This window comes from Variovorax sp. Soil_C_12 (genome assembly GCF_057657375.1).
On the sequence record NZ_JBDGIO010000003.1, the window covers coordinates 385248 to 749293 of the forward strand.

The following is a 364046-nucleotide window of genomic DNA, read 5'->3' on the forward strand; positions in this document are numbered from 1 at the left end:
CGAGACGCCCAGCGACTCGGAGATCGCCACCTCGGCGATGCGGGTGCCGCCCGGCAGCTCGCCGGCCAGCACCATCTCGCGCAGCCGCAGCTGGGCCTTGACGGCGTGCGAGCTGCCGGCTTCCGAGGCAAGCTCGCCGCCAGCGCTCATCGCATCGCCTCCGCCGCGGCCGCAGCCCGGATCGGGATGGTCGTCGCGGCCGGCTGCTCCTTCGCGATCAACTGGTCGATCAGCCGCCGCGCCCACATGGCCCCGGCATCGATGTTGAGGTTGTGGAACTCCTGCCCGGGACGATCGTCCATCGCGCGCTGCTGGGCTTCGAGCACCAGCTCGTCCTCGCGGAAGATGCCGGCCACGCCCTCGCGCAGCTCGTGCGTGAGGCGCTGCTCGCCGGTGCAATAGTTGCGCGCGAAGGCCCAGAAGTAGAGGCAGCTGGTCTCGGTCTCGGGCGTGATGGTGTTGAGCACATAGCCGTTCACGCCGCGGCTGCGGTCGCCCGGATGGCCGTCGCGTGGCACCGCCCCGCTGCCTGCCGCGGCCACGCCCACGTCGATGTTGACGGTACACGGCCCCTCGAAGCGGATGATCTGCCAGCGGTCCACCTTGCCCTCGTACCCGTGGGCATGGCGGATCTGCCCGGCCCAGAAGGGCGGCGCGTCGATGTTCTCCATCCAGCGCGTGACGGTGGCCGAGCGGTCGCCGTGCGTGGCGACGAACGGCGCCTCCGCCACCGCGCGGTTGCCGATGGAGGAGCCATGCACGAAGGTCTCGTGCGTAAGGTCCATCAGGTTGTCGACCACCAGCCGGTAGTCGCAGGCCACGCGGATCATCTTGCCGTCGCCGGCCCAGGCCGGGTCGTCGTTCCAGTGCATGTCGGGCACCAGCGCCGGGTCGGCCAGGGCCGGGTCGCCGGGCCAGACCCAGGCGAAGCGGTGCTTCTCCACCACCGGGTAGGAACGAACGCAGGCCGAGGGGTTGAGCGTCTCCTGGCTGGGCATGTGGGTGCAGCGCCCCTGGCTGTTGTAGACCAGGCCGTGGTAGCCGCAGACCAGCTCGTCGCCCTCCAGCCGGCCCAGCGACAGCGGCATCAGGCGATGCCAGCAGGCGTCTTCCAGCGCCGCGACCTGGCCGTCGCTGCGCCGGTACATCACCAGCTTCTGATTGCAGATGGTGCGCGCCAGCAGGCTGTGCTTGAGCTCGACGTCGTAGGCCGCGGCATACCAGGCGTTGAGGGGGAAGGAGCGTGTGGAGGGACTCATGGGATACGCAATGTATACATACAAGCGAAAATATCCAATGATTTCAGGTCAATTTAAGGGTAAACACTGACGTTGATGTATCCATTAAGGTCGATCCCCGTGCGTTTACGATCGGTCGTTCTTTTCCAGATTCGACGGAGCCCACCATGTCCGAACATGCCCGCCTGCCTGCCCGCTACGACCACGTCGGCAGCTTCCTGCGCCCCAAGTACCTGCTCGAAGCCCGCGAGCAAAAAGCCAAGGGCGAGATCACGCCCGAGCAGCTTCGCCGTGTCGAAGACAAGGCCATCACCGAGATCGTGAAGTTCCAGGAGGACATCGGCCTCAAGAGCATCACCGACGGCGAGTTCCGCCGCACCTACTTCCACATCGACTTCCTCGAGCAGCTCGGCGGCGTGAAGACCGACATCCCGGTCATCATCCGCAAGCCCGACGGCACCGAGGAGCTCGCGCCGCCGGTGATGCGCGTCATCGACAAGGTGACCCACGCCAAGTGCATCCAGCTGGCCGACTTCGAGTACCTCAAGAGCCAGGTGTCGGCCGGCAACACGCCCAAGGTCACCATCCCTTCGCCCACCATGCTGCACTTCCGTGGCGGCCGCGCCGGCATCAGCAAGGAGGCCTACCCCGAGCTCGACCCGGTGTTCTACGACGACGTGGCGAGGGCCTACGGCGACGAGCTGCGCTCGCTGGCCGCGGCCGGCTGCACCTACGTGCAGATGGACGACACCAATCTCGCCTACCTGTGCGACGAGAAGATGCGCGAGGCCGCCCGCCAGCGCGGCGACGACCCCAACGAGCTGCCGCACCGCTATGCCGCCTTCATCAACAAGGTGGTGGCACAAAAGCCCGCAGGCATGACGCTGGCGATGCACCTGTGCCGCGGCAACTTCAAGAGCACGCACGCGGCGGCCGGCAACTACGAGCCGGTGGCCGAGGCCCTGCTCAAGGAGATGGACCTGGACGCCTACTTCCTCGAGTACGACGACGCACGCTCGGGCGACTTCCGCCCGCTGCGCTTCCTGCCCAAGGGCAAGACCGTGGTGCTGGGCCTGGTGACCACCAAGTTCGGCGAGATGGAGGACAAGGACGAGCTCAAGGAGCGCATCGAGGCGGCCGCCAAGTACGCGCCGCTGGAGCAGCTGGCGCTGTCGCCGCAGTGCGGTTTTTCGAGCACGGTGCATGGCAACAACATCGCCGTCGAGGCCCAGCGCGCGAAGCTGCGGCTGGTGGTCGAGACCGCCCAGGAGGTCTGGGGCTCGACCTGAGGTGCAAGGCCGGTGAAGTCGCGGCATGATCGCGCTTCATGAAGCTCTTCACCGGCCCCCTCAGCATGTTCGGCGCCAAGGCGCAGATCGCCGCGCTCGAAAGGGCATCGCGATCGAAGCCGTCATGGTGCCTTTCGACAAGGACGACAACTACCTCCCCAAGCACCCCGAGGTGCTGCGCATCAACCCCAAGCGGCAGGTGCCGGTGCTGATCGACGGCGAGGTGGAGCTCTTCGACTCCACGCAGATCTTCGAATATCTCGAAGACGCGGCACCCGAGCCGCCGCTGTGGCCGCGTGAGGTCGCCAGCCGCGCCCGGGCCCGCCAGCTCGAGCACCTGTCGGACGAGGTGTTCTTCCCCCACATGATCAGGCTCATGGGCCTGCAGCACGACATGCAAAGCGAGGCGGCCGTCACGGCCTGCGCCGCCTGCGCCCGCTTCTACGAGCAGATGGAAGAGCGGCTCGCGCACGCCGAGTACCTGGCCGGCCCCTACTCCTTCGCCGACATCGCCTTCTACATGGCGCAGGTCTTCGCCGACCGCAAGGGCGCCGGCATGACGGATGCCACGCCGCGCCTCCTGGCCTGGCGCGATCGCGTGGGCGCGCGCCCGGCGGTGCGCGCCGTGGTCGGGCCGATGATGCGCTTCCTGGCCTCGGAGGGACGGCCGGTGCCCGCATCCCTCCAACACCTCGCCGCGTGAACCGCATCGACGACTGGCTGGACTGGCTGCCCTCGCCGTCGCAGCACTTGCTGGTCGTGACCTTCGCGCTGCTGGTCTACGTGCTCACCACGCGAGGGCGGCGGGAGCACCGCGCGCCCACCACCGCGATCGCCTGGGTCATGGGCCTGGTGCTGATGCCTTACCTCATCCTGCCCATGTACCTGCTCTTCGGCCAGCGCAAGCTGCGGCCCGCGGGCTCGCCGCGGCCGCCGCGCTCGGTGCCGGCCGGGCACTGGGCGGCCGACCTGATCGAGAGCTTCGGGCTCGCACCGCCCGGCCCCTGCGCGGTGCGCTTCCATGCCGACGGCGGCGCGGCACGCGATGCGCTGTGGGCCGTGATCGAGGGCGCGCGCAAGCGCATCGACGTCTGCACCTTCATCATCGGCGACGACGCGCTGGGCCACGAGGCGATCAACCGGCTGTCGCGGCGCGCGCGCGAGGGCGTCAAGGTGCGCGTGCTGCTCGACGGCTTCGGCGCCCTGTCGCTGCCGCGCCATCACTTCGACACGCTGCGCGAGGCCGGCGCCGAGGTGGCCGTGTTCCGCCCCCTCTTCAGCCTGCGCCGCACCGGCCCGCGCAACCTGCGCAACCACCGCAAGCTCACCATCGCGGACGATGGCTGGCTGTGGTCGGGTGGGCGCAACCTGGCCGGCGAATACTTCCTCGGCAACGACGAAAACCCGGATGCGTGGCACGACCTCTCCTTCGACCTCCGGGGCAGCGTGGCCGCGGCGGCGGCGCGCCAGTTCGACCACGACTGGGCCTCGGTGCGCGGACGCAAGCCGCGCGCCATCGCTGCCGCCGTGCCGCCGGCGGGCGAGCTCGCGCAGTTTCTGCCCAGCGGGCCCGACCAGACCGAGGACACGGCCCACGCGCTCTTGATCGACGCGTGCTTCCGCGCCGAGCACCGGCTGCTCGCGATCACGCCCTACTTCGTGCCCGGCGACGGCCTGCGCGATGCGCTGCGCCTGGCGGCGCGGCGCGGCGTGCAGGTCACGATCGCGATGCCGGCGCAATCCAATCACCGGCTGGCCGACTTCGTGCGCGCGCGGGCCATGCGCGACCTCGCGCGCGCCGGCGTCAGCTTTCGCATGCTGCCCTTCATGGCCCATGCCAAGGCGGTGGTGGTGGACGAACAGCTGGCGCTGTGCGGCTCGATCAACCTCGACATGCGAAGCCTGCTGTTGAACCACGAGGCGGCGGTGGTGTTCTACGGCGCCGAGCAGATCGACTGGCTGGCGCAGTGGATCGAGACCACCGCCTCGGCCGGCGAAAGCTACCGCGCGCGGCGGCCGGGGCTGGTGCGGGACGTGGCGGAGGGGTTGCTGCTGACGGTCGCGTTCCAGCTCTAAGAGGAGCGCTGAGAGGCCTTGGACTTCTTCGAGGACTCCAAGTTGCTGTAGCTCGCATTGCCCAGCCCGGTGCCGATGGTCAGCGCCGCCCAGCGCTTCACGTCGCGCATGAAGGGCAGCTCGCTCAAGCCCTGCACCACCGCATCGTTGTGCATCAGCACCATGGTCGGCACGCCGCGGATGGTCGGAATCTTCTTCGCGAGCTCGGTGGGCAGGTGGAAATGCTCGCTGGTCCAGTCGCCGGGCATGTTCTGCGCGCCGCGCGCGATCGAGCCGTCCTTGCGGATCAGGCCCGGGCACCCGATGCCGACGAAGGGCGCGAGGCGAATGCCCTTCTTCTTGCAATAGCGCACCTGCTCTTCCAGCATCTCGGCCAGCCGCGCGACCAGGGCGCGGCGGTTCGGGCCGTCGTCGGCATGGCGCCACTTCTCGCGCCGAACCACCTTGGCCTTCGACAGGTCGGGTGCCCGCTTGCGCCGCGTCCTCACGATGCCGCAGCGCACGTTGGTGCCGCCGATGTCGAGCGCCAGGATGGCGTCGTAGTGCTCCAGCAGCTCGGGCGGCGTCAGGTGCAGCCAGCCGAGCAGCCCGCCGTCGTCGGGCTCGTGGCAGATGCGCGCGAGCTCCACCGGCACCTTCATCTCCTGCAGGATGGCGGCCGCCTGCAGCACGGCCCGCTCGCCCACGTCGCTCTCCGGGAAGCCGCCGCCGATCACGATGCGCTCGACGCCCTTCCATGAAGGCTGGCCCAGAAAACTCTGGATGACACGGGCCAGCGCCTCGGCGAATTCCTCGATGGCCGCGTGGACCACATCGGTCGCCTCCGAGGCCTTGCCCTCCTTCAGGGCCGCGTCGAGCATGCCCTTGGCGAGTTCTTTGGAATGCCGCTCGCCCAGCGGGTCCTTCTTGCCCTTCCTGCGATGCCGCTGGCGCCAGCGCTCCAGCAGCTCGCGGAACGCGGTCTGGCTGGCCTGGTCGCCCAGGAAGCCTTCCCCGCCGCGCAACTGGAGACTGTAGCCTTCGACCAGCACCGACGGCAACTCTTTCGTGCCATGGATGTCGGCCGCCGGGAGCGTCGGCGCATACCGGTCTTTTGTCTTGTTCTTCGATTGCGGCTTGTCTTCTGAGGCCATGGAGTCCTTGGGCAGTTGCGGGTGTGCTGTCAGTCGGCCGTCACATCGAGGATAAGGCGCGTTGTCTCCTCGGGCGCATCCCAATGCGGGAAATGACCGCAGCGCTCGAACCAGTGCAGGTGCGCGCCCGGAAAAAGCTGCAGCGCGCGTGCCGCCTGCCGCGGCAGGCAGACGCGGTCGAGCCGCCCCCAGCCGATCACCAGAGGCCGGGCCATGCGGCCCGCGTCCGCACCCAATTGCGCCGGTCCGCGCAGCAGCGCGTGCAGCACCGCCTCGAAGGAGCGCGCGCTGGCGTAGCTGCGCATTTCCTCAAGGATCATGGAAGCCGGCAGAGCGGCCGGCTGCACCGAGAACTGCGCCAGCAGCAAGCGGCGGGACCAGTCGTGCGAGATGAGGGTCGGCATCGCGAAGTGCAGGTTCCGCGCCAGCCGGCGCGAGAGCGAGACCGAAGCGGCGAAGAGGAAGCGCTCCCACCCGAGCCAGAAGCCGCCCGGCCCCAACGAGACCACCGCGCCCACCACCCCGCCGCGGCTCGCCAGCTCGAGCAGCAGCCGCGCCCCGATCGAGCTGCCGGCCGCATCGGTGCCGATCAGCTCGTGCTCCCGCAGAAACTGCGCGAGCGCGTCGGCCAGGGTCTGCACCGAGACCTCGCCCTCCAGCGGCGGACTCTTGCCGAAACCGGGCAGGTCGATCGCGGTCACGCTGCGCCGGGCCGCCAGCGGTTCCATGATGCCCTGCCACGAGCGCCAGTTGCTGCCCAGTCCATGGACGAGCAACAGTGACTTGCCTTGACCCCGCCTGACGTAGTTGATGAGCACGTGGCACTGTGCGGGCATGCGCTCTTGAAATCGCATCAGCCCCGCGCACGATCTCCTGTAGGAATGCGGCCTGTCGCGATCCGCAGCGCGTCGATACACTGCGCCGGATGCATTGCCTGCACCGCCTGCGGCTTCTCGCCTTGTCCTGCCTGGGCTTGCTCTGGGCCGCCGCGCCTTCGCTGGCGCAGGACGCGGGCCTGAAGATCGGCTCCAAGCGGTTCACCGAGTCGTACATCCTGGCCGAGGTCATGGCGCAGACCGCCGCGCCCCACCTGCCCGCACCGCCGCAACTGCGGCAAGGCCTGGGCAACACCGCGATCGTCTACGAGGCCCTGCGCGCGGGCAGCATCGACCTCTACGCCGAGTACACCGGCACCGTGGCGATGGAGATCCTCAAGAACCCGCAGCCGATGACGCGCGAGGCCCTGAACGCCGCGCTGGCGCCGCTCGGCCTCGGCATCGCGATCCCGCTGGGCTTCAACGACGGCTATGCGCTTGCCATGCGCGCGGCCGACGCCGAGCGGCTCGGCGTGCAGACCCTGAGCGACCTGGCGCGCCATCCCGAGCTGCGACTGGGTTTGTCGAACGAGTTCATCGGCCGCGCCGACGGCTGGCAGGGCCTCGCCGCGCGCTACGGCTTCGCGCAGAAGCCCACCGGGCTGGACCATGGCCTGGCCTACGACGCGATCGCCTCGAAGCAGATCGACGTGATCGACATCTACACCACCGACGCCAAGATCGATCACCTCGGCCTGCGCGTGCTCACGGACGACCGCGCCTACTTCCCGCGCTACGACGCCGTGGTGCTGTACCGGCTCGACGTGCCCAAGCGCTGGCCGGCGGCCTGGGCCGCGCTGGAGAAGCTCGAGGGCCGCATCGACGAGCGCGCGATGATCGCGATGAACGCTCGCGCCGAGCTGCAAAGCGTGGCCTTCGATGCGATCGCACGCGATTTCCTGGCGCAGGGCGGAACGGGTGCGAAGGCCGGTGGCGGCGAGGGCGCGCGCGGCTTCGTCGCCAAGCTCTTCGGCCCCGACCTCGGCCGGCTCACGCGCCAGCACCTGCTGCTGGTGGCGATCTCGGTCGGGCTGGCGATCCTGGTCGCCGTGCCGCTGGGCATCCTCGTGTTTCCGCATCTGCGGCTGCGGGCCGTGGTGCTCGGGCTCACGGGCCTGCTGCAGACCGTGCCCTCGCTGGCATTGCTGGCGCTGCTGATCTCGTTGATCGGCGCCATCGGCACCCTGCCGGCGCTGATCGCGCTCACGCTCTACTCGCTGCTGCCCATCATGCGCAACACCGTGACCGGGCTGGCCGAAGTGCCGGCCGGGCTACGGCAGGCGGGCACCGCGCTGGGCATGACGGGCGGGCAGAGCCTGCGGCTGGTGCAGTTGCCCCTGGCGCTGCCGACGCTGCTGGCGGGCGTGCGCACGGCGACCACCATCGCGATCGGGACGGCGACCATCGCGGCCTTCATCGGCGCGGGAGGATTCGGGGAGCGGATCGTGACGGGGCTGGCGCTCAATGACCGCGGGCTGCTGGTGGCGGGGGCGGTGCCGGCGGCGGTGCTGGCGTTGCTGAGCGAGGGAGTGTTCGAGGCGATCGAGTACTGGTTTCGACGGGGCCGGACCGCCTGACTCCCTCCCCTTCGGGGGAGGGAGCAAGACCTCAGGCCAGCGTGTACGCCGTCTTCACCACCGTAAAGAACTCCTGCGCATACCGCCCCTGCTCCCGCGGCCCGTAGCTCGACCCCTTGCGCCCACCGAAGGGCACGTGGTAGTCCACCCCCGCCGTCGGCAGGTTCACCATCACCATCCCCGCCTGGCTGTGGCGCTTGAAGTGCGTCGCGTACTTCAGCGAGGTCGTCGCGATGCCGGCCGACAGCCCGAACTCCGTGTCGTTCGCCGTCGCCAGCGCCTCCTCGTAGTTCTTCACCCGGATCACGCTCGCCACCGGCCCGAAGATCTCTTCCTTGTTGATGCGCATGCTCGCCACCGACTCGCTGAACAGCGCCGGCGACATGTAGAAGCCCTCGGTCGCGAGCTTCAGCCGATCGCCGCCCGCGGCCAGCGTGGCGCCTTCGCCCTGGCCGATCTCGATGTAGTCCAGGTCCTGGCGCAGCTGGCTCTCGCTGGAGACCGGGCCGATGTCGGTGCCCTGCGCCAGCGCATCGCCGACCTTGATCTTCGCCATGCGCGCCTTCATCGCCTCGATGAACTTCGGGTAGATGCCCTCGGTCACGATCAGTCGGCTGGATGCGGTGCAGCGCTGGCCGGTGGAATAGAAGGCGCTCTGCACGCTGAGCTCCACCGCCTGGTTCAGGTCGGCATCGTCCAGCACCACCTGCGGGTTCTTGCCGCCCATCTCCAGCTGTACCTTCTTGCCCTTCGTCGCGCACGCCACGGCGATGCCGCGGCCCACACCGACCGAGCCGGTGAAGCTGATGGCATGGATGCCGGGATGGTCGACCAGCGCATTGCCGATCACGCTGCCGCGGCCCATCACCAGGTTGAAGACGCCGGCCGGGATGCCCGAACGGCTGATGATCTCGGCCAGCGCCCAGGCGCAGCCGGGCACCAGGTCGGCGGGCTTCAAGACCACGCAGTTGCCGAAGGCCAGCGCCGGCGCGATCTTCCAGGCGGGGATCGCAATCGGGAAGTTCCACGGCGTGATGAGCCCGACCACGCCCACCGGCTCGCGCGTGATCTCCACGCCGATGCCCGGGCGCACCGAGGGAAGAACTTCGCCCGACAGGCGCAGGCATTCGCCGGCGAAGAACTTGAAGATGTGGCCCGCGCGCGTGGCCTCGCCGATGCCCTCGGCGCGGGTCTTGCCCTCCTCGCGCGCGAGCAGGGTGCCCAGCTCTTCCTTGCGCGCGAGGATCTCGTTGCCGATCTTGTCGAGCGCATCGCTGCGCGCCTGCACGCTGCCGGTGGCCCAGCCCGGGAAGGCCGCGGTGGCGGCCGCCACGGCCTCGTCGACCTGCACGGCGTCACCCTGGGCGTAGTGGCCCAGCACGTCTTCCAGGTTGCTCGGGTTGGTGTTGGGGCTGTAGCTGGCGCCCGCGCGCCATTCGCCGTTGATCAGGTTGTCGAAGTTCTGCATGGCAGTGTCCTTGGGGTCGGTCGAAAAAAGCACGGGGCCGCCTGGGCGGCCCGGCACGCTGTCTGAAGAATAGGCCGGGCGCCGCGCCTCGGCCAGTCACCCGCTCGGCCCGCTCGCCGCGATGGCCTACTGCGGCCCGAGCTTCTCGATCAGTGCCGCCAGTGCATCGTACTCGTCGGCCTTGAGCTCGGTGAGCGGTGTGCGCACCGGGCCCGCGTCATGCCCCACGACGCGCGCGCCGGCCTTCACGATGCTCACCGCGTAGCCCTGGCCCTTGTTGCGAATCTCCAGGTAGGGCATGAAGAAGTCCTTGAGCAGGCGGTGCTGCGTGGCCATGTCGTCGGCCGCCACCGCCTTGTAGAAGTCCATGGCGGTCTTCGGAATGAAGTTGAAGACGGCCGAGGAATACACCGGCGTGCCCAGCGCCTTGTAGGCCGCCGCGTAGACCTCGGCGGTCGGCAGGCCGCCCAGGTAGGCGAAGCGGTCGCCCATGCGCAGGTAGATGGAGCTCATCAGCTCGATGTCGCCGATGCCGTCCTTGAAGCCCACCAGATTGGGGCAGCGCTCGGCCAGCTTCGCCAGGGTGTCGGGGTAGAGCCGGCTCTGGCCGCGGTTGTAGACGATGACGCCGAACTTCACGCTCTTGCACACCGCCTCCACGTGCGCGGCCAGGCCTTCCTGGCCGGCTTCGGTCAGGTAGTGCGGCAGCAGCAGGATGCCGTGCGCGCCGGCCTTCTCGGCCGCCCGCGCACACTGGATCGCGAAGCGGGTCGGGCCGCCCGCGCCGGCGATGATCGGCACCTTGCCGCGGCAGGTCTGCACCGCGGTCTCGATGATCTCCGGGTACTCGTCAGCGGTCAGCGAGAAAAACTCGCCGGTGCCGCCGGCCGCGAACAGCGCGCTCGCGCCGTAGGGCGCCAGCCATTCGAGGCGCTGGACGTAGCCCTTCTTGTCGAAATTGCCCTCCGCGTCGAAGTCGGTCAGCGGAAAGGACAGCAGGCCGGAGCCCATGATGGATTTGAGTTCCTGGGGATTCATCGAGAAAAGATCCTGGAGAGAAGGGAAAAAGACGGAAGCGGACGGCAGGCCCGCGTTCAGTCCAGCTTGATCTGTGCCGCGTCGACCACCTTGGCCCAGCGCGCGCGTTCCTTGTTGAAGAACTGCTCCTGCTCGACCGGCGTCATGGTCACGACCTCGGCGCCCTGCCCGGCCAGGCGCGAACGGATGTCGGTCGAGCGGATGATGGCGACCAGTTCCTTGTTCAGGCGCTGGATCACCGCCTCGGGCGTGCCGCGCGGCGCCAGCATGCCCTGCCAGGTGCCGGACTCGAAGCCCGTAACGCCCTGCTCGGCGATGGTGGGCACGTCGCCGATCAGCGGCATGCGGGTGGCCTTGGAGACGCCCAGCACCTTGAGCTTGCCGCTCTGCACATGCGGCAGCGTGGCGAGCATGCCGTTCATCAGCACCTGGGTCTGGCCGCCCACCGTGTCCTGGATGGCCTGCACGCCGCCCTTGTAGGGCACGTACTGCCAGCGCGCGCCGCTGGCGCGCTCCAGCGCCACGCCGGCCAGGTGCGGCGCGCTGCCGGTGGCGGTGACGGCGAAGTTCAGATCGGACTTCTTCGACAGCGCGATCAGTTCCCTCAGGTTGGCCGCCGGGACCGAGGGATGCACCACCAGCAGATGCGGCGAGTAGGCCAGCATGGTCACGCCGCGCAGGTCCTTCGACGGATCGAAGGCGAGCTTGGTGTAGACGGAGGGGCTGATCGCCAGCGCGCCGACGTCGCACAGGAGCAGCGTGTAGCCGTCGCCCGGCGCCTTGGCCACGAGGTCCGCGCCGAGGTTGCCGTTGGCGCCCGCACGGTTCTCCACGATCACCGATTGCTTGAGCGCCTCCGACAGCGGCTGGCTGATGGCGCGGGCAATGATGTCGGACGAGCCGCCCGGCGGATAGGGCACCACGATGCGCAAGGGCTTCGAAGGCCAGGCGTCGGCCGCCGAGGCGTGGCCGGCCAGCAGGCTCGCGCCGACGGCGCCGAGCATGAGATCGCGTCGATTCAGGGTCATGTCATGTGTCTCCTGGAGGTGAAGGGACGAGTGCGCCGTGGGCCCACTCGGAGGTCGGATTGAGATTCTTAGTTATCAGTCATCGTACAACTAGGTCGACGACTTGTCCAGCATTGCGCTCCGAAAGCGCTCAGGTTGCCGTGCCGCCGCCGGACGCGGGCGCCTGCGCCTCGCGCTGGGCCGCTTCCTGCGCCAGGCGCAGGCGCTCGCGGCTGTTGGTCAGGTGGATGCGCATCGCCGCGCGGGCCGACTCCGGATCCTGCCGCGCGATGGCGGCGTAGATCTCCTCGTGCTCGCGGTTGACGCGGCTCAGGTACTCGCCGCGCCGGTCGTGGGTGCGGATCGCGCTGATGCGCGTGCGCGGAATGATGGTGGTGCCCAGGTGGCTCATGATGTCCGCGAAGTACGGATTGCCCGTGGCCTGCGCGATCTGCAGATGGAAGCGGAAGTCGGGCGCCACCGTGTCCCCCGCCTCCTCCACGTTGCGCTGGAAATCGTCGAGCGCCCCGCGCATCGCGAACAGCTGCTCCTCGGTGCGCCGGGTGGCGGCCAGCCCGGCGGACTCGGTCTCCAGGCTGATGCGCAGTTCCAGCACCGCCAGCACGTCGACCGTGGTCGCGATGTCGGAGCCCTCCAGCCGGAACATGCCCGCCGCGCGGGGCTGCAGCACGAAGGTGCCGATGCCGTGGTGCGTCTCCACCAACCCGCCGGCCTGCAGCTTCGACAGCGCCTCGCGCACCACGGTGCGGCTGACGCCGTAGGCTTGCATGATGGCCGACTCGGTGGGCAGCTTGTCGCCCGGCCGCAGCTGCTGGCTGCGGATCTTCTCGCCCAGGTCGTCGACCAGGCCGTGCGCCAGGCCGCGCCCGCGACGGCGCGGGCTGCCGCCCAAGGCGGCCGGCTCGGCGGCTGAGGTTGACCCCGTTGACAGGCTCGACATGCGGTGATGATAATCACCCGAGTGTTGTATGACAACCGATAACTTACGACTTCAAAGAGACAAGAGACGATGAGCGCCCCCTCCTCCACCCCGCCCCGCCTGAATCGCCTGCTGCTCACGGGGGCCGCCGGCGGCCTGGGCAAGGTGCTGCGCGAGCGCCTTCGCCCCTTTGCCGAGACGCTGCGCGTGTCCGACATTGCCGCGCTTGCGCCCGCCACGGGCCCGCACGAGGAAGTAATGCCCTGCGACTTGGCCGACAAGGCCGCGGTCGATGCGCTGGTCGCCGGCTGCGACGCGATCGTGCACCTGGGCGGCGTCTCAGTGGAGCGCCCTTTCGAAGAGATCCTCGAAGCCAATATCAAGGGCATCTTCCATCTCTACGAAGCTGCGCGGCGCCACGGCGTGAAGCGCGTGGTCTTCGCGAGCTCGAACCATGTGATCGGCTTCTACAAGCAGAGCGAGACGATCGACGCCCACGCCGCGCGCCGGCCCGACGGCTATTACGGCCTGTCGAAATCCTTCGGCGAGGACATGGCCCAGTTCTACTTCGACCGCTGGGGCATCGAGACGGTCAGCATCCGCATCGGCTCCTCCTTTCCCGAGCCTGCCAACCGCCGGATGATGAGCACTTGGCTCAGCTACCGCGACCTCACGTCACTGATCGAGAAGTCGCTCTTCACGCCCGAGGTCAAGCACACGGTGGTCTACGGCATGTCGGCCAACCGCGACGTCTGGTGGGACAACCACGCGGCCGCGCACCTGGGCTACCAGCCGCAGGACAGCTCGGAAGTCTTCCGCGCCAAGGTCGAGGCCCAGCCGCCCGTGGCCGCCGACGACCCCAACGCGATCTACCAGGGCGGCGCTTTCACCGCCCAAGGCCCCTTCGGCGATTAACCCCATGTCCACGCAGGCCGAGCTCGTGGTCGATGCCCGCTGCGGCACCGGCGAAAGCCCCGTCTGGTCGATGGCCGAGCAGGCGCTCTACTGGGTCGACATCCCGGGCCGCGCCCTGCATCGCTGGTCGCCCGACGGCCACCGCCATTGGACCGGCGAGGAGATGCTCGCCTGCATCGCGCCGCGCGCCGATACGCCGGGCCAGTGGATCGCAGGCATGGAAAGCGGCCTGTTCTCGATCGCGCCGCAGGACGACGGCACGCTCGCCGCCACGCCCCTCGCGCAGGTGGCGCACGCCCGGCCCGGCATGCGCTTCAACGACGGCCGCTGCGACCGCCAGGGCCGCTTCTGGGCCGGCACCATGCTGATGGACATGGGGGCCGGCGCGCACGTGGGCCGGCTCTATCGCCATGACGGCGACGGGCAACTTCCATCGCTGCAGCTCGAGGAGCTGATCGTCCCCAACGGCCTGGCCTTCAGCCCCGACGGCCGCACGATGTACCTCTCGGATTCGCACCCCAGCGTGCAGGCCATCTGGGCCTTCGACTACGACACCGCCACCGGCACCCCGACGAACCGCCGCCTGTTCGTCGACATGAATCCCCTGCCCGGCCGCCCCGACGGCGCCGCGGTCGACGCCGACGGCTGCTACTGGATCTGCGGCAACGACGCCGGCCTGGTGCACCGCTTCACGCCGCAAGGCAAGTTGGACCGCTCGCTCGAAGTGCCGGTGAAGAAGCCCGCGATGTGCGCCTTCGGCGGCCCGAAGCTCGACACCCTCTTCGTGACCTCGATCCGCCCCGGCGGCGATCTCTCCGACCAGCCGCTGGCCGGCGGCGTGTTCGCGCTGCGCCCCGGCACCCAGGGCATCGCGGAGCCCGCCTTCGGCAGCTGACGACTCCCAAGTTTTTCGTTTCGACAAACCACCACCAACAGAGGAAGACAAATGAAGTTCAACCGCACCCTGATCGCCCTGGCGGCCGGCGCCCTGGGCCTGGCCGCGCAGGCCGTCGAGTTCCGTTCGGCCGACGTGCACAACAGCGACGACTACCCGACCGTGGCCGCGGTCAAGCACATGAGCGAGCTGCTCGACAAGCGCAGCAACGGCAAATACAAGATCAAGGTCTTCAACAAGGGCGCCTTGGGTACCGAGAAGGAGACCATCGACCAGGTGAAGATCGGCGCGCTGGAGATGACCCGCGTCAACATCAGCCCGCTGAACTCGCTGTGCGCCAAGACGCTGGTGCCCACCATGCCCTTCCTGTTCGACTCGATCGCGCACATGCGCAAGTCGCTCGACGGCCCGGTCGGCGAGGAGATCCTGAAGAGCTGCGAGCCCGAGGGCCTGGTCGGCCTGGCCTTCTACGACAGCGGCGCGCGCTCGATCTACGCCAAGAAGCCGGTGAAGACCCTGGCCGACGCCAAGGGCATGAAGATCCGCGTGCAGCAGTCGGACCTGTGGGTGTCGCTGATCAACGCCATGGGCGCCAACGCCACGCCGGTGCCGATCGGCGAGGTCTACACCGGCCTGAAGACCGGGCTGATCGACGCCGCGGAGAACAACATCCCCTCCTACGACGGCTTCAAGCACTACGAGGCCGTGAAGTTCTACTCGCGCACCGAGCACTCGATGGCGCCCGAGATGCTGGTGATGTCGAAGGCCGTCTACGACAAGATGTCCAAGGCCGACCAGGACATGTTCCGCGCCGCGGCCAAGGAGTCGGTCACCTTCCAGCGCCAGAAGTGGGACGAGCAGGAAGCCAAGTCGCTGGAGGTGGTCACCAAGGGCGGCGCCACCATCGTGTCCGACGTCGACAAGGCCTCGTTCCGTGCGGCGATGGCGCCGGTGTACGCCAAGTTCATCTCCACGCCGGACCTGCAGCGGCTGGTCAAGGCCATCCAGGACAACAAGTGAGCGCAGGGGTCGTCGAAGCGGAGGCGGCGCGTCCGCCCTCCCGCCACCTGTACTCGCGGGTGTGCGCGCTGCTGTCCAAGGTCAGCCTGATGCTGGCCGTGGTGCTGCTGATCGCGATCATCGCGTGCGTGCAGTACCAGGTGGTCGGGCGCTACCTGCTCAACGACACGCCGGTCTGGGCCGAGGGGCTGGCGCTGCAGCTGGTGCTGTACGTCACCGCGCTGGGGGTGGCGGTGGGCGTGCGCGATGCCGGCCACATCGGCCTCGATTCGCTGGTCGCCCTGCTGCCGGAATCGCTGCGCCTCAAGGTCGAGATCCTGATCCACGCGCTGGTGGCGCTGTTCGGCGCCATCATGGTGTCCAGCGGCTGGCTCTGGACCCGGCTCAAGTGGAGCGACATGAAGCCCATGCTGGGCATCCCGGTGGGCGTGGACTACCTCGCGCTCGTGATCGCGGGCGCCTTGATCGTCCTGTTTTCGGTTGAACACATCGTGGCACTGCTGCGTGACGAGGAAGTGGTGCCTGCATGGAACTAGCGGTCCTGTCCTTCAGTTTTCTTGCGCTGCTGGTGATCGGCGTCCCGGTGGCGTTCTCGATCGGCCTCGCCTCGGTCGCCACCGTGATGTATGCCGGCCTGCCGGTCGCGGTGGTGTTCCAGAAGATGGTCGGCGGGATGCAGATCTTCTCCTTCCTGGCCATCCCCTTCTTCGTCTTCGCCGGCGAGCTGATGCTGTACGGCGGCATCGCCCAGCGCATCGTGCGCTTCGCCAACAGCCTGATCGGCCATGTGCGCGGCGGGCTCGGCATGAGCAACGTGATTGGCTGCACGCTGTTCGGCGGCGTGGCGGGCTCGCCGGTGGCCGACGTGTCGGCCATGGGCTCGGTGATGATCCCGCTGATGAAGCGCGAGGGCTACGACGCGGACTATGCGGTCAACGTCACCACCCACGCGGCGCTGGTCGGCGCGCTGATGCCGACTTCGCACAACCTCATCATCTTCACGCTGGCCACCACCGGCATCGCCTCGGTCAGCGTGCTGAGCCTGATCCTGGCGGGGCTGGTACCGGCGCTGATCCTGACGCTGTGCAACCTGGCTGCCGCCTACTACGTGGCGATCAAGCGCGGCTACCCGATCCGCGGCGCCTTCCCCGGCTGGGGCGAGGTGCTGGCGGCCTTCATCGGCGCGCTGCCGGGGCTGCTGATCGTGGCGATCATCCTGGTCGGCATCCTGTCGGGGGTGTTCACCGCCACCGAGTCGGCGGCCACTGCGGTGCTGTGGGCGCTGGGCGTCACGGTGCTGGTGTACCGGTCGCTGAGCTGGAAGGACTTTTTGAAGGCCTGCGCCAAGGCCTGCAAGACCACCGGCGTGGTGCTGCTGCTGATCGGCATCTCCTCGGCCTTCGGCTACTTCATGGCGCTGTACGAGGTGCCGCAGAAGACCGGCGAGCTGATGACCTCGTTCTCGAGCAGCCCCTGGGTCATCTTCCTGATGATCAACGTGCTGCTGTTCGTGCTGGGCACCTTCCTGGACATGGCCGCCACGATCCTGATCTGCACGCCGATCTTCCTGCCGATCGCGATGCAGTTCGGCATGAGCCCGGTGCAGTTCGGCATCGTGATGCTGATCAACTGCGCGCTGGGCCTGAACACGCCGCCGGTGGGCACCACGCAGTTCATCGGCTGCGCGATCGGGGGGGTGTCGGTCGGGCAGGTGATGCGATCGATCTGGCCTTTCTACGGGGCGCTGCTGGTGTGCCTGATGCTCGTGACCTACGTGCCGAGCTTCTCGCTGTGGCTGCCCGACCTCTTCTCCGCACCCAAATGAGCAAACCTCTCTGCATCACCATGCACGAGCGCGACAACGTCGCGATCGTGGCCAACGAGGGCGGCCTGCCCGCGGGCACCGTCTTCCCCTCCGGCCTGACCCTGGTCGAGAAAGTGCCGCAGGCGCACAAGGTCGCGCTGGTGGACATCCCGCAGGGCGGCGAGGTGCTGCGCTACGGCGTGGTCATCGGCCGGGCCTCGAAGCCCATCGCGGCCGGCAGCTGGGTGCATGAGCGCCTGCTGGAGATGCCCGCCGCGCGCTCGCTCGATGGCCTGCCCATCGCCACCGCGAAGCCCGCGCCGCCGCAGCCGCTCGAGGGCTACACCTTCGAGGGCTACCGCAATACCGACGGCTCGGTGGGCACGCGCAACATCCTGGCCATCACCCAGACCGTGCAGTGCGTGGCCGGCGTGACCGATTTCGCCGTCCAGCGCATCAAGGCCGAGCTGCTGCCCAAATACCCGAACGTGGATGACGTGGTGGCGTTGGAGCACGGCTACGGCTGCGGCGTGGCCATCGATGCACCCGATGCGGTCATCCCCATCCGCACCCTGCGCAACATCAGCCTCAACCCCAACTTCGGCGGCGAGGTGATGGTGGTCAGCCTGGGCTGCGAGAAGCTGCAGCCTGAGCGGCTGATGCCGCCCGGCACCATCCCGCTGGTCGACGAGCGCAACGTGGCCGACGTCGGCGACAGCGCCGATGCGAAGCTCGACGTGGTCTGCCTTCAAGACGAGGCCCACGTGGGCTTCATGTCGATGGTCGATTCGATCCTGCGCCAGGCCGAGGAGCACCTGGAGCGCCTGAACGCCCGCCAGCGCGAGACCGTGCCCGCCAGCGAGCTGGTGGTCGGCGTGCAGTGCGGCGGAAGCGACGCCTTCTCGGGCGTCACGGCCAACCCGGCCGTGGGCTTCTGCACCGACCTGCTGGTGCGCGCCGGCGCCACCGTGATGTTCTCCGAGGTGACCGAGGTGCGCGACGGCATCGACCAGCTCACCGCCCGCGCCGCCACGCCCGAGGTGGCCGAGGCCATGATCCGCGAGATGGCCTGGTACGACGCCTACCTGGACAAGGGCCGGGTCGACCGCAGCGCCAACACCACGCCCGGCAACAAGAAGGGTGGCCTGTCCAACATCGTCGAGAAGGCGATGGGCTCGATCGTGAAGTCGGGCTCGGCGCCGATCTCCGGCGTGGTCCCGCCCGGCGAGAAGGCGCGGCAGCGGGGCCTGCTCTACGCCGCCACGCCGGCTTCCGACTTCATCTGCGGCACGCTGCAGCTGGCCGCCGGCATCAACCTGCATGTCTTCACCACCGGCCGCGGCACGCCCTACGGCCTGGCCGAGGTGCCGGTGATCAAGGTGGCCACGCGCAGCGAGCTGGCGCGCCGCTGGCACGACCTGATGGACATCAACGCCGGGCGCATCGCCGACGGCGAGGCCAGCATCGAGGACATCGGCTGGGAGATGTTCCGCCTGATGCTCGACGTGGCCAGCGGCCGCAAGAAAACCTGGGCCGAGCACTGGAAGCTGCACAACGCCCTGGTGCTGTTCAACCCCGCACCCGTCACCTGAACAGGAGATCGCATGGAAGACCTCAAAGGCAAGACCGCCCTCGTCACCGGCGCCAGCACCGGCATCGGTGCCGCCGTCGCGCGGGCCTACGCAGCGCGCGGCGTGCGCGTGGCCGTTCACTACAACCGCTCGGCGGGCCCGGCGAACGAGGTGGTCGCAGCCATCACCGCCGCCGGCGGCGAGGCCTTTGCGCTGCAGGGCGATGTGCGCGACACCGAAGCCATCCGGCGCGTGGTGCGCGAGACCATCGCACGCTGGGGCGCCATCGACATCCTCGTCAACAACGCAGGCAGCCTGGTCAAGCGCGTGCCGATCGCCGAGTTCGACGATGCGCTGTTCGACGATGTGCTGCACATCAATGCGCGCTCGGTGCTCGCCTTCTGCCGCGAAGTGGTGCCCCTCATGCGCACCCAGGGGCGCGGCGGCAGCATCATCAATGTCTCGTCGGTCGCGGCGCGCCACGGCGGCGGCCCCGGTGCCTATCTCTATGCCGGCGCGAAAGGCTTCGTCAGCACCGCGACGCGCGGCCTCGCCAAGGAGCTCGCGGCCGACCGCATCCGCGTCAACGCGGTGGCGCCGGGCGTGATCCAGACGCCCTTCCACGACCAGTTCTCGACGCCGCAGATGCTCGAATCGTTCCGGGCCACGATTCCGATGGCCCGCATCGGCGAGCCCGACGACTGCGTGGGCGCCTTCCTCTATCTCGCATCGGAGCAGCTCTCGAGCTACGTGACGGGCCAGATCCTCGAGGTCAACGGCGGCCAGTACATGCCGTGAAACCCCCGACCGCAAGAAAGAAAAGAACATGCATCCGACATCCGCTTTCCGCGCGCTGCGCCGCCTCGCGCTCTTCATCGTGCCGGGCTTCGCCATGATCGGCGGCAGCGCATCGGCCGCCACCTGGGTTTACGTGTCCAACGCGGACAGCCAGGAGATCTCCGTGCTCGAACTCGACCGCAGCCAGGGCACGCTCAAGCCCGTGGAGTCGGTGAAAGTCGGCGGCCAGGTGATGCCGATGGCGGTGAGCCCCGACAAGCGATTCCTGTACGCCGCGCTTCGCTCGCAGCCCTTCCGCGTCGCGAGCTTCGCGATCGACGGCGCCAGCGGCAAGCTGAAGAAGCTGGGCGAGGCGCCGCTGGCCGACAGCATGGCCAACATCGACACCGATGCCACCGGCCGCTGGCTGTTCGCGGCCTCCTACCCGGGGCACAAGATCACGGTCAACAGCATCGACCCGAAGACGGGCAGCGTCGGGCCGATCCAGCAGTTGCTCCCCACCGCACCCAACGCGCACGCGATCCACGCCGATGCCGCCAATCGCTTCGTGCTGGCGACCAGCCTGGGCGGCGACAACGTCTCGAGCTGGCGCTTCGATGCCCAGACCGGCGTCTTGTCGCCCAATGACCCGGCGCTGACGACCGGCGTCGCAAAGTCGGGACCGCGCCACTTCATCTGGGACAAGGCGCAGCGCAACGTGTACCTGCTGAACGAGCTCGACGCCGCGCTGCATGTGTATGCCTGGGACGCCGCCCGCGGCACGCTGCAGCTTCAGCAGAGCACCACGGTCCTGCCCGCGGGCTTTACCGGCAAGGCCTGGGCCGCCGATCTTCACCTCACGCCCGACGGGCGCTACCTCTATGCCTCGGAGCGCACGTCCAGCACCCTGTCGGGCTTCCAGGTGGACGCCGCGACCGGCCGGCTGCAGCCGCTGGGCCAGACACCGACCGAGAAGACACCGCGCGGCTTCGCCATCGATCCGAGCGGCCGCTTCCTGGTTGCCGTCGGCCAGGAGTCCCACAGCGCCTCGGTGCATCCGATCGACGCCGCGACCGGCGCCCTGGGCGCGCCCCAGCGGCTGCCGCTGGGCAAGAACCCGAACTGGGTCGAGATCGTGGAGATGCCGTGAGGGCGCAGGCGCCCCGAATGCTGCGCCTTCTTATTAATTACCTGAACCTCAAGGAGACACCGTCATGCAACGCCGCACCCTGATCCACACCGCGCTCGCCTCGCTCGCCGCCGGCCTGCCGGCCCTGCCCGCTTTCGCGCAGGGCGCCTGGCCCACCGGCAAGGCCATCACCTACCTCGTCCCCTTCCCGGCCGGCGGCACCACCGACGTGCTGGGCCGCCTGATCGGCCAGAAGCTCGGGCCCGCGCTGGGCACCAGCGTGATCATCGACAACAAGGGCGGCGCCGGCGGCAGCGTAGGCTCGGAGATCGCCTCCCGCGCCGCGCCGGACGGCTACACGATCCTGGGCGGCACCATCAGCTCGCACGCGATCAACGTGAGCCTTTATCCCAAGATCGGCTACGACCCGCAGAAGTCCTTCGCCCCGGTGACGCTGATCGGCACCAACCCGGTGGTGCTGGTGGTGAACCAGGCCAGCCCCTACAAGACGCTGAAGGACGTGCTGGAGGCAAGCAAGGCCAAGGCGGGCGGGCTCTCTTCCGCCTCGGCCGGCACCGGCACCTCGCAGCACCTGACGCTGGAACTGCTGGCCTACAAGTCGGGCGTGAAGTTCACGCACGTGCCCTACAAGGGCAGCGGCCCGGCGATCCAGGACGTGATCGGCGGCCAGGTCGACATGATGTTCGACACCACCGTGGTCGCCGGACCGCACATCCAGAGCGGCAAGCTGCGCGCGATCGCCGTGAGCTCGGCCAAGCGCCTGGCCTCCATGCCCGACGTGCCGACGGTGGCCGAATCGGGCCTGCCGGGCCTGAAGGACTTCGAGGTGCTGTCCTGGCAGGCGATCTTCGTGCCGGCCGGCACGCCGGCGCCGATCATCGACCGGCTGCACACCGAGATCGGCAAGATCCTGGCCCAGCCCGAGATGCAGGACAAGCTCAAGGGCTTCGGCATGCAGCCGGCCGACCTGACGACCGCGCAGATCGCGGCCTTCCAGAAGGCCGAGGTCGAGAAATGGGCGCAGGTGATCAAGGCGGCGAACATCAAGCCGGAGTAGGTGCCGTCCCGCAAGCGACAGGAAGGGCGGTCGATAGAATCGCCTTCCTTTTTCGGGAGTCCTCTCCTTGTCCGACCGTTTCGCCGTCCTGCCGCAGTACCTGTTCCCCAAGCAGGCGCTGACCAACTTCGCCGGCTGGGTCGCGGGCAAGGAGCGCGGCGCGCTCACCACCTGGATCATCCGGCGCTTCGTTGCCAAGTACGGCGTCGACATGGGGGAGGCGCTGAACAGCGACATCGCGAGCTACCCCAGCTTCAACGAGTTCTTCACCCGTGCGCTGAAGCCCGGCGTGCGGCCGATCGCGCAGGCCGACCTGGTCTGCCCGGTGGACGGCGCGATCAGCCAGTTCGGCGCCATCGAGGGCGACCAGATCATCCAGGCCAAGGGGCACCGCTACAGCACCACCGCGCTGGTGGGCGGCGACGCGGCGCTGGCCGCGCAGTTCCGGCACGGCAGCTTCGCCACGCTGTACCTGAGCCCCAAGGATTACCACCGCATCCACATGCCCTGCGACGCTCGCCTGCTGCGCATGATCCATGTGCCGGGCGAGCTGTTCTCGGTGAACCCGGTCACGGCGCGCGGCGTGCCCGGCCTGTTCGCCCGCAACGAGCGCGTGGTCTGCGTCTTCGAATCGGCACGCGGGCCCTTCGTGCTGGCGCTGGTCGGCGCCACCATCGTCGGCAGCATGGCCACGGTCTGGCACGGCGTGGTCAACCCGCCGCGCAGCGGCGAGCTGCGGGAGTGGCACTACACCGACCAGCAGGTCCTGCTGCGCCAAGGCGAGGAAATGGGCCGCTTCCTGCTGGGCTCCACGGTGGTGATGCTGTTCCCCAAACCGCCGCTGCAATTCAACCCGGCCTGGGCGCCGGGCGGTGCGGTCCGGCTCGGCGAAGCGATGGCACGGCACCAAGGCGCCTGAAGGCCCCGCATTCGCAGCCCGCGGCTGGCCTGATCGGCCAGCTATGAAACTTGTAGCACCTCGTCATCTGGGCTATAGTCCCCGGCCCGGTCCGGTGGACGGGGTTTCAACAAGAACATGGCGGCGCCTTGCGCCAGCCGCCGTCGACCCGAGGAGATGTCCCTCATGAGCCGCCGGGCCGTTCCCAAGGCGAATACCGTAGCGCGCAGCGCGGAGGTTACTGAATGAGCAGCAAGGAAAACGCAGCCGTCAGCCAACTGCTCGCGCTGCTCGAAGCCCGCTATGCGCTGCGCGTTCTCTGGGCGCTGCGCGACGGCCACGCCCAGACCTTCCGCCTGCTGCAGGACAGCGTCGGCAACATCACGCCCAACACCCTCAACACCCGCATCAAGGAATTGCGCGAGGCCGGCATCGTGAGCCACGGCAGCGAGGGCTACAGCCTGACGCCCAGCGGCCAGGACCTGCTCAAGCGCCTCTCCGACCTGCAGGCCTTCGCGGTGAAATGGCAGCTGAACCAGGTCAGGAAGAACACGCCCGTGCCGGTCAAGCCGGTCGCGCCGCCGCCGCCGGAGGCACCCCTGGCGCCTCGTTAAACTGCGGGGCTTTCCTTCCACTTCCCCAAGGACCGCCATGCCCACCACCCCCTCCGGCCTCCAGTATGAAGACAGCGTCGTCGGCGACGGCGCCGAAGCCAAAGCCGGCCAACATGTGCATGTGCACTACACCGGCTGGCTCTACAACGACGGCGTGCAAGGCGCCAAGTTCGATTCCAGCCGCGACCGCAACGACCCCTTCGCCTTCTCGCTGGGCGCCGGCCAGGTCATCAAGGGCTGGGACGAAGGCGTCGCCGGCATGAAGATCGGCGGCAAGCGCACGCTGATCATTCCGCCCGCCCTGGGCTATGGCGCGCGCGGCGCCGGCGGCGTGATCCCGCCGAACGCCACCCTGAAGTTCGACGTCGAGCTGCTCGACGCCCACTGAGCGATCTGTGCGGCGCGCCCCCGCGCCGCCTCCGAAATGCGCCTCCCGAGGCGCATTTTTTTCTTGAAATCTGCGCCGCTGGCCCCAGTTGGCCCCCGATCGATTCTTTTTCTTGAGTTCCCGGCGAGGCCGCCGGCTTTTTGAGCATGACTGACCCGCAAAACCACCAATCGAATCCCGAAACCCTGCAAGGCGAAGCGAGCCCAGAGGAGCTGGAGGCCGCGCAAGCCGCCAACGAGGCGGACGCGCTGGCGGCCACCGGCGCCGAGATCGCCGAGCTCAAGGCCAAGAACGCCCAGCTGGCCGACCAGTTCCTGCGGGCCCAGGCCGACGTGCAGAACGCGCGCCGCCGCGCCGACGAGGAAATCACCAAGGGCCGCAAGTTCGCCATCGAATCTTTTGCCGAGAGCCTGGTGCCGGTGCTCGACAGCCTCGAGGCCGGCCTCGCGCACAAGGACGCCACGCCCGAGCAGATCCGCGAAGGCGCCGAAGCCACGCTGCGCCAGCTCAAGAGCGCGCTGGAACGCAACAAGGTGATCGAGATCGCGCCGGCCGCCGGCAGCAAATTCGATCCGCACCAGCACCAGGCGATCTCCGTGGTGCCGGTCGAGGGCCAGGAGCCCAACACCATCGTCGGCGTGCTGCAGAAGGGCTACACCATCGCCGAGCGCGTGCTGCGCCCCGCGCTGGTGACCGTCACACCGGCCAACTGAGCCACCCACACGAAACCCACAGGAAATCCCCGCTCCTTCCCTTGAATCGAGACGGGTTATCCACAAGTTCACAACAACATCTTTTTCGCGTTCAGGAGTAAACAGCATGGGCAAAATCATCGGCATCGACCTCGGCACCACGAACTCGTGCGTGTCGATCATGGAAGGCAACACCACCCGGGTGATCGAGAACTCGGAAGGCGCCCGGACCACGCCCTCGATCGTTGCTTACCAGGAAGACGGCGAAGTGCTCGTCGGCGCCTCGGCCAAGCGCCAGGCGGTCACCAACCCCAAGAACACCATTTACGCGGTCAAGCGCCTGATCGGCCGCAAGTTCGAGGAGAAGGAAGTCCAGAAGGACATCGACCTGATGCCCTACAGCATCACCAAGGCCGACAACGGCGACGCCTGGGTCGAAGTGCGCGGCAAGAAGCTGGCGCCCCCGCAGGTCAGCGCCGAGATCCTGCGCAAGATGAAGAAGACCGCCGAAGACTATCTCGGCGAGGCCGTGACCGAGGCCGTGATCACCGTGCCGGCCTACTTCAACGACAGCCAGCGCCAGGCCACCAAGGACGCCGGGCGCATCGCCGGGCTGGACGTCAAGCGCATCATCAACGAGCCGACCGCGGCCGCGCTGGCCTTCGGCCTGGACAAGCAGGATCGCGCCGACCGCAAGATCGCGGTCTATGACCTGGGCGGCGGCACCTTCGACATCTCGATCATCGAGATCGCGGACGTCGACGGCGAGAAGCAGTTCGAGGTGCTGTCGACCAACGGCGACACCTTCCTCGGCGGCGAGGACTTCGACCAGCGCGTGATCGACTACATCATCGGCGAGTTCAAGAAGGACCAGGGCGTGGACCTGAGCAAGGACGTGCTCGCCCTGCAGCGCCTGAAGGAAGCGGCCGAGAAGGCCAAGATCGAGCTGTCGAACAGCGCGCAGACCGACGTCAACCTGCCCTACATCACGGCCGACGCCTCGGGCCCCAAGCACCTGAACATCAAGCTCACCCGCGCCAAGCTGGAATCGCTGGTCGACGAGCTGATCGAGCGCACCATCGCGCCCTGCCGCACTGCCATCAAGGACGCCGGCGTGTCGGTCAACGACATCCATGACGTGATCCTGGTCGGCGGCATGACCCGCATGCCCAAGGTGCAGGAGAAGGTGAAGGAGTTCTTCGGCCGCGAGCCGCGCAAGGACGTGAACCCCGACGAGGCCGTCGCCGTGGGCGCCGCGATCCAGGGCCAGGTGCTCTCGGGCGACCGCAAGGACGTGCTGCTGCTCGACGTGACCCCGCTGTCGCTCGGCATCGAGACGATGGGTGGCGTGATGACCAAGATGATCACGAAGAACACCACGATCCCGACCAAGTTCGCCCAGACCTTCTCGACCGCGGACGACAACCAGCCGGCCGTGACCATCAAGGTGTTCCAGGGCGAGCGCGAGGTCGCCGCGGGCAACAAGCTGCTCGGCGAATTCAACCTCGAGGGCATTCCGCCGGCCGCGCGCGGCACGCCGCAGATCGAGGTGAGCTTCGACATCGACGCCAACGGCATCCTGCACGTCGGCGCCAAGGACAAGGGCACCGGCAAGGAAAACAAGATCACCATCAAGGCGAACTCGGGCCTGTCGGAAGACGAGATCCAGAAGATGGTGAAGGACGCCGAGCTCAACGCGGCCGAAGACAAGAAGAAGGTCGAACTGGCCCAGGCCCGCAACCAGGGCGAGGCGATGGCGCACAGCGTGAAGAAGTCGCTGGCCGAGCACGGCGCGAGCCTGGAGGCCGGCGAGAAGGAAAAGATCGAGGCGGCCATCAAGGAGCTGGAAGAGGTCCTGAAGGGCGAGGACAAGGCGGCGATCGAGGACAAGACCAACACGCTGATGACGGCGAGCCAGAAGCTTGGCGAGAAGATGTACGCCGACGCCCAGGCCGCGGCCGGCGCGTCCGGAGCGGCAGCCGGCGGCGCGGCGGGTGCTGGCCCGGAAGCAGCAGGCAGCGGCCCGGCCGACGACAACGTGGTCGATGCCGAGGTCAAGGAAGTCAAGAAGGGTTGATCTCCAAACCCTGATGCAAGGCTGGATCTCCTGACAAGGCGGTCCGGCCTTTTCCGTTCTCGACCACCTGCTACCCCGACCATGGCCACCAAACGCGACTACTACGAAACCCTCGGCGTTCCAAAGAACGCGAGCGAGGACGAAATCAAGAAGGCTTATCGCAAGCTGGCGATGAAGCACCACCCCGACCGCAACCATGGCGACAGCAAGGATGCCGAGACCAAGTTCAAGGAGGTCAAGGAAGCCTACGAGATGCTGTCGGACTCGCAGAAGCGGGCCGCCTACGACCAGTACGGCCACGCGGGGGTCGACCCGAACATGCGCGGCGGCGCCGGACCCGAGGGCTTCGGCGGCTTCGCGGAGGCCTTCGGCGACATCTTCGGCGACGTGTTCGGTGCCCGCACCGGCCGCAGCGGCGGCCGCCAGGTGTTCCGCGGCAGCGACCTGAGCTACGCGATGGAGGTCACGCTCGAGGAGGCGGCGGAGGGCAAGGAAGCGCAGATCCGCATCCCCAGCTGGGACGACTGCGGCAGCTGCAAGGGCACCGGCGCCAAGCCCGGCACCAAGCCGATCACCTGCACCACCTGCCACGGCAATGGCGTCGTGCAGATGCGACAGGGCTTCTTCAGCGTGCAGCAGACCTGCCCGACCTGCCACGGCACCGGCAAGATCATTCCCGAGCCCTGCACCACCTGCCATGGCCAGGGCAAGATCAAGAACCACAAGACCCTGGAGGTCAAGATCCCGGCCGGCATCGACGACGGCATGCGCATCCGCAGCACCGGCAACGGCGAGCCCGGCACCAACGGCGGGCCGCCCGGCGACCTTTACATCGAGATCCGGCTCAAGAAGCATGAGTTGTTCGAGCGCGACGGTGACGACCTGCACTGCGTGGTGCCGGTCAGCATCACCACCGCCGCGCTGGGCGGCGAGATCAGCGTGCCCACGCTCAAGGGCCCGGCCGCCATCGACATCCCGGACGGCACCCAGAGCGGCAAGCAGTTCCGGCTGCGCGGCAAGGGCATCAAGGGCGTGCGCTCGACCTACCCAGGCGACCTGTACTGCCACATCCGCGTGGAGACGCCGGTCAAGCTGACCGAGCACCAGCGCAAGCTGATGAAGGAACTGGACGAGTCGCTCAAGAAGGGCGGCAACAAGCACAGCCCCACCGACAAGGGCTGGTTCGACAAGGCCAAGGAATTCTTCAGTTAAGCCGGCCACGCCGGGCGGCCGGGCAGGCCCGTCACAACCACGGTACAACCGGCCTGCCCGTCGCGAGGACGGGCGCCGATTGGTATCAATTGGTCTCCGCGTGCCGTCGCGCCGGCTGGCGGGCGGGCGGCGAGCCGAGCCGGAGCGCAGGCCCTCCGTCTTCTTCAGACGTCCCCAGGCTGAAGACCCCCTCATATATATATATAGAACGAGAAGAACGAAGCGCCGTCCTGCTTACGGCCGCTTGCTGCATTGCCGCAAACAAGTCGGCCCGCCGCGGATTGCCTCGGAGCCCCAGGGCCGCCCTTTTCGTGCCGCACCGAAATCCCGCTTTCATGTCATGTCGGGAACAGTCTTTGCACATACCCTGCTGACGCCGGCCCGCGAATCGATGATGATGTCCTACATCCGCAGCGGTAGTGCAAGTGATGGCAGCATCTCTCCTCGGTCGTAGGCTCGGTTGGTTTTGCATCGCGTTTATGCCGAATGGTCCCGGATCCGCGTCGGAACTTTTAGACAGACGGTTCGTTCTTATTTGAAAACCAATTTGCTCGACGCGTTGTTTGTTCTATGCTTTGAGCCAAGTTACTGCTCGAGGAGTTTTTCCTAAGCGTGCTCAACTCACCTGGCACCATTCCTGCGAACGATGCGACGTGTGCAGCACGGAAACTCCGGGCAGCGCCCCGCTGACTCGATGGAGGTGTTTATGGATGTCATCAGTAACTTCGCCGCCCGTTACGAACGGACTCGCGAAGAGGTCCTCTCCCTGCAGGAGTACCTCGAGATCTGCAAACGGGAGCCCGCGGCCTACGCGACCGCGGCCGAGCGAATGCTCAAGGCCATCGGGGAGCCGGAGCTCGTCGACACGCGCAACGACCCACGCCTGTCACGCATCTTCGCCAACAAGGTCATCAAGATCTACCCGGCCTTCCGCGAGTTCTACGGCATGGAGGACTCCATCGAGCAGGTGGTCTCTTACTTCCGGCACGCGGCGCAAGGCCTGGAAGAGCGCAAGCAGATCCTCTACCTGCTCGGCCCCGTCGGCGGCGGCAAGAGCTCGATCGCCGAGCGGCTGAAGCAGCTGATGGAGCAGGTGCCCTTCTATTCCATCAAGGGATCGCCGGTCAACGAATCGCCGCTCGGCCTCTTCAACGCCACCGAAGACGGCGAGATCCTCGAGAAGGAATACGGCATCCCGCTGCGCTACCTGAACCGCATCCTGTCGCCCTGGGCCGTCAAGCGGCTCGAGGAATACGGCGGCGACATCCGGCAGTTCCAGGTCGTCAAGCGCTACCCCTCGGTGCTGCGCCAGATCGCGGTGGCCAAGACCGAGCCCGGCGACGAGAACAACCAGGACATCTCCTCGCTGGTCGGCAAGATCGACATCCGCAAGCTCGAGACCTATGCCCAGGACGACCCGGACGCCTACGCCTACTCCGGCGGCCTGTGCCTGGCCAACCAGGGCCTGCTGGAGTTCGTCGAGATGTTCAAGGCGCCGATCAAGGTGCTGCACCCGCTGCTGACGGCCACGCAGGAAGGCAACTTCAAGGGCACCGAAGGCTTCGGCGCCATCCCCTTCGACGGCATCGTGCTTGCGCACAGCAACGAGAGCGAGTGGAAGGCCTTCCGCAACAACAAGAACAACGAGGCGTTCCTCGACCGGATCTACATCGTCAAGGTGCCCTACTGCCTGCGCGTCTCGGAAGAGATCAAGATCTACGAGAAGCTGGTGCGCAACTCCTCGCTTGCGCTGGCACCCTGCTCGCCCGGCACGCTGCGCATGATGGCCCAGTTCTCGGTGCTGACGCGGCTGAAGGAGCCGGAGAACTCCAGCATCTTCAGCAAGATGCAGGTCTACGACGGCGACAACCTCAAGGACACCGACCCCAAGGCCAAGTCGATCCAGGAGTACCGCGACTACGCGGGCGTCGACGAGGGCATGAGCGGCGTGTCTACCCGCTTCGCCTTCAAGATCATCTCCAAGGTCTTCAACTTCGACAGCGGCGAGGTCGCGGCCAATCCGGTGCACCTGATGTACGTGCTCGAGCAGCAGATCGAGCGCGAGCAGTTCGCGCCCGAGACGGAGCAGAAGTACCTGTCCTACATCAAGGAGCTGATGGCGCCGCGCTATGCGGAGTTCATCGGCAAGGAGATCCAGACCGCCTACCTCGAGAGCTACTCCGAGTACGGCCAGAACATCTTCGACCGCTACGTGACCTACGCCGACTACTGGATCCAGGACCAGGAGTACCGCGACCAGGACACCGGCGAGGTGTTCGACCGCGGCTCGCTGAACGCCGAGCTCGAGAAGATCGAGAAGCCCGCGGGCATCAGCAACCCCAAGGACTTCCGCAACGAGATCGTGAACTTCGTGCTGCGCGCGCGGGCCGGCAACGCGGGCAAGAACCCGCTGTGGACCAGCTACGAGAAGCTGCGCACGGTGATCGAGAAGAAGATGTTCTCGAACACCGAGGAGCTGCTGCCCGTCATCAGCTTCAACGCCAAGAGCAGCGCCGACGAGATGAAGAAGCACGAGGATTTCGTCAACCGCATGGTGCAAAAGGGCTACACCGCCAAGCAGGTTCGCCTGCTCTGCGAGTGGTACCTGCGCGTGCGCAAGAGCTCATGATGAGCTGACAAGGGAGTTCGGCCGTGGCCATGCTGCAGCAGATCATCGACCGCCGTCTGTCGGGGAAGAACAAGTCCATCGGCAACCGCGAGCGTTTCCTGCGGCGCTATCGCGAGCAGATCGGGGAAGCCGTGCGCCGTGCCGTCAGCGGCCGCAACATCCGCGACCTCGAGCAGGGCGAGGACATCACGCTGCCCAAGCGCGACGTGTCCGAGCCGGTGTTCGGGCACGGCCCCGGCGGCGACCGCGAGTACGTGCATCCGGGTAACCGCGAGTACGTCAAGGGCGACCGCATCGAGCGGCCCCAGGGCGGCGGTGGCGGCAAGGGAAGCGGCTCGCAGGCCGGCGACGGCGAGGGCGGCGAGGACGACTTCGTCTTCCGCCTGACCAAGGAAGAGTTCATGCGGGTCTTCTTCGAGGACCTCGCCCTGCCCCACCTGATCCGCACCCAGCTGGCCGAAGTGCCGGAATGGAAGAGCCACCGCGCCGGCTTCACCCAGGACGGCATGCCCACCAACCTGCACGTGGTGCGCTCCATGCGCGGCGCGCTCGCGCGGCGCATCGCGCTGGGCGGCGACTCGCGGCGCGAGATCCGCGAGCTCGAGGCCCACCTGCTGCACCTGAAGCGCAGCCCGCGCGCCGCCGATGCGCTGGTGCAGCGCGAAATCCGCGACACCGAGGCCAAGATCGAGGAGCTCAAGGCCAAGGCCAAGCACATCCCTTATCTCGACCCGATCGACCTGCGCTACCGCAACCGCGTCAAGGTGCCGATCCCCTCGGCCAAGGCCGTGATGTTCTGCCTGATGGACGTCTCGGGCTCGATGGACGAGGCGCGCAAGGACATGTCCAAGCGCTTCTTCATGCTGCTGTATCTGTTCCTGACGCGGCACTACGACAAGATCGAGCTGGTGTTCATCCGCCACCACACCCAGGCCAGCGAGGTCACCGAAGAAGAGTTCTTCCACGCCACCGAGACCGGCGGCACCGTGGTTTCCAGCGCGCTCACGCTGATGCACGAGATCGTCCGCGCGCGCTTCCCCAGCAACGAGTGGAACATCTACGGCGCCCAGGCCAGCGACGGCGACAACTGGCACCAGGACAGCGGCCGCTGCCGCGAGTTGCTGGCCGACCACCTGCTGCCGCTGGTGCGCTACTACGCTTACGTGCAGGTGGCGGACGCCGAGCAGAACATGTGGGAGGAGTACAGCCAGCTGGTCGACTCCCACAAGAATTTCGCGATGCGCAAGGTCGCCGACGCGGCGGACATCTACCCGGTGTTCCGCGACCTGTTCAAAAAGGAGAGGGGGACGGTGTGAACGCCAAGAAACGAGAACCGCTGCCCAGCCCTTCGGACTGGACCTTCGATCTGATCGAGCGCTACCACAGCGAGATCGCCCGCGTGGCGCGCGGCTACAAGCTGGACACCTACGCCAACCAGCTCGAGATCATCACGGCCGAACAGATGATGGACGCCTACGCCTCGGTGGGCATGCCGGTCATCTACCGCCACTGGTCCTACGGCAAGCAGTTCATCTCGACCGAGAAGAACTACCGCCGCGGCCACATGGGGCTGGCCTACGAGATCGTCATCAATTCCGACCCCTGCATCGCCTACCTCATGGAAGAGAACACCATGGCCATGCAGGCCCTGGTGATCGCCCATGCTGCCTACGGGCACAACAGCTTCTTCAAGGGCAACTACCTGTTCAAGATGTGGACGGATGCCTCGTCCATCATCGATTACCTGGTTTACGCCCGGAACTACATCAGCGAGTGCGAGGAACGGCACGGCCTGCCGGCCGTCGAGGACCTGCTGGACTCCTGCCACGCCCTGATGAACCACGGCGTGGACCGCTACCGCCGCCCGCAGCGCCTGTCGCTGAGCCAGGAGCAGGCGCGCCGCGAGGACCGCGAGCACCACCTGCAGCAGCAGGTCAACGACCTCTGGCGCACCCTGCCCCGGCGTGCCGGCCGCAGTGCGGAGGAAGAAGAGGCGTCCAAGCGCTTCCCCTCCGAGCCGCAGGAGAACCTGCTCTACTTCATCGAGAAGAATGCACCATTGTTGGAACCCTGGCAGCGCGAAGTGGTGCGTATCGTGCGCAAAATCGGGCAGTACTTCTATCCGCAGCGCCAGACCCAGGTCATGAACGAGGGCTGGGCCACCTTCTGGCACTACACCCTGCTCAACACCCTGTACGACGAGGGCCTTCTGGCCGACGGCTTCATGATGGAGTGGCTGCAGTCGCACACCAACGTGGTGTACCAGCCGCCGGTCGGTCACCGCGCCTACAGCGGAATCAACCCCTATGCGCTGGGCTTCGCGATGTACACCGACCTGCGGCGCATCTGCGAGGACCCCACCGAGGAAGACCGGCGCTGGTTCCCCGACCTGGCCGGCTCGCCCTGGCAGCAGACGCTGGACTACGCGATGCGCAACTTCAAGGACGAGAGCTTCGTCGGCCAGTTCCTGTCCCCGAAGCTGATGCGCGACTTCCGCTTTTTCGCGATCCGCGACAAGGAAAACGAGCCGGAGCTCGAGGTCTCGGCCATCCACGACGACAGCGGCTACAGGCAGTTGCGGGAGTCGCTGTCGCGCCAGTACGACCTCAATCACCGCGAGCCGAACATCCAGGTCTGGAGCGTCAACCTGCGCGGCGACCGCTCCCTGACCTTGCGGCACACACAGCACAACGACCGCCCGCTGCACGACGATGCGCAAGAAGTGCTCAAGCATGTCGCCCGCCTGTGGGGCTTCGACGTGCACCTCGAGAGCGTCGACAGCCAGGGCCGGGTGAACCACCGCAAGGTGGCCGGCCCGCAGACCCACTAGTCCGCTAACCCGGCAGCTTCAGCCCGGCGCGCGCCGCCAGCGCGAGTTCGCGCGCATGGCACTGCTCGACGTGGTCGTTGACCAGTCCCATGGCCTGCATGAAGGCATAGACCGTGGTCGGGCCGACGAAGCTCCAGCCCCTCTTCTTCAGGTCTTTGGACATCGCCACCGACTCGGGCGAGGTGGTCATGGCCCGGAGCGCCTCGTAGGTAATGCGGCTCGGTCGCGAGGCCGCCTCGGGCTCGAAGTCCCAGGCATAGGCGGCGAGCGAGCCGAACTGCTCGCGCAGTTCCAGCACCCGCTGCGCGTTGTTGATGGCCGACTCGATCTTGCTGCGGTGCCGCACGATGCCCGCATCGCCGAGCAGGCGCTCCACGTCCTTCGGCCCGAAGCGCGCGACGCGCTCGGCATCGAACTGCGCGAACGCACGCCGGAAGGCCTCGCGCTTGTTGAGGATGGTGAGCCAGCTCAGCCCGGCCTGGAAGCCTTCGAGGCACAGCTTCTCGAACAGGCGCCGGTCGTCGGTGACCGGAAAGCCCCACTCGTTGTCGTGGTAGTGCTGGTAAGCCGTGGTGGACTGGCACCAGCGGCAGCGCAGTGCACCGTCTTCGCCCGCGAACAACCCGGGCCGCTCGGCGCTCACGCGCTCTCGCTCACGCGCACCAGCCCTTCGATCGCCAGCGCATAGCCCTTCACGCCGAAGCCGACGATGATGCCGCGCGCCGCCGGCGAGATGTAGGAATGGTGGCGGAACTCCTCGCGCGCATGCACGTTCGAGATGTGCAGCTCGATCAGCGGCACGCTCGCGCCCTTGATCGCATCGTGCAGCGCGATCGAGGTGTGCGTGTAGGCGCCCGGGTTCATCACCACGCCCAGCATGCGGCCGGCGGCCACCTCGCGGCCGGCCTCGTGAATCCAGTCGATGAGCTGGCCTTCGTGGTTCGACTGACGGCATTCGATGGCCACTCCCAGCTTCGCGCCCGCCTCCGCGCACAGGCGCTCGACGTCAGCCAAAGTTTCGTAGCCGTACTGCGCAGGCTCGCGGGTGCCGAGCAGATTGAGATTGGGGCCGTTGAGGACGAGGATCTTTTTCATGGGGCGTTTGTAGCAGGTGTTGCCGGCGTCGGGGTAGCACTCTTTGTGGCAATCTGCTGCTGCAGGGGCGTGGTCCGCCCGAAGGAATAGCACCCATGAACAAGAGCATGCCGCTGCTGGAGCGGCTCGCCGGCCCGTTGAAACTCGGCCTGGGCGGCGCGCCGCTGGGCAACCTCTATGAACAGCTATCCGACGCCGAGGCCGAGCGCACCCTCGAGGAGGCCTGGCGCCAGGGCCTGCGCTACTTCGACACCGCGCCGCTCTACGGCCATGGCCTCAGCGAGCTGCGCCTGGGCCGCATGCTGCGGACCCAGCCGCGCGAGGATTTCGTGCTCTCGACCAAGGTCGGCCGACTGCTGCGCCCCGACCCGGCCGCGCCGCCCGAGCGCGACGGCTATGTGCACGGGCTGCCGCTGGCACCGCATTTCGACTACAGCTTCGACGGCACCCTGCGCTCGATCGAAGAGAGCCTGGAACGCCTGGGCCTCTCGCGCATCGACATCGCGCTGATCCACGACATCGACCGCCACACGCATGGCCCCGACGGGCAGCCCGCACGCTTTCGCGAGGCGATGGAAGGCGCCTACCGCGCGCTCGATCGGCTGCGCGGCGAAGGCGTGCTGGGCGCCATCGGCATCGGCGTGAACGAGTGGGAGGTGTGCCGCGACGCCCTGGCCGCCGGCGATTTCGACTGCATGATGCTGGCCGGCCGCTACACCCTGCTCGACGACTCGGCCGCCCGCGAGCTGGTGCCGCTGTGCGTGGCCCGGGGCGTGAAGCTGATCCTGGCCGGTGTCTTCAATTCCGGCATCCTCGCGAGCGGCGCCACGCCGGGTGCGCATTTCCATTACCAGCCCGCGCCCGAGGCGGTGCGTTCGCGCGTCGCTCACCTCGCTTCGACCTGCGCCTCCTTCGGGGTCGCGCTGCCGGCCGCCGCGCTGCAGTTCGCGCTGGCCTGCCCCGCCGCGGCCGCGGTGGTGGTGGGCGCGCGCAGCGCCGAGGAGATCGCGCAAAGCGTCGCGCATGCGCAGGCGCCTGTTCCGGCGGCGCTGTGGGAAGCGCTGGCGCGTGAGGGCTGAAGCAGATGAGCACCCTGCGCATCGACGCGCACCAGCACTACTGGTCGCTCATGCACCGCGACTACGGCTGGCTGGCGGACACCCCGGCACTGCATCCGATCTACCGCGACTTCGGCCCCGAGGACCTGGCTCCCCTACTCGACCAAGCCGGCATCGACGGCACCGTGCTCGTCCAGGCGGCGCCCAGTGAGGCGGAGACCTGGCGCCTGCTGGCCCTGGCCGGGCAGCCCGCCAGCCGGGTGCGCGCGGTGGTGGGCTGGGCCGATCTCGCCGCGCCCGATGCGCCGGCCCGGATTCGCCGGCTCGCGCAAGAACCCTTGCTCAAGGGCCTGCGGCCGATGCTGCAGGACATCCCGGACCCGGCCTGGATCATGGACGCGCGGCTCCAGCCCGCCATCGAAACCATGACCGATCTAAGCCTGTGCCTCGATCTCCTGATCAAGCCGCACCAGCTCGATGCCACGCTGGCCTTCGCACGCGCCCATCCCTCGCTGCGCATGGTGATCGACCATGCCGCCAAGCCCGCCATCGCGCACCGCGCCTTCGAGCCTTGGGCCACGCAGATGGCCCGCTTCGCCGCGGAGACTCCGGTGTGCTGCAAGCTCTCGGGCCTCGCCACCGAAGCCGGCGCCGGATGGGACGCGGCCGTGCTGCGGCCCTATGTCGATCACCTGCTGCAGCACTTCGGCCCCGAGCGCCTGATGTGGGGCAGCGACTGGCCGGTGCTGAACCTGGCCGGCGACTATCTGCAATGGCACGCGGTGTCGGACCAGCTGCTCGCTGCGTTGTCCGCGGCCGATCGGGCACGCATCCGGGGTGCGAATGCGGCGGACTTCTATGGCATAAAGTGATGCGCCCCCGCACCCCATCACTTTTCCGCCCGCCCATGAAAACAAAAGCCGCCGTCGCCTGGCAATCAGGCCAACCGCTCAGCATCGAAACCGTGGATCTCGAAGGTCCGAAGTTCGGCGAGGTGCTGGTCGAGATCAAGGCCACCGGCATCTGCCACACCGACTACTACACCCTCTCGGGCGCTGACCCGGAAGGCATCTTCCCGGCCATCCTCGGCCACGAAGGCGCGGGCATCGTGGTCGATGTCGGCCCCGGCGTCACCTCCCTCAAGAAGGGCGACCACGTCATCCCGCTGTACACGCCCGAATGCCGGCAGTGCAAGTTCTGCCTCTCGCGCAAGACCAACCTCTGCCAGCTGATCCGCGGCACCCAGGGCAAGGGCCTGATGCCCGACGCCACCAGCCGCTTCAGCCTGGATGGCAAGCCCATCTTCCACTACATGGGCACCTCCACTTTCAGCAACTACACCGTGGCGCCCGAGATCTCGATGGCCAAGATCCGCGAGGACGCGCCCTTCGACAAGGTCTGCTACATCGGCTGCGGCGTGACCACCGGCATCGGCGCGGTCATCTTCACCGCCAAGGTGGAGGCCGGTGCCAACGTGGTGGTGTTCGGGCTGGGCGGCATCGGCCTGAACGTGATCCAGGGCGCAAAGATGGTGGGCGCCGACAAGATCATCGGCGTCGATCTGAACCCGGCGCGCGAGGCGATGGCGCGCAAGTTCGGCATGACGCACTTCCTCAACCCGAAGGAGCACGCCAACATCGTCGATGCCATCGTGCAGCTGACCGACGGCGGCGCCGACTACAGCTTCGAGTGCATCGGCAACACGCAGGTGATGCGCCAGGCGCTGGAATGCACGCACAAGGGCTGGGGCCGCAGCATCATCATCGGCGTGGCCGAGGCCGGCGCCGAGATCAGCACCCGCCCCTTCCAGCTGGTGACCGGCCGCAAGTGGGAGGGCTCGGCCTTCGGCGGCGCGCGCGGGCGCACCGACGTGCCGAAGATCGTCGACTGGTACATGGAGAACAAGATCAACATCGACGACCTGATCACCCACACCATGCCGCTGGAAGACATCAACAAGGGCTTCGACCTGATGAAGCGCGGCGAATCGATCCGCGGCGTGGTGCTCTACTGACGCCGGGCGAGCCATGGCGACGATGACACCGCTTCGCCAGGTCCGGGCCGGCGTGCTCGATGTCGGCTACCACGAGAGCGGCCCCGCCGAAGGCCCGCCGGTCGTGCTGATGCATGGCTTTCCCTACGACATCCACGCCTACGCCGAAGTCGCGCCGCTGCTGGCGGCGAAGGGCTGCCGCGTCATCGTCCCCTACATGCGCGGCTACGGCAGCACGCGCTTCCTCGATGCGGCGACGCCGCGCTCCGGCCAGCAGGGCGCCTTCGGCGCCGACCTGCTCGCGCTGCTGGATGCGCTGGCCATCCCGCGCGCCGTGCTCGCGGGCTACGACTGGGGCGGCCGCGCCTGCTGCATCGTGGCCGCGCTGTGGCCCGAGCGCTGCGCCGGGCTGGTCTCGCTCAACAGCTACAACATCCAGGACATCGCCGCCGCCGCGAAGCCCCTCGCGCCCGAGAACGAGCGGCGCTACTGGTACCAGTACTACTTCCACGGCGAGCGCGGCCGCGCGGGGCTCGAACAGGACCGGCGCGCGCTGTGCCGGCTGCTGTGGTCGCTCTGGTCGCCGACCTGGACCTTCGACGACGCCACCTTCGAGCGCAGCGCCGCCGCCTTCGACCACCCCGACTTCGTCGAGGTCGTGATCCACTCCTACCGCCACCGCTTCGGCCTGGTTACCGGCGATCCGGCCTACGACGACATCGAGCGCCGGCTGGCCGCGCTGCCGCCGATCACGGTGCCCGCCATCACCTTCGACGGCGCCGACGACGGCGTGATGATGATCGGCGGCACCGCCGCGCACGCCCGCCATTTCACCGGCCCGCACCAGCACCGCGTGGTGCCGGGCGCGGGCCACAACCTGCCCCAGGAAAAACCGCAGGACTTCGCCCGCGCGGTCCTCGACCTGGTGACATCTTCCCGACCATGAGCCCAGGCATCCGCACGCTTTCCGAACACCGCTGCTTCGGCGGCACCCAAGGCTTTCACGAACACGACGCACGCGAGATCGGCCTGCCGATGCGCTTCTCGGTCTTCCTGCCTCCGCAGGTTCGCCAGGGCCCGGTGCCGGCGCTGATGTACCTCGCAGGCCTGACCTGCAACGAGGAGACCTTCATGGTCAAGGCCGGCGCCCAGCGCCTGGCGGCCGAGCTGGGCCTGGCGCTGATCGCGCCCGACACCAGTCCGCGCGGCGCGCAAGTCCCCGGCGAAAGCGACAACTGGGACTTCGGCGTCGGTGCCGGCTTCTACCTCGACGCCACGCAGGCGCCCTGGGCCACGCACTGGCGCATGGAAAGCTGGATCGTCCACGAACTGCTGGAGGTGGTGGGCGGGCATTTCCCCATCGACGTCCATCGCGTGGGGCTCTTCGGCCACTCGATGGGCGGCCACGGCGCGCTGACGCTGGCGCTGCGCCATCCGGGCCGCTTTGCCTCGCTCTCGGCCTTCGCGCCGATCTGCGCGCCGACCGAGTGCCCCTGGGGCGAGAAGGCCTTCGGGGGTTACCTCGGCCCGGATCGCGAGCAATGGCTGGCGCACGATGCGAGCGCGCTGATGCAATCGCAGACCGCCGCGCCCTACCCGGAAGGCATCCTCATCGACCAGGGCCTGGCCGACAAATTCCTGGCCGACCAGCTGCATCCGCACCGGCTCGAGGCGGCCTGCCGCGCCGTGGGCCAGGCGCTCACGCTGCGCCGGCACGAGGGCTACGACCACGGCTACTACTTCGTGCAGAGCTTCGTGGCCGAGCACCTGGTGCACCACGCCCGGAGCCTCAAGCCCTGAGGCTGGCCTCGCCCGGCCGCACTCGATGAGCCAGTTCGTCCAGAGCCTGCACGAGGTGTTCGAGCGCATGGGCCGCATCGAGACGCGCCGCATGTTCGGCGGCCACGGCATCTACCACGATGGACGCATGTTCGCGCTGGTGGCCAGCGACACGCTCTACCTCAAGGCCGACGCCCAGACGCTGGCCGAATTCGAGAAGCGCGGGCTGGCCGCCTTCGGCTACGAGCGCGAGGGGCGGCGGACGGAGATGTCCTACCGCCAGGCGCCGGAAGAGATCTTCGAGGATCGGGAGGAGGCGGGTCGTTGGGGCCGGATGGCCTGGGAGGCGGCCTTGCGCTCGGGAACGCCCAAGCGCGCACGGCGCCCTGCCGCGCAGAAGAAGGGAAAAGGCAAGGCGCGCTGAGAGGGGTGCCAGATAATGGCTACCTGTCGGCCGTCCGTGATCGGATGGCCCGCATCTGAAAGTCTCTGGGTCGGCAACGCTGGAGAAATCATGAGCGACGCGCCGGAAACCCGCTACGCGAAGAGCGGGGACTATCACATCGCGTACCAGGTCGTCGGCCGTGGACCGTTCGACCTGGTGTTCATTCCCGGCTTTATTTCGAGCGTCGAGTATTGCTGGGAGGATCCCCGGCTTGCCCACTTCTATACGCGCCTGGCATCGTTCGCGCGCCTCATCCTGTTCGACAAGCGGGGGACGGGCATGTCCGATCCAGTGCCCGTCGAGCACCTGCCGACGCTCGAACAACGCATGGACGACGTGCGCGCGGTGATGGATGCCGCGGGGTCGCAGCGAGCCGCGCTCGTGGGGGTCTCGGAAGGTGGCGCCCTGAGTCTTCTTTTTGCCGCCACCTACCCGGATCGCATCAGCGCCATGGTGATCATCGGCACCTTCGCGCGCGTCGCCTGGGCGTCCGACTACCCATTCGGCGCCGGACCCGAGGTATGGCGCAAGATGCTCGACAAGTTGGAACAGGGCTGGGGCAAGGGCGTGCTGCTGGGCGCCTTCGCGCCCTCGCTCGTGGCCGATGCCGCCGCGCGCGAATCGTGGGCGCGCCTCCAGCGACGGGCCTCCAGCCCGGGCGCAGCAGTGGCCATGATGCGCATGGCCTACGAGATCGACACCCGTTCGATCCTGTCCGCCGTCCGTGTTCCGACCCTGATCCTCCATCGCCGCCAGGATCGCCTGGTGTCGGTCGAGCACGCGCGCTATCTCGCACGCCAAATCCCGGGCGCCCACTATGCGGAGCTCCCAGGCACGGACCACTTCTTCTGGACCGGCGACGCGGACGCCTACCTCGACCAGATCGAGGAATTCCTCACCGGAGAGCGGCACGCGGACGAATCAGACCGTGTGCTGGCGACGATCCTCTTCGCCGACATCGCCGGCTCGACCGAGCGCGCCGCCCAGCTCGGCGATGCGCGCTGGCACCGGCTGCTCGACAGCTACTACAGCGTCGCCCGCCGCCAGCTGGAGCGCTTCCGGGGGCGCGAGATCGACACGGCGGGCGACGGCTTCTTCGCGGCCTTCGACGGCCCGGCGCGCGCCATCCGCTGCGCCGCGGCCATCGGCGGCGAAGCCCGCCTGCTGGGCCTGGAGATACGCGCCGGCGTGCACACCGGCGAATGCGAGGTGATGGGCGCCAAGATCGGCGGCATTGCCGTGCACATCGGCGCGCGCGTCGCGGGCCATGCCAGTCCCGGCGAAGTGCTGGTGTCGAGCACGGTCAAGGACTTGGTGGCGGGTTCCGGGATGAGCTTTCAGGATCGCGGCTCGCATGCGCTCAAGGGCGTCCCGGGCCAATGGCATCTCTACGCCGCGGACACTGGGCGCTAGGGCGCTAGGGCGCTAGGACGCGGCCACCTCGATCTCGGCGACCACCCGATGGGCCGCCACCTGCTCGCCCACGGTGACATACAGCGCGCCCACCCTGCCCGCCGCAGGCGCCGCATGGATGTGCTCCATCTTCATCGCCTCCAGCGTGACCATGGGCTGCCCCGCCTGCACACGGTCGCCGACCGCGACCAGCACCGCGACCACGCGCCCGTTCATCGAGGCACGCAGCTTGCCGTCGCCGCCGCCCTCGCCCGGGCGCACGCCCGCGGAGCGCGCCTGGTCGTCGATCGCGAAAGGCCGGCCGCGATAGTGCAGCAGCAAGCGCGCGCCTTCGCGGTGGAACACCGCGCTCTCCAACACGCCGTCGCAGACCAGGCGCGCCCGATCGCCGTCGAGCCGGACCATCGCCAACTCGACGGCATTCCCGTCGATGTCGACATCGAAGCGCTGTTGCTCGCGCAGCTGCAGCCGGCCCGCATGACGCCGGCCGTCCACGTCGAAGCGCAGCGGGATCGCCAGCGAGTGCGTCAGCGCGCGGCCGCCCGGCCGCCGCATGCGCTCGCCCGCCGTCTCGTGCAGCAGCACAGCCGCCACGGCCGCCGCACGCAGGTGCGCCGCGTCATCCGGCGCCAGCAAGGCATCGGCATGCTGCGCAATGAAAGCGGTGGTGGCCTCGCCCGCGGCGAAGGCAGGATGCGCCAGGCAGCGGCCCAGGAAGAGCTGGTTGGTCGTCACGCCGAGCGCCACCAGCGCCTCCAGCCCGTGCAACAGGCGGCGGCGCGCCTCTTCGCGCGTGCGCCCATGGGCGATCAGCTTGCCGATCATCGAGTCGTACCAGGGCGGAATCTCCACGCCGGAACGCAGCGCATGCTCGACGCGCAATCCCTCGGGCGGCTGCCACAGCGCCAGCGTGCCGCTCTGCGGCATGAAGCCCTGCCCCGCATCCTCGGCGCACAGCCGCAGCTCGATGGCATGGCCGTCGAAGCGGACCTGCGCCTGCGTGAGCGCAAGCGCCTCGCCCGCGGCGATGCGCAACTGCAGTTCCACCAGGTCGAGGCCGGTGATCGCCTCGGTCACCGGATGCTCGACCTGCAGCCGCGTGTTCATCTCCATGAAGTAGAACCGGCCCTCGGCATCGAGCAGGAACTCCAGCGTGCCCGCACCCTCGTAGCCGATGGCCTTCACAGCGGCCAGCGCCGCGGCGCCCATGCGCTCGCGCAGCTCGGGCGTGACCGCCGGCGAGGGCGCCTCCTCGATCAGCTTCTGGTGGCGGCGCTGCACCGAGCAGTCGCGCTCGCCCAGGTGGATGGCGTTGCCTTGCCGGTCGGCGAAGACCTGGATCTCGATGTGGCGCGGCGCCGCGATGGCGCGCTCCAGGATCACGGTGTCGTCGCCGAAGGCGCCGCGCGCCTCGGATTTGGCGCTCCTGAGCAGCTCGGCGAATTCATCGTCGGACGACGCGAGCCGCATGCCGCGGCCGCCGCCGCCCGCGCTGGCCTTGATCATCACCGGATAGCCGATGCGCCCGGCCTCGGTGCGCAGCCGCTCCTCGCCCTGGTCCTCGCCCTGGTAGCCCGGGATGCAGGGCACGCCGGCCTCGCTCATCCGGCGCTTGGCGCCGGCCTTGTCGCCCATCGCGGCGATGGCCTGTGGCGAGGGGCCGATGAACACCAGCCCTGCTTCGCGGCAGGCGCGCGCGAACGCCTCGTTCTCGGCCAGGAAGCCATAGCCCGGGTGCACGGCATCGGCACCGGTGCGCCGGGCCGCCTCGATGATCGCCGGGATGCACAGGTACGACTGCGCCGGCAGCGGCTCGCCGATGCAGACCGCCTGGTCGGCCTGCGCGACGTGCAGCGCACCGGCATCGGCCGTGGAGTACACCGCCACCGTGCGATAGCCGAGCGCGCGCGCCGTGCGCATCACGCGCAGCGCGATCTCGCCGCGATTGGCGACGAGGATCTTGTGAAATGGCGTAGCAGACGTCATGGCCGCGCCACCGAAAACTGCATGGGCTGCGGCACCTTCGCCTCCGCATCGCGGCAGATCGACATCAGCTGCGCCAGCACGGCGCGGGTGTCGCGCGGGTCGATCACACCATCGTCGAGCAGCAGCGCGCTGGTGCTGAACACGCTCATCTGGCGCTCGAAGCGATCGATGATCTGCCGCTGCAGCGCCTCGAGCTTGGCGTGGTCCACCTCGCCCTTGCGCCGCATGGCGGCCTCGGTGACGATGGCCATGGTGCGCGCCGCCTGCTCGCCGCCCATCACCGCCGTCTTCGCGTTGGGCCAGGAGAAGCAGAAGCGCGGGTGGAAGCCGCGCCCGCACATGCCGTAATTGCCGGCGCCGAAGGAGGCGCCGCAATGGATCGTGAACTGCGGCACGGTGGCATTGGTCACGGCCTGGATCATCTTCGAGCCATGCTTGATCATCCCGGCCTCTTCGTAGGCGCGCCCCACCATGTACCCGGTCGTGTTCTGCAGGTAGAGGATGGGGGTGCGCACCTGGCAGCAGGCCTGGATGAAGTGCGTGGCCTTGTTCGCGCCGGCCACGTCGATCGGGCCGTTGTTGGTGACGATGCCCAGCGGCCAGCCCTCGATCTTCGCGGTGCCGCAGACGGTGGCCGGACCGTAGTCCTGGCCGAAGGCGAGGAACTCGGAGCCGTCGGCGATGCGCGCGATCACCTGCCGCATGTCGACCGGACGCTTGGGGTCCATCGGCATGATCCCCAGCAGTTCCTCGGCGTCGTGGCGCGGGGGCTCGAAGTTGCACGCCTCCTTCGAGTACCTTCGCCTTCGGCTGCGGTATTCGCCTTGGGGGCGGCCCTGCGGCTCCTGCGGCAGGTCGCGGTTCCAGTCGATGCCGGCCAGGATCTCGCGCGCGATGCGCAGCGCATCGCGGTCGTCCTCGGCCAGGTAGTCGCCCAGGCCCGAGACCGAGGTGTGCATCGCGGCGCCGCCCAGTTCCTCCTCGCTCGCGATCTCGCCGGTGGCCGCCTTCAGCAGCGGCGGGCCGGCGAGGAAGGCACGGGTGCGGTCGCGCACCATCACGATGTGGTCCGACAGCCCCGTCTGGTAGGCGCCGCCCGCGGTGGAAGAGCCGTGCGTCACGGTCAGCACCGGCAGGCCGGCAGCCGACAGGCGCGCGAGGTTGCGGAAGATGTTGCCGCCGCGCACGAAGTCCTCGACGCGGTAGGCCATCAGGTTGGCGCCGGCGCTCTCGACCAGCTGCACGAAGGGCAGGCGGTTCTCCAGCGCCAGCTCCTGGATGCGCAGCTGCTTGTCCAGGCCCATGGGCTGCAGCGCGCCCGCGTCGATGCCGGAGTCGGAAACGCTGACCATGCAACGGATGCCCGAGACCTGGCCGATGCCCGAGATCACGCCACCGCCCGGCACGCTCTTCTCCAGGTCGGAGTGGTCCATGCCGAAGCCCGCCAGCGTGGACAGCTCGAGAAAGGGCGCGCCCGCGTCGAGCAGCAGCGCCAGCCGCTCGCGCGGCAACAGCTGCCCGCGCTTCTCGAAGCGCTCGCGCGAGGCTGCGGAGGCCTGCACGGTGCGCGCCTCGATGGCGCGGAGGCGCTCGATCAGCGCGAGCATGCCGGCGCGGTTGGCCTGGAACGCCTCGCCGTTCGGGGACAGGGTCGACTCGATCGCCGCCATGCCTAGATCCCCAACTGGCGCGCGGCCAGGTCCTTCATGATTTCCTCCGACCCGCCGCCGATCATCATCACCTTGACCTCCCTGTAGATGCGCTCGCTCTTCGTGCCGCGCATGAAGCCCATGCCGCCGAGGATCTGCACCGCCTGGTCGGCACAGAACTGCATGGCCTGCGTGGCCACCACCTTCAGCATGCAGATGCGGGCGACCAGTTGGGCCGGCTCGGCGGCGCGGTGCTCGATGCGCCAGGCCAGGTCGTAGAGCAGGCAGCGGGCCGCATCGATGCGCGCCACCATGTCGACCAGCTTGTGGCGGATCACCTGGCGCTCCGACAGCGGCCGGCCGAAGGTCCTGCGCTGCCGCGCCCAGTCCAGCGCCTCCTCGAAGCAGACTTCGGCGAAGCTGCAGGCCAGGGCCGACATCACGAGGCGCTCGGTGTTGAAGTTCTTCATGATGATCGGGAAGCCCTGCCCTTCGGCGCCCAGCAGCCGGTCGGCCGGCACCCGGCAGTTCTCGAAGCGCAGGTGCGCGGTGTCCGAGGCCCACCAGCCCATCTTCTTGAGCTCGGTGCGCGCGAGACCCGGCGTGTCGCCGTCGACCAGCAGCAGCGAGACCCCGCCGGCGCCCTTGTTCGCGGGATCGGTGCGCACCGCCGTGGTGATGAAGTCGGCGCGCATGCCCGAGGTGATGAAAGTCTTCTCGCCGTTGACCACATAGTGATCGCCCTCGCGCATCGCCGTTGTCGCGAGGCTCGCGACGTCCGAGCCGCCGCCGGGTTCGGTGATGGCGAGCGCGATGATGGCTTCGCCCGCCAGCACCGGCGGGATCACCCGCCGCTTCAGCGCCTCGCTGCCCGCCTCGACCACCGGCGGCAGGCCGATGGTGTGCGAGCCCAGCGAGGCCTGAAGCCCGCCGCTGCCGCAGCGGGCCAGCTCCTCGGCGACGACGATCTTGAAGAAGACGTCGGCCGGCGTGCCGCCGTAGGCCTCGGGCACGCCCAGGCCCTGGACGCCCAGCGCGGCGGCGCGGCGGTAGAGCTCGCGCGGGAAGCTGCCGGCCTCGTCCCAGTCATGGACGTGCGGCGTGATCTCGCGCGCGACGAATTCGCGCAAGGCAGCCCGGAACTGCTGGTGCTCGGTGCGGAAGTAATGGCCGGGCGGTGGGGCATCGAGCATGAGTGGGGCATGGGCGGCGTCGGGGCCACCACCTTAGCCCGCCGCCGCACCCGCGGGCTTGCGGGAACTGGCTATGGCGCCGGACCGGCCGCGGCTCCCTGGTCCAACCAGGTCCGGGCCCGGCTCACCTGTTCAGCAGGCGGCGCGGTCGCATCCACCGCCAGCACCCCCACCTCTCCGACCGGCGACTCGAGGGTGGCGAACTGGTCGGCGACCAGGGTGGCCGAGAAGAAGTGGCCCCCGCGCCCGGCGACCCGGCGCTCGGCCTCCTCGCGCGACAGCTCCATGAAGACGAAGCGCAACTCCGGCACCGCGGCTCGCAGCCGCTCGCGGTAGCCGCGCTTGAGCGCCGAACAGGTCAGCACCGCACCCTGCGGATGCGCCGCGAGCGTGGACGCCAGGGTGTCCAGCCAGCCGGCCCGATCGGCGTCGGTGAGCGCGATGCCGGCGCGCATCTTGCTCACGTTTTCGGGCGGGTGGAAGTCGTCGCCCTCGATCAGCGGCAGGCCCAACTCGCGGACCAGCGCGGCCCCCAGGCTGGACTTGCCGCAGCCCGAAACGCCCATCACCACAAGCCAGCGGGGAGGGTTGTGCGATGAAGAAAAGTAAAGCTCGGTCATTGGGACTATTGTCTTGCCATCTCTACTTATGATGCGCCCTTCTCGCGGGAAGTAACAAGCCGTGTCCATGGTTTCGCTGGCGCTGCGCCGACCCTACACCTTCATCGTGATGGCGATGCTGATCGTGCTGGCCACGCCTTTCGTGCTGGCGCGCATGGCCACCGACATCTTCCCGGACATCAACATTCCGGTGCTGAGCATCATCTGGAACTACGGCGGCCTGCCGGCCCAGGAGATGGGGCAGCGCATCGCCGGCCAGACCGAGCGCGGCCTCACCACCACGGTGAGCGACATCGAGCACATCGAATCGCAGTCGCTGGCCGGCGTGAGCGTGATCAAGATCTTCTTCCAGCCCACGGCCAACATCGAGACCGCGATCGCCCAGACCGTCGCCTCGGTTCAGACCCAGGTGCGCCAGCTGCCGCCGGGCATCACGCCGCCGCTGGTGATCAAGTACTCGGCCTCCAGCATCCCGGTGATCCAGCTGGCGCTGTCGAGCAGCGAGCGGCCGGAGAACGCGCTCTTCGATTCGGCCATCAACCAGCTGCGGCCGCAGCTCATCACCATCCCCGGCGTGGCCATCCCCTTCCCCTACGGCGGCAAGAACCGGGTGATCTCGGTGGACCTCGACACCCAGGCGCTGCAGGCGCGCGGGCTCTCGCCGGCCGACGTGGTGAACGCAGTCAACGCGCAGAACCTGATCCTGCCCTCGGGCACCGCCAAGTTCGGGGCCACCGAGTACAGCGTGCGAATGAACGGCTCGCCGGAAGTGCTGGCCGGCCTCAACGACCTGCCGGTGCGCACCGCGGGCGGCGCCACCACCTACGTGCGCGACGTGGCCTATGTGCGCGACGGCTTCCAGCCGCAGACCAACATCGTGCGGCAGGACGGCGTGCGCGGCGTGCTGCTGTCGGTGATCAAGAACGGCGCCGCCTCCACGCTGGACATCGTCTCCAACCTGCGCGCCATGCTGCCGGTGGCGCAGCAGGGCATGCCGGCGGACATCAAGGTCACGCCGCTGTTCGACCAGTCGCTCTTCGTCAAGGCGGCGGTGCAAGGCGTGGTGCTCGAGGCCATCATCGCCGCCCTGCTCACGGCCGCGATGGTGCTGATCTTCCTGGGCAACTGGCGCAGCACGCTGATCATCGCGGCGACCATCCCGCTGTCGATCCTCACCTCGATCCTGGCACTCTACGCGCTGGGCGAGACGCTCAACCTGATGACGCTGGGCGGGCTCGCGCTGTCGGTCGGCATCCTGGTCGACCAGGCGATCGTGACCATCGAGAACATCGAGCGCCACCTGCACATGGGCACGCCGCTCAGCGAGGCGATCATGGTGGGCGCCGGCGAGATCGGGACGGCCGCCTTCGTCTCCACGCTGTGCATCTGCATCGTGTTCGTGCCGATGTTCTTCCTCTCGGGCGTGGCGCGCTTCCTGTTCGTGCCGCTGGCCGAGGCGGTGGTGTTCGCGATGCTGGCCTCCTACATCCTGTCGCGCACGCTGGTGCCGACGCTGGTCATGCTGCTCATGGGCCGCGTGCCGGCCCACGGCGCCACCGCCGGCAATGCGAAGCCCAGCCTGCTGCAGCGGGTCTACCGCAGCTTCGACCGGCGCTTCGAGCGCGTGCGGCGCGCCTACACGCTGGTGCTGTCGGCGCTGCTGTCCAGGCGCGGGCCCTTCATCGCGCTCTTCCTCGGCTTCTGCCTCTTGTCCTGCCTGCTGTACCCGGTGCTGGGCCGCGATTTCTTCCCCAGCGTGGATGCCGGCCAGATCCGCCTGCACATGCGCGCACCCACCGGCACCCGCATCGAGGAGACGGCGCGGCTGGCCGACGAGGTGGAGGCGGCGATCCGCGAGCTGGTGCCGAAGGACCAGCTCGAGACCATCCTCGACAACCTGGGCGTGCCCAACAGCGGCATCAACCTCTCCTACAGCAACGCCGGCACCATCGGCACGCTGGACGGCGAGATCCTGCTCTCGCTGCGCGACGGGCACCGGCCCACGGACGAATTCGTCTCGCTGCTGCGCGCAGAGCTGCCGAAGCGCTTCCCCGGCATCGAGTTCTTCTTCCAGCCGGCGGACATCGTCACGCAGATCCTCAACTTCGGCCTGCCCGCGGCCATCGACGTGCAGTTCAGCGGCAACGACCTGGCGGGCAATTCGCAGCGCGCCGCGGAGCTGGTCAAGGCCATCCGCAAGATCCCCGGCGCGGTCGATGCGCACGTGCACCAGCGCATGGACGCACCCAGCCTCAGCCTGCAGATGGACCGCACGCGGCTGCAGCAGGTCGGGCTCACGGCGCAGAACGTGGGCCAGAACGTGCTCATCGCGCTGTCGGGCAGCTCGCAGACGGCGCCGGCCTTCTGGCTCAATCCGCAGAACGGCGTGGTCTACAACGTCGCGGTGCAGACGCCGCAGTACAAGGTCGACTCGCTCGACGCGCTGCTCAACATCCCGGTGGGCGCCTCTGGCGCAAGCGCCGGGCCGCCGCAGCTGCTGGGCAACCTGGTGGAGGCGCAGGCCGCGCGAATGCCCTCCGTGGTGTCGCGCTACAACATCGCGCCGGTGGTCGACGTGTACGTCAGCGTACAGGGCACCGACCTCGCCAGCGTCGCGAAAGAGGTCAAGAAGCTCGTCGACGAGATCCGGCCCAAGCTCTCGCGCGGCAGCCAGGTCACCATCCGCGGCCAGGTGGAGACCATGCAGTCCTCCTTCCTCGGGCTGGGCATCGGTCTGGCGATGGCGGTGGTGCTGGTGTACCTGCTGATCGTGGTCACCTTCCAGTCCTGGCTGGACGCCGCGATCATCATCACCGCCCTGCCCGCTGCGCTGGCCGGCATCGCCTGGATGCTGTTCCTCACCGGCACCACGCTGAGCGTGCCGGCGCTGACCGGCGCGATCATGACCATGGGCGTGGCCACGGCCAACAGCATCCTGCTGATCGCCTTCGCGCGCGAGCGGCTGGCGGCCGGCGTGCCGCCGCTGTCGGCCGCGCTGGAAGCCGGCGCCACCCGCATCCGGCCGGTGCTGATGACGGCGCTGGCGATGATCATCGGCATGATCCCGATGGCGCTGGGCCTGGGCGAAGGCGCCGAGCAGAACGCCCCACTGGGCCGCGCCGTGATCGGCGGCCTGCTGTTCGCGACCGTGTCCACCCTGTTCTTCGTGCCGGCCGTGTATGCCGGCATCCACAGCCGCCTGGCCCATCGCAAGGCGGCGCGCGAAGCCGAAGCCAACGCGCCGCCGTTGCAGGGCGCCGCGCCCCAGGAGAGTTGAGACCATGACGGAGCAACGCCACGCGGCATTGGCCATCCACCCGATTGCCGCCGACGAGCAAGGCGAGCATCACGAGCTGCTGCGGCGGCGCCAGATCGTGCGGCGCACGCGCATCGCCGTGCTGATCGTGCTGGTGCTGCTGGCCATCGGCGCGGCACGCACGGTGTTCGTGCGCATCGCCAACGCCCGGGCGCTGGAGGCCTCTTCCACCGAGCTCGCCAAGCAATACGTGAAGACCGCGCTGCCGCAGACCGCCGCCGCCGGTCAGACGCTGGCGCTGCCGGGCACGCTGCAGGGCTTCGTGCAGTCCCCGATCTCGGCACGCGCGAGCGGCTACCTCAAGCGCTGGACCAAGGACATCGGCAGCCAGGTGCAGAAGGGCGATCTGCTGGCCGAGATCGAGACGCCGGAGATCGACCAGCAGCTCTCGCAGGCCATCGCCGCGCGGCAGCAGGCGGCCTCCAGCCTCGAGCTGGCGAAGAGCACCGTGGCGCGCTGGGAGAACCTGCGCAAGAAGGACGTGGTCTCGCAACAGGACCTGGACGAGCGGCGCAGCGGCCTCGCGCAGGCCACGGCCAACGTGGCTGCTGCCGATGCCAACGTGCAGCGGCTGCGCCAGACCGAGGGCTTCAAGCGCGTCGTCGCGCCCTTTGCCGGCGTGATCACGCGGCGCAACGTCGACGTCGGCGACCTGATCGACGCGGGCGGCAGCCGGCCGCTGTTCCTGCTCGCGCAGACCGATCCGCTGCGCGTCTACATCAACGTGCCGCAGGCCTATGCGCAGCTGGTCAAGGCCGGCCAGCCGGTGGTGGTGACGCAGGCGGAGCTGCGCGGCCAGAGCTTCAAGGGCGAGGTGGCACGCACCTCGGGCGCCATCGACACGGCCACCCGAATGATGCAGGTCGAGGTCTCGCTGCCGAATCGAGAGGGCCTGCTGCTCCCGGGCGCCTATGTGCAGGTCTCGCTGCCGCTGGCGGCCAGCCGCGCGCTCAGCGTCCCGGCCAATGCGCTGCTGTTCCGCGCCGAGGGCACGCGCGTCGCCACGGTCGATGCCGAAGGGCGCGTGCGCCTGCGCACCATCAATGTCGGGCGCAACTACGGCGAGACGGTGGAGGTGCTGGACGGCATCACGGCCAACGACCGGCTGATCCTGAATCCCTCGGACTCTCTGGCCGAGGGCGATGTGGTGGCGGTGGCCAAGGAACCGGCGTGAGCGTGCGGCGTCTCGGGGCGATTGCAGCCACTGCCTTGCTGCTCGCGGCCTGTGCCGCCGGCCCGGACTATCGCGCGCCGCAGGTCGAGGTGCCGGTGAGCTGGCAGCTGGAGGAGCCCTGGCGCCAGGCCGCGCCCGGCGATGCGCTCGACAAGGGCCCCTGGTGGCAGCGCTTCGGCGACGCCGAGCTCGATCGCCTGCAGCAACAGGCGCTGCGCAACAGCCCCACGCTGACGCTGGCCAGCGCGCGGCTCACCCAGGCGCGCGCCACGCTGTCGGCGGCCGATGCCGCGCGCTATCCGCAGCTGGGCTTGGGCGCGCGTGCCGCGCGGCTGAAGATCTCCGCCAACCGCCCGCTCACCAACTACGCGACGCAGAACTTCTCCACGGTGCAGAACGACTTCGCGCTCTCGCTCAACGCCAGCTACGAGCTCGACCTGGCCGGCCGCGTGCAGCGCTCGGTCGAGGGCGCGACCGCTTCCGCGGCGCAGTCGGCGGCCGACCTGGAGAACACGCGCCTGCTGCTCACCACCGATCTGGCCTCGGCCTATTTCAACCTGCGCGCCACCGACATCGAGCTCGACGTGCTGTCGCGCTCGATCGCGCTGCAGCGCCGTGCGCTCGAGCTCGTCACGGCGCGCCACGACCTCGGCGCCGTCTCCGGGCTGGACGTGGCGCAGCAGCAGGCTCTGCTCGACAGCACGCTCGCGCAAGTCGACGTGCTGAAGAAGCAGCGCTCGCAGTACGAGCATGCGCTCGCCACCCTGAGCGGCACGCCGGCGCCCCGCTTTGCGCTCGCGGCCGACCTGCGCCCCATCGTGCCGCCGGCCATCCCGCTCGGCGTGCCCTCGGACGCGCTGGAGCGCCGGCCCGACGTCGCCTCGGCCGAGCGCGCGATGGCCGCGGCCAATGCGCAGATCGGCGTCGCGACCGCGGCCTTCTATCCCAGCGTGATGCTGGCGCCGATGGTGGGTGTGGACAGCCGCATGATCGAGACCTTGTTCGATGCGCCCAGCCTGCTGTGGTCGGTGGGCGTTTCGGCGACGCAGGTGCTGTTCGACGGCGGACGCATCCGCGCCAACGTGGACTTCGCCCAGGCCGGCTACGAAGGCACGGTGGCCAACTACCGGCGCGTGGTGCTGACGGCGATGCAGGAGGCGGAAGACGGCATCACAGGCCTGGCCGCGCTCGACCGCGCGGTGACGCAGTCGCTCGCCGCCGTCGATTCGGCGCGCCGCGTGCTGGACATGGCGACCACCCGCTACGAAGGCGGTGCCTCGACCTACCTCGACGTGATCAGCGCCCAGCAGTCGCTGCTGGTGGCCGAGCGCCAGGCCACGCAGCTGCAGGGCCAGCGCCTGCTGACCTCGGTCTTTCTCGTGAAGGCGCTGGGCGGCGACTGGTGCGGCGTCGAATCGCGCAGTGCGAGCGCGAGCGCGAGCGCCCACGCTAGAACAGACTGCCCTGCCCCGCTGCGCCGGGTGGCCGGAACGCGCTGAGATCGAGCGCGATGCGCTCGCGGTTGAAGCCCAGGCGCTGCGTCGCCTTCTCGAAGCGCTGGCGGATCAGCTCGGCCCACAGGCCGCTGCCGACCATGCGGGTGCCGAAGTCGGCGTCGTAGTCCTTGCCGCCGCGCATCTCGTGGATGCGCGCCATGATGCGGCCGGCACGCTGCGGGTAATGCAGCTCCAGCCATTGCTTGAAGAGCGGCGCCACCTCCCAGGGCAGGCGGATCACGGTGTAGAAGGCGCTGCGCGCGCCGGCCTCCCAGGCGGCCTCGAGCACCTTTTCCATGTCTTCGGTGACGAAGGGGATCTGCGGCGCCACGCTCACCCCCACCGGCACGCCGGCCTCGGCCAGCGTGCGTACCGTGCGCAGCCGCCGGTGCGGCGCGGCGGCGCGCGGCTCCAGCTTGCGCGCGAGCTCGCCGTCGAGCGTGGTGATGGTGACGTAGACCGCTGCCAGGTGCTGGGCCGCCATCGGCGCGATCACGTCGAGGTCGCGCTCGACGGCGCTGGACTTGGTGACCAGGCCGAAGGGATGGCGCACCTCCTGGAGCAGCTCGATCACCGCGCGCGTCAGCCGCAGCTCGCGCTCGATCGGCTGGTAGCAATCGGTCGCGGTGCCGATCGCCAGGTTCTGCGGCCTGTAGCTGCGCCGGCCCAGCTCGGCGCGCAGCACCTCCACGATGTTGCGCTTGGCGATCAGCTTGGTCTCGAAGTCCAGGCCGGGCGAGAGGTTCAGGTAGCTGTGGGTCGGCCGCGCGAAGCAGTAGATGCAGCCGTGCTCGCAGCCGCGGTAGGGGTTGATCGAGCGGTCGAAATGGATGTCGGGCGAGTCGTTCTCGCTCAGCACCGACTTCACGTCCTCGAAGCGCACCTCGGTCTGCAAGGGAGGCAGCGGCTCGGCGCTGCCCTCTTCGAGCGTGCCCCAGCCGTCGTCGAAGGCATCGCGCGCGTCGCGCTCGAAGCGGTGGGGCAGCCGGGTCGCGGCGCCGCGGCCCTTGATGGCGTGGATGGGAATGAAAGCGTCGGGCATGGTCTTCGCCTCGAATAACTGGATGAATATCCAGTATTCCACCAATCGCGCCGGCTTGCACGCGAGTTCTATTTCTCTATTGACAGAAATATCGAAAACCATAGACTCGATGCCGAGGCCACACCATGCAACTGACCGACATCCAACGCAAGTTCGTGCTCCACTGGGGCGAAATGGGCTCCATGTGGGGCGTCAACCGCACCGTCTCGCAGATTCACGCCCTGCTCTTCGTCCACGGCAAGCCACTGCATGCGGAGCAGCTGTCGGAGACCCTCAACGTCGCGCGCTCGAACGTGAGCAACAGCCTGAAGGAACTGCAGGCCTGGAACCTGGTGCGCATCACCCACGTGTTGGGCGACCGGCGCGACTATTTCGAGACCAGCGTCGACGTGTGGGAGCTGTTCCGCACCGTGGTGCGGGAGCGCAAGGAGCGCGAGTTCGACCCCACCGTTCGCATGCTGCGCGAGGTCATCGCCAGCCCCGATTTCGTCAACGAGCCGGCCGACGCGCAGGACCGCATTCGGGCCACCATGGAGCTCATGGCCAAGCTCGGCGCCTGGGCCGACGAGATGTTGCGCCTGTCACCCGGCACGCTGGACAAGGTGCTGTCGCTGGGCGCCAGCGTGCAGAAGTTCGTGCGTGGCGACGCCGCCGGCCGCGGCGGGGACGACCCCGATGCCCACCATGCCGGATTGCCCATGCTTTGAATTTTTTTCACCTCTTATTTCTGTTTTGACTGAAACATCGAGAGGAACAGCCATGGCCACCTCGCTCAACGTCCTGGTTTGCGGCGCCAACGGCTTCATCGGCAGCCGCATCGCTGCGGCGCTGCTGCAGGCCGGGCACCGCGTGAGCTGCGGCAGCGCGACGCGGCTGCGCACGGATCTGCCCCATGTTCCCATCGACTTCTCGCGCGACACCGAAGCCGCGACGTGGCTGCCGCGCCTGCAAGGCCTCGACACGGTCGTCAACGCCGTCGGCGTGTTGCGCAACAGCACGCGCCGGCCCATGCGCGCGGTGCACACCGCCGTGCCGGCCGCGCTCTTCGAGGCCTGCGCGCAGGCAGGCGTGCGCCGCATCGTCCAGATCTCGGCCCTCGGCATCGGCCGCAGCGACGACGACAACCCCACGCAGTACGCGCACACCAAGCGCGCCGCCGAAGCCGCGCTCGAAGCGCTGCCGGCCAGCGGGCCCTCATGGATTGCGCTGCGGCCCTCGGTCGTGCTCGGCCCCGGCGGCGACGCGGCCCAGCTTTTCCGCACGCTGGCCGCGCTTCCCCTGCTGTCGATGCCCGGACCCGCCCTCGACGCCAAACTCCAGCCGATCTACGTCGAGGACCTGGCCCGCGCCGTGGCGGTGCTGGCCGATCCGGCCTCGCCCTACCGGGGCGTGGTGGAATTCGGCGGCGCTCGCGAGATGACGCTGGCCGAGCTGATCGCCACGCTGCGCAGCACACGTCGCGCCGGCACGGCGCGTGCTGCGCATCTGGTGCGCCTGCCCGCCTGGATGGGCGTGCTGAGCGCACGCGCGGGCGACTTCCTGCCCGGCCTGCCCTGGTGCACCGACACCCGCGTGATGCTGGAACTCGACAACGTCGCCAGCAATGCACCGCTGGCCGAATGGCTGGGCCGCGCGCCCCGCGATCTTCGCGACTTCGCCGCCGAGCTCTGATTCCCAAGCCTTCGAAAAAGAACAAGCATGAACGACACCCTTCCGCAAGGCCTCTCCTCCCTTGCGCGCACCACCGCCCCATCGCATGCCGCCATCACGCCCGGCGACACGCAGGACTACTTCACCGAGGTCGCCGACGACTACCGCGCCTGGAGCCCCGGCTACAACATGCACTTCGGCTTCTGGCGCGCCGGCCTCAACCCCTTCCGCCGCGAAGCCATGCTGGTCGAGATGAACCGCACCGTGGGCCGCGCGCTGCAGCTGCACCCGCAGCAGCCGGCCTGCGTGGTCGACCTGGGCTGCGGCGCCGGCGCCACCGCGCGCACGCTGGCGGCGGAGCATCCGAAGCTCTACGCGGTGACCGTGACCAACGTGCCGGTGCAGAACGCCATCGCCGCCCGGCTCGATGCCGGCGCCGGCCTGGCCGATCGCGTCGCCCACGTGGAAGCCGACTACACGCGCACCGGCCTGCCCACTGCCGAGGCCGACGGCGCCTGGGCCGTCGAGAGCGCCTGTTACGCGAACGGCAGTGCCAAGGCCGACTTCGTTGCCGAGGCCGCCCGGCTGCTGAAGCCCGGCGCACGCCTCGTGGTGATCGACGGCTTCCTGCTGCGCGAACGGCCCGGCCGCATCGCCGGCTGGCTGCACCGGCTCTGGGCCGACAGCTGGGCGGTGCCCACCCTGGCCGTGCGCGACGACTTCGTGGCTGCGCTGCAGCGCCATGGCTTCGGGCAGGTCGAAGTGAAGTCGCTGCGCTGGCGCGTGGCGCCGAGCGCGCTGCACATCCCGGTGCTGGCCACCCGCTTCACGCTGGCCGAGCTGTGGAAGGCGCGCGGCCGTCTCTCGCCGTGGCGGCGCAAGCACATCGTCGCGAGCTACTGTTCACTCGCGCTGGGCCTGTTCTGGCGCGACTTCGACTACTGCATCGTGACGGCCGTGCGCGATGCGCAACGCGCAGAACCCGCATGAGTGACGGCACGCCTCGTCCGGCGCCGCATGCACTCCGTTCCCTCAGAACTCGGCATCGAGCTCGTCGATCTCCTCGGGCTCCAGCTTCGCCGCGGCAATCCACTCCTGCATCGCGGGCAGTTCGATGATGCGCTTGCAGTAGGCCGCGCAGGCCTTGTCGAGCGCCACGTCGTAGCTCATGAAGCGGGTGACCACCGGCGCATACATCGCATCGGCCATGCAGGGCTGTGCGCCGAACAGAAAGGGGCCGTCGTAGCCCTTGAGGCATTCGCGCCAGATCTCGACGACACGGTCGATGTCGGTCTGCGCGCGCGACCAGATCTTGAAGCCGGGGAAGCGGGCCTTGATGTTCATCGGCAGCGCGCCGCGCATCGAGCCGAAACCCGAGTGCATCTCGCCGCAGATCGCGCGGCAATGGGCGCGGGCCTCGATGCCGGCCGGCAGCAGGCCGGCCTTGGGCTTGATCTCGTTCAGGTATTCGCCGATCGCCAGCGTGTCCCAGACCTTCACGTTGCCGTGCTGCAGCGAAGGCACCCGCATCGACGAGGAGAGCAGCAGCATCTCGGCCTTCATCGCCGGATCGTCGGGCGGAATCACCTTCTCGACGAAATCCAGGCCCGCCAGCTTGCACATCAGCCAGCCGCGCAGCGCCCAGGCACCGTAGTTCTTGCTGCTGATGGTGAGAACGGGTTTGGCGGCGGCCATGCTGACTCCTCGTCTGCCGGGTGGGTGATTCGTGGCTGTGCAAGCCCTGTGCCACAACAGTGCGCGATGCGCCGGGGCCCGGCCCTTGGCCCGCAAATTGCCTTCCCCGGTGCATGTTGTACAGGGCCTACCAGACCAGCGCCGACCTGATGTCGCCATCACGGCTCGCTGCGCAATACCTCGGCAGCTCCCTGTGGCAGGAGAACACAGACCGCAGCGCCTTCCGGCGCCTCTCGGCCATGATGGAGGTCTATTCGCGCATGCGGCTCACGCACACGCGGCCGCCCTACGGCATCCGCAGCGTCACGCTGGGCGGCGAGGAGGTCGAGGTGCATGAGGAAGTCGTCCTGAGCGCCCCCTTCGGCACCCTCCTGCATTTCCGCAAGAACACCCCCTTGGTGCATCCGCCGGTGCTGCTGGCCGCACCACTTTCGGGCCACTTCGCCACCCTGTTGCGCGAAACCGTGCGCACCCTGCTGCGCGACCACGACGTCTATTTGACCGACTGGCACAACGCGCGCGACGTTTCCCTGTGGCATGGCGGTTTCGGGCTGGACGACTACACGCTGCAAATCATTGCCTTCCTGGAGGCCATCGGCCCGGGCGTGCACATGGTCGCAGTCTGCCAGCCCTGCGTGGCCGCGCTCGCGGCGACCGCGCTGATGGCCGAGGACGACAACCCCTCGGCGCCGCGCAGCCTGACGCTGATGGCCGGGCCCGTCGACTGCCGCATCAACCCGACGGCCGTCAACAAGCTGGCGAACGACCGCCCCATCGACTGGTTCGAGCGCAACCTGATCAGCCGCGTGCCCTGGCCGCACGCGGGCTGCATGCGGCGCGTGTACCCCGGCTTTCTCCAGCTCGCAGCGTTCATGAGCATGAACCCGGAACGCCACAAGCAGCAGTTCAGGAAGCTTTTCGAGCATCTGGTCGAAGGCGAGCTCGACAAGGCCGCCGTGATCCGCGACTTCTACGACGAGTACCTGGCGGTGAACGACCTGCCCGCCGAGTTCTACCTGGAGACGGTAGAGCGCGTGTTCCAGACCTACGACCTGGCGCGTGGCGTGCTCACGGTGGGCGAGCGCAAGGTCGACCCCGCCGCCATCCGCCGCACCGCGCTGCTCACCGTCGAGGGCGAGCGCGACGACATCTGCGCCATCGGCCAGACCGTGGCCGCACAGGACCTGTGCCCCAGCGTGCGGCCCTACCTGAAGATCCACCACCTGCAAGCGGGCGTGGGGCACTACGGCGTGTTCAGCGGCAGCAAGTGGAATACGCAGATCTATCCGCGCGTGCGCGAGACGATCCACATGGCGGCCGAGCTGCATTAGCGGCTGGCGCGAGCCGCCTTCTTTTTCGCGATACGCCTGCGCACCGGTGCCTCCGCCGGTAGCGGCAGGCGCTGCCCGAGAAAGCCGATCAGCTCCTGCGCCACCACGTTGCGCATCGGCCCCGGCAGGTAGACCAGCACCACGCGGCGTTCGACCCGCGGCTTTGCCAGCGGCAGCACCATGAGTTCGGGGTCGCGCAGCGAGCCGGTATAGAGCCGCGGCATCAGCCCGAGCGCAAGGCCGCCGCGCACCAGGGCATAGAGCGTTTCCGAATAGCTGACCCGGTAGGGCTCGGCGCCCTGCGCGAACTGCGCGCGCGCCGGGTTGCCCAGCGCCGGCATGCTGCCGCTCTCGAACAGCACCAGCTGCTCGTTGCCGATGGCCTCCCAGTTCACCTCGCTCTTCTGCGCCAGCGCATGGTCGCGCCGCACGACCAGCACCAGCGGATCGCGCAACAGATCCACGCAGACCAGGCCGCCCGGCGGCTCGGTGATGGCCGCGACGGCCATGTCGAGCTGGCCGCTGCGCACCTCGGCCAGGAGCGTGGTCGAAGGGGCGTCGCGCCAGGCGAACTCGAGCACGCGCCCCGTTTCGCGCAGGAAATCGGCCACCGCCGCGGCCACGCTGCCGCTGGCCGAGGGGACCACGCCGATGCGCACGAAGGCGCGCCCGCGCTGCACCGTGCTCTCGATGTCGCGCAGCGCCATCTCGACGGTGTTGACCAGGAAATCGGTGCGCGCCAGTACTTCCGCGCCCACCGGCGTGAGCTCCAGCCGGTGGGTGGAGCGGGTCAGCAGCTCGGCACCGAGCAGCTTCTCCATCTGCTTGATGGCATTGCTGAGCGCCGGCTGCGTGATCGAGAGCCGCCGCGCCGCGCGGCCGAACTGGCCCTCCTGCACCAGCACCGAGAAGAACTGGAGCTGGCGCAGCGTCAACGCGCGCAGGGGCAGTGAGCGCATGTGTGGCCCATCGATTGGATGAATCAAATTATAGAAATTCAAAATTTTGCTTATGGCGGTGTGCTCACTAGACTGCCCCGGATGACGCCCGCGCCCACGCCCCTCGACGCCTTCCTGCACGCGATCCCCAAGGCCGAGCTGCACTGCCATCTGTTCGGCACCGTTCGCCACGACACCTTCGCGGCACTCAACCGCCGAGCCGGTGCGCCGCTGGCAGAGCAGGAGGTGGAGGACTTCTACACGCGCGGCGAGAAGCCCGTCGGCGTGCTGCGTGTGCTGCGCGCGCTCGATGCCCACCTGGTGCGCACACCCGACGACCTGCACCGCCTGGCCTTCGAGTACCTGGAGGACGCCGCGGCCCACCACGTGCGCTACAGCGAGTTCTTCTGGAACCCGACCGGCACCGTGCATGCCTCCGGCATCGCCTACCGTGCGGCGCAGGAGGCGATCGTGCGCGCCATCCACGACGCGCAGCGCGACTTCGGCATCACGGGCAGGCTGATCGCGGCCATCGACCGCGAGGCCAGCCCCGAGGCCGCGGTCGAGATGGTCGAATGGGTCACGTCGAACCGCTGCGAGGAAGTGATCGGCATCGGCATCGACTACCGCGAGATCGACCGGCCGCCCGAGCTGTTCCTGCAGGCGTACCGCGACGCGCGGCGCGCCGGCCTCAAGACCACCGCGCACGCGGGCGAGTTCGGCATGCCCTGGACCAACGTGCGCACTGCGCTCGAGCTGCTGCAGGTGGACCGCATCGACCATGGCTACACGGTGGTGGACCACCCCGCCTTCGCGCGCGAGTGCGCCGAGCGCGGCGTGCTCTTCACCGTGGTGCCGACCAACTCCTACTACCTGCGCACGCTGCCGCCGGAGCGCTGGGCGCTGGACCACCCGATCCGCCGCATGCCCGGCCTGGGCCTGCGCATCCATCCCAACACCGACGATCCCACGCTGCACCAGGTCACGCCGACGCAGGCCTGGGCCATGATGGTCCGCGACTTCGGCTTCGGGCTGGACGAGCTGCGCGGCTTCATGCACAACGGCCTCGACGGCGCCTGGATCGACGACAGCACACGCCGCGACTGGCGCGCGCAGTGGAGCGCCGAGTTCGACGCGCTGCGCGCCCGGCTCGCACCCGACACCCCCACCTCCGGAACCTGACCATGCCTTCGTTCAAGCCCCTCTTTCTCGCCTCGCTGCTCGTCGCCGCGCTCCCCGGTGCCGCCTTCGCCCAGGCCGCCTGGCCCGCCGCCAAGCCCATCACGCTGATCGTCCCCTACTCGGCCGGCGGCAGCGTGGACTTCAACGCGCGCCTGGTGGCCACCAAGCTGGGCGAGCGGCTCAAGCAGTCGGTGGTGATCGAGAACGTGACGGGCGCCGGCGGTGCCATCGGCGTGGCCAAGGCGGTGAACGCGGCCCCCGACGGCTACACGCTGGTGGCCGGGCCGGACAGCGCGATCGCGATCGGCAAGCTGATCAATCCCGCGGCCTTCAAGTTCGATCCGCTGAAGGACCTGGCGCCGGTGGGCATGCTCAACACCGCGCCGATGGTGCTGGTGGCGCGGCCGGGCCTCGAGGTGCACAGCTACGCGGATTTCGTCAAGCTCGCCAAGGCAGCGCCGGGCAAGTACAACTACGCGACCTCGGGCGTGGGCACGGTGCTGCAGCTCGCGATGGAACTGCTCAAGGAGCGAAGCGGCATCTTCGTGACCCACGTGCCCTACCGCGGCGGCGCGCAGATCGCCACCGACGTGATCGGCAACCAGGTCGACCTGGCGATGCTGGTCAGCACCAGCGCCATTCCGCATGTGAATGGCGGCCGGCTGAAGGCGCTGGGGGTGACCGGGAGCAAGCGGCTGGATGCGTTGCCCAACGTGCCGGCGTTCGACGAGATGCCGGGGCTGAAGGGCTATTCGATGGTGAGCTGGACCGGGATTTTCGCGCCGGCGGCCACGCCGGGTGCGACGGTGAAGCGGCTCAATGAAGAGCTCAATGCGGTGCTGAAGGACCCGGAGGTGCGGACCAAGCTGCAGGAGCAAGGTGCGCTGCCGGGCAGCGGCTCGGCCGAGGACTTGGGCAAGTTCGTGCAGGCGGAGTACGTGCGCAATCAGAAAATCGTGCAGGCGGCGAATATCAAGGAGTGAATGACAGCGGCGCTGCGCGCTGTGGACAGGTCCGGTGCCTCACCCCCGCCCTCTCCCCCGCCTTTCCCGGCGGGAGAGGGAGCAATACGGGTCCATCACGAAGACTCATCCTCCGCCGGCCAGTCGCGGATATACGCCTTGAGCATCTTGTTCTCGAAGTTCTGGCTGTCCACCACCGCCTTGGCCACGTCGTAGAAGCTGATCACGCCCATCAGCATGCGCTTGTCCATCACCGGCATGTAGCGGGCATGGCGCTCGAGCATGATCCGGCGAATCTCGTCGAGGTCGGTTTCCAGCGTGCAGGTGACGGGATGATCATCCATCGACTTGCGCACCAGCGTGCCGCCGACCTGCCCGCCGTTGCCCACGATGGCGACGATCACTTCGCGGAAGGTGAGCATGCCCACGAGGTCGCCATGCTCCATGACCACCAGCGAGCCGATGTCCTTGTCCGCCATGGTGTTGACGGCGTCGGCCAGGGGTTCGTCGGGCGTGATGGTGTAGAGCGTGTTGCCCTTCACGCGCAGGATGTCGCTGACTTTCATCGTGTTGCTCCTCACTTGCTCGGCGTGCTGCCGAAATTGAATATAGCCCACAATGCCGCCCATCCACAGGCCCACGTCGCTGGCGCAGGCATTGCGCGTAACGGGGCATTGCAGAAACGCTTCTAGTTCGAAAGGCTTCCATGCCCGGCTATTCCGACCCCGGCTTCGACACGCTGGCACTGCACGCCGGCGCCGCGCCCGACCCGGCCACCGGCGCGCGCGCCGTGCCGATCCACCTGAGCACTTCCTTCGTCTTCGAATCGAGCGACCACGCGGCTGCGCTCTTCAACCTCGAGCGCGCGGGCCACGTGTACTCGCGCATCAGCAACCCGACCAACGCAGTGCTCGAACAGCGCGTGGCGGCGCTGGAGGGCGGCATCGGCGCGATCGCCACCGCCAGCGGGCAGGCCGCGCTGCACCTGTCGATCGCGACGCTGATGGGCGCGGGTGCGCACATCGTCGCCAGCACCGCGCTCTACGGCGGCTCGCAGAACCTCTTGCACTACACGATGCGGCGCTTCGGCATCCAGACCACCTTCGTCAAGCCCGGCGACCTCGACGGCTGGCGCGCCGCGATCCGGCCCGAGACGCGGCTGCTCTTCGGCGAGACCGTGGGCAACCCGGGCCTCGACGTGCTCGACATCCCGGCCGTCAGCGAAATCGCGCATGCGGCCGGCGTGCCGCTGCTGGTGGACTCCACGCTGACCTCGCCCTACCTCATCAAGCCCTTCGACTGGGGCGCCGACCTGATCTACCACTCGGCCACCAAGTTCCTCTCGGGCCATGGCACGGTGATCGGCGGCGTGGTGGTCGACTCGGGCCACTTCGACTGGGAACGCTCGGGGCGGTTCGCGGAGCTGACCGAGGCCTACGAGGGCTTCCACAACATGGTGTTCAGCGAGGAGAGCACGGTGGGCGCCTTCCTGCTGCGCGCGCGGCGCGAGGGGCTGCGCGACTTCGGCGCCTCGATGAGCCCGCACACGGCCTGGCTGATCCTGCAGGGCATCGAGACGCTGCCGCTGCGCATGGAGCGCCACATCGACAACACGCAGAAGGTGGTGGAGTTCCTGGCTTCGCATCCCTTCGTCGCGCATGTGGGCCATCCGCTGCTGGAGTCGCATCCCAGCCATGCGCTGGCGGGCAAGCTGCTGCGCCACGGCGCCAAGGGCGCGGGCGCGGTCTTCAGCTTCGACCTCAAGGGCAACCGGCAGCAGGGCAAGGTCTTCATCGAGGCGCTCAAGCTCTTCAGCCACCTCGCCAACGTCGGCGACTGCCGCAGCCTGGTGATCCATCCCGCGAGCACGACGCACTTCCGCATGACGGACGATGCATTGGCTGCGGCGGGCATCTCGCAGGGCACCATCCGGCTGTCGATCGGGCTGGAGGATCCGGCCGACCTGATCGACGATCTCAAGCGCGCGTTGAAAGCCGCAGAGAAGGCGGGGGCGTGATGGACATCGTCGTCAACGGCCACAAAACCTACTGCTACACGGGCGGCAAGCCCTTCGATGCCGCGAAGCCGACCGTGGTCTTCATCCACGGCGTGCTCCACGACCACAGCGTGTGGATCCTGCAAAGCCGCTGGTTCGCGCACCATGGCTGGAACGTGCTGGCGCTCGACTTGCCGGGCCATTGCAGGAGCGCGGGCCCGCCGCCCGCAAGCGTGGAGGAGGGCGCGCAGTTCGTGCTTGCGCTGCTCGACGCCGCCGGTGTCGAGAAGGCGGCCCTGGCCGGCCACAGCTTCGGCTCGCTGATCGCGCTGGAGGCCGCGGCGCGTGCGCCGCAGCGCGTGACGCACCTGGCGCTGGTCGGCACCGCCTACCCGATGAAGGTGTCGCCGGCGCTGCTCGAGGGCGCGCTGAACGACCCGCAGCGCGCCATCGACATGGTCAACAGCTTCTCGCATTCGATGCTGGCGCCGCCACCCTCCACGCTGGGCCCGGGCACCTGGCTCTACGGCGGGTCGCGGGCGCTGATGCGCCGCGTGCTGGCGAGCAACTGCGAGGCCAATGTGTTCCACATCGGCTTCAAGGCTTGCAACGACTACGCCGGCGGCGAGGCTGCGATGGCGGCGGTGCAGTGTCCCGTCCTCTTCCTGCTCGGCAAGTCCGACCAGATGACGCCGCCGCGCGCCACGCAGGCACTGCTCGCCAAGGCGCGCGGCGCGCGCATGGTGCACGTCGCGGCCGGCCATGCGCTGATGAGCGAGGCACCTGACCAGGTGCTGTTCGCGCTGCGGGACTTCCTCGCGGACTGAGGCGCGGGCCGGGCCTCAGCGCAGCGCAGCGCGTTGATGTCCGGCATCTCCACCAGCGGCGCCGGCGCGCCGCGCTCGACGGCCGCCCGGTCGCGCCGAAGAGCAGGACGTTCATGACGGACGCGTGAACGTCTACGTGACTTGGAAGGTGCCGGGCTCGCGTGCCAGGGCGCCGAGCAGCGCCCGGACCTCGGGGCTCGAGGCCTGCGCCGGCTGCAGGGCGCCGAGCATGCGCGCCAGCGTCTCGGCGTGCGGCAGCATCGGCCCGAGGAAGCGGGTGCCGGACTCACCCGCCACCAGCAAGGTGGGGAAGGTCTCGACATCGAAGTCGTCGGCCAGCTCGGCATGGTCCTCGATGTCGACCCAGGCGAAGCGCAAGCGCGGATGCGCGCGCGCCACCTGCTCGAACAGCGGCCGGTACTCGCGGCAGGCGCCGCACCATTCGGCGCAGAGGCAGACGACCCACAGGGTGTCGCCGGCAGCTTGCAGGGTCGCAGGGTTGACGGAATCGTTCAAGGCTGAATGGATGAGGTTGGAACGGAGCGCCGCCATTATCGATAGGCCAGCACATCTTGCAGCAGCAGCGTGCGCAAGGGACCGCGCTGCCACAGGTTATCGAGCGGCGGGGCCCGGGGCAGCAGCAGCTCCTGGAGCAGCGGTTCGAGCGAGGTGCGGCCCGGATCGGCCAGCAGCACGTAGCGGGGGTCCTCGTTGTCGGGCTCCTCGGCCAAAGGCCCGATCCAGTCGAGCGCGACCAGCGTCGCCAGCACCGGCGCCAGCTGCAGCGCATCGACGCGCATGCGCGCGACCAGCTCGGCCGCGCCCAGTCCCTTGGCGGGCGTGGCCTTCGCCTGCGCCAGCTGCTGCAGTGCCTCCACCGCGAGCTGCAGCGGCCAGCCCGCGACGCCGCCGCGCCGTGCCACGCCGGTCAGCAGGCTGGGCAGGTAGGCGGTGATCACCGCGCCCAGCAGCACGATGACCCATGCAACGTAGATCCAGATCAGCAGGATCGGCACGGTGGCGAAGGCGCCGTAGAGTACCGAGTAGGTCGGCACCAGGCTCAGGTAGTAGGCCAGCACCCGCTTCGCAATCTCGATCGTGGCGGCCACGAAGAAGCCGCCGGCCCAGGCATGGCCCCATTTCACATGCGTGTTGGGCACGTAGTGGTAGAGCGAGGCCATGCCGCCCGCCAGCAGCACGAATTCGAAGGTGTCGAACACCAGCTTGAGCATGCCGCGGCCGACCCACTCGCGCGAGATCGAGAAGACGTAGGCCGTGGTGCTCAGGCTCAGCGCCAGCACCAGCGGGCCGAGCGTGATGGCGGCCCAGTAGATCAGCACCCGTTGCGCGAAGGGCCGCGGCCTGCGCACGCGCCAGATGTTGTTGAGCGTCTTGTCGATGGTGAGGATCAGCGCGATGGCCGTGACCAGCAGCACCAGCAGGCCCGCGACGCCCAGCCCGCTGGCCTTGCTCGCGAAGGTGTTGAGGTAGCCGAGCACCTGGCGCGCGATGTTGTCGGGGATCAGGCTCTCGATCAGCCAGCGCTGCACGCGCCCCTGCATGGTCGCGAACATGGGGAACACCGTGAACAGGGCGAGCGCCACGGTGAAGAAGGGCACCATCGCGATGGTGGTGGTGAAGGTCAGGCTGCTGGCCGTGAGGCCCAGGCGGTCTTCGCGGAAGCGCTCGCCCAGCACCGCGGCCGTGTTGCCCCAGGGAAAATTCGAAAGATCCCTCCAGAGTTGCTGGCGATTCATGGCGGCTATCATGCCATTGGGTCCCGCGCCAGCCGGGCGCCTGCCACCCCGATCCAGCCCTCTCCGTGACCGCTTCCGCCATCCCCTCCTCCGTTTCCGCCACACGCTGGCTCGCCGTCGGCAGCCTGCTCGGGCTGATCGTGCTCGGGCTGGCCTGGGAACTGTGGCTGGCGCCGCTGCGCCCGGGCGGCTCGTGGCTCGCGCTCAAGGTGCTGCCGCTGGCGATCCCGCTGGCCGGGCTGCTGAAGAACCGGATGTACACCTACCGCTGGGTCAGCCTGCTGGTCTGGCTTTATTTCACCGAAGGCGTGGTGCGCGCGTGGAGCGACATCGACGGCACGGGCCGCCTGCTGGCGCTGGTCGAGGTCGTGCTGTGCCTCGCGCTGTTTGCCGCGTGCGCCTGGCATGTGCGGCTGCGCCTGCGTCATGCGCGGGCTGCCCGCGAATTGGAAGGAGTTGCGCCATGAGACGCTGGGCCGCCCCCAAGTCGAATAGGACCGCAGCGCGTAGCGCGGAGGTTACCGAATGAGCGCAGTGTTTATCGACAAGCTGCGCGCGCTCGTTGGCGCCGCCAACGTGCTGACCGAGGGCGACCTCGGCGCCTGGGAGCAGGACTGGCGCAAGCGCTCCCGCGGCAAGGCGCTGGCCGTGGTGCGGCCGGGCAGCACGCAGCAGGTGGCCGAGGTGGTGAAGGCCTGCGCCGCGGCCGGCCGCACCATCGTGCCGCAGGGCGGCAACACCGGCCTCGCGGTCGGCTCGATCCCCGACGAGAGCGGCACCCAGGTCGTGCTGAGCCTGCAGCGCATGAACGCCATCCGCGGCATCGATGCCGCCAACCTCACGATGACGGTGGAGGCCGGCTGCGTGCTCCAGACGCTGCAGGAGGCGGCCGAGAAGGCCGGTTTCCTGTTCCCGCTGAGCCTGGCTGCCGAGGGCAGCTGCACCATCGGCGGCAACCTCGCGACCAATGCCGGCGGCACGCAGGTGCTGCGCTACGGCAACGCGCGCGACCTGTGCCTGGGGCTGGAGGTGGTGACGCCGCAGGGCGGCATCTGGCAGGGCACCAGCGGCCTGCGCAAGGACAACACGGGCTACGACCTGCGCGACCTGATGATCGGCAGCGAGGGCACGCTGGGCATCATTACCGCGGCCACCCTCAAGCTCTACCCGCTGCCGGCCGCGCAGCTCACCGCCTGGGCGGCCGTGCCCACGCTGGAGCAGGCGGTCGAGCTGCTGGGCCTGGCCCACAAGCGCCTGGGCGCGGGGCTCACGGGCTTCGAGGTGATGGGCCGCTTCGCGCTCAGTCTGGTGGCGAAGCATTTCCCCACCCTGCGCGTGCCCTTCATCGAGGACGACGGCGTGCCCTATTGCGTGCTGCTGGAGAACTCCGACAACGAATCGGAAGACCATGCGCGCGCCCGCTTCGAGGCCCTGCTCGAAACTGCCTTCGAAGCCGGCTGCGTCAGCGACGCGGTGGTGGCCGAGAACCTGACCCAGGCGCACCAGCTCTGGCATGTGCGCGAGAGCATCCCGCTGGCGCAGGCCGAGGAAGGGCTCAACATCAAGCACGACATCTCGATCCCGGTGTCGCGCATTCCTGCCTTCGTGGAGCAGACCGATGCGCTGCTCGAATACGAGCTGCCGGGCGTGCGGCTGGTGAACTTCGGACACCTGGGCGACGGCAACCTGCACTACAACGTGCAGGCGCCGGCCGGTGCCCACAACGGAGACTTCCTGCGCGACCACGAGGCGCGTATCAATACGCTGGTCTACGAGGCGGTCCGCCAGTTCGAAGGCTCCTTCTCCGCCGAGCACGGCGTGGGCTCGCTCAAGGTCGAGACGCTGGAGAAGCACAAGTCGCCGGTGGCGTTGGAGATGATGCGCGCCATCAAGCGGGCGCTTGATCCGCAGAACCTCCTGAATCCGGGGCGGGTGATTCGGGCATAGGCCATGCACCTAAGATGCCTCGAGTACTCTTTCGGTTTCTACTGACAACATGACCTCCCGCCCCACCCGCTCCCAATACGAAGACTTCATGCGCCACGTCGACACCCACGGCGTGCACAAGAGCGACCGCACCGGCACCGGCACCAAGAGCGTGTTCGGCCACCAGATGCGCTTCGACCTGGCCGAAGGCTTTCCGCTGGTCACCACCAAGAAGGTGCACCTCAAGTCCATCATCCAGGAGCTGCTGTGGTTCCTGACCGGCTCCAGCAACAACAACTGGCTGAAGGAGCGCGGCGTCACCATCTGGGACGAATGGGCGCGCGAAGACGGCGACCTGGGCCCGGTCTACGGCGTGCAGTGGCGCAGCTGGCCGACGCCGGACGGCGGCCACATCGACCAGATCCAGCAGGTCATCGACACGCTGAAGAGCAACCCCGACTCGCGCCGCATCATCGTCAGCGCCTGGAACGTGGCCGAGCTGTCGAAGATGGCGCTGATGCCCTGCCATGCCTTCTTCCAGTTCTACGTGGCGCCGCCGCAGGCCGAAGGAGAGCGCGGCAAGCTGAGCTGCCAGCTCTACCAGCGCAGCGCCGACATCTTCCTGGGCGTGCCCTTCAACATCGCCAGCTACGCGCTGCTCACGCACATGGTCGCGCAGCAGTGCAACCTGGACGTGGGCGACTTCATCTGGACCGGCGGCGACTGCCACATCTACAGCAACCACGCCGAGCAGGTGGCGCTGCAGCTGAGCCGCACGCCCTACCCTTACCCGACGCTCGTCATCAAGCGCAAGCCGGCCTCGATCTTCGACTACGCGTACGAGGACTTCGAAGTGGTGGACTACCGGCACCACGAGGCCATCAAGGCGCCGGTTGCCGTCTAGGAGCCTGAGAGCAGCATGACCCCCCGCATCAACCTCATCCTCGCCCGCGCCGCCAACGGCGTGATCGGCCACGAGGGCTCCATGCCCTGGCACCTGCCCGAGGACATGGCGCACTTCAAGCAGCAGACCGCCGGCGCGCCGGTGATCATGGGCCGCAGGACCTGGGACTCGCTGCCTCCGCGCTTCCGCCCGCTCTCGGGCCGCCGCAACATCGTGATCACCCGCCAGACCGACTGGCAGGCCGAAGGCGCCGAGCGCGCCGCCGGCCTGCACGAGGCCCTGGCCCGCTGCGAGGCGGCGGAAGAGCCTGAGGTGTGGGTGATCGGCGGCGCACAGATCTATGCCGAGGCCGAGCCGCTCGCGCACCGCGCGCTGGTGACCGAGATCGGGCGCGACTTCGAAGGCGACGCCTGGGCGCCACGCTTCGACGTCTCCTGGCGCGAGACGGCGCGCGAGTCGCATGTCTCGGCCAACGGCCTGCCCTACAGCTTCATCACGCTCGAACGCCCCGAGTGACGGCTCAGGCGCGCAGCATGCCCTGCAGGGGCTTGCCGGCGCGCCGGACCTGGGGAAACAGGGCACGCGACACGCGTTGCGGCTCGAGGCCGAAGCACTCGCCTGCCGCCGAGGCGATGAGCGCGTCCAGTCCGATGGTGGGCTGCAAATCGCGCCCTTCGAACAGCGCCCCGGCCGCCAGGCCCCGCCAGGCCGCGGGCAGCGGCGCGTAGCGCTCGAACTGCGAGAGCGCCCGCGCCCAGCTGCCAGTTGCCGGCCTGCTGCGCCATCGCCGCGCCCGGCCCGAGCGCGCCGAGAATGGCCAGCGCACAGACGTGTCTGTTGATCATGAAAGCTTCTGTAAGAATGATTTTGAATGGATTTGTGGGCGTGGATGGATGATGGTTCCTCGCGCTCCTGTCGTACGAAAGGGGCCGCCCGACTCGGGTACGCTCGCACCCACTGCCCCGATTTCGTTACGCAAGCCGTTCATGAAAATTGCCACCTGGAACGTCAACTCCCTCACCGCCCGGCTCCAGCACGTGCTGGACTGGCTGATCGCCAACCCCATCGACGTGCTGTGCCTGCAGGAGCTCAAGATGAGCGACGACAAGTTCCCCCTGGATGTGCTGCAGTCGGCCGGCTATCACGCGGCGGTGTTCGGCCAGAAGACGTACAACGGCGTCGCCATCCTGAGCCTCGCGCCATTGCGCGACATCGCGAAGAACATCGGCGGCTTCGCCGACGACCATTCGCGCGTGATCAGCGCCACGGTCGACACGCCCGCCGGTCCGCTGCGCATCGTCAACGGCTACTTCGTCAACGGGCAGGCGCCCGGCACCGAGAAGTTCGCTTACAAGATGAGCTGGCTGCGCGCGCTGCGCGACTGGCTGCGCGAGGAGTTGGCGGCGCATCCGCAGCTCGCGCTGCTGGGCGACTTCAACATCACGCCGGAGGACCGCGACAGCTTCGACCCCGTGGGCCTGGCCGAGACCATTCATCACACGACCGAGGAGCGCGAGCATTTCAAGGCGCTGCTGCAGCTCGGGCTGGTCGACAGCTTCCGCCTGTTCGAGCAGCCGGAGAAGAGCTACTCGTGGTGGGACTACCGCATGCTGGGCTACCAGAAGAACCGCGGGCTGCGCATCGACCACATCCTGGTGAGCGAGCCCCTGGTGCCGCGGGCAAAGGGCTGCGTCATCGACCGCGTGCCGCGCAAGTGGGACAAGCCCAGTGACCATGCACCCGTCACCCTGGAGCTCGACGTATGAACGCCGCACGGCCACCCGAAGGCGTTCGCACCGGAGCCGAAAGCGAAGGAACTCCAATGAAATCCATCTTGTTCAAGGCCGCGCTGCTCGCAGCCGCACTGAGCCTTTCCGCCTGCTCGATCTTCAAGCCGGACGCCGCAGCGCCCACGGCTTCGCGCGACAGCGACAAGCCGGCGGACGAAGTGTCCAGGCCCTCGGCCGAAGTGCCCACCACGCGCCTCATCACCATGCAGACGCCGGCCGTGCGCGCCTACAGGAAGGTCGGTGCCCGGCACATCTATAACGCCTATCCCAAGCGCATCTACAAGGGAAAGATCCCGCCGCTGGTGTACGCGGTGGTGGTGACTGAAACCGACATCGACTCCACGGGCCGCGTGACGGGCGTCCACTTCAGCCGCACGCCGAGCCACGCGCCGGAGGTCAGCGGCAAGATCGCCGAGTTGATCAAGGAGGCCTCGCCGCTGCCGAACCCGGGCAAGCTCGGCGCGCATACCTATGTCGACACCTGGTTGTGGGACAAGAGCGGCCAGTTCCAGCTCGACACGCTGACGCTGGGCCAGCGCAGCCGCTGAACGCGTGCGGCCCTACCCCCAGAGGCCCTACTCCAGGCCCAGCTCCTGGATCTTGCGGGTGATGGTGTTGCGGCCGATGCCGAGCTTCTGCGCCGCCTCGATGCGGCGGCCCCGCGTGTTGGCCAGGGCCGTGAGGATCAGACGCGACTCGAAGCGGCGCGACAGCGTGTCCCAGACGTCGTGGCGGCCGGCCGCCAGCAGGCTCTGGGCCTCCTGCTCGAGCCCGCTTTCCCAGCCGGCGACCTGCGCGCCGGCGGCCGCCGCGACGGGCGGCACCGCGGCAGCGGAGGCGACCGAGGGAGCGGCCGGCTCGCGCTCGGCGACGGCCGATGTCGGCACCGGCTGTGTGCTTGCCGCGGCGAGCGGCGCCTCGAGCGCCGCGCCCGCCATCACCTCGGGCGGCAGGTCCTTGGCCTCGATCAGCTGCGCCGGCGCCATCACGGTCAGCCAGTGGCAGATGTTCTCGAGCTGCCGGACGTTGCCGGGGAAGGCGAAGGTCGACAGCCGCGCCAGCGCCGCATCCGAAATGCGTTTGGGCTCGACGCCGAGTTGCTTGGCGCTCTGCTGCAGGAAGTGGCGGGTGAGCGCGGGCACGTCCTCGCCGCGCTCGCGCAGGGCCGGCAGGCGCAGCCGGATCACGTTGAGCCGGTGGAACAAGTCCTCGCGGAAGCCACCCAGCTTCACGCGCTGCTCCAGGTCCTGGTGCGTGGCCGCGATCACGCGCACGTTGGCCTTGACCGAGTTGTGGCCGCCCACGCGGTAGAAGTGCCCGTCGCTCAGCACGCGCAGGAGGCGCGTCTGCAGGTCGAAGGGCATGTCGCCGATCTCGTCGAGGAAGAGCGTGCCGCCCTCGGCCTGCTCGAAGCGCCCGCGCCGCATGGTCTGCGCGCCGGTGAAGGCGCCGCGCTCGTGGCCGAAGAGCTCGCTCTCGAGCAGGTCCTTCGGGATGGCGGCAGTGTTGATCGCCACGAAGGGCCCGTTGGCGCGCGGCGAATGCTTGTGCAGCGCGCGCGCGACCAGTTCCTTGCCGCTGCCGGACTCGCCGGTGATGAGCACCGTGACGTTGCTCTGGGACAGGCGCCCGATGGCGCGGAACACGTCCTGCATCGCCGGCGCCTGGCCCAGCATCTCGGGGGCGGCGGCCATGCGCTCCTCGGCCACCTCCTCGCGCTGGCTCTCATCGACCGCGCGGCGGATCAGCTCCACCGCGCGCGGCAGGTCGAAGGGCTTGGGCAGGTATTCGAAGGCGCCGCCCTGGAAGGCCGAGACGGCGCTGTCGAGGTCGGAGAAGGCGGTCATGATGATGACCGGCAGGCCGGGATGCTTGGCCTTGATCTTGTCGAGCAGGTCCAGGCCCGAGCCGCCCGGCATGCGGATGTCGCTCACCAGGACCTGGGGGCCCTGCGTCTCGTCATCGGCCGCGGCCTCGAGCGCCGCGAGCACTTCGCGGGTGTTGGTGAAGCTGCGGGTGGGCAGGTCTTCGCGCAGGAGCGCTTTTTCGAGCACGAAGCGTATCGATTGGTCGTCATCCACTATCCAGATCGGCTTCATGCAGTTCCTTCTTCCCTGTCCTAAGGCAACGGTATCAATATCTTGAAATCAGTCCGGCCCGGAACACTGTCGCACTCGATCACGCCGTGGTGCTGTTGCACGAAAGTTTGTGCCAGCGTCAATCCAAGGCCTGTTCCGCCTTCCCTGCCCGACACCAGCGGGTAGAAGATGCGGTCCTTGATCGCGTCCGGCACACCCGGTCCATTGTCGATGACATGCAATTCCAGTGCCAGTCGATACCACTGCTTGTTGAATATCACCTGACGCGCGACACGGGTCTTGAATGTGATGCGCGCATCGCCCGCCGCGCGCCGCTCGGCGAGAGCCTGCGCCGCGTTGTGGACGATGTTGAGCGTGGCCTGGATCAGCTGCTCGCGATCGCCGCGGAACTCCGGGATCGACACGTCGAAGTCGCGCTCGATGTGCAGGTCGCGCGGGAACTCCGCGAGGATGACCGAGCGCACGCGCTCGCAGACCTCGTGGATGTTGACGTCGCCCACCACGTGAGGGCGGCGGTGCGGCGCCAGCAGGCGATCGACCAGCGTCTGCAGGCGATCGGCCTCGTGGATGATGACCTGCGTGTACTCCACCTGGTCGCGCGATTCCACTTCCATCTGCAGCAGCTGCGCCGCGCCGCGGATGCCGCCCAGCGGGTTCTTGATCTCGTGCGCGAGGTTGCGGATCAGCTCCTTGTTGGCCTGCGCCTGGTCCAGCAGACGCTCCTCGCGGTCCTGCCGCACCTGCTGCTCGAGCGGCGACATCTCGATGATCAGCTCGCCCGCGCGGTCGCCCTGCGCAAGCGTGACCTGCACCGGCATGAGCTCGTGGTTGACGCGGCGCAGGAAGGCCTCGTAGCGCAGCGTGGCGAAGTCGTTGCTGCGCGCGCCTTCGATGGCGGTGCGCAGCACCTGGGGTTCGTGAAAGCAGGCGCCGAACTGCGAGCCTTCGAGCGTGCGGCGCGAGGTGCCCAGTGCATCCTCGAGGCCGGCGTTGGCGAACAGCACCGAGCCGTCGGTGCGCACCACCGCGATCAGGGTGGAGAGGAGGTCGAAGGCCTGGAAGCGCTTGGCGGCGGCAGCAGATTTGCCAAAGGCCATCAACGCGTGGCCGGCAGGCGACCGATCTCGCGGCGGATGCCGGCGATGTCGCTCTCGTTGCGGGAGATCTCGGCCTTCATCTCGGCCACGCGGTCGAGGTACTTCTGGTAGTTGCGGGCTTCGCCGCCCTGCTTCTCGGGCTCGCCGTTGTTGTATTCCTTGAGCAGCTGGGCCTGGCGCTCCTCGGCCTTCTTGAGCTCGGACTCCAGCACGGAACGGGCTTCGCCGTCACGGGCACGCTGGTCGGCGCCATCGACACGCGGGCTGCCGGCCGGCGCGCGCACGGCGGAGGTGCTGCTGCTGGCAGCCGCCGCGGCGACCGGGCGGCTGCCCTGGACGATGGTGACATTGCCGCCTTCCATGACCTTGCAGCCGCGCTGCTGGGCCATGGTGGCGTTGTTGGTGTATTCGTTGCCGCAGCGCCAGACGCGCTCCTGCTGCGCCTGGGCCTGCATATGCACGCCGGCCGCTGCCAGTGCGGCCAGCAGGTAAACGAAAGAAGTCTTCATGATCGTCGTATGAAAGTGGGCAACCGGATGGCATTTTCATGCAATTCGATGGCGCTGCCACAGGGGGCCACCGCCCCAAGAAAAAAGGACGGCGAGCCGTCCTTTATTTCACTGAAAGGCGCCCCGGAAGGGCGATAGTCCTTACAGGCTGTAGTACATGTCGAACTCGACCGGGTGCGTGGCCATGCGGAAGCGCGTGACTTCCTGCATCTTGAGGTCGATGTAGGCGTCGATGTACGCATCGGTGAACACGCCGCCCTTGGTCAGGAAGGCGCGGTCCTTGTCGAGATAGTCGAGCGCCTGGTCGAGGCTGTGGCACACGGTCGGGATCAGCGCGTCTTCTTCCGGCGGCAGGTGGTAGAGGTCCTTGCTGGCGGCCTCGCCCGGATGGATCTTGTTCTCCACGCCGTCCAGGCCGGCCATCAGCATGGCAGCGAAGCCGAGGTAGGGGTTCATCATCGGATCGGGGAAGCGCGCCTCGACGCGGCGGCCCTTCGGGTTGGCCACGAAGGGGATGCGGATCGAGGCCGAGCGGTTCTTGGCCGAGTAGGCCAGCTTCACCGGGGCTTCGAAGCCGGGGACCAGGCGCTTGTAGCTGTTGGTGCCGGGGTTGGTGATGGCGTTGAGCGCGCGGGCGTGCTTGATGATGCCGCCGATGTAGTGCAGCGCGAAGTCGCTCAGGCCCGCATAGCCGTCGCCGGCGAACAGGTTCTTGCCGTCCTTCCAGACCGACTGGTGCACGTGCATGCCGGAGCCGTTGTCGCCGACGATGGGCTTGGGCATGAAGGTCGCGGTCTTGCCGTAGGCGTGGGCCACGTTGTGGATCACGTACTTCTGCAGCTGGACCCAGTCCGCACGCTGGATCAGCGTGCTGAACTTGGTGCCGAGCTCCATCTGGCCGGCGTTCGCCACTTCGTGGTGATGCACCTCGACCGGAATGCCCAGCGATTCGAGCACCAGGCACATCTCGGAGCGCATGTCATGGAAGCTGTCGACCGGCGGAACCGGGAAGTAGCCGCCCTTGACGGCCGGGCGGTGGCCCGTGTTGCCATGCTCGAATTCCTTGCCGGTGTTCCACGAGGCCTCTTCGGACTCGATCTTGACGAAGCAGCCGGACATGTCGTTCTGCCAGCGCACGCCGTCGAACACGAAGAACTCGGGCTCCGGTCCGAAGAAGGCGGTGTCGCCCAGGCCGGAGGCCTTCATGTAGGCCTCGGCGCGCTTGGCCAGCGAACGCGGGTCGCGCTCATAGGGCTTGCCGTCGGTGGGGTCGACCACGTCGCAGGTGAGGATGAGGGTGGTCTCTTCGAAGAAGGGGTCGATGTTGGCCGTGTTCGGGTCGGGCATGAGCAGCATGTCCGAGGCCTCGATGCCCTTCCAACCGGCGATCGACGAGCCGTCGAAGGCATGACCGTCGTTGAACTTGCCCTCGTCGAAGTGCGAGACCGGCACGGTCACGTGCTGTTCCTTGCCGCGGGTGTCGGTGAATCGAAAGTCGACGAACTTGACCTCGTTTTCCTTGACGAGTTTGAGTACATCGGCGACGGTCTTAGCCATCAGGCTTCTCCTTGGAATGGTTGGGGTGGGAAATCCAGCGGGATCGGGAATGCAGTTTCTGTGCCATTGTCAGGGGCACGAAGGGGCATCCAGCCCGCCGCCGGGTCCCCAAAAACAGGCAAGTTGTAACCAAATTGGTGCTCTGTAAATCAACGCACCAATTCAGGGCCAAGTCGGGCATCAAAGCTGTGCAGGCCTTCGAGCAATTGCGCATAGGCCGCGTCGACGCGTTCAGCGTCGCCCTTGACGCCGAGCTCGATATGGCGGCCGTGCTCGGCATGGTCGACGCTGGGCAGGCTGAAGACCTTGATGCCCGGATGCGTGCGCTCGACGGCTTCCATCAGCGGCGTGAGCGTGGCCTCCATCGCACCATAGACGATCACCGACTTCTCGACCGACCGGCCGCGGGCGAACAGGTGGCCGTAGCGCTCGTCCAGCACCGACTCGATCATCGGCCAGGCCATGACCGGGAAGCCGGGGACGAAATGCACATCGGCCACGCTGAAGCCGGGGATCTTGTTGTAAGGGTTGCGGATGATCTTGGCCCCCAGCGGGAACACGCCCATGTTCAGCCGATGCACGTTGTCCGGGTGATCGGGCTCGTAGACCTTGCCCTGCTCGCGCGCCGTGTCCTGCATGCGCTCGCGGATCAGCACTTCGGCCTCCGGATGCAGGGCCAGCGGCACGCCGAGGGCCGCGGCCGCGCACTGGCGCGTGTGGTCGTCGGGCGTGGCGCCAATGCCGCCGGTGGAGAACACGATGTCGCCCGAGGCGAAGGCGCGCCCCAGCGCGGCGGTGATGCGGGTCGGCTCGTCGCCGACGTATTCGGCCCAGCCCAGCTGCATGCCGCGGGCGGCGAGCAGCTCGATGAGCTTGGGCATGTGCTTGTCGGTTCGCTTGCCCGACAGGATCTCGTCGCCGACGACGAGCAGGCCGATGGAACGTGTCATATAACAAACCTCCGCGCTACGCGCTTCTCGGTATTCGCCTTCGGAGCGGCCGTGCGGCTCACTGGAGTACCTTCGCCTTCGGCTACGGTGCTATTCGCCTTGGGAGCGGCCCGGCGGCTCATGGGGCTCCCCATTGGGTTGCGACCGCGCGGGCATCCGCTGTCTCGGCCGTCGTGGTGGAAAGGGCCGCTGCCGCGCGCTGCGCCCGCAATTGCGCCAGCGCGTCCAGGCAGTAGTGCGAAAACCAGAGCGCCGAGAAGGCGAACACCAGCGTGTAGATCCAGATCGCGAGCGGCGCCAGCACCAGGAAGGCGGCGACGAAGAGCATGCCCGAGGCCCAGACGATGCTGGGGGCGGCGCCCAGGTAGCCGCACAGCACGCCGATGCCGAGCAGCGGCAGGCGGTGGGCGCGCAGCAGCGCCGAGCGCTCCTCGGCGTTCGCATGCTCGGACAGGGCGTCGAAGCTCATCACGCGGTAGGTCAGCCAGCCCCAGATCAGCGGCGGCAGGACCAGCACCAGCGGCGGTATCAGCCACAGGGGCATCGACACCACCAGGGCGAGCAGCGCCAGCACCGTGAGGCCCAGCGAGCGGAACACGCTGCCGAGGAAGGAGGCGCCCTTCTTCTGTTCCAGCGCCGGGAAGCGCCGCTCGGCCACCAGGCGCGTCAGCGGCGGCGCCATCAGGCCGGAGACGACCAGCAGCGACACCACCACGATCAGCGGCGTGGCGGCGATCACCACCACCATCGGCGCCACCACGGCGGTGACGTCGCCGGAGAACAGGCGGCCGATCCAGGCCCAGAAGCTGGCCAGGAGCGGCCAGGCGTCGAGCGCGTCGCGCGTCCAGGCCACGGTGGCGTCCCAGTAGAAGTAGCCGAACAGCGCCGCCATCAGCACCATGAGGCCGAGCGGGAGCAGCGACAGCACGATCACCCGCGGGTGCATGCAATAGGCGACCGAACGCCAGAAGGAATCGAGGAGGAGACGCATCGGGGGCCGAGGATAACGCCAGCGCGTGAACGCGGGTTCAGTCGGCACCAGGCGTGAGGGCCATATTCAGCCGCGGCGGGCCAGGCGCTTCAGGCCCAGCCACTGCTGCGCCCAGAAGCCGCGCCCGTACTCGCGCAGCCGGCCATCGGCATCGGGCTCGACCTGGTCGCGGATGCCGGTCGGGTCGTAGCGCTCCTCGAAATTGCCGGTGCGAAACAGCATGTCCCACCACGGCAGCAGCACGCCGAAGTTGTGGCCACCGAGCGTGCGGGGGCCCTTCGATTCGTGCCCGATGCCGATGCTGTGGTGCAGGCGGTGAAAGCGCGGGCTGATCCAGAGCCGCTCCCCGATCGCGCCGAAGCTCCAGCGCAGGTTGGCATGCTGCAGGCTTTCGCTGAGCTGGGTGAAGGCGACGATGGCGATGAACTGCCCCGGCGCCACGCCGATCAGCTGGGCGACCACCACGATGATCGTGTCGTGGATGATGTCGTCGAGCAGGTGGTTGCGGTTGTCGCTCCACATGGTCATCTGGCGCTGCGAGTGGTGCAGCGAATGCAGCGCCCACCACCAGTTGAACTGGTGCTGCCCGCGATGGATGAGGTACTCGACGAAGTCCAGCACCACCAGGTAGATCGCGAAGGCGATCCAGGGGATGTCGGTCACGCCGGGCCAGAGCTGGTCGAGGTGGAGCGAGCCCCAGCCGGCCCCCCGCACCGCGCCCAGTGCCTCGTCGAACAGCGGATCGAGCGCGAAGAACATGGCCAGGCGGAACAGGCCCAGCCGGTGGATCAGGGTGTAGAGGATGTCGATGCGGATGGCCGGCCGGTCGACCACCGGCTCGACCGGCCGCCAGCGCTGGAGCGGGCCGATGAGGGCGACCAGGATCGCGATCTGAACCAGCCCGACCAGCAGCCAGCCGGTGGCGTCGAAGGCGTCCTCGACCCAGCCGCCGAGGCCGACGGCGTAGACCAGCGGCTGCACCGCGGCTTCGAACAGCCACTGCTGCACGTTGGCGAAGATATCGGTCAGCCAGTCCATCGGCACACCACCATGCGATTCAGGAATGCGATGCGATCCAGGCACGATACGCCGGATGCTGGCGCAGTGTCTCGAAGCAGAAGCCCTTGGCCTTGAGCCCGACGATCAAGGGCTCCAGCACTGCCGGCGCCCACGGATCCTTGCGCGACCAGATGCCCAGGTGCGCGACCAGGATGTCGCCTGCCTGGATGCGATCGAGGGCCTGCTGCAGCAGCTTCTCGTTGCTGAACTGCTCGCTCGGCAACTCATCGCCGAGGAAGCCGGCCGGCGACCAGCCCACATGTTCGTAGCCACAGGCCTTGGCCGCGGCCAGCAGCTTGGGCGAGGTCTTGCCGCCGGGGGCCCGGAACAGCGGCAGCGGCTTCTTGCCGGTGATGTGCTGCAGGCGCTCGGAGGACTTGGCGATGTTGGCGCAGTACTGATCCGCGTCCCAGGTGAATTGCCGTCCGGCGAAGGCCCCGGCCGAGGGCTGGATGCGGAAGCGCGGCGCGATGCCCTTGATGTCGCCGCGCCAGTAGGCGTGGTCGTAGGTGTGGGAGGCGAACTCGTGGCCTTCGGCCGCCCTCGCCTTCCACCAGGGCGCCCACTGGCTGTCCAGGCTGTCGCCGCCTGTCTGGGTGCGCTCGGCCGCGGCGAAGAAGGTGACGCGCACGTCCTGGCGCTTGAGCACCTCCGCCACCAGCGGGGCCACACCCATGTGGCCGGTGTCGAAGCTCAGGTAGAGCGGCTTGGCGCAGCTGCCCTGCGCGATCGCGCCCGTGGACAGGGCGCCCGCCGCGACGAGCAGAAAAGAAGCGACCGCAGCCTTAGCGCCGGGCATGGTCCAGCGTCCAGACACCATGCGGCGAACGGCCGACGGGAACTTGCCGCACCACCTTGTGGGCCGCCAGGTCGACCACGCTGAGCTTCTTGGCCCAACGCGAGGTGACGTAGAGCGTCTTGCCGTCGGCCGAGACGTCCATGCAGTCGGGCCCGCCAGGCACCGGGTAGGTGTCGACGACCTGCAGGGTCTGCAGATCGATGCGGCTGATGCTGTTGGCCACGCGGTTGCTGACGAACACGCTGCGGCCGTCCCCGGCCGAGCGGAAGGCATGGGCGCCCTTGCCGGTCAGGATCTTGCCGACCGGCTTGGGCTGTGCGGCCGCAACGTCGAAGACCTGCACACCGTCGCTGCCCGTGAGGCCGACCAGCAGGGTCTTGCCGTCGTGGATGCCGAAGATGTCAGCCGGCATTGGCCCCGTGGGCACGCGCCAGCGGATGGTCTGGGTGGCCAGGTCGACGGCGACCAGTTCGTCGCTGTCCTGCATCGTCACGTAGGCGGTGGTGCTCTTGGCATCGATCCAGATGTGGCTCGGCGTCTTGCCCGAGGGGATGCGCTTGACCAGCTTGGGCTCCTTGCCGTCCCAGCGGTAGATGTCGACGTGATTGAGCCGGTTGCCGGCGGTGACGAACCACTTCATGTCCGGCGAAAAGCGCAGGTGGTACGGATCGATGATGCCGTAGACCACACGCTGGACCTCGGCCGTGCGCGGATTCAGGAAGGTCAGCGAGTCGCCGGCCGAGTTGGCGACGATCAGCGAGCTCTCGTCGGGCGAGAGGTAGAGATGGTGCGGCTCCTTGCCCGTCGGGATACGCTGCTTCTCGCTCCAGTCGGCCGGATCGACCACGCTCACCGTGGCGTCGAGCGAATTGAGCACGAAGACCGGGGGCGGCTCGGCGGCCAGCGAAGGCAGTGCCACGCAGGCAAACAAAAAGGCCGCGAGGCGGCCTGGGATGGAGAGCTTGAAGCGCAAGGGGGACGTTCCGGAAGAAGGCTTCGAATTCTAACGATCCACCCTGTTCGCTGGCTGACCGGCGCGCACGTTTCGCAGGGCTTCGACTTGTTCCGCCTCCAGCCACCGCCACTGGCCGGGGGCCAGGTCCTCCGGCAGCGTCAAAGGGCCGATGTGGGAGCGATGCAGGGTTTCGACGCGGTTGCCCACGGCGGCGAGCATGCGCTTGACCTGGTGGTATTTGCCTTCGGTCAGCGTGAGCCGCAGGTGAAGATCAGCGACCGCCTCGCAGGCCGCTGCCCGCACCGGCTTGGGGTCGTCGTCGAGCACCACGCCGGCCAGGAGCCGGTCGACCTGGCTCCGGTCGATCGGATGCTTCGTGCCCACCTCGTAGACCTTGGGCACATGATGCTTCGGCGAGCCCATGCGGTGGATGAACTGGCCGTCGTCGGTCATCAGGAGCAGGCCCGTGGTGTCCTGGTCGAGCCGGCCGATGGCCTGCACGCCCTGCACGGCGCCCTTGTTGGGCCGCAGGCGCAGGGGCGCGGGCAGCAGCGTGTAGATGCTCGGATAGGTCGAGGGCTTCTGCGAGCACTCGGTGCCGGCCGGCTTGTGCAGCATCAGGTAGGCCTTCTCGTGGTAGGCCCACTCGGTGCCCTGGACCGTGAAACGCAGGCCCTGCACCTCGAACTCTTCGCCGGGATCGCCGACGGTGGCCCCGCCCACCCGAACGAAGCCCTGCTGCACCAGCCCGGCGCAGACGCGCCGGGTGCCGAAGCCCTGGGTGTAGAGGATCTCCTCGATCCGCATCAATAGCCGAGCGCCAGGCCGGTATTGCGCCGCGGGTCGTTGGCGCCGTAGAAGCGGTTCTTGCCCACCGGCTTGCCGCCCAGCGAAGGCGCGCCGACGATGATCGCCGCCGCGTGGTTGGCCGGCTGGGGCACGCCGAGGTTGTGGCCCATGTCGGTCAGGATCTTGCGGGTGTCGGGGCTGAGCGCGAAGGTCTCGACATTGGTCACGTCGGGCAGCCACTGCTGGTGGAAGCGCGGCGCATCCACCGCCTCTTGAACGTTCATGCCGTAGTCCACCACGTTGAGGATGCTGTGCAGCACGACCGTGATGATGCGGCTGCCGCCCGGCGTGCCGGTCACGAAGACGGGCTTGCCGTCCTTGGTCAGGATGGTCGGGCTCATCGAGGACAGCGGCCGCTTGCCCGGAGCGATGGCGTTGGCCTCGCCCTGCACCAGGCCGTAGAGGTTGGGCACGCCCACCTTCGAGGTGAAATCGTCCATCTCGTTGTTGAGCAGCACGCCGGTGCCAGCAGCCGTGACCTTGGCGCCGAACCAGTCGTTGAGCGTGTAGGTGACCGAGACCGCGTTGCCCCACTGGTCGACGATCGAGTAGTGCGTGGTGTTGCTGCCCTCGTGCGGCGCGACACCGGGTTTGATGTCCTTGGAGACGCCAGCCTTCTTCGGATCGATCACGGCGCGGATCTTCTCTGCATAGCCCTTGTCGAGCAGGCGGTCCAGTGGGTTCTTGACGAAGTCGGGATCGCCGAGGTAGCTGTTGCGGTCCATGTAGGCGTGCCGCATGGCCTCGATCTGGTAGTGCACCGCCTGGGCCGAGCGGAAGCCCAGGTCCTTGAGCGGATAGCCCTCGAGGATGTTCAGCATCTCGCAGACCACCACCCCGCCCGAGCTCGGCGGGGGCGCCGAGATCACGTGGTAGCCGCGGTAGTCGCATTCGACCGGCGCCAGCTCGCGTGTCGTGTACTGGTCGAGATCGGCCTGGGTGATGATGCCCTTGCCCGCCTGGCTCGACTTCACGATGGCGTCGCCGATCGGGCCCTTGTAGAAGCCATCGGGGCCCTTCTGGCTGACAGCCTTGAGCGTCTTCGCCAGATCCTTCTGCACCAGCTTCTGGCCGACCGCGAAGGGCTCGCCCTTGTTGAGGAAGATGGCGCCGCTGGCCGGGTCCTTCTTGAAGTCGGCGGTGGCGGTGGTGAGCATGTCGACATCGCCCTGCTCCAGCGCGAAGCCGCGTTCGGCCAGGGTGATCGCCGGCGCCATCAGTGCGGCGCGCTGCATGGTGCCGTATTTCTGGCGCGCCGTTTCGAGGCCGGACACGGTGCCCGGCACGCCGACGGCCAAGTGGCCGTGGGTGCTCAGGCCCTTGACGACGTTGCCTTCCTTGTCGAGGTACATGTTGGCGGTTGCCGCCAGCGGGGCCTTCTCGCGGAAATCGAGGAAGGTCTTGCGGCCGTCGGCCAGCTGCACGGTCATGAAGCCGCCGCCGCCCAGATTGCCGGCCGCCGGATAGACCACCGCAAGCGCGTAGCCCACTGCCACCGCCGAGTCGATGGCGTTGCCGCCGCGCTTGAGCACATCCACGCCGATCTTGGTCGCCAGGTGCTGGGCGCTCACCACCATGCCGTTTTCTGCCGCCGCGGGCGCCAGTGAGGCCGCATGCAATTGAGCTGCGCCGGCCAGCGCCAGCGCCATCACGACCGCGCTGCGCGCCGCCGTGGTCCACACGAGTTGTTTCACTGCGATCTCCTTTTTGCAAAGGAGTGCATCATGCCTCTATCAGCGCCTTTCGACGGAGGTCGCGCAGGGCGAGTGCGACTTGCTGCTGCGTAAATTCGCGCAACGCCGCTTCGTCCGTCAGCGGCTTCTCATCCTTGATGAAGCGCAGGCGTCCGGCGCGGGCTTCGGTGGCGAGGTGCTGGGCCAGGGCCTCGTGCGAATGCTTGCCGTCGAGAAGGGGCAGCAGGCAGCGTTCGAGCAGCGAAAGGCCCACCAGTTCGTGCCACTGGTTGCAGGCGACGGCCGTCGGTCCCGCGCTCAGTGCAAGGCCCGAGGCATTGCGCGTCACGGCCGGCGCCCGCGGGAAGGCCGACACCGAGACGCTGGCCTGCGGCGGCGTGCGCCGGATGCGCACCGCGCCGAGGATCAGCAGTTCTTCCAGCATCGCCATCACCGGAGGCTCGACCGCGGCGCGCGGCTCGCCGGTGCGCGCCGAGACTGCGGCAATCAGCGCATCGGTCGGCGTGCTCGCCGGATAGCGCTCGTCGAGCACCTGGGCGACCGCTTTGTGGACCGGCAGCCGCAACGTGACCTTGAGGTTGCGTATCGCACGGCAGACCTGCTCGCGTGCATCGAGCGTGAGCACCTCGCCATCCTCGGACGAGAACACGCCTGCATATTCGAGCGCGCGGATGCGCGCCATGTCGAGGCGATAACGGATGCCTGAAGCGCGCTCCTGCTTGACCAGCAGCGTCTGGCGGAAGGTCCTGTTCACCAGGAAGTCCAGGTACTGCTCCATCATGATCTGGCTGCCGCCGCATTCGCGCAGGAGCGGATCGCGCACCTTCTCGCCGTAGTTCTGCACGAACATGGTCGAGGGCTCGGCGTCGGCCAGGTAAGTGAGGCCGTGGGCGCCGGCGCGCGCGGCGAATTCCTTGAAGTAGCAAGGGGCGTTGTGCGGCTCGAGGAACTCGTGCAGGAGGTAGTACGCCCCGGAGTTGCGCACGATCGGCATGTTCTCTTCCAGCGTCTTCTTGAGCACGCTGTCCGGCCGCGCCGACTGCTCCAGGAACTCGAGCATGCCGCGGGCGTACGACAGCTTTTCGCCGGGCTCGTCGCGCGGGGCACCGCGCAGGATCATGGCGTCGCGCACGATCTCGCGGGCCTTCCAGCCCGGGTACACGTTGTAGCTCACGTAGGCCACGCCCTCGGGCGCCAGATTCTGGGAGCAGATGCGCAGGATCGCGTCCTGCACCGGCGCCGGCACCCAGCTGTAGACGCCGTGACAGATGATGTAGTCGAACTGGCCGAAGGAAGCGTCGATGCCCGTGATGTCCAGGGCCCGCAGCTCGATGTTCTTGAGTTGGGCCTTGTCGATGGCCGCCTGGCCCTGGCGGATCTGGACCGAGGACAGGTCCACGCCCACCATCGATGCGTCCGGATGACGGGCGGCGATGGGGATCAGGTTACCACCCGCCGCGCAGCCCAGTTCGAGCACACGCGCCTGCTTGAGCGGCGGCGCGGCGAGGCCGAAGAGGAAGGCCAGGGCCTCGAGATGCTCAGCCGTCGATTGTGGAAAGGGATGAGACTCGTACGGAACGACATCGTAGTAGTTCGAAGTCGCGGGCGTCGTCGATGATTCCATGGGTGTCCTCCAGCGCGCCGGCCACGGGTGTCTCCGTTGCCTGCCGGAAGGCCGATCCCGTCCGGCTGAAGGCGCGAGCGAGCGGACTATAGCCCGCGTGCGACAAGGCGCGAGGAATGCGAAAGAAAGAATCAGAATTGGCGGCTTGGACGCCGCTGCTAGGCGTCGCGCGTGGGCGCCGTCAGCAAATACGCCGCGAGATCGGCGAGGCTCTGCGACAAGCCATACATGTGCTGGTACTGAAGGATCTGCCGCGCAACGAGTTGCAGGCGGACGTCAAAGCTGGGATAGGGCTTCTGCTCCAGCCATGGCGACATGGCCGGGAGATGCTCCCCGCGCTGGAATGGCTGCATGATGGGGCGAACATCGCCGCGCTGAAACTCGAGTGCCATGCTCATGCGCGGATGCTCGGCGAATTCGCTGGTTGGGCCACCCCAATGCATGACGCATTGGTCCCAGAGCAGGTAGTCGCCAGGCTTCGCCGGCAGGGCACGCGCGGCGAACACGGGCGTCGGCGGTTCGGGCGTGCCGGCGGGTGCAGCTGTTGAACGGGTTCGCGTCGGACAGCGGGATCCAGCAGGTGAGCGAGAGGGGCGACCCATCCGCGGCAAGCGAGTTGTAGCGATTGTCCCGGTGGGGCTTCCAGCCGGTCTCGCCCTTTTTCGGATCGACATGCCATGCCCAGAACGCCGGCAAGGGCTTGAACTCGGCACCCAGAAAATGCGCGAACACGGGCCGGAGGCGCGCGTAGCAAGCCCACGGCTCGTCGTAGATCCACGCGAATACGGCCGGCAGCCCGACAGCGACGCAGCGCTTCACGGCCTCTCCGACAAGCGGCGCCAGTTGCTCGATCTCCTCGTCGCTGCCGCCGAAATAGCCGTCCTTCGACATCCGTTGCGCGAGCCGTTCATAGCTCTGCCGCGGCGCGGCCCCGGCATCCGACTGCATACCGCCGATGCAAAGCTGCGGCGCGAGCGAGCGCCAGAAGGCGGCGCTGCACAGGTCAGCCCAGGTGACCGGAAGCGTCGAAGGCGTGGTGATTGTCATGGTGCGTCTCCCAAATCTGCGTCCGAGTCGACAGGGCCGATTCAACTGGCCTGTCCTCCGGCGCGGCATCGTACTTGAAGGGAGGGCGCAGACGATGGGCGATGCCGGCTCGCTTGGGAGCAAACCGCGACATCGTGAACGCAAAGACAAAGCCTTTGCAGGTTGAATGGTGGAGCTGGGGGGATTTGAACCCCCGTCCGCAAGCCTTCTTCGCGCAGATCTACATGTTTAGCGATCTGTTTTGAGTCTCGCCACCGGTGTCGCGCAGTCGCACGCTACACCGGCCGCCAGTACCCTTGGTTCTCGCCTCGACCCAAGGTACCCGGATCGAGGCCAGCCGATGTGGATTATCTTTGCAGCCGGGAGGCGCGGATTGCTCCGTGCCCCCTTGCCCAGCCCATCGGCCTGCTGTTGCAAAGCTCACCGGCAATTAAGCGGCGAGTGCGAAACGTTCGTCGTTTGCAGTTAGTTTGTTTGAATCTGTTTTACGAGCGCATTCAGCTCGACATGCCCCGCTGCGATTCCGAACCCACGTCGAAACCAGTGCAGCCCCAGGAGCACCTATTTTAGGCCGGTTCCAGTAGCTGCAAGAGCTCCATGGGTGATGCGATGGCGGCGTCGGCCTCCCAGAGCGTCACATCGGCCTCGGCGCCCATGTAGCCATAGGCCGCAGCCACGGTGCGCATGCCGGCGGCCCGGCCGGCCGCCATGTCGCGCTCGTCGTCGCCCACGTAGATGCAGCGCTCGGGCGGCACGCCCAGTTGCCGCGCTGCCTCGAACAGCGGTTCCGGGTGCGGCTTGGCGTAAGGGGTGGTGTCGCCGCTGACGATCGCGCGCGCGGTGCCGAACAGCGGCATTGCCCGCGTGAGCGGTCCGGTGAAGCGGACCGACTTGTTGGTGACCACGCCCCACTGCAAGCCGCGCGCACAAAGCGCCGCCACGAGCTCGGCCACGCCCTCGAACACCCGTGTGCGCATCATCCGCGCCTCGTAGTTGAGGAAGAACTCCTCGCGCAGCGGCGCAAATTCCGGTGCGGCGGGCGTGATGCCGAAGGCCACGCCCAGCATCCCGCGCGCGCCTGAGCCGGCCATGGGGCGGTAGCGCTCCATCGGCAGCGAGGCCAGGCCACGATCGGTGCGCATCTGGTCGGCTGCGGCGCCCAAATCGGGCGCGCTGTCGATCAGCGTGCCGTCCAGGTCGAACAGGACGGCTCGGGTCGCATCGGCAAGGATCATGACTGGGCTGGCGCCGGCTTGCGCGTGGCGAACATATAGTTGACGCTGGTGTCGTGGCTCAACCAGTAGCGCCGCGTGACTGGGTTGTGTTGCAGGCCGCGGGTCTCGCGCAGATCGAGCCCGGCAGCGCGGCAGTGGGCGGCCAGTTCGCTGGGCCGGATCAGTTTCCGGTACTCGTGCGTGCCGCGCGGCAACATGCCCAGCACGTACTCGGCACCGACGATCGCGAGCAGGAAGGACTTCAGGTTGCGGTGGATGGTCGAGAAGAAAACCCAGCCACCCGGCTTGGCCAGTCGGGCGCAAGCCTGGACAACCGAGGCCGGCTGCGGGACATGCTCGAGCATTTCCATGCAGGTGACGATGTCGAAGCTCTCGGGCTGCTCGGCAGCCAGCGCCTCGGCGCTTATCCCCCTGTACTTCACGCCGCGCGTCGCGGCCTCCAGCGCGTGAAGCTGTGCGACCTTGAGCGCCTTGTCGGCCAGATCGATGCCGAGCACGTCGCCGCCGCGCCGCGCCATCGCATCGGCAAGGATCCCGCCGCCGCAACCCACGTCCAGCACCTTGCGCCCTGCGATGGGCGCAATACTTTCGATCCACTCCAGCCGTAGCGGATTAATTTCGTGGAGCGGTCGGAATTCGCTTTCCAGATCCCACCAGCGATGGGCCAGCTCGGAGAATTTGGCGAGTTCCGCCGGATCAGCATTCACGATTTCAGTCATATGCGGATTATGAAACGACGCGAATTGCCTTCAAGCCGCCTGCCCGAATCCGCAATGCGTTCGCCCATTAAAAAACCCCGCCGAGGCGGGGTCTTTTTTGAAGATTCTTGCGAATCAACGGTTGGCGCGGGTGCCGACCACTTCGATTTCCACGCGGCGGTTCTTGGCGCGGCCTTCCTTGGTGCGGTTGTCGGCGACAGGCTGCTTCTCGCCCTTGCCTTCGGTGTAGACGCGGTTGCGTTCGATGCCCTTCGAGACCAGATAGGCCTTGACGGCTTCGGCGCGGCGGACCGACAGGCGTTGGTTGTAAGCGTCAGTGCCGATCGAGTCGGTATGGCCGACGGCGATGATCACTTCCAGATTCACGTCGCGGATCTTCGAGACCAGGTCGTCCAGCTTGGCGCGGCCTTCAGGCTTGAGCACGGACTTGTCGAAGTCGAAGAAGGCGTCGGCAGCGAAGGTGACCTTCGAGGCTGCAACGGCCGGCGGGGGCGGAGCAGCGGGCGCGGGAGCAGGCGGGGTCACGGCGGCGGGAGGCGGCGGAACCAGGGCGCCATCGCAGCCAGCGGCAGCGGTGGCAGGCGTCCAGTTCGCATCGCGCCAGCACAGTTCGTTCGTGCCGTTCTTCCACACCAATTCGCTGGTACCGTTTTGCCAGTTGTCGATCACGGGCCCACCGTTCGCGGCGGTGACACGGGTCTGCGCGCCGGCGGCAGTGGCGAGCGCAGCGACTGCAAACATCATCGCCACTTTATTCAGTTTCTTCATGGTTCTCCTCTTGGGGAAAAAGCCGCAGCCGCGCTGCGAATCAAGGACGCTTTAAGTGACCACCACCCAAAACGTTGAGGCGATTGTGCCATGGGATCTTTGGCAAACTGCCCGGGAGGCGCCCCGGAAACGTAGGACGGAGGCGGAATCCCGGCCTTGTGTTGCGGCGGTGCGACACCCTCCGCGGCGTAAAATTTCGGGTTCTCCGCCGTCAGCACGCTGCCCATGACCTCGTTCGCCAAAGAAACTCTGCCCATCAGCCTCGAAGAGGAAATGCGCCGCAGCTATCTCGATTACGCCATGAGCGTGATCGTGGGACGCGCCCTCCCCGACGCGCGGGACGGCCTCAAGCCGGTCCACCGCCGAGTGTTGTATGCGATGCACGAGCTCAACAACGACTGGAACCGGCCGTACAAGAAGTCGGCCCGTATCGTCGGCGACGTCATCGGCAAGTACCACCCGCACGGCGACCAATCGGTCTACGACACTATCGTGCGGCTGGCGCAGGACTTCTCGATGCGCCACATGCTGGTCGACGGTCAGGGAAATTTCGGATCGGTCGATGGTGACAACGCGGCCGCGATGCGCTACACGGAAATTCGGCTCGCAAAGATTGCGCATGAAATGCTGGCCGACATCGACAAAGAGACCGTCGATTTCGGTCCCAATTACGACGGCAGCGAAAAAGAACCGCTGGTATTGCCCAGCAAGCTCCCGAATTTGCTGGTCAACGGCTCGGGCGGCATCGCGGTCGGCATGGCGACCAACATCCCGCCGCACAACTTGAACGAAGTCGTCGATGGCTGCCTGCACCTGCTGCGCAATCCGGACGCCACCATCGACGACCTGATGGAGATCATCCCGGCACCAGACTTCCCCACGGCCGGGATCATCTACGGCATCAACGGCATCAAGGACGGCTACCGCACCGGCCGAGGCAAGGTAGTGATGCGCGCCAAATGCCACTTCGAGGACATCGACCGCGGCCAGCGCCAGGCGATCATCGTCGACGAGCTGCCCTACCAGGTCAACAAGAAGACGCTGCAGGAGCGCATGGCCGAGCTGGTGCACGAGAAGAAGATCGAAGGCATCAGCCACATCCAGGACGAGTCCGACAAGTCGGGCATGCGGCTGGTGATCGAGCTCAAGCGCGGCGAAGTACCGGAGGTGGTACTCAACAACCTCTACAAGCAGACCCAGTTGCAGGACACCTTCGGCATCAACATGGTGGCGCTGGTGGATGGCCAGCCGAAGCTGTGCAGCCTCAAGGACCTGATCGAGGTCTTCCTGCAGCACCGCCGCGAAGTGGTGACGCGCCGCACGGTGTTCAACCTGCGCAAGGCGCGCGAACGCGGCCATGTGCTCGAGGGCCTGGCCGTCGCGCTGGCCAACATCGACGACTTCATCGCCATCATCCGCAACGCGCCCACGCCGCCGGTGGCCAAGGCCGAACTGATGGCCCGCCGCTGGGACAGCAAGCTGGTGCGCGAGATGCTCACCCGCACGCGCGCCGACGGCGGCGTCATCAACGCCGACGATTACCGTCCCGACGGGCTCGAGCGCGACTACGGCATGGGCGCCGACGGCCTCTACCGCCTCTCGGAAACGCAGGCCCAGGAAATCCTGCAGATGCGCCTGCAGCGCCTGACCGGCCTGGAGCAGGACAAGATCGTCGCCGAGTACAAGGAAGTGATGGCCGAGATCGACGACCTGCTGGACATCCTGGCCAAGCCCGAGCGCGTGTCGACCATCATCGGCGACGAGCTCACCACCCTCAAGCAGGAGTTCGGCCAGACCAAGCTCGGCGCGCGCCGCAGCCAGGTCGAGCACAGCGCCTTCGACCTGTCGACGGAAGACCTGATCACCCCCACCGACATGGTCGTGACCCTCTCCCATGCCGGCTACATCAAGAGCCAGCCGCTGGGTGAATATCGTGCACAGAAGCGCGGCGGGCGCGGCAAGCAGGCGACGGCGACCAAGGAAGATGACTGGATCGACCAGCTCTTCATCGCCAACACGCACGACTACATCCTGTGCTTCTCCAACCGCGGGCGGCTGTACTGGCTCAAGGTGTGGGAGGTGCCTGCCGGCTCGCGCGGCTCGCGCGGACGGCCGATCGTCAACATGTTCCCGCTGCAGGAAGGCGAGAAGATCAACGTCGTGCTGCCGCTCACGGGCGAGAAGCGCACCTTCCCGGCCAACCAGTACGTCTTCATGGCGACCTCCATGGGCACGGTCAAGAAGACCGCGCTCGACGAGTTCAGCAACCCGCGCAAGGCCGGCATCATCGCGGTCGACCTGGACCCGGGCGACTACCTCATCGGTGCCGCGCTGACCGACGGCGCGCACGACGTGATGCTGTTCTCAGACGGCGGCAAGGCCGTGCGCTTCGACGAGAACGACGTGCGCCCCATGGGCCGCAATGCGCGCGGCGTGCGCGGCATGACACTGGAAGACGGCCAGGGCGTGATCGCCATGCTGGTCGCCGAGGACGAAGAGCAGAGCGTGCTCACCGCAACCGAAAATGGTTACGGAAAACGCACAAGCATTACCGAGTACACCCGTCACGGGCGCGGAACCAAAGGCATGATCGCCATTCAACAGAGTGAGCGCAACGGCAAAGTCGTGGCAGCCACTCTGGTGCACGCCGACGACGAGATCATGCTCATCACCGACAAAGGCGTGCTGGTGCGCACCCGCGTCTCCGAAATCCGCGAACTCGGCCGCGCGACGCAAGGCGTCACGCTGATCGGACTCGACGAAGGCGCCAAGCTCAGTGGCCTGCAGCGCATCGTCGAGAACGATGCGAATGCGGAGAGCGACAACGGCGCCGACGACACTTCCTCATCATCTTCAACGGAGAACCCTCAGTGAAAAAATTCAAGTTCGCGCTCGTCGCGGTCGCGCTCGCCGGCAGCTCGATGGCCATGGCCCAGGACAAGGCGGCGATGGTCAAGCAGTTCCTCGACCTGCAGCGCCCCGGCATCGAAGCGCTGGCGCGCGGACTGGTCGAGCAGTCGAGTGCGCCCATCGCGCAGGCCGGCTCTCAGTACCTGCAGACGCAGGTCCCGGCCGAGAAGCGCGAGGCCGCCGCCAAGGCCGCCGATGCCGAGCTCAAGAAGTACTTCGACGACGCCTATCCCCTCGTGCGCGACAAGGCCGTGGCGCTGGCACCGGACGCCCTGGGCCCGATCCTGCGCGACAACTTCACCGAAGAAGAGCTGCGCCAGCTGCTGGCCTGGATCAACTCACCCCTGAGCAAGAAGTACCAGGAGCTCAACCCGAAGATGCAGACCGCACTGACGGAAAAGCTGGTGGCCGAGACCCGCTCCAGCATCGAGCCCAAGATGCGCACGCTCGACGCCAACGTCGCCAAGGCCCTGGGTGCCCCGACCGAAGGCGCAGCGCCAGCCAAGTCCGCGCCCAAGGCGCCCGCGAAGAAGTGACGACGGGCTCGGGTCCACGCCCGTACAACTTCTCCGCCGGTCCGGCTGCGATGCCGGAGGCGGTGCTGCAGCGCGCCGCCGCCGAGATGCTGGACTGGCAAGGCAGCGGCATGAGCGTGATGGAGATGAGCCATCGCGGCAAGGAGTTCGGTGCGATCTGCGCGCAGGCCGAAGCGGACTTTCGCGCGCTGCTGGCAGTGCCCGAGCACTTCCACATCCTCTTCATGCAGGGCGGCGGCCTGGGCGAGAACGCGATCGTGCCGATGAACCTGTCGCGCGGCGGCAAGGTCGACTTCGTGATCACGGGCAGCTGGAGCGCCAAGTCCCAGAAAGAGGCACTGCGCTACTGCAATTCGCATATCGCTGCCTCCAACGCCGACAGCCAGCACACGCGGATGCCCGCGCCCTCGACCTGGCAGCTGTCGGACGACGCCTCGTACGTACACCTGTGCTCCAACGAGACCATCCACGGTGTCGAGTTCCAGGAGCTCCCCGACCTGGCCGCGCTGGGCAGCAAGGCCCCGCTCGTCATCGACTTCTCTTCGCACGTGGCCTCGCGTCCGGTCGACTGGACCCGCGTCGGCCTCGCCTTCGGCGGCGCCCAGAAGAACCTCGGCCCGGCCGGCCTCACGTTGGTGATCGTGCGCGACGACCTGCTGGGCCATGCGCTCGAGATCTGCCCCAGCGCCTTCAACTACCGGATCGTGGCGGACAACAAGTCGATGTACAACACGCCGCCGACCTGGGGCATCTACATCGCCGGACTCACCTTCCAGTGGCTGCGGCAACAGGCCGAGGGCGCGCTGACCGGCGTCGCGGCCATGGAACAGCGCAACGTCGACAAGGCACGGCTGCTGTACGACTTCATCGACGCTTCGCCCTTCTACGAGAACCGGGTCGCGCCCGATTGCCGCTCGCGCATGAACGTCCCCTTCTTCCTCAAGGACGAGAGCCGCAACGAGGCCTTCCTCGCAGGCGCCCGCGAGGCCGGCCTGCTGCAGCTCAAGGGCCACAAGTCTGTCGGCGGCATGCGGGCCAGCATCTACAACGCGATGCCGCTCGAGGGTGTGCAGGCGCTGGTGGGCTACATGCGAGAATTCGAGCGGTCGCACGCGTAGAGTGCGTTCGATCCGACCGATGACCGCTTCCACCCCTCAGCCCCCCGCCTCCGACCCTTCCGCCAGCCTCGCCGATCTGCGGGTGCAGATCGATTCGCTCGACCAGCAGCTGCTCGACCTCCTCAACCGCCGCGCCCACGTGGCCGAGCTGGTGGGGGAAGTCAAGAAGCGCGAGGGCACGCCCTACTTCCGTCCCGATCGCGTCGCCCAGGTGATCGAGAAGATGCAGCAGAGCAACAACGGCCCGCTCAAGTCGCTGCACGTGGCCGCCATCTGGCGCGAGATCATGTCGGCCTGCCTGGCGCTCGAGTCGCCGCAGCGCGTTGCGGTGCTCGGCCCCGAGGGCACCTTCTGCGAGCAGGCCGCCGTCGAGTACTTTGGCGGTGCCGCCGACCTGATCTACTGCGCCAGCTTCGACGAGGTCTTCCATGCCACGGCAGCCGGCAGCGCTCAGTACGGCGTGGTCGGTGTCGAGAACACCACCGAAGGCGTGGTCACGCGCTCGCTCGACCTGTTCCTGCACTCCCCGACCCACGTGGTTGGCGAGGTCAGCCTGCTGGTGCGCCATCACCTGCTGCGCACGGTCAATTCGCTCGAGGGCATCGAGGCCGTGCTGGCCCATCCGCAGGCCCTCGCGCAGTGCCAGACCTGGCTGTCCAAGCACCTGCCGCATGCCGAGCGGCGCGCCGTCTCCAGCAACGCCGAAGGCGCCCGCCTCGCCGCCGGCAACCCGGCCTGGGCCGGCCTGGCCAGCGAGCGCGCAGCCACGCGCTTCGGGCTGCACATCGTCTCGCATGCGATCCAGGACGATTCGTACAACCGCACCCGCTTCGCCGTCATCTGCCTGCCCCAGACCCTGGCCATGCCGCCGGCCTCGGGCAAGGACTGCACCAGCCTGGTGGTCTCCGTGCCCAACCGGCCCGGCGCCGTGCACGACCTGCTGGTACCGCTGAAGGTCAACGACGTCTCGATGACGCGCTTCGAGTCGCGCCCCGCGCGCACAGGCCAGTGGGAGTACTACTTCTACATCGACCTCGACGGCCACCCCTCGCAGCCCAACGTGGCCGCCGCCCTCGCCGAACTGCGCAAGCTTTGCGCGTTCTACAAGGTCATCGGCGCCTACCCCGTCACCGCCTGAGGCAGCGCATGTTCGAACAGCTCGGCTTGATCGGCTGCGGCCTGATGGGCGGCTCCTTCGCACTGGCACTCAAGCGCGCCAAGCTGGTCAAGCGTGTGGTCGGCTACAGCAAGTCACCCTCCACCACCGAGCGCGCGCGGCAGCTTGGCGTGATCGACGTCACGGCGCCCTCCGCCTTGCTCGCCGTCTCGGGCGCCGACCTGGTGCTGATCGCGGTGCCGGTGGGCGCCTCCGAGGCCACCTTCAAGGCGATCCGCCATGGCATCACCGAGCAGATGCTGGTGATGGACGTGGGCTCGACCAAGGGCGACGTGATGGAGGCCGCGCGGCGCGGCCTGCACGACCACTTCGCCAGCTTCGTTCCCGCACATCCGATCGCCGGCAAGGAAGTCGCCGGCGTCGAGCATGCCGACGCCGGCCTCTACGCCGGACGCCAGGTCGTCCTGACGCCCGTCAAGGCCACGCTGCGCTCCAACGTGCAGCGCGCGACGCAGGTCTGGTCCGCGATCGGCGCCAAGGTCGTGACCATGACTCCGGAAGCCCACGACAAGGCCTTCGCGGCCGTGAGCCACCTGCCCCACCTGCTCGCCTTCGCTTTCACCAACGCGTTGACGTCCCAGCCCGAGGGGTCGCGCTTCCTGGAGCTGGCCGGCCCCGGCTTCCGCGATTTCACGCGCATCGCGGCCGCCGACCCCGCCATGTGGCGCGACGTGCTGCTGGCCAACCGCGAGCAGGTGCTGCAGCAATCGCGGGCCTTCCGCGCGGCCCTCTCGCAGTTCGAAGCCCTGATGGGCACGGGCGATTCGCAGGCCCTCGAGGACGCGATCGCCGCAGCGAGCCGCGCGCGCGCCCAATGGCAGCCCGGCGCCGGCGTATCGCCCGACTGAGCCATGTTCTCCACGCCGTTTCTTGACCTTCCGCCGCTCGCGGGCGCCTCCGGCACCGTGCGCCTGCCTGGCTCCAAGAGCATCTCCAACCGCGTGCTGCTGCTGGCGGCGCTTGCCGGCGGCACGACCACCGTGCACGACCTCCTGGACTCGGACGACACGCGGGTGATGCTCGACGCCCTGGCGGCGCTCGGCTGCCGCATCGAGCGCGCAGGCGCCACGCTGCGCATCGAGGGTCTGGATGGCCGGCTGCGCACTTCCGGCGCCAAGCTCTTCCTGGGCAACGCCGGCACCGCCATGCGGCCGCTGACGGCGGCGCTGGCCCTTCTCGGCGGCGAATTCGAGCTCTCCGGCGTGCCGCGCATGCACGAGCGGCCGATCGGCGATTTGGTCGATGCGCTGGTGCAGCTCGGCTGCCGCATCGACTACCTCGGCAATCCCGGTTATCCCCCGCTGGCCGTTCACCCGGTGCCGCTCGACACGCTCCAGCTGGCCGCGCCGATCCGCGTGCGCGGCGATGTCTCGAGCCAGTTCCTAACCGCCCTGCTGCTCGCCTTGCCACTGGCCGCAACGCAGCGCGACATCACCATCGAGGTGATCGGCGAGCTGATTTCCAGGCCCTACATCGAGATCACGCTCAACCTGCTGTCGCGCTTCGGTATCGAGGTCCGGCGCGAGGGCTGGGCACGCTTCGTCATCCCGGCCGGCAGCCGCTACCGCTCGCCGGGCGACATTCATGTCGAGGCCGACGCCTCCTCCGCCAGCTACTTCATCGCGCTGGGTGCAATCGCCAAGGGCGATGGCATCCGCATCGAGGGCGTCGGCGCCGATTCGATCCAGGGCGACATCCGCTTCGTCGACGCGGCGCGGCAGATGGGCGTGCACATCGACAGCGGCCCCAACTGGCTGGCAATCTCCCGCGGCGCCTGGCCTCTCAAGGCGATCGACCTCGACGCCAACCACATTCCCGATGCCGCGATGACGCTCGCGGTGATGGCGCTCTACGCCGACGGCCCCTGCCTGGTGCGCAACATCGCGAGCTGGCGCGTCAAGGAGACCGATCGCATCGACGCGATGGCGAAGGAGCTGCGCAAGCTCGGCGCCACCGTCGAGGACGGCCCCGACTTCATCCGCGTGCATCCGCTACGGCCGGCCGATTGGCGTGCCGCGAGCATCCACACCTACGACGACCACCGGGTGGCGATGTGCTTCTCGCTGGCCGCCTTCAACCCGGCTGGGCTGCCCGTGCGCATCCTCGAGCCGGACTGCGTGGCCAAGACTTTCCCCGACTACTTCGAGACCCTGTTCTCGGTGGCCGAGGCGGCCGAGGTGCCGGTGCTCTGCATCGACGGCCCCACCGCCTCGGGCAAGGGCACGCTGGCCGTGGCCGTGGCGTACCAACTGGGCTACCACTATCTCGACTCGGGCACGCTCTACCGGGTCGCCGGGCTGACGATGCGCCGCAACGGCCTCGAGGCGGACGCCGCCCACGAGGCCCGGATCGCCCAGCTTGCACGCACGCTGCCCCTGCGCTTCGCCGACGGCAAGGTGCTGCTGGCCGGCGAGGACGTCAGCGACGCCATCCGCACCGAGGCGGCCGGCATGGATGCCTCCCGCGTCTCCGCGCTGCCTGCCGTTCGCGAGGCGCTGCTGGCGCTCCAGACGAGCTTCCGCCGCCTGCCCGGCCTGGTGGCCGACGGTCGCGACATGGGCACGGTGGTCTTCCCTGATGCCGACCTCAAGGTCTACCTGACCGCCAGCGCTGCCCAGCGCGCCGAAAGGCGGCATAAGCAATTGATTTCAAAGGGTATTTCGACTACACTCGACAGTCTTCGCGCCGATCTGGAAGCGCGCGACCTCCGGGACTCCTCCCGCAGCGTCGCCCCTTTGAAGCCGGCGCCTGATGCCCGCCTCCTGGACAACTCCACGCTCTCGGTCGAGCAATCGGTCGAGCAAGTGATTGCCTGGTGGCAGGAAGTACAGCCCTTCGGGTCCGCCTGAAGGGTGTTTTCGGTCCAGCAGGTCCCCGCCGCGCGACAGCGCACCGGCTTGCTGGTTGTTCAACTCAACCCGGGCCCCGAGCCCACCAACCGCCGTCTCCAGACCCAGCCAGCCGCCCCGCGATCTTGCATTTGCGGCTGCAAACCCTGCGTGACGGAAGGAAATGACACATGTCTGAATCTTTTGCCGACCTGTTCGAAGAATCCCTGAAGCGTTCCGAAATGCGCAGCGGCGAGGTCATCACCGCCGAAGTCGTGCGCGTCGAACACAACCACGTCGTCGTGAACGCAGGCCTCAAGTCCGAAGCCTACGTGCCGATCGAGGAGTTCAAGAACGACAAGGGCGAACTCGAAGTCCAGGCCGGCGATTTCGTTTCCGTTGCCATCGGCAGCGTTGAAAACGGCTACGGCGACACCATCCTCTCGCGCGACACCGCCAAGCGTCTGGCTTCGTGGCTCGCCCTCGAGAAGGCCCTCGAATCCGGCGACTTCGTCACCGGCACGACGAGCGGCAAGGTCAAGGGCGGTCTCACCGTGCTGGTCAACGGCATCCGCGCCTTCCTGCCGGGTTCGCTGATCGACACCCGTCCGATCAAGGACCTGACCCCCTACGAGAACAAGACCCTCGAATTCAAGGTCATCAAGCTCGATCGCAAGCGCAACAATGTGGTGCTCTCGCGCCGCGCCGTGGTCGAGGCCAGCATGGGCGAAGAGCGCGCCAAGCTGATGGAAACCCTGAAGGAAGGCGCAGTCGTGCGCGGCGTGGTCAAGAACATCACCGAGTACGGTGCGTTCGTCGACCTCGGCGGCATCGACGGCCTGCTGCACATCACCGACATGGCCTGGCGCCGTGTCCGCCACCCGAGCGAGGTGGTGCAGGCCGGCCAGGAAATCACGGCCAAGATCCTCAAGTTCGACACCGAGAAGAACCGCGTCTCGCTGGGCCTCAAGCAGATGGGCGACGACCCGTGGATGGGCGTCTCGCGCCGCTACCCGCAAGGCACGCGCCTGTTCGGCAAGGTCACGAACATCGCCGACTACGGCGCGTTCGTCGAACTCGAGCCCGGCATCGAAGGCCTGGTGCACGTGTCCGAGATGGACTGGACCAACAAGAACATCGCCCCCAACAAGATCGTCTCGCTGGGCGACGAAGTCGAAGTCATGGTCCTTGAGATCGACGAGGACAAGCGCCGCATCAGCCTGGGCATGAAGCAGTGCAAGGCCAACCCGTGGCAGGAATTCGCGCAGAACACCAAGCGCGGCGACCGCGTCAAGGGCCCGATCAAGTCGATCACCGACTTCGGCGTGTTCGTGGGCCTGGCTGCCGGCATCGACGGCCTGGTGCACCTGTCCGACCTCTCGTGGAACGAGCCCGGCGAAACCGCCGTGCGCAACTACAAGAAGGGCCAGGAAGTCGAGGCGATCGTGCTGGCCGTCGACGTCGACCGCGAGCGCATCAGCCTGGGCATCAAGCAGCTCGACAGCGACCCCTTCACCACCTTCACCACGGTGAATGACAAGGGCCAGATCGTGACCGGCAAGGTCAAGACCGTCGACCCGCGCGGCGCCGAGATCGACCTGGGCGACGACATCATCGGCTATCTGCGCGCCAGCGAGATCTCCCGCGACCGCGTGGAAGATGCCCGCAACGTGCTCAAGGAAGGCGACGAAGTCACGGCCGTGGTGGTCAACGTGGATCGCAAGACCCGCAACATCCAGCTGTCGATCAAGCAGAAGGACCTGGCCGACGAGCAAGGCGCGATGGCCAACCTGAGCCAGCAGTCGGCACGCGAGAACGCGGGCACGACCAGCCTGGGCGCCCTGCTGCGCGCGAAGCTCGACTCCAACAACGAAAAATAATAGAAACAGAAGGACACGGCGAGGGCGAAGCCCTTGCCGTGTTTTCGCCTGTTACATGACTCGTTCAGACCTTGTTGAGGAATTAGCCGCCCGCTTCGCGCAACTCACGCACCGCGACGCCGAATACGCCGTCAAGACCATTCTTGACGCCATGAGCGACGCGCTGGTGCGCGGGCACCGCATCGAGATCCGCGGCTTCGGCAGCTTCACGGTGAACCGGCGCCCGCCGCGCATCGGGCGCAACCCGCGTTCGGGCGAAAGCGTGCAGATCCCCGAGAAGCGCGTGCCGCACTTCAAGCCGGGCAAGGCCCTGCGCGAAGCGGTCGACGCGCGCACGGCGGAGCTGGATGCCGAGCAGCGTCAGCGCGAAGGCTGAAGCATAGAATTCCCCCGCCAACGGGGACGCGCATGAAATATCTCCTGTGGCTGCTCAAGGCAGCCATTTTTTTTACCCTCTTCGCTTTCGCGCTGAACAACCAGCACGACGCCACCGTCTACTTCTTTTTCGGCACCTCCTGGCGCGCCCCGCTGGTGCTTGTCGTGCTCGCCGCCTTTGCCGGTGGACTGGTGGTGGGCGCGCTCGGCATGCTGCCGGGCTGGTGGAAGCACCGCAGCGCCGCGGCCCAGCTGCCAGCCTCGCCCGTCCCGCCTGCAGCAAGCGCCGCGGCCACGCCACCAGCAGCCGCCACCGACCTTCCCGCCGTGCGCCAACATGGACTTTGATTTCAGCTGGCTGCTGCTCGGCCTGCCCCTCGCATTCATCCTGGGCTGGCTGGCCTCGCGCTTCGACCTTCGGCAGCTGCGCATCGAGAACCGGCAGGCGCCCAAGGCCTACTTCCGCGGCCTCAACTTCCTGCTCAACGAGCAGCAGGACCAGGCCATCGATGCCTTCATCGAGGCCGTGCAGAACGACCCCGACACCCAGGAGCTGCACTTCGCGCTCGGCAACCTGTTCCGCCGCCGCGGCGAGTACCAGCGCGCCGTGCGCGTGCACGAGCACCTGCTGGGCCGCGGCGACCTGAGCCGTGCCGATCGCGACCGGGCACAGCATGCGCTGGCGCAGGACTTCCTGCGTGCAGGCCTGCTCGACCGCGCCGAGGCTGCGCTGCAGAAGCTCGAAGGCACCCGCTACGAGAACGAGTCACGGCTGGCGCTGCTGGCCATCTACGAGCGCTCGCGCGAGTGGACCCAGGCCGCGGCGGTGGCGCAGAAGCTCGACGAGGCCGAACAGGCGAGCTACAGCGTGCGCCGCGCCCACCATCTCTGCGAGCGGGCTGCGGAACAAGTCGCCGCCGGCGATGTCCAGAGCGCGGCCCAACTGCTGGAACAAGCCGTCATCCTGGCCCCGCAGGCGCCGCGGCCGGCCATCGACACCGCCGCGCTGCAGTTGCGCAACGGCGACTCCGCCGGCGCCTACGACACGCTCACAGCCCTGTGCGAGACCGCCCCGTTGGCGTTGCCGCTCTATGCCGCCATGCTGCAGCAGGCCGCGGTCGCCTCGCAGCGCGGCGGCGAAGCGCTGCTCACGTTGCAGCGGCGCTATGCCGAGTCGCCCTCCATCGACGTGCTCGAAGCCATCATGGCGCTCGGCGGCACGCCGATGCTCCCCGACGATCTCGCGGCCGAAGCCTCGAGCCCGCCGGAGCCGCGCGACGGCTACATCGCCCACCTGAGCCATCAGCCCTCGCTCGTGGCTGCCTCGCGCTGGCTGGCCGGCGAGCGCTTCGCGCACGAGCAGTACCGCCAGCCCGTGCAGCGCACCCTGGACCAGGCCACGCGGCCGCTGATGCGTTACCGGTGCGCCGCCTGCGGCTTCGAAGCCCACCAGCATTTCTGGCATTGCCCGGGCTGCCAGGCCTGGGACAGCTATCCGCCGCGCCGCGTGGAAGAGCTCTGAAATCCCTCAAATTGTCGCAACGACAACACCGTTCGCGAACTTCTCGTTCAAATCCATCGCCGCATGCAATCCGCATGCGGCGGGACGCGAGGAGCGTCCCTTTCACAACGTTGACAGGGAAATTTCAAGAATGTTGAAGAAGATACTGGCCGTCATGGCCATGCTGTTTGCCGCTGCTTCGTGGGCGGCCGTCGATGCCAACAAGGCGAGCGATGCCGAGCTCGATGCGATCCGGGGCGTGGGCCCGTCGCTCTCCAAGCGCATCATCGACGAGCGGAAGAAGGGTGGAGACTTCAAGGACTGGCCCGACCTCATGAGCCGGGTCAAGGGCGTGAAGGAAAAGGCGGCCGCCAAGCTGTCGACCGAGGGCCTGACGGTCAACGGCCAGAGCTTCGGCGGCACGGCGCCGGCAGCCAAGGTCGCCAAGGCCGAGTCGAAGAAGGAAAAGGCCGAAGGCTCGGCAAAGAAGGCCGACGCGAAGCCCTGAGCGCTGCGTGCGGCCGCACCGCACTGCCAACCGAAAGCCGCCCCCGGGCGGCTTTTTTGCGAGCGGCTGCCTCACGCGCCGGGCGGCGCCGTCAGGGGAAAGCCCCACGCAGTGGCCCGATATTTGCACGTATGCTCCCCGACGCCTTTTCACATCCGTACGTTTGGAGAGCCCATGAATCGCAAGTTCGGCATCGCCCTCGCCGGCCTCACCCTCGGCGCAGCGGCCTTCGCGCAAACCAAGTGGGACCTGCCCACGGCCTACCCGGCCACCAACTACCACACCGAGAACATCACCCAGTTCGCAAAGGACGTGGATGCGGCCACCGGCGGCAAGGTCAAGATCACCGTGCACGCCAACGCATCGCTCTTCAAGGCGCCCGAGATCAAGCGTGCCGTGCAGAGCGGCCAGGCCCAGGCCGGCGAGATCCTGCTGGCCAACTTCGCCAACGAGAACCCGATCTACGCGCTGGACGGCGTGCCCTTCCTCGCCACCACCTACCCCGAGGCGAAGAAGCTGTACGAGGCCTCCAAGCCCGCGATGGAGAAGCTGCTCGCCGCGCAGGGCATCAAGGTGCTGTTCATGGTGCCCTGGGCGCCGCAGGGCATCTACGTGAAGAAAGAGATCGGCTCGGTGGCCGACCTGCGCGGCATCAAGTGGCGCGCCTACAGCCCGGCCACGGCCAAGATCGCCGAGCTGATCGGCGCGCAGCCGGTGCAGATCCAGCAGGCCGAACTGAGCGCCGCGATGGCGACCGGCGTGATCGAGAGCTACATGAGCTCCGGGTCCACCGGCTACGACACCAAGACCTACGAGCACATCAAGAACTTCTACGACACGCGGGCCTGGATCCCGAAGAACGCGATCCTGGTCAACGCCAAGGCCTTCGACGCACTCGATCCCGCCGCCAAGGCGGCCGTGACCAAAGCGGCGGCGGATGCCGAAGCACGCGGCTGGAAGGTCGCGCAGGAAAAGAACGACGAGTACAAGCGCCTCTTGGCCGAGCGCGGCATGAAGATCCACCAGCCCTCGCCCAAGCTCGACGCCGACATGCGCCAGGTCGGCGGCATCATGCAGGCCGACTGGCTCAAGGCCGCCGGTGCCGACGGGCAAGCCATCGTCGACACCTACAAGAAGAAGTAGACAACCATGCGCCGCTGGCTCGACCGTCTGTACCTCGGCGCAGGCGCGCTCGGCGCGTTCTGCGTGTTCCTGATCTTCGTGCTGATGGTCGTGGCCGGCGTCGGCCGCCAGATGAACTGGCACGTGAGCGGCATGAACGATGCCGTCGCGTGGCTGTGCGCCGCGGCCTCCTTCTTCGCGATGGCACATGCCTTCCGGCACGGCGACTTCGTGCGCGTGACGCTGCTGCTGGACTCGGTGCGCCCCAAGCTGCGGCGCGCGCTCGACGTCTTCTGCCTGCTGATCGCGGCCGTCTCGGTGGCCTACCTCACGTACTGGGCCACCAGCTTCACCTGGGAAAGCTACGAGTTCGCCGAGATGGCGACCGGCCTGCTCGTGATCCCGATCTGGATTCCGCAATCAACCTTCGTCATCGGCTGCTGGCTGCTGCTCATCGCCATGATCGACGAGCTCGTCGGCGTGGTGCGCGGCGAGAAGCCGAGCTACCAGCGCGCGGTCGAAGAGCGCCACGCCGCCGGCGACTTCTCGTCCGACATCTAGATCAACAAGGACTCCCGTGCTCGACACCCTCCTCATGGGCGCACTGCTGCTCGCCATCATGCTCGTGCTGCTGGCGGGCGGCGTCTGGATCGCGATGACGCTGGCCATCGTCGGCTGGGTCGGCCAGGCTTTCTTCACCAACACCCTGCCCGGCAAGAACCTGTTCTCGGCCTTCTGGGAAAGCAACGCCAGCTGGGAGCTCGCGGCGCTGCCCCTCTTCATCTGGATGGGCGAGATCCTGTTTCGCACCAAGCTGAGCGAAGAGATGTTCGAAGGCCTCAGGCCCTGGCTCAACCGCGTGCCGGGCCGGCTGATGCACACCACCATCCTCGGCTGCGGCGTGTTCGGCTCGGTCTCGGGCTCCTCGGCCGCGACCTGCGCCACCATCGCCAAGGTCGCGCTGCCCGAGCTCAAGCGGCGCGGCTACAACGAGAAGCTCGCCATCGGCTCGCTCGCCACCGCCGGCACGCTGGGCATCCTCATTCCGCCATCCATCACCATGGTGGTGTACGCGGTGGCGGCGGACGCGTCGATCATCCGCATCTTCCTGGCCGGGTTCCTGCCGGGTTTCCTGTTGATGCTGCTGTTCTCGGGCTATATCGGCTGGTGGAGCCTGCGCCATCCCGACCAGGTGCCGCCGGCCGATCCGCCGACGAGCTTGCGGGAGAAGATCCGCCTCTCCGGCAACCTGATCCCCTGCGGCCTGCTGATCGTCTTCATCGTCTGGGTGCTGGTCGCCGGCTGGGCCACGGCCACCGAGTGCGCGGCCTTCGGCGTGCTCGGCTCGCTGGCCATCGCAGCCTGGGGCCGCAGCCTCACCTGGCAGAACTTCAAGGACGGCATCATGGGCGCCACGCGCACCAGTTGCATGATCATGTTCATCCTGGCCGGCGCCGCCTTCCTGACCAAGACCATGGCCTTCACCGGCATCCCGCGCGAGCTGGCCGAGTGGGTGGACAGCATGCACCTGTCGCCCTACGCACTGATCGGCGCGCTGGTGCTGGTGTACCTGGTGCTCGGCACCGCGCTCGACGGCATCTCGATGATCGTGCTGACCAGCGCGGTGGTGCTGCCCATGATCCAGAAAGCCGGCTTCGATCTCATCTGGTTCGGCATCTTCGTCGTGCTGCTGGTCGAGATCGCCGAGGTCACGCCGCCGGTGGGCTTCAACCTCTTCGTGCTGCAGAACATGACCGGCAAGGACAGCAACGTGATCGCCAAGGCCGCGATCCCCTTCTTCTTCTGCCTGGTGCTGTGCATCGCGCTGATCACCGTGTTCCCGAGCATCGTGACGGTGCTGCCCAACACGGTGATGGGCGTGGAGAAGTGAGCACCTAGAATCCGCGCCGTGCTGCCCGTACTTGCCATCTGCTTCGGCGCCTCGCTGGGCGCGCTGGCCCGCTGGGGCCTGAGCCTCTGGCTCACGACCACCGCCTTCCCCTACGGCACGCTCGCGTCCAACCTCATCGGCGGCTATCTGATCGGCATCGCCGTGGCCACGTTCCAGGCGATGCCGCAACTCGATCCGGTCTGGCGTCTGCTGCTGATCACCGGCTTTCTCGGTGGCCTCACCACCTTCTCCAGCTTCTCGGCCGAGGTCGTCTCGATGCTGATGAACGAGCGCCTGGGCCTGGCCCTCGGCACCGCCGCATTGCACGTCGCCGGATCGCTGATGCTCACCTGGCTCGGCATCCGCACGGTGCATCAGCTCAGCGCCTGAGCGAAGGGCCTTGCAGGAGAGGCGGTCGATAGAATCGACCGCGATGCCCCTTGCCCTCCTCGTCGCACTTCCCTTCGTTGCCAGTGTGATCGCGGCCCTGCTGCCGTCGAATGCGCGCAACCGGGAATCGACGCTGGCAGGCCTGGTCGCGCTGGGCTGCGCGGTGCAGGCAGCATGGTTCTTCCCCCGCCTCGCCGCGGGCGACGTGATCCGCGAAGAGATCCGCTGGATTCCCTCGCTGGGCCTCAACCTCGTGTTCCGCATGGACGGCTTCGCCTGGCTGTTCTGCATGCTGGTGCTCGGCATCGGCGCGCTGGTGGTGCTCTATGCGCGCTACTACATGTCGTCCTCCGACCCGGTGCCGCGCTTCTTCTCCTTCTTCCTCGCCTTCATGGGGTCGATGGTGGGCGTGGTGCTCTCGGGCAACCTGATCCAGATGGTGCTGTTCTGGGAACTCACCAGCCTGTTCTCCTTTCTGCTGATCGGCTACTGGAACCACCGGCGCGACGCGCGGCGCGGCGCGCGCATGGCGCTCACGGTCACCGGCGCGGGCGGGCTGTGCCTGCTGGCCGGCGTGCTGGTGCTGGGCCGCATCGTGGGCAGCTACGAGCTCGACGCGGTGCTGGCTTCGGGCGATCAGATCCGCGCCAACCGGCTCTATCCGCTGGTGCTGGTGCTGGTCCTGCTCGGCGCCTTCACCAAGAGCGCTCAATTCCCCTTTCACTTCTGGCTCCCGCGCGCGATGGCGGCGCCCACGCCGGTCTCGGCCTACCTGCACTCGGCCACGATGGTGAAGCTCGGCGTCTTCCTGATGGCGCGGCTGTGGCCGGTGCTCTCCGGCACCGAGCTCTGGTTCTGGCTGGTGGGCGGCGCCGGCGCCGCCACGCTCCTGCTGGGGGGCTACGTCGCCATGTTCCAGCGCGACCTCAAGGCGCTGCTCGCCTACTCGACCATCTCGCACCTCGGGCTCATCACGCTGCTGCTCGGGCTCAACAGCCCGCTCGCTGCGGTCGCGGCCGTCTTCCACGTGATGAACCATGCGACCTTCAAGGCCTCGCTGTTCATGGCGGCCGGCATCATCGACCACGAGAGCGGCACGCGCGACATCCGCAAGCTCAGCGGCCTGCTCAAGCTCATGCCCATCACCGGCACGCTGGCCATCATCGCCAGCGCCTCGATGGCGGGCGTGCCGCTGCTCAACGGCTTCCTCTCGAAGGAGATGTTCTTCGCCGAGACGGTCTTCATCCAGGCGACGCCGTGGGTCAACCGCAGCCTGCCGGTGCTCGCGACGCTGGCCGGCGTCTTCAGCGTGGCGTACTCGGCCCGCTTCGTGTTCGACGTCTTCTTCGGCCCGCCCCCCGGGCCGGAGGTGCCGAAGCAGCCGCACGAGCCGCCGCGCTGGATGAGCGTGCCGGCCGAACTCCTGGTGCTGATCTGCCTGGTGGTGGGCGTGGCGCCGGCATGGTCGGTGGGCGCCTTCCTCGCCACCGCGGCGATGCCGGTGGTCGGCGGCGTGCTGCCCGAGTACAGCCTGGCTGTGTGGCATGGCTTCAACCTGCCGTTGGCGATGAGCTTCCTCGCGCTGGTCGGCGGCGCCGCGCTCTACCTGTTGCATCGTCGCGGTCGCGCGCGCGGCGCGCTCCAGTTCACCCCAATCCTGCATCGCATCGACGGCCAGCGCCTGTTCGAGAACCTGCTGGCCCGCCTCAGCGAGGTCGGCCGGCGCAGCCGGCGCCTGCTGGGCACGCGGCGCCTGCAGGCGCAGTTGCTGCTACTGATCGCGGTGGCCCTGGCCGGGGCCGGCGCCTCGCTGTGGCTCGCGCCGGCGGCGCCCGGCGCGCGCGAACCGCTGCCCTTCTCGCCGATGTTCGCCATGACCTGGGTGATCGGCTGCACCTGCGCGCTGGCGGCCGCCTGGCAGGCCAAGTTCCATCGCCTGGCCTCGCTGATGCTGGCCTCGGGCGCGGGCCTGGTGTGCTGCACCACCTACATCTGGTTCTCGGCGCCCGACCTCGCGCTGACGCAACTGGTGGTCGAGACCGTGACCACGGTGCTGATCCTGCTCGGCCTGCGCTGGCTGCCGATGCGCCTCGCCAAGCCGCAGCCGATGCGCGCGCGGATGCGGCCCTGGGGCCGACGCGGGCGCGATCTGCTCGTGGCAGCCGCGGCGGGCGGCGGCATGGCGGCGCTCGCCTGGATCATGATGACGCGGCCCTTCCCGCAGAGCATCTCGCCCTTCTTCCTCGAGCACGCGCTGCCCGAAGGCGGCGGCACCAACGTGGTCAATGTGATGCTGGTCGACTTCCGCGGCTTCGACACCTTCGGCGAGATCACCGTGCTCGGCATCGTGGCGCTGACGGTCTATGCGCTGCTGCGGCGCTTTCGCCCCGCGCCCGAATCCATGGCCCTGCCCGCACAGCAGCGGGCGCAGCCCGACGACGGCAGCAGCGACCTGCTGAACCCGCGCCGCGCGCCGGACACAGCCGTCGGCTACCTGATGGTGCCGGCCGTGCTGGTGCGCTTCCTGCTGCCGCTCGCGGTGCTGGTATCGGTCTACTTCTTCATGCGCGGCCACAACCAGCCGGGCGGCGGCTTCGTCGCCGGGCTGGTGATGTCGGTGGCGCTCCTGCTGCAGTTCATCGTCTCGGGCGCCGAATGGGTGGAGGAGCATCTGCGCATCTACCCGCGCCGCTGGATTGCCACCGGCCTGCTGCTGGCGCTGGCGACCGGCTCGGGTGCGCTGGTTTTCGGCTACCCCTTCCTCACCACGCACACTGCGCATCTGCACCTGCCAGTGCTGGGCGAGGTGCATGTGCCAAGCGCGCTGTTCTTCGACATCGGCGTGTTCGCGCTGGTGCTGGGGGCGACGATGCTGATCCTCACGGCGCTGGCGCACCAATCCATCCGCAGCCACCGCTGGGCCGACGAACAGGCAGAGAAGGAAGCCGAGCGCGCCGCGCTCGAAGCGAAGGGCGCCGCCTGATGGAAGCCGTGCTGGCCATCGCCATCGGCATCCTCACCGGCTCGGGCGTGTACCTGCTGCTGCGCCCGCGCACCTTCCAGGTGATCATGGGCCTCACGCTGATCTCCTACGCGGTCAACCTCTTCATCTTCAGCATGGGCCGCGTCAAGATCGACAGCGAGCCGGTGCTGATTCCCGGCATCGCCGCCACACTGGCCAACACGGCCGACCCGATGCCGCAGGCGCTGGTGCTCACAGCCATCGTGATCGGCTTCGCGATGACGGCGCTGTTCCTGGTCGTGCTGCTGGCCTCCCGCGGGCTCAGCGGCACCGACCACGTGGACGGCCAGGAGAAGAAGGAGGTCGCGGAATGACGCGGCTCATCGCCTTCCTCGACCGCCTGCTCGAGTTCGGCATGCCGCACCTGGTCGCGGTGCCGATCCTGCTGCCGCTCCTGACGGCCGCGCTGATGCTGCTGATGGGCGAGCAGCGCCGCCGCGCCAAATCCTTCCTGAGCGTGGTCTCCGGCCTGCTGGGCCTCATCGCCGCGCTCGCGCTGCTGCGCTGGGTCAATGCCGCCGGCACCGGCGGCGGGCCGGGCTCGGTCGGCGTCTACCTGCCCGGCAACTGGCGCGCGCCCTTCGGCATCGTGCTGGTGGCCGACCGGCTCTCGACCCTGATGGTCGCGCTCACCGGCGTCATCGCCTTCTGCGCCTCTATCTATTCCACCTCGCGCTGGGACCGCGCGGGGATGCACTTCCATCCGCTGCTGCAGCTGCAACTGATGGGCCTCAATGGCGCCTTCCTGACCGGCGACCTGTTCAACCTCTTCGTCTTCTTCGAGGTGATGCTGGCCGCCTCCTACGGTCTGCTGCTGCACGGCTCCGGCCGGTTGCGGGTGCAGGCCGGACTGCACTATGTGGCGATCAACCTCGCGGCCTCCTCGCTGTTCCTGGTCGGCGCGGCCTTGCTCTACGGCGTGACCGGCACCCTCAACATGGCCGACCTCGGCCTGCGCATCGCCCAGCTGCCGCAGGCCGATCGCGGCCTGGTGCATGCCGCCGCGGCCATCCTCGCCACCGCTTTCTTCGCCAAGGCCGGCGCCTGGCCGCTCAACTTCTGGCTGGTGCCGGCCTACAGCGCCGCGGTGTCGCCGGTGGGCGCGGTCTTCGCGCTCTTGACCAAGCTGGGCGTCTACACGGTGCTGCGGCTGTGGAGCCTGCTGTTCGCACCCGACGCCGGCAGCTCGGCCCTCTTCGGCCAGGGCGTGCTGGTCGCGATCGGGCTGGCCACGCTGTTCTGCGGCGCGCTCGGCATCGTCGGCACGCAGCGGCTGTCCAACCTGGCGGGCTTCAGCGTGCTGGTGTCGGCCGGCACGCTGCTGGCGGCCATTGGGCTCGGGCAGCCGGCCGTGTGGGCCGGCGCGCTCTACTACCTGTTGAGCTCCACGCTGGCGGTGAGCGCCTTCTTCCTGCTGATCGACATGATCGAGCGCTGGCGCAACGCCGGCCTGAGCATCGCGCCGCACGAGGCCGCCGGCGGTGCGCCCTTTCTCGCTGAAGACCTGCGCCACCTCGACGACGTCAACCTGGACGACGACGCCCAGGCGCTCTACGGCCGCGCCATTCCGGCCGGCATTGCCTTCCTCGGCCTCAGCTTCCTGGGCTGCACGCTGCTGCTGGCGGGCCTGCCGCCGCTGTCGGGCTTCGTCGGCAAGTTCGCGATGCTCTCGGGCCTGCTCGGCGGCGCGCGCGGACTCACGCCGGCCCACTGGGCCTTCACGGCGCTGCTGCTCGTCTCCGGCTTTCTCACGCTGATCGCGCTGAGCCGCACCGGCATCCGCCACTTCTGGACCCAGCCGCACCAGACGCTGCCCGCGCTGCGCGCGCTCGAGGTGCTGCCGGTGGCGGCGCTGCTGGCCGCCTGCCTGGCCCTCACGCTGATGGCCGAGCCCGTGATGCAGCATGCCAGCGCCACCGCCCAGGGGCTGCGCTCCCCCAGCGCCTACCGCGAGGCCGTGTTCGGCGCGCGCCAGCGGCCCGGCCCCACCACCGCCCCTGCGGGAGACAAGGCACCATGATCAAACGCTGGCTGCCCTCGCCGCCGCTGTCGCTGGCGCTGTTCGCCGTGTGGCTGCTCTTGAACCAGTCGCTGGATCCGGCCACGCTGCTCCTCGCGGCCTTGCTCTCGATCGCGGTCCCGCTGCTGACGCAAAGCCTGCGGCCGGCCCAGGCGAAGATCCGCAAGCCGATGCTGGTCCTCAGGCTGTTCGGGCTGGTGGCCTACGACCTGGTCGCTTCGGCGCTCACCGTGGCGCGCCTCCTCCTCATCCGGCGCAGCCGCGACCTGGCGCCCCGCTTCGTGCGCGTGCCGCTCGCCATCCGCGACCCCAACGCGCTCGCCGCGCTGGCGATGATCCTCTGCCTGACCCCCGGCACCGCCTGGGGCGAGATCGCGCTGGACCGCTCGACCCTGCTGATCCACGTCTTCCACGAGGACGACGAGGCAGCCTTCATCGACATGATCAAGACCCGCTACGAGCGCGCACTGATGGAGATCTTCGAATCATGACGCCGGTACTTCTCTGGGCCCTCAAGCTGGCGCTGCTGCTGCTCGCCGTGGCCATGCTCTGCGCGCTGGCGCGCCTGCTCGTCGGTCCCACCGCACAGGACCGCGTGATGGCGCTGGACTGCCTCTACATCAACGGCATGCTGATGATGCTGGTGCTGGGCATCGTCTACGCGAGCAGCGTGTACTTCGAGGCCGCGATGCTGATCGCGCTGTTCGGCTTTGTCGGCTCCACGGCGCTCGCCAAGTTCCTGCTGCGCGGCGAGGTGATCGAATGACCGACTTCATCGCCGGCCCGCTGCCGCTGTGGGCCGAGATCCTGACCGCGGTCCTCGCCCTCGCCGGCGCCGCCTTCGCCGCCATCGGTTCCTTCGGGCTGGTGCGGCTGCCCACCTTCTTCCAGCGCATCCATGCGCCCACGCTGGGCTCCACGCTGGGCGCCTGGTGCATCACGCTGGCCACGACTGTCTATTTTTCGGTCCAGGGCGCGCACCTCTTCCTGCATGCGGCGCTGATCGCGTTCTTCGTCGCCCTCAGCGCGCCGGTGACGACCATCTTCCTGATGCGCGCCGCGCTGTTCCGGGAGCGCCAGAAAGGCGATAACGTGCCGCCCGAGCGCGCGTGAGCCACCGCCCGACCCCACGCGCCTCGAGCCTGCACGGCTACCAGGTCACGCGCAGGCCGATCGTCCCCTGCACCAATGACTTCACCCGGGCGTCGCCGCCCGCGCTGAAGGTGCGGCCGATCTCGCCGTACACCGTGGTCGCCGGCGTGAGCGCCAGCGAGAGTCCACCTGCCACTTCGGTCGCGGTGTAGCCGCTGCCGCTGGTCACGCGGTTGGCTGCGGCAGGGGCAACGAAATCCACCACATCGGCGCCCGAGCTGGCGCGGTAGACATTGAACCGCGCGTAGGGTTGCAGCCGGCCCGCGCCGGTGGGCATGTCGCCCTTGATCCGCACCCCCAGGCGACCGATCCAGCCGCCATCGGCATGCTGCTGGACCAGTGCGCCGTTGATCGACACGTCGTCCACGCGTGTTCTTTGGCGGATCAGCTGGACCTGTGGCTCGATGCTCCAGCTTTCGCTCAGCGCGAAGGACTTGCCGGCCTCGACCGAGGCCGATACGCTGCGCGCCTTTCCCGACACCGGCAGGCTGCCATCCGGTCGCGCGTTGTAGCGGTGGTGGCCGGCTTGCAGCACCGCCTCGGCGTACCAGCCGCTGGCCGCGTCGTGCCAGTTCGCATAGCCGGCGAGATAGCGCGACTGCAGATCGGTGGTGCCGACCCTGCCGAAGGTGCCATTCGCGTTGCCGCTCACGTCGGCGCTTCCGTCCAGGCTCCCGACGTAGACGCCGACGCGCCAATTGCCGCCGGCCAGGAGGTCGGCGCCCACCTGCACGCCGCCGACGTGGCCCCGGCTTTGCGGGGCAGCGCCCCCGGCCTGGCGCACGTCGAGGTCGGTGTAGATCGCGCGCGCCCAGGCGCTGCGGTCCGGACCGGCGTCGCCGGCGCGGCCGTGCATGTTGCCGAGCATCGCGAGATCGGCTTGCCGAAGCTGGGCAGGGAGCGCGGCGAAGAGCGGCACTTCGGTCCGATAGACCGGCCGGGCAGGGGGCGGCGCGGTTGCGGGCGCTGAGGCCTGGGCGGTCGTCTCGGCTTCCGGAGGCTTGGACTCGGTGTCCCCGGTGGTGGTCGAAACGATTGCGGGCTCGGCTTCGGCCGCAGGCGCCGCTGCGGGCGCCGCTGCGGGTGCAGGCGAAGGCGAAGGCGCAGGTGCAGGTGCAGGTGCAGGTGCAGGCGCAGGCGCAGGTGCAGGCGCAGGCGCAGGCGCAGGTGCAGGTGCAGGTGCTGGTGCTGGTGCTGGTGCTGGTGCTGGTGCTGGTGCTGGTGCTGGTGCGGGAGCCGGTACCGGTGCCGCTGCAGGTGCTGGTGCTGGTGCGGGAGCCGGTGCAGGTGCGGGTGCTGGTGCGGGAGCCGGTGCCGGTGCCGGTGTCGGTGCTGGTGCGGGAGCCGGTGCCGGTGCCGGTGCCGGTGCCGGTGCCGGTGCAGGTGCGGGTGCCGGTGTCGGTGCTGGTGCGGGAGCCGGTGCCGGTGCCGGTGCCGGTGCCGGTGCCGGTGCCGGTGCCGGGCCATGATCCGGCCTCGTACACGTAGCATTGCCGACGTCCTTGTCGTTCCCGCAGTTCGCCGCCGACGCCACCCCCGCAAGCGCGAGAAGCGCCAAGGCCATGCACGCCTGCAGTCCCTTGGCCCGCAGAAACCTGGGCATCTCGAGCTGCGAACGGGACTGGGAGCTGCCGCTCGCCGATGTCTTGCTGACGCCGGTTGCCAACTCCGAAGCCACGGCCCAGCAGCCCTTCGCCGAATTCCAGACGATCCTGAAGACGCAGTTCATTTTGTTACCTTCCGAGTTACAAGCGAGCCCGCCGAAGCGGAAATTGAATACTTTCGACTTTAGGTCTTAGGTATTCATCGCCTAAGGAAGGAAATCACACAACTGGTTACGAATGTGTACTTTAGTGGTCTGAACGCTATGGTTCAGATAGCACACACGTCTGGTCCTGCAGGTATTGCGGGAGATCTTTCACGCACACGCGCCAAGTCGACGAGGCGCACGCCCTCGGGTAGCCGGGCCGGTCCTCAAAGGCCAGCGAACCACTTGAAGCCGGCGACCAGGACCACGCCGAGCAGCGCGAAGATGGCCAGGCGTGCCCAGCTGACCGCCTCGTGTTCTGAATCCTCGACGGACTCGGGCCGGCTGATGGAGTCGAAGCTGGTGTCGGGTTTGTCCCGCCCCCAGTCGTGGAAATTGTCACGATCCGTGTTCATGTAATACATTTTAGCTACATGTAAACAAATACTGCAACGGCGGCGTTTACTTTTGCAGTAGGGCCGAAAGCGTCACACGGCTATACAAGATTTCGCTTCCGGCTTACCGCTGCTTCACAGAGGCGGCGCACGATGTAGTCACTCGTTCCACCCTGAGGAGCTCACATGAAAAAGACCGCTTTCGCCCTTGGTGCCGCCGCGCTGCTCTCCCTCGGCGCCCTCGCCACCACACCGGCCCAGGCGTATGACGGCCGCTACGACAACCGGGTGATCGTCGTTCCGGCGCCGCCCCCACCGCCGCGCGCCTACTACGCTCCACAGCCGCGCTACTACGGCCACGACGATCGCCGCTACTACGGCCACGACGATCGCCGTTACTACCACCGCGAACGCGGCTGGGGCGACCGCGACCGCGATGGCGTGCCGAACCGCTACGACCGCGATCGCGACGGTGACGGCGTGCCCAACTACTACGACCGCCGTCCGAACAATCCCTACCGCTACTGAGCGCGGACCCGCCGGCCTGCGCAGGCGGGCCTAGCCGTGCAACACCAGGGGTAGCCCGAGGGGGGCAGCGGCCGCGGCGTGCGCCGCGGCTACGAATCTCCCTAGGGCATGTGGACGGCGTCCAGCATCTTTGCTATGGTTTGTGTACACCATCCACAAACCAATTCGCCGAGCGCTCGCCGGCGGACGTCAAAGAGAACATGAACCAGCAACACATCGAAGGGCGGCGACGCTGGCTGGCGCTGATGGTCCTGTGCCTCGGCGTGCTGATGATCGTGCTCGACACCACGATCGTGAACGTCGCCCTGCCCTCGATCCGCACCGACCTCGGCTTCAGCGAGACCTCGCTGGTCTGGGTGGTCAATGCCTACATGCTCACCTTCGGCGGCTTCCTGCTGCTGGGCGGCCGGCTGGGCGACTTGTTCGGGCACCGCCGGCTGTTCCTCGCCGGCATCACGCTGTTCACCTTGGCTTCGCTGGCCTGCGGCCTGTCGAACTCGCAGGCGCTGCTGATCGCGGCGCGCGCGGTGCAGGGCCTGGGCGGCGCGGTGGTCTCGGCGGTGTCGCTGTCGCTGATCATGAATCTGTTCACCGAGCCGGCCGAGCGCGCCAAGGCGATGGGCGTCTATGGCTTCGTCTGCGCCGGCGGCGGCAGCATCGGCGTGCTGCTCGGCGGCCTGCTGACGCATGCGCTGAGCTGGCACTGGATCTTCCTGGTCAACCTGCCGATCGGCGTGGCGGTCTATGCGCTGTGCCTGGCGCTGCTGCCGCACCTGCCCGGCCATGCCGCCGGCGAGCGCCTGGACGCTGGAGGTGCGCTCACGGTCACGCTGTCGCTGATGCTGGCGGTCTACGCCATCGTCAACGGCAACGAAGCCGGCTGGACCTCCCCACGGACGCTGGGCCTGCTCGGCATCGCGGCGCTGCTGCTGGCCGTCTTCATCGCCATCGAGGCCCGCGTGCGTCATCCGCTGATGCCGCTGCGCCTGTTCGGCCTGCGCAACGTTGCCGTCGCCAACGTGATGGGCGTGCTGTGGGCCGCCGCGATGTTCGCCTGGTTCTTCATCTCCGCGCTCTACCTGCAGCTGGTGCTGGGCTACACCCCGATGCAGGTGGGGCTGGCCTTCCTGCCGGCCAACCTGATCATGGCCGCCTTCTCGCTGGGGCTGTCGGCCAAGCTGGTGATGCGCTTCGGCAACCGCGGGCCGCTGGCCTTCGGGCTGCTGCTGGCGGCGGCGGGGCTGCTGCTCTTTGCCGGCGCGCCGGTAGAAGGCAGCTTCCTGCTGCACGTGATGCCCGGCATGACCCTGCTCGGCCTGGGCGCCGGCATCGCGCTCAACCCGATGCTGCTGGTCGCGATGAGCGACGTGGCGCCCAGCGAATCGGGCCTGGCCTCGGGCATCGTCAACACCGCCTTCATGATGGGCGGGGCGCTGGGCCTCGCGGTGCTCGCGAGCCTGGCCTCGGCGCGCACCGAGGGCATGCAGGCCGCCGGCGCCGGGCCGCTGGTCGCGCTGGTGGGCGGCTATCAGCTGGCCTTCGTCGTCGGTGCCATCTTCGCGGGCGCGGCGGCCTTGCTGGGTGCGCTGCTGCTGCGCGCCGGTTCGCAGGTGCCGGTGGATAGCGGCGATCGGCCGGCCGAGGCGAGCCGCGCGGGCTGAGCCGTCCACTCATGATGTAACCGCCGCGACGAGGGAACTTCGCCTACAGAAATCGGCGGCTGCGCCGCCCACCATGAGTGGGCCATGAAACATCCTCCGATCAAGCTCACCATCGACGAGGCGGCGCCTGGAGCCTTCATCTGGACGCTGCTGCAGACCGACGACAGCGGCGCGCCGCAGAAGGTACTGAAGGCCGCCGAGTACGAAGCCGACACCTACGAGGCCGCACTCGCGGCCGGAACGCGCGCCATGGATGCGGAGCTGCGCAAGAGCGCAGCGGCCGAACAGCGCAGCAGCAAACGCACCGCAGCCGCCAGCACCTAAGCCAGGTGTGTCTTCAGGGGTACGGCGGGGTCCGCAGCCACCGCCGGGTCGGGGCTGCGGCCCGCTTCCAGCAGCTTGCGGCTCATCATGTGGTCGACCGGCGCGTTGACCGATTCGACGCAGCGCAGCACGCCGTCGACATAGTGCAGCAGCGAGAAGGCTGCTGCATTCGCGCCGGGGCGGCGCACCATGCTCGCGCCGGGCGTGCCCTCGGCCGGCACCAGTCCCGCCATCTGCAGGCGCAGGCTGCCCTGGTCTGACCAGAACCAAGGCACCGCATCGTGCGGCCGCGCCGTGCCGGTCAGTGTCGCCACCGCGGTGCGCGCCTGGTCGTTGGCGTTTTGCACCGATTCCAGCCGCAGCGCCTGGCCGGCGCGCCGGTCCGGGAAGCGGGTGCAATCGCCCACCGCCAGCACGGCCTCGTCGCTGGTCTGCATGTAGGCATCGACCACGATGCCGTCGGCGCACTCGAGGCCGGCGGCCTGCGCGAGCGCGGTCTCGGGCACCGCGCCGATGCCGACCATCAGCAGATCGACGGGCAGCGCCTCGCCGTCGACCTCGATCGCCGCGAGGCGCTGGCCCTCGGTCTGCCAGGCGCCGGTCTTGGCACCGACGCGGATGTCCATGCCCCCGGCGCGATGGGTGGCCAGCACATGTTCGGACAACGCCGGCGACACGGCCCGGCTCAGCAGCCGCGGCGCGCTTTCCAGGACGGTGACGCGCTTGCCCAACCCAAGCGCCGTGGCCGCCACCTCCAGCCCGATGAAGCCGCCGCCCAGCACCGTGACCTGCTGCGCCGCGGAAAGCATGGAGCGCAGTTGCGCCGCCTCGTCGGCCGCGCGCAGCAGTGCGACGTTCGACAGCCCCACCAGCGCAGGCAGCCGGCGCGCACGCGTGCCGGTGGCCAGCACCAGCCGCTCCCAGCCCAGCACGGCGCCGGAGCGCAAGGTGACGGTGCGCGCGGCACGGTCGATCGCCAGCGCCGGATCGCCCAGGTGCAGCGTGATACCGGCTTCGGCATACCAGGTCTCGGCGCGATGCAATTGCGGCGCCTCCTCGGGGCTCTTGAGAAAAGTCTTGGAGAGCGGCGGGCGGTGGTAGGGGATGCTGTCCTCCTCGCACACCAGGTGGACGCGGGCGCCCTGCCCCGCCTCGGCCAGGCCGGCGCACAGCTGCGCGGCGGCGTGGCCCCCACCGATGATCACGATGTCTTGGCTTGAACTCATGGATGGATTGTCCTTCAGCGTGTCGCCCTCCTTGTCCCCTTCGGCGCCTACGTGTTTTCCCCTGCACGGCGGCGGCGAGCTGCAGAGGGTCCGCCCGTAGGATGCGCCCCATGACCCGCCGCATCGATGCCTACAGCCTGCGCCTCTTCGTCTCGACCGCGCGGGCCGGCTCCATCGTGCGCGGAGCCGAGCTCGAGCACATCGCGCCCTCGGCCCTGAGCCGGCGCATCGCCGACCTGGAGCACGCCTTCGGCACCGCCCTCTTCGTGCGCTCGCCGCGCGGCATCGCCCTGACCGATGCCGGCCGCCTGGTGCTGGCGCGCGGCGAGCGCATCGACGAGGACCTGCAGTCGCTGGTGCGCGAGGTGCAGCTCGAAGGCGGCGAGATGCGCGGCACGGTCCGGCTCTACGCCAACATGTCGGCCGTGATCGGCTTCCTGCCCGAGCGCCTGCGCGCCTTCATGGCAGCGCATCCGCGGGTGGAAGTTTCGCTGCACGAGGAAGACACGCGCGACGTGATCCGCGCCTGCCTCGACGACCGCGCCGACGTGGGCGTGGGCGTCGAGACGCCGGTGCCCGCCGGCCTGGACGCCTGGCGCTTCGCGCTCGATCCGCTCCAGGTGGTGCTGCCCCTCGGCCACGCGCTCGCGCGACGCAAGACGCTGGCCTTCGCCGAGCTGCTGGCGCATCCGCTGATCGGCATCCATCGCGGCGGCGCCCTCGATCGCGGGCTGCACGAACGGGCACAGGCGCTGCAGCAAAGCTTCACCCCGGCCGTGTGGGTCAGCAGCTTCGACGCGGTGTGCCGCATGGTCGAAGCGGGCCTGGGCATCGCGGTGGTCCCGCAGAGCGCCGCGGCGGCCTACGCAGGAAGCCCGCGCTTCGTGCGCCGGCCGCTGGCAGAGGCCTGGGCGCAGCGCGAACTGCATCTCTACGCGCTGCGCAAGACGCCGCGGCCGCGGCCGGTGGCCGCGCTGATCGACGCGCTGCGCGCCTGAGGGCCCAGCTCTCGCATTTCGCGAGACCCCGTCTGCCGTCTTGGCGCTTCCCGCCGCACCGCCTGGCCGCGAAGATGCCGCATGCCAGCCGTTCAGCCAGCCGCCGCCGAAAACCCTTCCGCGCTTCGCTTCGCGCCCCGCATCCTGTTCCTCGGCGTGGCGCCCCAGGTGGCCGAACGCTGCCTGGCGGGCGACACGCCGGCGCTCGCCGAGGCCCTGCCCCTGCGCGACGACGTCTCCACCGACGAGATCACGCCGCTGCCCATCCTCACGCACTACGACGACAAGCTCGGGCGCTATCCCTACACCGGCTTCAAGGCCGGCGACAGGCTGCCGATCGGCACGAATGCGATCCGCACGAGCGGCATCGAGGTCGTGGTCGCCGGCAAGCGCTATGGCAAGGGGTCGTCCCGCGAGCACAGCCCGGCGGCGGAGAAGTTGGCCGGAGTGCGGCTCGTCATCGCCGAGAGCTTCGAGCGCATCTACCGCCAGAACGCCGACAACATCGGCCTCTTCACCTCCACCGACTTCGGGCTGATCCGGCGCATCCGCGCCGGCGAGTCGATCCCGCTCGCCGAATTGCTCGCCGGCCGCGATGCGCTGGCGGCGGCCATCCTGGAGAGCGGTGGCCTGCTTCGCTTCGGCCAGCGCTTCATGCGCGATGTGCGAAGCGCGCCGGAGGCCGGCGCCGGAGGGCCACGCACCCTGTTCGAGAAAATCGTCGCGCGGCATGCCCTCGCCACCGAACTCATCGCAGCGCATCCGGCCCGCGGCGAAGGCGCCTTCGTGCGTGCCGACTGGCGCTTCATCCACGAGTACTACACCGGCATGGCGGCCCACATGCTGCACGCCAGCTTCGGCCGGGCGCTGCAGCTCCACGAGCCGGCGTCGATCGTCGTCTTCGAAGACCACACTTCCTACGTCGAGGAAAGCCCCGCCCACGTGCGCGGGGGCCTGGTGCCCAACGTGCATCGCATGGTGGAGGCGCAGCGCGACCTCGCCGCCGAGCACGGCCTGCGCTCGCATCGCACGCTGACCGAGGATGAAGCCCGCGCCGACGACGGCAGCAACGCCGCCGGCATCTCGCACGCGATGATGGCCGAGCACTACGCGCTGCCGGGCCAGCTGGTGGTGGGCACCGACTCGCACACGCCGCACAGCGGCGCGCTGGGCTGCGTGGCCTTCGGCGTCGGCACCACCGACATGGCCAACGCCTTCATGACCGGCGCGGTGCGCCTCACCGTGCCGGAGTCGGTCCGGATCGTGCTCGAGGGCGCGCTGCGCCCCGGCGTCACCGCCAAGGACATCGTGCTGCACCTGCTGGCCGAGCCGCGCCTGCGCGCCGGCAGCGGCCTGGGCAAGGTCTTCGAGTTCTGCGGCGAGGCCGTCGCGCAGCTGTCGACCGACGAGCGCGCCACGCTCACCAACATGACGGCCGAGATGGGCGGCTTCACCGGCATCGTCGCACCCGATGCGGAAACGGTTCGCTTCCTGCGCGAGCGGCGTGGCATCGCGTTCGCACTCGAGGACTGGATGCAGAGCGACGCCGGCGCGCACTACGCCGAGACCCTGCGCATCGACTGCGGCGCCGTGCCGCCGATGGTCGCCCGCCCCGGCGACCCCGGCAACGGCATGCCGCTGGCCGAGGTGAAGGAACCGGTGCGCATCGACATCGCCTACGGCGGCTCCTGCACGGCCGGCAAGCGCGAGGACTTCGACCACTACCACACGGTGCTGCGCTGGGCCGCGGACCGCGGCCTGCGGGTTCCGGCGCACGTGTCGCTCTACCTCCAGTTCGGGACCACGGCGGTGCGCGACCACTGCGTGGCGCGCGGCTACCTCGACGCCTTCGAGCGGGTCGGCGCGCGCATCCTGCAGCCCTCCTGCGGTGCCTGCGGCAACTGCGGGCCCGGCACCTCGGAGCACGCCGAGCAGGTCACGGTGAGCGCGATCAACCGCAACTTTCCCGGCCGCGGCGGGCCGGGCCAGGTCTGGCTCGCGAGCCCGCCCACAGTCGCCGCCAGTGCCATCGCCGGCGAGTTGCTGTCTTTCGAGGCACTGCAGCGGCGCTACGCATGAACCCCACATCCAAGGATAAAAACCCATGAAGAATTCTCCCTTCCACCGATGCCTCGCGGCCTTGCTGGCCGGCGCGGGCCTGGCGCTCGCGCCATGCGTGGCCGGTGCCCAGCCCGCCGCCGGCGACAAGCCGATCCGCATGGTCGTTCCGCTCGCCGCCGGCTCCACCGTCGATGCGGTGGCGCGGGCCATCGGACCGTCCTTCGGCAAGGCCACCGGCCATCCGGTCGTGGTCGAGAACGTCGTCGGTGCCGGCGGCATCCCCGGCACCACGCAGATCGTGAAGTCGCCGAAGGACGGGCTCACCGTGGGCATGATCTCATCCAATCACGTGGTCAATCCGGGCATTTACAAGACCGTGCCGTACGACTCGCTCAAGGACATCACGCCCATCGCGGTGATCGCCACCGTGCCGCTGGTGCTCGTGGCGCATCCCTCGGTGCCCGCGAAGAACGTCAAGGAGCTGATCGCGCTCGCCAAGGCCAAGCCCGGCACGCTCAACTACGGCTCGGCCGGCAATGGCAGCACGCTGCACCTGGCGGGCGAGCTGCTGGTGAGCGAGGCCGGCATCGAGATGAAGCACGTGCCCTACCGCGGCACCGGCCCGCTGATCACCGACCTGATCGGCGGCCAGGTGCAGCTGGGCTTCGTGTCGGTGTCGCAGGTCGCGTCGCAAGTCAAGGCCGGCGCCTTGCGCGCGCTGGCGGTGTCGACGCCCACGCGCTCCGCCGCTTTGCCGGACGTTCCGACGCTGGCGGAGGCCGGCGTGCCCCGATACAGCTTCGATGCCTGGATCGCCCTCATCGGCCCCGCCGGGCTGCCGAAAAACCTCGTCGAAGCCTACAACGGCGCCATGAAGACGGCGCTGGCCTCGCCCGAGGCGCAGAACGCCATCTCCGGGCAGGGCTTGATGGTGCTGGACACCGGGCCGGATGCCGCACCGGCCTTCTTCCAGTCCGAGCTCGCGAAGCACCAGAAGCTGGTCAAGCAATCGGGCGCGACCCTCGATTGAGATGCCGGGCGCGCAGGTAGAGTGGCGCATGGTCGTCCTCTACCACTGCGTCAGTGCCCGTTCCTTTCGCCCACTCTGGATGCTCGAGGAGCTGGGTGCGCCCTATGAGCTGCGCATGCTGCCCTTCCCGCCCCGCCTGCACCAGCGCAGCTACCTCGAGGTCAATCCACTGGGCACCATCCCATTCCTGATCGACGGCGACACGCGCATGACCGAGTCGGCGGCGATCTGTCAGTACCTGGCCGAGCGCTTCGATCCGCAAAACATCAAGGGCCTGGCCGTGCGCCCGAACGAGCCCGGCTTCGGCGCCTGGCTCAACGGCCTGCACCAGGGCGAAGCCACGCTGACCTTTCCGCAGACCATCGTGCTGCGCTATGGCCACTTCGAGCCCGACGAGCGCAAGCTGCCGCAGGCGGCCGAGGACTACACGAAGTGGTTCCTGTCGCGGCTGCGCTGGATCGACGCCGTGCTGCAAGACAACGAGTTCCTCTGCGCGGGCCGCTTCACCGCCGCCGACATCTCGGTCGCCTATGCGCTGATGCTTGCCGGGCAGCTGGGGCTGCAGGCGCAGATGCCGGCTGCCGTCAACGCTTACTGGGCTCGGCTGCAGCAGCGCGAAGGCTTCGGCCGCGCACTCGCCGCCCAGCACGAGGCGGCGCTGGCCCAGGGCATCTCGCCCCAGGCCGCCGCCATTGACTGATGCGGCCCGGCAGCTCATAACCCCACGATGGATCTCCACCATCCGCTGTTCCAGGCCTTCGCGCTGCCGCTCGTCGTCGCCTTCATGGTGACCGGCATGCTGCGCGGCGCGCTGGGCCCGGTGCAGGGCCGGCGCTGGGCGGCAGCGGGCGGCGCGCTGGCCATCGTCGGCACCGCCGCGTGGATCCTGGGCTGGCGCCTGCCGCCCGGCTCGCTCACCGAGAGGCTGCCGTGGATCTATGCCATCGTGGCGCTGGCCGGCCTGGGCCTGGAGGCCGTGCATGCCGGGCGCCGAACCGAGTGGCTGACGGCCAGCATCCTGTGGGCGCTCGCGTTGGCGAGCCTGGCCGCGCAAGCGCTGCCGCTCATGATCGGCCTCTGGGTGCTGGGCACGGCCGTGATCCGCGCCGTGCTGCGGGAGCACGCGGCCCGCGCCAACGCGGCCGCGATCCTCGTCGTGGCCAGCCTGGGCCTGGCTGCCATCGCGATGACATCCGGCTCGGCGCTGCTCTTCGAATTGAGCCTGGCGCTGGCCGCCGCGGTGGCGGGGTGTGCGCTGTGGCTCTGGCCTTTCGTGCGCATCGCCTTCGGCGCGGCCGGTGCCCTCGTTTCGACGCTGGCCTGGCTGGCACTGACGCTCGCTACGGCGCTGCTGACGGAAGCTCGACCCCTGACGCTGCTGCTGCTTGCCGGCGCCTTCACCGCGGGCCCGCTCGTGCACTGGGGACGCCGCCGCCTGCAACGCGCCGCGCCGCCCCCGAGCGCAAGCGCCCGCACCTGGGTCGAGCCGCTGATCGTGGCCGCGGTCGCCACCGCCTGGGTGGCGGCTGCATTGGCCTTCGCGCAGTGGGGCGGCACCGGCGCGCCGGGTGCTGCGACGGACGACCCCTACTACAAGCCAAGGTGGTGAATGCCCGCGACCTGCGCCCCCTCATGACCCCGACCCCACGCGCGCGGCCCGGCGTGGAAGCGCTGTGGCCCCTTTGCCTCGCCATCGTGCGCCACCGCCGGGGCATGGGCCCGCCACCGGCGCCCGATGCACTGCAGCCCTTCACCCGTCACCCGACGCATGGCCTCATGCTCGACGAGGACGCATGGGACGAAGAAGCCCTCGAGCTCTTCGCGCTGCTCAAGCCCGCGCTCGACCGCCCGCCCGAAGGCCCCGCCTGGGTGATCGGCCAGCTGGGCCAGAGCCTCGACGGCTGCATCGCCACGCGCGGCGGCGATTCCAACTTCGTGAACGGGCCGCAGGTGCTGCAGCACCTGCACCGGCTGCGCGCGCTGTGCGACGCCGTGATCGTGGGCGCCGGCACCGCCGCCATCGACAACCCACAGCTCACCACCCGCCAGGTGACGGGTGAGCATCCGGTGCGGGTGCTCATCGACCCCTCGCTGCGGCTGGCGCCGACGCTGCGGGTGCTGTCGGACCGGCAGGCCCCCACGCTGCTGGTCTGCGATGCGGCGCGCGAGGACGAGGCGGCGCGGCGCGTGGGCGCCGAGCAGGTGCTGGGCGTGCCTGGCCTGATGTCGAATACCGATGGCACGCCCGATCTGCGCGCGCTGCTGCCCGTCTTGCAGGAGCGCGGCCTGCGAGTGCTCTTTGTCGAAGGCGGTGGGATCACCGTCTCGCGCTTCATCGCGCAAGGGTGCATGGACCGGCTGCATCTCAGCGTCGCGCCGGTGCTGATTGGCAACGGGCGGCCGGGGCTGTCGCTGCCGGGCGGCGCGGCGATGCGCGATTGCCCGCGGCCCGTTTCACGCGTGTTCCGTATGGGGGCGGATGTGCTGTGGGATCTGGATTTGCGGGCGGCGAGTTCGCCCCCTTGAGAGCGCAATCGTGACCACCAACACCTGACGCGCAGGCCCGGCGCGCGTCGGCTATTGAATGGTCAAGCTGCCCTAGTGGCTTCAGCGCCTTTGGGGGGCGTACCTACGCTGGCAGCGCCAAGAGGTCCATGTGCCCCACGTGCAGGCGACTGCGCGGCGCTGACGCCCGCCGTTGCTTCTGCCACGCTCGAACGAGCGCGTGGGCGCCCGGACCCTGCTCCAGCGCCGCGCTGCCCATGCCGTCGATCATGGCCTGCAGCATGGTCGTGTCCTCGATGTGCCAGTCGCTACGCGACTGACTCACGCCGTAGCCCATGGCCGCCAGTCGAGCGGCCGCCATCGCCGGGGCTTCGCCGCCGAGCGCCGGCCCGAAACCCTTGTCGCGCCGCTGGTGCGCCGCGAACAGCCGGTGTACGGCTTCGTCCTCTTCGACCACCGGTTCCCAGCTCACCCGCCCATCGACGCTGAGCGCGAAGAACACCGCCGCCTTCGCCTTTTGCACTCGCTCGAACAGCGCATCGAGCCAGGATGCGGACACCAGGTCCAGCAGTGCCGCGGCGGTGACGAGCTGCGCGTCCGCGAAGGGCACAGCCTCCAGCGCGCTCCCAAGGTCAGCGCAGCGCCATCGAACATCTGCATTCCAATCCGGTCCCTCGATGCGAAGGGACTCGGACTCGGCCCGCAAGACCAGGCCTTGCGCGCGCGACCACGCCGCGAAGGCGCTGGGCAGCGCAGCCAGCAGCAGCGGATCATGGTCGATCAGCAGCCAGCGCTGCGCGCCGCCCAGCCTCGGCGCGAGCGCGCGCAGATTGGCGCCGGTGCCGCAAGCCAGGTCCAGGACGTCGAGCGGTTGCGCATTCCGGCGCATCCGGGCTGCCATGCCGCGCAAATCCAGCGTCGCGGCAGATTCAGCACGCGCCGCAAGATCGTGAGGCTCGCGCAGCGCAAGCCAATCGGCGCTGAATCCCGTCATGGCAAAGTCGCCGATCGCTCGAAGCCCGCGAGCGCAGATGCGAAGCGCGCGCTGCTTTGCGCCCAGCTCGGCAGGCGGCTCCGCGCGGCGCGCGCGCCGGCGCCCAGCAGCGCACGCCAGGCCGCATCGTCCATCAGGCGCTGCAGTGCGGCGCGCAATTCGACGACATCGCCGGGCGTCACCAGCATGCCCGCTGTATCCGGCACGGTGTCGGGGATGGCGCCTGCGCGCGTGCTGATCACCGGCAGCCCATGCGCCAGCGCCTCGGCCAGCGCCATGCCGTAGCCCTCGTGGAAGGAGGGCAGCACGAAGGCATCGGCCTTGGCATAGAGCGCGCGCAGGCCCGTCTCGTCCTGCTCGCCGTGCAGCAGCACGCGTTCGCGCAGGCCATGGGCATCGATGGCCTGCGCAAGCGCGGACGCGCACGCGCCATCCATCGTGAGGCTGCCGGCGCAATGCAGCACCCAGCGCCGGTCCTTCAATCCGGCGAGCGCCTCGACCAGCAAGGCATGGCCCTTGCGCGGCGTCACGGTGGCGACGCACAGCAGCGACAGGGCTTCGCCGCCCGAACCCGTGGCCAGCGGCGCCGGCTCGGTGCCCGGCTCGACCACGACGATGCGCGAAGGCTCGACCTCGAAGTCCGCGAGCGCGCGTGCCGTGGCATGGCTGGTGACGATCACGCCCCGTGCATGGGCGAGCGCGCGCCGCTCGCTGTCGGCGAGGTCCTGCTGCCGGGCCGCATCCAGCCCCGTTTCCAGCGCCAGCGGATGGTGGACCAGCGCAACCCAGCTCAGCCGCTGCGCATGCTGCCGCATGAGCTCGGGCAGCACGCCGAAGGCCAGCCCATCGACGACGGCGAGCGCCCCATCGGGCAGCCCTTCGACCACGCGCGCAGCGCGCGCCAGTGCGGCCGCATCCGGTGCCGGATAGCCTTCGCCCAGCGACAGCACCTCGACCACCCACTGCCGCGCACGCAGGCCCTCGATGATGTGCCGGTCATAGGTGTAGCCGCCGGTGCGCGTGTGCAGGTCGCCCGGCACCAGGAAGCTGCAGCGGCCTTCGCCCGTCAAAGCGCCGCCTCGTAGGCCGCCCAGGCCACATGCGATTCGTTGAGCCGCACGCGCATGGCCGCGAGCCCGCTGGCATGCGGGCCGAGCTCGCCGGCCGCGATGCGCGCGGCGACGCGGTCGAAGATCACGCGCGCCATGAACTCGGTGGTGGTGTTGCGGCCCTCGAAGGCCGGGTCCTCGTCGAGGTTGCGCAGGTTGAACTCGGCCAGCACGCTGCGCAGGACCTCCGTGGCGCGCGCGATGTCGACCACCATGCCGTCGGCATCGAGCTCGGCGCGGCGCAGCTCCAGGTCGACCACATAGGTCGCGCCATGCAGGCGCTGCGCCGGACCGAAGGCCGCGCCGCGGAAGCTGTGGGCAATCATGAAGTGGTCGCGGACATTGACGCTGTACATGGGCTTCCTTGCGAGTGAGTCGGTGAAGAGTTCAGGGGTAGTCGATGCGATGGCACAAGGTCTGGGGCGCGCCCGCGGCCAGGCGCGCCAGCACGGCCGGCAGCTCGTCGAAGGGCGCCGCGTCGGTCAGCAGCGCATCGAGCGCCGGATCGCGCAACAGTGCCAGCGCCAAGGCCAGCCGGCGGCCATGACTCCAGCGCGCGCGCTGCGACTGCGCGACATGCCCGACCTGCGAGCTCCTGAGCGTGAGCCGCCGTGAATGAAAGGCCTCGCCCAGCGGCAGCGCGACGGCCTGGCGGCCGTACCAGCTCATCTCAAGCACCGTGGCCTCGAAAGCGGCGAGCCGCAGCGCCGTGGCCAGGCCCTCGGCCTTGCCGCTGGCATGGATGACGAGGTCCGCATCGGGGCGCGCGGCCTGCGGGCTCGCCAAGCTCAGCCCCAGTTGCTCGGCCACCGCACGGCGCCCGGGATTCGTGTCGACGACCTCGACCTCGCAGCCCGGCATGCGTCCGGCCAGCCAGGCGGCCAGCAGCCCCACCACGCCCGCGCCCACCACCGCGATGCGATCGCCGATGTGCGGCGCCGCATCCCACAGCGCGTTGACGGCCGTCTCCATGTTCGCTGCGAGCACGGCGCGCGCCGGTGGCAGGCCCTCGGGCAGCGGATGCACCGCCTCGGCCGGCACGACGTAGTGGGTCTGGTGCGGATAGAGGCAGAAGACCGTGCGCCCCAGCAGTGCCGGCGGCCCCTGCTCGACCACGCCCACGCTCGCGTATCCATACTTGAGCGGCGCCGGGAAGTCACCCTCCTGGAACGGCGCCCGCATGCGCTCGTACTCGCTCTCGGGCACCTCGCCGCGAAACACCAGCAGCTCGGTGCCGCGGCTGATGCCGCTGTGCAGCGTGCGCACCCGTACCTCGCCCGGGCCGGGCACGGCCAGCGCGGACGGCCGCAGGCCGGCGCGCCCCGGCCCCTCGACCCAGCAGGCCCGGGGCTCGCCCGGGGCGACGCGAGATGGATTTGCTGGCATGCTCCTTGGGTCGTCGATTCGTGTTCGGCAACCGATCTTAAGACCATGCTCACGCGATCCTCCGATGTGCCCGCGGGCGGCGCCGAACGGCTGGCCGCGCTGCGGCGCGACGCCTGGCACGAGGCCCTGCCCTGCTTCGTTCTGCTGGCCGCACTGGCTGCCCTGGTGGGGCGCCTGGGCGCGTTCGGGCCGTGGTTCCAGCTCAAGGCGCTGGCCGTGTTCGCCGCGGCCTTCGCGCTGGTGCTCGCTGGCCTCGCCTCCCACGCACCGAACGCGCGTTTCGGCGCCGCCAATCGCGTGACGCTGGGGCGCCTGGCGCTGATCGCGCTGCTGGCCGCCCTGGTCGGCGAGGTGGTCGCCGATGCCGTCGCCTGGGGCTGCATCACGGTCGCCACCGGCGCAGCGCTGCTCGATGCGCTCGACGGCCCGCTCGCGCGCCGCGGCGGCCTCGCCAGCGATTTCGGCGCGCGCTTCGACATGGAGACCGACGCGCTGCTGGTGCTGGTGCTGTCGCTGCTGGCGCTTCATTTCGGCAAGGCCGGCGCATGGATCCTGGCCGCGGGCCTGATGCGCTATCTCTTCGTGCTGGCCGCGCGGCCCTGGCCGTGGCTGGCGCGCGCACTGCCGCCCAGCCAGCGCCGCAAGACGGTGTGCGTGGTGCAGATCGCCAGCCTGATCGTGTGCCTGTGCCCGGTCATCGCGCTGCCCTGGAGCCGTGCCCTCGCGGCCGCGAGTCTGGCCCTGCTGGCGGCGTCCTTCGCAATCGACATCGCGTGGCTGGTGCGCCATCGACAACTCTCCCTGGAAACCGCGACATGAAAGCTCCCGCCGTGCGCACGCTGTGCGCAAGCTTCCTGCTGGCCCTTGCCGCGGTCTCCGCGCGCGCCGAGCCGGCCCGCTACGAGCTCGACCCCGAGCATCTCACCGCGGCCTTCCTGGTCGACCACATCGGCTACGCCAAGGTGCTGGGCATGTTCCGCGCCGCGCGCGGCAGCTACAGCTTCGACGAAGCCACCGCCGCGCTCAGCCAGGTGCGCATCGAGATCGACACGCTGAGCGTATTCAGCAACTACGCCAAGCGCGACCAGCATCTGAAGAGCGCGGACTTCCTCAACAGCGCCGAATTCCCGCGCATGGTGTTCACTGCGGCCAACGCCAAGCTCACCGGCGAGCGCACCTTCGAGATCGCAGGCCAGCTCGAGTTGCTGGGCCGCTCGCAGCCGCTCACCCTCAACGCGACCTGGAACAAGAGCGGCACCTCGCCCATCGACAAGAACTACATCATGGGCGTCTCGGCGCGCGGCAGCTTCAAGCGCAGCACCTACGGGATGCGCTACGGCGTCGACAACGGCTGGGTCGGCGACGAGGTCGCGCTGATCATCGAGTTCGAAGCCAGGCGCAAGTGATGAGCGCACAGCGGTCCTCGATGCCGCCGGCGGGCTGGGGCCGCTGGCTCGCGCGCATCGCTTTGCCGCTGCTGCTGCTCAATGCGCTGCTGACGCTGGAGAACCACGGCCCCGGGCTGTGGCCGCGCCCGGCGCTGCGGCTGTCCTTCGAGCTGGTCGTGGCGCTGGTGGCGCTCTCGGCCTGGATGGGGTGGCGCGGTCAACCCGGAACGCGCGCGCTGCGCCTGCTGTCGGCCGCGAGCGCCTGCTGGATCGTCGCGCGCTACCTCGACGTCACGGTGTCGGCCGTGTTCGGCCGGCAGCTCAACCTCTACTGGGACAGCCGCCACGCGCTGGAGGTGCTGCGCATGGGCGAGTTCTCGGCCTGGCAGATCGGCCTGGGCGCGTTGGCCGTGCTGGCCGTGCCGCTGCTGCTGTACGGCCTGGCGCTGCAGTGCTGGCGCGCGATCGCGCAGGCCCTGGCCTGGCCGCGGCCGCGGCCCGCGATCGGGCTGGCCGGCCTGCTGCTCGGCGCCTGTTTTGCGGCGCACGGCATCGGCGGGCGCGACACGCGCTGGTTCTTCTCCATGCCGGTGGCGCCGATCCTCGCCCACCAGGCCGGCGTGCTGGCCGGCCAATTGCTGCCCGGACAGGCGAGCGTGCGACTCTCGCCCAGCCCGGACTTCGCGCACGGCAGTCTCGCCGGCCTGCGCGGCGCGGACGTGCTGCTGCTCTTCGCCGAGTCCTACGGCGCCACCACACTGGACAATCCGCAACAGGCCGCCGCGCTCGCGCCGCGGCGCGCGGCCTTCGCGCAGGCGCTCGCGGCCGGCGGCCTGCAGGTGGTGTCGGCGCGCGTGCGCTCGCCCACCTACGGCGGCGCGTCGTGGCTGGCCCATGCTGAATTGCTGAGCGGCGTGGACATGCAGGACCCCGGCGCCTACGAACTGCTGCTGGCCACACAGCGGCCGACGCTGGTGCGCCACTTCCAGGCCCATGGCTGGCGCACCGTGAACTGGATGCCCGGCCTGCAGCGGCCCTGGCCGGAAGGCAGCTTCTACGGCTACGACCGCTATGGCGACGCCGAACGCATCGGCTACCGCGGGCCGGCCTTCGGCTACTGGCGCATTCCCGACCAGGCCTCGATGGCGTTGCTGCACGCGCAGGAGCTGGCGGCCCCGCCCGGCCAGCGCGCGCCGCGCTTCATGGTCTTCGCGACGCTCGCGAGCCATGCGCCCTTTCGGCCGCTGCCGCCCTACGTCACCGACTGGGACAAGCTCGCGGGCAGCGAGGCCTACACGCCGGCCGAGCTGGCGCAATCGCTGGCCGCGCCGGTCTCGTGGCAGACACCCGTGCCGGCCTACCTCGAATCCCTGGCCTACACCTTCCAGTGGCTGGGGGACTACCTCGAGCACCGCGCGCCGCGGCAACTGCTCACCATCGTGATCGGCGACCACCAGCCGCTGGCCAGCGTGAGCGGCGCGGGCGCCTCGTGGGACGTGCCGATCCACATCATCAGTGCCGATGCCGCGCTGCTGCGGCGCTTCGAAGCAGCGGGCTTCAGGCCGGGCCTGCTGCCGCAGGAGGGGCCCGCGCAGACGCGCATGGAGGCGCTCACGCCGCTGCTGCTCGCCGTTTTCGATGGCAGCCCCACGCGCGTGCCGGGCACGGCGGAATAAGACGGGCCTGCCCGCTTCTTCCGAGCAATAGTTCATAGCCGTGCGGCGCGTGCTCTGGTACTTTTCACCCCATGCGTGCCCTACCTCTTCTCGCCAGCATCACCGTCCTCGCCACTGCCTGGTGGCTGGGTTCCTTCACCGGTCTGCTGATCGCGATCGGCGCCTGCTTCGCGCTCGCCGCCGCGGTCTTCGCCTTCTCCCGAGCCGGCAAGGAGGCCCGCGAGTCGAAGGAGATGCAGCGCGCCTTCGGCCGCAGCACCACCTTCCTCGCCGGCCTGCGCAAGCGTTGAAGGGGGCCCTCGGCCAGCGCGCTCAGCCGAAGGCCGACTTGGCCACCGCGACCTCGGTCTCGCGCGGCAGCGTCACGGCGTTCTTCACCGCCAGGATCTCCGCCATCACGCTCACCGCAATCTCGGGCGGCGTCTTGCTGCCGATGTAGATGCCGATGGGCCCCCGCAGGCGCGCGAGCGAAGCCTCGGTCTGGTCGAAGTGCTCGATCATGCGTTCGCGCCGGGCCTGCGCGTTGCGGCGCGAGCCGATCGCGCCGACGTAGAAGGCCTCGCTCTGCAGCGCCTCCAGCAGCGCCAGGTCGTCGAGCTTGGGGTCGTGCGTGAGCGCGACCACGCAGCTGCGGCGGTCGGGCTTGAAGGCGAGCACCGCGTCGTCGGGCATCTCGGTGCTGATGGCGACGCCGGGCGTCGACCAGGCCGTGCGGTACTCGGCGCGCGGGTCGCACAGGGTGACCGCGAAGCCGCTGAACTTGGCCATGGTCGACAGGTACTCGGCCAGCTGGCCGGCGCCGATCAGCAGCATGCGGTACTCGGGCCCGAAGGTGTTGACCAGCTCCTGGTCGTTGACCACGAGCTCGGCCGGCGCGCCCGCCTCGGCCAGCCGCACGGCGCCGTCGGCCAGCGAGACCGTGCGCTGCATCAGCCGCCCCTGTTCGAGCGCCTCGACGAGCGTGGCCAGCGAGGCGGCGTCGGGGTCGTATTCGAGCAGCAGCTCCAGCGTGCCGCCGCAGGGCAGGCCGAAGCGGTGCGCCTCGTCGGCGGTGATGCCGTACTTGACCAGTGCCGGCGGGCCGGAAGGCATCTCGCCCTGCGCGCCATGGGCGCGGCTGTAGCGGGCGATCAGGTCGTCTTCGATGCAACCGCCCGAGACCGAGCCGACCACCGCGCCGTCCTCCGCCAGCGCCATGATCGAGCCGACCGGCCGCGGCGAGGAGCCCCAGGTGCGCACCACCGTCGTGAGCAGCGCGCGGCGGCTTGCGAGCCGCCAGTCGCGCAGCGTGCGCAGGACCATCACGTCGAGGTTTTCCATTCCCGTCTTCCGTCTACCGTCTTCCGTTGCGCTATTCGCCCGGCTTCTCGCCGTTGCCGCCCTCGGGCGTGTCGTCCTTCTTGCCGAAGCCCATCTTGCGCATCAGGCCCGCCATCGTGCCGGTCTTCTCTGCCGGTTCCGCAGCCGACGCTTCCGCGCTCTCGGCCGCGGGCGGCGGGCCGTAGCGCGCCTGCATCTCGGCCTCGAAGCGCTTGAAGAAGTCGTCGGCCGTGGACTTGGCAGCGCCGTCGATCAGCCGCTGGCCCAGCTGCGCGATCTTGCCGCCCACCTGCGCCTGCACCGTGTAGTCGAGCTCGCAGGCCGGCGCCTGCGCATCGGCCACCGGCTTGAGCGAGACGCTGGAAGATCCCTTGGCGAAACCCGCCACGCCGCCCTGCCCCTCGAAGGAGAGCTTGTAGCTGTCGGGCGGCATGATGTCGGCCAGCCGCACCTTGCCGTTGAACTTGGCCGAGACCGGGCCGATCTTGACCGCCAGCGCCACCGTGTATTCGTTGTCGCCGGAGGGCTCGAACTTGTCGCAGCCGGGGATGCACTTCTTCAGCGTCTCGGGATCGTTGAGCGCCTCCCAGGCCTGCTGCTGCGTGATCGGGAGCTGGCGGTTGCCGAGCATTTCCATGGTGGTGTCCTTTTGGTTAGCGGCCGCAGCGCATCAGCGCCGCGAGGCTCGAGGCCAGTTGTTCCAGTGCGTTCAGATTGTGGACCGCGAGCATCGCGTCCGCATGGCGGTGCAGCACCGCCGCCCCGCGCGCAAGCGGGGCATAGCCTTCGTAGCGCAAGAGCGGGTTGAGCCACAGGACGCGCCGCGAATGGCGCTTGAGCCACTGCAGCTCGTGCTCCAGCACCTCGGGCTCGCCGGTGTCCAGGCCGTCGCTGATCACCAGCACCAGGGTGCGGCGGCCGGTAAGGCGGCGCGCATGGTTCCGGCGCAGCTCGGCCAGCGAGGCGCCCAGGCGCGTGCCGCCGGCGAAATCGGCGATGGCCTGGCCGGCGGCGCCCAGCATCGCGTCGGTGTCGGCGATGCGGAAGGCCGGCGTCAGGTCCGTCAACTGCGTGCCGAAGGCGAACACGTCGCGCCGCCCGGCACGCCGCGTTGCCGCATGCAGGAAGGCCAGCAGCAGGCGCGCATAGCGCTCCATCGAACCCGAGACGTCGATCAGCACCAGCAGCGGCAGCGGCTGCGTGCGCCGGGAGAGCCGCGGCAGGCGCAGCATCTCGCCGCCGGTGCGGCCGGCCTCGTGCCAGACGCCGGGCCAGTTCATGCGCGAATGCGCGCGCGCGTTGCCGGCCGCATGCAGGCGGCGCGCCGCCACGGTGGGCACCGGCAGCGCGACGTCGCGCGCCAGCCGCTCGACCAGCCGGTACTCGGCGGCGCCCAGCGCGTTGAAGTCGGCATGGTGCATGCGCTGGCGGTCGCTGGCGGTCATGGCCGCATCGAAGTCCACCTCGCGCTCGGTCTGCGCGGCCTGCACCGGATCGCGCGGCGCCGCCAGTGCCTCGCGCACCCGCGGCCGGCGCTTCGAGGGCTCGGCCTTGCCCTCGGCGCTGGGCAGCATCTGCGAGAGCAGCTTGTTGGCAAGCTCCGGGTCGCGGAACCAGGCATCGAAGAGCTCGCGGAAGACCCCGCGGTCCTGCTCGCGGCTGATCATCACCGCCTCCATCGCGGCCGCAAGGTCGGGCCGGCTGTCCACGCCCACCAGCATCGCGGCCTCGGCCGCGAGCGCGATGCGCGCGGAGTCGGTGCGCACGCCCGCGCGGCGCAAAGCGCGGCCGAAGCCGGCCATGTTGTCGGCCAGCTTGCCGCGGCGGGCGTCACCGAGCTGCTGCATGTCGCTACCCGTGAAGACCGACGGTCTTCATGTCCCCGCCTCCTCGGGCTTCAACAGATCCGAGGCCAGCTCCAGCGTCAGCGCCGCCACGTCATCGCGCTGCTTGAAGAGGATGCCCGCGGTGTCGACCACGACCTCGGGGTCGAGCGCGAGCGTGTCGAGCGCGATCAGCGCCCGGGCCCATTCCACGCTCTCGGCAATGCCGGGCGCGCGCTGGAAGGCGTTCGCGAAGGGCGCGCTGCGCAGCCGCGCGACGAAATCCGCCACCTGTTCGGACAGCCGCGCGCTGGCCCCCGGCGCCTGCGCGCGCACGATGGCGAGCTCGCGCTCGCGCTCCGGATAGTCCAGCCAGTGGTAGAGGCAACGACGCTTGACCGCGTCGTTGAGCTCGCGCGTGCGGTTGCTGGTGAGCAGCGTGACCGGCGGCACCAGCGCGCGCACCGTGCCCAGCTCGGGAATGCTGACCTGGTATTCGCCCAGGTATTCGAGCAGGAAAGCCTCGAAGGGCTCGTCGGCGCGGTCGACCTCGTCGATCAGCAGCACCGCGCCGGGTGCCGGCGCCTGCAGGGCCTGCAGGAGCGGCCGGCGGATCAGGTAGTGCGGCTGGTAGACCTCGGCCTCCACGTCGCGCGCGGCGCCGTGCGCCTCGGCCGCACGCATGTGCAGCAGCTGCGCCGCGTAGTTCCATTCGTAGAGCGCCTCGCGCTGCTCCAGGCCGTCGTAGCACTGCAGCCGCAGCAGCTCGCGCTGCAGGGCACTCGACAGCGCCTTGGCCAGTTCGGTCTTGCCCACGCCGGGCTCGCCCTCCAGCAGCAGCGGGCGCTGCAGCTTGAGCGCGAGAAAAACCGCCGTCGCCAGCCGCCGGTCGGCGTAGTAGCCGGCCTGCTCGAGGCCCGCGATGACAGAGTCGATGCTGGGAAAAATCATTCTTGAACGCAGAGGACGCAGAAGATCCGCAGAAGTCGCAGACGATACCCGCCGAAGCTTTTCAGTGTTTTTTCTGCGCCTTCTGCGAAAGCTCCGCGCCCTCTGCGTTCGGTTCCCGCATCCTCAGCCCAGCGCCTTGCGCACGGCCCGCTGCGTGAGCACGCTGATCAGGTTGGCGCGGTAGGCGGCCGTCGCATGCAGGTCGCTGTTGAGATCGCTCGCATCGATCTTCACGCCGGCCGCGGACTCGGGCGTGAAGCTCTTGGCCAGTGCGTCCTCGAGCCCCTGGTGGCGGAACACGCCGTTGCCCGCACCGGTGACGGCCACGCGCACGCCGCCGTCGCCCTGGGTCAGGAAGATGCCGACCAGCGGGAAGTTGGAGGCCTTCTGCCGCAGCTTCTCGTAGGCCGCGCGCTTCGGCACTGGGAAGCGGACCGCGGTGATCAGTTCGCCCTCTTCCAGCGCGGTGGCGAACAGCCCCTGGAAGAAGTCGTCGGCCGCGATCTCGCGCTTGCTGGTGATCACGGTCGCGCCCGAGCCCAGCACCGCGCTGGGGTAGCAGGCCGAGGGATCGTTGTTGGCCAGCGAGCCGCCGATGGTGCCCATGGCCCGCACCTGCCGGTCGCCGATGTGGTCGGCCAGCCAGGCCAGCGCCGGGAAGGCGGCCTTGATCTCGGCGTTGGCACCGACGTCGAGATGGCGCGTCATGGCGCCGATCACGAAGGCGTTGCCCTCTTTCTTGATGCCGGCGAGCTCCTTGATGCCGCCGAGGTCGACCAGTTGCTCGGGCGCCGCGAGGCGCAGCTTCATCGAGGCCAGCAGGGTCTGGCCGCCGGCCAGCAGCTTGCCGCCGGCCGCGGCCAGCTTGGCCGCATCCGCCACGCTGGCGGGACGTTCGAGGGTGAAGGCGTACATGTTGGTTTTCCTCCGTGGTCAGGGCGCCGGGCGCCCTTGGGTGCTGGCGGTCAAGGCGGCTTGTTGCGGTTCCTGCGTCGGGCTCACGCTGCCCTTCTGGATCGCTTCCCACACGCGGTGGGGCGAGGCCGGCATGTCGAAGTCCTTGACGCCCAGCGGCGCCAGCGCATCGAGCACTGCGTTGATCAGCGCCGGCGGCGAGCCGATGGCGCCGGCCTCGCCGCAGCCCTTGGTGCCCAGCGGGTTGTGGGTGCAGGGCGTGCAGGTGGTGTCCAGCTTGAACATCGGGAAGTCGTCGGCGCGCGGCATGGCGTAGTCCATGAAGCTGCCGGTGAGCAGCTGGCCGCTCTCCTTGTCGTAGACGCAGTTCTCCATCAGCGCCTGGCCCAGACCCTGCACGATGCCGCCGTGCACCTGGCCCTCGACGATCATCGGGTTGATGATGGTGCCGAAGTCGTCCACCGCGGTGAAGCGATCGATCTTCACCTCGCCCGTCTCCTTGTCCACCTCCACCTCGCAGATGTAGGTGCCGCCCGGGAAGGTGAAGTTGGTCGGGTCGTAGAAGGCGGTTTCGTCCAGCCCCGGCTCCAGCTTGTCGAGCGGGTAGTTGTGCGGCACGTAGGCCGTCAGCGCCACCTGGCCGAAGGGAATCTTCTTGTCGGTGCCCTTGACGGTGAACTCGCCGTTGGCGAATTCGACGTCGGCATCGCTCGCCTCCATCAGGTGGGCGGCGATCTTCTTGGCCTTGGTCTCGATCTTGTCGAGCGCCTTCATGATCGCCGCGCCGCCGACCGAGATCGAGCGCGAGCCGTAGGTGCCCATGCCGAAGGGCACGCGGCCGGTGTCGCCGTGCACCACGTCCACGTTCTCGACCGGAATGCCCAGGCGCGCCGCCACCACCTGCGCAAAGGTGGTTTCATGGCCCTGCCCATGGCTGTGCGAGCCGGTGAAGACGGTCACGCTGCCGGTCGGGTGTACGCGGATCTCGCCGCACTCGAACAGGCCCGCGCGTGCGCCCAGGGCACCCGCGATGTTGGAAGGCGCGATGCCGCAGGCCTCGATGTAGCTGGAGTAGCCGATGCCGCGCAGCTTGCCCTTGGCCTCGGTCGCCTTCTTGCGCTCCGCGAAGCTGGCCACCTCGGCCAGGTCCTTCGCCTTGTCCATGGAGGCGTGGAAGTCGCCCGTGTCGTACTGCAGCGCGACCGGCGTCTGGTAGGGGAACTGGGTGATGAAGTTGCGCTTGCGGATCTCGTCCTGGCCCAGGTTCATTTCCCAGGCGCAGCGCGAGACCAGGCGCTCCAGCAGGTAGGTCGCCTCCGGCCGGCCCGCGCCGCGGTAGGCATCGACCGGCGCGGTGTTGGTGAACCAGGCATCGACCTCGACGTAGATCTGCGGCGTGGTGTACTGGCCCGCCAGCAGCGTGGCGTAGAGAATGGTCGGCACCGCGGTCGAGAAGGTCGACAGGTAGGCGCCCAGGTTGGCGTCGGTGTGCACGCGCAGCGCGAGGAACTTGCCGTCCTTGTCCATCGCCATCTCGGCATGGCTCACGTGGTCGCGGCCGTGGGCGTCGGACAGGAAGGCCTCGGAGCGCTCGCCGGTCCACTTGATGCTGCGGTTGAGCTGCTTGGCGGCCCAGGTCAGCGCCACATCCTCGGCGTAGAGGAAGATCTTGGAGCCGAAGCCGCCGCCCACGTCGGGCGCGATCACGCGCACCTTGTGCTCGGGCAGGCCCAGCACGAAGGCCGTCATCAGCAGCCGCTCGACGTGCGGGTTCTGGTTGGCGACGTAGAGCGTGTACTCGTCGTTGGCGCGGTTGTAGCTGCCGATGGCGACGCGCGGCTCCATCGCGTTGGGTATCAGGCGGTTGTTGACCAGGTCCAGCTTGGTGACGTGCGCCGCCTTGGCAAAGACCGCATCGACCTGCGCCTTGTCGCCCAGCGCCCACTTGTAGCACTGGTTGTCGGGCGCCGCGTCATGAAGGGTGACGCCGCCGGCCTTCTTCGCCGCGTCTGCCACGCTCACCAGCGCGGGCAGCACGTCGTAGTCGACCTCGATCGCCTCGGCGGCGTTCTTGGCGTTCTCCACCGTATCGGCCACCACCATCGCCACGTGATCGCCGACGTAGCGCACCTTGCCGATGGCGAGGATCGGGTGCGGCGGCTCCTTCATCGGCGTGCCGTCGGGGTTGTTGATGAGCCAGCCGCAAGGCAGCCCGCCCATCTTGCCGTCGATGTCCTTCCCGGTGAAGATGCCCACCACGCCGGGCATCTTCGAGGCCGCCGCGGTGTCGATGGACTTGATCGCCGCATGCGCATGCGGCGAGCGCAGGAACACGGCATGGCTCTGGTTGGCCAGGTTCACGTCGTCGGTGTACTGCCCGGCACCGGTCAGGAAGCGGTAGTCTTCCTTGCGCTTGAGTGCCTCGCCGATGTGCGGCAGCTTCGCGAAGTCGGGTGCGCCCATGGTGGTGCTCCTTATGCCGTGGCCGCGGTGGCCGGCGCGGCCGCCATGGCCTCGCCGCCCATCTGCACGGCCTTGACGATGTTCTGGTAGCCCGTGCAGCGGCACAGGTTGCCGTCCAGCAGCTCGCGGATCTCGGTCTCGCTGGCCTTGGGGTGGTGCTTGCACAGGTCGATGGCGCTCATCACCATGCCCGGGGTGCAGAAGCCGCACTGCAGGCCGTGGCACTCCTTGAAGGCCGCCTGCATCGGATGCAGCGTGCCGTCGGGCTGCGCGATGCCCTCGATGGTGGTGATCTCGGCGCCGGCCACCTGGGCCACCAGCACGTTGCAGGACTTGACCGCGCGGCCGTCGACGTGGATCGTGCAGGCGCCGCACTGCGCGGTGTCGCAGCCCACGTGCGTGCCCGTCAGCTGGAGGTGCTCGCGAATCGCTTGCACGAGGAAGGTGTTGGGGGGCGCATCGACCGTGACCGCGCGGCCGTTGACCGTGAATGAAACCTGCATGTGGCTGTCTCCGTTTTGGTGATGGCTGAGCAACTGGAATGTTGGACGCGGGGCAGGGCCACAACCCTAGGCAAAACCCTAGGCGCTTGCGGGTTGTCCTTGAAATTCTCAAAATGAAACATCCTGCCGCGCGCGCAGGCCGTCGACATGCGTCGATGGCGACGCCCCTCCATCACGATGAGCACACCTTCAACGCCCCTGCCTGAGCGCTCCCTGACCATCGCCCAGGCGCGGCGCGAATGGATCGAGGGCGAGCCCGCGGGCACACGCGGCGCCCGCATCGAACCCTGGCTGCTGCGCTCCTGGCAGCGCTGCCTCGCGGCCGGCCACCGGCCGCAGCAGCGGGTGAGCTTCGACCCGGTCACGCGCCACGCGATCCACCGGGCGGCCGAGCGCAACCGGGCCCTGCTCGCCGCCGCGCGGCCGGTGCTCGCGCGGCTGTCGCGCGCCATCGCCGACACCCGCTACTTCGCGATCCTGACCGACGCCGAGGGCATCGTGATCGAGGTCGGCGCCCTGCCCGGCGGCAGCAACCCCGCGGACCGCCATGCACGCGACATCGCGCGCGTCGGCGTCGACCTGTCGGAGCGCGCGGTCGGCACCACCGCCATCGGCGCCGCGCTGGCCGAGCACGAACCGGTGTGGCTGCACCGCGGCGAGCACTTCTTCGACGCCACCAGCATCTACAGCTGCGCGGGCGCCCCGCTGTTCGGCCCGCAAGGGGAATGCATCGGCATGCTGGACCTGACCGGCGTGCAGGTGGCCGAGCGCCCCGAGCTGCGGCACCTGGCGGCGCAGTCGGCGCGCAGCATCGAGAACGCGATGGTGCACAGCCATCCTTGCACGCTGCGGCTGCGCCTGGACTGGCCGGGCTACGGCGCCGGGCCGGGAAGCGAAGGCCTTCTGTGCGTCGATGCCGACGGCCGCGTCACGGCCAGCAACACTGTGGCGCGCCAGATGCTGCACCAGCCGCCGGGCGCGGAGGCGCCGCCGCACTGCAACGAGCTGTTCGCGCTGCCGCCGCAGATGCTCTTCGACGCGGCGCGCCGCGGCGACGCGGTGCTGGAGGTGCCGCTGTGGTCCGGCCTGCGCGTGCAGGCCAGGCCGCAGCTCGCCGATCGCGCGCCGCTGGGGCATGCAGCCGCCTCCGAGCGCCCGCGCCTGCGCGACGTCGAGGCCGCGTTGATCCGCCGCGCGGTCGACGATGCGCGCGGCAACGTGGCCGAGGCGGCGCGTGCGCTGGGCATCAGCCGCGCGACCGTCTATCGCAAGCTGGGCGGGGGTCGGGGCAAGTCGGCGTGAGCCCGCCGCGCCGGCTCGTCGGCGAAGACCGACGCGAGCCGCCGAAATCCCCGCGCAAGCGCGGCTGGGCCGGCCATTCCAGAATCGCGGCATGAACACCAACTACGCAAGCATCGAGCCCTCCCGTGCGGAGGTCGACGGTCTGTCCGGTTCCACCGTGGTCGAGTTCGGCGCCCCCTGGTGCGGCATCTGCAAGGCGGCGCAGCCGCTCATCGCGAAGGCCCTGGCCGGGACGCAGCCGCTGCGGCATTTGAAGATCGAGGACGGCAGTGGGCGCCCGCTGGGGCGCTCCTTCGGCATCAAGCTCTGGCCGACGCTGGTCTTCCTGCGCGACGGGCAGGAGGTGGGGCGGCTGGTGCGGCCCAACAGCGTGGATGAGATTTCGGACGAGCTCACGCGGCTCGCCCAGCCTGCCTAGGGGCTGCTCAGAAGTCCTGCACCTGCCACTCGTAATCGAGCGCCACCTCGCCCAGCAGCCGCAGCCGCGTGCCCGCATCCGCCGCAAGCGCCTCCACGATCTTCGCGTTGTAGCCCACGAGAATCGCCTTGGCCTTGTCCGCAAACTCCGGCGCCACCCCCTGGTCCTCGTAGCGGCGCACATAGGACTGCGCCGCGACGCCGATCACAAAGTAAAGCCCCGCATTGCCCGGGTCGTCCTTCATCGCCTGGTAGGCGTCCTTCGCCAGGATCTTGAACGAATCGGTGCCGGATTCGGCGCGCTCGAAGCGCGTCGCGGTGTCTTGGAAATTCATCGGTTCCTCGTCAAACTGAATTGGGTGGGCCGCGCCGGCCTCATGGCATGCGCTCCAGCAGCCGGCGCAGCTGCTGCGCGCCGCTCCTGCCCTTGTAGGCCGCCTTCCACAGGCGGTCGATCATCTCTTCATACATGGCGACCGCCTCCGGCGAGGCCGTGACGGTGCCGATGCCGTTGCGCACGTTGGGCAGCTCGCCGAAGCGGAAGGGGCTCACCGCCACCACCGCATGGTGCGGGCCGGAGAAGACCTGGAAGGTGGCGGCCGGCATCGCGTCGTCCACCACGCCGATGCGCACGTGCAGCGGCTCGCTCTCCATCAACTCGGCCATGCGCAGCACCTCGCTGCGCGCCGCCTGGATGCGCTCGGCATGCACCGCCTCGGGCAGGTCCAGCCGGCCGACCAGGCCGGTGTGGACGAAGCGCTCGATCTCGCGCAGGCCGACCAGGCTCACGATGTGCGGGCGCCGCGATTCGAAGAAGGCCTTGCGCTCGGCCAGGATGCGCAGCATCTGCTCGATGTCGGCCGGCCGCGGCCCCTTGGCGCCGCCGCGCGGCGCGGCCTCGAGCAGCATCTCGCGCAGGTGGCGCAGGTAGTTGTCGGAGGTGAGCAGCAGCGAGATCGGCTCGAAGTGCGAAATGATGCGCTCCGAGCTCTGCTCCAGCTGGCGCATGCGCTCCATCAGCCCGAGCACGGTGCCGTAATACTCGACCTCGACACCCAGCAGCGAGGCCATCGAGGTGCCCAGCAACCGGGCCAGGCGTTCCAGCGTCTCGATCTTGACGATCTCGCCCTTCTCCATGCGGTAGACCACCGCGCGCGACACGCCCAGCTGCTCGGCCACGTCCTCCGCCAGCAGCGAGGCGCCGATGCGGTAGGCCCGCAGCCGGTCGCCCAGGGCCTGGTAGTCGATGGACGAGGAAAAGCTCGTGTCGGCGTCGGGCATCGGCTGGAGGAGTACGGGCATGAAGAGCGCGACTATATCGCCGGGTCGCTGGGCGTCAGCCGGGCTTCTGCGCCTTCTCGTACGCCCGCGGCTGCGTCAGCACCTCGTGGCGCAACGCGTCGTCCAGCTCGGCCTCGGTCATCAGCTTGCGCCTGAGCACCACCTCGCGCACGTTGGTGCCGTTGGCATAGGCCTCGGTCGCGACCTCGGTGGCCTGCTTGTAGCCGATGATCGGATTGAGCGCGGTGACCAGCGCGATCGAGCGCTCGATGCTCTCGCGCAGCCGGTCGGGATTGGCGGTGATGCCCTTGACGCACAGGTCGGCCAGCGTCCTGGAGCCGTTGGTCAGGTGCTTGAAGCTGCGGAACAGGGCGCTCGCGATGATCGGCTCGAAGGCGTTGAGCTGCAGTTGCCCGGCCTCGGCCGCGAAGGTCACGGTCAGGTCGTTGCCGAAGACCTCGAAGCAGACCTGGTTCATCACTTCCGGGATCACCGGGTTGACCTTGCCCGGCATGATGGACGAGCCGGCCTGCATCGGCGGCAGGTTGATCTCGCCGAAGCCCGAGCGCGGGCCGCTGGAGAGCAGCCGCAGGTCGTTGCAGGTCTTCGACAGCTTGACCGAGATGCGCTTCAACACGCCCGACAGCTGCACGAAGGCGCCGCAGTCCTGCGTGGCCTCGATCAGGTTGGGCGCGGTGGAAAGATCCAGCCCGGTGATCTTGCGCAGCGCCGCCAGCGCCTTGCCCGCGTACTCGGGGTGCGCGGTGATGCCGGTGCCGATGGCGGTCGCGCCGAGGTTGATCTCGCGGATCAAGGCCGAGGCCTCGGTCAGGCGCGCGATGTCTTCTTCGATCATCACCGCGTAGGTCGAGAACTCCTGCCCCAGCGTCATGGGCACCGCATCCTGCAGCTGGGTGCGGCCGATCTTGAGCAGGTGGGCGAACTCGGTCGCTTTCTCCGCAAAGGCCGAGCGCAGGTGCTCCATGGATGCGAGCAGCCGCTCGATCGCAAAGCAGGTGGCGATGCGGATCGCCGTCGGGTAGACGTCGTTGGTGCTCTGCGCCATGTTGACGTGCTCGTTGGGGTGCAGGTGCTGGTACTCGCCGCGCTTGTGGCCGAGGATCTCCAGCGCGCGGTTGCACACCACCTCGTTGGCGTTCATGTTGGTGGAGGTGCCGGCGCCGCCCTGGATCACGTCGACCACGAACTGCTCGTGCAGCGCGCCGTGGCGGATCTCCTCGCAGGCGGCCACGATGGCGTCGCGCAGCTCGGGCGGCAGCAGGCCCAGCTCGGCATTGGCCTGCGCCGCCGCTTCCTTGACGGAGGCCAGCGCGATCACCAGCTCGGGGAAGGCCGAGATGGTGGTGCCCGAGATCTGGAAGTTCTCCTTGGCCCGCAGGGTGTGGACGCCGTAATAGGCTTCGTCCGGCACTTCGCGATCACCCAGCAGGTCGTGTTCGATTCGCATCTTGCTCATGGTTGCTCTCCTCGGTGTTGTTTCGGACTCAGTCCTCCAGCACCCAGGGCAGCGTGCTGCCGCCCAGGAAGGGATGAAGGCTGCCACCGCCGGGCAGTGCGATGTCCTGCGGCACATCGCACCGCGCCCTGCGCAGCGTGAGTGTGCTCCCATTCAGGGGCAGTCCATAGAAGCGCGCGCCGTGGACGCTGGCGAAGGCCTCGAAGCGCTCCAGCGCGCTCTCCTCGTCGAACACCGTGAGATAGCTCTGCACGGCCGCCGGCGCATTGAAGATCCCGGCGCAGCCGCAGCTCGCCTCCTTCAGCGTGCGCAGGTGCGGCGCGGAGTCGGTGCCCAGGAAGATCTTCGGCGAGCCCGAGGTCGCGAAGCGGCGCAGCGCCAGCCGGTGCCGCTCGCGCTTCAGCACCGGCAGGCAGTAATGGTGCGGGCGGATGCCGCCGGTGAAGATCGCGTTGCGGTTGAACATCAGGTGCTGCGGCGTCACGGTGGCGGCGAGCCGGCCGCTGCCGTCGGCCGAGAGAAAGTCCACCGCTTCCTCGGTGGTGATGTGCTCCATCACCACCTTGAGCGCGGGGAAGTCCTGCAGCAGGGGCCGCAGCGTGGTGTCGATGAACATCGCCTCGCGGTCGAACACGTCGACCGCCGGGTCGGTGCTCTCGCCGTGCAGCAGCAGCGGCATGCCCAGCGCCTGCATCGCCTCGAGCACACGGCCCACACGGACGATCGAGGTCACGCCGAATTCGGAATGGGTGGTGGCCCCGGCCGGATAGAGCTTGGCCGCGGCGAACACGCCCTCCTCGAAGCCGCGGCGCAGTTCATCGGGCGGCGTGTCGTCGCAAAGGTAGGCGGTCATCAACGGCTCGAAGCGCTGGCCCGGTGCCAGTGCGGCCAGGATGCGCTCGCGGTAGGCCCTGGCCTCGGCCACGCGCGTGACAGGCGGCCTGAGGTTGGGCATGACGATGGCGCGCGCGAACTGGCGTGCGCTGTGGCCCAGCACCGCTTTCAGCATCTCGCCGTCGCGCAGGTGCAGGTGGAAGTCGTCGGGGCGGCGCAGGGTGACGTGGTCAGTCATGGGGTCTGGTTGCACAGGCGGTCGAAGACATGGCCCATGGCCTGCACGCCGCGCATGAAGTCGTCGATCTCCATCGCCTCGTGCGGGTTGTGCGAGCCGTTCTGGTTGCGCACGAACAGCATGCCACTCGGGATGCCGGCATTGGCGAAGAGCGCGGCATCGTGGCCCGCGCCGCTGGGGATCAGGTCGAAGGGCGTGCCCTGAGCGGCACAGGCGTCGCGCAGCAGGCCGCACAGGCCCGCGTCCATCAGCGCCGGGGGGCTGTCGAGCCGGCGGTCGAATTCGAAGCGCACGCCGCGCTCGCGCTCGACGGCCGCGCATTCGGCGCGCATCAGGTCGTAGAAGCGCTCCAGCGTGTCGCGGCTCTGGCTGCGCGCCTCGAAGCTGAACAGCACCTGGCCCGGCACGCGCGAGATCGAATGCTCGGCCGGGTCGGTGCCCACCACGCCGGTGGTCACGACCAGGTCGCTGCCCTGCTCCAGCAACAGGCGCCAGTGGCCGTCGAGCCGCATGATCAGGTCGGCCACCGAGAACATCGCATCGTGGCGCAACCAGCGCGGCACCACGCCGGAGTGCTGGGCATCGCCGATGCAGCGGATGCGGTTGTGCCGCACGTTGCCGCGGATGCCCGAGACCACCGCCAGCGGCAGCTCGCGCGCCACCATCACCGGGCCCTGCTCGATGTGCAGCTCCAGGTAGGCCCGCACGCGCGCGGGATCGACGAGCGGCTGCCCGGCGCGGATGGCCTGGACGTCGGCGCCCGCCCGGCGCATGCAGGCGCCCAGCGTCTCGCCGCTGCAGCGCTGCAGCAGTTCGAGCTCCTGCGGGCCGAGCTTGCCGAACAGCGCGCCCGAGCCCATGTAGGCCTTGCCGAACCACGCGCTCTCCTCGCCGCGGAAGGCCAGCACCTGCAGCGGCAGCCCGCCCGTGCGGCCGGCGCGCCGGCGCTCGACCAGGCACAGCAGCCCGGCGACGATGCCCGCGAGGCCGTCGAAGTTGCCGCCCTGTGGCACCGAGTCGATGTGCGAGCCGGCCCAGACCGCGGGCGCATCGGGCGCCGTGTCGGGCAGGCGGAAGACGAGGTTGGCGGCGCGATCGGCTTCCACCGCGAGGCCCTCGCCCTCGGCGAAGGCACGCAGGCGATCGAGCGCGGCCGATTCGCCCGCGCCATAACTGTCGCGCGTGACGCCGATGCCGTCGAAGCCGAGCGTGCGCAGCTCGGCGAAGAGCCGCTCGGCCAGCGGGCGCAGTGAAGATGCCTGCATCGCGCCCTCCTCAACCCGACTGCTGTGCGAAGCGCAGCCAGCGGTCGGACAGATGGCGGTCCAGTTCCACCGCGCCGGTGAGCTCGCGCAGCCGCTCGACGCCCGTGTCCTCGCAATAGGCCGCCAGCCCATCGATGATCTTCTGCATCGCGCCCGGGTCGAGGAAAGAGGCGGTGCCCACCTGCACCGCGCTCGCGCCGGCCAGCATGAACTCGACGGCGTCCTCGGCGCTCGCGATGCCGCCGCAGCCGACGATCGGGATGCGAACGGCGCGATGGCACTGGTGCACCATGCGCAGCGCGATCGGCTTGATCGCCGGGCCCGAGAGCCCGCCCATCACGTTGCCCAGCCGGGGCTTGCGCGTGCGCACGTCGATGGCCATTCCGAGCACCGTGTTGCCCATCACCAGCGCGTCGGCGCCGGCCTCCTCGGCCGCCTTGGCCACCGCCGCGATCTGCGAGGCATTGGGCGTGAGCTTGGCCCAGAAGGGGTGGCGGGTGCGGCGGCGGATGGCGCTCACCACCTGGTAGGTGGTCTCGGGCGTCATCGCGAAGGCCATGCCGTCGGCCTCCAGGTTGGGGCAGGAGATGTTGGCCTCGATGACCGCGACCTCGGGCAGCGACATCTCCGCGACGGCCTGCGCGAACTCGTCCACCGTGTCGGCGGAGATGGAGACCACCACCGGCGTGCCGTGGCCCGTGTAGGCCGGCAGCACGTCGCGGCGGAAGTGCGCGAGCCCCTTGCTGGGGATGCCGATGGAATTGAGCATGCCTCCCCGTGTCTCGGCCACGCGCGGGGTGGGATTGCCGGCACGGCAGGCCGGCGAGACGCTCTTGATCACCAGCGCGCCGAGGCGGCCGAAGTCCAGCGCCTCGCGGTACTCGATGGCGAAGCAGCCGGAGGCCGGCATCACCGGATTGCGCAGCGCGAGCGCGCCGACATGGACGGACAGATCAGCCAAACTCCACCTCCCCCACGACCTCGCGGATCGGGAACACCGGGCCCTCGCGGCACACGCGCAGGAATTGCTTGTCGCCTTCGCGGTCGAACATCCGCACGCAGGACAGGCACACGCCCATGCCGCAGGCCATGCGCTGCTCCATCGCGACCTCGCCGCGCACCTGCGGGTAGTCCGCGAGCAGGCGCTGCAGCAGCATCAGCAAACGGTGCGAGCCGCAGGTGTAGAGCGCGTCGGGCGCATCGGCATCGAGCAGGCGGCGCAGCAGCGCCTCGACCGATTCGACCGAGGCGCTGCCGTCGCTGTCGTACACGCAGTGCAGCCGGGCCTCGGCACCGCGCAGGAACTGCTCGCTCATCAGGTCCTCGGGGCGGCGCGCCGACAGGATCGCCGTGATCCGCACGCCGGCCGCCGCGGCCTGGCGCACCAGAGGCGCCATGGTCGCCAGGCCGACGCCGCGCGCCACCACCATCACGTGACGGAAGCCGGGCTCGAAGCCGAAGGTGTTGCCCAGCGGGCCCACGATCTCCATGTGCCCGCCCTGCTCCAAGGCCGCCAGTGCGCGCGTGCCGACGCCGGTCACGTTGTAGAGGAACTCGATGCTGCCGGTCTCGGGGCCGGTGCCGTAGACGCTCATCGGCCGCAGCAGGAAGGGCTGCAGCGCATCGGTGCCTGGGCACCGCAACTGATAGAACTGGCCGGGGCGGGTCATGCCCGCCAGGTCGGCTTCGGCGGCGAGGCGCAGGTACTTGTAGCGCGCGTTGACCCAGCGGTGCTCGGCGACTTCGCAGCGGTGCGAGGCCACGCTCTGCGCGTTGCGCTGGAAGCAGTCGTTGTTGCTCATGACATCACTCCAGCTCGACGCCCTTGAGCTCCGGAATCAGGAACAGCGTGGCCACCATGTCCAGCACATAGATCGCCGCCAGCAGCGCGATCGCAACCTGGAAGGAGTACTGCGTGGCGAGCGCCCCCACCACCACCGGCCCGAAGCCACCCACCGCGCGCCCGATGTTGAAGAGCACGTTCTGCGCAGTGGCGCGCGCCTCGGTCGGATAGGCCTCGGACATGAGCGCGCCGTAGCCGCCCAGCATGCCGTTGACGAACAGGCCCATCAGCGCGCCGGCCCACAGCATCGCGATCGGATCGTCGAGCTGGGCGTAGGCCAGCACCATCGCCACCGCGCCGGCCTGGAACAGCAGGAAGCTGGGCTTGCGGCCGATGCGATCGGCCAGCTGGCCGAAGACGAAGATGCCGGCCATCATCCCGAGGATGGTGACCGAGGTCCACAGCGCCGACTTGGTGAGGTTGAAGCCCAGCTTGTTGGCGAGGAAGCTGGGCATCCAGATCATGATCCCGTAGTAGCCGAAGTTCTGGACCGCGCACAGCACCACGATGCCCAGGCTGGTGCGCGTGGTGCGCGCGTCTTTCACCAGCAGCCTGAAGGAGCGGCCCTTCGGCGCCTTCTTTCGCGCGGCGCTGCGCACGAAGACCTCGGGCTCGTGCAGCCTGTTGCGGATCACCCAGGCGACCACGGCGGGAATCACGCCGACCAGGAACATGCCGCGCCAGCCGATCGAAGGCAGCAGCAGCGGCGTCAGCAGTGCCGCCCCCAGCACCCCGGCCTGCCAGCCCAGCGCCACATAGGACGAGACGCGTGCGCGGTGCTTCGCCGGCCAGGCCTCGGCCGCCAGCGCCATGCCGATGCCGAACTCGCCGCCCAGCCCGATGCCGGCGATGGTGCGGTAGACCAGCAGGTCCCAGTAGCCCTGTGCAAACGCGCAAAGGCCGGTGAAGACCGCGAACAGCACGATGGTCCAGGTCAGCACGCGGATGCGGCCGTAGTGGTCGCTCAACGACCCGAAGAGGATGCCGCCGGCGACCGCGCCCACCAGCGTCCAGGTGACCAGCGAGCCGGCCTGTCCCGGCGTGAGATGCAGGTCGGCCGAGATGGCCGACAGCATGAAGCCGAGGATCAGCAGGTCGAAGCCGTCCATGGCATAGCCGATGGCCGAGCCGGCCAGGGCCTTCCAGCCGTAGCCCGTGATCTTCTGCTCGTCGGCCGACGCGGATGCGGCGCTTGCCGGTGGCGATATCAATCCTGTTTCCACGCTGATGTCTCCTTGGGATCGGCGCCGTGCGCGCCGGGATGGGCTTTCCGAACGCGTTCGCGTTGGTACGTGTTTTTGATATTAGTATCTTTTTTGAGATTTTCCAAGTCCATGAATGACCGGGACAAACCCTGAGCCCGGCGTCGGCATGCGCGCGGATTCCAGGGTCTGTCACAAACGCGCACCGCGGTGCGTCTTAGGTGCATGGAGGGCCGCATGGGGCGGCTCTCCGCGGCAACCTTCCAAGGACATTCAGCTCATGACGCACACCGCACGCATTCCCTTCCATCAGCTCGCGCCCAAGGCCTTCCACTCCCTGATCACCCTCTCCGGCGCCGTCCGCAAGGACCTGCTGGGCCATCGCCTGTACGACCTCGTGCTGCTGCGCGTGTCGCAGATCAACGGCTGCGCCTTCTGCATGGACATGCACTGGCAAGACCTGATCAAGCAGGACATCGACGCGCGCCACCTCAACGCGGTGGCCGGCTGGCGCGAGGCGCCCTTCTTCACCGAGCGCGAGCGCGCCGCGCTGGCCTGGGCCGAGATCGTCACGGCCATCCCGAACCGGGACCCGAGCGACGAGGAGTTCGCCAAGCTCAAGGCGCAGTTCTCCGACGAGGAGATCGCCGAGCTCGGCTTCACCATCGCGGTGATCAATGCGTGGAACCTGCTCAATGTGAGCTTCCGCAATCCGGTGCCGGAAAAGGCCTGACGGCCTGAGCGCGCCCGCGCCTGCGCGCGCGGCCCAGTGGCCATGGGCTCTACGATCCGCCCATGGCCACCCTCTCTCCCGATGCCCACCCGCCGGCACGGCTGCTCCAGCTCGACGCGCTGCGTGGCTTCGCGCTGGCGGGCATCCTGGTCGTCAACATCGCCTCCTTCTCCTCCGCCTACTACGTCGCAGGCGCACCCGATCCGCTCTTCGACAGGCCCGTGGACCACGCCGTGCGCTGGTTGGCGGCCTTCCTGTTCGAGACCAAGTTCTACCTGCTCTTCTCCTTCCTCTTCGGCTACAGCTTCACCCTGCAGATGAGCGCGGCCCGGCACAGCGGCGCGGCCTTCGTGCCGCGCATGCTGCGCCGGCTGTTCGGGCTCGGACTCCTCGGCGCGGCGCATGCGATCTGGCTCTATCACGGCGACATCCTCTGCGTCTATGCGGTGCTGGGCCTCGTGCTCCTCGCGGCACGGCGCCAGCACGAGCGCCAGGCGCTGCGGCGCGCCTTTGTCCTCACGCTGCTGCCGGCCGTGGTCCTGATCGTCATGGGCTCACCGCAGATGCGCCCGGGCGAGATGACGGACTTCGCCGGCGCCCTGGCGCGCGCGCAAGCCGCTCAGCAGGCCTGGCTGGGCCCGCCCGCCAGCGTCATCGCGCAGCGCCTGCGCGAGCTGGTCAACAGCTGGTGGGTCGTGGTGCTGATCCAGGGCCCGTGCGCGCTGGCGATGTTCATGGTCGGCTTCGCGGCGGGCCAGCGCCGCGTCTTCGCGCACCTCGACGCCTGGCGCGGCCTCCGGCGCCGCTTCGTCACATGGGGCCTGGCCGTGGGCCTGCCCGGTGCCGTGTTCTACGCGAACGCGACGGCAGGGGGCCTGGGTTCGGGCCGGGAGATCCTGGGCCTGGGCGTGAGCCTGCTGACCGCACCCTTTCTCAGTGCCGCCTACATGGGCCTCGCGCTGATGCTGTTCCAGCGCGATGCCGGTGCGCGCATCGCCCGCGCGCTGGCGCCCGCGGGGCGCATGGCGCTGTCCAACTACCTGCTGCAGTCGCTGGTCTGCGCGCTGGTCTTCACCGGCTACGGGTTCGGCCTCATGGGCCGGGTCTCGCCGGGGCTCGGCGTGCTGATCGCACTGGCCCTCTTCGCCGGGCAGATGGCGGCCAGCGCGTGGTGGCTGCGGCGCTTCAGCTATGGCCCGGTGGAATGGGTACTGCGCGCGTTGACCGTTGGCCGCTGGCCGGCGATGCGCAGGGCGGGGCAGTGGCCGATGCGCTGAGGTTCAAGCCTCGCCGCGCACGGGCTTTGACCGGATGCTCCAGGGTCTTGAGCGCTGTCTCCCTGTCTACCGATGCTGCAGGCCTTCGCCGGCGCCTGCATCGCGGTGCGCTTCGCCTACGAATGGCACGACGAGGCCAGCAACTGGTTTCCGAAGCGACTGCACAGCTCGCTTGCGCTGGCACGCGCGTATGTCACGTGGCGAGACTCGAGATTCTTGTCCACGCCGCCTCACCAATTTCACTCTTCACCTTCTCGCCTGCGCCGTTTTGAGAGATGAGGAACTGTGCCACGCTCTTCGCGACATGAGTGGCAGGAAGTTCTGGATTGAACCTGCACCGGGAGCCATCATCCAGAAGGCTGATGAGCGCGCGTGCCATTGCTGTGCACAGCGCCTCCTTGACGGACTGCTCCGGATGAGTCGCGAGGTCGTTGCATAGGTCCGACACGAGAGCTTCGTCACTCACAACCGCGCGCATGACGTTGCGCAAGGCACCAGCGGACAACAAGGGTTCGTCGGTTTTGGGCACGCAGATTGCCTGCATGGAGAGCAGGGCCTTGATGACGGCCCGGCTACTCAAGAGATCGAGCTTCTCCTCCGCCCCGCCGAGCAGGGGGTCTGCAGCGGCAGCATCGATCGCTTGGCTTGCTCTCCACAGAAATGGATCTCCGGCAATCTCGGCATCCAGGTTCATGAGCAACAGGTACCTCCAGCCAGGAGCCCACTGACGCAAGCGTCGGGCGCAGTTGCCGAGGAAGGGGTCAAGATCGAGTGTCGCCATGTGCCTTGACAGGTCCATCATCGCCGGCTCTGAGAGCGGCCTCGGCACGGCACGAAGATCCACGCGATGCGCAAGCGCCTCGAACAGCAAAGCGACTGTCGCATCGCTGACCCCATGCAAGAGGAGGCCCTGCACGGCTTGCGCGACCAACTTTCGCCCTTGGCCCATCCTCAAAATGACCTCGAGTTCGAAGGAATGGGTACTGCAGAGCGTCGGCAGCGCGCCAGCCATCAGGCTTAGCATGTTGAAATCGCTTTGAATTCCGAGCCCGTCGAGCATTGCCAGAATGATCGCCTGTTCGTGTTGCGGTGCCCCACCCACGTGCGAAGAAAAAACCGTTGCGACGAGGTCGAAGTAGTGCGGCTCGCCAGCCATGAAGAACACCCTGGCCATTTCGTTCGCCAATGGAGGAAGCTGCGCCATGGTTTGCAGCTCGTCAAGCTTGCACTTGAATTTCAGTGGCTCATCCTCGCTGGCCGCCTGATCGTGAACCTGCTGCAGCGCGGGCTGGATGATGCACTTCATCCACACCGCCCATGTGCGATTGTGACCCTCGAGGTGGCCAGCGATCGACAGGAGCGAGTGCAGTTCGGCCAGGCATGCGTGCGTATTCAGCTCTGGAATCCATGCCAGCGTGATACGCACCGCCTCGATGAACGCGTGCTCGTTCAAGTCTTCGGCCATGTCCTTGGTAAGCGACGGAAAGCACTCATACAAGTGCGCCCTTGCCTGGGGCGAGCAGAGCGGCAGCAGCTTGAAGAACTGTGGAAGGTCATGGCGCAACGCATAGCGGGCCGCCAGGATCAGCGCCCTGTCCACGGCTTTGCTGACTTCCGGATTCTTGCTGCTCGTCAACTTGTCGACGCAATCTGGCGAGCACGTTTCCATCAGGGCGAGCCGTATCGACGGCTTGCACATGCGCATCAGCGTGCATGCCTCCATGAGGTGATCCGCGTCCACCAGGATTCCGATGACCTTGGCGATGGGGGCGACTGCTTCTTTGCCCAGTCTTGTGTCCGCGACGACGCTGTCGTCGGACACTTTCAGACTCTCGATGCCTGCTTTTGCCAGGCACTCCCGCACCACTTTCCATTGATCGCCGCACGCTTGAGCTGTCAGAGGCTGGAGTAGCTTGGGCTGCCTTGTCAGTCCATCAGTGTTGCTTCGATCGGACCTTGGCACCGAGTCAGAGGGTCTTGGCAGCTCGCTCCTTGGCGGTTGGGGCAACTCGGGCGCTCGCCCCGGGGCACTGCTTGATCTTGTGCGGTTCATGGCGCTGAAAGTAGTCATGGGGCTTTTCGTCTGAAGTGAGTTGAAAATCTGCAGGCCAGAGGGCTTCTGCCGCGCTAGACAGCGCAGAGGCCAAGGCATGCACCGATGGACATGAATAGCGCACTGCGCGCCTGCAATGAGTGGCAGCTCTTTCGCCTTGGTTCCATGGCGATGGCTTGGACAACCGCAGCGTTGTCTGAACGGACGGCATCGCGAGGACTTGCAACGCGGCCGGGCTGCGCCCTGAGCGAGCTGGAGCTTCGACTCAGCCTGGGAGCGCCACCACGACCGCCGCCTCGTCGACAGTGGCCAGCACACGCTGCCGCGCACGCAGCCCCGACCCTCCGGGCGCAAAGCCGACGAGCTGCAGGCCCCCTTCCAGCGCCATCGCGATCTCGTCGCCGTCCGCTCCGCGCGCCACGCCCTGCACCACGCCGGCCAGTTGGTTGCCCCGGCTGCGGCGCGGCGCGGAGGCACGCTCGATGCGCACCGCGGTCGCCTTGCACAGCGCGATCGCCGCCATGCCCTCGGCCAGCCCGAGCAGCTCGGCGCTCTCCTGCGTGATCCGCGCGGCGATGGGCTGCGCATCGCCCAGCGACAGCTGCACGCGGACGATGCGCCCGGTGGATTCGATCGCCTGCACCGTCGCCGGCAGCTGGTTGCGCATGCTGGTGCGGATGGCGAGCCGCGCGACCGCCGTCCCCGCACCGGCCGCGCCAGCCGCGCCGCCACGCGACTGCACGTCGCGACGCGCCCGCGAGAGCGCGTCCGCGAGCTCGAGCAGTTGCGTGCCATGCGCCGTGAGCGAGGCTCCCCCGCCGCCCGCGCCACCGACCGCCCGCTCCACCAGCGGCACGCCGGCCAGGTTGGTGAGCGTGGCCACCGCCTGCCAGGCAGCCTTGTAGCTCACCGCCGCCTCGCGTGCAGCTTGCGAGATGCTGCCCGTGCGGCCGATGCCGCGCAGGATGTCGATGCGCTTGTCGCTCATGCCGTGGCCGAGCGCGTCGCCGAATCGGGGAGATGCCATGCGCCGCATTGTGCCGTCGGGCCTTACACTCGCGCTATTCCGTCGATGAATAGCGCAATGAAGTCCAGCCTCTTGCTCTCCCGTTCGCTCGCCGCCCTCCTCGTGCTCGGCGCGACGCTCGCCGTCCATGCGGCCGAGGTCCAGGTCGCCGTCGCGGCCAACTTCGCCGGGCCGATGAAGGCGCTGGCTGCCGACTTCGAGAAGGCGACGGGCCACAAGGCCGTGCTGGCCTCCGGCGCGACGGGCAAGTTCTACGCGCAGATCCAGAGCGGCGCCCCCTTCGACGTCTTCCTCGCGGCCGACGACGAAACGCCGGCCAGGCTCGACAAGGAAGGCGCGACCGTGCCGGGCAACCGCTTCACCTATGCGACCGGCAAGCTGGTCTTGTGGTCGGCAAAGCCCGACCTGGTGGACGCCAAGGGCGAAGTGCTCAAGAGCGGGCAGTTCGCGCACATCGCGCTGGCCGCGCCCAAGCTCGCCCCTTACGGCGCGGCCGCGGTCGAGGCGATGACGCGCCTGGGCGTGTTCGCCCGGCTGGAGCCGAAGTTCGTGCAGGGCGAGAGCATCGGCCAGACCTTCGGCTTCGTTTCCAGCGGCAACGCGGAGCTCGGCTTCGTCGCGCTGTCGCAGGTGTGGGAGAACGGCAAGCTCAAGAGCGGCTCGGCCTGGATCGTGCCGGCCGAGCTGCACAGCCCGATCCGCCAGGACGCGGTGCTGCTGAACCGCGGCAAGGACAATGCGGCCGCCGTGGCGCTCATGGCCTTTCTCAAGTCCGACGCTGCCAAGGCGGTGATCCGTTCCTTCGGCTACGAGATCTAGCAGCGCCCTTCGCACATGCCCACCGCGGCCGACCTTGGCGCCATCGTCCTCACGCTCAAGCTGGCGGGGCTCACCACGCTGATCCTGCTGCTGCTGGGCACGCCTTTGGCCTGGTGGCTGGCACGCACGCGCTCGGCGTGGAAGGGGCCGGTCGGCGCGCTGGTGGCCCTGCCGCTGGTGCTGCCGCCCACGGTGCTGGGCTTCTATTTCCTGGTGACGATGGGGCCGAACGGGCCGATCGGCGCATTCACCCAATGGCTGGGCGTCGGGCTGCTGCCCTTCAGCTTCGCGGGCCTGGTGATCGGCTCGGTGGTGTATTCGATGCCCTTCGTGGTGCAGCCGATCCAGAACGCCTTCGAGGCCATCGGCAGCGAGCCGCTCGAGGCGGCGGCGACGCTGCGGGCCTCGCCGCTCGACCGCTTCTTCAGCGTGGCCCTGCCGCTGGCGCGGCCCGGCTACCTCACGGCGGTGGTGATGGGCTTCGCTCACACGGTGGGCGAGTTCGGCGTGGTGTTGATGATCGGCGGCAACATTCCCGAGAAGACGCGCGTGGTGTCGGTGCAGATCTACGACCACGTGGAGGCGCTGGAGTACACGCAGGCGCACTGGCTGGCCGGCGGCATGGTGGTCTTCTCCTTCCTGGTGCTGCTGGCGCTCTACGCGCTCAATCCCACGGGGCGGCGGCGATGAGGGGCGATGCGGCGGCAGACACGGGCGTGCAGGCACGCCTGAAGGTCGAGCACCCCGGCTTCTCGCTGGAGGTCGCGCTGGACCTGCCGGGCCGCGGCGTGAGTGCGCTCTTCGGCCCCTCGGGCTGCGGCAAGACCACCTGCCTGCGCGCCATCGCAGGGCTGCAGCACGCGCCGGGCGCCTTCGTGGCCGTGAACGGCGAGCGCTGGCAGGACGACGCGACCTTCGTGCCGACGCACCGGCGCGCGCTGGGCTACGTGTTCCAGGAGACGCGCCTCTTCGCGCACCTCGACGTGCGCCGCAATCTCGAATACGGCATGAAGCGGGTCGCCGCCGCGCAGCGGCGGGTGCCGCTCGAACAGGCGGTGGAACTGCTGGGCATCGGCCATCTGCTCGCCCGCCGGCCCGACACGCTCTCGGGCGGCGAGCGCCAGCGCGTGGGCATCGCACGCGCACTGGCCACCAGCCCGCGGCTGCTGCTGATGGACGAGCCCCTGGCCTCGCTCGACCTGCAGCGCAAGCGCGAGATCCTGCCCTACCTCGAACGGCTCCACGCCGAGCTCGACATCCCCGTCATCTACGTGAGCCACGCGGCCGACGAGGTGGCGCGCCTGGCCGATCACCTGGTGCTGATGGAGGCCGGGCGCGTGCTGGCCAGCGGCCCCGCGAATGCGCTGATGACCCGGCTGGACCTGCCGCTGGCGCACGGCGATGCGGCCGGCGCCATCATCGACGCGACCGTCGCGGGCTTCGATGCGGCCTTCGGCCTGACGCAGCTCGCCTTCGCCGGCGGCACGCTGTGGCTGCCGCACGGCGGCACGCGCGTCGGCCAGGCGGTGCGGGTGCGCGTCCAGGCGCGCGACGTGAGCCTCACGCTCACGCCCCAGGCGGACACCAGCGTGCTCAACATCCTGCCGGCGACCGTGATCGATCTCGCGGAGGACGGCTCGGCGCAGGTCATGGTGGGGCTGGACGCCGGCGGCGCGCGCCTGCTGGCGCGCATCACGCGCAAGTCGGCCGCGCTGCTGTGCCTTCGCGCGGGCGCGGCCGTGCATGCGCAGGTCAAGGGCGTCGCGATCGTCGAGTGAGGATCACGCGCCGACCGGCACCTTGTCCAGGAAGCCGGTCACCGCGCGCAGCTTGCCGGATTCGAGCTGCACGAAGTCCGTGCCTTCGACCAGGTCCTCGGCCCCGCTCGGGCCCAGGGTCCACGAGAAGCGCAGGTGCTCGCCGTGCGCATCGGCCTGGCCCTTGAGCTTGAAGCGGAAGCCCGGATAGCGCTGGTGCACGCCGCCGACCAGCGCGCTGATCTGCGCGTGGCCGCTGCCTTGCATCACGGGGTCGACGTAGCGCGCGTCGGCGCTCCAGTGGGTTTCGAGCAGCTTCAGGCGGCGCTCGGCATCGGTCTCGTTCCAGACGGCGATGTACTGTTCGGCGATGCGCGCGGCATCGGGTGCGGCGGTGTTCATGGTGGCGATTCCTTTCGTCTCGAGGGCCCGCAACGGCGCGGGGTGAACGAATGGTCGCCGCGGGCGCGCCGCGGGTCGATGACGTGGGAGGTCATGGCGGGGCGCGCCGCCCTCGCCGGTCTCTATTGCGGGACCGGCGCTTTCGATCGCGGCAGGGACCAGCCGAGATTCATCCCGGCCGCGGCGACGAGGATGGCGGCCGCGCCGACGAATTGCATCGGTCGCAGCCGATGGCCGAAGATCAGGAAATCGACGCTGATCGCCACGATCGGAAAGATGAAGGACAGCGCCGCCGTCAGGTGCGTCGGCAGCTTCTGGATCGCGCCGTAGAGAAGCACGTACACCAAGCCGGTGTAGACCACGCCCATGGCAACCAAAGCGGTCCAGGCGCCCACATCGGTGGGCAACTCAGAAAGCTTGGCAAAAGGCGCGAACACCAGGATGCCGACGCACAGCTGGATCAGCGCGATCAGGTGCGGCGGCGCACCGCTGAGCTTCTTGGTGATGATCGCGGCGAGCGCATAGAGGAAGGCGGCGCCGAGCGCCATCAGCACGCCGGCCGCATAGTCCGTGCCGCCGTAGCCCGCATCGGGCCGGGCCTGTGCGATCAGCAGCACGCCGGCGAAGGCGACGCCCAGCCACACCAGCTTGGTCGCGGTCAGCCGTTCGGAGAAGAACAGTGCGCCGAGCGCCACGAGCATGAAGGGCTGCGTGTTGTAGACCGCCGTGGCGATGGAGATCGACGCGCGGGAGAAGGCGGCGAAGATCAGCACCCAATTGAGGACCAGGGCGACACCCCCCAGCGCCGCGAGGCCGATCAGGCGCAGGCTGAGCGTGCCACGCAGCATGCCCATCGCCCCGCAGACGACCAGCAGCGTGGCCGCGCCGAAGACGCAGCGCCAGAAGAGGAGATCGACGATCGGCTGGCCCGAGCGCACGACGGCCCAGCCGATCGTGCCCGAGATCACCATGGCCGCGCTCATCTCGAGCGTGCCGCGGGTATTGCTTTTCATGAACCGTCTAGCGTGCCACGGGATGGCGGCCCTGACCATGTGCCACGAAAGTTCCCATGCAAGGCCGGAGGCTCCCCTCCCCTTTCCGAGCAAGCGATCCCTCGCTCGCGCAAGGCCGCGGCGAGCGCACTACCATGCACGCAGTTCGTCGACGGAGCAGGTCATGAGGATTGCGGTGATGGGCGCGGGTGCGGTGGGTTGCTACTACGGCGGCATGCTGGCGCGCGCGGGACATTCGGTCGTGCTGATCGGGCGGCCGCAGCATGTGGAGGCGATCCGCCGCGCAGGGTTGCTGCTGGACACGCAGTCCTTCCAGGCCCGCGTGCCGATGGAAGCGAGCACAGAAGTCGATGCGGTGCGCGACGCCCGGCTGGTGCTCTTCTGCGTGAAGTCCACCGACACCGAGAGTGCCGCCGCCGCGATGCGCCCGCACCTGGCGCCCGATGCGCTGGTGCTCACGCTGCAGAACGGCGTCGACAACGCGACGCGCCTGCAGGCGGCGCTGGCGCAGGAGGTCGCGGCGACGGTGGTCTACGTGGCCACCGAGATGGCCGGGCCGGGCCACGTCAGGCACCACGGGCGCGGCGAGCTGGTCATCGCGACCTCGACGCAGAGCGCCGAGGTCGCCGAGCTGCTGATCGCCGCCGGCGTGCCCACGCAGATTTCCGACAACGTCACCGGCGCGCTGTGGGCCAAGCTGATCCTCAACTGCGCTTACAACGCCCTGTCGGCGATCACGCAGCTGCCTTATGGCCGCATCTCGCAGGGCGAAGGCGTGCAGGCCGTGATGGGCGACGTGGTGCGCGAATGCTTGGCCGTGGCCGAGGCCGGCGGCGTTTCGGTGCCCGGCGACACCTGGGCCGCCGTGCAGCGCATCGCCGAGACCATGCCCTCGCAGTTCTCCTCCACCGCGCAGGACCTCGCGCGCGGCAAGCGCAGCGAGATCGACCACCTCAACGGCTACGTGCTGCGCCAGGGCGAGGCGCTGGGTGTCGCGACGCCGGTCAACCGCGTGCTGCACACGCTGGTGAAGCTGCTCGAGGACCGCGCCGCGCAGCAGCCGGCCTGATCAGGCCGAGGCCGTGCCCGGCGCGGTGCCGACGAGGCGCCCGCGCTCCGGTGCGGCATAGCGGTCCATCGCCAGGCCATCGGTGCGGATGTCGGGCCGCCGTCCCATCACCTGGTCGGCCACCAGCTTGCCGGAGCCGCAGGCCATGGTCCAGCCCAGCGTGCCATGGCCGGTGTTGAGGTACAGGTTCGAAAAAGGCGTGGGGCCGACGATGGGCGTGCTGTCGGGCGTCATCGGGCGCAGGCCGGTCCAGAAGCTGGCGCGCGGCAGGTCGCCGCCGGGGAACAGCTCGCCGACCACGCGCTCCAGCGTTGCGCGCCGCTGCGGGTTCAGGCGCAGGTCGAAGCCGGCCAGCTCGGCCATGCCGCCCACGCGAATGCGGTCGTCGAAGCGCGTGATGGCGATCTTGAAGGTCTCGTCGAGCACGGTGGATTGCGGCGCCAGCGCGGGGTCGAGCAGCGGCACGGTCAGCGAATAGCCCTTGACCGGATAGACCGGGATGTGCAGCCCCAGCGGCGCGATCAGCGCGCGCGAATAGCTGCCGAAGGCGAGCACGTAGCGGTCGGCCTTGAGCACCTCGGCCTTCGGCCCGGCCAGCCGCACGCCGGCGATGCGCCCGCCTTCGGTCAGCAGGCTCTCGACGGACTCTTCGAAGCGGAAGCTCACGCCGAGCCCGCGCGCCACATCGGCCAGGCCGCGGGTGAACAGATGGCAGTCGCCGGTCTCGTCGTTCGGCAGGCGCAGGCCGCCGGCCAGCTGCCCTGCGCTGCGCGCCAGCGCAGGCTCGACTTCGGCGAGCCGGTGGCGGTCGAGCAGCTCGAAGGGCACGCCGCATTCCTGCAGCACCGCGACGTCGCGCTGCACCGCATCGAGCTGTGCCTGCGTGCGGAACAGCTGCAGGGTGCCTTGCGTGCGGTGCTCGTAGCGCACGCCGGTCTGGGCGCGCAGCTCACGCAGGCAGTCCCGGCTGTACTCGGCCACGCGCATCATGCGTTCCTTGTTGATCGCGTAGCGCTCGGGCGAGCAGTTCTTCAGCATCGCGGCCATCCAGCGGAGCTGGAACAGGCTGCCGTCGGGCCGGATCGCCAGCGGCGCGTGCTTCTGGAACATCCACTTGAGCGCCTTGAGCGGAATGCCTGGCGCGGCCCAGGGCGTGGAGTAGCCGGGCGAGACCTGGCCGGCATTGGCGAAGCTGGTCTCCGCCGCCGGGCCGCCCTGGCGATCGACCAACGTCACCTCGGCGCCGGCGCGCGCCAGGTAGTAAGCCGTCGTGACACCGATGACGCCGCCGCCAAGAACAATCACTTTCATTGCAATACCCCGTCGACTCCAAGAGAGAAGCCAAGGTTATTCATCTTCTTGCCATAAACTTCACTTAAATATGGCGACTTTCCAGTGCTTCTTGCTGCCGTCGCGGCCCCCAAGGCGCTTCCCGGAGTGAAATGACCGAACTCGACCGTACCGACCGCAAGATCCTCGACATCCTCCAGCGCCAGGGCCGCATCCCCATGACCGAGCTGGCGCAGCAGATCGGCCTGTCGACCTCGCCCTGCACCGAGCGCGTGCGGCGCATGGAGCGCGAGGGCGTGATTACCGGCTACCACGCCCGCATCGACCCGCAGGCCATCGGCAAGACCTTGCTGGTGTTCGTCGAGATCACGCTGTCCTCGAAGTCGGCCGATGTCTTCGACAAGGTGCGCACCGAGCTCCTGCATGTGCCCGAGGTGATGGAATGCCACCTGGTGTCGGGCGGCTTCGACTACCTGGTGAAGGCGCGGCTGCGCGCGATGAGCGACTATCGGCGCCTCCTGGGCGACTTGCTGAAGAAGCTGCCCGTCACGGCCGAGTCGAACAGCTACGTGGTGATGGAAGAAGTCAAGGAAAGCCTCTACCTGCCGCTGGACCGGTAAGCCGCCGCGCCATGGCAGATCAGGCGCTGGCGTCCTGCTGACGGCCTTCGTCCGCAGTGGATGGGCAAGCCGCAGCCTGGGCCTGTCAAGGCGCCAGAAAGCCAGCCTGCCGCAACGCACGCTGTCCCGCGCCGCCGACCAGCTCGTCCGCAAAAGCCTGCGCGGCCTGGGTGAGCGGCGCGCGCAGGCTGCCCGCCGCATGGACCGCGATGGTCTGCGCCTGTGCGCCAGCCGCGCCGGCCGCGCCAGCCGCGCCAGCCGCGCCGGCGATCAGGCCCGAGGCGACGGCCATGGCGCGCAACGCCTTACTGGCTGCTCGCATTGGGGAAGAACAGCTGCTCGCCGCCGATCTTGTAGCTCGCGATCGTCGACTGCCCCGTCGGCGAGATCACCCAGTCGACGAACTTCTGCGCGCCGACGCTATTGAGCTGCGGAAACTTCGAGGGGCTCACCACCATCACGCCGTACTGGTTGAAGAGCCGCTTGTCGCCGTCCACCAGCACCGCCAGGTCCGCGCGGTTCTTGAAGCTGAGCCAGGTGCCGCGGTCGGCCAGCACGTAGGCGCCGCTGGAGGCCGCGATGTTGAGCGCCGGCCCCATGCCGCAGCCGCACTCCTTGTAGCCCGTGCCCTTCCTGTCGTTGGGCACCGGCTGGCCTGCCTCGGCCAGGCCGGCCTGCGCCCAGAGCCGGCGCTCGGCGGCGTCGGTGCCGCTCTTGTCGCCGCGCGAGACGAAGGCGGCGTTGGCCGCAGCCACCTTCTTCAGCGCCGCCGCGATGTCCTTGCCCTTCGCCGCCGCCGGATCGTTCTTCGGCCCGACCAGCACGAAGTCGTTGTACATGACCGGGAAGCGCTTGGCGGCGAAGCCCTCGGCGACGAATTTCTCTTCCGCCGCGGTGTCGTGCACGAAGAGCACGTCGGCATCGCCGCGCTTGGCCATGTCGATGGCCTGCCCGGTGCCGACCGCCACCACCTTGACGTCGATGCTGCTGGCCTGCCTGAAGGCCGGCAGCAGGTGCGCGAACAGGCCCGACTGCTCGGTCGAGGTGGTGGACGCCATGGTGATCGTCTCGGCGTGCGCCGCGACGCTGCCCGCCGCCAGGGCGAGTGCCGCCGCAAGGAACTCGAATGCCTTCATGCCAGCTCTCCCTTGACAAATTGGCGGGCTTCCTCGGGGAGAGGTCCGTTGAAGAAATCATGCACCGGCAGATCCGCCAGCACCCGGCCGTGCTCGAGGTAGACCACGCGGCTCGCGAGCCGCTTCACCTGGCCCAGGTTGTGGCTCGCGAACACCAGCGTGCGGCCATGCGCCGCGTCGGCGATCAGGGCTTCGACCTCTCGCTTGGCCGTCGGGTCCAGGCTGGCGGTCGGCTCGTCGAGCAGCAGCACCGCCGGCTTGAGCGCCCAGGCACGCGCCAGCGCCATGCGCTGCTGCTGCCCGCCCGAGAGGGTGCGCGCATTGCGCCCGGCCACGCTGTCCAGGCCAACCCGCCCCAGCGCCACCACCGCCTCGCGCTGCGCGTCACGCCACCGCGCGCCGTGCAGCCAGAGCGCCAGCGCGACGTTGTTGCGCACGCTCATGCGCAGCATGTGCGGACGCTGGAACAGCATCGCCTGCGCCTGCGGCGGCACCGCGTTGACAAAAGCGCCGCCCGCATGCGGCACCAGTCCGTGCAGCACGCGCAGCAGCGTGCTCTTGCCGCTGCCGTTGGCGCCGATCAGGGCGACGCGTTCGCCGGCATGGATGGACAGCGTGACGCCCACGAGCGCCGGCACGCGGCCGTAGCGCACGTCGATCTCGCGCAGGGCGAAGAGCGCCGCGCCGGCCATCGCCGCTGCTTCGGGCGCGTCGCCGCTTCGTGCGGCCACCACGCGAAGGCGGGGGCGCGCATCGCCGTGCGGCCGGATGTTGCTCACGCCGCCGCCTCCATCCGCCGCAGCCCCGCCGCGTCGACCGCGCCGCCATCGACACGCTCGCGCCAGCCGCGCAGTGCGCTGATTGCAAGGTTGAGCAGCAGCACCACCCCCAGCAGCACCAGGCCCAATGCCAGCGCCAGCGGCAGGTCGCCCTTGCTGGTCTCGAGCGCGATGGCGGTGGTCATGACGCGCGTGAAGCCGTCGATGTTGCCTCCCACCACCATCACCGCGCCGACCTCCGACACGGCGCGGCCGAAGGCGGCGATCAGCACGGTGACCAGCGCATAGCGCTCGTCCCACACCAGCAGCAGCGCCCGCGCGAGTGAGCGCGCGCCGAGCGAGCGCAGCTGCTCGCCATGGGCCCGGTCCGCGTCCTCGATGACCTGGCGCGTGAGCGCCGTGACCACCGGCAGCACCAGCAGCGTCTGCGCCAGCACCATCGCCTTGAAGGAGAACAGCCAGCCCAGGAAGCCCAGCGGGCCCGAGCGCGACAGGAGCAGGTAGATCACCAGCCCCACCACCACCGAGGGCAGCGCGAGCAGCGTGTTGAGCAGCGTAAGCAGCAGGCCGCGGCCGGCGAAGCGCGCGACAGCGAGCCAGGCGCCGAGCAGCAGGCCGAGCCCGCAGGCCAGCGCGCAGGCCGTGGCGCTGACGGCCAGCGAACGGCCGACGATGCCGAGCAGAACGGGATCGCCGGAAGCCAGCAGGTGCCAGGCGGCGATGGCGCTGTCTGTGAAAGTGTTCATGAGGGCGTGATGCGCAAGCCACCCAGTATCCGGCAAGCTTGCGCGTGCAACTTATGCAAGCACTTGCATAGGTGGCGGGCGGGCTTTGCATAATCCTTTGCGCCAATCCCGCCTTCGCTGCCCCAACGTGCAACAGATCGAACTGTCCTACGCCATCGCCCCGCGCCGCAGCGGCCGCACGCTGATCCGCAACCCGCTGATGGAACTGCTGCACGCGGTGCGCGAGCACGGCTCCATCTCGTCCGCGGCGCGGGCGCTGGGCCTGTCGTACCGCCATGTCTGGGGCGAGCTCAGGCGCTGGGAGCAGAACCTCGGCCATCCGCTGGTGAGTGGCGAGCAAGGCCGCTCGGCGCAGTTGTCCGAGTTCGGCGACAAGCTGCTGTGGGCCGAGCGCCAGGCGCAGGCCCGGCTCGCGCCGCAGATCGAGGCCCTGCATGCCGACCTGGAGCGCGCCTTCGCGATGGCCTTCGACGACAGCCAGCATGTGCTGAGCCTGCATGCCAGCCACGACGATGCGCTGGCGCTGCTGCGCGCGCACGCGGCCGAGCGCGCGCGGCTGCAGCTCGACATCCGCTTCACCGGCAGCGTGGACGCGATCAGCGCCCTCAACCAAGGGCGCTGCGTGATGGCGGGCTTCCACACGCTGGAGCGGCCGCCTGCCGGCTCGCTCGCGCAGCGCACCTACAAGCCGCTGCTCAAGCCTGGCCTGCACAAGATCATCGGCTTCGCGCGCCGCACCCAGGGCCTGATCGTCGCGCCCGGCAACCCGCTGGGCCTGCGCGGAATTGCCGACGTCGTGCAGCTGCGCGCGCGCTACGTGAATCGCGCACTCGGCACCGGCACGCGCGTGCTGCTCGACGAGCTGCTGGCGCAGGAAGGCCTGGACGCAGATGCGCTCGATGGTTACGAACGCGATGAGCCCTCGCATGCGGCGATCGCGCACGCGGTGGCCTCGGGCCGGGCCGATGCGGGCCTGGGCATCGAGTCGGCCGCGCGCGGCGCGGGCCTGGGCTTCGTGCCGCTGGTGAACGAGCGCTACCACCTGGCCTGCCTCAAGTCGGCGCTGGACCAACCGGCCGTCCAGGCGCTGCTGGTGCTGCTGCGCAGCGCCGCCTGGCAGCACCAGCTCGGCACGCTCGCGGGCTACGAGAGCGCCGGCAGCGGTGAGGTGCAGTCGCTGAGCGCGCTGCTGCCGTGGTGGAGCTTCAAGGGGCCGAGGCGGTAGTCGGGCGCCAAGCGTTCCTAACGCCGAAGACGCGCCGCCAGCTGCCGCAGCCCGATCGACCAGCGGTTCGGCTTCTCCTCGGCCCACTGCTGCGCGAGTTCGGAAACGGCAGGGTCCGCCACCCGGTCCGCGGCCTGTACTGCACGCAGCGCCAGCGCCCGGAGCTGGTCGCGCGGCACCGCGGCCAGGCATGGCACCACCTTCGTCCTCGGCGCCGCGCTGCTGCCGAGGGCGCCGGCAATCACCTCGCCGGCGGCCACGGCTGCCGCCCCGTCATCGGCATCGACGAAGCTCGCGACCAGCGCCAGCTCGATGGCCTGCGAGACCAGGTCCGCGTCCGCCGAGCGCGTGCATTCCGCCAGGAAGTCCTGCGCGGCATCGTTGTCGAAGGCGCCCTCGCCCCAGGCGCCCGCGTGAGCCGACAAGGTCAGCAGCGACGCGATGGCGGCGATGCAGGCGTGCTTGAAGAAAATCATGCAGCGAATTCTCCATCAGGCCCCAGCCCCGTCGGCACGCCCAGCCGCAGCGCCAGGTTCGCGGCGTCGTAGGGCGCATGCACCTTGATGTCGTTGTCGAAGTAGCAGTACACGTCGCGCCGGGCTCGGCGCGGCGCGGCGCGGGTCGAGGCCTTGCGTGCATCCTTCACCTGGCGGCCCTGGCGCCATGCGTCGATCCGCGCAGCCCAGCGGTCGAGCGCGGCATCGTCGTAGCCGCTCGCATAGAGCTCCTTGTCCCCATGCAGCCGCAGGTACACGAAGTCGGCCGTCAGGTCCTCGAGCAGCGGCCAGCGTCCGGCCGTGTCGGCGACCACCAGCGCGATGCCGTGCCGGCGCAGCATGGCGATGAAGTCCGGGGCGACGAAGCTCGGATGGCGCACTTCCACCGCGTGCCGCAGCGGCCGTTTCGCGGAGCGCTTGAGCCAGGTGCGGGCCTCGAGCCGACCGTCGTGCTCGCGCGCGAGAGTCAGCGCCGCACTCGTGTCGCGCGGCAGAAGCGAGAAGAATTCGTCGAGCCGCTCCGGCTCGTAGGCCATCGAAGGTGGCAACTGCCACAGCATCGGCCCCAGCTTGGCGCGCAGCGCCAGCACGCCCGAGGCCAGGAAGTTCGCCAACGCGGTGCGTACGTCCTTCAGCCGGAGCATGTGAGTGATGTAGCGCGAGCCCTTGACCGCGAACACGAAGCCGTCCGGCGTCTCGTCGTGCCAGGCCAGGTACGACTCGGGCCGCTGCAGCGAATAGAAGGAGCCGTTGAGCTCGATGGTGGGCAGCATGCGCGAGGCGAAGGCAAGCTCCTGGCGCTGCGGCAGCCCTTTGGGATAGAACTTGCCGCGCCAGGGCGCATAACGCCAGCCTGAGATGCCGATGCGGGTCTCGCCGGGTCTTCCAGCCATGGTTTCCTGGCCCCCTGAAAGAGCCTTCGCGTGCCGGCCCGCGCGGGATGCCGGGCCTCGGCGCGCGATTCTGTGCCGCGGCGCGGCCCCGCGGTGAAGGACAAGGCCGCGCATGCCGCGCTCGCTATGCCATCTTGTCGGCTCGCGCCCCCAGCCCCAGGTAGGTGTCGATGATGCGGCGGTCGTGCAGCAGTTCCGAGGCCGCGCCCTGCAGCGCGACCGCGCCCATCTCCAGCACATAGGCCCGGTCGGCCACCTGCAGGGCGGCGCGCGCGTTCTGCTCCACCAGCAGCACCGACACGCCGTGCTTGCGCAGCGAAGACACGACCTGCAGCACCTCGCGCACGATGAGCGGCGCCAGGCCCAGCGAGGGCTCGTCCAGCATCAGGAGGCGCGGGCGTGCCATCAGCGCGCGGCCGATGGCCAGCATCTGCCGCTCGCCGCCAGAGAGGGTGGAGGCCATCTGCGCGCGGCGCTCCGCCAGGCGCGGGAAGATGGCGAAGACCTCGTCCATGCGCTGGCGCTGGTCGCGCTCGCCGCGCCACCAGCGCGAGAAGCCGCCCAGGAGCAGGTTGTCCTCGACCGGCATCTCGCCGAAGAGCTCGCGCTTCTCGGGCACCAGGCCGACGCCGCGCGCCACCATCGCTTCCACGCTGATGCGCGTCATGGCCTCGCCGCCCAGCAGCACCCGGCCGCGCGAGGGCAGCAGGCCCATGGCCGCGCACAGCAGTGTGGTCTTGCCGGCGCCGTTGGGGCCGATCACGGTGACGATCTCGCCGGTGTCGACGCGCAGGTCGACGTGGTGCACTGCCTCGACGGGGCCGTAGGAGACGCAGAAGTCTTCGAGTTGGAGCAGGGCTGATGCACTCATGCCGTCTGCTCCACCAGGCGGCCTTCATTCGCGGGCTCGTCCACCCCGCCCAGGTAGGCGTCCAGCACCTTGGGATCGCACTGCACCTCGGCCGGGGTGCCGCGCGCGATGACGGCGCCGAACTCCAGCACGGTGACGCGATCGGCCAGATTCATCACGAACTCCATGTCATGTTCCACCACCAGGATGCCCAGGCCCTCGGCACGCAGCTGGTCGAGCAAGGTGGCGAGCGCGCGTTTCTCCAAATGGCGCAGGCCGGCCGCGGGCTCGTCCAGCAGCAGCACCGCGGGATGGCCCGCCAGGGCGCGCGCGATCTCGACCACGCGCTGCTGGCCCAGCGCCAGGGAGCCTGCCGGGACTTCCGCGAATTCGCCGAGTCCGCAGCGTTCGATCTGCTGGCGCGCCTGCGCGAGCAGCGCGGCCTCTTCCGCACGGTCGAGCCGCAGCATCGAAGCGATCCAGCCGCGCTGTCCGCGCCTGTGCGCACCCAGCGCGACGTTCTCGATCACGCGCCGCTGGCCCAGCAGGCGCACGTGCTGGAAGGTGCGGCCCAGGCCCAGCGCCGCAAAGGCGCGCGAAGGCTTGCCGGTCATCGGCCGGTCCATCAGCCGCACCTCGCCTTCGGTCGGATCGTCGACCCCCGAGACCATGTTGAAGAAGGTGCTCTTGCCCGCCCCGTTAGGCCCGATCAGCGCATGGATCTCGCCGGCCTTGACGTCGAGACCGACGGCGTCGTTGGCCACCAGGCCGCCGAAGCGCTTGGTCACGGCCTTGGCCTCCAGCACGATCTGCCCGCGCGGCGGCAAGGCGGTTGCGGGCAGCGCCAGCACCTGGCGCGGCGCACGCACTGCGGCGGGCTTCAGGAACCGGTTGACGAGCCGCGCGAGCGTCGGCCACAGCCCGTCGGCAAAGCGCTGCAGCACCACCAGCATCAACAGGCCGAACACGATCACCTCGAAGTTGCCGCTCGATCCGAGCAGGCTGGGCAGGATGTCCTGCAGCTGCTCCTTCAGCAGGGTGATCAGCGCCGCGCCCAGCACCGCGCCCCACAGATGGCCCGCGCCGCCGACCACCGCCATGAACAGGTACTCGATGCCGATGTTGAGGTTGAAGGGCGTGGGGTTGATGAAGCGCTGCAGGTGCGCGTAGAGCCAGCCCGACAGGGCCGCCAGCAGCGCCGCCAGCACGAAGACCTTGATGCGGTAGCGGCCGGTGTCCACGCCCATCGACTCGGCCATCACCCGGCCCCCCTTGAGCGCGCGGATGGCGCGCCCCTCGCGCGAGTCGAGCAGGTTGTGCAGCGCCCACAACGCCAGCAGCAGCACGCCCCAGATGACCAGGCCCAGCGAGCGCGGCGAGGCGAAGGAGACGCCGGCGACCACGATCGCCGGCACGCCCGCCACGCCGGTGTGGCCGCCGAGGAACTCGAGGTTGCCGAACAGGAAGTAGAAGCTCAGCCCCCAGGCGATGGTGCACAGCGGCAGATAGTGGCCCGACAGCCGCAGCGTGATCGCGCCCAGGCCCCAGGCGATGAGGAAGGTCACGGCAATGCCGAACAGCAGGCCGATCCACGGCAGCAGCGCCGGGCTGATGCCGCCCAGCGCCGAGGCGACCATCGGCGACGTGCAGATCCACGCCGTGGCATAGGCGCCGGCGCCGACGAAGGCGGCCTGGCCGAAGGAAGTCATGCCGCCCACGCCGGTGAGCATGACGAGGCCGGCCGCGACCAAGGCGTAGAGGCCGATGTAGCTGAGCACCGTGACCGAGAAGTCCGGCAGGAAGCCCCACACCGCCGCGAGCGCGACGATGAAGGCCAGCGTCAGATGCCGCCGCGTCATTCCTCGTCCTCCACATGCCGGCTGCTGAGCGAGCGCCACCACAGCACGGGAATGATCAGCGTGAAGACGAACACCTCCTTGAAGGCGCTGGCCCAGAAGGAAGAGAAGGCCTCGAGCTGGCCCACGATCAGCGCGCCCGCCAGCGCCAGCGGATAGCTGGCCAGCCCGCCGACGATGGCGGCCACGAAGCCCTTCAGGCCGATCAGGAAGCCGGTGTCGTAGTAGATGGTCGTGATCGGCGCGATCAGCAGGCCGGAGACCGCGCCGATCGCCGCCGCCAGCGCGAAGCTCAGGTCGCCCGAGAGCCCGGTGGGAATGCCCATCAGCCGCGCGCCCACGCGGTTGATCGCGGTGGCGCGCAGCGCCTTGCCCACGATCGAGCGTTCGAAGAACAGGAACATCAGCACCACCAGCGCGGCCGTGACGGCCACCACCACCAGCGCCTGGCCGGTGATCGCGACGCCGCCTAGGTCCAGCCGCATCTCCGAGAAGGCAGGCGTGCGCGAGCCCTCGGCGCCGAAGAAGAGTAGCCCCAGCCCCACCAGCACGCCGTGCAACGCCACCGAGACGATCAGCAGCGTCAGCACGGTCGCATCGGCCAGCGGGCGGTAGGCCAGCCGGTAGAGCAGCGGGCCCAGCGGCACGATCACGGCGAGCGCGGCGAGCGTCTGCGTGAACTGCGATTCGGGCCGCAGCAGGAGCACCAGCGCGCAGGCCACCAGCGGCAGCACCACGCACCAGGCGAGGGTCGAGGCCCAGTCGACGGCCGCGCCGCGCTTCCAGCGCCACAGCTCCACGACCAGCGCCGCCGCCGCCAGCACCAGCAGCAGCCACAGCGTGGCCGGCACGCGGCCGGCCTGCAGCGCCACCACCGACAGCGCGCTGAAGGCCACGAATTCCCCTTGCGGGATGAAGATGACGCGGGTCACGGAGAACACCAGCACCAGGGCCAGCGCCATGAGCCCGTAGATCGCCCCGTTGACGATACCGTCCTGCCCCAGGATCAGGGCGATTTGCATGTCCATGCATCCACTCCGACGCAGAGCGCAAAGGCTCCAATTGACTCATTGCTCAAAAACGAACGCGGCCCCCTTCGGGAAACACCGCGGAACCGGCTTTGCCGGGCCGCTGGTGTTGCCCCAGGTAGGGGGTGGGCGGCTACACAAAGTGAGCCAACCTGGGGGCGAGCCAAGTGCCACCGCGGAACCGGCTTTGCCGGGCCGCTGGTGTTGCCCCCGGTGCGGGGGTGGGCGGCTACACGAAGTGAGCCAACTGGGGCAGAGCTTAGTCCGCTGGCTGGTACTTCCAGGCGCCGTTCTCGATCTTGACCATCACCCGCGCGCGCTGGTCCAGGCCCAGGTGGTCGGTGGGCGACATGGTGAAGATGCCATGCGCGCCGGGGATGTTCTTCACCTCTTCCAGCGCATCGCGCAGCGCGGCGCGGAAGGCCGGCGTGCCGGGCTGCGCCTTCTTGAGCGCGACGGGGATCGCGGCGCTCATGATCAGGCCGGCATCCCAGGCATGGCCGCCGAAGGTGGACACGCTGCCCTTGCCGTTGGCGGCCTCGTAGGCCTCCACGTATGCCTTCGCGGATTTCTTGACCGGGTGCGAATCCGGCAGCTGCGACGCCACCAGCATCGGGCCGGAAGGCAGCAGCGTGCCCTCGACGTCCTTGCCGCCGACCCGCAGGAAATCGGCGTTGGCGACGCCGTGGGTCTGGTAGACCTTGCCGGCATAGCCACGCTCCTTGAGCGTCTTCTGCGGAAGCGCGGCCGGCGTGCCCGAACCGGCGATCAGCACGGCATCGGGCTTGGCGGAGATCAGCTTGAGCGACTGGCCGGTGACCGAGGTGTCGCTGCGCGCATAGCGCTCGTTGGCCACGACCTTGAGTTTCTTGAGCTCGGCGGCCTTGGTGAACTCCTGGAACCAGCCTTCGCCATAGGCGTCGGAAAAGCCGATGAAGCCCACCGTCTTCACGCCGTTGGCGGCCATGTGCTCGGCGATGGCGAGCGACATCATGATGTCGTTCTGCGGCGTCTTGAAGACCCACTTGCGCTTGGCATCCATGGGCTCGACGATGCGCGACGAGGCCGCCATCGAGATCATCGGCACCTTCTCCTCGGCCACCACGTCGATCATGGCCAGCGAGTTCGGCGTCACGGTCGAGCCGAGCACGATGTCGACCTTGTTCTCGCTGATCAGCTTGCGCGTGTTCGACACCGCGGCGGTGGTGTCGGAGGCGTCGTCGAGCACGATGTAGTTGATCTTCTGCCCGCCGATGGTCTTGGGCATCAGCCCGATGGTGTTCTTCTCGGGGATGCCGAGGGAGGCGGCCGGCCCGGTCGCCGACAGCGTCACGCCGACGTTGACGTCGGCCTGCGCGGCGAAGGCCATGGCGCACAGCAGTGCCACGCCGAGGCGGGTGAAAGAATTCATGAACAGTCTCCGGTAGTTGATAAATCGCCCGCGCTCAGCGTTCGTCGAAGGACAGCCGCACGCGCTCGGTCAGGGGATGTGCCTGGCAGGTGAGGATAAAGCCGCCTGCAACCTCATTCTTGTCGAGCGCGAAGTTGCGCTCCATCCGCACTTCCCCTTCCAGGAGTTTGGCACGGCAGGTGCCGCACACGCCCGAGGTGCAGGAGTACGGCACCTCCAGGCCGGCGGAGGAGGCCGCGTCGAGGATGCTCGGCTGCCCTTTGGTGAACGGGATCTCGCGCGCCAGCCCGTCGCGCACGATGGTGATGCGCGCCGTCTCGGCATCGCCCGGCTGCGGCTCGTGCACCACCGCGCCCACGGTGCCGGTGGGCGACTGGGCCAGGCCGAAGCGCTCGATGTGGATGCGCTCCTCGGGCACGCCGGCTTCCAGCAGTGCGGCCTCGGCCTCGTCGTTCATCTGGAAGGGGCCGCAGATGTAGACATGGTCGATGCTGCCGGGCGGCACCAGGCCCTGCAGGAACTCGGCGATCTTCTCGCGGTTCATCAGGCCCGCGTTGATCGGCACGTCGGTGTGCTCGTCGGAGAACACGAGCTGCAGCGACAGACGCGTCATGTAGCGGTTCTTCAGGTCCTCGATCTCCTCCTTGAACATCGTGGACCGTAGCTGCCGGTTGCCGTAGATGAGCGTGAAGCGCGACTGCGGCTCGCGCGCCAGCACGGTCTTCATGATCGAGAGGATGGGCGTGATGCCGCTGCCGCCCGCGATGCCCACGTGGTGGCGGCGCGCCTTGGGCTCGATGGGCACGAAGAAGCGGCCCTGCGGCGCCATCACCTGCAGCGTGTCGCCGGGCTGGAGCGAGCTGTTGATCCAGCTGGAGAACAGGCCCTGCTGCACCTTGCGCACACCCACGCGCAGCTCGCCGTCGTCGACGCCGGCGCAGATGGAATAGGAGCGGCGCAGGTCCTGGCCGTCGATCTCCTTGCGCAGGGTGAGGTACTGGCCCTGGGTGAAGCCGAAGACCCCGCGCAGCTCCTCGGGCACGTCGAAGGAGATGACCACCGCCTCGGCGGTGTCGGGTTCGATGCTGCGTACGCGCAGCGGGTGGAAGATGACGCTCATGGGGCCTCAGAGGGGTTTGAAGTGCTCGAAGGGCTCGCGGCAATCCAGGCAGCGGTAGAGCGACTTGCAGGCCGTCGACCCGAAGGCCGACAGACGCTCGGTGTGGGCGCTGCCGCAATGCGGGCAGGCCACCGGCGCGGCGGCCTGGCGCCGCACCAGGCGGATCGGGACCGCGCCGCCCGGCAGGGACGCCGCGCCCGGCGGTGCAATGCCGTACTCGCGCAGCTTGCGCTTGCCTTCGGCGCTCATCCAGTCGGTGGTCCACGCAGGGGCGCGGCGCAGCGTCACGCGCGCCGGGCCGAGCCCCGCGGCGTCGAGGGCGTCGAGCACGCTGCGCTCGATCACCTCCGTGGCCGGGCAGCCGGAATAGGTCGGCGTGAGCACGATCTCCAGGCCCTCCTCCCGCGGCAGCACCTCGCGCACGATGCCCAGGTCGCAGACCGACAAGGCCGGTACCTCGGGGTCGAGCACCGTGCCCAGCACGTCCCAGGCGTGCGCGACGCGGGCCTCGTCGGCGGCAGGAGAGCGCAATGCATTCATCACCACACTCCGCCCGGATAGGCACGCTGCAGGTGCTGCATCTCCGCCAGGATGTAGCCCATGTGCTCGCTGTGCACGCCGCGCTTGCCGGTGCTCATGAACGCCGACTCGGCCGGCATCGCGAGGGTGGCCTCCTCGAGCACCGAAGCCATCTCGGCAAACCAGGCCTCCCGCAGCTCGGACCAGGCCGGGCCCAGGCCGCTGGCGCGGGCCGCTTCGTCGACGGCATCGGCTGCGAAGAGCTCGGGCACGTAGCGCCACAGCTGGGCCAGGGCGGCCTCCATGCGCGAGCGCGATTCGTCGGTGCCGTCGCCCAGGCGCACCACCCAGTCGGCCGCATGCTGCTGGTGGTAGCGCGCTTCCTTGATGGCCTTGGCGGCGATGGCGGCCACCTCGGCATCGCTCGAGGCTTCGAGCTTTTCCCATAGCAGCTTGAGCAAGGTCGCGGCCATCGCGTTGCGCAGCACGCTGAAAGCGAAGTCGCCGCGCGGCAGCTCGACCAGCGTGGCGTTGAAGTAGTCGCGCTCGTCGCGCAGGAAGGCGAGCTGGTCCTCGTCGTGCGCGCGGCCTTCGAGCTGGCCGGCGCGGGTGAGGAGCGCGCGCGCCTGGCCCACCAGGTCCAGCGCCATGTTGGTCATGGCGATGTCTTCTTCGAGCGCCGGCGCATGGCCGCACCATTCGCCCAACCGCTGCGAGAGGATGAGGCAGGTGTCGGCGATGCGCAGGAGGTACTGCACGGAAGCGCTGCGGTCGAGTTCGATGGAGGCTTGCATGGGGCGCTTCAACTCACATGTGGTCCACCGACTTCGGCAGCACGTAGAAGGTCGGGTGGCGGTAGACCTTGTCTTCCGCCGGGTCGAAGAACATGTCCTTGTCGCCGGGGTCGCTGGCGACGATCTGGTCCGAGCGCACCACCCAGACGCTCACGCCTTCCTGGCGCCGCGTGTAGACGTCGCGCGCCATCTGCAGCGCCATCTTGGGGTCGGGCGCATGCAGGCTGCCGCAGTGCTTGTGGTCCAGGCCCGCTTTGCTGCGGACGAACACTTCCCACAGCGGCCACTCGCGTCCTTCGGACGCGGTGGCCTTCGGGGTTTCCGTGCTCGACCCCACCCCCACCCTCCCCTCACCAGGGGAGGGCAAGGTGCCTTCTTCAACGCTGCTCATGCTGCCAACCTTTCTGCTCGTTCGTGCTTTGCCGCGTGCGCCAGGGCCGCTTCTCGCACCCAGGCGCCCTCGTCCCAGGCCTTGACGCGCGCGCCCAGGCGCTCGCGGTTGCAAGGCCCGTCGCCGCCGATCACGCGCCAGAACTCGGCCCAGTCGATAGCCCCATGGTCATGCGCCTGGCGCTCCTCGTTCCACTTCAGGTCGGGATCGGGCAGGGTCACGCCCAGCACCTTGGCCTGCTCGACCGCGGCATCGATGAACTTCTGCCGCAGCTCGTCGTTGGTGAAGCGCTTGATGCCCCAGCGCATGGACTGCGCGCTGTTGGGCGACTGGTCGTCGGGCGGGCCGAACATCATGATGGAGGGCCACCACCAGCGGTTCACCGCGTCCTGCACCATGGCCTTCTGCGCCTCGGTGCCGTGCTGCATCATGGTGAGCAGCGCCTCGTAGCCCTGGCGCTGGTGGAAGCTCTCTTCCCGGCAGATGCGGATCATGGCGCGCGCATAGGGCGCATAGGAGCAGCGGCAGATCGGCACCTGGTTCATGATCGCCGCGCCGTCCACCAGCCAGCCGATGGTGCCCATGTCGGCCCAGGTCAGCGTCGGGTAGTTGAAGATCGAGCTGTACTTGGCCTTGCCGCTGTGCAGCGCGTCCAGCATCTGGTCGCGGCTGGTGCCCAGGGTCTCGGCGGCGGCGTAAAGATAAAGGCCATGGCCGCCCTCGTCCTGCACCTTGGCCAGCAGGATGGCCTTGCGCTTCAGCGTGGGCGCGCGGCTGATCCAGTTGCCCTCGGGCAGCATGCCGACGATCTCGGAATGCGCATGCTGGCTGATCTGGCGCACCAGCGTCTTGCGGTAGTGCTCGGGCATCCAGTCCTTGGCCTCGATGAAGCCGCCGGCATCGATGCGTTCGTCGAAGCGCTCTTCCAGCCGCATCTCCTCGGCCGAGCGCACGGCCTTGGGGCCGTCCTTGTCCTTGCCCATGGTGTCCATGGCCTGCGTGTACATGGCGTGTCCTTTCAGGTTTTGGGGCGCTCGTCGATTACGCGCCGGGCCTTGCCGGTCAGCGTGCGCTCGAGCGTGGCGGGGGGCTGCACCAGCACCGTGGTCGAGATGCCGACCAGGGTCTTCACGCGCTGCTGCACCCATTGCGCGATCTGGTCGCACTCGTCATCGGGAAGGTCGGCGGCCCCCTGCTGCAGCTCGCAACGCACCTCCACGTGGTCCAGGTGGCCTTCGCGGCCGACCTTGATCAGGTACTGGCCCGAGAGCTTCTCGTGCGCCAGCACGATCTCCTCGATCTGCGTCGGGAAGACGTTGACGCCGCGAATGATCAGCATGTCGTCGCTGCGACCGACGATCTTTCCCATGCGGCGGAAGCTGCGCGAGGTGGGCGGCAACAGGCGCGTGAGATCGCGCGTGCGGTAGCGAATGATGGGCAGCGCCTCCTTGGTGAGCGAGGTGAAGACCAGCTCGCCCTCCTCGCCGTCGGGCAGCACTTCGCCGGTCTCGGGGTGGATGATCTCGGGATAGAAATGGTCTTCCCAGACCACCGGGCCGTCCTTGCTCTCGATGCACTCGCTGGCCACGCCCGGGCCCATCACTTCCGACAGGCCGTAGATGTCGACCGCATCCATGCCGCCCTTGTGCTCGATCTCGCGGCGCATGGCCTCGGTCCAGGGCTCGGCACCGAAGATGCCGACCTTGAGCGAGTTCTCGCGCGCATCCAGCCCCTGGCGCTGGAACTCCTCGATGATCACCTGCATGTAGCTGGGCGTGACCATGATGATGTCGGGCCGGAAGTCGCGGATCAGCTGCACCTGCTTCTCGGTCTGGCCGCCCGACATCGGGATCACGGTGCAGCCGGCGCGCTCGGCACCGTAGTGCGCGCCGAGCCCGCCGGTGAAGAGGCCGTAGCCATAGGCCACGTGCACGATGTCGCCGGGCCGCCCGCCTGCGGCGCGAATCGAGCGCGCCACGAGATTCGCCCAGTGCTCGATGTCCTGCAGGGTGTAGCCCACCACGGTCGGCTTGCCGGTGGTGCCCGAGGAGGCGTGGATGCGTGCCACCTGCTCGCGCGGCACCGCGAACATGCCGAAGGGATAGTTGTCGCGCAGGTCCTTCTTGACGGTGAAGGGGAATTTCGCGATGTCGCTCAGTTGCTTCAGGTCGTCGGGATGCACCCCGCGCGCCTCGAAGGCCTGGCGGTAATGCGGCACCTGGTCGTAGGCGCGCTGCAGGGTGGCCTTCAGGCGCTGCAGCTGGAGCGCGGCGATCTCGTCGCGGCTGGCGCTTTCGATGGGCTCGAGCTCGCCGGGCGCGGGGCGTTTCACGGGCATGGAAGGTACTCCTTTGGGGGTCTTGGGGGCTGCATTCAGGCCGGTGCCACCGGCTTGCCCTTGAGTGTGTAGGAACGCCCGCGGAACACCGCGACCCGCTCGCCGCGCTGGTTCAACACCTCCGTGTCGTAGACGCCCGTGCGGCCGGCCTTCGAGACCTCGACGCAGCGCGCGACCAGGCGGTCGCCCTGGCGCGCGGGCGCGACGAAGTCGATGCCGAAGCCGGAAGCCACCGTCACCTCGTTGTAGGAGTTGCAGGCATAGGCGAAGGCCGAATCGGCCAGTGCCGAGATGAAGCCGCCGTGGCAGATGTCGTGGCCGTTGAGCATGTCCTCGCGCACGATCATGGTGACGTCGGCGCGGCCGGGCGCGATAGCTTCGATCTCCATGCCGAGGCCGCGCACGGCGCGGTCGTTGGCAAACATGGCATCGCGCACGCGTTCGGCGGTTTGCTGGGCGTCGTTGTCGCTCATCGATGGGGCTTTCGTCTCAACGGTCGTTGAACTGCGGCAGGCGCTTGGCGCGGAATGCCTCCACGCCTTCGCGGTAGTCGGCAGCGGCGCCGAGCTCGCGCTGCAGCGCGGCTTCGCGCGCCAGCGCGGCGGGCAGGTCCAGCGTCTGCGCTTCGGCCAGCGCCTGCCGCGTCGCCACCAGTGCGCGCACGGGCATCGCGGCCAGGCGGTGCGCCAGGCCCTCGACGGTGAGGCTGAGCTCGTCGTCCTCCACGCATTTCCAGATCAGGCCCATCTGCGCCGCCTCGGCCGCCGGCAGCTTGTCGCCCAGCAGCGCCAGGCCCAGCGCGCGCGCCGGGCCCACCAGCCGCGGCAGCAGCCAGGTGCCGCCGGTGTCGGGCACCAGGCCGATCTTGGTGAAGGCCTGGATGAAGCTGGCCGAGCGGCCGGCCACCACCAGGTCGCAGGCGAGCGCCAGGTTGGCGCCCGCGCCGGCCGCGACGCCGTGGACCTCCGCGATCACCGGCACGGGCATCGACCGGATGCGCAGCACGAGAGGCGCGTAGAGCGATTCGATCACCCGGCCCAGGTCTTTGGGCGCGGCGCCGGGCGTGAAGTCGGGCGCGACCATCGGGTCGGACAGGTCTTGCCCGGCGCAAAAGGCGCGGCCCGAGCCGCCCAGCACGACACAGCGCACGCCCCTGTCGGCCGCGGCCTCGTCCAGCGCTGCCATGAGCTCGGCATGCAGCTGCGAGGTGAAACTGTTGAGCGCTTCCGGCCGGTTGAGCTGGAGCGTGCGCACGGCGCCCGAATGGGTGATACGTACCAGGGGTTCGTTCATCGTGGTGCTGGGGATGGGGTTGACGATCGGCCCAAGGAAGACGCTTCCAATAATTGACCGACCGTTCGGTTGATTATAGGATTCGCGATCTTGCCCTCGCAAGCTTTAGTCCTCGGTGCTAACCCTGAAGGCTAGCGCGGGCCGCCCTTTTTTCCAATCAGTACGGAGCGGATTTCATGCCCTGCTATGCGCTCGAAGGCGTGGTGCCGGTGGTCGACTCCGGCGCCTATGTCCACCCCACCGCCGTATTGATCGGCGACGTCATCGTGGGCCCCGGCTGCTACGTCGGCCCCGGCGCCAGCCTGCGCGGCGACTTCGGCCGCATCGTGCTGGAGCGCGGCTCCAACGTGCAGGACAACTGCGTGATCCACGGCTTCCCCGACCAAGACACGGTCGTGGAAGAAAACGGCCACATCGGCCACGGCGCGGTGCTGCACAGCTGCGTGGTGCGGCGCGACGCGCTGGTGGGCATGAACGCGGTGGTGATGGACGAGGCCGAGGTCGGCGAATCGGCCATCGTCGCGGCCTGCGCCTTCGTGCCGGCCGGCATGAAGGTGCCGGCGCGCAGCCTGGTGACCGGCGTGCCGGCCCGGGTGCGGCGCCAGCTCAACGACGAAGAAATCGCCTGGAAGCAGGAAGGCACGCAGACCTACCAGGACCTCACCCGCCGCTGCCTCGCCAGCCTTGTCGAGGTGCAGCCGCTGGCGGCGGCGGAAGAGAACCGGCCGCGCCTGCAGTCGCCGGACGTGCGCCCGCTGATCGCCACGCGGCGCGGCTGAGCCCTCAGCGCGCTTTGCGCGCGCCGGCGGTCGCGCGATCGCCCTTCGCCGCCAGCGCGGGCGGCAGCGCCACCGCCCGCACGCCCCCGAAGAACAGGTCGGCGACGATCTCGCCGATCGCCTCGTGGTCGAGCTCGCGGCCGGGCTTCATCCAGGTGAACATCCAGTTGATCATGCCGAAGAGCAGCATGGCCATCGGCTTGCCGAGCTTGCTCGTCGCATCCTCGCCCCGCACCTCGGCGATGGTGCGCGCGAAGGCGGCGACCACGCGCCGCTCGACGCCGATGATGCGGGCCTGGTCCTCCTCGCGCAGGAAGCGCACGTCCTCGGTCAGCACGCGCTGGGCGTTCTGCGCCATGGCGTACTCGGCCACGAAGCTGCGGATCAGCGCGGCGAGCCGGGCCTCGGGCGTGGCGTGCTCGCGCATCACCTCTTCCACCACCGCTTCGAGGCGCTGCACATGCTCCTCGGCGATGCGCACGGCGAGGTCGTGCTTGTCGCGGACATAGTGGTAGAGCGTGGCCTTGGAGACGCCGCAGGCCGCAGCCACCTCGTTCATCGAGGTGCCCGCATAGCCGCGCTGCGCGAACAGCTGCGCCGCGTTGGAAAGAATCATTTCTCGCTGGCCGTCGTAGCCAGCCGGGTCACGCACGCGAGCCATCCGGCAGCGCCCTTTCCGATTGATGTGAGATCTGCGTCGACAGAAGATGCCGATGATGACACGCGCACCGGATCAAGCGCCGTCGTAGATGAACCGCCAATCCTGGTAGCTCAGCGCCGAGCCCGGCCGCACAGTCGCTTCGTTCGGGCTCTTCGCGCGCATCGGCGTTTTCGACGAGCTGCTGGCCACGCCCCAGATGCCCCCTTGCGGCGCGAGAAGCGGCGTGAACGCCTGCGCAGTCATGGGGTCGACGTAGAGCTGGCGCAGATAGCGCCGCGTCACCAAGTGCCGGGAATCCTTCAACAGGTCTTCGAGCCGCGCCGGGTAGCGGTGCTGTCCGCCGGGTGTACTCAGGTAGTAGTCCTTGATCGCCTGGCGGTACAGGGCGCCCACATGCACGAGTTCCGCTTCCCGTTCGCGCTGGGCCGAGGTCGTGTAGACCTCCACCGCCTTGCCGGCGCCGAGCGACAGCACTGCCAGGGCGAGCAGCATGAACAGATAGCCGACCCCACGCTGACGCTTGCGCCGCATGCCGTCTACCACGACGCGAAGGGCGTGCCGTCGGTCGCGTTGCCGGCCGCGCCGCTGCGCACGTCGTGAACCACTTTCCTGCCGCCCTCCTCCTCTCGAATGGCGGGCACCCAGGTGTCGCGGCGCTCGGTCACGGGGTCGAGCGGCACGGCGCGCAAATAGCGCCGGGCGACCAGGTCGCCGAGCGCCTCGGGGTACGTCCCCCTGTCGCTGTAGTACTGGTCGAGCCCGATGCGCAGCGCCGAAAGGTTCTCCTTCAAGGCCGCTTCCCTGGCCACCGCGACCTTGTGCATGTAGCGGGGCGCAACGATGCCGAGCAGCGCCGAGACGATGGCCATCACGACCAGCAGTTCGATCAGCGTGAATCCGAACCTGCGCTTCATCGGCGTCACCATTGCGAGTACGGAAGGCCGTTCAAGCCGACCCGGCCGCTGAGCGAGCGGACGTCGTAGACGTCGTCGCCCTCCATCGGCCGATCGGCTTCGCTCGAATAGGCACGCTTGCCCCAGGTGGCCGCCGGCGCCAGCGCGGTGTCGGCATTCATCGGATCGCGCGGCACGCGACGCAGGAAGAAGATCTTTCGACGGCCGGGATCCTTCAGGTCTGCCGCACCCTCGACCAAGGCTTCGAGCGATGGCGGGTAGCCCGTCGTCGTCGCCGACCGATGGACCCGGCCTTCGTCGCCCGCGTGCTTGTAGGCATCGATGGCGCTCCGGATTTCGCGCAGCGCGGCCCGCAGTTCCTGCTCCTTCTGTCGCTGGATGGCCATCTGGGTCAGCGGCACGGCGACGGACGCCAGGATGCCGACCAGCGCCACGGTCACCATCATCTCGATCAGCGTGAAACCGCGACTCGGGATCATGGCTTGGCCTCCACCGCTTGCGTGTCCGCGGCGCCGTAGCGCCCGCCCGGCGTGAGCCTCATGGGCCTGATGCCGGCGCTCTCCGCGGTGCCGGAAGCAAACTCCACCACATGGGCCGGCGGTGTCGGCATGGCGCGAACGATGCGCGGCGTGATCAGCAGCACGATCTCCGATCGCCCATTGGTGGAGGTCTGATTGGAGAACAGCCGGCCCACCCCCGGCACCTGGCCCAGGCCGGGAATGCCTGCGGCATTGTGGTTCTGCTCGTCCTTCAGCAAGCCCGCCAGGACCTGCGTCTCGCCGTCGCGCAGACGCAGCACCGTGTTCGCATTGCGCGTCCCGATCTGGTAGGCCATGGGGCCCCTGGCTTCTTGATGTGGCGCGGAATGTAGCCGAGCCAGGGCGAATCAAATACTCGTTTTTTGTCGCGCAATCTTGCGGGCACCCTCTTGCCATCGGCGCACCAAAGAAAAAAGCCCCGCCGTGACCGGCGGGGCTTTTTGCATCAGGAAGCGAGGCGCAGCGCTTACAGCTTCTGCTGCTGCATGAAGCGGTCGAAGGTGCCTTCGGTGAAGCGGAACCACGCGTTCTGGTCGGCCAGGAATTTGGCCCAGTCGCCATAGATCTTCTTCCACTCGGGGTTGGTGTTGTTCAGCTCCGAGTAGATCTGCTGGGCCGACTTGAAGGCCGCGTTCATCACGTCCTGCGTGAAGGGCTTGAGCGTGGTGCCCGAGCCGACCAGCTGCTTCAGCGCGACGGGGTTGCGCGCGTCGTACTTCGCGGTCATCGTGATGTTGGCGTGCGCGGCCGCCGCTTCGACGACGGCCTTGTACTCGGCCGGCAGGCCTTCCCAGGCCTTGGTGTTGATGTAGAAGTCCAGCTGCGGGCCGCCTTCCCACCAGCCGGGGTAGTAGTAGAACTTGGCGACCTTGTTGAAGCCGAGCTTCTGATCGTCGTACGGACCGACCCACTCGAGCGCGTCGATCGTGCCCTTCTCGAGCGCGGGATACAGGTCGGCGCCGGGGATCGATTGCGGGATCATGCCGAAGGGTTCGAGCACCTTGCCTGCGATCGGGTTGGTGCGGAACTTCAGGCCTTTCAGGTCGGCGAGCGACTTGATTTCCTTGCGGAACCAGCCGCCCATCTGCGCGCCGGTGTTGCCGCCGGGCAGGTTGATGATGTTGTACTTGGCGTAGAAGGCGCGCATCAGCTTGAGGCCGTTGCCTTCGTACATCCAGGCGTTCATCTGGCGCGTGTTCATGCCGAAAGGCACCGCGCAACCGAGGCAGAAGGTCGGGTCCTTGCCGTAGAAGTAGTAGGGCGCGGTGTGCGCCATCTCGACCGAGGCGTTCTGCACGCCGTCCACCACGCCAAGGGCCGGCATCAGCTCGCCGCCCGCATGCACCGAGATCTGGAACTTGCCGCCCGTCGCATCGCTCACCTGCTTGGCGAACACCTCGGCCGTCCCATAGATTGTGTCCAGCGACTTGGGAAAGCTCGAGGCCAGGCGCCAGCGCACTGCCGCCTGCGCGTGGACTGCGGGCGCAATGCCGGCAGCGAGGACGCCGGCGATGCCTGCGTTTTTGATGAGGGAACGACGATCCATTGAGGTTGACTCCGAGTGCTTGGAAAAAACAAGAACGCGGCTCGTGGCCGCGTTGCCGACATCGCTGTCGAGGCAGCGAGATTGTAAAAAATGCTTACAGGGCACCGGGGCGGGTTTTCCCTGCGGGCTCGCCCGCGCCGAAGCGCTCGAGTATCGATTGCTCGATGCCCGCCGCATCGAGCCCGATGCTCGCCAGCAGCTTGCCCGGATCGCCATGCTCGATGAAGCGGTCGGGCAGGCCGAGCTGCAGCACCGGCAGTTGCACATCGGCCGCCTGCAGCGCCTCGATGACGGCGCTGCCTGCGCCGCCCATCACGGCGCCCTCCTCGAGGGTCACGATGCATTCGTGCGTGGCCACGGTCTTCAGCAGCAGCTCGACGTCGAGCGGCTTGACCCAGCGCATGTTGAGCACCGTGGCATCGAGCGCCTCGGCGGCCTTGAGGGCCGGATGCAGCAAGGTGCCGAAGACCACGATCGCGATGCGCTGCCCCGAACGGCGCAGCTCACCCTTGCCGAAGGGCAGCGGCTCGAGTCCGGGCGGCGTCGCGACGCCGGCGCCCGCGCCGCGCGGATAGCGCACCGCCACCGGATGGTCCTGCGCGAACGCGCTGGAGAGCAGCTGGCGGCACTCGGCCTCGTCGGCCGGGCAGGCCAGGCTCATGTTGGGGATGCAGCGGATGAAGGCGATGTCGTAGGCACCCGCATGGGTGGCGCCGTCGGCGCCCACCAGGCCTGCGCGGTCGAGCGCGAACACGACCGGCAGGTTCTGGATCGCCACGTCGTGGATCATCTGGTCGTAGCCGCGCTGCAGAAAGGTCGAGTAGATCGCGACCACCGGCTTGAGCCCCTCGCAGGCCAGGCCCGCGGCGAAGGTGACCGCGTGCTGCTCGGCGATGCCGACGTCGTAGTAGCGCTCGGGAAAGCGCTGCTCGAACTCCACCAGTCCCGAGCCCTCGCGCATCGCCGGCGTGATGCCGACCAGCCGGCTGTCCTGCGCCGCCATGTCGCACAGCCAATGGCCGAAGACCTGCGTGAAGGTCTGCTTGGGCGCGGTCGCGGGCTTGACCAGGCCGATGGCCGGATCGAACTTGGTGGGCCCGTGGTAGGCCACCGGATCGGCTTCGGCCAGCTTGTAGCCCTGCCCTTTTTTCGTGACGACGTGCAGGAACTGCGGGCCGTGCAGGTGCTTGAGGTTCTCCAGCGTGGGCACGAGCGAGTCGAGATCGTGGCCGTCGATGGGGCCGACGTAGTTGAAGCCGAACTGCTCGAACAGCGTGGCCGGCACCACCATGCCCTTGGCATGCTGCTCCAGGCGCTTGGCCAGCTCGAACAACGGCGGCGCGGCGCGCAGCACGCTCTTGCCCACGTTCTTGGCGGCGGCGTAGAAGTTGCCGCTCATCAGCTGCGCGAGGTAGCGGTTGAGCGCGCCCACCGGCGGGCTGATCGACATGTCGTTGTCGTTGAGGATGACGAGCAGCTTGCAGTCGTACACGCCCGCGTTGTTGAGCGCCTCGAAGGCCATGCCGGCGGTCATCGCGCCGTCGCCGATGATCGCGACGGCGTGCCGGTCCTCGCCCTTCTGCTTGGCCGCCAGCGCCATGCCGAGCGCGGCCGAGATGCTGGTGGAGGAATGCGCGGTGCCGAAGGTGTCGTACTCGCTCTCGCTGCGCTGCGGGAAGCCGGAGATGCCGCCGATCTGGCGCAGGCTGGGCATGCGCTCGCGGCGGCCGGTGAGGATCTTGTGCGGATAGGTCTGGTGGCCCACGTCCCACACCAGCCGGTCGTGCGGCGTGTTGAAGACGTGGTGCAGTGCGACCGTGAGCTCGACCGTCCCGAGGTTGGAGCTCAGGTGCCCGCCGGTGCGCGAGACGTTGTCGAGCACGCAGCTGCGCACCTCGTCGGCCAGCTGCTTGAGCTGGGCGCGGTCGAAATGGCGCAGGGCGGAGGGATCGTGGAGGGTGGGAAGCAGCGGGGCCATGGGCTTTGTAGTTGTCTATCGATCGCGGTCCACGACCATGTAGGCCAGCGCGCGCAGGGCGCCGGTATCGGGCAGGGCACTGCGGTCGAGGGCTTCGAGCGACTGGGCGAGCAGCTCGCGCGCCTGCGCACGCGCGCCGTCGAGGCCGAGCAGGGAGACGTAGGTGGGCTTGTCGCTCGCGGCGTCCTTGCCGGCGGTCTTGCCGAGGGTCTGCGAATCGGCCGTGACGTCGAGGATGTCGTCCACCACCTGGAAGGCCAGGCCGATGGCGGCGCCGTAGGCGCGCAGCGCATCGAGCGCGTCGGCATCGAGGGTGCCGCAGGCCGCGCCCATCTCGACGCTGCCCTGCAGCAGGGCGCCGGTCTTCAGGCGATGCATCTCGCGCAGCTGGGCCTCGTCGAGCGCGAGGCCGACGCTGGCCAGGTCGATCGCCTGGCCGCCCGCCATGCCCTGGCTGCCGGCCGCGCGCGCCAGCAGGCGGCAGAGCCGGGCCTGCACCGCGGGCGCGATGCCTTCGCGCTCGGGCGTGAGCAGTTCGAAGGCCAGGGCCTGCAACGCATCGCCCGCCAGCAGCGCATCGGCCTCGCCGAACTTCACATGCACCGTGGGCTTGCCGCGGCGCAGCACGTCGTTGTCCATGCACGGCAGGTCGTCGTGCACCAGCGAATAGGCATGGATCAGCTCGGCCGCGCAGGCGGCGCGCAGCGCGGCCTCGGCCTGGCCGCCCACCGACTCGCTGGCGGCGAAGACCAGCAAGGGCCGCAGCCGCTTGCCGCCGTCGAGCACCGCATAGCGCATCGCATCGCCCAGCAGCACCGGCGCATCGACGCCGACCCATTGCGAGAGCGCGGCCTCGACGCGCGCGAGCAGCGGTTCGCTCCAGGCCGCGAGGCGCTGCGCGTCCCAGCGCAAGGCATCAACGGCACATGGGGTGGCCTCCCCCAGGCTCGTCACTTCGTGTACTTCGCGCCCCCCCTCCTGAAGGAGGGGGTGAGCGCCTTCGGGCGGCCGGGCGGCGCTCATTCGCCGGCCCAGGCCTTGAGGCCGTTCGCGTCGAGCACCTTGATCTGATCTTCGACCGCCTGCAGCTTGTCGCGGCAGAAGGCCAGCAGTGCCGCGCCCCGCTGGTAGCTGCCGAGCAGCTGGTCGAGCGGCAGTTGCCCCGATTCGAGCTCGGCCACCAGCTGTTCGAGTTCCTGGAGCCCGGCTTCGTAGCTTGCGGGCAGCGCGCCGGTGTCGAGGGCGGCGGGCGAGGACGCTGGTGGGGAGGGAGGAGGCACCTTGGGCATTCGGCGATGGGGGATGAAACAGGGCATTTTAGGGCGGGGGCACCGCGGCCCGCCCCGAGGCGGTGCCGGCCCGGCCTGGCGGGACCCGCTGCCTGCGGGTAAAGCAGCGGCACGCCTATTTTTCCCGGGGTACAATCGCGCCCTCTCGCGCCGGCGCCTGCCGGCGATTTTTTTCGGGCCGCCCACTCTTCAGCGGCACCTCCTTCCGTTCTTTCTCCCTGTGGGGAGCTTGGTCAGGTCACCCATGTCTGATTTAAGTCTTCAACTGCAGCAGGCTTCGAGCCAACTTCCAGTTTCCGCGTACTTCGACGAGGCACTCTACGCCCGCGAGCTGCAAACCCTTTTCGCCGGCGGTCCGCGCTACGTCGGCCACCGGCTCGCCGTGCCCGAGCCGGGCAACTACCACTCATTGCCGCAGGAGCAGCATGGCCGTGCGCTGGTGCATACGCCCAAGGGCGTGGAGCTGATCTCCAACGTGTGCCGGCATCGCCAGGCGCTGATCCTGCAGGGCCGCGGCCAGCTCGATCCGCAAGCCGGCGGCGGCAACATCGTGTGCCCCCTGCACCGCTGGACCTATGCGGCCGCCGACGCGCGCACCACCGGCAAGCTGATCGGCGCCCCGCATTTCGCGCAGGACCCCTGCCTGGACCTGCACAACTACCCGCTGACCGAATGGAACGGCCTGCTGTTCGAGCAGAACCCGAAGGGTCTCGGGCGCGACGTCGCGGCCGACCTGGCCCGCATCGGGCCGCGTGCGGACCTCGACTTCGAGGGCTACGCACTGGACCGCGTCGAGCTGCACGAGTGCAACTACAACTGGAAGACCTTCATCGAGGTCTATCTCGAGGACTACCACGTCGGCCCCTTCCACCCCGGCCTCGGCAGCTTCGTGACCTGCGACGACCTGCGCTGGGAGTTCGGCCATCACCACTCGGTGCAGACGGTGGGCGTGGCCAACCGGCTGGGCCGCGCCGGCAGCCCGGTCTACCAGAAGTGGCAGGAGGCGCTGCTGAAGTACCGCGAGGGCAAGCCGCCCAAGTACGGCGCGATCTGGCTCACCTACTACCCGCACGTGATGATCGAGTGGTATCCGCATGTGCTCACGGTCTCGACGCTGCACCCCATGGGGCCGCAGAAGACGCTCAACATGGTCGAGTTCTTCTACCCCGAGGAGATCGTCGCCTTCGAGCGCGAATTCGTCGAGGCGCAGCAGGCCGCCTACATGGAGACCTGCGTGGAGGACGACGAGATCGCCGAGCGCATGGACGCCGGCCGCCGTGCGCTGATGCTGCGCGGCGTCGACGAGAGCGGCCCGTACCAGAGCCCGATGGAAGACGGGATGCAGCAGTTCCACGAGTGGTACCGCCGCGAGATGAGCGAGATGAAGCCCTAAGTGCAAGCCCTCTGGATGGTGCTGGCCGCACTGATCTTCGCCACCATGGGCGTGTGCGTGAAGATCGCCTCGGCCTGGTTCACGAGCGCCGAGCTGGTGCTCTACCGCGGCCTGATCGGCATGCTGTTCCTGTGGGCGCTGGCGCGCCAGCGCGGCATCACGCTGGCCACGCCCTACCCCGGCATGCACGCCTGGCGCAGCCTGATCGGCGTGTTCTCGATGGGCGCCTGGTTCTACGCCATCGCCCACCTGCCGCTGGCGACCGCGATGACGCTCAACTACATGAGCAGCGTCTGGATCGCGGCCTTCCTGGTCGGCGGTGCCCTGCTGGCCTGGGTGCCGGTGCCCGGCCGCGACGGGCGCGTGGCGCGGCCGCCGCTGCAGGGTGCGCTGGTGCTCACCGTGCTGGCGGGCTTCGGCGGCGTGGTGCTGATGCTCAAGCCCAGCGTGGGCGAGAGCCAGGGCTTCGCGGGGCTGGTGGGCCTGATGTCCGGGCTGACCGCCGCCTTCGCCTACATGCAGGTGGTCGCCCTCTCGCGCGTGGGCGAGCCCGAGTCGCGCACGGTTTTCTATTTCGCGCTCGGCTCGGCGGTGGCGGGCGGCCTCGTCACGGTGCTGGGCAGCTTTACGCCCTGGGCGCAATGGACCTGGGCGCATGCGATGTGGCTGCTGCCGGTCGGCGTGCTCGCGGCCCTGGGACAGCTGTGCATGACGCGCGCCTATGCCAGCGCCAAGACCCAAAGCGGTACGCTCGTCGTGGCCAACCTGCAATATTCCGGAATTGTCTTCGCAGCCATCTACAGTGTGGTGCTGTTCGGTGACCGCATCGACGCAGGCGGATGGGCTGGCATGGTGCTGATCGTCGGCAGCGGCATCGCGGCCACGGTGCTGCGCCAGCGCTCGCTGCCCAAGGCACCCGCGGAAGAGCATTGAGCAAGGAAGGATTGCCATGTACCAGACCCTGATCTCCGTCGAAGAACTCATGACCCTGCAGCGCGGCAACGCACCGCAGATGGTGTTCGACTGCAGCTTCGACCTGATGAAGCCGGAGGCCGGCATCGAGCAATACCGGGCGGCCCATATCCCGGGCGCGATCTACGCCGATCTCGACAGCGACTTGAGCGCGAAGCACGGCGTGCCGGGCGCTCGCGGCGAGGTGGTGGTGGCGCAGGCCGACGAAGGCCCGCCCGCCTCCGGTGGCCGGCATCCGCTTCCCAGCCGCGAGCGCTTCGCAGCCTGGTTGTCCAGCATCGGCTTCGCCAACGACATGCAGGCCGTGGTCTACGACCGCAACGGCGCCAACTACTGCGGCCGGCTCTGGTGGATGCTCAAGTGGATGGGCCACGACGCCGTGGCCGTGCTCGATGGCGGCCTGCAGGCCTGGCAGGCGGCGGGCGGCACGACGAGCAGCGGCGACGAGCCGGCACGCTTCCAGTCGAACTTCGTGCCCCGCCAACCGCTCGTGGCCCTGGTCGACACACGCACCGTCGCCGCCCGGCTCGAGAAAGCTGACCAGACGCTGATCGACGCGCGCGCCGCCGCACGTTATCGCGGCGAGGTGGAACCTCTGGACCCGATTGCCGGTCACATCCCCGGGGCCCTGAACCGGCCCTTCACCGAGAACCTCGGCCCCGAGGGCAAGTTCAAGCCGGCCGCGCAGCTGCGCGCCGAGTTCGACGCACTGCTGGCGGGCCGGGACCCCGCAACGGTCGTCCACCACTGCGGCAGCGGCGTGAGCGCCGTGCCGAATGTGCTCGCGATGCAGATCGCCGGGCTCGGGCCGACCGCGCTCTATGCCGGCAGCTGGAGCGAATGGAGCAACACGCCGGGACTGCCGACCCGGCAAGGTGCGAATGCATGAATCTTCAACGCGTTCTTCCCGGGCTGGCGCTGGCAGGCCTGATGGCCGCTGCGCCGCTGGCCGCCATGGCACAGGCGCGCGCGCATGTGCATGGCCAGCTCAAGCTCGACATCGCGATCGACGGCCCGACCGTCGTCATCGAGATGGAATCGCCGCTCGAGAACTTCGTCGGCTACGAGCATGCGCCCAAGACCGAGGCCGAGAAGAAGATGGCGGACGACGTCGTCGCGCAGCTGCGCGCGGCCGACCAGCTGTTCAAGATCGACCCGGCCGCCAATTGCAAGCTCGGCCCGGTCACGCTGCGCTCCGCGGCGCTGGGCCTGGGCAAGGCTGAACCCAGCGCGGGCGAAGGCCATGCCGACCTCGACGGCACCTTCGCCTTCAACTGCACCAAGGCCCCTGAGGCCAAGTTCATCGAGCTGGGCCTGTTCGGCGCCTTCAAGGGCCTGCGGCAGGTCGACGCGCAGATCGCCTCGCCGGACGGCCAGTTCAAGCGCACGCTCAAGCGGCCCGCCGCGCGGCTGACGTGGGGCAGCAAGTAATTCGGTGAGCGCCGTTCTTCGCGCCGAGGCGCTGCGCTTCGCCTGGCCCGGCGCCGCCGCACCCTGCATCGACATCGAGCTGTTCGAGATCGAGGCCGGCGAGGCCGTGTTCCTGCACGGGCCCAGCGGCTGCGGCAAGAGCACGCTGCTGTCGCTGCTGGCCGGCGTGCTGGTGGCCGATGCGGGCCGCGTCACCCTGCTGGGCCAGGACTGGGCCGCGCTCTCCGGCGCCGCGCGCGACCGCCAGCGCGTCGCGCATGTGGGCTACATCTTCCAGCAGTTCAACCTGCTGCCCTACCTGAGCGTGCTCGACAACGTGCTGCTGCCCTGCCGCTTCTCGGCGCGCCGCCGCGAGCAGGCCGGACGCGAAGGCGGCGCCCGCGCCCAGGCCGCGCAGCTGCTCGAAGCGATGGGCCTGCCGCAAGCCTTGTGGAAACGCCAGGCGATGCAGCTCTCGGTCGGCCAGCAGCAGCGCGTGGCCGCGGCGCGCGCGCTGATCGGGCACCCCGAAGTCGTGATCGCCGACGAGCCCACCTCGGCCCTCGACGAAGACCGGCGCGAGGCCTTCCTCGACGTCCTGGTCGAGGCCTGCCGCGCGAACCGCAGCGCGCTGGTGTTCGTGAGCCACGACCGGCGCATCGCGGCGCGCTTCGGCCGGCACCTGCTCCTGCCCGAGATCAACCGCGCGGCCATGGGCGAGCCCGCATGAAGGCCCTGTTCGCGATCGCGTGGAAGAGCGCCTGGAACCGGCGCTTCACGCTGGCGCTCACGGTGCTGTCGATCGCGCTGTCCACCTTCCTGCTGCTGGGTGTGGAGCGCATCCGCACCGAGCTGCGCGACAACTTCTCCGCATCCGTCTCGGGCACCGACCTGATCGTGGGCGCGCGCACCGGCTCCTCGCAACTGCTGCTGTACTCGGTGTTTCGCATCGGCGCCGCCACCAACAACATGCAGTGGCAGAGCGTGCAGGCGCTGGCCGCGCACCCCGGAGTGGACTGGGTGGTGCCGCTGTCGCTCGGGGATTCGCACCGCGGCTTCGCGGTGCTCGCGACCTCGCCGGACTACTTCCAGCATTTCCGCTACGGCAACCGCCAGCCGCTGCGGCTGCGCGAAGGCAAACCTTTTGCCGAGCTCTTCGATGCGGTCGTCGGCGCCGAGGTGGCGGACCGGCTGGGCTACCACGTGGGGCAGCGCATCACGCTGGCGCACGGCAGCGGCGAGCTCAACGTGGCCGAGCACGCCGACAAGCCCTTCACCGTGGTGGGCGTGCTCGCGCGCACCGGCACGCCGGTCGATCGCACGGTGCATATCGGGCTGGAGGCGATGGAGGCCATTCACCTCGAATGGCGCGGCGGCGCGCCGCTGCCGGGCATGCACATCCCGGCCGAGCAGGTGCGCAAGTTCGATCTGAAGCCCAAGACCGTGACCGCCGCGCTGGTCGGCCTCAAGAACCGGGCTGCGGTGTTCGCGGTGCAGCGCTGGGTCTCGACCTACCAGCCCGAGGCGCTGATGGCCATCCTGCCCGGCGTGGCGCTGGACGAGCTGTGGAGCGTGATCGGCGTCGGCGAGAACGCGCTGCTGCTGATGTCGGCGCTGGTCGCGCTGGTCAGCCTGGCGGGCCTGGTCTCGGTGGTGATGGCGGGCCTGAACGAGCGGCGCCGCGAGCTCGCAGTGCTGCGCGCGGTGGGCGCCAGCCTGCGGCATGTGATGGCGCTGCTGGCGCTCGAAGGCGCGATCGTCACGCTGCTGGGCGTGGCGTTCGGCCTGGTCGCCGCGGCGCTGGGCATTGCCCTGCTCTCGCCATGGCTGCAGGCCCAGTTCGGGCTGACGCTCTCGCTGTCCGGACCTACACTCAACGAATGGGCCCTGCTCGCCGGCCTGCTGGTGGCGGGCTGGCTGGCCAGCCTGCTGCCGGGCGTTCGCGCGTACCGCCTCTCCCTTGCAGACGGCCTCTCCCCAAGGATTTGACAATGATCAAGACATTGCGCCCCCTGCTCCTTGCGCTGTGCGCCGCGGCCGTCACGGCCTACGCTGCCGATCCGGCACCGCAGGCGACCACCGCCACCAACCCGCTGGGCGGCAAGAGCGCCGCCGCCAAGCCTGCACCGGGCCAGCCGCGGCTGATCGCCTGGGAAGAGCTGGTGCCGAAGGACTGGGACCCGATGAAGGAATTCAAGGGCATGGACCTGAGCAAGCTCGAGGACGGCGACCCGCGCGCCAACGACCTGCTGCTGAAGATGCAGGAAGTCTCGAACAACGCGCCCACCAATCCGGAAATGAACGGCGTGGAGATCAAGCTGCCGGGCTTCATCGTGCCGCTGGAAGAGAACAAGGGCGAGGTCACGGAGTTCCTGCTGGTGCCCTACTTCGGCGCCTGCATCCACACGCCGCCGCCGCCGGCCAACCAGATCGTGCATGTGCGCCCGCGCCAGGGCGCGAAGTTCCGTGCCATGGACACGGTGTGGATCACCGGCAAGCTGCAGACCCTGCGCAACGACTCGATGATGGGGGTGAGCGGGTATCACATGACGGCGGAGAGCGTCACCAAGTACACAGGCGGCGCCAAGTAGCGCGCCTGTTGCTTCCGTCCGAAAGGACCCCACCATGAGCAAAGCACCGCCCAAAAAGAACGACGCCGTCGATCTGCTCGACGCCGACCACATCGCCGTCAAGTAGCTCTCCAGAAGTTCAACAAGCTGGCCGAAGCCAAGGCCGCAGTCCCGGATCGCCAGGCCCTGGCCGACCACCACATGAAGGAAGAGCGGGAGCAACGCTTCGAGAAGGCGCGCAAGTCGAAGATGGACCTCGCCGCGCTGAAGGAACAGCTCGCCGCCCGCAAGGAAGAGCTGATGGCGCAGATGGAAACCGCGGCCTGAGGCCTATGATGCACGGGCCGCTGCCCCGTTCGCGGCAGTGTGCCCGCATTCATCCACAAGGAGCGCTCCATGTCCAATCACGTCTACAAACTCCTCGAACTCACCGGCTCCTCGCCCACGAGCAGCGACGACGCCGTGCAGCGTGCGATTGCCAAGGCCAATGAGTCGGTGCGCAACATCCAGTGGTTCGAGGTGACCGAGACCCGCGGCCATGTGAAGGACGGCAAGATCGCCCATTGGCAGGTGACGATCAAGGCGGGCTTCACGCTCGAGGACTGATCGCCCAAGGTCCGGCGCAAGCCGGCGCCCCGCTCAATCCGGCGCCTGCATGACGCGGTCGAACTCCTCGTCGGCCGGCACGTTGTCGGCGTCGAGCTCGCTGGCGTCGCTCAGGTCGATGCCGGTTTCCTCGGAGAGCTCGTCGAACACCTCGGCGTCTTCCTCGTCCACGGCTTCTTCTGCAGACAGCTCGTCGTCCTCGATTTGTTCGTCCGGCTCGTCGACGGGATCGACGGAACGCAGCGGGGGATCGGCGCGGTTCATGATCGGCTCCTAGAGGCTGTTTGGCTCGCGGTCAGGCGAGTCCCCAAGTGTGAGCCTCCTCGCCCGACTTGGGTAGCCCCGAGTTTGCAACCGACCGTCGGGGCCGTCTTGTCGGAAAGCGCCGCGTCTGCGGGCCTTCAGTGCTTGTGCCCGTGCTCCTCGTGGGCCGGCTCGGCGTGCTCGTGCGCATGGCCGTGCTCGCCGTGGGCCAGGCGGCTCACGCCCATGACCAGCAGGAGCCCGGCGGCGAGCCAGGCGACCTGCCACGCGGTCTGGCGCGCGCTCAGGCGTTTCTGCAACTGCGGGATCAGGTCGGCCAGCGCCACGTAAACGAAGCTGCTCGAAGCCAGCACCAGGAAGTAGGGCAGCCAGCCATGAAGCTGGTCGACCAGCCACCAACCGGCCACGCCGCCCAGCGCCGTCATGGTGCCCGCGAGCGACACCTTGACCAGCGCGGCCCGCGCATCGGGCGAGCTCTGGCGCAGCACGACCAGGTCGCCGATGTGGTGCGGCACCTCGTGCGCCAGCACCGCGAGCGCCGCCACCAGGCCCAGGCGCAGGTCGGCGATGAAGGCCGAGGCGATCAGGATGCCGTCGCCGAAGCAATGCACGCTGTCGCCGGTGAGCACGGCCCAGCCGCCGCCCTTGCGCTGGTGATCGTGGCCGTGCCCGTGCGCGTGTCCGTGTTCGTGCCCGTGGTCGTGATGCGCGCCCTCGCCATGATGATGCTCGTGGCCGTGGTGCCAGAGCTCCGCCTTGTCGAGCAGGAAGAAAAGCACCAGCCCGCCGAGCAACACGCCGAACAGCAGGCCCGGCTCGATGCGGCTCTCGAAGGCCTCGGGCAGCAGGTGCATGAAGGCCGTGGCCAGCAGCGCGCCGGCCGCCAGGCTCAGCAGGTGCTGCGGATCGACGCCGCCGCCACTGCGCACGCCCACGCGCAGCAGCAGCGCGGCGATCCAGACACTTCCGATGCCGGCAACCAGGGTCGCGGCGATGATGACGAACAGATTCATGACGGCTTCAACAAAGAAAACAAAAAGCCGCCCATCGGGACGGCTTTCAGGGTGGCCACAGCCGCTTTCATCTTATCAACCGTGTCAAGGGGGATGCTGCAGCCTTTGCCGCCATGAGACCCCCGGGCACCGGCAACCTGCTTTCAGGCCCCTCGGTAGGCCCGCACGGCCAGCGCCGAGGCCAGCACCCGCGCCGGATCGACCAGCCGCAGCCCCGCAACTGCCGCCGAGTCTTGCAGCCCCAGCGGAATCTCGGTGCAGCCCATGACGATGGCGACCGGACCATGCCGGTGGGCCAACTGCAGCGCGACCCGGCTGAAGCAATCCTCGGCCAGACGCAGGTCACCGGCCTTCACGCCCTCGTAGATGCCGCGCATCAGCAGCTTGCGCTCCCCGGCCAGCGGCAGGTGGCAGGCCAGGCCCGCATCGGCCATCGCCCGTTCGTAGAGGCCGACCCGGTAGGTGCCCTCGGTCGCCATCAGCGCCGTGTCGCGCACGCCTTCCGCCGCCAGCTGCGCCGAGACCTCGCGCGCCACGTGCAGCACCTCGATCTGCGGAAAGCGCTCCTGCAGCGTGGCATGCCAGGCATGGGCCGTATTGCAGGCGATCGCCACGGCGCGGGTGCCGAGGGCAGCGAGCCGGCCCAGGGCCTGCAGCATGGGCTCCAATGGCTGATGGGCGCCGAGCGCGGTCGATTCGAGCGCGCCGCTGCGGTCGGGCACCGGCACCTGCGCCAGCCAGTGCTCGGGGAAGGCCTGGTCGCGCACCGGCTCGCCGCGCTCGCGCATCAGCCGGGCGCAGGCCTCGACGAAGAGGCGCACGAAGTCGGCGCCGGCCGCCGGCCCCATGCCGCCCAGGATGCCCACCGTCTGCGACTTCAGCATCACGCCCCCTGCTGCGACCAACGCTTGCGCTCAGGTTGCTGGCTTGTCGCTCGGCGCCTTGATGTTGTCGCGCAACTGCTGGCTCATCGGCAGGTTCAGCGGCACGTTCTTCGGCGGGATCGGCTGCAGGAACCACTTGGTGTACATCTTCTCGAACTCGCCGCTCTTCATCAGGCCGACGAAGGTGTCGTCCACCAGCTTCTTGAACTCCTTGTCGTCCTTGGCCAGCATGCAAGCGTAGGGCTCGACCTGCAGCGCCTCGCCCACCACCTCGAACTCGGCGGGGTTCTTGGCATTGGCCATCAGTCCGTACAGCAGGATGTCGTCCATCGCGAAAGCCACGGCGCGGCCGCTCTCGACCAGCAGGAAGGCGTCGGCATGGTCCTTGGCCAGCACGATGTCCATGTCGAGGTTCTTCTCGGCGTTGTACTTGCGCATGACCAGCGCGTTGGTGGTGCCTGTCGTGCTGGTGACCGTCTTCTTGGCGAGGTCGGCGTAGTCCTTGATGTTGGAGGACTTCTTCACCAGCAGGCGCGTGCCCGTGTAGAAGTGGTTGACGGCGAAGCTCACGTCCTTGGCACGTGCGCTGTTGTTGGTGGTGGAGCCGCACTCCAGGTCGATGGTGCCGTTGCTCAGCAGCGGGATGCGGTTCTGCGAGGTCACGGCCATCATCGCCACCTCGAGGTTGGGCTTGTTGAGCTTCTTCTTGACCGCCTCGACCACCGCATTGGACAGCTCGACCGAGAAGCCGATCGGCTTGCCTCCATCCAGGTAGCTGAAGGGCACCGAGGACTCGCGGTAGGCGAGCGTGATCTTGCCGGAGGCAGCAATCTTGGCCAGGGTGTCGGCGGCTTGCGCGCCCGTTGCGACGGCGGCGAGCACCACGGCAGCCATCAATACAGAAATCTTCATGCGAGCCCTTTCGGTCGATTGGAATATGTTGCGGAGTGTAGGAACGATTCACGCCGAGGTCACAATTCCTTTTGCAGGCACGGCCATGATCAAATGTTATGCCCCTCGGTTTCGGGGCATGAGCTTTGGCTATGGCTTGCCCCGCTTTTGGCATTTCACGCACGCGCGGCCACCGCCTAGAGTCGGCGCATTCCAAACAAGCGACAGGAAGTAAGCGTCATGCATGTGGGTGTGCTGGGTGCCGGCATCGTGGGCCTGGCCACGGCCTGGCAGTTGAGCCGTCGGGGCTTCCAGGTGAGCGTGGTCGATCGCGCGGCGCCCGGGTCCGGTGCCAGCGGCGGCAATGGTGCGCAGCTGAGCTACTCCTACGTGCAGCCGCTGGCGGACCCTTCGATCTGGAAGCAGCTGCCCAAGCTGCTGTTCTCGCCCACCTCCCCGCTCAAGCTGCGGCCGCAGCTCGATCCGCTGCAGTGGCGCTGGGGCCTGGCCTTTCTCGCGGCCTGCAACGCCCGCACCTCGCACCAGACCACGGCGCAGCTGCTCACACTCGCGGCCGAGAGCCGCACCGCCTTCGAGGCCATGCTGGCCGCGCTCGAGCCCGACTGCGATTTCTCCGCCACCGGCAAGCTGGTGCTGTACGGCAGCGCCGCCTCGCTGGAGGGCGCGCGCCGGCAGCTCGAGCTGCAGCGCACGATGGGCAGCGAGCAGCGCCTGGTCACACCCGACGAATGCATCGCGATCGAGCCGGCGCTCGCGGCCTACCGCACGCAGATGGCCGGTGCCATCCACACGCCCAGCGAGTGCGCGGCCGACTGTCTCAAGCTCTGCATCGCGCTGGAAGGTGCGCTGCGGGCGCGCGGCGTGCGCTTCCTGCTCGACTGCGAGGTGCAGGGCTTCGACCGGCGCAACGGGCGCGTCGCCGCGGTGCAGACCAGCGCCGGCGACCTGGAGGCCGACGCCTTCGTCATGGCCCTGGGCACCGCCTCGCACCGGCTGGGCCGCCAGCTCGGTGCCTACCTGCCGGTCTATCCGCTCAAGGGCTACAGCATCACCGTCGACGTCGACCCGGCCGCGGACTCCGCGCCGCGCGTGAGCGTGACCGACAGCGCGCGCAAGGTGGTGTTCGCGCGCATCGGCTCGCGGCTGCGCGTGGCGGGGATGGCCGAGTTGGTGGGGCACGATGCCAGCATTCCGGCGACGCGCATCGAGACACTGGCGGCAGCGACCCACGCCGTGTTCCCGCAAGCGAGCCGCCTGGAGGCGCTGCACCCCTGGACCGGCATGCGCCCGGCCACGCCCACGGGCGTGCCTGTCATCGGACGCTTGGCCGCCGCGCCTTCGAACATGCTGTTCAACACCGGCCACGGCGCGCTGGGCTTCACCCTGGCCTTCGGCTCGGCGGAGCGCGTGGCCCGGCAATTGGCGGCTTAGGCCATCCCCTCGATCGCCTCGCGCATGCAGCGCGTGATGCCGCGCACCGCCACCGAGTCGGGCCGCTCGGCAAAGCGCAGCGCGCGGATGGGCACCGGGATGCGCGGCTCCAGTGCCAGCACATCCACCTTGTCGCGATCGGCCGAGCTGGCGGTGCATCCATCGACCAGGGCCACGCCCAGCCCATGGTGCGCCATGGCCAGCGCCGCGTGGTAGGTCTGCACCGTGACCACCGCCTGCTGAAAGCCCACGCCCGCCTGCCGGCAGGCCTGGCTCAGGCTGGTGCCGACCGGGTCGCGGCTGTCCAGCCCCACCACCGGCAGCTTGACCAGGTCGTGCAGCGCCGCCGAGCCGTTGCGCACCAGCGCGCGCGGCAGCATGCCCTTGGGCGCGATGCACACCATGCGGCTGTCGGCCAGCGCCTCCTGCGTGAGCGAGGGATGCACCGCGGGACTGAAGGCGAAGCCCACGTCCGCCTCCTGCCGCAGCAGCGCCGACATGATCTGCGGCGAGTGCAGCGACTCCACCGTGACGGCGATGCCTGGATGCTTCTGCCGGAAGGCCTTGAGCGCGCGCGGCAGCACCTCGTAGCTCAGCGCCAGCACCGTGAGGATGCGCAGCTCCCCCGCATCGCTGCCCGTGCGCAGGTTGGCCGCCAGCCGCTGCACCTCGTCGAGTTGCGCGAACAGGCGCTCGATGTGCGGATAGAGCGCTTGCGCCTCGGTGGTGGGCGTGAGCCGTCCCTTGGCGCGCTGGAACAACGGGAAGCCCAACTGGATTTCCGCATGCTGCAGCGTGCGGCTGACGGCCGGCTGCGTGATGTTGATGAGCCTGGCCGCCGCGCTCACGCTGCCGGTGAGCATGATGGCGTTGAAGACCTCGATGTGGCGCAGGCGCATCGCGTCGAGCCAACGGCTAGTGGCCGACGGTCTTGCCGCGCGAGATGTCCATGACCATCCGCGCCGCCAGGTACAGACGCGGCTCGATCGAATCGATCAGCACGTACTCGGCATCGGCCGAGTGCGCGCCGAAGCCCTGCAGGCCGAAGCGCTCCACCACCGGCGCCTTGGTCTTCAGCGCGGCAAACGCCGCATCGGTGCCGCCGCCGGCCACCTTGTCGTCGGCGCCCAGCTCGCGGCCCAGCTCCTTGTACACCGCCTGCGCATGCGCGGCCAGCGCACGCGAGGCGTCGGTGGCCTCCAGCGGCGGGCGGCGGCGCTCGAACTTCATCTCGACCTTGGCCTCGGGGATCAACTGCTTCTTGACCCGCTCCTGCACCTGCTTCTCGATGCGGTCGTAGTCGCTGACCTTCAGCACCCGCACGTCGGCCCCGGCGCTGGCCGACGCCGGGATCACGTTGCGGTTGGTGCCCGACTTCGAGATGGTCCAGTTCATCTTGAGCCCGGTGGCCGGATCGGACAGGTCGCGCATCTGAAGAATCTGGTGCGAGAGCTCGTAGAGCGCGTTCACGCCCAGCTCGGGCGCAGAGCCCGCGTGCGAGGCCTTGCCCGTGACGTTGAGCGAGACCGAGGCGATGCCGGCGGTGGCGAGCGAGAGCTTGTCCTCCTTGATCGATGCGCCCTCGTACGACATCACCACGTCGTGCTCCGCGCCGAGCCGGCTGATGAGCGCACGCGAGCCGGGGGAGCTGATCTCTTCATCCCCGTTGATCAGCACCGTCAGCGTGCCGTACTCCTTGAAGTCCAGCGCTTTCAGCAGCGCCACCGTGTGCAGGATGACGGCCACGCCCTGCTTGTCGTCGGCGATGCCGAGCCCGTAGGCCTTGTCGCCTTCGATGCGAAAGGGCTGCTTGCTGAGCATGCCGATCTGGTAGACCGTGTCCATGTGGGCGATCAGCATGATCTTCTTGCTGCCCGTGCCCTTGAACGTGGCGCGCACCGCCTTGCCGATCTTCTCCGGCGTGTCTTCCATGCGGTAGGCCTCGGCCGTCGGGTCGACCAGCTCGACCTGGCCGCCCATCGCCTTGAGGCGGTCGGCGATCAGGTTGGCGATCTTGTCCAGGCCTTCGAGATCGCGGCTGCCGGACTCGATGGAGACCAGCTGCTTGAGGGTGTCGAGCAGCACGGGCTTTTCCTTGGCGGCCAGTGCGGCGATGCGATCGTCGGGTGCGGCCGAGGCGATGCCCAGCCAGGCGGCACAGACGGCGCCGAGGGCGAAGGTGCGGAGGGAATGCGAGAACTTCATTCGTTTGTCTTTCCTTGGGTCTTGTCTTTGTCTTCTTTCAATGCGCCTTGTCCCAGTTGGGACCAAAGCCGATCTCGGCCAGCAGCGGAACCTTGAGCTCCGCCACGCCGGCCATGAGCCGGGGGATCTCGCTGCGGACCCAGTCGGCTTCATCTTCGGGCACCTCGAACACCAGTTCGTCGTGTACCTGCATGATCATCTTGGTGCGGCGCTGCTCGGCGTCGAGCACCTGCTGCACCTTGACCATGCTGAGCTTGATCAGGTCGGCCGCCGTGCCCTGCATCGGCGCGTTGATGGCGGCGCGCTCGGCACCGCCGCGGCGCGGTCCGTTGGGCGAGTTGATCTCGGGCAGGTAGAGGCGGCGGCCGAACACGGTCTCCACATAGCCCCGCTGCTTGGCCAGCGCCTTGGTCTCGTCCATGTAGACCTTCACGCCCGGGTAGCGCGCGAAGTAGCGGTCGATGTAGGAGGCCGCCGCCTTGGTCTCGATGCCGAGGTTGCGCGCCAGGCCGAAGCTGCTCATGCCGTAGATCAGCCCGAAGTTGATGACCTTGGCATAACGGCGCTGCTCGCTCGACACCTGGTCCACCGCCACGCCGAAGACCTCGGCTGCGGTCGCACGGTGCACGTCGATGCCTTCGGTGAAGGCGCGCAGCAGCGACGCGTCGCCGCTGATGTGGGCCATGATGCGCAGCTCGATCTGCGAGTAGTCGGAGCTCGCGATCACGCTGCCCGCCGGCGCCACGAAGGCCTCGCGCACGCGCCGGCCCTCGGGCGTGCGGATGGGGATGTTCTGCAGGTTGGGGTCGTTGCTCGAGAGGCGCCCCGTCACTGCCACCGCCTGCGCATAGTGCGTATGCACCCGGCCCGAGCGCGGATGGGCCAGCTGGCCCAGCTTGTCGGTGTAGGTGCCCTTGAGCTTGGACAGGCCGCGGTGCTCGAGGATCTTGGCCGGCAACGGGAAGTCCTCGGCCAGCTTCTCCAGCACTTCCTCGTCGGTGCTCGGCGCGCCGCTGGGCGTCTTCTTGACCACCGGCAGGCCCAGCTTGGTGAAGAAGACCTCCCCGATCTGCTTGGGCGAGCCCAGGTTGAAGGGCTGGCCCGCGAGCTCGTAGGCCTCCTGCTCCAGCGCCAGGATGCGCTTGCCCAGCTCGTTGCTCTGCGCGGCCAGCGTGGGCGCGTCGATCAGCACGCCGTTGCGCTCGACGCGGTAGAGCGTCTCGCTGGAAGCCATTTCCAGCTCGTAGACGAAGCGCAGCTTGTCGTCGGCCTGCAGTTGCGGCCAGAGCGCGAGGTGCACGTCCAGGGTCTGGTCGGAGTCCTCGCAGGCGTACTCGGCCGCCTTCTCGATCGACACCTGGCTGAAGGGAATCTGGTGCGCGCCCTTGCCGCACAGGTCCTCGTAGTCGATGCCGCTGCGGCCCAGGTGGCGCTCGGCCAGGCTGGCCAGGCCGTGCGGCTTGTGCACTTCCAGCACGTAGCTCTGCAGCATGGTGTCGTGCGCGTAGCCCTGCACCTCGATGCCGTGGTTGGCGAACACATGGCGGTCGTACTTGACGTGCTGGCCCAGCTTCTTCTTCGTGCCGTCCTCCAGCCAGGGCTTGAGCTTCGCGAGCACCTCGTCGCGCGGCAGCTGCGCCGGCGCGTCGCCGTAGTTGTGGGCCACGGGGATGTAGGCCGCCTCGCCGGGCTTGACGCTGAAGCTGATGCCCACGATCTCGGCATGGATCTCGTCCAGCGAGGTGGTCTCGGTGTCCAGCGCGACCAGCTCGGCCGCCTCGACCTTCGCCAGCCAAGTGTCGAAGAGCTCCCAGCTCAGCACGGTGTCGTAGGCCAGGTTGGTGGCCTTGCCCGCGGCGTCGGCGGCCGGCTCCTCGAGCAGGCCGGTACCGCCCTCGGGGCCGCCCTTCGCCTTGTTCTCCTCGATGAGCTCGGGCGGGACTTCGTGCGCCTCCAGCGTCTTCACCAGGCTCTTGAAGCCGTACTTCTCGTAGAAGCCCTTCAGTGGCTCGACCTGCTGCGGGCCGATGGCGATGCCGTCGAGCGCGGGCAGCCCGGACACGTGGCCGTCGAGCTCGCAGTCGGTGCGGATGGTCACCAGGCGCTTGCCCTGCGGCAGCCAGTCGAGCGCCTTGCGCAGGTTCTCGCCGGCCTGGCCCTTGACCTCGCCGGCGCGCGCGATCAGCCCATCGAGCGAGCCGTATTCCAGCAGCCACTTGGCGGCCGTCTTCGGGCCCACCTTTTCCACGCCGGGCACGTTGTCGACGGTGTCGCCCACCAGGGTCTGGTAGTCGATCATCAGGCGGGGCGGCACGCCGAATTCGGCCGTCACGCCGGCCACGTCGCGCTTCTTGCCGTTCATGGTGTCGATGATGGTGATGTGCTCGTCGACCAGCTGGCTCAGGTCCTTGTCGCCGCTGGAGACGATCACCTCGACGCCCTGGTTCGCCGCGGTGCGCGCCAGGGTGCCGATCACGTCGTCGGCCTCGACGTCGGGCACGCACAGCACCGGCCAGCCCAAAAGCCTCACCACCTCGTGGATGGGCTCGACCTGGCTGCGCAGGTCGTCGGGCATCGGCGAGCGGTTGGCCTTGTACTGGGGATACCACGCGTCCCTGAAGGTCTTTCCCGGCGCGTCGAAGATGCAGGCGGCGTAGTCGGCCCGCACCTCGCGGCGCAACAACTGCAGCATGTTGATCATCCCGCGGATGGCGCCGGTCGCCGGGCTGCCGGGGTCGCCCGGCACCGCGCGCAGGTCGGGCATCGCGTGGAAGGCCCGGTAGAGGTAGCTCGAGCCGTCCACGAGCAGCAATGTTTTCTTGTCGGTCATCGGGGCATTTTGCCGCGCCGCGAGCGGGCGCCCGCACGACGGCGACCGTCGCCGCCGGCTGACAGCGGCCCACGGGGCCGCCGCCTACAATCCATCCATGCTCTCCACTCCTCTTCTGCTCGCCCGCGGCGCCCTGCTGGCCGCGCTGGCCTGTGCCGCACCGCTGGCCGCCGTTCATGCCCAGAGCGCACCGCCGCCCGACGCGGCCCAGGCCGCGCCCGAGTCGCCGCGCAGCAACCAGAAGATCGAGCACATCCGCGTCGAGGATTCCGGCGCCCGCGTCGACGAGGTGCGCTACGGCGGCCAGACCCAGAGCATCACGGTGCAGCCCAAGGCGAACGTGCCCTCGTACGAGGTGCTGCCGAACAACAGCGGGCGCGACCGGCAGAGCCAGACCGAGACCGGCGGCAACGGCAACGGCGCGCGGGTCTGGAACGTGCTCAAGTTCTAAAAAGCTGTGGCGGTCTTCACCGAAGTCGGGTTCGACGAAGCCGATGCGCTGGTCCAGCGCGTCGGCCTGGGCCCGCTCACCGCCCTGCGAGGCATCGAGGGCGGCATCGAGAACACCAACTACTTTGCGAGCACCGCGTCGGGCGAATTTGTCCTGACGCTGTTCGAGCGCCTGGGCCCGGAGCAGCTGCCCTATTACCTCTGCCTGATGAAGCACATGGCGTCGCGCGGCATTCCGGTGCCCGAGCCGGTGGCCGACCCGGCGATAGCGCCGCCCAGCGGACACGCGCTCTCCATCCCGGCCAATGCGCCCTGCGAGTTCCTGCACCGGGTCGCGGGCAAGCCGGCGGCGCTGGTGCAGCGCCTCGAGGGCAAGAGCGAGCTGGCCCCCACGGCCACCCATTGCGCCGAGCTGGGCCGCCTGCTGGCGCGCATGCACCAGGCGGCCCGCGACTTCCCCCGCATCCAGCCCAACCTGCGCGGCCTGGCCTGGTGGAACGACACCGCGCCGGTGGTGCTGCCCTACCTCGAAGCGCCGCAAGCCGCACTGCTGAAGAGCGAGCTGGCCTACCAGAACCACATCGCCGAGTCCTCGGCCTACGCGGCGCTGCCGCGAGGTCCGGTGCACGCCGACCTGTTCCGCGACAACGCGATGTTCGCCACCGAGGGCGATTCGCCACACCTCACGGGCGTGTTCGACTTCTACTTCGCCGGCACCGACACCTGGCTCTTCGACCTGGCGGTGTGCCTCAACGACTGGGCGATCGACCTGCCCACCGGCCGGCACGACGCGCTGCGCGCCGACGCCCTGCTGGCCGCCTACGGCACCGTGCGGCCGCTGACCGCCGCCGAGCGCGCCCTGCTGCCCGCCATGCTGCGCGCCGCGGCCCTGCGCTTCTGGATCTCGCGGCTGTGGGACTTCCACCTGCCGCGCGAGGCGAGCATGCTCAAGGCCCATGACCCGACCCACTTCGAGCGCGTGCTGCGCGAGCGCTCGCGGGCGCCGGCCGCCCCCTTCTCTTCCAGCGCCGCCCTCGGCGAGCCGCAGGCCGCCTGAGGGGCCTGTCCACCCATGAAACTGAACCTCGTGCCGGCACGCACCGGCGCCGAATGGGTCCGCATCGGGCTCAAGACCTTCTGGCGGCAGCCACTGGCCTTCATCTCGCTGTTCTTCCTTTTCATGGCCTCGATCTCGATCGCCTCGCAGCTACCGCTGGTCGGCAGCGTGCTGGCGCCGATCCTGCTGCCCTTCATGACGCTGGGCCTGATGGTCGCCACCTCGGTCGCCTACGCCAACGACCGGCAAAAGCCGGCCGCGCCGGCCATGTTCACCGCCGCCGCCGAAGCGGTGCGCAGCGAGTGGAAGCCGATGATCGTGCTGGGCCTGATCTCGGCCGCCTACTTCGTGATCGTGGTGGGCCTCTCGGCCCTCGTGGACGACGGCTACCTGGCACGCGCCTACCTCCTCGACGAGACGCTGTCGGCCGAAGTGATGGCCAGCAGCGACTTCCAGACCGCCCGCCTCTTCGTCATGGTGCTCAACCTGCCGCTGTCGCTGGCCATGTGGCATGCGCCGGCGCTGGTGCACTGGCACCACGTGGAGCCGGTGAAGAGCCTGTTCTTCAGCCTGGTCGCGCTGTTCCGCAACTTCGGCGCCTACGCGATGTTCTGCCTCTCGTGGTTCGGCGTGTTCCTCATCGCGGGCATCGGCATCGGGTTGGTGGCCACGGTGCTGGTCGGCGTCGGCGCCGTCGGCATGGGCGGCGGCGCCTCGGCCATCGGCGGTGCGCTGATGATCGGCAGCGCGCTGGTGCTGGCGGCGATGTCGCTGAGCTCGACGTGGTTTACGTTCAGGGACAGCTTCCAGGCGGACTGACCGGGCGAATTCGCATCCGCCCTTAGACCGGCGTCAGCTTCGCCACCGACAGCGCCAGCCACTTGATGCCGTGGCGCGGGAAGTTGACCTGCGCCCGTGCATCGTCCCCGCTGCCTTCGAGCGCCAGCACGGTGCCCTCGCCGAACTTGTTGTGGAAGACCTGCATGCCCGAACGCAGGCCATGCGAAGGCGCGGCCTTCTGCTGCGGCACGGGCGGGCTGGCGAAGCTCTCCTTGCTGCTGCCATAGCTGCCGCCGCGCGTGCTCGCGTAACCCCCGCCGTAGCCGAAGGCCGAGGGCGTGAAGCCCTGGTTCTTCGGCGTCAGCCACTTGAGTGCGGTCTCGGGCAGCTCGTCGAAGAAGCGGCTCTTCACGTTGTAGCGGGTCTGGCCGTGCAGCATGCGGGTCTGCGAATGGCTCAGGTACAGGCGCTGGCGGGCGCGGGTGATGGCCACGTACATCAGCCGGCGTTCCTCCTCCAGGCTTTCGTGGTCGGACAGGGAGTTCTCATGCGGGAACAGGCCCTCCTCCATGCCCGTGATGAACACGCAATCGAACTCCAGGCCCTTGGCCGCGTGCACGGTCATCAGCTGCACCGCGTCCTGCCCGGCCTGCGCCTGGTTGTCGCCCGATTCGAGCGCGGCGTGAGTCAGGAAGGCGGCGAGCGGGCTCATGGTCTCGCCGGTCTCGGCGTCCGGCGCCAGTGGCTCGTCGGAGATCGGCCGGTTCGGATCGAGGCCCTGGCTGGCCGGCGACTGGCGCAGCTCGTCGACCGGCATCGCCACCGCGTCGCGGCCGAAGCCCTCCTGCGTGACGAAGCTCTCGGCCGCGTTGACCAGTTCCTCCAGGTTCTCGATGCGGTCGGCGCCTTCGCGCTCGCTGCGGTAGTGCTCGATCAGGCCGCTGTGCTGCAGCACCAGCTCGATGATCTCGCGCAGCGACAGGCCCTGGGTCTGCTCGCGCAACACGTCGATCTTGGCGACGAAGGCCGACAGGTTGGCACCGGCCTTGCCGCCGACGGCGGCGACCGCATCGTGCAGCGATCGGCCCGCGGCACGGGCTGCGTCCTGCAGCTGCTCGATGCTGCGCGCGCCGATGCCGCGCGGCGGGAAGTTGACGATGCGCAGGAAGCTGGTGTCGTCGTCCTTGTTCTCCAGCAGCCGCAGGTAGGCCAGCGCATGCTTGATCTCGGCGCGCTCGAAGAAGCGCAGGCCGCCGTAGACGCGATAGGGCACGGCGGCATTGAAGAGCGCCGTCTCGATCACGCGGCTCTGCGCGTTGCTGCGGTAGAGCACCGCCATCTCTTTGCGATCGATGCCGTCGCGCACCAGCTGGCGCATCTCCTCCACCATCCACTGCGCCTCGGCGAAATCGCTGGTGGATTCGTAGACGCGCACCGGCTCGCCGGGGCCTTGGTCGGTGCGCAGGTTCTTGCCCAGGCGCTTCTTGTTGTGGCTGATCAGCGCGTTGGCCGAATCGAGGATGTTGCTGTAGCTGCGGTAGTTCTGCTCCAGCTTGATCTGGTGCGCGACCTCGAACTCCTGCACGAAGTCGGCCATGTTGCCCACCCGCGCACCGCGGAAGGCGTAGATGCTCTGGTCGTCGTCGCCCACCGCGAGCACGCTGTTGTCGCCGGGCACGAAGCGGCCCTCCACCATTTGGCCGGCCAGCATCTTGATCCAGGCGTACTGCAGGCGGTTGGTGTCCTGGAACTCGTCGATGAGGATGTGGCGGAAGCGCCGCTGGTAGTGCTCGCGCACCGGGTCGTTGTCGCGCAGCAGCTCGTAACTTCGCAGCATCAGCTCGCCGAAGTCGACCACGCCTTCGCGCTGGCACTGCTCCTCGTAGAGCTGGTAGAGCTCGACCTTCTTGCGGTCGTCGTCATTGCGCGTCTCGACGTCGCGCGGCCGCAGGCCGTCTTCCTTGGCGCCGGCGATGAACCACTGCGTCTGCTTGGCCGGGAAGCGCTCCTCGTCGACGTTGAACTGCTTCATCAGCCGCTTGATGGCCGAGAGCTGGTCCTGGGTGTCGAGGATCTGGAAGGTGGAGGGCAGCCCGGCCAGCTTCCAGTGCGCGCGCAGGAAGCGGTTGCACAGGCCGTGGAAGGTGCCGATCCACATGCCGCGCGCGTTGATCGGCAGCATCGCGGTGAGGCGCGCCAGCATCTCCTTGGCCGCCTTGTTGGTGAAGGTGACGGCCAGGATGCCGCCGGGCGAGACCTGGCCGGTCTGCAGCAGCCAGGCGATGCGGGTGGTGAGCACGCGGGTCTTGCCGGAACCTGCGCCCGCGAGGATCAGGGCGTTGCCCGCGGGCAGCGTGACGGCGGCGAGCTGCTCGGGGTTGAGGTTTTGCAACAAAGGGGAGGCGGGCGCGGGGTCGTCGAACAGCATGGCGCATTGTAGGAATGTGCTGTTCGCATGACGGTTCGGCGCTCCGATCGCCCGGATCGGCGGCAGTGGAACGCTTTCCGATGAATCGTTACTCAACTTGCACGGGATGACGCACGGCAGGAGGCGCCGCCCCCTATGACTCGTCGGTGCGCCGATCTCTTGGATCATGGCAAATTGTTTCCGGCAGATCGTTACTCAGCTTTCCCTGCGCCTTCAACTCCATCCACCATGCAATCAGCTGCCAAGTCCAAGGTACCTTTTTTCAAAGCAACAATAGTAGAGCGAGTGAACGCTTCGGGGGAGAAGACTAAAACGCCGACTCTGTCGGCGCCCGATGCTCGCACCCTTCGACCCCTGAAATTGGAGGGAAAGAACGATGCACGCATCGGATTCAAAGTCAAGGGCACGGTCATCTATGCCAAACAACGCGCGAAGTCCGGGTGGGCCCACAGGTGGGACAAATGGGTCGGTAATCTGGAAATCCGCAAGCTTGCAACGGAAGCTGCCTTGCTGGGCCTCAAAAAGCAAGTCGAGAAGTGTCCGCCCGTTGTGGCCAAAGATGACGCGCAAGTTCAATTTGCAAAGGTGGAGGAACAGATCCAGCACTCGGACTCTGTTCTCGCGCGGGATCTTCAGTTGCTGTTTGACAGAATCTCCGACGCGGAGAAGGCCTGCGCGGCAATGCCGAAGCCAAGGCAATTGCTGCAATTCAACACAAACGTCCTGACTGCGGCCGCCCAGTTGAACACGCGGAAGGCTCAGCTTTTCATCAACGCACTGCGGTCGAAAAATGTGACCCCGCCGTTCACCCAAAAATCCCTCAACGATTTCGTGAGCTTCATCCAAGGAGCGGCCGCTCTCAATATAGGCCTTGCCGGCACAGAGCCACTTGACTACCAGGCGGCCATCGCATTCGCCAAGAATTGGGCCAACGCCTCGCCGAAACATGCGCTGGGCGATCTGGAATACAGACATCACGTCGACCACCTCGTGAGCCTGGTGATGCGGGGCTGCGGTATCGCGCGTCCAGCCGCCCAACAACCGTTGGGGCAGTTCAAGTGGATCAAGCCGACAAAATTGCGCGGCCCCGGCAACAAGCTCTTCGTGCGCGATCCAGCCCCACTGGGCGAGGGAGCATTCGGTTCAGCGTATCTCTACCGGTGCGGCACCGAGACAGTGGTCGTCAAGGAGTTGAAGTCTGACGACGAGAAAGCGCAGGCGGCAGTCCTGGCGGAAGCACAGACGCACGCCCAGGCGCAGACAGGCGAGCACAATCACATCGTCGGTCTCCTGGGCACCGTGCAGCGCCCTGACGCCGGCACCATGCTGGTCCTCGAACATGCGCCGAACGGTGATGCCTGGAAGGTCCAACAACTCATCCAGACGGGGCTTCAGAAGGGTCAAATCTCCCATCAAGACGCGTCGCATGCCCTCATGACTATATTCGCGGACATGGCCAAAGGCGTGGCGCAGGCCCATGCCAATAGCGTCATGCATCTCGACCTGAAGTCCGAAAACTTCTTTGTCGGCAAAGACGGCCTGCTTGTGCTGGGCGACTTTGGCACCTCGCGCGAAGCGCTCGCGGAGACCATGGAGAGCCCGGTCGACTCACCCGACTTCAGCGCTCCGGAACTGGTCAACAACTTCAAGGAAGAGGGATTGATTACCTACAAGGCCGACGTCTGGTCACTGGGTGTGATCCTGTATGAGCTGAATACGCCTCGGCCCCGACTTGCAGATGGCAAGCCGGTCAACCCTCGGCTCCTTCGGCCCTTCCCCTACAAGGACTTTATGTTCGAGGCCGTCGACCTCATCAACGAGTTCGCCGGGAAGAATGATCCGCTCCATCGATTCACACAACTCCGCTTGGACTCAACGAACGAACTGCATCAGCTCATCATTCGGATGCTCGATCCGGACCCCGCAAAGCGGCCATCGGCGCAGGCCATCCTCAATCACCATTTGATCGCGCCCTACGCCAGCCCGCGTAACAAAGACGAAGAGGCGATCGTACAAGGTGCACGCCAGCTGATCCTCGAACCTCCTGCCAATCAACTGATTGGGGGCTGAGGAAACCGCGGGCGAGCGGCGCAGCGAGCCGTTTATTCGGCCCCTTGCATGGCCGGTATTTGCATGCCGGTCTGCACACGCGCCGCCGCACTACTAGAATCGCGCACCGGGCCCAAGCTTCTTGCGCCCGGTTTTTTGCGCGCGCTTCCTTTGCGGGGCGCACCCGAGAACCGGCCAGACCAAGCGCTCATTCGTTCTTCAACGACCCTTCCAGGAGCTTGGTTCCATGCAGATCTTCGACTACGACAACATCCTCTTGCTGCCGCGCAAATGCGTGGTGGAGAGCCGTTCCGAGTGCGACGCCAGCGTCACGCTCGGCGGCCGCAGCTTCCGCATCCCGACGGTGCCGGCCAACATGAAAACGGTGGTCGACGAGACCATCTGCACCTGGCTGGCCCAGAACGGCTACTTCTACGTGATGCACCGCTTCGACCTCGACAACGTGCAGTTCGTGAAGGACATGCACGCCAAGGGCGTCTTCGCCTCCATCTCGCTGGGCGTCAAGAAGCCTGACTACGAGACGGTGGACCGCCTGGTCGCCGAGGGCCTGGCGCCCGAGTACATCACGATCGACATCGCGCACGGCCATGCCGACACCGTGAAGAACATGATCGCCTACCTCAAGAAGCACCTGCCCAAGGCCTTCGTGATCGCGGGCAACGTCGGCACGCCCGAGGCGGTGATCGACCTCGAGAACTGGGGCGCCGACGCGACCAAGGTCGGCATCGGCCCGGGCAAGGTCTGCATCACCAAGCTCAAGACCGGTTTCGGCACGGGCGGCTGGCAGCTGTCGGCCCTCAAGTGGTGCGGGCGGGTGGCGACCAAGCCCATCATTGCCGACGGCGGCATCCGCGACCACGGCGACATCGCCAAGAGCATCCGCTTCGGCGCCTCGATGGTGATGATCGGCTCGCTGTTCGCCGGCCACGAAGAATCACCGGGTAGGACGGTGGAGGTCGACGGCGCGCTCTTCAAGGAGTACTACGGCTCGGCCAGCGACTTCAACAAGGGCGAGTACAAGCACGTGGAGGGCACGCGCATCCTCGAGCCGATCAAGGGCAAGCTGGCCGACACGCTGGTCGAGATGGAGCAGGACATCCAGAGCTCCATCAGCTACGCGGGCGGGCGCAAGCTCATGGACATCCGCAAGGTCAACTACGTCACGCTGGGCGGCGACAACGCGGGCGAGCACCTGCTGATGTAAGACGCCGATCGCGCTGGGGCCTCTCGATTCTGGTTAGAATTCGCCCTGCGTTGGGGGGGTAGCTCAGCTGGGAGAGCGCCGCGTTCGCAATGCGGAGGTCGTGAGTTCGATCCTCATCCTCTCCACCAACTCTTCTCATGAGGCCTCGGCATCCGCCGGGGCCTTTTTGTTTCCAGGCCTTTTTCAGGCGTCCAGCGTCAGGTGCTGGCCATGCAGCGCGGCGGCCGCGGGCGAGGCCAGGAAGCCGATGGTCTGGGCCGCCACCGCGGTCGACACCCAGCTCTCGGGCTTGGCATCGGGCATGGCCTGGCGGTTGGCGGGCGTGTCCAGCGTGCTCGGGGCGATGCTGTTCACCGTGATCCCATACGGGGCCAGCTCGGCGGCCGAGGCCTCGACCAGCCGCTGCAGCGCGCTCTTGGACGCGATGTAGGCCGCCATGGCGGCGGCGCCCCGCGCCGCGCCCTTGGCGGTGACGGCGACCACGCTGCCGGCCTTGCGCTCGATCATCGAGGGCACTAGCGCCTGCGAGACCGCGACGAAGGACCAGGCGTTCAGGTTCATCATGCGATCCCAGGCGGCGCGGCTCAGCGCGTGCACCTCTTCGCCCATCTCGAAGCCGCCTGCAATATGCACCAGCGCATCCACGTGCTTAAAGGCTGCCAGGATTCGGCCTGCGACTTCCCCCATGCGCTCCACCGACGTCACGTCAGCCTCGAGCAACAAGTGTTGCGAGTTGTCCAGTCCCGGGAAGACATTGACGATGTGCTCCATCCGGTGGTCGAGCAGGGCGATGCGGGCGCCCTGGTCCAGGAAGTGCTGCACGACGGCGCGGCCCAGCGCGCCGGCGGCGCCGGTCACCACGACGTGGCGAGGGGTGTTGGGGTCGATCATTTCGCGGCTCCTAGTTCGGGCAGGCATCGTAACGCCGCCGTCGCGCAGGAAACGTGCATCATTGCCCCTTTCCCCTTCCCTTCCCCTGCACCGGAGACTTGTCATGAAAGAAGTGGTTGTTGTCAGCGGCGTTCGCACCGCGATCGGTACCTTCGGCGGAGCGCTCAAGGACGTCCCGCCCACGAAACTCGCCGCGCTGGTAACCCAGGAGGCGCTGGCACGCGCCAAGGTCGACGGCAAGGACGTGGGCCACGTGGTCTTCGGCCACGTGGTCAACACCGAGCCGCGCGACATGTACATGGCCCGTGTGGCCGCCATCGAGGGCGGCTGCGCCCAGGAGACCCCGGCCCTCACCGTCAACCGCCTCTGCGGCTCGGGCCTGCAGGCGATCGTGAGCGCGGCGCAGAGCATCCAGCTCGGCGACGCGAAGGTGGCCGTCGGCGGCGGCGCCGAGAACATGAGCCGCGCCCCGCTGTCCTCGCTCACCGCCCGCTGGGGCGTGCGCATGGGCGACACCAAGCTGGTGGACATGATGATCGGCGCACTGCACGACCCCTTCGAGAACATCCACATGGGCGTGACGGCCGAGAACGTCGCCAAGAAGTGGAACATCAGCCGCGAGACGCAGGACCAGACCGCGCTGACCAGCCACCAGCGCGCGCAGAAGGCAATCGAGAGCGGCTACTTCAAGAGCCAGATCGTTCCGGTGCCGCTGCAGAGCCGCAAGGGCCCGACGCAGTTCGACACCGACGAGCATGTGCGCTACGACGCCAAGATCGAGGACATGACCAAGCTCAAGCCGGCGTTCCTGAAGGAGAACGGCACGGTGACCGCGGGCAACGCCTCGGGCATCAACGACGCGGCTGCGGCCGTGGTGCTGATGGAGAAGGAAGAAGCGGCGCGCCGCGGCCTCAAGCCGATGGCGCGCATCGTGGCCTACGCCTTCGCCGGCGTGGACCCGAACTACATGGGCATCGGGCCGGTGCCGGCCTCGCGCAAGGCGCTGGAGAAGGCGGGCCTCAAGGCGTCTGACATGGACGTGGTCGAGGCCAACGAGGCCTTCGCCGCGCAGGCCTGCGCGGTGACGCAAGACCTCGGCCTGGACCCCGCAAAGGTGAACCCCAACGGCTCCGGCATTTCGCTCGGCCACCCGATCGGTGCCACCGGCGCGCTGATCACCGTCAAGGCGCTGTACGAGCTGGAGCGCATCCAGGGCCGCTACGCGCTGGTGACCATGTGCATCGGCGGCGGCCAGGGCATCGCCTGCATTTTTGAGCGCAGCTGAGCGGAGGGCGCGAACATTCTGGCTATAATCTTTGGATTGCCTGAATGACAGCAATGTCGATCAGGGGCTCTTAGCTCAGTTGGTAGAGCAGCGGACTCTTAATCCGTAGGTCGAGTGTTCGAGTCACTCAGGGCCCACCAAAATTACCGCGCCAACGCTGAAAAGCCCGCTATCCAAAGATAGCGGGCTTTTTTCTTTGGGGGCGGTCTTGGGGCGGGCGCCCTCACTCCGCCGTCGCGCCGGACTTCTTCACCAGTTCGGCCCAACGCGGGATCTCCTTGGCCATGTGGTCGCGAAGTTCTTCCGGCGTGCTGCCCACGATCTCCATCGCCAGCTGGTCCGAGAGCTTGGCCTGCACGTCGGGCTGCTTGAGCGCCTTGACGATCTCGGCGTTGAGCCGCTGCACGATCGGCTTGGGTGTGCCCTTGGGCGCATACACCGCCTGCCACGACGACATCTCGAAGCCGGGAATGCCCGATTCGATCATGGTCGGCAGTTCCGGCACCAGCGCGATGCGCTTGCTCGTCGTCACGGCCAGCAGCTTGAGCTTGCCGCTCTTGACCAGCGGCAGCGCCGCCGTCACCTGGTCGAACATGAAGGGCACCAGCCCCGCGGCCACGTCGGTCATGGCGGGCGGCGTGCCCTTGTACGGTACGTGCGTGAGCTTCACGCCGATCAGGTCCGCGAACATCTCGCCGGCCAGGTGGGTGGACGTGCCGGCACCGGAAGAGGCAAAGGTGCGCTTGCTCTCGTCCTTCTTCAGCAGGGCCACCAGTTCGGCGACCGAGTTCACGCCCAACTGGCTGTTGACGATCAACACGTTGGGCAGGCGCGCAACCAGCGAGACCGGCTCGAAGTCCTTCATCGGGTCGTAGGGCAGCTTCTTGTAGAGGCTGGCGTTGATGGCGTGCGTGCTGATGGTGCCGCCGAAGAGCGTGTAGCCGTCGGGTGCCGCCTTGGCCACGTAGGCGGCGCCGATGCCGCCGGCCTGGCCGGGCTTGTTGTCGACCACCACCGACTGCTTGAGGCTTTCGCCCAGCTTCTGGGCGAGCGTGCGCCCCACGATGTCGGTGGAGCCTCCTGCCGTGAAGGGCACCACGTAGACGATGGGCTTGGCGGCCGGCCATTCGGGGGCCTGGGCCCAGGCGGCCACAGGGGCGAGCGCAGCCAGAAGCAGCGCTGCGGCGCGGCGGGTGAAACGCATGGTTTGTCTCCTCGGATCGTCGGAAAGAAAGGCCTCAGCGGCCGTGGGCCTCGCGCCAGGCCGCGAAGTCGGTGCGGCTCTGTTCGTCGGTGGGCGGGTACAGGCCCAGAATGGAGCGGCCTTCGAGCACCTTTTCCTGCACGAAGTCCTCGAAGGCGGTCATCTCGGTCGCTTCGGCGGCGATCTCATCGGCGATGTGAGCGGGAATGACGATCACGCCCTCGGCATCGCCCACGATCACATCGCCGGGAAACACCGGCGCGTCGCCGCAGCCGATGGGCACGTTGATGTCGATGGCCTGGTGCAGCGTGAGATTGGTCGGCGCGCTGGGGCGGCTGTGGTACGCGGCAAATCCCAGCTTGGCGATGTCGGGGCTGTCGCGGAAGCCGCCGTCGGTCACCACGCCGGCGGCGCCGCGCTTCATCAGCCGCGTGACCAGGATGCCGCCGGCCGATGCGGCGCGCGCATCCTTGCGGCTGTCGATCACCAGCACGGCGCCTTCCGGGCACTGCTCCACCGCCTGGCGCTGTGGATGGTTGCGGTCGAGGAAGACGTTGATGGGATTCAGGTCCTCGCGCGCCGGCATGTAGCGCAGCGTGAAGGCCTCGCCCACCATGTTGGGCAGGCCGGGGTTGAGCGGCCGCACGTCCTGGATGAACTGGTTGCGCAGGCCGCGCTTGAACAGGGCCGTGCACAAGGTGGCGGTGCTCACCTTCATGAGCTGCTCGCGGGTGGCGGAATTCACGGGTCGTCTCCGTTCTCTAAGAAAAAGGGTTGGAATGCGGGTCAGAAGATGTCGGGCTCGGGCACCGGCTTGCCGAAGGTCGTTTCCAGAAAGTCGAAGTCGCAGCCCTCGTTGGCCTGCTTGATGTGGCGGCCGAACATCCAGCCGTAGCCGCGCTCGTAGCGTGGCGGCGGCGGCGTCCATGCGGCCTTGCGTTGGGCGAGCTCCTCGTCGCTGACCTCGAGGTGGATGCGCCGCCCAGGCACGTCCACGCTGATGCGGTCGCCGGTCTTCACCAGCGCCAGCGGACCGCCGATCGCCGATTCGGGCGAGCAGTGCAGCAGGCAGCCGCCGTAGCTGGTGCCGCTCATGCGTGCGTCGGACAGGCGCAGCATGTCCTTCACGCCCTGCTTCAGCAGCTTGGTCGGGATGGGCAGCATGCCCCACTCCGGCATGCCGGCGCCGCGCGGGCCGGCGTTGCGCAGCACCAGGATGTCCTCGCCCGTCACGTCCAGGTCCGGGTCATCCACCGCCTTCTTGAGCGCCGGGTAGTCGTCGAACACCAGCGCGCGGCCGGTGTGCTGCAGCAGGTGCGGGGCGCAGGCGCTGGGCTTGATCACCACGCCGTCGGGCGCCAGGTTGCCGCGCAGCACGGCCAGGGCCCCTTCGGCGTAGATGGGGTTGGCGAGCGGCCGGATGACGTCGTCGTTGTAGACCTCGGCCCCTGCGATGTTCTCGCCGAGCGTGCGGCCGTTGACGGTGCGCGCCTCGGTCTGGAGATGGCCCCGGATGCGCTCCAGCAGCGCGGGCAGGCCGCCGGCGTAGAAGAAGTCCTCCATCAGGTAGGCATCGCCGCTGGGCCGGATGTTGGCGATGACGGGCACGCGGCGGCTGAAGTCGTCGAAGTCGTCCAGGCTCACCGGGTGGCCCGCGCGCCGCGACATCGCGATCAGGTGAACGATGGCGTTGGTGCTGCAACCCATGGCCATCGCGCAGGCGATGCCGTTCTCGAAGTTGGCGCGCGTGAGCAGCTTCGCGGGCGTGAGGTCTTCCCACACCATCTCGACGATGCGGCGGCCGCACTCGGCGCTCATGCGGATGTGGTTGGCGTCCGCCGCAGGAATGCTGGAGGCGCCCGGCAAGCTCAGGCCCACCGCCTCGGCGATGCCCATCATGGTGGCAGCCGTGCCCATGGTCATGCAGGTGCCGTGGCTGCGCGCGATGCCGGCCTCCATCTCGGACCAGGCCTGCTCGCTCAGACGCCCGGCGCGGCGCTCGTCCCAGTACTTGAAAGCATCGGAGCCCGAACCCAGCACCCTGCCCTTCCAGTTGCCGCGCAGCATGGGGCCGGCCGGCAGGTAGATGAAGGGGATGCCCATGCTGAGCGCGCCCATCGTGAGGCCGGGCGTGGTCTTGTCGCAGCCGCCCATCAGCACCGCGCCGTCTACCGGGTGGCTGCGCAGCAGCTCTTCCGTTTCCATCGCGAGGAAGTTGCGGTAGAGCATGGTCGTGGGCTTGACCATGCTTTCCGACAGCGAGATGGCCGGCAGCTCCAGCGGAAAGCCGCCCACCTGCAGGATGCCGCGCTTGACGTCCTCCACGCGGTGCTTGAAGTGCGCGTGGCACTGGTTGGCGTCGCTCCAGGTGTTGACGATGGCGATCACCGGCTTGCCCATCCAGTCGTCATAGCTGTAGCCCATCTGCAGCACGCGCGAGCGGTGGCCGAAGGAGCGGAAGTCGTCGGGCGCAAACCACCGGGCGCTGCGCAGGGATTCGTAGGGGCGTTTCATCGGGGCTGTCTCGGGGGTCATGGGCCGCGGCGGCTGGGAACGGCGTGCGGCGCGGCTGGTCCAGGTGCGTTTGCGGCGGATTAAAACACTAATATATTAGTACGTCAATGCCAGAATCCACCCCCGATGAGTGCCCTGCCGAAGATCCGACTCGACCGCACCCGCCTGGCCGCGCCCCAGGTGCTGGAAAAGCTGCGCGACGCAATCCTCTCGCTGGACCTGGTCCCCGGCACCGTGCTGGCGCGCCAGGAGCTGGCCGACCATTTCGGCGTGAGCCAGACGCCGGTGCGCGAGGCGCTGCTGCGCCTGAGCGAGGAAGGCCTGGTGGACGTGTTCCCGCAGCACGCCACGCTGGTCAGCCGCATCGACATCGCGGCGGCGCGCCAGGCGCATTTCCTGCGCCGCTCGATCGAGCTGGAGCTGGTGCATCAGCTTGCGCTCGAGGCGCCGGCCGGCCTGGTCGAGCAGATGAAGGCCACCATCGCCCAGCAGGCCGCACTGTCGGCGGCCCAGCGCTACGGCGACTTCGTGGGCGCAGACCGCGCCTTCCATCGCCTGATGTACGAAGCCGGCGGCGTACCCACCCTGTGGGAGATGGTCGGCCGCGTCTCCGGCCACGTCGACCGCTTGCGCCGCCTGCACCTGCCGACGGCGGGCAAGACCGAAGCGATCCTGCGCGACCACCGCGCCATCGTGCGCGGCATCGAGGCGAAGGACCCGGCCGCCGCCCAGGCCGCGCTGCGCAAGCACCTGTCGGGCACGCTCAGCGCGGTGGACGAGATCTGCAGGCAGTACCCCGACTACGTCACGGCCTGAGCGAGCTCAGGCGTGCCGGACGAAGCTGCAGCGCAGCAAGCCGAGAACCCTCCTCGCGCTTTGACTGCACATTGCGTAAGTGACGAAGACGTCAGTCCATTTACATCTTCGGCGGCGATTCCCAACACGATGAGCCCGCAGGTGTGCGCCAGCACACGCTGATTCATCTGACCACGACCATCATGGGCTGGGAGGAGTACGGCTCCCGAGCAGGCATCGACTGCCACATTTGAACGACGAGGGAGCCACAGAAGAACATGCCGGCAAGAGGCGGACAACGAAATCCTGTGCCGCAACGCGGACCCAGTTCGGTTCGGGCATGCAGGAAGCGGCACCTATGCTTTTGTGCAACCGGCACTGCCGTCATCCCTGGAGCTTTCCCATGTCCCTCAAAGATTTCAAGGTCCTCACCTTCGACGTCGTCGGCACGCTGATCGATTTCGAGGGCGGCATGCTCGCCTACCTGCGCAGCGCGGCGCCCGATGCCCGCGTGACTGACGACGATTTCCTCGCTGCCTACCGGCGAGCCCGCGCCGACGGCACGGCCGGCTGGTACCCCGACGACCTGGAGCGCTGCTGGCACGCCATCGCGCCCGGACTGGGCCTGCCAGACAACGACGCGATCGCGCGCGGCCTGCGGGATTCCGTGGCGCAGTGGCCGGCCTTCCCCGATTCGGTGGAAGCCCTGAAGCGCCTCGGCAAGCACTTCAAGCTGGTGACCATGACCAATGCGCAGCACTGGGCGCTCGCCCACTTCGACAAGACCCTGGGCTCGCCCTTCGACATGCTGCTGAGCTGCGACGACGCGCTGTGCGAGAAGCCGGATGCGCGCTACTTCGCCTACGCCCGCGGCCGCTTCGAGGGCGCCTGGGGCTACAAGCAGGCTGACAACCTGCACGTGGCGCAAAGCCAGTACCACGACATCGGCGTGTCCAAACAGTTGGGTATCGCCACCTGCTGGATCGAGCGGCGCCATGGGCAGAAGGGCTCCGGCGGCACGCTCGAATCCAAGCACACCGTGCCCGACTACCACTTCCACACGCTGGCCGCGCTGGCCGACGCCGTCGAGGCCGGGCGTTGAGCCTGGACGCGATCGCCGCGCCGGTCGCCGACCTGCTGCCCGATCTGGTCGCCCTGCGCCGCGACCTGCACGCGCATCCGGAGCTCGCCTTCGAGGAACGGCGCACGGCCGGCGTGGCGGCACAGGCGCTGCGCCTGCTCGGTCTCGAGGTGCATGAAGGCCTGGGCGGCACCGGCGTGGTGGGTACGCTGCGCTGCGGCAGCGGTTCGCGAAGCGTGGGCCTGCGCGCCGACATGGACGCGCTGCCGATGGTCGAGCTGGGGCGCACCGCCCATGCCAGCCGCACGCAGGGGGTTCACCACGGCTGCGGGCACGACGGCCACACCAGCATGCTGATCGGCGCCGCGCGCCAGCTGGCACGCACCCAGCGCTTCGACGGCACGGTGCACTTCATCTTCCAGCCGGCCGAGGAAGGCAAGGGCGGCGCGCGGGCCATGATCGAGGACGGCCTGTTCGAGCGCTTCCCCTGCGACAGCGTCTACGCGCTGCACAACTGGCCCGACCTGCCGCTGGGCCGGGCGCAGACGCGGGCCGGGCCGATCATGGCCGCTGCCGACCGCTTCGACATCGTGCTGCGCGGACGCGGCGGCCACGCGGCGCAGCCGCATCACACGCCCGACGCCATCCTCGGGGCAAGCCAGCTCGTCGCGCAGCTGCACACCATCGTCTCGCGGCGCATCGATCCGGGCGAATCGGCGGTGCTCTCGGTCACGCGCATCGAAGGCGGGCACAGTCACAACGTGCTGCCGGCGGAGGTCTCGATCACGGGCACCGTGCGCAGCTTCGACCTCGCCTCGCAGGACCGCATCGAGGCCGCGCTGCGCGCCACGGTCGACGGCGTGGCGCTGGCGAACGGCGTGCAGGCCGAGGTGCGCTACGTGCGCTACTACCCCGCCACCCTCAACACGCCCGAAGAAGCGGCGCTCGCCCTCGCCGCGGCCCGAGCCGTCGGCCTGCAGGCCGACATCGCGCCGCGCGCGGCCTTCACCTCGGAAGACTTCGCCTTCATGCTGCAGCGCCGCCCGGGCGCCTACCTGTGGCTGGGCCAGGGCCGCGCCGACCCGGGGCCGGACGGAGAGCGCGCACTGCACCACCCCTGCTACGACTTCAACGACGACGCGCTGCCGCTGGGCGTGCGCTGGCTGTGCGAAGTCGCCGAGCGCGCGCTCGCTTGATCAGCCCTTTTCATCTTCAGTTCCACACCGAATCATGAGCATCACCGTAGCGGGCGACACCTTGTTCTTCCCGGCGCACACCACCGGCGAGTGGCATGTGCAGGAGACGCTGCGCAAGGTCTTCGTCGTGATGGCGATGTAACTCTCTCTTGCTCCCTCCCCTTCCGGGGGAGGGAGCAAGACCTCAGGCCGCTTGCTTCGCCAGCTCGGCCGCAAACCGCCCAATGGCAAAACTCTCGATCGGCGTCGAAGTCTGCCCTGTCGCGATCAGCTCGGCCATGGTCTCGCCGACCCCCGGGCCGATCGCAAAGCCCTCGCCATTGAAGCCGAAGGCATAGTGCAACCCCGGCACACGCACACTCGGCCCCATCACCGGCTGCCAGTCCGAGGTATAGCCCTCGATGCCGCTCCACACGCGAATCAGCTGCACCTGCTCGAAGGCCGGCACCAGGCGCCGCAGCTCGCGCAGCTGGCGCAGCACGTTGTCCGGCTTGACGTAGGCGCGGATGCGATCCGTGTGCGCCGGCCCCTTGAGCCCGCCGCCGAAGACGATGTTGCCGCGCGCGATCTGCCGGAAGTACAAGCCCTCGTGCTCGACCGGCGACGACACGCCGATCGACGGCCCGATCGCATAGGGCAGCGGCTCCGTCACACCCATCTGCGGCCCGCGCGCATCCATGGGCACCGCTTCGCCGAACTGCTCGGCCATGCGGTTCGACCAGGCACCGCAAGCCACCAGCAGCTGCGGCGCACGAAAGCGCCGGCCATCCGCGGTGTGCGCAACGAAGCCCGCACCCTCGCGCTCGACCCGCATCACCTCGGCATGCTCGACGATGTTCGCCCCGGCCCGCCGCGCCGCGCGCGCAAAGGCCGGGCCCGCGAGCCGCGGATTGGCGTGCCCGTCGTTGGGCGACAGCGAGCCGCTCACCACCTCGGGCGCGAAGATGCCCCAGCGCCGGCGCAGCTGCTCGGCGCTGAAGAGCTCGAGGTCCAGGCCCAGCGGCTTCACGTCCCTCGCATGCTGCTCCAGCACCGCCGCCTGCTTCTCGGTGTAGCAGACGCGCAGATGGCCATAGGGCACGAACTCCAGGTCCTCGCCCAGCAGTTCCTTCACCCGGCCCCACACGGCGCGCGCGCGGTTGGCCAGCGGCATCTGAAACAGCGCACGGCCCTGCCGACGCACATTGCCGAAATTCGTGCCGCTGGCCTGCCGGCCCACCAGCTCGCGCTCCAGCAGCGTGACCGAGAGGCCGTGCTCCCGGCGTAAAAAGAAGGCAGCGCTGGTGCCCACCAGGCCGCCGCCCAGCACCAGCACGTCGGTGTCATGCGTCGAATCGCTCATCAGCTCACCTCGCGCGTGCTCATCATCAGCGGCTTGACCGGTGCCTGGGTGCGCAGCCGCCCGACCTGCTCGACGGGAATGCCGCAGGCCTGCGCCACGATCTCGGCCGATGCGTGGCCGCAGAAGCGGCCCTGGCAGCGCCCCATGCCGACCCGGCTGAAAGCCTTGGCGCGGTTGACTTCACGGCTGTCCAGCTCGCTGACGCAGCGGCGCAGCTCGCCGGCGGTGACGGCCTCGCAGCGGCAGACCACCGCGCCGTCGGGCAGCGCGGCGGCCTGCGCGTGCGGCCAGGGGAAAGCGCGCGCCAGGCCCGCGCGGAAGCGATCCATCTGCGCCAGCGTGCGGCGCAGCGCGGCGCACTCGGCCTCGTACAGCGCCCGGCCCGGCGCATGGCCCAGGTCGGCCAGCGCCGCCAGCGCCGCCAGCCGGCCGGCGGCTTCGGCGCCATCGGCCCCGAGGATGCGCGCGCCGTCGCCGGCAAGGTACACCCCGCGCGTGCTGCTGCGGCCGTCGGCATCGATGCGCGGCAGCCACTGCCGGCTCAGGGGCTCGAAGTCGAACTCGCAGCGCGCGAGATCGGCCAGCTGCGTCTCGGCCCGCAGGTGCCAGCCGAGGCCGACCGCATCGCAGTCGAAGCGCTGCTCGCGGCCCGCGGCGTCACGCACCGCGACCGACTGCACGCCGATCGGATCGCTGCCATCGATGGCGAGCGGCACCACGCCCTGCAACACCGTGACGCCCGCGCGGCGCAATCCGCGGATCAGGCCGAGCCCGCGCCAGGCCAGCTGCGGCCGCGCCAGCAAGCCCTTCACGGCGCTCCAGGACTTGGCGCTTGGCGACGTGTCAAGCACCGCCGCCACCTCGGCGCCGGCCTGCACGTACTGCGACGCGACCAGGTACAGCAACGGCCCGCTGCCGAGAAAGACGACGCGAGCACCGATGGCGCAGGCCTGCGCCTTCAGCGCGATCTGCGCGGCTCCCAGGCTGTAGCAGCCGGCGCGTTGCCAGCCGGGCACGGGCATCAGGCGATCGGTGGCGCCGGAGCACACCAGCAAGGCATCGAAGGGCACGGTCTGCGGCTCGCCGGCGCGCACCACGTGCAGCGCGCCTTCGCTCAGGTTCCAGGCCAGCGTGTCGCCGCGGTACTCGACCTGCGAACGCAGCGCATCGAAGTCGCGGTGCAACGCCTGCGCCTTCGCGGCCTCGCTGCCGTAGAGCTTGGCATAGGGGCGCTTGAAGCCTTCGGGCTGGCGGCGGTAGATCTGGCCGCCGTCGCGCCGGCCTTCGTCGATCACGACGGGCCGCAGCCCGGCCTGCACCAGCGCCTGCGCCGCGCGCACGCCTGCGGGCCCGGCACCGACGACCACGATGCGCGGCACGGAAGCGGATGCGTCACTCATGTCGTCGCCTCCGAAGCATGCCGCGCCAGGGACTGCTGCAGATCCGGCGTCACCGGCCAGGGATGGCCGGCGGGCGGTCGCGTCAGCACCGACATGCCCGCTTCGACCACCGTCGAGCAGGCACGCAGCCGCTCGCCGCCCGGCGTCCACACCCAGCAGTCCTGGCAGGCGCCCATCAGGCAGAAGCCGGCACGCGTGCCGTCGCCGAATTCGCTGTCGCGCACGCGCCGCCCGTGGCTCAGCAGTGCCACGAGCAGCGTGTCGCCCGCCAGCGCGACGGCCGCCTGGCCATCGATCTGCAGCGCCAGCGCGGGTCTGTCGGTTTCGGCCAGCCGCACGAAGCGGGCGCGCGCTGGGGAGCGAGGCGGGGTCTCGGGCATGGAGTTGCGAAAGCGCCGGTCAGCGCTGGTTGGGAAACAGCCGTTCGATCGGACAGTGCGTCTTGATGAAGGGCGACTTGATCACGATGTAGCTGAAGTACTTCGCGATGCCGATGTTGCGTTCGAGCAGTTCCTCGATCACTTCCTGGTAGTGGTTGACGCCGCGCGTCAGGAAGCGCAGCAGGTAGTCGTAGCCGCCGCTCACCAGATGGCATTCGAGCACTTCGTCGACGTCGCGGATCGCCGTCTCGAAGCGCACGAAGTCCTCGCGATGGTGGTCTTGCAGCGTGACCTCGGTGAACACGGTCAGCGTGTCGCCCAGCTTCTCCAGCCGCAGGTGCGCGCCATAGCCGGCGATGTAGCCAGCCTGCTCCAGCCGCTTCACGCGGATCAGGCAGGGGCTGGGCGACAAGCCCACCGCATCCGCCAGGTCCACGTTGGTCATGCGGCCGTTCTTCTGCAGCTGGGCGAGGATGCGCAGGTCGAGCCGGTCGATCTTGAATGCTTCTGACATGTGTAGTGACGGTGAACGCGGAGAACTCGATTCTGCGTCTGCCGCGGCGCGCTGCGTCCGGTGTTCTCCCAGGGTTGCCTCAGCCGGCCAGCGCGGCGCGAACGTCCGGTGCGTCGAGCACCTCGTCGAGCGTCTTCTTCAGGCGCACGAACATCTGCGCGAACTCGTCCTCGGTGAAGGTGAGTGCCGGCGCAAAGCCGAGGATGTGGTCGCCGAAGGAGCGAAACACCAGGCCGTTGCGGTAGCCAGCGGCGAAGATGCGGTCTGGCAGCCCGAGCGCCGCATCGAAGCCGCGCTTCGTCGCCTTGTCGCTCACCAGCTCCAGCGCGCCCAGCAGGCCGCGGTGGCGCGCATCGCCCACCAGCGGATGGGCGCAGAGCGCATCGAGCCCGGCCGCGAAATGCGCCGCGCCGCGCTGGCCGTTGGCCAGCACGCCGCCTTCCTCGTAGAGCCGCAGCACCTCGAGCGCGACCGCGGCGCCGACCGGGTGCGCCGAATAGGTGGCGCCGTGGCCGATCGAAGCACCCGCAGGCGCACCGTCGGCGATGCCTGCATAGACCTTCTCCGACATCAGTGTCGCGCCCAGCGGCACGTAGCCGGCGGTCAGGCCCTTGGCCACGGTCATCAGGTCGGGCTCCACGCCCTCGGCCTCGCACGCGAACATCGGCCCGGTGCGGCCGAAGCCGGTGATGACCTCGTCCACCACGAAGAGAATGTCCAACTCGCGCGCGGCCTCGCGCATGGCCTTCAGCCAGCCCTTGGGCGGCACGATCACGCCGCCCGAGCCCTGGATCGGCTCGCAGAAGAAGGCCGCCACGTTGTGCGCGCCCAGCTCCGCGACCTTGGCGCGCAGCGACGCCACCGAGGCCGCGATCAGCGCCTGCGGGTCGGCGCCGTCGGCATGGCGGTACGGGTTGGGCGAAGGGATGTAGTGCTGCGTGGGCAGCGGCAGGTCGAAGCCGCGGTGGAAGACCGGCAGCGCCGTGAGTCCCGCGCCGGTGGAGGAGGAGCCGTGGTAGCCGCGCTCCAGCGCGATGAACTGCTTCTTGGATGGTTTGCCGATCGCGTTGTAGTACTGCACGATGAAGCGCACCGCGGCATCGACCGAATCGGAGCCGCCCAGCGTGAGGTACACGCGGGTCAGCGAGGCGGGCGTGATCTGCACCAGCTTCTCGGCCAGGCGGATGGCCGGCTCGCTGCTGAAATGGAAGTAGCCCGTGGCATACGGCAGCCGGCGCATCTGCTCGGCCGCGGCCTGCACCACGCTTTCCTGCCCATAGCCCACGTTCACGCACCAGAGGCCTGCGAAGGCGTCGAGCAGTTCATGGCCGTTGGCATCGGTCAGCCACGCGCCGCGGCCTGAGGCGAGCACGGTGGGCCCGCGCTCTTCGTGCACGCGCCAGGGCGAGACGGGATGGATGAGGTGGGCGCGGTCGATGGCGTCGAGCGCGGCCTTGTTGGGCAATGCAGTGGGGTGTGTCATGAGGGGCGGTGGTCGGGCCTTTGGATGTCCAAAAGCTTAGGCCGCATGCCCCTCGTGCGGGTGCCGCATTGAGGGCCTTGTGCGAAGCAGGCTGCGGTTGTGCGCGTCGCGACAGCAGATCCTGCCGTCGTGCACAGAGGGCCTCAGTACCCGCGCGCGCGGTCGACCAGGCCGATCATGGGCTCGCTCGCCTCGAAGCGCCGCAGATTGTCGAGCACCACCTCCGCCGCGCTCAGCGGCTGCGTCACGCTCGCGATGTGCGGCGTGAGCTGGATATGCGGATGGCGCCAGAAGGCATGCTCCGGCGGCAACGGCTCGGGGTCGGTCACGTCGAGCACGGCATCGCCGATCCGGCCGCTGGCCAGCGCGGCCAGCAGGTCGGCATCCACGAGCTGCGGCCCGCGGCCGACGTGCACCAGGCCCGCGCCTTCGGGCAGCATCGAGAACAGGCGCGCGTCGAGAAAGCCGCGCGTTGAATCGGTCAACGGCAGCAGGCACACGAGGATGTCGGTGCGCCCGAGAAAGGCCGCCAGCTCGTCGGCGCCGGCATGACACTGCACCCCCTCGACCGCATGCCGCGAGCGGCTCCAGCCCGCGCAATCGAAGCCCAGGCCGACGAGCTGCGCCAGCACGGCCTGGCCAAGCGAGCCGAGCCCCAGCACGCCCACGCGCCGCTCGCCGGCGGGCCGCACGGGCAAGGGGCGCCACTGGCCCTGCTGCTGCTGGCGCCGGTAACGCGGCATGTCGCGATGCAGGCCGAGCACCGCATGCGTCACATACTCGACCATGCCTTGCACGATGCCGGGCTCCACCATGCGCACCACGGGCAAGTCCGGCGGCAGCGCCGCGAAGTCGAACTGGTCGACACCGGCGCCGGAAGAGAACAGGACCTCCAGGTTCGGGAAGCGTTCCGCCAACTGCGGCGGCGGCTCCCAGGCCGCGAGGAAGCGCACCTGCGCCGGGTCGCCGATGTCGGGCCAGATGCGGAAGTCGATCCCGGGCGCGCGGCGCCGGAACACCTCGGCCCACTGGCGGCCGCGCACCGGGTCGGACTTGTAGAGAAAGGTGGTCGAGCCCATGGAACTCAGCCCACGGCCTGCGTGACGATCGCGAACAGCGCGGGACCATCCGGCGCCTTGGCGAGCGGCGTGCCGCGCACCATCGTCGTCGGCGCATCCACGCGCAGCAGGCCGATGCTCTCGAGCCATTCGGCCAGGCCGCTGGCGAAGTCGATGTCGATGCGCGTGAAGTGGCCCGCATTCATCCCGGCGAGGTGCGCGATCAGCGCCTTCGCGCCTTCGGCGTCGGGCGCCACCACCGGACCGATCGCGTGCCCGCGCCCGAAGCGGCGCAGCATCGCAAAGCCGCGCGGCGCGTTGTCGTGGTCGAGCACCACGCAGGCATCGGCGCTGTCGAGCAGGTCCGCGATCAGCGCATCGCGCGGCATGCCGCGTGCAGCGGCATCGAGCGCCTGCAACGATGCGGCCTCGCTCTGACCGGCAGGCCGCAGGCGCCAGCCCGTGGGCAGCGCGACCAGCGGCGCCGGCTGGGCCACGCCCTGGTGCTGCCGCAGCTCGCCGGTGCGCACGAAGCCCAGGCGCTCGTAGAGACCTCGGCCTTCGGCGGTGGCATGCAGCAGCACCGTGTGCTCCTCGAGCTCTTCGAGCGCCGCGCTCATCAGCCGGTGGCCGAGGCGGCGGCCCTGGCAGGCCGGCGACACGATCACGAGGCCGATGGTGGCGTGGCGCTCGCCCCAGCGCCAGCGCAGGGCGGTGCCGACCAGCTCGCCGTCGCGCTCGGCGACGATGCCCTCGGCATGGGCGAAGACCTGCGCCCAATCTGCGGGGCGGTGCGGCCAGCGCAGCTCGGCGGTCAAGGCGTGTGCGAGCGGCAGGTCGGCCGCGGTCATCGGTCTCAGCACCACGCCGTCGAGAGCGGGTGCGTTCGGTGTCTGGGCGGGCATCGGGAGGTCTTCGTGCGAGCAAAAGGGCAGCTCATCTTGGACGACATCCGTGGCTTGCGCCAGACCGAATTCGCGCTTCGCCGCAACTTGCAAGCTTCGACTGTCGCGGCCCCGGGTTTCGCAATTCGATGCGGCAACGCGCGCGCTTACGCACACAAATGCGGTGCCAACCTGCCTAGCATCGAGCGCCGCTCCGGCCCTCTTTCTCCGACCACCGTTCGAGCTGACCCATGCAAGTCTTCGACCCGCGACAGATCCAGGTGCGCTCAGGCCATTTTATCCGCGGCCGCCTGGGTGCTGCGCCGCTGGGCCGAGCTGATCGAAGCCGGCGCGCCGCGGCTCGGGCCGCTCGAAGTCGGGCATCGGCAAGGACCTGGGGCGCCAGGCGGTGGAGGCCAACCTGCGCTTCAAAAGCGTGCTCACCGACTTTGCTGCAGCGCACTAAGGTGCATGGCCGCACGCCGGCGGGGCAGACCGCACGGCATGCCGCCGGCGCCCCTTCAAACCGCAGCTTTCGTGCGCCAGGCACTTCATTTCCCTACAACCGCGACGCGGCCGCATGCTGCAATCACGTCGTCATGAGTTCGTCGCATTTGCATCTTTCATTTAAGGAATAGAGACCATCATGCCCTTCCGTCCCAAGTACATCACCTTCGACTGCTACGGCACGCTGACGCGCTTTCGCATGGGCGAGATGACGCGCGACATCTTTGCCGACCGCATTCCGACCGAGCAGATGGAGCAGTTCATCGCCGACTTCACCGCCTACCGCTTCGACGAAGTGCTGGGCGACTGGCAGCCCTACGAGGTGGTGCTGAAGAACGCAGTGCGCCGCCTGTGCAAGAAGTGGAAGATCCAGTACCTCGACAGCGAAGCGCAGAAGTACTACGACGCCGTGCCCACCTGGGCGCCGCATGCGGACGTGCCCGCGGGCCTGGCCAAGATCGCCAACGAGATCCCGCTGGTGATCCTGTCGAACGCCTCGGACGACCAGATCCAGAAGAATGTGGCGATGCTCGGCGCGCCCTTCCACCGCGTCTACACCGCGCAGCAGGCCCAGGCCTACAAGCCGCGCCTGAAGGCCTTCGAATACATGCTCGACTCGCTGGGCTGCAACCCCGAAGACGTGCTGCACGTGTCCTCCAGCCTGCGCTACGACCTGATGTCGGCGGACGACCTGGGCATCGTCAACAAGGTGTTCGTCAACCGTGGCCATGGCCCGGGCAACCCGGCCTACCGCTACGTCGAGATCAAGGACATCGGCGGCCTGCCCGGCGTCGTCGGTCTCTGATCGCTCCCAGCCACGCGCCCCACGCCATGAAGCTCGACTCCTACTGGACCGATTCGGCGCCCGCCTTCGTGCCCGAGCCGCATGAGTTGCCGGCCAGGGTCGACGTCGCCGTCGTCGGCGGCGGCTTCACGGGCCTTTCGGCGGCGCTGGCGCTGGCACGGCGCGGCGCCTCCGTGGTGGTGCTGGAGGCCGGCGAGCGCGTGGCGGCCGAGGCCTCGGGGCGCAACGGCGGCCATGTCAACAACGGCCTGGCGGTGGACTATGCCGATGTGGCCGCGAAGTTCGGTGCCGACCGGGCCCGTGCCTGGTACCGCGCCTACGACGACGCCGTGGACACGGTCGAGCGGCTGGTGCGCGACGAGGCCATCGACTGCGACTTCCTGCGCCACGGCAAGCTCAAGCTCGCCACGCGAGCGAGCCAGATGGCCGCGCTCGAACGCAGCGCCGAGCGCCTGATCGGCGACGGCGTCGACACCGACGTCGAGATCCTCGATGCCGCGCGCGTGCGCGCCGAAGTGCAAAGCGAGCAGTTCCACGGCGGCCTGCTCTACAAGCGCAGCGGCCAGATGCACATGGGCCGCTTCGCGCAGGGCCTGGCCGCAGCAGCCGAGCGCAACGGTGCGCAGATCCACACCGGCACGAGCGTGCAGCGCATCGAGCGCCTGGGCCAGAGCCATGCACATCGGCTGCACACGGCGAGCGGCACCGTCGCCGCACAGCAGGTGCTGCTGGCCACCGGTGCGACGCGCCACGGCGGCTACGGCAGCTTCGGCTGGCTGCGCCGCCGCATCGTGCCGATCGGCAGCTTCATCGTGGTCACCGAGCCGCTGGGCGCCGAGCGCGCGCAGGCCCTGCTGACCGCGCGGCGTACCTACACCACGGTGGCCAACATCCACCACTATTTCCGGCTCACCGCGGACCACCGTCTGGTCTTCGGCGGGCGCGCGCGCTTCGCGGTCTCCAGTCCTCAGTCCGATGCCGCGAGCGGCGAGATCCTGCGCGCCGGCCTGGCCGAAACCTTTCCGCAACTCGGGCCGGTACGGCTCGACTATTGCTGGGGCGGCCTGGTCGACATGACGCAGGACCGCCTGCCGCATGCCGGCGAGCGCAACGGCCTCTACTACGCGATGGGTTACAGCGGCCACGGCACCCAGATGTCGGTGCACATGGGCCAGCGCATGGCCGCCGTGATGGCCGGCGACGCGAGCGCCAACCCATGGCGCGACCACGACTGGCCCGCCATCCCCGGCCACTTCGGTCCGCCCTGGTTTCTGCCGGCGGTGGGCCTGTACTACACGCTCAAGGACCGGCTGGCCGCCTGAGCGTCCCCGCGAGCCTCCACTTTCTTTCGTTCCGCTTTCTTCAACCACAAGGCCTCACCAGGAGCACCCCACCATGAACGACAGCAGCCACAAGAGCTTCGAAAATCTCGTCGGTCCCGGCGAAAGCCTTCGCATGATGGAGTCGCTGCGGCGCGGCGCCACGCGGCGCGACATCCTCTCGATGCTGATGGCCGGCGGCATGCAGGCCACGCTGGCCGGCGGCCTGGCCGGCGTAGCGATGAACGCTCATGCGCAAACGCCCAGGAAGGGCGGCCGCATCCGCGTCGCTGGTGCCACCGCCGCCGCCACCGACACGCTGGACCCGGCCAAGCAGTCGAACCAGACCGACTACTCGCGCTGCAACATGATCTACAACGGCCTCACCTCGCTGGACGGCACCCTGACGCCGCAACCCGCGCTGGCCGAATCGTTCACCACCAAGGACGCGAAGACCTGGGTCTTTACGCTGCGCAAGGGCGTGACCTTCCACGATGGCAAGGCGCTCTCGCCGGCCGACGTGGTGTTCTCGGTGATGCGCCACAAAGACCCGGCCACCGCCTCCAAGGCCAAGGTGCTCGCCGACCAGATCGAGAGCGTCAAGGCCACCGGCCCCAACGAGGTGACGGTGGTGCTCAGCGCGCCGAATGCCGACCTGCCGGTGATCCTCGGCACCTTCCACTTCCACATCGTCAAGGAAGGCACCACCGACTTCAATGCCGGCATCGGCACCGGGCCCTACAAGCTCAAGGAATTCAAGCCCGGCGTGCGCTCGCTCGTGGTGCGCAACGACGCTTACTGGAAGCCCGGCAAGCCCTACCTCGACGAGATCGAGTTCGTGGGCATCGGCGACGAGAGCGCGCGCGTCAACGCGCTGCTGTCCGGCGGCATGGACCTGGTGGGCTCGGTCAATCCGCGCTCGGTGGAGCGGGTGAAGGGAACGCCGGGCTTCGCGATCTTCGCGACGCAGTCGGGCCAGTATTCCGATTTGGTGATGCGCAAGGACGTGGGCCCCGGCGCCAACCCGGACTTCGTGCTGGCGATGAAGTACCTGTTCGACCGCGAGCAGATGAAGAAGACCATCGCGCTCGACTACGCCGTGATCGCCAACGACCAGCCGATCGACCCGACCAACCGCTTCTACTTCGCCGGGCTGCCGCAGCGGCCCTTCGACCTCGACAAGGCGAAGTTCCACCTGCAGAAGTCCGGCGTCACCGGCAAGGTGCCGGTGGTGGCGTCGCCGGCGGCCCTCTACTCGGTCGAGATCGCGCTGGTGCTGCAGCAGGCCGCGCAACGCGCCGGGCTGGAGCTGGACATCAAGCGCATGCCGGCCGACGGCTACTGGTCGAATCACTGGCTCAACAGCCAGGTGGGTTTCGGCAACGTCAACCCGCGGCCCAGCGCCGACGTGCTGCTGACGCAGTTCTTCCAATCGGGCGCGGCCTGGAACGAGTCGCGCTGGAAGAGCGAGAAGTTCGACCAGCTGCTGCTGGCCTCGCGCGCCGAGACCGACCTGGCCAAGCGCAAGCAGATGTACGCCGACATGCAGACCCTGATCCACCAGGACGCGGGCATCGGCATCCCGCTGTTCCTCGCCAGCATCGACGGGCACACGTCCAAGCTGAAGGGGCTGTCGCCGATCCCGCTGGGAGGCCTCATGGGCTACAACTTTGCGGAGAACGTCTGGCTCGAAGCCTGATCCGCGCACCGGAAGATCCTCATGAACCATGTGATCCTGAAGCTCCTGGCCCAGCGCATCGCGCTGGCGCTGCTGTCGCTGCTGGCGGTGTCGGTGATCGTCTTCTCGATCACCGCGGTGCTGCCCGGCGATGCCGCGCAGGAGCAGCTCGGCCAGGAGGCCACGCCGGAGGCACTGGCCGCGCTGCGCGCGCAGATGGGCCTGGACGTGCCGGCGCCGCAGCGCTACGCGAAGTGGCTGCTCGGCATGGTGCAAGGCGACCCCGGCCGCTCCGCCACAACGCAGATGCCGGTGGCCGAGCTGGTGGCCAGCCGCCTGCCCAACTCCCTGCTGCTGGCGGCGATCACGGCGCTGTTCTCGGTGCCGATCGCTCTCACGCTCGGCATCGCCTCGGCGGTGTGGCGCGGCTCGTGGTTCGACCGCGCCGCCTCGACCACGGCGGTGGGCGTGGTGTCGGTGCCGGAGTTCCTGGTCGCGACGCTGGCGGTGCTGGTGTTCGCGGTCCAGCTGCGCTGGCTGCCGGCGTTGTCCTTCGTCAACGACATCGAGTCGATCGGGCAGATGCTGCGCGCCTTTGCCATGCCGGTGCTGGTGCTGTGCTGCGTGATCGTCGCGCAGATGATGCGCATGACGCGCGCCGCGGTGATCGACCAGCTCGAGGCGCCCTACATCGAGATGGTGCGGCTCAAGGGCGCCTCGCCGATGCGCATGGTGCTGGCGCACGCGCTGCCCAACGCGGTCGGCCCGATCGCCAACGCGGTGGCGCTGAGCCTGTCGTACCTGCTCGGCGGGGTGATCATCGTCGAGACCATCTTCAACTACCCGGGCATCGCCAAGCTCATGGTCGATGGCGTCTCGCAGCGCGACATGCCGCTGGTGCAGACCTGCGCCATGATCTTCTGCTGCGCCTACCTGATCCTGGTGACCACGGCCGACATCTGCGGCATCGTGGCCAACCCGCGGCTGCGGCATCGCTGAGGTGAGCTCCATGGAAACAACATCCACCTCCACACCCATTGTGAGCGCCACGGCTGCCATCGCGCCCGCGCCGCAAGGGCGCCGCGGCAGCCCGCTGCGCTGGCTCGCCGGCTTCGGCATCTCCGGCCTGCTCGGCCTGGCCGTGCTGCTGTTCTGGATGCTCGCGGCCCTGTTCGGGCCCTGGCTGCTCTCGCACAGCGCGGCGGCCATGGGCACCTCCAACGTCTTCGCGCCCATGAGCGCGACGCACTGGCTGGGCACCGACTACCTCGGGCGCGACATGCTGGCGCTCATCATCGACGGCGCGCGCTACACGGTCGGCGTCGCATTGCTCGCCACGCTGCTGGCCAGCGGCACCGGCATCACCCTGGCGCTGCTGGCCGCCGCCAGCGGCCGCTGGATCGACGCGGTGCTCAGCCGCGGCCTGGACACACTCACGGCCATCCCGAGCAAGATGTTCGCGCTCATCATGGTGGCGGGCTTCGGCTCCTCGGTGCCCATGCTGGTCGTCACGGCGGGCATCATCTACGTGCCGGGCGCCTACCGCATGGCGCGCTCGCTGGCCGTCAACATCAATGCGCTGGACTACGTGACCGTGGCGCGCACGCGCGGCGAGGGCACGCTCTACATCATGCTGCGCGAGATCCTGCCCAACATCATCGGCCCGATGCTGGCCGACCTCGGCCTGCGCTTCGTCTACGTCGTGCTGCTGCTGGCGAGCATGAGCTTCCTCGGCCTGGGCATCCAGCCGCCGGCGGCCGACTGGGGCTCGCTGGTGCGCGAGAACATCGGTGCGCTGGCCATGGGCGGCGCCTCGGTGATCGTGCCGGCGCTGGCCATCGCGAGCCTGACCATCTCGGTCAACCTCGTCATCGACAACCTGCCGGGCCGCACCGCCCGCGAACGAGGAGCACGCTGATGGGCGCACCACTCAAGGTCCAGGGCCTGAGCATCACGGCCGGCGCGAACACGCTGGTCGACAACCTGAGCTTCTGCGTGCAGCCCGGCGAGGTGCTGGCGCTGATCGGCGAGTCGGGTTCCGGCAAGACCACCACCGCCCTGGCGCTGATGGGCTACGCGCGCCACGGCTGCCGCATCTCGGCAGGCCGCGTGCAGATCGGCGAGGTCGACGTGCTCGCGCTCGATGCGGCGCAGCAGCGCGCGCTGCGCGGCCGCACGGTCGCCTACATCGCGCAGAGCGCGGCCGCCTCCTTCAATCCCTCGCGCACGATCATGGACCAGGTGGTCGAGCCGACCGTCATCCACCGCCTGTGCAAGCGCTCCGAGGCCGAGGCCAAGGCGGTGCAGCTCTTCCGCGAGCTGGCGCTGCCCGATCCCGAGACCATCGGCGAGCGCTATCCGCACCAGGTCTCCGGCGGCCAGCTGCAGCGGCTGATGGCGGCGATGGCGCTGATCGGCGACCCGGACCTGGTGATCCTGGACGAGCCCACCACCGCGCTGGACGTGACCACGCAGATCGAGGTGCTGCGCGCCTTCCGCCGCGTGGTGCGCGAGCGCCGCGCCACCGCGGTGTACGTGAGCCACGACCTCGCGGTGGTGGCGCAGATGGCGGACCACATCCTGGTGCTGCGCGACGGCAAGATGCGCGAGGTGAATTCCACCGGGCAGATCCTCACGGCGCCGGTGAACGACTACACCAAGAGCCTGCTGGCCGCCGCGCGGCCGGCGCCGCGTGCGTGCGGCCCTGTCGCGGGCGAGACCTCGCTGCTGCTCGACGTGCAGCAGCTCTCGGCCGGCTATGGACCGGTCGATGCGAAGGGCCGCCCGGCCCAGCTGATCCTGGAGGACATCAACCTGCAACTCCACCGCGGGCAAGCCATCGGCGTGATCGGCGAGTCGGGCTCGGGCAAGACCACGCTGGCGCGCGCCGTCGCCGGCCTGCTGAGCCCGTGCCACGGCAGCATCCTGTTCGACCAGCGCGCGCTCGCGCCGACGCTCGCACAGCGCGACAAGGAAGAGCTGCGCCGCATCCAGATCGTCTTCCAGATGGCCGACACGGCGCTGAACCCCTCGCAGACCATCGAGCGCATCCTGGCGCGGCCGCTGCAGTTCTACAAGGGCCTGCGCGGCGAGCCGCTGCGCCAGCGCATCCGCGAGCTGCTGGACCTGGTGAAGCTGCCGCAGACCGTCGCCGGGCGCCTGCCGGGCGGCCTGTCGGGCGGACAGAAGCAGCGCGTCAACCTGGCGCGCGCGCTGGCGGCCGAGCCGGACCTGATCCTGTGCGACGAGGTGACCTCGGCGCTGGACACGGTCGTCGGCGCGGCGGTGCTGGATTTGATGGCCGAGCTGCGGCGCGAGCTCGGCGTCTCTTACCTCTTCATCAGCCACGACCTGCACACCGTGCGCGCGGTGTGCGACGAGATCGTCGTGATGCAGCACGGGCGCAAGCTCGCTCAGGTGGCGCGCGCCGACTACGAGCGCGGGCCGCACCATCCCTACTACGAGCTGCTGGCCCGTTCCGTGCCCGAGCTGCGCCAGGGCTGGCTCGACGAGATGGACCGCAAGATGGCGCTGGCCGCATGAAAGACACCGACATGACCCCCACCTTCCGCATCGCACTCATCGCCGGCGACGGCATCGGCAAGGAAGTGATGCCCGAAGGCCTGCGCGTCGTGCAGGCCGCGGCAGAGCGCTTCGGCTTCGAGCTCGAATGCCGCACCATCGACTGGGCCAGCTGCGACTACTACGCCGAGCACGGCCGCATGATGCCGGACGACTGGAAGGAGCAGCTCAAGGGCGTGGACGCGCTGTACTTCGGCGCCGTCGGCTGGCCCGCCACCGTGCCGGACCACGTCTCGCTGTGGGGCTCGCTCCTGAAGTTCAGGCGCGAGTTCGACCAGTACATCAACCTGCGCCCGGTGCGCCTGTTCGAGGGCGTGCCCTGCCCGCTGGCGGGCCGCCAGCCCGGCGACATCGACTACCTGGTGGTGCGCGAGAACACCGAGGGCGAGTACACCTCGCTGGGCGGCGTGATGTACGAAGGCACCGAGCGCGAGATCGTGATCCAGGAGTCGGTCTTCTCGCGCCACGGCACCGATCGCGTGCTGAAGTACGCCTACGAGCTGGCCCAGGCGCGCAAGCGCAAGCACCTGACCGTGGCCACCAAGAGCAACGGCATCGCGATCAGCATGCCCTGGTGGGACGGGCGCGCCGATGCGATCGGCCGCGACTACCCCGAGGTGCAGGTGGACAAGCAGCACATCGACATCCTGTCGGCGCGCTTCGTGCTGCAGCCCACGCGCTTCGACGTGGTGGTGGCGAGCAACCTGTTCGGCGACATCCTCTCCGACCTGGGCCCCGCGACCACCGGCACCATCGGCCTGGCGCCTTCGGCCAATCTCAACCCGGAGCGCAAGTTCCCCTCGCTCTTCGAGCCCGTGCACGGCTCGGCGCCCGACATCTACGGCCAGAACATCGCCAACCCGATCGCGATGATCTGGTCGGGGGCGCTGATGCTGGACTTCCTCACGCAGGGCCGGGGCGCGGGGCGCGCCGCGCACGACGCGATCCTCGGCGCGATCGAGGCGGTGCTGCGCGAAGGGCCGCGCACGCGCGACCTCGGCGGCACGGCCTCGACCACCGAGATGGGCATCGCGATCGCCGCGCGCGTCGCTGCAGCCTGAAACCTTCCATGACAAACACCATGACACTGACTCTCGAACGCCAGGACCTGATGCCTGGCCTGCAGCTCATCGGCGCCGACTGGCGCGAGGCGAGCGACACGCGCCGCCTGGATGTCACCGACCCCGCCACCGGCGCCGTCTTCGCCAGCGTGCCCGACGGCACGGCCGCCGACGCACGCGCCGCGGTAGCTGCCGCGCACGCCGCCTTCCCGGCCTGGCGCGCGGTGCCGGCCAAGCAGCGCGCGCAGATCATCAAGCGCTGGAACGACCTGGTGATGGCGCACCAGGAGGACCTGGGCCGGCTGATCTCGCGCGAGCAGGGCAAGCCGCTGGCCGAGGGCCGGGGCGAGGTGGCCTATGCCGCCAGCTACATCGAGTGGTTTGCCGAGGAAGCCACGCGCGCCAATGGCGACGTGATTCCCGCGCCGGTGGCGGGACGGCGCATGTTCGCGCTGCGGGAGCCGGTGGGCGTGGTCGCCACCATCACGCCGTGGAACTTCCCGGCGGCCATGATCGCGCGCAAGATCGCCCCGGCGCTCGCGGCCGGATGCACCGTGGTGTGCAAGCCGGCCGAGGACACGCCGCTGACCTCGCTGGCCCTGGTCAAGCTGGCCCAGGAGGCCGGGGTGCCGGCGGGGGTCATCAACATCGTCACCGCCTCGCGCGAGCGCACGCCCGAGGTGGTGGACGTGTGGCTGGACGATGCGCGCGTGCGCAAGATCAGCTTCACCGGCTCCACGCCGGTGGGCCAGCACCTGGCGCGCCGATCGGCCGACACGCTGAAGAAGCTGTCGCTCGAGCTCGGCGGCAACGCGCCCTTCATCGTGTTCGACGATGCCGATCTCGATGCCGCCGTCGAAGGCCTGATAGCGGCCAAGTTCCGCAACGGCGGGCAGACCTGCGTCTCCCCGAACCGCGTGTTCGTGCACGAGCGCCTGCATGACGCCTTCGCCGACAAGCTGGCCGGGCGCGTCGGCGCACTCCAGGTGGGCCCGGCGAGCGACACAGCCTCGCAGATCGGTCCGATGATCAATGCGCGCGCGGTCGAGAAGATCGAGCGCCATGTGCAGGACGCGCTCGCCAAGGGCGCCAAGGTGCTCACCGGCGGGAGGCGCCTCGTCGATCTGGGTCCGAACTACTACGCGCCCACGGTGCTGGTGAACGCCGACGCCAGCATGGCCTGCAGCTGCGAGGAGACCTTCGGGCCGGTGGTGCCGATCACGCGCTTCAAAAGCGAGGCCGAGGTGATCGCGGCGGCCAACGACACGCCCTTCGGCCTGGCGGCGTACTTCTACTCGCAGGACGTGCGCCGGATCTGGCGCGTGGCCGAGGCGCTGGAGACAGGCATCGTCGGCATCAACGAAGGCGCGCTCGCCGCCGAGGCTGCCCCCTTCGGCGGCGTCAAGGCCTCGGGCTACGGACGCGAGGGCTCGGTGCACGGGCTCGACGACTACCTGCACATCAAGTACCTGTGCCAGGGCGGGCTTTCGTAAGCGCACAAGCGCGCAGGCAAAAAAAAGCGCGGGCGATGCGCCCGCGCCTTCCATCCGGCTGCAGCCGGACTCAGACCGCCATGATCGAAACGGACTTGGTGTTGAGGTAGGCCTCCATTGCCTCCGGCCCGCCCTCGGAGCCGTAGCCCGAGTCCTTGATGCCGCCGAAGGGCATTTCCGGCGAAGGCGCGGCTGGCTGGTTGATCCACAGCATGCCAACTTCCACCTGCTGCGACAGCAGGTGCGCGTTCTTGATCGAGCGCGTGAACGCATAGCCCGCCAGGCCGAAGGGCAGGCGGTTGGCCTCGGCGATGGCCTCTTCCAGCGTGTCGAAGCCGCGGATGGCGGCCACCGGGCCGAAGGGTTCGTTGTTGAACACGTCGGCGTCCAGCGGCACGTCCGTCAGCACGGTGGGCGCGAAGAAGTTGCCCGCCGAGCCCACGCGCTCGCCGCCGGTCGCCACGGTCGCGCCCTTGCTGCGCGCGTCGTCCAGCACCTGGGCCATGGCTGTGAGGCGGCGCGCATTGGCCAGAGGCCCGAGGGTCGTGCCCTCGGCCAGGCCGTCGCCGAGCTTGAGGCTCTCGGCATGCTTGACCAGCGCCTGCGCGAACTCGGCCTTGATGCTGTTGTGCACCAGGAAGCGCGTGGGCGAGATGCACACCTGCCCCGCGTTGCGGAACTTGGCGCCGCCCGCGGCCTTGACCGCCAGGGCGAGGTCGGCATCGTCGGCGACGATCACCGGCGCATGACCGCCCAGCTCCATGGTGGCGCGCTTCATGTGCTGGCCGGCCAGGGCAGCGAGCTGCTTGCCCACCGGGGTGGAGCCGGTGAAGGTGACCTTGCGGATGATGGGGTGCGCGATCAGGTAGCTCGAGATCTCGGCGGGGTTGCCGAACACCAGGCCCACCGTACCGGGCGGCACGCCGGCATCGACGAAGGCCTGCAGCAGGGCCGCGGGCGAGGCCGGTGTCTCTTCGGGCGCCTTGGCCAGGAAGGAGCAGCCGGTGGCCAGCGCGGCGCCGAGCTTGCGCACGACCTGGTTGATCGGGAAGTTCCAGGGCGTGAAGGCGGCGACGGGGCCGACCGGCTCCTTGATCACCAACTGCTGGGCGGCCAGGTTGCGCGAGGGCACGATGCGGCCGTAGACGCGGCGGCCTTCGTCGGCGAACCACTCGATGATGTCGGCGCCCGCCAGCACCTCGCCGCGGGCCTCGACGAAGGGCTTGCCCTGCTCCAGCGTCAGCAGGCGGGCGATCTCGGGGGCGCGCTCGCGCAGCAGGGAGGCGGCCTTGCGCATGGTGGCGGCGCGCTCGTTGGCGGGAATCTTGCGCCACGCCAGGAAGCCGCGCTGCGCGGCTTCGAGGGCGCGGTCCAGGTCGGCGATGCCGGCGTGCGCGACCTTGCCGATGGGCTTGCCGGTGGCCGGGTTGATGACGTCCAGGGTCTTGCCGCTCGCGGCGTCGCACCATTCGCCATTGATCAGCAGGCGGGTGTCAACGTAGCTCGATGTGCTCATGTCGGTCCTTGGGTTCTTTCAGGGGGAGTTGATGCCGGATTCGGACGGGAGCGGGCGCGAGGCCGTCCCGTGCGTCATTGTCGCCCGGCTCGCCGGGTCGCTCCCACGGGCGGCGCAAAGCCCCTCGCGCCTGCGCTTCACATCGTGGGACTGGGAGCGGGCACAAAAAAAGCCCGCCTCGGGGTGAGGCGGGCTTTGCAGGGAGATCGACGCTTCAGCGGGTCGGCTTGAAGGCGCGGCGCTGACCGTCGCGCGGCGCGAAGGCCTTGCCGGCCCCATGCGCGCCGCCGTTGCCGCGGGGGGCACCAGCACCGCCGCCGGCGCGCGGGGCGCTGTCACCCCAGCCGGACTTGCGGCCGTAGCCACCGGCCTCGTCACGGCCCCTGCCCTGCGCCTGGCCCGGGGCCTGGCCCTGGAAGCCGCGCGAAGGCGCGTGGCCACGCGCCGGGCCGCGGTCGTTGAAGCTGCTGGCATTGGCATAGCCGCCGCGCGGGCCGCCGAACTTGCGGTCGCGCGAATGGTTTTCGCGGTTCTCGCGGCCGCGGCCGCCGAAGTCGCCCTGCGGACGGCCCTGCGGGAAGCGCTGCTGCGGCTCCAGGCCGGGGATCACCTCGGCCGCGAAGGGCTGGCGGCTGTAGGCCTCGATGTCGAAGATCTTGCGGCGGTCGCGGAACTCGGCGAAGGTCACGGCCAGGCCGTCGCGCCCGGCGCGGCCGGTGCGGCCGATGCGGTGGGTGTAGTCCTCGGCCTTCATCGGCAGGCCGAAGTTGAAGACGTGCGTGATGGTCGGCACGTCGATGCCGCGCGCGGCCACGTCGGTCGCCACCAGGATCTGCACCTGGCCCTGACGCAGCGCCATCAGCCGACGGTTGCGCAGGCCCTGGCTCAGCGCGCCGTGCAGCGCCACGGCGCTGAAGCCGCCCTGCTGCAGGTCGCCGGCGAGGCCGTCGCATTCGACCTGCGTGCTGCAGAAGACGATGGCCTGGTTGATGCTGGTGTCACGCAGCCAGTGGTCGAGCAGCTTGCGCTTGTGCTGGGCGTTGTCGGCCCAGAACAGCACCTGCTTGATGTTGGCGTGCTTCTCCTGCGGGGTGTCGATGGTCACGCGCTGCGGCTCGCGCATCACGCGCTGCGCCAGCTGCTGGATGCGCGGCGCGAAGGTGGCGCTGAACATCATGGTCTGCTGGCGCTCGATGGTGAGCTGGTTGATCTCGGCCAGGTCGTCGGCGAAGCCGAGGTCCAGCATGCGGTCGGCCTCGTCGACCACCAGGAACTTGACCTGGTCGAGCTTGATCTGCATCGAGCGCTGCAGGTCCAGCAGCCGGCCGGGCGTGGCGACCACGAGGTCGGCGTTCTGCAGCCGGGCGATCTGCAGCTGGTAGGGCATGCCGCCGACCACGTTGGCGATACGCAGGCCTCGGCAGTGCTTCACGAGGTCGATGGCGTCGTGCGCCACCTGCTGCGCCAGCTCGCGCGTGGGACACAGCACCAGTGCGCCGGGGGTGGCGGCCTTGAAGTGGCGCGAGTTGGTCGGGTCCTTGCGCTTGGCCTTCTTGGGCAGCGCTTCGCCGCGGGCGGCGGCTTCGGCGGCCTGGCGCTGGTGCTCGGCCTTGGCGGCGGCCGCGGCTTCGGCCTGGTGCTGCAGCAGGGTGTGCAGCACGGGCAGCAGGAAAGCGGCGGTCTTGCCGCTGCCGGTCTGGCTGGAGACCATCAGGTCGACGAAGCGGGCAGCACCGTCAGCGCCGCCGCCGGCGCCCATGGCGCGGGGGATGGCCTGCGCCTGCACGGCGGTGGGCTGGGTGAAGCCGAGGTCCTGGACGGCGGCGATCAGTTCGCTCGCCAGGCCCATTTGAACGAAGCCGTTGGGCTGCTTGGGCTCGGTTGCTTCGACGGCTTCGAGTGCTTCGAAGACCTCGAAAGTCTCGGTGTGGGGGGTGGAAGGCGATTCGCCGCGAGCAGCAGCAAAGTCATCGGATTGCGCAGGCACGAACTCGCCCTGCGCGTCAAAAGCGTCGGTCATCGAAAAAAATCCAAGTGCGGGCGCCGCCGTGAGCGGCACCCCGTCGGGTGGCGAAAACATCAACCATCCAACGACATTTCAGCCTGGGCTTTCGCCTTGGCTGCGGCCCATTCAACGGGCGCGGTGTGCAAGATAGGGAGATGCAAGAAGCGCTTCGGACTCATGCCCAAAAGCGAAGCCTGCGATTATTGCACGGCTTCGGGGTTTTTACCTAATCCTGCAGGCGCAGGAAGGTATCCCGGTAGTGCGCCAGCTCCTCGATCGACTCGTGCACGTCGGCCAGCGCCGTATGGGCCTGCTGCTTCTTGAAGGCGTTGTAGGCGGCCGGCTTCCAGCGCTTGGCGAGCTCCTTGAGCGTGCTGACGTCGAGGTTGCGGTAGTGGAAGTACGCCTCCAGCTTGGGCATGAACTTGACCAGGAAGCGCCGGTCCTGACCGATCGTGTTGCCGCACATCGGCGAGCCGTTCTTCGGGATGTAGCGCGAGATGAATTCGAGCAGCTGGTGCTCGGCGCCCGCCTCGTCCAGCGTGGAGGCCTTGACCTTGTCGATCAGCCCGCTGCGCCCATGCGTGCCCTTGTTCCAGGAGTCCATGGCGTCGAGGATTTCGTCGCTCTGGTGGATGACCAGGACCGGGCCGTCGATGCGCGGCGTCAGTTCGGGGCCGGTCACGACCACGGCGATCTCGAGCAGACGCTCCTTCTCGGGGTCGAGGCCGCTCATCTCGCAGTCCAGCCAGACGAGGTTCTGGTCGCTCTTCTTGAGGGTGGTGGCGGTCGCGGCCGCGGTCGTGGCGATGGAATCGGGCATCGGCCGATTGTCGTCGATGACCCTGTGCTCGAGCGGGCTTGCCTGCGGGCTAAACTCGCTGCGCCATGGCCTCTCCTCTGCCCGCTTCGCTGCTGCTCACCCTTGCCTTCGCGCTCGCGCTCGTCGCGGGCCTGATCGTGAAGTTCTGGCTGGCCACGCGGCAGATCCGACATGTGGCGCGCCACCGCGACGCGGTGCCCGCCGCCTTCGCACAGGCCATCACGCTCGCGGCCCACCAGAAGGCGGCCGACTACACGATCGCCAAGACCCGCTTCGGCATGCTCGAAATGGTCTGGGGCGCGATGGTGCTGCTGGGCTGGACCCTGCTGGGCGGCCTGGATCTGCTCAACAGGCTGCTGCTCGGCGCCCTTGGCGGCGGCATGTGGCAGCAGCTCGCCCTGCTCGCGGCCTTCGCGCTGATCGGCGGACTGCTCGAGCTGCCCTTCACCCTGTGGCAGACCTTCCGGCTGGAGGAGCGCTTCGGCTTCAACAAGATGACCTGGCGGCTCTGGCTGGCCGACAGCGTCAAGGCGCTGCTGCTGGGCGCGGCGATCGGTCTGCCGATCGCCGCGCTGATCCTCTGGCTCATGGGCGCGGCCGGCCGCCTGTGGTGGCTGTGGGCCTGGTGCGCGTGGATGGGCTTCAACCTGCTGCTGATGCTGGTCTACCCGACCTTCATCGCGCCGATCTTCAACAAGTTCCAGCCGCTGGACGATGCCACGCTCAAGACCCGCGTCACCGCGCTCATGAAGCGCTGCGGCTTCGCGGCCAAGGGCCTGTTCGTGATGGACGGCAGCACGCGCAGCGCGCATGCCAACGCCTACTTCACGGGGTTCGGCGCGAGCAAGCGCGTGGTCTTCTACGACACGCTGCTGCGCCAGCTCAACGCCGGCGAGGTGGAGGCCGTGCTGGCGCACGAGCTGGGGCATTTCAAGCACCGGCATGTGCTCAAGCGCATGGCCGCGATGTTCGCGCTGAGCCTGGCCGGCTTCGCGCTGCTGGGCTGGCTGTCCGGCCACGCCTGGTTCTACACCGGGCTGGGCGTGCAGCCCAACATGACGGCGCCCAACGATGCGCTGGCGATCCTGCTGTTCATGCTGGCGGTGCCGGTGTTCGGCTTTTTCGTGGCGCCGCTGCCGGTACTGATCTCGCGCCGGCACGAGTTCGAGGCTGACGCCTACGCGGTCGCCCAAACCAACGGCGCCGACCTGTCGCGAGCGCTGCTCAAGCTCTACCAGGACAACGCCTCGACGCTCACGCCCGACCCGGTGTTCGTCAAGTTCTACTACTCGCACCCCCCCGCCTCCGAGCGCCTTGCGCGCATGGCGACGGCCTGACCTCTGGAAAGACGATCATGAGCAGCATGCTGAAACCCATCGATTGGAAAACGAAGACGCGCCGCGCGCTGAGCGCGACGGAGATCGTGTCCCACCTGGCCCGCGTCGACGGTTGGAAGCTCACCGGCGACGGCGCCGATGTCGCGATCGAGAAGACCTTCAGCTTCGCCAACTACTTCGAGACCATCGCCTTCGTGAATGCGCTGGCGCTGGTCGCGCACAAGCAGGACCACCATCCCGATCTCTCGGTGCACTACAACCGCTGCGTGGTGCGTTTCAACACGCACGACGTGGGCGGCCTCTCGGCCACCGACTTCGACTGCGCGGCGCAGGCGGATGCCCTGCTGGCCGCCTGAGCCGATGGGCCGCGCCCTTGGCTAAGCCCGCGCGCCCCCGGCCGCGCGGCGATGCCGACGGGCACACGGCACGGCGCGACGGACTCGTCGTCGCCAGCCACGGCCGCCATTGCGTGGTCGAGACGCCCGAGGGCGAGCGCGTCATCTGCCATCCACGCGGCAAGAAGAGCCAGGCCGTGGTCGGCGACCGCGTGCGCTGGCAGACCAGCGAGGACGAGGGCACCATCGAGGAAGTGCAGACGCGCAGGAACCTGTTCTACCGGCAGGACGAGATCCGCACCAAGTCCTTCGCGGCGAACCTCGACCAGGTGCTGATCCTGATCGCGGCCGAGCCCGAGTTTTCCGAAGCGCAACTGGCGCGTTCGCTGATCGCCGCCGCGGCCGAGCGCATCGCGCCCGTCATCGCGCTCAACAAGAGCGACGTGGTGGCGCCTTTCGAGCGCGCGTGGGAGCGGCTCGCGCCCTACCGCCGCATGCATCATGGCGTGCTGCCGCTGTCGCTCAAGGCCTCGCCCGAGGTCGATCGCGCGACCCTGATGAAGCTGCTGGCCGGCAAGACCACCTTGGTCCTCGGCCCTTCCGGCGTGGGCAAGAGCACGCTGACCAATCTGCTGGTGCCCAGCGCGCGCGCCACCACCGCCGAGATCTCACAGGCGTTGAACTCGGGCAAGCACACCACCACTACTACCACCTGGTACTGGGTGGACGACGAACGCAGCACCGCCCTGATCGATTCGCCGGGCTTTCAGGAATTCGGGCTGAATCACATCGAGCCGATGCAACTCGCATCGCTGATGCCGGACATCGCCGAGCACGCCGGCGAGTGCAAGTTCTACAACTGCACGCACCTGCACGAGCCGGGCTGCGGCGTGATCCCGCAGGTGACCTCGCCGGGCCATCCGGGCCCGATCAGCCCGTCGCGCTACCGCATCTATGGCGAGCTGTTCGCCGAATTGAGCCAGACCCGCCATCGATGAAAGTGCTGCTGTATTCCCATGTCTTCCATCCCTCGGTCGGCGGCGTCGAGACCGTGTCGCGCGCACTGGTCGACGGTTTCGTGGCCCGCGGCGTCGATTGCAAGGTGGTCACGCAGACGGCGACCCGGGAGGTCGAAGCCTTCCCTTTCGAGGTGATCCGCCAGCCCTCAGGCCGGCGCGTGCGCGAGCTGCTGCGCTGGGCCGACGTGGTGCTGTTCAACGGCGCGAGCCTGGCGCTGCAGCCCTGGGTGCTGCTCTACCGCAAGCCCTTCGTCTGGGTGCATGTGGGCTACCAGGCCAGCTGCATCGACGGCGCGGGCTGGGTCGACGGCAAGCCCGCGCCGCTTGCCCCTTTTGCTTCCTTTCTTTTTCATGCACGCCGCAGCGGCTACGCAAGCGGAGTCAAGGAAGGCTTGAAGCTGCTGCTGCGTCGCAGCGTCGCCCGGTTCGGCGTGACGCGCAACGTCGCCATCACGCAGTGGATGAACCAGGCGCTGCCGCTGCCGCGGCAGGTGCAGATCTACAACCCCTTTCCGATCGAGCGCTTCCGTGCCGCCGATCGAGAAGGGGCCGAGTATGAGTTCTTCTACATGGGACGGATGGTGCAGGAAAAAGGCGTCGACACCTTGATCCGCGCCTTCGCGAAGCTGCTCCAGCGCCATCCGGGCCGGCCGCGCCTGCTGCTGATCGGCGACGGCGGCGCCCGCCCAGAGATCGAGCGCCTGGTCGCGGAACTGGGCATCGCGTCCTCGGTGCGCTTCGTCGGCGCGCAGTCCGGCGAGGGCCTGGTCGAATGGGTCGCGAAGGGCCTGATCGGCGTGATCCCCTCGGCGTGGTACGAGCCCATGGGCGGCGTCGCGGTGGAGCTGCTGGCGGCCGGCAAGAGCCTGATCGTGTCGGCCCAGGGCGGGTTGGCGGAATGCGTGGGCGATGCCGGGCTGACCTTTCCGAACGGTGACGACGAAGCGCTGGCCGCGCAGATGCAGCGCGTGCTGGACGATCCTGCCCTGCGCGCGGCGCAAGCGGCGAAGGCGCGCGAGCGTGCCGGGAGCTTCATGCCCGGGCGTTTCGTCGGCCAGTACATCGAGATGCTCGAAGGGATCGCGCGCAGGGCCTGAGAGGCGTCGAATAAGTCCGGCGCTTCAGCCCAGGATGTCCGCCAGCGCATCGACCAGCGCGCTGCATTGATCGCGCGTGCCGATGCTGATGCGCAGGTACTGCGCGATGCGCGGCCGGTCGAAATGCCGCACCAGCACCGCACGCGCGCGCAGCGCGGCCGCGAGCGCCGCCGCATCGTGCGCAGGGTGGCGCACGAACAGGAAATTGGCCTGCGAGGGCAGCACCTCGAAGTCCAGGTCCTCGAGCTGCAGCGTCAGTCCCTCGCGGATGTCCATGACTTCATGCCGCGTGTGGGCGAACCAGGCCTCGTCCTCGAGCGCGGCGATGGCACCGGCGCTGGCAATGCGATCGAGTGGATAGGAGTTGAAGCTGTTCTTCACCCGATGCAGCGCCTCGATCAGATGCGCCTGCCCGCAGGCGAAGCCCACGCGCAGGCCGGCGAGCGAGCGCGACTTGGACAGGGTCTGCACCACCAGCAGGCTGGGGTACTGCTCGATCAGTGGCAGCGCGCTCTCGCCGCCGAAATCCACATAGGCTTCATCCACGAGCACCACGCGCTGGGGGCATGCCGCGAGCAGGCGCTCGATGGCGTCGAGCGGCAGGCCGATGCCGGTCGGCGCATTCGGATTCGCGATCACGACGCCCGCACAGCCGGCGGCGGCGCGCGCCGCCATCGCGGGAATGTCGATGCGCAGCCCCTCGTCGACCGGCAGCAGCTCGCAGGCAATGCCGTAGAGCTGCGCATAGACGCGGTAGAAGCTGTAGGTGATGTCCGGGATCAGCAGCGGCTCGGCCTGTTGGAAGAAGGCGAAGAAGGCGTGGGCCAGTACCTCGTCGGAGCCGTTGCCCGCGAACACTTGCGAACAGTGCAAGCCGTGGCGCGCGGCGATCGCTTCGCGCAGCGCCACCGATTCGGGGTCGGGGTAGCGCTCGAGTCCCTCCGAGGCCGCCCATTCGATGGCGTCGAACACCTGCGGCGATGGTCCGAAGGGGTTCTCATTGGTGTTGAGCTTGACCAGCTTCGCGATGCGCGGCTGCTCGCCCGGCACATAGGGTTCGAGCGTCGCGATGCGCGGGCTCCAGAAGCTGGGGACGGTGCTCAAGGGGACGATCCGATCAGCCCAGCAGCCGCGCCAAAGTGAGCAGCGCCAGCAGCACCATCCACATCACGACCGAGCGCCAAACCAGGCCGACCACGCTGCGCAGATGCCCCGACTCGGGCTCGCGCCCCGGGGTGCTGCCGCTGTCGGGACCGCGCGCGCCGGCCACCGGGTCGCCGGCCTGGGCCCGCGACAAGGGGTCGGTCAGCGGCACCGGGCTCAGCGTGCCGCCGCCGAGCCGCACGTTAACCGCGCCAGAGGTCGCGGCCAGGATCACGCCGTCGTTCTCGTTGGGGAAGCGCCGGGCGTCGTTGCGCCAGCAGTCGATCGCCTCCTCGAAGCTGCCCACCACGGCAAAGCCGATCGCCGTGATGCGGGCGGGCACCCAGTCGATCACCGCCCAGGCCTGGTCGGCGGCCTTCTGCACCCAGACGCTGGAAGGCTGGACCGAGGCATTGTTCTTGTGCGCCCAGTAGCGCGAAACGAATTCGCTCATGCGGTAGAACACTGCGCCAGCCGGACCCAGGCCGAAGGCCGCGAGGATCGAGAACCAGGCCAGCACGCCGAACACGTGGCGGTGCGCCGCGATCACCGAGTGCTCGATCACGTGGCGCACGATCTCGCTGCGTGGCAAGTCGGCCGCATCCACGCGCTGCCAGTGGGCGAGCAACGAGCGGGCCAATGCCTCGTCGCCGATGTCCAGGGCATCGCGGATGCCGGTGAAATGGTGGCTGAACTGCCTGAAGCCCAGCGTGACGTAGAGGATCGCGACGCTCCACAGCACGGCGAAGGGCAGGCCCAGCGTGAGCACGAGCAGCCAGTGCACGCCCAGCGCGAGCACTGTGGGCACCAGCACAGCCAGCGCCCAGGCCACCCAGCCGTGATGCGGCTTGCCGGCGTCGAAGTTGCGGCTGGTCCAGCGCGTCCAGGCCAGAACGCCGCCGTACACCGGGTTGTGGTAGGCGAGTGGCCGCACCTGCTCGATCAGCAAGGCGCACAGGATCGCGAAGAAGCTCATGCTTCGATGATAGCGAGTGGCCCCCGGCGCCCTGCCGCGGCGCGGTACCCTGCCGCCGGCGGGATCAGGCGGCGAGAAAGCGGTAGAGGTTGCGCAGCATGCCGGCGGTCGCGCCCCAGACATAGCGCTCGTGCGGGCCGTCCTGATAGGGCATCGAGAACCACTCGCGCGACTTGAGCTCGTCGTCGATCAAGGCGTGGCGACGGTGGTTGGCCGGATCCATCAGGTAGGCCAGCGGCACCTCGAAGGCCTCGGCGACTTCGTACGGATTCAGCGTCAACTCGAAGTCCGGATGCACCAGGCCGACCACAGGCGTCACGATGAAGGAAGTGACGGTCGTGTAGGTCGGCAGCTTCCCCAGCACTTCGATGTACTCGGCCGACAGGCCGACCTCTTCCCACGCTTCGCGCAAGGCCGCCGCCGAGACGTTGGCGTCCTCGGGGTCGACCCGGCCGCCGGGGAAGGCCACCTGGCCCGAATGCGTGGACAGGTGGGCGGTCCGCTCGGTCAAGAGCACGGTGGGCTCCTCGCGCATCACGATCGGGACCAGCACCGCAGCCGCCGCGGGCGCGCGGCTCGTCAGCTGCGGCTCGCGCCGCAACTCGGGCGTCCAGGCGGGGGGAGCCGCAAAGCGCGCGCGCAGGGCCCTTGCATCGAAATGAGCGGTCGGGATGGCGGGGAGCGCGGTGTCGACAGCGATCACCGGCACCTGGCGCGGGTCGAAGGAGGGCAGCGCCGACGGCAGGACGGCATTGACAGTCTCTTCGGCGGGGGCGGCACGCATGGCGGGTGATGGAGCGGTCAAGTAAGGGATCTACCGAGTAAAACGCAAAACGGCGCCGCCTGTGACAGGCGACGCCACGATAAAAATCACGATTGCCCCGATTCGTCGGGGCACCAATGCAAAAAGCCGCCCGGGGTGGCGGCTTTTTGCACGGCGGGAGGCACTGTTTACTGAGCAGCCGCTGCGGAGGACTTGCCGGGCAGCTTTTCCTTGATGCGTGCCGAACGGCCGCTGCGCTCGCGCAGGTAGTACAGCTTGGCGCGGCGCACATCGCCGCGGCGCTTGACTTCAATGCCGGCGATCAGCGGGCTGTAGGTCTGGAAGGTACGTTCGACGCCTTCGCCGCTGGAGATCTTGCGCACCGTGAAGCCGCTGTTGAGGCCGCGGTTGCGCTTGGCGATCACCACGCCTTCGTAGGCCTGCACGCGCTTGCGGTTGCCTTCGACGACGTTCACGCTGACGATGACCGTGTCACCGGGCATGAAATCGGGAATCTTCTTGCCGAGCCGGGCGATTTCTTCCTGCTCGAGGGTCTGGATGAGGTTCATGGCTTTCCTGGATTCGATCGTGCACGCGCTACACAAGGGGCGTCTTGCAACCTGGAAGATCGGGGCGACGCGGCCGGCAGAGGATCGGGGAACCGAAGATTATAGCTTTTTCTTGAGCGCCTTCTCATCCGCCGCGCTCAGCCGGCCGGCGGCGCGCGCCGCCTCGACCAGTTCGGGCCGCTTCTGGCCGGTGATGGCAAGCCGCTGATCGCGCCGCCAACGCTCGATCTGCTCGTGATGGCCCGAGAGCAGCACCGGCGGCACGCCCTGCCCTCTCCATTGTTCGGGCCGGGTGTAATGAGGACAGTCGAGCAGGCCATCCAGCGCCGGGTTGAAGCTGTCCTGGATATGACTGGCTTCGTCGCCAAGCACGCCGGGCTGCAGCCTGGCCACCGCGTCCAGCAGCGCCATGGCGGGAATCTCGCCGCCCGAGAGCACGAAATCGCCCAGACTCAATTGATGGGTGACCCGCGCGTCGATGAAGCGCTGGTCGATGCCCTCGTAGCGGCCGCACACCAGGACTGCGCCCTCGCCCGCGGCCCAGTACTCGACCGCTGGGTGCCGCAGCGCTTCGCCGATTGGCGAGAACAGGATCACCGGCGCCGCGGCCCCGCGCGCGGCCAGCGCCGCGTCGAGGCAGGCGGACAGCGGCTCGGCCATCATGACCATGCCGGGCCCGCCGCCGAAGGGCCGGTCGTCGACGCGCCGGTAGTTGCCCTCGGCGAAATCGCGCGGGTTCCACAGCACGACCTCGACCTGCCCGGTCTCGAAGGCGCGGCGCGTCACGCCGCTCGCAAGGAAGGGCGCGAACAGTTCGGGGAACAGGGTGATGACGTCGAAGCGCATGGGGCGCGGGCGCCGATGCGGCTCAGTAGTCGGGCTGCCAGTCGACGGTGATCAGCCGGCCCGGCAGGTCCACCTTGTCGACGAAGGCCGAGACGAAGGGAATCATGCGCTCGACCGGCTTGCCGGCCTCCAGCGCATCCAGCACGAGCGTGGTCTGCGGTCCGGTGGCCAGCAGTTCGCGCACCGCGCCGAGCGCAACTCCCTCCCGGTTCACGACCGGAAGGCCGATCAGGTCGACCCAGTAGTACTCGTCGTCCGCCGCGGTGGGAAAGCTCGAGCGCGGCACGAACACGCGCGCGCCGCGCAGGGCCTCGGCCGCGTTGCGATCGGGCACGTCCTCGGAGGAGGCGACGATGCAATCGGAATGTTCCTTGGCCTCGCGGATCGCAAGGCGGAACGCGCCGGTCGTCTTGCCGCCGGGCGGCTGCAGGAACCAGCGTTTGGAGGAGAAAAGCGCCTCGGGCTGGGCGCTGTGGGGCAGGACCTTGAACCAGCCCTTGATGCCCCAGGCATCGGCGATGCGCGCCACTTCGATCGCATCCGCCGGCAGTTCGGCGGCTTCGAGCGTGGGCAGCATCGCCGGAACGGGCGGCTTAGGCGGCCGCCTTGGGGGCCGCGGCAGCGGCCTGCTTGATCAGGCGGGTGACCGTGGGCGAGGCTTGCGCGCCGACACCCTTCCAGTAGGCCAGGCGATCCTGCGCAATGCGGATGCTTTCCTCGTTGTCCTTGGCGGTCGGGTTGTAGAAACCCAGGCGCTCGATGAATCGGCCGTCGCGGCGCACGCGCTTGTCCGACACGACGATGTTGAAGAACGGACGACCTTTGGAGCCGCCGCGGGAGAGTCGGATCACGACCATGATTTATCCTTCGGGTGGTGCGACGAACACTGAAATCGGTTCGCCCACGGAGTTCTTCCAGCGTCGAGACACGCGACATAGCCACCCGGCCAGCGCACGCTGAAAAGCCCGCGATTATAGCCCGAGCGACATTTCCCACTATTTCCGGCCTCTGCCGGGCCTTCCGATGACCGCCATCCGCCCCAGCCGCGACGAAGACATCGCCGCGATCACCGCCATCTACGCCCACCACGTGCTGCACGGCACCGGCACCTTCGAGACCGAGCCCCCCACGGGCGCCGACATGGCGGCACGGCGGGCCGACGTGCTGGCGAAGAAGCTGCCCTACCTCGTGGCGGAGCGCGACGGCGAGCTTCTGGGCTTCGCTTACTGCAACTGGTTCAAGCCCCGCCCGGCCTATCGTTTTTCCGCCGAGGACTCGATCTACCTGGCCGAGGCCGCGCGCGGCCAGGGCCTGGGCGCGCAGCTGCTGGCGGCCCTGATCGAGGCTGCCGAGGCAGCCGGTGTGCGCAAGCTGATCGCAGTGATCGGCGACTCGGCCAACGGCGGCTCCATCGGCGTGCACCGCGCGCAGGGCTTCGAGCAAGTGGGCGTGCTGAAGAACTGCGGCTGGAAGTTCGGCCAATGGCGCGACGTGGTCCTGATGGACAAGGTGCTCGGCCAGGGCAGCGAGACGAGCCCCGAATGAAGAACAAGACCGTGGCAGCCTGGCTCGCCTTCCTCGGCGGTCCGCTGGGCCTGCACTGCTTCTACCTGCGCGGCTTCGGCAGCATGCTGGGGTGGCTACTCCCCATTCCGACCGCGCTGGGGCTCTACGGCATCGAGCGCGTGCGCCTTTACGGCGTGGACGACGCCTGGAGCTGGCTGCTGCTGCCGCTGCTGGGCTTCACGATCGCGGGCTGCGCCCTCACCGCCATCGTCTACGGCCTGATGACGCAGGAGAAATGGAACGCACGCTACAACGCCGGCGCCCCGCCCGATGCGCCGCCCGGGCGCAGCAACTGGCTCACCATCGGCGCCGTCGTGCTGGCGCTGTTCTTCGGCAGCACCATCCTGATGGCCAGCATCGCCTTCAGCTTCCAGCGCTTCTTCGAGCACCAGATCGCGGAAGGCCGCCGGATCTCTCAGTAAGCAGGCTTCGGTCAGAAGACCTGCAGCCCGATCCAGTAGGCGATGGCCGCCACGAAGGCCGAGGCCGGGATCGTGAAGATCCAGGCCCAGACGATGTTGCCGGCCACTCCCCAGCGCACCGCGCTCGCGCGCTGCGTCGAGCCCACCCCGACGATCGCGCCGGTGATGGTGTGCGTGGTCGACACCGGGATGCCCAGCGCGGTGGCGAGGAACAGCGTCAGCGCCCCGCCCGTCTCGGCGCAGAACCCGCCCACCGGCTTGAGCTTGGTGATCTTCTGGCCCATGGTCTTGACGATGCGCCAGCCGCCGAACATGGTGCCCAGCGCGATCGCCGCGTAGCACGTAGCGATGGTCCAGGCCGGCGGCGCCTCGGCGGTGGCGGTCGCGTGGCCGGTCGCGATCAGCAGCATCCAGATGATGCCGATGGTCTTTTGCGCATCGTTGCCTCCGTGGCCCAGGCTGTAGGCGCCGGCCGAGACCAGCTGCAGCGTGCGGAACCACCGGTCCACGCGCGAGGGCGTCGAGCGACGGAAGGCCCAGGCGACGAACACCATCATCATCGAGCCGAGCAGGAAGCCCAGCAAAGGAGACACGAAGATGAAGGCCACGGTCTTCCAGATGCCCGCGGCGACGAGCGAGCCGGCCCCGGCCTTGGCGATCGTCGCGCCCACGATGCCGCCGATCAGCGCATGCGAGGAGCTGCTGGGAATGCCGTAGTACCAGGTGAGAAAGTTCCAGCTGATGGCCCCCACCAGCGCCCCGAAGACCACGTGCACGTCGACCACCCCGGGCTGCACGATGCCCTTGCCGACGGTGGCCGCCACGCTGAGGTGGAAAACGAAGACCGCGATCAGGTTGAAGAAGGCAGCGAACACCACCGCATGGCCGGGCTTCAGAACGCCGGTGGACACGACCGTGGCGATCGAGTTCGCCGCGTCGTGGAAGCCGTTCATGAAGTCGAATGCGATGGCCAGCGCGACCAGCAACACCACCACCCAAAGGGCGACCTGCACCGTTGTCATTCGGCGCCCGCGCTCAGGAGTTCTCGAGGACGATGCCCTCGATCACGTTGGCCACATCCTCGCACTTGTCGGTTATCCGCTCGAGCAGCTCGTAGATCGCCTTGAGCTTGATGACCTCGCGGACGTCCGGCTCCTCGCGAAACAGCTTGCTCATGGCGCTGCGCAACACGCGGTCGGCGTCGGACTCGAGGCGGTCGATCTCCTCGCAGGTCTTGAGCGCGGCTTCGGCCGTGGCCGGCTCGCTCACCTTGCCGAGGAACTTGACCGCGTCCTTCACGCGCTCGCAGCACTTGGTGCTGAGGGCGGTGAGGCGCATGATCTCCTCGGTCATGTGGCGCACGTCGTACAGCGCCATGGTCTCGGCCGAGTCCTGGATCAGGTCGGCCACGTCGTCCATGGTGTTGATCAGCTTGTGGATCTGCTCGCGGTCGATGGGGGTGATGAAGGTCTTGTGGATCAGCCGATTGACGTCATGCGTCACGCGGTCGGCGGCGCGCTCGGCGTTGTCCACGTCGCGGTTGTACTGCTCGCGCAGGTGCAGGTCGTTGTAGTTGCCCACCAGCTGCTCGAAGGCGCGCGCGGCTTCGACGATGCGATCGGCATGCTGATTGAACATCTCGAAAAAATTCCCCTCGCGGGGCAGCAGCTTGCCGAACATGGCGTCTCCTGGGGTTCTCGGCTATCACCGACCCGTGACGCCATCATGAAAAAAAGCCTGGCAAGTGTAATGGGCAAGCGCCGCCGAGGCGGGCTCAGAGCCGCTCGATGCGCTGGCCGGCCACCCGCTCGAGCTGGGCTGCCGTCACCAGCGCCGGCGCGATCTCCGCCAGCGGCAGCAGCACGAAGGCACGCTCGCCCATGCGCGGGTGCGGCAGCGTCAGCACGGCGCTCTGCGTCGTGGCGTCGCCGTGCCGCAGGAGATCGAGGTCGAGCGTGCGCGGCGCATTGCGATAGGGCCGCTCGCGGCCGGCCTCGGCCTCGAGGCGTTGCAGCGCGGCCAGCAGGGCCAGCGGGGCGAGGCTCGTGCGCAGCTCGACCACGGCGTTGATGAAATCGGGCCCCTGGGCCTCGAAGGGCGCGCTGCGATAGAGCGAAGAGCGCGCGGTGAGCCGCGTGTGCGGCAGGGTCGCGAGGTCGTCCATCGCCCGTCTCACCGTCGCTTGGGCGTCGCCGAGGTTGGCGCCGATCGCGACGTAGGCCGGCGTATCGGTGCTCACGTCATTCGGCCGCGACGCTGCTGCCGGCCTCGCCGCCGGTGCGCGGCTTGCGGCGGCGGCGGCGCTTGCGCGGCGCTGCGGCGGCGAACTCGCCATCGGGCGGCAGCGCCTGCTCGGCATCGCCGCCGGCCGGCGCGACCGCCGGTGCCGCGGTGCGCGCCGGGGCGCGCTGGCGCGTCCTCTTGTGCTGCTCGTCGCGCACCTGTTCCAGCAGGTCCTGGCGGCGCACGTCGTCGGAGGTGCTGCTGAACTCCTGCCACCACTCGGCAATCGCCTCGCTCACCTCGCCGACGTCGGCGCGCAGGCGCATGAAGTCGAAGGCCGCGCGGAAGCGCGCCTGCTCGACCAGGCTGTAGGGCGTGGCGCCGCTGCGCTTGTCGAAGCGCGGCTGCATCATCCAGATCTCGCGCATGTCGGCCGCCAGCTTGCCGCGGCCGGAGACGTCGCCGATGCGCGCGTTGAACACGTCGTCGATGGCTTCCTGCAAGGCCGGGAAAGAAGCCTGCGGGCGCTGGCCGTGGCGCCCCTCGCTGCGCTGCGCCCAGCCGTCGCGCACGTCGGCCCACAGCACGCACGCCAGCAGGAAGCTCGGCGCCACCGGCTTGCCTTCGCCGACGCGGCGGTCGGTGTCCTGCAGCGCGGCCTTGACAAAGGGCTGGTCGGCCCGCTCGACGATCACATCGAGCAGCGGGTAGATGCCGGTCGCCAGGCCCAGCTTGCGCAGCTGCGCGACGGTGGCCACCGCGTGGCCGGTCTGCAGCAGCTTGAGCATTTCGTCGAACAGGCGGCTCTGCGGCACGTCGGCCAGCAGCTTGCTGCAATCGACCAGCGGCGCCAGCGTCTTGGACTCCATCGAGAAGCCCAGCGCCGCCAGCTTGGCCGAAAAGCGAATCGCGCGGATGATGCGCACGGGGTCCTCGCGGTAGCGCGTGGCCGGGTCGCCGATCATGCGCAGCGTGAGCTTCTTGGCGTCCTTGATGCCGTTGTGGTAGTCGACCACGATCTGGCTCGCCGGGTCGTAGTACATCGCATTGATGGTGAAGTCGCGCCGCGCGGCATCTTCCTCCTGCGGGCCCCAGACGTTGTCGCGCAGCACGCGGCCGCTGGCATCCACCGCATGCTTCATGCCGGCGAGCTCGCCCTTGCTGGTGCGCTCGTTGCCGGCCACCTGCTCGGCGCCGGCGCTGTCCATGTAGGCGCGGAAGGTCGAGACTTCGATCACCTCGTGCTCGCGCCCGCGGCCGTAGACCACGTGCACGATGCGAAAGCGCCGGCCGATGATGAAGGCGCGCCGGAACAGGCTCTTGACCTGCTCGGGCGTGGCGTTGGTAGCCACGTCGAAGTCCTTGGGACGCAGCCCCAGCAGCAGGTCGCGCACCGCGCCGCCGACCACGTAGGCCTCGTAGCCAGCGCCCTGCAGCGTGGTGACCACGTTCCTGGCGCGCTCGTCCACCAGCTGCGGGTCGATGCCGTGCACCGTGGCCTGCACCTCCTGGCGCTTGCCGAAGCGGTTCTTGCCGCCAGGGCCGGTGATGCCGGACTTGCCCAGGAGTTTGTCGATGAATTTCTTGATCATTGGAAAGCTTCGGCGCGGGACGCGCCCTCATTCATTTTCGAGCATGGACCGGATCAGCGGGATCGTGATCGCACGCTGGGTCTGCAAGGCATAGCCGTCGAGCTGCACGAGCAGCTCCATCAGGCTGCCCAGATCGCGGCTGAAGCGGTGCAGCATGTAGTCGAGCACCTCGTCCGTCAGCATGACGCCGCGGCTGTCCGCGGCCTGGCGCAACACCGCGCGCCGCTCCGATTCGCTCAACACCTGCAAGTGGAACACATGGCCCCAGCCGAGGCGCGTGCGCAGGTCCTCGCGCAGCGGCAGGTCGGCCGGCGGCACGGCGCCCGCTGCCACCACGCCACGCTGCAGGCTCTGCGCGTTGACGAACCAGTTGAAGGCCGCGTGCTGCTGGACCGCCGTGTAGAGATGCACATCGTCGAGCAGCACGGCGCCCCAGCGCTCGTCGAAGTCGGGCGGGTCCGAGAGCCCCGCATGCAGCCAGCCCACGCTCGCCCCCTGCTCGCGCAGGGCGCTTCGCACCGCCTCCAGCAGATGCGTCTTGCCGCTGGCGCTCTCGCCCCACAGGTAGGTCGGCACCGGCGAATGCAGCGTGCTCGAACGTGCGTCGCCGACCCACAGCAGCAGGTGCCGCAGCGCCGGTTCGTTGGGCCCGGCGAAGAAGCCGGCCAGCGTCGGACCGGAGGCGAGGCCGATATCGAGCGCGAGCTGCTTCATGCCAGGGCCGCGATGGGCGGCTGGAAGGGCGCGGATGACGCGGTAAGAAGATTCATGGGACAGGCGGGAGCGCCGAACGACGAGCCGAAGGCGCGGGGCAATGGGGCCCTTAAAATCGTGGGGAATTCTATCGGCCCGACCGCCTCGGTTGCCGGCGCCATTGTCCTCCTCTCTTCGACCCCTCCCCTCTTTTCGTCCGGCCCGCTCATGAACTCCACCCCGCCCACCCCGCTCAGCTACAAGGATGCCGGCGTCGACATCGATGCCGGCGACGCGCTGGTCGACCGCATCAAGCCGCTGGCCAAGAAGACGATGCGCGAGGGCGTGCTGGCCGGCATCGGCGGCTTCGGCGCCCTGTTCGAGGTGCCCAAGCGCTACAAGGAGCCGGTGCTGGTGAGCGGCACCGACGGCGTGGGCACCAAGCTCAAGCTGGCCTTCGAGTGGAACATGCACGACACCGTCGGCATCGACCTGGTGGCCATGAGCGTCAACGACGTGCTGGTGCAGGGTGCCGAGCCGCTGTTCTTCCTGGACTACTTCGCCTGCGGCAAGCTCGACGTGGACACGGCCGCGGCGGTGGTCGGCGGCATCGCCCGCGGCTGCGAGCTGAGCGGCTGCGCGCTGATCGGCGGCGAGACGGCCGAGATGCCCGGCATGTACCCGGCCGGCGAGTACGACCTGGCAGGCTTCGCGGTCGGCGCGGTCGAGAAGTCCAAGATCCTCACGGGCCGGGACGTCAAGCCCGGCGACGTGGTGCTCGGCCTGGGCTCCGCCGGCGTGCATTCCAACGGCTTCAGCCTGGTGCGCAAGGTGATCGAGCGCGCCGGCGACCAGTTGCCCGCCACACTGGACGGCCAGCCCTTCCGCGCGGCGGTGATGGCGCCGACCCGGCTGTACGTCAAGCCGGTGCTGGCGGCGCTCGCCAGTCACCCGATCAAGGCGCTGGCCCACATCACCGGCGGCGGACTGCTCGAGAACATCCCGCGCGTGCTGCCCGAGGGCACGGCGGCCCACCTGAAGAAGGGCAGCTGGCCGCAAAGCGAGCTCTTCGCGTGGCTGCAGAAGGTGGCCGGCATCGACGACCTGGAAATGAACCGCACCTTCAACAACGGCATCGGCATGGTGGTCGTGATCGACGCGGCGCAGGCCGCCGCCTGCGCGGCCACGCTGCGCGCCGAGGGCGAGACGGTGCACGAGATCGGCGTCATCGCGCAGCGCGGCGCCGGCGCGGCCGTGGTCGTGGCCTGAGACGCCGTGAACAAATCCGCCCCGTGAGCGTTGTCGCTCCTCTCCCGTCGCGCAAGCTGGTCACGGCGAGCTACCTGCTCATCGCCGGCGCCCTGCTGCTGATCATGTGGCAGGGCCTGCTGCCGGGCCTGCTGTGCGTCTGCATCGGCTTTCTCGGCACGCGCTGGTTCGCGCGCCTGTTCGACGCGGGCCTGGACCGGCTGCTGCCCGCAAGGTCGCGACCGGACGTCGCCGACCCGCCATCGTCCTGGTCGCGCATCGTCGCCGCGACCCTGGTGTCGCTGGCGCCGATCGGCCTGGGGATCCTGGCCTTCTCGGAGGCGCGCGAGTTCGTGCTCAACGCGCCGGAGCAATACCAGGAGTTGCTCGACTACATCGCCCGCACGGTGCTGGAACTGCGGCTCAAGCTGCCGCCCGACATCGGCGCGTACCTGCCCGAGGGCACGGCCGAGGTGCAGCGCATCATCGCCGGCTACCTGCGCGCCCAGGCCGGCGCGCTCGCGCTGACCGGCCGCGCCTGGCTGGGCGGCCTGCTGTTCGCCTACGTCGGCCTGATCGTCGGCGCCCTGGCCGCCGTGGCCCGGCATGCGTCCGGCGGCCGCCCGCTGGCGGAGTTGCTCAAGCAGCGCATCACCCTGTTCGGCGAGGCCTTCGGACAGATCGTGGCGGCACAGTTCTGGATCGCTGCTTTCAACACACTGCTGACCGCGATCTTCCTGCTGTTCGTGCTGCCGCACTGGGAACTGAACCTGCCCTACACGCCGGCGCTGATCACCCTGACCTTCATCGCCGGGCTGGTGCCGATCGTCGGCAACCTGCTGTGCAACACGGTGATCACGCTGGTGGGCCTGTCGGTCTCGCCGATCACCGCGCTGGCCTGCCTGGCCTTCCTGATCCTGATCCACAAGGCCGAGTACTTCATCAATGCCAAGGTGGTGGGGGCCCGCACGCAGATGGGCGTCTGGGAACTGCTGGCCGTGATGTTCGTGGCCGAGGCGGTGTTCGGCCCGGCCGGCCTGGTGGCGGCGCCGCTGTTCTACGCCTACCTCAAGAAGGAGCTGCAGGCGGCCCGATTGGTGTGAGGCCGGGCAGTGTCCTGATTTGATCGATTCCTGTCCCGTACGAAGCGGACAGAACGCACACAGGCGAGAAAAATAGGGCGCATCATCCACACGCCCCAGGAGATTGCCGCCATGAAGTCTTGTCTGATAGTGATCGACGTCCAGGAATCCTTCCGCCATCGCCCCTATTTCACCCCGCGTGACCTGGCCGCCTACGCGGCGGCGCAGAACGCGCTGATCGCAGGCTGCGCAGCGGCCGGCATCCCGATCGTGCGCATCTTCCACGTCGACGGTCCGGCCCGCGCCGACAACCCCTTCGCCATCGAGTCCGGCCACGTGCGGCCGCTCGCCGAGCTGGCGCCCTTCGAGGCGGCCGCCACCTACACCAAGCATCGCCACAGTGCCCTGGTCGGCACCGGGCTCGATGTGTGGCTGACGGAGAACGGCATCGGTCGGCTGATCGTGAGCGGCATTCGGACCGAGCAATGCTGCGAGACCACGACGCGTCACGCCTCCGACCTGGGCTGGTCGGTCGATTTCGTCACCGATGCGACGCTGACCTTCGACATGACGCAGCCCGACGGCCGCCCGCTGTCGGCGGCCGACATCAAGGCCCGGACGGCGACCGTGCTGGAAGGCCGTTTCGCCAGGCTCTGCAGCGTCGACCAGGCGCTGGAGCGGGCCGGCGCGCTGGCCACCGCCTGAAGGCGACGGCGGGATGAGCAGCGCGCCGCGCATCCGGGTGGTGTTCGTGCTCCTGCCGAACAGCCTGGTGCTGGACTGGGCCGGCCCGGCCGAGGCGCTGCGCATCGCCAACCAGCAGTTGCGCGCCGCGGGGCAGCCCGAGCGCTTTGCGATCGAGTTCGTTTCCCCGAGCCCTGCTTCGACCGGCTCGGTCGGCGTGACGCTCAGCGGGCTGGCGCCGCTGCCCCTGCACTGGGGCGAGGGTCCCGCCTGGATCGTGCTGGTGGGCATGCCGGGCCACACGGTCTCGACCGACGGCGCGGACACCCAGGCGCTGCTGCGCTGGCTGCGCGGCCAGCGCCTGGAGCGCGGCCGGCTCGAGCTGGTGACCATCTGCGCCGGCGCCCTGCTGGCCGCGCATGCCGGTGCCCTGGCAGGACGGCGCGCCACCACGCACCACCACCACCTCGACGAACTGCGGCGGGTGGAACCGCGCTGCGAGGTGGTGGCCAATCGCGTGTTCGTGATCGACCCGCCGCTCTACAGCAGCGCCGGCGTGACGACGGGCATCGACCTGATGCTGCATCGCATTGCCGACATTTGCGGCGAAGCGCTGGCGGCCCAGGTCGCACAGACCATGGTGGTGGCGCTGCGGCGCGGCCCGCAGGACCCGGAGCTCTCGCCCTTCCTGGCCTACCGCAACCACCTGCACCCCGCACTCCACCGCGTCCAGGACGCGGTGAGCGAGGCGCCGCAGGACGACTGGAGCGTGCCGCGCATGGCGCAGGTGGCCCATACCTCGTCGCGCCACCTGACGCGCCTGTTCGTCGAGCATGCGGGCGTCGCGCCGCTCGAATACCTCCGGCGCCTGCGCTTGGCCACTGCGCGGCTGGCGCTCGACTCGGGTGCCAACGTGACCCGCGCGGCCGAGCTCGCGGGCTTCGCTTCCGACACCCAGCTGCGCCGCGCCTGGCGCCAGTTCGGTGTCGACGGATCGCCCTCGCGCCACCGCCTCGGCTCCCGCGCCTGAGCGGCGGCGGCGGCTGCCGCGCCTGCGTCTTGTGCGATTCGTCCTATCGAAAAATCGCCTTCGTCCGGCCCGGCGCGTCTGTGCCCGATGCTCTCCTTGCGGCTTGCCCCCCCGCGTTCAAGTTCATTCAGGGAGCCGGAGGCCATGAAGATCGCACAAGTCGCACCGATGTACGAATCCGTACCACCCCGCCTCTACGGAGGGACTGAGCGCGTGGTCGCCCACCTGTGCAATGCCCTGGTGAGCCAGGGCCACGAGGTCACCCTCTTCGCCTCGGCCGACGCGCGCACGCGCGCGCGGCTGGTGCCGATGCGCCAACAGGCACTGCGGCTCGACCCGGCGCCGCTGAAATCCGACCTCGCCAGCCACATGGTGTTGCTGCAGGAGGTCCGGCGCCAGGCCGACGACTTCGACGTGCTGCATTTTCACATCGACCTGCTGCACTTTCCCTTCTTCGCGGACATGGCGCAGCGCACGCTCACCACGCTGCATGGCCGGCTGGACCTGAAGGACCTGCCTGAAGCCTATGCACAGTGGACGCAGTTTCCGCTGGCGTCCATTTCCAGGCACCAGCGTGACCCGCTGCCTTTCGCTTGCTGGCTCGGCACCGTCCATCACGGCCTCGAACCGGCGCTCTATCCTTTCCGGGCGCAGGCAAGCGGCGGTTACCTCGCCTTCCTGGGCCGCATCTCGCCCGAAAAAAGGCCCGACCGGGCCATCGCGATCGCCAGGCGCGCCGGGCTGCCGCTGAAGATCGCCGCCAAGGTCGACGCGGTGGACAGGGAATACTTCCGGGAGCAGATCCGCCCGCTGCTCGACCATCCGCTGGTGGAATACATCGGCGAGATCGGAGACGCCGAGAAGGCGGATTTCCTCGGCGGCGCGCGCGCCCTGCTGTTCCCTATCGACTGGCCGGAGCCCTTCGGCCTGGTGCTGATCGAGGCCATGGCCTGCGGGACGCCGGTCATCGCCTGGCGCTGCGGCTCGGTGCCCGAAGTGGTGGACCACGGCGTCAGCGGCCTGATCGTCGCCGATGAGGACGAAGCCGTCGCCGCCGTCCACGAGATCGATGCGCTCGACCGAAGCCAGGTACGCGCCACCTTCGATCGACGCTTTTCCGCCTCCACCATGGCCAAGAACTACGTCGAGCTGTATCGTCGGCTTCCTGCGCACGACCAGGATGGCAGTTCCTACCCCAAGGTGGCTTGAGCATGAATCAAGGCATGACCACGGAGCCTCCGCTCGCGGAGCTCGACGTCGAGGCGGTCCTCGAACGCAATCCCCAGCGGCTCTTCGTCCTGAAAGAGGGCGACACCTTCCTCGTGGCCGACGTCTACGGCGACATCACGGGAGAAGCCGACGGGCTGTTTCACAACGACACCCGCATGATGTCGACCTTCCTCCTGCGGCTGGCGGGGCGCAGGCCTTCGCTGCTGTCGGGTGCGGTGAGCCAGGACAACCTGTTCTTCACCGCGAACATGACCAATCACCCGCTGCCCCTGCTCGGCAGCCCGGCCACGGTGGAAGGCGTGATCCACCTGGAGCGCAAGCGCTTCATCTGGAACGATCGCATCTTCGAGCGCATCAGCGTGCTGAACTATGGCGACCAGCGGGTGCAGGCACCGCTGACGCTGCACTTCGCGGCTGATTTCCACGACATGTTCGAGGTGCGCGGCCAGCACCGCCTGCAGCGCGGCGCCCGCGAGCCATCGCTGCTGAAGGAACGCGGCGTGGAATTGCGCTACCAGGGACTCGACGGCCTGCTGCGCAGCATGTGCATCGAGTTCTCCGAGAAGCCCCAGCGCATGGACGAGCGGCACGCGGCATTCATCGTCCAGCTCGATCCGCAGCAGCGCTGGACACTGCATGCCGAGATCGGGCCCTGTCCGTCGGATGCCGGCTGCTCGCGCTACCGGCAGGCCGCAGCCGCAGCCCGCCGCAGCATGCGCACGCGCCAGCGGCGCGGCGCACACGTCCTGGCCTCCGGGCGCCTCTTCCAGTCGTGGCTGGACAAATCGCGCGCCGACCTGGCCCTGCTCACCACTGACCTGCCCACCGGCCCGTACCCCTACGCCGGCATTCCCTGGTTCTCGACCCCGTTCGGGCGCGATGCGATCGTGACGGCGCTGCAGACGCTGTGGCTCGATCCGGGCCTGGCGCACGGCGTGCTGTCCTTCCTGGCGCACAACCAGGCGCAGCACACCTCGACCTTCCGCGACTCCGAGCCGGGCAAGATCATGCACGAGACGCGCAAGGGCGAGATGGCGGCGGTGAACGAGTTGCCTTTCGCCAAGTACTACGGCGGCGTCGACACCACGCCGCTGTTCGTCATGCTGGCCGGTGCCTATGCGGAACGCATGGGCGATCCTCATGTGCTGGACGCCTTCTGGCCGGCGCTGGAGGCCGCCGCCCGCTGGATCGAGCGCAACGCGGCCGGCCATCCGACGGGCTTCCTGAGCTACGCGCGCGGCGAGACGACCGGCCTGGCCAACCAGGGCTGGAAGGACAGCAACGACTCGGTGTTCCATGCCGACGGAAGCACGCCGGCGGGGCCGATCGCGCTGATCGAAGTCCAGGGCTACGCCTACCGGGCATACGCCGTGATGGCCGAACTGTCGCGACTGCGCGGCGACGCGGATGCGGCTCGTCACTGGCAGCAGAGCGCCGTCGCGCTGCAGGCCGCGGTCGAACAGCACTTCTGGCAGGAGGACATGCAGTTCTATGCGCTGGCGCTGGACGGCCACGGGCAGCCCTGCCGGGTGCGTGCGTCGAATGTGGGGCATCTGCTGTACACCGGGCTCCCGCGCGCCGAGCGTGGACGGGCCATAGCCACCCAGCTGCTGTCGCGCGCGTTCTACTCCGGATGGGGCGTTCGCACGCTGCCGCCCGAGACACCGCGCTTCAACCCGATGTCCTATCACAACGGCTCCGTCTGGCCCCACGACGTCGTCCTGTGCGGCGCCGGGGTGGCCCGCTATGGCGAGCGCGACGGACTGGTGCGACTGCTGAACGGCATGTTCGAGGCCGCCACGCATTTCGGCATGCGGCTGCCCGAGCTGTTCTGCGGCTTCGAGCGCGCCCCGGGCGAGGCGCCGATCGCCTACCCGGTCGCCTGCCTGCCGCAAGCCTGGGCGGCGGGCTCGGTCTTCATGTTGTTGCAGGCCTGCCTGGGCCTGCAACTCGACGCCCGTGGCGCATTGGTGCGCGTCGAGGAGCCGCGCCTGCCGGACGGGATCGACCACCTGCAGATCCGGCATCTGCAACTCGGGGAGCAAAAGCTCGACCTTGGCTTCCAGCGCCTGGGAGAGCGCGTCGTTGCCTTCATCGACCGGCAGGAGGGGCCGTCACCGGTCAAGCTGTCGCTCAAGCTGTGAGGCGGCGAAAGGTGCTCAGAGATAGCCGCAGAAGCGCAGCACGTGCCCGTCGGGCTCGCGGATTGCGAACTCGCGCAGCCCCCACGGCTGCGACGCGGGCGGCTCGATGACCTTGACGCCGCGCTTCACGTAGGCGGCATGCAGGCCGTCGACGTCCTGGCCGACGTGGATGACGATCTCGCCGCGCCAAGCCTGGGCCTCGCGCCGGCCGCATTGCCACAGGCGGATGTAGACCGGATCGCCGTAGCTGCGGTCGCCTTTCTTCACCCGCGCATAGCTCGGCGGCTCGCCGGCGATGAAATCGAGCTCGAAGCCCAGCACGTCGCAGAAGTAGCGCGCCGCGCGGGCCGCGTCGGCCACCGGCAGCACCGGCTGCACGCCGTGGAATTCGTGCAGCGTGCCGAGATCGGCGGCCGCGGTCTTGCTGTCCTGCGCCATCAGTATTCCGCCCGGCGCAAGGCGGCGACACGCTCCGCGATGGCATCGATGTCGAGTGCATCCTCGGCATGCGCCAGGTAGGTCTCGAGGTCGCGCACGGCGAGCGCGGTGTTGCCCTGCTCCGCATGGGCCAGGCCGCGGTCGCGGTGCTCGCCCCAGGCCTCGGGGAAGAGCGCGACCAGGCGGTCCTGCACCGCGATCGCGCGCTGCCAGTCCTCTTGCGCGCGATGGATCTCCTTCAGATTGCGCAGCATGCGCCCGATGATCTCGCGCGACGAGGCCGGCTGCAGGTAGAGGCCCAGCGGCACGTCGAAGTCGCCGACCAGCCCGCTGCTGCGCTTGTAGGGCTCGAGCCGCTCGCTGAGCTCCTCGCGCGAGAGCGACTTGCCGGTGAAGGGATCGATCACGACCTGGCCCTTGGGCAGCGTGACCTTGAGCATGAAGTGCCCCGGGAAGCCCACGCCGCGCGCCTGCAGGCCCAGGCCCTGCGCCAGCTCCATCCACAGCACTGCCAGCGAGATCGGGATGCCGCGCCGCGTGCGCAGCACCGCGTTGAGGTAGCTGTTGTCGGGGTCGTAGTAGTCGTTGACGTTGCCGCCGAAGCTCAGGTCGTGGAAGAAGAACTGGTTGAGGGCGCGCAGCCGCTGCAGCGGCGCGGCATCGGCGGGCAGGCGGCGCTTGAGGCGCGCGAGCAGCTGGTCGACATCGCCCAGCACCTGCTGGACATCGAGCTCGGGGTATTCGTCCTGGGCCAGGCTGGCGGCGGCTTCGAGCAGGGGGAAGTGATCATCGCTCTTGACAAGCGACCCGAAGTACTCGAGGGCGGTGGGCGCCTGGAAGCTGAACGTCATGTGTCTTTGTAGAGGAGGCCGCGCCGAGCGTCAAGGCGGGGCATGCACCGTGGATCTAGCGGCGCACCATGCTGCGCAGCTTGACGCCCGCGAGCGCCAGCACCGCGAAGTACAGCAGTGCCGCGCCCACCACCAAGGCCGCCAGCAGGCCGATGCGATGCAGGCGCTGCGCCTGCAACCCGATCCAGTCGAAGTGCTGATTGCCCCAGACCAGCAGGGCCGTCAGTGCCGCGGTGCCCGCCAGCACCTGCAGCAGGAAGCGGCCCCAGCCCGGCTCCGGCCGGTAGCTGCCGCGGCGCAGCAGGCCCACGAGCAGCCACAGCGCATTGATCATCGCGCCGATGGCGATGGTCAGCGTGAGCGCGGCATGCTGCAGCAGCGGCACCAGGGCGACGTTGAGCAGTTGGGTCAGCACCAGCACCACCACCGCGATCAGCATCGGCGTGCGCGTGTCGTGCTTGGCGTAGTAGCCCGGCGCCAGCACCTTGACCGCCACCAGGCCGACCAGCCCGACGCCGTAGCCGATCAGGGCCAGGGTGGTGCGCTGCACGTCGAACTCGCTGAAGGCGCCGTTGTGGAACAACACCGCAACCAGCGGTCGCGAAAAGACCAGCAGCGCCAGCGCGCAGGGCACCGACAGCAGCACCACCAGGCGCAGGCCCCAGTCGAGCATCGCCGAATAGTGGGCGTCGTCCTTCGCCGCGCGCGCGGCCGCGAGCTGGGGCATCAGCACCACGCCGAGCGCCACGCCCAGCAGCGCGGTCGGGAATTCCATCAGCCGGTCGGCGTTGGTGATCCAGCTCACGCTGCCGGTCGCGAGGTGGGAGGCAATCTGCGTGTTGATCAGCAGCGAGATCTGCGCCACGCTGACGCCGATCAGCGCCGGCAGCATCAGCCGCGCGACCCGGCGCGTGTCCGGGTCGGCCCAGGCGGTGCGGATCGCGCCGAGGCCGAGGCCGATGCGCGGCATCATGCCGAGCTTCCGCAGCGCGGGGATCTGCAGCGCCAGCTGGAGCAGGCCACCCAGCATCACGCCCGCGCACTGCGCATAGATCGGCTCGATGCCCATGCCCCGAAACCAGGGCGCGCCGATGACGATGGAGAGGATCAGCGCCACGTTCAGCAGCACCGGCGCCGCCGCCGGCACGGCGAACTTGCGCCAGGTGTTGAGAACGCCGCCGGCCAGCGCCACCAGTGACATGAAGCCGATGTAGGGGAACATCCAGCGCGTCATGACGACCGCGGCCTCGAAGCTCTCGGGGTTCTTCTGCAGGCCGCTGGCCATGGCCCAGACCATCAGCGGCGCGCCGATCACGCCCGCGGCGCAGAACAGCACCAGCATCCAGGTCAACAGGGTCCCCACATGGTCCACGAGCGCCTTGGCGCCCGGCTCGCCGCGCTCCGTCCTGCTGGCGGCCAGCACCGGCACGAAGGCCTGGCTGAAGGCGCCCTCGCCGAACACGCGCCGGAACAGGTTGGGGATGCGGAAGGCGACGTAGAAGGCATCGGTCATCGCGCTGACGCCAAACACCGAAGTCATGAGCACGTCGCGGATGAGCCCGGTGATGCGGGAAGCGAGCGTCAGCAGCGAGACGGTGGAGGCGGATTTGAAGAGCGACACGGCCGGAAGTGTATGTGCCTGTGACTACCCTCCCCGGCTGGCGCGACCCGTGGTTGCCGATCCCCTATAATGGAGGGCTTTGCCGCATCATCCGCAGACACTGTAAGGAACACCAGCCATGGCATCCACCAAGCCCAAGAAAAAGAACCCGCGCCTCGCTTCGGGCCGCAAGCGCGTCCGCCAGGACACCAAGCTCAACGCCGCGAACACCTCGCTGCGCTCCAAGTACCGCACCGCCGTGAAGAATGTCGAGAAGGCCGTCGTGGCCGGCGACAAGACCAAGGCGGCAGAACTCTTCGCGAAGGCCCAGAGCATTGTCGACACCATTGCCGACAAGGGCATCTTCCACAAGAACAAGGCCGCTCGCGACAAGAGCCGCCTGGCAGCCAAGGTCAAGAACCTGGCCCTCGCCGAGAAGGCCGCCGCCTGACGTCATCAGGCAAGCCCGGACCGGCAACCCGCCAGTCCGCCGTTTGATCTGGGTGCGCTGCAGCAAAGTGAAAAACCGCCTTCGGGCGGTTTTTTCATGGGCGGGTGTTTTCTACTTGCGAGCGCCTGCGGGGGGCGCCGCATCGGGCACCAGGCAGGCCTCGGCCACCTGCAGGTTGTTGTCCCGGGCGAAGTTCATCACGAAGTCCCAGGCCATCACCTCGGCATCGCGCAGCTCGGCCCGCACGACCACGCACTTGATGCCGTTGATCACCGTCGGCACGCACCAGGGCGAATAGCTCAGATGGCTGCCTGGCTGCGGCCCACCCGGGCGGAACGAGCACATCACGCCCGCCAGCCGCTCCGCCCAGTCGCTCGGGCGAAAGGTCCGGCCGTCTTGGGTGATGCCCTGGATGAAGATTTCTTTGGCGGTGGGGGAAACCATGGATTGCGCGAAGGGCGCAGGCGGGTGCTGCGCTGCACAATGGATTCTATCCGGGCGGGTCCCGCGAGAGACACCAAAGGCGCACATTGCTGTGATGCGCAATCCTCAACGACGCTGTCAAAACGCACCCCTAGAATCCCTTTTCCCTTTTTCGGAGATCGTATGAGCGCCACTGCCGCCCCCTCCTCGCCCCATGTCATGAACACCTATGGCCGCCTGCCGATCGCGCTGTCGCATGGCCAGGGCTGCCGAGTGTGGGACACCGAGGGCCGGGCCTACCTTGACGGGTTGGGCGGCATCGCGGTCAACACCCTGGGCCACAACCATCCCGAGCTGGTGCCCGCGCTGCAGGAGCAGATCGCCAAGCTGATTCACAGCTCCAACTATTACCACGTGCCGGGCCAGGAGCAGCTCGCGACCAAGCTCACCGAGCTCTCGGGCCTGACCAACGCCTTCTTCTGCTGCACCGGCCTGGAAGCCAACGAGGCCGCGCTCAAGCTGGCGCGCAAGTTCGGGCACGACAAGGGCATCGAGCGCCCCGAGATCGTGGTCTACGAAGCGGCCTTCCACGGCCGCAGCATTGCCACCCTGTCGGCCACCGGCAACCCGAAGGTGCAGCAAGGCTTCGGGCCGCTGGTCGAGGGCTTCATCCGCGTGCCGCTCAACGACATCGAAGCGCTGAAGAAGGCGACCGAAGGCAACCCCAACGTGGTGGCCGTGTTCTTCGAGACCATCCAGGGCGAAGGCGGCATCCACCCCATGCGCTGGGAGTACCTGCGCCAGGTGCGCCAGCTGTGCGACGAGCGCGACTGGCTGATGATGATCGACGAGGTGCAGTGCGGCATGGGCCGCACCGGCAAGTGGTTCGCGCACCAGTGGGCCGGCATCAAGCCGGACGTGATGCCGCTGGCCAAGGGCCTGGGCTCTGGCGTGCCGATCGGCGCGGTGGTGGCCGGCCCGCGCGCCGCCAACCTCTTCGCCCCGGGCAACCACGGCACCACCTTCGGCGGCAACCCGCTGGCCATGCGTGCCGGCATCGAGACCATCCGCATCATGGAAGAGCACAAGCTGCTCGACAACGCCGCCAACGTCGGCGCGCACCTCAAGGGCGCGCTGGAGCGCGAGCTGGGCGGCCTGCCCGGCGTGAAGGAGATCCGCGGCCAGGGCCTGATGCTGGGCATCGAGCTCGACCGCCCCTGCGGAGTGATCCTCAACCGCGCCTGCGAGGCCGGCCTGCTGCTGAGCGTGACCGCCGACAGCGTGATCCGCCTGGTGCCGCCGCTGATCCTCAGCGTGGCCGAGGCGGACGAGATCGTTGCCATCCTCGCGCCGATCGTGAAGACCTTCCTCGCGGAGGCGACACCATGACCACAGCTCCGGCCCTGCGGCACTACCTCCAATTCTCGGACTTCACGGCCGACGAGTACGCCTATGTCTTCGAGCGCGCCGCGCTCATCAAGAAGAAGTTCAAGGCCTACGAGAAGCACCAGCCGCTGACCGACCGCACCCTGGCCATGATCTTCGAGAAGGCCTCGACGCGCACCCGCGTGAGCTTCGAGGCCGGCATGTACCAGCTGGGCGGCAGCGTGGTGCACCTGACCACCGGCGACAGCCAGTTGGGGCGCGCCGAGCCCATCGAAGACAGCGCCAAGGTGATCAGCCGCATGGTCGACCTGGTGATGATTCGCACTTTCGAGCAGACCAAGATCGAGGCCTTCGCGGCGCACTCGCGCGTGCCGGTGATCAACGGCCTGACCAACGAGTTCCACCCCTGCCAGATCCTGGCCGACATCTTCACCTTCATCGAGCACCGCGGCTCGATCAAGGGCAAGACGGTGGCCTGGGTCGGCGACGGCAACAACATGGCCAACACCTGGCTGCAGGCCAGCGAGATCCTGGGCTTCAAGGTGCATGTGAGCACGCCCAGTGGCTACGAGGTCGACCAGTCGATCGCCGGCATCCGCTCGGCCGACAGCTACCAGGTCTTCAAGGACCCGATGGAAGCCTGCCGCGGCGCCGACCTGGTGACCACCGACGTCTGGACCAGCATGGGCTACGAGGCCGAGAACGAGGCCCGCCGCGCCGCCTTCGCCGACTGGTGCGTGGACGAGGAAATGATGCGCGCGGCCCAGCCCGACGCCCTCTTCATGCACTGCCTGCCCGCGCATCGCGGCGAGGAGGTGCAGGCCGAGGTGATCGACGGCCCGCAGTCGGTGGTCTGGGACGAGGCCGAGAACCGCATGCACGCGCAGAAGGCGCTGATGGAGTTCCTGCTGCTCGGCCGCCAAGCCGGCTGATGGGCTGATCGGCGCCCTGCCGATGTTTGCGTTCTGTTGGAAATAACCGACACCACGACCCTGTTCACGGCGCTAACTTCGCGCCATGAACCAACGTATCTGGGATATCTCGCCGCCGGTGCATGAAGGCGCGCCGGTCTTCCCCGGCGACACGCCCTACCGCCAGCGATGGGCCGCGACCATCGCGCCGGGCTGCCCGGTCAATGTCAGCGAGATCACGCTCTCGCCGCACGTCGGCGCGCATGCAGACGCACCGCTGCACTACGACCCCGAGGGCGCGACCATCGGCGCGGTGGACCTCTCCCCCTACCTCGGCCCCTGCCGCGTGATCCACGCGATCGCGCGCGGTCCACTGGTCGAATGGGCACACCTCGCGCATGCCGTCGAGGCGCTCCCGCCACGCGTGCTGGTGCGCACCTACGAGCGCGCTCCGGTCGACCGCTGGGACGGCGCGCTCGCCGCCTATGCGCCAGGCACCATCGAGCGGCTTGCGGCGCTGGGCGTGAAGCTGATCGGCATCGACACCGCCAGCATCGACCCGGCCGACAGCAAGACGCTGGACAGCCACCAGGTGATCCGCCGCCTGGGCCTGCGCGTGCTCGAGAACCTCGTGCTCGACGAGGTGCCCGAGGGCGACTACGAACTCATCGCGCTGCCGCTCAAGCTGGTGACGGCCGATGCCTCCCCCGTTCGCGCCGTCCTGCGCGAACTCACGACCCCATGACCATGACCCTCGACGACTGCCGGCGCCTCGACGCCCAAGACCCCCTCGCCGCCCTGCGCGGGCAATTCATCCTGCCCGAAGGCGTGATCTACCTGGACGGCAACTCGCTGGGCGTGCTGCCGAGTGCCGCGCCCGCGCGCATCGCCGAGGTGGTCACCCAGGAGTGGGGCGAAGGCCTGATCCGCTCCTGGAACAGCGCGCGCTGGATCGACCTGCCGCAGCGCCTGGGCGACAAGCTGGCCCGCCTGATCGGCGCCGCCTCGGGCGAGGTGGTGTGTACCGACGGCACCTCGGTCAACCTGTACAAGGTGCTGTTCGCCGCGCTCTCGCAGATGACGCCAACCGACCGCCGCGTCGTGGTCAGCGAGCGCAGCAACTTCCCGACCGACCTCTACATCGCCGAGTCGCTGTGCCGCGAGCGCGGCTTCACGCTGAAGCTCATCGACGAAAGCGAGCTGCCCGCCGTGCTGGACGACCAGGTCGCCGTGCTGATGCTGACCCACGTCAACTACCGCACCGGCGCCATGCACGACATGAAGGCGCTCACTGCCGCAGCCCACGCCGCGGGCGCGCTCACGGTCTGGGACCTCGCGCACAGCGCGGGCGCGGTGCCGGTCGCGCTCAACGACTGCGAGGCCGATTTCGCGATCGGCTGCGGCTACAAGTACCTCAATGGCGGCCCGGGCGCACCGGCCTTCGTCTGGGTGAATGCGCGCCACGCGAGCCGTTTCGAGCAGCCCCTGTCGGGCTGGTTCGGCCATGCGGCGCCCTTCGAATTCACGCCGCACTACCGGCCGGCACCGGGCGTGACGCGGTACCTGTGCGGGACCCAGCCCATCATCGCGCTGTCTGCGCTGGAATGCGGGATCGACTCGGTGCTCGCGGCCGAGCCCTTCGACGACGGCCGAGGCGGCATGGCAGCCTTGCGCACCAAGTCGCTGGCGCTGACCGACGCCTTCATCGCCCTGGTCGAGGAACGCTGCCCGGGCCGCTTCACGCTGGTCACGCCGCGCGAGCACGGCAGGCGCGGTTCGCAGGTCTGCCTCGCGCTCGCCGACAACGGCCCGGGCGCCTACGCCATCGTGCAGGCGCTGATCGCCCGCGGCGTGATCGGCGACTTCCGCGCGGGCGACAGCCAGATGCCGGATATCCTGCGCTTCGGCTTCACACCGCTGTACCTCGGCTTCGAGGATGCCTGGAACGCCGTCGAACATCTGGTACAGGTGCTGGAGCACGAGGAATGGAAGCGGCCCGAGTTCAACCAGAAACTGGCCGTGACCTGAAGGGAAGCCCATCATGAGCACCGAAAAGATCGTCCACGAAGAAAAGGCGCAGCTCGATTTCAGCGCCTCGATGAGCTACAGCGACTACCTGAGCCTGGATGCCATCCTCAACGCCCAGCATCCGCGCTCGCCGGCGCACGACGAGATGCTCTTCATCGTGCAGCACCAGACCAGCGAGCTGTGGATGAAGCTGATGCTGCACGAGCTGCGCGCCGCCATCCGCTGCGTCGCCGAAGACGAGCTCGCGAGCGCCTTCAAGATGCTGGCGCGCGTCTCGCGCATCATGGAACAGCTGGTGCATGCCTGGGACGTGCTGGCCACGATGACGCCGCCCGAGTACAGCGCGATGCGTCCCTACCTCGGCAGCTCCAGCGGCTTCCAGAGCTGGCAGTACCGCTGCATCGAGTTCGCGCTCGGCAACAAGAACGCCGCCATGCTCAAGCCCCATGCGCACCGGCCCGAGCTGCTGGCCGAGGTCGAGGTGGCCTGGCGCGCCCCCTCGCTCTACGACGAGGCGCTGCGCCTGCTGGCGCGCCGCGGCTTTGCCATCCCGGCCGACCATGTCGAGCGCGACTGGACCCGGCCCTACGAACTCAGCGACGGCGTCGAGCAGGCCTGGCTCGTCATCTATCGCGACCCGAAGCAGCACTGGGAGCTCTACCAGCTGGGCGAGGAGCTGACCGATCTGGAAGACGCCTTCCGCCTCTGGCGCTTCCGCCATGTGACCACCGTGGAGCGCGTGATCGGCTTCAAGCGTGGCACGGGCGGCACGGGCGGCGTAAGCTACCTACGCAAAATGCTCGATGTGGTGCTTTTCCCGGAGATCTGGAAGCTGCGCACCGACCTGTAGATCAACAACGATCAATCAAGGAGCCGACGATGACCGATCACTTTGCCGACGACGAGTTGAGCCTTCTTCGCGAGCACGGCATCGTGCTCTTCGCCGAGCGCGTGATCTTCGACGCCCAGCCGCCGATGACGGTCGAGCAGATCGCCGCCGTGCAGGCGCTCTGCGCCGGGCCGATCCCGCCCGAGCTGGTCGCGCTCTGGCAGCGCACCGCGGGCGGCCGCATCGACTACGACCTGCACCTGCGCATGAACGGCTACGAGGAGGCCGTCAGCTGGACCGACCTGTTCTGGAACGGCGGCGGCGACGCCGGCCACGACCTCCAGGGCTGGATTGCCCACGAGCAGCAAAGCGCGCAGGAAGCCGCCGCCGCGCAAGGCCAGCCATGGGACGGCCGGCTCACCGCCCTGCCCTTCGGCGGCTTCGAGGACAGCGACCGCATCTACGCGGTGGTCGAGGCCGGCGCCGACTACGGCCATATCCTGGCCTGGAAGCAGGGCCTGCCCGAGGCCTGGGCGCACGCGATGCACGAGGACGGCATGACCACCATCGCGCACGACCTGCCTGCGGCCTTCGCGGCGTTGCACCTGGAGGAAGATCCGCTGGAGCCTGCCGCCGACTACTTCACGGGCCAGGCGCTGCTCGCGTACCTCGACGATCGACACCAGTCGCACGGTCTCGCGCTCGAGCTGGTGGACAAGCTGGTGGCCTTCTACCGCCGCGCCATGGTCGACTGGCGCACGCCGCTGTCCGCGGGCACGTTGGACCGGGATGGACGGCTGTCGCGCATCGCGCTGCGCCACGCGGTCGCGACCGACGATCCGGCACTCGTCGCCAAGCTGGCCGCCACCGGGGTGGCGCTCGATGGCCCCCTGCACGGGAGCGCGATGGCCACCGACCTGGCGCTCGCGCACGGGGCGCACCATGCGGCAGCCGCGCTGGTGCGCGCGGGCGCGCCGGTGTCGCCCGATGCACTCGATGGCATCGACAGCGCGGTCTCGCCCGAGCTGGCGGCGCTGCTGCTGGAGCGCGGCGCCCAGCCCAGCGCGACCGCCATTGCCGAGTGCGTGGCCTGCGGCGCGCCGGCCGCGGCGCGGGTGATCGCCGACGCCTATCGCGAGAAACACGAGGACCTGCCGGCGGCCTTCGAGACGGTGCGGCAAAGCATGCTGGCCGACCTGGAGAGCTCGCTGGCCGAGGTGCGCACCGGCAAGCGCAGCCATTACCTAGGCGCCGAAGGTCTGGCCGAGCGCGTCGACCACCTGCAGAGCTTCAGCCTCTGAGCATTCAGGCGCCGTAGAGCCAGGGGACGTCGAGCAGACGGGCCCCCAGCAGCCGCAAGGCCGCGTCCCGGCCCACGCGCACGAGGCCGGTCGCATGAAAGATCTCGCCGTTGCGGCGCGCCCGCGCCTGCACCTGCGCATTGCGTTCCCAGCGCCCATCCGCATAGTGCGCGAGACGCCGCGGCACCTCCTCCGCGGCGCAGCCATCGAGCGCCTCGGCCAGCGCCACGCCGTCCTCGATCGCCATGCCGGCCCCCTGGGCCAGATAGGGCAGCATCGGATGCGCGGCGTCGCCGGCCAGAGCCACGCGCTCGCCGGCCATCTGCTCGGGACCGCTGAGCGGCGGCCGGTCGCAGAGCGTCCAGGCGCGCCAGGCGGGCATGGCCTCCAATAGCGCCTGCAGGCCCGCATCCGTGCGGCCGGTGGCGGCCTGCAGCGCGGCCAGGCTGCTGGCCTGGTCCCAGTCGCGCGCATCCCCTGCCGGCGCGGCCTCGGCCAGCACCACCACGTTGAGCGCCTCGCCGCGGCGCACGGGGTAGGCCACCGCATGCAGGCGGGGACCGAGCCAGACGGTAATCTGCGTGCTGCGCAGGGCAGCCGGCAACGCCGACTGCCTGATCAGGGCGCGCCAGGCGGTGTGCCCCGTCGCGCAGGGTGGGGACGCATCCTCCACGATCCGCGCGCGCACCGTGCTCCAGAGGCCATCGGCACCGATCAGCGCGTCGCCCTCCCAGGCCCGGGTGCCGATGCTCGAGACGCAGACCGCACCGGACCGGGCCACGGCTTCGGTGATCCGCGTCCCGGTGTTGACGGTGACCGCGCCGCTGCCGCGCACGGCTGCCAGCAGCAGCCCATGCAGGTCGGCGCGATGCGCACAAAGATAGGGTGCGCCATAACTGCGCAGCATCGCGTTGCCCAGCGGCAGCCGCGCGATCTCCCCGCCGTGCATCGCGCTGCGGACGACGAGCGCGTCGGGCTTGGCGGCGATGCGCATCAGCGGCTCCCACACCCCGAGCGCCTGCAGGCGGCGCGCGACATTGGGGCCGAGCTGGATGCCCGCGCCGACCTCGGCGAAGGCCACGGCCTGTTCGAACAGGTCGACCCGATGGCGGCGGCGGGCCAGGGCGAGGGCGCAGGCCAGCCCCGCAATGCCGCCGCCTGCGACCAGGATATGAGCGGCAGTCATTGGATAACCTCCGCGCTGCGCGCTGCGGGTTTCGCCTTCGGAGCGGCCGTGCGGCTCATGCCGCTCAATGCGCGGGTGTGTTGTGCCGGGCTTGCGCCGAGGAGTCAGCGGGGGTGCTGCAACTGCCGCAGCTGTCGCACGAGCCGCAGCCCGAGCTCTTGGCCAGCGACGCAGCCAGCTGCTGCGCGCGCTGCGCGTCGACCAGCCCCGCACGCTGCGAGCCCGAAGCGAGCCGGGCTGCTGCGGCGCGGCGCCAGCCCGCGGGCATCCAGCGCCAGACGGCGTAGAACGCGGCCAATGCGACGATCAGCCCGACGATGATCTGTTGCGTCATCTCATCCTCCTGTGAGTGCCAGGGCCATACGATAGGTGATCCAGCACGCCATGTAGGCGAGGGCAAACAAGTAGGCCGCCATGATCCACACATAGCGCCAGGAGCCAGTCTCGCGCTTGACCGCGGCCAGCGTGGAGATGCACTGCGGCGCGAACACGTACCAGACCAGCAGCGACAGCGCCGTGGCGAGCGACCAGCTGCCGGCGATCAGCGGCTCCAGCTGGCCCGCGACATCGTCGCCGGTGGCCGAGAGCGCATACACCGTGCCGAGGGCACCGACCGCCACCTCGCGCGCCGCCATGCCGGGCACCAGCGCGATCGAGATCTGCCAGTTGAAGCCGATGGGCGCAAAGATGTGCTCCAGCCCGCGGCCAATGATGCCGGCCAGGCTGTACTGGATCGCCGGACCGGTCGCGCCCTCGGGCGGCGACGGGAAGGTGGACAGGAACCACAGCAGGATCGTCAGCGTCAGGATGATGGTGCCCACCCGCTGGATGAAGATCCATGCGCGTTCGTACAGGCCCAGCGCGAGGTTGCGCAGGTTGGGCCAGCGGTAGGCCGGCAGCTCCATCATCAGCGGGGAGCGCTGCTGGTTGTCGCGAAAGCGCTTCATGACCCAGGCCACGGCCATCGCCGAGACGATGCCGAAGACGTACAGCGCGAACAGCACGATGCCCTGCAGGTTGAACACGCCGCCCACGGCGCGCGCCGGGATGAAGGCCGCGATCAGCAGCGCATAGACCGGCAGCCGCGCCGAGCAGGTCATCAGCGGCGCGATCATGATCGTGGTGAGCCGGTCGCGCCAGTTGCTGATGGTGCGCGTGGCCATCACGCCCGGGATGGCGCAGGCGAAGCTCGACAAGAGCGGAATGAAGGAGCGGCCCGACAGCCCCACCGTGCCCATCACGCGGTCGAGCAGGAAGGCGGCGCGCGGCAGGTAGCCCGAGTCTTCCAACGCCAGGATGAACAGGAACAGAATCAGGATCTGCGGCAGGAACACGATCACGCCGCCCACGCCGGCGATGATGCCGTCCACCAGCAGGCTCTGCAGCATGCCTTCGGGCACCACCTGCTTCACCAGCTCGCCGAAGGCGGCCGTGCCGTCCTTGATGGCGTCCATGGGCACATTGGCCCAGCTGAACACGGCCTGGAACATCAGGAACAGGGTGACCGCCAGCACCAGCATGCCCCACAGCGGATGCATCACCACGCGGTCGATGCGGTCGCTGGCAGCCAGGCTGCCCGCGGGCTCGCGCACCGCTGCGGCGAGGATGCGGCGCACCTCGCGCTGGGTGGCCAGCACGTCGTCGAGGCCCGGCGCCTGCCAGGGCGCGGGCTGGGCGACCGCAACCGGCGCATCGAGCTGCGCCAGCAGTCCCTGCGCGCCGCCGGCATGCACGCCGACCGTCTCGATCACCGGCACGCCGAGCTCGCGGGCGAGCAGCGGCACGTCGATCGCGATGCTCTGCTTCTTCGCCATGTCGGTCATGTTGAGCGCCACCACCATGGGCAGGCCCAGGCGCTTGGCCTCCAGCACCAGCCGCAGGTTGAGTCGCAGGTTGGTGGCGTCGGTCACGCACACCAGCAGGTCGGGCAAGGCCTCCTCGCTCTTGCCGGTGACCACGTCGCGCGTGACGGCCTCGTCGGCCGACAGCGCATTCAGGCTGTAGGCGCCCGGCAGGTCGAGCACGGCCACGCGCCGGCCGGAGGCGGTGCGCAGCAGCCCTTCCTTGCGCTCGACCGTCACGCCGGCGTAGTTGGCCACCTTCTGGCGGCTGCCGGTGAGCAGGTTGAAGAGCGCGGTCTTGCCGCAGTTGGGGTTGCCCAGCAGCGCGATGCGGCCGGGCGGCGCCGACGAGACGGCAGCGCCGGGCTGGAAGCTCAGGGTCGCCTCAACCATGGTGCGCGGCTCCCGGCAGGACGCGAACCAGCGCGGCCTCGTGCCGGCGAAGGGCAAAGGTGGTGTGGCCCAGGCGCACGGCCAGCGGCTCGCGGTTCGGCACACCGCTGGCGACGATGCGCACCACCTCGCCGGGCACGAAGCCGATCTCGGTCAGTCGAAGCACGAGCTCGCGCGCTTCCGCTTCTTCGGGCCTCGACACGTCGAGCACGGTGGCCCACTGGTGGCTGGGAAGCTGGTCGAGGCTGATGGCGGCCGTCGCCGCGCCGTTCATGGAGGTCACCCGCAGATCCAAAGCGTCAAAATGAGAATTATTCTCGAAAACGGGGACTGTAGGCGAGTCGCAGCTGAAGTATCCCTGCCGGGCGGGCATGATCGCGGGCATGACAGACCTGGACCCCGAACCATCCGCCGAAGCGTCGATTGCCGCGCAGAGCCCCGTCGCGCCGGGTCTCAGCCTGTGGCGTTGGATCACCGAGGGGCTTCGCGCCTCCATCCTGCTGGCGCCGCGCATCACGGGATCGCCTTCGCCCTGGCAGCTGATCGTCATCGTGCTGATCCCCAGCCTGCTGATGCTGGGCCTGGAGCGCCTGCAGATCGCCGGACCGGCGAGCTTCAACGCCGCCATCGAGCTCAACACCTACTGGGCTTTCGCCATCACCCTCTGGGTCGGCTGGCTGACGCTGTCGCGCGGCCGCGCGGATGCCACCCTGAGCGGCTGGTTCGCGCTGGCGACCTGGGCCGCCCTGCCGTGGACCCTGCTCATGGGCTGCATGTCGCTGGCGTACTTCCGAGGCTGGCTCCCGGCTGCACTGACCACGCCGTCCGCCTTCTGGACGGTCTATGGCGGCCTGCTCGGCATTGCCTTCGTGGCCGGCGTGCGGCTGATGGCGCGCTACGTGCCGCGGCAGGCATGGCTGACGCTTTACATGCCTGGGATGCTCGCGATCACCGCCCTCGGCATCTGGGACGGGATGCAGGAACAGGAACGGGTCTGGCAGCCGGACGCGAGCGCGGCGGCCGCAGCGCCCGAGCGGCCCCGGCTGCATCTGACGCAGGAGATCTTCGAGGCGCAGCAGGCCGTCTGGCAGCGCGCGGTCGACGGCATCGCGCCCCGGCGTGCCGGCGAGGCCCAGGTCTACGGCCTGGTGTTCGCGCCCTATGCCTCCGAGGATGTTTTCCTGCGCGAGAGCGCCATGGTCGCAACCCTGCTGGAGGAGCGTTTCGACGCCCGCGGCCACGTGCTGCGCCTGGTCAACCACGCCACGACCTCGGCGGAACTGCCCTGGGCGACGCCGCTCAACCTGCGCCGTGCCGTGCAGGCGATGGCCGAGCGCATGGACCGCGAACAGGACGTGCTGGTGATCTACATGACCTCCCACGGCGCCAACGACTTCAAGCTGGCCTCCTCCCACTGGCCGCTCACCGTGCCCTGGCTCACGCCCAAGGAGCTGCGCGAGGCGCTGGACGCGGCCGGCATCCGGCACCGGGTGATCGCGATCTCGGCCTGCTATTCGGGCGGCTGGATCGAGCCGTTGGCCACCGAGCACAGCCTGGTCATGACCGCCGCGGATGCCGAGCACACCTCTTACGGCTGCGGCCACCGCTCGGAGCTCACCTTCTTCGGCCGCGCGGTGTTCGACGAGGCCCTGCGCAAGACGCGCTCCTTCGAGGCGGCCTTCGCCGAGGCGGTGCCGGTGATCAAGCAGCGCGAGATCGATGCCGGCAAGGAAGACGGTTTTTCGAACCCGCAGATCCACGTGGGGGCGGGCATCCGGCCCGTGCTGGACCAGTTGTCGCAGCGGCTCGGCAAGAACTGAAAGAAGAACGGCACGCGAAGCGCGTGCCGTCCCTGAACACGCCAAGCCTGCAGACTCAGGCCGCGAGCAGCTGCCTCAGCACGAACGGGAGAATGCCTCCGTGCTTGTAGTAGTCGACCTCGATCGGCGTGTCGATGCGCAGGCGCACCGTCACCTCCTGGTGCGTGCCGTCGGCGCGGTGCACGACGATCTTCACGTCGATCTGCGGCTTGAGCTCGCCGCCGATCACCACGTCGATCTTCTCCTCGCCGGTGAGGCCCAGGCTTTCCCATGAATCGGCGCCGCGGAACTGCAGCGGCAGCACCCCCATGCCGACCAGGTTGGCGCGGTGGATGCGCTCGAAGCTGCGCGCCACCACCGCCTTGATGCCCAAGAGCTGAGTGCCCTTGGCCGCCCAGTCGCGCGAGGAGCCGGTGCCGTATTCTTCGCCGCCGAAGATCACGGTGGGCACGCCCTGCTCGATGTATTTCATCGCCGCGTCGTAGATGAACATCTTCTCGCCGCCGGGCTGGAACAGCGTCACGCCGCCCTCCTCGCGCGAGCCGTCCGGGCCGGCCGGGATCATGAGGTTCTTGATGCGCACGTTGGCGAAGGTGCCGCGCATCATCACGTCGTGGTTGCCGCGGCGCGAGCCGTAGCTGTTGAAGTCGGCCTTCGAGACGCCGTGCGCCTTGAGCCAGATGCCGGCCGGCGAGCTCTCCTTGATCGCACCGGCCGGCGAGATGTGGTCGGTGGTGATCGAGTCGCCGAACAGCGCCATGACGCGCGCGCCGGTAAAGCCCGCGTCCGATGCGTGCGGCTCCATCTTGAAGCCCTCGAAGAAGGGCGGCTCGGCGATGTAGGTGGATTTCGGCCAGTCGTAGACCTGGCCGGTGGTGCCCTTGATGCTGCTCCACAGCTTGCCCGGGTTGTCCTGGATCTGCTCGTAGTTCTTGCGGAAGGCCTTGGCGTTCATCGCATAGCGCAGGTTCTCGTCGATCTCCTTCGTGCTGGGCCAGATGTCGCCCAGGTAAACGTCCTTGCCCTTCTTGCCCTTGCCCACCGGCTGGGTCATGAGATCGACCATCACGTTGCCCGCGATTGCATAGGCCACCACCAGCGGCGGCGAGGCCAGGAAATTGGCCTTGAGGTTGGGATGGATGCGGGCCTCGAAGTTGCGGTTGCCCGAGAGCACGGCCGCGCCCACCAGGTTGTTCTTGGTGATCGCCTCGTTGATCTCGGGCGCCAGGTCGCCGGCGTTGCCGATGCAGGTGGTGCAGCCGTAGCCGGCCAGGTAGAAGCCGAGCTTTTCGAGGTACTTCAGAAGGTCCGCCTTCTCCAGGTACTCGGTCACGATGCGCGAGCCCGGTGCGAGCGAGGTCTTGATGTGCGGCTTGACGGTGAGCCCCGCCTCCACCGCCTTCTTGGCCAGCAGGCCGGCGGCCAGCAGCACGCTGGGGTTGGAGGTGTTGGTGCAGGAGGTGATGGCAGCAATCAGCACGTCGCCGTTGCCGATGGTCACGCTCTCGTCCTTGGTGCGGGGCGCGGTGTCGCCCACGTGCGCGGCGGCCTTGGTAGACCGGTTGGCAAACATTTCCACCTCGTCGAGCGGCGCGCCGACCTTTGGCGTCGGCGGCTCATGCTCGGCCGACTCGCCGTTGTGCGCCAGCGGATAGCGCACCCGCAGCTTCTCGGCCGGCTGGTTGAAGCCGTTGGCCTCGGGCGGCTTGCTGTAAAGCTCGGAGAACTTGGTCGCCAGGTGGCCGAGGTCGATGCGGTCCTGCGGGCGCTTGGGGCCGGCCACACTGGGCGTCACGGTGCCGAGGTCCAGCTTGACGACCTTGGTGTAGTTGAGTTCCCCAGGCGCCGGCATGCCGAACAGGCCCTGCGCCTTGTAGTAGGCCTCGAAGCGCTCGATCTCCTTGTCGGTGCGGCCGGTGCCCCTGAAATACTCGACGGTCCTCTCGTCGACGGGGAAGAAGCCCATCGTGGCGCCGTACTCGGGCGCCATGTTGCCGATGGTCGCGCGGTCGGGCACGGGGATGGAAGCGGCGCCGGGCCCGAAGAACTCGACGAACTTGCCCACCACCTTCTCGCTGCGCAGGATGTTCGTGACGTAGAGCACCAGATCGGTGGCGGTGACGCCCTCGCGCAGCTTGCCGCCGAGCTCGAAGCCCACCACGTCGGGCGTGAGCATGTAGACCGGCTGCCCCAGCATCGCGGCCTCGGCCTCGATGCCGCCCACGCCCCAGCCCACCACGCCGATGCCATTGATCATGGTCGTGTGGCTGTCGGTCCCCACCAGCGAGTCGGGGTAGTAGACCGGGGGGTCGCCCTGGTCGTTCGGGCTCTTGTAGACGCCGCGCGCGAAGTATTCGAGGTTCACCTGGTGCACGATGCCGAAGCCAGGCGGCACCACGCCGAAGGTGTCGAAGGCCTGCATGCCCCACTTCATGAACTGGTAGCGCTCGTTGTTGCGCTGGAACTCCAGCTTCATGTTCAGGTCGAGCGCCTTCGGCGTGCCGTAGTAGTCCACCATCACCGAATGGTCGACCACCAGGTCCACCGGCACCAGCGGTTCGATGGTCTTGGGCGACTTGCCCAGCTTCTGCGCCACGCTGCGCATCGCAGCCAGGTCGGCCAGGAGCGGCACGCCGGTGAAGTCCTGCAGCACGACGCGCGTCACGACGAAGGGAATCTCGTCGGTGCGCTCGGCATTCGGCTGCCAGTTGGCCAGCTGCTCGACATGCTCGGCCGTGACCTTCTTGCCGTCGCAGTTGCGCAGCACCGACTCCAGCACGATGCGGATCGAGACCGGCAGCTTGTCGACGTTGGGGTATTGCTTCGCGAGTTCCTTGAGGGACCAGTATTTGCCGGCTTTGCCCGATGCGGTCTTGAAGGTCTTGAGCGTGGAGGCAAATGCGTGCGCCGGTTCTCGGGCCATGAGGAACTCCTTGTATTCGTGGAAGCACCTCAAAGATAGCAGGGTTCGATGACAAGGTGAGGCTCGAAGGGCGCATCCCCGAGTGCGCCCTTCGGGTGTTTCAGACCGCTACCGCGCCGCGGCGCTCCGGCCGCCCGGCCGCCGGTCGATGACCTGAGAGGTCATGGCTGCCGCGCGCGGCCTCACTAGGATGGTGCCATGAGCACCTCTTCCACGCCGCCGCCCACCGCCGCCGACTCCTTCGGCGCCCACCTGCGCCACTGGCGCCAGCACCGCCGCCTGAGCCAGCTCGACCTGGCGCACGAGGCCCAGGTCTCGACCCGCCACCTGAGCTACGTCGAGACCGGCCGCGCCGAGCCCAGCCGGGAGATGGTGCTGCGCCTGGCCGAGCGGCTGGAGGTGCCGCTGCGCGAGCGCAACACCCTGCTGGTGGCGGCCGGCTACGCGCCGATGTACCGGCAGCGTTCGCTGGACGATCCGGCGATGGCGCCCGCCCGGCAGGCGGTGGAACTGGTGCTCAAGGGGCACGAGCCCTTCCCTGCCCTGGCGGTGGATCGCCACTGGAACCTGGTGGCGCACAACGCGCTCGTGCCCCTGCTGATGGACGGCGCGGCGCCGGAACTGCTGCAGCCGCCGGTCAACGTGCTTCGGCTCAGCCTGCATCCCGAGGGCGTGGCGCCGCGCATCGCCAACCTGGCGCAGTGGCGCGCCCACCTGCTGGAGCGGCTGCAGCAACAGATTGCGGCCACAGGCGACGCGGCGCTGGTCGCGCTGCACGATGAGCTCGCGGCCTACCCCGCGCCGCAGGTCAGCCACGACACGCCGGCCAACAACAGCGAGCTGGCCGGCGTGGCCGTGCCCTTCCAGTACGTCACGCCGCAGGGGGTGCTGAGCTTCATCAGCACCACCACCATCTTCGGCACGCCGGTCGATGTCACGCTGCAGGAGCTGGCGGTGGAGTCCTTCTTTCCTGCGGACGCGCAGACCGCGGCAGCGCTGATGTCAATGGGCGAAAAAAAGCCCGCCTGAGGCGGGCTTTTCCTTCTGCGCCAAAGGCGAAGAGCGATCAGGCAGCAACCTTGGCCGCAACTTCCGTGTAGTCCTCGATCTTGTCGAAATTGAGGTACTGGTAGATCTGGTCGCTGGCCGCGTCGAGCACGCCGACGCTGGTCATGTACTCCTCGCGGGTCGGGATGCGGCCCAGGCGCGAGCAGATGGCGGCCAGCTCGGCGCTGCCCAGGTACACGTTGGTGTTCTTGCCCAGACGGTTGGGGAAGTTGCGCGTGCTGGTCGACATCACGGTCGCGCCCTCGCGCACCTGCGCCTGGTTGCCCATGCACAGCGAGCAGCCCGGCATCTCGGTGCGCGCGCCGGCGTTGCCGAACACGCCGTAGTGGCCTTCCTCGGTAAGCTGGTGCGCGTCCATCTTGGTCGGCGGGGCGATCCAGAGCTTGACCGGGATGTCGCGCTTGCCTTCCAGCAGCTTGGAAGCGGCACGGAAGTGGCCGATGTTGGTCATGCACGAACCGATGAAGACCTCGTCGATCTGGGCGCCGGCCACGTCCGACAGCGTCTTCACGTCGTCGGGGTCGTTGGGGCAGGCCACGATCGGCTCGTGGATGTCGGCCAGGTCGATCTCGATCACGGCGGCGTACTCGGCGTCGGCATCGCCCTTGAGCAGCTGCGGATCCTTCAACCAGGCTTCCTGTGCGGCGATGCGGCGGCTCAGGGTGCGCGCGTCGGCATAGCCCTCGGCAATCATCCACTTCATCAGCGTGATGTTGCTGTTGATGTACTCGGCGATCGGCTCCTTGTTCAGGTGCACCGTGCAGCCGGCGGCCGAGCGCTCGGCCGAGGCGTCACTCAGTTCGAAGGCCTGCTCCACCTTCAGGTCCGGCAGGCCCTCGATCTCGAGGATGCGGCCCGAGAAGATGTTCTTCTTGCCCTTCTTCTCGACCGTCAGCAGGCCCTGCTTGATGGCGTAGAGCGGGATCGCGTTGACCAGGTCGCGCAGCGTCACGCCGGGCTGCATCTTGCCCTTGAAGCGCACCAGCACGGATTCGGGCATGTCCAGCGGCATCACGCCGGTCGCGGCCGCGAAGGCCACCAGGCCGGAGCCGGCCGGGAAGCTGATGCCGATCGGGAAGCGGGTGTGGCTGTCGCCGCCGGTGCCCACGGTGTCGGGCGTCAGCAGGCGGTTGAGCCAGCTGTGGATCACGCCGTCGCCGGGGCGCAGCGAGACGCCGCCGCGGGTGGAGATGAAGTCCGGCAGTTCGTGGTGTGTCTTCACGTCGACCTTCTTCGGATAGGCCGCCGTGTGGCAGAAGGACTGCATCACCAGGTCGGCACTGAAGCCGAGGCAGGCCAGGTCCTTGAGCTCGTCGCGCGTCATCGGGCCGGTGGTGTCCTGGCTGCCGACCGAGGTCATCTTGGGCTCGCAGTAAGTCCCTGGGCGAACCCCCAGCCCCTCCGGCAGGCCGCAGGCGCGGCCCACCATCTTCTGGGCCAGCGAGAAGCCCTTCTTGGTGTCGACCGGGCTGACCGGCAGGCGGAACAGCGTAGAAGGCGCCAGGCCCAGCGCTTCACGCGCCTTGGCCGTCAGGCCGCGGCCGATGATCAGCGGAATGCGGCCGCCGGCGCGCACCTCGTCGAACAGCACCTCGCTCTTCACCTTGAACTCGGCGATGACCTTGCCGTCCTTCAGCGCCTTGCCCTCGTAGGGGCGCAGCTCGACGACGTCGCCCATCTCCATCTGGCTCACGTCGAGCTCGATGGGCAGCGCACCGGCGTCTTCCATCGTGTTGTAGAAGATCGGCGCGATCTTGTTGCCCAGGCAGACGCCGCCGAAGCGCTTGTTGGGAATGAACGGGATATCCTGGCCGGTGAACCAGAGCACCGAGTTGGTGGCGCTCTTGCGCGACGAACCGGTGCCGACCACGTCGCCCACGTAGGCGACCAGGTGGCCCTTCTCCTTCAGCGACTCGATGAACTTGACCGGGCCGCGCTTGCCGTCTTCTTCGGGCGTGATGCCGGGGCGGGCGTTCTTCAGCATCGCCAGCGCGTGCATCGGGATGTCGGGGCGGGTGGTGGCGTCGGGCGCGGGAGAGAGGTCGTCGGTGTTGGTCTCGCCGCTCACCTTGAGCACCGTGATGGTGAGGCTCTGCGGGACTTCGGGCCGGCTGGTGAACCACTCGGCATCGGCCCAGCTCTGCAGCACGGCCCGGGCGTTGGCATTGCCCTTGTCGGCCTTTTCCTTGACGTCGTGGAACTGGTCGAACATCAGCAGGGTCTTCTTCAGTCCCTCGGCCGCGACGCCGCCCACTTCGGCGTCGTCGAGCAGGTCGATCAGCGGGCTGATGTTGTAGCCGCCCAGCATGGTGCCCAGCAGCTCGGTGGCGTGGGCACGCGAGATGAGCGGGCTCTTCTCGGTGCCATGCGCCACTGCCGCCAGGTAGCTCGCCTTGACCTTGGCCGCATCGTCCACGCCTGCCGGCACGCGGTGCGTGAGCAGGTTCAGCAGGAACTCGCCGTCATTGGCGGAGGCGCTCTTCAGCAGCTCGATGAGCTCGCTGGTCTGCTTGGCCGACAGCGGCAGCGGTGGGATGCCGAGCGCGGCGCGCTCGGCGACATGGTCAACGTAGGCTTGCAACATTTCTTCTCTTCTCCGAGATCGGGAATCGTGGCGGCCAAGCAAAAGGCGGGCCGCCTGCGCCTGGGATTACTTCTTGGGAGCGTCCGCGCCGTCGAACAGGCTCTTGGGCGGGTTCTTCTTCATGTCTTCCGCCACCGTCGCCTGTTCGTTGGCCTGGCATTCATCGGCCAGGCGCAGGCCCTGCTTCTGGCTCATCAGCATGGACTTGTTGCCCAGCTGCAGCCACATGGCCTCGGCCTTCGGGTCCTCGAGGCGGATCGCACCGGTGCGGCTGTTGACGGGGTGCATGAAGTACTTGGTGCTGCCGTGCGTCAGGACGAAGAAGCCGGGCTTCTTCTGGCTGGCCTCGATCGCCACGCTGGCGCCGAGCTCGCACTTGATGGTGCCGGTGAGCACGCGCTTGGAGACCTCGAGGTCCTCTGGCGACAGAACGACGTCGGACTCTTCGCTGATGGGCTTGGCTTCCTCGAGCTTCTTGATGACGCGCTTGGGCACCACCTTCTGTGTCACTTTCTTGGTGGTGTTCGCGGCCCGCTCCTTGAGCGGCGGCTTGGCCGCGGGTTCCGCGGTCTGGGCCAGTGCCGAGAACGGCAGCGCGATCGCGACAGCGGCGATGAGGGCAATCTTCTTCATGGGTGTCTGTTCCTTGAGGAGTGTGGTTTTCAGGATGACGCCGCCGCAAACCATGCTTGCGCCTCCGGCGGCAGCGCACGGCCGGTGGCGTGCGCCCGCGAAAGTACCTGCCAGAAATGACGGTAGCTTGCGCGGTCGTGCAATGTGCCATCAAAACTGACCGGCGCCCAATTGGCAGCAGCCGCGGACGCTATGATTTTTGTAGCCATTTGAATCTGCCGCTCGTCGGGCGCGAAGGCCTCGAGGATGGGGCGGATCTGGTTCGGATGGATGCTCCACATGCGCGTGTAGCCGAACTCGCTGGCCGCCTTCTTCGCGGCGGCGCGCATCGCGTCGACGTCGTTGAACTCCGTCACCACGCAATGCGACGGCACCTTGCCGTGCGCGTGCGCGGCCGAGGCGATCTCGAGCTTGGCGCGCACCACCAGCGGATGGGTGAACTGGCCCGCAGCGCCCATGCCGTCGGCGGGGATCGCGCCGCCATGGGCCGAGACGAAGTCCATCAGGCCGAAGCTCAGCGACTGCACGCGCGGATGGGAGGCGATCTCGAAGGCGTTGTGCACGGCGAAAGGCGACTCGATCAGCACATGCAGCGGCAAGGCCTCGGCACCGGCGGCATTGAGCGCCTGGACCGCCTCGCGCACGTCCTCGGCCGACTCGACCTTGGGCACCATCAGGTGGCTCAGGCGATGGCCGGCACGCCCCGCGATGGTGACCACGTCGCCGGCGAAGGCCGGATGGTCGACCGGATGCACCCGCACGCCCACGCGCATGCCGGGGGCGGCAGCCAGCGCGAGCTCGGTGACCAGGGCTGCGTGCTCGGCCTCGCCGCCCACGGGGGCGCCGTCCTCGCAATCGAGGGTGACGTCGAAGACGCAGGCGCCGAACTCCTGGGCCATCTCGGCCTGCAGCGCGAGGCTCTTGCGCATGCGCGCCTCGACGCCGCTGTAGTGGTCGCAGACCGGCAGCACCACGGCCCCGGCCTGCGCGCCGAGCAGGACTTCCTGCGGATGGACGGATTCAGTCATTGGAACACCTTCGCCTCCGGCTGCGGTGCGAGCGCCTTCGGGCGGCCGGGCGGCACTCATGGCTTGCGCTGCGCGACGATGAACATGCGCGGGAAGGCCAGCAGCCGCTTGCCATCCGTGCGCGCGGGATAGGCGCCATCGACGCGCCGCTCGTACTCGGCCAGGTAGCTCGCCTGCAATTCAGGCGTCAGCCGGTCGACGAAGGGCTTGAGCCCGGTGCCGCGCACCCATTCGACGATGGCGGCGGCTGAAGCCATGGGGTGCTGGTAGACGGTGCGCCAAACGTCGACCTGTGCCGCCTCGGCGGCCAGCAGATCGTAGTAGCCGGCCAGCGGCAGAAGCATCGTTCGCAGCCGGTCGGCATTGCCGATGGGCTCGGCCCACGGCGCCTCGGCCGCGACTTGGCGCATCAGCCGGTGCGTGGGCTCCTCGCGGTTGTCGGGCATCTGGATGGCGAGCACGCCGCCCGGGGCCAGGGCGGCGAACAGGCGCGGGATCAGCGTCTCGTGATCGGGCACCCATTGCAGCGAGGCATTGGCGTAGATGAGATCGGGCGGCGACGCGGGCCGCCAGCTCGCGATGTCGCTGAGCTCGAAGCGCGCGGCCGGCAGGCGCTCGCGCGCGCTCTTGAGCATCGCTTCGGAGTTGTCGGTGCCGATCACCTCGGCACCGGGGAATCGCTGCACCAGCAGCTCGGTGGAATTGCCGGGCCCGCAGCCCAGGTCGACCGCGCGGGTCGCCGTAGGCAGCGGAACCCGCGCCAGCAGTTCCTGCGCGGGGCGCGTGCGCTCGTCCTCGTAGCGACGGTAGAGCGCAGGGTTCCAGTCGAGCATGCCGGTGACTGACGGGCTGTGCTTAGAGCAGGTGGGCGACGCCGGCCTGTTCGTCCTGCAGTTCCTTCAGGGTCTTGTCGATGCGTTCCTGGCTGAACTTGTCGATCTCCAGGCCTTCGACCAGCTTGTATTCGCCGTTCTCGGTGGTGACCGGGAAGCCGAAGATCACGTCCTTCGGGATGCCGTACTGGCCGTCGGAAGGGATGCCCATCGTGACCCATTTGCCGTTGGAGCCCAGGGCCCAGTCGCGCATGTGGTCGATGGCGGCGTTGGCGGCCGAGGCGGCCGACGACAGACCACGCGCCTCGATGATGGCGGCGCCGCGCTTGCCCACGGTAGGCAGGAAGGTGTCGGCATTCCAGACCTGGTCGTTGATCAGGTCCTTGACGCTCTTGCCGCCGACGGTGGCGAAGCGGTAGTCGGCGTACATCGTGGGCGAGTGGTTGCCCCAGACCGTGAGCTTCTCGATGTCGCCCACGGCCGTGCCGGTCTTGGCAGCGATCTGGCTGGCGGCGCGATTGTGGTCCAGGCGCAGCATGGCGGTGAAGTTCTTGCGCGGCAGGCTGGGCGCGCTCTTCATCGCGATGTAGGCGTTGGTGTTGGCCGGGTTACCGACGACCAGCACCTTGACGTTGCGGCTGGCGACCTGGTCGAGGGCCTTGCCCTGGGCGGTAAAGATCTGGGCGTTGGCGGCCAGCAGATCGGCGCGCTCCATGCCGGGGCCGCGCGGGCGGGCGCCGACCAGCAGCGCGTAGTCGGCATCCTTGAAGGCGACCAGCGGGTCGCCGGTGGGGATCACGCCGGCCAGCAGCGGGAAGGCGCAGTCCTCGAGCTCCATGATCACGCCCTTGAGCGCCTTCTGCGCTTTCTCGTCCGGGATCTCGAGCAGTTGCAGGATAACCGGCTGGTCCTTGCCGAGCATCTCGCCGGAGGCGATACGGAACAGCAGGGCGTAACCGATTTGGCCGGCGGCGCCGGTGACGGCAACGCGAACAGGCTTTTTGCTCATGGGAAAACTCCAGGAAAGGTAAAACGGTGCGCGGTCGCGGTTGCGGCCGCGGAGGTCGGGCCGGGCGATGCGCCCGGTCGCATAGGCCGGCTCGGATTTTATGCCGATTTGCGCTTTCGATGGCGCCAGTCTTGTGTCTTATATAAGATGTCGGCCGGGACGCGCCGCGATGGCGCCTTCCGCCCTGCCATGACCACCACCATCACCGCTCTTGCCGAGCCGGCGACGCCCTCGTTCAGCCCGCTCTACCAGCAGATCAAGTCCTTGATCCTGCAGAGCCTGCACGCCGGCGAATGGAAGCCGGGCGAGCCGATCCCGAGCGAGATCGAGCTGGCCGCGCGCTTTCGCGTGAGCCAGGGCACGGTGCGCAAGGCGATCGACGAGCTGGCGGCCGAGAACCTGGTGGTGCGCCGCCAGGGCAAGGGCACCTTCGTCGCCACCCATGCCGAGCAGCATGTGCAGTACCGCTTCCTGAAGCTGGTGCCCGACAGCGGCGACGTCGACAGCGAGGGGCCGGCCGAGCGCGAGATCGTCGACTGCAAACGGCTGCGCGCCAGCGCCGACATCGCGCGCCTGCTCGCGCTGCGCACCGGCGACGCGGTGCTGCAGGTGCGGCGCGTGCTCGCCTACCGCGGCGCACCCACCATCCTGGAAGACCTCTGGCTGCCCGGCGCACCCTTCAAGGGCCTGACGGCCGAGCGCCTGAACGCCTGGCACGGCCCGATGTACGCCATGTTCGAGACCGAGTTCGGCGTGCGCATGGTGCGCGCCGAAGAAAAGATCCGCGCCGTGCTTCCGGATGAAGCGCAGGCGGCACTTCTGGCGGTGACGACCGCCACCCCCTTGCTGAGCGTGGAGCGCGTCGCTCACACCTACCACGACACCCCCATGGAGCTGCGCCGCGGTCTCTACCGCACCGACACACACCACTACCGCAATGAGCTCGGCTGAGCTCGCCGGCGCCGCAGCTCATCGCGGCCGCATCTCGATAGCATCCGAGCGCAGCACTGCGTTGACATTTCGGCGTAAGCGGCCCGATGGTGCGTTGCAATAGAATTTTGCGTTGTTTGCATTTCCGCCAAAGAACAAGCCGCCCCCTCTAAAAATTCTGAAAGTCCCCATGACAGAGCTGGCCACACCACCCCGACCACAGCGGCGCGAGTTCCGCAACATCAACGCCTTCACCGATCTGACCACCTACCGGCTCCCACCGGCCGGCCTCGTGTCGATCCTGCACCGCGTGAGCGGCGCGCTGATGTTCCTGCTGATGCCCTTCGTGATCTGGATGTTCGACACCTCCGTGTCCTCCGAGTACTCCTATGCCCGCTTCAAGGCCGCCTTCAACAGCGGCCTTGGTTTCGTTCCGGGCTGGTTCCTCAAGCTGGTGGCGCTGGCGCTGATCTGGGCCTACCTGCACCACTTCATCGCCGGCCTGCGCCATCTCTGGATGGACGTGAGCCACGCCGCGGTGAGCAAGGAATTCGGCCACAGCTCGGCCATCGCCACGCTGGCCATCAGCATCCTGCTGACGCTCGTGCTCGGCGCCAAGCTGTTTGGTCTTTATTGATTTGCGGGACAGATCTTCAGCTCTGTCCCCAACTGATTAGGAAACTGACTCATGTCTGTCAACTACGGCTCCAAGCGCATCGTCGTCGGCGCGCACTACGGTCTGCGCGACTGGCTCAGCCAGCGCATCACCGGCGCCCTGATGGCGCTCTTCACCATCATCCTGCTGGCGCAGCTGCTCTTCACGCGCGGGCCGATCGGCTATGACGTGTGGGCCGGCATCTTCGCCTCGCAGTGGATGAAGGTGCTCACCTTCGTGGTGATCGCCTCGCTGCTCTATCACGTGTGGGTCGGCATGCGCGACATCTGGATGGACTACGTCCAGCCGGTCGGCATCCGTCTCGTTTTGCAGGTTTTCACGATCGTCTGGCTTGTGGCGTGCGCGGGTTGGGCCATTCAAGTGCTCTGGAGAGTTTGACCGCCATGACCTATACCAAAGAACAAATCACGAAGCGCAAGTTCGACGTCGTCATCGTCGGCGCCGGCGGCTCCGGCATGCGCGCTTCGCTGCAGCTGGCGCGCGCGGGCCTGAACGTGGCCGTGCTGTCGAAGGTCTTCCCGACCCGCTCGCACACCGTCGCCGCCCAGGGCGGCGTGGGCGCCTCGCTCGGCAACATGAGCGAGGACAACTGGCACTACCACTTCTACGACACGATCAAGGGCTCCGACTGGCTCGGCGACCAGGACGCGATCGAGTTCATGTGCCGCGAGGCCCCGAAGGTGGTCTACGAGCTCGAGCACTTCGGCATGCCCTTCGACCGCAACCCGGACGGCACCATCTACCAGCGCCCCTTCGGCGGCCACACGGCCAACTACGGCGAGAAGCCGGTGCAGCGAGCCTGCGCCGCGGCCGACCGCACCGGCCACGCGATGCTGCACACGCTCTACCAGAAGAACGTGGAAGCGCGCACCCAGTTCTTCGTCGAGTGGATGGCGCTCGACCTGATCCGCGACGCCGAGGGCGACGTGGTCGGCGTGACGGCGCTCGAGATGGAAACCGGCGACCTGCACATCCTGCAGGCCAAGACCGTGCTGCTGGCCACCGGCGGCGCGGGCCGCATCTTCGGCGCATCGACCAATGCCTTCATCAACACCGGCGACGGCCTGGGCATGGCGGCGCGCTCGGGCATCCCGCTGCAGGACATGGAGTTCTGGCAGTTCCACCCGACCGGCGTGGCCGGTGCCGGCGTGCTGCTGACCGAAGGCTGCCGCGGCGAGGGCGCAATCCTGATCAACAGCAACGGCGAGCGCTTCATGGAGCGCTACGCGCCGACGCTGAAGGACCTGGCGCCGCGCGACTTCGTCTCGCGCTCGATGGACCAGGAGATCAAGGAAGGCCGCGGCTGCGGCCCGAACAAGGACTACGTGCTGCTCAAGATGGACCATCTGGGCGCAGAAACCATCCACAAGCGCCTGCCTTCGGTGTACGAGATCGGCGTCAACTTCGCCAACGTCGACATCACCAAGGAGCCGATCCCGGTGGTGCCCACCATCCACTACCAGATGGGCGGCATTCCCACCAACATCAACGGCCAGGTCGTGGTGCAGAAGGGCGAGGACAACAGCGCCGTGATCAACGGCCTCTATGCAGTGGGCGAATGCTCCTGCGTGAGCGTGCACGGCGCGAACCGCCTGGGCACCAATTCGCTGCTCGACCTGCTGGTGTTCGGCCGCGCGGCCGGCAACCACATCGTCGAGTTCAACGACAAGAACCGCGAGCACAAGCCGCTGCCGGCCGACGCTGCCGACCGCACGCTCGAGCGCCTGAACCAGCTCGAGGCCTCGACCTCCGGCGAGTACGCGCAGGACGTGGCGGGCGAGATCCGCTCGACGATGCAGAAGCACGCCGCCGTGTTCCGCACCCAGGCCTCGATGGACGAGGGCGTGGTCAAGATCGCTGCGGTGCGCGCGCGCGTCGCCAACGTCACGCTCAAGGACAAGTCGCGCGTCTTCAATACCGCGCGTATCGAGGCGCTGGAGGTCGACAACCTGATCGAGGTGGCGCAGGCCACGATGGTCTCGGCAGCCGCGCGCAAGGAATGCCGCGGCGCCCACACGGTCGAGGACTACGAGCGCCCGGCCGACGATCCCGCAGCGCCGCTGGGCCGCGACGATGCGAACTGGATGAAGCACACGCTCTGGTACAGCGAGGGCAACCGCCTGTCGTACAAGCCCGTCAAGCTGAAGCCGCTGACGGTCGATTCGGTCCCGCCCAAGGTCCGCACGTTCTAAGAACACACCACAAGGTTTTCACGATGAAGCGCACATTCCAGATCTACCGCTACGACCCGGACAAGGACGCCAAGCCCTACATGCAGACGGTGGAGGTCGAGCTCGACGGCCACGAGCGCATGCTGCTCGACGCCCTGATGAAGCTCAAGGCGCAGGACCCGTCGCTGTCCTTCCGCCGCTCCTGCCGCGAAGGCGTCTGCGGCTCGGACGCCATGAACATCAACGGCAAGAACGGCCTGGCCTGCCTGACCAACATGAACACGCTCAAGGGCACGGTGGTGCTGAAGCCGCTGCCCGGCCTGCCGGTGATCCGCGACCTCATCGTGGACATGACGCAGTTCTTCAAGCAGTACAACTCGATCAAGCCCTATCTGCAGAACGACACGGTGCCGCCCGAGAAGGAGCGCCTGCAGTCGCCCGAGGAGCGCGACGAGCTCAACGGCCTCTACGAGTGCATCCTGTGCGCAAGCTGCTCGACCAGCTGCCCGAGCTTCTGGTGGAACCCCGACAAGTTCGTGGGCCCGGCCGGCCTGTTGCAGGCCTACCGCTTCATTGCCGACAGCCGCGATGAAGCCACCGCCGAGCGCCTGGACAACCTGGAAGACCCCTACCGCCTGTTCCGCTGCCACACGATCATGAACTGCGTGGACGTGTGCCCGAAGAGCCTGAACCCGACCAAGGCCATCGGCAAGATCAAGGAACTGATGGTGCGCCGCGCCATCTAGCCAACGGGTGACCTCATGCAATCCGCCGCCGACCTCGACCAGCCGATCAGCGAACGCGCGCTGAGCAAGCTCAAGTGGCGCTGTCGGCGCGGCTTGCTCGAAAACGACCTGTTCATCGCCCGATTCTTCGAGCGGCATGAGCAAGGTCTGACCTGCGGGCAGGCGCAGGCACTGGAGACATTGATGGACCTGTCGGACAACGATCTGCTCGACCTCTTGCTTCGAAGGAAGGAGCCCGAGCCCGGTTGGGCCGGCGCCGAAGTGATCGAGCTGTTGCAGCTGATGCGCACCGAGGGCGCGCAATCCCTCTCTTCCTGATTTATTTTTTGAAAGACCTCGCAATGAAAGCATCCGACACCAAAGCCACCCTGTCGTTCAGCAACGGCGGACAGAACGTCGAGCTGCCGATCTACAAGGGCACCATGGGCCCGGACGTGATCGACATCCGCAAGCTCTATGCCCAGACCGGCATGTTCACCTACGACCCGGGCTTCATGTCGACGGCCTCATGCGAGTCCGCCATCACCTACATCGACGGCGACAAGGGTGAGCTGCTTTACCGCGGCTACCCGATCGAGCAGCTCGCGACCAACTGCGACTTCCTCGAGACCTGCCACCTGCTGCTGTACGGCGAGCTGCCCAACGAAGGCGAGAAGGCCGGCTTCACCAAGCTCGTGACCAACCACACGATGGTCAACGAGCAGATGCAGTTCTTCCTGCGCGGCTTCCGCCGCGACGCGCATCCGATGGCCATCATGACGGGCCTGGTCGGTGCGCTGTCGGCCTTCTATCACGACAGCACGGACATCAACAATCCGAAGCACCGCGAGATCGCCGCGATCCGCCTGATCGCGAAGATGCCGACGCTGGTGGCGATGGCCTACAAGTACACCATCGGCCAGCCGTACATGTACCCGAAGAACAACCTCAGCTATGCGGGCAACTTCCTGCACATGATGTTCGCGACGCCGTGCGAGGAGTACAAGGTCAGCCCGGTGCTGGAGCGCGCGCTCGACCGCATCTTCATCCTGCACGCCGATCACGAGCAGAACGCCTCGACCTCCACCGTGCGCCTGTGCGGCTCCTCGGGCACCAACCCCTTCGCGGCGATCGCGGCCGGCGTGGCCTGCCTCTGGGGCCCGGCCCACGGCGGCGCCAACGAGGCGGCGCTCAACATGCTCTACGACATCCAGAAGGCCGGCGGCGTCGACAAGATCGGCGAGTTCATCAAGCAGGTCAAGGACAAGAGCTCGAACGTCAAGCTGATGGGCTTCGGGCACCGCGTCTACAAGAACTACGACCCGCGCGCCAAGCTGATGCAGGAAACCTGCAAGGAAGTGCTCGGCGAGTTGGGCCTCGAGAACGACCCGCTGTTCAAGCTGGCCATGGCGCTCGAGAAGATTGCCCTCGAGGACGAGTACTTCGTCTCGCGCAAGCTCTACCCGAACGTGGACTTCTACTCGGGCATCGTGCAACGCGCGATCGGCATCCCGGTGCCGCTGTTCACCGCCATCTTCGCGCTCGCGCGCACGGTGGGCTGGATCGCCCAGCTCAACGAGATGATCGGCGACCCCGAGTACAAGATCGGCCGCCCGCGCCAGCTCTTCGAGGGCTCGCCCAAGCGCGACGTGCAGCCCATCGCCAAGCGCTGATCGCTGTCCGCGCTCACGCCATAAAGCTGCCCTCGGGCAGCTTTTCTGCGTTTTGGCTGACACACGGCAGCCACCGGGGGATGCACGCTACTTAGCACTTTCTAACGAAGGAGTTATGTAATGAAGAAGCTCGCCGCATTGATTGCCGTCGCATTCACCCTGGCCGTGCCCCTGCAAGGCTGTAACACCTGGAAGGGTGCGGGGCAGGACGTCCAGAAGGCCGGAGAAAAGATGGAGGATGCCGGCAAGAAGAAGCAATGAGGCCCCACTCGCCCATCGCACAAGGACATTGACGTCATCGCGCATCGCGATGACTGTCCACCAGAAATAGAAGGAAAATACGGGATTCCATCTCCATCCGAGATGCCAGGTCCCGTATGACTTCCTCCGAACGCAGCTTCGCCCGCCGCATCGACCTCACGTCGTTGCAGTTGTTCGTGGCCGTCTGCGAACTCGGCAGCATCGGCCGAGCGGCGGAGCGCGAATTCATTGCTGCCTCTGCGATCAGCAAGCGGCTGTCGGACCTGGAAGCCACCCTTGGCACCCCCCTGCTCTATCGCCACGCGCGCGGCGTCGACCTGACGCCGGCCGGCGAGAGCCTGCTGCACCACGCGCGCTCGGTGCTCTACAGCCTGGAGAAGATGCAGGGCGAGCTCAGCGAGTACGCCGACGGGGTGCGCGGGCACGTGCGCGTGCATGCCAACATCTCGGCCATCGTGCAGTTCTTGCCCGAGGACCTGGGCGCTTTCACGCACGAGCACGACGCAGTCAAGATCGATCTCGAGGAGCACCTCAGCAGCGAAGTGGTGCGCGCCGTGCACGAGGGCGCCGCCGACCTGGGCATCTGCCACATGCCCGAGGGCGCGAACGAACTACAAAGCCTGCTCTACCGCCATGACACGCTGGTGCTGATCGCGCCCGCCGGGCATCCGCTGACGGAGCGCCGCTCGATCGACTTCGTGGACTCGCTGGCCTTCGACCACGTCGGCCTCCACACCAACAGCTCGATCTACGTCGCGATGCACCAGGCGGCGCTGGACGCCGGCCGCAGCATCAAGCTGCGCATCCACGTGACCGGCCTGGACGCCATGTGCCGCATGATCGAGAACGGCCTGGGCATCGGCGTGATGCCGCTGCGCGCCTTCGAGCTGATGCAGGGCGGCATCGGCCGCGGCCTGCGCAGCGTCGCGCTCGATGACGCCTGGGCCGCGCGCGAGATCCGGCTGGTGGCACGCGACTTCTCCACGCTGCCGGTCGCGGCGCGCATGCTGGTCAAGCACCTGCAGGCGCCGGACGCGGCGGCCGATCCGCTGGCCGCCTGAGGCCCGGATCGGAAGACAATTTCCCTCCCCACGAAAGAGACCATCACCATGGCACGCACGCTCTACGACAAGCTCTGGGACGAACATGTCGTCCACACCGAGGAAGACGGCACCTCGATCCTGTACATCGACCGCCACCTGGTCCACGAGGTGACCAGCCCCCAGGCCTTCGAGGGGCTGCGCGAGGCAGGCCGCAAGCTGTGGCGCATCAGCTCGGTGGTCGCGACCGCCGATCACAACACGCCGACCACCCACTGGGAGCGCGGCTACGACGGCATCGAGGATCCGATCAGCAAGGAGCAGATCACCACGCTGGACAGCAACATCAAGGAGTTCGGCGCCGCCGCCTTCTTCCCCTTCCTGAGCAAGCGCCAGGGCATCGTGCACGTGATCGGCCCCGAGTCGGGCGCCACGCTGCCGGGCATGACGGTGGTCTGCGGCGACTCGCACACCTCCACGCACGGCGCCTTCGGCGCGCTGGCGCACGGCATCGGCACCAGCGAGGTCGAGCATGTGATGGCCACGCAGACGCTCCTGGCCAAGAAGGCGAAGAACCTGCTCGTCAAGGTCGACGGCACGCTCGCCCCCGGCTGCACCGCCAAGGACATCGTGCTGGCCATCATCGGCCGGATCGGCACCGCCGGCGGCACCGGCTACACCATCGAGTTCGCCGGCTCGGCCATCCGCGACCTCAGCATCGAAGGCCGCATGACGGTTTGCAACATGGCGATCGAGGCCGGGGCCCGCGCCGGGCTGGTGGCGGTGGACGAGAAGACCATCGCCTATGTCAAGGGCCGGCCGCTGGCGCCCACCGGTGTCGAGTGGGACCTGGCCGTCGAGTACTGGAAGACGCTGCAGTCCGACCCGGGCGCGCATTTCGACACCGTGGTCGAACTGGATGCCGCGCAGATCAAGCCGCAGGTCACCTGGGGCACCTCGCCCGAGATGGTGCTGCCGGTGGACGGCCGCGTGCCGGACCCCGACAAGGAGAAGGACGCCAACAAGCGCGGCGCCATCGAGCGGGCCCTGAGCTACATGGGCCTGGAGCCGAACAAGCCCATGAATGACATCTTCGTCGACAAGGTCTTCATCGGCTCCTGCACCAACAGCCGCATCGAGGACATGCGCGAGGCCGCGGCCATGGTCAAGAAGCTCGGCCAGAAGGTCGCGAAGAACGTCAAGCTCGCGATGGTCGTCCCCGGCTCCGGCCAGGTGAAGGAGCAGGCCGAGCGCGAAGGCCTCGACCAGATCTTCAAGGCCGCGGGCTTCGAGTGGCGCGAGCCCGGCTGCTCGATGTGCCTGGCGATGAACGCCGACCGGCTGGAGCCCGGCGAGCGCTGCGCCTCGACCAGCAACCGCAACTTCGAAGGACGGCAGGGCGCCGGCGGCCGCACCCACCTGGTGAGCCCGGCGATGGCCGCGGCCGCCGCAGTGCACGGCCATTTTGTCGACGTCCGCCAATTCGCCTGAACGCCAAGGAGCCATCACCATGCAAAAGTTCACCGTGCACAAGGGCCTCGTGGCGCCCATGGACCGCGAGAACGTCGACACCGACGCCATCATTCCCAAGCAGTTCCTGAAGTCGATTAGGAAGACCGGCTTCGGCCCCAACCTGTTCGATGCGTGGCGCTACCTCGATCCGGGCGAGCCGGGCCAGGATCCGGCCTCGCGCAAGCCCAATCCCGACTTCGTGCTGAACCAGCCGCGCTACGCAGGCGCCTCCATCCTGCTGGCCCGCCAGAACTTCGGCTGCGGCTCCTCGCGCGAGCACGCGCCCTGGGCCCTCGACCAGTACGGCTTTCGCGCCATCATCGCGCCGAGCTATGCGGACATCTTCTTCAACAACAGCTTCAAGAACGGCCTGCTGCCGATCGTGCTGTCCGAATCGCAGGTGGCCCAGCTCTTCGACGAGACCTTCGCCTTCCCGGGCTACAGCCTGACCATCGACCTCGAGCGCCAGGTCGTCGTCAAGCCCGACGGCAGCGAAATCGCCTTCGAGGTGCAGGCCTTCCGCAAGTACTGCCTGATCAACGGGCTGGACGACATCGGCCTGACACTGCGGCACAAGGACAAGATCCAGGCCTTCGAGGCCGAGCGCCTGGCCAAGAAGCCCTGGCTGGCCCACCAGCTGATCGCCTGACCCATTCTTCATCTCTTCAGAACGACCTCATGAAAATCGCAGTTCTTCCCGGTGACGGCATCGGCACCGAAATCGTGGCCGAAGCTCTTCGCGTGCTCGAAACGCTGGACCTGTCCTTCGAGACGGAGTCCGCCCTCGTCGGTGGCGCGGCCTACGAGGCCCACGGCCATCCGCTGCCCGAATCCACGCTCAAGCTGGCCAAGGAAGCCGATGCGGTGCTCTTCGGCGCCGTGGGCGACTGGAAGTACGACAAGCTGGAGCGCTCGCTGCGGCCCGAACAGGCCATCCTCGGCCTGCGCAAGAACCTGGGCCTGTTCGCCAACTTCCGCCCGGCCATCTGCTACGAGCAGCTGGTCGGCGCCTCCAGCCTCAAGCCAGAGCTGATCTCGGGCCTGGACATCCTGATCATCCGCGAGCTCACCGGCGATATCTACTTCGGCCAGCCGCGCGGGCGCCGCACGGCATCCGACGGCCATTTCCCGGGCGCCGAGGAGGCCTTCGACACCATGCGCTACTCGCGCCCCGAGATCGAGCGCATCGCCCATGTCGCCTTCCAGGCCGCGCGCAAGCGCAGCAAGCGCGTCACCAGCGTGGACAAGGCCAACGTTCTCGAGACCTTCCAGCTCTGGAAGGACGTGGTGACCGAGGTGGGCAAGGAATACCCCGACGTCGAACTCGACCATATGTACGTGGACAACGCCGCAATGCAACTGGTCAAGGCACCCAAGAAGTTCGACGTGGTGGTCACCGGCAACATGTTCGGCGACATCCTCTCCGACGAGGCAGCCATGCTGACCGGCTCGATCGGCATGCTTCCCTCGGCCTCGCTCAACGCCAGTAACCAGGGCCTGTACGAACCCAGCCACGGCAGCGCGCCCGACATTGCCGGCAAGGGGGTGGCCAATCCTTTGGCTACAATCCTGTCCGCTGCCATGATGCTCCGCTTCTCCCTGAACCAAGCCGAGGCTGCCGACCGGATCGAGTCGGCGGTCAAACACGTGCTGGCGCAGGGCCTGCGGACGGCAGACATCTGGTCGGAGGGCACGACCAAGGTCGGCACGCGCGAGATGGGCGACGCCGTGGTGGCAGCCATCACCAAAAAGACGATTACCGGCTAACCGCAGCCCGTTTCGTCACGCCCTTCCCCGGCTCGACGAGCCGGGCGCAAAGAAAAGACGACTTTCTTTTTTTCACAAGGGCAAACTGAAAATGGCGAACGCAACTCAACCTCTGGTCGGTCTCGTAGGCTGGCGCGGCATGGTCGGCTCGGTCCTCATGGACCGCATGCAGGCCGAAGGCGACTTCCAACTGATCGAGCCGCTGTTCTTCTCCACCTCCAACGCCGGCGGCAAGGCCCCGGCCATGGCGAAGAACGAGACCGCCCTGAAGGACGCGCACGACATCGAAGCGCTCAAGAAGTGCGACATCATCGTCACCGCCCAGGGCGGCGACTACACCTCGGCCGTCTTCCCCAAGCTGCGCGCCGCCGGCTGGAACGGCCACTGGATCGACGCCGCCTCCACCCTGCGCATGAACGATGACGCGATCATCGTGCTCGACCCGGTCAACCTGCCGGTGATCCAGAAGGCGCTCGCCAAGGGCGGCAAGAACTGGATCGGCGGCAACTGCACCGTCAGCTGCATGCTGATGGGCGTGGGCGCCCTCTACAAGGCCGGCCTGGTCGAGTGGATGACCAGCATGACCTACCAGGCCGCCTCGGGCGGCGGCGCCCAGCACATGCGCGAGTTGCTCACGCAGTTCGGCAGCCTCCACGCCGACGTGCGCGCCCTGCTGGACGACCCCAAGTCGGCCATCCTGGAGATCGACCGCAAGGTGCTGGCCCGCCAGCAGTCCCTGAGCGCCGCCGAGACCGCCAACTTCGGCGTGCCGCTGGGCGGCAGCCTGATTCCGTGGATCGACAAGGATTTGGGAGACGGCACCAGCAAGGAAGAGTGGAAAGCCGGCGCCGAGACCAACAAGATCCTGGGCCAGGGCGCCGCCTTCGGCACGGCCGCCACGCCGGTCGACGGCTTCTGCGTGCGCGTCGGCGCGATGCGCTGCCACAGCCAGGCGCTGACCTTCAAGCTCAAGAAGGACGTGCCCCTGGCCGACATCGAGGCGCTGATCGCCAACGACAACGCCTGGGCCAAGGTGGTGCCGAACACCCGCGAAGCCACGATGAAGGACCTGACGCCGGTCGCGGTGACCGGCACCATGAACATCCCCGTCGGCCGCTTACGCAAGCTGGCGATGGGCCCGGAATACCTGGGTGCCTTCACCATCGGCGACCAACTGCTGTGGGGTGCCGCGGAACCGCTGCGCCGCACGCTGCGCATCCTGCTGGAGGCCTGATGCGGCGCCGGGCGCTCTCCGGACGCCCGACGTTGCGATGCCGCAACGCAGAAATGGCGCCGAAGTTGGCACGCACTGGGTAGATAAGGCCTGTCGCCTTGTCAGTGCGGGGCGATGATGTTAACGTCCTCTTACACTTTCGGGCCCAATTGCCCTCTACCAGCATGACACGACATCCGTTGCCTGCGGCCCGACTCTCGGCCATTTGCCCGACCTCGCGCCTTCCCGCCCGCGGCCAACTCTCTCTTCTCAGCACGGCGGTAGCTCTGGCCCTGGGATTGGTGAGCTTCGACGCCGCGGCGCTGGCCCTCGGTCGGCTCAATGTGCAATCGGCCCTGGGCGAGCCCTTGCGGGCCGAGATCGAGGTCACGGAGATCGCGCCGGCCGAAGCCGATGGGCTGAAGGTCAACATTGCACGGGTAGACGCCTTCAATGCGGCCGGCGTGCCTTACAACGCGGTTCTGGCCGACGTGCGGACCAGCCTGCAGCGCCGCGCCGACGGTCGCTACGTGGTGCGGCTGACCAGCAATCGCTCGCTGAGCGAGCCTTTCATCGACCTGCTGGTCGAGGCCAACTGGAACTCCGGCCGTGTCGTGCGCGACTACACGGTGCTGCTGGACCCGCCGAGGAGCCGCACCGCCACGGCGGCCGCGCCGATCGCCCCCACCGCCCCGCAAATCAGCGCCGCGCCTGAGCCGCGCAGTGCCCCGGCGGTCACGCAGGCGCCCCCTCGCCGCGCGCCTGCGCCGGCCGTTGCGGCTGCTCCGGCAGCCCCGGCGGCGAGCGAACGCAGCGTGCGCACGGGATCGGGATCGGGATCGGGCGAGCAACAGGTGACGGTCCAGCCCGGCGATACCGCAAGCAAGATTGCAGGCGCCTACAAGTCGGCCGATGTGTCGCTCGACCAGATGCTGGTGGCCCTGCTGCGCGCCAACCCCAGCGCCTTCATCGCCGGCAACGTCAATCGCATCAAGGCCGGCGCCGTCCTCGATGTGCCGAACGCGTCGCAGGCTGCAGCCGTCCCGAGCGAGGAGGCCAAGCGCACCGTCACGGCGCAAAGCCGCGATTTCGGCGACTACCGCCGCCGCCTGGCCGAGAACGCACCCGCCTCGCAGGTCGCCGATGCCGACCGGCAGGCGAAGGGCAAGCTGCAGGCCAACGTCGAGGACCGCAATGCCGCCAACGCCGCGGCCGACAAGCTGCGCGTCACCCAGGGCGGCGCGGGCCGGCAAACCGAGGAGCAATTGGCTCGAAGCCGCCAGGCCCAGGAAAGCAGCACGCGCGTTGCTGAACTGTCGAAGAACATCGATGAACTGAACAAGCTGCAGGCCGCGAGCGGCAGCACGCCGGCCACGGGCGCCGGAAGCACGGCACCGGCAGCAGCGCCGGCCCCGGCCAGCGCCGCGCCCACCGCACCAGGCAGCACGGCAGCACCCGCCGCCGCAGCGCCGGCAGCGAACCCCGCTGCACCGGCCCTTCCCGCGGCGATTGCACCCGCTGCCGGTGCGACGGCAGCGGCACCGGCAGCGCCTGCCGCTGCGCCGGCAATCGCTCCCGAGGCAGCTGCCGCCGCACCGGCAGCGGAGCCCGCGCCAGCCCCGGCCGCCGCGGCCAAGGCCCCCGTTCCCGCGCCTGCCCCTGCACCCGGCTTCTTCGACGAACTGCTCGCGAACCCGCTGATCCTGGGCGGGGCCGCGCTGATCGCGCTGCTGGTCGGCTTCCTGCTCTACCGCGTCCTGGGCCGGAAGCGCCGCGACGCCGGCGAGAGCGTGTTCCTCGAAAGCCGCATCCCCAAGGACTCCTTCTTCGGCGCCAGCGGCGGCGAGTCGGTGGACACCAAGAACCGCGGCAATTCGGTTGTTTCCTCGCTGTCCTACTCGCCGAGCCAGCTCGACGCCGGCGATGTCGACCCGGTGGCCGAAGCCGACGTCTACCTGGCCTACGGCCGCGACCTGCAGGCCGAGGAAATCCTGCGCGAGGCGCTGCGCGTCAACCCTGAACGCACCGCCATCCATCTCAAGCTGCTCGAAATCCACGCCAAGCGGCGCGATCTGCGCGCCTACGAGGCGCTGGCGTCGGACGTGCACAAGCTGACCGGCGGCACCGGGGCCGACTGGAACCGCGTGGTGGAGATGGGCAAGGAACTGGACCCCGGCAACCCGCTGTACGAGTCGAGCGGCCGGAACGTAACACCCGCGGAAGCTGCTGCCTTCGCCGGCACCCTGGCTGCCGCGACGGCAGTGACGACAGCCCCGGCGGTGGCTGCCCCCACGCCCGCCCCGGTGGTCGCCGCGCCGCCCCCGGCCTTCGTGCCCTCGGTCGCTCCGCTGGACTTCGACCTGGACCTCAGCAAGCCGGCACCGCTCGCGCCCGCCAATGTCGGCGCCAGTCTGCCGCCGACGCAAATCCAGGTGCCCGCGCCTGTGCAGCCGCTGCCGCGCGTGACGGTCACGAATGGAAGCCATTCGGGCGCCACCGCTCCGTCTGCCAAGCTCGACCTGCACAATGATTTCGATACCGCCCCGGGTGCGCTGGAGCCGACCACGGTGCGTGCACCGCTGATCTCGGACGAAGAGATGACGCAGCCGGCCACGCTGCGCGCCGGCCTGCCGGGCGACTCCGGCTTCATCGAGTTCGACATGAGCTCGATGGCCGGCCTGCGCGCCCCTGCCGACACCGAGCGCGGCCGCCTGGAGCCGCAGGCCGAGGAAAGCGGCGAAAGCCCCCACGCCATCAAGCTGTCGCTGGCGCGCGAGCTCAAGGCGCTGGGCGACGTCGAAGGCGCCCGCTCGCTGGTCGAGGAAGTGGCCGCCGAGGCTTCGGACGAGATCAAGGCCGAAGCCAAGCAGCTGCTCGTCGAGCTGCGCTGAGCGGCCAGTAGTCGCCGATCTCCCGGTGAGGCTGGCCCTCGGCGTCCGCTACCACGGCCAGGCCTACGACGGCTGGCAGAGCCAGTCCTCGGGCCGCACCGTCCAGGACAAGCTGGAGGACGCCCTCGGCCGCTTCGCCGACCAACCCATCTCCACCCTTTGCGCGGGCCGCACCGATGCCGGCGTGCATGCGCTGATGCAGGTGGTGCACTTCGACACCTCGGTCGAGCGCGAGCCTTTCTCGTGGGTGCGCGGCACCAACCGCTACCTGCCGGACGACATTGCGGTGCAATGGGCGCAGCCCGTGCCCAACCAGTTCCATTGCCGCGCCAGCGCCTTGACGCGGCGCTACCTCTACGTGCTGTCCCAGTCGCCGGTGCGCCCGAGCCTGGACGCGGGCCGGGTCGGCTGGTCCATCCACCCGCTCGACGGCGACGCGATGCGGGCCGCCGCCGCCATGCTGCTGGGCCGGCACGACTTCAGCTCCTTCCGGGCCTCGGCCTGCCAAGCGCTGTCGCCCGTCAAGGACTTGCGACGCATCGAGATCACGCGCCGGGGTGAGAACGATCGCTGCCGCTGGCATTTCGAATTCGAGGCCGATGCCTTCCTGCACCACATGATCCGCAACATCATGGGCTGCCTGGTGCGCATCGGCCATGGCAAGGCGCCGCCGGCATGGATGCAAGAGGTGCTGGAGGCCCGCAGCCGCCTGGTCGCCGCGCCGACCTTCTCGCCCAATGGCCTCTACTTCCTGGGGCCGCTCTACGACGCCGGATGGGGTCTTCCGCCAGAGGCAAGTTTGCAGGCCGGAGGCGCTGCGTATGATGGCCCGCCATGACCGCCGCGCCCTCCGCCGCCCGCACACGCATCAAGATCTGCGGGCTCACGCGCGAGCAGGACGTGGATGCCGCGGTCGAAGCCGGTGCGGACGCGGTGGGCTTCGTGCTTTATCCGGCCAGCCCGCGCGCCGTGACCGCGGAACGCGCACGCGAGCTGGCCTCGCGCCTGCCACCTTTCATCACACCCGTCCTGCTGTTCGTCAATGAGCCGGCGGCCGCGGCCCTGGTGGCCCTGCAAGCCGTGCCTGGCGCCATGGCCCAGTTCCACGGCGACGAGTCGCCCGAGCAATGCTGGGAAGCCAGCGGCAGGGGCGCCCACCACTACATGCGTGCGGCCCGCATTCCGCTCGGTGCAGCCGGGGCGGGCTTCGACCTCGTAAAATACGCGTCCGATTACTCCCGCGCCCAGGCCATCCTGCTCGACGCCCACGTCGAAGCCTATGGCGGCGGCGGCAAGGCATTCGATTGGTCACTTCTTCCACACGCCGTCGACGCTCACCTCGTCTTGAGTGGTGGGCTCGCACCTGCAAACGTGGGCGATGGCATTCGCCGGTTGCGCACGGCCGCGAAGTCGCTGGCCGTTGACGTGAGCTCCGGCGTCGAGGCCGCCAAGGGCATCAAGGACGCCGCGAAGATCCGCGAATTCGTGGCCGCCGTGCGGGCGGCCGATGCATTGACCTAGCGCGCCGCCCGCCTCGATCGTCCGGGCGGCCCGCCCACCGATCGAGACCATGAACAGCTACAACCAACCCGACGCCAGCGGCCATTTCGGCATCTATGGCGGCACCTTCGCCAGCGAGACGCTGACCCACGCGATCAACGAATTGCGCGAGGCCTATGCGAAATACAAGGACGACCCCGAGTTCCAGGCCGAATTCCGCCACGAGCTCGCCCATTTCGTGGGCCGCCCCTCGCCGATCTATCACGCCGCGCGTACCAGCCGCGAGATGGGCGGCGCCCAGATCTACCTGAAGCGCGAGGACCTGAACCACACCGGCGCGCACAAGGTCAACAACACCATCGGCCAGGCGATGCTCGCTCGCCGCATGGGCAAGCCGCGCGTGATCGCCGAGACCGGCGCCGGCCAGCATGGCGTGGCCACCGCCACCATCTGCGCGCGCTACGGGCTCGAATGCGTGGTCTACATGGGCAGCCAGGACGTGAAGCGCCAGAGCCCCAACGTCTACCGCATGAACCTGCTGGGCGCGACCGTGGTGCCGGTGGAGTCGGGCAGCAAGACGCTGAAGGACGCGCTCAACGAGGCGATGCGCGACTGGGTCACCAATGTCGAGAACACCTTCTACATCATCGGCACGGTCGCGGGCCCGCACCCCTATCCGATGATGGTGCGCGACTTCCAGAGGGTGATCGGCGACGAGTGCATCGCGCAGATGCCGGCCATGCTGGCGGCCCAGGGCATCACCGGCGAGGCGGAAGGCCGGCAGCCGGACGTGGTGGTGGCCTGCGTGGGCGGCGGCAGCAATGCGATGGGCATCTTCTACCCCTACATTCCCTTCGCTCGCACGCGCCTCGTCGGCGTCGAAGCGGCCGGCGAAGGGTTGGACAGCGGCAAGCACGCAGCCTCGATCCTGCGCGGGAGCCCCGGCGTGCTGCACGGCAACCGCACGTACCTGCTGCAGAACGAGGACGGCCAGGTGACCGAGACCCACAGCATCAGCGCCGGGCTCGACTACCCCGGCGTGGGACCCGAGCACGCCTACCTGGCCGACATCGGCCGCGCCGAGTACGTGGGTGTCACCGATGCCGAGGCGCTGGAAGCCTTTCACTACCTGTGCCGCACCGAGGGCATCATCCCCGCGCTCGAATCCAGCCATGCGGTGGCCTATGCGATGAAGCTCGCGAAAACCATGCGCCCCGACCAGTCGATCCTGGTCAACCTCTCGGGTCGCGGCGACAAGGACATCGGCACCGTGGCCGACCTGTCGGGCGTGGACTTCTACGACCGGCCGTCCATGCGCGGCCTCAGCGTGAAGGGAGGCCGGGCATGAGCCGCCGGGCCGCTCCCAAGGCGAATAGCACCGCAGCCGAAGGCGACGGTATTCCAGTGAGCCGCATTGCCGCCACCTTCGAGCGCCTTCGCGAGCACGGCCGCAGGGCGCTGATTCCCTATGTCACGGCCGGCTTCCCCTACGCCGACATCACGCCCGAGCTGATGCACGGCATGGTGGAAGCGGGCGCCGACGTGATCGAGCTCGGCGTGCCCTTCTCCGACCCCATGGCCGACGGCCCGGTGATCCAGGCCGCCGGCGAAGCCGCACTGGCGCTGGGCATCGGCATGAAGCAGGTGCTCGCCATGGTGAGCGCCTTCCGCAGCAAGGACAATGCGACCCCGGTCGTGCTGATGGGCTATGCCAACCCGATCGAGCGCTACGACGGCGTGCACGGCAAGGGCAGCTTCATCCGCGACGCGGCGGCCGCGGGCGTCGACGGCCTCTTGGTGGTCGACTACCCCCCCGAGGAATGCGAGGACTTCGCCGCCGGTCTGCAGGCGCACGGCATCGACCTGATCTTCCTGCTGGCCCCCACCAGCACTGCCGAGCGCATGGCGCAGGTCGGTCGCATCGCGACGGGCTATGTCTATTACGTCTCGCTCAAGGGCGTGACCGGCGCCGGGCACCTCGACACCGAGGCCGTCGGCCGGATGATCCCGCGCATCCGCGAGCACGTGAAGCTGCCGGTGGGCGTGGGCTTCGGCATCCGCGATGCGCGCAGCGCGCAGGCGGTGGGCTCGACGGCCGACGCGGTGGTGATCGGCACCCGCATCATCCAGCTGATCGACGCGCAGCCGCGCGAGCAGGTGGTGCCGCTGGTGCGCGAATTCCTGGCCGAGATCCGGGAAGCGCTGGATGCGCTGCCGGCGGCGACGGCCAAGAATGCAGCTGGTCGATAATTGCGGGGTTTGCGCCCTCACCCCCAGCCCCTCTCCCGCTCGCGGGAGGGGGGAGCTACTCGTCGCGAAGGCCTCCTTCGCGAATACTTCAAACTGGAGCCCCCATGAGCTGGCTTGAAAAACTGCTTCCGCCCAAGATTGCGCCTACCGACCCGAGCGAGCGCCGCCAGATGCCCGAGGGCCTCTGGATCAAGTGCCCGAGCTGCGACACCGTGCTCTACAAGACGGACCTGGAGCACAACCAGAACGTGTGCCCGAGCTGCGGACACCACCACCGCATCGGCGCGCGGGCACGCATCGACGCCTTCCTGGACTCCGAGGGCCGCTACGAAGTGGGCCAGGAAGTCCTGCCGGTCGACGCCCTCAAGTTCAAGGACAGCCGCAAGTACCCCGAGCGGCTCAAGGAGGCGTTGGAGAACACGGGCGAGACCGACGCGCTGGTGGTGGTGGGCGGCTCGGTCCACAGCATCAACGTGGTGGTGGCCTGCTTCGAGTTCGATTTCATGGGCGGCAGCATGGGTAGCGTGGTCGGCGAGCGCTTCGTGCGCGGCGTCGAGACCGCAATCGAGCAGAAGGTGCCCTTCATCTGCTTCACCGCCACCGGCGGCGCGCGCATGCAGGAAGGCCTGCTGTCGCTGATGCAGATGGCCAAGACCAACGCCGCGCTCACCCGCCTGGCCAAGAAGGGCCTGCCCTACATCAGCGTGCTGACCGACCCGACCATGGGCGGCGTGAGTGCCGGCTTCGCCTTCGTGGGTGACGTGGTGATCGCCGAGCCCAAGGCGCTGATCGGCTTTGCAGGCCCGCGCGTGATCGAATCGACCGTGCGCGTGACCCTGCCCGAAGGCTTCCAGCGCGCCGAGTTCCTTCAGACCAAGGGCGCGATCGACTTCATCTGTGATCGTCGCGAACTGCGCAAGACGGTCGCCAACACGCTGGCGATGCTGCTGCGCCAGCCGGCAGACGCGGTCATCTGAAGCGCCGGGGGGGCCGCTCCTAGCGGCCCATCCCGAAGACCGTTGTCATCAGGCTGCCCAGCACGATGGCGCCCACCTGCAGCAGCACGATGGCGGCGAGCGGCGACAGGTCCACGCCGCCCACCAGCGGGATGAAGCGACGCAGCGGCCGCACCAGCGGCTCGGCCAGCCGCGCGATCAGGTCGTGGAGCATCGACGACGCACTCGGCACCCACGAGAGAACGGCGTAGACGATCAGCAGCGCCGTGAGTCCCGACACCGTCAGCTGCAGCAGGCCGATCAGCGACACCAGCGGCAGGATCGCCCAGCGCTCGAGCGCCCCCATCAGCGCCCACAGCACCAGGAACTTGAGCAAGACCAGCAGCCAGGCGGCCACGGCGCTCGCCAGGTCCCAGCGCTTCACCGCGGGCACGATGCGCCGCAGTGGCAGCACGATCCAGTCGGTGATTGCGAATACGAAGCGCCCCAGCGGATTGCCGAAGGGCACGCGGTGGTACTGCATGTACAGGCGCAGCAGGCACGCCCCGCCGAGGAGGCCGACGATCACGTCGAGGAGGAACGAAGGGATCTGGTAGAACATGGCGCGCGGTGGTGAGCGGAATGCGATGATAGCCACGCAAGGTTCCTCGATGACGACTCAACCCTTCCCGCAGCCCCTGCCCCTGTTCCCGCTGGGCACCGTGCTCTTTCCTGGCGGCTTCCTGCCCCTGCGCATCTTCGAAGTGCGCTACCTGGACATGATCGGCAAATGCCACAAGGCCGGCACGCCCTTCGGCGTGGTCAGCCTGACGCAAGGCACGGAAGTCCGGCGCCCGGGTGCGGAGGCGGAGCGCTTCGCCGAGGTCGGCACGCTCGCCGAGATCCGCGAGTTCGATGTGCCGCAGGTCGGGCTGATGCAGATCGCCTGTCTCGGCACGCAGCGCTTTCGCCTGCGCTCCAGCGAGTTGCAGAAACATGGGCTGTGGACCGCAGAGGCCGAGGCCATGCCCGACGACGTGGCGCTCGACGTGCCCGAAGATCTGCGAGCCGTTTCCGATGCCCTGCGCCGTCTGGTGGACACGCTCGAGGAGCGCCGCCGCATGGAAGGCGGCGAGCAGATGCGGCTGCCGGTCCAGGCGCCCTTCCGCTTCGACGACTGCGGCTGGGTGGCCAACCGCTGGTGCGAGCTTTTGCCCGTGCCGGTGGAACTCAAGCAACGGCTGATGGAACTCGAAAGCCCCTTGATGCGCCTCGAGCTCGTGGGCGACCTGCTCGTGCGCACCGGCATCACCAAGTAGCCGGCAGCGGACTCGAGGGCACCGCCGGCTAAAATCGCGGGTTGCGCGCGATTCGCCTGCGCCCCTACTTCTCCCCTCATGTCCGACGCTCTCCCCTCCCCCGCTCCCGCCCCCGACGACAACCAGCTCATCGCCGAACGGCGCGAGAAGCTGAAGACGCTGCGCGCCGCGCAGGCCGAGGGCAAGGGCGTCGCCTTCCCGAACGACTTCAAGCCGGCCGACCGTGCAGCAGCGCTGCTCGCCGCGCATGGCGAAACGGAACCCGAAGCACTGGAAGCCACGCCGATCGCCGTCAGCGTGGCCGGCCGCATGATGCTCAAGCGCGTCATGGGCAAGGCCAGCTTCGCCACCGTGCAGGACGCCACCGGCCGCATCCAGCTCTACGTCACGCGCGATGCCGTTGGCGAAGAGCCCTACGCCGAGTTCAAGCGCTGGGACCTGGGCGACATCGTCGGCGCCGAAGGCACCGCCTTCAAGACCAAGACCGGCGAGCTCTCCGTCAAGGTCACGAAGCTGCGCATGCTCACCAAGAGCCTGCGGCCGCTGCCCGACAAGTTCCACGGCATGGCCGACCAGGAGCAGAAGTACCGGCAGCGCTACGTCGACCTGATCACCGACGAGACGGCGCGCGAGCGCTTCACCGCGCGCAGCCGCGCCGTGAGCGCATTGCGCGAGTTCATGGTGGCCAACGACTTCCTCGAGGTCGAGACGCCGATGCTGCACCCGATCCCCGGCGGCGCCAACGCCAAGCCCTTCAAGACGCACCACAACGCGCTGGACCAGGAGATGTTCCTGCGCATCGCACCCGAGCTCTACCTGAAGCGGCTGATCGTCGGCGGCTTCGAGCGCGTGTTCGAGATCAACCGGAGCTACCGCAACGAGGGCATCTCGGTGCGGCACAACCCCGAGTTCACGATGATGGAGTTCTACGCGGCCTACTGGAACTACCGCGACCTGATGGACTTCACCGAGACGCTGATCCGCACCATCGCGCAGAAGAGCGTCGGCAAGCTCCAGCTCGACTACCAGGGCAGGCCGGTGGACCTGAGCCAGCCCTTCGAGCGGCTCACCATCCGCGAAGCGATCGCCCGGCACACCGAAGCCGGCCCGAATGCCGACGATGCCGCCTGGCTGCGCGATGCCCTGCGCAAGCTCGGCCTGAACGAGGAGAAGGACAAGCTCTCGCAGCGCAGCCTGGCAAGCCTGCAGGTGATGTACTTCGAGGAGACGGTGGAGGAAAAGCTCTGGCAGCCGACCTTCATCATGGAGCACCCCACCGAGATCTCACCGCTGGCGCGTGCCAACGACGAGCGCCCCGAGGTCACGGAACGCTTCGAGCTCTACATCACCGGCCGCGAGTTCGGCAACGGCTTCAGCGAGCTCAACGACGCCGAGGACCAGGCCGCGCGCTTCAACGCCCAGGTCTCGGCCAAGGACAGCGGCGACGACGAGGCGATGTTCTACGACCACGACTTCGTGCGCGCGCTCGAATACGGCATGCCGCCCACCGGCGGCTGCGGCATCGGCATCGACCGGCTGATGATGCTGTTGACCGATTCGCCCAGCATCCGCGACGTGATCCTCTTTCCTGCATTGCGCCGGGAATCTTGAGCACGCCGGCGCCCGTCCTCGGCATCGACTTCGGAACGTCCAATTCCGCGGTCGCGTGCGTGGCGGGCCGCGAGCTGGCGCGCATGCTGCCGCTGGAAGGATCGGCAACGACGATCCCGACCGCGGTCTTCTTCAACACCGAGGACCGCAGCACGCATTTCGGGCGCGATGCCATCGCGCTCTACCTGGCGGGCACCGAAGGCCGCTTGATGCGATCGCTCAAGAGCCTGCTCGGCAGCTCGCTGATGCAGGACCAGACCGAGATCGGTCACCAGCGGGTCAGCTTCGAGGACATCATCGCCCTCTTCCTTTCGGAGCTTGCGGCACGCGCCGATCGTCAGCTCGGCGTGCGGCCTGCGTGGGCCGTCATCGGCCGTCCGGTGCATTTCGTGGACGACGATCCGCAGCGCGACCGCGAAGCGGAGGCCACGCTGCGCCGGGCCGCGCTGAATGCCGGCCTGGGCGACGTCGACTTCCAGTACGAACCGATCGCCGCCGCCTTCGACTACGAGCGCCGCGTCGCCCGCGAATCGCTGGTGCTGATCGTCGACATCGGCGGCGGCACCTCCGACTTCACGGTGGTGCGCCTGGGCCCCGAACGCATGGCGCAGGCAGACCGCTCCAGCGACGTGCTGGCGACCACGGGCGTGCACATCGGCGGCACCGACTTCGACCAGCGCCTCAGCGTCGAATGCGTGATGCCGCAGTTCGGATTCCGGCACATCGGCCCGCAGGGCCGCGAGGTGCCGAGCAGGACCTTCTTCGACCTGTCGTCATGGCACCTGATCAACTGGCTCTATGCGCCGAAGGCGCTCCGGCAGGTGCAGGAGCTGCGCGTCAACTACCTCGACACGCGGCTGCACGACCGGCTCATGACCGTGCTGGCAGACCGGCAGGGGCACCGCATCGCCAGCGAGGTGGAGGAGGCCAAGATCGGGACGTCGATGACGAAGGATGACGTCGCAATCGACCTGTCATTCGCGGAGCCGAAGCTGAGCGCGTTGCTCACGGTCGGCGACATGGAGCGCTTGCTTGCGGCACTGCTCGACAGCGTGGTGGCTTGCGCCCGAGACTGCGTCGGCCGCGCCGGCCTGCGCGGCGACCAGCTCGACGCGATCTACCTGACGGGTGGCTCCTCGGCGCTGCGCCCCTTCCAGAGCACGCTACGACTGGCCTTTCCGGGCACGGACATCATCGAAGGCGATCTCTTCGGCGGCGTGGCGGCCGGCCTGGCCTATGCCGCCGCCGGCGCAAGAACGCCCCAGACCTCATGAAGTACCTGGGCGCCTACCCGGCGGCGCTGCGCGCCCAGGTCGAGCAGCTCATGGCGCAGGGCCGGCTCGGCGACTGGCTGCTGAAGCGCTACGGCGCCGTGCACGGCATCCGGACCGACCGCGCGCTCTACGACTACGTGAGCGGACTGAAGAGCGCGTTCTTGCGCAATGCCGAGCCGCTCGCCAAGGTCGCCTTCGACAACAAGCTGCACGTGATCCGCAACGCGCTCGGCACCCACACGACCATCTCGCGCGTGCAGGGAAGCAGGCTCAAGGCGAAGCGCGAGATCCGCGTGGCCAGCCTGTTCAAGGAAGTGCCGATCGAATGGCTGCGCATGATCGTGGTGCACGAGCTGGCGCACACGAAGGAACGCGAGCACGACAAGGCCTTCTACCAGCTCTGCACCCACATGGAGCCGGACTATCACCAGCTCGAGTTCGACCTGCGCCTCTACCTGACGCACCTGGAGAGCGGCGGCCCCGCGCTGTGGTCGGCCGCAGCCTGAACGCCGTCAGAGTTTGGACAGCGTCGCGGCCGCCTGCCGGTAGCCGGGGTCGCGCATGAGATCGTCCCAGGCGAGCGCATCGTCCCGCGGCAGCAGGCGGCGCCGGCGCGCCTCGCGAGCGGCCTCGGGCTTCCAGCGGCCGTCGCGCCGCGCGGCCGCGAAGCCCTCGAGCACTTCGTCGAGCACCGAGCTCTCGCCGATGCTCTGGTTGCACAGCAGCGCGAGGTCGCACCCCGCGTCGAGGGCAGCGAGCGCGGCATCGGTGTAGCTCAGCAGCTCGCCTTGGATACTGCGCGCGGCTTCCATGCTGAGGTCGTCGCTGAACACCGCGCCTTCGAAGCCCAGCTGGCCGCGCAGGATCTGCTGCAACCACTTCGGCGAGAAGCCTGCCGGACGGGCGTCGACCTTCGGATAGATCACATGCGCGGGCATCACCGCCGCCAGCGTTCCGCCCAGCCAGTCGTAGGGTCGCGCATCGTCCGCAAGGATCGTCTTGAGGCTGCGGCGATCCACGGGGATCGCCACGTGCGAGTCGGCGCGCACGAATCCATGCCCGGGAAAATGCTTGCCGCAGTTCGACATGCCTGCCTGCAGCAGGCCATGCGCCAGGCTTCGCGCGAGCATCGCGACAACGCGCGGATCGCGGTGGAAGCTGCGGTCGCCGATCACGCTGCTCTCGCCGTAGTCGAGGTCGAGCACGGGCGTGAAGCTGAAGTCGACGCCGCAGGCGCGCAGCTCGGCGGCGAGCACATGACCGCAGGCCACGGCTGCTTGGGTGGCCCGCAGCGGATCGCGCATCCACAGCTCGCCCAGCGTGCGCATGGAGGGCAGCCGGGTGAAGCCGTCGGAGCGGAAGCGCTGCACCCGCCCTCCCTCATGATCCACGCAGATCAGGATGTCGGGCCGCAGCGCCTTGATCTCGGCGTTGAGGGCGCCCATCTGCGCCCGGTCCTGCCAGTTACGGGCGAAATGGATCACCCCGCCCACCAGCGGATCGGCGAGGCGGCGGCGATCGGCCGCGTTCAACACAGTGCCCGCGACGTCGATGATGAAGGGAGCGTGCATGGGTTGCTGGTCCGTCATGGCTTGCGTTCGACCACGACGAAGCTCGCTGCGTAGTCGGTCTCGTCGGTCACGGTGACGTGCGCCACCAGGCCCTCGGCCTCGAACCAATCCTTCAGCACGCCGTGAAGCACGATCACGGGCTTGCCGCTGCGCTGGTTCGCGATCTCGCACAGCCGCCAGCTCATCGGCATGCGCATGCCCTTGCCGATGGCCTTGCTGAAGGCCTCCTTGGCGGAAAAGCGCGTGGCCAGGTAGCGCAAGCCGCGCTTCGGCCAGCGCGCACTGCGGGCGCGCCAGACCTCCAGCTCGGCGTCGCTCAGGACACGCTGCGCGAAGCGCTCACCCTGGCGCTCGAAGGTGGCGGCGATGCGGCGGATGTCGCAGATGTCGGTGCCGATGCCGTAGATCACACGGCCTCTCGAATACAGCGCAGATAGTCCCGGGTGGCCGCGGCATAGCCGAGCTCCAGGGCATCGGAGACGAAGGCATGGCCGATCGAGACCTCGCGCACGTCGCGCACCGCCCGCAGGAAGTCCGTGAGGTTGTCGCGGCTCAAGTCGTGGCCGGCGTTGACTTCCAGGCCGGCCGCCTGCGCCGCGCGGGCTGCTTCCGCGTAGAGCTCCAGCACCGCGTCCGCCTTGGAGGTGCCGCGCGAGGCGGCGTAGCCCTCGGTGTAGAGCTCGATGCGGTCCGCGCCGACGGCCTTGGCGGCGGCCATCATGTCCGGCTCCGGGTCCATGAACAGGCTCACGCGCACGCCCAGCGTCTTGGCCTCGGCGATCAGCGGCCGCAGGCGATCGGCATCGTCGGGGAAGGTCCAGCCGTGGTCGCTGGTCGACTGGGCCACGTCATCGGGAACGAAGGTGGCCTGGTGCGGGCGCAGCTCGCGCACGAAATCCATCAGGTTGTGAAAGGGGTTGCCCTCAATGTTGAACTCGGCCTGGGGCCAGTCCTTGCGCAGCAGCTCCGACAGATCCTGCACGTCCTGCGGGCGGATGTGGCGCTGGTCGGGCCGGGGATGCACCGTGATGCCGTGCGCGCCGGCATCCAGGCACAGCGCGGCGGCGAAGAGCACGCTGGGGATGCCCAGCGAGCGCGTGTTGCGCACCAGCGCCACCTTGTTGAGGTTGATCGACAGTGAAGTGCTCATAGGGCTTGCAAGTCTTTCATCATCTGGCGCGTGCGCAGGGTGCTCACACCGCAATGGTAGTGGAGCAGCGCGCGCAGCTGGTTGCGCAGGGCGCCGCTGGCGCCGGCATTCATCGTCGCGACCTGTCGCAGCGCGGCGGCCAGCGGGGCGCGCTCCTCCAGGGTGCGCTGCAACGCCTGCCATTCGGCGCCGACGAGCGCCGACTCGTCGTCGGCGGCCTGGCGCAGGCCGGCCTCGGGCACGAGCACGTATCGCGCCTGCGGGTCCAGCGGTGCCAGCGTCAATGTCTCGGCGTCGAGCGCCGGCAGCAGCCCCACCTCGCGCAGGAGCAGGAGCTCGAAGGCGCGCAGCGCGGCCGCCTGGGTGGCGGCCTGGGCCCCGCCATGGTCGCCCGCCAGCACCTGCACCACCACGGCGTAGCCGTCGAACAGCGCCTCGTGTGCGTCGTCGCGCGCCAGCAGGCGCAGCAGCAGCTCGTTGAGGTAGTAGCCCGAGAGCAGGGCCTCGCCGGTCGGCATCACATGGCCGCCCATCCACTCGGCCCCCTTGAGCGTGCGGATCTCGGCGTCGCCGCCGTAGTTGAGCTGCAGCGGCTGCAGGGGCAGCAGCACCGGCCGGAAATTGGAGCTGGGCCGCTTGGCCCCCTTGGCCACCAGGGCAATGCGGCCATGGTGGCGGGTGAACACCTCCAGGATCAGGCTCGACTCGCTCCAGTCGTAGTGGTGCAGCACATAGGCCGGTTCATGGGAAACGCGATGGGCGGCCATTCACCGGCGAGTGCGCTCATTCATAGCCGAACGAGCGCACCCGCGCCTCGTCGTCGGCCCAGCCCGAACGCACCTTGACCCACAGTTCGATGAAGACCTTCGCGTCGGCGAGCTTCTCGAGCTCCTGGCGGGTCTCGGTGCCGATGCGCTTGATGCGCTCGCCCTTGTCGCCGATCACCATCGCCTTGTGGCTGTCGCGCTCGACGACGATGGTGGCCGCGATGCGCAGCAGGCGCTTCTGGCCCTTGCGGGCGGGCGGCTCTTCCTGGTATTTGTCGATCACCACCGTCGAGGTGTAGGGCAGCTCGTCGCCGGTCAGGCGGAACAGCTTTTCCCGCACCAGCTCGCTGGCGAGGAACTGCTCGCTGCGGTCGGTGAGCTCGTCCTCGGAATACCACCAGGCCTGTTGCGGCAGGTACTTTTCGCAGATCCCGAACAGGCGCTCGATGTCCTTGGGGTTCTTGGCCGACATCGGCACGAACTCGGCGAAGGCGTGCCGGCCCTGCATTTCCTGCAGCCAGGGCGCCAGCTCGCTGCGGCGATGCACGTTGTCGAGCTTGTTGGCGATCAGCACGGTCGGGATGCCGGTGCCGAGCAGCTTCAGCACGCGCTCGTCGGCGGGGGTGAAGCTGCCGGCCTCGACCACGAAGAGGATGAGGTCCACGTCGGAGACCGCACCCACCACCGTCTTGTTGAGCGAGCGATTGAGCGCGTTGGCATGCAGGGTCTGGAAGCCCGGCGTGTCGACGAAGACGAACTGCGTCGCCCCCCGCGTACGCATGCCGGTGATGCGGTGCCGCGTGGTCTGGGCTTTGCGCGAGGTGATGCTGATCTTCTGGCCGACCAGCGCATTGAGAAGCGTCGACTTGCCCACGTTGGGCTTGCCGACGATGGCCACCAGGCCGCAGCGCTGGTCGGGGGATGCGTCCGGCCCCGCGCCCTCTGCGGGAGGGAGCGGATCGGATTCGATGGGATGGTTCATGGGGATGCCTTTGTCGCGCCGCCGCGCGCCTTGAGCCGGATCAACATGGCGGCCGCCGCAGCCTGCTCGCCGGCGCGGCGCGAGCCGCCGATGCCGCGTTCGCGCAAGTCCAGGTCGGGCACCTCGCATTCGACGTCGAAAGTCTGCTTGTGCGCCGCGCCCAGCGTGCCGATCACGCGGTAGACCGGCAGCTTCATTTTGTGGCCCTGCAGCCATTCCTGCAATTCGGTCTTCGGGTCCTTGGCCACCGCATCCATGCGCGGCGTGATGGCCACCGACTCGTAGAGGCGTCGCACCAGCGCCTGTGCCGGGCCATAGCCAGCGTCGAGGTAGACGGCGCCGATCAGCGCTTCCAGCGCGTCGGCCAGGATAGAGGGCCGGTTCGGCCCGCCGGAGCGCGCCTCCCCTTCGCCCAGCCGCAGCAGCGGGGACAGCGCCAGCTTGAGCGCCAGCTGATGCAGGGTGTCCTGCTTGACCAGGTTGGCCCGCACCCGGGACAGGTCGCCCTCGGGCAGTTGCGATAGCCGTTCATAAAGCAGGTGGGCGACCGCGAGGTTGAGGACCGAGTCGCCCAGGAACTCGAGCCGTTCGTTGTGGTCGGCCGAGAAACTGCGGTGCGTCAGCGCGCGCTGAAGCAGCCGCGGGTCGGAAAAGGAATGCTGGATGCGCGCCTGCAGCGCGGCAAGGTCACCGCCGGTCACAGCCGGCCCGCCGCGGCGCCGCCCCGGGGCAGGCGCGCGCCCCCCACAGGGCGATGCAAGGGCTGGGCTGCGATCCTGTGGGCTTCCATTTCAGCGCGATTGGCCTTCGTACTTCAGCGTGAGGTAGGCCGGGCCGAACAGGTGAATTTCGCGCTGGTAGGCGAAGGACACCACGACCTTGTCGCCGACCTTCTTCACATCGAGGTCCTTGCCCGAGACCGACTGGAAGTCGTCGATGGCCTGGGCGCGATCGAAGATCGCCCGCACCTCGGGGACCGTCGTGCCCTCCTTGGCCTTGTTCGCCGCCTTGGTGATCGCCTGGTACTCGATCAGCGTCGGAATGACCTGCGCCACCACCACGCCGACACAGGCCAGCACGATGGCGACAAACAGCAGCCCGATGAAGGAGATGCCACGCTGGCGCCTCCTGGATTGACTTGCACTCATGCCCTCTTTCCCTCCAAAACCCCGATTATTGGAATCCGCCGATGCGCTTGAGGTCGCCGAAATTCATCCAGACGAAGAAAGCCCTGCCCACGATGTTCTTGTCCGGCACGAAGCCCCAGTAGCGCGAATCGAGCGAGTTGTCGCGGTTGTCGCCCATCATGAAGTAATGGCCGGGCGGCACCTTGCACACAACGCCCTCGACACTGTAGCGGCAATTTTCCTGGTTCGGGAACGCCATGATCTCGGCCTCCGACAGGCCGGCACGACGGCCGTCGTCGTTGAGCAGCATGTGCTGCTTGCCGCCCAGGTCCTCCGAATACTGCTTGAGGTAGCGCATCGCCTCCTCGTCGAAATACTCGGGCACCGGCTGCTTGCTGACCGGCTGGCCGTTGATGGTGAGCTTCTTGTTGAGGTAGGCGACTTCATCGCCCGGCACGCCGATAACGCGCTTGATGTAGTCCATGCTCGGCTTGGGCGGGTAGCGGAACACCATCACGTCGCCACGGGCCGGTGGGGTGCCCTCGGTGATCTTGGTGTTGATGACGGGCAGGCGCAGGCCGTAGGTGAACTTGTTGACCAGGATCAGGTCGCCGGTCAGCAGCGTGGGCATCATCGAGCCCGAGGGGATCTTGAAGGGCTCGACCAGGAAAGAGCGCAGCAGGAACACCGCCAGGATCACGGGAAACAGGCCCGCCGTCCAGTCCAGCCACCAGGGCTGCATGAGCAGACGCTCGCGCACCTTGGGGTCCGTGGTGTCGACCTGGGTGATGCCCTGGCGGGCCAGTTCTTCGCGCCGCTGGGTCAGCGAGCCCTCCAGCGCCGCGGCCGCCCTGAGTCGCCGCGGCAGGAAGTAGAAGCGCTCCGCCAGCCAGTACACGCCCGTGACCACGGTCGCAAGAAACAGCAGCAGCGCAAAATTGCCTTCGACTGCACCGAAGTACCAGGCACCGATATAACCGACGAAAGCTGCAAGGATCAGGGAGGTGAGAAATGCCATCGATGCCGTGTTCTTAGTCTTCGACCTGCAGGATGGCGAGAAAGGCCTCTTGCGGGACCTCGACCGAGCCGATCTGCTTCATTCTTTTCTTGCCCGCTTTCTGCTTCTCGAGCAGCTTGCGCTTGCGGGTGATGTCGCCGCCGTAGCACTTGGCGAGCACGTTCTTGCGCAGGGCTTTGATTGTCTCACGCGCGATGATGTTGGCCCCGATGGCGGCCTGGATCGCAACGTCGTACATCTGGCGGCTGATGATCTCGCGCATCTTGGAAACGACCGCCCGGCCGCGATACTGGCTCTGGCTGCGGTGCACGATGATCGACAGCGCGTCGACCTTGTCGCCGTTGAGCAGGATGTCGACCTTGACCACGTCCGAGGCCCGGTACTCCTTGAACTCGTAGTCCATCGACGCGTAGCCGCGGCTGACCGACTTCAGCTTGTCGAAGAAATCCAGCACGATCTCGCCCAGCGGCATCTCGTAGGTGAGCATGACCTGGCGGCCGTGGTAGGCCATGTTCATCTGCACGCCGCGCTTCTGGTTGGCCAGCGTCATCACCGAGCCGACGTATTCCTGCGGCATGTAGAGATGGACCGTCACGATCGGCTCGCGGATCTCCGCCATGCGGCCGACGTCGGGCATCTTGGACGGGTTCTCGACCATGATCACCTCGCCGTCGTTCTTCGCGACCTGGTAGACCACGCTGGGCGCGGTCGTGATCAGGTCCTGGTCGAACTCGCGCTCCAGCCGCTCCTGCACGATCTCCATGTGCAGCAGGCCCAGGAAACCGCAGCGGAAACCGAAGCCCAGCGCCTGAGACACCTCCGGCTCGTAGTGCAATGAGGAGTCGTTGAGCTTGAGCTTCTCCAGCGCGTCGCGCAGCGAGTCGTACTCGCTCGCCTCGGTCGGATAGAGGCCGGCGAACACCTGCGGCTGGATTTCCTTGAAGCCGGGCAAGGCTTCGGTGGCGGTGGCAGCCGCGCCGCCGCTGCCGGTCTTGATCTGGGTGACGGTGTCGCCGACCTTCGCGGCCTGCAGCTCCTTGATGCCGGCGATGATGAAGCCGACCTCGCCTGCCTCGAGCGACTGGCGAGGCTCCGTCGCAGGGGTGAAGACGCCGAGGCTGTCGGCGTTGTAGCTCGCGCCGGAGGCCATCATCTTGATGCGGTCGCCCTTTGCCAGGCGGCCGTCGACCACGCGCACCAACATCACCACGCCCACGTAGGCGTCGAACCAGCTGTCGATGATCATCGCGCGCAAGGCCGCATCGGGATTGCCGCGCGGCGCCGGCACCTTGGCCACGATGGCCTCGAGAATTTCGTCGATGCCCATGCCGGTCTTCGCCGAGCAGGGAATCGCGTCGCCCGCGTCGATGCCGATCACGTCCTCGATCTCTGCCTTCGCGTTGTCGGGGTCGGCCTGCGGCAGATCCATCTTGTTGAGTACAGGCACCACCTCGACACCGAGATCGAGCGCGGTGTAGCAGTTGGCCACCGTCTGTGCTTCGACGCCCTGGCTTGCATCGACGACGAGCAGTGCGCCTTCGCATGCAGAGAGCGAGCGACTCACTTCGTAAGAGAAGTCGACGTGACCCGGCGTGTCGATCAGATTGAGGTTGTAGACCTGTCCATCGCGTGCCTTGTAGTGCAGCGCGGCGGTCTGCGCCTTGATGGTTATCCCACGCTCTTTCTCGATGTCCATCGAGTCGAGAACCTGCGCTTCCATCTCGCGTTCGGCGAGCCCTCCGCAGCGCTGGATCAAGCGGTCTGCGAGCGTCGACTTGCCATGGTCGATGTGCGCAATGATCGAAAAGTTTCTGATGTGATTCATCAACGGGAACGCTTAAGTACTTGAATTGGCTCGTGCGCAGCAGGCAACAGGCAAGAAAAAAGGGCGCGTCCCCAAGAGACGCGCCCTGAACCAACAAGCAATGGCAACTGCAGTAGTTGGAACTTCATTGTAGGCAAAAAGGGGGGCGCGTACAGCCGGGCGGGGGCCTCGGATCGGTCGTTGCAGGTCAGCAACATGGGACTTATAAACAACTTATCAACAGGATCGGTGGACCAGTTCCTTAACAACTTGTGGGCGATCTGTGGAGCGTCGGTGGACGGCACGCGGGAATCTCGCATCGTGGAGAAGGCTTGCCGGCTTATGCGCCAGCCGCGGGCTGTGGAGGCCCTATTCTACCGAAAACCGTCATTAGCCCCCTCTAAAGTTAGTGACCGCCAACCAATTGAAGGCATGTGGAACGCCGAAAAATTTTTTGCTCCGGGTTGCGGGAACACCAAAACGAGGTGGAAAAAAAGCCCCAAACCCGACTGCGGGATGGGGCCACTTGACGCCAGCGCCGTTCAGCGTGCGGGGCGAATCAGGGCGTACTGCGCCCAGTCGCCGCGGCGGAAAAGCACGCTGACGGGCTTGCTCTTGTCGGCCTTCACCAGCGCGGACTCGAACTCCTTGGCGTTGCCCACTTCCGTGTTGTTGACGGCCAGCACGATGTCGCCCTCGCGCAGGCCAGCGCGGGTCGCGGCGTCGGTAGCCGAATCGATCTTCACGCCGCCCTTGAGTTTGAGCTCCTTCTTCTGCGCCGAGGTGAGATCGCTGACGGTCAGGCCCAGCGATTTGGCGGCGGCCGAGGCCGATGGCTTGCTGGCCGGCTGCTCCTCGCGCTCCGACGTCTGCGTCGGCTTGTCGGGCTCGAACTCGGCGATCGTCACGGTCAAGTCGCGCGAATTGCCACGACGAAACACGGTGACGGTGCTCTTGGTGCCGGGCTTGGTATTGCCCACGAGACGCGGAAGATCGCTGGGCTTCTCGATGGCCTTGCCGTCGAAGCGCGTGATGATGTCGCCAGGCTCGATGCCGGCCTTCTCGCCCGGCGAGCCGGTCTCCACCCCACGCACGAGCGCCCCCTGCGCCTTGCCGAGGCCGATGGATTCGGCGACGTCCTTCGTCACCTGGTCGATCTGCACGCCGATGCGCCCGCGCGACACGCGGCCGTTCGCGCGCAGCTGCTCGCTCACGCGAATCGCTTCGTCGATGGGAATGGAGAAGGAAATGCCCATGAAACCGCCCGAACGCGAATAGATCTGGCTGTTGATGCCGACCACTTCGCCGCGCATGTTGATCAGCGGTCCGCCGGAGTTGCCCGGATTGATGGCGACGTCGGTCTGGATGAAGGGGAGATAGTCGCCCGTGTCGCGCTGCTTTGCGCTCACGATGCCGGCGGTCACGGTGTTCTCGAGGCCAAAGGGCGAGCCGATGGCCATCACCCACTCGCCAACGCGCAGCTTGGAAATGTCGCCGACCTTGACCGCAGGGAGCCCGGTCGCGTCGATCTTCACGACCGCAACGTCGGTGCGCTTGTCGGCGCCGATGATCTTGGCCTTGAATTCGCGCTTGTCGACCAATGTCACCAACACTTCGGAGGCGCCGTCGACCACGTGGGCGTTGGTCATCACGAAGCCATCGGTGGTCAGGATAAAGCCGGAACCCACACCGCGCGGACGTGCCTCTTCCTGCGGCCCCTGAGGCCTGTTCGGGCGTGGTCCCTGCCGCGGGATGTTGGGCATAGGCTGGCCGAAGAAGCGGCGGAAGAACTCCTGCATTTCCTCGTCCATCTCGCCGCTGCCACCGCGCTCCGCCACCTTCTCGACCGTGCGGATGTTGACCACGGACGGACCGACCTGATCCACCAGGTCGGTGAAGTCGGGCAGCACACGGGCCTGCGTCTGCGCACTGGCAGGTGTGGCCGGCAGCAGTGCGGCGCCGGAGGCGAGCATGAATGCGCCGGCCACGAGGAATGAGCGGATCCTGTTCCTCTCGGTTCTGAACATCATCGGCTTCCTTCGTTGGAGAAAACTAGAAAACATGGATATGGCGGCTCAGCGCGCGCGAACAAGGCTTTGCGCAAACGCATCGAGCGTCTGCGGCGGAACCTCGCCGACGGCGGTCAGCCACCAATCGCCATCCTTGTCCGTCAAGCGGCGTGTCAGCGTGTAGGTCGCGCCGAGCGCGAGAAGGACCTCCCGAGCCTGGCGTTGCGCGTCGTAAGGCTCCACGAAAAGCGAGACGGTTGCCAGGCCATCCGAGAATATCCACTGCATCGTATGCCCTTGTCCACCGCCCCCCGCGCCGCCCATCGCGCGCTTGTAGCAGCTGACCGGGTTGAAGCCGGCGATCGGGGTACGCAGGGACCAACCCTCCTTGATCGGCGTGGTGCGCTGGAGCTCGGATTTCTCCACCTTGTAGCCCGCCGTGCTGCTCATCATCTGCGCCAGGGCTTGCGCTTTGACCGGCGCATCGAGCTGGAGTTCGGAAAACGCGGACTGTTCGATCACGCGGTTATCGCCATCGAGGGTCTGCAACTTCACCACGAGGCCAGAGCGCCGCTCGCTCCAGACGCGGTAGCCGAAGCGCAAGCCGTCCCGCGGCTCCAGCTGCACCACGTCGGCATCGAAGCCCGCGACGCGATCCTTGCCCACGACACGCGCACCGTAGTAGTTGCCGATGGCGGAATCGGGTGCACCGAGCAGGTTCGGGAACAGTTCGAGGTTCTCGCGCTTCTCGCTTTTGACAATCTTCGTCTCGGGCAGAAAGGTCATCACATGATCATTGCGCCTGAAGGTCGAGCGCGGCGGCCCGGACAGCACCTCGACGCGCTCGAGCTGAAGGTCACCTTCGCAGACGTGCCAGATGCGGGCGCTCGACAAGTTCCCGCCGGCAGCCGAAACGACAAAGGTCCCCGCATAGGAACGCTGGCGGGACGCGGCATGCATGCGCTGCAGCCAATCGACCACGCTCAGCGCCGGTGCCTCGCCGCCTGACGCACTGATCGGCCCCTTCGCAGACGGCGAGGGGGCCCGGCTCTGGGCCGCGACCGCCTGCGCCATGCAGAGCGCAGCAACGAGAATCACCGCACCACGCGCGGACATCGGCATCGATACAGTCATTGCGGACGTTTGCAAACCAACGATCAGCGGGCCGGCCCGTCGAAGGTCGCATTGCGCAAGAATCCGGAAGGCATCTGCGAAGCGCCGCCCGCCTGCTGGTGCGCTTCAAGCAGCTGGTCCAGGCGCGGATCGCGCAGCATGACCTGCGGATTGCCATTTCCTACCACGACCCGCATCGGCGTCAGCACGGAAGCGGCCTGCGGCGAGGACCCGCTGGCGGCGAGCACCGAACCGGAGACCTGTTGCTGCTGCTGCTGCGCCAGTTGCGCCGCCGGCCGAGGACCGGTGCCTCCGACCCAGTTCCAGCCGATGGCCGCTGCAGCCGCCAGCGATGCCGCACCGGCCACGAGTTTCCACCGGAACACCGGCTCGTTGGCCGCCTCGGCACGACGCAGCAGGGGCATCGTAGCTGCGTCCGGGGCGAGCGTCGGGGCGGAGGGCTCCGCTGCCAGCCGCTGTTGGAGCCGGGAGAGAAACTGCGAACTGTCGCTGCAGGCGCTATGGACACCGGAGCGCAAGACATCCCCGACCACGTGGTAGGCATGCCAGGTCGCACGCAACTCCTCGCTGCTGCAGACCTTGTCGATCACCTGAGCGAACTCGTCGTCCCGTAGATGCCCGTCGGCGAGTGCGGAAACCTGCTCATGGACTGTGGTTGTGTTCTTCATCTCATTCACCTGCTTACCAACGCTTGCCGGACTGGTTGTCCAGCAACGGTTTGACCCTGGCCGAAATGGCTTCGCGCGCCCGGAAGATCCGCGACCGTACCGTGCCGATCGGACAATTCATGACCTCGGCGATCTCTTCGTAGCTCATGCCTTCGATCTCGCGCAGCGTGACCGCCTGCCTCAGCTCTGCGGGCAGGGCTTCCATCGCTGCGTCGACGGCGGCCGCGATCTCGTTCGCGGCCAACACGGATTCGGGCGTCTCGTCGCTGGTTGGTTCGTTTCCGGGCCGGTAAGTTTCATCCTCATCCTCGGAAGACGAACGCAACGTGCTCTCGGTCACGGTCGGATCGCGCTTCATGTCCACCAGGGCCTTCTTGGCGGTGTTGACGGCGATCCGGTAGAGCCAGGTGTAGAACTGAGCCTCGCCCCTGAACTGGTGCAGGGCACGATAGGCGCGGATGAAGGTCTCCTGCGCGATGTCCTCGACGAGGTTGACATCGCGGACCATGCGGCCGATGAGCCGCTCGATCCGGCGCTGGTACTTGATGACCAGCAGCTCGAAGGCCTTCTGGTCACCCGCGACCGTGCGCTGGACCAGCAGAAGGTCGACCTCTCCGGCCCTCGGCGCAGCGGCAGATGCGTCGGTCAAGCCGGTGTCGGGCGGCACGGGCGGTGGAGAGGCGGTCATGAAAGAGGATGCTGCGCGCCGGCGGGCGCGGACCGGGGGTCGGTCAAGGCCTGGCCGGCCGGAACGGGGCGCGAATATACCGCACGGCGCAAGTCCTGCCAGCGCTGCGGCAGGGCGCACCGCTCCAGCCAGACCCATCGGGCAGCGTGCCGAGGCTCGGCCATGCGAACCAGCAGCCAGGACTGGCCATCCAGCGCCACCCTCGCGTCGGCCGCGTGCAAGCCGGTCGCGCCGGAGATCGACCAGCGCAGGCCATCGAAATTCAGGAAGGAGAGCGGGGCGCGGCGCAGCGAACTCGCCCAGGCCGCCCCGCCCGCGCCGAGGACGCTCACCACCAGGAGGCCGAAGCGCCAGCCTGCTTTGCCGAGCCGAAGGCACGCCGCAGCCACGCAGCAGGCGCCGCAGATCCAAAGGAGTAGCAAAAGCCGGCCGGCGATGCGCGACCGCCCCACCGGATAACTCACCGAGGGGGCGCCGTGCATGGATACAGGGAATTCAAGCGCGCTTGAACACCAGCGTGCCGTTGGTGCCGCCGAACCCGAAGTTGTTCTTGACTGCGACGTCGATCTTGAGATCGCGCGCCTCATTGGCGCAGTAATCGAGATCGCACTCCGGGTCCTGATTGAAGATGTTGATCGTCGGCGGGCTCTTCTGATGGTGAACCGCCAGCACGGTGAACACCGACTCGATGCCCCCGGCGCCTCCCAGCAGATGGCCTGTCATCGACTTTGTCGAGTTCACCACCAGCTTCCCGGCCTGTTCGCCGAAGGCCTTCTTGATCGCATTGGTCTCGTTGAGGTCGCCCAACGGCGTCGAGGTGCCATGCGCGTTCAGGTACTGCACCTGGTCGGGATTGACGCCGGCGTTGTTCAGCGCTGCCACCATCGAACGACACGGTCCGTCGACGTCCGGCGCGGTCATGTGGAACGCATCGGCGCTCATGCCGAAGCCGGCGACTTCGGCGTAGATCTTGGCGCCGCGCGCCTTGGCTCGCTCGTACTCCTCGAGCACCACCACGCCGGCGCCTTCGCCCAGCACGAAGCCGTCGCGATCGCGGTCCCAGGGGCGAGAAGCCGTGGCCGGGTCGTCGTTGCGGGTAGACAGCGCGCGGGCCGCGGCGAAGCCGCCGATACCGAGCGGCGAGACCGTGGACTCGGCACCGCCCGCGATCATCACATCGGCATCGCCGTACTCGATCATTCGAGCGGAGGTGCCGATGGCATGCAAGCCGGTGGTGCAGGCTGTGACGATCGCGATGTTCGGCCCCTTGAAGCCGTACTTGATCGACACGTGGCCGGAGATCATGTTGATGATCGACGCCGGCACGAAGAAGGGAGAGACGCGGCGCGGGCCCCGGTTGGTCAGCTCGGTATGCGTCGCCTCGATCATGGGGAGCCCCCCGATGCCCGAGCCGATATTGCAGCCGATGCGAACGGCATCTTCCTGGGCCAGCGCATCGCCGGTCGGCAGGCCGCTGTCTTGCACCGCCTGCATCGCGGCAGCCAGGCCGAGATGGATGAAGCGGTCCATGTGGCGCGCTTCCTTCTCGGCGATGTACTGGGTGATGTCGAATCCCTTCACTTCGCCCGCGAACCTGCACGCGAGCGCGCTCGCGTCAAAGCTGGTGACTGTGTCGATGCCCGACTTTCCGGCGAGCAGATTGGCCCAGGACTCGGCAACGGTGTTTCCGACAGGGGCAATGCAACCGAGTCCGGTCACGACGACGCGGCGTTTGGTCATGCCGGCAAACCTTTCTGGAGTCACTGAGACCGCGGGGCGGCTGCGCCATCATGGCAGCCGCGAGCCGATGCGGGAACCCAGTGTGGCCGATATCAGGCCTTTTGATTCTTGGTGGCGTAGTCGACGGCGTTCTGGACGGTCGTGATCTTCTCGGCGTCTTCGTCGGGGATCTCGATGCCGAATTCGTCTTCGAGTGCCATCACCAGTTCGACCGTGTCGAGCGAGTCCGCACCGAGATCGGCGACAAAAGCCTTTTCGTTGGTGACCTGGGACTCTTCAACGCCGAGTTGTTCGGCAATGATTTTCTTGACACGTGCTTCGATATCGCTCATTTGGTTCCCTCTGAGGGTTGTAGGTAATCGATGATTTTAGCCGGCCGGATTGTGGCATCCGGGTCCGGATCGGCGGGCAAAAGAATTGCGCCCTGCTTTCACATATGCATGCCGCCATTGACATGCAACTCCTGCCCGGTCACATAGGCCGCCTGCGGCGATGCCAGGTAGGCAACGGCATGCGCGATGTCGGCCGGCTTGCCGAGGTGGCCGAGCGGAATCTGCGCCAGCAGCGCCTGCTGCTGGGCTTCGGGCAGATTGGCGGTCATGTCGGTCTCGATGAAGCCGGGCGCCACGCAGTTGACCGTGATGTTGCGGCTGCCGAGCTCGCGTGCCAGGGCACGGGTCATGCCCGCGACGCCGGCCTTGGCGGCGGCGTAGTTGGCCTGGCCTGCATTGCCTGACGCACCGACGACGCTGGTGATGCTGATGATGCGGCCGTAGCGCTGCTTCATCATCGGGCGGATCGCCGCGCGCGAGAGGCGGAAGACGGCCTTGAGATTGGTGTCGAGCACGGCGTCCCAGTCCTCGTCCTTGAGACGCATGGCCAGCATGTCGCGCGTGATGCCCGCGTTATTGACCAGCACGTGGATCGCGCCGTAGGCCTTGACGATCTGGTCGATCAATGCCTCGACCGCCGGCCCGTCGTTCACATCGAGCGCCAGGCCTCGCCCGCCGTGCGCTCCGAGCGCACCAGTGATCCTGTTGGCGCCCTCTTCGGTGGTGCCGGTGCCGATGACCTGAAGGCCGCGTTGTGCCAGCTCGAGCGCGATCGCTGCCCCGATGCCGCGCGAGGCGCCGGTGACCAGGGCAACCTGGCCTTCGAATTTGGGAATGCTCATAGGAGATGGATGTTCGAAGCCCGACGCTCAGGCGCCGAGCAATTGCTGGGATTCCGCGCGCGTCGCCGGGTCGTACACCGAGGCCGCGAAGAGTTCGGGCGAAATGCGCTTGGCCATGCCGGCGAGCACCTTGCCGGGACCGCATTCGACGATGACTTCCACGCCGCGCGCCTTCAAGGCCAGCACGCTCTCGACCCAGCGCACAGGACCCGCCGCCTGGCGCACCAGCGCATCGCGGATCCGATCGGCATCGGTTTCCACCGCAACGTCGATGTTGTTGAGGATCGGAATCTGCGGCGCAGCGAAGCTCACCGACGCGAGGCGCTCGCGCAAGGCTTCGGCTGCCGGCCGCATCAGGCTGGAGTGGAAGGGTGCCGACACCGGCAAGGGCAGCGCACGCTTGGCGCCCTGTGCCTTGAGCACTTCACAGGCCTTGTCGACCGCAGCCTTGCTGCCCGCGATCACCGTCTGCATCGGATCGTTGAAGTTCACGGCCTCGACGACCTCGGCACTGCCGGGGCCGAAGCCGGCCGTCACCTCGGCGCAGCCTGCCTTCACCTTCTCCGCGTCCATGCCCAGGACCGCCGCCATCGCACCCACGCCCACCGGCACGGCCTGCTGCATCGCCTGGGCGCGAAAGCGCACCAGCGGCGCGGCCTGCGCCAGCGTCAGCACACCGGAAGCGACGAGTGCGGAGTACTCGCCCAGCGAATGGCCGGCGACCAGCGCCGGCTTGGAACCGCCCTCGGCCAGCCAGGCACGCCAGGCAGCGACGCCGGCGACCAGCATCACGGGTTGCGTATTGGTGGTGAGGGCCAATGCTTCCTTCGGGCCTTCGTGGATCAGGCGCGCGACATCCTCGTCCAGCGCGTCGGACGCTTCGCGCAGCGTCTCCGCCACGGCCGGGTGATCGCCCCAGGCGTCGAGCATGCCGACCGCCTGCGAGCCCTGGCCCGGAAATACGAAAGCGAAGGATTTCATTGTTGTGTCTCCGTTGCGCGCCCCGCCGCCCACGGGGCGGCGCGTCGTCGCACTACATAGTCAATAGCACCGCGCCCCAGGTGAAGCCGCCGCCTACGCCTTCGAGCATGACTGTGTCGCCCCTCTTCACCTTGCCCGAGCGCACCGCCTCGTCCAATGCCAGCGGGATGGAGGCGGCGGACGTATTGCCATGCTCGTTGACGGTTACGACCAGCTTGTCGAGCGGGACCTTCAGCTTGCGAGCTGTGCCTTCCATGATGCGGATGTTGGCCTGATGCGGGATCAGCCAGTCGATGTCCGCATCGGTCTTGCCGGCCTTCTGCAGGCAGGCACGCGCCGCCTCTTCCAGCACGCGGACGGCCAGTTTGAACACGGCCTGTCCATCCATATGGAGCAGCGGCGTGCCGAGCACATCCCCGCCCGAGACATGGCCTGGGACGCACAGAATGCCGACGTGCTTGCCGTCGGCATGCAGATCGCTGGCCAGGATGCCGGGCTCGGCACTGGCCTCGAGCACCACCGCGCCGGCGCCATCGCCGAACAGCACGCAGGTGGTGCGGTCGTTGAAATCGAGGATGCGCGAGAACACTTCCGCGCCGATGACCAGCGCGCACTTGGCGCTGCCCGTGCGGATCATCGCGTCCGCCACGGTCAATGCATAGACGAAGCCGCTGCATACCGCCTGCACATCGAAGGCAGGACAGCCGGCAATGCCCAGCTTGTTTTGAAGAATGGCGGCCGACGAGGGAAACACCATGTCGGGCGTGGAGGTCGCCACGATGATGAGGTCGACGTCAGCGGCGCTGCGGCCCGCGGCCTCCAGCGCCTGCTTGGCAGCCTGCAGGCCCAGATCGCTGCTCGCCACCTCGGGCGCCGCGAAATGGCGCGCGCGAATGCCGGTTCGCTCGACGATCCACTGATCGGACGTCTCGATGCCACGCACCGCGAGATCGCGGGCGAGGTCGTCATTGGTCACTCGACGCGGTGGCAGGTAGCTGCCGGTGCCGGTGATGCGAGAAAAAGGAGTCATCAAACGTGGAGTGCCGCCGTGTCGACCGGCGTCGCCGGCTCTTGCCGCGCGAGCAGTGGCGCGGCGTGGGCGATGCGGGCCCGCACGCGATCGAGCAGGTTGTTGCGAGCGGCATCATAAGCGCGATCGAGCGCGTGACCGAAAGCCACGTCGTCAGCAGAACCGTGGCTCTTGAACACCAGTCCGCGGAGCCCCAGCAGGGCAGCACCGTTGTACCGCCGGTGATCCAATCGGCGCTTGAGCGCCTTTAGGACCGGATAGGACACGATCGCGGCAAATTTGCTGAAAATGTTGCTCGAATACTCGATGCGAAGGAAATCCACGATCATCGTTGCCACCCCTTCGGTTGCCTTCAAGGTGACATTGCCAACGAAGCCGTCACAGACGACGATGTCTGTCGTGCCCTTGAAGATGTCGTTGCCTTCCACGTTGCCGTAGAAATTCAGATCGTCGGAGCTTGCTGCTTTTCTGAGCAGTTGACTGGCCTTCTTGATCGTTTCGCTGCCCTTGATCGCCTCTTCGCCGACATTGAGCAAGCCGACCGACGGGGACTCGTTCCCCGTCAGCGCGGAGACCAGCGCGGAGCCCAGCACTGCGAACTGCAAAAGGTCTTCGGCGTCGCAGTCCACATTGGCACCCAGATCGAGCACCGTGGTCGCGCCGCCCTTGCTATTGGGAAGCTGGGGGGCAATGGCCGGCCGATCGATCCCTTCGAGCGTCTTGAGCAAATAGCGCGCAATGGCCATCAAGGCGCCGGTATTGCCAGCCGAGACCGCGGCCTGGGCGGCGCCGTCCTTCACTTGCTGGATGGCGACGCGCATCGACGAGTCCTTCTTCTTGCGCAGCGCGACCTCGATCGGGTCGTCCATGCCGACCACCTCGCTCGCCGCAATCACCCGGGCACGCGGATGCGAAAAGCCAGCCATCGCAGCCGGCGCACCCACCAAGAGCAGCGAGGCCTCGGCGTGGCGCTCGAGAAAAGCCCGACAGGCCGCGAGCGTGACGCGCGGCCCATGGTCCCCCCCCATGCAATCGACGGCCAGCGTGATCGCGGAGGGTGCAGAAACAGTGGATTCGGAAGGCGTAGCCATCAAAACAAAGGCCCGACGCTACGGCAAAAGTAGCTTCGGGCCTTCAGCCTTGAAACAGCGGATCAGGCTTCTGACTTTGTCTTGAGCACCTTGCGCCCGCGGTAGAAGCCGTTCGGGCTGATGTGATGGCGCAGATGCGTCTCGCCGGTGGTCGGCTCGACGGCCAGGCCTGGCGTGCCCAGTGCGTTGTGGGAACGATGCATGCCGCGCTTGGACGGCGACTTTTTGTTTTGCTGGACAGCCATGCTGGCTCCTGAAAGTGTTCGGGTGAGTGGGCGGGCACGCGCTCGACCGGAAGTCCTGACGGCCCCTGCCGTTCTTCATTGGCCACATGCAAAGGGCGGCGCGCGCGAAGCCCATGATTATAGCCCCATTCAGGCACTGGACGCCAGTTCGGCAATTCCAAGCCTATTTCTGCTTGTCCGAGCGCAGCGTGCCGAGCACGGCGAACGGGTTGGGGCGAGCGGCCTCGGCGGCTTCGAAATCGGGATCCGCTGCCGACAGCTTCACCGGCTCCGGGCAATGTTCGTGTCGCGGGGTGACGGGGATTTCCATCAGCAGTTCGTCCTCGATCAAGGCGTGCAGGTCGAAATCACGGCTGGCGACGAGCACATCCTCCTCGGACTCCTCGTCTTCGGCGGCTGCCGTGTCCTCATCTGCGACGAATCGGAACCAGCGATCGACCTGCAGTTCGATATCGACCGGCGTCATGCAGCGTTGGCAAATCAGCGGCACCGTGGTCGACGCGGTCAGATGAAGCCAGGGAACCTGGCCTCCCGCCTGACCGTCGTGCTCGGCGCCAACCGCCTCCCACTGCACGCGCGCATGGGCAGCCGGGCCGGCCACCTCGGCGCTCAGGCGCGGATAGACCTGGAGAGGCTCGGCGCCTGAAAGCGTCCCGGCCGCCTCGGCAAAGCGGCCCACATCGAGCCTGCCAGGGGTGAATTCTCTGCTCATCGGCGCCAGTCTAAACCGCTCACGCACAATCATGGGCCATGCAACGCCCCGTGATACTTGCCTCGACCTCGCGCTACCGCCGCGAGCTACTCGGCCGCCTTCGGCTGCCCTTCGACGTTCAACCGCCCGAGGTCGACGAAACACCGTTGCCGGGCGAGTCCCCGCGCGCCCTGGCCGAAAGGCTGGCCCTCGAAAAGGCGATGGCGGTGGCCCGCCGCTTTCCCGAGGCAGTGGTGATCGGTTCCGACCAGGTGGCCGACCTGGCGGGCGAACCGCTCGGCAAGCCCGGTGACCACGCCCGCGCGACCGCCCAGCTGCAGCGCATGCGCGGCCAGACGCTTGTGTTCCAGACCGCCGTCGCCGTGGTCTGCCAGGCCAGCAGCTTCTCGCAGCGCGAGCTCGCGCCCGTGCGGGTCGTGTTCCGCAACTACAGCGATGCGGCCATCGAAAGCTATCTGCTCGCGGAGCAGCCCTACGACTGCGCTGGCAGCGCCAAAAGCGAAGGCCTCGGCATCGCGCTGCTGGATGCCATCGACAGCGACGACCCCACGGCCCTCGTGGGTCTGCCGCTGATCCGCACGGCCAACATGCTGCGCGCGGCCGGAGTCGATCTCTTGTGAGCCGAGGCAAGCTCTACCTGGTTCCGGCGCCTCTGGATTTCGGATGCGACACGCAGGCCCCGTTGCAGGAGGTGATGCCCCTGGGCACCCTGCAGGCAGCCGCGGGCCTCACCCGCTGGATCTGCGAGAACGCAAAGTCGGCCCGCGCCTTTCTCAAGCGCATCGATGGCGTGGTGCCGCTGGCCGCGCCGCTGCAGGCGCAGCAGATCCAGGAGCTGCCGCGCGAGGTTCACAAGAAGGGCGATCACCACGCGGGCCAGTTCGACGCGCGGCCGCTGCTCGCCGCGGCGCTGGCCGGCGCCGACGTCGGTCTGCTCAGCGAGGCCGGCATGCCTGCCGTCGCCGACCCCGGCTCCTCCGTGGTGCGCGCCGCCCATGAGCTGGGCATTGCGGTGACGCCCCTCATCGGGCCGGTGTCGCTGCTGCTCGCACTCGCGGCCAGCGGACTCAACGGCCAGAATTTCGCCTTCGTCGGCTACCTCCCGCAGGACGCCGACGCGCGCGCGCAGCGCATCCGCGAACTCGAATCGCTCGCGCTGCGAACCGGCCAGACCCAGCTCTTCATCGAAACGCCCTACCGCAATGCGGCCCTGCTCCAAGCCTTGATCCAGACCCTCCAGCACAACACCCGCCTCGCGGTGGCCCGCGGGCTCACGCTCGCGAGCGCCGACATCCGCAGCGAGACGGTCAAGGCCTGGCGCGCCAGGCCGCCGGGTATCGAGGACCGCATGCCCGCCGTCTTCGCGATCGGACGCTAGCCATGTCCGCCACCGTGATGCAGCTGTCCGCGCGCATGCGCTGGGCCGCGCGTACCCAGTTCTTCGCCTCGGGCTTCATCTTCGCGACCTGGGGCGTCCATATCCCGACGGTGAAGGCGCACTACGGCGTCAGCGAGGCGGAGCTCGGACTGGCCATGCTCGCGGCCGGCGCGGGCGCCCTGCTGGGCCTGACGCAGGCGAGCCGCTGGATCGGGCGCTACGGCGCGCGGGCGACCGCCGGACTCTGCGGCGCGGTCTACGCCCTGCTGCTGGCCGGCTTGCTGGTCATGCCGGGCTACGCCGCACTGCTGGGACTGCTGGCGGCCTTCGGCATCGTCACCAGCGTGTTCGATGTGGCGATCAACACGGAAGCCGCAGAACTCGAGCTGCGCAACGGCCATCCGCTCATGAGCGGGATGCACGGCATGTTCAGCCTGGGCGGCATGGCCGGGGCCGTGACCGGCAGCGCGGCACTGGCTGCGGGAATGGCACCGCAGTCACACCTGACGCTCGTCGCGGTGGCGATGGCCCTCGCGATCGTGCTCTCCACCCCATGGATGCTGCCCAGGGAAGCCACCGCTTTCGCCGTCGGCAACGAGGGCTTTCGGCTGCCCCGCGGCGCACTTGTCATCCTGGGCGTGCTGGCCGCCCTCGGACTGATCGCCGAGGGCGCGATCTACGATTGGAGCGTGCTCTACCTCAAGCAGGAACTGGGCAGCCCGCAGCAGCAGGCCGCCCTCGCCTACGCCAGCTTCTCGGCCGCGATGGCCGCCACACGCTTCGGCGGCGACGCGATGCGGGCGCGCTTCGCGCCGGCCGTGCTGCTGCGCGGCAGCGCCTTGCTGGCAGCGGCGTCCATGACGCTGGTCCTGTTGACCGATGCGCCCTGGCTGGCGCTGGCCGGGTTCGCCGGCGTGGGAGCCGGGTTCGCCAACGTGGTGCCCATCCTCTTCGCTGCCTCGGCGCGCGTGCCGGGCGTCGAGCCGGCACGCGGCATCGCCGCGGTTTCGGCAGCGGCCTACCTGGGCTTCATGGCGGGGCCGCCAGTGATCGGCTTCCTCGCCGAGGTCAGCTCCCTGACCGCAGCGCTCTATGTCGTGGTGGCCTTCGCCGTGGCGCTCGCAGCATCGGCGCGCTGGGCCGCCCCGACCTGATCAGCGCAGTGCCGGCACGCTGCGCATCGCACGCACCGAAGCATCGCCCAGTGCCGCCCCGAACTTTTTGGCCAGCTTTTCGGCCACGTTGTCGCGGCGGGTGTAGTCGATGACTTCCTCGGCCTTGATGACTTCACGCGCGACGAAGTCGACATTGCCGAGCTGATCGGCCAGCCCCAGTTCCACGGCCTGCTGGCCGCTCCAGAACAGGCCGCTGAACAGGCCCGGCGCGCCGGTCTTCAGCCGATCACCCCGGCCCTTCTTGACCACGTCGATGAACTGCGCGTGGATCTGCTCGAGCATCTGCTGCGCATGCGCGCGCTGGGCGTCGCTCATCGGGCTGAAGGGGTCCAGGAAGCCCTTGTTCTCGCCGGCCGTCAGCAGCCTGCGCTCGACGCCGACCTTCTCCATGAGCCCGGTGAAGCCGAAGCCGTCCATCAGCACGCCGATGCTGCCGACGATGCTGGCCTTGTCGACGAAGACCTTGTCGGTCGCCGCGGCGATGTAGTAGGCCGCGGAGGCGCAGGTCTCCTCGACCACCGCATACACCGGCTTGTTGTGCTTGGCCCGCAGGCGACGGATCTCGTCGTTGATGATGCCGGCCTGCACCGGGCTTCCGCCGGGCGAATTGATCAGCAGCACGACACCCTTGGCGCCCTCGTCCTCGAAGGCGGTCTTCATCGCCGCCACCACGAACTCCGCGCTCGCGTCGGCGCCGTTGGCGATCTCGCCCTTGATTTCGACGACCGCCGTGTGCGCGGTGGTCTTGGCGGTGGTTGGCGTGCCCTTCGAGACCGCGAGCCAGACCAGGAAGATGAAGAAGGCCAGCCAGCTCAGCCGCACGAAGGTCTTCCAGCGGCGTGTGGCCTGCTGCTCGCGCAGGCTGGCGAAGGCGAGCTTCTCGAGCGTCGCGCGTTCCCAGCCGGGTTGCTGGGTCGGATCGTTCCTGGAGCTGCGCGCCGGGGCGGCGCGCTCGAATGGCTCGAAACCCTCGGGTTCCGTGCGGTGGGGGTCGGTCATGTCAGAAAGCCAGGGGTTGGAGGTTCCAGGCAGTATGCCAGTGCACCACGCCGTCCCGTTCGCTCAAAGCGATCTTCACGAGGCCCCCGCGGCAGGGGCCGCCGGCACATTCGCCGGTGTCCGGCTTGTAGACCGCCCCATGGGTCGCGCACAGCAGCCATTGCCCGCTGTCGTCGAAGAAGCGATCCGGCTGGAAGTCCAGCTCCATCGCAACGTGGCTGCAGCGGTTCAGGTAGGCATGTACCTGGCCTTCAAAGCGGATCGCGAAGGCCCGGCAGGTCTGGCCGCCGAGCACCACATCGAAGGGCACGGCGCGGCCGCCCTCGACCAGGTCGGCAGCGTTGCACAGGGGAATGCTTTCGCTCATCCCCCGATTTTCATGCGTTGTCGAGTAGCCACTGCGTCAGACCGGACACCGAATGCGCCACGTACAGCGGCTGCAGGGGGTCGAAGGTCTCGTGCTCGTGCGCGCCGTAGCTCACGCCCACGCGCGCGCAGCCGGCATTGATCGCGAGCTGCAGGTCGTGGGTGGTGTCGCCGATCATCAGCGTGCGCTCGGCCGGCACCTCCATCTCCTCCATCAGCTCCAGCAGCATGCGCGGATGCGGCTTGCCGAAGGTCTCGTCCGCCGTGCGCGAGGCGTCGAAGCGCTCGCGCAGCGCGACCGTGGCCAGCGCCTCGTCCAGTCCGCGCCGCGACTTGCCGGTGGCCACCGCCAGCTTGTGGCCTCGCGCATGGAGGGCGTCGAGCATCGGCAGGACGCCGTCGAACAGCACGAGGTCATCCTGGTGCTTGAGATAGTGATAGCGATAGCGCGCCCCGAGTTCGGCGTATTTCTCGCGCGGCACATCGGGCGCGGCACGGGCCAGCGCCTCGGCCAGGCCCAGGCCGATCACCCAGGCGGCGTCGTTCTCGCTCGGCTTGGCGCCGCCGACGTCGACCACCGCGGCCTGGATGCAGCGCACGATGAGGCGGGTGGAGTCGTAGAGGGTGCCGTCCCAATCGAAGGCGATCAGGTCGAAGCGGCGTGGACGGATGTCAGTCATGGGCAAGGGAAGGAGCGGGAACGGCAAGCGCGTCGAGCGCCGGCTGCGGCATCAGCGCCCGCAGCTCGGGCGGCAGCTCGGCCTGCAGCGCCATGCGCTCGCCGCTCGCGGGGTGGGTGAACTGGAGGCGCCAGGCATGCAGGAACATGCGCTTGAGGCCGAGCTTCTGCAACGCGCGGTTGCGCTCGAAGTCGCCGTACTTGTCGTCGCCGGCGATCGCATGGCCGCCGGATGCGAGATGGACACGGATCTGGTGCGTGCGGCCGGTCTTGATGGTGACGGCAAGCAGCGAAAAGGCTGCCGGCTCGATCGGCAGCGAGACGCGCGCCAGCACCTTCACCAGCGTCACGGCACGCATGGCGTCCGGGTGGTCCTTGGCCACGACGCGCACGCGCCGCTCCCCCGGCTCCGTTGAACCCGGCTTGCCCGGCAGCAGGTAGCGTGCGAGCGGTGCGTCGAGCACTTTCTTGTTGACGGGCCAATCGCCCTCGACCAGCGCCAGGTAGGTCTTGCCGGTCTCGCGCTCGCGGAACTGGTCCTGCAGGCCGGTCAGCGCGCTGCGCTTCTTGGCGACCAGGAGGATGCCCGAGGTCTCCCGATCCAGCCGGTGCACGAGTTCCAGGAATCGCGCCGCGGGCCGCGCGGTGCGCAGTTGCTCGATCACGCCGGAGCTCACGCCGCTGCCGCCATGGACGGCCACGCCGGCCGGCTTGTCGAGCGCGAGCAGCGCGTCATCCTCATACAACAAGGGAAATTCGCGGGCCGGCGCGAGCGGCGGGCTGCCCTCCCCCTCGTTCCGCACGGCCATCCGCAGCGGCGGCAGCCGCAGCACGTCACCCGCTTCCAGGCGGGTTTCGGCCTGCGCCCGGCCCTTGTTGATGCGCACTTCGCCTGACCGGATGATCCGGTAGACATGGGTCTTGGGAACGCCCTTGAGCTCTCTGAACAGGAAGTTGTCGAGCCTTTGACCCGCGAATTCCTCGTCGACCGTCAGAAAGCGAACTTCTGCTGCCGCGGGGCTTGGCTTCGCACCTATAATGTTTTTCACCAGCGCGGTCTTGTAAGTGCTTGATTAATCAGAAGTTTAGAGCACTGCCGGCAGCGCTGCGAGGTCGATGCCGCTTGGGCGTTGAATCTGCAGGCTACGCGCAAGAGTGCAAAGCGGCAGGCGCCACGTTCAAGTCAAGCCGACGCCCACGAAACACCGATACGGAATACCAGCCGGCAGGCGACAAGCTGCCGGCGGATCGAAGCGAGTCCCTTGTGTTGATGCTGCTGATTCAACTTTGCCTGCGCTGGCTGATGCCGGTGCCCTCGGGCGTTGAGTCATCGGTAGCGCCTGTCTCCATCGCGCCAGTTGCCATCGAAAACATGGCAAGTCAACATCACATCGGGCTCGCGCCCATCCACGCGCCCCCACCCTTGCTGCGGTTGAGCTGACGCTCAATCCAGGTTGCGCGCGCTCGCGCGCCGACCGGCAGCCGGGGTCAAGCGGCAATTCCTCCTTCGTTTCGCGAAGCGTCGTCCGTGCATCGTGGGTCCGTCATGGACCGGTGAGAACGACAGACACGACAAAGGAAACGCATCATGAAGCGGATGCTGATCAACGCCACGCAGGCAGAAGAACGCCGCCTGGCCATCGTCGACGGGCAGAAGCTCCTCGACTACGAGATCGAGATCGAAGGGCGCGAGCAGCGCAAGGGCAATATCTACAAGGCGGTCGTGACGCGCGTCGAGCCGTCGCTGGAGGCCTGCTTCGTGGACTACGGTGAGGACCGGCACGGCTTCCTCCCGTTCAAGGAAATCTCCAAGCAGTATTTCGCCGAGGGCGTGTCGGCCAGCCAGGCCCGCATCCAGGACGCGATCAAGGAAGGCCAGGAACTGGTGGTCCAGGTCGAGAAGGAAGAGCGGGGCAACAAGGGCGCAGCCCTGACCACCTTCATCTCGCTGGCCGGCCGCTACGTGGTGCTGATGCCCAACAACCCGCGCGGCGGCGGTGTCAGCCGGCGCATCGAGGGCGACGACCGCGCCGAGCTCAAGGAGGCGATGGACCAACTCGAGTACCCAAAGGGCATGAGCATCATCGCGCGCACCGCGGGCATCGGCCGCTCGGCGCCCGAGCTGCAGTGGGACCTGAACTACCTGCTCAAGCTGTGGGCCGCGATCGACGGCGCCGCCAAGGGCGGCAAGGGCGCCTTCCTGATCTACCAGGAGTCGTCGCTGGTGATCCGGGCGATCCGCGACTACTTCAACCACGACATCGGCGACATCCTGATCGACACCGACGACATCTACGATCAGGCGCAGCAGTTCATGGCGCACGTGATGCCGGAACATGCACAGCGCGTGAAGCGCTACCGCGATGACGCCGCGTTGTTCAGCCGCTTCCAGATCGAGCACCAGATCGAGTCGGCCTATGCACGCACGGTGCAACTGCCCAGCGGTGGTGCGATCGTGATCGACCACACCGAGGCGCTGGTCTCGGTCGACGTGAACTCGGCGCGCGCCATCAAGGGCGGCGACATCGAGGAGACGGCCACCCGCACCAACCTCGAGGCCGCCGATGAAGTGGCGCGCCAGATGCGCCTGCGCGACCTGGGCGGCCTGATCGTCATCGACTTCATCGACATGGACGAGTCGAAGAACCGCCGCGAAGTCGAAAGCCGCCTGCGCGACGCGCTGCGCCAGGACCGCGCGCGCGTGCAGTTCGGCTCGATCAGCAAGTTCGGCCTGATGGAGATGAGCCGCCAGCGTCTCAAGCCCGCCCTCTCCGAAGGCTCCTCGATCCCCTGCCCCCGCTGCGGCGGCTCGGGCCACATCCGCGACACCGAATCGAGTGCGCTGCAGATCCTGCGCATCATTCAGGAAGAGTCGATGAAGGACAACACGGCCGCCGTGCACGTGCAGGTGCCGGTCGAAGTCGCCTCCTTCCTGCTCAACGAGAAGCGCCCCGAGATCGCCAAGATCGAGCTCAAGCAGCGCGTCACCGTGCTGATGGTCCCCAACAAAACGCTGGAGACACCCAACTACAAGCTGGAGCGCCTGAAGCACGACGATCCGCGCCTCGATCACATCGAAGCCAGCTACAAGATGGCCGACGAGATCGAGGACCCGACCTCGGTCACGCGGCGCTCGCAGGAACCCACCAACCGTCAGACGCCGGTGATCAAGGGCGTGCTTCCCGATGCGCCGGCACCGGTGGTGCCCCCCAAGCCCGAAGCGGCGCACCCGCCAGTGGCGGCGCCCGCGCCCGTCGCGCCGCGGCCCGCTGCGGCCCCGGAACCGGCCGAGGCCGGCTTCTTCGGCTTCATCAAGCGCCTGTTCGGCGCGACGCCGCCGGCGCCCGCGCCTGCACCGGCGGTCATTCCCGTCGAAGCGCCCAAGCCGCGCCGTGAAGGCGGCCGCGGCGGTCGCGATGGCGAAACGCGCACCGCGCGCGAAGGCGAACAGCGCCGCGGCGGACGCAGCGAAGGCCGGGGTGGCCGCGATGGCGAACGCCGAGGCGGACGTTCTGGCGAGCGTCGTGAGGGCGGCGAGCGTCGCGAGGGCGAGCGTCGTGAAGGACGCGAAACGCGCGGCGAAGCGCGCAACGACGCACAGATCCGCGAGCCGCGTGAACCCCGCGAGGCACGCGCACCGCGCGACGGCGAGCGCCGTGGCCGTGGCGAGCGGCGCGACAACGAGCCGCGCCAGACGCCGGTCGACGCCGAGGTCCAACTCGACGCGCAAGCGCCTGCACTGAACGGCATCGCGGGCGACGAGGGCACGGCCCCGGCAGAACGCGCGCCGCGCGGACGCGGCGAGCGCCGTGAGCGCGGCGAACGCAACGCCGACGCCGTGCGCGAGGCCGGCAGCGATGCCGCCCAGCCGGAGGCCGAACTCGGCGCCCGCAGCGGCCGCGAAGAACGCGCTCCCCGCGGCGAGCGCGGCGAAGGCCGGCGTGAACGTCGCGGCGAAGGGGCGCCACGCACGACCGAAACCTCCACCACGGAAGAAGCACCCCTGGCTGCCGAGAGCGCAGCAGATGCGGCGAACGGGGAAGGCGCGCCGCGCCGCGACGGCGATGAGCGCCGTGGCCGTTCGCGTGACCGCTATGGCCGCGACCGTCGCGAACGCGCCCCGCGCGCTGAAGAAGCCGAGGCCGGCAGCGTTGCGGCGCTGCCGCTCGAAGCGGCCGACGCGAACAGCCCCGCGGAGCTCGATGCGCTGCCCAAGGCGCGTGCCGAGCGGCCCACGGCGCCGCCCTCCGCTCCCATCGTCGTCGAGGCACCGGCGCCGCGCTCCCGTGCGCTACCGAAGGTCCAGGCCTACGAACTGCCGCTGGATGAACTCGCCCAGATCGCCGTGGGCTCCGGCCTGCAATGGGTGAACTCGAACGCGGAGCGCGTGGCCGAGGTCCGCGCGGCGATCGCGGCGGAACCCCGCCAGGTCCACGTGCCGCGTGAGCGGCCGCCGGCCATCGTGCTCGACGAAGGCCCGCTGATCCTGGTCGAAACGCGTCGCGACCTCGGCAGCACGGTGCTGCCGTTTGAAGAGCCTGCGCGCGAGGTCGGCGTGCGCCAGTAACAGACCCTGCGCAGGAGGCGAGGCGCCTCCGTTTCCCTCTCGGCACCCGCCGAGGGCGGCCCTCAGAAAGGCCGCGCCAGAGCTGGCGCGGCCTTTTTGCTTTGTTGCGTTGGAAGGCGGAATGCCCCGCTGAACCCGCGGTTCACACCCCACCCCGGGAGGCGCATTTGCAGGTGTTGTCCTACATGCGCCGGTGTAATTCTTTCTGGTTCACGCCGGCATAGTCCATGCATGCTGCACCGCAACAGCAAGAAACCGGTTAACTAAGTCACAAAACGCGGAATCGGCGTTTGTAAACAACAGGCAAACGTCAATGCGCGTTAACATGTTGTCATACGAAAGAACTACACTCTGCTTCGAAATGCTGCATCGCATCAAAATATCGGTGAAGCTCTCGACAGAGGGTGGAGATTACACCGTTTGGTGAGCGATGTACGTCTTTTGTTCACAAGACAAACGGCTCGTCTTGTGTTCAAATTCTTGCGAATAGTAGTAAAGCGTTACACTGCACGCTAAGAGAGCTTGAGCAGTAAACACCCGTCACCGGGGGAGTATTTCAATGTTTCGTTCCGACTCAACCGCACATGGCAACGTGGTTCGACGCTACACCCCCGGGGGCGGCGGCCCCTCCGCGTCCCCCATGTACGTGCAACCGCGCAAGCTCAGCACGCTGGAGCGCGCAGCGAAGCGCTCGATCGACATCGTGGGCGCGCTGACCTTCTTCGTTCTCTTCGGCCCGCTCTATCTGTTGGTGGCGCTCTGCGTCGGCATCAGCATGGGGCGCCCCGTGCACTTCTGGCAGCACCGCCTTGGGGCCAGTGGACAGCGCTTTCGCTTCTACAAGTTCCGCTCGATGGTGCGCAACTCCGAGCATGTGCTCGACGAGTTCCTGAGCCGCAACGACATGGCGCGCACCGAATGGGACACCTTCCAGAAGTTGGAGAAGGATCCGCGCATCACGCCGATCGGCGTATTCATCCGCAAGCTGAGCCTTGACGAACTGCCGCAGTTCTGGAACGTGCTCAAGGGCGATATGAGCCTGGTGGGCCCGCGCCCCTGCATGGAGCGCCAGCGCAGCCTCTACGGCAAAGGCTGGGAGCACTACTGCGCGATGCGCCCCGGCATCACCGGCCTATGGCAGGTCAGCGGCCGCAACAGGCTGTCGTACGCCCGGCGCGTCGAGCTCGACGTCGAGTACGTCAGCAACTGGTCGCTCTGGCTGGACATCAAGATCCTGCTGAAGACGGTGCGCACCGTGATCACCGGCGACGGGTCGAGGTAAGCATGATTCGTCCGATCGTCCTTTGCGGCGGCAGCGGCACGCGTCTCTGGCCGCTGTCGCGCAAGACGCTGCCCAAGCAATTCGTCCCGCTGATCGATAACAAGAACCTGCTGGTCCTCACGCTGGAACGCCTGCGGCTGCTGAACCCCGAGGTGACCTGCGTCGCCGCGGAGGAGCACCGCTTCCTGGTGCAGGAAAGCATCGAGGCCGCCGATGTCCGCGGCCAGCAGTTGCTCGAGCCGGTGGCGCGCAACACGGCAGCGGCCATGGCCGCCGTCGCCCTCCTGTCCGAGCCCGACCAGCTGCTGCTGTTCGCGCCGGCCGACCATCACATTCCGGACGCGGAGCGCTTCGTCGCGACGATCCGCAAAGGCGTACCCGCCGCCCTCGCCGGCCATCTCGTGACCTTCGGCGTCGAGCCCAGCTTTCCGAGTACGGCCTATGGCTATATCCGCCAGGGCGAGCCGCTCGCGGCCTCACTCGGCGAGGACGCCGGCCACATGGTGGCCGCCTTCGTGGAGAAGCCCGCCGCCGCGCACGCCGAGCAGCTGCTGCTGGCAGGCGGCCATCTCTGGAACGCCGGGATTCTGCTGGTCCAGGCCTCGGTACTGATCACAGCACTGGAGCAGCACGCACCCGATATCCTGCAGAGCTGCCGCGAGGCAACCGCTTCCGTCGACGCCGATGGCGACTTCCTTCGCATGGACGCCACCGCCTTCGGCCGCTGCCGCAGCCAGAGCATCGACTACGCGGTGCTCGAAAAATGCGAGAAGGTCGCAGTGCTCCCCTTCCAGGGCCGCTGGAGCGATGTCGGCAGCTGGAATGCCGTCGCCGACCTGCACGAGGCGGACGAGCACGGCAACCGGATCAGCGGCCAGGGCTTCGCCATGGGCGCCACCAACACCTTCATCTACGCGCCCAACCGCCCCGTCGTGGCGCTCGGCACCAAGGACCTGCTGGTGGTGGACACGCCGGACGCATTGCTGGTCGCCCACGCGGAGTTCGCCGAACAGGTGAAGGACGCGGTCGCACTGCTGACCACCCAAGGCCACAGTCAGGCCACGCGCCACCGCCGCATCCCGCGCCCCTGGGGCGCCTATGACAGCGTCGACGATGGCGATCGTTTCGCCGTCAAGCGTCTCACGGTCAAGCCCGGCGCTCGCCTGGCACTGCGCATGCACCACCATCGCGCGGAGCACTGGGTCGTCGTGAAGGGCACGGCCCGGGTGTTGTGCAATGGCGAGGCCTGCCTGGTCAAGGAAGACGAGTCGATCTACATTCCCGTGGGCGCGAAGTACCGGCTGGAGAATGCGGGCAAGACGGTGCTCGAAGTGATCGAAGTCCAGACCGGCGGCTACCTCGGCGAGGATGACATCGTCCGCTTCGAGGACGCGGCAGTCGGCGCGATCGTCAAGAAGCTGGCCTGAGCGTTTCGTCTCCGAACGTTCCGGTCTCTCTCCCATCCTGCGCGGAAAGTCGATATTTCATGAGCCAGTTTCAGAAGCGGATTTTCGTGGCGGGGCACCGCGGCATGGTCGGCAGTGCGATCGTGCGCTGCCTGGGGGAGCAGGGCTACAGCAACCTCATCACCCGAAGCCATGCCGAGCTGGACCTGACGGACCAGGCGCAGGTCCGCGCTTTCTTCGCCGAGGAGAAGCCGCAGGAGGTGTATGTCGCCGCGGCCAAGGTGGGCGGCATTCATGCCAACAACAGCTATCCGGCCGAGTTCATCTATTCCAACCTGATGGTCGAGGCGAACGTGATCCACGAGGCCTGGCGCACCGGCGTGAGCAGGCTGCTCTTCCTGGGCTCGAGTTGCATCTACCCACGGCTCGCAGCCCAGCCCATGGCCGAGGACGCGTTGCTGACCGGCAAGCTGGAGCCGACCAACGAGCCCTACGCGATCGCCAAGATCGCCGGCATCAAGCTGTGCGAGAGCTACAACCGCCAGTACGGCTGCGACTTCCGCAGCGTGATGCCCACCAACCTCTACGGCCCGGGCGACAACTACCATCCGGAGAACAGCCACGTGCTGCCGGCCATGATCCGGCGCTTCCACGAAGCCAAGCTCGCCGATGCACCCGCCGTGGTCATCTGGGGCACCGGCTCGCCCAAGCGGGAGTTCCTCTACGTCGACGACATGGCTCGCGCCTGTGTGCACGTGATGGATCTGTCGCGCGAAGCCTACGCGGCCCATACCGAGACCACCACCAGCCACATCAACGTCGGCACCGGCGAGGACCTGTCGATCGCGGAACTCGCCAGCCTGGTGAGCGATGTGGTGGGCTACCAAGGCGCGATCCGCTACGACACCAGCAAGCCCGACGGCACGCCGCGCAAGCTGCTCGACATCTCGCGCATCCGCGAGCTCGGCTGGAAGCCCGAGACGAGCCTGCGCGAAGGCGTGGCACGCGCCTACGAGGACTTCCGCAGCGAAGAACTCGTTCCTTCCTGAGGAGTCGGCTTCTGCCGCGGCGCTGCATGAACGCTTCCTCGCTCTCCCTCATACCGCCCGGCACGGGCGGTGTGCGAGACTATGCGTCCGCTGTGGGCCATCCGCTCCACGCGCCGCTGATGGAGTTGACACACGACACCGACACCGCCACGCTCTCCGGCGACTTCGTGCTGCTGCATTTCAGCGGCTACGGCTTCGAGAAGCGCGGCATCCCCCTGTGGCTGGTCCGACGGATCCGCGGCCTGCGCACGCAGTTCAAGGCCGTCGGCGTGGTCTTCCATGAGCTCTTCGCGACCGGGCCGCCGTGGGGCTCCGCCTTCTGGCTGAGCGGCGTCCAGCAACGCATCGCACGCGAGCTCCTGCTGCTGTCCGACTTCTGGCTGACGAACCGCGAAGACGCCGCCCGCTGGCTGCTGACGCAGTCGAAGTCGACACCGCATCGCGTGCTGCCCGTGTTCTCGAATGTCGGGGAGCCCGACGCGATCGACACCGAGCGCCGGCGCAGGCTGGTCGTGTTCGGCAGCGCCGGCATCCGGGCCCAGGTCTACGAGTGGGCCGACGGCGAGATCTTTCGCAGCGCGAAGCGCCGCGGCCTGGAGATCCACGACATCGGTCCGGCGATGCCGGAAGGCCTGCTATCGCAACGCATGGCGCACGAGGGCGTGGTGGCGCACGGCAAGCTCGCAGCCGAGCAGGTCAGCGCGGCGCTGTCCGAGGCGGACTTCGGCGTGCTGGCCTATCCTCCGGACTACGTGTCCAAGAGCAGCATCTTCGCGGCCTATTGCGCGCATGCCGTCTGTCCCATCCTGCTGGCCAAGGACTACGGCCAGCATGACGGCCTGACCGCCAACGTGCATTACGCGCGCGGCTTCAGCGCGCTCGAGGCGGCCACGATCGATGCGCGCAGCGTGGGCCGCGAGGCGCGCAAGTGGTACGAGCCGCATCGCGTCGACGCCCATGTGGCGGCGCTGCGCGAACTCGCGATGAACGCCGCCCGGCCGCCAGAAGGCGCGCGCACCGCAGTGCGTCGCGCGGAGCTCACCTTATGAGCGCCATTGCGCATACCACGGTGCAGGCACCCGCATCCAGCCGCGCGGTATCGCTGAGCCGCGCGGGAAAGCTCTTTCTCGCCGTCTTCCTGATCGTCGTGTTCGAGGGCTCGGTGCGCAAATGGGTGTCGTCCGCGTCCACCCTGCCCCTGATCCTGCTGCGCGACATGCTGGCGCTGATGCTCGTCGTCTACGCCTGGCGGCACGGCCACCTGAGGCGGCACAACAAGATCACCGCCGCCATGCTGGCCTGGACCTGCGTGGTGGTGGGTTGGGGGCTGCTGCAGCTGGTCGGCGGCCAGAGCACCCCCGTCGTGTTCGTGATCGGCCTGCGCTTCTGGCTGCTCTACATCTGGTTCGCGGTCGCCGCCGCGGCGGCCATGAACGAGGCGGACTACCGGGCCGCCCTCAAGGCGGCCGCGCTCGTCATGCTTCTGCTGGCGCCGCTGGCGGTGGTGCAGCACTACTCGCCGCCCGGCGCCCGCATCAACACCCAGATCGATGGCGACGAGGAAAGCGTGTTCGTCGCAGTGGTGGGCGTGGTCCGCACCACCGGCACCTTCAGCTTCACATCGGGCTATGCCACCTACCTGACCATGGTGGCGCCCCTGGTGTTCGGCTTCCTGGGCGCGCGCAAGCGCACGAAGTTCCAGCTTCTGTTCACGCTCGCGCTGTTCGCGGCCTTCGCTGCCGGCGCGCTGGTGAGCGGCTCCAGAACGGCGGCGATCACCTCGGCGGGGTTGCTGGCGGCCTATCTGGTCGGCCGGCTGCTCTTCTCGAAGGCGCGCAACAAGGTGGGTGCGGCAGCGGCCGTGGTGGTCATCGGCCTGCTGACCGCCCTCTTCGCCTACGTGTTCCGCGACGCCATCGGCGTCACGCAGACGCGCTTCGAGCAGGCTGCCGCCGCGGAAAACTTCACCGAACGGGTGCTCACGGTTCTGTTCGGCGAGCCCTGGGTGCTCGACCTCATCAGCTGGCTGGGCTATGGCGTGGGCTTCGGCTCCAACCTCGCCACCTATGTGCGCACCGGCTCCGCCGATGTCTTCGCACTCGCGGAGGCTGAAGGCGGGCGCATCCTGATGGAAGGCGGCCTGCTGGGCTTCGCCTACATCGGCGTGAAGTACCTGGTGCTGGCGCTCGGCGTCACGCGCAGCCTGAAGATCTCGATCGGCACCAACTCCCCCTACGCCCTGCTGGTGTGGCTGACGACCGCGCTGGCGGTGGTCAGCTGGCCCGCGCTCGGGCAGTTGACCGCCAATGCCCTGCTGGGGCTCATGCTCGCCTACGCGCTCCTCGTATTCCGGTACCCGAGGCTCGAGATCTTTCCGCCGCGTGCCTCGCGACTGTGAGACTCCTGCATCTGGTCCCTTCCGTCGATCCCCAGGGCGGAGGCGTCATCGAGGGAGTGCGGCGCATCCACGACGCGCTGGCGGCCATGGGCCACACGGGCGACGTGGTGAGCCTGGACAGCCCCGAGGCGCCCTGCGTGAGCGCCTATCCGGGCCCGGTGGTCGCCACCGGCCCCTCGGTCTCCAGCTACGGCTACAACGAGCGCCTGCTGCCGTGGCTGAAGGCGCATGCCCGCGCCTATGACGCCGTCATCGTCAACGGGCTCTGGCAGTACGTCGGCTTCGCCGCCCGGCGCGCGCTGCACGGCTCGGGCACGCCCTACTTCGTCTACAGCCACGGCATGCTGGACCCGTGGTTCAAGCGCCGCTATCCGCTCAAGCACCTGAAGAAGTGGCTCTACTGGCCCTGGGGCGAATACCGCGTGCTGCGCGATGCGTCCGCGGTGGTCTTCACCTGCGAGGAAGAGCGCCTGCTGGCCCGGCAGTCGTTCTGGCTCTATCGCTGCCGCGAGGTGGTGGGTTCCTACGGCACCAGTACGCCGCCGCGCGATGCGGGGCGCCTCTCGGAGGTGTTTCTCTCGGCCTACCCCGAGCTGCGGAACAAGCGCCTGCTGCTGTTCCTCGGCCGCATCCACGAGAAGAAGGGCTGTGACCTGCTGATCGAGGCTTTCGCGCGCGTGGCGGCGACGTCGCCGGAGGTCCACCTGGTGATGGCCGGCCCCGGCGACGAAGCACTCACGCAACAGCTGCAAGCCCGCGCCCAGAGCCTGGGCCTGGCCGCGCGCATCAGCTGGCCGGGCATGCTGTCGGGCGACCTCAAGTGGGGCGCCTTCCATGCCTGCGAGGTGTTTTGCCTGCCCTCCCACCAGGAGAACTTCGGCATCGCGGTGGTGGAGGCCATGGCCTGCAGCCGGCCCGTGCTGATCAGCGACAAGGTCAACATCTGGCGCGAGATCGCCGAGGACCACGCCGGCTTCGTCGAGTCCGACACGCTCGAAGGCACCACGGCCCTGCTGCAGCGCTGGCTGGCCGCCACGCCGGCCGAGCTGGACGCGATGCGCGCCGCCGCGCTGCGCTCCTTCGAGCAGCGCTTCCGCATGGAGCAGGTGGCGGAGACGCTGGTGGACATCATCCGCGCGCACGCCCCGCACATCGCCTAGCGCCTGCCTCATGAAACTGCTCGTCTACGGAATCAACTTCGCGCCCGAACTGACCGGCATCGGCAAATACACCGGCGAGATGGTGGCCTGGCTCGCCGCCCACGGGCACGAGGTACGCGTGGTGACGGCCCCGCCCTACTACCCCGACTGGAAGGTCCGGCCCGGCCACCACGCAGGGCGCTACACCCGGCATGAATGGCAGGGCGCCCAGGTGCTGCGCACGCCGCTGTGGGTGCCGCGCAAGGTGACCGGCATGAAGCGTCTCCTGCACTTGGCGAGCTTCGCCGCCAGCAGCGTGCCGGCGCTGCTCGCCCAATGGCACTGGAAGCCCGATGTGGTCTGGGTGACGGAACCCCCGCTCTTCTGCACGCCGGCGGCCCTGGCCTTCGCGCGGCTGCGCTCGGCCAAGGCCTGGCTGCACATCCAGGACTACGAGGTGGACGCGGCCTTCGATCTGGGGCTGCTCAAGGGTGCGCGCACGCGTGCCTTCGTCGCGGCGGCCGAGCGCTGGTTGATGCGCCGCTTCGACCGCATCTCGACCATCTCGCAGCGCATGCTCGAACGCGCGCGCAGCAAAGGCACCGAGGACGCGCGGCTGGTCTCCCTGCCCAACTGGGCCGACGTCTCGGCGATCCAGCCGCTGCAAGGTGCGAGCCCCTACCGCGCCGAGCTGGGCATCCGCCCCGACGCGGTGGTGGCGCTGTACTCGGGCAACATGGGTGCCAAGCAGGGCCTGGAGCTGCTGGCCGAGATGGCCTTGATGCTCAAGGACCAGCCCGGCCTCGAGTTCGTGTTCTGCGGCAACGGCGCCGGCCGCGCCGAACTGGTCAAGCGCTGCGAATCGATGGCCAACGTGCGTTTCCTCGACCTGCAACCGGTCGAGCGCCTCGGCGACTTTCTCGGCCTGGCGGACATCCATTTGCTGCCCCAGCGCGCCGATGCGGCGGATCTGGTGATGCCCTCCAAGCTGACCGGCATGCTCAGCAGCGGCAGGCCGGTGGTGGCCGGGGCGCGCCCCGAGACCGAGCTTGGCCAGGTGACAGCGGAATGCGGCATCGCCGTGGCGCCGGACGACGCCAAGGCCTTCGCGGAAGCCGTGCTCTCCCTGGCAACCCAACCCGAGCGCCGGCGCGAGCTGGGCCTGAAGGCGCGCGAGGTGGCCGAGGCGCGCTTCGATCGCGACGCCGTGCTGGCCCAGTTCGAGCGCGATCTGCTGGCCTGCGCGGCCCGGCACTGAGCCTCCCCGATCACGCAAGAAAAAGCCGGGTCGAGCCCGGCTTTTTTTGCTTTACTGCTCTTCGGGCAGGATGCTCTCGTAGTTGTAGCTGGTGTAGCGATAGCGCCCGTACTTGTAAGGCGCAAAGGTGCGGCGGCCCAGGTCCATCGCGTTGAGCAGCACGCCCGTGGCGGCCTTGCCGCCCATGGCGAGCCGGCGCGTGCTCTCCTTCAGCTCGCCCATGGTGGACTGGTCGGCGCGCGCCACCAGCAGCACCGTGCCCGCATGGGCCGCCACGGTGGATGTGTCGGCCGCCACCAGCACCGGTGGCGTGTCGATGACGACCAGGTCGTACTGCTCGGACAGGCGCTCCAGCGTGGTCTTGAACGAGTCCGACACCAGCAGTTCCGCCGGGTTCGGCGGCAGCTGGCCGGTGGCGAGGAAATCGAGGTTGGGCACCACCTGGCGGTGCACGGTCTGCTGCACCGTCAGGCTGCCCGCGATCAGCTCGGACAAGCCGCCGTGGCGCTGCAGGCCGAAGTACTGGTGCGTGTGGCCGCGGCGCAGGTCGGCGTCGATCAGCAGGGTGCGCTTGCCGGCGGCGGCCATCAGGGCGGCGAAGTTCGCTGTCACGAAGCTCTTGCCGACGCCCGGCGTGGGCCCGCTGATCAGCACCCGGTTGTTGGGCGACTCCAGCATCGCGAACTGCATCGCCGTGCGCAGGCTGCGCAGGCTTTCCACAGCCGGATCGTCAGGGTTCTCGATCGCGAGCAGGCGAACGCCGGTCGCGCCGCTGAGACGGCGCTTCGCAATGGCGGCCTGCGAGGGGCTCAGCGGAATGGTCGAGAAGACCGGCAGGCCGGTGTCGGCCTCGACCTCGTGCGGGTCGCGCAGGCGCTGCTCGACGAAGGAGCTGCGAACGAAGGCCGCGACGATGCCGAGGAACAGCCCCAGCGCCAGCGCGGCGGCCATGATCACCTTGCGGTTCGGCTTGACCGGCTGGCTGGGCACCACCGCCTCGTCGAGCACGCGGACGTTGCCGATCTTGCCCTCCTTCACCAGGCGCAGCTGCAGCGCGTTGTTGAGCAGCGACTGGTAGAGCTCGGTGTTCACCTTGACGTCGCGCTCCATGCGCACCGCTTCCTGCTGGATCGCCGGCAGGCCCTTGATGCGCTCCTGGATACTGCCCATGTCGGACCTCAGCGCCGAGATCTGGCTGTCGAGGGTCTGCACCGCCGGGTGCGCGGAGGTGAAGCGCGACTCCAGCTCGCGCCGTCGCTGCTGGGCGTCCAGCAGCTTGGTCTGCCGGTCGACCGACTGGCCCAGAATCAGCGCGGCTTCCTCGCTGAAGGCCACCGTCCCCTTCTGGTTGCGATAGCGGTTGTAGACCTCTTCCGAGGCTTCCAGCTGCTTCTTGAACAGGGGCAGCTGAACGTCCAGGAAGGCCAGGGTCTTCTGTGCCTCCGCGGCCTTGCGCTCGATGTTCTGCTTGACGTACTGGTCGCCCACGGCGTTGAGCACCCGCGTCAGCTTGAAGGGGTCGGTGTCCTGCAGCATCACGTTGACGATGCCGGAGTTCTTGCCGCGCTCGCTGAGGTTGAGGCTGGACTGCAGCCCGATGGTGGTCGGCAGCTTCGCGTAGCGGTACAGGTTGAACAGCGCGCCCGGCTTGCCGGCCAGGGTGTCGATCTGCAGCGAGATCGGGCCCTCGGGCGTGTCGGCCTTGAGCGCCGTGCCGACCGTGCCCTTGATCTGCTGCATGCCCGGATAGTCCAGCGTGTACTGGTTGTTCCCCGCGGCGGTCACGGTGAACAGGCCGCCTTCCATCGAGGTCGGCACGTCGAACTGCGACACGAGGATGCGTTCCGTGCCCGACACATAGCCGTTCAGCCAGAGGAAGCCCGGATCCGACAGGCCATTGGCGCGCCGCGCCAGCCACCCGCCGATGTAGGGCACATAGCGGGGCGCGGACACGATGTAGAGCTTGGTCGCCTCCACCGCCTGGCCCGCGATCATGCGCGAACGGATGATCTCGATCTCGGCGGTTGCCGGCGTCTTCACGTCCACCAGGCCGCCGGCCTCGGCCAGGATGCCCTTGCCGCCGGGTTCGACGTCCTCGACCTGGATCACCATGTTGGACTCGTAGACCGGACGCTCCAGTAAGGCGTAGGTCGCGCCGATCAGGAACACGACGAGCGTGATCGCCGCGATCAGCCACTTGTTCGAGACCAGGACGTCGATGTAACGCCCGAGGTCGAGGTCTTCCTCGTCCGCCGCGCTTGCCGGGGAGGGATTCGTTTTGGTAATGATTGAGGAAGTCATCAACTGGATACTCTTGAAATGCGTTGGGCCCACTGCCTGGCACCGCCTTCGATGAGCCGGAGCGAGTGCTGGAAGACGCCGCGATCAGCGCGGTAGGGATCGGGGACGTCCTCGTCGCTGAACTCGCAGAGGCGGAATACCTTGCCGGAGGCGAAGAGAAAGCGTTCCTGCACCGCGCGGCGTTGCTCGCGGTCCATCACCAGGATCAGGTCGGCGCGCTGGCACAGGTCGAGATCGAGCTGCTGCGCCCGATGCTCTGCGATGTCGATGCCGCGCTCTTCCAGCAGCTCGCAGGCCGTGGGGTCCGCCGGATGGCCGACCAGCGCCTGCAGGCCGGCCGAGGCGACCTGCACCCCGGGCAGCTCCGCCGCCATCAGGGCTTCCGCCATCGGGCTGCGGCAGATGTTGCCGACGCACACGACAAGGACGTTCTGGATGGCCACTATCTGCTGCTCCCGCTGCCGGTGCTGCGCGAGCCCAGGTCGCGATAGGAGGTCGCGGTCGTGGCGGTCGGAAGGATCAGGCTCAACACGCGGTTCCACTGCACCAGCGGCACCGGGTCGACGTACACCACGTCCTTGGGCCTGAGCGCGAAGCCGTCCGCCATCGCGATCGCCGTCGGCGTGCGGGCGTCCAGGTGGAAGATCGACAGGCCGTTGGTCTCGTTGCGGATCACGTAGATCTGGCGCGGATTGGCAGTGCCGAGGTTGACGCCGCCGACCTCGGTCAGCGCATCGTTGAGCGACAGGCGGCCGTTGCGCATCATGACGCCGGTCTGGAGGTTGACCTCGCCCATCACTGTGACCTTGCGCTCGTCGCGGCTGCGCACCATCACCAGGTCGCCCGAGCGCAGCGGGATCCGGGTGGGGTCGATGCCGGCCTCCGCCATGGACATCAGGTCGAGCGAGAAGGTCTTGCCATCGCGCGTCAGGTTCACGGCGGAGCGGTCCCCGTTCGCCGAGAACCCACCCGCGCGGCTGATCGCCTCGGCAAGGGTCATCGGAATGTCGGTGAAGATCTGCAGGCCCGGCTGACGCACCTCGCCTTCGATGTAGGTGCGCTTGCTGCGGAAGGCGTTGACGCGCACGCTCAGCTGCGGGTCCTTGAAGACGCGGGACAGCCGCTTGACCAGCGTCTCTTCCAGCTCTTGAACCGTCATGCCCTCGGCCTTGAGCTGGCCCACGTAGGGGAAGCTCATGAAGCCGGTGTTGGACACGATGAAGCCCGGCGCCGGCGACACGCTCGACTGGTCCGCCACGGTGGTCGCGGGGATTCCGCTGAACACGATTTCCGGATGGTCGTAAACCACGACGCTCACCACGTCGCCTGGACCGATCTTGTAAACCGGTGCCTCGCCCACCAGCGCACGCACCTCGGGCGGCACGTTGTTGCCAACGGCGGCGCGCTGGGCACGGATCAGCTGAGGCGTGATCTCGGTGATCGCGCCGGGCGGCGGCGGATCGATCTCCGTGGTGGAGAAGCCCGATGGCGACACGGCCTGGTCGGCATCGTTGCTCGCCGAGCGGAAGCCCGGCGCCAGGGGCGCGCAAGCCTGTAACAGCAGCCCGGCCGAGGCGAACAAAATGGCATGTAATAGAAAACGTTTCAAACCCGACTCCGCGTCATGACCCTGAATGAATACTTTTGCAAACAGTTACGACTGTACATCAGCAAAGCGCCCCGCTCAAATTGTTTCTTGGCTTAGAGCGTTAGGCAGAGTAAACGGGTGTGGGCCCGGATGGGGTAAGCGAGCTCCTACACGGCGCAATTCAGGCTGGAATTGGGCTTTCAGCTATCAAAAAGATAGCTGGCGCCAGGGCGATGTAGGCCCCTCAGGGGGTCTCGATCTGGGCAGCGCGCTTCCAGGCGGCCGAGGCCTGGTCCGCGTCGTCGCGAGCTTCCGCCAGTTGTGCCAGCGCCTGCCAGGCGCGGCGGTGCAAGACCGGGTCTTGTAACCCCAGGCCGGCATGCGTGAGCAGTTGTTGCGCCTTGCCCCAGAGCTGACGCTTCATGCAGGCCATGCCCGCGAGGTACTGCAGATTGGCGTCGCGCGGATCGTTGCGCTGCGCCGATTCGATGCGAGCCAGCCAGTCGGCATCGACCGAATCGAGCCCGGCCTCCAGTGCCCGCACCAGCTTCACGCGCAGGGACTCGCCCAGGCTGCGGGGCTGCTCGACCATGCGCTCCCAGACGGGCAGCAGCCAGGCGCGCGCCAGTGTGAGGTCGCCGCGCAGCGCCACCATGCGCTGCGCCGCATGGATGGCGACCTCGGGCATCTCGCGTTCGGCGGCCTCGAGCTCGCCCCAGGCCCGCAGCAGCTGGGTGGGGTCATGCGCGCCCGAGAGCAGTTCGGCAGCCAGCCCGCGCACGATGCTCTGCGCGGCGGCATCGGAGAAGGCGCGATGCTTGGCCAGCAGGCGAGCGGTCTCCAGCGCTTCCAGCGTGCGCCGGTCCTGGCGCGCTGCCTTGAGCCGCAGGCGCAGGGCCAGCGTGCGGCGCTGGGCACCCTGCGGCAGCTCCTCCAGCCGCGCCAGGGCGGCGGGGGCGTCGCGATCGTCGAGCGCCCACCGGGCCGCGCGCAATTGCACGCCTTCGCGCGTCTCGGGGCTGACGAACACGCCGCGCTCGGCGCTCTCGTTGAGCGCCTGCTGCAGGTGCGCATCGCGCGCGGGCCGGTCCTGCAGAGCCTGAGCGCTCTCCGCGGCGAGCAGGTGCGACAGCACGCGGATCTGCTGCGCCTGCGGCAGGTTCGCATCCAGCGCGGCCAGGGTCCGCTCCTGCGCGAGGGCTGCCTGCGCCGCCTTGCGCGAGCGCGAGAAGCGCCCGGCCAGCAATTGCGCCAGGGCGTCGAGCAGGGCCGCGTGCAGGGACCGCTCCTTTTGCTGCAGGCGCCATTGCCGCGCCTGCCGCGGCAGGGAGAACAGCGCCGACAAGGCGCGCAAGGCCACATGCAGCAGCCCGAAGGCCAACAGCAAGAGCAACAGCGTGAGATTGAGCGACAGGTCGACCCGCCAGGGCGGCCAGAAGACGGTGATGGTGCCCTGGTTGTTGCCGGCGAACAGCGCCACCGCCGCCGCGATGGCGAACAGGGCCAGGAACCACAGTGCCGCGCGCATACCCTGCCCTGGCCCCTAGCGACCGGCCGCCGCCGTCGTGAGCGCCGCCAGCGTGTCGTCGATGCGCGGCGTCTCGCTGGTCTTGATCTGCGTCTGCAGCTGCTGCAGCAGCGTCGCCGCTGACTGGACGCGGCGCGAGGCCGGGTCGAAGTAGCGATTGAGGGAGGCCGAAACGGTGGCCAGCTCGTTGCGCGCCGTGTCGAACTGCCGGGACAGCAGGGCCAGGCGCGCGTTGAGCAGTTGGAGCTTCAGGTTCTCGCGCAGGAAGAAGGTCTGGTCGGGCGACAGCAGCACGGCCTCGGGGCGGTCGATGCGGCCCACGCGCAGCAGCGAGCGCGCCTCGTTGCGCACCATCAGCAGCGCACGCTGCCACCAGGGCGCGTCGGCCGGCACCGGCTCGGCCTGCCAGGGGTTGAGGCCGGCGCCGCGCGTGGCCACCGCGTTGAGCGGCGGCAGCTCGTCCACCATGCGCACCAGGTCATCGAGCTTGCGCAGGGTCGCGCCGCTCTCGGCACTGGCGCTGGCCTGCAGGCGCTCGGCATCGCGCTGCATCGAGCGCTGCAGGGGCGCCAGCCGCGGCTGGGCGGCACGCGCGATGCGCTGGTCGCCGGCCTTGAGCGCGGCCAGCAGCGGCTGCACGTTGCCCGTGACCTCCGCCTGCTGCAACGCGAGGCGCACCGCGGCCTCGATGTCGACCACCAGGTTCTCGTCGCGCGAGCGCGAGAGGCTCTGCATCAGTTCCTCGAGTTGCGAGCGCTGCAACGCAACCTCTGCCACCCGGGTCTCGTTGAGCGCCAGACGCGCCGCCGTGTCTCGCACCGTCTCCTGCGCCTGGCGCGCCAGGGTGCGGGCCTCCATGGATTGCGCCATCGCGTCGGCGCTCTGCCGCGCCAGCTGCTCCTGCATTCCGCTGACCTTCTGCCAGAGGACCAGCACCGCCACCAGCGCCAGCACCGCGGCGGCAGCCAGGAGCCCGAGCAGGACCTTCGAGAGCGTGTTGGCGTGGACCGGCGCCGCCTGCAGCGGCACCGGCACGGGCGCGCGCGCCGCCGGTTCCTGCAGGGATTCGTTCAACACGGAGGCGTCGCTCATGCGAAGGATTCTATAGACGCGATCAGCGCGGCCAGCGCCGGGGAAGAGACCCGCACCGTCCCGAAACCCGCGTCCCGCGCGGCTTCCGCGATGCGGGGGTGGGTGGCGATCGCGCGCGCCGAGGTCCACGCCGTGACGGGCAGCGCGGCGCGCAGATGGACGATGGCTTCGGCGCTGCTGAAGAGCCAGACGGCCTCGCCGCGTGCGCCTTCTCCGGCCAATGCGCGCGCGGCAGCGTCGAGCGGCGCGGGCAGCCGCCGGTAGGCGACCACGGTATCGCAGGTGCCGCCGGCCGCGGCGATCTCGCGCGCCAGCCAGGCGCGTCCGGCCGGGTGTCCCGACGCATCGCCGCCGCGCACGATCAGCACGCGCACGCCGGCATGCACCTGCGCATGCACACGGGCCCACAGCGCCTCGGAATCGAACTGTTCCGCGTCCTGGGCCGGCGCGTCGATCGCGCAGGCCGGCACGCCGGCCTGCTGCAATGCGCGCACGGTGCCGGGGCCGGTGGCCCAGCAGCGCGGACGCAGACCGGCAGCAAGGGCGCGGGCTTCGTCGAAGAAGTGTTCGGCGGCGGCGGCGCTCACGAACATCAGCGCGGCGTAGTCGTCGAGGCGCTGGCGTGCTGCCTGGAGCTCCGCCCCGTCGGCTACCGGCTCGATCGCGATCAAGGGCAGCGCCTGTGCGTCCAGCCCGGCGGCGCGCAATGCCTCCACCCAGCGCGCCGCCTCGCGCGCAGGGCGCGTGACGATCACTCGGGGCGCCGGCATCTCATTCAGTGTGCGCCGCCCTCGCGCAGGAGGCGGGCGGCGTGGTCGCCGAGCGCGGCAGCCTGCGTGGCATCGGCAACCGAGGCTTGCGCGTGGACGCGGACCAGCTGCGCCGCGCCTTCGGGATCGCCCCAGGCCGCATCGATGCGCAGTTGGTCGCCGGCCTCCCAGCGCGCATGGGCCGCAAGCGGCATCGAGCAGCTGCCGCCCATGGCCCGGCTCACCGCACGCTCGGCCGCTGTGGCGAGCTGGTCCAGAGGGCTGGCGAGCGGCGCCAGCAAGGCGACTAAGTCGCCGCGGTCGGCGCGTACCTCGATGCCCAGCGCGCCCTGCCCTGCGGCCGGCAGCATGACCTCGGGTTCGAAGACGGTGCGGATGCGATGCTCCAGGCCCAGGCGCTTGAGCCCGGCAGCCGCCAATACGATGGCGTCGTACTGCCCTTCGTCGAGCTTGCGCAGCCGGGTATCGAGGTTGCCGCGCAAGGGCTCGATGCGCAGGTCGGGCCGCAGCGCGCGCAGCAGCACCACGCGGCGCAGGCTGGAGGTGCCGACCACCGCGCCCTGCGGCAGGGCCTCGAGCGAATCGTGGCGCGGCGACACCAGCGCATCGCGCGGATCCTCGCGCTCCAGCACGCAGGCCAGCGCGAAACCCGCGGGCAGGTCCATCGGCACATCCTTGAGCGAATGCACCGCGATGTCGGCACGGCCCTCCTCGAGCGCCAGCTCGAGTTCCTTCACGAACAGGCCCTTGCCGCCGACCTTGGAAAGCGAGCGGTCGAGGATCTGGTCGCCGCGCGTGGTCATGCCGAGCAGGCTGACCGTGTGGCCTTGTTGCTGGAGCAGGGACTGCACGTGCTCCGCCTGCCAGAGGGCCAGGCGGCTTTCGCGCGTGGCGATCACGATGTTGCTCAAAGGGCCGTTTCCGTTGCTGTGGGGGATCGGGGAGATGCTAGCATTGTTGCGACGCAGCAACGACGGCGCAGACCAGGTCGAACGAGGAGATCTCCCCAATGAAAAGCAGCCCCACCCCCGCTTCGGCATCCAGGCGCCGCGACAGCATCGAAGAGCAGCCGCTGATCGACGACATCCGCCTGCTCGGCCGCATCCTCGGCGACGTGATCCGCGAGCAAGAGGGCGAGGAAGCCTTCGCGCTGGTGGAGAAGATCCGCACGCTGTCTGTCTCCTTCCGGCGCGACGCCGACCATGCGGCCGACCGCGCGCTCAAGAACCTGCTCAAGGGCTTGAGCGCGGCCGAGACGGTGCGCGTGATCCGCGCCTTCACCTACTTCAGCCACCTGGCGAACCTCGCCGAAGACCGCCACCTGATCCGCCGCCGCACCGAGGCCGAGCGCGCCGGCGAGAGCGCCGCCGCGGGCAGCCTCGAGCTGGCGCTGGCACGCATCCGCAAGGCCGGCATCGCGCCGGCGGCGGTGGTGGAGTCGCTGGCGCACAGCTATGTGTCACCGGTGCTCACCGCCCACCCAACCGAGGTGCAGCGCAAGAGCATCCTGGATGCCGAGCGCGCCATCGCGCAGCTGCTCACCGAGCGCGACGACATCAAGCTGCGCCAGCGCGCCTTCGCCGGTGCCAAGGACGCGCTGACGCCCGTCGCCCTGGCCGACAACGAGAGCCGCATGCGCTCGCGCGTGATCCAGCTCTGGCAGACGCGCCTGCTGCGCTTCTCCAAGCTCACGGTTGCCGACGAAATCGAGAACGCGCTGAGCTACTACGAGGCCACCTTCCTGCGCGAGATCCCGCGCGTCTACGCCGACCTCGAGAAGGCGCTGGGCCAGAGGGAGATCGCGCCCTTCCTGCGCATGGGCCAGTGGATCGGCGGCGACCGTGACGGCAACCCCAACGTCAGCGCCGAAAGTCTGGAGTACGCGATGCGCCGCCAGGCCGAGCTCGCACTGCGCTACTACCTGACCGAGGTGCACTTCCTCGGTGGCGAGCTCTCGCTGTCGGCCACCCTGGTCGATGTGTCGGTGGAGATGCAGGCGCTGGCCGAGCGCTCGCCCGACCACAACGAGCACCGCCAGGACGAGCCCTACCGCCGCGCCCTCACCGGCATCTATGCGCGCCTGGCAGCCACGCTGCGCGAGCTCACGGGCGGCGAGGCGGCGCGCCATGCGGTCGCGCCGCAGAACCCGTACCACCAAGCGGAGGAGTTCCTGGCCGACCTGCGCGTGATCCAGGAATCGCTCCTCGACAAGCACGGCGTCGCGATGGTCGCGCAGCGGCTGGCGCCGCTGATCCGCGCGGTCGAGGTGTTCGGCTTCCACCTCGCGACGGTGGACCTGCGCCAGAGCTCGGACAAGCACGAGGCGGTGGTGGCCGAGCTGCTGGCGACCGCGCGCATCGAGCCCGACTACGCGGCGCTGGCCGAGGAAGCCAAGCAGACGCTGCTGCTGCGCCTGCTCGACGACGCCCGCCCCCTGCGCGTGCCCGACGCCGCCTATTCGCCGCTGGCGCAGAGCGAGCTCGCGATCTTCGCGGCCGCGCGCACCGCCCGCGCGCGCTATGGCGCGGCGGCGATTCGCCACTACATCATCAGCCACACCGAGACGGTGAGCGACCTGCTGGAGGCGCTGCTGCTGCAGAAAGAAGTGGGCCTGCTGCGCGGCACTTTGAGCAACGGCGCCCCCACGCTCGGCACTGGCATGCCCTCGCTGCCCCCGGAGGGGGAGCTCGCTGGCTCGGGGCGGCCCGGCGCTGCGCTCGGCAACGCCACCTGCGATCTCATCGTGGTGCCGCTGTTCGAAACCATCGAAGACCTGCGCAATGCCGCTCCCATCGTGCGCGCCTTCTACGCCCTGCCCGGCATCCAGGCCCTGATACAGCGCTCGGGCGCCGAGCAGGACGTGATGCTCGGCTACAGCGACAGCAACAAGGACGGCGGCATCTTCACCAGCAACTGGGAGCTCTACCGGGCGGGCACCGCGCTGGCGGCCCTCATCGACGAGCTGAACAAGAAATCCGGGACCTCCATCCGCCTGCGCATGTTCCACGGCCGGGGCGGCACCGTCGGGCGCGGTGGCGGCCCGAGCTACCAGGCCATCCTGGCCCAGCCGCCGGGCACGGTGCGCGGACAGATCCGCCTGACCGAGCAAGGCGAGGTGATCGGCTCCAAGTACGCCAACCGCGAGATCGGCCGCCGCAACCTCGAGACCCTGGTCGCCGCCACGCTGGAGGCCACGCTGCTGCCTTCGGCCAAGCCCGCGCCGTCGAGCTTCATGGCTGCCGCCGCCGAGCTGTCGGCGGCCAGCATGGCGACCTACCGCGCACTGGTTTACGACACACCCGGCTTCGGCGACTACTTCTTCAGTGCCACGCCGATCCGCGAGATCGCCGAGCTCAACATCGGCTCGCGGCCGGCCTCGCGAAATCCCAGCCGCCGCATCGAGGACCTGCGCGCCGTGCCCTGGAGCTTCAGCTGGGGCCAGTGCCGGCTCACGCTGCCGGGCTGGTACGGCTTCGGCTCGGCGATCGAGCAGTTCCTCGCTGCCGCCGGCGGCGCCGCGGCGCGCAAGGAGCGGCAGGCCCTGCTGCAGCGCATGTATGCGCAATGGCCCTTCTTCAGCACCCTGCTGTCGAACATGGACATGGTGCTGGCCAAGAGCGACCTCGCCCTGGCCTCGCGCTACGCCGAGCTGGTCGAGGAGCGCAAGCTGCGCCAGAAGGTGTTCTCGATGATCGAGGCCGAATGGCACCGCACGTCCGATGCGCTGGCGTTGATCACCGGGGCGAAGCAGCGGCTGGAAGGCAACGTCGAGATGCAGCGCTCGATCCGCCACCGCTTCCCCTACATCGATCCCCTGCACCACCTGCAGGTCGAGCTGATGCGCCGCTGGCGCGCCGGCCAACAGGACGACGAGCGCCTTCAGCGCGGCATCCACATGTCGATCAACGGCGTGGCCGCGGGCCTTCGGAACACGGGCTGACCGCGCTGAAGCCGAAAATCCCGGGTCGCCGCACAATCGGCGACTGACATGGACAGCCTCGACCTCATCCGCACTTTCCGCGAAGTTGCCGCCTACGGCAGCTTCTCCCGCGCCGCCAGCCGGCTCGACATGTCCAAGGCCACCGTGAGCAAGTACGTGGCCGAGCTGGAGAGCCGCTTCGGCGTGCGCTTGCTCAACCGCTCGACCCGCTCCGTCAGCCTCACCGACGCCGGGGCGCTGCTGCTGGAGCGCAGCAAGCCGGTGATGGAGATGGTGGAGCTCACCCAGGCGGAACTGCAGGAGCATGCGAGCCAGCCGCGCGGCCGGTTGCGCATCTCGGCGCCGCACGGCATGGGCCAGGGCGATCTGCCCAAGCTGCTGGCGCAGTTCATGGGCTACTACCCCGAGGTCAGCCTGAGCCTGCACCTGAGCAACCGCCAGGTCGACATGGCCGAGGAGGCCGTCGACCTCGCGCTGCGGGTCGGCCCGATCGAAGACGACAACCTGATCGTGCGCAAGCTGACGCAGCTCACGCTGGTGGTGTGCGCCTCGCCACGCTACTGGCAGAAGCACGGCGCGCCTTCGCACCCGGCCGAGCTGGCGCAGCATGACGCGCTGACCCATTCCCGGCTCGGCACCCATCCGCAATGGCGTTTCGAGGTCGACGGCCAGCCGCTGGACGTGCCGGTGAAGAGCCGCATGGACGCCTCCGAGGCCGGACCGCTGATCGAGGCCGCGCTGATGGGCTTCGGTGTGCTGTACCTGCCGGCCCTGCTGGTCCAGACCCACATCGACCACGGCGAGCTGGTGCCGGTGCTGAAGGACTGCGTGCGCAGCGACATGTGGCTCTCGGCCGCCTACCTGCAACGCCGCCACAACAGTGCCGCCCTGCGCGCGCTGCTGGACTTCCTGCAGACGCGCATCGGGCAGAAATACCCCTCGGGCAAGCGCTAGATGCCATGAAGGACTGCCCCGGGTGCGTCCGCTCGTAGAGCGGGAAGTGCCAGGGTTGGCGAACGAAGGTCTAGAAGAGCGAAGCCGTCGTCGCAAGCTCCGCCGCGGCGCGCGATTGTCCCGCGGATCCGCCGTGCGCCGGCGCCAGCAGGGCCTCCGGACTGCCCGCCTTCACAAGCGCCCCGACACGCACGCCCAGCAGGCGCAGCGGCTGCTCCAGCGGCACGCGCTTGAGGCAGCGTCCAGCCGCCTGGCGGATGGTCTTCGCGTCCGAGGTGAACTGTTCGATGGTCTGGTCGCGCGTTGCGATCTTGAAATCGTCGTAGCGCAGCTTGATCCCGATGGTCTTTCCTACATAGCCCTTGCGTTGCAGGTCCTCCGCGACCTTCTCGCACAGGTGCGTGAAGATGGCGCCCAGCTCGGCGCGGTCGCGCACCGCGTGCAAGTCGCGCTCGAAGGTGGTCTCGCGACTCATCGACACCGGCTCGCTCTCGGTCACCAACGGGCGCTCGTCGCGGCCCCATGCCACCTCGTGCATCCAGGCGCCGGTGGCCTTGCCGAAGTTCTGGATCAGCCAATCGCGCTCGCGAGCCGCGAGCTCGCCGATGGTGCGGATGCCGAAGCGCTGCAGCTTCTCGTCGGCCTTGGGCCCGATGCCGTTGACCTTGCGGCAGGGCAGCGGCCAGATGCGCGTCTGCAGGTCGTGCTCGTAGACCACCGAGATGCCGTTCGGCTTCTCGAACTCGCTCGCCATCTTGGCCAGCAACTTGTTAGGCGCGACGCCAATGGAGCAGGTGAGCCCGGTGGCCTCGAGAATCGAGCGCTGGATCAACCGCGCCAGCACGCGCCCGCCCTCGCGCTGGCCGCCGGGCACCTCGGTGAAGTCGATGTACACCTCATCGACGCCGCGGTCTTCCATCACCGGCGCGATCTCGGTGATCACCTTCTTGAACATGCGCGAGTAGCGGCGGTACTCGTCGAAATCGACTGGCAGGATGATGGCCCGCGGACACAGCTTTGCCGCTTTCATCAGCCCCATCGCGGAGCCGACGCCGAACGGGCGCGCCGGATAGGTCGCGGTGGTGATCACGCCGCGGCCCACGTAGTCCTTGAGCAGCGGGAAGGCCTCGACGGGGATATCGGCCAGGGTGCTGCCTTCCGGCAGCTCGCGGATGGCCTCGTCCACCTTGCGCCGGCCGCCTCCGATCACCACCGGGAGCCCCTTGAGCTGCGGGTAGCGCAGCAGTTCCGCCGAGGCGTAGAAAGCATCCATGTCGAGGTGGGCAATGCGGCGGATCGGAGCAGTGGTCACGGCCCGGATTTTGAACGCTCCTGGCAGGGCACTGGTGCGGCGGGGGCATCGATGCCATCATCCGGTTCATGCAAATCGTAGCCACCATGTTCTGGCGCCGGCTCGACCTGCCCGGCCATGATGCCTGCCGCCTCGAGAAGCACGGCGACGGGTGGCAGCTCGACGGCGCCGCCGTCTTTCGCGGCGAGAACGGCCAGCCTGCCCGTCTGGACTACCGCGTGCATTGCGACAAGGCATGGCATGCGAAATGGGGGCGTGTGCGCGGCTGGATCGGAAGCCTGGCCGTGGACTTTGCGATCGCGCGCGGCGCCAACGGCGAATGGTTGCTCAATGACCAGCGGGTGCCGGGCTTGGCCCATTGCACGGACCTGGACCTGGGCTTCACACCTGCCACCAACCTGCTGCCCTTGCGTCGGCTGAACCTCCAGGTTGGAGAAAGCGCCGGGGCGCCGGCCGCCTGGCTCGACCTTGACGACGAGGGCCTGAGCGCACTGGAGCAGCATTACGAGCGCCGCGGCGATGCCGAATACTGGTACCAGTCGCCGCGCTTCGACTACGAAGGGGTGCTCCTGACGACGCCGGACGGCTTCGTGACGCACTACCCAACGCTCTGGCAGCCCGGGGACTGAGGGACCATCTTGACGGTGGCGAGGCAGGTCTAGGCCTGCGCGCCAGCTGCCTGCTCACGACGAAGGGCAACGGCGTCGTCCGTGACGCACGGTCTGCAGGCACACCGTGGTCATCTCAAGGGCGCGCTTCGGACCCGCAACGCTTGCGGCGTCCTACAGCCGTGCGGGGTCCGCGCCATCTCCGGGGAAGCGCCCAGGAATGCACCCTTGCGTTTCCATCTTCCCAAAGCTCATGGCTGAAGCTGCAAGTTCTCGACCGGTGCCCCTCGCCAACGGCCTCGTCTACGTGAATGCCGAAATGCCTGGGCTCACGCGTGCGCGACATGGCCGCAGCTTTCGCTACCGGGATGCGAGGGGCCAATGGTTGCGTGACGTCGACGAGATTTCCCGCATCAGGCAGTTGGCCATTCCGCCCGCGTACACCGATGTCTGGATCTGTCCCTTGCCCAACGGCCACTTGCAGGCGACCGGAATCGATGCGCGCGGCCGGAAGCAATACCGCTACCACGCCAAATGGCGCCTGATGAAGGACGAGACCAAGTTCGAGCGACTCGAGCTATTCGGGCGCGCTTTGCCGAAGATCCGCGCGCGTGTGGCGCAAGACCTTCGCTCGGGCGCGAGGGGGGCGTTGCCGGGACGCGCGCCGGTGTTGGCCACGCTGGTGCGACTGCTCGACATCACGTTCCTGCGGGTGGGCAATGAGGAATATGCGAGCAGCAATCGCTCCTACGGCCTTACGACCTTGCGCAACCGGCATGTGGATGTTCGCGGCGCTTCTCTCAAGCTGCGCTTTCGGGGCAAGAGCGGCGTGCTGCATGAGGCGCGGGTCGACGATCCGAGGGTGGCGCGCGTGATCCGGCGGTGCCAGCAGTTGCCGGGCCAAGAGCTGTTCCAGTACCAGGATTCGGACGGTGAATTGCGCACCGTGTCGTCAACCGACGTCAACGACTACCTGCGCGAGGCCGCCGGAGAAAATTTCACCGCTAAGGATTTCCGGACTTGGCACGGGACGGTGCAGGCACTCGAACTGACGCGGCTTGCTTGCAGCAGTGATTCGGTAGGGGAATTGGCAGGGCCGCGCTTCAGTGCCAAGGAAATTCTCAGTACGGTGGCCAAGCAACTCGGCAATACGCCGGCGGTTTGCAAGAAGGCGTACATTCATCCGGCAGTGCTGACGCTCGGCGCCGAGTTGGCCGCGGACTCGGGTGCAATGACCGAAATCTGGAAGGAACTTACCGGCACGATTCAAAGTGTGCGTCGGCTTCGGTCAGCAGAGGTGCGGTTGCTCGCTTTTCTGCGGCGGCATCGACTCGAGGCACGGCGCGCCCAGAAGTCCATCGCGGCCAATGGAAGACGATCGCGGACAGGGGCCCGGTAGTCCGGTAGTCCGCGTCACACTGAAGGACAACCCGAACGTCAAAAAGCCCAACCATTTCTGGTTGGGCTTTTTGGGGCTGTAAGAGCCTGACGATGACCTACTTTCACACGGGAACC

Annotated in this window: 352 protein-coding genes, 2 tRNA genes, 1 other RNA gene and 3 pseudogenes (1 of these 358 only partly in view); 182 read left to right on the forward strand and 176 right to left on the reverse strand. The window is 68.4% G+C overall.

The features are described 5' to 3' along the window. Together AC3A6X_RS10560 and AC3A6X_RS10565 are read right to left on the reverse strand one after the other, a co-directional pair. Positions 1–150, reverse strand: the start of a protein-coding gene (locus AC3A6X_RS10560) for a GntR family transcriptional regulator (protein WP_487842132.1). Its footprint begins 606 nt before the window's first position; only the first 150 of its 756 coding nucleotides appear in the window; the start codon lies at positions 148–150; the stop codon falls past the left edge of the window. Then, positions 147–1259 (reverse strand): aromatic ring-hydroxylating dioxygenase subunit alpha, encoded by a 1113-nt coding sequence (locus AC3A6X_RS10565; protein ID WP_487842133.1) that lies wholly within the window; start codon positions 1257–1259, stop codon positions 147–149. The genes AC3A6X_RS10560 and AC3A6X_RS10565 overlap by 4 nt, the downstream gene beginning before the upstream one ends. 146 nt (positions 1260–1405) lie before the next feature. Between AC3A6X_RS10565 and AC3A6X_RS10570 the strand changes: the two genes are divergently transcribed. The 3 genes and pseudogenes from AC3A6X_RS10570 to AC3A6X_RS10580 all read left to right on the forward strand — a co-directional run bounded on the left by AC3A6X_RS10570 (position 1406) and on the right by AC3A6X_RS10580 (position 4603). Continuing rightward, positions 1406–2527 carry a 5-methyltetrahydropteroyltriglutamate--homocysteine S-methyltransferase gene (locus tag AC3A6X_RS10570; RefSeq protein ID WP_487842134.1) on the forward strand — a complete coding sequence of 374 codons (1122 nt, stop codon included), beginning with the start codon at positions 1406–1408 and terminating at the stop codon, positions 2525–2527. Positions 2528–2565: 38 nt separating this feature from the next. Next, positions 2566–3230, forward strand: a pseudogene (locus AC3A6X_RS10575) (glutathione S-transferase family protein). Next, positions 3227–4603 carry a phospholipase D-like domain-containing protein gene (locus AC3A6X_RS10580; RefSeq protein ID WP_487842135.1) on the forward strand — a complete coding sequence of 459 codons (1377 nt, stop codon included), beginning with the start codon at positions 3227–3229 and terminating at the stop codon, positions 4601–4603. Before AC3A6X_RS10575 ends, AC3A6X_RS10580 begins: the two are co-directional and overlap by 4 nt. On the opposite strand, the gene AC3A6X_RS10585 is transcribed toward AC3A6X_RS10580, so the two are convergent. Together AC3A6X_RS10585 and AC3A6X_RS10590 are read right to left on the reverse strand one after the other, a co-directional pair. Beyond that, entirely contained in the window at positions 4600–5736 is a 1137-nt protein-coding gene (locus AC3A6X_RS10585; protein WP_487842136.1) for an ROK family protein, read from the reverse strand. The genes AC3A6X_RS10580 and AC3A6X_RS10585 overlap by 4 nt on opposite strands. 29 nt (positions 5737–5765) lie before the next feature. Further along, a complete protein-coding gene (locus AC3A6X_RS10590; RefSeq protein ID WP_487842137.1) occupies positions 5766–6572 on the reverse strand; it encodes an alpha/beta fold hydrolase in 807 nt (268 codons plus the stop codon). 89 nt (positions 6573–6661) lie between these two features. Here AC3A6X_RS10590 and AC3A6X_RS10595 point away from each other — a divergent pair, with 89 nt between their 5' ends. Beyond that, positions 6662–8188, forward strand: coding sequence for an ABC transporter permease/substrate-binding protein (locus tag AC3A6X_RS10595; RefSeq protein WP_487842138.1), 1527 nt, complete (start codon positions 6662–6664; stop codon positions 8186–8188). 31 nt (positions 8189–8219) lie between these two features. Here AC3A6X_RS10595 and AC3A6X_RS10600 read toward each other — a convergent pair whose 3' ends face one another. From AC3A6X_RS10600 to AC3A6X_RS10615, 4 genes are all read right to left on the reverse strand, one after another. Then, entirely contained in the window at positions 8220–9656 is a 1437-nt protein-coding gene (locus AC3A6X_RS10600; RefSeq protein WP_487842139.1) for an aldehyde dehydrogenase family protein, read from the reverse strand. Positions 9657–9782: 126 nt separating this feature from the next. Then, on the reverse strand, positions 9783–10694 hold the full coding sequence (gene kdgD, locus AC3A6X_RS10605; protein ID WP_487842140.1) for a 5-dehydro-4-deoxyglucarate dehydratase: 912 nt from the start codon (positions 10692–10694) through the stop codon (positions 9783–9785). 56 nt (positions 10695–10750) lie between these two features. Beyond that, complete coding sequence (locus AC3A6X_RS10610) at positions 10751–11722, reverse strand: Bug family tripartite tricarboxylate transporter substrate binding protein (RefSeq protein ID WP_487842141.1); 972 nt, start codon at positions 11720–11722, stop codon at positions 10751–10753. Positions 11723–11852: 130 nt separating this feature from the next. Beyond that, a complete protein-coding gene (locus AC3A6X_RS10615; protein WP_487842142.1) occupies positions 11853–12662 on the reverse strand; it encodes a FadR/GntR family transcriptional regulator in 810 nt (269 codons plus the stop codon). 69 nt (positions 12663–12731) lie between these two features. On the opposite strand from AC3A6X_RS10615, the gene AC3A6X_RS10620 reads away from it, so the two are divergent. From AC3A6X_RS10620 to AC3A6X_RS10705, 18 genes are all read left to right on the forward strand, one after another. Then, the gene (locus tag AC3A6X_RS10620; RefSeq protein WP_487842143.1) at positions 12732–13556 is read left to right on the forward strand and encodes an NAD-dependent epimerase/dehydratase family protein; all 825 of its coding nucleotides are present in this window, start codon (positions 12732–12734) and stop codon (positions 13554–13556) included. 4 nt (positions 13557–13560) lie between these two features. Continuing rightward, on the forward strand, positions 13561–14451 hold the full coding sequence (locus AC3A6X_RS10625) for a glucurono-1,5-lactonase (protein WP_487842144.1): 891 nt from the start codon (positions 13561–13563) through the stop codon (positions 14449–14451). Positions 14452–14502: 51 nt separating this feature from the next. Further along, positions 14503–15471, forward strand: a complete 969-nt coding sequence (locus AC3A6X_RS10630) for a TRAP transporter substrate-binding protein (RefSeq protein ID WP_487842145.1) — start codon at positions 14503–14505, stop codon at positions 15469–15471. Between the two features lie 47 nt (positions 15472–15518). Then, positions 15519–16007, forward strand: a complete 489-nt coding sequence (locus tag AC3A6X_RS10635; protein ID WP_487842427.1) for a TRAP transporter small permease — start codon at positions 15519–15521, stop codon at positions 16005–16007. Continuing rightward, complete coding sequence (locus AC3A6X_RS10640; RefSeq protein ID WP_487842146.1) at positions 15998–17296, forward strand: TRAP transporter large permease; 1299 nt, start codon at positions 15998–16000, stop codon at positions 17294–17296. The genes AC3A6X_RS10635 and AC3A6X_RS10640 overlap by 10 nt, the downstream gene beginning before the upstream one ends. After that, entirely contained in the window at positions 17293–18867 is a 1575-nt protein-coding gene (garD, locus tag AC3A6X_RS10645) for a galactarate dehydratase (RefSeq protein WP_487842147.1), read from the forward strand. Before AC3A6X_RS10640 ends, garD begins: the two co-directional genes overlap by 4 nt. 12 nt (positions 18868–18879) lie before the next feature. Next, the gene (locus AC3A6X_RS10650; protein WP_487842148.1) at positions 18880–19644 is read left to right on the forward strand and encodes an SDR family NAD(P)-dependent oxidoreductase; all 765 of its coding nucleotides are present in this window, start codon (positions 18880–18882) and stop codon (positions 19642–19644) included. A gap of 94 nt (positions 19645–19738) precedes the next feature. Continuing rightward, positions 19739–20773, forward strand: a complete 1035-nt coding sequence (locus tag AC3A6X_RS10655; protein WP_487842428.1) for a lactonase family protein — start codon at positions 19739–19741, stop codon at positions 20771–20773. A 64-nt stretch (positions 20774–20837) separates the two neighbouring features. Beyond that, on the forward strand, positions 20838–21830 hold the full coding sequence (locus AC3A6X_RS10660; protein ID WP_487842149.1) for a Bug family tripartite tricarboxylate transporter substrate binding protein: 993 nt from the start codon (positions 20838–20840) through the stop codon (positions 21828–21830). 67 nt (positions 21831–21897) lie between these two features. Next, entirely contained in the window at positions 21898–22749 is an 852-nt protein-coding gene (gene asd, locus AC3A6X_RS10665) for an archaetidylserine decarboxylase (RefSeq protein WP_487842150.1), read from the forward strand. Positions 22750–22973: 224 nt separating this feature from the next. Then, a complete protein-coding gene (locus AC3A6X_RS10670; protein ID WP_309970053.1) occupies positions 22974–23342 on the forward strand; it encodes a winged helix-turn-helix transcriptional regulator in 369 nt (122 codons plus the stop codon). Positions 23343–23379: 37 nt separating this feature from the next. Further along, positions 23380–23730 carry an FKBP-type peptidyl-prolyl cis-trans isomerase gene (locus tag AC3A6X_RS10675; protein ID WP_106556012.1) on the forward strand — a complete coding sequence of 117 codons (351 nt, stop codon included), beginning with the start codon at positions 23380–23382 and terminating at the stop codon, positions 23728–23730. Between the two features lie 146 nt (positions 23731–23876). Next, positions 23877–24443 (forward strand): nucleotide exchange factor GrpE, encoded by a 567-nt coding sequence (gene grpE, locus AC3A6X_RS10680; protein ID WP_487842151.1) that lies wholly within the window; start codon positions 23877–23879, stop codon positions 24441–24443. A gap of 106 nt (positions 24444–24549) precedes the next feature. Continuing rightward, positions 24550–26499: a molecular chaperone DnaK gene (dnaK, locus tag AC3A6X_RS10685; RefSeq protein ID WP_487842152.1), complete on the forward strand. Its 1950-nt coding sequence runs from the start codon at positions 24550–24552 to the stop codon at positions 26497–26499. Positions 26500–26580: 81 nt separating this feature from the next. After that, complete coding sequence (gene dnaJ / locus AC3A6X_RS10690; protein ID WP_487842153.1) at positions 26581–27711, forward strand: molecular chaperone DnaJ; 1131 nt, start codon at positions 26581–26583, stop codon at positions 27709–27711. A gap of 706 nt (positions 27712–28417) precedes the next feature. Next, a complete protein-coding gene (locus tag AC3A6X_RS10695) occupies positions 28418–30340 on the forward strand; it encodes a PrkA family serine protein kinase (RefSeq protein WP_487842154.1) in 1923 nt (640 codons plus the stop codon). Positions 30341–30369: 29 nt separating this feature from the next. Next, positions 30370–31656, forward strand: a complete 1287-nt coding sequence (locus tag AC3A6X_RS10700) for a YeaH/YhbH family protein (protein WP_181360523.1) — start codon at positions 30370–30372, stop codon at positions 31654–31656. Beyond that, positions 31653–33170: a SpoVR family protein gene (locus tag AC3A6X_RS10705; protein WP_487842155.1), complete on the forward strand. Its 1518-nt coding sequence runs from the start codon at positions 31653–31655 to the stop codon at positions 33168–33170. The genes AC3A6X_RS10700 and AC3A6X_RS10705 overlap by 4 nt, the downstream gene beginning before the upstream one ends. A 4-nt stretch (positions 33171–33174) precedes the next feature. Here the strand turns inward: AC3A6X_RS10705 and AC3A6X_RS10710 are convergent, their stop codons facing one another. Together AC3A6X_RS10710 and aroQ are read right to left on the reverse strand one after the other, a co-directional pair. Continuing rightward, a complete protein-coding gene (locus AC3A6X_RS10710; protein WP_487842156.1) occupies positions 33175–33813 on the reverse strand; it encodes a DNA-3-methyladenine glycosylase I in 639 nt (212 codons plus the stop codon). Next, positions 33810–34265 carry a type II 3-dehydroquinate dehydratase gene (gene aroQ / locus AC3A6X_RS10715; RefSeq protein ID WP_487842157.1) on the reverse strand — a complete coding sequence of 152 codons (456 nt, stop codon included), beginning with the start codon at positions 34263–34265 and terminating at the stop codon, positions 33810–33812. The genes AC3A6X_RS10710 and aroQ overlap by 4 nt, the downstream gene beginning before the upstream one ends. 95 nt (positions 34266–34360) lie before the next feature. Between aroQ and AC3A6X_RS10720 the strand changes: the two genes are divergently transcribed. The 7 genes from AC3A6X_RS10720 to AC3A6X_RS10750 all read left to right on the forward strand — a co-directional run bounded on the left by AC3A6X_RS10720 (position 34361) and on the right by AC3A6X_RS10750 (position 40953). Then, positions 34361–35344, forward strand: coding sequence for an aldo/keto reductase (locus tag AC3A6X_RS10720; RefSeq protein ID WP_487842158.1), 984 nt, complete (start codon positions 34361–34363; stop codon positions 35342–35344). A 14-nt stretch (positions 35345–35358) separates the two neighbouring features. Further along, positions 35359–36195: an amidohydrolase family protein gene (locus AC3A6X_RS10725; protein WP_487842429.1), complete on the forward strand. Its 837-nt coding sequence runs from the start codon at positions 35359–35361 to the stop codon at positions 36193–36195. Between the two features lie 35 nt (positions 36196–36230). Next, the gene (locus tag AC3A6X_RS10730) at positions 36231–37337 is read left to right on the forward strand and encodes an S-(hydroxymethyl)glutathione dehydrogenase/class III alcohol dehydrogenase (RefSeq protein ID WP_487842159.1); all 1107 of its coding nucleotides are present in this window, start codon (positions 36231–36233) and stop codon (positions 37335–37337) included. Between the two features lie 13 nt (positions 37338–37350). Further along, entirely contained in the window at positions 37351–38262 is a 912-nt protein-coding gene (locus AC3A6X_RS10735; RefSeq protein ID WP_487842160.1) for an alpha/beta fold hydrolase, read from the forward strand. Beyond that, the gene (gene fghA / locus AC3A6X_RS10740) at positions 38259–39116 is read left to right on the forward strand and encodes an S-formylglutathione hydrolase (RefSeq protein ID WP_487842161.1); all 858 of its coding nucleotides are present in this window, start codon (positions 38259–38261) and stop codon (positions 39114–39116) included. Before AC3A6X_RS10735 ends, fghA begins: the two co-directional genes overlap by 4 nt. Positions 39117–39141: 25 nt before the next feature. Continuing rightward, positions 39142–39519: a TfoX/Sxy family protein gene (locus tag AC3A6X_RS10745; RefSeq protein ID WP_487842162.1), complete on the forward strand. Its 378-nt coding sequence runs from the start codon at positions 39142–39144 to the stop codon at positions 39517–39519. A gap of 90 nt (positions 39520–39609) precedes the next feature. Then, positions 39610–40953, forward strand: a complete 1344-nt coding sequence (locus AC3A6X_RS10750) for an adenylate/guanylate cyclase domain-containing protein (protein ID WP_487842163.1) — start codon at positions 39610–39612, stop codon at positions 40951–40953. 12 nt (positions 40954–40965) lie between these two features. Here the strand turns inward: AC3A6X_RS10750 and AC3A6X_RS10755 are convergent, their stop codons facing one another. The 4 genes from AC3A6X_RS10755 to AC3A6X_RS10770 all read right to left on the reverse strand — a co-directional run bounded on the left by AC3A6X_RS10755 (position 40966) and on the right by AC3A6X_RS10770 (position 46401). Then, positions 40966–42939 (reverse strand): acetyl/propionyl/methylcrotonyl-CoA carboxylase subunit alpha, encoded by a 1974-nt coding sequence (locus tag AC3A6X_RS10755; RefSeq protein ID WP_487842164.1) that lies wholly within the window; start codon positions 42937–42939, stop codon positions 40966–40968. Beyond that, a complete protein-coding gene (locus AC3A6X_RS10760) occupies positions 42936–44609 on the reverse strand; it encodes an acyl-CoA carboxylase subunit beta (RefSeq protein ID WP_487842165.1) in 1674 nt (557 codons plus the stop codon). The genes AC3A6X_RS10755 and AC3A6X_RS10760 overlap by 4 nt, the downstream gene beginning before the upstream one ends. A 2-nt stretch (positions 44610–44611) precedes the next feature. Then, entirely contained in the window at positions 44612–45781 is a 1170-nt protein-coding gene (locus AC3A6X_RS10765; RefSeq protein ID WP_487842166.1) for an acyl-CoA dehydrogenase family protein, read from the reverse strand. Between the two features lie 71 nt (positions 45782–45852). Further along, positions 45853–46401: a gluconokinase gene (locus AC3A6X_RS10770; protein WP_487842167.1), complete on the reverse strand. Its 549-nt coding sequence runs from the start codon at positions 46399–46401 to the stop codon at positions 45853–45855. A gap of 61 nt (positions 46402–46462) precedes the next feature. Between AC3A6X_RS10770 and AC3A6X_RS10775 the strand changes: the two genes are divergently transcribed. The 3 genes from AC3A6X_RS10775 to AC3A6X_RS10785 are packed head-to-tail and all read left to right on the forward strand — an operon-like array spanning position 46463 to position 52390. Beyond that, positions 46463–49678, forward strand: a complete 3216-nt coding sequence (locus AC3A6X_RS10775) for an efflux RND transporter permease subunit (protein WP_487842168.1) — start codon at positions 46463–46465, stop codon at positions 49676–49678. Positions 49679–49682: 4 nt separating this feature from the next. Beyond that, the gene (locus tag AC3A6X_RS10780) at positions 49683–50891 is read left to right on the forward strand and encodes an efflux RND transporter periplasmic adaptor subunit (RefSeq protein WP_487842169.1); all 1209 of its coding nucleotides are present in this window, start codon (positions 49683–49685) and stop codon (positions 50889–50891) included. Then, entirely contained in the window at positions 50888–52390 is a 1503-nt protein-coding gene (locus tag AC3A6X_RS10785) for an efflux transporter outer membrane subunit (RefSeq protein ID WP_487842170.1), read from the forward strand. Before AC3A6X_RS10780 ends, AC3A6X_RS10785 begins: the two co-directional genes overlap by 4 nt. Here the strand turns inward: AC3A6X_RS10785 and AC3A6X_RS10790 are convergent. After that, a complete protein-coding gene (locus AC3A6X_RS10790) occupies positions 52341–53429 on the reverse strand; it encodes a PA0069 family radical SAM protein (RefSeq protein WP_487842171.1) in 1089 nt (362 codons plus the stop codon). The genes AC3A6X_RS10785 and AC3A6X_RS10790 overlap by 50 nt on opposite strands. Positions 53430–53554: 125 nt before the next feature. On the opposite strand from AC3A6X_RS10790, the gene AC3A6X_RS10795 reads away from it, so the two are divergent. Genes AC3A6X_RS10795 through AC3A6X_RS10805 form a run of 3 tightly spaced genes read left to right on the forward strand, consistent with a single transcriptional unit; the run spans position 53555 to position 56069 of the window. Then, on the forward strand, positions 53555–54136 hold the full coding sequence (locus AC3A6X_RS10795; protein WP_487842172.1) for a GbsR/MarR family transcriptional regulator: 582 nt from the start codon (positions 53555–53557) through the stop codon (positions 54134–54136). 52 nt (positions 54137–54188) lie between these two features. After that, positions 54189–55100: an NAD-dependent epimerase/dehydratase family protein gene (locus AC3A6X_RS10800; RefSeq protein WP_487842173.1), complete on the forward strand. Its 912-nt coding sequence runs from the start codon at positions 54189–54191 to the stop codon at positions 55098–55100. Between the two features lie 27 nt (positions 55101–55127). Beyond that, positions 55128–56069: an SAM-dependent methyltransferase gene (locus AC3A6X_RS10805; protein WP_487842174.1), complete on the forward strand. Its 942-nt coding sequence runs from the start codon at positions 55128–55130 to the stop codon at positions 56067–56069. A gap of 42 nt (positions 56070–56111) precedes the next feature. On the opposite strand, the gene AC3A6X_RS10810 is transcribed toward AC3A6X_RS10805, so the two are convergent. Continuing rightward, positions 56112–56774, reverse strand: a complete 663-nt coding sequence (locus AC3A6X_RS10810; protein WP_309970113.1) for a glutathione S-transferase — start codon at positions 56772–56774, stop codon at positions 56112–56114. Between the two features lie 113 nt (positions 56775–56887). Between AC3A6X_RS10810 and AC3A6X_RS10815 the strand changes: the two genes are divergently transcribed. Then, positions 56888–58105, forward strand: a complete 1218-nt coding sequence (locus AC3A6X_RS10815) for a polyhydroxyalkanoate depolymerase (RefSeq protein ID WP_487842175.1) — start codon at positions 56888–56890, stop codon at positions 58103–58105. Here the strand turns inward: AC3A6X_RS10815 and AC3A6X_RS10820 are convergent. After that, on the reverse strand, positions 58102–59064 hold the full coding sequence (locus AC3A6X_RS10820) for a LysR family transcriptional regulator (protein WP_487842176.1): 963 nt from the start codon (positions 59062–59064) through the stop codon (positions 58102–58104). The two genes, AC3A6X_RS10815 and AC3A6X_RS10820, sit on opposite strands and share 4 nt — an antisense overlap. Positions 59065–59145: 81 nt before the next feature. On the opposite strand from AC3A6X_RS10820, the gene add reads away from it, so the two are divergent. Both add and AC3A6X_RS10830 read left to right on the forward strand, forming a co-directional pair. Further along, positions 59146–60225 carry an adenosine deaminase gene (add, locus tag AC3A6X_RS10825; protein ID WP_487842177.1) on the forward strand — a complete coding sequence of 360 codons (1080 nt, stop codon included), beginning with the start codon at positions 59146–59148 and terminating at the stop codon, positions 60223–60225. Between the two features lie 2 nt (positions 60226–60227). After that, positions 60228–61208 carry a Bug family tripartite tricarboxylate transporter substrate binding protein gene (locus AC3A6X_RS10830; RefSeq protein WP_487842178.1) on the forward strand — a complete coding sequence of 327 codons (981 nt, stop codon included), beginning with the start codon at positions 60228–60230 and terminating at the stop codon, positions 61206–61208. Positions 61209–61303: 95 nt separating this feature from the next. On the opposite strand, the gene AC3A6X_RS10835 is transcribed toward AC3A6X_RS10830, so the two are convergent. Further along, positions 61304–61753: a CBS domain-containing protein gene (locus AC3A6X_RS10835; RefSeq protein WP_309970124.1), complete on the reverse strand. Its 450-nt coding sequence runs from the start codon at positions 61751–61753 to the stop codon at positions 61304–61306. Between the two features lie 140 nt (positions 61754–61893). Between AC3A6X_RS10835 and AC3A6X_RS10840 the strand changes: the two genes are divergently transcribed. Next, complete coding sequence (locus AC3A6X_RS10840) at positions 61894–63204, forward strand: O-acetylhomoserine aminocarboxypropyltransferase (RefSeq protein ID WP_487842179.1); 1311 nt, start codon at positions 61894–61896, stop codon at positions 63202–63204. Next, positions 63204–64010 (forward strand): alpha/beta fold hydrolase, encoded by an 807-nt coding sequence (locus tag AC3A6X_RS10845; RefSeq protein ID WP_487842430.1) that lies wholly within the window; start codon positions 63204–63206, stop codon positions 64008–64010. Before AC3A6X_RS10840 ends, AC3A6X_RS10845 begins: the two co-directional genes overlap by 1 nt. A gap of 132 nt (positions 64011–64142) precedes the next feature. Here AC3A6X_RS10845 and AC3A6X_RS10850 read toward each other — a convergent pair whose 3' ends face one another. Both AC3A6X_RS10850 and AC3A6X_RS10855 read right to left on the reverse strand, forming a co-directional pair. Then, on the reverse strand, positions 64143–64562 hold the full coding sequence (locus AC3A6X_RS10850; protein WP_409050686.1) for a thioredoxin family protein: 420 nt from the start codon (positions 64560–64562) through the stop codon (positions 64143–64145). Then, positions 64562–65779: a YihY family inner membrane protein gene (locus AC3A6X_RS10855; RefSeq protein WP_487842180.1), complete on the reverse strand. Its 1218-nt coding sequence runs from the start codon at positions 65777–65779 to the stop codon at positions 64562–64564. Before AC3A6X_RS10855 ends, AC3A6X_RS10850 begins: the two co-directional genes overlap by 1 nt. A gap of 53 nt (positions 65780–65832) precedes the next feature. Between AC3A6X_RS10855 and AC3A6X_RS10860 the strand changes: the two genes are divergently transcribed. The 4 genes from AC3A6X_RS10860 to AC3A6X_RS10875 are packed head-to-tail and all read left to right on the forward strand — an operon-like array spanning position 65833 to position 69113. Beyond that, entirely contained in the window at positions 65833–66234 is a 402-nt protein-coding gene (locus AC3A6X_RS10860; RefSeq protein ID WP_487842181.1) for a DUF2069 domain-containing protein, read from the forward strand. A gap of 58 nt (positions 66235–66292) precedes the next feature. Next, positions 66293–67714: an FAD-binding oxidoreductase gene (locus AC3A6X_RS10865; protein ID WP_487842182.1), complete on the forward strand. Its 1422-nt coding sequence runs from the start codon at positions 66293–66295 to the stop codon at positions 67712–67714. Positions 67715–67763: 49 nt separating this feature from the next. Then, positions 67764–68597 (forward strand): thymidylate synthase, encoded by an 834-nt coding sequence (locus AC3A6X_RS10870; RefSeq protein WP_487842183.1) that lies wholly within the window; start codon positions 67764–67766, stop codon positions 68595–68597. A gap of 15 nt (positions 68598–68612) precedes the next feature. Next, positions 68613–69113, forward strand: a complete 501-nt coding sequence (locus AC3A6X_RS10875; RefSeq protein ID WP_487842184.1) for a dihydrofolate reductase — start codon at positions 68613–68615, stop codon at positions 69111–69113. Positions 69114–69117: 4 nt separating this feature from the next. Here the strand turns inward: AC3A6X_RS10875 and AC3A6X_RS10880 are convergent, their stop codons facing one another. Further along, positions 69118–69423 (reverse strand): hypothetical protein, encoded by a 306-nt coding sequence (locus AC3A6X_RS10880; protein WP_487842185.1) that lies wholly within the window; start codon positions 69421–69423, stop codon positions 69118–69120. 160 nt (positions 69424–69583) lie between these two features. Here AC3A6X_RS10880 and xth point away from each other — a divergent pair, with 160 nt between their 5' ends. Next, positions 69584–70363: an exodeoxyribonuclease III gene (gene xth, locus AC3A6X_RS10885; RefSeq protein WP_487842186.1), complete on the forward strand. Its 780-nt coding sequence runs from the start codon at positions 69584–69586 to the stop codon at positions 70361–70363. 56 nt (positions 70364–70419) lie between these two features. Then, positions 70420–70935 (forward strand): hypothetical protein, encoded by a 516-nt coding sequence (locus tag AC3A6X_RS10890; RefSeq protein ID WP_487842187.1) that lies wholly within the window; start codon positions 70420–70422, stop codon positions 70933–70935. Between the two features lie 27 nt (positions 70936–70962). Here the strand turns inward: AC3A6X_RS10890 and ntrC are convergent, their stop codons facing one another. The 17 genes from ntrC to ompA all read right to left on the reverse strand — a co-directional run bounded on the left by ntrC (position 70963) and on the right by ompA (position 88339). Continuing rightward, a complete protein-coding gene (gene ntrC, locus AC3A6X_RS10895; protein ID WP_487842188.1) occupies positions 70963–72486 on the reverse strand; it encodes a nitrogen regulation protein NR(I) in 1524 nt (507 codons plus the stop codon). 20 nt (positions 72487–72506) lie between these two features. Continuing rightward, a complete protein-coding gene (gene glnL / locus AC3A6X_RS10900) occupies positions 72507–73583 on the reverse strand; it encodes a nitrogen regulation protein NR(II) (RefSeq protein ID WP_309970158.1) in 1077 nt (358 codons plus the stop codon). Next, positions 73583–74092 carry a hypothetical protein gene (locus tag AC3A6X_RS10905; protein ID WP_487842189.1) on the reverse strand — a complete coding sequence of 170 codons (510 nt, stop codon included), beginning with the start codon at positions 74090–74092 and terminating at the stop codon, positions 73583–73585. Before AC3A6X_RS10905 ends, glnL begins: the two co-directional genes overlap by 1 nt. Before the next feature lie 141 nt (positions 74093–74233). Continuing rightward, the gene (glnA, locus tag AC3A6X_RS10910; protein WP_309970164.1) at positions 74234–75649 is read right to left on the reverse strand and encodes a type I glutamate--ammonia ligase; all 1416 of its coding nucleotides are present in this window, start codon (positions 75647–75649) and stop codon (positions 74234–74236) included. Positions 75650–75798: 149 nt separating this feature from the next. Next, entirely contained in the window at positions 75799–76599 is an 801-nt protein-coding gene (locus tag AC3A6X_RS10915; RefSeq protein ID WP_309970167.1) for a competence/damage-inducible protein A, read from the reverse strand. Between the two features lie 118 nt (positions 76600–76717). Then, entirely contained in the window at positions 76718–77590 is an 873-nt protein-coding gene (locus AC3A6X_RS10920) for an EI24 domain-containing protein (protein WP_106555963.1), read from the reverse strand. 66 nt (positions 77591–77656) lie between these two features. Continuing rightward, on the reverse strand, positions 77657–78628 hold the full coding sequence (locus tag AC3A6X_RS10925) for a sterol desaturase family protein (protein WP_487842190.1): 972 nt from the start codon (positions 78626–78628) through the stop codon (positions 77657–77659). A 19-nt stretch (positions 78629–78647) separates the two neighbouring features. Then, positions 78648–79448 carry a polysaccharide deacetylase family protein gene (locus AC3A6X_RS10930; protein WP_487842191.1) on the reverse strand — a complete coding sequence of 267 codons (801 nt, stop codon included), beginning with the start codon at positions 79446–79448 and terminating at the stop codon, positions 78648–78650. Continuing rightward, positions 79435–80403 (reverse strand): YVTN family beta-propeller repeat protein, encoded by a 969-nt coding sequence (locus tag AC3A6X_RS10935; protein ID WP_409050690.1) that lies wholly within the window; start codon positions 80401–80403, stop codon positions 79435–79437. The genes AC3A6X_RS10930 and AC3A6X_RS10935 overlap by 14 nt, the downstream gene beginning before the upstream one ends. A 48-nt stretch (positions 80404–80451) precedes the next feature. Then, a complete protein-coding gene (locus AC3A6X_RS10940) occupies positions 80452–81210 on the reverse strand; it encodes a pseudouridine synthase (RefSeq protein ID WP_487842431.1) in 759 nt (252 codons plus the stop codon). Then, positions 81210–82901 carry a gamma-glutamyltransferase gene (gene ggt / locus AC3A6X_RS10945; protein WP_487842432.1) on the reverse strand — a complete coding sequence of 564 codons (1692 nt, stop codon included), beginning with the start codon at positions 82899–82901 and terminating at the stop codon, positions 81210–81212. Before ggt ends, AC3A6X_RS10940 begins: the two co-directional genes overlap by 1 nt. 73 nt (positions 82902–82974) lie before the next feature. Then, positions 82975–84570 (reverse strand): methyltransferase regulatory domain-containing protein, encoded by a 1596-nt coding sequence (locus tag AC3A6X_RS10950; RefSeq protein ID WP_487842192.1) that lies wholly within the window; start codon positions 84568–84570, stop codon positions 82975–82977. A 276-nt stretch (positions 84571–84846) separates the two neighbouring features. After that, positions 84847–85617, reverse strand: coding sequence for a hypothetical protein (locus AC3A6X_RS10955; RefSeq protein ID WP_487842193.1), 771 nt, complete (start codon positions 85615–85617; stop codon positions 84847–84849). A gap of 167 nt (positions 85618–85784) precedes the next feature. Beyond that, positions 85785–86170: a transfer-messenger RNA gene (gene ssrA, locus AC3A6X_RS10960) on the reverse strand. 13 nt (positions 86171–86183) lie between these two features. Next, complete coding sequence (locus AC3A6X_RS10965; RefSeq protein WP_487842194.1) at positions 86184–86852, reverse strand: HAD-IA family hydrolase; 669 nt, start codon at positions 86850–86852, stop codon at positions 86184–86186. Then, on the reverse strand, positions 86849–87571 hold the full coding sequence (gene ubiG / locus AC3A6X_RS10970; RefSeq protein WP_487842195.1) for a bifunctional 2-polyprenyl-6-hydroxyphenol methylase/3-demethylubiquinol 3-O-methyltransferase UbiG: 723 nt from the start codon (positions 87569–87571) through the stop codon (positions 86849–86851). Before ubiG ends, AC3A6X_RS10965 begins: the two co-directional genes overlap by 4 nt. 114 nt (positions 87572–87685) lie before the next feature. After that, entirely contained in the window at positions 87686–88339 is a 654-nt protein-coding gene (ompA, locus tag AC3A6X_RS10975) for an outer membrane protein OmpA (RefSeq protein ID WP_487842196.1), read from the reverse strand. 225 nt (positions 88340–88564) lie between these two features. Between ompA and gyrA the strand changes: the two genes are divergently transcribed. The 21 genes from gyrA (at position 88565) to mnhG (ending at position 110730) form a co-directional block, all read left to right on the forward strand. Continuing rightward, positions 88565–91213, forward strand: coding sequence for a DNA gyrase subunit A (gene gyrA, locus AC3A6X_RS10980; RefSeq protein ID WP_487842197.1), 2649 nt, complete (start codon positions 88565–88567; stop codon positions 91211–91213). Further along, on the forward strand, positions 91210–91785 hold the full coding sequence (locus AC3A6X_RS10985; protein ID WP_309970190.1) for a DUF2059 domain-containing protein: 576 nt from the start codon (positions 91210–91212) through the stop codon (positions 91783–91785). Before gyrA ends, AC3A6X_RS10985 begins: the two co-directional genes overlap by 4 nt. A gap of 50 nt (positions 91786–91835) precedes the next feature. After that, positions 91836–92903, forward strand: coding sequence for a 3-phosphoserine/phosphohydroxythreonine transaminase (gene serC / locus AC3A6X_RS10990; protein ID WP_487842433.1), 1068 nt, complete (start codon positions 91836–91838; stop codon positions 92901–92903). Positions 92904–92922: 19 nt separating this feature from the next. After that, positions 92923–94041 carry a prephenate dehydratase gene (pheA, locus tag AC3A6X_RS10995; protein WP_487842198.1) on the forward strand — a complete coding sequence of 373 codons (1119 nt, stop codon included), beginning with the start codon at positions 92923–92925 and terminating at the stop codon, positions 94039–94041. An 8-nt stretch (positions 94042–94049) separates the two neighbouring features. Continuing rightward, on the forward strand, positions 94050–94928 hold the full coding sequence (locus tag AC3A6X_RS11000) for a prephenate dehydrogenase (protein WP_487842199.1): 879 nt from the start codon (positions 94050–94052) through the stop codon (positions 94926–94928). A 3-nt stretch (positions 94929–94931) separates the two neighbouring features. Further along, positions 94932–96929 (forward strand): bifunctional 3-phosphoshikimate 1-carboxyvinyltransferase/cytidylate kinase, encoded by a 1998-nt coding sequence (locus tag AC3A6X_RS11005; protein WP_487842200.1) that lies wholly within the window; start codon positions 94932–94934, stop codon positions 96927–96929. Between the two features lie 170 nt (positions 96930–97099). Continuing rightward, positions 97100–98788, forward strand: a complete 1689-nt coding sequence (gene rpsA, locus AC3A6X_RS11010; protein ID WP_068685144.1) for a 30S ribosomal protein S1 — start codon at positions 97100–97102, stop codon at positions 98786–98788. A 55-nt stretch (positions 98789–98843) separates the two neighbouring features. Then, positions 98844–99164, forward strand: a complete 321-nt coding sequence (locus AC3A6X_RS11015; RefSeq protein ID WP_309970227.1) for an integration host factor subunit beta — start codon at positions 98844–98846, stop codon at positions 99162–99164. Positions 99165–99196: 32 nt separating this feature from the next. After that, positions 99197–99511 carry a LapA family protein gene (locus AC3A6X_RS11020; RefSeq protein ID WP_106555947.1) on the forward strand — a complete coding sequence of 105 codons (315 nt, stop codon included), beginning with the start codon at positions 99197–99199 and terminating at the stop codon, positions 99509–99511. Continuing rightward, positions 99501–100685, forward strand: coding sequence for a lipopolysaccharide assembly protein LapB (gene lapB / locus AC3A6X_RS11025; RefSeq protein ID WP_487842201.1), 1185 nt, complete (start codon positions 99501–99503; stop codon positions 100683–100685). Before AC3A6X_RS11020 ends, lapB begins: the two co-directional genes overlap by 11 nt. 130 nt (positions 100686–100815) lie before the next feature. After that, on the forward strand, positions 100816–101172 hold the full coding sequence (locus AC3A6X_RS11030) for a ComEA family DNA-binding protein (RefSeq protein ID WP_487842202.1): 357 nt from the start codon (positions 100816–100818) through the stop codon (positions 101170–101172). Between the two features lie 174 nt (positions 101173–101346). Beyond that, the gene (locus AC3A6X_RS11035) at positions 101347–102315 is read left to right on the forward strand and encodes a TRAP transporter substrate-binding protein (RefSeq protein WP_487842203.1); all 969 of its coding nucleotides are present in this window, start codon (positions 101347–101349) and stop codon (positions 102313–102315) included. Between the two features lie 6 nt (positions 102316–102321). Beyond that, positions 102322–102855: a TRAP transporter small permease gene (locus AC3A6X_RS11040; RefSeq protein WP_487842204.1), complete on the forward strand. Its 534-nt coding sequence runs from the start codon at positions 102322–102324 to the stop codon at positions 102853–102855. 34 nt (positions 102856–102889) lie between these two features. Beyond that, positions 102890–104185 carry a TRAP transporter large permease gene (locus AC3A6X_RS11045; RefSeq protein ID WP_487842434.1) on the forward strand — a complete coding sequence of 432 codons (1296 nt, stop codon included), beginning with the start codon at positions 102890–102892 and terminating at the stop codon, positions 104183–104185. An 18-nt stretch (positions 104186–104203) separates the two neighbouring features. Then, on the forward strand, positions 104204–104575 hold the full coding sequence (gene crcB / locus AC3A6X_RS11050; protein WP_487842205.1) for a fluoride efflux transporter CrcB: 372 nt from the start codon (positions 104204–104206) through the stop codon (positions 104573–104575). 43 nt (positions 104576–104618) lie between these two features. Next, positions 104619–107558 (forward strand): monovalent cation/H+ antiporter subunit A, encoded by a 2940-nt coding sequence (locus AC3A6X_RS11055; protein ID WP_487842206.1) that lies wholly within the window; start codon positions 104619–104621, stop codon positions 107556–107558. Next, the gene (locus AC3A6X_RS11060; RefSeq protein ID WP_487842207.1) at positions 107558–107911 is read left to right on the forward strand and encodes a Na+/H+ antiporter subunit C; all 354 of its coding nucleotides are present in this window, start codon (positions 107558–107560) and stop codon (positions 107909–107911) included. Before AC3A6X_RS11055 ends, AC3A6X_RS11060 begins: the two co-directional genes overlap by 1 nt. Beyond that, positions 107908–109617, forward strand: coding sequence for a monovalent cation/H+ antiporter subunit D (locus AC3A6X_RS11065; protein ID WP_487842208.1), 1710 nt, complete (start codon positions 107908–107910; stop codon positions 109615–109617). Before AC3A6X_RS11060 ends, AC3A6X_RS11065 begins: the two co-directional genes overlap by 4 nt. Then, positions 109617–110108: a Na+/H+ antiporter subunit E gene (locus tag AC3A6X_RS11070; RefSeq protein ID WP_487842435.1), complete on the forward strand. Its 492-nt coding sequence runs from the start codon at positions 109617–109619 to the stop codon at positions 110106–110108. Before AC3A6X_RS11065 ends, AC3A6X_RS11070 begins: the two co-directional genes overlap by 1 nt. Further along, positions 110105–110383, forward strand: a complete 279-nt coding sequence (locus tag AC3A6X_RS11075) for a K+/H+ antiporter subunit F (protein ID WP_487842209.1) — start codon at positions 110105–110107, stop codon at positions 110381–110383. Before AC3A6X_RS11070 ends, AC3A6X_RS11075 begins: the two co-directional genes overlap by 4 nt. After that, complete coding sequence (mnhG, locus tag AC3A6X_RS11080; protein WP_487842210.1) at positions 110380–110730, forward strand: monovalent cation/H(+) antiporter subunit G; 351 nt, start codon at positions 110380–110382, stop codon at positions 110728–110730. The genes AC3A6X_RS11075 and mnhG overlap by 4 nt, the downstream gene beginning before the upstream one ends. A gap of 37 nt (positions 110731–110767) precedes the next feature. Here mnhG and AC3A6X_RS11085 read toward each other — a convergent pair whose 3' ends face one another. After that, on the reverse strand, positions 110768–111805 hold the full coding sequence (locus AC3A6X_RS11085) for an autotransporter domain-containing protein (RefSeq protein ID WP_487842436.1): 1038 nt from the start codon (positions 111803–111805) through the stop codon (positions 110768–110770). Here AC3A6X_RS11085 and AC3A6X_RS11090 point away from each other — a divergent pair. Beyond that, the gene (locus tag AC3A6X_RS11090) at positions 111805–112257 is read left to right on the forward strand and encodes a hypothetical protein (protein ID WP_487842443.1); all 453 of its coding nucleotides are present in this window, start codon (positions 111805–111807) and stop codon (positions 112255–112257) included. The genes AC3A6X_RS11085 and AC3A6X_RS11090 overlap by 1 nt on opposite strands. A 178-nt stretch (positions 112258–112435) precedes the next feature. On the opposite strand, the pseudogene AC3A6X_RS11095 reads toward AC3A6X_RS11090, so the two are convergent. Further along, positions 112436–112498, reverse strand: a pseudogene (locus AC3A6X_RS11095) (ESPR-type extended signal peptide-containing protein); the annotation flags it as partial. A 245-nt stretch (positions 112499–112743) separates the two neighbouring features. After that, positions 112744–112932, reverse strand: coding sequence for a hypothetical protein (locus tag AC3A6X_RS11100; protein ID WP_487842211.1), 189 nt, complete (start codon positions 112930–112932; stop codon positions 112744–112746). Between the two features lie 165 nt (positions 112933–113097). Between AC3A6X_RS11100 and AC3A6X_RS11105 the strand changes: the two genes are divergently transcribed. The 3 genes from AC3A6X_RS11105 to AC3A6X_RS11115 all read left to right on the forward strand — a co-directional run bounded on the left by AC3A6X_RS11105 (position 113098) and on the right by AC3A6X_RS11115 (position 115424). Beyond that, positions 113098–113439, forward strand: a complete 342-nt coding sequence (locus tag AC3A6X_RS11105; protein WP_487842212.1) for a hypothetical protein — start codon at positions 113098–113100, stop codon at positions 113437–113439. Between the two features lie 200 nt (positions 113440–113639). Further along, entirely contained in the window at positions 113640–115100 is a 1461-nt protein-coding gene (locus tag AC3A6X_RS11110; RefSeq protein ID WP_487842213.1) for a DHA2 family efflux MFS transporter permease subunit, read from the forward strand. 84 nt (positions 115101–115184) lie between these two features. Beyond that, positions 115185–115424, forward strand: a complete 240-nt coding sequence (locus AC3A6X_RS11115) for a hypothetical protein (RefSeq protein WP_487842214.1) — start codon at positions 115185–115187, stop codon at positions 115422–115424. Here the strand turns inward: AC3A6X_RS11115 and AC3A6X_RS11120 are convergent. Beyond that, complete coding sequence (locus tag AC3A6X_RS11120) at positions 115421–116650, reverse strand: NAD(P)/FAD-dependent oxidoreductase (RefSeq protein ID WP_309970274.1); 1230 nt, start codon at positions 116648–116650, stop codon at positions 115421–115423. The genes AC3A6X_RS11115 and AC3A6X_RS11120 overlap by 4 nt on opposite strands. 110 nt (positions 116651–116760) lie before the next feature. On the opposite strand from AC3A6X_RS11120, the gene AC3A6X_RS11125 reads away from it, so the two are divergent. The 6 genes from AC3A6X_RS11125 to AC3A6X_RS11150 all read left to right on the forward strand — a co-directional run bounded on the left by AC3A6X_RS11125 (position 116761) and on the right by AC3A6X_RS11150 (position 123265). Then, the gene (locus tag AC3A6X_RS11125) at positions 116761–117648 is read left to right on the forward strand and encodes a LysR substrate-binding domain-containing protein (RefSeq protein ID WP_487842215.1); all 888 of its coding nucleotides are present in this window, start codon (positions 116761–116763) and stop codon (positions 117646–117648) included. Positions 117649–117729: 81 nt separating this feature from the next. Beyond that, positions 117730–119727: an aconitase family protein gene (locus tag AC3A6X_RS11130; RefSeq protein WP_487842216.1), complete on the forward strand. Its 1998-nt coding sequence runs from the start codon at positions 117730–117732 to the stop codon at positions 119725–119727. A gap of 25 nt (positions 119728–119752) precedes the next feature. Further along, positions 119753–120739: a Bug family tripartite tricarboxylate transporter substrate binding protein gene (locus AC3A6X_RS11135; RefSeq protein WP_487842217.1), complete on the forward strand. Its 987-nt coding sequence runs from the start codon at positions 119753–119755 to the stop codon at positions 120737–120739. A 28-nt stretch (positions 120740–120767) separates the two neighbouring features. Next, on the forward strand, positions 120768–121439 hold the full coding sequence (locus AC3A6X_RS11140) for a glutathione S-transferase family protein (protein ID WP_487842218.1): 672 nt from the start codon (positions 120768–120770) through the stop codon (positions 121437–121439). Positions 121440–121466: 27 nt separating this feature from the next. Next, the gene (locus AC3A6X_RS11145; RefSeq protein WP_487842219.1) at positions 121467–122348 is read left to right on the forward strand and encodes a hypothetical protein; all 882 of its coding nucleotides are present in this window, start codon (positions 121467–121469) and stop codon (positions 122346–122348) included. Positions 122349–122371: 23 nt separating this feature from the next. Continuing rightward, positions 122372–123265, forward strand: a complete 894-nt coding sequence (locus AC3A6X_RS11150) for a RibD family protein (protein ID WP_487842220.1) — start codon at positions 122372–122374, stop codon at positions 123263–123265. A 103-nt stretch (positions 123266–123368) separates the two neighbouring features. Here AC3A6X_RS11150 and AC3A6X_RS11155 read toward each other — a convergent pair whose 3' ends face one another. From AC3A6X_RS11155 to AC3A6X_RS11170, 4 genes are read right to left on the reverse strand one after another with little or no spacing between them, the layout of a single operon-like run. After that, positions 123369–124238 carry a class I SAM-dependent methyltransferase gene (locus AC3A6X_RS11155; protein WP_487842221.1) on the reverse strand — a complete coding sequence of 290 codons (870 nt, stop codon included), beginning with the start codon at positions 124236–124238 and terminating at the stop codon, positions 123369–123371. Then, complete coding sequence (locus AC3A6X_RS11160) at positions 124235–125308, reverse strand: glycosyltransferase family 4 protein (RefSeq protein ID WP_487842222.1); 1074 nt, start codon at positions 125306–125308, stop codon at positions 124235–124237. The genes AC3A6X_RS11155 and AC3A6X_RS11160 overlap by 4 nt, the downstream gene beginning before the upstream one ends. Next, positions 125305–125703, reverse strand: a complete 399-nt coding sequence (locus AC3A6X_RS11165; RefSeq protein ID WP_309970298.1) for a 6-pyruvoyl trahydropterin synthase family protein — start codon at positions 125701–125703, stop codon at positions 125305–125307. The genes AC3A6X_RS11160 and AC3A6X_RS11165 overlap by 4 nt, the downstream gene beginning before the upstream one ends. A 31-nt stretch (positions 125704–125734) precedes the next feature. Beyond that, positions 125735–126733 carry a zinc-dependent alcohol dehydrogenase gene (locus tag AC3A6X_RS11170; protein WP_487842223.1) on the reverse strand — a complete coding sequence of 333 codons (999 nt, stop codon included), beginning with the start codon at positions 126731–126733 and terminating at the stop codon, positions 125735–125737. A 45-nt stretch (positions 126734–126778) separates the two neighbouring features. On the opposite strand from AC3A6X_RS11170, the gene AC3A6X_RS11175 reads away from it, so the two are divergent. The 4 genes from AC3A6X_RS11175 (at position 126779) to AC3A6X_RS11190 (ending at position 130087) form a co-directional block, all read left to right on the forward strand. Then, positions 126779–127552 carry a CDP-alcohol phosphatidyltransferase family protein gene (locus AC3A6X_RS11175; protein ID WP_487842224.1) on the forward strand — a complete coding sequence of 258 codons (774 nt, stop codon included), beginning with the start codon at positions 126779–126781 and terminating at the stop codon, positions 127550–127552. Further along, complete coding sequence (locus AC3A6X_RS11180; protein ID WP_487842225.1) at positions 127549–128139, forward strand: YceI family protein; 591 nt, start codon at positions 127549–127551, stop codon at positions 128137–128139. The genes AC3A6X_RS11175 and AC3A6X_RS11180 overlap by 4 nt, the downstream gene beginning before the upstream one ends. Further along, entirely contained in the window at positions 128139–129797 is a 1659-nt protein-coding gene (locus AC3A6X_RS11185; protein WP_487842226.1) for a hypothetical protein, read from the forward strand. Before AC3A6X_RS11180 ends, AC3A6X_RS11185 begins: the two co-directional genes overlap by 1 nt. 71 nt (positions 129798–129868) lie before the next feature. Beyond that, positions 129869–130087 (forward strand): hypothetical protein, encoded by a 219-nt coding sequence (locus AC3A6X_RS11190; protein WP_487842227.1) that lies wholly within the window; start codon positions 129869–129871, stop codon positions 130085–130087. A 22-nt stretch (positions 130088–130109) separates the two neighbouring features. Here the strand turns inward: AC3A6X_RS11190 and AC3A6X_RS11195 are convergent, their stop codons facing one another. From AC3A6X_RS11195 to AC3A6X_RS11225, 7 genes are all read right to left on the reverse strand, one after another. Next, positions 130110–131117 (reverse strand): XdhC family protein, encoded by a 1008-nt coding sequence (locus AC3A6X_RS11195; RefSeq protein ID WP_487842228.1) that lies wholly within the window; start codon positions 131115–131117, stop codon positions 130110–130112. A gap of 31 nt (positions 131118–131148) precedes the next feature. Further along, entirely contained in the window at positions 131149–131754 is a 606-nt protein-coding gene (locus AC3A6X_RS11200; protein ID WP_487842229.1) for an SRPBCC family protein, read from the reverse strand. 16 nt (positions 131755–131770) lie between these two features. Beyond that, positions 131771–132964 carry a vWA domain-containing protein gene (locus AC3A6X_RS11205; RefSeq protein WP_487842230.1) on the reverse strand — a complete coding sequence of 398 codons (1194 nt, stop codon included), beginning with the start codon at positions 132962–132964 and terminating at the stop codon, positions 131771–131773. A 27-nt stretch (positions 132965–132991) separates the two neighbouring features. Then, a complete protein-coding gene (locus AC3A6X_RS11210) occupies positions 132992–133891 on the reverse strand; it encodes an AAA family ATPase (RefSeq protein ID WP_487842231.1) in 900 nt (299 codons plus the stop codon). Between the two features lie 123 nt (positions 133892–134014). After that, positions 134015–134806 (reverse strand): FAD binding domain-containing protein, encoded by a 792-nt coding sequence (locus AC3A6X_RS11215; RefSeq protein ID WP_487842232.1) that lies wholly within the window; start codon positions 134804–134806, stop codon positions 134015–134017. 18 nt (positions 134807–134824) lie between these two features. After that, entirely contained in the window at positions 134825–137269 is a 2445-nt protein-coding gene (locus tag AC3A6X_RS11220; protein ID WP_487842233.1) for a xanthine dehydrogenase family protein molybdopterin-binding subunit, read from the reverse strand. A gap of 11 nt (positions 137270–137280) precedes the next feature. After that, the gene (locus AC3A6X_RS11225; protein WP_309970342.1) at positions 137281–137772 is read right to left on the reverse strand and encodes a (2Fe-2S)-binding protein; all 492 of its coding nucleotides are present in this window, start codon (positions 137770–137772) and stop codon (positions 137281–137283) included. Between the two features lie 177 nt (positions 137773–137949). On the opposite strand from AC3A6X_RS11225, the gene AC3A6X_RS11230 reads away from it, so the two are divergent. After that, a complete protein-coding gene (locus AC3A6X_RS11230; RefSeq protein WP_487842234.1) occupies positions 137950–139074 on the forward strand; it encodes a helix-turn-helix domain-containing protein in 1125 nt (374 codons plus the stop codon). A 91-nt stretch (positions 139075–139165) separates the two neighbouring features. Further along, entirely contained in the window at positions 139166–139492 is a 327-nt protein-coding gene (locus AC3A6X_RS11235; protein ID WP_487842235.1) for a thioredoxin family protein, read from the forward strand. A gap of 7 nt (positions 139493–139499) precedes the next feature. Here AC3A6X_RS11235 and AC3A6X_RS11240 read toward each other — a convergent pair whose 3' ends face one another. The 8 genes from AC3A6X_RS11240 to AC3A6X_RS11275 are packed head-to-tail and all read right to left on the reverse strand — an operon-like array spanning position 139500 to position 147637. Next, positions 139500–139826 (reverse strand): hypothetical protein, encoded by a 327-nt coding sequence (locus AC3A6X_RS11240; protein WP_487842236.1) that lies wholly within the window; start codon positions 139824–139826, stop codon positions 139500–139502. Between the two features lie 40 nt (positions 139827–139866). Continuing rightward, complete coding sequence (locus AC3A6X_RS11245; RefSeq protein WP_487842237.1) at positions 139867–140793, reverse strand: helix-turn-helix domain-containing protein; 927 nt, start codon at positions 140791–140793, stop codon at positions 139867–139869. A gap of 34 nt (positions 140794–140827) precedes the next feature. After that, positions 140828–142249: an aspartate ammonia-lyase gene (aspA, locus tag AC3A6X_RS11250; protein WP_309970357.1), complete on the reverse strand. Its 1422-nt coding sequence runs from the start codon at positions 142247–142249 to the stop codon at positions 140828–140830. Between the two features lie 28 nt (positions 142250–142277). Beyond that, positions 142278–143321, reverse strand: coding sequence for a dihydroorotase (gene pyrC / locus AC3A6X_RS11255; RefSeq protein WP_487842238.1), 1044 nt, complete (start codon positions 143319–143321; stop codon positions 142278–142280). Then, entirely contained in the window at positions 143318–144586 is a 1269-nt protein-coding gene (locus AC3A6X_RS11260; RefSeq protein ID WP_487842239.1) for a hydantoinase/carbamoylase family amidase, read from the reverse strand. Before AC3A6X_RS11260 ends, pyrC begins: the two co-directional genes overlap by 4 nt. 10 nt (positions 144587–144596) lie before the next feature. Then, positions 144597–145547 (reverse strand): dihydroorotate dehydrogenase, encoded by a 951-nt coding sequence (locus AC3A6X_RS11265; protein WP_487842240.1) that lies wholly within the window; start codon positions 145545–145547, stop codon positions 144597–144599. Next, on the reverse strand, positions 145540–146388 hold the full coding sequence (locus AC3A6X_RS11270) for a dihydroorotate dehydrogenase electron transfer subunit (protein ID WP_487842241.1): 849 nt from the start codon (positions 146386–146388) through the stop codon (positions 145540–145542). Before AC3A6X_RS11270 ends, AC3A6X_RS11265 begins: the two co-directional genes overlap by 8 nt. 4 nt (positions 146389–146392) lie before the next feature. Beyond that, positions 146393–147637: an MFS transporter gene (locus AC3A6X_RS11275; RefSeq protein WP_409050691.1), complete on the reverse strand. Its 1245-nt coding sequence runs from the start codon at positions 147635–147637 to the stop codon at positions 146393–146395. A 274-nt stretch (positions 147638–147911) separates the two neighbouring features. Between AC3A6X_RS11275 and AC3A6X_RS11280 the strand changes: the two genes are divergently transcribed. The 3 genes from AC3A6X_RS11280 to AC3A6X_RS11290 all read left to right on the forward strand — a co-directional run bounded on the left by AC3A6X_RS11280 (position 147912) and on the right by AC3A6X_RS11290 (position 149920). Continuing rightward, complete coding sequence (locus AC3A6X_RS11280; RefSeq protein WP_487842242.1) at positions 147912–148364, forward strand: carboxymuconolactone decarboxylase family protein; 453 nt, start codon at positions 147912–147914, stop codon at positions 148362–148364. A 62-nt stretch (positions 148365–148426) separates the two neighbouring features. Further along, complete coding sequence (locus tag AC3A6X_RS11285; RefSeq protein WP_487842243.1) at positions 148427–149641, forward strand: DUF418 domain-containing protein; 1215 nt, start codon at positions 148427–148429, stop codon at positions 149639–149641. A gap of 72 nt (positions 149642–149713) precedes the next feature. Continuing rightward, positions 149714–149920, forward strand: a complete 207-nt coding sequence (locus AC3A6X_RS11290) for a DUF1348 family protein (protein ID WP_487842244.1) — start codon at positions 149714–149716, stop codon at positions 149918–149920. On the opposite strand, the gene AC3A6X_RS11295 is transcribed toward AC3A6X_RS11290, so the two are convergent. Both AC3A6X_RS11295 and AC3A6X_RS11300 read right to left on the reverse strand, forming a co-directional pair. Then, the gene (locus tag AC3A6X_RS11295; RefSeq protein WP_487842245.1) at positions 149835–151463 is read right to left on the reverse strand and encodes a hypothetical protein; all 1629 of its coding nucleotides are present in this window, start codon (positions 151461–151463) and stop codon (positions 149835–149837) included. The genes AC3A6X_RS11290 and AC3A6X_RS11295 overlap by 86 nt on opposite strands. A gap of 496 nt (positions 151464–151959) precedes the next feature. Next, positions 151960–152721, reverse strand: coding sequence for a TOBE-like domain-containing protein (locus tag AC3A6X_RS11300; RefSeq protein ID WP_487842246.1), 762 nt, complete (start codon positions 152719–152721; stop codon positions 151960–151962). A 57-nt stretch (positions 152722–152778) separates the two neighbouring features. Here AC3A6X_RS11300 and modA point away from each other — a divergent pair, with 57 nt between their 5' ends. From modA to modC, 3 genes are read left to right on the forward strand one after another with little or no spacing between them, the layout of a single operon-like run. Further along, positions 152779–153540, forward strand: coding sequence for a molybdate ABC transporter substrate-binding protein (gene modA / locus AC3A6X_RS11305; RefSeq protein WP_487842247.1), 762 nt, complete (start codon positions 152779–152781; stop codon positions 153538–153540). 15 nt (positions 153541–153555) lie between these two features. Further along, positions 153556–154230: a molybdate ABC transporter permease subunit gene (gene modB, locus AC3A6X_RS11310; RefSeq protein WP_487842248.1), complete on the forward strand. Its 675-nt coding sequence runs from the start codon at positions 153556–153558 to the stop codon at positions 154228–154230. Continuing rightward, complete coding sequence (gene modC, locus AC3A6X_RS11315; protein ID WP_487842249.1) at positions 154227–155318, forward strand: molybdenum ABC transporter ATP-binding protein; 1092 nt, start codon at positions 154227–154229, stop codon at positions 155316–155318. Before modB ends, modC begins: the two co-directional genes overlap by 4 nt. 3 nt (positions 155319–155321) lie before the next feature. Here modC and AC3A6X_RS11320 read toward each other — a convergent pair whose 3' ends face one another. Then, a complete protein-coding gene (locus AC3A6X_RS11320; protein ID WP_106555271.1) occupies positions 155322–155699 on the reverse strand; it encodes a nuclear transport factor 2 family protein in 378 nt (125 codons plus the stop codon). 122 nt (positions 155700–155821) lie between these two features. Then, the gene (locus tag AC3A6X_RS11325) at positions 155822–156712 is read right to left on the reverse strand and encodes a DMT family transporter (protein WP_487842250.1); all 891 of its coding nucleotides are present in this window, start codon (positions 156710–156712) and stop codon (positions 155822–155824) included. Between the two features lie 163 nt (positions 156713–156875). Here AC3A6X_RS11325 and AC3A6X_RS11330 point away from each other — a divergent pair, with 163 nt between their 5' ends. Beyond that, positions 156876–157781 carry a ketopantoate reductase family protein gene (locus AC3A6X_RS11330; protein WP_487842251.1) on the forward strand — a complete coding sequence of 302 codons (906 nt, stop codon included), beginning with the start codon at positions 156876–156878 and terminating at the stop codon, positions 157779–157781. On the opposite strand, the gene AC3A6X_RS11335 is transcribed toward AC3A6X_RS11330, so the two are convergent. Next, on the reverse strand, positions 157782–159092 hold the full coding sequence (locus tag AC3A6X_RS11335) for a D-amino acid dehydrogenase (protein ID WP_487842252.1): 1311 nt from the start codon (positions 159090–159092) through the stop codon (positions 157782–157784). Between the two features lie 131 nt (positions 159093–159223). Between AC3A6X_RS11335 and AC3A6X_RS11340 the strand changes: the two genes are divergently transcribed. Beyond that, positions 159224–159691 (forward strand): Lrp/AsnC ligand binding domain-containing protein, encoded by a 468-nt coding sequence (locus AC3A6X_RS11340; RefSeq protein WP_106555267.1) that lies wholly within the window; start codon positions 159224–159226, stop codon positions 159689–159691. 85 nt (positions 159692–159776) lie between these two features. On the opposite strand, the gene AC3A6X_RS11345 is transcribed toward AC3A6X_RS11340, so the two are convergent. The 4 genes from AC3A6X_RS11345 to AC3A6X_RS11360 form a co-directional block, all read right to left on the reverse strand. Continuing rightward, entirely contained in the window at positions 159777–159983 is a 207-nt protein-coding gene (locus AC3A6X_RS11345; protein ID WP_487842253.1) for a hypothetical protein, read from the reverse strand. Positions 159984–159996: 13 nt separating this feature from the next. Continuing rightward, positions 159997–160827: an ABC transporter substrate-binding protein gene (locus AC3A6X_RS11350; protein WP_487842254.1), complete on the reverse strand. Its 831-nt coding sequence runs from the start codon at positions 160825–160827 to the stop codon at positions 159997–159999. Then, positions 160824–161519: an ABC transporter ATP-binding protein gene (locus AC3A6X_RS11355; protein ID WP_487842437.1), complete on the reverse strand. Its 696-nt coding sequence runs from the start codon at positions 161517–161519 to the stop codon at positions 160824–160826. The genes AC3A6X_RS11350 and AC3A6X_RS11355 overlap by 4 nt, the downstream gene beginning before the upstream one ends. A gap of 83 nt (positions 161520–161602) precedes the next feature. Then, positions 161603–162352, reverse strand: coding sequence for an ABC transporter permease (locus AC3A6X_RS11360; protein ID WP_487842255.1), 750 nt, complete (start codon positions 162350–162352; stop codon positions 161603–161605). A 127-nt stretch (positions 162353–162479) separates the two neighbouring features. Here AC3A6X_RS11360 and AC3A6X_RS11365 point away from each other — a divergent pair, with 127 nt between their 5' ends. After that, complete coding sequence (locus AC3A6X_RS11365; protein ID WP_487842256.1) at positions 162480–163577, forward strand: substrate-binding domain-containing protein; 1098 nt, start codon at positions 162480–162482, stop codon at positions 163575–163577. 17 nt (positions 163578–163594) lie between these two features. On the opposite strand, the gene AC3A6X_RS11370 is transcribed toward AC3A6X_RS11365, so the two are convergent. The 14 genes from AC3A6X_RS11370 to AC3A6X_RS11435 form a co-directional block, all read right to left on the reverse strand. Then, the gene (locus AC3A6X_RS11370) at positions 163595–164053 is read right to left on the reverse strand and encodes a DUF4259 domain-containing protein (RefSeq protein WP_487842257.1); all 459 of its coding nucleotides are present in this window, start codon (positions 164051–164053) and stop codon (positions 163595–163597) included. Next, on the reverse strand, positions 164050–164967 hold the full coding sequence (locus AC3A6X_RS11375; protein WP_487842258.1) for a DUF72 domain-containing protein: 918 nt from the start codon (positions 164965–164967) through the stop codon (positions 164050–164052). Before AC3A6X_RS11375 ends, AC3A6X_RS11370 begins: the two co-directional genes overlap by 4 nt. A 124-nt stretch (positions 164968–165091) precedes the next feature. Further along, positions 165092–165838: an ABC transporter ATP-binding protein gene (locus AC3A6X_RS11380; RefSeq protein ID WP_487842259.1), complete on the reverse strand. Its 747-nt coding sequence runs from the start codon at positions 165836–165838 to the stop codon at positions 165092–165094. Continuing rightward, a complete protein-coding gene (locus AC3A6X_RS11385; protein ID WP_487842260.1) occupies positions 165835–167676 on the reverse strand; it encodes a branched-chain amino acid ABC transporter ATP-binding protein/permease in 1842 nt (613 codons plus the stop codon). The genes AC3A6X_RS11380 and AC3A6X_RS11385 overlap by 4 nt, the downstream gene beginning before the upstream one ends. Then, positions 167673–168701, reverse strand: coding sequence for a branched-chain amino acid ABC transporter permease (locus AC3A6X_RS11390; RefSeq protein ID WP_487842261.1), 1029 nt, complete (start codon positions 168699–168701; stop codon positions 167673–167675). Before AC3A6X_RS11390 ends, AC3A6X_RS11385 begins: the two co-directional genes overlap by 4 nt. A 259-nt stretch (positions 168702–168960) precedes the next feature. Then, entirely contained in the window at positions 168961–170112 is a 1152-nt protein-coding gene (locus AC3A6X_RS11395) for an ABC transporter substrate-binding protein (RefSeq protein ID WP_487842262.1), read from the reverse strand. A gap of 34 nt (positions 170113–170146) precedes the next feature. Beyond that, positions 170147–171232, reverse strand: a complete 1086-nt coding sequence (gene paaE, locus AC3A6X_RS11400; RefSeq protein ID WP_487842263.1) for a 1,2-phenylacetyl-CoA epoxidase subunit PaaE — start codon at positions 171230–171232, stop codon at positions 170147–170149. A gap of 6 nt (positions 171233–171238) precedes the next feature. Next, positions 171239–171772 (reverse strand): 1,2-phenylacetyl-CoA epoxidase subunit PaaD, encoded by a 534-nt coding sequence (gene paaD / locus AC3A6X_RS11405; protein WP_487842264.1) that lies wholly within the window; start codon positions 171770–171772, stop codon positions 171239–171241. Next, positions 171772–172545, reverse strand: coding sequence for a 1,2-phenylacetyl-CoA epoxidase subunit PaaC (gene paaC / locus AC3A6X_RS11410; protein ID WP_487842265.1), 774 nt, complete (start codon positions 172543–172545; stop codon positions 171772–171774). Before paaC ends, paaD begins: the two co-directional genes overlap by 1 nt. A gap of 13 nt (positions 172546–172558) precedes the next feature. Next, on the reverse strand, positions 172559–172936 hold the full coding sequence (gene paaB, locus AC3A6X_RS11415) for a 1,2-phenylacetyl-CoA epoxidase subunit PaaB (RefSeq protein ID WP_487842266.1): 378 nt from the start codon (positions 172934–172936) through the stop codon (positions 172559–172561). Next, positions 172933–173943, reverse strand: coding sequence for a 1,2-phenylacetyl-CoA epoxidase subunit PaaA (gene paaA / locus AC3A6X_RS11420; RefSeq protein WP_487842267.1), 1011 nt, complete (start codon positions 173941–173943; stop codon positions 172933–172935). Before paaA ends, paaB begins: the two co-directional genes overlap by 4 nt. 11 nt (positions 173944–173954) lie before the next feature. Further along, positions 173955–175274: a phenylacetate--CoA ligase PaaK gene (gene paaK / locus AC3A6X_RS11425; protein WP_487842268.1), complete on the reverse strand. Its 1320-nt coding sequence runs from the start codon at positions 175272–175274 to the stop codon at positions 173955–173957. Between the two features lie 35 nt (positions 175275–175309). After that, positions 175310–175747: a hydroxyphenylacetyl-CoA thioesterase PaaI gene (paaI, locus tag AC3A6X_RS11430; protein WP_487842269.1), complete on the reverse strand. Its 438-nt coding sequence runs from the start codon at positions 175745–175747 to the stop codon at positions 175310–175312. A gap of 16 nt (positions 175748–175763) precedes the next feature. Then, on the reverse strand, positions 175764–176567 hold the full coding sequence (locus AC3A6X_RS11435) for an enoyl-CoA hydratase-related protein (protein WP_487842270.1): 804 nt from the start codon (positions 176565–176567) through the stop codon (positions 175764–175766). 176 nt (positions 176568–176743) lie between these two features. On the opposite strand from AC3A6X_RS11435, the gene AC3A6X_RS11440 reads away from it, so the two are divergent. Continuing rightward, entirely contained in the window at positions 176744–177346 is a 603-nt protein-coding gene (locus tag AC3A6X_RS11440) for a phenylacetic acid degradation protein PaaY (RefSeq protein ID WP_487842271.1), read from the forward strand. A gap of 4 nt (positions 177347–177350) precedes the next feature. Here AC3A6X_RS11440 and AC3A6X_RS11445 read toward each other — a convergent pair whose 3' ends face one another. From AC3A6X_RS11445 to xseB, 9 genes are all read right to left on the reverse strand, one after another. Further along, positions 177351–178007, reverse strand: a complete 657-nt coding sequence (locus AC3A6X_RS11445) for a TetR/AcrR family transcriptional regulator (RefSeq protein WP_487842272.1) — start codon at positions 178005–178007, stop codon at positions 177351–177353. A gap of 72 nt (positions 178008–178079) precedes the next feature. After that, complete coding sequence (locus AC3A6X_RS11450; RefSeq protein ID WP_487842273.1) at positions 178080–178499, reverse strand: type II secretion system protein; 420 nt, start codon at positions 178497–178499, stop codon at positions 178080–178082. A 44-nt stretch (positions 178500–178543) separates the two neighbouring features. Continuing rightward, entirely contained in the window at positions 178544–178921 is a 378-nt protein-coding gene (locus tag AC3A6X_RS11455) for a type II secretion system protein (RefSeq protein ID WP_487842274.1), read from the reverse strand. Positions 178922–178926: 5 nt separating this feature from the next. Beyond that, a complete protein-coding gene (locus AC3A6X_RS11460; protein WP_487842275.1) occupies positions 178927–179400 on the reverse strand; it encodes a type II secretion system protein in 474 nt (157 codons plus the stop codon). After that, on the reverse strand, positions 179397–179756 hold the full coding sequence (locus AC3A6X_RS11465) for a type II secretion system protein GspD (protein WP_487842276.1): 360 nt from the start codon (positions 179754–179756) through the stop codon (positions 179397–179399). The genes AC3A6X_RS11460 and AC3A6X_RS11465 overlap by 4 nt, the downstream gene beginning before the upstream one ends. 170 nt (positions 179757–179926) lie before the next feature. Continuing rightward, the gene (locus tag AC3A6X_RS11470; protein WP_487842277.1) at positions 179927–181006 is read right to left on the reverse strand and encodes a TRAP transporter substrate-binding protein; all 1080 of its coding nucleotides are present in this window, start codon (positions 181004–181006) and stop codon (positions 179927–179929) included. A gap of 94 nt (positions 181007–181100) precedes the next feature. Beyond that, positions 181101–182984, reverse strand: a complete 1884-nt coding sequence (gene dxs / locus AC3A6X_RS11475) for a 1-deoxy-D-xylulose-5-phosphate synthase (RefSeq protein WP_487842278.1) — start codon at positions 182982–182984, stop codon at positions 181101–181103. A gap of 15 nt (positions 182985–182999) precedes the next feature. Beyond that, on the reverse strand, positions 183000–183938 hold the full coding sequence (locus AC3A6X_RS11480; protein ID WP_487842279.1) for a polyprenyl synthetase family protein: 939 nt from the start codon (positions 183936–183938) through the stop codon (positions 183000–183002). Between the two features lie 65 nt (positions 183939–184003). Next, positions 184004–184273 (reverse strand): exodeoxyribonuclease VII small subunit, encoded by a 270-nt coding sequence (gene xseB, locus AC3A6X_RS11485; protein ID WP_487842280.1) that lies wholly within the window; start codon positions 184271–184273, stop codon positions 184004–184006. Between the two features lie 244 nt (positions 184274–184517). Here xseB and AC3A6X_RS11490 point away from each other — a divergent pair, with 244 nt between their 5' ends. The 9 genes from AC3A6X_RS11490 to AC3A6X_RS11530 all read left to right on the forward strand — a co-directional run bounded on the left by AC3A6X_RS11490 (position 184518) and on the right by AC3A6X_RS11530 (position 191224). Next, entirely contained in the window at positions 184518–185666 is a 1149-nt protein-coding gene (locus AC3A6X_RS11490; protein ID WP_487842281.1) for an aromatic ring-hydroxylating oxygenase subunit alpha, read from the forward strand. Between the two features lie 15 nt (positions 185667–185681). Then, positions 185682–186599, forward strand: coding sequence for a DMT family transporter (locus AC3A6X_RS11495; RefSeq protein ID WP_487842438.1), 918 nt, complete (start codon positions 185682–185684; stop codon positions 186597–186599). Positions 186600–186615: 16 nt separating this feature from the next. After that, positions 186616–187527, forward strand: coding sequence for a sulfurtransferase (locus AC3A6X_RS11500; RefSeq protein WP_487842282.1), 912 nt, complete (start codon positions 186616–186618; stop codon positions 187525–187527). Next, positions 187524–188069, forward strand: coding sequence for a DUF2796 domain-containing protein (locus tag AC3A6X_RS11505; protein WP_487842283.1), 546 nt, complete (start codon positions 187524–187526; stop codon positions 188067–188069). Before AC3A6X_RS11500 ends, AC3A6X_RS11505 begins: the two co-directional genes overlap by 4 nt. Before the next feature lie 4 nt (positions 188070–188073). After that, positions 188074–188778 (forward strand): ABC transporter ATP-binding protein, encoded by a 705-nt coding sequence (locus AC3A6X_RS11510; protein WP_487842284.1) that lies wholly within the window; start codon positions 188074–188076, stop codon positions 188776–188778. Beyond that, complete coding sequence (locus AC3A6X_RS11515) at positions 188775–190037, forward strand: ABC transporter permease (protein ID WP_487842285.1); 1263 nt, start codon at positions 188775–188777, stop codon at positions 190035–190037. The genes AC3A6X_RS11510 and AC3A6X_RS11515 overlap by 4 nt, the downstream gene beginning before the upstream one ends. 2 nt (positions 190038–190039) lie before the next feature. Next, positions 190040–190639 carry a DUF3299 domain-containing protein gene (locus tag AC3A6X_RS11520; protein ID WP_487842286.1) on the forward strand — a complete coding sequence of 200 codons (600 nt, stop codon included), beginning with the start codon at positions 190040–190042 and terminating at the stop codon, positions 190637–190639. A 180-nt stretch (positions 190640–190819) separates the two neighbouring features. Continuing rightward, positions 190820–190945: a hypothetical protein gene (locus AC3A6X_RS11525; protein ID WP_487842287.1), complete on the forward strand. Its 126-nt coding sequence runs from the start codon at positions 190820–190822 to the stop codon at positions 190943–190945. 69 nt (positions 190946–191014) lie between these two features. Continuing rightward, on the forward strand, positions 191015–191224 hold the full coding sequence (locus AC3A6X_RS11530; protein WP_106555230.1) for a dodecin: 210 nt from the start codon (positions 191015–191017) through the stop codon (positions 191222–191224). 33 nt (positions 191225–191257) lie between these two features. Here the strand turns inward: AC3A6X_RS11530 and AC3A6X_RS11535 are convergent, their stop codons facing one another. From AC3A6X_RS11535 to AC3A6X_RS11550, 4 genes are all read right to left on the reverse strand, one after another. Then, positions 191258–191488: a hypothetical protein gene (locus AC3A6X_RS11535; RefSeq protein WP_239142620.1), complete on the reverse strand. Its 231-nt coding sequence runs from the start codon at positions 191486–191488 to the stop codon at positions 191258–191260. Between the two features lie 137 nt (positions 191489–191625). Beyond that, positions 191626–192501 carry a ZIP family metal transporter gene (locus AC3A6X_RS11540; RefSeq protein ID WP_487842288.1) on the reverse strand — a complete coding sequence of 292 codons (876 nt, stop codon included), beginning with the start codon at positions 192499–192501 and terminating at the stop codon, positions 191626–191628. Between the two features lie 143 nt (positions 192502–192644). Further along, positions 192645–193385, reverse strand: a complete 741-nt coding sequence (locus AC3A6X_RS11545) for an aspartate/glutamate racemase family protein (protein ID WP_487842289.1) — start codon at positions 193383–193385, stop codon at positions 192645–192647. A 30-nt stretch (positions 193386–193415) separates the two neighbouring features. After that, complete coding sequence (locus AC3A6X_RS11550; protein WP_487842290.1) at positions 193416–194297, reverse strand: transporter substrate-binding domain-containing protein; 882 nt, start codon at positions 194295–194297, stop codon at positions 193416–193418. 219 nt (positions 194298–194516) lie between these two features. On the opposite strand from AC3A6X_RS11550, the gene AC3A6X_RS11555 reads away from it, so the two are divergent. Next, the gene (locus tag AC3A6X_RS11555; RefSeq protein ID WP_487842291.1) at positions 194517–195728 is read left to right on the forward strand and encodes a D-amino acid dehydrogenase; all 1212 of its coding nucleotides are present in this window, start codon (positions 194517–194519) and stop codon (positions 195726–195728) included. On the opposite strand, the gene AC3A6X_RS11560 is transcribed toward AC3A6X_RS11555, so the two are convergent. From AC3A6X_RS11560 to polA, 3 genes are read right to left on the reverse strand one after another with little or no spacing between them, the layout of a single operon-like run. Then, positions 195725–196627 (reverse strand): LysR family transcriptional regulator, encoded by a 903-nt coding sequence (locus AC3A6X_RS11560; protein WP_487842292.1) that lies wholly within the window; start codon positions 196625–196627, stop codon positions 195725–195727. The two genes, AC3A6X_RS11555 and AC3A6X_RS11560, sit on opposite strands and share 4 nt — an antisense overlap. Before the next feature lie 16 nt (positions 196628–196643). Then, the gene (locus tag AC3A6X_RS11565; protein ID WP_487842293.1) at positions 196644–197933 is read right to left on the reverse strand and encodes a M20/M25/M40 family metallo-hydrolase; all 1290 of its coding nucleotides are present in this window, start codon (positions 197931–197933) and stop codon (positions 196644–196646) included. Positions 197934–197970: 37 nt separating this feature from the next. After that, positions 197971–200763 carry a DNA polymerase I gene (gene polA, locus AC3A6X_RS11570; RefSeq protein WP_487842294.1) on the reverse strand — a complete coding sequence of 931 codons (2793 nt, stop codon included), beginning with the start codon at positions 200761–200763 and terminating at the stop codon, positions 197971–197973. Between the two features lie 97 nt (positions 200764–200860). On the opposite strand from polA, the gene AC3A6X_RS11575 reads away from it, so the two are divergent. Genes AC3A6X_RS11575 through AC3A6X_RS11585 form a run of 3 tightly spaced genes read left to right on the forward strand, consistent with a single transcriptional unit; the run spans position 200861 to position 203089 of the window. Next, positions 200861–201214 carry a hypothetical protein gene (locus AC3A6X_RS11575; RefSeq protein WP_487842295.1) on the forward strand — a complete coding sequence of 118 codons (354 nt, stop codon included), beginning with the start codon at positions 200861–200863 and terminating at the stop codon, positions 201212–201214. A gap of 6 nt (positions 201215–201220) precedes the next feature. Continuing rightward, a complete protein-coding gene (locus AC3A6X_RS11580; RefSeq protein WP_487842296.1) occupies positions 201221–202270 on the forward strand; it encodes a homoserine kinase in 1050 nt (349 codons plus the stop codon). Positions 202271–202285: 15 nt separating this feature from the next. After that, a complete protein-coding gene (locus tag AC3A6X_RS11585) occupies positions 202286–203089 on the forward strand; it encodes a BPSS1780 family membrane protein (protein WP_487842297.1) in 804 nt (267 codons plus the stop codon). Positions 203090–203111: 22 nt separating this feature from the next. Here AC3A6X_RS11585 and AC3A6X_RS11590 read toward each other — a convergent pair whose 3' ends face one another. Then, positions 203112–205478 (reverse strand): UvrD-helicase domain-containing protein, encoded by a 2367-nt coding sequence (locus AC3A6X_RS11590; protein WP_487842298.1) that lies wholly within the window; start codon positions 205476–205478, stop codon positions 203112–203114. A 228-nt stretch (positions 205479–205706) separates the two neighbouring features. On the opposite strand from AC3A6X_RS11590, the gene AC3A6X_RS11595 reads away from it, so the two are divergent. The 3 genes from AC3A6X_RS11595 to AC3A6X_RS11605 all read left to right on the forward strand — a co-directional run bounded on the left by AC3A6X_RS11595 (position 205707) and on the right by AC3A6X_RS11605 (position 208880). Continuing rightward, positions 205707–207548 carry a serine/threonine-protein kinase gene (locus AC3A6X_RS11595; protein WP_487842299.1) on the forward strand — a complete coding sequence of 614 codons (1842 nt, stop codon included), beginning with the start codon at positions 205707–205709 and terminating at the stop codon, positions 207546–207548. A 226-nt stretch (positions 207549–207774) separates the two neighbouring features. Continuing rightward, positions 207775–208752 carry a GMP reductase gene (locus AC3A6X_RS11600; protein WP_487842300.1) on the forward strand — a complete coding sequence of 326 codons (978 nt, stop codon included), beginning with the start codon at positions 207775–207777 and terminating at the stop codon, positions 208750–208752. 52 nt (positions 208753–208804) lie between these two features. Continuing rightward, positions 208805–208880, forward strand: a tRNA-Ala gene (locus AC3A6X_RS11605). A gap of 55 nt (positions 208881–208935) precedes the next feature. On the opposite strand, the gene AC3A6X_RS11610 is transcribed toward AC3A6X_RS11605, so the two are convergent. Continuing rightward, complete coding sequence (locus tag AC3A6X_RS11610; RefSeq protein WP_487842301.1) at positions 208936–209643, reverse strand: SDR family NAD(P)-dependent oxidoreductase; 708 nt, start codon at positions 209641–209643, stop codon at positions 208936–208938. A 103-nt stretch (positions 209644–209746) separates the two neighbouring features. Between AC3A6X_RS11610 and bktB the strand changes: the two genes are divergently transcribed. Beyond that, entirely contained in the window at positions 209747–210928 is a 1182-nt protein-coding gene (bktB, locus tag AC3A6X_RS11615) for a beta-ketothiolase BktB (protein ID WP_487842302.1), read from the forward strand. Between the two features lie 64 nt (positions 210929–210992). Further along, positions 210993–211068: transfer RNA gene (locus tag AC3A6X_RS11620), tRNA-Lys, on the forward strand. Positions 211069–211151: 83 nt separating this feature from the next. Here the strand turns inward: AC3A6X_RS11620 and AC3A6X_RS11625 are convergent. The 3 genes from AC3A6X_RS11625 to araD are packed head-to-tail and all read right to left on the reverse strand — an operon-like array spanning position 211152 to position 214646. Continuing rightward, the gene (locus tag AC3A6X_RS11625; RefSeq protein WP_487842303.1) at positions 211152–212132 is read right to left on the reverse strand and encodes a Bug family tripartite tricarboxylate transporter substrate binding protein; all 981 of its coding nucleotides are present in this window, start codon (positions 212130–212132) and stop codon (positions 211152–211154) included. Positions 212133–212166: 34 nt separating this feature from the next. Further along, positions 212167–212877, reverse strand: coding sequence for a ribonuclease activity regulator RraA (locus AC3A6X_RS11630; RefSeq protein ID WP_487842304.1), 711 nt, complete (start codon positions 212875–212877; stop codon positions 212167–212169). Positions 212878–212918: 41 nt separating this feature from the next. Further along, a complete protein-coding gene (araD, locus tag AC3A6X_RS11635) occupies positions 212919–214646 on the reverse strand; it encodes an L-arabinonate dehydratase (RefSeq protein WP_487842305.1) in 1728 nt (575 codons plus the stop codon). Positions 214647–214772: 126 nt separating this feature from the next. Between araD and AC3A6X_RS11640 the strand changes: the two genes are divergently transcribed. The 4 genes and pseudogenes from AC3A6X_RS11640 to AC3A6X_RS11655 all read left to right on the forward strand — a co-directional run. Further along, positions 214773–215462: a GntR family transcriptional regulator gene (locus AC3A6X_RS11640; RefSeq protein ID WP_487842306.1), complete on the forward strand. Its 690-nt coding sequence runs from the start codon at positions 214773–214775 to the stop codon at positions 215460–215462. A gap of 382 nt (positions 215463–215844) precedes the next feature. Beyond that, complete coding sequence (locus tag AC3A6X_RS11645; protein WP_487842307.1) at positions 215845–216543, forward strand: HAD-IA family hydrolase; 699 nt, start codon at positions 215845–215847, stop codon at positions 216541–216543. Next, positions 216540–217718, forward strand: a complete 1179-nt coding sequence (locus AC3A6X_RS11650; protein WP_487842308.1) for an amidohydrolase — start codon at positions 216540–216542, stop codon at positions 217716–217718. Before AC3A6X_RS11645 ends, AC3A6X_RS11650 begins: the two co-directional genes overlap by 4 nt. Positions 217719–217767: 49 nt before the next feature. Further along, positions 217768–217860 (forward strand): annotated as a pseudogene (locus AC3A6X_RS11655) (cupin domain-containing protein); the annotation flags it as partial. Between the two features lie 42 nt (positions 217861–217902). On the opposite strand, the gene AC3A6X_RS11660 reads toward AC3A6X_RS11655, so the two are convergent. From AC3A6X_RS11660 to AC3A6X_RS11690, 7 genes are all read right to left on the reverse strand, one after another. After that, the gene (locus AC3A6X_RS11660) at positions 217903–219060 is read right to left on the reverse strand and encodes an NAD(P)/FAD-dependent oxidoreductase (protein WP_487842309.1); all 1158 of its coding nucleotides are present in this window, start codon (positions 219058–219060) and stop codon (positions 217903–217905) included. Further along, positions 219060–220460: an FAD/NAD(P)-dependent oxidoreductase gene (locus AC3A6X_RS11665; RefSeq protein WP_487842310.1), complete on the reverse strand. Its 1401-nt coding sequence runs from the start codon at positions 220458–220460 to the stop codon at positions 219060–219062. Before AC3A6X_RS11665 ends, AC3A6X_RS11660 begins: the two co-directional genes overlap by 1 nt. Next, positions 220457–220840 (reverse strand): (2Fe-2S)-binding protein, encoded by a 384-nt coding sequence (locus tag AC3A6X_RS11670; RefSeq protein WP_487842311.1) that lies wholly within the window; start codon positions 220838–220840, stop codon positions 220457–220459. The genes AC3A6X_RS11665 and AC3A6X_RS11670 overlap by 4 nt, the downstream gene beginning before the upstream one ends. Before the next feature lie 19 nt (positions 220841–220859). Continuing rightward, entirely contained in the window at positions 220860–221354 is a 495-nt protein-coding gene (locus AC3A6X_RS11675; RefSeq protein WP_106555205.1) for an Lrp/AsnC family transcriptional regulator, read from the reverse strand. Positions 221355–221433: 79 nt separating this feature from the next. Then, positions 221434–222837, reverse strand: a complete 1404-nt coding sequence (locus AC3A6X_RS11680) for an aminotransferase class III-fold pyridoxal phosphate-dependent enzyme (protein WP_487842312.1) — start codon at positions 222835–222837, stop codon at positions 221434–221436. Between the two features lie 143 nt (positions 222838–222980). Further along, the gene (locus AC3A6X_RS11685; RefSeq protein ID WP_487842313.1) at positions 222981–223916 is read right to left on the reverse strand and encodes a 2-hydroxyacid dehydrogenase; all 936 of its coding nucleotides are present in this window, start codon (positions 223914–223916) and stop codon (positions 222981–222983) included. Between the two features lie 5 nt (positions 223917–223921). Continuing rightward, entirely contained in the window at positions 223922–224800 is an 879-nt protein-coding gene (locus AC3A6X_RS11690; RefSeq protein WP_487842314.1) for a GNAT family N-acetyltransferase, read from the reverse strand. A 625-nt stretch (positions 224801–225425) separates the two neighbouring features. Here AC3A6X_RS11690 and AC3A6X_RS11695 point away from each other — a divergent pair. The 8 genes from AC3A6X_RS11695 (at position 225426) to AC3A6X_RS11730 (ending at position 235224) form a co-directional block, all read left to right on the forward strand. Continuing rightward, positions 225426–226091 carry a haloacid dehalogenase type II gene (locus AC3A6X_RS11695; RefSeq protein ID WP_487842315.1) on the forward strand — a complete coding sequence of 222 codons (666 nt, stop codon included), beginning with the start codon at positions 225426–225428 and terminating at the stop codon, positions 226089–226091. A gap of 26 nt (positions 226092–226117) precedes the next feature. Further along, positions 226118–227413: an NAD(P)/FAD-dependent oxidoreductase gene (locus AC3A6X_RS11700; RefSeq protein ID WP_487842316.1), complete on the forward strand. Its 1296-nt coding sequence runs from the start codon at positions 226118–226120 to the stop codon at positions 227411–227413. A gap of 73 nt (positions 227414–227486) precedes the next feature. Beyond that, complete coding sequence (locus tag AC3A6X_RS11705) at positions 227487–229109, forward strand: ABC transporter substrate-binding protein (protein WP_487842317.1); 1623 nt, start codon at positions 227487–227489, stop codon at positions 229107–229109. A 21-nt stretch (positions 229110–229130) separates the two neighbouring features. Beyond that, complete coding sequence (locus AC3A6X_RS11710) at positions 229131–230087, forward strand: ABC transporter permease (protein WP_487842318.1); 957 nt, start codon at positions 229131–229133, stop codon at positions 230085–230087. A gap of 10 nt (positions 230088–230097) precedes the next feature. After that, a complete protein-coding gene (locus AC3A6X_RS11715; RefSeq protein WP_487842319.1) occupies positions 230098–231006 on the forward strand; it encodes an ABC transporter permease in 909 nt (302 codons plus the stop codon). Beyond that, positions 231006–232631 (forward strand): ABC transporter ATP-binding protein, encoded by a 1626-nt coding sequence (locus tag AC3A6X_RS11720; protein WP_487842320.1) that lies wholly within the window; start codon positions 231006–231008, stop codon positions 232629–232631. Before AC3A6X_RS11715 ends, AC3A6X_RS11720 begins: the two co-directional genes overlap by 1 nt. An 11-nt stretch (positions 232632–232642) precedes the next feature. Next, on the forward strand, positions 232643–233731 hold the full coding sequence (locus tag AC3A6X_RS11725) for a tartrate dehydrogenase (RefSeq protein ID WP_487842439.1): 1089 nt from the start codon (positions 232643–232645) through the stop codon (positions 233729–233731). 20 nt (positions 233732–233751) lie between these two features. Beyond that, positions 233752–235224, forward strand: coding sequence for an NAD-dependent succinate-semialdehyde dehydrogenase (locus AC3A6X_RS11730; RefSeq protein WP_487842321.1), 1473 nt, complete (start codon positions 233752–233754; stop codon positions 235222–235224). Positions 235225–235294: 70 nt separating this feature from the next. Here AC3A6X_RS11730 and AC3A6X_RS11735 read toward each other — a convergent pair whose 3' ends face one another. From AC3A6X_RS11735 to orn, 3 genes are all read right to left on the reverse strand, one after another. Beyond that, a complete protein-coding gene (locus AC3A6X_RS11735; RefSeq protein WP_309972537.1) occupies positions 235295–236740 on the reverse strand; it encodes an NAD-dependent succinate-semialdehyde dehydrogenase in 1446 nt (481 codons plus the stop codon). 214 nt (positions 236741–236954) lie between these two features. Continuing rightward, positions 236955–238760, reverse strand: a complete 1806-nt coding sequence (locus tag AC3A6X_RS11740; protein ID WP_487842322.1) for a DEAD/DEAH box helicase — start codon at positions 238758–238760, stop codon at positions 236955–236957. A 211-nt stretch (positions 238761–238971) separates the two neighbouring features. Further along, entirely contained in the window at positions 238972–239568 is a 597-nt protein-coding gene (orn, locus tag AC3A6X_RS11745) for an oligoribonuclease (RefSeq protein WP_487842323.1), read from the reverse strand. Positions 239569–239633: 65 nt separating this feature from the next. Here orn and AC3A6X_RS11750 point away from each other — a divergent pair, with 65 nt between their 5' ends. From AC3A6X_RS11750 to AC3A6X_RS11765, 4 genes are read left to right on the forward strand one after another with little or no spacing between them, the layout of a single operon-like run. Continuing rightward, on the forward strand, positions 239634–240905 hold the full coding sequence (locus tag AC3A6X_RS11750; protein WP_487842324.1) for a M48 family metallopeptidase: 1272 nt from the start codon (positions 239634–239636) through the stop codon (positions 240903–240905). Positions 240906–240922: 17 nt separating this feature from the next. Then, positions 240923–241261, forward strand: coding sequence for a 4a-hydroxytetrahydrobiopterin dehydratase (locus AC3A6X_RS11755; RefSeq protein ID WP_106555191.1), 339 nt, complete (start codon positions 240923–240925; stop codon positions 241259–241261). 17 nt (positions 241262–241278) lie between these two features. Further along, entirely contained in the window at positions 241279–242238 is a 960-nt protein-coding gene (gene rsgA, locus AC3A6X_RS11760; RefSeq protein WP_487842325.1) for a ribosome small subunit-dependent GTPase A, read from the forward strand. Next, complete coding sequence (locus AC3A6X_RS11765; protein WP_487842326.1) at positions 242235–243356, forward strand: glycosyltransferase family 4 protein; 1122 nt, start codon at positions 242235–242237, stop codon at positions 243354–243356. The genes rsgA and AC3A6X_RS11765 overlap by 4 nt, the downstream gene beginning before the upstream one ends. 24 nt (positions 243357–243380) lie before the next feature. On the opposite strand, the gene hisC is transcribed toward AC3A6X_RS11765, so the two are convergent. The 7 genes from hisC to rpsP all read right to left on the reverse strand — a co-directional run bounded on the left by hisC (position 243381) and on the right by rpsP (position 248510). Further along, positions 243381–244460 (reverse strand): histidinol-phosphate transaminase, encoded by a 1080-nt coding sequence (hisC, locus tag AC3A6X_RS11770; protein WP_487842327.1) that lies wholly within the window; start codon positions 244458–244460, stop codon positions 243381–243383. Positions 244461–244473: 13 nt separating this feature from the next. Continuing rightward, complete coding sequence (locus tag AC3A6X_RS11775) at positions 244474–245475, reverse strand: CobD/CbiB family protein (protein WP_487842328.1); 1002 nt, start codon at positions 245473–245475, stop codon at positions 244474–244476. A 64-nt stretch (positions 245476–245539) separates the two neighbouring features. Continuing rightward, entirely contained in the window at positions 245540–246259 is a 720-nt protein-coding gene (locus tag AC3A6X_RS11780; RefSeq protein ID WP_487842329.1) for a CoA pyrophosphatase, read from the reverse strand. A 167-nt stretch (positions 246260–246426) separates the two neighbouring features. Beyond that, a complete protein-coding gene (gene rplS, locus AC3A6X_RS11785) occupies positions 246427–246807 on the reverse strand; it encodes a 50S ribosomal protein L19 (protein ID WP_093106411.1) in 381 nt (126 codons plus the stop codon). Between the two features lie 99 nt (positions 246808–246906). Beyond that, positions 246907–247653, reverse strand: coding sequence for a tRNA (guanosine(37)-N1)-methyltransferase TrmD (gene trmD / locus AC3A6X_RS11790; protein WP_487842330.1), 747 nt, complete (start codon positions 247651–247653; stop codon positions 246907–246909). A 22-nt stretch (positions 247654–247675) separates the two neighbouring features. Next, on the reverse strand, positions 247676–248230 hold the full coding sequence (gene rimM / locus AC3A6X_RS11795; RefSeq protein ID WP_309972546.1) for a ribosome maturation factor RimM: 555 nt from the start codon (positions 248228–248230) through the stop codon (positions 247676–247678). Between the two features lie 16 nt (positions 248231–248246). Next, positions 248247–248510, reverse strand: coding sequence for a 30S ribosomal protein S16 (gene rpsP / locus AC3A6X_RS11800; protein WP_106555183.1), 264 nt, complete (start codon positions 248508–248510; stop codon positions 248247–248249). A gap of 166 nt (positions 248511–248676) precedes the next feature. Between rpsP and AC3A6X_RS11805 the strand changes: the two genes are divergently transcribed. Both AC3A6X_RS11805 and AC3A6X_RS11810 read left to right on the forward strand, forming a co-directional pair. Then, positions 248677–249198, forward strand: coding sequence for an N-acetyltransferase family protein (locus tag AC3A6X_RS11805; RefSeq protein WP_487842331.1), 522 nt, complete (start codon positions 248677–248679; stop codon positions 249196–249198). Further along, positions 249195–249641, forward strand: a complete 447-nt coding sequence (locus tag AC3A6X_RS11810) for a TM2 domain-containing protein (RefSeq protein ID WP_309972548.1) — start codon at positions 249195–249197, stop codon at positions 249639–249641. The genes AC3A6X_RS11805 and AC3A6X_RS11810 overlap by 4 nt, the downstream gene beginning before the upstream one ends. A gap of 11 nt (positions 249642–249652) precedes the next feature. Here AC3A6X_RS11810 and AC3A6X_RS11815 read toward each other — a convergent pair whose 3' ends face one another. From AC3A6X_RS11815 to hda, 5 genes are all read right to left on the reverse strand, one after another. Further along, positions 249653–250663: an anion permease gene (locus tag AC3A6X_RS11815; RefSeq protein WP_487842332.1), complete on the reverse strand. Its 1011-nt coding sequence runs from the start codon at positions 250661–250663 to the stop codon at positions 249653–249655. Between the two features lie 13 nt (positions 250664–250676). Continuing rightward, positions 250677–251321: a DUF47 domain-containing protein gene (locus tag AC3A6X_RS11820; RefSeq protein WP_309972550.1), complete on the reverse strand. Its 645-nt coding sequence runs from the start codon at positions 251319–251321 to the stop codon at positions 250677–250679. A 94-nt stretch (positions 251322–251415) separates the two neighbouring features. Next, a complete protein-coding gene (gene folK / locus AC3A6X_RS11825) occupies positions 251416–251880 on the reverse strand; it encodes a 2-amino-4-hydroxy-6-hydroxymethyldihydropteridine diphosphokinase (protein WP_487842333.1) in 465 nt (154 codons plus the stop codon). Position 251881: 1 nt separating this feature from the next. Beyond that, entirely contained in the window at positions 251882–253456 is a 1575-nt protein-coding gene (pcnB, locus tag AC3A6X_RS11830) for a polynucleotide adenylyltransferase PcnB (RefSeq protein WP_487842334.1), read from the reverse strand. 27 nt (positions 253457–253483) lie between these two features. Next, on the reverse strand, positions 253484–254170 hold the full coding sequence (hda, locus tag AC3A6X_RS11835) for a DnaA regulatory inactivator Hda (RefSeq protein WP_487842335.1): 687 nt from the start codon (positions 254168–254170) through the stop codon (positions 253484–253486). Positions 254171–254377: 207 nt separating this feature from the next. Here hda and purM point away from each other — a divergent pair, with 207 nt between their 5' ends. From purM to AC3A6X_RS11865, 6 genes are all read left to right on the forward strand, one after another. Further along, complete coding sequence (gene purM, locus AC3A6X_RS11840) at positions 254378–255418, forward strand: phosphoribosylformylglycinamidine cyclo-ligase (protein ID WP_487842336.1); 1041 nt, start codon at positions 254378–254380, stop codon at positions 255416–255418. 23 nt (positions 255419–255441) lie between these two features. Continuing rightward, complete coding sequence (locus tag AC3A6X_RS11845; RefSeq protein ID WP_487842337.1) at positions 255442–256500, forward strand: AI-2E family transporter; 1059 nt, start codon at positions 255442–255444, stop codon at positions 256498–256500. A 111-nt stretch (positions 256501–256611) separates the two neighbouring features. Beyond that, a complete protein-coding gene (locus AC3A6X_RS11850) occupies positions 256612–257184 on the forward strand; it encodes an isochorismatase family protein (RefSeq protein ID WP_309972556.1) in 573 nt (190 codons plus the stop codon). Positions 257185–257197: 13 nt separating this feature from the next. Beyond that, positions 257198–258193, forward strand: coding sequence for a GlxA family transcriptional regulator (locus tag AC3A6X_RS11855; RefSeq protein WP_487842338.1), 996 nt, complete (start codon positions 257198–257200; stop codon positions 258191–258193). A 144-nt stretch (positions 258194–258337) separates the two neighbouring features. Then, a complete protein-coding gene (locus AC3A6X_RS11860) occupies positions 258338–259402 on the forward strand; it encodes a glycosyltransferase family 4 protein (protein WP_487842339.1) in 1065 nt (354 codons plus the stop codon). Positions 259403–259416: 14 nt separating this feature from the next. Further along, positions 259417–261567 carry an amylo-alpha-1,6-glucosidase gene (locus AC3A6X_RS11865; protein WP_487842340.1) on the forward strand — a complete coding sequence of 717 codons (2151 nt, stop codon included), beginning with the start codon at positions 259417–259419 and terminating at the stop codon, positions 261565–261567. 15 nt (positions 261568–261582) lie between these two features. On the opposite strand, the gene AC3A6X_RS11870 is transcribed toward AC3A6X_RS11865, so the two are convergent. Genes AC3A6X_RS11870 through murJ form a run of 3 tightly spaced genes read right to left on the reverse strand, consistent with a single transcriptional unit; the run spans position 261583 to position 264477 of the window. Continuing rightward, entirely contained in the window at positions 261583–262005 is a 423-nt protein-coding gene (locus AC3A6X_RS11870; protein ID WP_487842341.1) for a bleomycin resistance protein, read from the reverse strand. Beyond that, positions 262005–262856: a SirB1 family protein gene (locus AC3A6X_RS11875; RefSeq protein WP_106555172.1), complete on the reverse strand. Its 852-nt coding sequence runs from the start codon at positions 262854–262856 to the stop codon at positions 262005–262007. The genes AC3A6X_RS11870 and AC3A6X_RS11875 overlap by 1 nt, the downstream gene beginning before the upstream one ends. 55 nt (positions 262857–262911) lie before the next feature. Then, entirely contained in the window at positions 262912–264477 is a 1566-nt protein-coding gene (gene murJ / locus AC3A6X_RS11880; protein ID WP_487842342.1) for a murein biosynthesis integral membrane protein MurJ, read from the reverse strand. A 118-nt stretch (positions 264478–264595) separates the two neighbouring features. Here murJ and rpsT point away from each other — a divergent pair, with 118 nt between their 5' ends. Continuing rightward, positions 264596–264907 (forward strand): 30S ribosomal protein S20, encoded by a 312-nt coding sequence (gene rpsT, locus AC3A6X_RS11885; RefSeq protein WP_309972560.1) that lies wholly within the window; start codon positions 264596–264598, stop codon positions 264905–264907. 111 nt (positions 264908–265018) lie between these two features. On the opposite strand, the gene AC3A6X_RS11890 is transcribed toward rpsT, so the two are convergent. Beyond that, entirely contained in the window at positions 265019–265351 is a 333-nt protein-coding gene (locus AC3A6X_RS11890; RefSeq protein WP_309972561.1) for a DUF3579 domain-containing protein, read from the reverse strand. A gap of 162 nt (positions 265352–265513) precedes the next feature. On the opposite strand from AC3A6X_RS11890, the gene AC3A6X_RS11895 reads away from it, so the two are divergent. The 6 genes from AC3A6X_RS11895 to AC3A6X_RS11920 all read left to right on the forward strand — a co-directional run bounded on the left by AC3A6X_RS11895 (position 265514) and on the right by AC3A6X_RS11920 (position 271785). After that, a complete protein-coding gene (locus AC3A6X_RS11895) occupies positions 265514–266719 on the forward strand; it encodes an aspartate aminotransferase family protein (protein ID WP_309972562.1) in 1206 nt (401 codons plus the stop codon). After that, positions 266716–267648 carry an ornithine carbamoyltransferase gene (argF, locus tag AC3A6X_RS11900; RefSeq protein WP_487842343.1) on the forward strand — a complete coding sequence of 311 codons (933 nt, stop codon included), beginning with the start codon at positions 266716–266718 and terminating at the stop codon, positions 267646–267648. The genes AC3A6X_RS11895 and argF overlap by 4 nt, the downstream gene beginning before the upstream one ends. 85 nt (positions 267649–267733) lie before the next feature. Next, the gene (gene kynB, locus AC3A6X_RS11905) at positions 267734–268372 is read left to right on the forward strand and encodes an arylformamidase (protein ID WP_487842344.1); all 639 of its coding nucleotides are present in this window, start codon (positions 267734–267736) and stop codon (positions 268370–268372) included. Beyond that, positions 268369–269655 carry a kynureninase gene (gene kynU / locus AC3A6X_RS11910; protein ID WP_487842345.1) on the forward strand — a complete coding sequence of 429 codons (1287 nt, stop codon included), beginning with the start codon at positions 268369–268371 and terminating at the stop codon, positions 269653–269655. Before kynB ends, kynU begins: the two co-directional genes overlap by 4 nt. A gap of 13 nt (positions 269656–269668) precedes the next feature. Beyond that, on the forward strand, positions 269669–270505 hold the full coding sequence (gene kynA, locus AC3A6X_RS11915) for a tryptophan 2,3-dioxygenase (RefSeq protein ID WP_487842346.1): 837 nt from the start codon (positions 269669–269671) through the stop codon (positions 270503–270505). Positions 270506–270534: 29 nt separating this feature from the next. After that, positions 270535–271785: an ATP synthase subunit B family protein gene (locus AC3A6X_RS11920; protein WP_487842347.1), complete on the forward strand. Its 1251-nt coding sequence runs from the start codon at positions 270535–270537 to the stop codon at positions 271783–271785. 4 nt (positions 271786–271789) lie between these two features. Here AC3A6X_RS11920 and AC3A6X_RS11925 read toward each other — a convergent pair whose 3' ends face one another. From AC3A6X_RS11925 to AC3A6X_RS11940, 4 genes are all read right to left on the reverse strand, one after another. Next, complete coding sequence (locus tag AC3A6X_RS11925; RefSeq protein ID WP_487842348.1) at positions 271790–272971, reverse strand: FAD-dependent monooxygenase; 1182 nt, start codon at positions 272969–272971, stop codon at positions 271790–271792. Between the two features lie 64 nt (positions 272972–273035). Further along, on the reverse strand, positions 273036–273305 hold the full coding sequence (locus AC3A6X_RS11930) for a DUF6587 family protein (protein WP_106555161.1): 270 nt from the start codon (positions 273303–273305) through the stop codon (positions 273036–273038). Position 273306: 1 nt separating this feature from the next. Continuing rightward, a complete protein-coding gene (gene feoB / locus AC3A6X_RS11935; protein ID WP_487842349.1) occupies positions 273307–275205 on the reverse strand; it encodes a ferrous iron transporter B in 1899 nt (632 codons plus the stop codon). Continuing rightward, a complete protein-coding gene (locus AC3A6X_RS11940; RefSeq protein ID WP_309972678.1) occupies positions 275198–275479 on the reverse strand; it encodes a FeoA family protein in 282 nt (93 codons plus the stop codon). Before AC3A6X_RS11940 ends, feoB begins: the two co-directional genes overlap by 8 nt. Before the next feature lie 109 nt (positions 275480–275588). On the opposite strand from AC3A6X_RS11940, the gene AC3A6X_RS11945 reads away from it, so the two are divergent. Further along, entirely contained in the window at positions 275589–277025 is a 1437-nt protein-coding gene (locus AC3A6X_RS11945) for a C13 family peptidase (RefSeq protein ID WP_487842350.1), read from the forward strand. Positions 277026–277080: 55 nt separating this feature from the next. Here the strand turns inward: AC3A6X_RS11945 and AC3A6X_RS11950 are convergent, their stop codons facing one another. Beyond that, positions 277081–279948 (reverse strand): aconitate hydratase, encoded by a 2868-nt coding sequence (locus AC3A6X_RS11950; protein ID WP_487842351.1) that lies wholly within the window; start codon positions 279946–279948, stop codon positions 277081–277083. Between the two features lie 198 nt (positions 279949–280146). On the opposite strand from AC3A6X_RS11950, the gene AC3A6X_RS11955 reads away from it, so the two are divergent. Beyond that, positions 280147–280977: a helix-turn-helix domain-containing protein gene (locus AC3A6X_RS11955; RefSeq protein WP_487842352.1), complete on the forward strand. Its 831-nt coding sequence runs from the start codon at positions 280147–280149 to the stop codon at positions 280975–280977. Positions 280978–281014: 37 nt separating this feature from the next. Here AC3A6X_RS11955 and acnB read toward each other — a convergent pair whose 3' ends face one another. The 5 genes from acnB to AC3A6X_RS11980 all read right to left on the reverse strand — a co-directional run bounded on the left by acnB (position 281015) and on the right by AC3A6X_RS11980 (position 287103). Then, positions 281015–283600 (reverse strand): bifunctional aconitate hydratase 2/2-methylisocitrate dehydratase, encoded by a 2586-nt coding sequence (acnB, locus tag AC3A6X_RS11960; RefSeq protein WP_487842353.1) that lies wholly within the window; start codon positions 283598–283600, stop codon positions 281015–281017. 66 nt (positions 283601–283666) lie between these two features. Beyond that, positions 283667–284233, reverse strand: coding sequence for a hypothetical protein (locus tag AC3A6X_RS11965; RefSeq protein WP_487842354.1), 567 nt, complete (start codon positions 284231–284233; stop codon positions 283667–283669). A gap of 29 nt (positions 284234–284262) precedes the next feature. Further along, positions 284263–285261, reverse strand: coding sequence for an HpcH/HpaI aldolase/citrate lyase family protein (locus AC3A6X_RS11970; RefSeq protein WP_487842355.1), 999 nt, complete (start codon positions 285259–285261; stop codon positions 284263–284265). A 56-nt stretch (positions 285262–285317) separates the two neighbouring features. Further along, a complete protein-coding gene (tam, locus tag AC3A6X_RS11975) occupies positions 285318–286094 on the reverse strand; it encodes a trans-aconitate 2-methyltransferase (protein ID WP_487842356.1) in 777 nt (258 codons plus the stop codon). Between the two features lie 22 nt (positions 286095–286116). After that, complete coding sequence (locus tag AC3A6X_RS11980; RefSeq protein WP_068678360.1) at positions 286117–287103, reverse strand: malate dehydrogenase; 987 nt, start codon at positions 287101–287103, stop codon at positions 286117–286119. A 189-nt stretch (positions 287104–287292) separates the two neighbouring features. Between AC3A6X_RS11980 and AC3A6X_RS11985 the strand changes: the two genes are divergently transcribed. The 19 genes from AC3A6X_RS11985 (at position 287293) to accD (ending at position 306689) form a co-directional block, all read left to right on the forward strand. After that, the gene (locus tag AC3A6X_RS11985; RefSeq protein WP_487842357.1) at positions 287293–288054 is read left to right on the forward strand and encodes a GntR family transcriptional regulator; all 762 of its coding nucleotides are present in this window, start codon (positions 287293–287295) and stop codon (positions 288052–288054) included. A gap of 169 nt (positions 288055–288223) precedes the next feature. Continuing rightward, the gene (gene sdhC / locus AC3A6X_RS11990; protein WP_487842358.1) at positions 288224–288670 is read left to right on the forward strand and encodes a succinate dehydrogenase, cytochrome b556 subunit; all 447 of its coding nucleotides are present in this window, start codon (positions 288224–288226) and stop codon (positions 288668–288670) included. Positions 288671–288721: 51 nt separating this feature from the next. Continuing rightward, positions 288722–289087 (forward strand): succinate dehydrogenase, hydrophobic membrane anchor protein, encoded by a 366-nt coding sequence (gene sdhD / locus AC3A6X_RS11995; protein WP_106555151.1) that lies wholly within the window; start codon positions 288722–288724, stop codon positions 289085–289087. Positions 289088–289092: 5 nt separating this feature from the next. Next, on the forward strand, positions 289093–290901 hold the full coding sequence (gene sdhA, locus AC3A6X_RS12000; RefSeq protein ID WP_487842359.1) for a succinate dehydrogenase flavoprotein subunit: 1809 nt from the start codon (positions 289093–289095) through the stop codon (positions 290899–290901). Between the two features lie 23 nt (positions 290902–290924). Beyond that, positions 290925–291626 carry a succinate dehydrogenase iron-sulfur subunit gene (locus AC3A6X_RS12005; protein WP_106555149.1) on the forward strand — a complete coding sequence of 234 codons (702 nt, stop codon included), beginning with the start codon at positions 290925–290927 and terminating at the stop codon, positions 291624–291626. A gap of 15 nt (positions 291627–291641) precedes the next feature. Continuing rightward, positions 291642–291944: an FAD assembly factor SdhE gene (locus AC3A6X_RS12010; protein WP_487842360.1), complete on the forward strand. Its 303-nt coding sequence runs from the start codon at positions 291642–291644 to the stop codon at positions 291942–291944. Between the two features lie 23 nt (positions 291945–291967). Next, on the forward strand, positions 291968–293278 hold the full coding sequence (gene gltA / locus AC3A6X_RS12015) for a citrate synthase (RefSeq protein WP_309972581.1): 1311 nt from the start codon (positions 291968–291970) through the stop codon (positions 293276–293278). A gap of 120 nt (positions 293279–293398) precedes the next feature. Further along, entirely contained in the window at positions 293399–293539 is a 141-nt protein-coding gene (locus tag AC3A6X_RS12020) for an entericidin A/B family lipoprotein (protein WP_487842361.1), read from the forward strand. Positions 293540–293655: 116 nt separating this feature from the next. Then, a complete protein-coding gene (locus tag AC3A6X_RS12025) occupies positions 293656–294600 on the forward strand; it encodes a LysR family transcriptional regulator (RefSeq protein WP_487842362.1) in 945 nt (314 codons plus the stop codon). Between the two features lie 48 nt (positions 294601–294648). Next, entirely contained in the window at positions 294649–296070 is a 1422-nt protein-coding gene (gene leuC / locus AC3A6X_RS12030; protein WP_487842363.1) for a 3-isopropylmalate dehydratase large subunit, read from the forward strand. A gap of 19 nt (positions 296071–296089) precedes the next feature. After that, on the forward strand, positions 296090–296740 hold the full coding sequence (gene leuD / locus AC3A6X_RS12035; RefSeq protein WP_487842364.1) for a 3-isopropylmalate dehydratase small subunit: 651 nt from the start codon (positions 296090–296092) through the stop codon (positions 296738–296740). Positions 296741–296769: 29 nt separating this feature from the next. Further along, positions 296770–297858, forward strand: a complete 1089-nt coding sequence (gene leuB / locus AC3A6X_RS12040; RefSeq protein ID WP_309972585.1) for a 3-isopropylmalate dehydrogenase — start codon at positions 296770–296772, stop codon at positions 297856–297858. 91 nt (positions 297859–297949) lie between these two features. Further along, positions 297950–299092 carry an aspartate-semialdehyde dehydrogenase gene (gene asd / locus AC3A6X_RS12045; protein WP_487842365.1) on the forward strand — a complete coding sequence of 381 codons (1143 nt, stop codon included), beginning with the start codon at positions 297950–297952 and terminating at the stop codon, positions 299090–299092. Positions 299093–299373: 281 nt separating this feature from the next. Then, complete coding sequence (locus AC3A6X_RS12050) at positions 299374–301962, forward strand: FimV/HubP family polar landmark protein (RefSeq protein WP_487842366.1); 2589 nt, start codon at positions 299374–299376, stop codon at positions 301960–301962. Positions 301963–301987: 25 nt separating this feature from the next. Then, entirely contained in the window at positions 301988–302800 is an 813-nt protein-coding gene (gene truA, locus AC3A6X_RS12055) for a tRNA pseudouridine(38-40) synthase TruA (RefSeq protein WP_487842367.1), read from the forward strand. Beyond that, positions 302797–303483: a phosphoribosylanthranilate isomerase gene (locus AC3A6X_RS12060; RefSeq protein ID WP_487842368.1), complete on the forward strand. Its 687-nt coding sequence runs from the start codon at positions 302797–302799 to the stop codon at positions 303481–303483. The genes truA and AC3A6X_RS12060 overlap by 4 nt, the downstream gene beginning before the upstream one ends. Before the next feature lie 49 nt (positions 303484–303532). Further along, positions 303533–304810 carry a tryptophan synthase subunit beta gene (gene trpB, locus AC3A6X_RS12065; protein WP_487842369.1) on the forward strand — a complete coding sequence of 426 codons (1278 nt, stop codon included), beginning with the start codon at positions 303533–303535 and terminating at the stop codon, positions 304808–304810. Between the two features lie 56 nt (positions 304811–304866). Continuing rightward, a complete protein-coding gene (trpA, locus tag AC3A6X_RS12070; RefSeq protein WP_487842440.1) occupies positions 304867–305712 on the forward strand; it encodes a tryptophan synthase subunit alpha in 846 nt (281 codons plus the stop codon). 104 nt (positions 305713–305816) lie between these two features. After that, positions 305817–306689, forward strand: coding sequence for an acetyl-CoA carboxylase, carboxyltransferase subunit beta (accD, locus tag AC3A6X_RS12075; RefSeq protein ID WP_106555135.1), 873 nt, complete (start codon positions 305817–305819; stop codon positions 306687–306689). Positions 306690–306708: 19 nt separating this feature from the next. On the opposite strand, the gene AC3A6X_RS12080 is transcribed toward accD, so the two are convergent. Beyond that, the gene (locus AC3A6X_RS12080) at positions 306709–307269 is read right to left on the reverse strand and encodes a YggT family protein (RefSeq protein WP_309972681.1); all 561 of its coding nucleotides are present in this window, start codon (positions 307267–307269) and stop codon (positions 306709–306711) included. 49 nt (positions 307270–307318) lie between these two features. On the opposite strand from AC3A6X_RS12080, the gene AC3A6X_RS12085 reads away from it, so the two are divergent. The 4 genes from AC3A6X_RS12085 (at position 307319) to AC3A6X_RS12100 (ending at position 311357) form a co-directional block, all read left to right on the forward strand. Next, positions 307319–307966, forward strand: coding sequence for an LON peptidase substrate-binding domain-containing protein (locus tag AC3A6X_RS12085; protein ID WP_487842370.1), 648 nt, complete (start codon positions 307319–307321; stop codon positions 307964–307966). Positions 307967–308044: 78 nt separating this feature from the next. Then, positions 308045–309577 carry a lysine--tRNA ligase gene (lysS, locus tag AC3A6X_RS12090; RefSeq protein WP_487842371.1) on the forward strand — a complete coding sequence of 511 codons (1533 nt, stop codon included), beginning with the start codon at positions 308045–308047 and terminating at the stop codon, positions 309575–309577. Then, on the forward strand, positions 309574–310851 hold the full coding sequence (locus AC3A6X_RS12095; RefSeq protein WP_487842372.1) for an Hsp70 family protein: 1278 nt from the start codon (positions 309574–309576) through the stop codon (positions 310849–310851). Before lysS ends, AC3A6X_RS12095 begins: the two co-directional genes overlap by 4 nt. Beyond that, a complete protein-coding gene (locus tag AC3A6X_RS12100) occupies positions 310848–311357 on the forward strand; it encodes a M48 metallopeptidase family protein (RefSeq protein WP_487842373.1) in 510 nt (169 codons plus the stop codon). Before AC3A6X_RS12095 ends, AC3A6X_RS12100 begins: the two co-directional genes overlap by 4 nt. Before the next feature lie 6 nt (positions 311358–311363). Here AC3A6X_RS12100 and nagZ read toward each other — a convergent pair whose 3' ends face one another. The 22 genes from nagZ to AC3A6X_RS12210 form a co-directional block, all read right to left on the reverse strand. Further along, positions 311364–312440 carry a beta-N-acetylhexosaminidase gene (gene nagZ, locus AC3A6X_RS12105; protein ID WP_487842374.1) on the reverse strand — a complete coding sequence of 359 codons (1077 nt, stop codon included), beginning with the start codon at positions 312438–312440 and terminating at the stop codon, positions 311364–311366. Then, the gene (gene acpS, locus AC3A6X_RS12110) at positions 312437–312832 is read right to left on the reverse strand and encodes a holo-ACP synthase (RefSeq protein ID WP_106558647.1); all 396 of its coding nucleotides are present in this window, start codon (positions 312830–312832) and stop codon (positions 312437–312439) included. Before acpS ends, nagZ begins: the two co-directional genes overlap by 4 nt. Next, positions 312829–313572 carry a pyridoxine 5'-phosphate synthase gene (locus AC3A6X_RS12115; protein ID WP_487842375.1) on the reverse strand — a complete coding sequence of 248 codons (744 nt, stop codon included), beginning with the start codon at positions 313570–313572 and terminating at the stop codon, positions 312829–312831. The genes acpS and AC3A6X_RS12115 overlap by 4 nt, the downstream gene beginning before the upstream one ends. Then, a complete protein-coding gene (recO, locus tag AC3A6X_RS12120) occupies positions 313569–314339 on the reverse strand; it encodes a DNA repair protein RecO (protein ID WP_487842376.1) in 771 nt (256 codons plus the stop codon). Before recO ends, AC3A6X_RS12115 begins: the two co-directional genes overlap by 4 nt. A 16-nt stretch (positions 314340–314355) precedes the next feature. After that, positions 314356–315321: a GTPase Era gene (gene era / locus AC3A6X_RS12125; protein ID WP_487842377.1), complete on the reverse strand. Its 966-nt coding sequence runs from the start codon at positions 315319–315321 to the stop codon at positions 314356–314358. Next, the gene (rnc, locus tag AC3A6X_RS12130) at positions 315318–316022 is read right to left on the reverse strand and encodes a ribonuclease III (protein ID WP_309972608.1); all 705 of its coding nucleotides are present in this window, start codon (positions 316020–316022) and stop codon (positions 315318–315320) included. Before rnc ends, era begins: the two co-directional genes overlap by 4 nt. Before the next feature lie 90 nt (positions 316023–316112). Beyond that, positions 316113–316469, reverse strand: coding sequence for a DUF4845 domain-containing protein (locus AC3A6X_RS12135; RefSeq protein WP_487842378.1), 357 nt, complete (start codon positions 316467–316469; stop codon positions 316113–316115). A gap of 25 nt (positions 316470–316494) precedes the next feature. Next, positions 316495–317466, reverse strand: coding sequence for a signal peptidase I (lepB, locus tag AC3A6X_RS12140; protein ID WP_487842379.1), 972 nt, complete (start codon positions 317464–317466; stop codon positions 316495–316497). A 13-nt stretch (positions 317467–317479) separates the two neighbouring features. Continuing rightward, a complete protein-coding gene (gene lepA, locus AC3A6X_RS12145; RefSeq protein ID WP_309972613.1) occupies positions 317480–319291 on the reverse strand; it encodes a translation elongation factor 4 in 1812 nt (603 codons plus the stop codon). Between the two features lie 521 nt (positions 319292–319812). Continuing rightward, positions 319813–321300 carry a DegQ family serine endoprotease gene (locus tag AC3A6X_RS12150; protein ID WP_487842380.1) on the reverse strand — a complete coding sequence of 496 codons (1488 nt, stop codon included), beginning with the start codon at positions 321298–321300 and terminating at the stop codon, positions 319813–319815. Positions 321301–321345: 45 nt separating this feature from the next. After that, a complete protein-coding gene (locus AC3A6X_RS12155; RefSeq protein WP_487842381.1) occupies positions 321346–322413 on the reverse strand; it encodes a MucB/RseB C-terminal domain-containing protein in 1068 nt (355 codons plus the stop codon). 23 nt (positions 322414–322436) lie between these two features. Beyond that, entirely contained in the window at positions 322437–323081 is a 645-nt protein-coding gene (locus tag AC3A6X_RS12160) for a sigma-E factor negative regulatory protein (protein WP_487842382.1), read from the reverse strand. Positions 323082–323094: 13 nt separating this feature from the next. Then, a complete protein-coding gene (gene rpoE, locus AC3A6X_RS12165; protein WP_487842383.1) occupies positions 323095–323769 on the reverse strand; it encodes an RNA polymerase sigma factor RpoE in 675 nt (224 codons plus the stop codon). Further along, positions 323766–324251 carry a hypothetical protein gene (locus tag AC3A6X_RS12170; RefSeq protein WP_487842384.1) on the reverse strand — a complete coding sequence of 162 codons (486 nt, stop codon included), beginning with the start codon at positions 324249–324251 and terminating at the stop codon, positions 323766–323768. Before AC3A6X_RS12170 ends, rpoE begins: the two co-directional genes overlap by 4 nt. 13 nt (positions 324252–324264) lie before the next feature. After that, positions 324265–325509, reverse strand: coding sequence for a beta-ketoacyl-ACP synthase II (gene fabF, locus AC3A6X_RS12175; RefSeq protein WP_487842385.1), 1245 nt, complete (start codon positions 325507–325509; stop codon positions 324265–324267). 92 nt (positions 325510–325601) lie between these two features. After that, positions 325602–325841, reverse strand: coding sequence for an acyl carrier protein (gene acpP, locus AC3A6X_RS12180; RefSeq protein WP_007830471.1), 240 nt, complete (start codon positions 325839–325841; stop codon positions 325602–325604). A 98-nt stretch (positions 325842–325939) separates the two neighbouring features. Then, a complete protein-coding gene (gene fabG / locus AC3A6X_RS12185; protein ID WP_487842386.1) occupies positions 325940–326683 on the reverse strand; it encodes a 3-oxoacyl-ACP reductase FabG in 744 nt (247 codons plus the stop codon). A 27-nt stretch (positions 326684–326710) separates the two neighbouring features. After that, on the reverse strand, positions 326711–327664 hold the full coding sequence (fabD, locus tag AC3A6X_RS12190) for an ACP S-malonyltransferase (RefSeq protein WP_487842387.1): 954 nt from the start codon (positions 327662–327664) through the stop codon (positions 326711–326713). A gap of 52 nt (positions 327665–327716) precedes the next feature. Next, a complete protein-coding gene (locus AC3A6X_RS12195; protein WP_487842388.1) occupies positions 327717–328694 on the reverse strand; it encodes a beta-ketoacyl-ACP synthase III in 978 nt (325 codons plus the stop codon). Next, positions 328694–329785: a phosphate acyltransferase PlsX gene (gene plsX, locus AC3A6X_RS12200; RefSeq protein ID WP_487842389.1), complete on the reverse strand. Its 1092-nt coding sequence runs from the start codon at positions 329783–329785 to the stop codon at positions 328694–328696. The genes AC3A6X_RS12195 and plsX overlap by 1 nt, the downstream gene beginning before the upstream one ends. A 62-nt stretch (positions 329786–329847) precedes the next feature. Then, a complete protein-coding gene (gene rpmF / locus AC3A6X_RS12205; RefSeq protein ID WP_006297202.1) occupies positions 329848–330030 on the reverse strand; it encodes a 50S ribosomal protein L32 in 183 nt (60 codons plus the stop codon). A 163-nt stretch (positions 330031–330193) separates the two neighbouring features. Further along, positions 330194–330742, reverse strand: a complete 549-nt coding sequence (locus AC3A6X_RS12210) for a YceD family protein (RefSeq protein WP_487842390.1) — start codon at positions 330740–330742, stop codon at positions 330194–330196. Positions 330743–330780: 38 nt separating this feature from the next. Here AC3A6X_RS12210 and AC3A6X_RS12215 point away from each other — a divergent pair, with 38 nt between their 5' ends. Genes AC3A6X_RS12215 through AC3A6X_RS12225 form a run of 3 tightly spaced genes read left to right on the forward strand, consistent with a single transcriptional unit; the run spans position 330781 to position 333274 of the window. After that, the gene (locus AC3A6X_RS12215) at positions 330781–331362 is read left to right on the forward strand and encodes a Maf family protein (RefSeq protein WP_487842391.1); all 582 of its coding nucleotides are present in this window, start codon (positions 330781–330783) and stop codon (positions 331360–331362) included. After that, complete coding sequence (locus AC3A6X_RS12220) at positions 331359–332120, forward strand: SAM-dependent methyltransferase (RefSeq protein ID WP_487842392.1); 762 nt, start codon at positions 331359–331361, stop codon at positions 332118–332120. Before AC3A6X_RS12215 ends, AC3A6X_RS12220 begins: the two co-directional genes overlap by 4 nt. A 2-nt stretch (positions 332121–332122) precedes the next feature. After that, on the forward strand, positions 332123–333274 hold the full coding sequence (locus tag AC3A6X_RS12225) for an MFS transporter (RefSeq protein ID WP_487842393.1): 1152 nt from the start codon (positions 332123–332125) through the stop codon (positions 333272–333274). On the opposite strand, the gene AC3A6X_RS12230 is transcribed toward AC3A6X_RS12225, so the two are convergent. Genes AC3A6X_RS12230 through AC3A6X_RS12245 form a run of 4 tightly spaced genes read right to left on the reverse strand, consistent with a single transcriptional unit; the run spans position 333275 to position 336388 of the window. Next, positions 333275–334294, reverse strand: coding sequence for a S49 family peptidase (locus tag AC3A6X_RS12230; protein WP_487842394.1), 1020 nt, complete (start codon positions 334292–334294; stop codon positions 333275–333277). A 1-nt stretch (position 334295) separates the two neighbouring features. After that, the gene (locus AC3A6X_RS12235; protein ID WP_106558625.1) at positions 334296–334661 is read right to left on the reverse strand and encodes a Rieske (2Fe-2S) protein; all 366 of its coding nucleotides are present in this window, start codon (positions 334659–334661) and stop codon (positions 334296–334298) included. Between the two features lie 10 nt (positions 334662–334671). After that, positions 334672–335340 carry an HAD-IIIA family hydrolase gene (locus AC3A6X_RS12240; RefSeq protein WP_487842395.1) on the reverse strand — a complete coding sequence of 223 codons (669 nt, stop codon included), beginning with the start codon at positions 335338–335340 and terminating at the stop codon, positions 334672–334674. Further along, positions 335333–336388 carry an RluA family pseudouridine synthase gene (locus tag AC3A6X_RS12245; protein ID WP_487842396.1) on the reverse strand — a complete coding sequence of 352 codons (1056 nt, stop codon included), beginning with the start codon at positions 336386–336388 and terminating at the stop codon, positions 335333–335335. Before AC3A6X_RS12245 ends, AC3A6X_RS12240 begins: the two co-directional genes overlap by 8 nt. Positions 336389–336927: 539 nt before the next feature. Here AC3A6X_RS12245 and AC3A6X_RS12250 point away from each other — a divergent pair. The 8 genes from AC3A6X_RS12250 to AC3A6X_RS12285 all read left to right on the forward strand — a co-directional run bounded on the left by AC3A6X_RS12250 (position 336928) and on the right by AC3A6X_RS12285 (position 348438). Continuing rightward, positions 336928–339906 (forward strand): Rne/Rng family ribonuclease, encoded by a 2979-nt coding sequence (locus tag AC3A6X_RS12250; RefSeq protein WP_487842397.1) that lies wholly within the window; start codon positions 336928–336930, stop codon positions 339904–339906. Between the two features lie 640 nt (positions 339907–340546). Beyond that, positions 340547–341188, forward strand: a complete 642-nt coding sequence (locus tag AC3A6X_RS12255; protein ID WP_487842398.1) for a sugar transferase — start codon at positions 340547–340549, stop codon at positions 341186–341188. Positions 341189–341190: 2 nt separating this feature from the next. Continuing rightward, complete coding sequence (locus AC3A6X_RS12260; protein WP_487842399.1) at positions 341191–342615, forward strand: mannose-1-phosphate guanylyltransferase/mannose-6-phosphate isomerase; 1425 nt, start codon at positions 341191–341193, stop codon at positions 342613–342615. A 59-nt stretch (positions 342616–342674) separates the two neighbouring features. Further along, positions 342675–343643, forward strand: a complete 969-nt coding sequence (gene fcl, locus AC3A6X_RS12265) for a GDP-L-fucose synthase (protein ID WP_487842400.1) — start codon at positions 342675–342677, stop codon at positions 343641–343643. Positions 343644–343669: 26 nt separating this feature from the next. Next, entirely contained in the window at positions 343670–344692 is a 1023-nt protein-coding gene (locus AC3A6X_RS12270; protein WP_487842401.1) for a hypothetical protein, read from the forward strand. Next, the gene (locus AC3A6X_RS12275; protein WP_487842402.1) at positions 344689–346041 is read left to right on the forward strand and encodes a hypothetical protein; all 1353 of its coding nucleotides are present in this window, start codon (positions 344689–344691) and stop codon (positions 346039–346041) included. The genes AC3A6X_RS12270 and AC3A6X_RS12275 overlap by 4 nt, the downstream gene beginning before the upstream one ends. Further along, the gene (locus AC3A6X_RS12280; RefSeq protein ID WP_487842403.1) at positions 346038–347201 is read left to right on the forward strand and encodes a glycosyltransferase; all 1164 of its coding nucleotides are present in this window, start codon (positions 346038–346040) and stop codon (positions 347199–347201) included. Before AC3A6X_RS12275 ends, AC3A6X_RS12280 begins: the two co-directional genes overlap by 4 nt. A 10-nt stretch (positions 347202–347211) precedes the next feature. Beyond that, positions 347212–348438: a WcaI family glycosyltransferase gene (locus AC3A6X_RS12285; RefSeq protein WP_487842404.1), complete on the forward strand. Its 1227-nt coding sequence runs from the start codon at positions 347212–347214 to the stop codon at positions 348436–348438. A 51-nt stretch (positions 348439–348489) separates the two neighbouring features. On the opposite strand, the gene AC3A6X_RS12290 is transcribed toward AC3A6X_RS12285, so the two are convergent. The 7 genes from AC3A6X_RS12290 to hemC all read right to left on the reverse strand — a co-directional run bounded on the left by AC3A6X_RS12290 (position 348490) and on the right by hemC (position 356628). Then, on the reverse strand, positions 348490–350739 hold the full coding sequence (locus tag AC3A6X_RS12290) for a polysaccharide biosynthesis tyrosine autokinase (RefSeq protein WP_487842405.1): 2250 nt from the start codon (positions 350737–350739) through the stop codon (positions 348490–348492). After that, positions 350739–351176 carry a low molecular weight protein-tyrosine-phosphatase gene (locus AC3A6X_RS12295; protein WP_487842441.1) on the reverse strand — a complete coding sequence of 146 codons (438 nt, stop codon included), beginning with the start codon at positions 351174–351176 and terminating at the stop codon, positions 350739–350741. The genes AC3A6X_RS12290 and AC3A6X_RS12295 overlap by 1 nt, the downstream gene beginning before the upstream one ends. A gap of 5 nt (positions 351177–351181) precedes the next feature. Further along, the gene (locus tag AC3A6X_RS12300; RefSeq protein WP_487842406.1) at positions 351182–352348 is read right to left on the reverse strand and encodes a polysaccharide biosynthesis/export family protein; all 1167 of its coding nucleotides are present in this window, start codon (positions 352346–352348) and stop codon (positions 351182–351184) included. A 223-nt stretch (positions 352349–352571) separates the two neighbouring features. Continuing rightward, a complete protein-coding gene (locus tag AC3A6X_RS12305; RefSeq protein ID WP_487842407.1) occupies positions 352572–353855 on the reverse strand; it encodes a heme biosynthesis HemY N-terminal domain-containing protein in 1284 nt (427 codons plus the stop codon). A gap of 15 nt (positions 353856–353870) precedes the next feature. Continuing rightward, the gene (locus tag AC3A6X_RS12310) at positions 353871–354947 is read right to left on the reverse strand and encodes a uroporphyrinogen-III C-methyltransferase (RefSeq protein ID WP_487842408.1); all 1077 of its coding nucleotides are present in this window, start codon (positions 354945–354947) and stop codon (positions 353871–353873) included. Then, positions 354944–355717, reverse strand: coding sequence for a uroporphyrinogen-III synthase (locus AC3A6X_RS12315; protein WP_487842409.1), 774 nt, complete (start codon positions 355715–355717; stop codon positions 354944–354946). The genes AC3A6X_RS12310 and AC3A6X_RS12315 overlap by 4 nt, the downstream gene beginning before the upstream one ends. A gap of 5 nt (positions 355718–355722) precedes the next feature. Then, positions 355723–356628 carry a hydroxymethylbilane synthase gene (gene hemC / locus AC3A6X_RS12320; RefSeq protein WP_487842410.1) on the reverse strand — a complete coding sequence of 302 codons (906 nt, stop codon included), beginning with the start codon at positions 356626–356628 and terminating at the stop codon, positions 355723–355725. Between the two features lie 98 nt (positions 356629–356726). Between hemC and ppc the strand changes: the two genes are divergently transcribed. Together ppc and AC3A6X_RS12330 are read left to right on the forward strand one after the other, a co-directional pair. Further along, positions 356727–359657: a phosphoenolpyruvate carboxylase gene (gene ppc / locus AC3A6X_RS12325; RefSeq protein WP_487842411.1), complete on the forward strand. Its 2931-nt coding sequence runs from the start codon at positions 356727–356729 to the stop codon at positions 359655–359657. A 48-nt stretch (positions 359658–359705) separates the two neighbouring features. Continuing rightward, on the forward strand, positions 359706–360611 hold the full coding sequence (locus tag AC3A6X_RS12330; protein WP_487842412.1) for a LysR family transcriptional regulator: 906 nt from the start codon (positions 359706–359708) through the stop codon (positions 360609–360611). A 70-nt stretch (positions 360612–360681) separates the two neighbouring features. On the opposite strand, the gene AC3A6X_RS12335 is transcribed toward AC3A6X_RS12330, so the two are convergent. Next, positions 360682–361884, reverse strand: a complete 1203-nt coding sequence (locus AC3A6X_RS12335) for a Y-family DNA polymerase (RefSeq protein ID WP_487842442.1) — start codon at positions 361882–361884, stop codon at positions 360682–360684. Positions 361885–361991: 107 nt separating this feature from the next. On the opposite strand from AC3A6X_RS12335, the gene AC3A6X_RS12340 reads away from it, so the two are divergent. Both AC3A6X_RS12340 and AC3A6X_RS12345 read left to right on the forward strand, forming a co-directional pair. Next, entirely contained in the window at positions 361992–362552 is a 561-nt protein-coding gene (locus AC3A6X_RS12340; protein ID WP_487842413.1) for a putative glycolipid-binding domain-containing protein, read from the forward strand. 232 nt (positions 362553–362784) lie between these two features. After that, a complete protein-coding gene (locus tag AC3A6X_RS12345) occupies positions 362785–363930 on the forward strand; it encodes a DNA topoisomerase IB (RefSeq protein ID WP_487842414.1) in 1146 nt (381 codons plus the stop codon). Positions 363931–364046: the final 116 nt, after the last annotated feature.

Excerpts from the sequence above, each read along its gene's own strand:
- AC3A6X_RS11195 (WP_487842228.1), bottom strand. The coding sequence starts at position 131,117 with ATGGAAAACCTCGACGTGATGGTCCTGCGCACGCTGCGCGACTGGCGG.
- AC3A6X_RS11955 (WP_487842352.1), top strand. The coding sequence starts at position 280,147 with ATGAGCACCTCTTCCACGCCGCCGCCCACCGCCGCCGACTCCTTCGGC.
- ggt (WP_487842432.1), bottom strand. The coding sequence starts at position 82,901 with ATGGCGCTGGCGCTGGCCGGCGCAGCTCAATTGCATGCGGCCTCACTG.
- rpsA (WP_068685144.1), top strand. The coding sequence starts at position 97,100 with ATGTCTGAATCTTTTGCCGACCTGTTCGAAGAATCCCTGAAGCGTTCC.
- AC3A6X_RS12270 (WP_487842401.1), top strand. The coding sequence starts at position 343,670 with ATGAACGCTTCCTCGCTCTCCCTCATACCGCCCGGCACGGGCGGTGTG.
- dnaJ (WP_487842153.1), top strand. The coding sequence starts at position 26,581 with ATGGCCACCAAACGCGACTACTACGAAACCCTCGGCGTTCCAAAGAAC.
- AC3A6X_RS11440 (WP_487842271.1), top strand. The coding sequence starts at position 176,744 with ATGCCCTGCTATGCGCTCGAAGGCGTGGTGCCGGTGGTCGACTCCGGC.
- AC3A6X_RS11460 (WP_487842275.1), bottom strand. The coding sequence starts at position 179,400 with ATGATCCCGAGTCGCGGTTTCACGCTGATCGAGATGATGGTGACCGTG.
- AC3A6X_RS12010 (WP_487842360.1), top strand. The coding sequence starts at position 291,642 with ATGCAATCCGCCGCCGACCTCGACCAGCCGATCAGCGAACGCGCGCTG.
- AC3A6X_RS12085 (WP_487842370.1), top strand. The coding sequence starts at position 307,319 with ATGACGACTCAACCCTTCCCGCAGCCCCTGCCCCTGTTCCCGCTGGGC.
- AC3A6X_RS11390 (WP_487842261.1), bottom strand. The coding sequence starts at position 168,701 with ATGGACATGCAAATCGCCCTGATCCTGGGGCAGGACGGTATCGTCAAC.
- AC3A6X_RS11545 (WP_487842289.1), bottom strand. The coding sequence starts at position 193,385 with ATGCTGAAGTCGCAGACGGTGGGCATCCTGGGCGGCATGGGGCCGGCG.
- leuD (WP_487842364.1), top strand. The coding sequence starts at position 296,090 with ATGCAAAAGTTCACCGTGCACAAGGGCCTCGTGGCGCCCATGGACCGC.
- kynU (WP_487842345.1), top strand. The coding sequence starts at position 268,369 with ATGACCATGACCCTCGACGACTGCCGGCGCCTCGACGCCCAAGACCCC.
- AC3A6X_RS11235 (WP_487842235.1), top strand. The coding sequence starts at position 139,166 with ATGAACACCAACTACGCAAGCATCGAGCCCTCCCGTGCGGAGGTCGAC.
- AC3A6X_RS10760 (WP_487842165.1), bottom strand. The coding sequence starts at position 44,609 with ATGGCGGCGATCGAGTCGACCCTGTCCCCGAACGGCGAGGCGTTCCAG.
- paaA (WP_487842267.1), bottom strand. The coding sequence starts at position 173,943 with ATGTACACGCAGGCCATGGACACCATGGGCAAGGACAAGGACGGCCCC.
- AC3A6X_RS11185 (WP_487842226.1), top strand. The coding sequence starts at position 128,139 with ATGAGCGCACAGCGGTCCTCGATGCCGCCGGCGGGCTGGGGCCGCTGG.
- AC3A6X_RS10720 (WP_487842158.1), top strand. The coding sequence starts at position 34,361 with ATGAACAAGAGCATGCCGCTGCTGGAGCGGCTCGCCGGCCCGTTGAAA.
- AC3A6X_RS11865 (WP_487842340.1), top strand. The coding sequence starts at position 259,417 with ATGACCACGGAGCCTCCGCTCGCGGAGCTCGACGTCGAGGCGGTCCTC.
- AC3A6X_RS11640 (WP_487842306.1), top strand. The coding sequence starts at position 214,773 with ATGAGTGCCCTGCCGAAGATCCGACTCGACCGCACCCGCCTGGCCGCG.
- AC3A6X_RS10625 (WP_487842144.1), top strand. The coding sequence starts at position 13,561 with ATGTCCACGCAGGCCGAGCTCGTGGTCGATGCCCGCTGCGGCACCGGC.
- AC3A6X_RS11625 (WP_487842303.1), bottom strand. The coding sequence starts at position 212,132 with ATGCGTTTCACCCGCCGCGCCGCAGCGCTGCTTCTGGCTGCGCTCGCC.
- AC3A6X_RS11805 (WP_487842331.1), top strand. The coding sequence starts at position 248,677 with ATGACCGCCATCCGCCCCAGCCGCGACGAAGACATCGCCGCGATCACC.
- AC3A6X_RS12315 (WP_487842409.1), bottom strand. The coding sequence starts at position 355,717 with ATGCCGGCGCCCCGAGTGATCGTCACGCGCCCTGCGCGCGAGGCGGCG.
- rpmF (WP_006297202.1), bottom strand. The coding sequence starts at position 330,030 with ATGGCTGTCCAGCAAAACAAAAAGTCGCCGTCCAAGCGCGGCATGCAT.
- AC3A6X_RS12195 (WP_487842388.1), bottom strand. The coding sequence starts at position 328,694 with ATGACTCCTTTTTCTCGCATCACCGGCACCGGCAGCTACCTGCCACCG.
- AC3A6X_RS10845 (WP_487842430.1), top strand. The coding sequence starts at position 63,204 with ATGGACATCGTCGTCAACGGCCACAAAACCTACTGCTACACGGGCGGC.
- AC3A6X_RS12230 (WP_487842394.1), bottom strand. The coding sequence starts at position 334,294 with ATGACCGACCCCCACCGCACGGAACCCGAGGGTTTCGAGCCATTCGAG.
- AC3A6X_RS11190 (WP_487842227.1), top strand. The coding sequence starts at position 129,869 with ATGCGTGCCCTACCTCTTCTCGCCAGCATCACCGTCCTCGCCACTGCC.
- lysS (WP_487842371.1), top strand. The coding sequence starts at position 308,045 with ATGTCCGACGCTCTCCCCTCCCCCGCTCCCGCCCCCGACGACAACCAG.
- accD (WP_106555135.1), top strand. The coding sequence starts at position 305,817 with ATGAGCTGGCTTGAAAAACTGCTTCCGCCCAAGATTGCGCCTACCGAC.
- AC3A6X_RS11550 (WP_487842290.1), bottom strand. The coding sequence starts at position 194,297 with ATGAAGATTTCTGTATTGATGGCTGCCGTGGTGCTCGCCGCCGTCGCA.
- AC3A6X_RS11000 (WP_487842199.1), top strand. The coding sequence starts at position 94,050 with ATGTTCGAACAGCTCGGCTTGATCGGCTGCGGCCTGATGGGCGGCTCC.
- AC3A6X_RS10940 (WP_487842431.1), bottom strand. The coding sequence starts at position 81,210 with ATGCGGATCGAGGAGATCCTCTACACCCAGGGCTTCGGCACCCGGCGC.
- AC3A6X_RS11710 (WP_487842318.1), top strand. The coding sequence starts at position 229,131 with ATGAACCATGTGATCCTGAAGCTCCTGGCCCAGCGCATCGCGCTGGCG.
- AC3A6X_RS11810 (WP_309972548.1), top strand. The coding sequence starts at position 249,195 with ATGAAGAACAAGACCGTGGCAGCCTGGCTCGCCTTCCTCGGCGGTCCG.
- add (WP_487842177.1), top strand. The coding sequence starts at position 59,146 with ATGACGCCCGCGCCCACGCCCCTCGACGCCTTCCTGCACGCGATCCCC.
- AC3A6X_RS11715 (WP_487842319.1), top strand. The coding sequence starts at position 230,098 with ATGGAAACAACATCCACCTCCACACCCATTGTGAGCGCCACGGCTGCC.
- modC (WP_487842249.1), top strand. The coding sequence starts at position 154,227 with ATGAGGGGCGATGCGGCGGCAGACACGGGCGTGCAGGCACGCCTGAAG.
- AC3A6X_RS11685 (WP_487842313.1), bottom strand. The coding sequence starts at position 223,916 with ATGGGCTCGACCACCTTTCTCTACAAGTCCGACCCGGTGCGCGGCCGC.
- fabG (WP_487842386.1), bottom strand. The coding sequence starts at position 326,683 with ATGAGCATTCCCAAATTCGAAGGCCAGGTTGCCCTGGTCACCGGCGCC.
- gltA (WP_309972581.1), top strand. The coding sequence starts at position 291,968 with ATGAAAGCATCCGACACCAAAGCCACCCTGTCGTTCAGCAACGGCGGA.
- feoB (WP_487842349.1), bottom strand. The coding sequence starts at position 275,205 with ATGGTTGAGGCGACCCTGAGCTTCCAGCCCGGCGCTGCCGTCTCGTCG.
- AC3A6X_RS11555 (WP_487842291.1), top strand. The coding sequence starts at position 194,517 with ATGCATGTGGGTGTGCTGGGTGCCGGCATCGTGGGCCTGGCCACGGCC.
- AC3A6X_RS11200 (WP_487842229.1), bottom strand. The coding sequence starts at position 131,754 with ATGGAAATGCTCGGCAACCGCCAGCTCCCGATCACGCAGCAGCAGGCC.
- AC3A6X_RS11980 (WP_068678360.1), bottom strand. The coding sequence starts at position 287,103 with ATGAGCAAAAAGCCTGTTCGCGTTGCCGTCACCGGCGCCGCCGGCCAA.
- AC3A6X_RS10745 (WP_487842162.1), top strand. The coding sequence starts at position 39,142 with ATGAGCCAGTTCGTCCAGAGCCTGCACGAGGTGTTCGAGCGCATGGGC.
- AC3A6X_RS11515 (WP_487842285.1), top strand. The coding sequence starts at position 188,775 with ATGAAGGCCCTGTTCGCGATCGCGTGGAAGAGCGCCTGGAACCGGCGC.
- AC3A6X_RS10735 (WP_487842160.1), top strand. The coding sequence starts at position 37,351 with ATGGCGACGATGACACCGCTTCGCCAGGTCCGGGCCGGCGTGCTCGAT.
- AC3A6X_RS11445 (WP_487842272.1), bottom strand. The coding sequence starts at position 178,007 with ATGGCTCGCGTGCGTGACCCGGCTGGCTACGACGGCCAGCGAGAAATG.
- modB (WP_487842248.1), top strand. The coding sequence starts at position 153,556 with ATGCCCACCGCGGCCGACCTTGGCGCCATCGTCCTCACGCTCAAGCTG.
- AC3A6X_RS11505 (WP_487842283.1), top strand. The coding sequence starts at position 187,524 with ATGAATCTTCAACGCGTTCTTCCCGGGCTGGCGCTGGCAGGCCTGATG.
- AC3A6X_RS10675 (WP_106556012.1), top strand. The coding sequence starts at position 23,380 with ATGCCCACCACCCCCTCCGGCCTCCAGTATGAAGACAGCGTCGTCGGC.
- grpE (WP_487842151.1), top strand. The coding sequence starts at position 23,877 with ATGACTGACCCGCAAAACCACCAATCGAATCCCGAAACCCTGCAAGGC.
- AC3A6X_RS11230 (WP_487842234.1), top strand. The coding sequence starts at position 137,950 with ATGAGCACACCTTCAACGCCCCTGCCTGAGCGCTCCCTGACCATCGCC.
- hda (WP_487842335.1), bottom strand. The coding sequence starts at position 254,170 with ATGAAGCAGCTCGCGCTCGATATCGGCCTCGCCTCCGGTCCGACGCTG.
- AC3A6X_RS11965 (WP_487842354.1), bottom strand. The coding sequence starts at position 284,233 with ATGAAGAAGATTGCCCTCATCGCCGCTGTCGCGATCGCGCTGCCGTTC.
- tam (WP_487842356.1), bottom strand. The coding sequence starts at position 286,094 with ATGCTCGACTGGAACCCTGCGCTCTACCGTCGCTACGAGGACGAGCGC.
- AC3A6X_RS10660 (WP_487842149.1), top strand. The coding sequence starts at position 20,838 with ATGCAACGCCGCACCCTGATCCACACCGCGCTCGCCTCGCTCGCCGCC.
- fghA (WP_487842161.1), top strand. The coding sequence starts at position 38,259 with ATGAGCCCAGGCATCCGCACGCTTTCCGAACACCGCTGCTTCGGCGGC.
- AC3A6X_RS11590 (WP_487842298.1), bottom strand. The coding sequence starts at position 205,478 with ATGCTGTTCGACGACCCCGCGCCCGCCTCCCCTTTGTTGCAAAACCTC.
- AC3A6X_RS11610 (WP_487842301.1), bottom strand. The coding sequence starts at position 209,643 with ATGATCGACCCCAACACCCCTCGCCACGTCGTGGTGACCGGCGCCGCC.
- AC3A6X_RS11015 (WP_309970227.1), top strand. The coding sequence starts at position 98,844 with ATGACTCGTTCAGACCTTGTTGAGGAATTAGCCGCCCGCTTCGCGCAA.
- AC3A6X_RS11925 (WP_487842348.1), bottom strand. The coding sequence starts at position 272,971 with ATGACTGCCGCTCATATCCTGGTCGCAGGCGGCGGCATTGCGGGGCTG.
- AC3A6X_RS11595 (WP_487842299.1), top strand. The coding sequence starts at position 205,707 with ATGCAATCAGCTGCCAAGTCCAAGGTACCTTTTTTCAAAGCAACAATA.
- AC3A6X_RS11125 (WP_487842215.1), top strand. The coding sequence starts at position 116,761 with ATGACCCGCCGCATCGATGCCTACAGCCTGCGCCTCTTCGTCTCGACC.
- AC3A6X_RS11755 (WP_106555191.1), top strand. The coding sequence starts at position 240,923 with ATGAGCAGCATGCTGAAACCCATCGATTGGAAAACGAAGACGCGCCGC.
- ubiG (WP_487842195.1), bottom strand. The coding sequence starts at position 87,571 with ATGACTGAAATCGTGAATGCTGATCCGGCGGAACTCGCCAAATTCTCC.
- AC3A6X_RS11130 (WP_487842216.1), top strand. The coding sequence starts at position 117,730 with ATGCCAGCCGTTCAGCCAGCCGCCGCCGAAAACCCTTCCGCGCTTCGC.
- AC3A6X_RS11385 (WP_487842260.1), bottom strand. The coding sequence starts at position 167,676 with ATGACGCGGCGGCATCTGACGCTGGCCTTCATCGTCGCGCTCGCGGCG.
- AC3A6X_RS12285 (WP_487842404.1), top strand. The coding sequence starts at position 347,212 with ATGAAACTGCTCGTCTACGGAATCAACTTCGCGCCCGAACTGACCGGC.
- AC3A6X_RS11940 (WP_309972678.1), bottom strand. The coding sequence starts at position 275,479 with ATGAACGGCGCGGCGACGGCCGCCATCAGCCTCGACCAGCTTCCCAGC.
- rpoE (WP_487842383.1), bottom strand. The coding sequence starts at position 323,769 with ATGACCGCCTCTCCACCGCCCGTGCCGCCCGACACCGGCTTGACCGAC.
- AC3A6X_RS10950 (WP_487842192.1), bottom strand. The coding sequence starts at position 84,570 with ATGGAATCATCGACGACGCCCGCGACTTCGAACTACTACGATGTCGTT.
- AC3A6X_RS11220 (WP_487842233.1), bottom strand. The coding sequence starts at position 137,269 with ATGGGCGCACCCGACTTCGCGAAGCTGCCGCACATCGGCGAGGCACTC.
- mnhG (WP_487842210.1), top strand. The coding sequence starts at position 110,380 with ATGACCGACTTCATCGCCGGCCCGCTGCCGCTGTGGGCCGAGATCCTG.
- AC3A6X_RS11035 (WP_487842203.1), top strand. The coding sequence starts at position 101,347 with ATGAATCGCAAGTTCGGCATCGCCCTCGCCGGCCTCACCCTCGGCGCA.
- AC3A6X_RS11750 (WP_487842324.1), top strand. The coding sequence starts at position 239,634 with ATGGCCTCTCCTCTGCCCGCTTCGCTGCTGCTCACCCTTGCCTTCGCG.
- AC3A6X_RS10830 (WP_487842178.1), top strand. The coding sequence starts at position 60,228 with ATGCCTTCGTTCAAGCCCCTCTTTCTCGCCTCGCTGCTCGTCGCCGCG.
- AC3A6X_RS10820 (WP_487842176.1), bottom strand. The coding sequence starts at position 59,064 with ATGCGCTCACTGCCCCTGCGCGCGTTGACGCTGCGCCAGCTCCAGTTC.
- AC3A6X_RS11945 (WP_487842350.1), top strand. The coding sequence starts at position 275,589 with ATGACAGACCTGGACCCCGAACCATCCGCCGAAGCGTCGATTGCCGCG.
- AC3A6X_RS11375 (WP_487842258.1), bottom strand. The coding sequence starts at position 164,967 with ATGGCTGGAAGACCCGGCGAGACCCGCATCGGCATCTCAGGCTGGCGT.
- AC3A6X_RS10875 (WP_487842184.1), top strand. The coding sequence starts at position 68,613 with ATGACCCCCCGCATCAACCTCATCCTCGCCCGCGCCGCCAACGGCGTG.
- AC3A6X_RS10655 (WP_487842428.1), top strand. The coding sequence starts at position 19,739 with ATGATCGGCGGCAGCGCATCGGCCGCCACCTGGGTTTACGTGTCCAAC.
- AC3A6X_RS12275 (WP_487842402.1), top strand. The coding sequence starts at position 344,689 with ATGAGCGCCATTGCGCATACCACGGTGCAGGCACCCGCATCCAGCCGC.
- AC3A6X_RS11450 (WP_487842273.1), bottom strand. The coding sequence starts at position 178,499 with ATGCTGCTCGCCCTGGCAGTGCTGTCGCTCGGCGCCGGCAAGGCGGTG.
- AC3A6X_RS10790 (WP_487842171.1), bottom strand. The coding sequence starts at position 53,429 with ATGCCCGACGCTTTCATTCCCATCCACGCCATCAAGGGCCGCGGCGCC.
- AC3A6X_RS11175 (WP_487842224.1), top strand. The coding sequence starts at position 126,779 with ATGCTCACGCGATCCTCCGATGTGCCCGCGGGCGGCGCCGAACGGCTG.
- AC3A6X_RS10755 (WP_487842164.1), bottom strand. The coding sequence starts at position 42,939 with ATGACGTCTGCTACGCCATTTCACAAGATCCTCGTCGCCAATCGCGGC.
- AC3A6X_RS12025 (WP_487842362.1), top strand. The coding sequence starts at position 293,656 with ATGACTTCCTCCGAACGCAGCTTCGCCCGCCGCATCGACCTCACGTCG.
- AC3A6X_RS10765 (WP_487842166.1), bottom strand. The coding sequence starts at position 45,781 with ATGCTCGATGCCCCACCGCCCGGCCATTACTTCCGCACCGAGCACCAG.
- AC3A6X_RS10920 (WP_106555963.1), bottom strand. The coding sequence starts at position 77,590 with ATGCGTCTCCTCCTCGATTCCTTCTGGCGTTCGGTCGCCTATTGCATG.
- AC3A6X_RS11040 (WP_487842204.1), top strand. The coding sequence starts at position 102,322 with ATGCGCCGCTGGCTCGACCGTCTGTACCTCGGCGCAGGCGCGCTCGGC.
- AC3A6X_RS11705 (WP_487842317.1), top strand. The coding sequence starts at position 227,487 with ATGAACGACAGCAGCCACAAGAGCTTCGAAAATCTCGTCGGTCCCGGC.
- AC3A6X_RS11470 (WP_487842277.1), bottom strand. The coding sequence starts at position 181,006 with ATGGATCGTCGTTCCCTCATCAAAAACGCAGGCATCGCCGGCGTCCTC.
- AC3A6X_RS11005 (WP_487842200.1), top strand. The coding sequence starts at position 94,932 with ATGTTCTCCACGCCGTTTCTTGACCTTCCGCCGCTCGCGGGCGCCTCC.
- AC3A6X_RS10610 (WP_487842141.1), bottom strand. The coding sequence starts at position 11,722 with ATGACCCTGAATCGACGCGATCTCATGCTCGGCGCCGTCGGCGCGAGC.
- AC3A6X_RS11465 (WP_487842276.1), bottom strand. The coding sequence starts at position 179,756 with ATGGCCTACCAGATCGGGACGCGCAATGCGAACACGGTGCTGCGTCTG.
- AC3A6X_RS11725 (WP_487842439.1), top strand. The coding sequence starts at position 232,643 with ATGACCCCCACCTTCCGCATCGCACTCATCGCCGGCGACGGCATCGGC.
- AC3A6X_RS12150 (WP_487842380.1), bottom strand. The coding sequence starts at position 321,300 with ATGATGTTCAGAACCGAGAGGAACAGGATCCGCTCATTCCTCGTGGCC.
- AC3A6X_RS11950 (WP_487842351.1), bottom strand. The coding sequence starts at position 279,948 with ATGGCCCGAGAACCGGCGCACGCATTTGCCTCCACGCTCAAGACCTTC.
- AC3A6X_RS10930 (WP_487842191.1), bottom strand. The coding sequence starts at position 79,448 with ATGCCCGGCGCTAAGGCTGCGGTCGCTTCTTTTCTGCTCGTCGCGGCG.
- AC3A6X_RS11500 (WP_487842282.1), top strand. The coding sequence starts at position 186,616 with ATGTACCAGACCCTGATCTCCGTCGAAGAACTCATGACCCTGCAGCGC.
- AC3A6X_RS11920 (WP_487842347.1), top strand. The coding sequence starts at position 270,535 with ATGACCGATCACTTTGCCGACGACGAGTTGAGCCTTCTTCGCGAGCAC.
- AC3A6X_RS12160 (WP_487842382.1), bottom strand. The coding sequence starts at position 323,081 with ATGAAGAACACAACCACAGTCCATGAGCAGGTTTCCGCACTCGCCGAC.
- AC3A6X_RS10835 (WP_309970124.1), bottom strand. The coding sequence starts at position 61,753 with ATGAAAGTCAGCGACATCCTGCGCGTGAAGGGCAACACGCTCTACACC.
- ompA (WP_487842196.1), bottom strand. The coding sequence starts at position 88,339 with ATGAAGAAACTGAATAAAGTGGCGATGATGTTTGCAGTCGCTGCGCTC.
- AC3A6X_RS11720 (WP_487842320.1), top strand. The coding sequence starts at position 231,006 with ATGGGCGCACCACTCAAGGTCCAGGGCCTGAGCATCACGGCCGGCGCG.
- purM (WP_487842336.1), top strand. The coding sequence starts at position 254,378 with ATGAACTCCACCCCGCCCACCCCGCTCAGCTACAAGGATGCCGGCGTC.
- AC3A6X_RS11240 (WP_487842236.1), bottom strand. The coding sequence starts at position 139,826 with ATGAATTTCCAAGACACCGCGACGCGCTTCGAGCGCGCCGAATCCGGC.
- AC3A6X_RS10805 (WP_487842174.1), top strand. The coding sequence starts at position 55,128 with ATGAACGACACCCTTCCGCAAGGCCTCTCCTCCCTTGCGCGCACCACC.
- glnA (WP_309970164.1), bottom strand. The coding sequence starts at position 75,649 with ATGGCTAAGACCGTCGCCGATGTACTCAAACTCGTCAAGGAAAACGAG.
- recO (WP_487842376.1), bottom strand. The coding sequence starts at position 314,339 with ATGGCCGCCCATCGCGTTTCCCATGAACCGGCCTATGTGCTGCACCAC.
- AC3A6X_RS11520 (WP_487842286.1), top strand. The coding sequence starts at position 190,040 with ATGATCAAGACATTGCGCCCCCTGCTCCTTGCGCTGTGCGCCGCGGCC.
- paaC (WP_487842265.1), bottom strand. The coding sequence starts at position 172,545 with ATGCAAGCCTCCATCGAACTCGACCGCAGCGCTTCCGTGCAGTACCTC.
- AC3A6X_RS11775 (WP_487842328.1), bottom strand. The coding sequence starts at position 245,475 with ATGAGCTTCTTCGCGATCCTGTGCGCCTTGCTGATCGAGCAGGTGCGG.
- AC3A6X_RS11245 (WP_487842237.1), bottom strand. The coding sequence starts at position 140,793 with ATGCCCGTACTCCTCCAGCCGATGCCCGACGCCGACACGAGCTTTTCC.
- AC3A6X_RS11820 (WP_309972550.1), bottom strand. The coding sequence starts at position 251,321 with ATGTTCGGCAAGCTGCTGCCCCGCGAGGGGAATTTTTTCGAGATGTTC.
- AC3A6X_RS10600 (WP_487842139.1), bottom strand. The coding sequence starts at position 9,656 with ATGCAGAACTTCGACAACCTGATCAACGGCGAATGGCGCGCGGGCGCC.
- paaB (WP_487842266.1), bottom strand. The coding sequence starts at position 172,936 with ATGAGCAGCGTTGAAGAAGGCACCTTGCCCTCCCCTGGTGAGGGGAGG.
- rimM (WP_309972546.1), bottom strand. The coding sequence starts at position 248,230 with ATGCTGCCCACGCTCGAAGCCGCCGAACTGCCGGCGGATGCGATCGAA.
- AC3A6X_RS10965 (WP_487842194.1), bottom strand. The coding sequence starts at position 86,852 with ATGATCCTTGCCGATGCGACCCGAGCCGTCCTGTTCGACCTGGACGGC.
- AC3A6X_RS11180 (WP_487842225.1), top strand. The coding sequence starts at position 127,549 with ATGAAAGCTCCCGCCGTGCGCACGCTGTGCGCAAGCTTCCTGCTGGCC.
- acnB (WP_487842353.1), bottom strand. The coding sequence starts at position 283,600 with ATGTTGCAAGCCTACGTTGACCATGTCGCCGAGCGCGCCGCGCTCGGC.
- AC3A6X_RS11735 (WP_309972537.1), bottom strand. The coding sequence starts at position 236,740 with ATGAGCACATCGAGCTACGTTGACACCCGCCTGCTGATCAATGGCGAA.
- araD (WP_487842305.1), bottom strand. The coding sequence starts at position 214,646 with ATGAAACGCCCCTACGAATCCCTGCGCAGCGCCCGGTGGTTTGCGCCC.
- AC3A6X_RS11740 (WP_487842322.1), bottom strand. The coding sequence starts at position 238,760 with ATGACCGACGCTTTTGACGCGCAGGGCGAGTTCGTGCCTGCGCAATCC.
- AC3A6X_RS11395 (WP_487842262.1), bottom strand. The coding sequence starts at position 170,112 with ATGAATTCTTTCACCCGCCTCGGCGTGGCACTGCTGTGCGCCATGGCC.
- AC3A6X_RS12335 (WP_487842442.1), bottom strand. The coding sequence starts at position 361,884 with ATGGATGCTTTCTACGCCTCGGCGGAACTGCTGCGCTACCCGCAGCTC.
- AC3A6X_RS11290 (WP_487842244.1), top strand. The coding sequence starts at position 149,714 with ATGCTGCAGGCCTTCGCCGGCGCCTGCATCGCGGTGCGCTTCGCCTAC.
- AC3A6X_RS10730 (WP_487842159.1), top strand. The coding sequence starts at position 36,231 with ATGAAAACAAAAGCCGCCGTCGCCTGGCAATCAGGCCAACCGCTCAGC.
- AC3A6X_RS12155 (WP_487842381.1), bottom strand. The coding sequence starts at position 322,413 with ATGACTGTATCGATGCCGATGTCCGCGCGTGGTGCGGTGATTCTCGTT.
- leuC (WP_487842363.1), top strand. The coding sequence starts at position 294,649 with ATGGCACGCACGCTCTACGACAAGCTCTGGGACGAACATGTCGTCCAC.
- paaK (WP_487842268.1), bottom strand. The coding sequence starts at position 175,274 with ATGCCCGTGAAACGCCCCGCGCCCGGCGAGCTCGAGCCCATCGAAAGC.
- AC3A6X_RS11495 (WP_487842438.1), top strand. The coding sequence starts at position 185,682 with ATGGTGCTGGCCGCACTGATCTTCGCCACCATGGGCGTGTGCGTGAAG.
- AC3A6X_RS11030 (WP_487842202.1), top strand. The coding sequence starts at position 100,816 with ATGTTGAAGAAGATACTGGCCGTCATGGCCATGCTGTTTGCCGCTGCT.
- nagZ (WP_487842374.1), bottom strand. The coding sequence starts at position 312,440 with ATGACGGACCAGCAACCCATGCACGCTCCCTTCATCATCGACGTCGCG.
- AC3A6X_RS10795 (WP_487842172.1), top strand. The coding sequence starts at position 53,555 with ATGCAACTGACCGACATCCAACGCAAGTTCGTGCTCCACTGGGGCGAA.
- acpP (WP_007830471.1), bottom strand. The coding sequence starts at position 325,841 with ATGAGCGATATCGAAGCACGTGTCAAGAAAATCATTGCCGAACAACTC.
- xseB (WP_487842280.1), bottom strand. The coding sequence starts at position 184,273 with ATGCCCAAGGTGCCTCCTCCCTCCCCACCAGCGTCCTCGCCCGCCGCC.
- AC3A6X_RS12225 (WP_487842393.1), top strand. The coding sequence starts at position 332,123 with ATGTCCGCCACCGTGATGCAGCTGTCCGCGCGCATGCGCTGGGCCGCG.
- garD (WP_487842147.1), top strand. The coding sequence starts at position 17,293 with ATGAGCAAACCTCTCTGCATCACCATGCACGAGCGCGACAACGTCGCG.
- AC3A6X_RS12170 (WP_487842384.1), bottom strand. The coding sequence starts at position 324,251 with ATGCACGGCGCCCCCTCGGTGAGTTATCCGGTGGGGCGGTCGCGCATC.
- paaD (WP_487842264.1), bottom strand. The coding sequence starts at position 171,772 with ATGAATGCATTGCGCTCTCCTGCCGCCGACGAGGCCCGCGTCGCGCAC.
- AC3A6X_RS11435 (WP_487842270.1), bottom strand. The coding sequence starts at position 176,567 with ATGAACGAACCCCTGGTACGTATCACCCATTCGGGCGCCGTGCGCACG.
- AC3A6X_RS11270 (WP_487842241.1), bottom strand. The coding sequence starts at position 146,388 with ATGAGCAACAACGACTGCTTCCAGCGCAACGCGCAGAGCGTGGCCTCG.
- AC3A6X_RS12020 (WP_487842361.1), top strand. The coding sequence starts at position 293,399 with ATGAAGAAGCTCGCCGCATTGATTGCCGTCGCATTCACCCTGGCCGTG.
- AC3A6X_RS12080 (WP_309972681.1), bottom strand. The coding sequence starts at position 307,269 with ATGTTCTACCAGATCCCTTCGTTCCTCCTCGACGTGATCGTCGGCCTC.
- AC3A6X_RS10855 (WP_487842180.1), bottom strand. The coding sequence starts at position 65,779 with ATGATAGCCGCCATGAATCGCCAGCAACTCTGGAGGGATCTTTCGAAT.
- AC3A6X_RS12340 (WP_487842413.1), top strand. The coding sequence starts at position 361,992 with ATGCAAATCGTAGCCACCATGTTCTGGCGCCGGCTCGACCTGCCCGGC.
- AC3A6X_RS11120 (WP_309970274.1), bottom strand. The coding sequence starts at position 116,650 with ATGAGTTCAAGCCAAGACATCGTGATCATCGGTGGGGGCCACGCCGCC.
- AC3A6X_RS11575 (WP_487842295.1), top strand. The coding sequence starts at position 200,861 with ATGCTCTCCACTCCTCTTCTGCTCGCCCGCGGCGCCCTGCTGGCCGCG.
- AC3A6X_RS11695 (WP_487842315.1), top strand. The coding sequence starts at position 225,426 with ATGCCCTTCCGTCCCAAGTACATCACCTTCGACTGCTACGGCACGCTG.
- kdgD (WP_487842140.1), bottom strand. The coding sequence starts at position 10,694 with ATGAATCCCCAGGAACTCAAATCCATCATGGGCTCCGGCCTGCTGTCC.
- AC3A6X_RS12255 (WP_487842398.1), top strand. The coding sequence starts at position 340,547 with ATGTACGTGCAACCGCGCAAGCTCAGCACGCTGGAGCGCGCAGCGAAG.
- AC3A6X_RS10815 (WP_487842175.1), top strand. The coding sequence starts at position 56,888 with ATGTTGTACAGGGCCTACCAGACCAGCGCCGACCTGATGTCGCCATCA.
- AC3A6X_RS11105 (WP_487842212.1), top strand. The coding sequence starts at position 113,098 with ATGAAAAAGACCGCTTTCGCCCTTGGTGCCGCCGCGCTGCTCTCCCTC.
- AC3A6X_RS11680 (WP_487842312.1), bottom strand. The coding sequence starts at position 222,837 with ATGACACACCCCACTGCATTGCCCAACAAGGCCGCGCTCGACGCCATC.
- AC3A6X_RS10590 (WP_487842137.1), bottom strand. The coding sequence starts at position 6,572 with ATGCCCGCACAGTGCCACGTGCTCATCAACTACGTCAGGCGGGGTCAA.
- dxs (WP_487842278.1), bottom strand. The coding sequence starts at position 182,984 with ATGGCCCCGCTGCTTCCCACCCTCCACGATCCCTCCGCCCTGCGCCAT.
- AC3A6X_RS10570 (WP_487842134.1), top strand. The coding sequence starts at position 1,406 with ATGTCCGAACATGCCCGCCTGCCTGCCCGCTACGACCACGTCGGCAGC.
- leuB (WP_309972585.1), top strand. The coding sequence starts at position 296,770 with ATGAAAATCGCAGTTCTTCCCGGTGACGGCATCGGCACCGAAATCGTG.
- trpB (WP_487842369.1), top strand. The coding sequence starts at position 303,533 with ATGAACAGCTACAACCAACCCGACGCCAGCGGCCATTTCGGCATCTAT.
- AC3A6X_RS10770 (WP_487842167.1), bottom strand. The coding sequence starts at position 46,401 with ATGACCGAGCTTTACTTTTCTTCATCGCACAACCCTCCCCGCTGGCTT.
- AC3A6X_RS11875 (WP_106555172.1), bottom strand. The coding sequence starts at position 262,856 with ATGACGTTCAGCTTCCAGGCGCCCACCGCCCTCGAGTACTTCGGGTCG.
- AC3A6X_RS11140 (WP_487842218.1), top strand. The coding sequence starts at position 120,768 with ATGGTCGTCCTCTACCACTGCGTCAGTGCCCGTTCCTTTCGCCCACTC.
- AC3A6X_RS11535 (WP_239142620.1), bottom strand. The coding sequence starts at position 191,488 with ATGAACCGCGCCGATCCCCCGCTGCGTTCCGTCGATCCCGTCGACGAG.
- AC3A6X_RS10800 (WP_487842173.1), top strand. The coding sequence starts at position 54,189 with ATGGCCACCTCGCTCAACGTCCTGGTTTGCGGCGCCAACGGCTTCATC.
- AC3A6X_RS11585 (WP_487842297.1), top strand. The coding sequence starts at position 202,286 with ATGAAACTGAACCTCGTGCCGGCACGCACCGGCGCCGAATGGGTCCGC.
- kynB (WP_487842344.1), top strand. The coding sequence starts at position 267,734 with ATGAACCAACGTATCTGGGATATCTCGCCGCCGGTGCATGAAGGCGCG.
- AC3A6X_RS11565 (WP_487842293.1), bottom strand. The coding sequence starts at position 197,933 with ATGAAGTTCTCGCATTCCCTCCGCACCTTCGCCCTCGGCGCCGTCTGT.
- AC3A6X_RS11280 (WP_487842242.1), top strand. The coding sequence starts at position 147,912 with ATGACGCACACCGCACGCATTCCCTTCCATCAGCTCGCGCCCAAGGCC.
- AC3A6X_RS10865 (WP_487842182.1), top strand. The coding sequence starts at position 66,293 with ATGAGCGCAGTGTTTATCGACAAGCTGCGCGCGCTCGTTGGCGCCGCC.
- rplS (WP_093106411.1), bottom strand. The coding sequence starts at position 246,807 with ATGAACCTCATCCAGACCCTCGAGCAGGAAGAAATCGCCCGGCTCGGC.
- AC3A6X_RS11165 (WP_309970298.1), bottom strand. The coding sequence starts at position 125,703 with ATGTACAGCGTCAATGTCCGCGACCACTTCATGATTGCCCACAGCTTC.
- paaE (WP_487842263.1), bottom strand. The coding sequence starts at position 171,232 with ATGAGCGTCATCTTCCACCCGCTGCGCGTACGCAGCATCGAACCCGAC.
- AC3A6X_RS10925 (WP_487842190.1), bottom strand. The coding sequence starts at position 78,628 with ATGGACTGGCTGACCGATATCTTCGCCAACGTGCAGCAGTGGCTGTTC.
- pyrC (WP_487842238.1), bottom strand. The coding sequence starts at position 143,321 with ATGACTGACCACGTCACCCTGCGCCGCCCCGACGACTTCCACCTGCAC.
- AC3A6X_RS12005 (WP_106555149.1), top strand. The coding sequence starts at position 290,925 with ATGAAGCGCACATTCCAGATCTACCGCTACGACCCGGACAAGGACGCC.
- AC3A6X_RS11700 (WP_487842316.1), top strand. The coding sequence starts at position 226,118 with ATGAAGCTCGACTCCTACTGGACCGATTCGGCGCCCGCCTTCGTGCCC.
- AC3A6X_RS11135 (WP_487842217.1), top strand. The coding sequence starts at position 119,753 with ATGAAGAATTCTCCCTTCCACCGATGCCTCGCGGCCTTGCTGGCCGGC.
- AC3A6X_RS11645 (WP_487842307.1), top strand. The coding sequence starts at position 215,845 with ATGTCCCTCAAAGATTTCAAGGTCCTCACCTTCGACGTCGTCGGCACG.
- orn (WP_487842323.1), bottom strand. The coding sequence starts at position 239,568 with ATGCCCGATTCCATCGCCACGACCGCGGCCGCGACCGCCACCACCCTC.
- AC3A6X_RS11670 (WP_487842311.1), bottom strand. The coding sequence starts at position 220,840 with ATGCCCGAGACCCCGCCTCGCTCCCCAGCGCGCGCCCGCTTCGTGCGG.
- AC3A6X_RS10870 (WP_487842183.1), top strand. The coding sequence starts at position 67,764 with ATGACCTCCCGCCCCACCCGCTCCCAATACGAAGACTTCATGCGCCAC.
- AC3A6X_RS12215 (WP_487842391.1), top strand. The coding sequence starts at position 330,781 with ATGCAACGCCCCGTGATACTTGCCTCGACCTCGCGCTACCGCCGCGAG.
- AC3A6X_RS11850 (WP_309972556.1), top strand. The coding sequence starts at position 256,612 with ATGAAGTCTTGTCTGATAGTGATCGACGTCCAGGAATCCTTCCGCCAT.
- AC3A6X_RS11060 (WP_487842207.1), top strand. The coding sequence starts at position 107,558 with ATGGAAGCCGTGCTGGCCATCGCCATCGGCATCCTCACCGGCTCGGGC.
- AC3A6X_RS11155 (WP_487842221.1), bottom strand. The coding sequence starts at position 124,238 with ATGACGGGATTCAGCGCCGATTGGCTTGCGCTGCGCGAGCCTCACGAT.
- AC3A6X_RS11815 (WP_487842332.1), bottom strand. The coding sequence starts at position 250,663 with ATGACAACGGTGCAGGTCGCCCTTTGGGTGGTGGTGTTGCTGGTCGCG.
- AC3A6X_RS11300 (WP_487842246.1), bottom strand. The coding sequence starts at position 152,721 with ATGGCATCTCCCCGATTCGGCGACGCGCTCGGCCACGGCATGAGCGAC.
- plsX (WP_487842389.1), bottom strand. The coding sequence starts at position 329,785 with ATGGCTACGCCTTCCGAATCCACTGTTTCTGCACCCTCCGCGATCACG.
- AC3A6X_RS11855 (WP_487842338.1), top strand. The coding sequence starts at position 257,198 with ATGAGCAGCGCGCCGCGCATCCGGGTGGTGTTCGTGCTCCTGCCGAAC.
- polA (WP_487842294.1), bottom strand. The coding sequence starts at position 200,763 with ATGACCGACAAGAAAACATTGCTGCTCGTGGACGGCTCGAGCTACCTC.
- AC3A6X_RS11665 (WP_487842310.1), bottom strand. The coding sequence starts at position 220,460 with ATGAGTGACGCATCCGCTTCCGTGCCGCGCATCGTGGTCGTCGGTGCC.
- AC3A6X_RS11320 (WP_106555271.1), bottom strand. The coding sequence starts at position 155,699 with ATGAACACCGCCGCACCCGATGCCGCGCGCATCGCCGAACAGTACATC.
- AC3A6X_RS10955 (WP_487842193.1), bottom strand. The coding sequence starts at position 85,617 with ATGACAATCACCACGCCTTCGACGCTTCCGGTCACCTGGGCTGACCTG.
- AC3A6X_RS11100 (WP_487842211.1), bottom strand. The coding sequence starts at position 112,932 with ATGAACACGGATCGTGACAATTTCCACGACTGGGGGCGGGACAAACCC.
- AC3A6X_RS10695 (WP_487842154.1), top strand. The coding sequence starts at position 28,418 with ATGGATGTCATCAGTAACTTCGCCGCCCGTTACGAACGGACTCGCGAA.
- lepB (WP_487842379.1), bottom strand. The coding sequence starts at position 317,466 with ATGGCATTTCTCACCTCCCTGATCCTTGCAGCTTTCGTCGGTTATATC.
- AC3A6X_RS10595 (WP_487842138.1), top strand. The coding sequence starts at position 6,662 with ATGCATTGCCTGCACCGCCTGCGGCTTCTCGCCTTGTCCTGCCTGGGC.
- AC3A6X_RS11020 (WP_106555947.1), top strand. The coding sequence starts at position 99,197 with ATGAAATATCTCCTGTGGCTGCTCAAGGCAGCCATTTTTTTTACCCTC.
- AC3A6X_RS10640 (WP_487842146.1), top strand. The coding sequence starts at position 15,998 with ATGGAACTAGCGGTCCTGTCCTTCAGTTTTCTTGCGCTGCTGGTGATC.
- AC3A6X_RS10905 (WP_487842189.1), bottom strand. The coding sequence starts at position 74,092 with ATGAAGACTTCTTTCGTTTACCTGCTGGCCGCACTGGCAGCGGCCGGC.
- AC3A6X_RS10780 (WP_487842169.1), top strand. The coding sequence starts at position 49,683 with ATGACGGAGCAACGCCACGCGGCATTGGCCATCCACCCGATTGCCGCC.
- AC3A6X_RS11455 (WP_487842274.1), bottom strand. The coding sequence starts at position 178,921 with ATGAAGCGCAGGTTCGGATTCACGCTGATCGAACTGCTGGTCGTGATG.
- AC3A6X_RS11370 (WP_487842257.1), bottom strand. The coding sequence starts at position 164,053 with ATGATTTTCTTCAAGCACGCCTGCATCGCCGCCATCGCGTCGCTGCTG.
- AC3A6X_RS11150 (WP_487842220.1), top strand. The coding sequence starts at position 122,372 with ATGACCCCGACCCCACGCGCGCGGCCCGGCGTGGAAGCGCTGTGGCCC.
- rpsT (WP_309972560.1), top strand. The coding sequence starts at position 264,596 with ATGGCATCCACCAAGCCCAAGAAAAAGAACCCGCGCCTCGCTTCGGGC.
- AC3A6X_RS11215 (WP_487842232.1), bottom strand. The coding sequence starts at position 134,806 with ATGTACGCCTTCACCCTCGAACGTCCCGCCAGCGTGGCGGATGCGGCC.
- AC3A6X_RS11490 (WP_487842281.1), top strand. The coding sequence starts at position 184,518 with ATGTCTGATTTAAGTCTTCAACTGCAGCAGGCTTCGAGCCAACTTCCA.
- AC3A6X_RS11345 (WP_487842253.1), bottom strand. The coding sequence starts at position 159,983 with ATGGCCGTCGCCTCGGGCCTGATCGCCGGCGCGGCTGGCGCGGCTGGC.
- AC3A6X_RS11110 (WP_487842213.1), top strand. The coding sequence starts at position 113,640 with ATGAACCAGCAACACATCGAAGGGCGGCGACGCTGGCTGGCGCTGATG.
- AC3A6X_RS11380 (WP_487842259.1), bottom strand. The coding sequence starts at position 165,838 with ATGAGTGCATCAGCCCTGCTCCAACTCGAAGACTTCTGCGTCTCCTAC.
- ntrC (WP_487842188.1), bottom strand. The coding sequence starts at position 72,486 with ATGAAGCCGATCTGGATAGTGGATGACGACCAATCGATACGCTTCGTG.
- AC3A6X_RS10840 (WP_487842179.1), top strand. The coding sequence starts at position 61,894 with ATGCCCGGCTATTCCGACCCCGGCTTCGACACGCTGGCACTGCACGCC.
- aspA (WP_309970357.1), bottom strand. The coding sequence starts at position 142,249 with ATGAGCAAGATGCGAATCGAACACGACCTGCTGGGTGATCGCGAAGTG.
- AC3A6X_RS10585 (WP_487842136.1), bottom strand. The coding sequence starts at position 5,736 with ATGGCCTCAGAAGACAAGCCGCAATCGAAGAACAAGACAAAAGACCGG.
- AC3A6X_RS11690 (WP_487842314.1), bottom strand. The coding sequence starts at position 224,800 with ATGCCCGCCCAGACACCGAACGCACCCGCTCTCGACGGCGTGGTGCTG.
- AC3A6X_RS10630 (WP_487842145.1), top strand. The coding sequence starts at position 14,503 with ATGAAGTTCAACCGCACCCTGATCGCCCTGGCGGCCGGCGCCCTGGGC.
- AC3A6X_RS12235 (WP_106558625.1), bottom strand. The coding sequence starts at position 334,661 with ATGAGCGAAAGCATTCCCCTGTGCAACGCTGCCGACCTGGTCGAGGGC.
- AC3A6X_RS11335 (WP_487842252.1), bottom strand. The coding sequence starts at position 159,092 with ATGAAAGTGATTGTTCTTGGCGGCGGCGTCATCGGTGTCACGACGGCT.
- AC3A6X_RS11765 (WP_487842326.1), top strand. The coding sequence starts at position 242,235 with ATGAAAGTGCTGCTGTATTCCCATGTCTTCCATCCCTCGGTCGGCGGC.
- AC3A6X_RS11530 (WP_106555230.1), top strand. The coding sequence starts at position 191,015 with ATGTCCAATCACGTCTACAAACTCCTCGAACTCACCGGCTCCTCGCCC.
- AC3A6X_RS11115 (WP_487842214.1), top strand. The coding sequence starts at position 115,185 with ATGAAACATCCTCCGATCAAGCTCACCATCGACGAGGCGGCGCCTGGA.
- AC3A6X_RS12115 (WP_487842375.1), bottom strand. The coding sequence starts at position 313,572 with ATGAGCACTTCACTGTCGATCAACCTCAACAAGGTGGCGCTGGTGCGC.
- aroQ (WP_487842157.1), bottom strand. The coding sequence starts at position 34,265 with ATGAAAAAGATCCTCGTCCTCAACGGCCCCAATCTCAATCTGCTCGGC.
- AC3A6X_RS10850 (WP_409050686.1), bottom strand. The coding sequence starts at position 64,562 with ATGGCGGCGCTCCGTTCCAACCTCATCCATTCAGCCTTGAACGATTCC.
- AC3A6X_RS12100 (WP_487842373.1), top strand. The coding sequence starts at position 310,848 with ATGAAGTACCTGGGCGCCTACCCGGCGGCGCTGCGCGCCCAGGTCGAG.
- AC3A6X_RS11260 (WP_487842239.1), bottom strand. The coding sequence starts at position 144,586 with ATGCAGGCATCTTCACTGCGCCCGCTGGCCGAGCGGCTCTTCGCCGAG.
- AC3A6X_RS11930 (WP_106555161.1), bottom strand. The coding sequence starts at position 273,305 with ATGACGCAACAGATCATCGTCGGGCTGATCGTCGCATTGGCCGCGTTC.
- AC3A6X_RS11540 (WP_487842288.1), bottom strand. The coding sequence starts at position 192,501 with ATGAATCTGTTCGTCATCATCGCCGCGACCCTGGTTGCCGGCATCGGA.
- AC3A6X_RS12240 (WP_487842395.1), bottom strand. The coding sequence starts at position 335,340 with ATGACTGACATCCGTCCACGCCGCTTCGACCTGATCGCCTTCGATTGG.
- dnaK (WP_487842152.1), top strand. The coding sequence starts at position 24,550 with ATGGGCAAAATCATCGGCATCGACCTCGGCACCACGAACTCGTGCGTG.
- fcl (WP_487842400.1), top strand. The coding sequence starts at position 342,675 with ATGAGCCAGTTTCAGAAGCGGATTTTCGTGGCGGGGCACCGCGGCATG.
- AC3A6X_RS11560 (WP_487842292.1), bottom strand. The coding sequence starts at position 196,627 with ATGCGCCTGCGCCACATCGAGGTCTTCAACGCCATCATGCTCACCGGC.
- serC (WP_487842433.1), top strand. The coding sequence starts at position 91,836 with ATGCCGGAGGCGGTGCTGCAGCGCGCCGCCGCCGAGATGCTGGACTGG.
- AC3A6X_RS12290 (WP_487842405.1), bottom strand. The coding sequence starts at position 350,739 with ATGACTTCCTCAATCATTACCAAAACGAATCCCTCCCCGGCAAGCGCG.
- AC3A6X_RS11860 (WP_487842339.1), top strand. The coding sequence starts at position 258,338 with ATGAAGATCGCACAAGTCGCACCGATGTACGAATCCGTACCACCCCGC.
- lepA (WP_309972613.1), bottom strand. The coding sequence starts at position 319,291 with ATGAATCACATCAGAAACTTTTCGATCATTGCGCACATCGACCATGGC.
- AC3A6X_RS11045 (WP_487842434.1), top strand. The coding sequence starts at position 102,890 with ATGGGCGCACTGCTGCTCGCCATCATGCTCGTGCTGCTGGCGGGCGGC.
- AC3A6X_RS11330 (WP_487842251.1), top strand. The coding sequence starts at position 156,876 with ATGAGGATTGCGGTGATGGGCGCGGGTGCGGTGGGTTGCTACTACGGC.
- AC3A6X_RS10565 (WP_487842133.1), bottom strand. The coding sequence starts at position 1,259 with ATGAGTCCCTCCACACGCTCCTTCCCCCTCAACGCCTGGTATGCCGCG.
- asd (WP_487842365.1), top strand. The coding sequence starts at position 297,950 with ATGGCGAACGCAACTCAACCTCTGGTCGGTCTCGTAGGCTGGCGCGGC.
- AC3A6X_RS11675 (WP_106555205.1), bottom strand. The coding sequence starts at position 221,354 with ATGTCAGAAGCATTCAAGATCGACCGGCTCGACCTGCGCATCCTCGCC.
- AC3A6X_RS11065 (WP_487842208.1), top strand. The coding sequence starts at position 107,908 with ATGACGCGGCTCATCGCCTTCCTCGACCGCCTGCTCGAGTTCGGCATG.
- AC3A6X_RS12135 (WP_487842378.1), bottom strand. The coding sequence starts at position 316,469 with ATGAGTGCAAGTCAATCCAGGAGGCGCCAGCGTGGCATCTCCTTCATC.
- xth (WP_487842186.1), top strand. The coding sequence starts at position 69,584 with ATGAAAATTGCCACCTGGAACGTCAACTCCCTCACCGCCCGGCTCCAG.
- glnL (WP_309970158.1), bottom strand. The coding sequence starts at position 73,583 with ATGGCCTTTGGCAAATCTGCTGCCGCCGCCAAGCGCTTCCAGGCCTTC.
- AC3A6X_RS11285 (WP_487842243.1), top strand. The coding sequence starts at position 148,427 with ATGGCCACCCTCTCTCCCGATGCCCACCCGCCGGCACGGCTGCTCCAG.
- AC3A6X_RS11970 (WP_487842355.1), bottom strand. The coding sequence starts at position 285,261 with ATGACTGAATCCGTCCATCCGCAGGAAGTCCTGCTCGGCGCGCAGGCC.
- AC3A6X_RS11890 (WP_309972561.1), bottom strand. The coding sequence starts at position 265,351 with ATGGTTTCCCCCACCGCCAAAGAAATCTTCATCCAGGGCATCACCCAA.
- AC3A6X_RS11055 (WP_487842206.1), top strand. The coding sequence starts at position 104,619 with ATGCCCCTTGCCCTCCTCGTCGCACTTCCCTTCGTTGCCAGTGTGATC.
- fabF (WP_487842385.1), bottom strand. The coding sequence starts at position 325,509 with ATGACCAAACGCCGCGTCGTCGTGACCGGACTCGGTTGCATTGCCCCT.
- AC3A6X_RS12330 (WP_487842412.1), top strand. The coding sequence starts at position 359,706 with ATGGACAGCCTCGACCTCATCCGCACTTTCCGCGAAGTTGCCGCCTAC.
- AC3A6X_RS11355 (WP_487842437.1), bottom strand. The coding sequence starts at position 161,519 with ATGGCCGGCGCGGCGCTCTTCGCCCTGCGCGAGATCGACGTGCGCTAC.
- AC3A6X_RS11780 (WP_487842329.1), bottom strand. The coding sequence starts at position 246,259 with ATGCGTGCCGCCCCCGCCGAAGAGACTGTCAATGCCGTCCTGCCGTCG.
- AC3A6X_RS11145 (WP_487842219.1), top strand. The coding sequence starts at position 121,467 with ATGGATCTCCACCATCCGCTGTTCCAGGCCTTCGCGCTGCCGCTCGTC.
- AC3A6X_RS11360 (WP_487842255.1), bottom strand. The coding sequence starts at position 162,352 with ATGAACACTTTCACAGACAGCGCCATCGCCGCCTGGCACCTGCTGGCT.
- AC3A6X_RS10810 (WP_309970113.1), bottom strand. The coding sequence starts at position 56,774 with ATGGCCGCCGCCAAACCCGTTCTCACCATCAGCAGCAAGAACTACGGT.
- AC3A6X_RS11210 (WP_487842231.1), bottom strand. The coding sequence starts at position 133,891 with ATGATTTTTCCCAGCATCGACTCTGTCATCGCGGGCCTCGAGCAGGCC.
- AC3A6X_RS11985 (WP_487842357.1), top strand. The coding sequence starts at position 287,293 with ATGACCACCACCATCACCGCTCTTGCCGAGCCGGCGACGCCCTCGTTC.
- AC3A6X_RS12310 (WP_487842408.1), bottom strand. The coding sequence starts at position 354,947 with ATGAGCGACGCCTCCGTGTTGAACGAATCCCTGCAGGAACCGGCGGCG.
- AC3A6X_RS10620 (WP_487842143.1), top strand. The coding sequence starts at position 12,732 with ATGAGCGCCCCCTCCTCCACCCCGCCCCGCCTGAATCGCCTGCTGCTC.
- modA (WP_487842247.1), top strand. The coding sequence starts at position 152,779 with ATGAAGTCCAGCCTCTTGCTCTCCCGTTCGCTCGCCGCCCTCCTCGTG.
- pheA (WP_487842198.1), top strand. The coding sequence starts at position 92,923 with ATGACCGCTTCCACCCCTCAGCCCCCCGCCTCCGACCCTTCCGCCAGC.
- AC3A6X_RS12210 (WP_487842390.1), bottom strand. The coding sequence starts at position 330,742 with ATGAGCAGAGAATTCACCCCTGGCAGGCTCGATGTGGGCCGCTTTGCC.
- AC3A6X_RS11205 (WP_487842230.1), bottom strand. The coding sequence starts at position 132,964 with ATGCAGCAGCTCGGTGACGCCCGCCGCGGCAAGCTGGCCGACAACATG.
- argF (WP_487842343.1), top strand. The coding sequence starts at position 266,716 with ATGACCACAGCTCCGGCCCTGCGGCACTACCTCCAATTCTCGGACTTC.
- AC3A6X_RS12260 (WP_487842399.1), top strand. The coding sequence starts at position 341,191 with ATGATTCGTCCGATCGTCCTTTGCGGCGGCAGCGGCACGCGTCTCTGG.
- AC3A6X_RS11170 (WP_487842223.1), bottom strand. The coding sequence starts at position 126,733 with ATGCCAGCAAATCCATCTCGCGTCGCCCCGGGCGAGCCCCGGGCCTGC.
- AC3A6X_RS12345 (WP_487842414.1), top strand. The coding sequence starts at position 362,785 with ATGGCTGAAGCTGCAAGTTCTCGACCGGTGCCCCTCGCCAACGGCCTC.
- AC3A6X_RS12060 (WP_487842368.1), top strand. The coding sequence starts at position 302,797 with ATGACCGCCGCGCCCTCCGCCGCCCGCACACGCATCAAGATCTGCGGG.
- rpsP (WP_106555183.1), bottom strand. The coding sequence starts at position 248,510 with ATGGTCGTGATCCGACTCTCCCGCGGCGGCTCCAAAGGTCGTCCGTTC.
- trmD (WP_487842330.1), bottom strand. The coding sequence starts at position 247,653 with ATGCGCTTCGACGTCATCACCCTGTTCCCCGAACTGTTCGCGCCCTTC.
- sdhA (WP_487842359.1), top strand. The coding sequence starts at position 289,093 with ATGACCTATACCAAAGAACAAATCACGAAGCGCAAGTTCGACGTCGTC.
- kynA (WP_487842346.1), top strand. The coding sequence starts at position 269,669 with ATGAGCACCGAAAAGATCGTCCACGAAGAAAAGGCGCAGCTCGATTTC.
- ppc (WP_487842411.1), top strand. The coding sequence starts at position 356,727 with ATGAAAAGCAGCCCCACCCCCGCTTCGGCATCCAGGCGCCGCGACAGC.
- AC3A6X_RS10670 (WP_309970053.1), top strand. The coding sequence starts at position 22,974 with ATGAGCAGCAAGGAAAACGCAGCCGTCAGCCAACTGCTCGCGCTGCTC.
- AC3A6X_RS11600 (WP_487842300.1), top strand. The coding sequence starts at position 207,775 with ATGCAGATCTTCGACTACGACAACATCCTCTTGCTGCCGCGCAAATGC.
- AC3A6X_RS11325 (WP_487842250.1), bottom strand. The coding sequence starts at position 156,712 with ATGAAAAGCAATACCCGCGGCACGCTCGAGATGAGCGCGGCCATGGTG.
- AC3A6X_RS11895 (WP_309972562.1), top strand. The coding sequence starts at position 265,514 with ATGAGCGCCACTGCCGCCCCCTCCTCGCCCCATGTCATGAACACCTAT.
- AC3A6X_RS11730 (WP_487842321.1), top strand. The coding sequence starts at position 233,752 with ATGACACTGACTCTCGAACGCCAGGACCTGATGCCTGGCCTGCAGCTC.
- AC3A6X_RS11225 (WP_309970342.1), bottom strand. The coding sequence starts at position 137,772 with ATGCAGGTTTCATTCACGGTCAACGGCCGCGCGGTCACGGTCGATGCG.
- AC3A6X_RS11340 (WP_106555267.1), top strand. The coding sequence starts at position 159,224 with ATGACCGAACTCGACCGTACCGACCGCAAGATCCTCGACATCCTCCAG.
- AC3A6X_RS10890 (WP_487842187.1), top strand. The coding sequence starts at position 70,420 with ATGAAATCCATCTTGTTCAAGGCCGCGCTGCTCGCAGCCGCACTGAGC.
- AC3A6X_RS10750 (WP_487842163.1), top strand. The coding sequence starts at position 39,610 with ATGAGCGACGCGCCGGAAACCCGCTACGCGAAGAGCGGGGACTATCAC.
- AC3A6X_RS11870 (WP_487842341.1), bottom strand. The coding sequence starts at position 262,005 with ATGGCGCAGGACAGCAAGACCGCGGCCGCCGATCTCGGCACGCTGCAC.
- AC3A6X_RS11660 (WP_487842309.1), bottom strand. The coding sequence starts at position 219,060 with ATGAGCGATTCGACGCATGACACCGACGTGCTGGTGCTGGGCGGCGGC.
- AC3A6X_RS11350 (WP_487842254.1), bottom strand. The coding sequence starts at position 160,827 with ATGAAGGCATTCGAGTTCCTTGCGGCGGCACTCGCCCTGGCGGCGGGC.
- gyrA (WP_487842197.1), top strand. The coding sequence starts at position 88,565 with ATGACCTCGTTCGCCAAAGAAACTCTGCCCATCAGCCTCGAAGAGGAA.
- AC3A6X_RS11525 (WP_487842287.1), top strand. The coding sequence starts at position 190,820 with ATGAAGGAAGAGCGGGAGCAACGCTTCGAGAAGGCGCGCAAGTCGAAG.
- AC3A6X_RS12305 (WP_487842407.1), bottom strand. The coding sequence starts at position 353,855 with ATGCGCGCGGCACTGTGGTTCCTGGCCCTGTTCGCCATCGCGGCGGCG.
- AC3A6X_RS10615 (WP_487842142.1), bottom strand. The coding sequence starts at position 12,662 with ATGTCGAGCCTGTCAACGGGGTCAACCTCAGCCGCCGAGCCGGCCGCC.
- era (WP_487842377.1), bottom strand. The coding sequence starts at position 315,321 with ATGAACCATCCCATCGAATCCGATCCGCTCCCTCCCGCAGAGGGCGCG.
- AC3A6X_RS11075 (WP_487842209.1), top strand. The coding sequence starts at position 110,105 with ATGACGCCGGTACTTCTCTGGGCCCTCAAGCTGGCGCTGCTGCTGCTC.
- AC3A6X_RS10915 (WP_309970167.1), bottom strand. The coding sequence starts at position 76,599 with ATGACACGTTCCATCGGCCTGCTCGTCGTCGGCGACGAGATCCTGTCG.
- bktB (WP_487842302.1), top strand. The coding sequence starts at position 209,747 with ATGAAAGAAGTGGTTGTTGTCAGCGGCGTTCGCACCGCGATCGGTACC.
- fabD (WP_487842387.1), bottom strand. The coding sequence starts at position 327,664 with ATGAAATCCTTCGCTTTCGTATTTCCGGGCCAGGGCTCGCAGGCGGTC.
- AC3A6X_RS10650 (WP_487842148.1), top strand. The coding sequence starts at position 18,880 with ATGGAAGACCTCAAAGGCAAGACCGCCCTCGTCACCGGCGCCAGCACC.
- sdhD (WP_106555151.1), top strand. The coding sequence starts at position 288,722 with ATGTCTGTCAACTACGGCTCCAAGCGCATCGTCGTCGGCGCGCACTAC.
- lapB (WP_487842201.1), top strand. The coding sequence starts at position 99,501 with ATGGACTTTGATTTCAGCTGGCTGCTGCTCGGCCTGCCCCTCGCATTC.
- paaI (WP_487842269.1), bottom strand. The coding sequence starts at position 175,747 with ATGAGCGACAACGACGCCCAGCAAACCGCCGAACGCGTGCGCGATGCC.
- AC3A6X_RS10700 (WP_181360523.1), top strand. The coding sequence starts at position 30,370 with ATGCTGCAGCAGATCATCGACCGCCGTCTGTCGGGGAAGAACAAGTCC.
- sdhC (WP_487842358.1), top strand. The coding sequence starts at position 288,224 with ATGACAGAGCTGGCCACACCACCCCGACCACAGCGGCGCGAGTTCCGC.
- pcnB (WP_487842334.1), bottom strand. The coding sequence starts at position 253,456 with ATGATCAAGAAATTCATCGACAAACTCCTGGGCAAGTCCGGCATCACC.
- AC3A6X_RS12250 (WP_487842397.1), top strand. The coding sequence starts at position 336,928 with ATGAAGCGGATGCTGATCAACGCCACGCAGGCAGAAGAACGCCGCCTG.